Below are 458589 nucleotides of genomic sequence, written 5' to 3'. Positions count from 1 at the left end.
CGAGCGACGTCCGCGAGCCGAGCGCTTACCGGACGGACGCAGCTCCTTCGCGGCTTCGGTCGACGTGCCGTCGTCCGTACCCGCGTCGGTGGCCTCGTCGCGACCGTCGAGCTCAGCCGCAGCCGAATCGGCCGCAGAACCCTCTGCGGCGTCTTTGGCGCGGGCGGCCCGGTCTCGCTTGCTCAACTTCGCGGTCCTCTCGTCAGCGTGTGCCCTTCACCAGGGCAGGGGCGACAGGACTTGAACCTGCAACCTGCGGTTTTGGAGACCGCTGCTCTGCCAATTGAGCTACGCCCCTTTGCGACGCCCGCCACCGGAGTGGTCGGCGTTGCCGTCCTTCTCGATCCGGCCTCGCGGCCCGTCGACGTTTCGTCGCCGACAAAACCAACGCGCCACCCTATGGGTAGCGCGCAAGTCTGAATCAATCAGACACTTCAGTGTAGATCACCGGGGCGGTGGACCCAAAACAGGCTCGCCTCCGCTCCCCCGACGACCGTACACGCCACCCGTCCGTGAGCCGCCGGACCGGCTCGCGACCGGTCGATCAGTTGAACTGGATGACGGCCTGCGCGCGTCCGAAGATCCGGCGGTCACCCTGCTTGGCGGTGATCGCGATGGTCCCGCGACGAGTTGCGGGATCGAGCGACTTCACCTTGCCGGTGAAGTCGACGGCCGCGCTGTCGTCGGCCGGCACGTACACCGGGCTGGTGAAGCGCACGTTGTACTCGCAGAAGGCCGCCGGGTCGCCGATGAACTCGGAGACGAAGCTCGCGCCGAGCCCCATCGTCTGCATGCCGTGCGCGACGACGTCGTCCATCCCGGCCGCGTTCACGACGTGGTCGGAGAAGTGGATCGGGTTGGGGTCGCCGGCCACGCCCGCATAGTTCGCGAGATTGCCGCGCGTCAGCAGGTAGCGCTTGGGCGTGAGTTCCTGACCCACCGTGAGCGTGTCGAAGTCGACGGCACCGAAGGCGCCCGGCGACTGCGTCGGGTCGGGGAGGTCGTAGCGACCCGCCTTCGACTCGACGGTGTGCCCGGACTCGCCGATGGCGTCGACCTTGATCATCACGTGGTCGAGGGACGCCTCGAGTTCGGGGTCGACGTCCATGCCTGGACGCGCGGCCAGGGAGGTCCACGTGGTCATGACCGGCTCGTCGTGCTGGTTCCAGATGACGTTCTTGGTGACCATCAGGTCGATCATCTCGGGACTGCTCACATGCCGGAACGACTCGAGCGAGACGTCGCAGATCAGGCGGTCCCCGACCTTCATCGGCTGGTGGTAGACCAGCCGCTGATCGGTCTGCATGATCTGCCACATGTCGTAGCCGGTGACGACGTCTTCGAAAAGCTTGCGCTGGGCGATGATCCCGAGCACCGACACATAGGTCGGCGCGGCGATCAGGCGGTCGTGACCGAAGGCCCGGGCGCCCTCCTCGCTCCAGTGGGTCGGGTGCGCATCTTGCACCGCCATCGCGTGCTTACGGATCTCCTCGCGGCCGATCTCGTAATAGTCGTCGACCGTGTAATGGAAGCCGACAAGGCTCTGGGTGTGGGCGGCGATCTCGTCGGGGGTCGGCTTCCCGCCACCGTTCGACGCCTCGTCCGGACGATCCTGGATCTCGGCTCCGCTTACCTGTGACATTGAGCTCTACTCCTTCGGCCGACACAACAAGACGGGCTGCCTCATCGAGAGGCAGCCCGCTGCTGGTGGTACTTCGAAACGGCCGACGACAGCGTCAGCGCGATTCCTTGTGCCCCTGATGCTTGCCGCAGTTCGGGCAGAACTTCTTGATCTCGAGGCGATCGGGATCGTTGCGGCGGTTCTTCTTCGTGATGTAGTTACGGTGCTTGCACACCTCGCAGGCCAAGGTGATCTTGGGGCGAACATCTGTTGAGGAGGCCACTTGATTGCCTTCTTTCGGGTGGTACGTGGTCGGGTTCGGAAGTTCCCTCAGGGCTTGCGACCCTTGCGCTCGGTTCCGGTCGGACCCGATGTGTAGCGGTGGAGGGACTCGATCCCTCGACCTCACGATTATGAGTCGTGCGCTCTAACCAGCTGAGCTACACCGCCCCGCGGACTTCTCGTCCAGCGAGCCCCCTGACGGAATCGAACCGTCGACCTTTTCCTTACCATGGAAACGCTCTGCCGACTGAGCTAAGGGGGCGTGCCCCGGGCGGTTGTGCCCGAGAGCCTTAACGAGGTTACACACTCGCGTCTGCGCTAGACAAATCGCTGGTCGGAGACCGTCTGTAGAGCAGTTTCGCGAGAATGGACCACGCTGTGGCAGGTATAGGATTCGAACCTATGTAGCTTGCGCGACGGATTTACAATCCGCTCCCTTTGGCCGCTCGGGCAACCTGCCGTGCCGCTCTTCCGGCCACCGTGACGGCCGTACGAACAACGCCGTGAAGAATACAACGAACACCGCATCAACGCGCAAACCGGCTGGTCAACAGGCCGGGACCCGGTCGTGGCACAGGCGTCCCACTGCGACCCCCACTCCTGCTACTGTGGCTGCGTTCTGACACGGGGTGCTCCGCGACGCGGGGCTGAGATGAGACCCGAGAACCTGTCCAGGTAATGCTGACGAAGGGATGTCATGTCTGTGCATGCGCGCATGCCGGTCTCCGGCCGTTTCTCCGACCACCTCTGGGAGGAGACGAAGGGGTTGCGGACGGCGATCGACGACCTCGAGTTCCTGCGGCGGCTCGGCGACGGGACGCTGCCACTGGAGGTGTTCCGCACCTACATGGAGCAGGACTCGCTGTACCTCGCCGGTTACGCGAAGGCCCTCGCCATCCTGGCGTCGAAGTCCCCCGACCCGCAGACCGCGGGGTTCTGGGCGAACTCGTCGGCCACCGCGGCCACCGTCGAGTCGGCGCTGCACGGCGACCTGCTCAACGGCGGCCAGCTGCCTCCGCGTGAGGGCGAACCCGAGCCGTCGCCGGCGTGCCTGGGGTACGTGTCCTACCTGACCGCCGTCGCCGCGACCGAGTCGTATGCGGTCGGCGCGGCCGCGGCCTTGCCCTGCTTCTGGATCTACGCGGAAGTCGGCCGGGCCCTGGCCGCGAGTGCCGCCCAGGTGCTCGCCGCCGACCCGAACCACCCCTACGCGCAGTGGGTGACCACCTACGACGCCCCGGAGTTCCAGGAATCCGCCTCGCGGGCAAGGGAACTCGTGGACGAGGCCGCGGCGCACGCCGGCGAGCGGGAGCGGGCCGCGATGGCCACGGCGTTCACCGTCGCCACCCGGTTCGAGCTTCTGTTCTGGGACACCGCGCTGAACCCGCAACCGTGGCCCGCCGCATGAGCGCCCGCATGAGCGCCCGCGCGCGCCGCCTCCTCACCGCGCTCGCCGCCGCGGTCGTCGCGTCGTCGGCGATCACCGCGTGCGGTTCGGGCGCCGGTTCGGACGGCACCATCCGATTCGCGCTCGACTGGTCCCCGAACACCAACCACACGGGATTGTTCGTGGCGCAGCAGCGCGGCTGGTTCGAGGAGGCCGGACTCGACGTCGAGATCCTGCCGTACAACAACACCGCCGTGGACACCATCGTGGACGCGGGCAACGCCGAGTTCGGGATCAGCACCCACAACTCGTCGACCTTCTCGCGGGCATCGGGCGCGCACACCATCTCCGTGTTCGCGCCGCTGCAGAAGTGGGCCACCGGCATCGGTGTCCGCGCCGACCGCCGCGACATCACGAGCCCGAAGGACCTCGACGGGAAGACATACGCCGGTTTCGGCGACCCGGGCGAGGAGAAGACCCTCGAGCAGGTGATCCGAAACGACGGCGGCACCGGCGAGTTCACCTCGGTGACCCTCGGTACCTCGGCATACGAGGCCGTCTACTCCGGTCAGGCCGACTTCACCGTCTCCTATCTCGCGTGGGAGGGCATCGAGGCCGAACATCGCGGAACCCCGATGAGGTACTTCCACTACACCGACTTCGGATTCCCGGAGGCATACGCGATCGTCGTCGACGCCAACGAGGACTGGCTGGCCGACAACCCGGACCGGGCGGCGGCCTTCGTGACGGCGCTGCAGCGCGGTTACCAGGCGGCGGCCGACGACCCGGACGCGGCGGCCCGCGACCTCCTCGCCGCCAACCCCGGTGCGTTCAACGACGAGCAGCTGGTGTTCGAGAGCCAGCGCATGCTCGCCGGTCAGTACATGAAGGACGCCGACGGCCAGGTCGGGCGACAGACGCTCGACCAGTGGGCCGGGAACTCCGGGTTCCTGTACCGCAGCGGTCTGCTGACCGGCCCGGACGGGGCGCCGCTCACGACCGAGCCGGACTGGTCGACGTACTTCACCAATGACTACCTCGACACCCCTCGGTAGCACCGGCCTGCGTCGCATCGCGCCCGCGCTCGTCGCGGTGGTCGTCCTGGTGGCGGTCTGGCAGGTCTACGTCGACGTCAGCGGAATCCGGCCGCAGGTGCTGCCGTCGCCGTCGCGCGTCGTCGCGCAGGGTTGGTCGCACCGCGCGGAGATCGGGGTGCACGCCGCGGCGACGCTGCAGGTGACCCTGATCGGGTTCACGGTCTCGTTGGTCCTGGCCTGGCTGCTGGCCATCGTCGTCGACTTCTCGCCGGCGCTGCGACGGGCGTTCGTGCCGTTGTTCGTCGCCTCCCAGACCCTGCCGATCATCGCGATCGCACCGCTGATGATCATCTGGTTCGGCTTCGGCCTACTCCCGAAGGTGCTGGTCATCGCCCTGGTCACGTTCTTTCCGGTGGCGATCGGCCTGATCGAGGGATTCGCCGCCACCGACCGCGAGGCCGGCGCACTGATGCGCAGCATGGGAGCCACCCGCCGCCAGGTCTTCCGGTACGTGCGGCTCCCGTCCGCGCTACCGCGGTTCTTCACCGCGCTGCGGATCGGCATCACCTATGCGGTGGTGGGCGCCGTCTTCGCCGAGTACGTGGGCGCCAGACAGGGTCTCGGCATCTACATGAGCCTGCAGAAGAACTCGTTCCGCACCGACCTGGTGCTCGCGGCGGTGCTGGTGACCGCGCTCCTGAGCGTCACGCTGTACCTGCTCACCTTCGCCGTCGAGCGGGTCGTCGCGCCCTGGGCCCGCGCCGAGGACCGGAACCACCATGACTGACCACCGGCTCGTCCCGGACCATCGACTTGTCGTCGACCGGCTCACCAAGTCCTATCCCCGACCCGGACGCGGACAACCTCGCCGGGAGGTCCTCGACGGGGTGTCGTTCACCGCCGAGCCCGGCGAGTTCGTCTCCGTCATCGGGCCCAGCGGATGTGGCAAGAGCACCGTCTTCGGCCTGCTGGCCGGACTCGACGTCCCCGATTCCGGCAGCGCGTCCGTCGGCTCCGAACCCGCCGTCGCCGGACACTGCGCGTACATGCCGCAGAAGGACCTGCTGTTCCCGTGGCGCACCGTGCTGGACAACACCATCCTCGGCCTCCAGGTGCAGGGCGTGCCGACGAACGAGGCCCGACGCCGGGCCGCGGACCTGTTCCCCGCCTTCGGACTCGCCGGATTCGAGGACGCGCGCCCGTTCCAGCTGTCCGGCGGGATGCGACAGCGCGCCGCACTGCTGCGCACCGTCGTCCAGAATCGCGACCTCGTGCTGCTCGACGAGCCGTTCGGCGCCCTCGACTCACTCACCCGGACCGAGATGCAGACGTGGTTGCAGTCGGTGTGGCAGCGCTACCGGTGGACCGTGCTGATGATCACCCACGACGTCCGCGAGGCCGTCCACCTCTCGGACCGCGTGATCGTGCTGTCCGCCCGCCCGGCCACCGTTGTCCACGAGGTGCGTGTCGACCTCCCGCGCCCGCGCGATCCGGCGGGGCTCACCGCGCCCGAGTTCGTCGCCCTCGAGCGAGAGCTGCTCGAGGTGCTCCACGACGAGTCGCGTCGTGCCCTCGCCGAGCAGGCACAGCGTCGGACGCCCCGGTAGACTCCCGCGGCCGCCCACTGTCGCTGATCGCCATGACATACCCTGTCGGACATGGCTGATTCATCCTTCGACGTGGTGAGCAAGGTCGACCGGCAAGAGGTCGACAACGCCCTGAACCAGGCTGCCAAGGAGTTGTCGCAACGGTACGACTTCCGCGGCACCAACACCGGCATCGAGTGGTCCGGCGAGGAGAACATCGTGATCACCTCGGACGCCGAGGAGCGCGCGCAGGCGGGCCTCGAGGTGTTCAAGGAGAAGCTGATCCGACGCGACATCTCCCTCAAGGCCTTCGACGCCGGCGAGGTCGTCGGCTCGGGCAAGACCTTCAAGATCACCGGCTCACTGGTGCAGGGCATCGACTCCGAGCACGCCAAGAAGATCTCCAAGAAGATCCGCGACGAGGGGCCGAAGGGCGTCAAGGCGCAGATCCAGGGCGACGAGCTGCGCGTGTCGAGCAAGAAGCGCGACGATCTGCAGGCCGTCATCTCGCTGCTCAAGGGCGAGGACTTCGGCATCGCCCTGCAGTTCGTCAACTACCGCTGACCCGCCCGGTCGGTGGGTCGGCGGCACCGAACCCCGGCCGTCGGAAACCCAGACGGGCGCTGCGTCGTTTGACCGGATGAGGCGCCTGCACTCCGCCGCCGGCACCGGGTTCGCCCGGGCCGCCCGCGGAGCCCGAGACCCACGGCGCCGGACAGACGAGGACCCGATGCATTTCAACGGATTGAAGACGGCGGCTCTGCTGGGTCTGATGTCGGCGATCATCGTCGGCATCGGCGCTCTGTTCCAGAGCCCGCTGATCCTGTGGGGATCGGTGATCGTCGCCGTCGGCATGAACGCCTACGTCTACTTCAACAGCGCCAAGATGTCGCTGAAGGCGATGCACGCGCAACCGGTCACCGAACTGCAGGCACCGGTCATGTACCGGATCGTGCGTGAGCTGGCGACCACGGCACACCAGCCGATGCCCGCCCTCTACATCTCCCCCACCGAGTCGCCCAACGCGTTTGCGACCGGCCGCAACCCGAAGAACGCCGCGGTGTGTTGCACCACCGGCATCCTGCACCTGCTCGACGAGCGCGAGCTGCGCGCCGTGCTGGGCCACGAGCTGTCCCACGTGTACAACCGCGACATCCTCATCAGCTCGATCGCCGGCGCGATGGCGGCGGTGATCAGCGGCCTGGCCAACTTCGCGATGTTCATGGGCGCGTTCGGCGGGCGGGACAACGCGCCGAACCCGCTGGCGATGCTGCTCATCGCGTTGCTGGGACCGATCGCGGCCACCCTGGTGAAGCTGGCCGTCTCCCGCTCACGCGAGTTCCAGGCCGATCAGTCCGGGGCCGAACTCACCGGGGATCCGCTCGCACTCGCATCAGCGCTGGCGAAGATCTCCGGCGGGGTGCAGGCCGCGCCGCTGCCGCCGCAGCCCGACATCGCGGCCCAGTCGCACATGATGATCGAGAGCCCGTTCCGCGCGACCGACCGGATGGCCAAGATGTTCGCCACCCACCCGCCGACCGCGGAACGTATCCGCCGCCTGCAGGAGATGGCCCGCGACGGTCGCTGAGCCGGCTGAGCAGAGATCCTGCCGGTCGACCCCTCAGCCCACGCGTTCGATCGTGTAATCCACCAGCGACGCCAGTGCCCGGTGGGCGGGCGACTCGGGCAGCTCGGCCAGCATCGCGTGCGCCTCGTCGGCGAACTCCTGCAATTTCGCCCGGGCGGCGGTCATACCCGCCGACGAACCGAGCAGTTCGATCGCCTCGGCGACCTCGGCGTCGTCGGTGAGCGGCCGGGCGGCGCCGTCGGCGGCCACCAGGAGTTCGCGCAACCGGGCCGACGTCGCGTCGTCGCCCGTGAGCGCGTAGAGGACCGGCAGCGTGTGGACGCCTTCGCGAAGGTCGGTGCCCGGGGTCTTGCCCGACTCCACCGACACCGAGCTGATGTCGATGATGTCGTCGGACACCTGGAAGGCGACTCCCACGATGTCGCCGATGCGGGAGAGCCGCTCGATGTCGTCGGGCTCGGCCCCGGAGGCCATCGCGCCGAAGCGGGCGGCGGCGGCGATCAGCGAGCCGGTCTTCTCCCAGACGACCTGCAGGTAGTGCTCGATGGGGTCGGCGCCGGGTTTGACCCCGACCGTCTCCCGCATCTGGCCGGTGACGAGTTCGGCGAACGTCTCGGCGATGATGCGCACCGCCTCGGGGCCCAGCGTCGAGACGAGTCGCGAGGCGCGCGCGAACAGGAAGTCTCCGGACAGGATGGCCACGCTGTTCGTCCAGCGCGCGTTGGCACTCGCCGCACCGCGGCGCATCGCGGCCTCGTCCATCACGTCGTCGTGATAGAGCGTGGCGAGGTGGATCATCTCCACCACCGTCGCCGAGGTGATGACATCGTCGGAATCCGGGCGCGGACCGAACTGGGCGGCCAGGATCGCGAACATGGGCCGGAACCGTTTGCCCCCGGCCTTCGCGAGGTGGGTCGCCGCCTCGGTCATGACCTCGTCACCCGACGAGAGTTCGGCGAGCAACAGATTCTCGACCCGCTGCAGCGACGAGCGCACCGTATCGGCGAACTCATCCGACACCAGGTCAACCCCGGCGAATGTGGACTTCACGGAAACGCGGCCCCATCTCGTCTGATCCGGCAACTACTCGACGGCGGACACGCGGCTGCCGCGTAGACCCCACCTGCTGCGAGCCTAGCCCGTCGGGGGTCCGGACATACTGGTCGGGTGAGCACGGACACGACGCCTCCTTTCCCCGATTCCGCCGATGTCCTCGTCGTCGGCGCCGGACCGGGTGGATCGGCGGCGGCCGCCCATGCCGTCGCCGCCGGCCGGGATGTGGTCCTCGCCGACGCCGCGGTGTTCCCGCGCGACAAGACGTGTGGCGACGGCCTCACGCCGCGGGCCGTCGCCGAACTCGACGCGCTGGGGCTCGGCGCACTCCTCGACGACCGTCCGCGCATCGACGGACTCCTGCTCAACGGCTGGGGCGCACGCCAGCAGGTCCGGTGGCCCTCGGGCCGGTTCCCCGCCTACGGCAGCGCGGTGGCGCGCACCGAGTTCGACGACGCCATCCGTACGCATGCGGTGTCGGTGGGAGCGCGAATGATCGAGGGCGCCAAGGCCATCGGCGTCGAGATGGACGGTGACCGGGTGGGCGCGGTGACCTTCGCGACCCCGGCGGGCACACACACGATGCGGGTCACCGACCTCGTCGTCGCCGACGGCGTCCGTTCGGGAATCGGCAAATCGCTGGGGCGGCAATGGCATCGGGACACCGCCTACGGAGTCGCCGCCCGGGCGTACGCACCGTCGGCGCGCGCCGACTCGCACTGGATGGGGTCGCACCTCGAACTCCGGGGACCCGACGACGCACTGCTGCCCGGGTACGGCTGGGTCTTCCCCCTCGGGTCGGCCGGGGGCGGCCAGGTCAACGTCGGCGTCGGGGCGCTCGCGACGTCGAAACGTCCGGCGCACATGGCACTTCGACCGATCCTCGAGCACTACGCCGCGATGGTGCGCGACGAGTGGGCTCTCGACGGCCCACCCGTCCGGATCACGTCCGCCCTGCTGCCCATGGGTGGTGCGGTGTCCGGTGTCGCGGGTCGCAACTGGATGCTGATCGGCGACGCCGCCGCGTGCGTCAATCCGCTCAATGGCGAGGGCATCGACTACGCCCTGGAGACCGCCCGGCTCGCCGTCGAACTCCTCGGCACGGACGACTACACCGACCGGTGGCGCGATGTGCTGGTGGAGCACTACGGGCTCGCCTTCTCCGCCGCCCGCCGTCTCGCCGGCCTGCTCACCATGCCCAAGACCGTCCCCACCCTGGGCCGGCCCGGCATCCGGTCGCCGCAACTGATGTCCATGGTGGTGCGGGTCATGGGCAACCTGATCACCGCCGAGGATGCCGACCTCGTGGCCCGGGCCTGGCGCACCGCCGGGCGGGTCTCCCGGCAGGTCGACCCGCGCCCGCCCTTCTCGTGAGAGGGGCCGCCGGGCCGCCAACCCGGTGGCGCTTTGAGACGATCGGGCTGTAGTGTTCCAACACGTGTGGCCGCGGCCACAGCTGTGACAGAATCAGGCCACCCGCCGACCCAGGAGATGGAAGATGTCCGCCGCATCCACTCTCGCCACCCGAGCCAAGCACGCCGCCCAGAACCGCCTGGCACAGCGCTACCACCTGCGCGGCGAGATCGACCGCATGGATGCCGTCGGTGACCCGACCGCGATCGCCCGCGCCCTGGGCACGCAGGAATTCCCGTGGGGCATCACGCAGGCGTTGAGCTTCGCCCTGTTCCGGACCTACGCGGTGCCGTCGATCGGCGACCTCCTGTACAAGACCAGCCAATTCACCGAGTCGACGCAGAAGCGCTACGACGACACGGTCCTGCTGCTCGACGCCCCGATCGAGCACGGGGTCGACAGCCCGGCCGGACGGGCCGGCATCCGGCGCATCAACCAGATGCACGGCATGTACGACATCCCCAACTGCGACTTCCTCTACGTGCTGGCCACTTTCGTCGTCTGCCCGGTCGAGTGGGTCAACTCCTATGAGTGGCGCTCACTGACCAACCACGAGATCCTCGGCCTCACCAACTACTACCGCCGGCTCGGCCAGTTGATGGGCATCAAGGACATCCCCGAGACCTACGACGACTTCAAGACGTTCTACGACGAGTACGAGACCGCCCACTTCGCCTTCAGTCCCGACTCCCTGGCCGTCGCCGACGCCACCCTCGACCTGCTCGGCACGTTCATGCCGTACAAGCTGCTGCCGCGGGCGGTGGTGCGTCGGATGTCGTTCGCGCTCATGGACGATCGGCTGCTCGCGGCGTTCAAGTATCCGAAACCGACCGCGGTCGAACGGGTCCTGGTGCGCGGCGGGCTCAAGGCTCGCGGGCTCGCGATCCGCCTCTTCGCGTCACCCCGCACCGAACCGCTCTTCGGTCGCCAGACGAAGCAGGTTCGCAGCTACCCCGGCGGTTTCCGCATCGACGACCTCGGCACCTTCGCGCCCGGGTGCCCGGTGTCGCACGACGAGACCCCGCGGGCCGCGAACCACTAGGCCCGCGCCGAGTGGATCGCGGCGATCCCACCGGTCATGTTCTCCCACCGCACCCCGGTGAACCCGGCGTCGCGGATGAGGTCGCCCAGCGCGAACTGGTCCGGCCACGCCCGGATCGACTCGGCGAGATACACATACGCGGCCGGGCTGCTCGAGACCTTCGTCGCGACCGCGGGCAGCGCCTTCATCAGGTACTCCATGTACACCGTGCGGAACGGCTTCAGCGTCGGCGTCGAGAACTCGCAGATCACCAGTCGTCCGCCGGGCTTGAGTACCCGGCGGAGCTCGGCGAGCGCCGTCGAGACGTCGTTGACGTTGCGCAGACCGAAGGAGATGGTGGCGGCGTCGAACGAATCGTCGGCGAACGGGAGCGACAGAGCGTCGGCGGCGACCTTCGGCACGTCCCGATGCGCACCGGCCTTGAGCATGCCGAGCGAGAAGTCCGCGGCGATGCAGTGCGCCCCCGAGGAGGCGAGTTCGACGGTCGACACCGCGGTGCCCGCCGCGAGGTCGAGGACGACGTCGCCCGGACGCAGGTCGAGTGCCCTACGGGTCTTCTTGCGCCAGCCGCGATCCCGGCCGAACGACAGGACCGTGTTGGTGAGGTCGTAGCGGCGTGCGACGCCGTCGAACATGGCCGCGACCTCGGCCGGGTCCTTCTCCAGGCTCGCCCGGCCCACACTCCGGCCCAGACCCGCTCGTTCCGGTGGTGTCGCGCCCGTCGATGACATGCTGATCACGCTACCGGTCGTTCGGGCCAGGACCGCCGTGAGGTGCGTCGCCTCGCCGGGCGGTCGGCCGCCACCTCAGGCGGGCCGCCCCACCTCGGTGACGACTCCGCGGCCCGTCACGCGCGCGTAGTGGCCGACGAGCTCCGCGCACACCGACGGCCAGGTGCGCGCACGCACGGCCTGTACCGCGGCTCGGCCGAACGCCGCCCGGACCGACTCGTCGTGCAGGGATTCGACGATCGCGGGCAGCTCCGCGGCGAAGCGTCCGACCTCCAGCAGATATCCGGTCCGGAACGCCGACACCAGGTCGCGGGGGCCGCCCGCGTCGGGACCGATCACGGGCAGACCGCTGGCCATCGCCTCCTGGATGGCCTGACAGAACGTCTCGTGTTCGCCGGCGTGCACGAAGACGTCGAAGCTCGCGTACGCGCGGGCCAGCGCCTCCCCGCGCAGTTCACCGGTGAACACCGCATCCGGCATCGCGCGCTGGAGCCGGTCCCGCTCGGGGCCGTCCCCGACGATCACCAGCTGCACGCGCGGGTTCCCCGACAGTCCGGCCAGGCGCTCGACGTGCTTCTCCGGCGCGAGCCGACCCACGAACCCGACCACCAGTGCGTCGCGGGCGGCACCCAGCCAGTCCGCGCGCAGCCCCGCGTCGCGCTTGTCCGGCGAGAACAGTCCGACGTCGACGCCGCGACCCCAGCGGGCGAGTCGCGGTACGCCGTGGGCGGCGAGGACCTCCAGCGTCGCGGTCGACGGCGCGAGGGTGAGGTCGCACATCTCGTGCAACCGGCGTGTGTAGCGCCAGGCCAGCTTCTCCACCGCGCCCAGCCGATAGGCCGCCGCAAACCCGGCGACGTCGGTCTGGAACACGGCGACCACGGGCACGCCGAGCGCCCGGGCGGCGACTGCGCCCGCGGCACCCACCACGAACGGTGACGCCAGGTGGACGACATCCGGTTCGAAGTCGCGCAGGGTGCGGTACAGCAGCGGCGACGGCACGCCCACCGGGAGCGAGGTCACCCGCGGCACCTGCACCGCGGGCAGCAGGTGCACCGGGGTCCGGCGGCCGACCATCCGCGGCCCGCCCGGCACGCCGCGCGGGGTGTCGGGTGCGATGACGACGGCGGTGTGGCCGGTGGACTCGAGATGGTCGACAACCCGGAGGACGGAATTGACCACCCCGTTCATCTGGGGCAGGAAGCTCTCGGCGACGATCGCGACGCGCATGATCGCGATCGTCCCCCGCAGAATTGACCGGACCGCACGGCGCACGTGTCGGCCCACCCAATTCAGGATGAACGGTGCGTTGCCCCGGCCACCGGGCACAGTGGAGGGGTGGCCGACACCCACCTCCTGCTGCTGAGCCGCTGGCTCACCCCAGTCCCGCAGTTCCTCGCCCCGTTGACCGGGCCGGGCTGCCGCATCGGTTACGTCCCCACCGCGTCGTCGATCTATCCCGATCACGCCTGGCTCGACCTCGAGCGGGACACCCTTCGGCAGCAGGGTTTCGAGGTGACCGACCTCGATCCGGAGCTGACCGGGTCAGCCGTCTTCACCCGGGAGCTCGCCGGGGTCGACGCGGTGTTCGTCGCCGGCGGCAACACCTTCCATCTGCTCGGGGCGCTGCGGCTGGCGGGTGCCGACCGCACCCTCGTCGACGCGGTCCGCGCCGGCCTCCCCTACATCGGGGTCAGCGCGGGCGCCGCGGTCGTCGGCCCCGACATCGCTCCCCTGTCGTTGCTCGACGATCCCGCCGAGGCCGCACCCCTGACCTCGACCGCGGGCCTCGGACTGATCGACACCACGGTGATCCCGCACGCGGAGGGCACCGTCGGGGGTCGCGGACCGATCGAGGCGACGAGGCAACGGTTCGGCGCCGAGCACCGGCTGCACTTCCTGACCGACGCCGAGGCGATCGTCGTCGCCGGCGGAGACCTCAGGGTGATCCCGGGCTGACCGTCTCGTCCCGGTCGGCCGCGGCCGGGTCCCGGTCTGCCGCGTCGCTGCCGGAGTCCTCGGCGTCGGAGTCCTCGGCGACAGCATCGTCGGCGGTGCCGCGGCGGGCCCAGCGGCGACTGGACTCCGCGACCCCGACCATCAGCAGGCCGATCACGAGCCACGCTCCGACCATCACCGACAGGGCGGGGATGATCGACAGCACCGCGGTGCGGCCGGTCGGGCGGGCGAGATCCGGGTTGTAGACCGCGTAGTCGACGCTGATGCGCTGTCCCTCGCTCAGCTCGGTCGGATACAGCAGCCCGAAGCGGGGACTGTGGAACGAGCCGTCGGGTGTCTGGAAATTCACCGCGGCGTGCAGGCTGTCCACGGACACGACCTCGGCCATCACGGTCGCCTTGCTGGCCTCGATCGTCGCATCGTTCTTGAAACAACTGGCGATGAGTGTCATCGCCATGAAGGTGATCGTCACGCCGACGACGAGCAGGCCGAGCTGCACGCGTCGCTGGATCACCGGATTCATGCCGTTCAGACTAGCGGGCACCGATCCGCCGGTGGCCGGACCGACCGGTCGCGCACCGCCGGGACGCACCGACAGCCCTACCTCAGTCGCGCTGCGATCGCCGCGTGCACGGATCGCAGCCGTTCGCGGTCGGTGGCGACCTCGACGACCTCGATCCCGCCGGGAGCAGGATCCTCGGCGAGCACCGCGCCGAGCTCACCGACCCCGACCCGACGATGCGGGATGTGGAAACCCGCGCACATCGACGCGATGTCGGTCCGATGCGGGGTCCCGAAGACCCGCTCGTAGGCCCCGGCGTACAGCCCGGTGTTGTAGCGCGGGTCGCCCTGTTCGAGCAGACCGAAGATCCCGCCGCCGTCGTCGTTGGCGACCACGATCCGCAGCGACGACGGGCGCGGCTCGCCCGGGCCGATGACCAGACCGGTCGCGTCGTGCACGAAGGTCAGGTCGCCCATCAGGGCGATGGTCCGCGCGCCGGCCTGATCCCGGTCACGTGCCATGGCGGCACCGATCGCCGTCGAATTGGTCCCGTCGATACCCGCGACCCCGCGGTTCGAGAGGACCCGCACCCCGTCGGTGATCCGGCCGGCCAGGGCGATGTCCCGGATGGGGTTGCTGGCGCCGACGACGAGTTGGTCGCCGGCGGCCATGGCGTCGCTGACCGCCCGTGCGACGTGGAGCCCGGTGGCCGGGCCCGGCTCGTCGAGTTCGGCGGTGACGGCGAAGGCCGCCCGCTCCTGTACCGCCGCGCATTCCTTGAGCCAGTCTTCGCGCGGCTCGCCGACGACCTCGATACGGGTGCCGGTCGCGTAGACGTTGCCGGAGACGTCGGGCCAGCGCGGACCGGTGGTCAGCGCGTAGACGCGGACCTCGGGGTCGGCGAGCAGGCGGGACACCCCGCGGTGCAGCGTCGGCCGACCGCAGATGATCGCCTGCTGGGGCCGGACGGAGTTCAGGCCCAGCGGATGCAGCGGCGTCACCGGCCGCGGTGCCGTCGGTTCGGCGACCGTGGGGATCCCGGCAAGGCCCGGATGGACACCCGACCCGTGCCCCGACACGACCACGGTGTCCAGGGACAGGTCGATCGGCAGCGGGACGTCGAGCTTGCCGACGGGCGCCTGCGTCCAGGGCAGTCCGCCGGGCCGGCCGGAGAACGAGCCAAGGTCGTTCGACGGGTCGGGGCCGGCGAGTTCGTCCGGGTCCGGGACCAGCGGTTCGCGCAGCGGGATGTCGAACTGAACGGGTCCGGCGTTGCCGGTACGCGCGCCCCGGGCGGCGGCGAGCACGCGACCGACCGCCGAGCGCCACTGGCTGTTGGTGTCGAGATCCTGTTCGGCGAGGCCGAGACTGATCGCCGCGCGCACCTGGGTCCCGAAGATGCCGAACTGTTCGACGGTCTGGTTGGCGCCGGAACCGAGCAGCTCGTACGGCCGGTTGGCGCTGACGACGACCAGGGGCACCCGCGCATAGTTGGCCTCGAAGACCGCCGGTCCCATGTTCGCCACGGCGGTGCCGCTGGTCATCACGATGGGCACGGGCTGCCCCGACGACACCGCGAGCCCGAGTGCCAGATAGCCCGCCGAGCGCTCGTCGATCCGCACATGCAGACGCAATCGCCCGGCGGCGTCGGCGGCGTGGAGGGCGAAGGCGAGCGGCGCGTTGCGCGACCCCGGACACAGCACGGCCTCGCGGACACCGCCGCGGATCATCTCGTCGACGATGACCCGGGCCTGCAGTGTGGACGGGTTGGGCCCGGGGGCGTTCTGGGCCGGTCGGTTCATCCCACAAGCCTAGTGCTCTCCCGAGTCCCCACATCGCGGCGGGGAGCGGCGTTACCCTCGTCACGTGGGATTTTACGACGATCGAGTCCTGCCGCACCTCATCGAGCGCACCTGCGGCATGGCGGCGTTGACCCCGCTGCGGGCGCGGGCCTGCGCGTCGTTGTCCGGCCGGATGATCGAGATCGGCTTCGGCTCGGGCCTCAACGTCGGCGTCTACCCGGCCGGGCTCACCGAGGTCGCGGCCGTCGAGCCGTCAACCGTCGGATGGTCGATGGCCGCCGATCGCGTCGCCACCTCCCCCGTGCCCATCGAACGTGCCGGACTCGACGGCCAACGACTGCCGTTCGACGACGACTCCTTCGACGCCGCGCTCACCACCTTCACCCTGTGCACCATCCCCGACCACCAGGCGGCGCTCGCCGAACTCCGCCGCGTGCTGCGTCCGGACGGACAACTCGGATTCCTCGAACACGGGTCCGCCCCCGACGCCCGCGTCCGACGGTGGCAGCGCCGACTCGAACCGATCCAGAAACGCGTCGCAGGCGGCTGCCATCTCACCCGCGACGTGCGCGCCGAGCTCACTGCCGCCGGCTTCGCACTCGGGCCGTTCGATGCGTTCTATCAGCCCGGCGTACCGAAACCGTTCGGCGCGCTGACCGTCGGGACCGCCCGGCCGGTCTGAGGCCCGTGGGCCTACTGTGGAGCCAGTGCGTCGCTGGACAGTGCTGGTACTCCTCACCGCGGTCGCGACGCTCGTTCTGGAGCTCCTCGAGGTCGACGCCGCCGCCCTGTTCGCGGGGCTCGTGGTCGCGGGTGCTCTCGCGATCGCCGGCCGCGCGCCCGGCCGGACGAACACCGACGCCGACGAATCCGACGACCCGATCGTCCCGCGATGGGCGTTCGTGGCGTCGCAGGGTGTCCTCGGCGTCTTCATCGGCACGATGGCCGAGCCCGAGACCGTCGGCGGACTCGGGTCGTCGTGGTTCCCGGTGCTCGTCATCGGCCTGGGGACACTGGTCATCTCGATCGCCTGCGGCGCCCTGCTCGGGCTGCACCGAGACGTCGACTCCCTGACCGGCTCGCCTCGCGCTCGTCGCGGGCGGCGCGTCCGGGCTGGTGGCGCTGACCCGCGAGTTCGGCGGCGACGAACGGATGGTCGCGGTCATCCAGTACCTGCGCGTCGCGCTGGTCACCGTCACCATCCCGGTGGTCGCCTCGCTCGTGTTCGGTGCCGAAAACGGAGCCGCCGCACCGGGACCCGACACGTGGTCGGCGGAGACGCTGCAGAATCAGGCCTGGGGACTGCTGCTGCTGGCGGTGTGCCTGGGCGTCGGGATCCCGCTCGGCCGGTTGCTGCGCATGCCCGCAGCCGGTCTGCTGGGTCCGCTGGCGCTGGCCACCGCGGCCGAACTGACCGGGATCGCCGGTTCCGCCGAGGTGTCCCCCGCACTGCTCGCGGTCGCCTACGCGGTGATCGGCTGGCAGGCGGGCCTCGGATTCACGATGCCGCGGTTGCGTGCGATCGGCCGTGTCCTGCCGCTGGCGCTGGTGTTGATCCTCGTCATCGGCGCCGGCTGCGCCCTGCTGGGGGTCGTGCTGTCCGCGTGGACCGGCGAGTCGATGTTCGACTGCTATCTCGCGACCACTCCGGGCGGGATCTACGCCGTCCTCGCCGCCGCCACCGGGGCGGGCGGGAACGTCGCGTTCGTCGTGGCCGCCCAGATCCTGCGCGTCCTGCTCATGCTGTTCGTGGCGCCCTTCGCCGCGCCCCTCGCCGCTCGGCGGGCGTCGTGACCGTCTCGCCCGACTCGACGGTTACGTGTGACCCCGGTCCCACGTAAGGTCGGGAAGATGAGCGGGGAATCGAACACCGACACGACATCATCCACCTCCCACGGCCGCGAATTCGACGTCGTGGTCTACGGCGCCAGCGGCTTCGTCGGCGAACTCACGGCACGGTATCTGGCCGACCACGCGCCGATCGGTACGAAGATCGCGCTGGCGGGCCGCAACGAGTCGAAGCTGACCGACGCCCGCAAGCGGCTGCCGTTGCGCGCACACGACTGGCCGCTGATCATCGCCGACGCGGAATCACCCGCGGCGCTCGACGCGATGGTCGCGCGCACCCAGGTCGTCTGCACCACCGTCGGCCCCTACCTCAAGTACGGCGAGGCCCTCATCGTGGCGGCGGCCACCGCCGGAACCGACTACGTCGACCTCACCGGCGAGGTGCCGTTCGTGCGGTACGCGATCGACAAGGTCCACGACGTCGCCGCCGCCTCGGGGGCACGCATCGTGCCCTCCTGCGGCTTCGACTCCGTGCCCTCCGACATCACCACCTACGCGCTGCACCGCAAGGTCTCCGACGACGCCGCCGGCGAGATGACCGACACGACCCTCGTCGTCGCGTCGTTCCGCGGCGGGATCTCCGGCGGAACGATCGACTCGATGCGGGTCATCGCCGAGGAGGCCCGCAACGCCCAGTCCCGGCGGCTCATGCTCAACCCGCAGGCCCTCTCGGGCGGCCCCGGCGAGGTCCCGCGGGTCAGCCTGTCCGACGAACCGAGCGACCTGTCCATCATCAACGCCAAGAAGGTCGATCCGTCGCTGCGCGGCACCCTCGCGCCCTTCTTCATGGCCGCCCACAACACCCGGATCGTGCGGCGCTCGAATGCGTTGCTGGACAACGCTTACGGCAAGGACTTCCACTACGCTGAGACGATGAGCGTCGGCGGCGTCCCCGCGGTGTCGACCCTGATCGCCGGCGCCGTCGCGGTCGGTACCGGCGCGTTCATGGGAGCGATGAGTTTCGGCCCCACGCGACGTGTCCTCGACCGCGTGTTGCCGAAGCCCGGTGACGGACCCAGCGAAAAGGCCCGCGAGAACGGTTATTTCGTGGTCGACACGTTCACGCGGACCACCACCGGACGACGCTACAAGGCCCGGATGCGCGCCCAGGGCGATCCCGGTTACAAGGCCACCGCAGTGATGCTCGCCGAGAGCGCGCTGGCACTGGCCCTCGACCGCGACCACCTGCCCAAGCGGGCCGGAGTGCTGACGACTGCCGTGGCGATGGGCGACGCTCTCATCGACCGTCTCCGCAACGCCGGGTTCAGCATCGACGCCACCGAGCTCACCGACTGACCTGACCCGACCCCGCCCGATCGCGTCGTTCGACCCTCCGGCAGCCACGCCGGCGCAGACCGGACCCACTCCGGCACAGTCGAACTCGCGGTCGGGCGGCGTCGTCTTCGGGCCCCGGAAAAATCTGGCACTCTCACCTCCAGAGTGCTAGACGAGTGCCGGATCCGGTGCTATCTTCGTTGGCAGTACAGCGATGAACTGCTCGTCTAACGGGTGGCGAGCAGCCTTGAGAATCAGGAGGTGAACTGCTGTGCTTCGTTTCGATCCCTTTTCCGACATGGATGCCTGGACCCGAGGCATGATGACCGGTTCAGCGGCCGGAACTGCCCGCACTCCCCGCTTCATGCCCCTGGACCTGTACAAGGTCGAGGACCACTACCTGCTCATCGCCGATCTGCCCGGCGCCGATCCCGGTTCCATCGACGTCAGCGTCGACAACGGGGTCCTCACCCTCTCCGCCCAGCGGAGCACGCCGTCCGACGAGGGCGTGCAGTGGCTGACGAGCGAACGATTCTCCGGAACCTACCGCCGCCAACTGACTCTCGGCGACGCCATCGACAGCGCGGCCATCTCGGCGCGCTACGACAACGGCGTTCTCACCGTGACCATCCCGGTCGCCGAGAAGGCCAAGCCGCGGCGGATCGAGGTGGAGTCGGCCGGCCGACCACAGGCGATCGAGACCAGTACGGTCACATGAATTGATCGTTTGGAGCCGCAACACATTTGAGGAAACAGCCGCATGTCGAAGGGGGGTGCCATCGACGACGAATCATCCCGCTCCCTAGTCCGAACAAACCGCAGAACCGTTGGTCTGTCGGGTAAAGCGGTGCCGTCTCTCTCTGCTCCCTGAGGTGCGAGGAGCGATAGCGACAGCCTTTCGCTCCCTGAGGTGCGAGGAGCGATAGCGACGAGCCTCGAAGGGCCTGGCAAGAAATGTTCACCACGCCCTTCGAGGCTCGCTTCGCTCGCACCTCAGGGAGCAGGATCGGCCACGCTTCGCACCCCAGGGAGCAATACGCTGCGCCACAACGAAATCGGGCACCTAGCCTTCGCTACCGGTCAGACCCGAACAGTTCGACGAGCGGCGCCGGGCGGCCGAACAGGAAGCCCTGGGCGTAGTCGAACCCGAACTCCTCGAGCATCGGGAGCAACGCCTCGGATTCGATCCCCTCGGCGACCATCTTCACCCCGGTGGCGGCGGCCATCTCACCGATCGCGCGGACGACGGCGCGGTCGGGCGAGCTGTCGGCCAGTTGCGCGATGAGCGTCCGATCGACCTTCAGGACGTCGACCGGGAGATCGCGGACGTAGCGCAGGGCCGAGAACCCGGCCCCCAGGTCGTCGATGCAGATGGTGCAGCCGAGCTCGTGGAGCGCGTCGATCGCCCGCGACGCGGAGGTGTCGACCCGGATCGCCTGGTCCTCCCGCACCTCGACCCAGACCCTCGACGGCTCGACACCGTGACCGTCGATCAGGCCGTGGACGTACGAGACGAGCCCGTCGTCCCACAACTGCTGCCCGGACAGGTTGAGGGAGACGAACGTGCTCGGCCCGACGTTCCGGGTGATCTCCCCCGACAGGTCCCGGATGGCCTCGCCGATGGCATGCCGTCCGATGGGGGCGAGCAGCGAGATTCCCTCGGCCACAGACAGGAACGCGTCCGGAGCCAGCACGCCGGACTCGGTGTGCCACCGGAGCAGCGACTCGTACCCGACGACCCGCCGGTCGGGTACCGCGACGATCGGCTGATAGAAGACCGAGAAGTCGCGCTCGACCGATCTGGTGAGCCAACCCGCGAGGTCGACCTCGGCCCGGATGTGGCGCAGCATCGTCCGCGATGCGAATGCGACGGCGGTGCGGCTGCTCAGCGCGATGCACAGGGCGGCATCGGCGTGGCGGACCAGATCGTCCTCGGACTCGGCGGCGAGGTGCACATCGCCGACGGCGACGCCCATGCAGACGTCGAGGAACCAGCTGCGTTCCCCGTCGCTCACGGTGTGCGCACCGAGTTTGGTACGGGCCGCCTCGATCAGTGCGTTGCGTCCGCTCTCGTCGTCACCGGCGCCGGTCCACGGAAGGTGGATGAGCCAGTAGAAGTCCGATCGCCGCTGGAAACGCGCCCGCGGACTGATGGGCATCAGCACCTGTTCGATGAAGCGCTCGGCGGCCGCGGCCGACGTCTCGTAGCCATAGGCGACCACGGCTCGGTGGTACGGGTCGACCGACACCGCGATCACCGAGGTGCCGAACGTCAACACGACGTCATCCGCTGGTCCGATCCCCCCAGGGCGACGCCGGGGGCGCCGCAGTTCTCCATCGCGGAGATACTACTCAGCCGGTCCGCTTCCGGGAAGGAGGACGAGGCGCCACCGCTGGCGGACCAGGACCGGCCGTCATGACCGTTCTCACAAATGCCCGCCGCGACGGTTCGACGAAACCGTGTGCAATTTTCGTGGGCCCGGGTCGAGACATCGATTTCTTTTGACAGATGTTCACAAAATCTGAGACCGACGCGGCCGGCGATTCGCCACTATTCTCGGCAGCGCTGCTAACGATTCCGCGAGGTGCGGCAAAACTGCTGGTAAGGTGCTTTCATTGCCTATGCGTAGGACACGAAAGATTACGCGGTTTCCGCCAATGCAGTCGCAGTGGCATTAATGCGAATCTCGGCGAACAAGCGGCTGTCCCCACAGCCGCCGACGGAAAGCGGTCGTGGTAGATGTCGTTGATCAGGAGGGTGCTCCGGCGCTACGACGCCCGGTCGATGGCGACACTGATCAGCACCGGCGGTGTCATCCCGCTGCCGGTCATCAGCGTGCTCGCGCCCGAGACGCTGTACCCGGGCGGCATGCCCATCCTGCTCACCATCTGGTCGTTCATCGCGGTCGTCTTCGCGGTGACGGCCATCCGCGCCCGGCTGACCGACCTCGAGTTCGCGTTCCTGGGCGGGTTGGGGATCGTGGGCATCTGCGGCACCTCGATGATCCTGGCCTCGCCACGATCGTCGACGCTCGTCCTCGCCATCGTCGCGGTCATCCCGGCGATCGGCGCGATCTCGGCGACCACCCGACTCATCCTGTCCCATCTGGCGCTGGCGGTCGTCTGTGCGGCAACCGTCCTCGCGGTGACGACGCCCTCGCTGCCGGAGTACCTGATCAGCTTCGGCGCGATGCTCGGCCTGATCGTGGTGCCGGTCTTCCTGGTCGTCGCGTTGCGCAAGTCGATGGAGGCCGTGCTCGATCAGCAGACCCGCCTGGTCGGGATCGACCCGCTGACCGGCCTGCTGAACCGGCGCGGCTTCCTGATCCGCGCATCGCAGCTCCTCTCGGCCGCACGGTCGTCCACCGGTTGGATCGGCATCCTGCTGCTCGACGTCGACCATTTCAAGAAGATCAACGACCAGTACGGCCACCTCGCCGGTGACGGCGTGCTGCTGGCGGCATCGGCCGCGATCCGCGAGCACGCCCCCGTGGGTTCGGAGGTGTGCCGCTACGGCGGCGAGGAGTTCCTCATGTTCCACGTCGTCCACGACGCGGACGAACTGTGGCTCAGCGCCGAACGCCTACGGGCCGCCGTCGCCGCGGCAGCGCCGGTCACCATCAGCGTCGGCGGCGTCTGCGCGCCGCTGCGCGTCGCCGGCGACCCGCTGGTCTCCGGCCGTTTCGACACCGCCTATTCGACCGACGACGTGATCGGCAACCTCCTGGGCCAGGCCGACGCCTGCGTGTATCAGGCCAAGGAGAACGGCCGGGACACCACGGTCATCAAATCCATCGACGCAGTGACCTGGAACGACGGCGCGCCGAGCGCACATGCCGCCGACGCCGAGCGGACGGTGTCTCCGCCGTCGGCGAGCCTGTACGAGGTCTTCTACCGACGCCCGGCCGACTTCGTCGACATCGACAGCCGGACCAGCGGGCGCTGAGCCGTCGCGGCCTGGAGTGCGTCGGCCTCCCGGCGCATCCGACGCCAGGTCTCCGGGCTCGTGAGGGTGTCGAGCCGGGCGCGGTCCCACCACATGAGCCGGGTGCGGTACCGGTCGTCCGGGAAGGGGGTTGCGGACACCGACTCGTCGAGGCGTCCACCACCGGATTGCCAACGGCGCAGAACGTGGTCGGCCGCGGTCGCCATCATGGCCTCGACCCCGGACATCTCCATGATGACCAGCCCCAACCGCGACAACTGACCGGCCACCGACCCCGCGATCGCCGATCGCTCGTCCACCCAGGCCGTCTTGACCTCGACGATGCCGTCGTGCAGACGTTCTTCGATGGCGTTGACGAGCTGCACCTGACCGGGCTGACCCGCCCATTCGACGAGCGCGTGCGACTGCGCAGCCGCCTCCAACCGGGGTTGGACCCGTAGTCCGCCGACAACCTTGCCCTCGCTGTCGAGCACCGCGAAGAACATCGCGGTGCCCTCGCCGCCGGCGACCTCGTCGTACTCGAGTGCGGCCGCGCACCCGTGGCGGTGGTACGACGCGTCCGCGCCGGCGAGGTACTCACGCCACAGTTCGGGCTCCGACCGCGGGCTCGCCACGACCACCGAGTACTCCGCCCCGGTTTCGGGTGCGATCGATCGCAACATCCCGGTGCGAACCTGATCATTGGTGACTGACATCTTATTCATCGCAGTATTGCCTTCCAGGAATTAGTAAATTTAGAGAACGAGATCTCCCCCGACCCCGCGTGTAATGCTGCCACAAGGCCACATTTATGCACTCCCACAAGCGCAGTTCTTTGTGCCCGACCGTCGCTTTGACGGTTGGCGTCGTGCAATCCCGTGCGACACCATGGGCTTATGCACACGCCGCCGGATGCCGCCGCCACCCTCTACTTCCCGGACGAACTACCCGCCGCGTTGACCGCGGAGCCGTCCCTCACTGTGTCCGACATCACGGCCGGCGCCGCCCGCGCGCTCGATGAACTCCTCCCGCCCGCCGAGCCCGCTCTCCGGGACGAGACACCTCGTTACGCGCACTTTCCCTGGCGTAACGCCCTCGTCAAGATCCCCGGTCCGCGCACGTTCCGACGCCTCCGGCTCGACCGCAACCGGCACAAACTGACCGCGTCGCAGCAAGACGCTGCGGGCGAGCTCCGGATCGGTGTCGTCGGTTTGAGTGTGGGACACGCGATATCACTCACGCTCGCACTCGAAGGCCTTACCGGCGAATTACGCCTTGCCGATTTCGACGATCTCGAACTCACGAATATGAATCGAATTCCGGCGACCCTCATGGATATTCACGACAACAAGGCCGTGATCGCCGCTCGACGCATTTCCGAGATCGACCCCTATCTCACCACCGTCGTACATGTGGACGGCATAACAATCGAGAACATCGATGAATTCCTCGACGGCCTGGATCTCGTCGTCGAAGAATGTGATTCCTTCGATGTAAAGGTCCTCGTTCGCCAGAAATGTCGCGAGCGAGGAATTCCGGTTCTCATGGAGACGAGTGACGGTGGAACCCTCGATGTCGAGAGATTCGACCTCGAACCGGATCGGCCCCTTTTCCACGGCCTGGCCGGCGACCTGCGCATCGAAGATCTCGTCGGACTCGACCGCGCGTCGCTCACCCCGCTCGCCGTCCGGGTACTCGAGCCGACGAAGGTGACCGCGCCGATGGCGGCGTCAGCCATCGAGCTCGGGCACACGGTCACCGCCTGGCCGCAGCTCGGCGGCGACGTCCTCCTGGGCGGCGCCACCGTGGCCGCGGCCGTCCGCCGCCTCGTGCAAGGCGAGTCCCTGCCGTCCGGTCGCGTCCGATTCGACCGGGACGCCTGGTTGGACGGCCTCGAGGACCCGATCGACACCCATGCCTCCGCACCCCCAGCACAACCACCGGCCGACGCCGAACCGCTCCGTCCGCAGGTGCAGCCCGCCGTCGCGGCGATGACCGATCGCGAACTCGTCGTGTACGCCGCGAGCCGCGCGCCGTCCGCCGGGAACCAGCAGCCCTGGCAGATCATCGCCGATGACGACGCCGTCACCATTGTCCTGGACCGCAGCCGCACCTCGACCCTCGACGTCGAGCACCGGGCATCCGCGGTGGCGGTCGGCGCCGCCCTGTACAACGCGCAGGTCGCGGCCGTCGCGCGCGGGGTGCTCGACGACATCGAGATCGTCGACACGGCCGACACGCTGGCCGGCCGGGCACGCCTCAAGGGCATCGACACCGGGTCGCGCTCCGCGGACGCGGAGACCGAACTCGACGCATTGCTCGCCCGCGGCACCCGACGTGGAGTCGGGGACGGATCACCGCTGTCGGCCTCCGATCTCGTCCGACTGCACGATGCCGCCACGAGTGATCGGACCCGGTTGGTGGCGCTCGACGACCGCGCGGACATCGACCGATATGCCTCGATCATCGCCCGATCGGATCGCGCCCGGTTCCTGACGCCCGAACTGCATCGGGAGATGTTCGCCGAGCTCACCACCGATCCGGCCGCCGCCGAGGGCATCGACGTCGCCTCGCTCGACCTACCGCCGGCGATGGCGGGGATGCTCGACGTGTTGCGGCGTGCCGATGTCATGGCGTTGCTCGACGAATGGGGTGGCGGTGCCGCGCTCGGTGCCGATGCCGGCGCCCGGGCCGCGTCGTCGTCGGCGATCCTGGTCCTGGTGCAGCAGGGCACGACCCCCGCCGATTACCTCCGCGGTGGGATCGTCGCGCAGCAGCTGTGGGTGGCCGCCGAGCGTCTCGGCTTTGCGGTTCACCCGATGACACCGACGTTCCTCTACGCCGGGGACGACGCGACCGCGCGAACGCTGTCGAGCAATCACGGCGACGAACTGGCCGCCCTGCGCGACGAGATGCTCGAGACGTGGCCCCTCGATGCCGGCGAGGCGCCGACCATCGTGCTGCGCCTGTCGCGCACGGATGCGCCGGTGGAGGTGAGCCGTCGGCTGCCCGTGCGCCCGCCGACGAGTGCTGGTCAGGCCTGACCGGGGTTGAGCTTGATGAACAGGGCATCCATCTCCGCACAGAGGCGGTCGCCGTCGTACAGGGTGCCCTTGATGAAGACCTTGCGCCCCTCGATCCGATCCGCCCAGGCGTGGATTCGCAGCGGCGTGTTCAGCGGTGTGATCGACCGGTATTGCACGGTCAGGTACGCGGTCCGGCTGACATGCTGGATCGCGACCGCCGACGCGAAGCCGCCCACGTCGTCGAAGGCGACCGCGACATGACCGCCGTGCGCGGCGTTGTTCCCGCCGAGGTGGAAATCGCGGAACGTCAGTTCGGCGACGACCCCGTTGTCGTTCACCTCGGTGACCACATACGGCGGCAGGGTGATGTTGCCGCGCGACGGGAGGTCGATGCGGGTCCCCGCCGGTGAGTGCCACTCGTCGATCCGGGAATCGGCGAGCCGGTCGTTGAGCGCCCTCAGTGACTCGATGAGTTCGTCGACGAGCTCGTCGTCGGGACAGGCGTAGCGGGCGTTGTCCATCAGCAGGCGGACCTGCTCACTGAACTCGCCGTAGCGGGGTCCGCCGCGGTCGGTGGTGATGGCCGCATGGGCCCGGAAGCCACCCTCGTGCGGGTCCTCGTCGACGGTCTCGACGGCGCGATCGTTCGCTTCGCTCACCGGCCAACCGTATAAGAGCCGGCGGTGCCGCGCCCTAGCCGGTGTCGGTGTCGGTGTGCCGATCGGTACGACGGCGGTCGGCGAGATCCACACACACCCCGCCCCGGGCCAGCCGGCGCGTGGACTCGGGTATGTAGTCCGGCACGCCACGCGGACCGCGTTCCTTCTCGTCTCGGATCCGGACCGCCCTCCCGACGATCATCGCGACCGCCGCGGACACGACACACCACGCGCCCCCGAGGATCAGAATCCACCCCCATACAGCCATACGGACAGCTAAGCATCCGAAACTGAGATTTCGGTGATGTTCGAGCCGAAGACCGGCCGGCATCCAATGGTTGAATGCAATCCGCGTCGAACCCGTCACGACTTCGTGACCTCTTCCGACCAATCCGCCGCTTGCAGGCGTGCGAAGCGCCCGGTCGCCGCGTCGATAGGCTGACCCCATGAGTGCGACGCCCGACACCCAGGGACCCTCCGGCCAACCCTTCGACCCGGCATCGTGGGCGGTGGTGCCCGGCTTCGACGACCTGACCGACATCACCTATCACCGCCACGTCGGCGAGGGCCGCGAGTTTGGGATCGTGCGCGTCGCATTCGACCGTCCCGAGGTCCGCAACGCCTTCCGCCCGCACACGGTCGACGAGCTGTACCGCGTCCTCGACCATGCGCGGCGGTCACCCGACGTCGGCACGATCCTGCTGACCGGCAACGGCCCGAGCCCCAAGGACGGCGGGTGGGCGTTCTGCAGCGGCGGCGATCAGCGCATCCGCGGGCGTAGCGGTTATCAGTACGCCACGACACACGACGACGACGTCGCTGCGGCCGGCGCCGAGACGGTCGACGCGGCTCGGGTGAAGGCCGAGGGCGGGCGGTTGCACATCCTGGAGGTCCAGCGCCTGATCCGGACGATGCCCAAGGTCGTGATCGCGGTCGTCAACGGCTGGGCGGCCGGCGGCGGGCATTCCCTGCACGTCGTGTGCGACCTGACCCTCGCCTCGGCCGAGCACGCCCGGTTCAAGCAGACCGACGCCGATGTGGGTTCCTTCGACGCCGGTTACGGCAGCGCCTACCTCGCCAAGCAGGTCGGGCAGAAGTTCGCGCGCGAGATCTTCTTCCTCGGGGACGCCTACGACGCCGAGACCATGCACCGGATGGGTGCGGTCAACCGCGTCGCCCCGCACGCCGAGCTGGAGGCCACCGCCATCGACTGGGCGCGCCGGATCAACAGCAAGTCGCCGACGGCCCAGCGCATGCTGAAGTTCGCGTTCAACCTCACCGACGACGGCCTCATGGGCCAGCAGGTGTTCGCCGGTGAGGCGACTCGCCTGGCCTACATGACCGACGAAGCCGTCGAAGGACGTGACGCGTTCCTCGAGAAGCGCGACCCGCGCTGGGACGATTACCCGTACTACTACTGAGCCGGGTGCCCGACAGTGTCGAACGCACAGAGCATTCATTGAGGGCGGGTGACGACCAGCGTCGCTCGTCTGACGTAGATCGACGTTGGATGTGGGCGATCATTCTTCAGCGGGTTCGACCCCGTCGACAACGCAGCTCACGCTCCTCCGGGTTCTCGACCGGAGTCGTGAGTTGGCCACTCGCAGGCGATTCCGGTCGATATTGACACCGCCCTGATCGAACCGGCGGCCAAACCAGGTCCGGTGCGAACGACGCCGCCGAATCGAGCTGAGAGACCACACCCGCCTCGGCGTGCGGCAGTAGTACGCGGTGAACCGTAGGTGCGTCGCGTGGCCTGCCAGTGCGCCAGACACCTCCAGATCGCGGCGCCGCCGCTGTCGTGGCGTCAACTCGACGCGGCGTTGCCGACCTGCACGCGCAGAAATCCAGTCCGCGAAATGATGAGAGGCGCACCGCCTTTCATGACATGATGGCAGGCGCACTCCGCGGCGATGAATTCGAAACGACTCACCGATGATGCTGCACCGCATAGTACGCCGAAACTTTCTTCCGTAGCGCGACGTCACGGTCCCTCTCGGCGAGCTCGGCACGCAGTCTAGTCCGTTCCGCGCGCTCACCCGCCGCCTCGGTCGGGCGGCACCTTGCGATCTCGTGGACGTTGAGTTCCCGTGCCACCTCGGTGGCCGGCCGTCCACCATCAATCACCCGACGAGCAGCGCCTGTGCTCAGGAGTAATCGACCGCTTCCTGACCAAGCAGATACCTCTGCAGCAGGACGACGCGCGACATTCGGTCACACGACCGTCGTCGGTCAGCAGCACATCTACCGTTCTGGGACAGAATACGGTACGTATGTGACAGGATTAGACTACTGACGACGATCGAGGCACAATCAACGAAACATGCTGCACAGTAGCCAGTTTCGCGATTTCCGAGCCTGTGGAAACTCCTCGAAATAGAACCCATGTTCCTGTACCTTGGAGTCATGCCAGAGCTCACCACGCTCCTCGATCAGCTCGTCGAGACCGCCCCACCCGCCGACGATCCCACGGGCAGAGCAACATTCGACGCCCTTGACACGTGGCGTCTGATCCGCAACCTTGCAGATCATCAGATCGCCACGCACGCAGCGCAACTCGACGAACTAGGCGTCGCCCAGAAGGCCGGTAGCACCACCAAGAGACTGCTGATCGAGTCAGGACATGCACCGGCCGCCGCTCTTCGCACCATGCGCAGTGTCGACGTCCTGCCCACTCTGCCCGCTGTGGCGCGTCACGCTGCCGACGGGCGACTGTCGAGCGAGATCGTCGATGCCATCGTCCGCGGCATGAATGAGATCGACAAGCGTTGTGGTGAGGCGCTTTCCGAGGATGAGCGCTCCCGCTATGAGATCGAACTGATTGCCCAAGCACTCTCGGGCGCAACACCGACAGACGTGTTCAAGCATGCGCGGACTATCGGCAACACACTCGCCGACACCGCCGACACCGGTGTACCGGCCGCCGACGACCCATCGCTGAACGCGGTCAACGCCCACACCACCGACGACGGCCGCGTCGAAGTACATGCCGACCTCACCCAAATCGTGGGAGAGAAGTTCCAGGCCATGATCGACGAACGCTCCTGCCCCAGGCCCGAACCCGACGGCGCACAGGATCGACGCACCGCCGAGCAACGCCGCGCCGACGCCTTCGAACTGATCCTCGACCAAGCCGCGATCGGCGCGAGCATCAACACCGTCGGAAGCCCACGCACGCAACTGATGCTGACCATCCCCGCCACGGGAGACCTCGCAACACTGCCGTGGACCGGATCGGTCAGCCATGCCACCGCGAAGCAGGTCTCCTGCGACGGATCCTTGACCGAGATCGTCCTCGACAGTGAGGGCGTACCGCTGCAGATGGGTCACACCCGTCGGTTGTATCCGGCACACCTCCGCAAAGCGATCATCGTCCGCGACGCGTGCTGCATCAAATGTGGTGCACCGCCGTCCCATACGCAGGTGCATCACATCAGGCCGTGGGCCGACGGCGGACCCACCGACCTCGACAACGGCTGCCTGCTCTGCCAGCGCTGCCACACACAGGTCCACCACCACGGGTGGGACATCGTGATGGGTTTCGACCGCCACCCCTGGCTCGTACCGCCCGTGTCGATCGATCCGCAACGCCGACCGCTACCCGCATACAACCGACGCACCATGCGCCTCGACGACGCCGCCTGACCGGCCCTCCGACACACACTTTCGCGCAGCACCTTTTCGCACCCGGCCATCGCCCGGGATCGCATCTGTCCCTTGACAACTCCACAGTGACGCCCCAGTCGGCTCCGTTCCCGGTCAGATCGTCGGCCGGGGACGGGCCGTCGGGACCACGAGAGAACTCCGCTCTCTAGGACTGAGCTTGCGATCGTCCCCCTCCGCTCCCTGAGGAGCGAGCTTGCGAGCGTCCCCCTCCGCTCCCTGAGGAGCGAGCTTGCGAGCGTCACGAAGGGTCTTGGCGAGAGGAGTTGCGAAGACCCTTTGTGACGCGCCCTCCGCAAGCTCCGGACGCTCCTCAGGGAGCAGGGGCGGACGCGCCCTCCGCAAGCTCCGGGTGCTCAGTTCTCCGGCCCGCACGCCGGGACGTCGACGGTGACGGTCGGGTCGTCGACGAGCGGCTGGATCGGGACCTCGGCGTCCCCGTGTGCCGAGGTCGGCTCGTCGATCTTCAGCACGATGGTGGCGGTCTCGCCCGGTGCGATGCCCACGCGGGTCGAGTAGTACGGCCGACCGTGCAGGGCCTGCTCGACGTAGAAGGCCCCGCCCTCGCCGAGGGTCATCTCCTTGAGGACCGCGCCCTTCGTCGCCAGGAACTCGACGTTGGCGAGGTTGGTTCCCTTCTTCACCGACAGTTCGGTCCCGAGGTTGCCGGCGACGTAGTCGGTGGTGTCCGTGGTGTCGAGGGTGTTGGTGAGCTTCACCGTGATCGTCGACTCTCTGGTGTCACCCTCGCACCCGCCCGAGGTGTAGCTGATCTCGCGCCGCAGGAAATAGTCCAGCTTCGTTCCGGACGCATTGCCGATGGCCACCTGCAGATAGGGCGACGACGTGTCGGAGATCTGGTGACCCAGCTTCGTCGACTCGAGGATCTTCTGATCCTCGGCATCGGTGCTGTACACCATGATCCGCCGCTCGTGCACGCCACGGCCGAGCGCCTCGAGCAGATCCCGCGTGCTGCCGCCGGAGGTGACGAGTTTGTTCACCACGGCCTGGGAGATGGCCTGCAGGTAGTCCTTTCGCGCGGCGTTGTCGTCGGCGAAGCGCTGATACGCCGTCGACAGCGTGATCGGGACGACGTTGTCGGCGGTGATCTTCTCCCGTCCCACCGACACCGGGCCGACGACCTCGAGGACATACTTCAGCGCGATCGGATCCAGCGCGATCGCCCCGTCGAGCTGGCGGCCGGTCTGGGCGCGCCAGTTCGCCAGCCAGATCTGCGCGGCGTCGGGGAAGTGGGCGCTGAGGTTGCCGTTCCGGAAGTCGGTGTAGGGGCGGTAGTAGGAGTAGATCGCGTCGTACTCGGGGCCGAGGTTGATCTGCGGGGTGGCCGGGTCGCGGAACTCCGAATTCGCACCGAGCTCGGGGATGGTCACCCGGCCCCCGGTCGCGTTCAGTACCGCGAAACCACCGACGAGGCCGCCGGTTCCACGAGCCTCGGACGGTGTCTGGAACGCCATGAAGTAGTTGCGCGGACCGTCGGCGCCGAGCATCGACGGGACGAGTTCGGCCGCGATGCTCGTCGCCTGCACCGTCGAGTCGGCAGCCTCGACCTGCTCGGCGAGCTGAGCCCGGGCATCGGCCACGACGCCCAGCCAACTCGGTTCGATCGCCGAGACCTGGGCGGCCACCGCCGCCGACTCCTCCGCGACCGACTTCAGCGCCGGCTGCGCATCCCGCAGCAGTGCCAGGTTCACGGTGTTGCCGGTGCGCAGGCGATTCGGGTCGAGCACGGTGGCGAGGTCGGCAGCCGGCACCAGCACGTCGGCCGACAGCGCCGCAACGGCATCGCTCATCTGCTGCACCGATTTCAGCGGCGATCCGACGACCGGCACCGCCGCAGCCGCCGACCACAGGAAACCGTTCGCACGGTCCTGGGCGTCCTCGGCCCGCACCGACGCCGCCTCGGCCGCCTGACGGGCGCCGGCCTGATCGCCGTCGAGCATCAACGCCCGGGCCCTGCTCGCATCCGCGCGCACCGATTCCAGGTCGTCGCGGACCTGGAATGCCGAGTACGCCAGCCAGATCAGCGCGGCGGCGACGAGCAGCAGCACCACCGCGACGACCTGGACGACGCGGTTACCCGCCAGTCGCCGGATCATCGGCTCTCCCCCGTCGCGTGCCGGCCCGGTCGAGTGGCGGAGGCCTGCTCGGCGGACGATTGGCCCGCTCGCTTCGCTCCCGGCGCCGCCAGCCACGTGACCAACGCCTCGACCTTCGGTTCGACCTCGGCGAAAACCCGGTCGAAGTCCTCGCGCGGGCGGCCCATCGGGTCGACGATGTCGAGCAGGTCCGAGTTCGGATCGAGGCGTCCACGCCCGGCGATGATCTCCGGCAGCGCGCCGAGGTCGCAGAGCGCCGCGAACTCGGTCAGCGTGAACACCCGCTTCCAGCGTGCCGGGGCCATCTGCTGCGCGGCGGCACGGTGTTCGCGGCTCATGCACAGCACGAGGTCGGCCTCGGTGAGCATCGGCGGACGCAGATACCGGGACTCGAACCCCGATGCGTCGTAACCGTTCTCGACCAGGACGGCGGAGGCGTGCGGATGGATGGGCTGCCCGTTGAGCGCTCCGACACCGGCGCTCGACGACGTCACGGGGACACCCGCCAGGCCGGCGAGGCCGGTCAGCACGCGTTCGCCGATCGGTGAACGACAGATGTTGCCCGTGCACACGAACAGGATCGACATCTGCGGCGTCGCCGCTTCGGATCCGGTCACCATTCCTCCTCGATTCTGCGGGCAACCCGCGCCAATACGTCCGGCTGCCCCAGCTCTGCGTGCGCCGTGCCGGCGTGCAGCACGTCGACGACGACCCGTCCGTCCGGATCGACCGCACGCGTCCAGGCGTCCGGGTCCGGGTTGTCCTGCGCCGCAACGTAGAGCACCTTACCGGCGGCCACCGGACGCAGGTCGTAGGAGCGCGCCGCCGCGGCCAGGCCCCTCGTCCGGTCCTCGAACCGCCGCAGTGCGTCGGGGTCGTGCTGCTCGGCCAGGGCACGCAGGGGGTGATCGGCGGCTCGCAGCTCCGCGTCGTCCACCGTGGTCAGTTCGGCCGGCGTCCGCGCGTCGAGCAGCACCAGCAGCGCGACCTCTTCGCCGAGTTCGACGAGCCGGCGCGCGATCTCATGGGCGACGATGCCGCCGACGGACCAGCCGACGACCCGGTACGGTCCCTGCGGCTGGGTCGCCCGGATGGCCTCGACGTGCAGTGCCGCGATGCCCTCGATCGTCGTCGGAAGATCCCGCTCGGCGAGTACGAGTTCGGGCAGTTGCAGGCCGAACACCGACGCCGACGGCAGGGACTCGCCCAGCGCCCGGAACGGTTCGACGATCCCGGTCGCGGTGTGCACACACCAGACCTCGGGTCGTCGGCCGGTGCCGGGCGACAGCGGCACGACGCGTCGGCCGCTAACGCCGCCTTCCGGGTCGTCGAGCAGCCGGGCGATCTCGGCCGGGGTGCGATGACCGAAGAGTTCCGCCGCGTCGACGACCCGGCCCGTCCGGCGGGCCAGTTCGTCCCGCAACTGCAGCAGGGCGAGCGAATGCCCACCGGCGGCGAAGAAGTCGTCGTCCATGCCGATGGGTGTCCCGGCACCGTCTGCGCCCGCGTGCGGACCGGCCGCCGCGTCGCCCAGCACGGCCCGGAAGGCGTCGAGAACCGCTGCCTCGGTGGCGGTTCCCGGTTCGCGCACGGACTCCGACCAGACCGGTTCGGGCAGTCGGCGTACGTCGATCTTGCCCGCGCCGCTGAGCGGCAGGTCGTCGAGTACGACGATCCGGCTCGGCACCATGTGCCGCGGCAGCGACGATCGGCACGCGGCCCGGAGCTCGGTGGCCGGCACCGACGGTGCCACCACATAGGACACGAGCGCTGGTCCGACCGGGCCCGGCCGCAGGACGGTCACCGAGCGCTCGGCGCCCGCCCGCACGATCACCGCGTCGATCTCGGCGGGTTCCACTCGCTGACCCCGGATCTTGACCTGACGGTCCGCCCGGCCGACGTAGACCAGCTCGCCGGTGTCGCGATCCCACCGCACCAGGTCCCCGGTGCGGTAGCGGCGCACGCCGTCGGCGCCGGCGACGAACGTCGCAGCGGTGAGCGCCGGATCACCGAGATAGCCACGGGCGACCCCGGTTCCGCCGATGTACAACTCGCCGACGACACCCGGCGGGACGTGGCGCAGCTGGGCGTCGAGCACCTCGGCGCCGATGCCCGGGCGCGGATGCCCCAGTCGGATCGGGTCGCCGCGCCGGAATGCACTGGTGGACACGGTCACCGTCGTCTCGGTGGGGCCGTAGATGTTGAGAACCTGGGCATGTTCCGACCACACCGCGGCCAGATCGGCCGAGAGTGCCTCGCCGCCGATGTACACCAGGCGCAGCGCACCGATCGCCGCCGGTCGCAGTGTGCGGACGACCGAAGGCGTCGCCGTGAAGACGCTGACCCCGGTGCGGTCGAGGAACCGGGCGAGGTCGTCCCCGCCGGTGATCCCGGCCGGGACCACCACGAGGGTCGCGCCGGCGGCGAGTGGCAACAGCATGTCGTGGAACGTGGCGTCGAATCCCGGACTGATGGCCATCCCGACGCGGTCGTCTGGTTCGACGTCGCCGAGCGAGGCCACGCGGTGTACACCGCGATGGGTGACCCCGACGATGTTCGGGGTCCCGGTGGTACCCGACGTGGTGATGACGTAGGCCAGCGCGTCGCGCGACACCGATGTGACCGGTTCGGACACAACCGGTTCCGTCGGTTGGGCGGGGATGTCGGCGGGCGTGATCACACTCGCGGACGCGCCGGCGACCACGTGGTCGATCCGGGCCGTCGGGTAGGTGACGTCGACCGGTACGCACACCGCGCCGATCCGGCTGACCGCCCAGATCGCGACGACCGACTCGATCGACCGCGGCACCACGACGGCCACCGCGTCGCCGGCACCGAGCCCTCGACGTCGCATCGCGCGGGCGGTCACCGAGACCCACCCGTCGAATTCGCGGTAGGTCAGGGACCGGTGCTCGTCGGCGATGCCGGGACGGTCGCCGTACGCCTCGACAGCCGACGTGAAGAGCTCGGCCAGCAGCGGTTCGGCCCCCGTGGTCGATGACGCCCGCGCTCGGTCGGCGACGAAGCGTCGTTCGGCGCCGGTCAGCGGCTCGATGGCCGCGAGACGACGTGACGGCTCCCCCACGACGGCGGCGACCGCGGCGACCACTCGCTCGCCGAGAGCGCGGATCGTGCCCTCGTCGAACAGTTCCCGGCCGTGGTGGACGCGCAACCGCCAGCCGCCGGCGTCGGGCACCGCCTCGACGTGGATGTCGAACTCGCTGCGCGGCGACATCCACGTCGACGCGCCGGTGTCTGCCGGGTCGGGCCCGGGCATCTCCGGATCGGCCATCGAGAACGCCACCTGTACCAGCGGATGCCGCCCGGGGACGCGCGGCGGATCGATCAGGGCGACCACATCGTCGAAGGCGATCGCAGCATGATCGAGCGCCGCCAGGTCGTCGTCGCGGACCGCCGTGATCAGCTCGCCGACGGTCATGCCGGGGCGAATCCGGGTGCGTAACACGACGGTGGAGATGAGCATGCCGACCGTGCCGGCGGTGTCGGAGTCGCGGCGCATCGAGGCGGGCGTGGCCAGCGCGATGTCATCGGACCCCGACTGCACCGCGAGGGCCAGCACCAGCGCCGCGTGCAGGATGTGGAACTCGCTCGCCGACGCCCGGCGCGCGGCCGCCGGAATCGCCTGTCCGACCGCATCTTCCAGCAGATACTCGGTCGTCGAGGTCCGCAGGTCCCGAACGACGGGGCGGCGCTGGGCGAGGTCGAGCTCGCCGCTGTGCCCCTCGAGCGCGCGCCGCCAGAAGTCCACCAGGGCAACCCGGGATCGCTCGTCGTCGGCCGCCATCTGCCGGGCGACCGCCGCGAAACCCGTCGGCGCCGGGCCGAGGTCGTGACCCGCCAGCAGCGACGCGAGCTCACGCTGCACGATGCCGGCGGATTCACCGTCCATGGTGATGTGGTGCGCGATCACCACGACCGCCACCGGGGTCACCTGATCGTCGCCGGTGACCAGCCACACCCGGACCGGTGGCTCACCGGTGAGATCGAAGGCCTCCCCGAGCATCCCGATCCCCGCGGGCGTCGTGAGCTCGGCCGCACCCACCCGCCGCAGGGACGGGCGCCAGGCGTCGAGAACACGCTGCCGGGGACCGTCAGGCGTCGCGAGGTAGCGGGTACGGAGCGCGGGATGGCGGTCGACGAGGGCCTCGACCGCGCCGATGACCGCAGACTCGTCGGTTCCGGGCGGCACGGGCACCACCGCGGGCACGGCGTAGATCGGCACCGCTCCGAGCATCTGCGCGGCCACCCACATCCGGCGCTGCGTCGGGGCGAGTGGGAGGTCGCCGAGGTCGGCCTCCGACGCGCCGGTCGGCGAACCGCCTCCCGCATCCGTCCCCTCCGCGGGGAGTTCGGTCACCGCCCGTGCGAGCGCGACCGGGGTGGGGTTCTCGAAGAGCAACCGGGTGGGCACGCGGACGCCGAGCCGGCGCCCCAGCGCGGAGGTCACCCGTGTGGCCGAGAGCGAGGTACCGCCCATCGTGAAGAAGTCGTCGGCGTCCCCCACCGAACCCGGTGAGGCCTCCAGCACCTCGGCCATCGCGTCGGCGATCGCCGCGACGAGTGGGGCCGAGGACACCGCATGCGACGACGCCCCGGCACCAGCCGGCGCCACCGCGGTGCCCGATACTCGTTCGGCCGCAATGACGTCGACGTCCGGTCCGTCGACCTCCGGGAACGGCTGATCGGCATCGGTTGCCGCCGCGACGACCGATCTGCGGAAGTCGTCGAGAAGCGCCTGCGCGACCACGGTCGGGACGGCGGCGGAGTGCACCACCGTGATGTGCAACTCGTCATCGCGTTCGGCGAGAACGACCTCGACGTCGAACTTGGCGTCCACGGTCTCGGTGTACTCCGGGACCAGCCTGGCGATCACGGCATCCGCCTCGGGACCCGGGCCACCCGCCGACGCTCCGCCCAGCACCACCTCGCCGGAGGACTGGGGCACGACGTCCTGGTTGACCAGCAGTACCGAGATCAGCGGGTCCCCGGCCTCCCGGCCGTCGGGACGGACCATACGGGCGACGTCCTCATAGGGGACCTCACTGTGCGGTTGGGCGGCCAGGGCGGCATCGCGAGCCCGCACGACGGCCTCGCGGATCGGGAGCCCCGGATGCAGCCGTGTCCGCAGGGCCACGGTGTTGACGAACATGCCGACCACCGACTCCCACTCCGGCGCATGCCGGCCGTGCACCGGTACGCCGATCAGCAGGTCCCACTCACCGGTCCACCGGCCCAACACCGTCGCGAGCGCGGCGTGCGCCACCTGGAACACACTCGCCGACATCGCTTTCGCGGTCTGGTGCAGTGAATCCGTGCCGACGATCGACGCCGACAACCGCCCGGTCGCAGCGTCGCGCGGCCGACCGCCGGTGTCCGCGATTCCCGGCAACCGGAGCGGGCCGGGGGCATCGGCGAGCGTCGACGTCCAGAAACGCAGTTGCCGTGCGTATCTGCTGCGCGGATCGGACGGGTCGCCAAGGCGCGCGATCTGCCACTGCGTGAAGTCGGCATAGGTGAACGCCTCGTCGGCGGGGACCGAGAGCCGCTGGCCGTCGTAGGCACGGAGCAGGTCCGTGAGCAGCACCCGGATCGACCACCCGTCGATCGCGACGTGATGCAGGACCACCGCCAGATGGGTGTGCGGATCCTCCGCCGAGTCGAGCTCGAAGACCGCGGCCCGGAACCCGGTCTCGGACTCCAGATCGAACGGCCGTCGCAGGAAGTCCTCGACGTCACGACGGAGACCCTCGGGACCCGCCGCGGCGTCGACGAGGTGATGCCGTAGCACCGGACTCCGGTGCTCGATCCGGCGCTGCCGTGGACCCGACGGCGAATCCGGGTGGACCGTCCGGAGGACGGCATGAGCCGCGACCACCTCGTCGACCGCCTTCCGCAGGCGGGCGAGGTCGACACGGCCACTCATCCGCAACACGAGCGGAACATGGTAGGCCGTCGAACGCGGATCGAACTGATGGTGAATCCACATGCGGCGCTGCGGATATGCGAGCGGCAGGAACTCCGGCACCGGGAGTCGGGTGGGTGCCGCGCCGGACTCCACTCCGCTTCCGGCGCCGGTATCACCCGGCCCGGCCAGCAGTTCGTCGACACGTCGCGCGACTCCCGCGACCGTGCGTGCTTCGAAGATCTCGCGGACCCCGATGTCCGCACCGGTCGCCGCCGTCAGCCTCGACGTCACCTGCGTGGCCGACAGCGAGGTACCACCCTCGGTGAAGAAATCGGAATCGGCGTCCAGCGACTGAACGGGACGGTCGAGGACCTCCGCCCACACCGCGGTCACCAGTTCCTCGGTGGCCCCCGACGGCGGCCGCCCGGGGCGGACATCCGAACCCGCTGCCGCACCGGCGAAATCGGGATCGGGCAGCGCCGCCACGTCGATCTTCCCGTTGCGTCCGAACGGCAACGCCGGGACACCGACGATCGCACTCGGGATCATGCTGCGCGGCAACAGGTGCGCGAGCTGACGAGGCAGGTCGGCCACTTCCGCATCGTCTCCGTCGACCACGACCCACGACACGAGGATCTTCTCGCCCGCCGGGGTGGTCCTCGTCGCGGTCACCGAGGTCGCCACGCCGGGCAGCCCCGACAGCGCCGCATCGACCTCACCCGGCTCCAGCCGCACGCCGCGGATCTTCACCTGATCGTCGGTGCGACCGTGGATCACGAACGTGCCGTCGGGACGACGGTGGACGAGGTCACCGGTCCGGTACATCCGCCCGCCGGCGCTGAACGGGTCGGCGACGAACGCCCCGGCCGTCGTCGCCGGGTCGTCGAGATACCCTCGGGCAAGGCAGTTCCCGGAGAGGTACAGTTCGCCGACGGTGTGGTCGGGCACCCGTCGCAGCGCACGGTCGAGCACATACATCCCCACACCCACCAGCGGCGCGCCCATGTGAATCGGTCCGCCCGGAGTCGCCGTGTACCGCGCGCTGCTCACCGCCACGGTCGCCTCGGTCGGGCCGTACTCGTTGCTCAGCGTGTGGCCGGCCGTCCACTCCCGGACCAGCCCGGCGCCGAGGGGTTCACCGCCGACCGCCACGTGACGAACACCGGGGAGTTCGTCGGGCCGCAGGGTCGCGGGCACCGACGGGGTGGTCAGCAGGACGCTGACCCGTTCGGCGTCGACGAACTCGGCGAGCTCGTCCGCGGCGATGACATCGGGCGGGCACACGACGATCGTGGCGCCGGCGACCCGCGGGGGCACGAGCCCCATCAGGTGGGCGTCGAATCCGGTTGCATACGTGTGCAACACCGCGTCCGACGAGTCGAGCCGCAATCGGGCCACGGTGTCGCGCGCCCAGTCCGTGAGGCCCCGATGGGTCACCTGCACACCCTTGGGCAGTCCGGTCGTCCCCGAGGTGAAGGTGATGTAGGCGACGTCGTCCACCGACAGCGGGCGCACCCGCTCGGCGGCGGCGAACGGCAGCGAATCCGGCGCATTCGCAACGGAATCGGTATGTCGGGCGAGCAACTCGTCAAGGGCGAGCACCGGGATGCCGCCGGTCACGGATTCCGCGGTCGCCGCGAGGGTGACAACGGCACGCGGTCGGCACCGCTCGATGATCATCTGCCGGCGCCCCGCTGGGTCGGCCGGATCGACGTTCACGAACGCTGCGCCCGCGCGGGCGACCGCGACCGTGGCGAGCACGCCGAAGACCGAGCGCGGCAGCAGGGCGACCACCACGTCCCCCGGACCGATTCCCGCCTCGATGAGCGAGCGAGCCGTGAACGTCGCGAGCCGGTCGAGGTCGGAATTGGTGAGCGAGACACCCGGCCCGGGCACCGGATGGCGCCGGTCGACGACCGCGATCGCATCCGGATCGTCAGCGAGCCCACCGGTCAGCAGCTCGTCGAGCGTCTCGAACTCGCGAATCCGATTCTCCGGCGCGATGTCCGGCACCGACGTCGGGTCCGACGGGGCGAGCAGCGCCGCGACCGTCCGGTTCGGTTCGCGCACCCCGCGCCGGATCGTCTCGACGACGAGGTCGCACAGAGCGTCCAGTCTCGCGGCACTCGCCACCGCATCCGTGCACGTCATCATCAGATGCAGCGCACCGTCCCGGCGGTACATCGACACGTCCACACCGAACAGCGGCACTCCCCCGAAGGCACTCGCGTCCGACGGGACGCTCGCTGCCGCAGCCGGACTCGCCGCCACCAGCTCGTCCGGGACGGCGCCGAGGGAGACCTCGAACAGCGGGGTGCCCGCCTTGACCCGACCGGGATCGGCGATCTCGGTGATCTCGGTGAGCGGGAGGTCGGCGTGCGCGAACGCGCCGAGGTCGACCTCGGTGACCGAGGCCAGGAGGTCGACGAACGGTAGGTCGACGTCGATCGGGGTGTGCAGGGGTACGGCACGGGCGAACAGTCCCGGCACGGAGACCAGGCGCGGGTCGATCCGCCCGGACAGGGCGGTGCCGATCGTGACCACCTCGGCGTCGGATTGCCTTGTCAACACCGCCGCGAGCGTGGTGTGCACGAGGATGAACGGAGTGCTGTGTCTGGCCACCGCCAGTTCGTCGAGTGCTCCGGTCTCAGTGCGGTCGAGCGTCCGGAGCGCACGGTGCACCACCGCTCGTTCCCGCGCGGACGGACGCGGGGCCGCCGGGTTCAGTTCGGGGAGGCGCAGCGGTTCGACGGCACGATCGAACGCCGAGACCCAGTGCGCGACGAGCTCGGTCCGCCGGGCGGCCAACGACCCGGCTCGCCACGCCGAGTACTCCTGGTAGTCGACATCGGCGGGCGCCGAGAGGGTTCCGGACAGGGCGGATCGCAGCTCTGCGAACAGGATGCCGAACGACTCGCCGTCGACCGCGATGTGGTGCGCGACGACGAGAAGCCAGGTCTGCCCGTCCGCCACGCAGATCCGTACCCGCCAGGGCAGTTCGGCGGCCAGGTCGATCGGCGTGTGCAGCAAACCCAGCGCGGTGTCGACCGAGTCGACGTCTGCGACCGAGACCGACTCCGCCAGTTGCGCTCTCAGTACACCTGCGACCTGGGAGTCGGGACGGCGACGCTGCACCGGGCCGTCGGGACCCGAGGGGAACACGGTGCACAACGCGTCGTGCCGCGTCACGATCGCGAGCAGGGCTCGGCGCAGCTCGTCGGGGCCAGCGTCGACGGGGAGGGCGAGCGGCATCAGATACCCGGTGAAGTCCGGCTCGGTGCGCCACCGGAGCCACAGATCCATCTGCTCGGGGGTGAGCGGCAGATCCACCCCGTCAGCGGCCGCGAAGTCGGTGAGACCGGCCCGGGCGGCGTCGGCCGTCATGCGTCCGGCACTCGCCGCGGACTCGATGTGCGCGGCGAGCGCGGCCACCGTCGGGTGGGCGAACACATCGGCGACGGAGACATGGTCGCCGGTGCCCGTCAGCGTGGCCGCGAGTCGCGCTGCCGACAGCGACGTCCCTCCGGTCGCGAAGAAGTTGGTGTCCGCGGCGAGCACGGCATCCGTGCCGATCACGGCACGCATGGCGTCGGCAACGGTCTGCTCGGCCGGTGTCAGTGCTCGGGTCGATCCCGCCGGCACCTCGGGCAGCAGGCCCGTGAGCCGGTGGCGGTCGAGTTTGCCGGTCGGGGTCATCGGCCAGCCGTCGACGATCGCGAGTCGCGCCGGGATCATGTGCGCCGGGAGCCTGTTCGCACAGGACACGAGGATCTGCTCCGCGGAGAGGGCGTCCAGCACATCGAAGTCGGCGAGGCCGTCCTCGGTGACGAATGCGAGCAGCCGTTCCTCGCCGCGGCGGCTGCCCGGGTCGAGGAGCACGCGCGCGTCACCGACGCCGGGGTGCTCGCGCAGCACCGACATGATCTCGCCGAGTTCGATGCGGTGCCCGCGGATCTGGACCTGGTCGTCGCTGCGGCCGAGATAGACCATGCGGCCGCCGGCGATCTCGCGTACGCGGTCGCCGGTGCGGTACATCCGGCGGCCGGTGCCGCTCGGGTCTGCGACGAACCGCGCGGCGGTCGTGGCCGGAGCGTTGTGGTAGCCGAGCGTGACCTGATCGCCGCTCACGTATAGTTCGCCGATGGCGCCCACCGGAACCGGGCGGAGGTCGCGGCCCAGGATCGCCGTAGAGACGCCGTCCAGCGGGACACCGATGTCGCTGCGGGCGTCGTCGACATCGACGTCGACCGCCGTGAGGTGCACGGTCGTCTCGGTGATGCCGTACATGTTGACCAACCGGACGTCCGGATGCGCGGCCGACCACTCCCGTAACAGCCCCGGCGCCAACGGTTCGCCACCGAAGACGACGGCGCGCAACGCGGTTGATCCGGCGTCCGGGGCGACGGCGGCCACCGTCGGGTCGATGAGGTTGCCGAACGCCGTCGGGGTCTGCGAGCAGACGGTGACCCCGTACCGGTCGATCGCCGCCGCCAGCAAGCGCGGGTCGAGCACGGTGGCGCGCTCCAGTACGACCACGGCACCACCGGAGGCCAACGGTCCCAGGATCTCCCAGACGGAGAAGTCGAACGCGTAGGAGTGCACCCAGCTCCACACGTCGTCGTCGGACGCGTAGATCGTGTCCAGCGCGGCGCCGAGCATGGCCGCCAGATTCGCGCGGGTCACCAGTACGGCTTTCGGGACACCGGTGGAGCCGGAGGTGTGGATCACGTAGGCGCCACCCGGAACCGGTTGTGCACGTTCGCTTGTCGCGACGGCGCGCACCGCCGGCCCGGCTTCGATGACCGCGACGGGAGCGGTGGCGTCGACGATCAGCTCCGTCCTCGACGGCGGATCGTCGGGTTCGATGGGCACGTACACCGCGTCGGCCAAGAGCACCGCGACGATCGCGATCACGGCCTCGGCGCTCGGGGCAGCGACAGCGCGACTCGGTCGCCCGGTTGTACCCCGTTCTCCCGCAACGTGTTCGCGAGGGCCTCGGCGCGACCGAGCAGTTCCCGATAGGTCAGGGCCGTGTCGTCGGCGATGACGGCGGCGGCGTCCGGCTTCGCCTGCGCACGGCGTCGCAGGGCATCGATCGGGTCGACGGGAGTGGTCCGACGGCTGCGGTCGGAGAGCGCCCGGGCGGCGGGAACCGGGATGCACCCCGCGACGACCGAGTCGGGCGTCGCGACACCGAGCGCGGCGACCGTCTCGACGAAACGGTCGAGCAGGTGGCCGGCAGCCATCGGGTCGACCCGGCGTTCGGCGACGGTCAGCGCGACCGACAACCCGTCCGGTTCGTCGAAGACGGTTACTTCCAACGCGGTTCGCGCCTGGCCGGCGGACAAGGTCTGGACCTCGGCGAACACCGCCGGGTCGGCGACGTCGGGCCGGGAGGCGTGATAGGCGAAGATGACATCGGCGAGCCCCGTCGGTGCCGCGTCGGCGTGGGTGATCGCCGCCGTCAGGTCCGCGCCCACGCGGGCGAGGGTCTCCGCAACGCTGCGGCGCCGCACCCCGGAGATCCGCACCGGTACCGTCTCGACGAACATGCCGACCGGGCGTAGTTCCTCGGTGGTGAATCGTCCTGAGACCGGCACCGACAACACGAAGTCGTCGGAATCCGAGTACTCGGCCAGTACGGCCGAGAGCGCCACGCACAGCATCGTGTTGAGCGTCGTCCCGTAGTCGCGTGCACGAGCAGCGGCACGGTCCCGAGCCCCACGGTCGATGTCACGTCGCAGGACGGTCGCCGGACCGGAGGTGAGTCCCGCCGGCACCGGTTGCGCCGGCTCCGGCAGCACGATGCGAGAAGGGGCCTCCCGCAATGTCTTCGCCCAATGGACCTCGGCCGCCGCATCCACCGCGGCCGACCGCGCGGACAGCGCGGCACTGAAGGCCACCGCGTCCTCGGTCCACACCGGAGTCGCACCGTCGAGACGAGCACGCAGTGCATGCGCGAAGTCGTCGACGACGGTGTGCAGCGACCACTCGTCGATCGCGATGTGGTGGGCGACGAGTACGAGCTCGGTCCGTTCGCCGGTCTCGTCGACGACCGCACGCCACGGCAGGTCCACCGTCAGGTCGAAGGGGGCCGCGACGGCGAGGTCGATGCCGGTCGCGTCGAGGGTGGCCGCGGTCATCGGCGCGGCCACACTCGCCTCGTCGACTCCGCGGACGACCGCGACCGGCTCCCCGCCGGTGTCGGGGTACACGGTCCGCAGCGCCTCGTGCCGCGCCGCGACGTCGATGAGTGCGGCGCGGACGACTTCGGCCGAGATACCCTCGGCGAGAACGACATGCACCGGCAGGTGATAAACGGTCGCCTGCCGGTCGGCGCGATTGAGCAGCCAGATCTCCTGCTGCGCGCGGGTCGGCCGGTAGCGGACGGTGCCCGCGGGATCACCCGGCGCGGCGCGGCGCGGCGCGGAGGCCTCGAGGACGGCGGCGAGTTCGGCGAGGGTCGTGACATCACCGAGATCGCGCACGCTGACGACGACCTGCAAGGTGTCACCGAGGTGCGTGGCCAGTTGCATGAATCCCAGTGACGTGGCGCCGAGCTGGACCAGTTCGTCGTCCAGGGACGGCTCGGGCACGCCGAGGACGGACGTCACCGCGTCGGCAACGGCGCGTTCGACCGGCGTCGACGGACGGCGGCGCGCGGCCCGCGTTTCGGGCGCCGCGGCGATCAACCCGGCGGCGGCAGACCGGTCGACGCCGCCGAACCCGTCGAGCGGCACCGCATCCAGGATCGCGACCCGGCGCAGCCACAGCACCGCCGGGAGTTCCGCATTGACCCGGCGTCGAACCGCCGCCCGAATCCGTTGCGGATCCGATGGTTCGGTCGCCTCCGACGAGGAACGGGCCGGCACGAGTCCGAGCGCGAGCCCGTCACCGTCGCCGAGTACGGTCGCAGTCGCTGCCACGACCCCGGGGACCTCCGTGGCGGCACGTTCGAGCAGTGCGAGATCGACTCGGATGCCGTCGATCTCGACGATCTCACCGGCGCGGTGATCGATGACGAGAAGTCCCGTCCCCGGTTCGAGATGCCCGCGGTCGCCGGTGACCAGCATGCGCCGGCCGGGATGCCACGGACAGGCGACGAGTGTCGGCGACGTACGCGAGCCTTCCCCAGCGAAGTGCTGTGGCACAACGTTTCCCACGACGTACACGTCGCCCGTGATGCCGGGCGGCAGGGGTCGTAGACGGCGGTCGAGGATCGCGATGCCGACGCCGTCGCGCGGGTGTCCGCTCGGGAGTGGCCGGCCGATCGGCTGGTCGGGACGGACACGGTTCGCAGCGGTGTAGGGGCCCAGCACGCCCCGAGGGCTGTAGGCGGTCCGCACATCCCGGCCGGCGGCGTATCGGACGGCCGGCGCCGGCGCTGCGCCGGCGTCGACGATCAGCACCGTCGTCGCGGCGCCGCGCCCCGTGTCGTCGGCAAGTAACCCGGAGGGCACGATCCGGTGCGTCACTCCGGCGGCGTCGGGCTCGACGAGCCGCAACCCGTGGGCGGCACCGGCGACGATCTCGAGGTGGGCCGCCCAGGAGGCCATCGGCGCCGTGACCGCGAGCTGTCCGTGTCCCGCATCGGATGTGTTGTGGCCGAATGATTCCGGCGCGAACAGGCCGTCAACGATGAGCGCGGCCACGGCCCGCTGCGGGAGTGCGACCACACCCTCGGCGCCGACGGCGAAGCAGGCGGTGTCCTCCGGACGGGGCGACGCGGGCTCCGCCGACGGCGCGACCCCGGTCAGTCCGGCCAGCGTGTGCACGTCCTCCGCGCGGACACCGGCCGGCACGTCCGCATCGTCGTCGGCGATCACCAGCACGCCGGACACCCCCGGGACATCCGGCGACACCGAGTGCGGTGCTGCGGGATCGAGCAGGATCACGGCGGCCCCCGTCGCCGCGACGGCCCACCACGACAGCACCCGGTCCGCGTTTGACCCGACCAGGACGCCGACCGCCGAGCCGGGTCGCGCTCCGAGCGTGCGCAACCGAGCGCCGAGGTCGCGAGCCCGCGCGTGCAGCTGTTCGAAGGTCAGCAGCGTTGCGTCAGAGGATGTTCCACCCGACTCGACGGCGGGTTCATGCCGGTGACGCAGCGCGACGTCGGTGAGGGCCGTCCAGACGGTGCCCGCGTCCGGCGCCTCGTTCGTCGGCAGCTCACGCGCCTCTTCGGCCGAGGTGTCGGCGAAACGCAGCGGCAGGTCGTCGACGCGGGTGTCCGGCGCCCGGAGGAGCGCATCGGCGAACGTGTCGAGCATCGACAGGAACTGCCCGTGGTGTTCGGCGACCTCCGCGTCGTCGTATCGGTTGGGGTTCGCCTCGACGCCGATCATCAGCGAGGAATCCTGATCCTCACCGGGTACCGGGTAGATGTTGATCGTCAGGTCGTCGGCTGGGCCGACGGTCAGGATGTGAAACGTGGCTCGTGCTTCGCCGCAGGGGAATTCGCGGTCGAACAGCATCAGGTTGAGCATCGGGCCGGAGCGTTCCTGAGCCGCCGTGCGCGGTGTCGCCCCGGAGGATTCGTCGGCGGCGAGGTCGGCCCAGATGTCCTCGCCGCGGTAGCGCTGGTGCCGCAGCGCGCCCATGAGCGCGGCCTGGGTGGACGCGAGCGCGTCGGCGACGCTGCCCGATCCGGTGACCCCGGTGCGCAGCGGCACGATGTTGGCGACCGGGAGCGGGGTGGCACGCAGCGCGGCGGTCGTCCGCGCGGCGACCGGGAACTGGAAGATCACCTCGTCGCCCTGCGCGGCCGCGCGGCCCAGATAGGCCGCGAAGGCGGCGACGAGAACGTTGGGCAGGATCGTCGAACCGCGTTGTGCGGCAGCACGTAACCGCGCCATCGTGTCGGCGGGCACCGCGGCGGCGACGCGTCTGGCAACGGCTGCGGGACGTCCCGGGCGGTGCGCCAGGGTCGCGGCGATCCCCACGCCCGCCATGTTCTCCCGCCAGTACGCGCGGTCGGTGGCGAAGCGCTTCGACTGGCGGTACTCGGCGTCGGCGCGGGCCGGAAGGTCCAGGTCGACCGGCTTCTGGGGCGGCGCGGGCTCGCCGGTGACCGCCGCGTGATAGGCCGCGAGGGCCTCGACCATCCGGTCCTTGCCGCCCATCCCGTCCGAGAGCAGGTGATGACCGCGGTTGTAGACCAGCGCCTTGTCGTCGGACAGCCGGAACAGGCACCCGCGTGCGGTCCGGTCCACCCGGGGGTCGAGGGGTCGCGAATAGTCCTGCGCCATCATCTCCTCGGCGACGGCGCGCGGGTCCGGCCGGTCACGGAGATCGATGATGTCGGCCCAGTAGTGCAGGGCGGGGTCGTACACGCCGACCAGCCCGTCCTCGGTGTCGACGAACCGGAGCTGGGTAAACTGCGCGCGCTGCACCACCGTGCTGGTCGCCCGCACGAAGAGTTCGGCGTCGATGGGACCGTCGATCTCGACGTACTGGGCGACGTTGATCGGCACATCGAGCGCCGCCTGCTGGGTGAACCACAGCGATCGCTGGGCCGCGCTGAGGGTGAAACGACGCGGGGCGTCGGGGTCGGAGGGACCCGACGGGGCCACGAACTCGCGCTTGGACGAATCGCTCATACGACGACCCGGCCTCTACGCGTGCGGCCGGGGAGAACGGGGCTCACGGGGCGGGCCGACCGTCTGATCCCCCCGGTCCCAGAAATGCCATGCCACACCCAGCCGTGCATGAAAAAGGCATGCGTCGGCCGCGAGATCGAAACACGGGCGTCGTCGAATTCAACGCCTTGCCTCACCACTCACCATGTGCCGTCCTCTTATCACGCCGATCCGTTGCCGCCGGTCGCGTGGCGATTCTCATCATCGACGCGTCACCGGGGCGAACGGCCATTTCCCGACACTGTCATCGCGACGGCCGCTCGGCGTGAAACCGATGCGGGCCGAGCGGATGACAAGAGCCTATGGGACGGGTTGTCGCCTCACAACTCGGGGGGAACATCGTTACTGACGCTCATCGATGTGAACGGAATGGTATTTCGCGCGACCTGCGACGGGATTCGGAAACACCGTGAATGCACACCCGAATTCACGGTCGGCAGAACATCGTCGAAGTGTAGTGAAATGTCTCGGAATTGCACCCGAGGAGCAAATGACCGAGAAAGGAAAACGACGGCCGTGCGTACACGGGCCGTCGTTTTCCGGACAACAATCGCCGATCGCGCGATCAGCCCCCGAAGATGTCGCGCAGGTGCTCGACCTCGGTGACGCGCTCGGCGTGGGTCGGCGCGGTGGGCGCGGCCAGGATGCACGTGACACCGGCCTCCCGGAACGCTGCGACCCGCTCGGCCACCTGGGCCTTGGAACCGATCAGCGACATCGACGTGACGAGGTCCTCGGGGACCGCGGCCGCGGCCTCCATCTTCTTGCCGTCGAGGTAGAGGTCCTGGATCAGCTTCGCCTCGTCGGTGTAGCCGTAGCGGATGGCGAGCTGGTTGTAGAAGTTCTTCCCACGGGCGCCCATCCCGCCGATGTACAGGGCGGCATGATGGCGCACGAGCTGCTTGGCGTTGTCGATCTGCTCGGCGTCGTCGGAGATGCGGGCGGTGGCCTGGACGACGATGCCCAGATCCCCCAGCGACGGATCGCGCTTGGCCTTGCCCGCCGCCAGCGACTCACCGAAGGCCGCGTCGATCTGCTCGGGGTGGAACAGGATCGGCTGCAGCTCGTCGAACATCTCCGCGGCCAACTCGATGTTCTTCGGGCCGATGGCGGCGAGGAGCAACGGGATGTTGTCGCGTACGGGGTGATTGATGATCTTCAGGGACTTGCCCAGTCCCGAACCGCCGTGCTCCTCGTCGAGCGGCAGCGTGTAGTGCTTGCCCTGGTAATTTAGCTTCTCGCGGCGCCAGACCATCCGGCAGATCTCGGCGTGCTCGCGGGCGCGTCCCAGCGGGTAGTCGTACTTGACGCCGTGGAATCCCTCGATCACCTGCGGACCGGATGCACCGATGCCGAGCACCGCGCGACCGCCGCTGATGTAGTCGAGGCCGGCCGCGGTCATCGCCAGGTTGGTGGGCGTCCGCGAGTACATGGGCAGGATCGCGGTCTGCAGTTCCATCGTCTCGGTCTTGGCCGCGATGTACCCCAGCTGCGAGACGGCGTCGAAGCTGTAGGCCTCCGGAACCGCGATGCGCTGCACGCCCGCGGCTTCGAAGTCCGCGAGGTTGTTGATGGTCTCGCGGAAGTCGCCCGCGTAATTGATCGGCATGCCCAGCTTCATCGATGTCATGCCGACGGATTCTTCCACAGCGGCGACCGGTTTCCGAGGGTCTGTTGAACGTTCGATAGGTCCGCCCCGGCTGGGGACCCCGCTCACCGGAACTGTGCCCGATGTTTAGGTAAATGAGGGCGGTAGGTCCCACAATCGTCACCATGAGCGGCGAGATGCTGATCCTGGTGCTGTTGGTGGTCACAGCCCTCGGCTTCGACTTCACCAACGGCTTCCACGACACCGGCAACGCGATGGCGACGTCGATCGCCACCGGCGCCCTGAAGCCGAAGGTCGCGGTCGGGCTGTCGGCGGTGCTCAACCTGGTCGGCGCCTTCCTGTCCGTGGAGGTCGCGGCGACCATCACCAAGGATGTGCTGAACAACCAGCAGACCTCGGGCCCCGACGCCGGGGAGCTGGTGGCCGGATTGTCGGCGACGACGGCGCTGCTCATCATCTTCGCGGGCCTGATCGGCGGCATCCTGTGGAATCTCTTCACCTGGTTGTTCGGGCTGCCCTCGAGTTCGTCCCACGCCCTGTTCGGCGGGCTGATCGGTTCGGGCCTGGCCGCGATCGGTGTCAGCGGGATCAACTGGTCCGGGATCACCTCCAAGATCCTCATCCCCGCGCTGGCCGCACCGGTCATCGCCTGTCTGGTCGCGGCGTGCGGAACCTGGCTGGTCTTCGCGATCACCCGCCGGATCGCCGACCGGCAGAAGGAGGACGGCTTCCGCTACGGGCAGGTCGCCACCGCATCGTTGGTCTCGCTGGCCCACGGCACCGGAGACGCCCAGAAGACGATGGGTGTCATCGCGATGGCCCTCATCGCCACCGGACACCTCGAGGCGTCGAGCGTCAGCCACGGACTCCCCTTCTGGGTGGTCTTCAGCTGCGCCGCGGCCATCGCGATCGGCACCTACCTGGGCGGCTGGCGGATCATCCGCACCCTCGGCAAGGGACTCGTCGAGATCACCTCGCCGCAGGGCATGGCCGCGGAAGCGTCGTCGGCCGCCATCATCCTCACCTCGAGTGCCGCGGGCATGGCGCTCTCGACCACCCAGGTCGCGACCGGCTCCATCCTGGGTTCGGGGGTCGGCCGCAAGGGCGCCCAGGTCCGCTGGTCGGTCGCCGGCCGGATGGCCGTCGCCTGGGTGACGACCCTGCCCGCCGCCGGCGCGGTCGGTGCCGCCTGCTACTTCCTCGCGCACCTGTTCGGCGACGTCACCGGGGCCCTCATCATCTTCGCGATCCTGGTCGTCGCGTCGGGCTACATGTACTGGCGCGCGCAGGAGAACAAGGTCGACCACGAGAACGTCAACGACGCCTGGGAGGGCGAGGCCCTCGCGGGCGAGGAGTGGGAGGAAGCGGTCGCCACCGAGACGGACGACACGACCCTCCCGCTGCCACCGGTCATCCCGGCCGAGATCATCGTGCAGCACGACCCGGAGAGGAGGGCCTGAGAATGGAGACGTTCGAGGCCATCGGCAAAGTCCTCATCGTCGGACTGGTACTGGGAGCGGGACTGCCCGCGCTGTTCGCAGTCGGGTTGCGTCTGCGGTCCCTCGCCGAGGGTTCCGTCGCCGCCGACGGAACGACCTCCGATCCGCATCCCGCGCTGAAGCCCGTGGCGTACCTCATCTTCGGCGTCGTCATCCTGGTGATCGTCGTCGGGATCCTCTGGATCACCCGGCAGACGATCTTCTACTACACCGGCGTCAAGATCTTCCCGTTCGGCTACAAGTGATCGTCCCCGCTTCTGATCGGAGACACCCCGTGGACCGCCCGACACTTCTGCAGAAGGTCGTGGAGTGGTTGCGCGCCGGCTACCCCGACGGCGTCCCGCACAACGACTACATACCGCTCGTGGCGCTGCTGCGCCGGCAGCTGACCGACGACGAGGTGAGCCAGGTGTCGGCGGAGCTGGCCCGCGAGTCCCCGCCGCCACCCGAACCGATATCGCGGATCGACGCGGCGGTGAAGATCACCCACTACACCCATGAACTGCCGCACGAGGACGACATCGCGCGGGTACGCGCACACCTCGTCGCCCGCGGATGGCCGTTCAGCGACGAGCCCGATCCTGATGGGGACGGTCCGACCGATGGGGACCTGCCCTGAGGACCCTGCGAACCCTGCCGCTGCCGTCGACCGACGCCGTGCTCGACCACGCCGATGACCTCCGGGCGATCCTCGACGGTTCCTCGGCCTCCCTGCCCGTGCCCGACGACGCCCGCGCCGCAGCCGAACTCGCCTCGGCGCTGCAGGTGGGCGCACCCATCGACGACCCCGTGTCCCTCGTCGTCTCGACGTCGGGGTCGACGGGCACCCCCAAGGGTGCGCAGCACTCTCCCGCGACCCTCGCCGCGTCGTCGCGGGCCACCGCCGATCATCTGGGCGGGCCGGGCAACTGGCTGCTGGCGCTGGCCCCGCACCACATCGCCGGCCTGCAGGTCCTGCTCCGCGCGCTGACCGCCGGGCAGACGCCGGTGGTCCTGGACATGCGGGCCGGTTTCGATCCCGAGGTCTACGCCCGCGCCGTACGCGACTTCGAGGGTCCGCGGCGATACACCTCGCTGGTGCCCACCCAACTCGTCAAGGTTCTCGACCAGCCCGCCGCGACCGCCGCCTCGCGGGAGCTCGACGCCATCCTCGTCGGCGGTGCGGCGACCCCGAAACCGTTGTGGTACAGAGCGATCGACGAAGGTCTGCCGGTCGTCGCGACATACGGGATGAGCGAGACCGCCGGAGGGTGCGTCTATGACGGGCGACCCCTCGACGGCGTCGCGGTCCGCATCGCCGATCCGGCACCCGAGGGCGTCGGGCGCGTGCTGCTCGGCGGTCCCGTCGTCGCCTCCGGCTATCGCAATCTGCCCGACCATCCGGCCTTCGCCGAGCCGGGCTGGTTCCGCACCGACGACCTCGGCCGCGTCGACGACGCCGGGCTGCTCTCGATCGTCGGCCGCGCCGACGAGGCCATCTCGACCGGCGGGCTGACCGTCGTACCGCAGGTCGTCGAGGCCGTGATCGCCGACGACCCGGCGGTTGCCGAATGCGTCGTCGTCGGACTCCCCGACGACCGGCTCGGCGAGGCGGTCACCGCATTCGTCGTCGTCCGTCCCGGAGAACGCGTCGACGTCAACCGCATTCGCGATTCGGTCACCGAGCGGCTCGACAAGTACGCGGCCCCCCGGCGGGTCGTCGAACTCGACGCCCTCCCCCTCCGCGGACCCGGCAAGTACGACCGTCGCGCGTTACGGGCCCGCTTCGGTGCGCAGATGTAGTGTGTCGTCGCGCCTGGCGCAACGACGTGCGACAACTGCAGTTCAGGCGGCGGTCGCAATGGCCTGGGAGATCGACGTCGCGACGTAGTCCGCTCGGTCGCGGAGGTCACCCCAGGTGTAGTTCAGCACCGTCCAACCCGCCGCGAGGAGCGCATTGCGTCGGGTGCGGTCACGCTGGAACGTCTTCGAGTCGCGGTGGAAGGCGAACCCGTCGATCTCCACCGCCACCATCCGGTCGAGGAAGGCGAAGTCGATCTCGTACCCACAGGTCGGATGGTTCGCCACCCACCCTTCGATACCCGCGGTCCGGAGGATCGTGACAGCGAGCCGCTCCGCGGCCGACCCCGCACCCGATTCCAGCAGCTCGACCATCGGACCCATTGTCCGCCGCGCCGACGCACCGGCGCCGCCGCTCGTAGGCCTCGACGAGACGCTCGACCGTGGTGCGCCGCTGCTGCAACGCGGAACCGATGACGTCGATGCCGCCCTCTACCGCACCCTCCAAAGCCGACAACGCGACCCCGGTGACCGGTAGCCCGTCCCGGGTCAGCACGTCGGCGTCGGCGAGAGCGCGGTTGAGAATCCGGACTCCCGTCACCGGATGACCGTGGCGGCCGCGGAGAGCTGTGACCGTGGGCAAGGCGGGTGGGGCTTCGACGATCCCATGCCACCATGAGGCAGCGAGTCCCGAGAGGACCCCGTGAGTGCCGACGGCCGGCGTCGCGGTCCGGATTCGCGTGCGGTCGGTCTCGGGGTGGTCGGCGAGCGATAGACACGAGGATGCACCGATACCCACTCGCCGGCCCGCACCCGACGGTGCGCCGCCGACCGGTTGATGCCGTGTTCGCGGGCATCGGCCGCGGTGAACACGCCATCCTGTTCGAGGGCGAGCGCCCGAAAGTCCGGCGGAAGATGCATGACCTTCAGACGCACCTGCGCCGCAACCGGTTCCATCGCTCGACGGCCCCCGCAGATGTAGTGTGTCGTCGCTCCAGGCGCTACGAAGTTCTACACCTACCGGGCAGCCGCCGGCTCGCGCGCGCGGCCGTGACACGATGAACCCCGTGGCTACCCCCTCGCAGTGGATCCAGGGCGCTCGTCCGCGCACGCTCCCCAACGCGATCGCGCCGGTCGTGGTCGGTGTCGGCGCGGCGCTGCACTCCGGCGACGTCACGTGGTGGAAGTCCGTACTCGCGCTGGCGGTGGCCGTCGCGTTCATCATCGGCGTGAACTTCGCCAACGACTACTCCGACGGCGTGCGGGGAACCGACGACGATCGGGTCGGTCCGATGCGCCTGGTCGGGTCGGGCGCCGCGTCGCCGAAGGCCGTGAAGACCGCCGCGTTCCTGTGCTTCGGGATCGGCGCGGTCTGCGGCCTCGTCCTCGCGATCGCGACGGCGTGGTGGCTCGTGCTGGTCGGCGCGATCTGTATCGCCGGCGCCTGGTTCTACACCGGCGGCAAGCGCCCCTACGGTTACGCCGGCTGGGGCGAGGTCGCGGTGTTCACCTTCTTCGGGCTCGTGGCCGTCCTCGGCACCCAGTTCGTCTCCGCCGGCCGAATCGACTGGGTCGGACTGGCCGGCGCGATCGGGATCGGCGCGATCTCGAGCAGCGTGCTGGTCGTCAACAACCTCCGAGACATCCCCAGCGACACCGAATCCGGCAAGATCACCCTCGCCGTGCGCCTCGGTGACGCCCGGACCCGGATCCTGTTCGCCGTGCTTCTGCTGACCCCGCTCGCGATGAGCGTGGTCCTGGCGTTCGCGACCCCCTGGGCGCTGCTCGGCCTGGTGACGTTCCCGCTGCTGTGGCAGGCCTACGCCCCGGTCCGAACCGGGGCGGCCGGACCGGGACTGATCCCGTCGATCGGGACGACCGGGAAGGCGATGCTCGCCTGGGCGGTCGTCACGGCGGTCGCGCTCGCGCTCACCTGACGGACCTCGACGCCAGACCTGCGCCGACGATCAGACCTGCGCCTCGACGTCGGGCAGGCTCGCCACGACCGCGGCGCGGAGTTCGTCGGCCGTGGTGGCGGATTCGATCAGCGCCCGCGACGCGTCGTCGGCGGTGTCGATGATGCCCAGCAACAGGTACTCCGCGCGGAGGCGCCGGTCACCCCGTTCCCGCGCGATCTCCATGGCCCGGCCGAACACCGTCCGGGTGTCGTTCGCGAAACGCGGACGGGCGCCCCGGCCCCGCGGTCCGCGCCGGCCGCGACCCGGCTCCCAGGGCCCCTCGCCGCCGAACGGTCCGCCCGGCCCGAAACTTCCCGGCCCGAAACCCTCCGGCCCCAAACCACCCGGCCCGAAACCCTCTGGCCCGAGACCCTGTGGGCCGCAATCCGGCCGGGGTCCGCGACCGCGACCATGGTGCCGGTGCCCCCGACGCCCGTGACCACGTCCTCGGGGGCCGCGCTCGGCACGCTCGCCCCAGCCATCGGACAGGTCCTCACCGAAGCGACCGCGCACCGCTTCCCGGACCCTGTCGAGGTCGATTCCGATGCCGCGCAGGGCTTTTCGATCCTCCTCGTAGCGTTCGCGGACCGACTCGTCGTCGGCGGTCTCCGCGGTGTCGGACCGTTCCGCGTGCTCGTCGTGGTACTTCCGGACCACCTCCCGGGCCGACGTCAGCGTCAGCCCCTGGTCGGCCAGCAGCGCGAACAACGGGCTGCGGGCGTTGCAGAGCATGCCCAGGATCAGGTGGTCGTTGCCGAGTTGCCGGTGACCCAGGTCGCCGGCCTCCTGCGTGGCGAAAGCCAGCAGCATCTTGTCATCGCGACTGATTCGCTCGAACATCTGTGTCTCCTTCTGGCCCACTCGCGCGGGCCTCACGTTGTGAGTGCTTCTGATGCACGGCCTGTCGGCTGATCTGCAGCACTTCTGCGATCGCCTGCCAGCTCCACCCGTGGGCACGGGCGTTGGCCACCTGCACGTCCTCGAGTCGGTCGGCCAGGGTGCGCAGGGCGCGTACCGCGGCCAAGCCCCTCGCCGGATCGCCGCTCGCGGCGTCTCCGGCCAGCTCGGCGCTCGGCGCGTCGGGTGCGGTGTCGGTGCTGTGGTCGTCGTGCATGATGTCAGGTTATGTTGACATCGACAATGTGTCAAGAATTGTTGACGAGCTGGGCATGTCACATCTGCCCGACCGCGCAGCCACGACGGGACTACTCGTTCTGGATCGACTCGCTGATGTTCATCCGCCCGGCGCGGACCGCGGGGACGAAGGCACCGATCAGGCAGAGGGCAACGGCGATGGTCACGAAGAGCAGGGCCGACGGCCGTGGCGAGTACTGCACCGTCAGGGACGTCGTGATGGTCAGGATCTGGTTGCTGAGCAGATGCATGGCGGCACCGAGGACGACGCCGAGGACCGACCCGACCAGGGCGACCGCTCCCGCCTCGGCGAGCACTGTCCGCGAGACGAACCGGCGGGAGGCCCCCATCGCCCGCAGGACGCCCAGCTCGCGGCGTCGTTCGAGGACCGACAGCAGCAGCGTGTTGAGCAGCGCGATCGCGGCCGCACCGGCGACGATCCACTGGATGGCGACCGCGAACGCGCCCGCCTGCTCGACAGTGGCCTGGGTGGCCGCGAGGGCCTCGGCACCGCTGTAGACACTGATGGGCTTGTTGCCCGTCGTCGGGACACCGTCGACGAGCGCCTCGAGGTCCCGGCGGACCTGTTCCGGGTCGGCATCGGGCGCGGTGATCACCTGCAGGTAGGTGTCGCCGTCGCGATCGAACCACTCCCCCAGCAACTCCTGCGACATGGCCGCCACACCGGAGTCGAGGGAGACATAGTCGACGGTGTCGCGTACGACCGTCTGCCGCGGACCGTTGGGGGTCGCGAGTTCCACCGTGTCGCCCGTGCCCACGCCCAATGCGCGGGCCAGGACGTTCGACATCAGGATGCCGTCGCCGGCGAGGACGCTCGCCACCGCCTCCGGCGACGCCTTGCGCATGAACGGTGCGCGCGAACCGGGCTCTAGCCCTTGCACATTCGCCTTGCTCTCGCCGATGTTGACCGCGGCCCACTGACCGCCGACGACCTCGGTGACCCCGGGAACCGCCGCGACGCGGTCGACCACCGAGGGCGGCAGGATCGGACCCAGGGGCAGGCTCGCGGCCGACGTCGACGACACGTAGAAGTCCGGATCCCCCAGTCCGTCGAGCGATTTCGACATCGACGAGACGAGGTTGTCCAGTGCTCCCGACGTCCCCATGCCGACCGCGATCGCCACCGCGACCGTCATCAGTGTCGCCCACGCGCGCCGCGGGGCGCGCTCGCTGTTCACCGAGGCGAGCTGTCCGGGGCCACCGAACCAGCGGGCCACCCGAACCACCGCCCAGGCCAATGGTTTCGACAGCGCGAAGCACAGCAGCAGTGCGCCGACCAGATAGAAGACGCCGGCGACGATGGCCGGGCGGCCCGGCACGGTTGCCACGACCACCCACGACGCGATCAGGCCGGCGACCCCGAGCACCGCGGCGATCACCACCGCGGGACCACGCCGCGTGGCGGAGTCCGACACCTCGACCGGAGCCATCGCCTCCACCGGCGAGACCGCGAACACCGCCCGCGCGGCCAGCGTCGTCGCCGCGACACACGCGACCACGCAGGCGATCACCGCCGCCGCGGGCGCGTATCCGGGCAGGTGGTAGTTGATGACGGTGCCGACGGAATCGGCCGGGGGTTCGGGCAGGCTGCTGATCACCGCCCGCCCGGCCAGGATTCCGAGGGGGATGCCGAGTACGCCGCCGACGGGCCCATCAGCGCGGCCTCGCCGAGCATGTCCCCGACGAGGTGAGACCGCTTGGCACCCAACGCCCGGATCATCGCCAGCGACCTCCGCCGCGACGCCACCGCCATGTTCATCGTGTTGAACACCAGGAAGGCGGCGATCACCAGCGACACGAGCGAGACCAGCAGGGTCGCATCGCGGGTCACCGAACTCGCGACCTCGGCCTGCTTGGCGCGGAAGTCCGGATCGACCACCACCGCGCGGCCGTCCACGATGCCCTGCACCTGCGAGCGCACGGCGGACAGATCGGCGCCGGGCTCGGTCACGATGAGGATCGAGTCGAGCCGGCCCTCGAGTCCGACGAGCCGCTGCGCGAGGTCGACGTAGGCGAAGAGAAAGCGGCCGTTGTTGAGACCGGCGGCCTGTTCGTTGTCGACGACCTCGAGGACCTCGACCTCGATCGCGTTGACGGTCAATCGGTCTCCGCGGTCGAGCCCGAGTCCCGGGCCGACGAACACGCCGGTGCGCAGTCGGTCCAGGTCGACGGTCCCCGGACCGGTCCCGGCCTGCCCCTGTCGCAGGGCGCCGCGCAGACTGCCCGAGAGCTGGGTGACGCGCTGATCGGAGCCGAGCAGCGGCACGGCCGATCCATCGACGACGACCGACCCGCGGATCATCGGCACGACGGCCGCCGCCGCGTCGACGTCGCGACGGATCTCGCCGGCCAGCGACTCGTCGACGCCGGTGTCGGTGATGCCGGCGACCTCGATGTCGGCGACCCCCGACACCGCATTGTTGAAGTCCCGCACCGATTCCGACGCCGACCCGTAGGTGCCGAGCACCGCGATCAGCAACGCCGACGACACGACCACCACCGCCAGCGAGGTGAGCAGGCGCAGCCGGTGGGTACGGATCTCGCGCAGGTTCAGCAGGCGGATGCGGGTGAGACCGGCGGCTAGGGCGGCGGCCCGAGAACCCCGTCCCGCCACTAGGCGATCTTCCCGTCGCGGACCGTGATGGTGGTGTCGGCGACCGCAGCGGCCTTCGGGTCATGGGTCACCATCACCACCAGCCGGTCGGGGGTGTCGTGGGCGACCTCGGAGAGCAGTTCGAGTACCGCCTCACCCGTCTTGGAGTCCAGGTTGCCGGTCGGTTCGTCGGCGAGCAGGATCGTCGGATCCATGATGAGCGAGCGGGCGATCGCGACCCGCTGCATCTGGCCGCCGGACAGCTCCGAGGGCCGATGGTCGATTCGATCGCCGAGTCCGACCCGCGCAAGCAGTTCCACGGCACGGGGTTTCGCCTTGCGGAGCGACTGGTTGTCGAGCAGTCGCGGCAGCGCGACGTTCTCCCACGCCGACATCGTCGGCACGAGGTTGAAGAACTGGAAGATGAACCCGACGCGGTTGCGCCGGAACTCGGAGGCGGCGGTGTCGTCGAGCGCCCCGAGGTCGACGCCGTCGATGCTGATCCGGCCCGACGTCGGGGTGTCGAGAGCTCCGAGTACGTGCAGCAGGGTGCTCTTGCCCGCTCCCGACGGGCCGACCACCGAGACGAACTGACCGCCGTCGATGGACAGGTTCAGACCGTCAAGGGCGCGAACCCGTTCCTCGCCCATCTGGTACTCGCGCACCAGATCGACCGCTTCCACCAGGGCACTTCCGGTGCCGGGCGTCCGCCCGGGTTCCATCGACACTCCCGGATCGTAACCCACCCGCGAGGACCGGCCCGGGTCTCAGGCGGTCCAGCGGCCGGTGGCGAGGAACTGGTCGAGCACCGTCTCGGCGGGGCCGAGGTCGAACGAACCGGCGGCGAGCCAGTCGTCGTCGAAATAGGTCGTCGCGTACCGATCCCCGGAGTCACACAGCAGGGTGACGATACTGCCGGGCGTGCGCGCGGCGACCATCTCGGCGACGAGCGAGAAGGCCCCCCACATGTTGGTGCCGGTGGAACCACCGACCCGACGACCCAGGAGGTCGCTCACGCGCCGCGCGGTCGCGATCGACGCCGCATCGGGCACCCCGATCATGCGGTCGATGACCTGCGAGATGAACGACGGCTCGACCCGCGGCCGGCCGATGCCCTCGATGCGCGAACCGGTCTGGGCGGTCAGCGTGCCGTCCGCCGACGCGTAGGCCGGCAGGAACACCGAGTTCTCCGGGTCGACGACGGCCAGCCAGGTGTCGTGGCGCCGGTAGCGCACATACCGTCCGAGGGTCGCCGACGTACCACCGGTACCCGCCCCCACGACGATCCAGGTGGGGATCGGATGCTCTTCCTCGGCCAGTTGGGCGAAGATCGACTCGGCGATGTTGTTGTTGCCGCGCCAGTCGGTGGCCCGTTCGGCCATCGTGAACTGGTCGATGAAGTGGCCGCCGAGTTCGGACTCGAGACGCAACGCCTCGGCGTAGACCTCTCCGGGGTGCTCGACGAAATGACAACGCCCGCCGTGGCGTTCGATGAGTGCCGTCTTCGCCGGCGACGTGCTCCGTGCCATCACCGCGATGAACGGGACGCCGATCAGCTCGGCGAAGTAGGCCTCGCTCACCGCCGTCGACCCCGACGACGCTTCGATCACCGGCGTGCCCTCGACGACCCACCCGTTGCACAGCGCATAGAGGAACAGCGAACGCGCGAGCCGGTGCTTCAGCGAGCCCGTCGGATGGGTCGACTCGTCCTTGACATAGAGGTCCACGCCGACCTCGCGGCTCGTGTCGCCGTCGGCGACGGTCCAGCGCGACCATGCGGGCAGCGCGACGCGGAGGAGATGGGTGTCGGCACTGCGCCGGCCGTCGGCCTCGATGAGGCGGACGGCGTTCTGGGTCCAGGCCCGATCAGGGCGACGGTCGACGACTCGCGTGGGTTCCACGGGTCGCCGAACTCACTTCTCGCCGCGGAGCCGAGCCTGCAGGTCGTCGTGCTTGGAACGGCGACCGGCCTCCAGTGCCGCGATCTCGCTGTTGACCTTCAGACGCAGGGTCTTGAAGAGGACCATGCCGAGCGGGAGCGCGATCAGCACCCCGAACACCGCCGCCACGAGGAACGGCACCTCGACGCCCACCAGGTTGCCGCCGACCATGATGATCACCACGACCGCGGTGACGAGCAGCAGACGCGCGAACGTGTACGCGAACAGGGCGAACGCCAGGGTCATCGGGCGACCACCCGCCTGCGGCGTGGCGTCGCCGGCCGTGGTCTCGCGGGTGGCCGCGTCGGGCGTGGCCTTCTTGCCGGGGGTGGGGTCGGGCGTTTCACTCACCCCCTCAGCTTACTGGGCGGGCTCGGCGCTCCCGCAGGTCGCGGGCCTTTGCATGCTCTTTACCTCCCACTGACGGTTCGAGTACCTGGGCGATTTGCGTGTATTCATAAGGAACTCGTCCACCACCGTGCAGAGCCGCTTCGCCATCTCGGCGCACCGACCGAGCACTCCAACACGCACAGGGGGAATCATGACCAGCATCGAGACCGCACCGCCCACGACCTACATCACTCCGGGACTGGCCAGCCAGCACACGTTGACCCCCGGCCAGGTCGCCGCGATGTTCAACGTGAATCCCAAGACGGTCGCCCGCTGGGCGAGCTCCGGCATCCTCGGCTCGATCCGCACCCCGGGCGGCCACCGACGCTTCCGCGAGGAGGACGTCGTAGCCTTGCTCAACCGCCGCGCCCACTGACCCGGCGGCCCTGTAGTTCTCCCGACGACCCGACGCCCGGCCGGACCTCATCCGATCAGTGGAGAAGTGCGGGTCAGGTCGGCTTTCGCCCTGACCTCTCAGGCGTCTCACGTACGCTGGTCGTCGGGAGGTTGTCATGATCTATCTGTTCGCCGTTATGGGTCTGCTGGCCATCGGTTTCCTCATGTGGCGCGCCTTCGGGCCCCACTCCGACGAGTCCGGCGACACCCCTTCGCCCGGCCCGCGTCGATCCCGTCCCCGCGGCCCGCTCGGCCCCGACGACGACCCCGATTTCCTGCGCGACCTGGACAATCGCACCCGCGGCACCAACGGCACCGACGGTGATGAGATCTGAGGCGTGACGCGCGGCCGAAAAGCTGAGACCAGGTTCAGAACGTCTCTGCGGAACATACCCGTGGGTAGGGTATTGTCCACTTCACCATCGACTCCCCGATGGCCGGACCGAGAGAAGGCGCCGTTGAACCCGGGACGATCTCCGCGAGGGGCGTCGACCGATGACGACCTGAGCTTCGCCGAGAAGATCGGATACCTCTTCGAACACAGCCGTGACGAGAACGGCATCCGATATACCGGCAAGAAGATCGCCGAGAAGGCCAACCGTCTCGGCTACTCGCTGTCTGACGCGTACATCTCCCAGCTACGCACCGGCAAGGCCCGCACGCCGTCGTTCCGCACCGTCGAGGCCATCGCCCGCGCCTTCGACGTCAGCGTCACCTACTTCCTGTCCAACCCCGACGAAGACCTCGAACGCGTTCGGCAGCAACAGAATTACGTCGAGATGCTCCAGGTCACCGGGAGTCACCTGTCCGGGATCGACATGGGTTCGCTGTGCCCGGACACCATCGACGCACTCATCGACCTGCTCAAACTGGTCAAGGCCCAGGCGATCGCCAAGCGGGCGGAGGAGAACTCCCCGAGCGAGGCGTCCGGCTGACGGTTCCGCCGGCCCGCCCTCACAACCGGGCGGTACTCACAGGCCGGCGTAGGAGTGCAGTCCCGAGACGACCAGGTTGATGATGAACAGGTTGAACAGCATCGCCACGAAACCGGCGACGTTGATCCAGGCCGCGGCATTGCTGCGCCAGCCCGCCGTCGCGCGTGCGTGCAGGTAGGCCGCGTAGATCACCCAGGCGATGAAGGACACCGTCTCCTTGGGGTCCCAGCCCCAGAACCGGCCCCAGGCCGCCTCGGCCCAGATGGCACCGCAGATCACCCCGAGGCCGAACAGCGGGAAGCCGATCACGACGCACTTGTAGGCCAGGCGGTCGAGCTGCTCGACGGACGGCAGATGGTCGACGACCCGACGGACCGCGCCGCCCAGACCCGGACGGGTCGCGGCCGTGGCGGAGTCGTCGGACGAGGTCGGAGCCCAGCGCATCTTGACCAGATAGAGGATGCTCGCCACACCGGACACCAGCAGGATGCCCGAGGACACCGAGATGATCGAGACGTGCACGGCCAGCCAGTAGGACTTCAGGGCCGGGACGACGGGTGCGGCCTGGGTGTAGAGCCAGCGGCCGGCGATGAACATCAGCAGGATGACGGGCAACAGCACGAACGAGAGCAGCGGCCGGTGCTCGCGCTTGCGCAGGATGATCAAGGCGGCGAGCACACCCGCGGCACACGTCATCGAGATGAACTCGTACATGTTGCCCCAGGGCGCACGGTCGGTCGCGATGCCGCGGAGCACGATCGAACCGATGTGCGCGGCGAGGCCGACGACGACGACCGGGAGCGCCATGTTGCCGAGCTTGTCGCCCAGGGTCCGGCGCGACGACTCGTCGACCCGCCCGGGCACCCGCGTGTCGGTTCCGTCCACCCCGGCGTTGACCAGCTGCTTCTGCTCGAGGCGTCGGCCGCGGACCGCGGCGAGGGCGCCCAGGAACAAGATGACCGCGACGACGTAGACCGTCATGGCCGTGCCGTAGAGCAGGTCCGAGTACCGCGCGAGAGTCTCGTCGATCGGCATCGCCGGAGCGTCGGTGTTCATGTGCTTCCTTTCGCCGGCCGCTAGAGCCGCCGGGTCGTCCGCCGCGAGGCAGGTCCGTCGGCGTCGTCGGCCACCAACTCGGCCGCCTGCTCGTCGAAGCCCTCACCCCAACCGGCCTGATCGGTACGCGCCAGCCCGGCGATTTCTACTACAGTACGTCGTTGCCCAGTGTCCGGGCCATCGGTGTCCGGGCCATCGGTGTCCTGGCCATCGCCGTCGGCACGTGCGGCCGCGGCCGGCACCGGGACCAGGCGGGCCCAGATACGGCGGCGGCGGATCAGCAGCGACACCAGCAGACCGCCGAGCATGACGATCGAGCTCACCAGCACCCATATCTGGGCGGGGTCGTGCGAGACCTGCACCGACACCCACCGTTCGTAGCCGTCGAAGGTCACCGTCGTGCCGTCGGCGAGGGTGTGGCTCTGGCCGACCGCGAGGTTGACCTGCGCCTTACGTTGGAGGCGGCCCTGTTCGATGAGGTCCTGATCGAGCGAGTAGACGTTCTGCGGTCTGCCGGTGTCCAGACCGGTGTCGCCCTTGAAGATCCGGATCGCGACGAAGGGGTCGTCGGGGGTCGGCGACGACGACGTCAGCAGCGAGCCGTGGAACGACGCGGTGGGCGCGAACAGGCCCTCCAGCGCGATCTGATTCTTCCGGCGGTCGTCGGCGTCGGGGTACAGGCCCGCCGGGGTGTCGAAGCGTGCCGCGCCCGACGAGAGCATCGTCTGGAGCTCGTCCGGCACGAACGGGGTGGTCTGCGTGCGCTTCTCCCCGTTGGGGAAGGTCACCGTGAACGTCGGCGCGAAACCGTTGCCGAGGACGTAGACCCGGTCGCCCGCGACGCGAAGCGGTTCGTTGACGCGCACCGACGCGGTGTCCCAGCCGGCGGGATCGCCGAGGTTGCCCACGCTGCCGTCACTGCCCGCGGCGTACCGGATGGTGGCGTCGTACATGTCGGGCTGACCGCTGGGCAGGAAGGTCGCCGAGAAGTCGTCGACGCGGAAGCAGAACGGCGACAGGTCGGTGCCGTCGACCAGGTTGCCGGCGCGGAACGAGTCGTAGACGGCGGTCGAGGTGTTGCACAGTCCCTGTTCGCCGTCGGCGACGAGGCTGCGGGTGCCCTCGTAGCCGTACATCTTGCCCAGCGCGATCGACACCAGCAGTGCCAGCAGCGCGAAGTGGAACACCAGGTTGCCGAACTCGCGCAGATAGCCCTTCTCCGCCGAGACCTCGACGCACCCGTCCGGATACGCCTTGCTCGGCTCGCGGACCACGACCTCGCGACGCCACCCGCGCAACCGGCCGTCGATCCGTCGGGCGACCGTCTCCGGATCCCCGTCGACGGTGTGGGTCACGTGCCGCGGCAAGCGCGACAGGTTGCGCGGTGCGGCAACAGGTTTCGCGCGGAGGCTGTGGAAGTGCTCGACCATGCGCGGCGTCAGGCAGCCGACGAGGGAGATGAACAGCAGGACGTAGATCGCGGTGAACCAGGCGCTGGAGAAGACGTCGAAGAGCTGCAGGCGGTCCATCCACACGCCGAGCTGACCGCGGGCGGCGATGTACTCCAGGGTCTTCTGCTCGTTGAGCTCGCGCTGCGGGAGCAGGGCACCCGGGATCGCGGCGAGGGCGAGCAGGAACAGCAGGATCAGCGCGGTCCGCATCGAGGTCAGCGAACGCCACAGGTTGCGTAGTGGCCACAGCACCCGGCGGCGGGCCCAGTGGGGCTTCGGGGCCGGCTCGGGGGTGTCCACCTGCGGGCGGTCGGTCACATCGGTCATCAGGACAGCACTCAGATCGGTAGTTGGGTGTCGGTGACGAAGCGGACCTGGACCCACACGATGAACTGGTCCCACCAGCCGGTCAGGAGGGCGACGCCGACCCCGATCAGCAGGACGCCCCCGATGACCTGGATCGTGCGGGCGTTCCGGCGGAGCCAGCCGAGACTACGCAGGGCCCAGGCCGAGGAGAAGGCCAGGATCACGAAGGGCAGGCCCAGGCCGAGGCAGTACGCGACGATGAGGGTCACGCCCTTGGCCGCCGTCGACCCCTCCGTCCCGCTGACGGTCGCGATCACCGCGGCCAGGGTCGGCCCGAGGCACGGCGTCCAGCCGAGTGCGAAGACCGCTCCGAGCAGCGGCGCCCCGACGATGTTGGAGACCCGCCGCGGTTCGAAGCGGACCTCGCGCTGCAACGCCGGGATGAGGCCGATGAACACCAGGCCCATGGCGATGGTCACGACCCCGCCGATGCGTTGCAGCAGTTCGCGATTCAAGACGAAGGTACTGGTCACGCCGAGGACGGTGGCGGTGGCGGCGACGAAGACGACGGTGAAGCCGAGGACGAACAGGCCGGCGGCCAGCGCGACCCGCGACCGGCCGCTCTTGGCGCTCTCCCCCACCTTCACCGCGGGCGCCTCGGCCCCGACGAGACCCGCGAGGTAGGACAGGTAGCCCGGGACGAGGGGCACGACGCACGGCGAGGCGAAGGACACGAGCCCGGCGAGCAGGCAGGCGGCGAAGGCGAGCAGCAGCGGTCCGCTGGAGACGGTGTCGGCGAACGTGTCGCCGATCGAGGAGGCGAGCACCAGGGTGGTGGGGTCCAAGGTGGTCGGGTCCATCACACCGACCCCGCCGGCTCGGCCGCGACGCGCTTGACGACCTCGTCGAGCTCGTTGTCGGAGACCGCCTTGAGGAACACCGCCGCCGGCCGGTGCTCACGATCGAGGACGATCGTCGTCGGCACCACCGAGGTGGGCGTGGTCAGAGCGGCCAGTGACATCCCCGGGAAGTCGTAGATCGACGGGAATCCGACCTTGCGGTCGATGACGAAGTCCCTGGCCGACTCGCGGTCGTCGCGCAGGTTGATGCCGAGGAATTCCACCCCGTCGGCGCGATTGCGTTCGTAGACGCGCTCGAGGTCGTCGGCCTCACCGCGGCAGGGTCCGCACCACGAACCCCACACGTTGACGACGACGACCTTGTCCGCGAATCGCGGGTCGGACAGCGACAGCGGCTGTTCGGTGACGAGGTCCTCGCCGGCGAGTTCGGCGATCGGCTTGCGCTCGTCGGGTGCGTAGGTGATGACGGTCTGCCCGCCCGGTGACACGAACTGGAAGGTGTTCCCCTGCGCGACCGCGTCGTCGCCGGTGCTGCATCCGGCGACCATCAGGATCAGGGCCGACAACATCGTCGGCAGGAGGAACTTGCGCACTACGTCAGGCTTTCTTCACGCACCGGTGGCCAGTGGGTCCGAGGACCCGGCCGGCTCGGAGTAGATGATGTCGACGAGGGCGTCGTCGTCGTAGATGAGGCTGGTCAGCGAGGCCAGCGAGCACTGGCGGCGACGCGGGTCGTGCCAGAGGCGCTGACCTTCGAGGAACCGGCGCAGGGTGTACACGGGCAGTTGGTGGCTGACGCAGACGGCTTCGTGGCCGCGGGCGGCGTCGCGGGCCTTGTTCGCCGCGGCCAGCATGCGGTGGGCGAGCTGGATGTATGGCTCGCCCCAGGAGGGGGTGAACGGGTCGCGGAGTTTGGGCCAGTGCCGGGGCTTGCTCAGCGCGCCGTCGCCGACGGAGACCTTGAGACCCTCGAAGACGTTGTCCGCCTCGATCAGGTCGTCGTTGGTGAGGATCGGGACGCCGTGCGCGGCGGCGATCGGGGTGGCGGTCTCCTGCGCGCGCTGCAGCGGCGAGGCGAACACGGCCTTGACGTCGTGGTCGGCGAGGGTGTCGGCGACCTTACGGGCCTGCGCCTGGCCGTCGCCGGAGAGGCGGAAGCCGGGGAGACGGCCGTACAGGATGCCGTCGGGGTTGTCGACCTCTCCGTGGCGCATCATGTGGACGATCGTGTGCATCAGGCGTTGTCCCCCGGGGTGGCTGCGGTCGCGGCCGCCTGCGCTGCCGCGGGCAGCGCATCGGCGATCTGCGAGAAAGCATCCTCGTCGAGCGCCGCGGACACAAACCAGGCTTCGTAGGCGCTCGGCGGCGCGTACACGCCGCGTTCGAGCAGGGCGTGGAAGAACGGCGCAAACCGCCAGGTCTCGGTGGCGGCGACGCCGTCGTAGTCGAAGATCGGGATCTCCGGGTCGGTAGTGAAGAACACACTCAACAGGCTGCCCGCCTTCTGCACGCGGTGGGCCACGCCCGCCGCGTCGAGTGAGTCGTGCAGCAGGGTCGCGAGCCGGTCGGCGTTCGCGTCGAGCGTGCGGTAGACCTCGACATCGGCGTTGCGCAGGGTCGCGAGGCCGGCGGCGACGGCGACGGGATTCCCCGACAGCGTGCCCGCCTGGTACACCGGCCCGGTCGGCGCGAGACGTTCCATGACATCCGCGCGGCCACCGAACGCCGCCGCGGGCAGTCCCCCGCTCATGACCTTGCCGAAGGTGTAGAGGTCACCGGCCACGCCCTCGAGTCCGTACCAGCCACTCGGGCTCACCCGGAACCCGGTCATGACCTCGTCCATGATCAGCAGCGCGCCGTGGCGGCGTGTCAGGTCGCGGAGCCCGGCGTTGAAGCCCTCCACCGGCGCGACCGCACCCATGTTCCCGGCCGCCGCCTCGGTGATGACGGCGGCGATGTCGTCGCCGAACTCGGCGAAGGCGTCGGCGACGGCGGTAAGGTCGTTGTAGGGCAGCACGAGGGTGTCGTGCGCCGCCGCACCGGTGACGCCGGGGCTCGTCGGCAGGCCGAGCGTGGCGACGCCGGAGCCGGCCGCGGCCAGCAGTGCGTCGACGTGACCGTGGTAGCAGCCGGCGAACTTGATGATCTTGGACCGGCCCGTGTAGCCGCGGGCCAGCCGGATCGCCGACATCGTCGCCTCGGTGCCGGAGTTCACCAGCCGGACGCGCTCGACGGGGTCGACGCGGCCGATGATCTCCTCGGCGAGTTCGATCTCGGCCTCGGTCGGCGCGCCGAAGGACAGGCCGCCGGTGGCCGCCTCACGCACCGCCTCGACGACGGCCGGGTGCGCGTGCCCCAGGATCATCGGACCCCAAGAGCTCACGAGGTCGACGTAGTCGTTGCCATCGGCGTCGGTCAGCCGGCATCCGGACGCCGAGGCGATGAAGCGAGGGGTCCCGCCGACCGCGGAGAACGCGCGCACCGGGGAGTTGACGCCGCCCGGGATGGCCTGCGTCGCGCGGGTGAACAGCGCGGCGGAGGCGGCCGTGCCGGGAGCGGGCGTGGCAGCAGCGGAAGGGGTCACGGCCTACAGTGTTCCAAACGGCACCGGGTGACCCAAATCCTCGCTGGTCGGAGGGGGTGCGACCCGGCTCGAACCGGACCCGGTCAGCTCGCGAGCGCGGTGCGCACCTGCTCGGCGATCGCCGCCTGACCCGCCTCGTTGGGATGCACCGCGCCGGGTCCCGAGGTGGTCATCGGCTCGATCCAGCGCTGCGCGCCGGCACACGCGTCGTGACCCTCGGACACCTGTGACATGTCGACGAACTCGACGCCCTCGTCCTCGGCCGCGCGCCGCCCGTACGTGTTGAGCGCGGTCTGGAGCTCGCGGATCATCGATACGTCCCCGGCGGCGAGTCGCATCTCGGGATAGCAGCCGGCGGTCGGCGGGACCAGCCAGGGATAGCCGACGAGCAGGACGCGCGCGTTCGGCGCGCGGTCCCGGACGTCGCGCAGGGCCTGGCGCACGGCGGGATAGATGTCGGTGGCGACCGGCTCGATCAGCGCCCGTCCGTAACGGTCCGTGCACGGCGAGCCGGTGCGGTCGGCGTCGGCCAGTTCGCCGCAGAGCCGGATCGCGCGACCGTACGTCTCCTCGTCGTTGCCGCCGATCATCATCGTGACCACGTCGGTGTCGCCGTCGAGGGCGTCGAGTTGGGGCGGCACGCCCTGGTGCTGCGACTCGCGGAAGTCGTCGGTGTCGGCGCCCGCGCAGCTGACGTCGGTGAGGTCGAAGTCCTCGTCCGCCGCGACGACGTGCGCGTAGTTCCTCGACGACCGCAGGCAGTAGATCGGCGAGTCCTCCTCCAGTGGCCGCACGCCGGTCCCGGCGCTGAAGCTGTCGCCGAGGTTCACGTACTCCGTCGACTGTGCACTGTTCTCCGTCGACTGTGCAGTCGTTCGCGTCGACTGTGCAGGTGTTTCCGTCGACTGGGCGTCGTTCTGCGTCGACTGTGCACAGCCGGCGAGGATCGCTCCCACCGCGAGCAGCACGAGCCCGGACCGGATGAGCCGCCGTGGACGTCGATCGTCGAACCTGCGTGCCGTCATGCCGCCATCCTGCGTCCGGTGAAGCCCGTCGGCAACCACCGACCGGCCGCCCGCCCACGCGAGTAGCGTGGTTCGCCGAGGGGATCGCCGCATCGTGCGGGGTCCCGCAGCCGAGTCACGAGGATGTGAATGCGTATGAGCGACAAGGAGATTCTCGACCCGCAGGCCGTGCTCGACGGTGTGCCGACCGGGCTCTGGATCGACGGCCGGTCCACACCCGCAGCCGACGGCGGGACCTTCGAGGTCTACGACGCCGCGACCGAGGAGTCGCTCGTCTCGGTCGCCGACGCGGGGGTTGCCGATGCCCGCCGCGCTCTCGATTCCGCCGTCGCCGCGTCGGCGGACTGGGCGGCCACCGCGCCCCGGGAGCGCGGCGAAATCCTCCGTCGGACCTTCCAGTTGCTCACCGATCGCGCCGACGACATCGCCATGGTGATGACCCTCGAGCTGGGCCGCGCCCTCCCCGACAGCCGGGCGGAGACGACGTACGGACTCGAGTTCTTGCGGTGGTTCGCCGAGGAGGCCGTCCGGATCGGCGGTCGGTTCAGTCCGTCGCCGGCCGGCAACGGGCGCATCCTGGTGGCCCACCAGCCCGTCGGGCCGTGCCTGGCGATCACCCCGTGGAACTTCCCGCTCGCGATGGGGACGCGCAAGATCGGGCCCGCGCTCGCCGCGGGCAACGTGATGCTCGTGAAGCCGGCCCGCGAGACGCCGCTGACGATGCTGGCACTGGCCGAGGCCTTCGCCGAAGCCGGTTTGCCGCCCGGCGTGCTGTCGGTGTTGCCCACCACGTCGAGCGGCGACGTGTCGTCGACGTTGATCACCGACGATCGCATCCGCAAGATCAGCTTCACCGGGTCGACGCCGGTGGGTCGCAGTTTGCTCGGTCAGGCCGCCGACCGCGTCCTGCGCACGTCGATGGAGCTCGGCGGCAACGCCCCGTTCCTGGTCTTCGACGACGCCGACGTCGACGCCGCGGTCGAGGGCGGGTTCGCCGCCAAGATGCGCAACGGGGGCGAGGCCTGCACCGCCGCGAATCGGTTCCTGGTGCAGTCCGGTGTCGCCGAGGAATTCACCGAGAAACTCGTGGCGAAGATGTCGGAGGTCCGGATGGGACCGGGGTACGACGACGGGGTGACCCTGGGGCCGCTGGTGAACGCCGACCAGCGGGACAAGGTCGCCGACGCGGTCGAGCAGGCGGTGGCCGACGGTGCCCGCGTGCGACTGGGCGGTGAACGTCCGGAAGGTCGGGGTTTCTTCTATCCCGCAACGGTTCTCGACAACGTCGATCCGTACGCAACGGTGACGCGCGAGGAGATCTTCGGTCCGGTCGCGGTGATCAGCACCTTCGACGACGAGTCCGCGGGCATCGAGGCCGCCAACTCGACCGAGTACGGCCTGGCGTCGTACTTCTACAGCCGCGACCTCGAGCGCTGCATGCGCGTCGCGAGCGCCCTGGACTCCGGAATGGTCGGGGTCAACCGCGGCGTGATCTCCGACGCCGCAGCACCGTTCGGTGGCATCAAGCAGTCCGGGATCGGACGCGAGGGCGGCAGCGAGGGCATCGACGAGTACCTCTCGGTGAAGTACATCGCGCTCACCTAGCGTGTTACGTATGTGACTAGTGATACAGGTGTTATCGATCCGATACCTGTACGACCGTACTGATCCCTACACTCGGTCACCATGCGTCGTAGAACCCTCACGACCGCGGCAGCCGCGGCCGCAATCGCAACTGCCGCCTCGGTGGCGGTCGCCGTCGCACCGTCCGAACCGGTGGCTTAGGTCGAGAACGCCGCGATCAGTACCGATTTCGGCAGCGTCGACCTCGGTAGCTCCGAACTCGGCACCCCGAACAGCAACTTCCTCTGGCAGAGTCCGGGGACCCGGTACATCGTCGTACTCGGCGCCAAGTTCGGCGTTCTCGGGCAAACTCCGGATGTCCTCAAGCGTCGTCTCGACGTCGCGGCGAACCTCGGCAAGAAGCACCCGTTCAACCGCATGATCGTCTCCGGGGGCGACACCCACTGGCTGCCCGTCACCGAGGCCCAGTTCATGAACCTCGGGCTCATCCGACGTGGAATTCCCATGTGGCAGATGGTCAACGAGGGCGCCTCCACCTCCACGGTGCAGAACGCCCAGAACACGGTGCGGATGCTGAAGCACATGGGCGCCAACGGCGCGATCATCGTGACCAACGGCTTCCACATGGAACGCGCGATGAAGAACTTCCGCGACGCCGCCAAAGCCCAGAACGCCCGGCTGACGTTCCGGCCGGCGTACGCGTAAACACTTCCCCGCGGGGCGGCTCCCCTCCCGCCCGACTGTTTCCCTCCCGCTTGCCGGACCTGGCAAGCGGGAGGGAAACGGACACCGCGGAAACGGGGCCTGGCCTACGCTGGGCAGCATGCACGATCCTGGCCACGAATCGTCCGATGCCGAGGGACTGCGTCGCCAGTTCGAGGCGATGCTTGCCGGCCTGCAACCGAACGAACTCCCCACGCTGTTGAATCAGCTCAGCGCTGCCGCCGCGGACAGGTTCGAGCGGCCACCGTCGATTCGTCAGCGCAAGGAACCGCTCGCCGAGACCGTGGTGTTCCGCATCCGCGTGGATCTCGACGACGCGCGACCCCCCATCTGGCGCCGCCTCGACGTCCGCTCGGATATCTCCCTGGAGGACCTGCACCGGATCATTCAAGCGGCGTTCGGGTGGCTGGACTACCACCTCTATCGATTTGCCCTGGGCGGCAGCCCATTCGACCGCAGGAGCGAACTGTTCCTGTGCCCGTTCGACGCTCGGGAAGGCGAGGAGGTGGGCACACCCGTCGCCGAGGTTCGCCTCGACGAGACGCTCCACGAACAAAGCGACGCCCTGCGCTACGTCTACGACTACGGCGACAGCTGGGAACTGACAGCCCAGGTCGAAAGCGTTCACGAGGCGTCGGAGGACACACCGTGGGCCCGGTGCGTCGACGGTCGGCGTGCTGCGCCTCCGGAGGATTGTGGCGGCATCACCGACGCGGAGTCACTCGCCGAGGTCGTCGACGACCCCGCGCATTTCGACATCGGCGAGGTGAACGCCGCACTCAGTGACCCCATCCTCTCGCTCGTCGATGCCGGAATCGATGCACGGCTCGGCGACCTGCTGTACCGGGTTCAACCTCTCGACGATTCCGGAGCCGTTACGGCGAGCGCAACGCGGTTGGCAGCCTCATCGACGATTGCGACGGGCGACCAGCTCGAAGCCGACCTGCTCCCCTACCTGTGGTTCCTGCGCCGCGCGCGCGATGAAGGCTTCACACTCACCTCCGCTGGCTACCTGAAACCAGCCGACGTGGTCGCGGCGTCGAAGGTGTTGCCGACGATGAAGTACTTCATCGGCGCCAAGAACCGAGAAGTCCAGAGCACACCGGTGCTGTACTTCCGTGAGTCCCTGCTTCGGATGGGGCTGTTACGCAAGCACAAAGGCCGCCTACTGCCGACCCGAGTCGGAACGAAACTCGCCGACGATCCGCAGGCACTGGCCGACCATCTCGCCGACCGGCTGCTGAACCAGAAGATGGATGGGTTCACCGAGGACGCGAGCCTGCTGATGCTCTTCTTCGCCGCCGCCTCCGAACCCGGCGACGAGATGCCCCTCGAGACGATCGGCGCGCTGCTCACCGCGTATCGCTGGCAGGGCACGGACGGGCGCCCGATCCAGAAGTACGACCTCTACGACCTCGACAACGGAATCCACGAGTTCCTCGAAGCCGTCTCGTCCCCGGAACGGGGACTCCGAGGGGTGACGCTGAGCCCGACGGCCATCGAGGTCGCGCGACGCGCAATCCACCATCGCTGACCCAGCGTCTACTACCGAAAGTAGTTCTCGTGCCTGATGATCCGCCGAAATCGTGCCGACGGGTTTTGTCAGACCCCTTTCGTATGGTGGTGTCATGGCATTCGAGTTCGGCACCATCGACCCCGGCGGGGATCTCCCAGACGAGGGTGTCGACGTGTTCGGATCACTCGCCGGCCTCTCGCCCGAAGCCCTGATCAGCACCGCCGTCTATTCGGCATCGATGAACGCCGCCAACACCTGCCGCACACTGATCACCGCCAGCCTGCTCCACGAACAACGCGAAGAAGAATACCTACTGCACCGCAGTGCGATTCACTCCGGCGAGGCAGGTTCCATCGACGAACTGCTCGAGAGGACAGCACAAGCAGTTACCGGTGCGGACCCGTATGAACAGTTCGGGCCCAACGGATTCGAACAAGCCACCGCCGAACTCGGCGCCGCCCTGAACCTCACCCCCGCCGAAGCCCGCGACCTCATCCGCACCGGCGACGCCATGCGGTACCGACTTCCGCTGACCGGCACCACCCTGGCCTGCGGACGAATCGACCGCGACCGATTCCTGATCGCACTCAAACGCACCGACTTCGTCGACAACGCCACCATGCCTACGGTGGACGCCGCGTTGGCCGAGGCAATCCTGGCGCGCGACCCCATGTCCACCACCCGGTTCACCGCACTGGTCGACCAGATCGTGCACAGGCATGCACCTGATGCAGTCAAGCGCCGCAACAACCAGGCCGAACGGGATCGCGGAATCAACATCCGGCCCGACCGACACCAACCCGGCCAGTCGCGCATCACCGGACACTTCCCCCACACCGACGCCGCCGCCCTCAACGCCCAACTGACCGCCATGGCCACCGGCGTGCACACCGGCGACCCGCGCACCATGCCCCAGCGCCGCGCCGACGCCCTCATCGCCCTCGCCCACGGCAGACAAACCCTGGACTGCCGGTGCGCCGACTGCACACCCCCACCAGCCGAGCAGAACCTCGACACCCCCGAACCCGCCCAAGCGGCAACACCCGACCCCGAGCCCATCCCCGCCGCCGCACCGGACGTGACCGACGCCGGCGCAACCGAACCCGACGACAACGCGCCGGTCTCGGAGCCGACCGGCGACTGCACGTGCACCTGCACCAGTTGCCGCGCACCCCGACCGACCTACCACATCGTGGGCAACCTGACGACGCTGGTCGGGCTCGACAACGAACCCGGCATGCTCGACGGCCACGGGCTGATCGACGCCCCCACCATGCGCCGACTCTTCGCCGACGCGATTCACACCTTCATCACCACCGGGGTACGCACCGACCCGGCCGACGCCGACGCCCGGGCCGCGGCCGCCGCCAGCACCTACGTGCCGAGCAAGAAACTGCAAGCACTCGTGCGGGCCGGCGAGTTGTGCTGCACCTTCCCCGGCTGCAACCAACCGGTGTGGACCGTCGACCTCGACCACACCCACCCACGACCACCGCCACCCCGACCGCGGCGGAAAGACCCTCCAACACAACCTCAAACCGTTGTGCCGGTTCCATCACCGCATCAAAACCTTTGGCAGGTGGCGCGACTCCCAGGACGAGTACCTCGCCGTGTGGTTCGAAGCCCCCACCGGCCACACCTACCTGGGCAACCCATACACCGGACGAGACCTGTTCGCGTCGTTGAAAACCCAGCCACCCGACCACCCGGCGCGGCAACGACTCACCGACGAGCGCGCACACCGCACCGACACCCATCGTCGACAACAAGTCGAGTGGGACCGAAACAACCCGCCACCGTTCTGACACAGAACAAGTGCGCGGGCGGCTGAAGGCCGGCTTCGATATGCCGACGGGGGCGATTTCGCTGCGCGAATCGCCCCCGAGGTGTGCCGAACTGCGGAATGGGTACAAGCACACGCGTGGTGGTCAAGCGCGCGGTCGGCAAGGACACTGAGACCTTCCCAGACTTCACCCGCCGTCTCGGCTTCCGGGTCACCACAGAACCGAGGTTTCGGAACTGACCGACTAGAGAGCGGAGGAGCTCGAAGTGGACGAAGCAGCCACACTGGACGAATACATCAAGACTGCGCTCGGCGACGACTTTCATACCTGGCCAGGGGGATGGCCGGGTGAGATCGAGGCGGCCCTGATTGACGCGGTGTTCTCCATTCAAGCCAGGTATGGCGGTCCCAGAACAGGCGTCCGCGCGGTCGTCAACCGGTGGCGGTCGCGCGACGACCGCACCGCGAAGATCGACGATCTGGAAGCTCTCGCCGCTGCAGATCCAGTGGAGTTCGTGAGGACGGTCAACAATTCTGCGCAAGCGAGCGGGCGCCTCAAGGGCGAGATCGTCATCGACGCCGCGAAAGCACTCACTGCCGTTGGACTTCGTCACGCGAGTGACTTCACCAATTCGAAAGAGCAGAAGAACGCTTACCTATCAGTCAAGGGCTGCGGATCGGTGACGTGGTCGTACTTCGGCATGCTGCTGGGCCTGCCTGACGTCAAGGCGGACACGTGGATTGTCCGCTTCGTGGAGAAGGCGCTGGCGCGCCCCGTGCGGCCTGAGGAAGCCCGCGAAATTCTAGCCACCGTAGCGACGGCGCGCGCCGTTAGCGCCACAGCTCTGGACCACGCCGTGTGGGAGTACGCGCGCAGGAATCTCGGCTAGTGCCTGTGCGAGGAGAATCAGAAGACCGCCGCGTCCACCTCGTCGGGGTGGCGCCGTGGCGGCAGGCCGTCGATTTCTACTACAACCCCGACGACGATCTGGACCTCGACGACCTCGGGTTCACGTTTCCCGCGCGCTGGGCCGCGGGAGATCTATTTGTCATCGTGACGACGGACAGCCCGGCGCCGGCCGTCGTCGTGGTTGAGGAAACCCTCTGCGATTCCACGGGTCCGGACTCGTACGACCAGTATCTGGGACCGTTCGAACTCTCGCTGACTGCTGTCGAACGCCGGCTCGGCACTCCCCTACCGAGCGCCCCGGCCTCGCTCGACACGGCGACGGGCGAACGATTGATCGCGGCGATCTCGGCCGAGGAGAAGTCTCCGACGCCATGGCGTGAGTTGGACGAGCGGGGATGCGTTGCTCACGTCGAGCTTCTCGAACCGTACGCCACGTGTGCGTGCTGCGGGAGGTGGGCTGACGAGGCACCACTCCTCGAACATCACCTACTCGACGACATCCAGGAGTTGAGGTTCTTCGGCTCCAGCTCGATCGTCGTCTGCCTCATCTGCCACGACCAGCTCCACCGTCCGCTCGCACCGAGTTCCGACGACTTCATGTTCGGTTTCCGTCCGTTGTGCCCATGCTGTTCGGCGATGCGCACCTGCCAGGTGGTCCGGGGATTCCCTGCGGGACCACCGGGACCGGGAACCCTCCTTGTCGGGTGCGATAGATCCGACCCGGTGACGTTCGAATATCGCTGCGGTGCATGCGAGTACGAGTGGACCGAGGACGACGATGGTTACCAGCCGTTGCCTGCAGATTTCGACGACGATGTGGTGGTTCGGGCCCGGATCGCGCCGATCCCCGACGGGGTCTACCGACCGTACTCACGCACGGGCGAGCCCGGTCGGGTCGTCATCGGGCGGTATGCGCCGCGAGGGCCGGGACCCCACTCTGCAGCCTGGGGCGACGCGATCCACCACGAGCTCGTCGGGCAGGACGGGCGTATCTACCTGGTCGACCCGACGACGGTGAGGTCTGCGGAGCCCCATACGTGGGAGACCCGGCAGCCGTGGACTGGCGACATGTAGGTTCTCATCGTTCTGCCGGGCGCAGACTACGTTCGACCACGGCCGCTTGCCCGGTCCGGCAGAACACCAGCTCCAGCCGAGACACTTTCTCCCCATTCGCATTTCGCAGCAGATCGGCGTAGATCGCGAGTTGCGTCCAGTACGCCTCGAGGGTGTCGGTGGAAACCCCGACGTCGGTCTTGTAGTCGACGATGACCAACGAACCGTCGTCGTCGCGATACACAAGGTCCGCGATGCCCTCGACCACGGTGACACCGTCGGGTCCGGGACCCGCGAGTTGCATTTCCTTCCAGTGCTCGCGGACGGCAGCCCGCTGAACGGGTGCCGACTGCAACGCCGACCGAGCCAGCGCCACGAAATGATCCACGTCGACGACGCCGGCGAGTGCGGCCGCGCGCCGAGCGGTCTCGTCGAATCCGTCGTCGACGGCGGTACCCAGGGCCACCTGTTCGAGGAGCGCGTGCAGGGCGGTACCCAGCGTCGCGCCGCTGTCGGGGCTCGCGGCGCCGACCGGAATCTGTTCGGCTACCGGCGCTGTCAGCCGTCCGGAATCCCGGTAACTCTGCAGTACAACGGCTTCGGCGTCGTCGACGCCGTGCACGATCCGCGTCGCCGAGTAGGAGGCGCGGAGGGTCGAGACAGTCTCGATCGCAGCGGTTTCTGCCGCCCAGTCAGCCCAAACCTGCCGTTCGTGCTGGGCGATCGATTCGTCGTCGCGCCGGACCGGTTCGACGAGCTCGGGAACGTCGTTGGGCAAGCCCTCCAGCGCGGGCGCGAGCGCGGCTCCCCAGGATGCGTTCTTCCCGACGAATCCGGAGACCGCGAGGTGACTCTCGGCGCGCGTGCAGGCGACGTACAACAGGCGCTTCTTCTCTGCTTCGGCGTGCGCCTTCTCGGTCTTTGCTGCTGCTGCATAACCTTTCGAGGTCACGTTCTTCGACGCACATGCCTGTAGCTTCGCGTCTTCGTCCCACAGCAGCGGCTCGGGCTGTGTGCGGAATCCGCCGCTCATGCCGGCGACGACGACCATCGGGAACTGCAATCCCTTGGCGGCGTGGATGGTCATGATGCGCACGGCGTCGACACCGATCTCGGGGAGCACGGTCTCGGCGACGCGCGCGTTCTCGTCGGCCTGGGTGGCGGCCCAGTCGATGTAGTCGCGTAGCGAGCCACGGTCTTCGGCGTACCAGGCGCGGGCCTGGTCGATGACGAAACGGAGCCGCCGCCAGACGTCGCGGTGACGGGGCGAGTCCATGGACACCTCGAACACCCGACGATCCGTCGCCAGGCGGCTCAGCAGTGCCCCCGGGTTCAGATCCCCCAGTTCCAAAGACAGGGCCTTCAGGTATGCACATGCGGCCGCCACCGGCGATTCGGTGAGCGCGTCGGTGGGCGCATCGGCGTAGATGCTCCAGCGGCCGTCGGCGGCTTTCCAGCGAAGCAGGTCGTCGTCACCGCAGCCGAACAGCGGGGTACGCAGGGCTGCGACGAGTGCGGCCTCGTCTGCGGTGTTCGCGAGTGCGCGACAGGTGACGAGGAGGTCGTGCACCTCTTGCGTCGAGTACACCAGACTCGATGCCTCCGAACGGAATTCGATGCCTGCGGCGTCGAGGCTCTTCTCCAGGAACGGCAGTACCGCCCGTGAGGGGATGAGGATGCAGATGTCCTTCCAGCGCAATGGGATATGTTGGTACGCATCGCCGTCGAATGTCTCCTTGCGCCAGCCGTTCTCGATGGCGGTGGCGATGATCCTTGCGACGTTGCGCGACTCGCGTGCGCGGAGGGCTTCGGCGGGCGAGAGTGCGTCCTCGTCGTCGAGGGGTTCCTCGGTGTCGGGGAAGACGAACGGCTTCGGTCCCCAGGAGAGGTCCCAGCGGGGTCGGCCCGGGGCCGGGTCGAGCGGCGTGTATTCGGGCTGCACGTGATGCTCGGCGACGATGAGCCGGCCGAAAACGGCGTTGACCCAGTCGAGGACAGGACGCGTGGACCGAAAGTTGGTGGTCAGCTGCACGACGTCGGTCGACGGGGTGCGGTCCCGCGCGGACATGTACGCCGCGATGTCGGCGCGCCGGAAGCGGTAGATGGATTGTTTCGGGTCGCCGACGGTGAAGAGCCGACCCGCTTCGTCTCGGCCGGCGACGATGCGTTGTGCCAGTGTGAGTTGCAGCGGATCGGTGTCCTGGAACTCGTCGAGGAGGACGCGCTGGTAGCGCTGATGGGCGGCCGCGGCGACCTCCGGCTTTCCGAGTACGTCGCGGGCCAGGACGAGTAGATCGTGGAATTCGAGTTGGCCGCTGCGCTGCCGCTCGCGCGCCTCGTCGAGGACGATCTCGGACAGGTGGCGGACCACCACGCGCACCGCGCCGTCGACGTAGGTGCCGACCACGTCGGAGCAGATCTCCTCGCGCAGTGCCTTGGCGGCGGCTTTGATCTCTTTGCACTGCGCCACACCACCGCGCCACGCGGACCCCCGGCCCACGTTGCCGAGCTTCGGGCACAGGTCCACCATCGGGACCCACCCGAAGGAATCACGTTCGGCGGCAACCAGTATTCGCCATTCGCGGAGTTCCTCGAGTTTGACTGCGAGTTTGTCCTCCGGATCGAGACAATCGTCGAGCTTGTCGATGATGGCGTCGGTCTCCCACAGGATGCGGTCGATGTCGGCGGGTGCGATGCCCTGTGGGTTGTCGTCGAGGGTGAGGCGATCCCAGTTGCGGTCCAATGCGTCGGCGAGTGTGCGCATCTGGTCGAGCGATGCGCCGGCGGCCATCACGATGCCCATGGCGTCGACCAGCATGGGTGGGGCGTCGTCGGTGAACAGTCGGGTGCGCATTCGACGCCAGCGGCGTTCGAAGGACAGCTGGGAGCCCATGGCGTCGACGACCGCGATGCGCGGTGGCACACCGGCTTCGAGGGGATGCTCGCCGATGATGCGGGCCGCGAACGCGTGCAGCGTGCCGATGGCTGCGGTGTCGATCTGTTCGAGAGCGGCTCGCGCACAGTCAGTGTCGTGTGTGGCGAGTTCGACACGCACGCGTTCACGGAGTTCGGCCGCGGCTTTCTCGGTGAAGGTGATGGCGGCGACGGCGTCGAGTTCGATGCCGTCGTGCAGCACGAGATGGCAGATGCGGCCGACCAGCGAATGGGTCTTGCCGCTGCCGGCGCCGGCTTCGACGAACAGGGTGGCGTCGGTGTCGGTGGTGATGCGATCGCGCGCGGCCTGGTCGGCGAGTTGTGCTGCGGTCATCTCAGCCTCCGTACTTCTGCACGTAGTCGGACAGTTCGTCGACGTGTTCCAGTGCGGCCCAGGCGCGTCGCAGCCCGGCACGTCCGAGGAGGTCGATGACGGGCAGGTCCCAGTGGGTGTCTTCGATCTTGGGCGGGAAGTACCCGGCCCGAATCGACTTGTGCACGAGCGTCATGTCGTCGATGAGGGTGGCGACGACGTCGTCGGTGACGGGGTAGCCGACCGAGGCGAACTTGCCTTTGCTGGTGATGAACCAGTACCGGGCTTCGACGTCGGCGCCGAAGGTGCGGGCGAACAGTCCGTAGACGGGGAGCTGGAATTGCAGACCCGAGTTGGTGGGTGTGCTCTCGGCGAGGTCCTTATACTTGTCGGCCTTGCCGGTCTTGTAGTCGGTGACGCGGATGCGTCCACCGTGGTGGCGATCGATGCGGTCGATCTGCCCGCGGAACCGAATCTTGTGCTCTCCCAGCGCCAGTGACACCTCGTGACTGCCGTGCGCGTCGAGACCGAAGTCCGCCTCTGCGTGCGTCGGCTTCCAGCCGTCGGCGGCGTCGGCGTGGTCTTGGGTGAACCATTCGTCCAGGTCACGCATGATGGTCCCGCGGTCCTTGGCCCACAACTGTTCGAGCCAGCCCGGACTGTTGGCCTGCGCCTCGTCGAGAACTTCTGCGGCAACAATCCGCAGGCGGGCGAGATCGAGCTCAGCGCCGTCCATCGTCGCGCGGACATACCGCTCGAGGATGGTGTGGATCAGAGTCCCCCGCGTCAATGCGTCGATCTGGGCGATCTCATCGGGGTCGTCGAGGGCACGCAGCCGCAGGATGTGTTCGAGGAAGTACTGATAGGGGCTCTGCACCCACAGTTCGAGGCCGGTCGGCGACACCGGCTGATCGAAGGTGGTAATGAGTTCGCTGACCGACGACAGGTTGCCGTTGAACCGGGTGAAGCGGCCGTTGAGGCGGTCGCTGCGCATGTGCATGCCGCGGTTGATGATCGGATCGTCGAGCGCGCCGCGACGACTGTCGGCGGGGACGGCGGCGAGTTCGCGGAGACGCCATTCGGTGGCGGAGGCGGCGGAGGCGCCGATGCGCTCGTCGGCGCGTTGGGCGGCGACGTCGAAGGATTCGACTGCGACGATCTGCGGCGAATTCTCCGTCGCGCGTTGCCAGTTGACGACGTCGACGTCGCGGCTGGCGAGATCGGCCAGCGCCGGCAGCAGCCAGCGGGACGGTACCTTCTCGGCGCCTCCGCGCAGGTTGCCACGCGGGAAGGTGACGACCCGTTCGGTGCGGCCGGAACTCACGGCACCGGCGAAGGCGAGGCGTTGGCGTGCCATGTGATCGCGGGCGGTGATGCCGATCAGTTCCGGCGGGAGAAGCGGGTCGTCGCGGCGAGGTGCGGGCACGATGCCTTCGGCGGCACCGACGACGACGCAGACGTCGAGGTCGCGACCGACTCCCGACGCGATCGGTGCGACGGTCACACCTGCACCCGACGTCCCGTGTATGCCTCGGTGCGCGTTCAGGCGGATCGAGACCGCGTCGAGCACCCGAGCCGCGGTGGGTTGCGGTGCGATGCCGTCCATCAGGGCGATTCCCGCGCAGTCGGCACGGATAGCGACGAGGTCGGCGGCCGCGGTCTCGCGTTTCGGCGTGCGAAAGTAGCTGTCGAGCAGGGTGTTCAGATGTTCGGCGACGGTCGCCCAGTCCGGCGCGTCGACGAGAGCGCGAAGGTCGGCCTGCAGCCGACGCACGTACGAGTGGACGGCCGCGGCCCTGGCGTGGTGCTCCTCATGCGCACCGACGCGGGTGAGGCGCTCCCAGTCGGCGCCGCCGACGATAGGTTCGTCGCTGCGCGTGAGGCGTTCGAGTTGGGGCTGTGAGATCGGCGTGTCGTCGAGTTCGGGGCGTCGGAGGGCGCCTTCGGCGAGGAGGGTGAACAGATCCCGCCGGGGCATCGTGTCGTGGTCGAGTGCCAGCAGACCGAGTAGTGCGCGACCGGTGGGACGGTCGACGAGGGTGTGGCATTCGGGTCCGGTGAACGCGATGTGGCCGGCGGTGAGGTGCTCGTGTAGCAGCGGCAGGTAGGGGTCGTCGGTGCCGTAGAAGATGCCGATGCGGTGACCGGGAACCCCGCTGGCGAGGTGTTTGCGGACCAGCCGGACGACAGCGCGGATCTCGTCGTCGGCGTCGGAGGTGTGGATGACCTGGGTGGGTGAGACGTGGGTGTTCGCGTCGATGGTCTCGCCGCGGCGCTGGAGCTCACGGAGAAGGGCTTGCTCGGCGGGCGTGTGAGCGGCCGGGTGATAGATGATCAACGCCCCGAGCTTGTCGAGTCGTTCGGCGGCGGCCGAATACGCCTCGTGCTGAAGGTAATACGAGCTGGTCAAACGCTCTGTGGTGGCTCGATGGATACGCAGCAGGTCGGCGACGAGGGGCGTCGGCAACTGCATCGCCGGCTCGGCGATACCGGTGAGTTCCCAGGCTGCGCTTGCGAGCGCCTGGGACGTGATGGGCTCGTCGGCGACGTCGGCGAAGACGCCCGGCGCGTCGGCGAGAACCCGCTGGACCGCCGCCTCCAGGAGCGGATACGGGAGGGGTTGGCGAGGCGCGAGCGCGGGTGCGGCGAGCTTGTGCACCACCTGCGCCAGCGTAAGGACGCTGGTGTTGGCCACCCCCTGCGTCCGCGCCAGGTGGTGCAGGACGTCCCGACCGGAGCCGTGGCTCGGCACGACGACGGTGACCTGGGTCAGCGGTGAGCCGGACTTGGCGCGGGACACCGCCTCCGCCAACTGGTCCATCACGGTGTGCATGGGGTCATCATGCCTGGTGGGTGTGACATGGTCCTCGAGACGGTGAGTGAGTTCAGTGGGCGGAGTCGACTCCGGCGGAGATTCGACGATATGGCGCCGCCGCAACCACCGACTTCGCCAGAGAGTTGACCTGCTCCAGCAGTTCACTGGGCGCAAGTCCGAGGTCCAGGGTGTGGCAGTGCAGAGTCACGCCAGACGCTTCGACCACATGCGTACGGATAGCCTCGTTGCCCTTGGCGTAGACGAGATGCCCGTCGCTCAAGCCGAGAACGGTGCAGTACGCGAGCATTTGGTAGAGGTCCGCGTCTGGGAATCCCTCCGGTCGTTCGGCCTTGTACTTGGCGTCGACCACGGCTCGAACGACTCCGGTTGTGCCCGTCCACACCAGGTCTGGCCTCATCCGAACAGCTCGCGCGACGTCGAGGTGAAGCGAGTACTGGGTCGCGTACCTCCCACCGTCGCCTCTCTCCAAAGCTTCTCCGAGCGAGGTGCACACGAAGTCCTCGAAGATCCGCCACATATCGAACATGAATCCGGTCACCCGCAGCTCACCGGCATGGTGCTCGAAGGATTGGGCGGCCAGGACGACCTCGGCCAAGCGGATCGCGTCGTGATAGCGGGTGTTCAGCCGCGTAGGTCGCCACGCCGGAAGAGGAGTTCCGGCTCTGGCAGGTGTCACGTCCACCATGACTCGACGCAGCCTCCGGAGCCGGCGCCGAACCTCCTGCGGGAGCCGCGGGACGGTCAGGAGGCGCAGGACGGCAGCCAGCAGAATCTGATTCTCGGCGATGTCGACAGTGAACTCGTCGTACTCGACGGCCAGCGGCACCGGCAACCCGTAGTTACGGGTCATCTGCTCACCGGCGAGGAGACGTCCGCGAAGAACCGGGAGGTCGTCGGAGATCGTTCGGTATCCCTGGATCAGACCCTGTTCGGTGGCGCGTGACGCGAGCCTTCCGAAGGCTTCGGCCAGTGCGGGCAGGAGTTCGTCGGCCTCAGCGAGGTGTACTCGGTCGTCTCGCCAGAAGTCCCGATGGAGGCTGTAGCCGAGAAGGAACACCAGGCGGTTCAAGTCGCTGATCTTGGGCCTCACGATAACCTGACGCTCGCCGACGGCTACTGCACCGATCTTGCGTCCAGCAGACACCTCGAACACTCCCGTTTCGAGGGTTGGTGTCACGTCGACGATGGCCAGCCGGCGGAGCACCTCGTACTCGCGTACGTCCAACGACATCAGCCGCGCTGCGGCACCTTCAGTCAGCAGGATCGGCGGTGGAGGCGTCATCGTCGGTCTCCGTATCAGGGTCCTTGCCTTGCAGCCGCTTTCGAACCGTGTCCAACCCATACCGGGTCGGGACGTCCACGCTCTTGTCGCCGTAGTGGAATTCCTCGAGGAGAGGAAGAATCGCGGTGCGCCAGACTCTTTCGAGACCTTGCTCCTCGTACACGGCAGGCCTCATCAGGTACGACGGCCCGATCTTGAAATCCTCATCGTCGATGAGTCCGTTGAGCTCGTCGAGGAGGTCGGCAGTCTCAACCGGCCGGTGCGTTTTGTGCAGCCAGCTGCGCAGTATGCCGTTGGTCGGCGGCTCGGACGGGTGAAGTGACTCGAAGGCGAAACGACGACGCATCGCCGAATCGACCAGCGCGATCGAGCGGTCCGCTGTGTTCATGGTGCCGAGGATGATCACATTCGGTGGCAGCATGAATGGCTCAGTGCTGTCAGAGCCGTACAACAGGTCGATGCTCTCGTTGCGGTACTCCAGCAGGAAGTACAGCTCGCCGAAGATCTTGGCGAGGTTTCCTCGGTTGATCTCATCGATGATGAGGACGAAGACCGCATCCGGATTGTCGATCGCCCGGTCGACGATCGTGCGCAGCGGTCCGGGCTTCAGCTCGAACCCGACCTGTCCATTGCTCTGTTGCGACGGACGGTAGCCTTCGAAGAAGTCCTCGTAGGAATACGCGGGATGAAACTGCACGATCTTGACATTCGACTCACCGGCGAGGTGGCGGGCGAGTTCCTTTGCGATATAGGTCTTCCCGGTGCCGGGCGGACCGTAGAAGATGAGTTGGGGTCGGTCACGCAGCAGATCGACGCATTCCTGCAGCCACGCGTGGGGTACGTGCAGCCGGGCAGCAAGATCTTCGTCGACATCCGGGAGGTTGACGCCGGTCGCCGGCTTCCTCACTGGACGCTGACCCATCAGTTCCCGGATCGCATCGATTTGCGGCGTCATGTCGACGACGTCGCCGTGCGCGTTGAGACGCGACGCGATCTCGAGGGGCAGATCGTTACTCGGATGTGTCGCGGACTCCCATTTCACGGTTCGACGCAGGTTCGATCGGCCGTCGCTGCTGCGGACGAACTGCGCCTCTCCGGTGATGGTGCCGAAGAACACTTCGCCCTGGCTGACGGTGACAACCAGATCGCCGGGATGCATCCGGGCCAAGAAGGTATGGAACTCATCGAGCTTGTCCCGTCGGGCGGCGTAGCCCGACGCCCGGTAGTCCTCTTCGACGAATCCTTCGAGCTCATCACGGGTTACGGTGGAATCCACAGGGCGGAGGAACTTCGCGGCCAACGACACGGTGCCCTTGGCCCGCCAGATCGGGACCATGTCGGTTCCAGCGACGTTGGAGCCGTATACCTTCCAGGCGTGGGTCACCTGGTCCGTTGGTGGGGTGGTCGGTGTGGAGTCCTTCTCCTTCCAGCGATCCCGCCATGGCGGTAGATAGAAGTCGACGGCCCCACCCTGCTCGGTGAAGATCGCCTCGTTGATCTCATGCAGGTCGACATCGACGTCGTCGGGTTCGTGGTCGAGGTAGTCGTCGGCGAACGCGTCACGGATGGATCGACGGTCGTTGACCGAAACGATCGGCAGAAAATAGCGAGGGAACGCCAGGTAGAGAAGGGCCTGACGCTGGGCGGGTTCTCGTGGTCCCGGTGAATTGCGTACGAGTTCACGGAACTTGAGCGGGTCGTGGAGAGCCTCGACTCGGTCCGACTCCGGCCGACCGCGGAAGTACCGCGCGAACTCGATGAGGAAGCCGACCTGCGCCCATCGACGTGACATGAAGGCGCGGCCGCCGCGAAAGATCCTGCCCTGCATGGCTGCGGCGACGTCGCCGGGGATGGTCACGGTCGGTGAACACTTCGCCAGTACCTTCTCGACGTTCTGGATCTTGGTGGCGCCGAGGTAGTCGTACAGCGGAAGGATGTTGAGGGTGAAGATCTCCGCGAACAACTGGATCGCCGGCGACGATGCCGTGGCGAGCTGCTGATCCAACTTGGTGAAGAAGTCGTCAGTGCTCTGATCGGGCGAGTCGACGTACACCCTCTTCAGCTCGTCCAGGTTGGCGTCCGCCCACACCGGCACGTCCGGTGTGAACAGCGAACCGCCCGCTGCCAGGCCCTCATCAATCAACCTTCGCGCGACATGTTCGACCTTCGATGTGTCGGATCGATTGAGAGAGACGTACTCGGTTGGGTCGCCTGTTGTCTCGGTCAACGTGCCCTCCTCGTCCGCGGCTGGTGGTCCCCCACGTCCAGCGGCGACTCGTAGACCCCGCCAGAATCAATGGCGTCCTGCATGGCGTCGTAGATTTCCAAGATCATCCGCTTCGTGCGGTACTCCCCGAGCTCAGCCTCGTCCTTGCGTTTGACGATTGGGAAGGTGTCCATGATGTAGTCGACGTCGTCGCGCAAAAGCCCGTAGAGATGGAAATAGATAGCGTCCAGCTCCGAACGAAGGAGCGAGCGACGGGAGGAATCCCAGGCATACGGCGAACCTCGATAGCTTAGCGACCGTGCGAAAGCTTCCATGTCCTCCGCTGTGTAGCTAAGCTCGAGGACCCTCGTGTTGACCCAGTCAACCACGTCACCGCGAAATACCCTATTCCAAGCCGAATCGCATTTCCCGGCATCTAGAACCGGAAGTTGCTTAACGATGTAGAAGAGCATATTCAGACCAGCCAGCTTCTGACGTGCGACGTAATCAAATACGAATGAGTTAAAACAACCAAGCATTTGGCTCGCATTAGGAGCTTCGATAAGAAAAACGGAGTCACCCGCAGCCGTCCGGGGTATTGCACTCGAGACAAAAGTGCGATGATTTGTCGGACTAGTTATCCTGAGAAAGGATAGTAGCCAAGGTTGCACTGTATCAGGCACCTCATCCTGTGAGACCCAGTAAATTGGTATCGCCAGGCGTTTGGGATCCCCGTGCTCTTCCTCGGTCAGGTACCGAGGCTGATTCTGACGCTTCGCGGCAGTTGCACTTTTCACGACATCAGCGGCTCGATGGTCGTACGCGGCTATCATCTTCGCCTCATACAACGGAAGCATCCGCTCCTTCCTTCGCTCGAAGACGTTCCCTTCCAGCACCCAGCCGTCGTCTTCGAGCTCCTCCCGGGTGTGGAAGAGATGCGAGTCATTCGACATGTCGAACATTCGCATGAATTTGATTCCCCACGGGTTGCCGTCGGGGTCTCCCTCGCGGATCAGGACGGGGACACGGTTGTAGATGCCGAGAGTGATTTCGGCATCGCGGCGCGAACCGAACACTGGGCAGGTGCCGGTATTGGGGTTGAGTAGCTTGATCTCTTCGGGACTCAACGTGAACCGGGTGTCCGGCCGCTGGAGGTCGGTCGGGTCGTGGGCGAAGAACGCGAAGTCGGCTCGAGGCTCACGGGTGTCGCGACCAGCGAGCGTCAGAAGGCAGAACTTGAAGCGACTATCGACTGCCCCAAACAGTGGTTTGCGATTCTCGAAATCGTAAAGGCTCGCGATCGACCCGTTCTCGACAAGATCCTTGAAGAAATACTGGGTGGTGGCGTCGGTCGCGATCCCGGTCGGAAGAATGACACCGAGGCGGCCACTTCCGGCCAGGAGACTTCGGTCCGTCTCGGCGAAGACCGCGTACGTATTCACGTCGCCGCGCCCGGTCAGCGGGTACCTGCCCGAGGTACGTAACAAATGGGAGATTCCCTCCGAACGCCGCTTCTCCGCGAGGAACTCGCGGTAAAGGCCGGGATTGTCGTCCTTCAGATCGGCGATGAGTCGCTTGCGGGCAGCAGCGTTCGCTGCCGTGGCGATCCGGGGGTCACGAGCGGCAAAGAACTCCTGTTCTTGAAGCTTGACTCGTTCCCACGGCGGGTTGCCGATGACGACGGAGAATCCGCCTGCCCAACCGGTTTCGATGTTGATGGAGTCGCCTGCCGCGGGCGTGGTCGGGAAGATGTGCGGGAACTCCAAATGCCAGTGGAAGAACCGATACTGACCGACGAGGCGGTCGATCTCGGCGGCCTGCCGATCGCTCAGCACCTCAGACCCGGCGATCAGGGCATTGATCGTCGAGTGCGTGATCGGCTCGGGTGCGTCGTCGTGGAGGGGCCACACGAACGCCGCACACCAGGCATCGGCCGCCAGGCGCGACGTGCGGTACTCGTCGGAGTCAGAGAACGCCTTCAGTCGCTGGCGCTGAACATGGATGTCCGACAGCGAGAGTGCCTCTACCCCGATGACCTCTGTCACCTTCTCCGCGAGCGCGGTGTTACCAGCTATGACGTCGCCGAGATCGAAGAGACTGCCCTGGTTCGCCCGTTCCGCCTTGTTCGCACGCGTCGTCGCGGTGGCGATCGTCTTCTCGTCGCCCTCGATCGGTTTGAAGGCCACGTCCGGCAACCCCTCGGCCAGCAATGCGGGGGTCGCACCCACGAGTGCGTTGCCGACCTTGATCTGGGCATCGAGATACGCGAGCGGACGACCGGGCTCGATGGCCTCCAACCACAATGACACCTTCGCCAGCTCCGCAGCGAGCGGGTTGACGTCGACACCATAGATGCAGTTGCCGACGACGTCCCGCATGGCGGACCGGACCTGCTCCGGCGCCGGTTCGGGGTCGCCGGTGCGCAGGGCAGCTACCCGTTTGGCGATGCGTCGTGCCGCGCCGACGAGGAAATGTCCACTGCCGCAAGCAGGGTCGCACACGGTCACCCGCAGCAAGGCCGCCAGCTGCCCGTCGGAGTCGTCGGCAGACTTGACCGCATCGTCGAGCACCGGGTCGAGAGCGGTATCCAGCAGCGATTCCACTAGGGACGTCGGCGTGTAGTACGAACCGGTGTCTTTCCGCTGGTTACCCGATGCGACGTCCAGGCTGTACCTCTTGGTGACCGAATCCCAGTGCGGGACGAACTCGAGAAGCGCCTCGTAGATACTTCCGAGTTCCTCCGCGCCGAGGTTTCGGTAGTCGACATGGCGGAGCACTCCGGACTTGCGTTCTCTGACCAGCGACAGAGAGCGCACCGCGGAGAGCAGCGCCTCGTTGGACAGCTCGCACTCGGTGAGAAAATCCAGCTCTCCCGGTTCGAAGAGTCCGCCGATTCCCGGCAACCCGAGCTCAGGCAGTCCTCCTTCCGTACCCAATCCTTGCCAGAGGAGAACCAGTGCCTGCCAACGGTCGCCATAACGTCCGCCGCGTCGTCGACGCGAAGTCGCGCGCAAACGTGAGGTGGCGAAGTAGTCGAGATACCTTTTACGAGATCGTGTCTCGGCGGCGGGGTCGAGAAGTGCGCCGCGGTCCTCGGCAACGAAAGTGAACATCAGCCGATAGACGACCCGCAGCAGGGCGTGGTTGACGTCATAGACCGTTACGCGGCCCGATTCGAGGTCGTCGCGCAACTGGGAGTTGTCCGGGTGCGTGAGGAACCCGGTTCCTAGTGTGCGCAAGGCTTCGGCGACGCCGTCTCGGAGAAGGTTGAGCGCACGCGAGCCGGTCTCGATCGCCATCGTTCGCCACGACTCGAGCCGACACGATGACGGCCCCAGGTCGGGATCTCGAGTCTCCAGTCGCGATGCCTGACACAACGTGTAGAGGAGGAGGAAATCGGAAAACAGCTCCCCGTCGAAGATCGCTTCGAGGTCGAATTCGACGTAGGCCGAGCCGACCAGAGATGTCGAGTCGCGCAGGAGTCTCAAGACCTCACCATTGGCGAGGATGCCCCACAGGTGATCGTCGCTCCGGTTGAGCAGCTCCTGCACCAGCGATTGCGGTGACGAGCCGGCCGCTCCGGCAAGGCCTTTCGTTCGCGTATCGAGGGGGGTACCCGCCCCGAGGAGGTGAATGGGGGTGGCTCCCCACTGATGGGAGACCGGGAATGATCGACCGTCGACCCGCAGCCCGCCCTTCCCCGTGGGGGGAACACGGCCATAACCGAGCTGATCGAGCAGGATCAACAGGAACCGTTCGCGGGTGAGGGCTGTCGTCGGCGCATCCGCGGGTAGCTGCGCAAGCGCATCCCGGTACCCGGTCCACGCTCCGAGCAGGTAGGCCCAGACCCGGTTGGCTGCATCGCGAACCGTCTCGCCGGCGGCGAGATGGTAGTCCTTCGGAGACAGCGTGTTTCCCTGCGGATCTCGTCCGCTCGCGAGTTGAGATGGCAGGTCGGCGGGTATCAGGCCACCCTGGATGCTCACTCCGACAAATACTTCGCCGCTCATCACGAATCCTGTCCGGCCGGCGGGACAAATACGAAAACACCAAGCACGTCCGCATTCGGTTCGGGTCTGACCTTCAGTCCTCGAACAATCTCCGACGAGGCCTGCCTCACTCGCCGGTGGGCCGCGAGCAATGACTCGGCGAGCTGGGCACCGTGACCGTCGAGATGCGGTCGCAGGTCGTCGAAGCCGTCGAGCACGCGGGTGACGAACCGCTGGGCCTGTAGCGGCGGGACGTTGCCGATAGGCTGAGCCGTGAGTAGTCGGTCCGCTGCTTCTGACTCGAGCCAGTGTGCACGACCGGGAGAACCCTCGAAGGCGAGGGTCGCGACGTCCTCGGCAACTAACTGCCTTGTCCCCGTTCGTGAGGGGAGTTCCAGATGAAATCGGTATCGCATCACCAGAAGCGTCGTCCTCTTGGTGACTGCGTCCGTACGCACCACCCCGCACCGTCGCGCCGGACGCAGCTTCGGATCGAGTCCGCTGTCGAGCGCGGATTCGAGGATGTACTGCGCGATTGCTTCCACTGTCGCGTCGGTGCGTGTGAGCACCGCCTCGCCTCGACCGACCGGCAGATCGTTGCGGAAGAGCAGGGGATCGTTGCGGTCGAGAGGCAACGCGTCGCGCAGCCCCAGAGGAAGGGGCGTCAATGTAGCGGTGAATCCGTCGGCGGTGCGGGTGATCGTCGACTGCAGGGCGTGCAAGCCGTGTTCGACGCAGGCCGCCACGTCGTCGCGGGTTCCGAGAGAGGCACGGGCCGAATGCATCTCGGCGGCCACCTCTTCTGGTTTGATTCCGTGCTGCGCGTATTTCGTCTGCGCGAGTCGCTCGCGCTCGGCAGTGGATTCCCATGACCGGTAGAGACTTTCCTGCTTCTCCTGGATCCCGAGGTCCAGGGAAAGCTGTTCGGCGTCCTCGCCGCGCAGGAGAAGGCCCTCCATGAGGGCCTCGACGACGGCGTTATTGCTGTCGGGTACAGGAACCGACACACCCGTCGCCTTACGAATCGCCTCGTGCTTCTTAAGGAGAACGTCGAGAACGATTCCGTCTATCTGATTGTCGCGACCGTAGAGCGTGACAGCGCGGACTCTCTCCGCACGCTGACCGAACCGATCCACCCGGCCTTCGCGCTGCTCATGCCGGGTGGGATTCCACGCGAGGTCGTAGTGGACCACGGCCTGGAAGTTCGCCTGCAAGTTCACTCCCTCGGAGAGGCAGTCGGTTGCGACCAGGACATGCCGACCGGGCGTCGCGGTGAGCTCGTTGATGCGGGCGATGCGTTCGTCCGGCGGCAGGGTTCCGGTGACAGCGCGAACGACGACGTCCTTTCCCAGCGCCTTATCCAGTTGCTCCGCAACATACTCGGCCGTGTCGATGAATCGGCAGAAGACGATGGGGGCGCACTCCTCTGCGAGCAGACCCTTGACCTCTTTCACCAGAACCGCAACCTTACGATCCGGCTTTCCTTCGAGCTTGCGTGCATCGGCCATGAAGCTCCGCAGCTTTCGCGCCGCGGCGTCCTCCCTGCCTTCCCCGGTATCGGCACCTGGAGTCGTGTCCAGTGCTTCGATGGCCTCGTCGTCGGCCTGGTCGAGCACGATGGCGCGCCCGAGCGCATCAGCTTCTTCAGCGGAGTTCGCAGCCGCCGACGCCGCTCTTGTTCTCAGCGTCTGGGCGGCAGCTCGCGGTGATGATGCGAGAGCCCGTAGCAGCGCCAGCGCCGACCACCAGTTGACCCGTTTGGTCAGCTCACCGTCCGCGGTCTGCACGGTCTCGCGGGCGTAGGCGAGAACCTTGGTGAACAACGCCCGGTACTCGGGAGACAACGAATAGGGGGCTTCGTGGGTGAGCCGATCCTTGGGGAAGTGGGTGTCCTCATCGAGGTATCGACGGATGTCTCCACGGCGACGCTGAACGAGGTGCCGGGCCAGCAACTCACGGCCCTTGCGGTGATCGAGATCGAGGGTCTCCAGAGCTGGGTCGAGCAGACCCAGCAGGTTGCGGAATGCTTCTTCTTTTCCTGAGTGCGGCGTGGCGCTGGCGTACACCATGTGCCGGTTGGGATCTGACGACAATTCGCGAACGAGCTCGTATCGTTGCGTCCGACCGGCTCCGCCCTGCCCGGACGCCGCGACGCAGGTGTGGACCTCGTCGACGATGACCAGGTCGGGACATGTGCGCAGAAACTCGTGGCGGCGACGCGAGTTCTTGATGAAGTCGGTCGACACCACCGTGATCGGGTAGCGCTCAAAGATCGACTCCGTGCCGACTCGTCCTCGTTCGAGACGGCGCACCGTGGACGGCAGGACGAGTTCGGCTTCGAGCCCGAACTTCTCACGGAGCTCCGACTGCCATTGCTCAGCCAGCGCAGGACTGCAGAGGACGGACAACCCCCAAGCCTCACCCACCGCGAGCAACTCGGCCGCCACCAGACCGGCTTCGATCGTCTTACCGATTCCGACGTCGTCGGCGATGAGCAGGCGCACGACCTGCTGGCGCAGCGCCATCATCAGTGGAACCAGCTGATATGCCCTGGGCTGCACCGCGATCGACGCCAGAGACCGGAATGGACCGGCGGTCGAGCGGAAGCCGATACGAAGCGCGTTGGTGAGAAGCTGCGCGCTGAAGTGATCACCGAGATCATCGGCCACCGGGGGCGGGAAGGTAGCCGGCTGCACACCCTCGCTGACCAGGACACCGGCAATGTCGTCGTCCATACCTCCCAGCGGACGGAGTACCAAGAAGTCGGAGGTGCTGTCTGGGAGCACCACCCACTCTCGACCGCGAGCGGCAACGAGACTACCTGGGGCGAAACGCATTTCCTTCACTTTCTTCCTGTACCGAACACGTAGCTGTTCGCGCGCAAGGCTTCGAGCCAATCATCACCATCGACGAGGCGGAGCACCGACCACCCGCGGTCCATCAACTCGTCTTCGGCTTCCGCGTCACGTCCGGGTTCCGGAGCTTGATCGGCGTCGTCGACGAACACCACTGTCGTGTTGCCTTCACCATGGAAAATGAAGTCCGCAGACACCTCACCCACCCGCTCATGCACTGCCGTGGGCAGCGTGAACTCGTGGGTGACCAGCAGATCGATCAGCGCGCGCTCCGCTTCGGAACGGCAACGATCACGAAGTTCCTGGTGGTCGACCGAACTCGCGGCGGTGTCGCGATGGGTGACAGCGTGCGCACGAGCGAGCGTGAGGAGGAGGTCGCGGACACGATGACGGTCGATGCGTTCGTGATCCGACTGATTTCCATACGCGAGCAGGCAGTCGTAGCAGGCTTTTTCGCAGCGTTCCTCAGCGCCATCCGCCTTGCCCAAGTCCTCCCCATTCGGATCGAAGTGAGCGATGGCCAGCGCGCGGCGAGCAGCGGATGCCAGAGCATCAGGTTCACCATGCAGCCGGCGCAGCACACCCGCACCCCCTTCGGCCGACTCGGTGAACAGCATGCGCGCTCTTTCGGCCGAATCTGGCAGCGCCTCGCTGGACAGCTCCGAGTCCTCGAGCTGGAACTCGGCCTCGATGCCGCGCTCCAACGCGTAACGCAGTGTGGTGGCAACTGTCTGGTCGACCGGTGCCGACAGACGTAGCACCGCGATGTTGCGCGTGTCCTCGACGTACGGAATCACCTTGTGTTTCGTCGGCGCGTCGGCGGCATCATCGAGGCCATCATCTTGTGGTGTGGCATCCGATGCTCCCTTCTCGGAAAGCCAGTTGCCTTTCACCGTGTCCAGCCAATAGCCCAGCTCATTGGGGTTCTTACGCCGACGGCGACCGAGGTTGGTCACCCGTACGGTTGCGGTGTCGCCATAGCTGAGTTCAGCGACGGTGCTGCCCGAACTCTCGATCGTCGCGTCCAGCCGGCCGGCTCTCTGCCCGTGCTGGCTGAAGCGGAACGACGTTTCGAGTTCGAACCCCGCCCGGCGACGCTCCTCCTCGTCGGAAGAGATCCGCTCACGCCGCCGTGTGAAGACGGTCTGCATACGCATGAGGTTGTACCGCGGTGCCGCCAGCACGACCCCGCAGTTCTCACAGACGTCGAGGCCCGCCTGCCGCACATGGTGATATCCGCACTCGGCGCACCGCCGGGCGTCCTGCAGGTCAACAGTTCCGACGCCGCCGGCCGCCATCGGCACCTGAACACGTCGGACCTCGTAGCGCGCGCCCTCGTGATAGATGAGGGCGCCTGGACCGAACTCGCTGATCGCGAGGAACCGGGGGCGCTGGAGGTAGTCGCCACCATCCCCGCCCCCCGCAGCAGCGCGCACACCCGGGATGTAGGCCGCCAGCGGAAGCCGAGGAAAGCTGTATCCCGGGAGGAAACCCTCGGAAGCGAAATACCGATAGGTGTAGAAGTCCGAATGTCCCCGATCGGAATCCTCGTTGCGCAACAAGCGAAGTTGACTCTCGGCCTCACGACGGCGCGACTCGGCGGCTCTCCGCGCACCCGCCGATGCTGAGCTGTCCAGAACGACGCGATTCTGCTCTTCCTGATCCGAGAGTGCCGCCTGGTAGAGGTCCCGCCAGCGGGCGCAGGCGTCATCGAAAGCCGCTGCTGCCGAACGGATCACCGACGCTGCCCAATCCTCGTGCCACCACGCGGTTTCCTGCAGTTCGGCGCGCAAAGGGGCGATGACCTCCTCCGCACGCGCGGTCGCGCGCTTGATGGCGTCTTCGTCGCGAAGCGTCCTGGCCACGTCGTCGGACAGCGGCATACCGGGTTCATCGACCTTGATGAGCTGAGGCATCCGGGACCGCAGATCCGTCCCGGTCTCCGCGAGCCACAACCCATGCAGGTGTGAAGCGAGCAGCGCCTCGTTCGTCAGATCCAGACGCGGTGCGGCCACCGCCCCTGCCACCATGTCCCGTGATCGGCGGAAGTAGTACTGGTCGTGTGAGTTTCCGGTGGCACAGTAGGTCACCACGAGCGCGGGTTGTCCGGACCGGCCCGCCCGACCAGATCGTTGGGCATAGTTTGCCGGGGTGGGCGGCACGTTGCGCAGCCCGACCGCGTTCAGGCTGGCGATGTCGACGCCCAGTTCCATCGTCGGCGAGCAGAACATGAGCGGCAACAGGCCTTTTCGGAAGGCATCCTCGCGCGACTGTCGATCGACTGCGGCAACCTGAGCGGTGTGCTCGCGTGCGTGCAGTCCGGCCAAGGTCGGGGCGGTTCCTCGGTAGAGATCCCGGAAGAACGGGTTGATCCGCAAACCCGTGTCCGCAGTCGCTGTTCGTCGCAGCGGGTCAGGGGCGCCGGTCTGGCCGTCACCCGCGCTCCACACCACAGCTGAGGCTTTGAGCCGGTAGTTGCGCCCAGGGTCGTTCGGCAACGTGACCGTGGTGAGCAGGCCGGCCCGTTCGAGGACAGCGAGGATGTGCTCGATGACCTCCTGTGCGTCTGCCGTGTCAAGGGCAAGACCATCAGCGGTCCGGAGACCGCTGCGGTCTTTGATGAAACGGCCGACGGCTGATCGTCCCGTCATGCGCACTTCTGCCCGAGGACGTCCTGGTGCGCCGGTGCGGGTGCACACGGTCGCCAAGATCGGGGGCGCATCGCGGCGGGAGATCGACCACAATCCGGTCAGATGCTGTTCCGACTGCCGCCGCACGCGGTCGTACCCGTCCTCGGACAGGCACTCGACGTCGATCGCCAGATCGCGTCTGAACTCGTCGAGGACGATCTTGCACAGTTCCTCCCGCTCACCGCTCCGAGCGTGCTGCAGAGGTACCGGGCACTTCTGCCACAACTCGGCGTCCCCGGCGATCTCTGTCAGTGAGTCGTACTCGATTCGCAGCAGCCCGGTCTGCTCCAGGTTCGGCATCGTCACACGCCAACCCCGCTGCAGGTCTGCGTACAGCCGGAACTCGATGAACTCCGTGAAAGCCCGCTGCGCCGCAGACCGGGCACCATAGACGGCCGCCGGGTTCGCTGCGTATGACTCGAACGGGAGGCCGAGAGCATCGACAACCCGTTGCGCAACTTCATCGTGCCGTAGTGAGCGGCCCTGAAGAGCACGGTGCAACGCACCACGAAGTTGCGTGACCTGCACGAAATCGTTGAAGTGTCCGGCCTGCAGGCTCGCATCCTGGCGGTTGTCGACAAAAGTCAGGAGCTTTCGCGCTTCCTTGGGCAGTTCGTCAGTCGGAAGTTGCATGAGCGACCTGACCACCGACGCACTGACGACCGATACGGCCGAGCTGCGGCCCTCGGCGTCGAGCGTCGCGAGCTTCGCAAAGTCGGTGCCTCGGGTCTGCTCGTAGGAGATCTTGCAGCGCAAGCAGAATCGGAACGGCGACGGCACGTATGCCATCCGGAGTCCGTCCGACGACTCCGTGCCGTCGACCCCCACTGTCACGATCCTCGGTTGATGACGACGAAGCCGGTCTATCACCGCGCCGTCGGACACCCACGAGTCGGGAAACCGGCCTTCGGCGACGGGATCAGTCGGCCACGGTTGATCTTCGGAGATGTACAGGTAGCCATTGGCGTCGTCGCCACCGCTCGCGTCGCGATCACGTCGGGGGCGGTAACGAATCGTTCCACGATCGTCGGTTCGGGCGACTACCAGGTATTCCTGACCACATTCGCGACAAAACGCCAACGGGATCAGCGACTTGTGCGGTTCTCCCGGCACGGCCACCTGATACGTCGACGTGACGTGACGGTCGGATTCCGGCTCGATCGACACATAAACCGTGTCGCCCTTCGACAAGAACTGATGGAGCCGAAACGCGAACAACGGCCGGCCGGTGACCGCATGTGACGTGCTCGAGCCCGCGAGCAGCGTTGCACGGATTGCCTGTTCGCACTCGTCACGCGTGCGGCCGGTGAGCTTCGCCAGATGCGCTGCCGACTCCCGGACCCGAGCTGGGCGTTGCCGAATGATTCGTCCCGACCCATTCTCCGTGTCCAGACCGAACGTCGATTCGATCCACGTGGTGAGAGGGGAAGCGGCCATCTGCTCGTAGGTGCCGAAAGCACCGCCCCGGCGCACCTCTGCAGTCAAGGCGTCGACATCCTCCGGGTCACCGGCGGTTGCCCGCGCGAGCGTCTCACCGATCACACGGTCTGGCGTCACCTCCGCGCCGAACAGCTGTGTGGCAACCTGCGCGACAAGTTTCCGCTGATCCGCAACCGACCCGCTGGTCGCCATCGTCGCCGACGTACCCACACACTGGAGGTCCGGCGACTGGCACGCATCCCTGACACGCCGCACCAACATCGCGACGTCGGCCCCTTGGCGACCACGGTACGTATGGAGTTCGTCGAGCACCAAGAACTGCAACCCGTGCGCCGCCTGGACCAAGCGACGACGTTCCTCGGGTCTGGTCAGGACCAACTCGAGCATCACGTAGTTGGTCAAGAGAATGTCTGGGGGGTTGCGCAGGATCCTCTCGCGCTCCTCCCCCTGTTCCTGGCCGGTGTAGCGCGCGAACGTCACTGGTTCACTACCGGCGGGATAGCCGTACTGCAGAAACTTCTCAAGCTCACCGACCTGGCTGTTAGCCAGGGCGTTCATCGGGTAAACGATGATCGCCTTGACTCCAGAAGAGTTGTCCTTCAACCGCAGGACACGATCGACGATTGGGATGATGTAGGCCAGGGACTTTCCCGAGCCGGTACCGGTGGTCAGTACGTATGACTTCCCGGTCCTGGCAGCTTCGATCGCCTCGCGCTGATGCCGGTGCAGAGTGATGGCGCGGGTCCCGGTATCCGCGGGATCGGACTTGGGACGGAAGATGCGTTCGCACTCCTCGTGCAGGAGCCCCTCGGTCACGAGCTCTCCGACCGCCCCGCCCGACTCGAACAGCGGATTGAGCGACAACCAGGGTTCCGGCCACTGGTCACCGCGGGCGGTCAGTTCGTCAACGTGCTGCTTGAGACGGGGATCGCGAACATCCACGGCGGCCGTGGTGAACGACTTGTAGTCATCCACGAGTTGGCCGTGAATCTTGAAGACGTCCATCGTTTCCCTTCATGTGCCTGAAGCCGTCTTGCCCTCTGGAAGTGCACCTTACGGCGAGAGTCGGACGTTTTGGTGGGGATGTGCAGGGCGTCGGCGCCGGTTTGGGGTCCCTTGGCGCCATGCAGTCAGAGCTGCCCCGTCCGCGAGTCCAACTCTCGCTCTTGGGCTCAGCCGATCGAATGGCCGCATCGCAGGCCACTGGGCGGTCTCCAAAGACGTGAACCCAGGGATTCTCCTACGTACAGCCGTCGCAAACGCCGGTTACCGGAAGCACTGTGAAGCACGTCGGGCACAACTTTGGCGGCTCATGCTTCCTCGCCTCCCGCACCTTCCGTTCGCGAGCAGCCCTCGCGCGCGGGGTCAGCACCGGCTCTCCGCCCCCCGGCGGGAGATTCGCGCCGAAATATCGATAGCACTCGAGTCGAGTCATCGCCGCATGGTCATCAAGTTCATCTAGATCCATGCCGCTCGATCCACCGCTCGCAATGGCGGCGTGCCGATAACCGTCACCGACTGTTCCGTCTTCCTTCACGCAGAGCGCGCCGAGCTGGGGGATCTGCTCTTCTGTGCACAGCTCGATGACTCGGCCAAGCAGGCTGCCGATCCAGTTCGTCAGCAGGCCGTTGTGGCTGACGCCCGACTGGCTCTGGACAACCTCGCCAAGCTGCTTGTATGTGACAACCGCGTTGTACCGCTTTGCGGTGTCCTTGAGCAAGACCATGGCAATGGGCGCCCACGCATCAATGGCATCTCCCATGGACACGAACCGGCCCTGCTTGTCATAAGGCACCCGCTACCTCCGAAGACTCTCGCGCACGACCCGATGTGCGGTCAGTTCACACGTCGGCTCTCCCAACCGACCATATGTGCTTGTGTGTGGCGGAGCGCCGAGATACACCGACACAGACCGCTTGAGCTGTCACGCCCGTCTATCGTGCAGAAGTCACCGCACGAGGGAGCGGAGCTCCCACGATTCCCTGCAGGAACCAACGAGGACAACGTGGACAAGCCTGAAGATGTGATCGGCTACTGGCGTGCGGTCGAGCTCTTCACCCCGAATGACATTCCGAAAGTTGATCGCCTCAATCCCGTCAGACAGACGTCTCTCCTCGACGAAGGGCTACTGAGGTTCTCCCAAGTGGTGGACACCGCCATACCCGGGGACGACTCGCCGATCACCCACATATCAAGCCGTACTTCGCGGAGGTAAGCGAGGAGCTGCCGGGCGGTCTGTTACAGCTCAGGATGAACGCGAGGCATCCGGCGGTGGCAGGGGAGAGTGCAGGTTGTCGGGCTCGAGTGAAAGACTGGCCGTGTTGAACGGTGGCGGGGCGTCACCAACGACCGGCGGGAGACAATCGTGAAGGCCGACACTCGCGAACTCAAACAAGTTCTGATGCCACCGACCCAATTCGTCATCCCGACGTTCCAGCGGGATTACGAATGGACAGAAGACGGTCAGTGGACGCTGTTGTTCGAGGACCTTGTCTCGGCCGCCGAGCGGTTGACAGAAGCACGGCAGACAGCTCAGTCAATGAAGAAGCCGGCGGCCATGTTCGAGAAGGCTGTGGCGCCACACTTCCTGGGCGCCATTGTGTGTGATCAGCTGCCATCGTTGACGGGCGGCATCGATGAGCGTGCGGTCATCGATGGACAGCAGCGCCTCACCACATTGATGCTCCTGACTCGAGGGGTACTGGACGCCTTGGTCGAACGTGGCTCGGATCTGGTGGACCAGGTGCGTCGTTTGCTCTGGAACCCTGCAGATCTGGCGAAGCAGACTCACCAGCAGTACAAGCTCTGGCCTCGCCGCAGGGACCGCGATATGTGGAAGATCGTCATGGGCGATGGAGCTGCCCCGACCGGAGACCACCTGTACGAGCAAGCTCGGCGATTCTTTGCCCAGCAAGCACGCGAAGCAATGACCGGTGAGGACGGATCTGATCGGTCGGAGGCGCTGGTGCACGCACTGCTCGGGCTTTTCAAGTTGGTGGTCATCGATCTGGAGGACAACGACGATGCCCAGGTGATTTTTGAAGTTCTCAATGGACGACAGACCCCGTTGTCGGCCTCCGATCTGGTCAAGAACCTGCTATTTCTGCGTGGCGAGTTCACCGAAGACTCTGACGTTGAAGAGCTGTACGACACCTATTGGGCTGAGTTTGACGATCCGTGGTGGAAAGTGGAGATCGGCCGCGGCCACGCCGCTCGAGGCCGACGTGATGTGGTGCTTTCTGCATGGTTGACAGCAGCAACTGGGCACGAGGTCAACCTTGGTCATCTGTACGGCGAAGTCCGCAACTATCTCGCCACCAACGAGCTGTCCACCGAGGAGGTACTGGCTGACATCTACGCCTATGCGCGCGCGTACGGCCGATTGCATGACCGCTACCCCGTCGAGGACGCCCGTATCCAGACGGTGTATCAGCGGATCAATGCTCTCGAAGTAGTGACTGCAACGCCCCTTCTGTTGTGGTTAAGCACACGAGCGCCTGCCACGTTGTCGCCATCTGATCACGCAGCGGCAGTCGAGTCGGTCGAGTCCTGGCTCATGCGACGAGCGTTGGTGAACGCCAACACTCGCGGATACGGCCGTGTATTCGTCGAGGTTCTCCAAGCGGCGCAAGCCGCTGCGGGTGACCAAGCCATCACTGCAGCGATTGTGACAGCGCTGGACGGAGTCGGGCGCGCACGCCGATGGCCGACTGACGAGGACATCGTCGACAGCTTCACCACGCGACGGTTCTATGACGGTGTTCTCAGCCGCGGACGGCTGCGGTTGCTGTTGTCGGAGATCGATCGCTTCCTGCGCGCTGGCAACACCAAAACCGAGCAGGGCCAGTTCGACTACGACGTACTGCAGATCGAACACGTCATGCCGCGGAACTGGCGTGCAAACTGGCCCGTCGATGTAGGTGACGAGTCCGAGCGTGCCACCGCCGAGGAGCGTCGCCAGCAGCACGTTGACCGTATCGGCAACCTCACGCTCATCACCGGATCGTTCAACGGTTCGCTGAGTGATAGTGCCTGGAGCGTGAAACGACCAGCCTTGGCGCAGCAGTCGAAGCTTCAGATCAACGCCCACGTGGGATCAGTCGAGGACTGGGATGAGGATGCAATCACTGCCCGCGCGAAAGAGCTTGCCGACATCGTGATCGGCATCTGGCGAAGCCCCTCGACGTTTTCGATCACCTGATGTGCTTGTGCCGTCCGGCATTATCGGGAACCCTTGAACTAGCACCCACCGGCCACACGTACCTGGGCAACCCCTATACCGGGCGGGACCTGTTCGCGTCGTTGAGAACCCAGCCACCCGACCACCCGGCACGGCAGCGACTCACCGACGAACGAGCTGCCCGCACCGACACCCGCCGTCGGCAACAAGCCGAGTGGGACCAAGCCAAACCGCCACCCTTCTGAGCTGGCAGGCGGTGCTGCACGCCGCTTTCCTTCCTGCCGCCACGGCCGGCCAGGAGAAGGGCGACCGCTCGCGGGAGTGAAACACGTTGAGCAAAGCTCATCTTCGCTTGGGCCACGCCCAGGGACGACGCGTCAAACTCGACCAACCTATTCGCGTCCTAGGCATCGCTCTCGGGTTGCGCCAATAGCCTTTCCCGTCCTTTCGCGATCACCTTACGCGCCAGCTCGGATTCAGAGATGTCGACGGTTTCGGCACGCCCAGGCGACTGCCCGCCACTCGGTGGTCGGTTTGAGTGGGAGTCGACGCCGAACCTCTCCTGGAATATCATGCGAGTGCGAGTGTCCTTGGCTGAGCGGATGGTCTCGATACCAACTTTCTCCCGCGCGGCGGCCATCGCGGTACTCGGCATCATTCTCCCGGCGATCTCGTGTCCGAGTACCGAACCCCAGGCTAGTCGGCACCCCATCGGTAGATGCCGACGGACCAGCGCCCTCCGTGGTACACCGGCGACGATGTGCGGAAACTGTAGGCATCACAGATCAAATAGGCCACAACTTTCGCCGCCGCCTGTTCGTGTTTCCAGCCTTGTTCTCCCGTGACCCGAAGTGCTTTCGCTTTCAGAGCGCGCGCTCGTTGTTTTGTGCCTGTCAGGACGTCCTGCCACGGCTCCTGCGAGACGTCGGCTCGGACGATATAGATCGCGTCCTGCCCCGCCATCGGGCTCACAGCCACCGCGTGCTCGGAACCGCCAAACGTGATGACTAGCACGTGGTAGTCGGATAGCGCCCCGCTCAGGGTATCGCGCGGCTTGAGCGAAGGGTCGGGGCGAACAATCCGAAACCGAAGTCCTGCAATCTCATTCATCTTTGACTGCACCAATTCAAGCACACTCAATCTGTCCTCGTCATAGGCGACCGGCCGAGGCCGCCGTAGCCGGCGCGCATCCTCGTCAGGCTTGATCTCCGGAAACTCCGGCCGGGTGCCCGGCAGGAGAATCTGCCGATCCAGATACTCGGCGGGAGGTTTGGGCGGACCGAGTTGTGAGGCCAGACTCGCGAGCTTGTCGTACTCTCCGGACAACATCTGGTCGGTATCGATGATCGTGTGCCATCTGCGGTCTTCGAAGTGGCCAAGTTCCCGAACGACGTATCGGTAGGCCTGGCGAGCACTGACGGAAAGGTGCACGCTGGAGCTTCCACTCTCCAATCGCGACAACTGGTCGGCAGCGGACTCCACAGCTTCGATTGCGTGGTCTATCCACGTGTCGTCACAAGTCATGGCAACGACGACCAACGAGTCCAACAGTTCGCGAGCTGAATCAACGTGTTGCGAATCGGCCGAATCGATCAGGTTTGCCAGCCGCACAAGAGTGAATTCAGGATTTGAAAGCGGGCCAGGCCAACCGAATTCATCACGCAACACGGAGACCCTCGCGCATTCGCGATTGACGGTGCTGGCAACGAGCCGGAGCTGCTCTACTGGATCATCCGGATACCGCACTCTCTCTTCGCCGTGGTCCCGAGCGAATCGCCATCCAAGATAAGTACTGGACTGCTCTGGGCTGAACCGCGACAGTTGTACTGACATCGATCCGCGCGCTTCACAACTCGAGGGAAGTGCTGCGAGCAAGCGACTAATGTTGTACATCGCGCGCGATAACCTCTGTCCTGTTTACAATCCCATTCGCAATGGCTACCTCGACGATCCGCTGACGCACGACGATGACCACCACGCGTCGACTCTACGGACGTGGATGTCCGAATCAAGCCAACCTGGGGCGTCGGATCACGCAGGCTGGGGTGACCCTATGCGACGAGCCCGACATTCGCCGGAGCGCGACCCGTTCACCTGTCCGGGCGACGCCTCACCCGATGTCGTACCCGCCGTCGGCGGCGTATGCCACACTCTCGCTCGACACCGTGTCGCAGAGCACGGCCGCGCTGGTGAGGAGAAGTGATGGGGCTACGGGCACGCGTGCAGAGCCGCGCCGCCGAGGTGATCCGGACCGTACGGGACAAACGCGATGAGCGCCGCGAACGCAGGTACCTCGAATCACATCCGTCGCGTGCAGCCAGCACCGTCGTCGCCGATCTGGAAAACCGCTTCTACGACGGGCTCGTCGAATGCAACGAGAACCTCCGCGAGATTGCACGGAAGAATTCGTTCGACATCGAATTCGTGCCCCAGGACCCACAGTATGTGCGTAGCGCTGCGGTCACCGCGGTGAATCGCGAGGTGTCGGCCCTGGTCAACCGATTCCCCTCGGACATCAAAGAGTCGTCGACACCGGACGTGTCCGCGTCCTGCTGGGAGATGCTGTGCGGCTTGACAGATCACCTCAACAATCTCGGGTTCACGGCCACCCGCTATCCCGACGACATCCTCGATGAGGTCGAGGGGGCGATGCGCAGACAGAATGCGTCGCGCACGTTCCGCAGCGACGAGCGGGTTCAGTGGCTGGTCACCAACAACCTGCGTCCAACGTTGGAGCCCCGCAGGAGCAAGGACAGGAAGTACGCCGCGAGACTCCTGGCAGGCACATCCGATGCGCATGTCGCTCCGATCAACCATTACGTCGACGAATTGCGTCGCGAACAGGGCGAGTGCGTACCTTACGTGGCCCCGACATACGGCGGGGTTCATGCACGCGTCCTTTGCCTGTTCCAACACACCGGCCGGTGGGCCCAGCTGTCCGGCGACGACGCCGAAAGCATGCTGAGCCTTGAACATCAGGGGGACTTCGCGACGCGACATCTCGCGTTCCTGACCGGAGCCGGGATCCCCCCGGACGCCGTCCAGTCGTGGAACGTCTACCCGTGGGAATGCAATCGACGACCTTCCGCCGGGGAGTTGATGCGTGGCGCACCGACCATCGCCCGCATCGTATCGATGATGCCGCAACTGGAAATCGTTGTGCTGCACGGCCGCGTCACGTACGAAGCGTGGCAGTACGCCAGTAACCAGAACCCCGACCTTCGCCGCTTTCCGGCCGTGAGGACCTACGACACCAGTACGTTGGTCGTTTCAGGCAGTTCCGATGAAAACGAACGCCGTACGCGCAAGATCGCCGATGATCTCGCCACGGTGTCGGATGCACTTCGAGCGGCAGATCGCGCAAGAGCCAACGATCCGAGTGGGTCGTCGGCCCAGTGTCGGGACGCAGACGGTGTACCTTACCTGAACGAGCCTCCGCCCGAAGAATCCGAACCGCCATATCCTGACGACGATTGGCGGGACTGAAGCCACACCGCGGGAACAAAATTCGCCCCGCCGGTCAATGCCGACGGGGCGATTCCTGTGAGAGGAGAGGCGATCAGCGCAGCAGCGCGCGGCTCATGACGACGCGCTGGATCTGGTTGGTGCCCTCGTAGATCTGGGTGATCTTGGCGTCGCGCATCATGCGCTCCACCGGGAAGTCGCGGGTGTAGCCCGCGCCACCGAAGAGCTGCACGGCGTCGGTGGTGACCTCCATGGCGACGTCGGAGGCGAAGCACTTCGACGCCGAGCTGATGAAGCCGAGGTTCTTCTCGCCACGCTCGGCGCGGGCGGCCGAGGTGTAGACCATGAGGCGAGCGGCCTCGACCTTCATCGCCATGTCGGCGATCATGAACTCGACGCCCTGGAACGAGCTGATCGGCTTGCCGAACTGCTTGCGGTCCTTGACGTATTCGATCGCCTTGTCGAGCGCACCCTGCGCGATGCCGACGGCCTGTGCACCGATGGTCGGGCGGGTGTGGTCGAGGGTCTGCAGGGCGGTCTTGAAGCCGGTGCCCTCGTCGCCGATGATGCGGTCGAGCGGGATGGTGCAGTCCTCGAAGTACAGCTCGGCGGTGGGCGAACCCTTGATGCCGAGCTTCTTCTCCAGCGGGCCGACGGTGAAGCCGGGGTCGTCCTTGTGGACCATGAACGCGGAGATGCCGTTGGCCTTCTTCTCCGGGTCGGTCACGGCCATGACGGTGTACCAGGTCGACTTGCCGCCGTTGGTGATCCAGCACTTGGAGCCGTTGAGGACCCAGTTGTTGCCGTCCTTGCGGGCGCGGGTCTTCATGCCTGCGGCGTCGGAACCGGCCTCGCGCTCGGACAGCGCGTAGGAGGCCATGGCCTCACCGGAGGCGATGCCCGGGAGCACCTGCTGCTTGAGCTCGTCCGAGCCGTTGAGGATCAGGCCCATGGTGCCGAGCTTGTTGACGGCCGGGATCAGCGACGCCGAGGCGTCCACGCGGGCCACTTCCTCGATGACGATGCAGGCTGCGATCGAGTCGCCGCCCTGGCCACCGAACTGCTCGGGGACGTGGATGGCGTTGAAACCCGATGCGTTGAGGGCGTTCAGCGCCTCCTCCGGGAAACGCGAGTTCTCGTCGACGTCAGCCGCGTGCGGCTCGATCTCCTTCTCGGAGAGCGCACGGATCGCCTCGCGCAGCGCGATGTGCTCTTCCGGGAGCTCGAAGACGTTGAAGTCGGGATTTCCGTAGCCCATGACAACTCCTCACGGCACAGCGAGTGCCTGTTCGTTCCCGGCACACGGGGTGCCGGCAGATGTTGACAACCAGTTCAGCACGGCACTGAGTGCCATGTCAATCGATGCAATCCCCGTCCCCGCCGATTGTCCCCGAAACCGGCGCCGATGTCCCGCAGCCCTCCGCCGGGTCAGTCCTCCCCCAGCTCTTCGGCCACCCGACGTGCGACTTCCGAGCGAGACATCCCGGCCGGATAGGCAACCACGGTGACCTGTCCGCGCGACCCGCCGCCCGGGACCGATGCGCCGCCGGCGCCCCCGGCACCGAGTGCCATCGCCACTCGGTGCAGCTCGTCCCGCAGTCGTTCGGGGGTGGCTTCGGCGTCGCCGCGGATCATCTGCCGCAGCAGGAAGTTGTGGGTGCCCGTGACCGCCGCGACGTAGGCAACCACCCGCACCGGCGACTCGCCGGGCAACCGTGCGCGCAGGAACTCCTCGAACGCACCCTGGTAGCGGTACGTCGTCACCAGCTCCCGATCCCGCAGCGCGGGCACCTCCTGCACCACCTGTGCGCGCCGCACCGCGAGTTCGCGATCCCGGACGAAGTGGGCGAAGACCAGCTCGGCCGCCGCACATACCGCCAGCCACGGATCCTCGTCGGAGGCCGCGAGCCGGTCGCCGACCTGCGCGAGCAGCGACTCGTGGTCGGCGAAGATCACGTCCTCCTTCGACCCGAACTGCCGGAAGAACGTGCGACGGGACATCCCGGCGGCGGCCGCGAGCTGCTCGACGGTCGTCGACTCGTAGCCGTGCTCGCTGAACAGACGGATGGACTCGGCGACGACGCGCGTGCGAAAGGCGGTCGGATCGGTGTCCGCGACTGACATGGGTCAAGTATCACCACATGGAGGCGACGAGACCCTCGGGCCGTCCCGAAGGAGGAGTTCGGCGCCGACCTGCGTAACGGATCGGTGCGCATTACTCGTCAGTAGCGACCGCCACAAAAGCTGGGTCCGACGCGTGGTCACTACGTACGGTGGAGCCATGGCAACCCCCACCGCTCCCACCGAGAAGACCCCGGCTGAGAAGAGCTCGACGGAGAAGACCCCGTCGACGACGAGTCCGACACCCATCGCGACCGAACCGACCGTCGACGACCCGGTCGCCCCGACCGACGTCTCCGCCGACGACGAACTGTCCGCGGACGAGCGGGCACTGCTCGTCGACAATCTGCGGTTCGTTCTCGACGGTCGCTGGCGGGCGACGAGGGAGACGGTGCGGGAGAACTCGAACCGCGCCGACCTCCTGCCCGACCCGTCCCGGACGCTCGACGAGGCGCGCGCCCACACCCTCGAGGTGATGCGCGAGCTCGCCTCGCAGGGTTTCGCGGCCGCCGGTTTCGCCGAGGACCACGGCGGCAGCGGTGACATCGGCGCGTCGATCACCGCCATCGAGATGCTCGGCTACGCGGACCTGTCCCTCATGGTCAAGGCCGGCGTGCAATGGGGCCTCTTCGGCGGCGCCGTCGAAAACCTCGGCACCGCACGGCATCACGAGAAGTACGTGCCCGGCATCATCGACCTGAGCGTCCTCGGGTGCTTCGCGATGACCGAGACCGGGCACGGTTCGAACGTGCAGGCCATCGAGACCACGGCGACCTACGACCGCGAGGCCCGCGAGTTCGTGATCAACTCCCCCACCCCGTCGTCCCGCAAGGACTACATCGGCGGCGCCGCCGCGCACGCCCGGTACGCCGCGGTGTTCGCCCAGCTCGTCACCGGCGGGCCCGACGAGGAGCCCGAAGGCCGTGGCGTGCACTGTTTCGTGGTGCCGATCCGGGACGAGGACGGCTCCGACCTGCCCGGCGTCACCACCAGCGACTGCGGGTACAAGGGCGGACTCGCCGGCGTCGACAACGGCCGGATCATGTTCGACAACGTCCGCATCCCCGCGGAGAACCTGCTCAACCGCTACGCCGACGTCGCCGAAGACGGCAGCTACAGCTCGCCGATCGAGAACACCAACCGCCGCTTCTTCACCATGCTGGGCACCCTCATCCGCGGCCGCGTCAGCGTGGCGGCGACCGCGGGTGCCGCCGGCCGCAAGGCGCTGGCACTCTCGACCCGCTACGGATTGATCCGCAAGCAGTTCGAGGCACCCGAGGGCACCGACGAGATCACCGTGATGGACTACCTCGGTCACCAGCGAAAGCTGTTGCCGCTCATCGCGAAGTCGTACGCGATCGGATTCGCGCAGAACGAGATCGTCGACGAACTGCACGAGGTCCAGTCGGTCGCGCCCGACGACTCCGACGCCGGACGGCAGCGCCAGCTCGAGGGGCAGGCCGCCGGCCTCAAGGCCTACGCCACGTGGCACGCCTCTCACGCGATCAACGTCAGCCGTGAAGCCTGCGGCGGCGCAGGCTATCTCGACGAGAACCAGCTGTCGATCATGCGGGGCGACATCGACGTCTTCACCACCTTCGAGGGCGACAACACGATCATGACGCAGCTCATCGCCAAGGAGCTGCTGTCGGCGTACTCCGAAGACGTCCAAGGACTCTCGGCGGGCGGCTGGGTGCGCTTCATCGCGGGCATGGCCCGCGACGTGGTGGCCGAGAAGACCGCGGTCCGACAGGTCGTGCAGACCCTGCTCGACGGTTCCGACGAGGACACCGAGAAGTCGGCGCTCACCGACCGCAGCACCCAGATCCGGTTGTTCCGTAACCGTGAGGACCACCTCGTCCGGACGTGCGCGCAACGACTACGCCGCGCGCTCGACGACGACAACGACGCTTTCGAGGTGTTCAACAACGCGCAGGACCACCTGCTGAAGGTCGGGCACGCGCACATCGAACGCGTGGTGCTCGAGGCCTTCGTCGAGGCGATCGAGAATTGCGATTCCCGTTCGGCGGCCGAGCTTCTGGGCAAGGTGTGCGACCTGTACGTCTACTCGGCACTGGAGGACGACTTGTCCTGGTTCATGATGCACCGGCACATCTCGGTGGAGCGCGCCAAGGCGATCCGCCGCGGCGTGAACGAGCTCTGCCAGGAACTGCGGCCGCATGCCCGGTCGCTCGTCGACGCCTTCGGCGTCCCGGAAGAGTTGCTGCGCGCACCCATGCTCCAGAACGGCTGACCCCCGCTCTCGAGACCATCGCGGCCACCGTCGAACAGACGGTGGCCGCGTTGTCGTTTCGGCACCGGTGTTTGGGCCTGGGCACCACGGGCATACTGCCGCCGACGCCGCTGTGGAGACCACGCTGCGACGCACCGACGAGATCGCGCGGGCCCGCGTCCGGAAATCGCCCGCGCCCGACTTGTCCATCTGCGCTGCGACAGCGTGCCACATGCCTATTCGGAAGGGGAACCATGTTCCGCCACACCGACTACATGCAGTTCGACGTCAAACCCGAGAAGCCCGACCCCGTCTACGCCCGCAAGCTCCAGGAGTTGCTCGGCGGCGCCTATGGCGAGATGACGGTGACGATGCAGTACCTCATGCAGGGCTGGAACTGCCGCATGAAGGGCAAGTACAAGGACATGATCATGGACATCGCGACCGAGGAGATCGGTCACGTGGAGATGATCGCCACCATGGTCGCACGTCTGCTCGAAGGGGCGCCGGTCACCAACTCGACCGAGAACGCCCTCGGTGACCCGGTGGTCGCCGCCGTCCTCGGCGGCACCGACCCCACCCAGGCCATCTTCTCCGGCGGCGGCCCCCGTCTCGCCGACAGCAACGGTGTGCCCTGGAACAGCGGATACATCACGCACAGCGGCAATCTGCTCGCCGATTTCCACGCCAACGTGACCGCCGAGGCGCAGGGGCGCGTCCAGACGGCCCGCCTGTGGCACATGACCGACGATCCGGGCGTGAAGGCCATGCTGCGGTTCAACCTCGCCCGCGACACCTTCCACCAGAACCTCTGGCTGAAGGGGATCGAGGAGCTCAAGGAGGACGGCCTGGAGGGCACGATCGCCCCCGACGACCTCTTCGACGAGGAGTTCAGCGAGCACGCGAGCACCCTGTGGCACCTGTCCGACGGGGAGGACTCCAACAAGGGCGGCTGGGCCAGCGGCCCCACCCCCGACGGCGCGCACGAGTTCAAGTTCCTGGCCGATCCGCAGCCCCTGGGCGACCGGCAGTCGGGTCCGCCGCCGGACCCGAAGCTCTACGCGACCTACGACGGCGCGATGGGCACCCCGCAGAAGCCGCAGTTCGGCACTGAGAAGGGTGTCATGGGCAAAATCAAGGACGTCGTCGACCCGGACCCGTCCGGCTAGACCGACAGCATGTGCAGTGCACGCTGCCCGGCGGGGGACCCGATGTCGGGGACGCCTCCGGGCACGCGTGCGCCCACCCGACAACCGGAGTTCTCATGAGCGCACTACCCGACCTCATCACGACCCCGTTCCGCTGGCTGGCCGCCCTCAGACACGCCCGGGTGTTCCACCCCGACGGTCTGCTGTGTGGTGGCACGGCCGCGCTGTCGGCCGACCACCCACTGCCCTTTCACAGCGGTCCGGTGTCGGTGCGGGTCTCCAAGGGCATCGGCACACCCGGCGGCCTACCGGACATCGTCGGCCTGGCCATCCGCTTCCCGTCGACCGACCCCGGCACCGTCGGCGGCGGCGGGGTGTCGCCGTCGACCAACGCCACCGGCGCGTGGGATCTCCTGCTCGCCGGCCCGGCCCCGCTCGACGGCCGACTACCCGTCCCGCTGCCGACGACGCACTGGGCCACCGCGGTGTCGAGCCTGACGCCGTACCGGTACGACGGTGACCTGTACTGGATTCGGGCGCGCATCCTCGAACCGGCGGACTCGTCGGGCCTGTCGATCGAGGACCTGGCCGCCCGTCTCCGCCGCAACCAACCGATCGTCATCGTCCTGGAGGCCGGCGCCGGACGGTTCGTGCCGGTCGTCCGGATCGAACTCGACCACGTCCTCACCGGACTCGACGTGGATTTCGACCCCATCCTGCACCGGCCCGAGGGCGTCGAGTTCGCCCCGTCGTGGCTCGGGGATCTACGACGCCGCGCCTACCGCGACAGCCGGGCGGGGCGTCACTCCGTCGTGTCCTGATCCTCCGGGGACGGTTCGGTCGTCGACGTCCCCCGAGGCGGCAGCCCCAGCCGGACGGCCTCGTGCGCCTGCGTGAGCTCGCTGCGCAACCGCTCGACATCGCGGGCCCATGCCTGCGCGATCCGTCCGGAGGTCAGCTGCACGCCGATCCCCTTGCGGCGGCGCGGCACACCGTGCAGCTCGCCCAACGCGGACGCACTCTCCCAGTCCTCGGGGGTGTGGCTGTGATTGGGCGGGAAGATCTTCGCGATGTCGGCCAGCGGCGTCGTGACGGCACCCTGGCGGAGCGTGGTCTCGGTGAGCTCGACGCTGACATGCCGACGGGCTGCCGACACCTGCACGAGCGAGAACCCCAGCAGCAGCACGAAGAAGATCGCCAGCACCGGCCAGTGCACCTGACCGGGCCCGGCGATCTCCATCGCGAGGACCGCACCCACCAGGACCGGACCGATCAGCACCACCCACCAGCTGCCGCCGGACTCGGCGAACAGCACCTCACCCGCCGGCTCGACGGGGTCGGAGTCGTGACCTTCGGGATCGTCGTCGGTCATGTGCCCTACTTGCGCGACCGCGGCGTCTTGGGTTCCGGCTCCTTGCCGGTGTACCAGGTCTCGGCGGGCGGACGGTAGGCCAGCAGGGACCCGAACAGACCGACGAGGCCAGCGAGCAACGGGAACGCGAAGAAGTTCATCCCCAGGCTCAGGAACAGCAGCATGGCCACGACGACCAGGGTCAGCGCCGCCAGCGACGACCGCCACCGCGCATCGCCGGTGTAGGCCTTGCTGCCCAGCAGGATGTACCCGACACCCACGACGGCGACCATGGCGCCGAGCACCCCGGACGTGACGGTCCCGGTGTCGCTGGCCGCCGACACGACGATGACCAGTGCACCGAGCGCGATCAGCAGTGCGCCGGAGGTCAGCCAGCACCGGTAGGCCCAGACGACGAGTTTCGGACGCAGCGCCGGATCAGGACTTGTCACTGGTTCTTCGGTCCTTCGTTCTGGGTGTCGGTGCCCCGGTTCTCCGGATGCGGCTTGTCGAGGTGAACGGGCTCGGATCGGGCGTCGTCGGAGTACGGGCCGGGCGCGCCGCGATGATCGCTGTCACCATACGGCCTGTTCTGGCCGTACGGGTTCTGGCCGTACGGGTTCTGGTCATACGGGTTCTGGCCGTACGGGTACGGGGGTGACGGCGGGTGGACCGGCTGCGGCTTCCGCGCCGCGGCCATCTCCCGGCAGTACTTTTCCGAGTCCCCGCGCATGAGGAGCACGGTCGCACCGAGCGCCGCGACGCCGCTGATCACCTGCGGGACCATCGCCCACGCCGGCGACGTGTCGCCACCGAACAGCGAGAAGAGCAGGCTGACCACGACGTAGACACCCATCGCCGACAGCACGATCCGCGCCCAGTTGTAGCCCTTACGGGTGAACCAGACGACCAAGGCCGTGATCGCGGTGAGGAACAGCGACGTCACGACCAGCACACCGACCACGAACCCCGACGAGGTCATGAAGTCGATCTGCTCGGGCGGGACCCCTTCCTGCGGAGCAGAACTCACCTGATCGCGGATCATTTCGACGAAGGTGCCGGTCTGCGCGAACATCGCCACGATCTGCCCGACGATCACCACCACCCACAGCTCGACGGCGATGGAGACGGAGTCGGGGATCTTCGGTCGCGACGGCGCGCCGGGGTCGGACGCGGGGTCGTACGGTGCGGACATGGGACCAGCCTAGTGAACGGGCAGCACGACGAGCCCTACACGCTCAGGTCAGGACAGGCGCTGCGCCACCTCGGCCGCCCAGTAGGTCAGGACGATCGACGCACCGGCCCGTCGGATGGCGGTCAGCGATTCCAGGATCGCCGCGTCGCGATCGATCCACCCGCGTTCGGCGGCGGCGGAGATCATCGAGTACTCGCCGCTGATCTGATAGGCCGCGACCGGCACGTCACTCATGTCGGCGACGTCGCGCACGATGTCGAGGTAACTCATGGCCGGCTTCACCATCACGATGTCGGCGCCCTCCTCGAGGTCGAGCCGGACCTCGCGCAGCGCCTCGACCCGGTTGGCCGCGTCCTGCTGGTACGTGCGCCGGTCGCCCTGCAACGACGAGCCGACCGCCTCGCGGAACGGGCCATAGAACGCCGAGGCGTACTTCGCGGCGTAGGCCAGGATCCCGGTGTCGGTGAAGCCCGCCGCGTCGAGGGCGGCCCGGATCGTGGCGACCTGGCCGTCCATCATCCCGCTCGGCCCGAGGAGATGCGCACCCGCCCGCGCCTGGGCCAGGGACATCGACACGTAGCGTGCGAGGGTCTCGTCGTTGTCGACGCGACCCCGACCGTCGACGACGCCACAGTGCCCGTGATCGGTGAACTCGTCGAGGCAGGTATCGGCCATCAGGACCGTGGCGTCCCCGAGATCGTCGCCGAGGGTACGCAGAGCCCGGTTGAGGATTCCGTCGTCGGCATCCGCACCCGACCCGGTGGCGTCCTTGTCCTCGGCGCGCGGCACCCCGAACAGCATGAGCCCGCCGACACCGGCGTCGACGGCCTCGGCCGCGGCGGTCCGCAGCGAATCCATCGTGTGCTGCACGACGCCCGGCATCGACGAGATCGGTACCGGGTCGTCGATGCCGTCGGCGACGAACATCGGCAGCACCAGATGTCGCGGCTCCAACGAGGTCTCGGCGACCAGCCGGCGCATGGCCGGGGTGGTGCGCAGGCGCCGGGGCCGGATCACGGGTGGCATGGGTCTCCTTCGTCTCACGGGCCCTTCGAGGCTCGTCGACCTCGACGCGCTCCTTCGTCGCTTGCTCGGCCCGGCGGCTATCGCTCCTCGCACCCTTCGAGGCTCGTCGCTGCGCTCCTCGCACCTCAGGGCGGCGCCTCAGGGAGCAGGAGCAGCTCAGGAACGCGAGCGGCGAGACTTCTTGCGCGGGGGCGGAAGTGCGCCCTCGGCCCGAAGTCGGGCGGCGTGCTCGGCGAGCGCGTCGACGAGTTCGAGCACCGATGCGTTCTCCGGCTGCACATCCACCCGGAGGCCGAATTCCGTTGCGGTCTCGGCGGTCTTGGGCCCGATGCACGCGACGATGGTGCGCGCGTGCGGCTTTCCGGCGATGCCCACGAGATTGCGCACGGTCGAGCTGGAGGTGAAGCAGACCGCGTCGAAACCACCGGTCTTGATCATCTCGCGGGTCTCGGCGGGCGGCGGTGCGGCGCGCACGGTGCGGTACGCGGTGACGTCGTCGATCTCCCAGCCGCGGTCGCGCAGTCCCTCGGACAGTGTCTCGGTCGCGATGTCGGCGCGCGGCAACAGGACTCGGTTCACCGGGTCGAAGACATCGTCGTAGGGCGGGAAGTCCTCGAGGAGACCGAGCGAGCTCTGCTCACCCGACGGCACGAGTTCGGGGTTGATGCCGAAGGAGCGCACCTTCTCGGCGGTGGCCTCACCGACGCAGGCGATCTTGACGCCGGAGAACGCCCGGGCGTCCAGCCCGAACTCGGCGAACTTCTCCCACACCGCGCGCACCGCGTTGGTGGAGGTGAACACCACCCACTGGTACCGCCCGTCGACGAGACCCTTGACGGCGCGCTCCATCTGCGCGGGACTCCGCGGCGGCTCGACCGCGATGGTCGGCACCTCCTTGGGCATCGCACCGTGGCTGACGAGGCGTTCGCTCATGTCGCCGGCCTGGTCCTTCGTCCGCGGCACCAGGACGGTCCAGCCGTACAGGGCGCGCGACTCCCACCACGACAGCTTGCCGCGCGCACCCACGACCTTGCCGACCGTGACGATCAGCGGACCGGTGAGCGCGTTGCCCTGCTCGTTGAGCGTCGCGAGCGTGGCCTCGATGGTGCGCTGCGCACAGGTGGTGCCGTTGATGGTGATGGCGGCCGGGGTCTGGGGGGCCATGCCGTGCTCGGTGAGCGCGCTGGCGGTCTCGGCCAGGTGGCCCGATGTCGCGTGCAGCACCAGCGGGCCGGGGGCCGCGGCCAGCGCGGCCCAGTCGACCTCGCCGCGCACGTCGGCCTCGGTGTGGGTGGAACCGAGCGGCATGCCGGCGTAGCTCGGGACCACGGATGCGGCGGGCAGGCCCGGCAGCACCTCGAAGGTGACCGTCGTACGGGCGACGGCGTTGACCTCGGCGAGGACCGAATCGGTGGTCAGCGGATCGCCGGCGACCACGCGCACGACGTCGTCGCCGTTGCGGGCCGCGGCCACGAGGGTCTTGGCGACCTCGGCCGGATCGCCGAGCGCCGGCCGGACCACCGACTCCTCGTCGGTCTGCCCGTCATCGGTCGCGCCGGCCTCGTCACCGGCGGCCTGCGAATCGTCGGCCGGTGCGGCGGGCATCGACGCGGCGTCGTCAGCGGGCTTCTCGGCCTTCTTGGTGGATCGGCGAGTATCGGCGGCGGGTTCGTCGCGATGCGCACTGCCGATCAGCGACACCACCGGCGCGGGTACATCGGGATCGATGTAGGCGGTGGTCGCGTTGGTGATCACGGTGCGTGCCCGCACGGTGAGCAGGTCTGGGTCCCCTGGACCCGACCCCACGAACAGGATCCGTCCGGGATTTGCCTTCTTCGTACGGCTCATGGGTTCGCACTCTCCTGCCCTCTCGGCGAGGGCTGCAGTTCGTTCTCTGCTAGGGAGAGTTGACGAGGTCGCCCGCTCCCAGCTCCAGCAGTTCGGCGGCGAGGTCCTTGCCCAGCTGAACGGCACGATCGACCGGACCCACCACCGAAGCGCGGATCACGTCCGACCCGTCCTCGGCCGCCACCGCCGCACGCAACGACAGTTCGGCGAAGATGCGCCCGTCCTCGTCGATCGACTCGACCACCTCAGCGATCGCACCGACCGGTGCGGTACATCCGGCTTCGAGAGCCGCGAGTACCGCCCGTTCGGCCTCGATGGCCGCGCGGGTGGACTGGTCGTCCAACTCGGCGAGAATTCTCACCAGTTCGGCATCGTCTGAGCGGCACTCCACAGCGAGTGCACCCTGCGCCGGCGCCGGCAGCATGACCACCGGTTCGAGCGCCTCGGAGACCACGTCGGTCCGTCCGATCCGCACGAGTCCGGCGCGGGCGACCACGACTGCGTCGAGTTCGCCGCTGGCGACTTTGCCCAACCGAGAGTCTAGGTTGCCTCGTAGGGGGCGGATTTCCAAACCGAGACCCAGTGCTCTAAGCTGCGCGGCCCGCCGCGGGGCCGAGGTACCGATCACCGAGCCGGGCGGCAGTTCGCCGAGCACCATTCCGTCGCGTGCGACCAGCGCATCCCGGGGATCGACGCGCGGCGGGATGGCCGCGATCGTGAGGTCGTTCTCGGGGGCGGTCGGGAGGTCCTTGTACGAGTGCACCGCGACGTCGACCTCGTTGTTCCGCAGCGCGACGCGGATCGCCGTGGTGAACACCCCGACGCCGATCTCGGTGACGGGGGCCGCCGAGGCGTCACCGGCGGTCTTGATGATGACCAGTTCGGCGGGATGTCCGGCGGCGGTCAGGGCGTCGGCGATGGTCTGCGACTGGGTCCGGGCCAGCAGCGAGCCCCGCGTACCGATCCGGATCGGCGCGGTGGAGGGTTCGCTCATCGGTCACCCAGATCGCCGGCCGCGTCGCCCGAAGGCAGGCCACCGAGATGGTCGGGAGCCGAAACCGCTTCGGCTGCACCGGGTTTGAGTTCGAACAGCTCACGCAGCGCCTCGGCGTAGTGATCCCCGTTGGGGGTCGAGGCGAGCTGCTTGACGCGCACGGTCGGTGCGTGCAGCAGCTTGTCGACGACGCGGCGGACGGTCTTGGCGACCTCGTCGCGCTGTGCGCCCTCGAGGTCGGGCAGGCGGGTCTCGAGGCGCAGGATCTCGGCCTCGACGACGTCGGCCGCGCGCTGGCGCAGGGCCGCGACGGTCGGGGTGACCTCCGCCTGACGCTGGTGCGTGAGGTAGTCGGCGAGCTCGGCGGCGACAATCGACCGGGCGGCGAGGGTGTCATTCTCGGCGGCTTGGGTCTCGGAGTCGCCGCGCAGTCCCTCGATGTCGACGATGTGCACGCCGGGCAGGCGGGCCGCGGCGGGGTCGACGTTGCGCGGGAGCCCGAGGTCGCAGATGACGAGCGGTGCTGCGTCCCCGGTACGGGCCGCGAGCGCCGAGTGCACCGACCCGACGCCGACGACCGCGCCGATCGCGCCCGTACACGTGACGACGACGTCGGCCGTGGCCATCGCCTCCGGCAGGTCGTCGAGCCCGACGCCGCGGACGCTGATGCCGTGGTTGGCGGCGATGTTGCCCGCGAGGTGGTCGGCCTTGTCGACGGTCCGGTTGACGACGACCATCTCGGTCACGCCCTCACGGGCCAGCTGCGCGGTCGCCAGACCGCCCATGGCGCCGGCACCGACGACCACCGCGCGGCGCAGGCGATGCGCGCCCGTCGCGGGATCGGCGAGCAGCGACTTCGCACGGTGCAGCGCGACGGAGACCACGGAGGCACCCGCGCGGTCGATGCCGGTCTCGGTGTGCACGCGCTTGCCGACCCGCAGCGCCTGCTGCGCCAGCTCGTGCAGCACTCGTCCGGCGGAGTCGTTGGCGTCGGCGCTGAGGTAGGCGTTGCGGATCTGACCGAGGATCTGCTGCTCGCCGACGACGAGCGAGTCGAGGCCCGCCGCGACGGTGAAGAGATGCTCGACGGCGGCCTCGGAGTAACGGACGTAGGCGTGGCGGGTCATCTCGTTGACGGTCATGCCGGAGTGGTCGCCGAGGACCGAGCCGACCGCCTCGAGCGCCGGGTGGAAGGCGTCGACGACGGCATAGATCTCCACGCGGTTGCACGTGGACACGAGCATGGCTTCGGAGATCGCCCGCGAGGAGAGCAGTTCGTCGATCAGTTTGGGGCGGTCGTGGTCGGAGACCGCCAACCGCTCGAGCACCTCGACGGGAGCACTGCGGTGCGATACCCCGAACAACAGAACACTCACGCTGTCACCGTTTCTTCACCCATCACATTTCCCTGGTGTCCGGCACTTCCCCGGTGCCCCCGCGTCGGCTTCGCCTCGCGCGCCTCCTTGACGTCGTCGCGCGGCCCGCGAGAGGCCTGGAAAGCCAACACCTGTAGTTCCAAGGCTAGATCAACTTGTCTGACGACAACATCCGACTCCGCCGGAAGCGACACGGGCGTGACGTTGAGCACCTGCCGGACACCCGCGGCCACGAATGCATCGAAGACGCGTCGGGCGTCGTCGTCGGCGGTGGCGATCACCGCGATCTCGACGGCCGGGACCACCTGTGCGCAGACGGCGGCGATGTCGGTCAGCGGGGCGACCCGCGGGCCGCCCGGCTCGAGAACCGCGCCGGTCAGGGCCGGATCGGCGTCGAACATCGCGGCGACCCGGAAGCCGCGTCCGAAGCCGGCGTGCGACAGCAGCGCACGGCCGAGCGAGCCGGCGCCCGCGAGCGCGACGGTGTGGATGCTGTCGGTGTGCAGCGTCATCGAGATCCGGGCGGTCAGCTTGCCCACGTCGTATCCGACGCCGCGCACGCCGTTGGCGCCGACGTAGGAGAGGTCCTTGCGCAGGATGGCCGGGTTGACCCCGGCTGCCGTCGCGAGCTCGCCGCTCGACGCCAGCAGGATGCCCCGACGACTGAACGAGCGCAGTACGTGCAGGTAGGTGGCCAACCGGGCAACCGTGGGACCGGGGATGTCGGTGGCGGGGTCGTCGACCGGAGGGACGGCGGACGCAGGAGGGTCGGCGTCGGCCGACTTCGCACTCTCCGCGCCCACTCGCACTCCCACACATCTGCCGGCGTCACCAGACACCGGGACCCGACTCTTCCCGACCAACGGAGGATATAACTTCCCTGTGAATCTGTTCACACGGCCCCTCGGGATCGGCGGTGCTGTGTTAGGCGTCTCGTCGAACGTGGTCGCCGATCACCGCCGCGCCGCGAGATCCGCCCGCAGACGCGGTTCGTCGACCTCCCAGTAGCTGTGCTCGTCACCGTCGAGGAGGACCACCGGGAGCCGGTCGCCGAACTCGGCGCGCACGTCCGGCCGGCCTCCTTCGGCCGCCTCGTCGACGTCGACCTCGGTGAACTCCACGCCCATCTCGGCGCAGATCCGGGTCAGTTCGGAGCGGGCCGCCGCGCACGCCGCGCACCCCGCACGGGTCAACAGTTCCACCGTCATGCCGACCATCCTCCCAGCGCAGCACCCGCGGGATCAGCCGGGTGACCCTCCCCCGCCGACGGTGTGCGGTCCGTCACCGGGCGTGGGGATCGAACGCCGGAGACCAGTCGCCCGGTTCCCAGGCGCACCACTAGGCTGTACCCGGCAAGCAGTGCTGGCGCTACGCGTGGGAGGTGGGCAGTGGGCGAGACCCCGGGCCCGGAAGACCGGCAGGACGACGAGACGCCCGACGACGCCGCACTTCTCCCGCCGAATCCGATGCAGGGCGACGGCCCGACGGGCGACGACTGGGAGGCCCACGCCGCGAGCGTGGAGTTCACCGACGACTTCGACGAGGACGCCGAACTCCACGAACTCGTCGACGACGAGACCAACCGGGTCACCACCTGGATCTCTCAGCGGGCGACCGCCGCGACCGGCCGCTTCCGGCAGACCGCGCACGAACTCCGCCAGACCCTGGCCGGTGAGGCGAGCGCGAAGGCCGCCGTCGACTCGCTGCGTTCGCGCCCGACGGCCGAGATCCCGGGCGAACCCCGCCGCGACCTCACCGCCGCCGCCTTCTTCGACGTCGACAACACCCTGGTCCAGGGCGCGTCGATCGTGCACTTCGCTCGCGGTCTCGCCGCGCGGAAGTACTTCACCTACGGCGACATCATGGATTTCGCGTGGACGCAGGCGAAGTTCCGGATCACCGGCAAGGAGAATGCGCGCGACGTCGCGGAGGGCCGGGAGAAGGCGTTGTCGTTCATCGCGGGCAAGCCGACCTCCGAACTCGTCGAGCTCGGCGAGGAGATCTTCGACGACTACATCGCGGACAAGATCTGGCCGGGTACGCGGGCGTTGGCACAGCGTCACCTCGATGCCGGACAGCAGGTCTGGCTGGTGACCGCGACACCCGTCGAACTCGCGCAGACCATCGCCGACCGGCTGGGGTTGACCGGTGCGCTGGGCACCGTCGCCGAGAGCGTCGACGGGGTCTTCACCGGGCGGCTCGTCGGCGACATCCTGCACGGCCCCGGTAAGGCCCATGCGGTGCGCGCGCTCGCGATCCGCGAGGGGCTCAACCTGAAACGCTGTACGGCGTACTCGGATTCACACAACGACGTACCGATGCTGTCGCTCGTCGGCCGCGCGGTGGCGATCAACCCCGACACCGACCTGCGCGACGTCGCCAAGGTCCGCGGCTGGGAGATGTACGACTTCCGCACCGCGCGTAAGGCCGCGAAGTACGGCGCCGGTACCGCCATCGTGCTGGGCGCCGCGGGCGGTGGCGCCGCAGCCGCGGCGCGGTTCCTGCGGCAGCGCTGATCGTTCCTGCGACGCTGCCGGCCCTAACTCCCCGGATCAGAAGGGCGGTGGGCCGAGGCGGTCGAGTTCTTCGCGGGCTCGTTTGTTGCGGGCGCGTTCTTGTCGCCGGCGGGCCAGTTTGGCGTCCAGTCGGCTGGTTGTGCGCTCCGGGTTGTCGGAGGCGATGACCCGTGGTGTGGGTGGGGCTTGGGCGGCTTGTTCGAACCGGATCCGCCGAAGGTTGGGGAAGGTGTCTTCCAGCGTTTCGGCGTCGCCGGGCAGGGTGACCCCTTCGGGGGTTTCGTATTCGGTGACCAGGCGGCCGTCGTCGTCGCGGTATTGCACATCGACCCAGTCCCCGTGGGTTTTGAACAGGTGACTAGGTCGGCATTTTGCGTTGAGGTTCTCACTCGACGTTGCCCCACCGCGGGCGGGGTCGGTGTGGTCGTATTCGGTGACGTGGTCGAGATCGCACGCGAATGCCGAACGGGTGCAGCCGGGTTCGGTGCAGTAGCCGTCCCGGACTCGCACGAAGTCAGCGCACGACGTGGTGGGCCGGTACCCGTTGCCGGGATGGGTTGCCGGGTAGACCACTGCGACCGATAGCGCGGTGGCATCGGCCGAGTCGCCGAAGTGGGTTGCGGTGGAATGATTCTCGCTGTCGGCGCGGGTGTCCTCGGCTGGTGCCGGGCGTTGCGCGGTCCGCCGCTGGTCATCATTGTTGCTGCCGGCGACGTAGGTGGGTTGGGTGCGGGCGGGGGTGACCGGGGACAGCGTGGCGTCCGGGCGGGCGGCGAGGTCACGGACGTGTTCGTCGCTGATGATGCCGTGTTCGTCGAGGAACCCGACCCCGGGTGCTCCGGCCAGGGTGGAGGCATCGGTGACGACATGGATCACGACCTCGGCGCGGACCGCGTCGAGGACGCTTTGCGGGTCCGGGATGTCGGCGGTGCACGGCTGTTCATCGTCGCACTGGCAGTCGAAGCTGGTGCGGGTCAGCAGGGCGAACATCGCATCGGATCGTCGTATCCCCTGGGTGCGGCCATCCCGCTTGCAGACCGAGTCGGCGAGGATGGCGACGGCTTTGGCCGAGATCCGCACATTCTCCGCCGACATCACCGCGGTGAGTTCGGCAGTGCCGTCGGGCAGTTCGTGGGTCCACACCCCACGTTGATCCATCGCGTCTTTGCGGCGTTGCCGTACCGCGTCGGGGTCGTGGCGGAAGACCAGGCGGTCGACCATGTCGCGCAGGCGCGCCCGATCCCACACACCTTTACGGCGACGCACCGTGTCGGCGATCTCGGCATCCAACGCGGGGGTGATCGGGTCATCGGCGGGGATCAGTTCGGTGCGGGAGATGACCAACCGGATCTGCCACTGCGCCAAGACCCCGTCACGCAACGTGTCCGCTACCTCGGGGAGCCGATCCCGTAGTGCGAGGGCCTCGTCGATCAGGGTCTCGGCATGCCGGCGGGACACCCCGGCTTGGCGGGCGATGCGGGCCGCGCAATCAGCATGACCGTCCATCACGAACCCGGACGCGCTGGTGGTGATCAGGCGGTCGGTCATCGCCGCGATCGTCTGATAGCGGTGCCAGGCAAGGTAGGACTCGCCGCGCCGCGACGCGTCGAGGCCGGCCATCAACATGACCATGTCGGTCTCGGCGGCGTGGGCAGGATCGACCCCGGCGACGAACTCGCCCGGTAGATCGGTCCACACCCGCACAACGCCCCTCGACGCCGGTTTCGTCACCCGCCCCGAGCTGGGTGAGCTGTTACCAACCAATCTAAACCCGACCACCGACAAAACCTGGATGAGTCTCCACAGCAGATGACATCGTCGTAGACGAAATGTGCGCTGGGCGTTGCGGTATGGTGCCGTCCGGGTCGGTGGTGGCTGAGATCGTCGGGTCGCCAGGTGGTTTCGACACGGCGACTCGCCTAGCGGCTCGTTGCCGGCTCAACCAGCGGAGGGGTATCGGCTCGACCAGCGGAGGGAAGGGGTGGTCGCCAGGTGGTTTCGACACGGCGACTCGCCTAGCGGCTCGTTGCCGGCTCATAGCTCCTATGTCAAGCGGCGGCGGGTGTTGGGTTGTCGGCTTTGCGGGTGCGGGCGTGGTGGTCGGTGGTGAGGTGGTTGTAGACGACGCGGGCGAGGCGGCGTTTGAGGCAGCGCATCGCCTCGCGAGGGGTCTTGTTTTCGGCCTTCTTCTTCTCGTAATAGGCGTGGCCGAGGGTGTCGGGCATGCGTGCCTGGGTCAGCGCGATGCGGTGGATCGCGGCATTGATCTGGCGGTTGCCCGACCGGGTGAGTCGATGGCGTCCGGGGTTGGCCGACCACACCGGCACTGGGGCGATTCCCGCGTGGCGGGCGAACTGGGCCTCCCCGGGGAAGCGGGTGATGTCGGCGGATTCGCCGAGGAGTTTCGCGGCGCTGAGCGCGCCACAGCCGGGCATCGCCAACAGGGTGGGCACCGCGTCGGAAACCTTCTTGGTGATCTCCTTTTCGACCTCATTGATCTCCACGGTCAGGTCGTAGATGGCGGCGACTTCCTTGCCTGCCAGGCGGGCATCGACACTGCTGTGAGGCTCCAGCCAGGTTTGCAGCGCTTTCTGATGCTTCTTCGCCGTCAACCCACCCTTTTTTATGTGGTACTCGGGATCGAGTTGATGCACCCGCCACAACACCCGGTTGATCTTCGAGGTTCGTTCGCGCACAAGGCAATCCCGATAGTCCACGAGAGCTTTCATCTCGTAGGACACGGCATCGTGAGACGCCACCGGAAGGTCGGGTTCGCGTGCAGCGGCCCGAGCCACAGCCAACGCGTCGATCGGATCGGACTTGCCGCGTTCACGTCCGGTACGCCGATGTTCGGCCATCAAGTGCGGCGCTACCCGCACCACCTTCTGATCGGCGCCCAGCAGGTCGCGTTCGAGCCGGGCCGACATGTTGCGGCAGTCCTCGATGGCCCACAACACCTCGGTACCGAAACGAGCGTGAGCCCACTGCATGGCTGTGCGGTGACCGGCCGTCGTGGCCGGCACCACCGTGGATCCGAGTTGTTTGCCGACAGCGTCGACCGCGACGAAGGTGTGCGTGCGCTTGTGCACATCGGCACCGATAACGATCATGGAAGATGCCTTCCTGTCAGAGTGGAGTGGCGACAGTCGGGCCGGTCGGCGGACACATCTCAGTCGGGGCGATGCCACGCTCCTATCAAGTCACGCCGGCCGGTCCTGACACACCAGGCATCGGCACAATGAGCCAACACCAGCCCAATACAGCCAGGGGCGGTAACCAGCGGTAGAGCCAGATGCCTGATGGTCAGAACCCAACCACCACCGAAGTGGCTAGACAACCCTGACACTGAGATGCCTGATGGTCAGAACCCAACCACCACCGAAGTGGCTAGACAACCCTGACACTGAAACCAGCGGAGGGGAGCCGGCTCAACCAGCGGGCAGGGCCGCACCGTCGACGGACTTCGACGCACGGTAAACAACCCACTGTGACAACTAGATTCGGCCACCGCACCGTGTCGCCCCGGTCCTACAGCGAGTCCACCTCACTCATCGGGTCGATGAGGACCTTGGCGTGGTGTTCGGCGCCGCCGAGGGCATCGAATGCCGCTCCCACGCCGTCGAGGCCGACCGTCGCGGTGATCAGCGGTGCGACGTCGACCTTGCCGTCGGCCATCATGTGCAGCGTGTCGTGGAACTCGGCGGGGTCGTAGGCGAACACGAACCGCAACTCGTGTTCCTTGTTGAGCGCCATCGCCGGGCGGAAGGTGTCGGGCTCCATGCACACCCCGACCACGACGATCCGCGACCGGAACGGCGCCTCGGTCACGACGTGCTCGATCATCCCGGGCGTCCCCACACATTCGAAGACGACAGGGCCCTTCGGCGTGGCACCCAGCCGGTCGGCCATGCGGAAGACCGAGGACCATGGCGCCAGCGGAATCCGCCGCAGGGTCCGCATGGCATCGAACGCCGCGCCCAGCAGATCCTGGGCGCGAGTGATGTACTTGCCGACCTCGGCACATCGCTCGAACGGCGACGACACCGTCGGGTCGACGACGATGTCGGCCCCCACGCGATGAGCCAGCACCCGGCGGCCGGGTGACGGGTCGCTCGCGATGACCGTGCGAACTCCGTCGGCCTTCAGCATCGTGATGACGGCCAGCCCGATCGGGCCGCAACCCACGACGACCGCGACATCCCGGCGTCCCACCTCCCCGCGTCGGACCGCGTGATGGGCGACGGCCATCGGCTCGGTCAGCGCAGCATGCTCGGCGGGCAGGTTCTCCGGGATCTCGAAGGTCATGTCCTCCGACACCAGGACGAACTGGGCGTACCCGCCGGGCGCGGACTCCGACAGTCCGGTCAGGTGGGCGTCGGCGCCGTGCCGGATCATCGGGACCGACACCACCGGGGTCCCGGGAGCCCAGCGTTTACGGCAACCGGGCCCGTAGGAGACCACCTCGCCGGCGAACTCGTGTCCCATGACCACCGACTGCCCGGACCGCATGAATGCGTCGTAGCCGACCTCGGCGGACACCTGCGCCGTGGCATCGGCATGGACCCGGGCGTGCAGGTCCGAACCGCAGATGCCCGCGCGGAGAACGCGGAGCAGTACCTGACCCTTGCCGGGCTCCGGGGTGGGGATCTCCTCGACCGTCAACTCACCCTGCCGGCACACGACTGCACGCATGCTCCATGAGTATCAGCTGACGGACCGGAACGGGCGTCGAACGCGCGCCACGCCCCCGCGCGACACCGCGCTCAGCCGAAGTAGACGCTTCCGCGCCGGCTCAGCATACGGAAGAGGGTCTGCTGGATCTCTTCGCGCACGTGGTCGGTGAGATCGAAGACCACCATCGGGTCGTCGGCGGACGCCTCGTCGTAGGAGCCGGTCTCGATGGGCCGGCCGAAATGAATGTGCCACTTCGACGGCAACGGCACCATGCCCAGCGGCCCGAGCCACGGGAACAGCGGGGTCACCGGGAAATACGGCAGACCGAGGATCTTGGCGAGCGGCTTGAGGTCGGCGAGCATCGGGTAGATCTCCTCGGAGCCGACGATCGACACCGGGATGATCGGCGCGGCGTTGCGCAGCGCGGTCGTCACGAACCCGCCGCGGCCGAACCGCTGGAGCTTGTAGCGGTCCTTGTACAGCTTGCCGATGCCCTTGTACCCCTCGGGCCAGACCGCGGTCAGCTCACCCGCGCGCAGCAGACGGTCGGCGTCGGAGTTGCACGCCAGCGTCGCACCGATCCGCCGCGCGACCTCACTGACGCCTGGCGTGTCGAAGGCCATGTCGGCGGCCAGGACCCGCAGGTACCGGCCCTCAGGGTGGTTGTCGCGCACGGCCAGCGAGGTGATCACGGCGTCGACCGGGATCGTGCCCGCGTGGTTGGCGACCAGGAGCGCCCCACCCTCGCGCGGCAGGTTCTCTACACCGGTGACCTCGACGCGGAACCACTTCTCGTAGACCTGCCGGATCGCCGGGAACCACACCGATTCGGTGAAGTGGGGATCGAATCCGAACTCGTCGACCTCGTACTCCCCCGCCATCCGTTCCCGGATGAACCCGGCGGTCGAGGTGAGGGTGTCTGCGACCGCGCCGCGCAGACCGCCCAGGCTGAACAGCGGACTCGATTTCGACGGACCGCGATGTTCGACGCCCAGCACCTCGTCGGGAAGGGTGATCTCGTCGCTGATCGGGGTCACCTGCGCGGGCGCGCGTCCGAACCCATCGGTGTTGGGGTGTCCGAGCGTCGATCCCCGTTGCGCCGCGGCGCTTTTCGATCGTTCACGACCGACCTGCTGACTCGGATGGCGTCGGCGACCCGACTCCCGGACACCCCGGGCATCGGGACCCGTCGGCGATGTGTAGAGCTGAATGACTTTCGCGGTACGTGCATCTGTCGCTCCGCCACCTGCCAAAGTGCTCACCCCTAGCTGAGTCCTGGGTTCGAAATCCGGGCCGGGTCTGGGCTCGGGTTGCTGCCGGCACTCGGACCGCCGGGGCGAACGAGTCGCGGCGTAGGAGCGCTGGGCGCGATGTGGGTCTGGCGTCCAAGTCTAGAGGTTGCACCCACGTTGCGCATGCTCACGGCGACTTCGCCGCCATCATGACCCTGAATTTCACTGCAACTGGTGGGCGGCCGACACGACCCGTCGCTCGAACGATCTCCACGAATCGGACCCGATCACCGGCGTCACCCCGCTGCGTTCGATGAAGTCGTCCAACGTCTCCAGCGTCGTGTACCGCGGGACGAAGCCGAGTTCGGTCCGCATGCGGGTCGTGTCGAGCACCCGGCCGTAGGTGAGGAACTCCGTCTGCGACGACCGCAGCTTCGCCGACCGCAGGTCCTGGAACACCCCCGCGATCGGCGCCAGCAGACTGCTCGGAACAGGCAGTTCGATGTGCCCGACGCGTCGGATCGCCTGCGTGAGCGTCACCACGCCCTCGCCCGAGATGTTGTAGGTGCCGACCTTCCCGGCGAGGGTGACGTGCTCCATCGCCGCAAGCGCATCCTCCTCGTGCAGGAACTGCAGGCGCGGCTGGAATCCGATCACCGTCGGCACGACCGGCAGGGAGAGGTACGAACTCATCCGGGTGGTGATGCGCGGACCCAACATGGCCTGCGGGCGGACGATGGTGATGTCGATGTCCTGACGCCGCCGACCGAGGCCGCGGACGTAACCCTCGACGTCGAGTAGATCTCGACCGTATCCCCGCTTCGGCTCCCGGGGAGCGCGCGTCTCCTCGGCGAAGTGCGACGGGTCGCGGCTGCCCGCGCCGTACACCATGGCGGTGGAACGCAGCACGAGACGCTTCACCGATGGTGTGCGCTGGCAGGCCGCGCACACCTGCATCGCCCCGACGAGGTTGAACTCCTTGATCGCAGCGGAGTGCGGGGCGGTGTCGGCGATCGACGTCGCGGCGTGGACGACCGTGTCCACGTCATAGGCGGCGAGCGCCTTCGCGATCGTGGGACGCCGGATGTCCACCCGGAGGAACTCCGCTCGCCCCATCCGGCGGAGGAGATCCTTGCGCGGCACCCGCGAGTCCACGGCGAGCACCTTCTCGATGTCCGGATTGGCCGCGAGACGGGCCACCAGGTAGCCGCCGAGGAAGGTCGACGCCCCGGTGACCAGGACCACCCTGGGCGGTGCGGAGGTGGATTCGGCCATGCCCCGAGGCTATCGCCAGTCGGGCGTTCCGGCGCACCGAGGAGGCCCGGGACGACAAAAGGACCCGCCGTAGCGGGTCCTGATGCCGAAGAAAAGCCTATTTACCGAGTTTGCGACGCTGCACCCGGGTCCGACGCAGCAACTTGCGGTGCTTCTTCTTCGACATGCGCTTGCGGCGCTTCTTGATCACTGAACCCATCGGGGCGCTTCCTCACGATTGACACTGATGTACTTGTTCGGCCCTGGTCAGCACTTCAGCCGGGTACGGCGCCGGGAGCGAAGCGACGAGCGGCGGTGCGTCACGTAGGGCTCACCGGCGCATCCAGGTACGCGACCACCGAGCCTACCGGGCGGCACGCCGGATCGGGAAATCGCGATGGCCGACGAGCGGCGGCCGGAGACGCCCACACGCAAAAGGCCCCGTGACCGGCGTGGGCCGGTCACGGAGACCTTTCGAAGAAACCGCTGTTCAGGCGTGGTGCGAAAGCCGGATCAGCCGGCGTCGAAGTACGACGTCTCCAGGTAGTCGTGGACCGCTTTCGCGTGCACACGGAACGAGCGTCCGACCCGAACCGCGGGCAGTTCGCCGTTGTGGACGAGACGGTAGACGGTCATCTTCGAAACGCGCATCAACGATGCAACCTCGGCGACGGTGAGGAACTGCGACGCCGAAGCCGCGTTGCTCACTGCGCCTGTCCTGTCACCAGGAGTGTCTGCAGGTGCCATGAATCACTCATACCTCCGGTGCACGCGTCGCGGCCGCAGGCTTCCCCTCCTGCGGACATCAGACACGCACGTGCTTAAAGAAGCTTAGCGTGGCAGATGTGAAAAAAGCGACGTGAGAGACCGGTATTTCTGAGATTCCTGTGACTCGACCCCAACATGCTGGGGTTTGTCGGCCGTTCGACCACAATTCATGGGGTGTCCGTGACGGCGTGTCCCTGCGCCAAACCCTCGACTTCCACTCGACGTCCGCCGCGGGCGCTGGCGGCCGCGCAGGCACGAGTCGCCTGGTAGACCGCGTGCCGCAGACCGTTGGCCTCGAACTCCCGGATCGCCTCGGCGGTGGTGCCGCCGGGCGAGGTGACGGCCGCACGCAGGTCGACCGCGGACAGCCCCGAGTCGCTCAGCAGGATGCCCGCGCCGCGAATGGTCTGCACCGCCATCTCCGAGGCCTGGGCACGGGTGAGCCCCAGGCCGACGCCGGCGTCGATCATCGCCTCGGCGAGCAGGAAGACGTAGGCCGGACCAGAACCGGACACCGCGGTGACCGCGTCCATCTGCTTCTCCGGCACAACCGTCACCCGGCCGACCGTCTGCAGGATCTTGACCACCGCCTGCAGCTGTTCGTCGCCGACGTACCGGCCGGCCGAGACCGCCGACATCGCCTCGTTGACGAGCATCGGGGTGTTGGGCATGACCCGGATGACGGGCGACCCGGCCTGCAGCGCGCTCTCGTAGCGCGACAGGGGCAGGCCGGCCACCAGGGTCACGGTCACTCGCTCGGATTCCGCGTTGTCCTCCGCCGAGGCGAGGATGCGCAGGATCGAGTCGACGTCGTCGGGCTTGATCGCCAGGAACACATACTGCGCCGACTCGGCCGCGCTCTTGACGTCGGTGACCAGCACGCCGTACTCCTCGGCGATCTCGGCGGCGCGGCTCTCCACCCGCTCGGCGACGACGAGGTCCTTGGTGGGGGTGCCTGCACCGATCAGACCGGCGAGCAGTGCCTCACCGATCTTGCCTCCGCCGATGATGGCGATGCGTTCGGACACGGATGTCTACCTTCCTGCGGGGATGAGGGCGAGCTGACGGGACTGTGCGACGACGGTCCCGGTCGAGTCCACCACGAGGTGGTCCTCCTCGAACATTCCGGGGCCGACCTCGGAACTCGTCGCGGCGAAACGCAGCCAGCCGGGCGCGGGATGGCGCCGGACGTAGGTGGTCAGCTGCACCGTGGGCGCCCATCCGAACAGCGCCAGGTTCATGACGACCGGGGGCGAGATGTCACCGACCAGGACCGTGAAGTACTCGTCGGGTTCGACGCCCTTCGGCCGGATCCACCCGCGGACGAGCGGCTCGCCGGTCTCGCCGCGGACGACGGGGAACGTCTCCGAGTCGAGGACCAGGTCGATGGCGGCGCCGAGGTGGTTGACCTCGGCGATGGGCGAACCGTCGAGCGGGATGCCGGTCGACGACGGTTCCACGGGCACGGAGTCGAGGACCGTGGGGCCGGAGTGGTGCGGCCGGCCGCTGTCGGGACGGGCCATCGTCACCGACGAGGACACCACGGTCCGACCGAGTTGCACGGCGTCGACCGACAGGACCGTGACGGTGCGCCCGCGCTTGCGCACACTGATCACCAGGTCGACGTCCGCGGCATCGGGAGCGGTGAGGTAGTCGCTGGAGATCGCCACCGGGATCATCGCGGCCGCCGACTCGGCGAGCCGGTCGCCGTCCGGCGTGAGCGCGGTCAGCGCGGTCCGGGCCGCCTTCGCGACCACCATCTGCAGCGTGCCGCCGTGCACCTTGGGGCCGATCGTGAACGTCTCGTCGATGTGCGCCCGCAGGGTGATCGAGTCCGGACCGCCACGGTCGACCTCGGTCAGCTCCTGCACCTGGGTGATCTTGCTGGTCATCGTCCCGCCTTCGTCGAGGAGACCCGTCCCCCGACGAATCAGCTGCTCAACTGGCCGGTGGGCTCGGGGTGCAGCTCCCGTTTGAGATGCCGCCGCGCAAAATCTAGCGAACGGGCCAGCAGCGCGCTGCGCTCGGGTTTGGTGCGCGCGCTCCCCGTGGTGACCTCGAGCACAACCGCCCCGGCGAAGTCGCTCGCCGCGATGCGCCGGCACACCTCGGCGCAAGGCTGCGCCCCGTCACCGGGGATCAGGTGCTCGTCGGTGGCGGCACCGTTGCCGTCGGCGAGATGCAGGTGGTTGAGGCGCGAGCCCATCCGGTCGAGAAGAGCGAGGGCGTCGACGCCGGCGGTCGCGGTGTGCGAGAGATCGAGCGTGTAGTGCGCGTAGCCGTCATCGGTCGGATCGATCGACTTGCCGAACGCCGATGCCGCCAGACCGGGACCACCGCCGCGCTTGCTGAGTCGCCGGACCGAGGGCTCCCCTGCGCCGAACAGCCGGTCGGCGCGCATGGGGAACATGTTCTCCACGGCGACCGCGACCCCGCTGTCCGCCTCGAGTTCGTCGACGAGATCGTCGAAGGCGGCGACGTAGCCACGCTGCCACCGGAACGGCGGATGCACGACGACGGTCGACGCACCGAGATCCTCGGCCGCCTCCACCGCACGGGCCAGCTTCACGACCGGGTCGCGTCCCCACACCCGCTGGGTGATGAGCAGACACGGGGCGTGGATCGACAGCACCGGAACCTGGTAGTGGTCCGACAGGTACTCGACCCGCCGGATGTCCTGGCTCAGAGCGTCACCCCACACCATCAACTCGACGCCGTCGAAGCCCAGTTCGGCGGCGTAGGCGAAGGCCGCCTCGGTGTTCTGGGGATAGACCGACGCCGTCGACAGACCGATCGGGATCTCGGCGGACGGACGCGGGAGGTCGGGTCTCATCCGGTCCGCCCGCTTCGCTCCGCTCCCGACGGGTTCATCGGTTCACACCGGCTCACGCGGCCAACAACACCAGCGGCCCGATGGTGACCAGCAGACCCACGCCGAGCGCGAGCAGCGTCGTCGGCAGGTCCTTGGTGCGCCGGACCACATGCGACAGCGTCACGATGCCGAAGATCACCAGGACCGCGAGCACCAGCGCGAAGTACGGATTCCATCGCCACAGTTCGGTGAAACCCCAGAACAGGCCGACGCCGACCGCGAGGCCGACGATCGCCTGTCCGAACAACACCAGCCAGGCCTTCACCGGCGACTCCTCGGCGTCGTCGGTCGCCCGACCGTCCGGTGCCGGTGTGTCGACGGTGCCGGTCCGCTCGGCGGACTCCGCGTCCGCGGCCGAATGCACGACGTCCTGGCCGGCGTGCTCCGCCGTGGCGGCTGCCGAGTCGGGATCGGCGTCGTCATCGGAGGTCTCGTCGATGTCCGTGGTGTCGTTCAGGGCATCGAACTCTGCCGGGCCCTCGGGCTCGGCGGGCCCCTCCGGCTCGCGCTCCTTCACCAGGTCGACCCGGTCCTCGTCGCCCTCGGAAGTGGACTCGATCGGTTCGATGGCCTCGGTCGGGTGGTCGTCGGTGGGGCGGTCGGCGGTCTGGAGACTCTCGGTCTCGTCCGAGCCGGTCCACCGACCGTCGGCGTCATGGGTCTCGGGGTGCGCCGCGGCGATCGCCGCCGTCCTCCCACCCGCGGTCGCGGCGGCGGCCGCGGTGGCTGCCCAGTCGTGCGTCGACTCGTCGCCGTCGGTGTGTGCGTCCGGGTGGTCGTCGGTGTGGCGATCGGGGTCGTTCCGGTCCCGGTTCTTGCCGCCGAAGAGCTTTCGCGCGAACCCGACGACACCCGACGGCCCCGTCTTCTTCGACGCCCCGATCTTGCGGGCCGGGCCCCCGGACCGGCCCTTGCCCCCCGGCCCGTCGTTCCCACTCTCCACGTCGGCGAAGTTGCGATAGGCGTCGAAGTCCATGACCTCGGAGAACCCGCCGTCGCCGCGCTCGCGGGGGCCGTCGGTTCCCGCATCGACCTCGGTCAGGTCGTAGGTGACCACGTCGTCGGAGTCGACGACCGAAAGATCCGACCCGTTCTCACCCACCACCGGGATGATGCCGGTGACGGCGTTCGCCGACTCCTGGTCGACGGGAGCGGAATCTCGCGGCGGCGTCTGCCCGAGGCGACGTGCCACCGCCTCGGAACTGAAGTCGCGCGTCGACATCGGCGGGACGGCTCCCTGGCCGTAACCGGGCATCCCGCTGGCGGTGCGGTTACCCGGCCGTGCCTGGTCTTGCTGGTCGGCGCGCGGCCGGTCGACGACGGGCTGATCGTCGGCCGGGCGGCGCGGGACCGGGTTCGTCGAACGCGGGAACGGCGCGGCGGCCGCGGCCGGACGGTTCCGCGGGGTCGTGTCCCGCTCCGGGGCACCGTTCTCCGCAGCAGTCTTCTCCGGAGCTGTCTTCTCTGGAGCTGCCTTCTCTGGAGCTGCCTTCTCCGGGGCCGCCGTCTCCGCAGGCGCGGTGCTCGCTGGCGGGGCAGCCGGCTCGGGCCGGGCAGCCGGCTCGGGCCGGGCCGCGGGCGCCGCGGAACCCTCTCCCGCGTCGGCGACCTTCGGGATCTCGCCGGTCAGCTCGGACACCGAGAACGATCCGTCCCGGCCGGCGCGTCGGCGGCCGCGGCCGTCACGGGTACGTGCCGGCGAGTCCCCCTGGGACCCCTGCGAGCGGGCGAGAAGTTCCGACACCGAGATGGGTCGGGATTCGGGCTCCGAATCCTTCGGCATGTAGTGGCTCTCCGTCCTCGTTCTCGAACGTTTGGGTCCGGCTCTACCAGGGTGTCAGCCGACGCCCTCGCGAACGCCCTGCACCGGTGTCGGCTCCAGCGCGTCGGCCTGCTCCGCGTCGAGTCGGCGCAGGATCACACCTTCCCGGAGTGCCCACGGACAGATTTCCAGTGTATCGACTTGCAGCGCGCGCATCGCCGCCTCGGCGACCAGCGCCCCGGCGACCAGCTGGCCCGCCCGGTCCGAGCTGACGCCCTCGAGTTCGGCGCGATCGGCCTTGGTCATGCGGGAGATGAAGGAGATGAGCTGACGAAGCCCGCTCGTCGTCAGTTCACGGCGCACCCGCGGTCCGGCGCTCGACGGCGCCGCGCCCGTCAGCCGGGCCAGGCTCCGGAAGGTCTTCGACGTCCCGACGCACAGATCCGGCGCACCGGGTGCGAGCAGCTGGGCCGCCGGAGCGCGGAGCTCGGCGTCGAGCCAGTCGCGCAGCACGCCGACCCGCCGCCGGTCCGGCGGATCGTCGGGCAGCCACTCGCGGGTGAGTCGTCCGGCCCCCAGCGGCAGTGACAGCGCGACGTCGGGTTCCTCGTCGACGCCGTTGGACATCTCCAGGGAGCCGCCGCCGATGTCGAGAGCGAGGATGCGGCCGGCGCTCCAGCCACGCCAGCGGCGCACCGCCAGCGACGTCAACCTGGCCTCGTCGCGTCCCGACAGGACGAGCACGCGCACCCCGGTCCGCTGCTCGATCTCGTCGAGCAGGTCGTCGGAGTTCGTCGCATCGCGCACGGCCGACGTCGCGAACGCCATCATCTGTTCACAACCGGACGTCCGGGCGATATGGGTGAACTCGTCGATCGACTCGATGAGCTTGGCGACGGCGCGATCACTCATCCGGCCGTCGGCGTCAATCTGTTCGGCCAGGCGCAGGACCGCTTTGGTCGAACTCATCGGGGTGGGGTGACCGCCACGATGGGCGTCGACCACCAGGAGGTGGACTGTGTTGCTGCCCACGTCGAGGACTCCTAAGCGCACGGGTCAACGGTAGTGCAGCCGCCCGCACCGCCCGATCCCGGCTACCGTGTAAAGGTGACCGCCATTTCGCCGTCCGCGCCTCGCATCGATCCCGCGCCGGAGGTCGAACTCGACTTTCCGCGCGAATGGTACGAATTCGCCGATCCCGCCGACCCCGAGCACGTCATCCGGGCCGATCTCACCTGGCTGCTCTCGCACTGGACATGTGTGTTCGGCACACCCGCATGTCAGGGCATCCTCCCCGGCCGGGAGACCGACGGGTGCTGCAGTCACGGCGCGTATCTGTCCGACAAGGACGATCGCAAGACCCTCGCCCGCGGCGTCGCGATGCTGACGCCCGAGGACTGGCAGTTCTACAAGAAGGGCTCCGGCAAGGACCCGGTCGGCCCGAAGGGGTACCTCGAGGAGAGCGACCTCGACGACGAGCCCGCCTTGAAGACGCGACTCCACAAGGGCGCGTGCATCTTTCTGAACCGACCCGGTTTCTCCGGCGGCGTCGGATGCGCGCTGCACTCGATGGCGCTGCGCAAGGGACTCGAACCGCTCACGGTCAAACCCGACGTGTGCTGGCAGCTGCCCATCCGTCGTGAGCAGGACTGGATCGAACGCCCCGACGGCACCCAGGTGCTCCAGACGACGATCACCGAATTCGACCGGCGTGGCTGGGGCGAGGGTGGCCACGATCTGAAGTGGTACTGCTCGGGTTCCCCCGACGTCCACATCGGGGCCAAGCAGGTGTGGGAGTCGTACGCACCCGAGCTCACCGCGCTGCTCGGCGAGGCCGCCTATGCAGCGCTGGCAGCGGCCTGCCGGCGCCGGAACGGGCTGGGGCTCATCGCGATCCACCCGGCGACGCAGGCCGCGACCGAGCGCCGCGAGACCGACGTCAAATACGAGCTGCAGCCCCCGGAGTAGCCCCCCGGGGCGCCGCGGCCCGGCCGGCTCACGCCTCGAGCTTGTACCCGAGGCCGCGGACGGTGATGAGGTGCTTCGGATTCGCCGGGTCGGGCTCGATCTTCGAGCGCAGGCGCTTGACGTGTACGTCGAGTGTCTTGGTGTCGCCGACGTAGTCGACGCCCCACACCCGGTCGATGAGCTGACCCCGGGTCAGGACGCGGCCGGAGTTGCGCAACAGATACTCGAGGAGGTCGAACTCCTTGAGCGGCAGGGTGATCGACGTTCCGTTGACCGACACGGTGTGTCGCTCGACGTCCATCCGGACCGGCCCGGCCTCCAGGATCCCGATCTCCAGACCGTCGTCGGGCACCTCCCCGCCGCGTCGCAGCACCGCGCGGATGCGGGCGATCAGCTCGCGCGCCGAATACGGCTTCGTCACATAGTCATCCGCGCCGAGTTCGAGGCCGACGACCTTGTCGATCTCACTGTCGCGCGCGGTCACCATGATCACCGGGACGTTCGACCGGGTGCGCAGGGCCTTGCAGATCTCGGTTCCGGACATCCCGGGCAGCATGAGGTCGAGGAGGACGATGTCGGGGCTGACGCGATCGAAGGTCGGCAACGCCTGGGCGCCATCGGTGATGACGCTGGCCTCGAAGCCCTCTTTGCGCAGCAGGAAGGCCAGCGGATCCGCCAGCGATTCCTCGTCCTCGACGATCAGAACGTGGGTCAACTCTTGTTTCCTTCGGTGGGTCGGGCAGATGGGTCGTCACCCTCCGCGGAGGGAAGTGCGCGGGGCGGCGCATCGGGATCCGACAGCGCCTGCTGGGCGGCCGGCGGCCAGCCGGCGTCGGACAGGTCCTCCGGGATGCACAGCGTGAAGGTCGAGCCGGTGCCGGGTTTGCTCCACAGGTTGATGGTCCCGCCGTGATTGGCGGCCACGTGCTTGACGATGGCCAGTCCGAGTCCGGTGCCGCCGGTCATCCGGGACCGGGCCTTGTCGACCCGGAAGAACCGCTCGAAGACCCGCTGCTGATCCTCCGGCTCGATCCCGATCCCCCGGTCGGTCACCGCGATGGCGACCATCGGCCGCCCGTCGATCTTGATCACGCGGCGGCTGATCGAGACCACGGTGTCCGACGCCGAGTACGAGATGGCGTTCGAGATGAGGTTGTTCAGTGCGGTGAGCAGCAGCGGACGGTCGCCGCGGATGATGACGCCGATCGGACCGTCGGCGCGCAGTTCGATGGCCGCCGCCTCGGCGGCGAGCGTCGCCGCGGCCAGCGCGTCGTCGATGAGCGAGTCGACGTCGATGCAGGTGAACTCCGGTGTGACGCCGTCCTGGAGTCGGGACAACGCCAGCAACTCGCTCACCATGTTGCCCATGCGCTTGGTCTCGCCGACGACGCGGCGACCGAAGTGCTGCACCGAATCGGTGTCGTCGGCCGACTCGAGCAACGCCTCGGCGAGCAGCCCGATCGCGCCGACGGGGGTCTTGAGTTCGTGCGAGACGTTGGCGACGAAGTCGCGCCGGGTGGCCTCCACGCGTTTGTGTTCGGTGTCGTCGAGTCCGTACGCGACGACATAGCGTTCCTCGCCCTGCGCGACGATCCGCGCGTGACAGCGCACGTGCTCGACACTGGGCCGGGGCGTCCGGCCGGTAGAGACGAAACCGAGACTCGACATCGGCGGGCTGAACTCGAAGCGCCGTTCGACGCCGGTGTCGAGCACTTCCTTCACGGCCTCCCACACCGGGTCGGCCAGCAGCATCTCGCGTACGAGCCCGAGTTCGACGGCCCGCTGGTTGTACAGCACGACGTCGCGGAACTCGTCGACCACGGCGATGGCGGTCTCGGTGTTACGCACGACCATGCTCAACAGACCGGCCTTGGTCATGCGGCCGTCGTCGGTGGTCGCCTGCACGTCGGAGTCACGGACCTCGGCCGAGGCCGGCACCTCACGGGGACCGAGGGTCGCCTCGGGAACGAATTCGGCGGCGGTGGATGCGGAACGACGCGGGATGCGATCGAGGAACGCGAACCCTCGGGACCGGTCCCGGTCCCGGGTGCGTCGACCGATCACGACACCGAGGCAGAGCGCGAGTACGAACGCGATCGTCGCGGCGAAGATTGCGGCGGTCACAGGGGCAGCTTACGGCTCGACCAACACCGAACGCACATCTGACGAAGGTGTTCGACAGTTGTTCACGCGGAGTTGGCCGGAGTCCCTGCCGACGCGGCGGCGCGCTTCCCCGGTACCGGGGCGGCCGTGTCCGGACCGGTCATTGCGGAACCGGAACCGCCATGTCCGCGAACTCGGGGTGACGTTCGATGAAGCGCTGCACGTAGGAGCAGACCGGCACGACCTGCTTGCCGCCGCGCCGGATGTCCTCGAGGACCGCCTGGACCAATTGGCCCGCGTACCCGTGACCACTGAACTGCTCGCGGATCACGGTGTGCGTGATGACCACCTGGTAGGGCTCGGAGACGTAGTCGAGATAACCGACGATCTCGTCGTCGCCCTGGGAATCGGCGACGAGGATCGCCTCGTACCGCTCCTGGGCAGGTGAGTGCTCGATTCGCAGGGTGCCCATGTCCGCCATGCCGTCTAATGTAGCGCGCGCCACACCGTCGACGCCATGGCGAAACGTGTCACGTCTGGATGTCCGAACGGACCCCGTCGGCTACTTCTGCCCCTGCGCGGCCACCGCGGCGGCACCCGCGGCGGCCGCCTCGGGGTCCAGGTAGGTACCACCCGGGTTGAGCGGTTTCAGGTCGTCGTCGAGGTCGTAACGAAGCGGGTTGCCGGTGGGGATGTTGAGTCCGGCGATGTCGTCGTCGGAGATGCCGTCGAGGTGCTTGACGAGCGCGCGCAGCGAGTTGCCGTGCGCCGCGAGCAGCACGTTCTTCCCCGCCCGGACGTCGGCGACGATCGTCTCGAGGTAGTACGGGATGAACCGCTCGACGACGTCCTTGAGGCACTCGGTCAGCGGCACCTCGGGGAGATCGGCGTACCGCGCGTCGCCCACCTGGCTGTATTCGGCATCGGGTTCGATCGCCGGCGGCGGGGTGTCGTAACTGCGACGCCACAGCATGAACTGCTCGTCGCCGAACTTCTCCTTGGTCTCGGCCTTGTTCAGGCCCTGCAGCGCGCCGTAGTGGCGCTCGTTGAGGCGCCAGTCGCGGATCACCGGGATCCAGAGCCGGTCGGCCCGGTCGAGGGCGATGTGCGCGGTCGTGATCGCGCGGCGCAGCAGCGACGTGTAGACGACGTCGGGCAGCAGGTCGTGCTCGACGAGGAGCTCGCCCCCGCGTTCGGCCTCGGCCCTGCCCTTGTCGGTGAGCGCCACATCGACCCAGCCGGTGAACTGGTTGGACGCATTCCATTCGCTCTCGCCGTGCCGCATCAGGATCAGGGTGCCGTTGCTCATGGCCGATAGTTTTCCACAGTCGGTGCGCACCCTCTCCTCACCGGCGCCGGAACCCCCGGCCGGACCCCGGCGCGCACCTGGCGACGACGAAATGGTAATGAACCGGTCGATTCGCCGCGCGAACGGCCATGGGCGGGTCTAGCGTTAGCGCATGACAGCCAGTACAGACGCCGGCGCGACCGGCCAGAATGCGGAGAAGCAGCCCGAGCTCAAACGCGTGTTGGGCTGGAAGCTGTTGTTGCTGTTCATCATCGGCGACATCCTGGGCACCGGCGTCTACGCACTCACCGGCCAGGTCGCCGGCGAGGTCGGGGGCGCGGCGTGGCTGCCGTTCCTGATCGCGTTCGCGGTGGCGACGCTGACGGCGTTCTCCTACCTGGAGCTGGTGACCAAATATCCCCAGGCCGCCGGCGCTGCCCTGTACGTGCACAAGGCTTTCGGCGTCCACTTCATCACCTTCATCGTGCTGTTCACCGTGATGTGTTCGGGTATCACCTCGGCGACCACCGCGTCCCGCGCGTTCGCGGTGAACATGCTGACCGGGATCAACGGCGGCGAGTCGCCGGACGCGACGCACCCAGCGCTGGTGTTCATCTCGATCGGCTTCCTGCTGCTGGTGATGTTCATCAATTTCCGCGGCGTCGCCGAGGGCGTCGGCACCAACGTGGTGTTGACCCTGGTGGAGCTGACGGGCCTCCTGCTGGTCATCTTCATCGCCTTGTTCTTCGTCTTCGGTGGCAACGCCGATCACTGGGATGCGGTGGTGGTTTTCGAATCGCCGGAGGAGAGGAACATCCTCATCGCGGTGTCGGCGGCGACGGCGCTGGCGTTCTTCGCACTGGTCGGATTCGAGGATTCGGTCAACATGGCCGAGGAGTGCAAAGAACCGACCAGGATCTTCCCCAAGGTCATGCTCAGTGGTCTGGGGATCACCGCGGTGGTGTACGTGCTCATCGCGATCCTCGCGGTCGCGATCGTGCCCGTGGGGGTGCTCGCCGAAAGCGAGACCCCGCTCGTGGACGTCGTGCAGACCGCCGCCCCGGATTTCCCGATGACCGAGCTGTTGCCGTGGATCTCGATGTTCGCGGTGGCGAACACGGCCCTGATCAACATGATGATGGCCAGCCGTCTGCTGTATGGCATGTCCAAGCAGGGGGTACTGCCCAAGTTCCTGTCCTACGTCCATCCCGGACGCCGCACCCCGTTCGCCGCGATCGTGTTCACCACAGCCATCGCACTGTGCCTGCTGGTCTACGTCAGCGCCGACCCGAAGGGTTCCATCGTCGGACTGCTCGGCGGCACCACCGCGCTGCTGCTGCTCGCGGTGTTCACCGTCGTCAATGTCTCGGTCTTGGTGTTGCGCAAGGATCACGTGGGGCACAACCACTTCCGCACCTATACGCCGGTTGCGGTGCTCGGCGCCGTGACCTCCGGGGCACTCACCCTCCCGTTCGCCCGCGCCGACAACCAGCAGTACGTGATCGCGGCCTGGCTACTCCTGCTCGGCGTCGTGCTGTGGGCGGTCACCTACTGGCATCACAAGCGGACCGGCGCCGAAGCGGCCTCCTACGACGACATCCCGCCCCACGAGATCCCGTGACGCACAAAAATCCGTATGACGTTGTGCCCGGTTTCCGGGCACAACGTCATACGGATGCCGCAGAGACTACTTGCGGAGGTCCTTGCGCAGGATCTTGCCCGAGGCCGACTTGGGGATCGTCTCGATGAACTCGACGGCCCGGACCTTCTTGTGCGGGGCCACCTTCGACGCCACGAACTCGATGACCTCGTCGGCGGTGATCTCCGCATCGGGCTGGCGCACGACGAAGGCCTTGGGGATCTCCTCGCCCGACTCCGCCTCGATCACGCCGATGACCGCGGCGTCGGCGATCTTGTCGTTGGTGAGCAGCAGTGCCTCGAGCTCGGCGGGCGGCACCTGGTAACCCTTGTACTTGATGAGCTCCTTGAGCCGGTCGACGATGTAGACGCATCCGGTCGGGTCGACCTGCGCCATGTCGCCGGTGTGCAGGTAGCCGTCGGCGTCGATGGTGTCGGCGGTCGCCTGATCGTTGTTGAGGTAGCCCAGCATCACGTTCGGCCCCTTGACCCACAGCTCGCCCGGCTCCGACAGTCCCTCGCTCGGCAGCTCGATCTCCGCACCCGATGCGGGGTCGACGATCTTGTTCTCGGAGTTCGGCACCGCCCACCCGGTCGAGGACAGCGGGGGGTCCTGCTGACCCAGCAGACCGGGGGTGTCGGCCGGGATGATGTGACTCACCGGCGACAACTCACTCATGCCGTAGCCCTGCAGCATGTGCAGGTCGAGGCGCTTGGCGACCGCCTGACCCAGCTCGTCGTCGAGCGGCGCCGCGCCCGACATCATCGTGTGCAGCGAGGACAGGTCGTAGTTGTCGATGATCGGGTGCTTGGCCAGCGCCACGGCCACCGGCGGCGCGATGTAGGCCATGGTGACCTTGTGGTTCTGGATGTTCTCGAGGAACTCGACGAGGTCGAACCGCGGCATCACGACCAGCGACGCCCGGTTGTACAGCGCCGCGTTCAGCAGCACCGTCATGCCGTAGATGTGGAAGAACGGCAGCACCGCGATCACCACGTCGTCGGCGCCCATGCCCTGCAGGGGACGGATCTGGGCGACGTTGGCCACCAGGTTGCGGTGCGAGAGCGCCACACCCTTCGGGTTGCCCGTCGTCCCCGACGAGTACGGCAGCACCGCGACATGGGTGGACGGATCGAAGGACACCTCCGGCGCGGCCAGTCCGGCGCCCAGGAGGTCCGCCGCGTTCGGGTGCCCCGAGGCGTCCTGCCCGTCGCCGTCGAGCACGATCAGATCCGCATCCGCGAGCCCCACCTCGGCGGCCGCGGCCTTGGCCTGCTCGAGCATCGGCGAGACCGTCACCAGCATCTTGGCGCCGGAATCCCGCAACTGCTTGGCGATCTCGGGACCGGTGAACAGCGCGTTGATCGTCGTGGCGGTGCCACCGGCGCGCAGGATGCCGTGGAACACCGTGGCGAACGCCGGGATGTTGGGCGAGAGGATGCCCACCACGTCGCCCACACCGATCCCCCGCGACGCCAACGCACCCGCAGCCGCGTCGATCTGCGAGATCAACTGCGCATACGTCGTCGTCGCCCCCGACTTCGGGTCCACCAGCGCGATACGGGACAGGTCCTCCTCGGCCACCGCGCCGAACAGGAACTCGAACACACTCACGTCCGGGATCTCGACGTCGGGGAACGGACTCGTGAAGCTCATGACACCTCCATTGGGGAATTTCTCGACCGCATCGTATCAACGCACGTTGACACGATGTGACGTGGACCTCTCTCGAGAGAGTCTACGATTCGTCCGATTCGGCGGTCGACGGATCCTCGGTGACGCTCTGCGCACCGTCGACGACCGACTCACCCGGTATGTAGCGACCTTCGAGCGGCTTCCCCGCCTCCGGCAGGGACTCCTTGTCGATGAGGTGCTCGAAGGCGAGCAGGTTGCGCAGCGATTCGCCGCGCGACACCCGCCACGCCCACTCCCGCTGGATCGAGGTCAGGAACCCGAGTTCGAGCAGGGTGTTGAAATCCCCGTCCGCGGCCTCGAGGACCTGCCCCAGGATCCGGTCGACCTCGCCGGAACTCAACCCGTCGGCGGAGATCCGGCCCACGAGGTAGATGTCACCGGTGTTGTCGATGGTGTAGGCGACGCCATACAGCCGGCGGTTGCGCTTCAACAGGTACTTGTACACGCCGGCGTGGTTCTCATCGGGCCGGCGGCACACGAAGGCCTCCACCCGGACGCCGTGCTCGCTCGCCGTCAGCAGCACGGTGGTCTTGAGTTTGCGTTCGCCGGGCAGCTCGACGACCACGTGATCGACGTCGGCCCCGCCGCCGCTCTTGCGTGCGAAGGCGATCTCGTTCTCGCCCAGCGTCTTCTCCAGCAGGTCGACGACCTCGTTGCGACTCACGACATCCTCTCGTCGGTGGTATCGGGAACCCCTTGCGCAGCGGGCGATTTCGGCGCAGCGTCAGACGGTGACCCGGTTGCGCCGACGACGCCAGCGGCGTCGAAGGCGCGCCGAGGCCGCGGCCGTAGCGGACACCTCGGGCGACGCCGGACGCTGGTGCGCGGCGAACGACCGCATCGCCCGGCCGTAACTCTCGAGGAGCTGATCGACCGTGTGTTCCCAGGAGAACTGCTCGGCGTGGGCGCGGGCGTGCTGTCCGAGCTCGACGAGTCGATCGGGTTGCGCGAGAAGCTTTTCCAGCGCATTCGTCCAGTCCCCGACCCGATGCCCGTTGACCAGCACCCCGGTCCGGCCGTCGTCGACTGCCACCCCGAGGCCACCCACATTCGCGGCGATGACGGGCGTCCCGCAGGCCTGCGCCTCGATCGCGACCAGTCCGAAACTCTCCGAATGACTGGGCACGGCAACCACATCCGACGCCCGGTAGACCTGCACCAGACGGTTCGCCGGCTGGGGCGGCAGGAAGCTGACCGAATCGGCGATCCCGAGTTCGGCGACCTGATCCATCAGCGCGGTGGGCCGTTGCAGCCCCGACCCCGACGGCCCGCCCACGATGAGCACCCGCAGCCTCCGCCCGGTCGCGGCGGACTCCCCGATGAGCGGCGCGACCGCGGCGACCAGGAGGTCCGGGGCCTTCAGCGGCTGGATGCGCCCGACGAACGTCACGATCATCTCGTCGGGGTCGAGGCCGAGCTCCGCGCGGGCGGCCGCGGCGGAACCCGGCGTGTAACAGTCGAGATCGGCACCCGGGGTCACCACGTCGATACGGTCGGCGGCGGCACCGTACATCGAGAGCAATTCGGTCGCCTCGGTCTGGGTGTTGGCGACCAGACGATCGGCCTCCCCGACCACCTGCTGCTCCCCGATGACCCGCAGCTGCGGCTCGGCGGTGTCGCCCTCGGCCAGCGATGCGTTCTTGACCGCGGCCAGGGTGTGCGCGGTGTGCACCAGCGGTACACCCCACCGGTCGCGGGCGAGCCACCCCACCTGGCCGGAGAGCCAGTAGTGCGAGTGGATGACGTCGTAGTGACCGGGCGCCTGCGCGGCCTCGGCACGCAGGACCCCGGCCGTGAACGCACACAGCTGGGCGGGCAGGTCGCGCTTGTCGAGGCCCTCGAACGGGCCGGCGACGACGTTGCGCACCGTCACCCCCGGCGCTGCGGCGACATACGCCGGGTCGGCCGACGACGTCGCGCGGGTGAAGATCTCGACCTCGACTCCCCGACGGGCCAGCCGCGTCGCGGTCTGCCAGACGTAGACGTTCATCCCGCCGGCGTCGCCGGTGCCCGGTTGCGCCAGCGGCGAGGTGTGCACGGAGATCAGCGCGACACGCCGCGGGGACGGGCTCGAGGTCATGGTCTCCACCATAGAGAAACGCCGTGTCGGGCGAGGAGTCCCCCGGCCTGCGGACACCCTGCACGCCCGTCGCCGCGATCACCTAGACTGCTTTCGGTAACGATTGTCATTTGCGTGAAGGTTGTCGATGAAGAAATCCCTGCTGGCCACGGCCGGTGTGCTGTCCGCCGCCGCCCTGGTGTTGTCCGCCTGCTCCAGCGACTCCGGCGGGACCGACGGCCCCCCGACCGTGGTCGCGTCCACGAACGTCTGGGGTTCGGTGGCGGCCGCGGTCGCCGGCGACAACGCCGAGGTGACCGCGCTGTACACCAACGCCGACGGTGATCCGCACGAGTTCGAGCCCTCGGCAGCGGACACCGCGACGATCGCCGATGCCGACATCCTCGTCTTCAACGGCGGCCACTACGACTCCTACATGGAGGAGGCGGCGGCCAACTCGGACGCGACGGCGGTCGACGCCTACGCCCTGCTCGGGAGCGACGAGCATGCCGACGAGGCCGGTGGCGATCACGGCGACGAGCACGCGTCCGGCGATCACTCCGACGGTGCTCACGACCACGCGCACGGCGACCAGAACGAGCACGTCTTCTACGACCTCCCCGTCGTCGCCCAGGTGGCCGACAAGGTCGCCGACGCGCTTGCCGAGAAGGACCCGGGCAACGCGGAGTCCTACCGCGCCAACGCCGAGACCTTCACCACCGGCATCGACGGTCTGCGCGCGAAGCTCACCACCATCCGGGAACAGCACGCCGACACCGAGGTCGCCCAGACCGAGCCGCTCGCGGGCTACATGCTGACCGAGGCCGGGCTCGTCGACATCGCACCGGCCGGTTTCACCCAGGCCGTCGAGGAGGGCCAGTCACCCGCGGCCGCCGACCGTGCGGCACTGCAGGACGTCCTGGCCGACCGTCGGGCGAAGGTGCTGATCTACAACACCCAGGCCGTGGACCCGGTGACACAGGCCATGCTCGACGTCGCGCGCTCCGCGGGCGTCCCGGTCGTGGAGTTCACCGAGACCCTGCCCGACGGCGTCACCGACTACGTCGTGTGGCAGGGCGCCCAGATCGACGCCCTGACCGCGGCGCTGGGTTCCGGCTCCAATTGACCGGGGCAGGCGACTCGTCCGGAGCAGGCAAGGGCAGGCCGGTCGTGGAGTTCACCGGCGCCCGGCTCGCGTTCGGCGACCGGGTTCTCTGGGACGACCTCGACCTGACGATCGAACCCGGTGAGTTCGTCGCGGTCCTCGGGCCCAACGGCTCCGGCAAGACGTCGTTCCTGCGGGTTCTGTTGCACCAGTACGCGCTCGACCGCGGCACCGTGACCACCACCGACGCGGTGGGCTACATCCCCCAGCAGCACGCCGAGGACGACGCCGACCCGATGGCCATCCGCGGCCGGGACCTCGTCGGGTTCGGTGTCGACGGCGGCCGCTGGGGTGTGGGACTCCGGGGCCGGGCACGACGCCGCGCACTCGTCGACACCGCGCTCGGTTCGGTGGACGCCCTGCCGTACGCCGACGCCCCGCTGGGCGTCCTGTCCGGCGGCGAGCAGCAACGGCTACGCGTCGCCCAGGCGGTGGTGAGCGATCCCGCGCTGCTGCTCTGCGACGAGCCGCTCGCCAGTCTCGATCCGACCAACCAGCAGGTGGTCGTGGACCTCATCGATCGCCGGCGCCGGGACGCCGGGACGGCCGTCGTGTTCGTGACCCACGAGATCAACCCGATCCTGCCCTTTGTCGACCGTGTCCTGTACCTCGTCGACGGCCGGTTCCGCATCGGCGAGCCGCATGAGGTGATGACGACGGAGACGCTGAGCGAGCTGTACGGCAGCGACGTCGAGGTGTTGCGCGTCAACGGCCGTCTGGTCGTGATCGGCGGCGAGGACGCCCACCACTGCGCCGCCGACAGCGAACCGGGTGTCGCGAGGCGAGGCGGTCCGGCGTGAGCGTCACCCACCTCTCCGTCGACCGTTCGTTGAGCGACCTCTGGGATTTCTCCACCACCATCGACCTGCTGGGTTACGACTTCATGCAGCAGGCACTGCTCGCGATGGTGCTGCTCGGCCTCCTGGGCGGCCTGCTGGGCCCGCTCATCGTCGCCCGGCAGATGTCCTTCGCGGTGCACGGCGCCAGCGAACTGTCGGTGACCGGTGCCGCGGCGGCCCTGCTGATCGGGTTCAGCGTGAACCTCGGCGGCGTCATCGGCGCGGTCATCGCCGCGGCGGTGTTCGGCTTCCTCGGCAACAAGGCGCGGGAGCGCGACTCGGTGATCGGCGTCGTGATGGCGTTCGGCCTCGGCATCGGCGTCCTGTTCCTGGCCTTGTACGGCCGGATCGGGACCGGCTTCGCGTTGCTGACCGGTCAGGTCGTGAGCGTCGGCATCAACGGCCTGGTCGCGATCGCCATCACCACGGGCATCGTCGTCGTCGTGCTGGCCGTCATCTACCGGCCACTGCTGTTCGCCTCCACCGATCCCCGGGTCGCGCAGGCGCGGGGGGTACCCATCCGGACCCTCTCGGTGGTGTTCGCGATCATCATGGGCCTGGCGGCCGCGCAGGGCGTGCAGATCATCGGCGCGCTGCTGGTGATGTCGCTGATGATCACCCCGGGCGCCGCCGCCGCCCGCGTCACGTCGAATCCGACGCGCACGCTGGTGTTGTCGGTCGTGTTCGCCGAGGTCGCGGCGGTCGGCGGGCTGCTGATGTCGCTCGCTCCCAAGCTGCCCGTGTCGGTCTTCGTCACGATCATCTCGTTCGCGATCTACGTCGTGTGCCGGATCATCGGCAACCGCCGCGTGCATTCCACGCGCTGATCCGACAGAACACAACCACTGCCGGGCCGCCTCGCTCACACCGCAGTACGTTTCATTCCTCGGCGAAGCCGGGGTTGCATCCGGCGCCGACCATGTCCTCCTCGGCGACGACCGGCCGGCCGGGTTCGAGGTTCCAGCTGGGCTTCTCGGGTTCGACGATGCGGGCGAACCGCCAGTGGCAATCGAACTGGGCCTGCATCCCGGGGGTGTCGGCGGTGGGGTCGAGAGCGACGACCTCCGCCCACGCGGCGGCCATCGCGCCGGGGTCGGTGGTGTAGCGCCCGGAATTCGTGGGGAACACCGAGAGGCTCGGACCGACCGCGGTGTCGGTCCACTCGGTCCGCTCGATGTACGGCGGGCGGTAGACGATCGTCGGCGCGCTCTCGGTGGGCGAGTACGGGCCCGATGAATACGGGGTGGGCGACGGGCTCGTCGTGCTCGAGCCGGTCGTGCTCGGACCCGGTGCTCCGGGGTCGACCGCGTCTGTCCCGCACGCGGACAGGACCGCGGCGACGGCCAGCGCGCCGGCCGCGGCGCACCACCGCCGCCGCCCTCCGTCTGTCACTCCCGCACCCGCCCTGCGCAACCCCGTCGACATACCGACACCCTAGGTGACGGGTAGCCTGCACCTTGTGGTCCGCCGGCGCACGCACAAGCGGGCGGTCGGGTTGTTCGTCACCGCGATCGCCGTCGTCGTGCTGTGCCTCGCGGGGTGTGCGCGCACCCCCGATCCGGGACCTCCCCAGATCACCCAGTCGCATCGGGCCTCGACCACGCCCACCGGCCTGGTGCTCGACGGAAAACCCTGGTGGCCCGCGGGTTTCAATGCGTATCAGCTCAGCACCGACTGGTCGGTCAACCGCGGCTGCGGCGCCCAGGTCGACGCCGACGGGTACTTCGACAGACTCCCGCCCCGCGCGCTGACCCGATTCAACCTGTACTCGGTCTTCGCCGTCGACAAGCGCAGCGGGCTCATCGATTTCGGGCCGATCGACCGGGTCTTCCAGGCCGCGGCCCGGCATCACCAGATGGTCCTGCCGGTCCTCACCGGAGGCTCGGGCGACTGTGAGGACGAGCGGTTCAAAGAGCGCGACTTCTACGTCGACGGTTGGCAGACCGAGGAGATCGTCGGCGGGCTGACATACGCGGAGTGGGTCGAGATCGCGGTGACCCGCTGGCACGACGAGCCGTCGATCGCCGGCTGGGAACTCGTCGGGGAGCCCGAGGCGAGCGAATGCGGTCCGGCCTCGTGCGACTGGGAGGCGCGAACGTGTCCCGACGATGCCACGACCGTGTTGCGCGCGTTCTTCGACCGCGCCGGCGCCCATCTCCGGGCCTACGACGCCGACCGTCCGATCTTCTCGGGAGTGGTGGGCGGCGACCAGTGCGGCCTCGCGGGCGCGGGTTATGCCGAGGTCCTGGGCTCGGCCGGCGTGGACGTGCTCGACTTTCACGACTACCGCTCCGATGTCGATCCCGAATCGGGGCCCGCGGGCAGCAATCTGCGCGCACGACTGGCGCAGGCTCGCGAGCTCGGAAAACCGCTCGTGGTCAACGAGATCGGGATACACGCCGGCTCATGTGTCTCGATCGCGAACCGGGCCGAACAGTTCGAGACCATCATCGCGCGCCACCGCGACGCCGGGGTCGCCGGCGCGCTGCTGTGGTCCTTCGTGCCGGACCCGCGCGGCGCGCAGTGCTCGTACGACATCGGGTTGCATGACCCGGCCTGGAATGTGGTGCGCGAGAACGCCTCCTGATCGCGTGCGACGGCCCGCTCGGGCTCACACCAGCTGATACAGCCGCCAGTCCGGCAGATCCGCGCCCTGGTTGCGCGCCTCGAGGACGAGAACCCCGATCTGGGCGCCGTTCTCGTAGATGGTCGGATACCGCTGGTTGACCGCGTCGGAGAGTCCCCGACCTTCCGGTGGGACGGTGAGGAAGTAGCGCACACCGCCGCCGACCGGGTCGTTGAGCAGCTGCGCGAAGTCGCGATCCGACGGGATGACGAACTGGCGCGGCCGCTCGGACTGGACCACCACCGCGAAGCCGTACACGGTGTCGCACAACACCGCGCCGTCGGGCAGGTCCAGACCGTCGAGATACTGCGCCAGCGCCCGCTCGGTGGAGAACGACCGCACGATGCGCTGCTCGCCGCGGTACTTCTGGTCCACCGAGTCCGGGCGCGGATCGACCACCGATCCGAGCGCGAACTCCTGGGGCGCGTACTTGGGTGACGTCATCCCGGCGGCGGTGACCGGGATCGCGGTGGCGACCACGACGATCACGATCGTCGCGGCGATCTTGTTACTCCAACGCGAGGCATAGGGGCGGGGCGGCAGAATGTCCGAATGCCTGCCCTCGCGACGCATCGGAACCTGCTGCCGTAGGGGCACAGACAACAGGGCGATGACCGCGGCGAGCAGGACCACGGTCATGTAGAACCGAAGAAAGCCGAACGTCGAACCGCGTGAGTAACCGAAGACCTGAAACGCCAGCACGGCCACGATCAGCAGTGCGGGCAACATCGCCGCAAGCCGATGACGTCGGGCACGGACCCCGATGACTCCGAGAATGAGTATCGGAAGCAGTGGCGCGAGGATGAAGATCTCGGTGAGGGAGAACCCGATCGCATCCCCGGTCGTCGACGACCCGCTACCGCCGGACTGCGCGATGATCGCGGCGTTGCCGTACTCAGAGGTGAACTGCGCGAACGCGTCACCCGTGATGAGCCAGCCCGCCGCCGCCCAGGCGAGGAAGGCCAGTGCGCTGGGCGCCACCACCAGGGTGACGTCGAGGAGCGTGCGCGACACCCGTTTTCGGCGGTCGCGACGTGTGTAGGTCACCCAGCCGACCACGAAGGCCGCGGCCAATGCGGCGGCACCGCCGTCGTAGCGGGTGAGATAGGACAGGCCGAGCGCGATCCCGGCCACCACGAGCTCGTGGACGTCGTCTGAGGAGACCCACCGGATCAGACGACGGGTGGCCCAGGCCAAGAAGAAGAGGTACGGCGCCTCGCTCATCCCGTTCGCGGCATAGAGGACGATCATCGGATTGATCGCATAGAAGATCGTGAAAGTGCCCGCCACGAGCGGACGCAGGCCCTGGTCGCGCGCGATCCCCGACGCCTGCACCACCGATCCGGCCATGAACGCCGACGACATGATCACCGCCGAGAGCGCCTGCGTCGTCATCTCCGGGAACCACGGGGTGAGCGCGGTCAGCGGCAGCTGGACGATGGCGGTCAGCGGGGTGAAGATGAATCCGATCGCCGCGAGATGCGGTGTCCGACTGAACAGTACGCTCTGTGCCGACTGCACCCTCGAGAGCGCGTCGCCGAAGAACAGGTGCACCTCGCTGACGAGGTAGACCCCGATGACGAGGTACGGGATCCACGTCGCGAGGAAGATGAGCACCGAGGCCGGGACACGGCGGGTCACGTCGGCTCCTGCCCGTCGGGATCGGTGTCCGGCGAACTGCTCGTCGACAGACCGTGAAAGGTCTTCTCCCAGTACGACGGATTGACCAGGGTCTGCCACATGCCCTTGATGGCGGCGACACTCATCATCAGCCAGTACAGCGGGATGAGAAGGGCCGAACCGAGCAGTTCGCTGCGATCGTCCTCGCGGATCGCGACGAGGTTCATGTACAGCGCCGCCCCGTTGCCCAGCAGCAGCGAGATCAGCGACAGGTAGTAGATGGGTCCGGGGAACAGCTCGGCGACGACCGGTGGCTGTCCGCCGATCCACAGCGCCAGGATCAGCCAGAACACCATGTTCAGGCAGGCGATCACCGGGGTTCCGGCGATCAGCAGCGTGAAGCGCCCGAACGCGACGGGCCCGAGGATGTGCCAGAGCTTGACCGGGTGCCGCATGTGGACGAGCCACGTCTGCATGTAGCCCTTGTACCAACGGGAGCGCTGGCGGACCCAGTTGATGGCATCGACATTGGCCTCTTCCATCGTGACCGAGTCGAGCACCAGGGTGCGGTATCCGTGGTCGGCGATGCGGACCCCGAGGTCGGCGTCCTCGGTCACGTTGTAGGGGTCCCAGGCGCCGATCGTGTCGAGAACATCGCGGCGGAAGTGATTCGACGTGCCGCCCAACGGGATCGGCGCGCGGCTGACCATCATGCCCGGCAGCAGGAAGCCGAACCAGATGCCGTAGTCGGCCGTGAACCACTCGGTCAGCATGTTGTCGCGCACGTTGTGGAAGCTGAGCTTGCCCTGCACGCAGACCACCGAGTCGTCGCCGGAGTTGTTCAGCACGTACACCGCCCGACGCAACTGCAACGGGTCGGGTTTGTCCTCGGCGTCGAAGATGGTGACGATGTCGCCGGTGGCGAAGTGCATGCCGTAGTTGCAGGCCTTCGGTTTGGTCCGCGGCTGTGCCGGGGGTGTCAGGACGACCGTGACGATCCCGTTCTCCTCCACCCCGCGCGCCGCCTCGATCGTCGGCTCGTCGTCCTCTTCCAGCAGCAGCAGGACCTGGAGCTTGTCCCGTGGGTACTCGATCGTCTCCATCGCGGCCACCAGTTGACCCACCACCTCCGGCTCGCCGTAGGCCGGGACGAACACGGTGTAGGCGGGCAACTCGTCGTCGGGGATGGACCGGGCGTCCTCGTCGGAGACGCGTATGGCACCGTTGACCAGCCCCCGCCGGAAGATCACCAGGCGGTCGGCGAGGGTCACCACGTATCCGATCGTGGCGATCGAGACCAGGGTGGCGCAGGTCCCGACCGGTTCGATCACCATCGCGACGGCGATGATGCCGAGCAGCGCGAACCCGATGATCTTCTGAATCCGGCTGAAGGCCACCGAGGCCGACATGTCCTCGTCGGCGTTGCGAAGGCGGTTCACGGCGTCTTCGAGGGCCTGCGCCCGGTAGTCCGGGTCGGCGAGCAGTTCGGCCACCGGACGCGTCGGTCTCGTGCTGCGCGCGACCCCCGGCTTGTCGGCGGCTGCGGCGTGCCCGGGGCCGGCCTCGTCGATGCTCATGCACCGGCCCCCCGAGCGGCCCCGAGTTGGGCCCGGATGAGCTCCCCGGCCAGGCCGATGAGCAGGGCCTCGTCCTTGAGTTGCGGGTCGGTGTCCAGCAGGACCGAGTTGCCCCGCAGCAGGATCGTCATCAGTGAGTTCATGTTCGCCAGGATCGTGATGCGCGGCTCCGGGAAGTAGGCCTCGGGCTCGTGGTTGTCGACCGCCCACAGCATGACCTGCTGGGTGCGGTTGCCGTTGTTCCATCGCCAGGACAGCACCGTGTAGGTCAGGTAGCGCTCGTCGTCGACGACACTCCACACCCGACCCCGGACCCCGTTCGACAGGTCCACCTCGATCGGAAGGCTCGTGCGTTCGTTGGACAGGTCGTATCGGAAGATGTCCGGGTAGACGTCGAGGACGAGTGGCCGCCTGCTGTCGACGCTGTCGACGACCACCCGCCGGGGACGCGCGAACTTGTCGTAGGCCCGGTTGCCGCGGGTCTGCACCAGGACCTGGCGGATCAGCACGGACCCCGGCCCGTAGAGGCGTGACACCCACCCGTAGACACCCAGGGACTCCTGCCGCCAGCCGACCGGGACCACGAGCGGCTCACCGATACCGAGCTGCGGATAGCGATTGCTCTGGTAGTTGCTACCCACCGGCGGGGTGGGGCACAGCGCCAGCAGGACCGCCACGAGCAGCACCACCAGACCCGGCCGGCCCACGAACGGGACTTTCGGCGGACTGATCCGGCCGGCCTCGGGCGGCGACCACTGCCGGCCGCCGCGCCGCCGATAGTCGACCAGCATGTAGGCCGACGTCGCGAGGGCCGCGATCAGGCCCGGGTAGGGCACGACGATGTTCCGGGGCGCGCCGAGCGCGTCGAACACGAACAGCGCGACCAGGCCAACCGCACCGGCCAGCAGCGCCGCGAGCAGCTTCCGCCGCCACGTCCGACCCACCGCGATCGCGGTCGCGGCGACGGCCATCAGCACCACCACGAAACCGGCGGCGAGCGACGTCCCACCCATGATCAGCACGACGGCGCGGACCGGCGGCGGGAAGATGAGCACCAACAGCAGCCACACCCACCGGTAGCGGGAGACCGGACGCAGCCCGAAGAGCAGAACCGCGGCGCCGAAGACGAACAACCACAGGGCGAGCAGATCCATGTGGGTGGTGAGGTACGCGCGCGCATAGCGCGGGTTGACCAGATACTTCATCGCCAGCGCGAGGATCAGCACCACGATGCCGACGATGACGTCGGTCTGCCGGTCGTAGATCGGCAGTTCGTCGACGGTGCGCCACGACACCCCGATGACGGCGATCAGCGCGAGGACGACCAGCACCGGGACGTAGAGGATGAGCGTCTGCGCCATCAACTCGTCGACGATCGCGACGATGGTGTTCCAGAACCCCAGGGCCGTGCACCCGATCAGGAACAGCCACCGGGCCGCCACCAGCCACTCCGGGTGATCGACGAATGCGGGGTGCGGCGTCTCGGGCTTGCGGCGCGTGACGACGCCGACGAGCGTGGCGACCGCACTCGTCGTGCCGGCCGACCCCGAATCCGGGGTCGACGGTTCCGGGTTCTGCGCCGTGGTCGTCGCGGGAGCCTCGGGCACGCCGGTCAGCTCTCGGCGGTCCGTTGGCGTCGACGGCGCAGGATGAGGGTCGCGGCGACGGCCGCCACCACGACGATGCCGACCCCGACGACCGCGAACGCCACCCATGAGGTGTCGCCGGTCGACGATTCCGGCTGTTGCGCGTCGTCATCGACCACGAGCACCGGCTCCTGGCCGGACACCTGCAACAAGGCGTCGCCGTTCAGCGACGGCCAGCGATCGGGATCGGCGGCCAGCCAGTCGAGCAGGGCGTCGAGATCGGCGGCGTCGTTCGTCGAGGTCGCGACCAGCACCGACCGGCCGGCATCACGGGCCACCTGCAGCGAACCGAAGCGCACGGTCGGCGACAGCAGCACCTCGGCGCGCCGGCCGTCGGGATTGAGCACCGAGACCGTGCCGCCGTCGGCGGTCACCGGCAGCGACAGCTCGGGCAATCCCTGGCCGTCCGCGGCGATGACGACCGCGGGGGCCGAGGCCGACATGGCGTCGTCGAGCGGTACGACGTCGACTCCGAGACGCACCGCCGACAGTCGCTGCAGGCCCGACATCAGCGCCACCGCGCGGGCGACGTCGGCGACGTCACCGCGGGTCCAGGCCAACGAGTTCCGCGGCATCAACGCCTGCGGCAACGATGCGAACCCGGATGGTGTCGGCGGGTCGGCGACCTCGGATCGCACCTCCCCGGACGAGTCCAGGCTCAGCGAACTGCGCACTCCCGCGCCACACTGCTCGCCGACGTCGCCGTGGTTGTAGGTGACGGTGACCTCGGTGAAACGCGTCAGCAGATCGGCGGGGATGTCGACCCAGGAGTTGTAGCTGCCGGAGGAGTCGGCGGGCCAGGAGGCGATGACCCGGTCCCCGACGGACACCGCGATCTGGCCGCCCATCGGGGTGTAGGTGCCCTTCAGCTGCATTCGCACGTTCTGAGACGGCCGTCCCAGGCGCGTCTGGTCGACCCCGAACGAGATGGTCGGCCAGCCGGTCGCCGAGACGCGCTGATCCCCCACGCCCAGTTCGGCGAGCGTGGTGACCTCCGGCGCGAGTTGCGGTGCGGCGAAGGGCGGTCCGGCCACGGCCGCGGAGCTGACGGCGATCGACGAGAGATCAGAGGTGAGGAACTCGACCTGGGTCTCCAGGTCGTCCTCGCTGCCGCCTATCCGCAACACCGGCCAGCCTGCACCCGGCCCCAGGCTGAGTCCGTCGGGCAGAGCCGAGTTGATGACGATCTGCCGTTCGAGCGGTTCGATCTCCTCGTCGGGTGCGGCATCGCCGCGCGGCAGCGAGTCCGTCTCGATCTCCACTGTCGCCGCACCGTAATTCGCGATCACGGCGGTCGCGAGCGACACGGCCGCAGCGCCCTCGGCGGGCCGCACGTCGTCGGGGACGAAGATGGTCAGCTTGCGCAGGACCGGCGGCAGGAACTCGGCGACGCTGTTCGGCGCGGCTTCCCGGCCACCGTATGTGACGGTCGCATTCTGGATGCGCAACCCCGAATCGGGGTCGAACAGACACGATCCGGCCGTGCGCAGATAGGTCCGCAGGACGATGTCGGCGGCGTTGCGTTCGACCCGCACGCCGCGTAGCGACAGCGAGATCGGCGAATTCACAGCCGGATTGATCGGCGTCCGCGAGATCAGCCGGCCTTCCTGCAGGACGTCGATGTTGCCGCCGGTGACGAAAGCGGGATACTGCGTGACGCCGCGCAATTCGGTGGGGGCGAGATCCGGCGGTACCGCGAGGGACAGACTCACCTCGCCCTGCTGTCCCGGGAACGCGATGGTCGGCGACGAACCGAGATCGCGAAGGTTCAGCGGCGCAGGCGGATCCCCCGGCGCCGCCTGCGCGGCCGGTGTCGACGGCGCCCCGATCGAGGCGATGCCGGCCAACAGCAGGCCCACCAGCAACAACGCCGGCCCACGGCTACGTCGACAACGCGACTCGCCGCGGGTTTTCCAGGACACGTGCATTCGTCACCCTTCGAGTGACCCCCGTCCCGACCCTCAAACGCCCCGAAGGAAACCTATCCCACGACACGGCTCGGCACATATTTTCACGCGATCGGACCGGTGGGCCGCCCGGTGCGAGTCATCCGTGCCATCTCGATTCGCCAACGATGCCCCGAACCGGCACCCGACTCTGCGACCATGTCCTGCAGGTCGACACGTCCGGCGAGATTCGAGGGAGCGCGATGCGACAGGTTCACGCCGGCGAACGCGTCGACGGCGGCGTCTACGTGGACATCGCCGACGCGACGATCTGGCACTTCACCGCCGGCGAGTCATACGGCCCGCCGATGGTCCTGCTCCACGGGCTGTTCGCGTCGGCGTCGACGTGGGGAACGCAGATCCCCGCCTTCCTCGACGCCGGTCAGCAGGTGTTCGTACCCGAACGGCCCGGTCACGGTCACAGTCCCGACCTCCCCGGCGAGTTCCACCTCGACCGGATCGTGGCACGCACGATCGTCTATCTCGAGACCGTCGTGCGCCGGCCTGCCAATCTGGTGGGATGGGCCGACGGCGGCACCGTCGCCCTGCTCGTCGCCCGGGACCGCCCGGACCTCGTCCATCGGCTGGTGTTCGTCGGCGGATACCTGAACCGTGCCGGCCGGATGGCCGACGAGTTCATCTCCCGGGTGTCTCGCCGCGACCCGGTGACGATGGACTACCTGCGCATCTACTACGACACCACGTCACCGGACGGGCCCGAGCATTTCGAGACGGTCTTCGACAAGGCGGTCCGGATGCTCGCCGCCGAACCGGAGTGCGAGGTCAGCGAATTCACCGGCGTCGAGTTACCGACGCTGGTGGTGGTCGGCGATCGCGGGCTCGTCCGCCTCGAGCACGCGCTCGAGCTGTCGCGGACGCTGCCGGCGGCCCGGCTGGCCGTGATCCCGGGCACCCACATCCTGCCCGTCGAATCGCCCGAGCTGTTCAACCCGCTCGTCCTGTCGTTCCTGGCCGCCGACCCCCCGTCGGTCTGGGAGTTCGGCTGACCCGCTCCGAAAGAACAACAAACCGCGGCGGGTCTGTGGGGTGCTCCCTCTGCTCCCTGAGGTGCGAGGAGCGTTAGCGACTGCCCCTTTGCTCCCTGAGGTGTGAGGAGCGTCAGCGATTGCCCCTTTGCTCCCTGAGGTGTGAGGAGCGTCAGCGATTGCCCCTTTGATCCCTGAGGTGTGAGGAGCGTTAGCGACGAGCCACGAAGGGCCTGGTGAGACACGTTGCGAAGCCCTTCGTGGCTCGCTTCGCTCGCACCTCAGGGAGCAGAGATGTGGATGCTGAGGGGTGTTCTCTCGTTGTGCACGACGGCCGCCTAGGAGCCTGCTGAATTAGGGTCCAGCCTGGGTTGAGGTTCCTGCTGCGGGGATGTGTCGGTTCCGGGGTGTGGTCGTGGTGATCGATCTAGGTGGGGCGGCGGTGCCGCGGTTCAGGCGGTGGCCAGTGTCCAGGTGCCGTTGGTGATAGTCAGTCCGAGGGTGATCAGGCGGCGTAGGTTGATCGCGGCGGCGCGGTGGTGCAGCCAGTTGTTGTTGCGTTCGATTCCACGGTAGGGCACCCGCCGGTTACCGCGGGTGAGCCAGGCAATCGTCCGTTCGACCATGGGTCGATGCTGGCGGTAGGTGTCGGCAATAGTCTTGTCAGAGAAGTGTTGTCGGTGTTCGCGCTGGAGTTGGTGGTGTTCGCCGAAACTAATTTTGCGTCCACGAACCGCGGTGGTGCACCGTGCCCGAAGTGGGCAGTCTTGGCAGGCCGCACCGTAGGTGACGTGGCCTTTCGCGCTGACCGGCCGGGTCAGGTTGTTGGGGCAGGTCAATGTGTTCGCGTCGGCGTCGAAGGTGAAATCGTCGACGACGAAACCACCAGCAACCGCCGGCATGTGTGGCTTGGGTTTGATCACCGCGTTCCATCGTGTCCGCGCCAGCGTGGCCAGCATGTCACCGGAGGCATACGCTGAATCACCCAGCACCTCACGATCGTCGGCGTCGTCGGCGACGGTCGGATCGCTCAGCAACAACCGTGCCCCGACTGCTCCGTCGGAAGTGTCCGGACCAGCGGCTTTGGTCATCTCGATCGCGGTGACCAACCCGGTCTCCGGTTCATTGACGATGTGGCCCTTGAACCCGTCCTGCTGGCGTGCCCGGGTTTTGTGGGCGTGGCGGGTGTCGGTATCGACGGTGGAGATCACCCGGTCCGGGGCGGTCCGGGGCGCGATGCGCCAGCGTCCGTCGGTGCCATCAGAACCTGGTGCCGGTTCCACATCCTGGCCGGTCACCAATGCCAGCAATGCCACCGCCTGCGCCTGGGCCTGGTTACTCGGTTCCTTGTCGATGGCCTCGAGGTCCAGACCGTCGAGCACGGCCAACCCATCTTCGACAAGGGCGCTGATCAGGTCCTGTTGAGCACACTCATCATCCCAGGCGATCCGCGGCTTGCCGGGCCGGTCATAGCCGCCGCCGGTCAACGCGGCCAGACGAGTCGCGCGCTGCTCGACCACCACCGCACCACCGTCGACCTCTCGGGCGACCCGCCGGATCGCCGCGATCACCTGGGTGACGGCGTCCTGGCGGGCCACCGCGTCATCGAAGATCGTCGAATCCAGCGCTCGACGGCTCTTACCCGCGAGCACCCCGGTGGTGGTGATGACCTCGCGTACCACCTCGAAAATGCGGTACGGCCGATCGCTGGCTGCCAGTCGCCGACGCCAGTACGTCAGAGTCGACGGATGAAAACCTTTGTTACCCAACACGAATCCACACGCCGCTTTCCACCGCAGATCAAAAGTGACCGCATCAGCGGCTTCGCGATCGGACAAACCCTGCAGCGTTTGCAGCACGATCACCGACGCCATCGTGGCCGGCGGGATCGACGGACGGCCCCGGCCGCTGGGAAACAGGTCCGCGAACATCTCCGCAGGGAACAACTGCTCGCGATGAGCAGCCAAAAACGCGAACACACTGCCCTCGGCCAGCAAATGCCCGACGACCGAGTTCACATCCAGAAACTCACCCTGACGATCCGGCTCACCCTGCATACCCACCAGGATCCCAGCCCACCAGGCAAACCCGCTCACCCCACACCGAAACGACACCGACTATTTCAGCAGTCTCCTAGGCCGGCGAATGCACCCGGTACCACGCCTGGCGCCGCAGGGTGTCCGGGTCGGCCTCGACGTGGTCGGGGTCGTCGAGGACGAGGACCTTGCGGTCGGCGGTGGTGTAGGCGGGCCAGCCGAAACCCGGGTCGCCGGTGCGGGCGAACCCGCCCCAGCGGGTCTGGACGTTCTTGGTGACCCGGCCGGTGGCGGGCCAGTCGGCGAGGGCGAGACCGGCACCCATCGGGGCCCGGTAGGCACCGAACACGCTGAACAGCTCGGTGGCGTGCGTGGCCCCGAAGCCCGTGGCCTCGAGCACCTTCGTCTGGTAGTCGTAGCGGTACACGTAGGTCGGGGCGACGGCGCTGTGCCCGTCGGCGAAGGCGCTCATCGGTGCCCAGAAGATCGAGTCGCCGGCCAGCCGGATGCGGTCGCGGTCCCCGTCCTCGTAGTGCGAGGCGATCTCGCGCCGGACCTCCTCGTCCTCGACGCGCATCAGGGTGCGTTCGGCGTCGGGCAGGACGTTCCAGAGTTTGGCGAACAGCTTGCCCTCGTCGCGGTTGCTGCCGATCACGAGCGGCACCGGCTGCGTGAGCCCACCCGCGGCGGCGGCGAGCGGCGACCGCGGCAGCAGGTCGCCGTCGACGACGGGCGCGAACGGGATCGCACCACCGGCGGTCTTGGTGGCGAATCGCATCAGCCGGTTCCCCGCCGCCAGCAGCAACGCCGGGTTGGGCGAGGTGAGCAGACGCTGGGCGTGGACCGTGTCGACCGGCGGCTCGTCCCGTTCGAGAGAGGTCGCCCGACGTTGCGGGTCGCGCAACAGCCGGACGAACTCGTCCGCGTAGATCTTCGCCGCGTCCTGCTCGACGATCAGTTCCGGGGCGGGACTCTGCGCGATGGCCTGGTGATAGAGACCGGTCGTCGACGGGGCGGACAGCAGCGAGAGCACCGACGACCCGCCGGCGCTCTCGCCGAAGATCGTGACGTTCTCCGCGTCGCCGCCGAACGCCTCGATGTTGTCCTGGACCCACTGCAGGGCCGCGATCTGGTCACGCAGTCCGACGTTGGAGTCGAACGGACGATCCTCGGTGGCGAACTGACCGAGGTCGAGGAAGCCGAACGGACCGAACCGGTACTGGATGGTGACGACGACGACGTCCTGGGCACGCGCGAGGAAGGCGCCGTCGTAGAGCGGGGTGGCGGCCGTACCGAGGATGAACGCACCGCCGTGGATGAACACCATCACCGGTCGCGGTGCCGACGACGCGACGTCGGGCGAGTAGACGTTCAGCGTGAGGCAGTCCTCGGCCATCGGCGCGAACTTGCCCGGTGCGATGGCCGTGAACCGCTTCTCCTGGATGGCCGCCTTGGCCACCTTGGTGCAGTCGCGGACGCCGGGCCAGTCGTGGGCGGGCTCCGGTGCACGGAACCGGCGATGGGCCACCGGCGGTGCCGCGAACGGGATGCCTCGCCAGCTGATGGTCCCCTTGCGCAGCCGCTTCCCCCGGGCGCCCTCGACCACGCCGTTACGGATGGTCACCTTACTGTCGAGTAATGCCATACCCACCACCGTAGACGAAACGACGACTTCGTCTACCCGCCGCCGCACACACACCGATCGGGCGGTCCCCGCTGGTCGGCCACCACTACGATGCGCTCATGGGTTCCGGCGCGGCACGCATCGACCTCAACGCCGACCTCGGTGAAGGCATCGGCGACGACGCGGCGATGCTGGGGATCGTCACCAGCGCCAACGTGGCGTGCGGCTTTCACGCCGGCACCCCCGCGCAGTTGCTCGCCACCTGCCGGGCCGCGGTCGACGCCGGGGTCCGGATCGGCGCCCAGGTGTCCTACCCCGATCGCAGCGGCTTCGGGCGCCGGTTCATGGAGATGACGACTCCGGACCTCGTCGCCGACCTGGTGTACCAGATCGGCGCGCTCGACGCCCTCGCCCGATCGGTCGGCGGGGCCGTCACCTACGTCAAACCGCATGGCGCGCTGTACAACACCATCGTCCATCACGAGCAGCAGGCCGAGGCCGTGGTCACCGCGGTCCGCGATGTCGACGCCGGATTGGCGGTCATGGGGCTACCGGGATCGGAGGTGCTGTCACGCGCCCGACGGGCGGGACTCGACACCATCTCCGAGGCGTTCGCCGACCGCGCCTACACCCCGGAGGGCACCCTCGTGCCGCGCGGAACCGACGGCGCGGTGTTGTCGGACAGCGCCGAGATCGCGCGACGGGTGGTCGAACTCGTCACGACGGGCCGGATCGGCGCGATCGACGGAACCCTGATCGACGTCGACGCCGGATCGGTCTGCCTCCACGGCGACACCCCGGGCGCGGTCGGACACGCGCAGGCCGTGCGCGACGCACTCACCGCCGCCGGGATCGTCATCGGCGCGCCACCGGCCTGACCGGGAGGGATGCTGCCTAGCCGCGTCGCTGGCGGGCGAACTCGGCGAGGACCACACCCGCGGCGACCGAGGCGTTGAGGCTCTCGACGTCGCCGGCCATCGGAATGGACAGGATCGAGTCGCAGCTCTCGCGGACGAGGCGGGAGAGCCCCTTGCCCTCCGAACCGACCACGATCACGGTGGGGCCGCTGCCGTCGTAGTCGTCGAGGGTGACGTCACCGTCCGCGTCGAGACCGACCAGTTGCGCCCCGGCGTCGGCCCAATCCTTCAATGTGCGAGTCAGATTGGTCGCGCGGGCGACCGGCAGGCGCGCCGCGGCACCGGCGCTGGTCCGCCAGGCGACGGCCGTCACGCTCGCGCTGCGTCGTGCGGGGATGACCACGCCGTGCCCGCCGAAGGCCGCGACCGAGCGGATCACCGCGCCCAGGTTGCGCGGATCGGTGATGTTGTCGAGGGCGACGAGCAGCGGCGGGGTGCCGCTGGCCTTGGCCTCCGCCATCAGGTCGTCCGGGTGGGTGTACTCGAACTCCGGCACCTGCAGCGCGATGCCCTGGTGCATTCCGTTGGTGGACAGGCGATCGAGTTCGGGTTTGCCGACCTCGAGGATGGAGATCGCCGAGTCGCCGGCGATCTTCACCGCCTCGGCGACCCGCTCGTCGGGCTCGGAGTTGGTGGCGATGTACAGCGCGGTGGCCGGCACGCCGGCGCGCAGGCATTCCACGACCGGATTGCGGCCGAGGACGTACTCGGGACCTTCGTCCCGGGCCCGCGCCCCGCTGCGACCGGCCGCCGACTTCGACGCCGCCTTGGCTCGCTTGTGAGCCGGATGATACGGCCGGTCAACTGCTTTCGGTGTCGCGCCACGGGCCTCGAGGCCGCGGCGACGCTGACCACCCGAGCCGACGGTCTGCCCCTTCTTGGTGCCGTCCTTGCGAATCGCGCCTCTGCGCTTGGAGTTCCCTGCCATCACGCCTCACCCTTCAATGCCCATTGCGCACCGTCGGGGGTGTCGGTGACCTCGATACCGGCCTGCGCCAGCCGATCCCGCACCGCGTCCGCGGTCGCCCAGTCCTTGGCGACGCGCGCGTCGGCGCGTCGCTGCAATTCCGCCTGTACCAGCACGTCGAGTGCGGAGGTGGTGGCCGACTCGTCGGCGGCACCCGCCCACCGGTCGTCCAGCGGGTCGACGCCCAGAATCCCCATCATCGCGCGGACCATGGATGCCGCCGCCAGCGCGGCGGCTCCGTCACCGGACTCCAACGCGGTGTTGCCCTGCCGAACCACGTTGTGCACGACCGCGAGTGCGGCCGGGACGCCGAGGTCGTCGTCGAGCGCGGCGGCGAACTCGGGGTCGACGTCCCCGACGACCACCTCGCCCACGCGCGCGCCGACCCGGGCCACGAACGACTCGACGCGCCGATAGCCGGCGGCGGCCTCGGTGAGCGCGCCAGACGAGTACTCCAGCATCGACCGGTAGTGCGCGCTGCCGAGGTAGTAGCGGAGCTCGACCGCCCGGACCCGTTGCAGCATCGCGGGGATCGACACCACGTTGCCCAGCGACTTGCTCATCTTCTCGCCACCCATGGTGACCCAGCCGTTGTGTAACCAGTAGCGCGCGAACGCATCTCCCGCACCGTGTGCCTGCGCGATCTCGTTCTCGTGGTGCGGGAAGATGAGATCCATTCCGCCGCAGTGGATGTCGAACTCAGCGCCGAGCAGCGAGGTGGCCATCGCCGAGCACTCGAGGTGCCAGCCGGGACGGCCGGGGCCCCAGGGCGTCGGCCAGGACGGCTCGTCGGGCTTGGCCGCCTTCCACAGGGTGAAGTCGCGGGGATCGCGTTTGCCGGTCCCCGCGCTCTCGCCCTGATGCACGTCGTCGAGCCGGTGTCCGGACAGCGACCCGTACTCCGGCAGGCTCAGGACGTCGAAGTACACGTTGCCGTCGGCGACGTAGGCGTGCCCGCGGTCGATCAGTCGCTCCATGTATTCGATCATCTGGGTGACGAACCCCGTGGCCCGCGGCTCGGCCGACGGCGGCAGGACCCCCAGCGCGCGGTAGGCGTCGTCGAACGCACGCTCGTGGGTGGCCGCCCATTCCCACCACGGCCGTCCCGCGTCCGCGGCCTTCCGCAGGATCTTGTCGTCGATGTCGGTCACGTTGCGCACGAACAGCACGTCGAGGCCCTGGTGGGTCAGCCAGCGCCGCAGGATGTCGAAGGCGATGCCGCTGCGGACGTGCCCGATGTGCGGAACTCCCTGGACCGTCGCCCCGCACAGGTACACCGACGCCTGGCCTGGGTGCAGCGGCACGAAGTCGCGCACCTCTCGGGAGTCGGTGTCATACAGGCGCAGGGTCACGACCGGCAATCCTACCGGACCCCGACCTGGCCACCGACGGCCCGAGCCGCAGGCGCGCGCACCTCACGCAAGGCCACCGGACACGGGCGCATGGCGTTCGGCGCTACGGTGTGCGTCCGCGCGTGCTCGAGGGCCCACGGGCGGGGCCACCTGGAGCAGCGCAGCCCCTACGGGCTCGTGCTGAACGTCGCGGACTAAGCGGAATCGTACGGCGGCATGGCCTGCGACAGCGCGGCGTCCAGCAGCGCGGTGGCCATCGCGGCGATCCCCTCGCCGCGGCCGGTCATGCCCAGGCCGTCGGTCGTTGTCGCCGACACCGACACCGGGCCGCCCAGCACGTCGGACAGCACCTGCTGCGCCTCCGCACGGCGCGGTCCGATCTTGGGCCGATTGCCCACCACCTGTACGGCCGCGTTCACCACGCGGAGCCCGTCGGCCTCGATGAGAGTCCGTACGTGCGAGAGCATCTGGACTCCCGAGACACCCTCCCACTCCGGGCGACCGGTGCCGAACACGGAACCCACGTCACCCAGACCCGCCGCCGACAGCACCGCATCGCACAGCGCGTGGGCGCCGACGTCGCCGTCGGAGTGGCCTTCACACCCCGGTTCGTCGGGAAAATACAGACCGACCATCCAGCACTCGGCGGACGCGTCGACGCGATGGGCGTCGGTACCGATGCCGACCCTCATCGCCCACCGACCATGTCGCGCACGATACGCAGGTCCCAGGGCGTGGTGATCTTCATGGCAAGCGGGTCTCCGGGGACGAGGTGGACATCGATTCCGCATCTCTCGACGAGGCCGGCGTCGTCGGTCGCGATACCGGCGTCATCGGCGTGCGCACGGAGGAGGGCGTCACGGGCGAAACCCTGAGGGGTCTGCACGGCGCGCAACTCCTCGCGGTCGACGGTCCGCGTCACGCGCTCGAGACCGGCCGGGCCGGGCTCGACCTGTTTGAGGGTGTCGACGACGGGAACGGCGGGGACGACCGCCTGATGCCCGGCGCGGATCGCGGCGACGACGTCGGTGAACACCCGCGCGGGGGTGAGTGGTCGCGCGGCGTCGTGCACGAGCAGGATGCCGGCGCCACCGGCGGCGGCGATGCCGGCGCGCACCGAATCCGACCGGTGAGCGCCACCGGCGACGACGCGCACGCCGGTCAGCAACGCCGATGCCCGCTCGACGAGGTCGGCGGGCACCACGACGACCACGGTCGCCCCCAGCGAGGCGGGGATGTTGTCAACGCATCGCTCGATGATCGTCCGTCCACCCACATCCACGAAGGCCTTGGGCACCGGCTCACCGAGTCGGGTTCCCGACCCGGCGGCCGGGATGATGACACAGACTTCTGCGCCGAAAAGCTCCGGCGTAGGTGTCACGAAGAGTCCTGAACCAGGTGCGACCGGCGGTCAGGAAGCGGCGGCGAGGACCTCGTCCAGCATGCTGGTGGCCTTCTCGTCGTCGGTGTTCTGGGCGAGTGACAACTCGTCGACCAGAACGCGACGGGCTCGGGTCAGCATCCGCTTCTCACCGGCCGACAACCCACGATCCTGTTCGCGACGCCAGAGGTCGCGGACGATCTCGGCGACCTTGATGATGTCGCCCGAGATCAGCTTCTCCTGGTTCGCCTTGAACCGGCGCGCCCAGTTGGTCGGCTCCTCGGTGTGCGGGGCCCGCAGAACCTGGAAGACCTGATCGAGACCTTCCTGCCCGACGACGTCGCGAACGCCCACGTACTCGAGCTTCGTCGAGGGAATCTGAACGGTCATGTCACCGTCGGCAACCTTGAGAACAAGGTATTCGATCTGCTCACCCTTGATGGTCCGGGTCACGATGTCTTCGACCCGGGCAGCACCGTGATGGGGGTAAACGACGGTGTCGCCAACTTTGAAATTCAATGTTCCTTGCCCCTTTCGAGTGAAGCCAGTCTAGCACGGGCGTTCCGAGGCACCCACCCAACGGTGCAGGTCAACGCGGTGAACAGGTTTCATGACAGGCTCTTGCGAGGTCGCGAGGGGTGCCCGGTGAGGGTGGGCTACCCCACCGGAGCTCCCCGTCGGCCTGGCGCGGGGTACGCCCCACCACGGTGTCGACCGGGCTCCCCGGCACCGCCCGCCGACCCCTGGGACGACGTGGGCTCGACCACCCGGCGACCGCTGCGGGGCCGTGGCGCCGGCGACGGCGACAGACCAATCGGGTACCCGGCCGGACTTTTCCGCACCGCGCCCACTACGCTGCGTAGTGCAGGGTTTCGCGCGCTGCATGTCGGCTTCGTTTGACCTGGGAGGATCGGGTGTCAGTGCTATCACTTTCCGCGCGGCGGTCGGCGGTTCGGCCATCTCGCATGGTGACCGCGGTTGCCGCGATCGGCATCGCCGTCGCCCTCGGCACCACCGGCTGCGGTGCGGGTCAGATCTCGCAGACCGCCAATCAGCTGCCCGCGATCAACGGCGCGAACGTCAACTACGACGAACTCGAGCTCCGCGACGTGCAGATCCTCTACCCCGAGAACGACGCATCGACGGTCTTCGGCGACGGCGGACCGTTCGAGCTGGCGTTCGTCATCGCCAACTCCGATCCGCTGGTCTACTACCGCCTCAAGGGGATCAACCCCGAGGAGGGGCAGGTCACCTTCATCGAGGGCGCTGAGGCCGATGACCGCGTCATCCCGCCCAACGGGGCGCTGCGCGGCGGCACCCCGGTCGGCGCCAACCCCGAGTTCGAGAAGCGCCTCAGCGTCGAGCTCGACAACACCGGTGACACGGTCGCGGCGGGTCTGACGACCGAGCTGACGTTCGTGTTCGAGAAGCGCGAGGCCGACGGCCGCTGGGTCGATGCCGGCCAGACCACCGTCGACGCCCCGGTCGACGGCGGCGCCGAGCTCGAGCGCCAGGACGTGGCACGTAACGCCGAGCCGACCTTCTACAAATAGCATCACGGCGACGAGGGCCACGGCGAAGAGGGCTCCGGGGCCGGCACCGGCGAACACGGCGCCGACGGCGAGGGTCACGGCGAAGGCGGCCACTGACCACCGGTCGAACCACTTCCACGAGCGAGGCCCGGCACACGCCGGGCCTCGCTCGTTCTGTCGGCCCCGCCACCTAGGCTGACCGGGTGGCCAGAACCAAGACGTCCTTCCGCTGCACCGCGTGTGGCCATCAGGTGCCCAAGTGGGTGGGCCGCTGCCCCGAGTGCGGCGAATGGGGCACGATCGGCGAGGTGGCCGGGCCGGCACCGTCGGCGCGCTCGACCGCGGCGGTCGCACCGTCGAGCCCCGCTCTGCGCATCACCGAGGTCGACGCCGAATCGTCCGCCGCGATCCCCACGGGCATCGGCGAGCTCGACCGGGTGCTGGGCCGCGGCGTCGTCCCGGGCTCGGTCATCCTGCTGGCCGGTGAGCCCGGCGTCGGCAAGTCGACGCTGCTGCTCGAAGCCGTCAAACACTGGGCGGCACAGGACCGCACCGCGCTCTACATCACCGGTGAGGAATCTGCCGGGCAGGTCCGCATGCGGGCCGAGCGCACCGGCGCGGTGCACCCGAACGTCTACCTGGCCGCCGAGACCGACCTCGCGACGATCCTCGGCCACGTCGACTCCGTCGCGCCGTCACTCATGATCGTCGACTCGGTCCAGACCCTCGTCGCCTCCGGGGCCGACGGCGTCACCGGGGGCGTGACCCAGATCCGGGCGGTGACGACCGCACTGGTCTCGCTCGCCAAGAACCGCGGGGTCGCGGTCATCCTCGTCGGCCACGTCACCAAGGAGGGCGCGGTCGCCGGGCCGCGGTCGCTGGAGCACCTCGTCGACGTCGTACTCGCGTTCGAGGGTGACCGGCACTCGACGCTACGCATGGTCCGCGGTGTCAAGAACCGGTTCGGGGCGGCCGACGAGGTGGGGTGTTTCGAACAGCGCGACGACGGCATCCATCAGGTCCCGGATCCCTCCGGAATCTTTCTGCATCAACGTGATTCGGATGTGAGCGGCAGCGCGACCCTGGTGACCATGGACGGCAAACGCGCACTGGTGGGCGAGGTCCAGGCGCTGGCGAACGGCACCGAGATGAACATTCCGCGCCGGGCGGTCTCCGGCCTGGACATGAACCGCGTCTCGATGGTGCTCGCGGTACTGCAGGCACGCGGGGGTCTGAAACAGATCGCGAAGAGCGAGGTGTATCTCTCCACGGTGGGCGGCATGCGCGTGACCGAGCCGGCCGCCGATCTCGCGATCGCGCTCGCCGTGTACTCCACGGTGAAGAACCAGCCGATCCCGCAGTCGACGGTGGTCATCGGCGAGGTCGGGCTCGGCGGTGAGGTCCGTCGTGTCTCGGCCGTCGCGCGCCGACTCGCCGAGGCGAAGCGACTCGGCTTCCGGGAGGCGATCATCCCCGCGGCCACCGACGAGGAACTGCCGACGGGCATCCGGATCCTGCGTGTGGCGAACCTCGGCGACGCCGTCGGTCTCCGCGACGCCGATCCGGTGGACGCGCCCTTCTGACCCGTCCCCCTGGCCGCTACGCCTAGGGGTACATCCGGCGTTTGTACTCCTCCGCCCGGGCGCTCTTCTCGACATGGGCGGCGAAGTGCTTCCGCACATCGATCGTCACGAAGATCGCGTGTGCGCTGGCCACCGGCTCGTCCGGATCGCCGATGTGGGCGACCGCCTCGGTGAAGATCTTGCGGCGCTGTCGGCCCAGCAAGGTGCCGGTGAACTGCAGCGTCGAGCCCACCGGGATGGGCCGGATGTAATCCACCTCGAGATGCACCGTCACCCCGGAGGGCCCGATCAGGAGCGGGATCGTGCCCATCACCTCGTCGAACGCGGTGCTCAGGATGCCGCCGTGGATGACGCCGGGGCCGCCCTCCATCCGGGTCTCGACCTCCATCGACGCGTCGACGGTGAACCCCTCACCCGCATGCACCACCAGATGCAGGCCCTGCGGGGAGTCCGGTCCGCAGCCGTAGCAGGTCGGGTTGTGCATGCGGACGGGTTCGCCCGGCTTGGCCGCCTTCGGGTGGCGTTCCACCTCGTCCAGGTCGTCGGGCACCACGAAACTGCTGCTCTTCACACCCCGGTACCCTAGTCACCATCAGAACGGCCGATGTCGCTGGCATCCGGCCTGGCGCGGGTGGGCGCCGTCCCCGCGGGGACGGACGGGTCACTGGAGGGAAGTCATGGTTGCCGAGGTGGTCAGATCCGAGCTGACGCGCGACACGGTGGCGCGCGTCGCGCCCGGCACGCCGCTTCGTGACGGGCTCGAACGCATCCTGCGCGGCGGCACCGGCGCCCTCATCGTGCTGGGGCACGACTCCGACGTCGAGAAGATCTGCGACGGCGGGTTCCACCTCGACGTGGAGTTCGCGCCGACGCGACTGCGCGAGCTCGCCAAGATGGACGGCGCCGTCGTGCTCTCCACCGACGGCAAGCGCATCGTGCGGGCCAACGTCCAGCTGGTCCCCGATCCCTCCATCCCGACCGAGGAGTCGGGCACCCGCCACCGCGCGGCGGAGCGGACCGCCATCCAGACCGGGCATCCGGTGATCTCGGTGAGCGCGTCGATGTCGATCGTGAGCGTCTACGTCGACGGCGCCCGCCGGGTCGTCGAGAGCCCGGACCCGATCCTGTCCCGCGCCAACGTCGCGCTGGCCACCCTCGAGCGGTACAAGGCCCGGCTCGACGAGGTGATCTCGGCGCTGTCGCGCGCGGAGATCGAGGACTACGTGCTGCTGCGCGACGCGATGTCGACCGCCCAGCGCATGGAGATGGTCCGTCGTGTGTCGGCCGAGATCGAGGAGTACGTCCTCGAACTCGGTGTGAACGGCCGGCAGGTCAGCCTGCAGCTCGAGGAGCTGATCAGCGACAACGACACCATGCGCGAACTGCTCGTCCGCGACTACTACGCCAGCCCCGAGCCGGCGACCGCCGAGGATGTCCGCCAGGCGCTCGAGGTCGTCGAGAACCTCAGCGACGCAGACCTTCTCGACCTCACCCTGCTCGCCGGGGCCTTCGGGTACCCGACGACGATCGAGGCCCAGGACACGGCGATGAGTCCCCGCGGTTACCGTCTGCTCGCCCGGATCTCGCGGCTGCAGTTCGCCCACGTGGACCGGCTCGTGCGCAGCTTCGGGACCCTACAGGCGCTGCTCGCGAGCTCGTCGGCCGATCTGCAGGCGGTCGAGGGTATCGGCAGCATCTGGGCCCGCCACATCCGTGAGGGACTGTCCCGCCTGGCCGAGACCAGCATCGAGCGCTACGACTGATCGCCTGGCCCGGCGAACGTGACCGTCGCTCAGGGCTGTTGGGCCGGGGCGACCATGTTGAACGTGATCGGGAACGATTCGCGTTCGCCGATCTTGCCGATGGCGGAGTAGGAGCCGGCGGGCACCTGGGTCCGCGGGCGCTCGCAACCGGGGCTGCTGGTGGTACCCGACCAGGTGATCGTGTCCTTGACCTGCTGCGCAGGCTTGAGCACCACGTTGTTGACCGTGTTCAGCGGCGAGCAGTCGCGCGCTGACCACAGCGTCCGGGTGCCGTCCAGGGTGCGGACGATGACGTTCTGCACGGCCTTGCCGACGTCGCGGGTGCACTCGGACAGTCCGGCGTTGGTGGTCACGATGGTGAACACCGGGTTCTGTCCGATCGTGTAGGTGGGCTTGTCGGTGTAGAGGACCACCGAGATCGCCTGATCCGGGCACAGGGCAGGCCCGCCGGCTGCTCCGGGAACGCCTGCTGGACTTGCTGATTCGACCGGGGTCGCGGACCCCGCGGGCGGCCCCGCCGGAGCACCCGCCCCGCCGCCGGCACCGCCCCCCGCATCCGGTTCACCGGAGGCGCCACCCGCCTGCGGTTCCGACGCGGGCGGCGCGGATGTCGTCGACGACGCCGACGAACTCGACGACACGCTCGCGGTGGCTGCGGTGTTCTGCGGATCCCCGCTTCCCGACGTCATCCACACGATCAGTGCGACGACCAGACCGACCACGACCAGCGCACCACCCGCGGCGACGACGCGGCGTCGCCAGTAGATCTCGGGTGGCAGCGGGCCCTGGGGTTCGATCACGACCACAACGCTAACGGCCGGGTCTTGACTTCTGGTTCATCACGTGCGGCGTGTCGCAGCGGGAAAGCGGTCCCGAGCAGGCAAAGTCTAGAGTTCGCCTTCAGGTCCACCGCATGCGGAGACGAATACGACGTCAGGCAGACTCGGCCGCCACCGCGGTGGGCGCCGGGCGTTCACCGATGTCCCCGTACACGCCCTGGACGTTCACCTGACCCTCGCTGAGCTGGTAGGTCAGGCCGACGATCGCCAGGCGGCCGGTACTGATCCGGTCGGCGATGATCCGGCTGCGCTGCATGAGCAGCTGCCCGGTCTCCACCACATGGCGGGCCTCGAACTCGTCGACTCGTGTCAGGCCCTCGCTACGGCCGGCGAGGATGCTGGGGGTGACCCGTTCCACGACGTCGCGGATGTAACCGCCGGGGATCTGGTTGTCGTCGAGCGCGTCGAGGGTGGCCTTCACCGCGCCGCAGCTGTCGTGTCCGAGGATCACGATGAGCGGCACCTGCAACACCTCGACGGCGTACTCGAGCGAACCGAGGACCGCCGAGTCGATGACCTGACCGGCCGTGCGGACGACGAACATGTCGCCGAGACCCTGGTCGAAGATGATCTCGGCCGCCAGCCGCGAGTCGGCGCAACCGAAGAGCGCGACGTGCGGATGCTGGCCCCCGGCGAGTCGCGCCCGGTCCTCGATACCCTGGCTGGGATGCCGAGATTCACCTGTCACAAATCGGTTGTTGCCGTCGCGCAGGATGCGCCAGGCCTGCCGTGGTGTCGTTGCGGTCATGCCCAATAGTGTGCCATCGGGCCATCTGCTCGGTTGGTTCGATATGCATGAACGGGATCTTCCGTGGCGTGACCCGTCGTGTAGCGGCTGGCAGATCCTCATCAGCGAGATCATGTTGCAGCAGACGCCGGTGTCCCGGGTGGTCGAACCCTGGCGGGAGTGGGTCCGGCGGTGGCCGGTCCCCTCGGCGATGGCGGTCGAACCGGCCGGGGAGGTCCTGCGGGCGTGGGGCAAGCTCGGCTACCCCCGACGCGCGCTCCGCCTTCACGAGTGCGCCAAGGTGCTGGCCGCCGACCACGGCGATCGGGTTCCCGAGGATGTCGAGACCATGCTGGGACTGCCCGGTATCGGGGACTACACCGCACGGGCGGTCGCCTGCTTCGCCTATGGACAGGCCGTGCCGGTGGTCGACACCAACGTCCGGCGGGTCATCGTCCGCGCGGTTCACGGGCGCGAACAACCGGCGAATCCGTCGCGGCGGGATCTCGCCGACGCGCAGGCGCTGCTCCCCCGGTCCGTCGACGGCACCTACGCCGCGTCGGCACCACGCTTCTCGGCGGCGCTGATGGAACTCGGCGCGCTCGTCTGCACGGCTCGAAACCCCAAGTGCGACAAGTGCCCTCTCGTCGACGGTTGCACCTGGGTCGGCCGCGGCCGGCCGGCGCACGCCGGACCGCCGCGCCGGGTGCAGAAGTTCGCCGGCACCGATCGTCAGGTGCGCGGGCTGCTCCTCGATGTCCTGCGCAACACGAGCGGCGCCGTCGACCGCGCCGCACTCGACGTCGTGTGGACCTCCGACACCGCCCAGCGTGACCGGGCCCTGGATTCGCTGCTCGTCGACGGACTCGTGGAGATCACCGCGAGCGGACGCTACTGCCTCGCCGGCGAGGCATAGTCCGCCGGGACTCCGCCGAACGGCACCGAGACGGCTGTACCGGAACTCCGCTCGAGCCGGCGATGACAGACCTCATAATCCGTGCCGGGTTCATTGACCAGTCGTTTGATCGTTCGGAGATAGTCTCCCACCACGCCCGGATCGTTGCTAATGTCCCGATCCATGAGTCAGCCGCCGTATCCCCCTGTCCCGCCGCCGGACCCGCAGCAACCGGGCGGCTTCCCCGGGCAGCAGCCGCCCCAATACGGGCAGCAGCCGCCGCAGTACGGGCAGCAGCCTCCTCAGCAACCGCCGTACGGCCAGCAGCCGCCGCCGCAGCCGCAGTACGGCCAGGCCCCGCCTCCGCCGCCTCCGGGCGGGCCGCAGTACGGTGACGCCGGGGCCTATCCCGGAGCCCCGGATCCCTACGGCGCGCCGGGAGATTCGGGCAAGATCGACGTGGGCACCGCGTTCTCGTGGGCCTTCGGCAAGTTCAAGAACAACGTCGGCGCGATGATCCTGCCGGGCCTCGCGGTGTTCCTGTTGGGCGCAGCACTCATCGCGGTGGGGTTCTCCGCGGTGTCGATCTTCGGCACCACCGAGACCGTCGACTACGGCAATGGCTTCTACTACGAGGAGACGTCGCTCGGCCTCGGCGGCGGCATCCTCCTCGGCCTGGTGTACCTCGTTTTCATCCTGGGCCTCCTCTACATCCAGGCGAGCATCATCTCGGGCGCGGTCCGGGTGGCCAACGGCGAACCGGTGACGGCGAAGTCGTTCCTGACCCCGATCCGCTTCGGGCCGGTCATCGGAACCGCGATCCTCGTCGGCCTCATCACGGGTATCGGCTACGCGCTGTGCATCATCCCGGGCATCATCGCGATGTTCTTCCTGATGTTCTCGGTGGTCGCGACCATCGACAAGAGTCTGTCGCCGATCAACGCGATGAAGGCGTCCTTCGAGTTGACCAAGTCGAAGGTCGGCGACTCGATCCTGACCCTGCTGGTCACCTACGCCATCAACCTCGTCGGTGTGCTCCTCTGCTACGTGGGACTCATCGTCGCGGCTCCGGTGGCCCAGTTGTTCCTGGTGCACTGCTGGCGCCGGCTCAACGGCGCGCCCATCGCGCCGGCCGACCCGGCCTGACGCCACCCGTTCCTTCTCGGGGCGTACACGATTCGTCGTGTACGCCCCGAATTACGTTGCGCAGCAGCCTCAGCGGTCGAGGCCGGACAGAAATGCCTCCACCGCACCGCGATAGACATGCGGCGCGTCGTCGTGGATCAGATGTCCGGCACCCGGCACGCGGAGGTATCGGGCGTGGTCGTTGACCGCGCACATCGTCCGCATCTGCCCCGGCGGGGTGACCCCGTGCTCGGCCTCGATCAGCAGCGCCGGCACGTCGACCGAACGCCATTGCGTCCAGAAGTCGCGTCGGCCCCATTCCTCGGCGATCGCGGTCCACAACGGAATCCGGCCGTGTAACCGGCCGTCGTCGAAGGCCTCGAAGAAGTAGCGGCCGGCCACCGGCCCGAACATCTCGACGGCTTCGGCCTCGGAGGCGAATCGGTCCGGCCAGGACTCGAACCACGGGGTCCAGCTCGTGGTGGTCCGGCCGCGGAAGTCGGGGGCCATGTCCTCGACGACCAGTGCCGCGACGAGTTCGGGGTACTCCGCCGCCGCGCACCAGGCGTGCAGGGCTCCCATCGAATGCCCGATGAGGACCGCAGGCCCGCGGTCGATCCAGGTGAGGACCTCGGCGAGGTCGGCGACGAACCGCTCCGTCGCGAGTTCGCCGCCGTCGCAGGGTTCTTCGGCGTCGGCGCCGGTGTGGAACGCGGCGTCGTAGGTGAACACCCGGCCGTACCGGCGCAGCCACGGGACCTGGCGGCGCCATGTCCGTCCGCGGCCCATCAGGCCGTGCAGCAACACGATGGGCGGCGCCGCGCGCTCGACTGTGGCCGACGATCCGTTCGCGTCGTCCGCGACTTCGGGACCACTGTGGTCGCGAAGTCCGGTCTCCTGCGGAACCTCACCGTCGAACATGCCAGAACTGTAGTCGCAGAACCGCAGTGCCACCGACGACCGGCACGGGGCCCGACCGCCGTGTCGTCGTTCCCCAGACGACCGGCCCCGCGCAGCGCCTATGGTGGACGCATGTCTGTTGTGAAGATCAATGCCATCTCCGTCCCCGAGGGCGCGGGCCCCGAACTGGAGAAGCGGTTCGCCAATCGCGCCCACTCGGTCGACGGGTCCAAGGGGTTCCTCGGATTCCAGTTGCTGCGTCCGGTCAAGGGTGACGACCGCTACTTCGTCGTCACCGAGTGGGAGTCCGAAGAGGACTTCCAGGCCTGGTCGGCGGGTCCGGCCCGCGAGGCGCACTCCGGTGAGCGCGCGAAGCCGGTCGCCTCGGGTGCGGATCTGCTCGAGTTCGAGGTCGTGCTCGACGCGCGACCCAAGTCCTGAGACGAGCACGCCCTGACCTCTGAACCGGCGGCGGGCGAAACGCTCGTCGCGCCCATGTTCCCGCTCGGCACCGCCCTGGTGCCGAGCGCGGAACTGCCGTTGCGCATCTTCGAGCCACGCTATCGGCAGATGCTGGACGACCATGCCGACACCTCGACCGACCCGCCCACGGTCAGATTCGGCGTGGTACTCATCGAGCGCGGTTCCGAGGTCGGCGGCGGCGAATCACGCTGCCGGGTCGGCACCTTGGCACACGCCGAGATCACCGGCCGGCTGCCGGACGGCCGCGCGGCGCTGACCGCAATCGGCCGTCGCCGGTTCCGGGTCGAGGAGTGGCTGCCCGACGATCCATATCCCCGCGCCCGCATCACGGTGTTGCCCGAACGGACCCCGAGCCGCTCCGATCTGGCCCGTCTGCGCGACCTCGCCGAACGACACCGCGAGCTGATCCGGCGAAAGTTCCGCGCCGCCGGCGAGGACCCCGAGCCGATCATCGCCGCCTTCGCGCTCATCGACTCCGATCCCCGGGCCGCAGACCTCTCGCCCATCCACCGGTGGGCGGCGCAGACGGCGGGACAACCGCATGACCAGCAACGACTCCTCGAGGCCGAGGACCCGTCCGACCAGATCGAGATCCTCCACGACGTGCTGCAGGGGATGGAGGCCCGGGTGGCCTTCGGCAGTTCCTGACGACCACCCCTGGCATCAGAGTTAGAACGTGTTCTAGTATTGCGTGTGCCGTAGTTCACACCTGTCCATCGGCGGCTGTCGGCCGCCCTCGCCCGGGCAGGGCCCCGTCCTCTGAGGAGCACACGCGTAATGACCGAGACCGTGGAGTCCCAACCCGCCACCCTCATCGGCGGGGGCGATCAACCCCAGTTGCTCATCGGCGGCCGATGGGCCGATCCCCATTCCACCGAGACCCTCGAGGTCCACTCCCCCGCCACCGGTGAGCGCGTCGGTTCGGTACCGCTCGCCGATGCCACCGACGTCGACGCCGCGGTCCGCGCGGCGCGCGCGGCCTTCGACTCCGGGGTCTGGAGTTCGACGCCGCCCGCACAGCGCGCCGACATCATCGCGAAGGTCGCTGATCTGATCGACGAGCGGGGCGACGAGATCACCGCGCTCGTGTCGGCCGAGATGGGCGCGCCGCCGAGCGCGATCAGCACCCTCCAACAGCTCCCCGGCACCGGTGTCCTGCGCGCCTACGCCAACGCGGCCCGTGACTATCAGTGGGAGGAATACCGCACCGGCCTGTTCGGCACCACCCGCATCACCCGCGAACCGGTGGGCGTCGTCGGCGCGATCTGTGCCTGGAACGTCCCGCTGTTCATCACCTGCAACAAGATGGGTGCCGCACTGGCCGCGGGCTGCTCGGTGGTGCTCAAACCCGCACCCGAGACCCCCATGACCGGCAACTACGTCGCGCAGCTGTTCATCGAGGCAGGCGTGCCCGCCGAGGCGATCTCGGTGGTCACCGGCGGCGCCGAGACCGGGCAGGCGCTCGTCGCGCATCCCGACGTCGACAAGATCACCTTCACCGGTTCGACCGCGGCCGGCAAGGCGATCGGCGCCGCCTGCGCCCAGACCCTCAAGCGGTGTTCGCTCGAGCTGGGCGGCAAGTCGGCCGCCATCGTCCTCGACGACGTCGACCTCGCCGCGAACGCTTTCATGCTGACGTTCCTCGGCCTGTTCAACACGGGCCAGGCATGCGTCGCGCAGACGCGAATTCTGGTGCCGCGCAGCCGACAGGACGAGATCGTGGCCGCGATGGTCGAGGCCGCGAAGGCGATGAAGGTCGGGCTGCCCTCCGATCCGGAGGCCCAGCTCGGACCGCTGATCACCGAGAACCAGCGGAACAAGGTCGAGGAGTACGTCGAACTCGGCAAGAAGGCCGGTGCCACCGCGGTTCTCGAAAGCGAGCGTCCCGAGGGACTCGACTCCGGCTACTTCCTCACCCCCACGATCTTCACCGGCGTCACCAACGACATGGCCATCGCGCAGGAGGAGATCTTCGGTCCCGTGCTGTCGGTCATCGCCTACGACGACGTCGACGAGGCCATCGCCATCGCCAACGACTCGAGCTACGGACTCGCCGGCACGGTGTGGACGAACGACGTCGAGCGCGGCATCGAGATCTCCACCAAGATCCGCACCGGCACCTTCGGGATCAATTGGTACGCCATCGATCCCGAGTCACCGTTCGGCGGTTACAAGAACTCGGGCATCGGCCGTGAGAACGGCCGAGAAGGTCTCGAGTCCTTCCTCGAGCACAAGTCGACGATGCTGCCGATGGGATACGAGGTGTCCACGGGTTAGCCCTCCCGCCTCTCACAGGGGGGAACCGGGGCCGGACGACGTGTACGTCCGGCCCCGGTTCTTGTTTCGTGCCCGCCCACAGGCAGAGAGCCGCTGACTATTGCTCCCTGAGGTGCGAGGAGCGATAGCGACGAGCCACGAAGGGCCTGGTGAGGCACGCTGCGGAGCCCTTCGTGGCTCGCTTCGCTCGCACCTCAGGGAGCAGAAAGGGGCCGGCCCGCCAATTCGAGGACCTCCACCGCACCGGTATCGGCCGGTGGCTGGTGCGTCACCACGACGACGATGCGGTCGGGCCCGAACAGGTCCCGCTCGATCCCCAGGAGGCGCCGCAACAGCTCGTCGGAGTCCGCCTCGTCGAGATGCTCGGTCGGTTCGTCGAGCAGGACGACCGGCGCGGGATGCAGCAGTGCGCGGGCGAGCAGCAGTCGCCGCCGCTGCCCGCCGCTCATCGCATCGGCCCCACCGGTGAGGACGGTGTCCAGACCGTCGGGAAGTGCTGCGGCCCAGCGCTGCAGCCCGGCGGCCGCCAGCGCGGTGTCGATCTCCTCGTCGGTGATGTCACCGCGGGCGACGCGCAGGTTCTCGCGGACCGACGTCGAGAAGATGTGCGCCTCCTCGGCGAAATAGCATCCCGCCGAACGTAACCCGACGATCGAACCGTCGCCGACGTCGACCGCCTCGACGTCCCCGGCCATCGGCGGCAACAACCCGGCGAGGGTGAGGAGCAGCGTCGACTTCCCCGCCCCGCTCGGGCCGGTGACCACCAGACGCGAACCAGGTCGCAGGTCGAGATCCACGCCCGCCGCGGGACCGAGGACCTCCCGATCCCGGTGTCCCCAGCGCAAGCCCGTGGTCCTCAGGCGCACCGGAGACCGATACACCTCGGCGTCGGTTACATCGACTGTTCCGTCGGCGTGCGCCCCGTCCACCAGCGCCATGAGCCGGGCCGCACTCTGTCGGCTCCGCTCGATCTGCAGCCCGGCCTCGGTGAGCGGCGCGGTGGATTCGAAGGCCGACAGCGGCAGCAGGACGAGCACACCGAGGATCATCGGCGTCAGTCCAGCCCCCGAACTCACCCCGGCGAGCGAACCCGAGGTCGCCGAGGCCAATTCGACGGCGATGACGCATGCCGCGATCAGCGACGCACCCAATGCCAGCGGAGTCGCCGCCGCGGCGGATGCCTGCCACCGGATACCCCGGTCCGTGGCGTCGAGATGGCGGCGATCCGCCGCTGCGGCCGCTGCCAGCGCGTGATGGCGTCTGCGTGCGACGACGAGTTCAGGCGCGTGCCACAGCGCCGTCGTGGCGGCCTCCGTGGCCTCGGACGCGGCCTGCGCGCCGTCGCGGATCGACCGGGCACCACCGCGTGCGGCCAGCCACGGCGCCACACCGCCGCTGACGGCCAGCGCGAGTGCGAGCACCACGGCCGCGGGCACCGAGACCAGCGCCATCACCACCACTGCCGCAAGCGATGTCGTGGCACCGATGCCGATCGGGATGAGGCCGCGGATGAGGGCGTTCCCGATCTCGTCGACGTCGTCACTGGTCCGGTTCAGCAGTTCACTCCGCCGCAGCGTGACCGAATAACCCGGTGCGCCCGACGCCAACGCCGTGTACACCCGTTGCCGCGCGGTGGCCATGGCCTGCAGAGCGAGATCGTGGGTCGCCAGCCGTTCCAGATAGCGGAACACACCGCGCGAGATACCCAGCGCCCGGACCGCGGTGATCGCGACCGACAGGTACAGCACCGGCGGCATCTGCCACGCACGGGTGATGAGCCAGGCCGACAGCGCCGCCAGGAAGAGGGCCGAGAGCGAGCCGCCGACACCGAGCGCGAGCGCGGTGAGCGCGGGACGCCGGCGCAGGCCGAGGAAGCCCAGGGCCCGGATCAACGGATCACCGCGCATGGTCCACCTCCTCGGCCGTGCCCGCGGCTGCTGTGCCGGTGGCCGCCGGGAAGTCCACCACCCGGTCCGCGTACTCGCGGGCGACTCCCCGGTGCGCCACCACGACGACGGTGTCCCCGGCCCGAGCGCGATCGCGGAGTGCGGCGAACACGTCGCGCTCGGACGCCTCGTCGAGGTGGGCGGTCGGTTCGTCGAGCAGCAGCAGCGGCGCCGGCGAGGCGAGGACTCGGGTCAGGGCGAGGCGTTGCCGTTGTCCCGCGGAGAGCCCGACCCCGCCGGTTCCCAGCACCGTGCCGAACCGGACCGGCAACTCGCCCAGGACCGCGGCGAAGCCTGTTGCCGTGGACACCGATTCGAAGGCGTCGCGGTCCAGCGCGCCGAGCAGCTCCAGGTTCTCGGCGACCGTGCCCGGCACGATCACCGGTTGCTGGGGCAGCCAGGCGATCTGTTCGTGCAGCGCCGCCGGATCGGCCTGGGCGACGGGGATGGACCCGATCAGCACCGATCCCGCGTCCGGAGCGAGCAGGCCCATCATCGCCGCCAGCATCGTCGACTTGCCCGACCCGTTCGGTCCGGCGAACACGGTCAGCGCCCCGGGTTCGATCGTCGTGCGGAGGCACTCCGGCGCCCATCCGTCGCGCCCGTGGATGCCGACGTCGAGCACGGTGATCGGTTCGCCGGCGACGCTGACCCCGCGATTCCCGGTGGCGGACGGCGCGGCCGCGTCAGACGGCCGTGTGATGAGCTCGAAGACCTGCTCGGCTGCGGTGAGGCCGTCGGTGGAATTGTGGAACTGCATGCCGACCCTACGCAGCGGCAGGTATGCCTCCGGCGCCAGGATCAACGCGAAAACGCCCGCGTACAACGACATCTCGCCATAGACCAGACGGAGACCGATCCCCACGGCGACCAGTGCGACGCAGAGCGTGGCCAGTAACTCGAGGACGGCGCCCGACAGGAACGCGACCCGCAGCGAACTCATCGTGCTGCGGCGGTGGGCTTCACCGAGTTCACCGACCCGAACCGCCGGGGCGCCGGCCCGGTTCAGTGCGCGCAACGTCGGCAAGCCGGCGATGAGGTCGAGGAGCTGGGCACTCAGCCGGCTCATCGTCGCCAGCTTGCGTGTGGTGCGATCGCGCGTCATCAGTCCGACGAGCACCATGAACAGCGGGATGAGGGGCAGGGTGACGAGGATGATGAGCGCCGACGGCCAGTCGGCGAACGCGATGACCACCGTGACCGTCGGCGTCAGAACCGCCGCGGCCACCAGGGCCGGTAGGTAGCCCGACAGATACGGCCCGAGGGCGTCCAGCCCGCGCAGGAGGACAGTGCTCGCGTGTTCGCGGATCGCCGTCAGCGATCGCGGCGACGTGCGGGCCGGATCGGTGAGGACATCGAGGGCCTCGGCACGCATCTCCGCGATCGCACGCTCGGCGGCGCGGTGCGCGTATCGGTCGTGTCCGTATGCCATCGCGGCCCGGGCCGCCATTGCTGCGGCCAACACGGTCAGGTGAACGCCCTGCGCGGCGAACGACCGCGCCCCGGGCGACACGATCAGTTCGGAGACGATCGACGCCACCATCGCGGCCACCACGATGATCGCGACCACCTCGGCCACCGCGAACGCCGCGGTGACCCCGACATACCGCCGCGTCGTCGGCGAATACCGCAGCAGCCGGGGGTCGAGCGGGGGCCGCGCGGTGCGTCTCACTTGCTCGGGATTCGCAACGACGGAAGTCCGGCCGGGTCCGGGATGTGCGCGACCGACAGTCGCTTTCGGAACACCCAGTAGGTCCAGGCCTGATAGCCCATCACCACCGGGGTGATGAGCACGGCCGCCCACGTCATGATCGTGAGGGTGTAATCGCTCGACGACGTGTTCTCGATGGTGAGGTTCCACTGCGGATTCAGGGTCGACGGAATCGTGTTCGGGAACAGCACGGCGAACAGCGTGGCGACCGTGCCGGCGATCGCGATGCAGGTGAACATGAATGCGTAACCCTCGCGGCGGATCTGGGTGGCGGCCACCATGCCCACCGCGGCGACGGCGGCGATGAGCACCGGGATCCAGGTCCACGAGCTGCCGTAGGCGAACTGGGTCCACAGCAGGAACACGGCGGCCACGATCAGTGTCGGCCAGGCCAGCCGGGCAGCGTAGCGAGCCGAATCCTCCTGCAGCACACCGGAGGTCTTCAGCGAGATGAACACCGCCCCGTGGGTGAGGAACGCGAGCAGGGTCGTGGCGCCGCCGAGCAGGGCATACGGGTTGAGGAGGTTGAAGAACCCACCCGTGTACTGGGCGTCGGCGTCGATCGGGAGCCCGCGCACGATGTTGGCGAACGCCACACCCCACAGGATCGCCGGAATCCACGAACCCAGCCCGATTCCGACGTCGCACCACACGCGCCAGCGGGGGTTGTTGATCTTGCCCCGCCACTCGATCGCGCAGACCCGGACGATGAGCCCGATGAGGATGAGGAACAGCGGTAGGTAGAACGCACTGAACATGGTTGCGTACCAACCGCCGAAGGCCGCGAACAACGCCGCACCCGCGGTGATGAGCCAGACCTCGTTGCCGTCCCAGACCGGGCCGATGGTGTTGAGGAGCGCGCGGCGCCGTTTGTCGGGGTCGGCTTCGGGATCGTCGGCGGCGACCTTGTCGTCGCCGCCGGTGTGACTCGAACCGAGGATCGGCATCAGCATGCCGACACCGAAATCGAAGCCCTCCAGTACGAAATACCCGACGAACAGGAACGCGATGACCAGGAACCAGATTTCTTCGAGACTCATGAGCACGCTCCTCTAGTACGCGAACGAGAGCTGTTTGGGTTCATCGGAATCGGACTCGTCGTCGTCGGTGTGGCCCGGCGGTCGCGCATCGTGTGCGGCCGGACCCTCGATGACATAGCGCCGCTGCAGCATGAACCACACGATGCCGAGGGCACCGTAGAGCAGCGTGAAACCGATCAGCGTGACGAGCACGGTGCTTGCCGAATGGTTGGACACACCGTTCTGCACCAGCATGCTGATCCGCAGCGGGTCGAGGTCGTCCTCCCAGTTGGGCGCCACGACCCACGGCTGGCGTCCCATCTCGGTGAAGATCCAGCCGGAACTGTTGGCCAGGAACGGCGTCGGGATCATCAACAGGGCGATGAAGCCGAAGCGTCTGGATTCGACCACCCGCTTACGGCGGGTGAACCACAGCCCGCCCAGGGCCACGACCACCGAGCCGAGCGCCCAGGTGATCATCGCCCGGAAGCCCCAGTAGGTCACGAACAGGTTGGGTGCGAAGTTCTGGTTCGCCGGCACGTTCGGCTGTCCGGCGAAGGCCCGGGTGTACTGCTCCTGTAGTTCCTCGACGCCCTGCAGCGTCGAATCGAAGTCGTGATTCGCGAGGAACGACAGCATCTTCGGGATCTCGATGACGTGTTCGATGTTCTCGCAGTTGTTCTGGCGGCCGATCGACAGAACCGAGAAACCCGGACCGGTCTCGGTCTCGCACAGCGACTCCGCGGACGCCATCTTCATCGGCTGCTGTTTGAACATGATCTGCGCCTGGATGTCCCCGGTGATGAACAGCGCGACACCGGAGACGATGGTGATCCACAACGCGAGTCTGGTGACCGGCCGCCAGAGGTCGCGGGCGTCCTTCTCGAGGTCCTCGGGTGTGGCGTCGACGTGGCTCGGCGAGGTGCTGTCCGGGATCTCGGCCGGGTCACCGGTGTCGGCGGCCTCGCGGATCTTCTTGGCCCGCCATGAGTTCCGCGCCATCCACCAGATGCCGATGGCCGCGACGAAGGTGCCGGCGGTGAGGAAGGCGCCGGCGATGACGTGCGGGAAGGCCGCCAGGGTGGTGTTGTTGGTGAGCACCGCGACGAAGTCGTTCATGGCAGGCCGGCCGCGTTCGTCATCCCATGCGACGCCGACGGGGTGCTGCATCCACGAGTTCGCGGCGATGATGAAGTACGCCGACGCGTTCACGCCGATGGCGGCCAACCAGATGCAGGCCAGGTGCACGCGGCGCGGCAGGCGGTCCCAGCCGAAGATCCAGAGCCCGATGAACGTCGATTCGAGGAAGAAGGCGACGAGACCCTCCAGGGCCAGTGGCGCGCCGAAGACATCGGCGACGAACCGGCTGTACTCGCTCCAGTTCATGCCGAACTGGAACTCCTGGACGATGCCGGTCGCGACACCGAGCGCGAAGTTGATCAGGAAGAGCTTGCCGAAGAACTTCGTGGCGCGCAGCCACTGCTCGTTGCCGGTGACATGCCACACCGTCTGCATCACCGCGATCATCGGCGCGAGGCCGATGGTCAGCGGCACCAGGATGAAGTGGTAGACGGTCGTGATCCCGAATTGCCATCTGGAGACGTCCAGAGCGTCCATATCGCCTCGAATCGAGTTGCCGGCCCCCGGGCTGCGGGGGCAAGGTCGAAACCTGCCGGGTACCTACTACTAGCGGTAGTAGTAGGTCGTAGGCGCGACGTTACGCCTGGTCACCGGGCCCTTACAAGCGCCAAAGGTCCCGCCGACCAGTTCGAAGCGGTGTCTTCCCTCTCACCCACGCGGGTGTGTGCCCCAGGCGGACGAGATCAGGTGGGGGTGACCGGGATCAATTGTCGTCCACCGAGATGGCCCGGTCGACCAGATCGGTGAACTTCGCGGCGTCCGCGGCGAGCGGCATCACGTGCCGGTTGAGATGGGTGACCCGCGCCGCGAGGGTCACGCTGCTCACCAGCCAGACCGAGTCGGCCGCCACCAGATCCTCGGGCCGTAGGACGTCGGTCTTGGTCGTCCAACCCTCCTGTTCCGCGACATCGAAAACCGCACGCACGGTGGTCGACTCGAGAATCCCGATCTCGGTCGGCGGTGTGACCAGGGTGTCGGAGTACACGGCGACGACCGTGGCTCGGGGCCCTTCGAGGACGGCGCCCTCGCTGCTGACGAAGATCACGTCGTCGAAGCCCTCGGCCGACGCGTGACGCAGGGCCGCCATGTTCGTGGCGTAGCTGAGGGTCTTCGCGCCGAGGAGCTGCCAGGGCGCCGTGGCGGCGAGGTCGATCGAGAAGCCGCGAGCGAGGGTGACCACCCGGACACCGTCCGCACGCGCCGCCGACACCCGGTCGGGCACCGCGTCGACGGTGACGTACGCGGTCGGCGCCGAACCGTGCTCGCGTCCGCGGGAGTAGACGAGCCGCAGCAGTGCCTCACCCGACGACCCGTGCTTCTCCGTCCACGCCTGCGTCGCGGTCTCGATCACCGCCCGCCACTCGTCGAGATCGGGCTTGTCGAGTTCCATCGCGGCCGCACTCCGGGCCAGTCGCTCGAGATGCAGTCGGACGCATCGCGCCCGGCCGCCGCGCACGAGAAGCGTCTCGAAGATGCCGTCACCGCGCACCGCGGCCAGGTCGTCGGCGTGGAGGAAGGGAGCGTCGGCATCGTGTCGGGTGCCGTCGAGGGAGACAAGGATCGAATCCGCCATGGATAGAAGGTTGTCATGCGTCGCAGCCCCGCGCCGAATCGACCCGTAGAATCGACGCGTGAGCCGCTCACCCATCCTGACCAGGCATTCCGAGGGCGGGGCGGTGCCCGGCCCCGGCGACCTCCTCTCCGCCGACACCGCGTGGCACTACGGCGACCCCCTCGGCGAACAACGAGCCGCACAACGTGGCGTGATCATCGTCGACAGGTCCGACCGCGCCGTTCTCGAGATCGCCGGCGCCGAACGCCTGACCTGGCTGCACACCATCAGCAGCCAGCACATCGCCACCCTCGCCGACCGGTCGAGCGCCGAAGACCTCTCTCTCGACCTCAACGGTCGTGTCGAAGAGCATTTCGTCCTCACCGACATCGACGGCGTGGCGTGGATCGACACCGAGGGTTCCCGCGGCGGACCGCTGCTCGACTTCCTGACCAAGATGGTGTTCTGGGCCAAGGCCGAACCCGCCGCGCGTGCGGACATGAAGGTCCTGACGCTGATCGGGCCCGGGGCCCTCGACGGTCCGGTCGCTGATCTCCTGGAGATCGGCGCGGACGCCGTCGTGTACCAGGCGGGCGGGTTGCCCGAGTCGCACCACGAGGACGAACCGCTCGGCTTCTGGCGGCGCATGCCCCCGCTCGGCGAGGACCGGGACCTGCCGGTCGTCGACCTCGTGGTGCCCGAGTACGTGCTGACCCGCTGGTGGGACACGCTGTCCGAGGCCGGCGCGCGAATGGCCGGCAGCTGGGCTTTCGAAGCCCTGCGCGTGGCCGCCCGCCGACCCCGGCTCGGCGCCGACACCGACGAACGCACGATCCCGCACGAGGTCGACTGGATCGGCGGTCCGGACGAGTTCGGCGCGGTCCACCTGGACAAGGGTTGCTACCGCGGCCAGGAGACCGTCGCCCGCGTACACAACCTCGGCAAGTCGCCTCGACGGCTGGTCCTGCTGCATCTGGACGGGAGCGTCGACGAGCGACCCGTCCCCGGCGACCCGGTCACCGTCGGCGGACGAACCGTCGGCCGGGTGGGCACGGTCGTCGACCACCATGAGTGGGGTCCCATCGCGCTGGCACTCGTCAAGCGCAACGTCGGCGCCGACGTGGAGTTGTCGGTCGGGGCCGAGTCCGCCGTCAGCGCGCGGATCGATCCGGATTCGATTCGCGACGACGATCGGGTCCAGGCGGGACGCGCGGCCGTGGAACGACTCCGCAGCGGTTCGGCGGCGCCGGGACGCAACGGTTGAGCACGGGTGTGGTGCTGGCCGTGTGCGCGGCCGGCGACGACGTGATCCTAGAGGGCATCGGCCCCTCCGCCATCGACAAGCGGCCCCGCAGAGGGCGCCTCGACGTCGACGAACTCGGTCTCGTCGACGACCACGTGGGTAACAAGCGACACCACGGCGGCGTCGATCAGGCGGTGTACGCCTACGCCGATCCCGAGGCGCGCCGATGGGCCGACGAGCTCGGACGTGAGCTTCCTTACGGATGGTTCGGGGAGAACCTGCGCATCGACGGGATGGCCGTCACCGATGCGGTCGTCGGGGAGCGATGGGAAGTCGGCACCGACGGGCTGGTTCTCGAGGTGACCATCCCTCGCGTCCCCTGCAAGACCTTCGCGGTGTGGGCGGGCGAGCCACGGTGGATGAAGCGGTTCCTGGCGCAGGCAGATTTCGGCACCTACCTGCGCGTTGTCCGCAACGGCACGGTGGCGCAGGGCGATCGGATCACCGTCGTTTACCGCCCCGGTCACGGTGTGCGATCACGTGATCTACTCGCCGGCGGTGACGTCGAGGCGATCCGGTCGTTGCTCGCGCAGGACGATCTACCCGCGAAGGTCCGCCGCGAGGCGACCAAGATGGTGAACAAGTCGCAAAGACGCGTCGGCGCGGCAACACAGGGTGGACAACACAAATCCTAGAGGCGCGCTAGACTGGTCCCCACGACAGAATTACTTCAAGAGAACGGGGCCGCCAATTGTTTGGCCGCCCCGTCATTGTGCGAGGGGGTCCCATATGGGCCGCGGCCGGGCAAAGGCAAAGCAGACGAAGGTTGCACGTCAGCTGAAGTACTCCACTCCGAACACCGACCTGGAAAGCTTGCAGCGTGAGCTCTCCGGACAGGGCGATCCGGTTGTAGAACGACCGGATCCGGTGGACGACTGGGTGGACGAAGAGGAGTGGCGACGCGCTTGACGCGCACACTCTTCGGGCGCTGATCTCTCGACGCCCGGGATCACCCCACATTTTCCCCGCATGAGCGGACCCGCGGCGACGCGGGACCATGACTTCGTACGCACCACCCGTTTCTGATGGGTGGTGCGTGCTCATGCGACCGTTCCGGGGTGATCCCGTCATGAACAGACACCGACGCCCGCCGAGGGAATCCCCTCCGGCGGGCGTCGGTGTTGTGTGTGCGGCTGCTCCCCCGCTCCAATGTCTCTGCGAGAGTTGCGGATTCACCGATCGCGCTAGAAGCGCGGGTGCTCCCCGAGCAGGGTGACGCGAGAGTCGTTGTCCGAGCGGTCACTCGCGCGCTTGACGGTGCCGAGGACCCAGTTGTCGACGTGCCGTGCCGTCAGCACGGCCTGCGCGCGGTCGGTGTCCTCCGGCGCGACGACCGCCACCATGCCGACGCCCATGTTGAAGGTGCGTTCCATCTCGAGCTGTTCGACCCGGCCGCGCTGACCGATGAGCGCGAAGATCGGGGCCGGCGTCCACGTGTTGCGCTCGAGCTCGGCCACGAGCCCGTTCGGGATCACGCGCGCGAGGTTCTCGGCGAGGCCGCCGCCGGTGATGTGCGCGAATGTACGCACGTCAGCCTCGGCGATCAGGGCCAGGCAGTCGCGGGCATAGATCCGGGTCGGCTCGAGCAGCTCCTCCCCGAGGGTGCGACCGAACTCCTCGACATGACCGAACAGGTCCATGTGACCCCACTCGAGCAGCACCTTGCGGGCGAGCGAATACCCGTTGGAGTGCAATCCCGACGACCCCATGCCGATGACGACGTCGCCGGCGCGGACGCGGTCCGGGGTGAGCACGTTGTCGGCTTCGACGACACCGACCGCGGTGGCGGACATGTCGTAGTGGTTGTCCTGCATCAGGCCGGGGTGTTCGGCGGTCTCGCCGCCGAGCAGGGCGCAACCGGCTTCGACGCAGCCGTCGGCGATGCCGGCGACGATCTGGGCCACCGTTTCGGGGACCACCTTGCCGACCGCGATGTAGTCCTGCAGGAACAGCGGCTCGGCGCCGCAGACGACCAGGTCGTCGACACACATCGCGACGAGATCGCGGCCGACGGTGTCGTGCTTGTCGATGGCCTGTGCAACGGCGAGCTTGGTGCCGACGCCGTCGCTGGCAGCGGCCAGGACCGGCTCCCGATAGTTGCCCTTGAGTGCGAACAGACCGGAGAAACCGCCGATCCCGCCGAGAACCTCCGGGCGAGACGCACGCTTGGCATGGGGCGCGATGAGTTCCACAGCCCGCTCACCGGCGTCGATGTCGACCCCGGCCGCCGCATACGACGCCGGTGTCGAGCTCCCGGCCGTCTCGTCGGCAGCAGCATCCCGCTCCGTCATCACCGCAGCACTCCCGTTCCAGAAAATCTCGGTCGAACGTTGTTTCCGGCGTGTTCGCCGACGGGTCATACGGTACCGGAGGGCCTACAGCACGAAATCAGGGCCGCATGACCGCGCTGACGTTGTCGTTCGGCTGGGTCAGCGGGTCCACCGAGCGGTCGCCGGCCGCGCTCGCCAGCATCTGTTCGAGGACCGCCTTGCCCATCGAGGTCTCCTTGGGCAGCTCGATCGGGTACTTGCCGTCGAAGCACGCAGCGCACAGGCTCGACGCGGCCTGCCCGGTGGAGTTGATCATCTCGTCGATGCTGATGTACCCCAGCGAATCGGCACCGATGGCCTGCCGGACCCCCTCGACCATTCCGGCCTCGGACTCCATGCCGTTGGCGATCAGTTCCGCCGGGGACGCGAAGTCGATCCCGTAGAAGCACGGCCACCGGACCGGGCTCGACGCGATGCGGACGTGCACCTCGGCGGCACCGGCCTCGCGCAGCATCCGGATGAGCGCGCGCTGGGTGTTGCCGCGCACGATCGAGTCGTCGACGACGACGAGCCGTTTGCCGCGGATCACCTCGCGTAACGGATTGAGCTTCAGGCGGATACCGAGCTGGCGGATCGTCTGCGACGGCTGGATGAAGGTACGGCCGACGTAGGCGTTCTTCATCAGTCCCTGGCCGTACGGAATCCCGGATTCCTGGGCGAACCCGACGGCCGCGGGCACGCCCGACTCCGGTACCGGGATGACCAGGTCACCGTCGGCGGGGTGTTCTTTGGCGAGTCGGCGACCGATCTCGACGCGGGTCGAATGCACCGAACGACCGTGGATGACCGAGTCGGGACGGGCGAGATAGACGTATTCGAAGACGCAGCCGCTGGGGGTCGGCTCGGCGAAGCGCGTGCTGCGCACGCCGTCGGCGTCGATGGCCAGGAGCTCGCCCGGCTCGATGTCGCGGACGAACGACGCACCCACGATGTCGAGGGCGGCGGTCTCCGAGGCGACGACCCAGCCGCGGTCGAGGCGGCCGAGTGACAGCGGGCGCACACCGTGCGGATCGCGCGCGGCGTAGAGCGTGTGCTCATCCATGAAGGTCAGGCAGAACGCGCCCTTGAGGGTGGGCAGCAGTTCCATCGCGGCCTGCTCGATCGAGCTGTCCGCGGCGCCGTGCGCGAGGAGCGCACCGACGACATCGGAGTCCGACGTCGCCGCCGAACTCTTGATCCCCTGCTCGCGTGCACGCGCCGCGAGGTCCGCGGTGTTGACCAGGTTGCCGTTGTGGCCCAGGGCGACGCCGGTCCCGGCGTCGGTGGTGCGGAAGATCGGCTGCGAGTTCTCCCAGGTCGTCGAGCCGGTGGTGGAGTACCGGCAGTGGCCGATCGCCACATGCCCGCTCATCGCACCCAGGGTCTGCTCGTCGAAGACCTGGCTGACGAGTCCGAGGTCCTTGAACACGACCACCTGGCTGCCGTCGCCGACGGCGATGCCCGCGGCTTCCTGGCCGCGGTGCTGCAGGGCGTAGAGGCCGTAGTAACTCAGCTTGGCGACGTCCTCGCCGGGCGCCCAGACACCGAAGACACCGCATTCCTCACGCGGTTCGTTCTCGAGATCGTCCAGCGGGGCCGGATTGATCGCACCCGAGCCGCGTGCGGAGCATCCGCCCGCCGGCGTCGTGGCAGCGAGCAGGTTCATGTGGGCGATCGAATGATCAGGCATCGACTAGCTCCCTGGGGCTGCGAATCGGTCCGTCGAGTGGGCTGGGAGACATGCGTGAGTTTACGGGTCGGTCGGCTCCCGATGCGAATCTTCCAGCGGTGTCGACCGGCGGGTCATTCCCGACGCCCCGGTCGAGTGATGCATCACACTCCTACTCCCGGTCGCCCGGCGGGCCGATCGGGATGAGCGGCAGCAGGTCGGCGATGAGTGCCGCGCGATGCCCGGACGCATCCACCAGGCCCGCGGCGAGGGCGTCGTCGTAGGTGAGGACACCGGTGACGAGGAGCAGCCAGGTCCGCGGCGCCATCTCGACGACGTTCGGCGGCGTTCCGCGGGTGTGACGGGGACCTTCGATGCACTGGACCGCGACGAACGGGGGCACCCGGACCTCGACCGAGTTCCCGGGGGCGAGCTGCTCGAGTGTCCGGGCCGATCGACGGACGGCGTCGGCGAGGGCGGCGCGTCCCGGGGTCGGCGCGGTCGGGTCGACGAGCCAGTCCGAGACGGCCAGCACCGCGGCCCGGACCTCGGCGGGGTCCACTCTCCTGCGTGGTGGCACCCCGCCATCTTCGCAAGAGGGTTCGCACCGATGCGGATCGGGCAGTATTGACCGCATGGGAGCCGAGGTGTCCAAACAGCAGTTCACCGGCGAGGACCGGGTTCGTTTCCGACGTCAGGTGGGTCGCGGCACGGAAGCGATCGCGCGGATGCTCGCCGACGGGCTGTTCACCGATCAGGGCCGTCCGCCGAAGCCGTTGCTCGGCATGGAGGTCGAACTGAACCTTGTCGACGAGGCCATGCAGCCGGCGATGGCGAACGCCGCCGTCCTCGAGGCGATCGCCGATCCGGACTATCAGACCGAACTCGGCCAGTTCAACATCGAGATCAACGTCTCGCCGCGACCGTTCACGACCGACGACACGATCTCGCTCGAGCAGGCGCTGCGGACGTCCCTCAACCGGGCCGAGCAGCGGGCCGCACAGACGTCGAGCCACCTGGTCATGATCGGCATGTTGCCGACGCTGAAGTCCGAACACTTCGCGCACCACTGGATCTCGGCGAACCCACGCTACGACCTGCTGAACGAGCAGATCTTCGCCGCCCGCGGCGAGGACCTCGAGATCGACATCACCGGTGTCCCGCTGACCGATGGGCACCACACCGAGCACCTGCGCACCTCGACCGATTCGATCCTGCCCGAGGCGGCCTGCACCTCACTACAGCTGCACCTGCGGGTCGCGCCGGAAGACTTCGCTTCGCACTGGAATGCGGCACAGGCCATCGCCGGGGTGCAGGTCGCCCTGGCCGGGAACTCGCCGTTCCTCGCCGAGACCGCGTTGTGGCACGAGAGCCGCATCCCGGTCTTCGAGCAGGCCACCGACACCCGGCCGCTGGAGCTGAAGAACCAGGGTGTCCGGCCGCGAGTGTGGTTCGGGGAGCGATGGATCAACACGATCTTCGACCTCTTCGAGGAGAACACGCGCTACTTCCCCGCACTCCTTCCCGTCTGCACCGACACCGACCCGCTCGCCGAACTCGACGACGGACGCATCCCGACCCTCGACGAACTGCGTCTGCACAACGGGACCGTGTACCGCTGGAACCGTCCGGTCTACGACATCCACGAGGGACAGGCCCACCTGCGCGTCGAGAACCGCGTGCTGCCCGCCGGTCCCACGGTCGTCGACACGATGGCCAACGCCGCGTTCTACTACGGCGTCGTCCGGGGCCTCGTCGAATCCGATCGGCCGCTGTGGTCGCGGATGTCGTTCAACGCCGCCGCCGAGAACCTGCAGTCCGGCGCCCGAACCGGCATGGAATCGCAGCTCTACTGGCCCGACGTCGGCTGGGTGCGGCCCGACGAACTCGTCCTGCGCCGGCTGCTCGTGCTCGCCGAGGACGGACTGCAGAGGTTCGGCGTCTCCGACAAGGCCCGCAAGCGCTACCTGTCGGTCATCGAGGGCCGGTGCATCTCCCGCCAGACGGGATCGGTCTGGCAACGCCAGGCGGTCGCGGCCCGCGAACGCGCGGGCGAGAGCCGGACACAGGCGCTGCACGGGATGCTCCGCGACTACGTCACCCAGATGCACGAGGGCGAGCCGGTGCACACCTGGGAGGTCTGACACCCGCCTCGGCGCTCGTCGACGGACCTGCTTTAATGGAAACAATTTCCATTAAGGAGGCTCCGTTGAAGGTCCGTGCATCCATCCGGTCGTTGAAGAACCAACCCGGTTCACAAGTGGTCAAGCGCAAGGGGCGCATCTACGTGATCAACAAGGGCAACCCCAGATTCAAGGCGCGCCAGGGCTGATCGCCGTCGGCGGCGTCTCTCGACGCCGCCGACTACCTCGAATCCACGATCGTCGGTTTCGTCGACACCGCGCTCGCCGCCCAGAACGCAGTCGTCGCCGCCGAATCCCTGGAATTCGGAACGGTGTTCGTCGGGTCGATCCGCAACCACCCACTGGCGGTGGCCGACGAACTCGGCCTACCCGACCATGCGGTCGCGACCTTCGGCCCGGCGATCGGACGACCCGATCCGACCGAGCCCGCGGGCATCAAACCCCTCCTGCCCCAAGCGGCGGTTCTCCAGCACGAGACCTACGACGCCGAGTCTGCGGACTCCCACGTCGAGGCCTACGACGAGGTCCTGTCCGGTTACAACCGTCGGTATGGTCTCGAGGGAGACTGGAGCACAAGGGTTCTCGCTCGTCTCGCCCATGCCGAGTCGTTACACGGCCGGGAGCGACTGCGTGCGCAGCTCGACGCACGCGGGCTGCCGTCGTGGTGATCGTGTTCGCTTGACCCAACCGACAACCCTCATCGCCCCGCCGAATCCTACCGGTCGCCACCGACAAGCTCCCGCAACACTATGAATCTGATTCACATTGTCGGGCAATTGTTTTCGTGGCCAGACCTGCCGAACTCGTGTACACTCGAACGTACGTACATTCGCAGCACCGGCTCTCGGGGGGAGGTGACCGTCATGCCCAGCACCACACCACTCGCCGACCACGGCGCGCCCGCGTCCCGCGCGGCCGAACTCGTCGCCGAACTACACGCGAACCTCGACGAACTACAGACCGTCGACTTGTCCTCCTGCACCGACGAAGAACTGATTGACGTCGCCTCTGCCACCGAACGCGCCATCGCGCGTCTGACCGTCGCCGGTGACCGGCAGATCGATCAGGCCGTGGCCCGCGACCTGCCCCGCAAGGCCGGCTGCCGCACCCTCATGCAGTTCATGACGCACCGGCTACGAGTGTCGAACCCGATGCGCCGCCGTAAGCAGATGGACGCCACCACCCACCGGACCAGCCTCGGCGGCGAGGTACTCCCACCCGAATACCCCTGCCTCGCCGAAGCTTTCGCACAAGGCGCGGTCGGCACCGCGCACGTGCAGGCCACCCTCGACGTCCTCGACCGCATCCCCGGCACCATCGACCACGATGTACAGGTCGCCGCCGAACGACAGATGGCCGAAATCGCCGAAGCCCACACCCCCGCCGACATCACCCAACTCGGCGCCCGCCTGCTCGCCCACCTCGACCCCGACGGCACACTGTCCGACGACACCGACCAGAAACGACGCCGCGGCCTGTGGATCGGCCGGCAACGCGCCGACGGCACCGCCAAAATCTCCGGCACCCTCACCCCCGCACTCGCCGCCCGGCTCACCATGATGTTCGCCGTCTGGGGCAAACCCGGACTCAACAACCCCGACGACCCGGCCTCGCCCAGCGGGCCGGCCGGCACCGCCGACCCCGACGCCCTGACCGCCGCAGCCGACCGCGACGGACGCACCCTCGCACAGACCAATCACGACGCCCTCGACGCCGCACTCGCCGCCGGCTTCGCCGACGGAACACTCGGCACCTCGCACCGAGGCCTGCCCGTCCAACTGATCATCAAAGCCGACCTCTCCGACCTGATCCGCGAAGCCGGACTCGCGACCACCGCCACCGGCACCCTGCTGCCCATCCGGGACCTGATCGCGATGGCCGGCGAGGTCCAGCCATGGTTGGCGATCTTCAAAGACGCCACCACCGTCCCCCTGCACTTCGGGCGCGCCAAACGTCTGGCCACCCGCGAACAACGCCTCGTCTCCTTCGCCCGCCCCGCCGGGGAAGTGTGCTCGGCACCCGGCTGCGACCAGCCCGCCACCCACATCGAGCTTCATCACGCCGAACGAGACTGGGCCAAAGGCGGTCTCACCGACATCGACGACCTCGCCCCAGCCTGCCCGCGACACAACCGCATGGTCGGCGACCAGCCCGGCCAATACACAACCCGCATCGCCCGATCCGGACCCGACGAAGGCCGCTGCGCCTGGCGACTCAACGCCGAACCCGGCGCGCCACCCAACCCCGAACACATCAACCGCCGACCCGACATACCCAAGCGGTTGCAGGCCCACCTGGAACAGGTTCGGCGAGAGATCCACGGACGCACCACGTCCGGCGATGAGCCACGCCCACATCACGCGCGCCGATCATGGTTGAAAACCAGCCACGTCATCGACGTCCGACCACCCCGACCCGGACCACGCACACCCCGGCCGTCCCTCGTCGAAGCACACCTCATGGAGTTACTCGCCAGTCGATGACTCTCGCCTGTCGGATCACATCGCCCGCCGTCGTCGAGTGCGGCTACTTCTGCACGAAGAGCCCCCGCCCGGAGATGAGCGGCAGGTCGAGCGCGGTGACCAGTCCGGGTTTCGCATCGACCACCGCCGCAACGGAATTGACCAGACGCATGGCGGTGACGATCATCCCGGACACGTTGTGGTCGCCGTTCTCACCGTGGTGCCCGAACTCGACCGTCATCTCCGGTTCGCCGGAGATGGCGATGCGGTAGCAGCCGTCGCCCTCGTTCGGGGTCGGCCAGTCCGGGCACTGGTCGGGGTGGGTGCGCGTGTAGTGCTCCAGCACAATGCGATCCACGCCGTCGACCTGACCGGCGACCTCGAACCGGACCGCGGCCATCGTGCCCTTCGGGATCTCGACGGACACCGTCGAGTAGTCGCGGTCCGCCTCGACCCGCTCGACGCGTTCCACGAGCGGCTCGTCGAGCACGAGGTCGAGTCCGGCGGCGATCTGTCGCACGACACTCCCCCACCCCATCGACAGGATGCCCGGTGCGAACAGCAGCGGCGTGGCGTCCAGGGGCTGCCCGAAGCCGAACAGGTCACGCATGACGACGGGCTGATAGTAGGTCGAGTAGTCGGCGATCTCCTGGCAGCGGATCTCGTCGATGCGCTGGGAGAGACTCGTCATCGCCAGCGGCAGTGCGTCATTCGCGAAACCCGGGTCGATGCCGTTGACGTGGAGGCTCGCGCCACCCGCCGCACCCGCGGCGGCGATCCGATCCAGCAGCGAGTCGGGCAGGATGCCATGGGGGAACTGCAGGACCACCGGCCCGCTCGACACCACGTTGATCCCGTTCTCCACGAAGAAGATCAGATCCTCGATCGACTCCATGACGCGGTCGTCGGTCATCGCGGTGTGCACGATGCAGTCGGGTTTCAGGGCGATCAGCGCGTCGCGGTCGCCGGTCGCCGCGACACCCAGCTCACGGTCGAGACCCGCGAGTTCGCCGGCGTCCTTGCCGACCTTGGCGGGGTCGGACACCCACACACCCACGAGTTCGAGGTCGGGCCGGGCGTCGATCCCGGCGATGGCATGTCGTCCGACGGTTCCGGTCGACCACTCGACCACGCGCAATGTCATGCGATCCAAACTAGAACACGTTCCACTTCGCCGTGCCGATTCGGCGAGATGCGCCTCGCTAGAGTCGGGAGCTGTGACCGCGACGTCGCCCCCGGACCCCGCCGCCCCGATCCACATCGACCACGACGGCCATCGGACGATGCTCAAGTGGCACCGCGGCCGGCGGCGCGCCGACGACACGGCGTTCACCGCGACCCGGATCGTCGAGGGCATGCGGCTCGGCGCGAGTATCGAGATCGATCTGGTGATCCACGCCGAGCGCGGTTTCGCCGTCCTGCACGACCGCACGGTCGACCACGCCACCACCGGCACCGGCGTGGTGTCGGCGCTCCCGGCGTCGTATCTGCGGGAACTGTCCCTGCGGGACAACCGCGGCCGGCCCGTCGACGAGCACGTCCTCCTGCTCGAGGACCTGACCGAACTCTTCGACGGCGTCGACATCGCGCCCACCGCGTCCCTCCAGCTCGACTTCAAGGAGGACGACGCCGCGCTCGATCCCGAGGCCGTGGCGGTGTTCGCCCGCAGTGTCGCACCCCACGCCCGCCACTACATCTTGTCGTGCGGCGACGCCGCGGCGGTCGACACGTTGACCTCGGCCGCACCGGGCATCCGGATCGGTTACGACCCTTGCCATCACGGTGCCGCCGACGCGGCGATCCGCTCCGGGGACTTCGACGGCTTCGTCGACCGCGCGGTGGCGGCATCGCCGGAGGCCGAGATGGTGTACCTGGAGAACCGGCTGATACTGGCGGCCGACCACCGCGGCCACGACCTGATCGGCGCGTTCCACGAGCGCGGTCGGCTCGTCGACGGGTACACGGTGACGCGGGTCGGACCGCGCGTCATCCCGGACATCAGGCGACTGCTGGAGTTACGGGTCGACCAGATCACGACCGATGATCCCGAGGCCCTGGCGACGCTCGACCTCGATGCCCCCGCACGTGATTCCGGTTCGCGGCTGGTGCGCTGGATCCGCGGCAGCAGCCGACGCTCAGACGTGCAGTGACCAGAACGGTTCGACAGGGATGTTGCGGACGACGAACCAGGCCAGCACGACCACCAACACGACGACCCCGGAGTAGCGGAGGTGCTGCCAGCTGCGAACCCGGCGGCCGGTCCACAGTCGCAGGCAATAGGCGCCGAAGGCGAAGAGCAGCAATCCCATTGCGAGCACCCCGACGGCGTTGTAGTGCATCGCCGCCGGGACATCGCCGTGCAGCAGCGAGTAGATCGCCCGTAGCGACCCACAGCCCGGACACGTCACCCCGAAGATCAGCTTGGTCGGACAGACCGGCAGGGTGCCACCAGGCGTCGTCGGATCGCCGAACCACACTGCCGCACAGACCATCCCGGTTCCGGCGACGACCGTCGCCGGACCGAGGTACCGATGCTTCGAAAGGGCCGACACCCGTCCGAGGACGGCCCTCTCGAAACGCTCAGTACGTGGACGTGGACGCGGAGGCGCCGAGGAGGATGACGAAAAGGACGACATAGACGATGATGATCAGGACCCAGATGATGACCGACGAGATCGCACTCCACATCGCCCACTTCTTGGCCTCGTCGGCCGCCTTCTGCGCACCGGCGTAGTCGCCGGCGGCCCACAGCTTGCTGACGGAGGTCGACTTCACGATCGACACGATCCCGAGCGGCAGACAGCAGAGCACCGTGGACAGGATCGCCCACACGAGGTTGTTGTCCGGTTCCGGGCCGGCCGGATTCCCGCCCGGGAACCCGCCGTACGGCTGCTGTCCGTAGCCACCCGCGCCGTAGTTCGGCGGCTGGTTCGGATCATTGGGGTAGCTCATCTGCGCCCTTTCGACTCGGTCAGAGAACTCCAGGAGCGTAACCGTTCGTCACCGGGCGCGACATGCCTGGAAACGATATTGATTCCATTGACATACAACGGAATCCTCGCAGGCCGGACCGTTGCGTGATGCAACTACGGCGTGTCCTAGACCGTGTCGCCGAACAACCTCGGGAGGGTGCCCTCGTGCGCCTCACGGAGTTCGGCGAGGGGCACCGAGAAGTAGTCCTGGACCTCGACGGCGTCGCTGCCCTGGTCGACCACACCGATGCGTGTCCACGGCATCGAACGCGCGTCGAGCATGGCGGTGAACCGCGATTCCTCGGTGCGCGGGACCGCCACGAGCACGCGCCCGGCAGACTCGGAGAACAGCCAGACGAACGGGTCGGCGTCCTCGGGCAGCAGGACGCGGCACCCGGTCTCGCCGGCCAGGGCCGCCTCGACGACGGTCTGGATGAGGCCACCCTCGCTGAGATCGTGTGCCGCGGAGATCAATCCGTCGCGGGACGATGCGGACAGGATCTCGGCGAGCAGACGTTCGCGTTCGAGGTCGACCTGCGGCGGGACGCCACCGAGGTGGTCGTGACTGACCTGGGCCCAGATCGAGCCGTCGAATTCGTCGCGGGTCTCACCGAGCAGGATGAGTGTCTCACCGGGTTCGGTGCCGATGCCGGTCGGGATGCGGCGGTGCACATCGTCGATGACGCCGAGGACGCCCACGACCGGGGTCGGCAGGATGGCCGTCGCACCCGTCTGGTTGTAGAAGCTCACGTTGCCGCCGGTGACCGGGATGCCGAGCTGGGCGCAGCCGTCGGCGAGCCCCCGAACCGCCTGCTGGAACTGCCACATCACCGCCGGGTCCTCCGGGGAACCGAAGTTGAGGCAGTTGGTCACGGCCTTCGGCGTCGCCCCGGACACCGCGACGTTGCGGTAGGCCTCGGCAAGCGCGAGCTGCGCGCCGCGGTAGGGATCGAGGAAGGTGTAGCGGCCCGACGCATCGGTCGCCAGTGCGATGCCGCGCCCGGACTCCTCGTCGATGCGGATCATCCCCGAGTCGGCGTGCTCGGCCAGGACGGTGTTGCCGCGCACGTAGCGGTCGTACTGGTCGGTGATGAACTTGCGGCTGCACAGCGCGGGCGAGGCCAGCATGGCCAGCAGCGTCTCGCGCAGCTGGTCGGATGTGCTCGGGCGCTGCAGCGGTTCGGTCGTCGACGCGATGACGGTGTCCTGCCAGTCGGGCCGGGCGACGGGACGCTCGTAGACCGGACCGTCGTGGGCGACGGTGCGCGGCGGCACGTCGACGACGGTCTCGCCGTGCCAGGTGATGACCAGCTGATCGCCGTCGGTGACCTCGCCGATGACGGTCGCGAGCACATCCCACTTGCGGCAGACCTCGAGGAACTTTTCGACGTTGTCCGGGGTCACGACGGCACACATGCGTTCCTGCGACTCGCTGGAGAGCACCTCCGCCGGGGTCATGCCCTCGGCGCGCATCGGCACCTTCTCCAGGTCGATGTGCATGCCGCCGTCACCGGCTGCGGCGAGTTCGCTCGTGGCGCAGGACAACCCGGCACCGCCGAGATCCTGGATGCCCACGACGAGTCCGGCGTGGTAGAGCTCGAGGCAGCACTCGATGAGCACCTTCTCGGTGAACGGGTCGCCGACCTGGACGCTGGGCAGCTTCTTGCGGTTCGGACCCGAGCCCTCGGAATCGTCGAAGGTCTCCGACGCCAGGACCGAGACACCGCCGATGCCGTCGAGCCCGGTGCGTGCACCGAACAGGATGATCTTGTTGCCCGCGCCCGAGGCGAAGGCCAGGTGCAGGTCCTCGGTGCGCAGCACGCCCGCGCACAGCGCGTTGACGAGCGGGTTGCCCGCGTAGCTGGCGTCGAAGACGGTCTCACCGCCGACATTGGGCAGGCCGAGGGAGTTGCCGTAGCCACCCACGCCGCGCACCACACCGTCGACGACGCGCCGGGTGTCCGGGGCGTCGGCCGGGCCGAAGCGCAGCTGATCCATGACCGCGATCGGGCGTGCGCCCATGGCCATGATGTCGCGCACGATGCCACCGACTCCGGTGGCGGCGCCCTGGTACGGCTCGACGTAGCTCGGGTGGTTGTGCGATTCGACCTTGAAGGTCACCGCCCATCCGTCGCCGATGTCGACGACGCCGGCGTTCTCGCCGATGCCGGCCAGCATGCTCGCGCGCATCTCGTCGGTGGTGGTCTCACCGAAGTAGCGCAGGTGCACCTTCGACGACTTGTAGCTGCAGTGCTCGGACCACATGACCGAGTACATGGCGAGCTCCGCGTCGGTGGGCCGGCGACCCAGGATCTCGCGGATGCGCGCGTACTCGTCGTCCTTGAGACCGAGTTCGCGGAAGGGTTGCGGATGGTCCGGGGTCTGGGCAGCGGCTGAGACGGTATCCACCTGGGCACTCACCCGGACAAGTCTAGGCGTGCGCGGGCGGTTGCGGCCGCCGGGGCGCCTCGGGTGCGCACCCTGGGAGATCTGCGACGGATGTCACGCCGGTCTAGCGATACTCTGTCTCCGGCGACCGCCCCCGGGGTGTGTCGTCGTGGTACCCGGGGAGAACGGTTCGGGGTCGGTGTGCGCCGATGGGACGACACAGGGGGAAACGATGGCCGATGTCCGCAAGGCGAGGGCACTCTTCGAACTCGGCGTCCTGTCCCTGAACATCCCGGTCGAAGGTCAGGAACCGGTCGACAATCCCGCGCAGGCCGCCAAGGCCTTCACTCGAGCGACCGAATGGGACCCGGCCCTGGGCGACGCCTGGATCGGCCGGCTGGCCTGCGGCGACAGCAGCAATGAGGTCCTCCTGGGCCTCTATCGTGCCCGCGGGTCGATCGGCGCGGAGCAGCGCCGGCTCGGGCTCCCGCCCGGCACGATCGCGGGGCGCTGGTACACCGGGATGCTGATCGACTTCCCGGCGTCGAATGCCGTCGAGGCGACCGCGGCCTACGCGGCCAGTCTGGTCCGCGGCGCGGACTTCGCCGGTGCGGAAGAGGTCCTCGACGAGGTACCCGCGGCGCACCGCGTGCCGATCGTGGATTTCGTCCGCGCGTTCCTGCACTTCGCCACCCAGCGCTGGCCCGACGTCCTGACCTCGCTGACCAGGTCCGACCGGTGGAACGACCCGTACATGCAGGCCGTCGCCGACTTCATGGCCGGGACGTCGTGCGTGCATCTCGGCATGTACGGCGAGGGCATGCGGCGCCTGCAGAACGCGGTCGACGGCCCGATCCCGTCCTGTTCGACGCAGGCGATCTTCGTCTACGGCCTCGCGCTGCGCGAGCAGGGCCACGAGGAGAAGGCGAAGTCGATGTTCGAGCAGGCCTACGCCCGTGACCCGTCGCTGACCGGCGCGGCCGACGCCATCCGGTCGCCCTCCTACCGGATGCCCCCCACGACGCCCGAGCAGATCGCCGAGCGCACCGACCGGTGGGACCCGAAGTCGGTGCCCGATCGCGCCGAGTCCCTGGTGTCGACCTCCGGGGACCCCGCCGAACAGAATTCGCTGGTGACCGAGGCGCAACGGGAGCTGGCCGAACAGATCGGGCTCGAGTCGGTCAAGCAGCAGGTGGCCAAACTGCAGTCCACCGCGACCCTGGCGAAGGTCCGCGCCGACCGCGGGCTGTCGACGTCGGCCCGCAGCCTGCACCTGGCTTTCACCGGACCGCCCGGCACCGGCAAGACGACCGTGGCCCGCATCGTCGCCAAGATCTACTGCGGCCTCGGCTTCATCAAGTCCGACAAGGTCGTCGAGGCCACCCGCCGCGACATGGTCGGTGAACACCTCGGCAGCACCGCCATCAAGACCGCGGCGCTCATCGACTCCGCGATGGACGGCGTCCTGTTCATCGACGAGGCGTACACGCTCATCCAGCAGGGGCTGTCCGGCGGCGACGCGTTCGGCCGCGAGGCGGTCGACACCCTGCTGGCCCGGATGGAGGACGACCGTGACCGGCTGGTCGTGATCATCGCCGGCTACGACGCCGAGATCGATCGGTTCCTCGCCTCCAACGACGGACTGGCGTCGCGCTTCGCGCGCCGGGTGCGGTTCGACTCCTACACTCCCGACGAGCTCGCCCGCATCGCCGATTTCATTGCGCGCAAACGTGATTCGTCGTTGACGCGGGAGGCGATGCTCGAGATCGAGCAGGCGTGCGCTCCCCTCTACCACGACGTCCGCGAGCATCAGGGCACCGCGCGGCGCGCCACCGATCTCGCCGGCAACGGCCGCTTCATCCGCAACATCATCGAGGCGGCCGAGGAGGAGCGCGAGTTCCGGCTCAGCACCGCCGGCGACTTCGACTCACTCAGCCAGGACGACCTGATGCGCATCGAGACCACGGATGTCCGGGCCGCCATCTCGGGCGTGCTCTCCGGCCTCATGCGCTGACCGCGCCCCATCCCATCCCGCACCACCGGGTCACCACCCGGACCGCTTCCCGAGGAGTTCCGTGATGTCTGTTCCCGCCCGCCGATCCCGCCCCGCCGAGCTGGCCGCGGGCCTGTCGATGGCCGCGATGATGATGCTGGCGATCGGTGCGTGTTCGTCCGACGACGCCGCGCCCGCGCCTTCATCCGACAGCGCGGTCCCGACCACGAGCGCCACCGAGACGAGCAGCTCCGCCGCATCTGCGGACAGCAGCCGGGCCAGTGCGTCACCGTCGCGCGTCTCCGAGTCCGGTTCCGACGCCGGGTCCGGCTCCGCGTCGACCATGACGTGCACGGAGTTCCGCGAACTCGACGACGCCCGGCGGGCGGCGGTCCTGACCGATCTGGACGTGACCGACAATGTCCAGCAGGTGGCCACGGTGGCGGCGACGGTCTGCCTGACGCGGCCCGACGACACCATCGCCGCTGTCGTCGCCGAACTCCTCCCGCGCTGATAGTTTCACCAGCTATGAGCAACAGTCCGTGGGCCCTGCTGCACGGGCCGCTGTTCACTCGGGACAGCCCGCTCGACCGCAAGCACGCCGCGCCGCGCATCAGTGCCTACATCTACGGCAACATCCTGATCTTGGCCGTGCTCATCCCGTTGCACGTCGAGGACGACTTCGTCGGTATCGCGATCCTCGCGGGCACCGCCGCCTCGACGTTCATCGCGCACGTCTTCGCCGAGGGCGTCGCCCGGCGCGTGTCCGACGGCAAGGTCGAGCCGACGCGATCAGAGGTCCTCGGTCATCTCCGCGACTCGGTGCCGATCCTGACCTCGGCGCTCCTGCCCTGCGCGATCCTGCTGCTCGGTCTGATCGGCTGGATCGAGCCCCGCACCGCCCAGTTGATCGCGGAGATCGTGATCCTTTTGCGCATCGGCGGCACGGTCTTCGTCATCGACCGGCTCAACAACGAACGGCCCAGCCGGGCAACGCTGTTCAGCTCCGGAGCGGTCACGCTGGTGGCGACCGTGATCGTCGCGATCAAGGTCGTGGTCACACACTGAGGCGCTCGGACGTCAGCCGCCGGCACCCTCGGTGGTGACCGTGAGGATCACCTCGGTGAACTCCGGCCGGCAGATGACGAGGTCGGGCAGGTAGGTGTCCTCGTTGTTGTAGACGAGCGGCGAACCGTCGATCCGCCCGCACCACAGACCCTTCGCCTTCGCGACGGCGACCGGCGCGGCCGAATCCCACTCGTATTGGCCGCCCGCATGGACGTAGGCGTCGGCCTCGCCGCGCACCACCGCCATCGCCTTGGCCCCGGCGGAACCCATGGGCAGCACCTCGCCGGCCATCGCCGCGGCCACCTCGTCGGCGAACGCCGGTGGGCGCGAACTGCTCACGACGACGCGCGGGACCCCGGTCCGGGGCCGGGACGCCAGGCCTTCCACGGGCTCGACGGTGGAACCGTCGTCGAGGTAGGTCACCCCGAGGGCCGGCAAGGCGACCGCACCGGCGATCAGCCCGTCATCGGCCGACCACAGCGCGACGTGCACGGCCCAGTCGCTGCGGCCGCCGCCGGGTTCGTAGGTGCCGTACTCACGCGTGCCGTCGACCGGGTCGATGATCCACACGCGCGACGCCGACAGCCGCGACTTGTCGTCGGCCGACTCCTCGGACAGCACCGCATCGTCCGGCCGCTCCTGTGCGAGACGCCCGAGGATGAACTCGTCGGACCGGCGGTCGCCCTCCTGACCGAGCTCTTTGCCCGTCAATCCGCTGGAGCGCCGGATGTCGAGCAGGAGTTCACCTGCGGCGGTGGCCAGTTCACCGGCCAGGGCACGATCGTCGGTCACGAGGTTTCCTCTCGGTCGGAATACCGGACGGCTGCAGTCACAGACCCAGGTTACGCAGAACCAGGTCGGCGACCTCGGACGGCGGGCCGTCGTCGGGGGTGATGTGCAGATCCGGGTCGGACGGACGCTCGTAGGGCGAGTCGATGCCGGTGAACTGACTGATCTCCCCCCGCCGCGCGCGGTCGTACAGGCCCTTCGGGTCGCGTCGTTCGCATTCGGCGAGCGGGGTGTCGACGAAGATCTCGTAGAACGGCAGCCCGCGCTCGGCGTGGATCTCCCGGGCCCGCTGCCGTTCCTCGGCGAACGGACTGATGAGCGAGACGATCGCCACCGATCCCGAGTCGGCGAACAGCGCGGCCACCTCGCTGGTGCGGCGGATGTTCTCCCGGCGGTCGTCGTCGGAGAAGCCCAGATCCGAGTTCAGGCCGTGCCGCAGGTTGTCCCCGTCCATCAGGTACGCCGGACGCCCCTCGGCGACGAAGCGCCGCTCGAGCTCGACCGCCAGCGACGACTTCCCGGAGCCGGACAGACCGGTCAGCCAGATCGTCGCGCCGCGGTGCGCGCGGTGCTCACGGCCGACCTTCGTCGCCTGCCAGACGACATGACTGTCGTGACTCACCGGCGCCGTGATCATCCCCGCGCCGACGGTCCGGTTGGTGGCCTCGTCGATCAGGATGAAGCTGCCCGTGTCGCGGTTGCGCCGGTACGAGTCGAAGGTCACCGGCTCCTGGGTGTGCAGGGTGACGCGTCCGATCTCGTTGAGCGACAATCCCTCCGCGTCCTCGTCGCGGTGCAGCGAGTTGACGTCGAGGCGGTAGTTGAGCCCGTTGACCTGCGCGCGGGTCAACCGGGTTCCGCAGAGCAGCTGATACCGGTTGCCCGGTCGCAGTTCGGCGTCGTCGGCGAACCAGCACACCATCGCGTCCAGGTCGCGTCCCACGTACGGCCGGTTGTTGGGGCGGGCCAGCATGTCGCCGCGCACGATGTCAATCTCGTCGGCGAGTTCGACGGACACGGCCATCGACGCGAAGGCCTCGTCGACCGGTTGGCCACCGGGTGCCCAGATCTCGGTGATGGTCGTGCTGAAACCGCTGGGCAGGACGACGATCTCGTCACCCTTGGCCAACACACCGCCGGCGACGGTGCCCGCATAGGCGCGGTGGTCGGCGCCGTCGCTGCGCTGCGGCCGGATCACGTACTGGACGGGCAGACGGGTGTCGATCAGGTTGCGGTCGGAGGCGATGTAGACGTGCTCGAGATGATTCAGCAGCGGACGCCCCTCGTACCACGGCATCGCCGCGGACTGTTCGACGACATTGTCGCCCCGCAGCGCCGACATCGGGATGAACGTCAGGTCGACGACGTTGAGCTTGGTCGCGAAATCGACGAAGTCGGCGCAGATCTCGTCGAACCGCTCCTGCGACCAGTCGACGAGGTCCATCTTGTTCACACAGACCGTCAGGTGCGGGATGCCGAGCAACGACGACAGGAACGCGTGCCGCCGCGTCTGCTCGAGCACGCCCTTGCGCGCGTCGATCAGGATCATCGCGAGATCGGCGGTCGAGGCACCGGTCACCATGTTGCGCGTGTACTGCACATGGCCGGGGGTGTCGGCGATGATGAACTTTCGCCTGGGCGTGGCGAAGTACCGATAGGCGACGTCGATGGTGATGCCCTGCTCGCGTTCGGCACGCAGCCCGTCGGTCAGCAGGGCGAGGTTCGCGTACTCGTCACCGCGCTCGGCGCTGGTGCGCTCGATCGATTCGAGCTGGTCGGTGAAGATCGCCTTCGAGTCGTAGAGCAGCCGGCCGATGAGTGTCGACTTGCCGTCGTCCACCGAGCCCGCGGTCGCCAGACGCAGCATCTCCGTCGCGCCGCCGACGGCGTTGAGGTCGCCCATCAGAAGTAGCCTTCCTTCTTGCGGTCTTCCATCCCCGACTCGGAGATCCGGTCGTCGGCGCGCGTGGCTCCCCGCTCGGTCAACCGGGTGACCTCGATCTCCTCGATCACCTTCATCACGTCGTCCGCGCCGGACAGCACACAACCGGTGCACGTGGCGTCGCCGACGGTCCGGAACCGCACGGTCTCGGTCCGCACCTCCTCACCCGGGAGCTCCTGCAGGAAGCGGGTTTTCGCGAGCAGCATGCCGTCGCGCGGGATCACCTCGCGCTGGTGCGCGTAGTAGATCTCCGGCAGATCGATGTCCTCGGCGGCGATGTACTGCCAGATGTCGAGCTCGGTCCAGTTCGACAGCGGGAACACCCGGATGTGCTCCCCCTTGGCGTGACGCCCGTTGTAGAGGCGCCACAGCTCGGGTCGCTGCTCGCGCGGATTCCACGCGCCGAACTCGTCACGGAAGCTGAACACGCGCTCCTTCGCCCGCGCCTTCTCCTCGTCGCGCCGGGCCCCGCCGAACACCGCGTCGAAACGGTTCTCGGTGATCCCGCGCAACAGCGCCGCGGTCTGCAGCCGGTTGCGGCTGGCACCCGGGCCGGTCTGCTCGACGACCCGCCCGGCATCGATGTCGTCCTGCACCGAGCTGACGAGAAGGCGAACCCCGGTCTCGGCGACCACGCGATCGCGGTACTCGATCACCTCGTCGAAGTTGTGCCCGGTGTCGACGTGCATGAGCGGGAACGGGATCGGCGCCGGCCAGAACGCCTTCCGCGCCAGATGGAACATCACCACGGAGTCCTTGCCGCCGGAGAACAGCAGAACCGGACGTTCGAAGGTCGCGGCGACCTCGCGGAAGATGTGCACCGATTCGGCCTCGAGCGCCGCGAGATGCGAGAGCTCATAACCGTGGTGACGACGACGCCGGTCCTCGGTGTCGTCGGGACGACGTCCGTCGTCGGCGTCGATGGTGATGGCCACCGGAGCAACCCCCTTGACATGTCGAATAATCGACACTATGTGTTGACAATGTGACACAAACCGTAGGTGACTTCTCCGACGCGCGTCAACCGGCGCGTGCGGCGTCGCCACCGACCGCCCGGGTCGTCCGCATCGTCGAACTCCTCGCCGACGCCGAACAACCGGCGCTGACGCTGGCCGAGATCGTGCGTCAGACCTCGATGTCGCGCGCCACCGCGCACGCCGTAGTCTCCGAACTCGTCGACTGCGGATGGCTGATCCGGGACCCGTCGGCCGGCACCTTCGGCGTCGGACCAGCCTTCGTCGGCCTCGTCCGGAACGCCGACGGCGCGGACCACCTCGTACGGTGGGCGGCGTCGGCGGCGCGCGACCTGTGCGAACGGTTCGACGTCCCCTGTTTCGTCGCCCGACGGACCTCGGCCGACGCGGTGACCCTGGCGTCGCACGCCTTTCCGCCCCACCTGGCACCGGAGACCGCGCAGCATCCCTGGTTGCGCAACGGCAGCCGCATCCGGCTCCGCCCGCCGATCTGTCGGGAGTTCATCGCCTTCGACCCGGACGACGCCCGGTCGAACTGGATCGGCCAGGCCGCCGAGTCCACCCGCACCCGGCTGGGCATGGTGCTCGACGTCGTCGCCGAACGCGGCTACTCGATCGAGCGCATGACCGACGACCACGTGGCGATGATCGAAGCCCTGAGCTCCCTCGACACCATGTCGGACACCCTGCGCGCGCGGGTCGGCGACCTGCTCACCGAGCTGTCGGTCATCGATTACCTGCCCGAGGAGATCGACGCCTGCGCGGCCGACGGCACGGGGGTACCCGTGGTCACCATCGGCGCCCCCGTCTTCGACTCCGCCGGCCGGGTGGTCGCGGCCATCGTCGTCTGCCCGAACACCACCCTCGACGTGGACGAAGTGCGCCGACTCGGCGAGGCCACGCGTGCTGCCGCCGACGGGATCTCGAGTCATCTCAGCTGAGGGGCGGGTCGGCCGAACGAATGAACACTGCGCCCGGAAATACCCACGAAACGGACTTCCTGCGGAAAACTGGCCGGTGATCACGACACGTCACCGTCGCCACCAGCAAGGGAGTCGAGATATGCCCAGCACCAAGACGATCACCCGGTTGGCCGCCGCCGCCATCGCTCTGACCTCGGCTGCCGGGCTCGGCGTCGCGGCCACCGGCGACGCGAACGCGGTGTCCCGCGAGTATCCGCTGTCGACCTGCGTGGGCCTGAGCCCGAACGTCGTCGACGTCCCGTTCCTGGCGCGACGCACGATCGTGAGCACGTATGCCGGCAACGCCTACATCGCCGCCGACTTCACCAGCTACTTTCCCGGCGGCTACCAGTCCTCGGCCCGCCTGGACTGGCACAACCTGGCCACCGGCAAGCGCAGCTCGAAGGTCAGCAACGTCCGCGTGAACCCGCCGTACCAGGGCGTCCACTACTTCGTGATCCCCGTCAACCAGATCGGCAAGGGCCGGGTGAACGTGACCTTCAGCGCGGTCAACCGGAACGCGCTCTGGAGCGTGCCGTCCACGAGCTGCAGCGGGAGCATCGTCATCCCCTGAGCCGGACCGCCACCGATGACTTCCGGGGGCACCCAACCGCCCCCTAATCCGAAAGAAGCGACCCCATTGCTCCCTGAGGTGTGAGGAGCGATAGCGACGAGCCACGAAGGGCCTGGTGAGACAGGTTGCGGAGCCCTTCGTGGCTCGCTTCGCTCGCACCTCAGGGAGCAGAGATGTGGACGCTTAAGAGTGTTCTTTCGTAGTCCACGCAAGACCTGCAACGCTGCAGCCCGACACAACGGCGCCACTTCGACGGAACTTGCGCTGCCCCGACATGTGACCGGCAGACAACGCTCGAGAGCGTTCTGTTCATGCTCCCTGAGGTGCGAGTGAAGCGAGCCACGAAGGGCCATGTTCGATGCTCGCCCGCCCTTCGTGGCTCGTCGCTTGCGCTCCTCACACCTCAGGGAGCAGGGGTTATGGAGTTCTTTAGGGCTGAACAGCAGAGGAAACATCGAATGGTGATCGTCGCCAACATGTTTCGCGAGTTCGCCGAGATGATGCCGACGACAGCCGCCTCCTCGACGGCCGGATCCAGGAGCTCACCTATCGCCCCACACCGCACTTCTGACCCCGGCGATCACCCACACCGACTACCAACCAAGCACTTGCTAGGTTAGTCTCGGGGGCATGAGTGACGCCGTCATCCCACCTCCGCTCGGACCCGACGATCTGGGCCCGGATACCTCACCGGTCGCCTACGAGACCGGCGGCCCCGACGGCGCGGTGGCCTATGTGACGCTGAACCGCCCGGAGTACCGCAACGCGCAGAACTCGGTGATGACCTATTCGCTCGACGCCGCGTTCCGCAAGGCCGTCGACGACGCCTCGGTGAAGGTGATCGTGCTGCGGGCGAACGGCAAGCACTTCTCGGCCGGACACGACATCGGCACCCCCGAACGCGACTTCGACACCTACTACGAGAACGCGGCCGTCCTGCACTGGGACCACACCGACAAGACCGGTGCCGACCAGCGTCTCGCCCGCGAGATGGAGGTGTACATGGGGATGTGCCGCCGCTGGCGCGACATCCCCAAACCCCTCATCGCCCAGGTCCATGGCGCGTGCATCGCCGGCGGTCTCATGCTCGCCTGGATCTGCGACTTCATCGTCGCCTCCGACGACGCGTTCTTCTCGGACCCGGTCGCCCGCATGGGCATCCCCGGCGTCGAGTACTTCGCCCACGCCTTCGTGCTCGGCCCGCGCCGGGCGAAGGAGATCCTCTTCACCGGTGAACGTTTCACCGCTACGCAGGCGGCCGACTGGGGCATGGTCAACCACGTCGTTCCCCGGGAAGCCCTCGAGACCAAGGTGAACGAGATCGCCGAGAAGGCCGTCGCCATGCCGATGCAGGGGCTCTTCCTGAGCAAGAAGGCCGTCAACATCTGCGAAGACCAGATGGGCCTGCGCAACTCGATGGACTCGGTGTTCGGCTGGCACCACTTCGCGCACGCGGCCAACTCCGAGGCGGGTGGCGACTCGCTCGGCGGGATGGACGCGAAGTCGATGAAGGCGTCGGCGTCGACCGGCACTCGGGATCGGTGAGCTGACATGGACCTGCTGTTCGACGACGCCGCCGACGACTTCCGCGCCGAGGTCCGCACCTGGCTGGCCGATCATGTTCCGCGCGAACCGCTTCCGTCGATGGACACCGCCGAGGGATTCGAGGCGCACCGCGAGTGGGAGCGAACGATGGCCGCCGACCGGATGTCGGTCGTCAGCTGGCCGGAGGAATACGGCGGCCGCGATGCCCCGCTGCTGCACTGGGTCATCTTCGAGGAGGAGTACTACCGTTCGGGTGCTCCCGGACGCGTGAGCCAGAACGGCATCTTCCTGCTCGCACCCACCCTGTTCGAGCACGCGAGTCCTGCTCAGCTGGAACGCATCCTGCCGCGGATGGCCAACGCCGACGACATCTGGGGTCAGGCGTGGAGCGAACCCGAGGCCGGCAGCGACCTCGCCTCGCTGCGGTCGACCGCCGTTCGCACCGACGGCGGCTGGCTGCTCAACGGTCAGAAGACCTGGAGTTCGCGGTCGAGTTTCGCCGACCGCGCCTTCGGCCTGTTCCGCACCGACAAACAGGCACAGCGCCACAAGGGTCTCACCTACTTCATGTTCGACCTGCGCAGCGAGGGCGTGACCGTCCGGCCGATCGCACAGCTCGACGGCGAGGCCGGGTTCGCAGAGCTGTTCTTGGAGAACGTCTTCGTCCCCGACGATCCGTCGAATCCGGGCGAGTCGGGTGTCATCGGCGAGGTGGACAACGGGTGGCGGGTCGCGATGAGCACCGCCGCCAACGAACGCGGGCTGTCGCTGCGCGCACCCGGCCGGTTCCTGGCCACCACCGACCGCCTCGTCGAACTGTGGCGGTCGAACCGGGACGACGTCCCGTCGACGGCGAACACCGATGCGCGCGTGGCAGATGCGTGGATCGGGTCGCGAGCCTACGAGCTGTCCACGTATCAGACGGTGAGTCGTCTTGCGGCCGGTGGTTCGCTCGGCATGGAGTCGTCGATCAACAAGGTGTTCTGGTCGCAGTGGGACATCGCCGCTCACGAGACCGCCCTCGACCTGCAGGGCCCGGCCGCCGAGCTCGACGACCGGTGGACCGACGGCTACCTCTTCTCGTTGTCCGGGCCGATCTACGCGGGTACCAACGAGATCCAACGCAATGTCATCGCCGAGCGCCTGCTCGGCCTTCCCCGTGGAGATCGGTGATCATCATGGACTTCCGACTCTCCGACATCCACACCGACCTCGCCTCGACGGTGGACGCCATGCTGGGCAAGGCCGACATGCCGACCGCCACGCGCGCCTGGGCGGCCGGTGACCGCGCGGCCGTCGCCAAGGTCTACTCACAGCTGGCCGACGCGGGCATCAGCGGACTCCTGATCGACGAGTCACACGGCGGCAGCAGCGCCGGGGCCGTCGAGATGGTCGTCGCCGTCGAGCAACTCGGACGCCACTGTGCCCCGGGCCCGATCGTCGAGAGCGTCGCCGTGCTGCCGATCCTGCTGCACGACGCCGACGTGTCGGGCCCGCTCAGCGACCTCGCCGAGGGGCGGCTGGCGACCTGCGCGATCGGACCGCTCCAGCCGTTGGCCGCCGACACCGCCGCCGCCGATGTCTACCTCGTCGAGGACGGAGTGCTCTCGCGGGCCACCGTGCAGAGCACCGAGCCCTCGGTCGACAGCACCCGGACGTTGTCGCGGGTCACCGCCGGCGACGTCCTGGCCACCGGGGTCGATGCGTCCGACGCCGCGGACGCAGGTGCACTGGCCACGGCCGCGCAGCTGCTCGGCCTGGGTCAGGCGATGCTGTCCATCGCCTCGGAATACGCGCAGTCGCGCAAGCAGTTCGGCCGACCGATCGGGTCGTTCCAGGCCGTCAAACATCATCTCGCCGACGTGGCGATCGCCATCGAGATGGCCCGCCCCCTCGTTCACGCAGCCGCCCTCGGCGTCGACGGCCAGGTGCCGGAGGGCACCGACGTCTCGCGCGACATCTCGGCGGCGAAGGTCGCGGCCGCCGAGGCCGCCGACCTGTCGGCCCGCCGCTCGCTGCAGGTGATGGGGGCGATCGGGTATACCGCCGAGCACGACATCTCGCTGTACATCACCAAGACCCGGGCGCTGCTCAACGCCTGGGGCTCCCCTGCCGTACACCGCCAACGCATCCTGGAGACGCTGTGACCGTCAGTACCGGCATCGAAAGCCCGGCCATCGGCGCCGAGGAACGGGAGGCACTCGTCGAGGCGGTGCGGGATCTCCTGCGTCGCCGGGGCGATTCGACGACGGTCCGCACGGCCATGTCCGCCACGGGGCGCATCGACTCGAACCTGTGGCAGACGCTGTGCACCGAGATCGGCGTCGCCGCGCTGGCTGTCCCCGAGCGATTCGGCGGTGCCGGGGCGTCATGGATGGAGTCGGCCGCGGTGCTCGAAGAACTGGGCGCCGCACTGAGTCCCGTCCCCGCGCTCGGCTCCGCACTCGCCACCGGCACGATCCTGCTCGCGGGTGACGACGACGCGTCGTCGCGACTTCTGCCCGCCCTGGCCGCCGGCGAGCGGACCGCGGCGGTGTGCTGGGCCGGTGAACGCGGCTGGCAGACCCCCGGTGTGCGTGCCGACGCCGGACTCCTCACCGGGACAGCCCACTTCGTCGTCGACGGCGAGTCGGCCGACGTGCTCCTCGTGCTCGCGGCCGGCCCCGGGACACACCTGACCCTGCACGAGGTGGCCGCCGATGCGGACGGCGTCTCGGTGTCGCCGATGCCCGTCCTCGACCCGACCCGGGCGCTGTCCTCGGTGCGCTTCGACGAGGTGGCGTCCGCGGCGATCCCCGCGCCGGACGATCTCGCGTCCCGGCTCCGTGCGCTCGCCTGGGCCCTGCTGTCCGCCGAGCAGGTCGGGGGCGCGCAGCGAACGCTCGACCTCACCGTCGAGTACACCAAGTCCCGCAAGCAGTTCGGGCGCACCATCGGCTCGTTCCAGGCCCTCAAGCATCGGATGGCCGACATGTACGTGCTGGTCGAGACGGCGCGGTCGATCTCCCGCGCCGCCGTGGCCGCCCTCGCCGCCGACGACCCGGACGCCGACGACCTGGCGCTGGCCGCCAACGTGTACTGCTCCGATGCCTATCGTCGTGTCGCGGGCGAGGCCATCCAGCTGCACGGCGGCATCGGCATCACCTGGGAGCACGACATCCAGCTCTATTTCAAACGCGCACAGGCCACGTCGCAGATGTTCGGTGCCCCGCACACCGCGGTGACCGAAGCGGCCCGCGCACTGCGCTGACCCGACCTCAGTGCCGCCGCGGCCGCCACCGGGCGAGCAGCCGCTCGACCGGATCGGTCAGCAGCAGTAGGAACAGCGGCAGATTTCCGCTGCGCGGGAACACGATCGCGACGCCCAGTGCGACCGCGAGGATGATGAACGTGGCGACTCCGCTCGACGAGGCAACCCATCGGTCGGTGGCGTCGTCGTCGGCGAGCAGTTCCCGGTGCCGACGGCCCCATTCGGCGATCCCGATGAGCGAGCCGACCGAGACGGCCAGCACACCGATGTAGAGGATGTTGGCCTGTTCGATGTGGGCGCCGTCGATGAGGGCCGTCGCGAAGGGCAGCGCCACGATCGTGAGCAACCAGATGAAGTGGAGGTTGATCAGCGTGCGGTCGTAGGCGCGGAAGTACTCCATCGTCTGATGGTGCTGGCGCCACAGGATCCAGATGACGCCGAAACTGATGATGAAGCTGACCAGTTCGATCGAGTTGTCGGACACCACGTCCGCGACCGACGAATCCTCGCGCAGGTCGTTCGCGATATCGACGAGCGGGAGCACCAGCAGGGTCAGCGCGATCGCGACCACCGCGTCGGCGAATGCGATGAGCCGGCTCAGTCCCTCTCCCGACTGTCGGTTCTCCGGTTCTGCCATGCGATGCACTGTAGAACGACCGACGGGCGACCGGTGGGTCAGACGGCGAAGGCCGCCTCGACCGTTGCCTCGTCGAGTCCGTAATCGGCGAGCTGGTACCGGTGCTGCGGTTTGCGCGCACCCGACCGGCTCTCCTCGTCGAGCGCGGTCACCGCCGCACGCGCGTCCTCCGACATCGGGGTGTCCAGCGCCGCGTACACCCGCTCGACGGTGCCCATCGGGTCGTTGCGCAGATCGGTGAAGTCGATGTCGAGGAACTGGGCCGGGTCGTACCGCTTCCGTGCGGTGGAGAACTCACGGAGTCCGCGTGACCACAGCTCGAGTTGGTCCTGGCCCACTTGCTCGCCGGTGAACGTCGTCGACCATCCCGGGGTGGCGTGTTCGGCCAAGCTGCACATCGACGCGATGAGAGTGCTGGGCGGCCGGTGCGTCTGGATCACCAGGGCATCCGGGTACGCCGCCATGAGCGCGTCGAGCGCGAACAGATGGCTGGGGTTCTTGAGCACCCACCGCTTGCCGGGGTCGTTGAGCCCGATCAGCTGCAGGTTCTTGCGGTGTCGGAGATACGCCGGCGTCCAGTCCTGTTGGGCGAGCCACCTCGAGTAGGTCGGGATGTGCGCGAGGGATTCGTACGAGATCGACATGACGCTCTGGCGGAGCAGCTGCCAGCACTCCTCGACCTCGCCGGCGTCCATGTAGTGCAACCCCATGAACTCGGGATTCTCGACGTGATGTTGCTCGAATCCGGCCTGGATCTGCTGGTAGACGGGATTGTCCGACCAGGTGTCGCGCGGCGGCCGGGGCTGCGGGAACTCGGCGAGCCACATCTCGACGCCCTGGTGCGCCGGATCGGCGGCCAGGAGTCGGTGCAGCGCAGTCGTTCCCGTCCGCGGCAGGCCGGTCACGAAGATCGGCCGCGTCACCTCGACGTCGGCATACCCCGGGTTCGCCTTCCACGACGCCTCGCTGAGCAACCGGGCGACCAACGCACCCTTGAGGAAGAAGCGGAACATCTTGCTGCCGATCTCGGTCAGCCCCGCCTCGAAGCGGTAGGAGTCGAGCAGGATGCCCAACGGCTCCAGGTACTCGGTGTCCCCGAAGTCGTCGAGGCCGGTGGCGCGACTGGCCGAGGAATGCAGGTCCTCGATCGTGCCGACGTCGGTGCGTGCCGCACTAGTCATGGTATTCACCGCAATTCACGTCCAGGGTGTGCCCGGTGATGGCGCGCGCCATCGGCGAGGCGAGGAACACGACGGCGTCGGCGATCTCGTCCGGCTCCGGCAATCGCTTGAGGTCGGACTTCGACGCCGTCTGCTCGTAGACGTCGTCGGGTGAGATCCCGTATTTCTTGGCGACCTCGCCGAAGTACCACTTCAGCTGGTCGTCCCAGATGTAACCCGGTGCGACCGAGTTGATGCGAATCCCCTTGTCGCCGAGTTCGGAGGCCAGCGACTGCGACATCGCCAGCAGCGCCGACTTCGCGATCTTGTAACTGCCGTAACGGGGTTCGGAGTGCCGGATGACCATCGAGTTGATGTTCACGATCGAGCCGTCGGCCTCGGCCAGCGCGTCGGTGAACGCGCGGATGACCCGCAGTGTGCCCAGCACGGTGACGTCTATGCTGCTCGCGATCTGATCGAAGTCGGTGCGGGACAACGGCTTCATCGACGGGAGCGCGAAGGCGTTGTTGACCAGCACATCGGCCCGGCCGAACTCGTCAACGGTGGTGGCGACCAGATTGTCGACGGCGGCGTCGTCGGTGATGTCGGCCGGGACGACGAGACTGGTCCCGCCGGCGGCGTCGATCTCGGCGGCGACCTCCTTCAGCCTTGATTCCGTACGGGCGGCGAGGACGACCCGTGCGCCCTCCGCGGCGGCGCGCAGGCAGATCGACCGCCCGAGTCCCGGACCGACACCCGAGACCACGACGACCTTGTCGGCGAGCAGACCCCCCTGTGCGCTCATCCCAGCATCCTTTCGGCGAACCCGCGCTGACGTGCCGTGATCCGCTCCGCCCAGCCGTCGGCGTCGATCCTGTTGTGCTCGAGGTGCGGCAGATGGTCGGCGACTTCGTCGAACGCGACGACCTGTGCGGTCGGGCCCAGGTCCGGGCCGATCGGCGAATCACTGCGCTGCCACCGGAACTGCAGGATGCCCGTCGACCGGCCGGTCGTCTCGATCCAGTTCGCGACGCCCGGGTCGCGGTGGGACACCACCATCCGGATCATGCCGTCCGGATCCACCTGCGCCTGAGCGGAGTTCAGGCTGGTCTGGTGGTTGACGTAGTCCAGCGAGATGTACCACATGCTGCCAAGCTGGAATCCCTGGTACGGGGCGTCGGACCGCGGAATGGTGATCATCATCGCCTCGTCGGGCCCCAACCGGAAGTGTCCGACGGAGGAGAACTGCGTGCTGAGGCCGCCGGGGGTCTGCCGCGGTTCGGTGAACGTGTTGACCGGCTCGTCGAGGTAGAACCACTTCGGGAAATTGAACCAGGTGTTGATGCGAGCCGTCAGCATCTTGCCGGCCGTCGCGTACCGGCGGGACACCCGGGCCAGGTCCGGCTCCGGCGGCGCGGTCCCGATGGTGTCGACCCGTTCGATGGTGATCGACCCCTTGCGTTCGGACCAGTCGGAGTAGACCTCGCGCACCGCGAGCATCGACGCGCCCTCCCCGAGCGGGAAGTAGTCGTCCGGCGCATCCGGGATGGGTGGGCCGAAGGTCAGTTCGAACGACCCGTCGTCGGCGATCGTCAGCCGCCGGTCGTCGAACGCATCCTCGCCGCCCGGTACCGACGAGGCCGTGTAGTCACCACGCAGGACCTGGAAGCTGAGATCGGTTGTCGTACCGCGCCGCCCGCGTACCCGGTAGGTCCCGGTGGGCTCGACGTCGGCGTGATAGTAGAGCGTGTCCGGATTGTCCAGGCCCATCTTGGTCGACGGCCCGGTGGACGTCACGAAGTTCGGGTGGGAGATGGACCGGGCGCGCACCAGCTGGACGATGGCGGCGATACTCCCCGCGAGGTAGTCGTAGCCTTCGGCGAGATCTTGGTCGGTCTCGGCGAAATCGGCCGATGCGACCAGCTTCTCGGCCTCCGCGATCGCGTCGAGGAGGGGCTGCGTGACCAGCGGTGCGCCACTCGTTGTTTCGGTTGACGATGTCTCGGTCGTCGCTGTCTCGGTGCTCGTCGCGTCATCGACGGTCATAGCCAGGTGTCCCCGCCCGTCCATGTGAGGAAGTTTTCCAACTCTGCCTGTGCGGGTGTGACCCGCGGGTGTTCGGTCGACAGGTAGCCGCCACGGTAGAACAGCAACGGCTTGTCCTGCAGCACTTCTCCGAGAGTCAGTGCGCGGCCGATGACGATGTGATGGTCGCCGCCGTCGGTGACGGTCTCCACGTCGCATTCGACCCAGGTCAGGCTGTGCCGGATGACGGGGAGGCCGGCCGGTGACGGGTCCCAGGTGACGTTCGCGAACTTGTCGTCGCCGGGGGCGCCGAAGGCGGCGCTGACGTCCTGCTGGCGGTTCGACAGGACGTTCACACAGAACTTGCCCGTCTTCTCTATGACCTTCCAGCTCCGGGAGGTCTTCATCGGGCAGAAGAGGACCAGCGGCGGATCGAGCGACAACGCGGCGAACGACTGGCACGCGAACCCGACCGGCTTGCCCGCGTCGTCGAGGGTCGTGATGACGGTGACGCCGGTACAGAACTGGCCCATCGCCGTTCGGAACTGACGGGAGTCGAAGTCGGCGGACCCGTACGGCGAACGCGTGGACTGCTGGGCCGTGGCGCCGGAGGGCATCTCGGACAAGGGCATCTCAGCCCTTGAACCCGACGCTGAAGTCATGCCCCCACAGACTCACTGCCGTGCTCTCCCGGGCGATCCACTCGTCGTCCTTCACCGTGCGCCCCTCACAACCGAATTCGATGTCGAAGCCGCCGGGTGTCTTCATGTAGAAGGACAGCATGAGGTCGTTGACGTGTCGGCCGAGGGTCGCCGACATCGGCACCTTCTTGCGCAGCGCGCGGTCGAGGCACAGGCCGACGTCGTCGGCGTTCTCCACCTCCACCATCAGGTGGACGATGCCGGTGCTGTTCGGGATCGGCAGGAAGGCCAGCGAATGGTGCCGGGGGTTGCAACCGAGGAAGCGCAGCCACGGCACCTCGTCGCCCTCTTCGCGGCCGACGACCTGCGGCGGGAGGCGCATCGAGTCACGGAGCTTGAATCCCAGGACGTCCCGGTAGAATTCGAGCGCTGCCTTGTCGTCGGAGCAGGTGAGCACCACGTGGCCCAGACCCTGCTCCTCGGTGACGAAGCGATGCCCGTACGGGCTGACGACGCGCCGGTGCTCCAGCGCGGCGCCGTGGAAGACCTCCAGGGTGTTGTCCGCCGGGTCGTCGAAGACGATCATCTCGGCGACCCGACGGTCGGCGACCTCCTCGTCCTTGCCCTCGCGGAAGACCACACCCGCACGCGACAGCCGATCCCGGACATCCTGCAACTCAGCGGCATTCGCGACCTCCCAGCCCGCGCAGGCGAGCCGGTCGTGCTCGGACGGCACGATGACCAGACGGGCCGGGAAATCGTCCATCCGGAGATACAGGGCACCGTCGGTGAGACCAGAGCCCTCGATCATGCCGAGGACCTTGAGGCCGTAGGTGCGCCACGCCTCGATGTCGGTGGCCTCGATCCTCATGTACCCCAACGAGCGAATCGGACTGTCACTCATCTCGATCAATCCTGTCTTGTCCCTGCTCCCTGAGGAGCGAGCTTGCGAGCCACTTCCCTGCTCCCTGAGGAGCGAGCTTGCGAGCGTCACGAAGGGTCACACCATCGTGTCGCCGATGGGAATCCCGAACTCGCCGTTGCCGAATGCGACGTAGGCGCGCTCCGGGTCGTTCGCGGCGTGCACGCGGCCGGCGTGGGCGTCGCGCCAGAAGCGCTGGATCGGCGTCCCGTTCTCCAGGGCGTGGGCGCCCGAGTTCTCGAAGAGTCGGTCGATCGCGGCGATCGCACGTCCGGTCGCACGCACCTGGTCGCGTCGAGCGGACAGCCGCAGTTCCATCGGGACCTCCTCGCCGGCGAGGATGAGGTCGTACTCGGCCTGCAGGTTGCCCGACAGCTGGCGCCACGCGGCGTCGATGTCGCTGGCGGCCTCGGCGATCCGGACCTTGGCGAACGGATCCTCCTTGGCCTTCTCGCCCGCGTAGGCGGCCCGGACCCGCTTGCCCTGGTGCTCGACGTGGGCGCGGTAGGCGCCGTAGGCCATGCCGACGATCGGCGTCGCGATGGTGCTGGGATGGATGGTGCCCCAGGGCATCTTGTAGACCGGCGCGGTGTTGCGCTCGAGGCCCGGGCTCTGCCCCATCGACATCGTGCGCATGCTGAGCATGCGGTGCCGGGGCACGAACACGTCCTTGACCTCGATGGTGTTGGACCCTGTGCCGCGCAGACCGACGACGTTCCACACGTCCTTGATCGTGTAGTCCTCACGCGGGATCAGGAAGCTGACGAAGTCGACGGGCTTGCCGTTCTTGATGACCGGACCCCCGACAAAGACCCAGTCAGCAGTCTCGCAACCCGACGACCACGCCCACGAACCGTTGACCTTGTAGCCGCCGTCGACGACCTCACCCATGCCCATCGGCGCGTACGACGACGAGATCCGGACATTGGTGTCCGAACCCCACACGTCTTCCTGCGCCTGCTGGTCGAAGAGGGCGAGGTGCCAGTTGTGGACGCCGATGATGCCCGACACCCAGCCGGTGGACCCGCAGGCCGACGCGATCCGGCGGACCGCTTCGTAGAAGGTGACCGGGTCGACCTGGTAGCCACCCCACTGCTCGGGCTGCAACAGCCGGAAGAAGCCGGCGGTCTCGAGGCTCGAGACGGTCTCGTCGGGGATTCGACGCAGATCCTCGGTCGACTGCGCACGCTGCTCGAGTTCCGGGAGCAGGACGTTGATCTTCTCCAGGACCTGCTCGGCGGCTTCGCTCCGTTGTGCTGGCATCTCGCCTGCTCCTACTCGTCTCTCCTCGGCCGGACGAGCCGGCCGCTGTACCCATCGAGTTCGAGATTAGAACACGTTCTCATTTCTGTCGAGGACTGGGACTTTATGCCCATGTACAGGCCCGATCGGCGTTCGGGACGACGATCGGGCTGACAAATCTGAAACGTGTTCTAGTATTGGGTACAGTTCTTCGACGCGACACCAGCCACAGACAGGAGAGGGCACATGTCTTCAGGACCCGAGACGATGACCCCGAGCAGCCCCGGCGCGCCGAGCGCAGCCGTCGCCTCCGACGGGGCCGATGTGGGTATCCGGGAGATCGACACGGGTGCGCCGCCCACCCGGTTCGCGCGCGGCTGGCACTGCCTCGGCCTGCACGAGGAGTTCGACGACGGCAAGCCCCACTCCGTCACGATCTTCGGCACCAAGCTGGTGGTCTGGGTCGACACCAAGGGCGAGGTGAACGTGCTCGACGCGTTCTGCCGGCACATGGGCGGTGACCTCTCCCAGGGCAAGCTCTCGGGCGACAACGTGGCGTGCCCGTTCCACGGCTGGCTGTGGAAGGGCAACGGACGCTGCGCCGGCGTGCCCTACGCCAAGCGCAACCCGAAGCTCGCCAAGACCCGTTCGTGGCCGTCGATGGTCCGCAACGGCCAGATCTTCGTCTACAACGATCCCGAGGGCAATCCGCCCCCGGAGGAGTGCATCATCCCCGAACTCGAGGAATTCGGGTCCGACGAGTGGACGCCCTGGACCTGGAACCGCATCGTGATCGAGGGGTCCAACTGTCGCGAGATCATCGACAACGTCGTCGACATGGCGCACTTCTACTACGTGCATTTCGCTCTTCCGGATTACTTCAAGAACGTCTTCGAGGGTGAGATCGCCGCGCAGTACATGAATTCGCACGGCCGGCCCGACGTCACCCTCGGCACCAATTACGGCGACAGCCGCCTCGAATCGATCGCAGCGTATTACGGCCCGTCGTACATGTTGAACCCGATGATCCAGTACTACGGCGGCTACGCGGTCGAGACCATCCTCACCAACTGCCACTACCCGATCGACGAGAACTCCTTCGTCCTGATGTACGGCGTGATGGCCAAGGTCCCGGACGGCCTGACCGCCGAACAGGCGTCGAAGATGGCCACCAAGATCAGCGCCGGGGTCGAGGTGGGCTTCCTGCAGGACGTCGAGATCTGGAAGAACAAGACCCGGATCGACAACCCGCTCCTCGTCGAGGAGGACGGCCCGGTGTACCAGCTCCGCCGCTGGTACGACCAGTTCTACGTCGACAAGGCCGACGTCACCGACGAGATGACCGGCCGGTTCGAGTACGAGATCGACACCTCCAAGGCCCTTGAGAGCTGGAACGAGGAGATCCAGGAGAACCTGCGCCGCCAGGAGGCCGAGAAGGCTGCGGAATCCACGGCGTCGGAATCCACGGAGAAGGCCGAGGTCTGACGTGACCCGGGCGGCAGGGGTTCGGATGGCAGGGGCTCCCGGGGGTTCCGACCGTTGGGCGAAGGCGCCCGACTTCCAGAACGATCCGGACCGGCTCGCCCGGGTTCACGAGGCCACCCGCCGCGACCGCGAGCACTACCTGCAGGGTGGGATGCGCGAGATCGAGTGCCGGGCATGCCACGCCTGTGTGCTGGTGAAGAAGACCAGTTCGTTCCACACCAGCGTGCAGTGGAACGCCGACGCCCGGGACCGCTGCCTCGGCCTCGAGCAGATGCGCGCCGGCGGCGACGACGGGAACGGCCCGCTGCTGCCCGGAGCGATGATGCCGACGTGCGCCCGGCTGTCGGCGAGCATCGACCACGGGGTCACCGAGGGCATCATCCCGGCCGAGTCGCCCGCCACCGATCCCGACGGCTACTGGTGATCGGTTAACCGGAACTGCAGCACCATTAGATAACACAAGGCTCAGGCATCACACCGGTCACACGTTCGTCACTCCTGGGGAACGATCGACGACACGCCGTCCCGCCTCGGCCAAGCTGTCGTCATGTCCGTTTCGATGACGCGCGCCAGGCGCGTGACCTGCACCATCGCACTCACTGCCGCGTTGTCGGTCGGTGTTCCCCTTGCCGGCTCCCCACTCCTCGACACCGGTCACGCCGCGGCCGCGGGGTCGTCGGATTCCTCCGGTTCGGTCCCGATCTATCTGCCGATCCCGACCACCGTCGGCCTCAACGCGCTCGGGGCGGCGATCACCCAGATCGGCAAGCCGTACAAGTGGGCCGGCGTCGGCCCGCATTCGTGGGACTGCTCCGGGCTGGTGCGGTGGGCGTTCTACACGACCGGCGTCCAGCTCCCCCGGACCAGCCAGCAACAGGCGAAGGTCGGACACGCGATCCCGTTCCGTGCACTCGCACCGGGGGACATCATCATCTTCGGCCGCGACGCCGGGCACGTCGGCATCTACGCGGGCGCCGGTCGGGTGTTCAACGCCTACGGCCCCAACGGCGTCCCCATCGGATTCACGAAGCTGAAGGACATGGGCTACATCAAGACGATTCGTCGGTTCGGTTGATCTCGACTCGGTCGGCGGCACCCGCACGCGGCCATACGGTGCTCAGCACCCAGAATCCGACGACGACGAGGAGCAGGATCGCGACCACGACGGTCCCGATCAGTCCGTAACCCGCCTGCATGTCGGGGAGGTCGGCGTCGAGCGCCTCGGACACGCGGTCGGAGAACAGATGCGCGGCGGGGTCGCTCAGCGTGCGGATGCCGACGACGAGCACGATGACCGACGCCAGCCCGATGAGGCCGATGGCGGACGGGCGCAGACGTGGGCGCCACCAGCCGAGGGCGGCGACCACCGCGATCACGGCACCGAGCACCACCACGCTCAGGCCCGGGCGGCCGGTGTTGTCCTCGAAGAAGAACGCGACATCGTCGTCGCTGGCGCCCAGGATCGTGACGCGTCCCAACCCGGTGATCGACGGCTCCACGCCCTCATCGGTACTGCCCCACTGCACCTGTGCCAGGAGCACCAGCAGCAGACCACCCGCCAGCATCGTCGGCCACGCGAGGCCGCGGAGTCGTTCGCCCGTCCCTTCATGCTTGGTCATCCGATCAGGGTGCCATGAGCCGACGTCGGTGGATATCGGTCGGACTATCCGCAACGCCGTCCGCGACCGATGAGTTTGCGCGACCCTGTCAGTCAGAAGTTTCGACGGGCAGTCGTCCACCAGTTCACGCGGAGCAAGAAAGAGGACCCAGCAATGGCCGAGTATGCAGCCCCCTCCGGGGCACCGATCTGGTTCGACCTGATGAGCAGTGACACCGCGAAGGCCGAGGAGTTCTACGGCGCGATCTTCGGCTGGGAGGCCGAGGCCCCCGACGAGGAGATGGGCGGTTATCGCAACTTCCACAAGAACGGCAAGCGGGTGGCTGGGCTGAGCCCGGTGATGGAAGGCGCCGGGCCGCCCGACATCTGGACGGTGTACCTCCACACTGAGGATGCCGACGCCACGGTGAAGGCCGTCGAGTCGGCCGGGGGCTCGATCATGGTGCCGCCGATGGCCATCGGCGAGGAGGGCACGATGTTGATGGCCTTCGACACCGCGGGGGCGGCGATCGGGTTCTGGCAACCGAAGAATCACAAGGGGTACACCGAGTTCGGCGAGCACGGCACGCCCTACTGGTTCGAGTGTCAGAGCATGGACTACGCCAAGTCCGTCGAGTTCTACCGGACCGTGCTCGGCGCGCGCATCGAGGAGGTCGGCACCGGTGGCGACCCGGACGCCGTCGGGCCCGACAGCTACGGCCAGATCTTCTACGGTGAGGCGTCGTACGCGGGGATCATGGACTCGGTCAAGCTCTTCCCGGCCGGGGTGCCGTCGTTCTGGCAGGTCTACATCACCGTCGACGATGTCGCTGCCACGGTGAAGCAGGCCGAGTCGCTGGGCGCGGAGATCCTCATGGCCGGCGAGGACACCCCGTACGGGACGCTGGCCGCGATCAAGGATCCGATGGGCGCCCTGATCTGTCTGGGACATCCGCCCGCCGGCATGTGACGCGCAGCCGCGGTAGGGCTCGGTGCGCACCGAGTCCTACCGCGCAGGTCATCGGCGGCGTCAAACGTTCATCCCGCCGCAACGCGATGGCCGACGGCACCCTGTAGCGTCCGACTTCCACAGACACGATTCACCGTCATATCGCGTGGAACTCGTCGGCGTAGAACAGGATTCGCATGTCGGCACACGATTCGGCCGTCCCTCCCGCCTCCGTGCAGAGCTACCTCGACGAGGTCCCCACCTGGCGAGACGGCACACCCGCCCGCGCACACTCCGCAACCCGCTACTGCCGGGATCTCGTAGCCCCGCCCTTCCGACAAACCCACCCGTTTTCCGTAAACCCACCCGGTCCGAGCGTGGTGGGTTTACGGAAAAGGGGTGGGTTTGCGGATGCGGCTCCTCACCGCACCCCGGGTGCCCGGAGGAGTTCGCCGGTGACGACCCCGCGAATCGTGCGGACCGCCACGCCGCTCCATGCCAGGACGAGGACCGTGAACCCGGCGACGGCCACGACCTCGAAGACCGTCCCACCGACGGTGAGGGCCAGCGCACTCGAACCCGTGACGTAGGTGCCGAGGGGGAAGGTGAACGCCCACCAGGTCATCGCGAACGGCATTCCCGACCTCAGGGTCCGCGCGGTGAGCCGTGTTGCGACGGCGATCCACAGGGTTGCCGCCACCCAGACGGTGAGGCCATAACCGACCGTAAACGAATGCAAGGTCTCAGCCATGGGCGCGTCGACGACATGGGGTGCGACGTGGGCCAGCAGGCACGCCGCGGTGACCGATTGGCCGAGCGGTCCGAGGACGATCCACCAGGTGGGGACCATGTGCGCGGCGCCGACGTCGCCGGTGCGCAGCCGCGACGCCAGCACCCACAGAATGGGGAGCGAGGCGAGTGCGGCCAGCACGAACATCGCGCAACCGATCCCCATCACCACATGCGACGCCCAACCAGCGGACAACTGCGGGGTGAGCACCGCGGCCGCCGACGCCGAGACCATCGGGGGGACGACGGGCATCAGCCAGCCGCCGAACGCGTCGCCGACCGACGAGCGGCCGACGATGAGATGCCGATACGGGATGACCACCGCGGTGACGACCCCGCCGATCGTGCCGACGACCCAGCACACGAGGTCGATCCCCAGCGCCAGATCCCGGCCGATCACCGTCGCTCCGACGACCATCGTGCTGGTCCCGACCGTCATGATCGCCATCGGCACCGCACCGTAGAAGTGGGCGACGACGGGGTGGGCGTGATGACCGCGGGCGACCTCCGGGTCGCGGACCCAGTGCCGGACCGTGGCGACCAGCACGACGCCAAACACCGCGCAGGCCAACAGCCAGAAAACGGTTGCCACCTCCGCTAGACCCGTGGGCTGCCAGGGCAGGCTGTGCGCGGCGATCGCGATGATCCCCGTGCCCATCACCGCGGCGAACCAGTTGGGCGGCACGTAGGAGGCGCGACGCCGCCCCACCGCGCGGGCTGTTGCGGTCCCGAGGTCCGGTGCTGCGAGTCCGGCGGAGGCAGTGGTCGTGGTCATGTCCATCACGTTCCCGCGAATCCAACGACGCCGGTAGGACCCGAATCGTTGGCAGGGCACAACCGCCGTTTGTATCCGGGGTACCACCGCCGCTTGTACCCTCGAGCGATGGTGCTGAGTCCGCGGATGCCCGACCTCGCGTCCCTCGAGACCCTGCAGGCGGTGGTCGGGACGGGCAGCCTCAACGCCGCCGCGACCCAACTCGGCGTCACCCAGCAGGCGGTGTCGGCGCGCATCCGCGCCATGGAGACGCAGCTCGGCGTCGCCCTGCTGACGCGCACGCCGCGCGGTTCGGTGCCGACCCAGTCCGGACGACTCGTCGCCGAATGGGCCGACCGCCTGCTGACCCTGGCCGGCGAATTCGACGCCGGTCTGGCCGCCCTACGCCTCGAACGACGTGATCAGCTGCGCCTGGCCGCCAGCCTGACCGTCGCCGAGCACCTCCTGCCCCGCTGGCTCGTCACGTTCGCCGCCCAGCATCAGCCCGCCCCCAAGGTGTCGTTCACCGCGACCAACTCCGATCACGTGTACGACCTAATCCGTGCCGGCGACATCGAACTCGGCTTCGTGGAAGGGTCCCGCGTCCAGACCGGTCTGCGCAGCCGGGCCGTCGCGCGCGACAAGCTGATCCTCGTCGTACCACCGGGTCATCCGTGGACGCGGCTGCGGCGGCCGGTCACGGCCGCCGATCTCGCCCGCACTCCATTGGTGACGCGTGAGGAGGGCTCGGGCACCCGGGAGTTTCTCGAGCGCGCCCTGACCAGGACCCTCGGCCCCGGACGCGAGGCCGCGCCACCCGTCCTGGAACTGTCCACGACGGCGTCGGTGCGGGCGGCGGTCATCGCAGGAGCCGGTCCGGCGGTCCTCAGTGACCTCTCGGTGGCCGACGACCTCGGTCACCGGCTCACCCACGTCCCGATAGCCGACCTCGACCTCGCCCGGCCGCTACGCGCGGTCTGGTTGTCGGGCCCGCAACCGAGTGCCGGCGCCGCGCGCGACTTCCTCGCGCATATCAGCCGAAGCTGAGCGGCAACCGGCAAGCGGCCCAGCGGATCGCTGCTCAGACCCCGGCGTTCGCGTCCTGCTTCTTCTTGAGCTCGAGGGCGATGTCGATGAGCTGGTCCTCCTGGCCGCCGACCAGCTTGCGGCTACCCGCCTCGAGGAGGATCTCCGCGGCCGAGACGCCGTAGCGTTCGGCGTGGCCCTCGGCGTGCTTGAGGAACGAGCTGTAACAGCCGGCGTAGCCCATCATCATGGCCGAGCGGTCGACGAGGCACTCCGACGGCATCGCCGGTCGGACGACATCCTGTGCGGCGTCGGCGATCTTCATGAAATCGACGCCCGTGGTGATGCCGAGCTTGTCGCACACACCCACGAAGGCCTCGGTGGGCGTGTTGCCGGCCCCCGCGCCGAAACGCCGGATCGAGCCGTCGATCTGCTGGGCACCCGCTCGAATCGCGTTGACCGAGTTGGCAACCGCGATGTCGAGGTTCTCGTGCCCGTGGAACCCGACCTGCGCGTCGTTGCCGAGTTCGGCCACCAGGGCCTGGACCCGAACGGTCACGTCCTCGAGGACGAGCGCACCGGCGGAGTCGACGACGTACACACACTGACACCCGGCATCGGCCATGATGCGGGCCTGCTTGGCGATGACCTCCGGCGGCTGGCTGTGGCTCATCATCAGGAACCCGACGGTCTCCAGACCGAGATCGCGCGCGAGCCCGAAGTGCTGGATCGAGACATCGGCCTCGGTGCAATGCGTCGCGATGCGGCAGATCTGACCGCCGTTGTCCTGCGCCGCGCGGATGTCGTCCTTGGTGCCCAGCCCCGGCAGCATCAGGAAGGCGATCTTGGCTCGCTTCGCCGTCTCCGCGGCGGCCTTGATCAGCTGCTGCTCAGGGGTTTTGGAGAAACCGTAGTTGAACGACGACCCGCCCAGACCGTCACCGTGGGTCACCTCGATGACCGGCACACCGGCCTCGTCGAGCGCGCCGACGATCGCACGCACCTCGTCCTCGGTGAACTGGTGACGTTTGTGGTGGCTGCCGTCACGCAGCGACGAGTCCGTGATGCGGATGTCGAGGGTGTCAGAGTACTTGCGCGCGTTCGCCATCAGCTTCGGTTCGCGCGGTGTCAGAACCACATTGGTGCTCATGCGGGGACTCCCAACTTGGTTTTCGCGATCTCTTCGCCGACCTTCGTGGCGGCAGCGGTCATGATGTCCAGGTTCCCGGCGTACGGCGGGAGGAAGTCCCCCGCACCCTCGACCTCGACGAAGATCGACACCCGGGCGTGCCCGCCGTTCAGGACGCTCGGCGGGTCGAACTGGGGATCCTGCAGCAACCGGTATCCCGGCACATAGGCCTGGATCTCCTTCTCCCGGCGGTGGATCGACTCGGCGATCGCATCGGTGTCCGCATCCTCGGGGATGGCACAGAAGATGGTGTCGCGCATGATCATCGGCGGGTCGGCCGGATTCAGGATGATGATCGCCTTGCCGCGCTGCGCGCCGCCGATCGTCTCCACACCTGCCGACGTCGTCGCGGTGAACTCGTCGATGTTCGCGCGGGTGCCCGGCCCGGCCGACACCGAGGCGACCGACGCGACGATCTCGGCATACGGCACCGGCACAACCGAACTCACCGCATGCACCATCGGGATGGTCGCCTGACCGCCGCACGTGATCATGTTGGTGTTCGGCGCATCGAGATGCTCGCGGAGATTGGCCGGCGGCACCACCGCGGGGCCGACGGCGGCCGGGGTGAGATCGACGGCGATGATGCCCGCCTCTTCGTACTTCGGCGCGTACTCGCGGTGCACATAGGCCGAGGTCGCCTCGAAGATCAGATCCGGGCGTTCCGAGGACGCCAGCAGTTCGTCGGCACCACCACTCATCGTGATGAGGCCATGATCGGCCGCGCGCTTCATACCCTCGGAGGCGGCATCGATGCCAACCATCCAGCGCGGCTCGATCACCTCGGAGCGCTCCAGCTTGTACATCAGATCGGTGCCGATGTTGCCCGACCCGATGATCGCTGCGGTCAGCTTGGCTGCCACGGGTTCCTCCTCTTGCTTGGTGAAAGCTGTTGTTGTCTCGGTGAATCGAGGGACTCTTCGTGTCAGGTGAAGTCGAGGGTGACGCTGCCCAGTCCGGCGAAGTCGGCCACGAAGTGATCGCCCGACGAGATGTCGATGGCCCGCGTCGCGGTGCCCGGCAGGATCACGTCGCCCTTGCGCAGGCGCACGCCGAAGCCCTCGACCTTGCGCGCGAGCCAACTCACGGCATTCAGCGGATGCCCCAGTACCGCAGACGAGTTGCCCTTCGCGACGATCTCGCCGTTGCGCGTCAGCGTCGCCTCGATGTCACCGGTGTCGATCTCAGAGATCGGGACGCGCTGCTGTCCGAGAATCCAGCCACACGACGACGCGTTGTCGGCGATCGTGTCGCAGAGCGTGATCTTCCAGTCCTTGATCCGGGAGTCGATCAACTCGATCGAGGGCACCACCCAGGCCACCGCGTCGATGACATCCTCGTTGGTGCAGCCCTCGCCCGGCAGGTCCTCGCCCAGGATGAAGCCGATCTCGACCTCGACGCGCGGGAAGCAGAGCTTCTCGGCATCGATCGGGGTGTGCTCGAAGTACTGCATCTCGTCGAGCAGATGGCCGTAATCCGGTTCGTCGACGCCCATCATCTTCTGCATGGCCTCGGAGGCCAGGCCGACCTTGTGGCCGGCGACCTTCGCCCCGGCATCGAGCCGCTTGCGGATGTTGATCAGCTGGATCTCGTACGCGTCCACCACATCGAGGTCGGGGTGGGCGTCGGTGGGCCGGTCGATCGCGACCGCCGACGCCTCCGCCCGCGCCAGATCGGCTGCGATCTGCTCGCGAATCCCCTGCTCAACCGTCATCGTGCCCTCACCTTCCGCATGTGAACGTGTTCTAGTTTAGAACACGTTGCAGTCTCCGGGCAGTCCTCGGTCCGATCGTCGTGCATTTCGAGGCGTGGCCGAGATCGGTGATGACGCGAGCACCGGGCGACTACGGTTCTCGTCATGAGTTCCGAGTCCCCGAATCCCGTCTCGCCGGACATCGACGACACCGGCGAGGCCGTTCTGACCTCCTTCGACGATGGCGTAGGACGGCTGACGCTCAACAACCCACGCCGGAAGAACGCCATCACCCTCGAGATGGCCGCGGCGATCGAGGAGTTCTGCGACCGGGTGACCGCGGACGGCAACATCGGCGCGGTCGTCGTCGACGCAGCCGGTTCGTACTTCTGCAGCGGGGCCGACACGCGGATCCTGGCCGGCGCGTCGGCCGATCCAGCGGCACCGGAATCCGTGGCGCAACTGTCCGCGGTCTACCGCGCGTTCGTCCGGGTCGGGTCCCTGCCGGTCCCCACGGTCGGGGTGGTCGTCGGCGGGGCCGTAGGGGCGGGCCTCAACCTCGCGCTCGCCGTCGACCTGCTCGTCACCACACCCGACGCCGTCCTCGACAGCGGATTCCTCGCCCGCGGCATCCATCCCGGGGGCGGGCACCTCACCCTGCTGAACCGTGCGGTAGGCCGGGCCGACACGATCGCGCTCGCCGTCTGCGGTCAGTCGCTGTCCGGTGCGCAGGCGGTCGAACGTGGCCTCGCGTACGCGGCCGCACCGGTTCCAGACATCCCGGCGATCGTCGCCGATCTGACCGGACCCGCCGCGCGCGACCCCGAACTGACGCGCCGGGTGATGGCCAGTGTCCGACTCGAACTGGGCCCGCCGGCGGTGACCTGGGATTCGGCGATCGAGATCGAGCGTGGCGTGCAGATGTGGTCGATGGCCCGCAAGGGGCAGAACTGGTCGTCGCGCGGTCCCGGCCGGTGATGAGCCGGGACGACGTCCTGCGCGCCCTGCGGTCCGAGGTGCGCGACTTCCTGCGAACCGAACTCGCCGAGGGCGCTTTCCGTCCCGACGTCGACAGCTGGATGACGGGTTTCGATCCCGACTTCAGTCGACGACTCGGCGATCGGGGCTGGCTGGGTATGACCATGCCCGCCGAGTACGGCGGACAGGCGCGCTCGGCGGTCGAGCGTTTCGTGGTCACCGAGGAACTCCTCGCGCACGGCGCACCGGTTGCGGCGCACTGGATCGCAGATCGGCAGATGGCTCCGGGAATCCTCGCCAACGGGACGCAGGCGCAGAAGCAGCACTACATCCCGCAGATCTCCGCGGGCACGATGTTCTTCGCGATCGGGATGAGCGAACCCGACGCCGGCTCCGATCTGGCCGCGGTCCGCACCCGGGCCACCGACAACGGGGACTCGTGGTCGATCAGCGGCACCAAGGTCTGGACCACGGGTGCTCACATCGCACACGCGATGGTGCTGCTCGCCCGCACCGAGGGCACACCCGACGATCGGCAGCAGGGCTTGTCGCAGTTCGTCGTCGACCTCCCCCACCCGGACATCGAGATACGTCCGCTGGCGAGCATCGACGGTCAAGCGCACTTCAACGAGGTGATCTTCCACGATGCCGTCGTCGACTCCTCGGCACTGCTCGGCGTGCGCGGAGAGGGATGGCGACAGGTGATGAGCGAGTTGGCCTTCGAACGGTCGGGGCCGGAACGCTACCTCTCAACGCTGCCGTTGCTCCGCACCTGGACCGACCTGCTTCGACAGCACGGCGCGACGCCGCAGCAGCGAAAAACACTGGGCGAGCTGACCGCACAGGCCTGGGCGCTGCGCCAGATGTCGATGCAGGTGGCGCGTGAACTTCAATCCGGCGGCAAACCCGACGTACTGGCGGCGATGGTCAAGGACCTCGGTTCGACCTTCGAAGGAGACCTCGTCACCGCGATCCGGGACGCGTCCGGCGCGACCCCGCGGCGCACCGGCGGGTCGGACTTCGACCGCCTGCTGGCTCAATCAGTCCTGCACACACCGGCTTTCACCCTGCGTGGGGGAACCAACGAGATCTTGCGCGGCATCGTCGCGCGCGGACTGGGGATGCGATGACCGAACTGGCAGCAGAACTCGCTGCGGCGACGGCCGCGATGGTGACACGGTTTCCCGTCGACCTGCGGACCCCGGCCACCGAAGCCGACCCCACGTTGTGGATGGCCCTCGTCGACGCCGGGTTCACCGCTCTCGACGTCCCGGAGCCGGCAGGAGGTCAGGGCGCCGAGCTCGGCGACGCTCTTGCCGTCCTCGACACTCTCACCGAGGCCGGCGCGATCACCCCGTATGTCGAACACGCATTGCTGGCTGCGTGGCTCGCGGGACGCGTCGATCACGTACTCGACGGGCTGAGCGCGACCGTCGCGGTCGTCGACGAGGCAACCGTCCGAGGAGATGACGAGCGAATCCGACTCAGCGGCACCGCGATCGGAGTCCCGTACGCCGCGTCGGCCGACGTCATCGTGATCCTGGCCTCGACCACCGACGGCGCGGTGATCGCGGTCGTCGATCGTCGCGAAGCTGGGCTTCGGGTCGAGCCTGGCACTGACTTGATGGGGTTGGACTACAGCGACATCGTCTTCGACGACGCCGAGGTCACGTTCTCCGCCTCGTCGCCGGTCACGGTCGACGATCTACGCACGCGTGGGGCGCTCGTCTACGCCGTCACCCTGGCCGCAGCCGCGCGAGCGGTACGCGAACGCACGATCCGGTATGCCGCCGAGCGGGTCCAGTTCGGCCGGCCGTTGACGAAGTTCCAGGCCATCCAACAGAGGCTCGCGCACATGGCCGCGCAGAGCACGATGATGGAGACCGCCGCACGAGCAGCGACCGACGCGGCGTCGGAAGACATCGCTACGGCCCGCGACGCGATCGCCGCCGCGAAGATCGTCACGTCGCGGTCCGCGCACGACGTCGCGGCCGCGGCACATCAGATCCACGGGGCTATCGGGTTCACCGCCGAACATTCCCTCGGCCGGTTCACCACGGCGTTGTGGACCTGGCGCGACCGGTACGGGACCGAGCACGAATGGTCGGAGCAGTTGGCGGCGCGCATCCTCGACGACGGCCTCGACCCCTGGCACGTCATCACCGGCGCGTCCGATCCCGTCGCACAGACGACGAGAACAGCCGCACAGTGAACGAGTTCAGACGCACAGTCGACAGATTCGGGCGCACAGCCGACGGGAACGGGAGCACCCCTGGCGTGGCATTTCTGAAACGTGTTCTAATTCAGGTAGAACACGTTCCAGCTGCGCGCACGAAGGGGACCCCATGGCCGGCTCGACCGAACCAGAACAGACCAGTACCCAACCCGAGACCCCTGGACCCGAGACCTTCGACGTCGTCGTCGTCGGGGCCGGCGCTGCGGGCCTGAGCGCGGCGATCACCGCAGCTCAGAAGGGCTTGTCGACGGTCCTGATCGAGAAATCGCCGTACTGGGGAGGCTCGACGTCGCGCTCGGGGGGCGGGGTCTGGATCCCGAACAACTCGGTGCTCCGCCGCGACGGCGTGACCGACACCCCGGACAAGGCCCGCGAGTACGTCCACGCGATCATCGGCGAACACGCGCCCGCCGACCGCATCGACGCCTATATCGACCGCGGACCCGAGGCGCTGGACTTCCTGATGGCGCACGCCCCCCTCGACCTCGAGTGGGTCAAGAACTACTCGGACTACTACCCGGAGGCACCCGGTGGACGGCTCGCCGGACGGTCGATCGAGCCGCGCCCGTTCGACGCGCGGCAGCTCGGGGACGACCTGAAGACCCTGCACCCGCAGTACACCAAGGCGCCGCTGAACATGGTCGTCCTGCAGTCGGACTACCGCTGGCTCAACACCGGCCTGCGTCACTGGCGCGGTCCGCTGCGCATGGCGAAGGTCGGCAGCCGGTTCTTCTGGGCGCGCAGCCGCGGCAAGAAGCTGATCGCCATGGGCGCAGCCCTCGCGGCCGAGCTCCTCCTCGGCGTCCGCGAGGCGGGCGTCCCGGTGCGGTTGAACACCGGCCTGGCCGACCTCATCACCGAAGACGGTCGCGTCGTCGGGGTGATCGCCGAATCCGACGGCAAGCGCGTCGAGATCCGGGCCCGACACGGCGTGATCCTCGCCTGCGGCGGATTCGAGCACAACGACGAGATGCGCAAGAAGTACCAGCGCGACCCGATCGGCTCCGAGTGGACCACCGGCGCCCCCAGCAACACCGGCGACGGCATCAACGCCGGCCTCAAGATCGGCGCCGCGGTATCGCTCATGGACGACGCCTGGTGGGGTCCGACCATCCCGCTGCCACGCGGTCCGTGGTTCGCACTGTCGGAGCGGGCGGTACCGGGCACCTTCATGGTGAACACGCGCGGGCAGCGCTACATGAACGAGTCCCTGCCGTATGTCGAAGCGGTACACCAGATGTACGGCGGCGAGTTCGGCCAGGGCGAGGGGCCCGGCGAGAACGTGCCGTCGTGGCTGATCTTCGACCAGCGCTGTCGCAACCGCTACCTCTTCGCCGGGATCAACGCGCGACAGCCGTTGCCCAAGAAGTGGTTTGAGTCGGGCGTCGTCGTGAAGGCCGACAGCATCAGCGAACTCGCCGAGAAGATCGGCGTCCCGGCCGACGCGCTCACCGCGACCACCGAGCGGTTCAACGGCTTCGCCCGTACGGGTGTCGACGAGGACTTCGGCCGTGGCACAAGTGGTTACGACCACTACTACGGCGACATCACCAACAAGCCGAACCCGAGCCTCGGCGAGGTCAGCAAGGGCCCGTTCTACGCGGTCAAGATGGTCCCGGGCGATCTCGGCACCAAGGGCGGGATCAACGCGGACGCCTCGGGCCGCGCACTGCGGGCCGACGGCTCGGTCATCGAAGGTCTGTACGCGGCGGGCAACACCAGCGCCCCGGTGATGGGACACACGTACGCTGGCCCGGGCGCGACGATCGGTCCGGCCATGGTCTTCGGATACCTGGCCGCCACCGACATCGCCGCCAAGGCCGCCACCCCGACATCGACAGGAGCCTGACCCGATGCCCATCGACCTCTCCGTCGCCCTCGGTGCCGAACTGCCCGAGGTGAGTTTCGAATGGTCGGCCTCCGACGCCGCCCTCTACAACCTCGCGGTGGGTGCCGCAGCGGACCCGATGGACACCACCGGGCTCGAGTACATCCACGACGCGACGCCGAAGGTGCTGCCCACCTTCGCCACCGTGGCCGCCGGGTTCCACACCACCGAGCCCCCGAAGGTCTCGTTCCCCGGCATCGACATCGACCTCGCGAAGGTCGTGCACGGCAGCCAGCAGGTGACCGCGTACCGGCCGCTGCCGGCCGCCGGCAAGGCGACCACCCGCACCCGGATCGCCGAGATCCAGGACAAGGGGTCGGCCGCGGTGATCGTGCAGGAGTCGGTGACCACCGGCGACGACGGCCAGACCCTCTGGACGTCCCGCTCGTCGATCTTCGCCAAGGGCGAGGGCGGATTCGGCGGCGAACGCGGGTCGTCGGCCAAGGTCGACTACCCCGACCGCGCGCCGGATCATCGCCTCACCGTTGCGACGCTCCCCCAACAGGCACTGCTCTACCGCTTGTGCGGAGACCGCAACCCGCTGCACTCCGACCCCGGATTCGCTTCCCGCGCGGGCTTTCCCCGGCCGATCCTGCACGGCCTGTGCACGTACGGCACGGTCTGCCGCGTGATCGTCGACGAGGTCCTCGGCGGCGACGTGACCGCGGTCGCCGACTACTCGGCGTCGTTCGCGGGCGTGGTGTTCCCGGGCGAGACCCTCGCGGTCGAGGTCTGGGAGGACGGCTCCCGGTTGCTGGCCACCGCGACCGTCGTCGAACGCGACGGCGCGAAGGCCCTCGGCAATGTGGTCTGCGAACGTCGCCAGTAGTCCCGTCGCCGCGACGGCCCGGGCGCAGCCCGGAGACGTTGTCCCGTGGGGCCAGTACGCTACACAGTCGGGCCGCGAGGCGGCCCGCAGGTTCCCCGTCGCATATCCCCGAGGAGACGCCCATGAGCGATTCGCTGACGCCCCTACTCGCCGACAACCGCAGCGCACTGGTGACCGACCTCGTCGGTGTCATCGACGCCGAGGTGGCCGACCAGTCGGGTCTGAGCGGCGCTGCTGTGAAGACCGCCTACTCCGCGGTGCAGAAGGTGAAGCCCGGTGTCGTGCGCAGCGCCACCGATCAGATGGCCGAGGACTTCCTGAAGGCGCTGGCGCCGTTCTGGGACTCCAAGCCCGCCGGTGTCGCCTTCGGCGATCACCTCTCGGCCAACGGAGATGCCGCGGCCGAGGCCCTGCTGTCGGTGACCGACCAGCAGGCCGAGACCGCCAAGCCCGCACTCGCGAAGGCGTACAACTCGCTGCGCGGCAAGGGGAAGAAGTACGTGATCGCGGCCCTGCCGCGTCTGGGTGCCGCCATCGAGCGGCACGCCGCCTAGCAGTCGGCGCGCGCGTCGTCGGCGGTCGCACCGACCTCCCCAGAGGGTCGGGTCAGACCGCTGACGACGCGATGGCCACGAGTGCCACGACGACGCCGATGAGTGCGGCGAGCATCGACAGCACACGCCACACATGGACGCGGGCGGGTGAGATCTCGGTCCCGTTCGGGGCGACGTCAGGCGATGCGGCCGCGGTCGCGGCAGCGGGAGTAGCAGCGGCGGGGGTTCGTGCGATTCGGGGTGAGGCCATGACCTGTCACCACTTTCGGTTGTCCGGGGCCAACGGGGACCGGCGCGGTCTCGCGTTCGCCCGGTATCGATACTGCAGTGATAAATGTGTCACAAGTTACTCGAGTAGCGTCGGCGCCCACATAGCGTGTCGCGATAACGAAACCGCAACACCGCGGTGGCGGCGAACGTGCCGACCGAACCGGTTCCGCATGCCGACCCCGAAAGCGCAGGACGCCGAATGAGATTACCGTCCGCCATCCGCCTCGACGCCCGGTCCGCCTGGCTCGTCCTCGTCGCATGTCTGTCCGTCAGCATGGTCGTGGCCGCCATGGCCGCCCTCAACACGGCCCTGCCCGACATCGCGATCGACACCGGCGCCGACGCCGGTCAGATGACCTGGATCGTCGACGGTTACACCCTGGCGCTCGCGGCGCTCCTGCTCCCGGCGGGCGCGATCGGCGATCGGCTGGGGCGCCGTGAGGTACTGATCGCCGGCCTTCTCCTCTTCGGCATCGCCTCACTGGTGGCGATCTGGGTGGACGGCCCGACCCAGCTGATCCTGGCCCGGTGCTTCGCCGGTGCCGCTGCGGCGCTGATCATGCCCACCACGTTGTCCCTCATCACGTCCGGGATGCCGGAAGGTCAACGCGCGGTCGGGATCAGCATCTGGTCGGCGATCGCCGGCGGCGGCGCCATCGCCGGCTTCCTGGTCACCGGGCTCCTCCTGGAGTTCTTCTCCTGGCACTCGATCTTCATCACCTTCGCCGCCGCGTCAGCCGTCGCGGCCGCACTGTGCCTGACGATCGGCACCTCCAAGGACAGCGACCCCGGTCGCTTCGACATCCCGGGGACCGTCTGTTCGGTCCTGGCCATCACCGGCGTCGTCCTCGGTCTGCTCGAGGCACCTCATCGCGGCTGGGCGGATCCCGTTGTCCTGATCTGCATCGTGGGCGGCGTCCTGCTCGCCGGCGGGTTCGTCGCCGTGGAACTGCGCTCGACGTCACCGCTGTTCGACGTCCGGTTGCTCGGCAACCGCGCCTTCGGGTCCGGGGCGCTGTCGGTCGCGGTCCAGTTCCTCGCCTCGTTCGGCATGTTCTACCTGCTGCTGCAACTGCTGCAGCTGGTCTTCGATTACACCCCGCTGCAGTCGGCGGTCGCGCTGATGCCGTTCGTGGCCGGCGTCGGCCTCACCACGCTCATCGCGAACTGGCTTGCCGTACGACTGGATTCGCTCAAGTTCGTCATCGCCGCCGGCGCCCTGCTGTCCGGCGTCGGGCTGATCCTCCTCGGATCGTTCCGGTACGAGACGTATTGGACGCTCGCCGGCGTGGTCGCGTTGATAGCGGTCGGGATCGGTCTGGCGTCGGCACCCGCCACGACGGCCATCATGTCCAACACCCCGCTCGACAACCAGGGCGTCGGCTCGGCCGTGAACGACACCGCCCGGGAGATCGGCGCCGCGATCGGTATCGCGATCGCGGGCAGCATCGTCGCCGCGGGATACCAGTCGCGCATCGGCGAGACCGCACAACTGGCCCGCGATCAACTGACCGCCGCCGGTGAGCAGCGCATCGCCGCCGGAGACACCGCCGGCGGCCAGGCCATGGTCGCCCAGGCCGACCAGGCCGGGACGCTGATCGAGCGATCCCTCGCCGAGGCGACGGTCGTCGTGGACCGGTTGTCCGGTCAGGCCGCATCGCTCGCGGAGAAGATCGCCGACGGCAGCCAAGAGGCGTTCTACGTGCCGTTCGAGTACGCCTGCCTCGTCCTGGGCGGGATCATGCTCGTCAGTTCGGTCGCGCTGCTGTGGCTCACGCCGCGACGCGTCGTCGAGGTGCCGCCGACCATCGAGTCCGACCCCGACCAGGACCGCGACGACACCTACGCCCGCGACTGAGTAGCCTGTCCCGGTGGTACTCACCGCGGACAGCGTCGCCGGCACCCTGGTCGGAGTCGCCGCCCTGCTCGTGGTGATCGTCGCGACCGTTGTCGCCCAGCGTGTTCCGGCCGTTGTGGTGGCCGCACCGGTCGCCGCGCTGCTCCTCGCGCTCGGCCTGGCCGACGTCGAGCAGGCCGCCGACGAGATCGCCACGATGGCGCCGACCATCGGCTTCCTGGCCGCGATGCTGGTGATCGCCGACGCCTGTGCCCGCGCCGGGGTCTTCACCTGGATCGGCGCCCTCCTGGCCCGGTGGAGTCGGGCCTCGCCACATCGGTTGTTGCGCATCGTCTTCCTGGCCGCGGCGACGACGACCGCGGTCCTCAGTCTCGACACCACGATCGTCCTGCTGACGCCGGTCGCCGTCGCCACCGCGCGGCGGATCGGGGCGCCGGTGACCCCGGTCGCGTTCGCGAACGCCCACCTGGCCAACACCGCGTCGACCCTCATGCCGGTGTCGAACCTGACCAACCTCCTGGCGTTCACCGCGACCGGGCTGACCTTCCTCGGGTTCACCGGCGTCATGCTGGCGCCCTGGATCGCCGCGATCGTCGTCGAATACCTCATCTTCCGGATGTACTTCGCCGACTCGCTCGCGCGCGCTGCCCCAGCAGCCGATTCGATCGCCGGCGATCCGGCTCCGGTGGATGCGCCGCCCCGCCCCACCCTCATGCTGGTGATGCTCGGCCTGCTGCTGCTCGCCTTCGTCGTGACCGAACCGCTGGGCGTCCCATTGGGCGCGGTGGCCGGCGTGGGCGCGGTCGCCGTCACGGTGCCGCGGTTGCTCGACGCACCGCTGCCCACTGTGCAGGAGACGCTGCAGGCCCTGAACATCCCGTTCCTCGGATTCGTCGCCGTGCTCGGTGTCGTCATCCTCCCGGTGCGAACCGGCCCGATCGGCGACTGGATCGGCAACCTCCTCCCGGATGAGTCATCACTCCTCGCGCTGCTCGCGGTCGCCGCGCTGGCCGCGGTCCTCGCCAACCTGGTGAACAACCTGCCCGCCACCCTGCTGCTCATCCCGCTCGTCGCCCACGAACCCGGCCTGGTCCTGGCGATGCTCCTCGGCGTCAACCTCGGACCCAACCTCGCCTACTTCGGGTCGCTGGCCAACCTGCTGTGGCGCGACATCATGCACCGCGACGGCTCCGGCGGGGGCAGGGGCGCCCCGACCTCCCGCGAGTACCTACGCCTCGGCGCACTCACCGTTCCCGCCACGCTCGTCGTCGCGGTGGTCGCACTGTGGGGCGTGCTGCGGCTGACGTCTGTGGCTTGACGCAGGTGACCTCGACGGACGCGGCGTCCTCGCTGCGCTCGGTCGACGCTGCTCGGCCAGCAGTGGGGGCCACCGGCCCCGGCGCGCTCGCCCGCGCCCCGGTTCCTACCATGACCTTCATGCTCGCCGCCCTCTTGTCCTTCATCGTCACCGCGACGCTGATCGTGCTGCTGCCGGGTCCGGACACCCTGGTGGTCCTGCGCGGAGTGGTCCGCGGTGGACGCGGCGAAGCCTTCCGGACCGCCGCGGGCATCGTGTGCGGACTGATGGTCTGGGTCACCGCCGCCGTCCTGGGCCTGTCGGCATTGCTGCAGGCCAGCGAGACCGGTTACGAGATGCTCAAAATCGTCGGGGCCTGCTACCTCGTGTGGATGGGTATCAGCTCGGTCCGCGCGCTGCTGCGCGCCGCACCCGATCTCGCGGCATCGCAGGACGCGGTCGCGCCGCCCGCGGGCCGGAAGGCGGGTCTGCTGTTCTCCGGTTTCACCGCCGGCCTGCTCACCAACATCCTCAACCCGAAGATCGGCATCCTGTTCATCAGTCTCCTGCCCGGCTTCGTGCCGGACGGTTACTCGACCGGATGGACGACCCTCGGGTTGGGGGCGATCTACATCGCGCTGACCGCCGCGTACTTCACCGTGCTGGTGGGCGCCGCCGGCCGAATCGCCGAATGGCTGCAGAGCGCACGAATCCGCCGTCGCGTCGAAGCGATCGGCGGAGTCGCGTTGATCGGGCTCGGAGTGCGCCTGGCACTCGAGGGCTGATCAGACCGGGGCGGCCTCGTTCGCCGCGGCCGCGGCCTTGGCCCAGCGGTAGTCGGCCTTGCCGGCCGGGGTCCGCTTGACCTCGTCGACGAAGACGACCGTGCGGGGCACCTTGTAGCGGGCGAGGGTCTCCCGGCAGTGGTCCTGGATCTCCTCCAACGACGGCTCGTCGGCCCCGTCGGCGACGTTGACCACCGCCGCGACCCGCTGGCCGTACTTCTCGTCGGGAACCGGGACGACGAGTGCGTCGGCGATCGCCGGATGCGCGTGCAGCACCGCCTCGACCTCCTCGGCGTAGACCTTCTCGCCGCCGGTGTTGATGCACTGCGAACCACGTCCGAGGAACACGATCGAACCGTCGGCCTCCACGGTGCCCATGTCGCCCAGGATGGAGATCCGGGTGCCGTCGGCCAGCGTCGGAAAGGTCTTCGCCGTCTTCTCCTCGTCCTTGTAGTAGCCGAGCGGGACGTTGCCGATGCGCGCGATGTAACCGACCTCGCCCGAGCCGGGCTCGATCTTGTTGTGCCGTTCGTCGACGACCATCATCCGGTCCGTCGGCGGGACCTTCAGGTTCCCGTTCTCGTCCATCATGATCTCGCCGTCGTTGCCCGACTCCGACGCGCCGAAGTTGTCGCGCAGCACCAGATCCGGTTTCACCGCGAGCATCCGGTCCCGCACGTGCTGGGACCAGATCGCGCCGCCGGAGGTGATCGAGAACATCGACGACAGATCGACGGAGTCCTTGCGCTTCTCGAGCTCCTCGACGAGCGGCATGCCCATGGCGTCGCCGACGATGAGGACGATGTTGACCTTCTCCTTCTCGATCTCGGTCACGATCGCCTCGGGGTCGAAGTCGCGCTGGATGACCAGCCGGCCACCGAGGGTGAAGAACGTGAACAACGAGTACGACGCCGCGCCGTGCATGAGCGGAGCCGCGAGCAGGAACGCGATCGGCGGGAAATCCTTGACCGCCGTGCCGATCTCCTCGAGATCCTTGCGGGCCTCGCCGTAGGGGTTGCCGCCGGAGAGCGGCTTGCGGAAGAAGTCGTCGTGCTGCCACATGACGCCCTTCGGGTACCCGGTGGTGCCGCCGGTGTAGAGCAGGTAGAGCTCTTCGCCGGTGCGCGGCTCGAAGTCCCGGCCGTCGGGCTTGGACTCCGCGTCGGCGAACGACACGATCTCGACGACGCGCCCGTCGGGCAGGTCGGCGACCGCCGCGCGGAGTTCCTCGACGATGTCGCCGATGACGAACACCGTTCGCACGGTGGGGGTCTCGGCGAGCAACGCGGCGACGCTGCGCTGGTGCTCCGGCAGTTCGACGATGATCGCGCGGGAGTCGGAGTTGTCGAAGATGTACTGCAGTTCGGCGTTGGTGTAGCGGTAGTTCACGTTGACCGGGACCGCGCGCACCTTCAGCAGTCCCAGCAGGCTCGTCACGTGTTCGATGCTGTTCTTCAGGAACAGCGCGACATTGTCGAACGCACCGATCCCCGCGCCGGCGAACAGATGTGCCACCTGATTGGCGAGGTTGTCGAGTTCGGCGTAGCTGATCTGGCGACCCTGGTAGCTGAGCGCGATCCGCTCGGGCACCGAGTCGGCGACGGTCTCGAAGACATCGGCGAGGTTGAACTTCATCGTGCGCGCTCCTTGGTTCTACGGAGTGAATTGGTGGAGAAAAAGTGCATCGGATAGTCAGCTGTCATGCGGTAAGCACCAATCCGCTTGTGGGAACGCCGGTTCCGGCGGTCACGACGACCTTCTCGGCCGCTTCGACCTGGTTGACCGAGGTCCCGCGGATCTGCCGGACCCCCTCGGCGATACCGTTCATGCCATGGATGTAGGCCTCGCCCAGCTGGCCTCCGTGCGTGTTCAGCGGCAACCGGCCACCCACCTCGAGGGCACCCGGTTCCCGGACGAAGTCCTTGGCCTCGCCTCGACCGCAGAACCCCAGCTCCTCGAGTTGCAGGAGCGTGTACGGGGTGAAGTGGTCGTAGAGGATCGCCATGTCCATGTCGTCGGGGTTCAGACCCGACTGCGCCCACAACTGCCGACCGACGAGCCCCATCTCGGGCAGGCCGGCCAGCTCGTCCCGGTAGTAGCTGGTCATGATGTACTGGTCGGCAGCACTGCCGGCCGCGGCGGCCGCGATCACCGCGGGCTTGTGCGGCAAGTCTTTCGCGCGCTCCGGCGAGACGATCACCAGCGCGACGCCGCCGTCGGATTCCTGGCAGCAGTCGAGCAGGTGCAACGGTTCGGCGATGTACCGCGAGTTCTGGTGATCCTCGAGGGTGATCGGCTTGTCGTAGAAGAACGCGTCCGGGTTCACCGCCGCGTGCTTGCGATCGACGACCGCGATCCGGCCGAAATCCTCACTGGTGGCGCCGAAGTCGTGCATGTAGCGCTGCGCGATCATCGCGACGAACGCGGCGGGAGTGGACAGACCGTGCGGGTAGGTGAAAGCGTTCTCGGTACCGGACGAGTTCTCCTGGTTCGCCACCGCCGAATTGACCTGCCCGAACCGCAGTCCCGACCGTTCGTTGAATGCGCGGTAGGCCACCACGACGTCGGCGACACCCGTCGCCACCGCCATCGCGGCCTGCTGCACCGTGGCGCACGCCGCACCGCCACCGTAGTGGATCCGCGAGAAGTACGTCAGGTCCCCGATCCCCACGGCCCGTGCGACGGAGATCTCGCTGTTCGTGTCCATCGTGAACGTGACGAGGCCGTCGACGTCGGCGGGTGTGAGACCGGCGTCGGCGATCGCCGCCGACACCGCCTCCACGGCGAGCCGCAGTTCGCTGCGCCCGGAATCCTTGGAGAACTCGGTGGCACCGATGCCGGCGATGACCGCCTGACCGGACAGTGATCCCATCAGAGTCCCTCCCCTCGACCCGCAGGCGAACCGACCGTGTCGGGTTCGGTCGCACCGATCGTCAGCGTGACGGTCGAGATGACGTGCTTGCCCAGAGAATTCGTCCCGGTCACGGCGACGGTGATGACCCCGGCGTCGACCGCGGTGACCTCGCCGGTGAAGGTGACCGTGTCGTAGGCATACCAGGGGACGCCGAGTTTCAGTGCGATCGAACGGATTCGGGCATTCGGTCCGGCCCAGTCGGTGACGAACCGCTCCACCAGCCCGGTGTCGGTGAGGATGTTGACGAAGATGTCCTTGGACCCCTTCGCCTGCGCGAGGTCGCGATCATGATGCACGTCCTGGAAGTCGCGTGTGGCGAGCGCGGTCGCCACGACGAACGTGGGGGTCGCCTCGATCGTCAACGCCGGCAGCATCGTTCCGACGGCAGCGGGGTCGGTGGCAACGCTTGTCATGCGGGCTCCCCTTCGGTAGGCACGGCCGGTTCCCACGCGTGCAGGGTCCAGGCCGGAGTCCCGGCCTCGTCATCGGCAGGGAAGTCGAGATAGGTCGCGCGCACCGGCATGCCGATGGCCACCTGCTCGGGTTCGACGCCCCGGAGCTCACCGAGCATGCGGATTCCCTCGTCGAGTTCGACGAGGGCCACGACGAACGGCAACCGCCGCCCGGGCACCTTCGGCGCTCGATGCACGACATAGCTGTAGACGGTGCCGGTACCGGCCGCGACCACGTAATCCGTTGGCGGGACGTTTCCGTCGGCCTCGCGCGGCTTCCAGGTCGCCGGCACCGGCGGGTGCCGCAGCGCCCCGTCGCCGTCGCGCTGGATGCGCAGCTCGTGGGCGGCCACGCCCTCCCAGAAGAAGGCGGTGTCCCGGGATGCGCTCGGCTTGAGCAGCCGCGCCGGGTCGAGATCGTCGGGCACCCCGGCGTCGGAAACCGGCTCGGCAGCAGCGCGTGCGGCGGGGCGGAACTTCAGGATGCGGAACCGCATCTCGGCGACGACCTCACGCGCCCCGTCGTCTCCGCCGACCGACCAGACGTTGCGGGTGGTGAAGAACCAGCCCTCACCGAGTGCGGTGTTCTTCGGTCCCACCACCTCCACGAGTTCGGCCGACAGCGCGACCTCCTCGCCCGGACGGGTGTAGCGGTGATAGACGGTGTCGCAGTTGGTCGCCACCACAGAGGTGAAGCCGGCCTCGTCGAAGAGTTCGCTCGCGCGACCCAGCGGATCGTCCGCGGTCCGCACCCCGTGGAGGCCGCGCATCGTCCACACCTGCGCCATCGCGGGCGGCGCGACGATGCCGGGATGGCCGGCATCCCGGGCCGCCGCGTCGTCGGTGTAGACAGGGTTCGTGTCGCCCATCGCCTCGACCCAGTTGTTGATCATGGGCTGATTGATCGGGTCCCGCCCGGCGACCGGTGCGCTCGGTCCGGCGTCGATGATCTCCTGCGCGGCGGCTCGGATCGCCTCGTCTCCGGCGACGCCGTCGCGGGCGAGCTCGGGCGCGCTCACCGCTTGGCCCGCGGGAGTCCGAGGCCGGCGGTCGCGATCATGTCGCGCATGACCTCGTTGACGCCACCGCCGAACGTGATGACGACGTGGCGCTTCTCCTGGACGTCGAGCCAGTTCACCAGCGCCGCGGTCTCCGGATCGGCGAAATCGCCGTAGCGCCCGATGATCTCGTCGACCATCCGGCAGACGGTCTGGATGCGTTCGGTCGAGAACACCTTGGTGGCCGCCGCGTCGGCCATCGAGATGGCCTCACCCGTCGCGGCCACCTGCCAGTTGAGCAACTCGTTGATACGGCCGTAGGCGTCGATGGTCGCGAGCGCGCGACGGACGTCGGGATGCTTGGCGATGACCGTCCCGTCGGGGCCCGGCCGCTGCGCCCAGGCACGCACCCGTGCTGCGAGTCCGTCGATGCGGCCGGCGGGGCCGAGCATCACGCGCTCGTGATTGAGCTGGGTGGTGATCAGCTTCCAGCCGCCCCCCTCCTCGCCGACCCGCATCGACACCGGAACCCGAACATCCTGGTAGTAGGTGGCATTCACGTGGTGTGCGCCGTCGGCGGTGATGATCGGCGTCCACGTGAAACCGGGGTCGGAGGTGTCGACGATCAGGATCGAGATGCCCTTGTGCTTGGGTGCGTCGCGATCGGTGCGGACGGCGAGCCAGATGTAGTCGGCGTCGTGTCCGCCCGTGGTGAAGATCTTCTGCCCGTTGACCACGTAGTGGTCGCCGTCGCGGACCGCGGTGGTGGTCAGCGACGCCAGGTCGGTGCCGGCCTCGGGTTCGGTGTACCCGATGGCGAAGTGCACATCGCCGGCCAGGATCGCGGGCAGGAACTTCTGCTTCTGCTCCTCGGTGCCGTGGACCTGCAGCGTCGGCCCGACGGTCTGCAGCGTCACCGCCGGCAGCGGGACGTCGGCGCGCACGGCCTCGTTGGTGAAGATCTGCTGTTCGATCTCACCGAAACCCTTGCCGCCGAACTCCGTCGGCCAGCCGACGCCCAGCCAGCCGTCGTCGCCCATCCGCTTGATGACCTTGCGGTAGGTCGGGCCGTGGCGTTCGGTCAGCATCACCGCTGCCTCGTCGGGGGTGACGAGGTCGGCGAAGTACTCGCGCAGTTCCGCGCGCAGCGCGCGCTGTTCGGGGGTGAGATCAATGAACATCGGGCACCTCTGCGATACGGGTGTCGTCGGCGGGGACGTCGGTGATGTCGGCGAGCTCGTCGAGCCGCACGTGCGCTCCGCCCACCAGACGCGCGAGGTCTTTGGTGAGCGAGAAGTAGCGGTGAAGCGGATAGGTGATGTCGACTCCGATGCCGCCGTGCAGGTGGGTCATCGTCCGCGTGGTCGGCGGGACCTCCTCGGCCAGCCAGTAGGCGGCGATCGCGAGATCGGTTGCGGCGTCCAGACCTTCGGACAACCGCCAGGCCGCCGAGGTGGTCGCGAGCTCCATCGACCGGCCGACGACGTAGATGTCGGCGAGTTGCTGGCCCACCGCCTGGAACAAGGCGATCGGCTTGCCGAACTGCTCGCGCGTGGAGACGTGGTCGGCGGTCAGTCGGGTGGCGCCGGCGACCAGGCCGTCGGCGTAGGCGCACAACGCCAGGCGGTAGCGATCGCGGAGGATCGCAAGGTCGCGGACCAGGATGTCGGCGTCGTCGACGGGTACGTCGTCGAAGGCCACCGTGTACTCGCCCCAGCCGCTCGAGGCCGGTGTGCGCGTGACGGTGACCCCGTCGGCATCAGGCGAGACGGCGACGACACCGGCATCGGCGGCCACCAGGAACAGTGAGGCACCGTCGGCGTGCAGGACGCCGACCTTCGTGCCGGTGAGCCGCCCGTCACGGACCGAGGTCCGCGGATGCGCCGTCAGGGCGTCGCCGTGTTCGCCGATCGCCACCGACACCCAACTGCCGCCGGTGAGCGAACTGCCGAACCGCGACCACACCGATCCCTCGCCGTCCTGGGCGTCGGCCCTGGCGAACACGAGCGCCGCGGTCAGCGATCCGAGCGCCGGCGTCACCGCCGCGGCCCGGCCCATCCGGCGGAACAACGGGAGCAGACCCGACTCGTCGACCTCGTCACCGTCGAGCGAGGCCGGCAGGGGCAGGGCGAGCAGTCCGGCGTCGACGAGCGCCTGCCAGCCATCGGCCTCGAACCCGCCGCGGGTCGCCTCCTGCTCGGCCGCTGCCGTCCCACCGGAATGACGCCCACCGAACGTCGACTCCCAGTCGGGCTGCCGTCGCGCGAACACGTCCTCGGCGACGTCGCGAACCGCGATCGCCGTGCCGTCCAGGGCAAAGTCCACCCTGTGCCTCCCTCACCATGAACCCGTCAAGAACTAGAACCTGTTCTAGTTGTATCAGAGTCCGCGCGCAAGGGTGTCGGAATCGGCGTTTATCTGCGGTTTCGGCACTTTCGCCGCAGCCGGTTACCGCGGCAAACCGAGAATGCGTTCCGCCGCGGCCGTGCGCAGGATCTGAGTCGTGCCGCCCGCGATCGAGAGGCAGCGGTTCTGCAGGACCGCGTCGGACGCCTCGGTCGCCGCCAGACCCGCGACCCCCAGGAGCCGCAGCGCGAGATCGGGTACCGATTGGCGATGTTCGACGCCGATCAGCTTGCGCACGCTCGACAACGCACCGGGGTCGAGCCCGGCCAGTTGCCTGGTCGCCGCCCGCGCGTCGAGGACCCGGCCGACGTGGGCGTCGGCGAGCTGGGTGCCGAGCGACGCGAGCTCCTCGGCGGTCAGCTCCCGATCCATCGACCGCACCTGCGAGAGCAGCGACTCCATCTCCTTGCCGAGGCCGGTACCGCCCATCGCCACCCGCTCGTTCGCGAGGGTGGTGCGGGCCAGCCGCCAGCCGCCGTTGATCTCGCCGACGACACAGTCATCCGGCACGACCACACCGTCGAGGAAGACCTCGTTGAAGTTGGCCCGCCCGGAGAGCTCGCGCAGCGGCCGGATGTCGATGCCGGGCGAACCCATGTCGACGAGGAAGTAGGTGATGCCCTTGTTCTTCGGCGCCTCGAAATCGGTGCGCGCGAGGCAGATCGCCCACTGGGCGTTGTGTGCCTGCGAGGTCCAGATCTTCTGGCCGTCCAGGCGCCAGCCGCCGTCGACCCGTTCCGCCCGTGTGCGCAACGCGGCCAGGTCCGAGCCGGCCTCGGGTTCGGAGAACAGCTGGCACCACACGATGTCGCCGGCCAGCGTCGGGGCGACGAACCGCTCGCGCTGCGCGTCGGTGCCGTGTTCCAGGATGGTCGGGATCGCCCATGCGCCGATCACCAGGTCGGGCCGCTCGATCCCGGCCGACTCGAGCTCGGTGTCGATCAGCAGTTGCATCGCGGCATCCGCTCCCAGGCCGTGCGGCGCCGGCCAGTGTGGGGTCAGGTAGCCGGTCTCGGCGAGGAGACGGCGACGATCGTCGGGTTCGGCGTCGGCGATCCGCGCGACGGTGGTGCGGACCTCGTCGCGCCGGTCCTCGACCTGCGAGAGGTCCAGACGGAAGCGCCGTCGCGTCCCCGCGAGCCCGAGCCGGGCGAGAGCGGCGGCGTGCGACGACGCGTTCGCGAGCGACGCCTGCGCGGCGAGTGCGGCGCGCAGATAGAGGTGGGCGTCGTGCTCGAAGGTGAACCCGATGCCGCCGAGGACCTGGACGCAGTCCTTGGTGTTGGCGACCGGGTCGCGACCGACCACGACGTCGGCCGCGAGCCTGCTGATCTCGAGTTGTTCGCGGGCGGAAACGAGCTCGTCCCCCGCCCCGGCCGCGAGCACGTCGTCGACCGCGCCGGCGACGTCCCACGCGACCGCGGTGACGCGCTCGCTGCGGCACAGCATCTCGGCGCAGATGTGCTTGATCGCCTGGAACGATCCGATCGGCACGCCGAATTGGGTGCGGACCTTCGCGTACTCGACGGCGGTGTCGAGGGCCCACCGGGTGACGCCGCTCTGATAGGCGGCGAGCGTCGCCGACAGGAGGCCCGCGACGAACGTCCCGTCACCCAGTTCGATCAGGTCCTCGACCGTGACCTCGGACAGTGTCACGTGGCTGACCGAGGCCGTGCCGTCGAGCGGGGTCTGTGGCGTGACGTCGGCGACTCCGACGCCCGGCGGCACGATCCACCACGACCGTTCCCGATCGTCGGTCCCGAATTCGACCATCACGGCGCAACCCTCGACGTAGCCGGCGACGAGCCCGAGGTCGAGTTCGCCGTCGGCCAGGGTGAGACCCTTACCGGCATAGCTCGTCGCGGGCGTCACCACCGGAACCGACCCGGCCAGCACCTCGCCCAGCAGTCCGGCAGACCGGTCGGTGTCGCCCTGCGCCGAATCCGCACGGCGAACCGCCAGCGCGATCGCCGCGGTCACCGTCGCACCGAGCGGGCCGGGGACGAGATCGGCCCCACACTGCTCGAGCATGGCGGCCACGTCGAGGAAGCTCGCGCCGAGACCGTCGGACGCCTCGGGGACCGCGGCGGCGAACACGCCCAGATCGGCGATCTGCGAAAATAGACCAGTCCACTGGTCGCTCGGCTTGTCGAGGTCGGCCCGCACGATGTCGGTCACACTGGTGGAGCGCGCCCAGGACGCGATGCTGTCACGGACCGCGATCTGCTCGGAAGACGTGGCGATTGTCACTGGCAATCCCTGTATGTCGAGTTGTGACGAATAATTAGAACCTGTTCTAATATGCCATGGGTGTACTCGGATCGGGTAGCCACCCACGATCCACCCATTGAGACGTTTGATCACGTGAGGATGTTCGAGAGCACATGGCCCGTTCTGCACCCGGCAACGCCGCGGTCGACGCCCCCAACGGGGCTGCGGCGCCGGCCGCCTCGCCCGAAGCCGGCTCCACCGCGCAGCGCGAACGCCGCCGCCGCATCCTCGACGCCACCCTCGCGCTGGCGTCCAAGGGCGGATACGACGCCGTGCAGATGCGCACCGTCGCCGACAAGGCCGACGTCGCCGTCGGGACGCTGTACCGCTACTTCCCGTCGAAGGTCCACCTTCTCGTCACCGCGCTCGCCCGCGAGTTCGAGCGAGTCGAGTCGAAGGTCGATCGTTCGCAGTTGCGCGGCGACACCGCGATCGACCGCCTCCGTCATGTCCTGGACATGATCACCTTCGCCATGCAGCGCGATCCGCTTCTCACCGAGGCGATGACGCGTGCGTTCATGTTCGCCGACGCGTCGGCGACCGCCGAGGTCGACCAGGTCGCCGGGATCATCGACCGGCTCCTCGCCGGAGCGATCGTCGACGACGGCGAACCCACCGAAAAAGATCTCGCGATCGCGCGCGTCCTCTCCGATGTGTGGATGTCGAACCTGGTGCAGTGGCTGACCCGTCGCGCGTCGGCGACCGACGTCACGAACCGGCTCGAACTCACCGTCCGGCTCCTGCTCAAGGATCGCGTCAAGTAATCGGGTTCTCCCCTCGAACGTGACGTCACAACTGGGTGACGAGCACCTTCTCGACTTGGGAGCGCCCGTCGAACTCGGCTACCTTTGTTACGTCTGAGAATTCTGTTAACAGAAGGGGCTAGTGGTGCGATCCTCCTGGTTGCGACGACTGTGCGTCGTCGGATGTGCCGTTGCGGTCGCGACCGCCGGATGGGCTCCGGCCGCGCTGGCCGAGCCCACCCCCGATCCCGATCGCGCTCGCATCGACACCGTGGTCCACGACTCCGCCCAGCAGTCGACACTCATCGTCTACTCGGCGGCGATGCGCAAACTCATCCCCGTCAACGTGTTGCGCCCCAAGGACACCACCAAGTCGCGCCCCACGCTCTACCTGCTCAACGGCGCGGGCGGCGGCGAGGACTCCGCGACCTGGGCGGCCAAGACCCAGTACGCGAAGTTCTTCTCCGACAAAGAGGTCAACGTCGTCACACCGATCGGCGGCGCGTTCTCCTATTACACCGACTGGCAGCACGACGATCCGGTACTCGGCCGCAACAAGTGGACGACGTTCCTCACCAAGGAGCTCCCGCCGCTGGTGGACAAGGAATTCGACACCACCAAGGTCAACGCGATCGCCGGGATCTCGATGGCCGGGACATCGGTGCTCAACCTCGCGATCGCCGCACCGAAGCTCTACCGGTCGGCCGCCGCCTACAGCGGATGCGCGCGTACCAGCGACCCGGTGGGACAGGCCTACATCCGGATGGTCGTCGCCGACCGCGGGCAGGGCAACCTGAACAACATGTGGGGACCGGTCAATTCGGCCGGGTGGCGGGACAACGACCCGTACATCCACGCGGACAAGCTGCGCGGCACCAAGGTCTACATGACCAGCGGCACCGGCATGCCCGGACAGTTCGACCGGCTCGAGGCACCGCTGGTCGCCGGCGATCCGCTGACATTGGCCAACCAGATGGTCATCGGCGGCATCATCGAGGCCGCGGTCAACGAGTGCACCAAGCAGATGGTGTCGCGCATGCGGGCGCTCAAGGTGCCGCACGAGGTCACCTTCCGGCCGAGCGGCACCCACTCCTGGGGTTACTGGGAACGCGACCTCGAGACCACCTGGCCGAAGATCGCGGCAGACCTGAGGTGAGCGACGCATCGGACCGCTTGTGGGCCGATGACCTGTCCGTGGGCCAGATCTTCGAGTTCGGCACGCATCACGTCAGCGAAGACGAACTGCTCGACTTCGCCCGCGCATGGGATCCGCAGGACTTCCACGTGGACAAGGCCGTTGCCGAACGCGGCCCCTACGGCGGGCTGATCGCCAGTGGGCTGCACACGATGTCGATCTACCAGAGGCTCAATGTCACCGGCGTGCTGAACAATTGGCGGGTGATCGCGGGCAAGCGACTGGGCGACGTGGAGTTCCTGCGTCCCGTCCGCCCCGGCGACACCCTCACCGGATCGACCGTCATCGACGCGATCGAGTTCGACGACCGCGACCGCGCGCTGGTCACCTCGTCGGCGGAACTGCGCAACGGTGACGGAAAACCAGTGATGCGCACCGTCGTCGAAGCCTATGTGCACGCGCGACCCAATCGCGATTGACATCTTCGGTTGCGCTGCCGCGGTTCTCACCGTACGTCTCCGGCTTCCATCACGTTCGAGTCCTCGCGTCACTCGAGAGAGTTGCGCCTGACCAGCCATTGCCACCGGCTCAGCCGCCACACAGCTGCTCCGACGACCGGGACAAGCCACACGACCCCCACCCACGACAGACTGCCTCGTAGGCCGAGATGATGACCGACGACGTCGACGGTCGCGAACATCGACAGGGTGAACCACACCGAGAACAAGACCAGCAATGCGAACGCGATGTAGAACGGCCGGTTGAAGTCAGCGCTGCACGCAGCGTCTCTGGCGCATTCCGACAGTCCGGCCTCGGCGAGCAGCACATGCTCAATGTACGTGTTGACGGCAGCAGTACGGCTGTTTTCGTTGCTGTGGACCGGCCACATCCGCGTGGGCCGACGGTCGGAACGAACCCCTGGCCGTGGGGGGACGAGACACGACGGACGGAGAACCGAATGGAATCCGTACCGCAGATACCGTGACTGGATGAAGACACTGCGATTCGCCTCGATCATCTCGGTGCTGTGCACGGTGGTCATCTTGTCGTTCGTCGTGCCATCACTCGTTCTGTCAGGTGTTGTCGAGGTCTCAGGCGGCTTCGAGTACATGGTGGTGTTCCCGACGCTGATCGGCTTGCTGTGCGCCTTCGTTGCACTGATCGTCGGCGGCGCGTGTGTCTTTCGGGGACGCTCGCGCACGGTGGCGTCGATCCTCACGACCCTCGGCCAGTTGACCACCCTAGCGCTCGGCGCAGCGATCGTCGTGTGGGCGACGAACTTCGGCACGACCGGTTGGGAACTGCTTGCCCTCCCCGCCGCGCTGATCTGCGGGCAGATCCTCGTCGCGGTGGGTCTCTTCGTCTGGCGCCGCGCACCATCGGATGTCGTCTGAGAGTGCTGTGGCGGAACGTGATGAAGGTGTTCCGCCCGCTACGCTCTGCGACGATGGTCCGATGATGCGTTGGGCCCTCGACCACGGAAACCCGCTACCGCCGGGATGGAGCTACCTGCCCCGAGACGAAGAGGACGTGGCGTGGGAGTTGTTCCGTGATCGGTTTCGATCGTTCCGGCCCAGCATCTACCCGACAGACTGGCCCGCAGTTGTCGATCCTGCTCCGTCGGTAACCTTCGACCTGTCTGTCCCGGAGAACTCTCCCGGCGTGTGGAGCGCCCAATTCGATGCGATCAACGCCGAGGCGCAGCGTTGCTTCGTCCACGTGCAGGACGATCCTTACTGGATTGTGCTCGACTGGCAGCATCCCGGCTATCGGCTCAATGCAGCGGCACATGCCGAGACGTTCGACGCAGAGTGGCCGGTGCCGGTGTTCCCGAACGGCGACTACTACATCTTCGCTCGGCCCGACTTCAGCACTGGCACATTCGGACATCCGTGGGAGAAGACGCTGTGCGTGTTCGGTTCCGAGCTGGTTCAGACGTTGGGCCGGACCCTCGCAACATGGCTCCCGCGCAAGCGCGAGAACGGTGACCCGCTGCCGGGGTAGTCGACAGATGCGATCCCGCATGCGACTTCCACGCAGGCATCGTTGAATCGTCTGCGGTGCGATCGATTACACCATCGCTCAACGCAGATTCTTGCGCACCAGCGGTTCTCCGGCTCAGCCGACGCCCGGCACGGGGACCTGCGCGCCGGTGATCGCACTCGAGGCGTCGGAGACCAGGAACGAGATCGTCTGAGCGATCGACTCGGGCGACACCCAGCCCGCCCGCGACGAATCCGGCTGACTAGCGCGGTTGCCCGGGGTGTCGATCACCGACGGCAGGATCGCGTTCGCCCGGATGCCGTCGGACTTGTACTCGGCGGCGAGCGCACTGATGAACGCCCACACCGCCGCCTTCGACGTGATGTACCCCGCGGCACCGGAGAAGGGTGCGAACGCCGCCTTCGCCGACACCCCGACGATCGACCCGCCGCCGGCCTCGATCATCTTCGGAATGGCCGCCGCGGACAGCAGATACAGCGGCCGCAGGTTGAGCCGGAGCAGTCGCTCGAACTCGTCGACCGGTGTCGCGTCGACCCGCTCCCCCATCGCGAACCCGCCCACCAGGTTCACCACCGCTGTCACCGGCGCTGACGCGTCGCTCGCGGCGATCGCCACGACCTCGGCGACCGACGCCTCGTCGAAGAGGTCGGCGTGCACACCGACCAACCGGTCCGATTCCGGGAGGCGTGACAACCCGGCTTCGGTGCGCCCGGGCACCACCACGCGCCATCCGTCGTCGAGCAACGTGCGGGTGACCGCCGCCCCCAGGCCGCCCGTACCGCCCGACACGATCACCGTCTGCGTCATCCCGCCGACCCTACTGGAGGCGGGCCCCTGGGTGGAGGCGCACGCGCCTACGATGGTCGTCGATGACCGACGACCGTGTTCCCGAGATCGGAGACGAACCCCGGGAGCGTGAACCGGACGGTCGGCGCCCTGGAGACGCCGGGCGGAGCAGCATGTTCGCGTCGTTGCGCATCCCCAACTACCGCCTCTTCTACGCCGGCATGGCCGTCTCGATGACGGGTTCGTGGATGCAGGCGACGGCGCAGGCGTGGCTCGTGCTGACGCTCAGCGGATCGGCGTCCGTCCTGGGACTCATCGTCGCCCTGCAGGCGCTACCGGTCCTGCTCATCGGACCGTACGCGGGCGTTATCGCCGATCGCGTCGACCGCCGACGCCTGCTCATCGTCCTGCAGTCGATGATGGGGCTGCTGGCCGCGGTGCTCGCCGCCATCACCCTCACCGGGGTGGTGCAGGTCTGGCACGTCGGCGTGCTGGCGGTCATGCTCGGGCTCGGGCATGCCTTCGAACAGCCGGCGCGGCAGGCGTTCATCCATCAGATCGTCGGCAAAGACCTCATCCGCAACGCGGTCACACTCAACTCGGTGATGGTGAACGCCGCTCGCGCGGTGGGTCCGGCGGTAGCCGGGGTGATCCTGGCCCTCGTCGGTTCCGGTCTGTGCTTCGCGATCAACGCGGTCAGCTTCATCGCCGTGGTCGCGTCGCTGCTTGCGCTCGACTCGTCGAAGATCACCGCGGAATCACCGGTTCCGCGCGCGAAAGGTCAGCTGCGCGAGGGTCTTCGATACGTCCGGAGTCGTCCTGTGCTGTGGATCCCGCTCGCCACGATGGCGCTCGTCGGCACCCTGACGTACAACTTCCCGGTCACGCTGCCCGCCGCCGCGGACTTCGTGTTCGACGGCGGGCCGCAAGCCCTCGGTTTCATGACGTCGGCGATGGGAGTGGGTGCGGTAGTCGGCGGACTCGTGGTCGCGGCTCGCGGGAACACCGGACTGCGCCCACTCACGCTGGCGGCCTTCGGTTTCGGGATCACCGTCGGGGCGACCGCCCTCGCACCGAATCTCCCGACGGCGATCTGCGCCCTGTTCCTCGTCGGCTGGTTGAGCGTCACCTTCATGTCGACGGGAAACGCGACCCTGCAGCTCAATTCCGAACCGCGGATGCGGGGCCGGGTGATGGCGTTGTGGTCGGTGGCGTTCATGGGCTCGACGCCGATCGGGGGTCCGATCGTCGGCGCGATCATCGAGACATTCGGTGCGCGCGTCGGTCTCGCGGTCGGCGCCGTTGCGTGCCTGGGCGCCGGAACACTCGCCTTCCTGGCCGCGCGCCGGAGCGGAGCCGGCGCCTCCTAGACGAGCGGCCGCCCCATTTTGACCCGGAGCCGGACATCGGCCAGCAGGAGCCGGAAACCAAACTGCGACACCCACAGCGGAGTGCGACGCTCTTTCTCCACCAGCCGGCCGACGTAGCCGTCGAACCACGCCTGATCCTCGTCGGTCCACTCGACCCGGAGTGCGTCACGGAACGGCTGCGGCAGATAGCCGATGGTCCGGCGCAATTTCACCGGACCGTACTTCTCCTGGATGCGTTCCGGCGCGTAACCGAAATTGGCGATGTCGAGGAGGAAGTCCCGGATCTCGTCGCTGATCTCGATGCGCGAGACCTGGTCGTCCCAGTAGGTGGTGAACTCGTCGCGCGTGGCGGGCCACGCCTCGGCCGGCATCTGCAGCGTCGTCCCGCAGACCTTGCCCTGCTGGTAGAACTTCTCGCGATCCGCGCCCTGCAGCGGTCCGTGGACACGCTCGTAGATGTCCTCCCACCCGAAGTAGAGGCACGCCGCGACCCAGAGCTGCAGGTCGGTGTTCATCGCGTTGTACTCCACGGGACTGTTCTCGCCGGAGCGCACCTGCGCGTGCTGGCGGTTGACGGCGTGCCGGTACCGGCGCCGGTCGTCGGCGTTGCCGAGAATCGCGACCGCCAGATACGACGCGGTGGTCCGTGCGCGTTTGACCGGATGTTTGTCGAGCCGCCCGTTCTCGACCTTGCTGTGCGCGACACCGTAGCCGACCGCCGGATTGGCGAGCTGCATGATGACGTTCGTCGTGCTCATCGTCTGTCCCATCGAGAGCAGCGAGCGCGCGAAGAAGCTGCTGTCGATGTTGTCCATCTCCACCCGCGACATCCGCTCGTCGGATTGCGTCATGACCCCCACCCATTCTGATAACGCTTGTTGTCTGATTGCTGCCAGCTTAGCGGGGAGCGCGCGGGCCGACAATCCCGCACCCGGAGGACCCCCTCATACGACAAACCCCGGCTCACCCGAAGGTGAGCCGGGGTTCGGCGTCGGTGATCCAGCTGTCAGTAGGTGTAGAAACCGCGACCGGTCTTCCGTCCGAGGCGGCCGGCGTCGACCATGCGACGCAGCAGCGCCGGCGGCGCGTAGTGGGGTTCGGCGAATTCCGCGTACAGCGACTCCGCTGCGGAGAGCGTCACGTCGAGGCCGATGGTGTCGAGCAGGGTCAGCGGCCCCATCGGGTAGCCGCAGCCACCCTTCATCGCGAGGTCGATGTCCTCGGCCGAGGCGTAGCCCGAGTCGAACATCCGGATGGCCTGGCACAGGTACGGGATGAGCAGGGCGTTCACGATGAAACCGGAACGGTCACCCGCGCGGACCGCGGTCTTGCCGAGGGTGTCGGTGACGTATGCGCTCACGGCGTCGGCCGTCTCCGGCGCGGTGGTCAGCGTGGAGATGATCTCGACCAACGGCATCACCGGTACCGGGTTGAAGAAGTGCACGCCGACAACGCGTTCGGGGGTCTTGGTCGCGGTCGCGACCTTGATGATCGGGATCGACGACGTGTTGGTCGCGAGGATGGTGTCGGCACCGGTCGCCTCGTCGAGGTTCGCGAAGATCTGCCGCTTGAGCTCCTCGACCTCCGGGGCTGCCTCGATCACCAGCTCGCGATCGGCGAGGTCGGCGTAGTCGGTCGTCACCCGCAGACGTCCGAGGGCGGCGTCGGCGTCGTCCTGCGCCAGCTTGTTCTTGCTGACCGCCTTGGCCAGCGACTTCTCCACCCGCGCCCGCGCGGCGTCGGCGAACTCCTGCTTGACCTCCACGATCACGACATCGCTGCCGGCCTTCGCACACACCTCCGCGATGCCCGCTCCCATGGTGCCTCCGCCGATGACGCCGATCTGTTGCACAGTGAACCTCCGAAGTCGAGTGATACGAGATCAAACGGTAGTCGGTCGCCGGATCGGTCATCCGAACGACTCCCGGCACCCCGGGAACATTCGTCCTCGACGTCGCCTCCAAGTACATGAACCGCCCAGAAGCACTCACCCCACTTGGAAGGACATACCAATGAGCACCGAGATCCCCGCCGACGCCGTTCTCATCGACACCGACGGCGACGGAGCCGTCGACGCCGCACTCACCGACGTCGACGGTGACGGCACCACCGACGCCATCCTCGACACCGACGGCGACGGCCAGGCCGACTCGATCGCCTACGACACCGATGCCGACGGCGAGATCGACGTGATCGAGGCCGACACCGACGCCGACGGCCTCACCGACATCGCCGTCGCCGACACCGACGGTGACGGCACCTTCGACACCGCGGTCGACGGCGAGGGCAATGTCGAGGTCGGTGACTTCGGCAGCATCGACGGCGGCGACGCCGTCTGACGTCTGACGCACCCTGCACCCGACACGAGCCGGCCCGGAGACCCCGGGCCGGCTCTGTTCGTCCGTTCGAATTCGACGATTCGCCGATGTCGTCTCGGCTCGCCCACTAGCGTGTCTCAGATCACGATCGGGGGATGCGATGATGCCTACTCGTTTCGACGCGCGACACAGGGTCCGTTCGGGGGTCCGCCGGCGCCGTCGTCGCCATGCCGCCACCTGCCTCCTGGCCGGTGCGACGCTTCTCTCCACGATGCTGGTCGCGGCCCCCGCCGGCGCGGCCAACCACTACTTCCCCGACATCTCCGAGGTCGCGGTTCCCCAAGCGGACTGCGGGCCGGGCTCACTCCCCGAACCCGGCCTGCAGGGTGATGTCAGCGCCGAAGATCGTCTGTCCGGGCGGAGCATGCGCGGCTACCGCTGCAACATCACGCGGATCGGCGGTGTCCGCGGCGCCGGCGGCGGGATCGTGTCGGCGAACTTCGAGCACTGCAGCTACACCGGCAGCCTGTTCCCCGGAAACAACTGGGTGAACCCGCCGGGCGTACAGGTCATCGACGCATCCGACCCGAGCGCGCCGCGAGTCGTCGGGTCCCTGACGGATCCGGCGATGCGCGGCGGCACGTGGGAGACGTTGAAGATCAACAAGGCGCGCAAGCTCCTGGCCGCTACGTCGGTGCCGTTGCTCTGGGGCGGCGGCTTCTTCGCCGTATACGACATCTCCGACTGCACCCGACCCAAGCTCCTGAACACCGGTCCGGGCACGTCGACGCCCCTGCCGTTCACCTCGCACGAGGGCGGCTTCTCCCCCGACGGCCGCACCTATTGGGCGTCCGGGGTGTTCCCCGGGCACCTCAGCGCCATCGACATCGCCGATCCCCGGTCGCCCCGCGTGATCTGGCAGGGTCTGCACTCGTTCCTCGGGCACGGGTTCGGCATGTCCCCGGACGGCAACCGGATGTACCTGTCCAACATGGCCGGCGTCACCGTGCTCGACGTCAGCGACGTCCAGGAGCGCCGGCCGCACCCGCAGGTCCCGCACACCGCGGCCTATCTCTGGCCCGACGGCCAGCTGAACCAGCACTCGATCCCGATCACCTACCGGGGCCGGCCCCACATCGTCACCGCCGACGAAGCAGGTTCGGGCGGCGTCAAGATCTTCGACGTGACGCGGGTGAACAAGCCCCGGTACACCGCGCAGATCAAACTCGAGATCAATCTCCCCGAGCACCTCGACACCAATCTGCGGTCGTCGACCGGCGGGTCGCTGTTCAGCAGCAATCCGCACTACTGCACGGTGGACCGAGCGACCGATCCCACCGCGCTCGCGTGCGGCTGGGAATCGTCGGGTATCCGGGTCTTCGACATCCGCGACTTCGACCGGATTCGCGAGATCGCCTACTACAACCCGCCGGCCCGCAAGGGCACCACGATCGCGGAGTCGCCCAACTCGCCGCACGTCGTCGGCTCGCTGATGGGCTTGCCCGCCGTCGAATTCCTCAGCCTCGGTATGTCGATCGCGAACGGCAAGGTCCGGTTGAACGAGATGGTCGGTCCACGTAGCGGGATGATCGTCGGCGGTGACATGTCGACGGACTGGTGCATGTCCCCACCCGAGTTCCGCGGAAACGAGCTGCGGGTCACCTGTTCCGACGGCGGCTTCCAGGTGTTGCGGTTGAGTCCCGCGGTGTACACGCCACCGCCGGACCAGAACTCCTCGATCGGATGAGCGCTTCTCGCCTCGGCGTCCCGCTGGTGCGCGCGATGGTCCTCGGCGTGACCGCGGCCCTGCTCGTCACCATGGGTGTCGTCGTCGGGGCGGTGTGGCAGGGACGCGATCACGACTCATCCGCGATGAGCGTGTCCGACATCGGCTTCGCGCAGGACATGTCGGCGCACCACGACCAGGCGATCCTCATGTCGCGGACGATCGGTGCGGTGCCCGGAGTCGCGCCGCAGATCCGCGGCGTCGCCGACCGGATCGTCCACACGCAGACCGCCGAAACCGCCACGATGCGTGGCTGGTTGCTGTGGTTCGACGAACCGGTGACCGCGCCGGAGCCGATGTCCTGGATGTCCGGCGGAGACCCTCACCACGAGGGCACCCATCACGACGAATCCCCTCGGCCGATGCCCGGCATGGCGAGTATCGACGAGATCGGCAGTCTCTCCACCCTGCCACCCGGCGAGGCGGAGATCTTGTTCCTGCAGTTGATGATTCGGCACCACCGTGGCGGGATGTCGATGGCCCAGGCGGCATACAACGACGAGCGGACCGGTTCCGCGACGAAGGACCTCGCGCTCATGATGATCGGCGACCAGGGCGACGAGATCGGTCTGATGACGATGCTGCTCGCGGAACGTGGCGCCGACCCGTTGCCGACCTGATGGCAGGGGCGGCAACGGATCGAACGTCTAGTCCGTCTTCGGATGCAGGATGAACATCTCCCACACCTCTTTCTGGTCCGCGGCCCAGGGGTCGTAGACGAACGGGGCGTGCCGTAGGGCCATCCCCGCCTTGCGCGGCGTCCGGTTGGCCTTGAAACCGTTGCAGGACTTGCACGCCGCGACCTGGTTTCCGAATGTGCTCGGCCCACCCTGCGAGACCGGGACGATGTGGTCGACGGTGTCGGCGGGACCGTCGCAGTAGGCGCAGATCCATTGATCGCGCCGCAGGATGGTCGCGTTCGACGCGTAGGAGTCCATCGTCTTACCGGCGAACGGGCGGTAGGCATCTCGCTTGATCGCCACCACCCTGTGGATCGGCAGGGACAGCGTCGGCGAATGGACGACGCGGACCAGCGGCGTGCCCTCGACGTTCCGCGCGACCTCGGTGGTCAACAGAACCGCGGCGCGACGCCAGGTGACGCGCGCCAGGATCTGCAGTCCGGCGTTGGTGACGAAGATGGTCATGACAGCTCCTCGATGCGTGGGCGAGTGAGTGCGCCGACCACCGAGGTTCATGACCTCAGGAACTGGTGACGCGTGATGTGATCGGTCCCGGCCTTCCGTCGGACTTCAGTCCGCACGGACGGTCGGAGGGGGCCGTCCGCCACTCGCCGGCGAAAGCCTTGTCACCCATCGACATCTGCGTCACCTCCTCTCGTTGGTCTGGCCCGCTCTGTCGCCACGATAACCGCGGTCGATGGACGCTGCCACCGTTTATGTCCGGCGTGTTCGGATGTTCACCCAGTTCACACGGGCTGTTTGCAGGAGTTTTTCACCGCGTGCCGGTCCCGCGGGACAATGTCCGGCGCTATCGTCGGCGGATGCCCACCGAGGAGACCGCCGAGAATCCCCCTCCGCAGCCACCCGTGTCGACCCTCGACGCGTTCGCGTCGGTGGTGCTGGGACTGGTGCACGCGGTGCTGGCGCTGATCACGATCGCCGTCGCGGGTCTGACGGTCTTCGTCACCGACGCGTGCGCCTACGAGGAGTGCGGGAGTCCGGTCTGGACCGAGGTGGCCATCGGGGTGGGCATCGGGTCGGCCGTGGTGCTGGTGGCGGTGTCGGTGACCCTCGTCGTCCGCCGCGTGCGCCGAGGACTCCCGGCCTGGCCGGCCGCTGCGTGGTGCTGCGCCATCCAGCTGGCGATGATCTTCGTGGTACTCGAGATCGGCATCCAGGCCGGGACCCTCGACTGAGTGATCAGAAGATCTCGGGTAGATCTTCCGACACGGTGTTGGGGTAGGTCGCCGGACGCTTCTCCAGGAACGACATGACGCCTTCGTACACGTCACCGGACTGCCCGCGGTAGAAGATCGCCTTCGAGTCGGCGTGGTGGGCATCGAGCGGACTGGGCGCACCGGCCATCCGCCACAACAGCTGTCGGGTCAGCGCCGCCGAGACGGGGGCGCTGTTCGCGGTCATCTCGCGGGCGACGGCGATCGCGGTCTCGAGCACCTGGTCTTTGGGGACCACCTGCTGGATCAGCCCGCGTTCATGGGCTTCGGCGACGGGCACCATCTTCGCGCCGATCGTCCACTGCAGTGCGGTCGGCAACCCGACGAGCCGCGGCAGGAACCAGCTCGACGCGGCTTCGGGCACCAGGCCGCGGGCGGCGAAGACGAACCCGAACTTCGCGTCCTCCGAGGCGATCCGGACGTCGGCGGGCAGCGTCATCGTGACGCCGACGCCGGCCGACGGACCGTTCACCGCCACCACGATCGGCTTCAGCGAGGCGAACATCCGCAGCGTCAACTTGCCACCCTCGTCCGCCGGAACCTCGTCTGAGTCCACCACTGACGAGGCGTCGAACGTGGACCCACCCGCCTCGAGATCGGCGCCGGCACAGAACGCGCGGCCGTTGCCGGTCAGCACGACGGCACGAACGGAGTCGTCAGCGTCGGTCTCGTCGAACGCGGCCCGCAACTCCTCGCCCATCTGCATGGTGAAGGCGTTGAGCCGGTCGGGTCGATTGAGCCGGAAGATCGCGATCTCCCCGTCTCGCTCGACGGTGATGGTGGGCTGGTCCTGTCGGGACTTGCGCCCGACCTCAGATGTATCGCTCGTCACAGATCGATGTTATCGGGCGCTGGGACACTCCGCGTCGGCTGTGTCAATCCGCGGAACCGCGCGCCAGCCGGGCACAACACAACGGCGGCGCCACCCTGCCGGGTGGCGCCGCCGATCGTGTCAGATCAGATCACGCGGATCGGCTATCAGCTCGCGTCGGCCTCGCCGGCCTTGGTGAGCTCGACCGGTGCGTCGGGAACCATGCGCGGCTTCTCCGAGCCGGTGAAGACGAACCGGGCGTCGTCGCCGTCGCCCTCGCCGTCCCAGTTCTCGACGTCGACCAGGACGATCTGTCCGGGAGCGATGTCGCCGAACAGGATCTTCTCCGAGAGCTGGTCCTCGATCTCGCGCTGGATGGTGCGACGCAGCGGACGCGCACCCAGCACCGGATCGAAGCCGCGCTTGGCCAGCAGGGCCTTCGCGCGGTCGGTGACCTCGAGAGCCATGTCCTTGTTCTTCAGCGCACCCTCCACGCGGGTCAGCATCAGATCGACCATCTGGATGATCTCTTCCCGCGTGAGCTGGTGGAACACGACGATGTCGTCGATGCGGTTGAGGAACTCGGGACGGAAGTGCTTCTTGAGCTCGTCGTTGACCTTCTGCTTCATCCGTTCGTAGTTCGACTGGGTCCCGTCGCTCGACGAGAAGCCCATGCCCACGGCCTTGGAGATGTCCGAGGTACCGAGGTTCGAGGTGAAGATCAGCACGGTGTTCTTGAAGTCGACCGTGCGACCCTGACCGTCGGTCAGGCGACCGTCTTCGAGGACCTGCAACAGGGTGTTGTAGATCTCCGAGTGGGCCTTCTCGATCTCGTCGAACAGCACCACCGAGAACGGCTTCCGGCGCACCTTCTCGGTGAGCTGCCCGCCCTCTTCGTAGCCGACGTACCCGGGAGGGGCACCGAACAGACGCGACGCGGTGAAGCGGTCGTGGAACTCGCCCATGTCGATCTGGATGAGGGCGTCGTCCTCGCCGAACAGGAAGTTCGCCAGCGCCTTCGAGAGCTCGGTCTTACCGACACCGGACGGACCGGCGAAGATGAACGAGCCCGACGGCCGCTTCGGATCCTTCAGGCCGGCACGGGTACGACGGATCGCCTTCGAGACCGCCTTGACGGCGTCCTCCTGCCCGATGATCCGCTTGTGCAGCTCCTCCTCCATGCGGAGCAGACGCGTGGTCTCCTCCTCGGTGAGCTTGAACACCGGGATGCCGGTCCAGTTGCCGAGGACCTCGGCGATCTGCTCGTCGTCGACCTCGGCCACGACGTCCATGTCACCGCTGCGCCACTGCTTCTCGCGCTCGGCGCGCTCGGCGACCAGCTGCTTCTCCTTGTCGCGGAGGCTGGCGGCCTTCTCGAAGTCCTGCGCGTCGATCGCGCTTTCCTTCTCCTTGCGCGCATCGGCGATGCGGTCGTCGAACTCACGCAGGTCTGGCGGCGCGGTCATCCGGCGGATGCGCATGCGCGCGCCGGCCTCGTCGATGAGGTCGATCGCCTTGTCCGGCAGGAACCGGTCGTTGATGTAGCGGTCGGCCAGCGTGGCGGCGGCGACCAGCGCGCCGTCGGTGATCGAGACGCGGTGGTGCGACTCGTACCGGTCGCGCAGGCCCTTGAGGATCTCAATGGTGTGCTCGACAGACGGCTCGCCCACCTGCACGGGCTGGAAGCGGCGCTCGAGTGCGGCGTCCTTCTCGATGTACTTGCGGTATTCGTCGAGGGTCGTCGCGCCGATGGTCTGCAGCTCGCCGCGGGCCAGCTTCGGCTTGAGGATGCTGGCGGCGTCGATGGCACCCTCGGCGGCACCTGCGCCGACGAGCGTGTGCAGCTCGTCGATGAACAGGATGATGTCGCCGCGGGTGTTGATCTCCTTGAGCACCTTCTTGAGGCGTTCCTCGAAGTCACCGCGGTAGCGGCTGCCCGCAACCAGCGAACCGAGGTCGAGGGTGTAGAGCTGCTTGTCCTTGAGGGTCTCGGGGACCTTGCCGTTCACGATGGCCTGCGCCAGGCCTTCGACGACGGCGGTCTTGCCGACGCCGGGCTCACCGATCAGCACCGGGTTGTTCTTGGTGCGGCGGCTGAGCACCTGCATGACGCGCTCGATTTCCTTCTCCCGGCCGATGACCGGGTCGAGCTTGCCCTCGGAGGCCGCGGCGGTCAGGTTACGACCGAACTGGTCGAGGACCAGCGAGGTCGACGGGGTGCCGGACTCGCTGCTGCGACCGCCGGTGCCCGCCTCCTGCGGCTCCTTGCCCTGGTATCCGCTGAGGAGCTGGATGACCTGCTGGCGGACCCGGTTGAGGTCGGCGCCGAGCTTCACCAGCACCTGGGCAGCGACGCCCTCGCCCTCGCGGATCAGGCCGAGCAGGATGTGCTCGGTACCGATGTAGTTGTGGCCGAGTTGCAGGGCCTCGCGCAGCGAGAGCTCCAGCACCTTCTTGGCACGCGGGGTGAACGGGATGTGTCCCGACGGCGCCTGCTGGCCCTGGCCGATGATCTCCTCGACCTGGCTGCGAACCCCTTCGAGCGAGATCCCGAGCGACTCGAGCGCCTTGGCCGCCACGCCCTCGCCCTCGTGGATGAGGCCGAGGAGGATGTGCTCGGTACCGATGTAGTTGTGGTTGAGCATGCGCGCTTCTTCTTGGGCCAGAACCACAACCCGACGCGCGCGGTCGGTGAACCGTTCGAACATTGTTCTCCCTCACATTGCTAGCGCCCCGGCCGCCGCGGAGACCACCTCGGAGGTCCCAGAGGACAACCGGTGCGGATAGACGACGACCAGCCTGCTTCCACTCTAGAGGTCGTCTGGGGTGCACCTGCAGTTAACGCCTGCGCAGAGTGCATGGATCCCCCGTTGCGGCGGGGATGTGCCCAGTACAACTGCGCAGGCCGGGGCTGTGTTCCCCGCCGTCTACGCCGAGAGCGAACGGGCCGCCGACGGCCCGGGATGCGCCCCCACCGGGCACTGGGACCCGCGACGCGGCGCCCGCGTTGTGCCCGACAGCAGCCGGGTATCGCGGAAACCGCCGGCCGACGAGACCACAGGAGGCGAATGGGGACCACCCCGGGCCCTGTCGGACCTCAGTGGATCTGATCCACCCCTGACTGTGACCCCGCGCGTCGAACGAGCAGCAGGGTGCATCTGGGTACGACCCGGTACACGGCGAGCACGGTCACCGACGCGCGACGGACGCCTATCACATGATACCGACAGAATGCAGGGACCCAGTTCTGTTGGACAACAAAATTTTTCGGATTGACAGCCACGACTCGCCGTGTAAACTCGAACACACATTCGCATCAGCGGTTCTCGGGGGGTCACCGCAATGTCCGACACCACACGCGTCGGTGGCGATTCGACAGCGCCGCAACCGCGTGCCGTCGAGCTGGTGGCCGACCTCCACCGCATCCTCGACGAACTACAGACCGTGGACCTGGCGCCGTGCACCGATACCGAGTTGGCCGATCTGGCGGCCGACACCGAGAAAGCGATCGCCCGGCTGACCGTGGCCGGTGACCGGCAGATCGATCAGGCCGAGGCCCGCGACCTGCCCCGAAAAGCCGGGTGCCGAACACTCATGCAATTCATGACCCACCGGCTACGAGTCTCGAACCCGATGCGGCGTCGCAAGCAAATGGACGCCACCGCCCACCGCACCAGCCTCGGCGGCGAACTCCTCCCACCCGAATACCCCTGCCTCGCCGAAGCGTTCGCACAAGGCGCGGTCGGCACCGCGCACGTACAGGCCACCCTCGACGTCCTCGACCGCATCCCGGGCACCATCGACCACGACATCAAGGTCGCCGCCGAGCGACAGATGGCCGAGATCGCCGAAGCCCACACCCCCGCCGACATCACCCAACTCGGTGCCCGCCTGCTCGCCCACCTCGACCCCGACGGCACCCTGGCCGACGACACCGACCAGAAACGACGCCGCGGCCTGTGGATCGGCCGACAACGCGCCGACGGCACCGCCAAAATCTCCGGCACCCTGACCCCCGCACTCGCCGCCCGGCTCACGATGATGTTCGCCGTGTGGGGCAAACCCGGACTCAACAACCCCGACGACCCCGCCTCACCCAGCGGACCGGCCGGCACCGCCGACCCCGAAGCCCTCACCGCCGCAGCCGACCGCGACGGCCGCACCCTCGCCCAAACGAATCACGACGCCCTCGACGCCGCCCTGGCCGCAGGCTTCGCCGACGGAACACTCGGCACCTCGCACCGCGGGCTACCCGTGCAACTGATCATCAAGGCCGACCTCTCCGACCTGATCCGCGAAGCCGGACTCGCGACCACCGCCACCGGAACCCTGCTGCCCGTCCGGGACCTGATCGCGATGGCCGGTGACGTCCAGCCGTGGTTGGCGATCTTCAAAGACGCCACCACCGTCCCGCTGCACTTCGGGCGGGGTAAACGCTTGGCCACCCGCGAACAACGCCTGGTGTCCTTCGCCCGTCCCGACGGGGAAGTGTGCTCGGCACCCGGCTGCGATCAACCCGCCACCCACGTCGACATGCATCACGCACAGAAAGACTGGGCCAAGGGCGGTCTCACCGACATCGACGACCTCGCCCCCGCCTGCCCACGCCACAACCGGATGGTCGGCGACCAACCCGGCCAATACACCACCCGGATCGTCCGGTCCGGCCCCGACGAAGGCGGCTGCCTCTGGCGGTTGAACGCCGAACCCGGCGCACCGCCCAACCCCGAACGCCTCAACCGCCGACCCGACATACCCAGGCGGTTCGCACACCACCTCAACACCGTGCGCGACGACATCCACGGACCACCAACCCGGCCCGGCGATCAACCACGCCCAGACGGCCACACCCACGACGACGCACGCCGCTCATGGGCGACAGTCAGCCACGTCATCGACGTCCGACCACCCCGACCCGGCCGACGACAGGTCCGCCCCTCCCTCGTCGAAGCACACCTCATGGAGCTACTCGCCACCCACTGAACCGGGTAGAACAACTCACACGGATCCGTCCAAACGGTCCGCCCCATCGGCGATCGGACTAGCGTCGTGGTCCATGAGTGATGACGCCGCTCGACCGTCCACGTCGGTCCATGCCGAGACCAAGACCGGCGAGCGGCGATTGCCCACGCGCCGGGTCAATCTGACCGTCTTCATAGCCTCGGCTGTCATCGTGGTCGCCTTCGCCGTCTGGGCGCTGGCGGCACCGGCAGCGGCCGAGTCGACGATCAACGACGTACGCGACTTCATCACCCGCTGGTTCGGCTGGTGGTACTTCATCCTCGCCACCGCCATCGTCGGTCTCGTGGTGTTCCTCGGCCTCAGCAAGTACGGGCGCTACCGGCTCGGACCGGAGGAATCGCGCCCCGAGTACAGCCTGTTCACCTGGACGGCGATGCTGTTCGCCGCGGGGATCGGCATAGATCTGATGTTCTTCTCGGTCGCCGAACCGGTGACCCATTTCCTCAACCCGCCGACCGGGCCCGCGGAGACCAACGAGGCTGCGCGCGAGGCGGTCACGTGGACGGTCTTCCACTACGGCGTGACCGGCTGGGCGATGTACGCGCTCATGGGTGGCGCGCTCGCGTATTTCGCCTTCCGCCACAATCTCCCGCTGACGATCCGGGCAGCGCTGTACCCGATCTTCGGCAAACGTGTCGAAGGCCGCTGGGGCGACGCGATCGACGTCGCGGCCGTCCTCGGCACCATCTTCGGCATCGCCACCTCACTGGGGATCGGGGTCGTCCAGCTCAACTTCGGGCTGAACGAGATCTTCGGGATCGAACAGGGCAAGGCGGCTCAGATCGGCCTGATCGTCCTGGCTGTGGTGATCGCGACCGCGTCTGCGACCTCTGGTGTCGACAGGGGCATTCGACGCCTCTCCGAGATCAACGTCATCCTGGCCATCTGCCTGCTCATATACATCACGGTCGCCAAAGACGCGGACTTCCTGCTCAACGGGCTCGTCCAGAACGCGGGCGACTATGTGTCCACATTTGCCGACCGAACACTCGACACCTTCGCCTGGGACCAGGTGAACCCGCCGCCCGGCAACGACGCCCGCGCCTTCGTCGACGGCTGGACCCTGTTCTTCTGGGCGTGGTGGGTGGCCTGGGCGCCGTTCGTCGGACTCTTCCTCGCCCGCATCTCGCGCGGACGCACGTTGCGGCAGTTCATCTTCGGCGTGCTGGTGGTCCCGTTCAGCTTCATCCTGGTGTGGATCTCGATCTTCGGGAACAGTGCCCTGCAGGTGGCCCGCGGCGATGCGGATTTCGCCGAGACGACGGCCTCTACACCCGAAGCCGGGTTCTATTCGCTGCTCGATCAGTACCCGGGTTCGACGCTGCTCATCGGGATCGCAACCATCACCGGCCTGCTGTTCTACGTGACCAGCGCCGACTCCGGCTCGCTCGTGATGGGCAACTTCACCAGTCGCCTCGGCGACCCGATGGCCGATTGTGCCCGTTCGCTGCGCATCTTCTGGTCGGTGGCCATCGGCCTGCTGACGCTGTCGATGCTGTTCGCGGGCGGCGGCGACGGGTCGATCCTGACCCTGCAGGCCGCGACGGTGATCATGGGGCTGCCGTTCTCCTTCGTCCTCGGGCTGATCGGTATCTCCCTGCTGCGCGCCGTCCGCAACGAGTCGGTCAAACTCGACAGCTTCCGGACGACCCTGCCGAAGGTGATCGCCGTCGGGCGCGGTCCCACCGAACACGGCAGTTGGCGGCAGCGACTCGTCGGGACCCTCCGCTTCCCCGGTCCGGTCGCCACTCGGAAGTTCATCGGGGCCAGCGTCGTTCCGGCGATGACCGAGGTCGCCGAACAGTTCGGTCGCGAGGGGATCACCGCGACGGTCGACGAGTCGGCCGAGAACGAAGGGCTGCCGTCGCCGCGCCTGGTCGTCGAACTCGCCGAGGTCCCCCGGTTCGAGTACTGCGTGTGGCCGGTCTCGGCGCCGACCCCGACGTACGCGGTCCGGACCCAGCGGTCCGACGATCGCTACTTCCGGTGCGAGGTGTATCTCACCGAGGGGTCCCAGGGCTACTCGCTCACCGGATACACCCGCGACCAGATCATCGGTGACATCCTCGACCAGTACGAACGCCATCTCGGTTATCTGCATCTGCGGGATGCGGCCGGTGATCACCACGACCCCGAACCCGATCCGGCCGCCGGCGACGGTACCGTGCCCGACAGCGACACGGACATCCCCGACAGCAGTTCCGAAGGAGCACCGGCTCGATGAGCGAGACCCTCTACATCGGCGGCCGCTGGCGGCCCGCCGCCTCCGGCGAGACCCGTGAGATCCGTTGTCCCGCAGACAACTCGTTCGTCGGTGTGGTGGCCGAGGGCGGTGTGGCCGACACCGAGCAGGCCATCGCGGCGGCCCGCCGGGCGTTCGACGGCGACGAGTGGAGCGCCACACCCGCCGCCGACCGTGGGGACCTCCTTCTCCGCGTCGCCGCCCAGATCGCCGAGCGCCGAGACGAGTTCGTCCGCGCCGAGACCCTCGACACCGGCAAGCGGCCCTACGAGTCGGACATCGACATGACCGACATCGCGAACTGCTTCCGGTACTTCGGCAAGCTCGCGGCGGCCGACGCCGGGCGCGTGGTCGACACCGGGTCAACCAACGCCGATTCGCGCATCGTGTACGAACCGGTCGGCGTCTGCGGATTGATCACACCGTGGAACTACCCGCTGCTGCAGGCGGCGTGGAAGGTCGCGCCGGCACTGGCGGCAGGCAACACCTTCGTGCTCAAGCCCGCCGAACTCACCCCGCACACGTCGATCCTGCTCATGCAGGTCCTCGAGCAGGTCGGTCTCCCGGCAGGCGTGGGCAACCTCGTCCTGGGCGCGGGCGCCGAGGCCGGCGCTCCGCTGTCGTCTCATCCTGACGTCGACCTGGTCTCGTTCACCGGTGGGCTCGTGACCGGCCGGGTCATCGCCCGCGAGGCGGCGGCGACGGTGAAGAAGGTCGCGCTCGAACTCGGGGGCAAGAACCCGAACGTGGTCTTCGCCGACGCCTGCGCCACCGACGAACTCCTCGCGGCAGCGGTCGACAACGCGCTCAACGCGGCGTTCCTGCATTCGGGGCAGGTCTGTTCGGCCGGAGCCCGGCTCATCATCGAGGAGTCCGCACACGATCGCTTCGTCGATGATCTGGTCCGCCGCGCGGAGCAGATCCGGCTGGGCCTGCCCTACTCCGAGGGCACCGAGACCGGACCGCTCATCTCGGCGGCACACCGAGACAAGGTGCACGCCTACGTCGAACAGGCTCGTGCGGATGGCGCGATCATCCGCACCGGTGGCGCGTTCGCCACGGGCGATGCGGGTTCGGGGCGCCTGGACGACGGATGGTTCTATCTGCCCACCGTGATCGATCGCGCCGACCGTTCGATGGCCTGCGTGCACGACGAGGCGTTCGGACCGACCGTCACCGTGGAGACCTTTGCCACCGAGGACGAGGCCGTGACCCTGGCCAACGACACCGTCTACGGTCTCGCGGGGGCCGTCTGGTCGGCCGACGCGGCACGCGCCCGCCGCATCGCCGGACGAATCCGGGCCGGAACGGTGTGGGTCAACGACTTCGGGCCGTACCTGCCGGAAGCCGAGTGGGGCGGTTACGGCCAGTCGGGCTTCGGGCGGGAGCTCGGACCGTCCGGTCTGGCGGAGTACCGCGAGGCCAAACATGTCTACGAGAATCTCCGACCGGGCGTGACCGGCTGGTTCGCGGACCGGTCCGGAGACGGCGAGGAGCGACGATGAGCGAGACCTACGACTACGTGGTCGTCGGCGGCGGCTCCGGGGGTGCCGTGGTGGCGTCGCGGCTGTCCGAGGACCCCTCGGTCTCGGTGTGCCTGCTGGAGGCGGGTCCGTCCGATGTCGGCGACGACGCGATCCTGCGGCTCGACCGGTGGATGGAACTCCTCGAATCCGGTTACGACTGGGACTATCCCATCGAACCGCAGGAGAACGGCAACGACTTCATGCGCCACGCCCGGGCGAAGGTCCTCGGCGGGTGCAGTTCGCACAACAGCTGCATCGCCTTCTGGGCGCCGCGCGAGGACCTCGACTCGTGGGAGCGTGACTTCGGGTGCGCCGGATGGGGTTCGGCGGAGTTGTACCGCCTCTACCCGCAGATCGAGACCAACGACGCGCCGGGCGCGCACCACGGTCGCAGCGGTCCGGTCCACCTCATGACGGTGCCGCCGAACGACCCGTGCGGGGTCGCCCTGCTCGAGGCCTGCGAGTCGGTCGGCATCCCCCGCGTCGAGTTCAACAGCGGCAGCACGGTTGTCAACGGCGCCAACTTCTTCCAGATCAACCGACGACCCGACGGTGTGCGCGCCTCGTCGTCGGTCAGTTATCTGCACCCGCACCTCGACCGGCCGAACCTCACCATCCGCACCGGATCGTGGGCAAAACGGGTGGTCATCGAGCGGGTCGACGGCGAGTTGCGTGCCGTGGGCGTCGACATCACCGACAACGCGTTCGGTCGCACGACACGGATCGAGGCCCGGGGCGAGGTGATCGTGTCGGCAGGGGCGATCGACTCCCCGAAGTTGCTGATGCTCTCGGGAATCGGGCCGGCCGACTATCTGCGCGAGCACGAGATCGAGGCCCTCGTCGACGCGCCGGGGGTCGGTGAACACCTGCAGGACCACCCCGAAGGGGTGATCGGGTTCGAGACCGCGAAGCCGATGGTCCGCGAGTCGACCCAGTGGTGGGAGGCGGGCATCTTCACCACCGTCGATGCGGGTCTGACCCGGCCGGACCTGATGATGCACTACGGCAGCGTGCCGTTCGACATGCACACCCTTCGCCAGGGTTATCCGACCAGTGACAACACCTTCTGCCTGACACCGAACGTGACGCACGCGCGGTCACGGGGCACGGTGCGGTTGCGCTCCCGTGACTTCCGCGACAAGCCCCGCGTGGACCCGCGGTACTTCACCGACCTCGAGGGCTACGACATGCGGATCATGATCGCGGGCCTGCGCAAGGCGCGGGAGATCGCCGCCGCGGAGCCGCTGGCGACGTGGGTTGCGCGCGAACTCTATCCGGGCCCCGCCGCCACGAGCGATGCCGAACTGGCCGACTACATCACCCGCACCCACAACACCGTCTACCACCCGGTCGGCACCGTGCGGATGGGTGCGCCCGACGACGAGCTGTCGCCGCTCGATCCCGAACTCCGCGTGAAAGGTGTTGCAGGACTCCGGGTGGCCGACGCGTCGGTGTTCCCGGAACACACGACGGTGAACCCCAACCTCACCGTGATGCTCGTCGGCGAACGCTGCGCCGAGCTGGTGCGCGCCGGCGGCAACTGACCGCCAGGAGCGACTAGGTCGCGAAGGAGTCGACGATCCGTTCCAGGACGGCGGCGACCTGTTCGGTGGCGGCCTCGCGATCGTCGGCGGCGGCGACGTAGAGCGCCGCCTCGTCGAGCGCGCCGATCGCGACGTGGGCCAGCGGGCGCGTGGGCTGCTCGACCGCCTGGCCCGTGGCGATCGCGGCCGCGATCAGGCCTTCGACGAGTGCGAACCCGAATTCTTCTCCGCGAGCACGCCATTCACTCCATCCGAGCACCGACGGCGCCTCGACGAGCGTGATCCGATGCACCTCCGGCTCGGTGCACAGCCGCAGGAACAGACGCATACCCGTCTTCAGCGCGGCGAGCGGGTCCTCGCCGGCGCGCTCCCCCACGGCCGCCGCGATCTGCGCGACGATCGACTGTTCCACGTCGTCGTAGACGGCGACGAACAGCCCTTTCTTGTCGTCGAACTGGTGGTAGAGCGCACCGCGCGTCACGCCGGCCTCGGCGACGATCTCCTGGGTGCCGACGTCGGCGAAGCCGCGTTCGCCGAACAGCTTCCGGCCGGCGTCGATCAACGACGCGCGGGTCGCCGCGGTCCGCTCGGCCTGGGTACGACGGTTGACTTTCATACAGGTTGCACGTAACTTTCGTACTGAGTGTTCGTAAGTTACCGAGTCTACGAGAAGCGGGTCTCGCCATGACGACTGCAGTGCCGACCGTCGAACTTCCGTCCGGCGTCATCGAGTACGCGACCTACGGTCCGGACGACTCGGCGCATCCGCCGATCGTCTTCGTCCACGGCGCCGTCGTCGACCACCGGCTGTGGGAACCGACGGCGCAGTTGCTCGCCGAGCGCGGATTCCGGTGCCATGTGCCCCTCATGCCGCTGGGCTCGCACCGCATCCCGCTCGGACCCGGAGCCGACCGCTCGCCGCGCGGGATGAGCAAGCTCCTACGTGAGTTCGTCGACCGGTTCGGCCTGTCGGACGCGACCCTCGTGGCCAACGACTCCGGTGGCGCCATCACCCAATTCGCTCTCGACGACGATCCCGCGTTCGTCAGCCGGCTGGTGTTCACCAACTGCGACGCCTTCGATCTCTTTCCGCCGCAGCCGTTCCGGTTGTACTTCGCACTGATGAAGCACCGACTCCTGCTCAAACCCCTGGCCGAGGCGATGCGCCTGCGTGCACTGCGCCATTCCGCGCTGGGCGTCGGTCTGCTGTTGAACGATCCCGATCCCGACTTCACCGGCTCGGTCTTCGAACCGCTGCAGCGCGACGTACGCATCCGCAACGACTTCATCGCGTTCCTCCGCGGCATCCGCCCCGCCGAACTGGCGCAGATCACCCTGCGGATGTCGCGCGTCGACCTCCCGGTCCGAATAGTGTGGGGTAGCGACGACCGGTGTTTCACCCCGGCCCACGGACGCCGCCTGGCCGCCGTCTTCCCGGGCGGGGCGCCCTTCGTCGAGGTTCGCGACGCCCGGACCTTCGTCTCACTCGACCAGCCACAGATTCTGGCCGACGAGATCATCGAGCTCACCGTCGGAGAACGCACCGCTCCGTGACCGCCCGGAGAACGGCGCAAGTTTTTTTCGCCACGGGCGTCGGATCATCGGGTCCGGCCGCGACGATAGAGATGTGAGCAGCGACCAACCGGTTTCTTCGGCCCGGGGACCAGAGGGATTGCTGGCGGTCTACGACCAGGCACTGCCGGAGGTGTACGGCTTCGTCGTGCGGCGCTGCACGGATCGTCGTACCGCCGAGGACGTCACCTCGGAGACCTTCCTGGCCGCCATGGACTCCGTCCGACGACGCCGCGACACCGAACCGACCACTCCGTGGCTCATCGGGATCGCCCGGCACAAGCTCGCCGACCACTGGCGACGTGCACAGCGCACGCCGGAACCGGTCGACGACCTGCCCGACCACGGGGACGACCCGTGGGACACCGAACTCGACCGGATGGTCGCCCATCACACGCTCGGCCAGTTGTCGCCGATCCACCGTTCGGTACTGACGCTGCGCTATGTCGACGATCTCCCCGTCGGCGAGTGCGCGGAGATTTTGGGCCGCACGGTCGGCGCCACCGAGGCGCTTCTCACCAGGGCCAAGCGGGCGTTCCGCGCCGCCTACCCCGAAACACAACCCCAGCCCAGCGAGAGAGGAGGTCACGCATGAGCACCCGGAACAGCTCGCGCTTCGACGCAGCACGAGATCCGCTGCACGTCCTGAACGCAGCGCGCACGCCGGGCTTCGACGATCCGGTCCGTCCCGACCTGGATTTCGCCGCCGCGCTGCGGGACCGCCTCGAGCGCGGGGCGACCCTACCCGAAGGAGTCGTCATGGCCACCGCAACACAACTCGACGCAACCGAGACCGTCCGGACCGAGGCGCCCGCCCGACCGGAACCGACGGTCGAACGCCCCGGCGCCCTCCCGTATCTCGTCGTCGCCGAACCGCAGGCCGCGATCGACTGGTACGTCGACACGCTCGGCGCCCGGCTGCGCGGCGAGCCGATCGTGATGTCCGACGGCGTGATCGGTCACGCCGAACTCGAACTGGGCGGCGGCGCCGTTTATCTCGCCGCCGAGTTCCCGGACCTCGGACTCCGGGCGCCCGCACCCGGACAGGTCTCGGTCAGCCTGATGGTCGCCGTCGACGACACCGACGACGCGGTCGCGACGGCCGCCCGCGCGGGAGCCGCGGTGACCCGAGAGCCGTACGAAGCCCACGGCACCCGCACCGCGGTGATCGTCGACCCGTTCGGCCACCGCTGGATGCTGAGTGGACCGTCGAAGACCGTGGGTACCGAGATGGTCCATCAGGGCGACATCGGTTACATGTCCCTGAACACGCCCGACGCCGCCCGCGCCCGGCGCTTCTACGGCGACGTCCTCGGCTGGGAATTCGACGCCGAGGGCCGACGCGTCACCAACGTCGGCCATCGCCTCGGCATCTTCGAGACCGACGGCGCACCGACGATCTTCTGCGCGTACGCCGTCGACGATCTCGAGGCCGCACATGAGCGCATCGTCGCAGCGGGCGGGCGGGGCGAGTTCGGCGCAAGCCCCGACGGTCATCGCCTGGTCGACGCCGTCGACGATCAGGGCGTCCGGTTCGCGGTCTACGCGGCGAACCCCGACGACGAACGGCCGCAGGCACACCCGCGCGACCCCGGGGCCATGACCTACCTGACGGTGCTGACGCCCGACAGCGGACGATTCCGCGCGTTCTACGGATCGGTCCTCGGCTGGACGTTCCACGGTGGACGCATCGACGACGGCTGGGAGGTCGACGACTCGCGACCGCAGGTCGGGCTCGCGGGCGGCGCCGAGAGCTCGGTGGCGGTGCCGATGTGGACGACCGACGACGTCGTGGCCACGGTCGAACGTGTCCGGGCCGCGGGCGGCACGGTGCTCGAGGAACCGAACGCGGCCCCTTACGGCATCTCGGCGCGGTGCACCGACGACCAGGGCGCTCAGTTCTACCTCGGTCAGTTGTTCTGAGTCACCCCACGGTCAACCCGACGACGAGCACCGCCGCCGCAGCGGTGGTCAGCACGGACCGCACGATGTTCCACGGCACCCAGACGGCGGTGAACCGCGTCCAGACCCGCACCGCCTCGTCGCCGCCGACAACACCCGCGGCGTCGAGGCGGTCATTGGCCGGGACGTTGACGACCATCGTGATGACGACACCGAGCGCGGTCAGGACCGTCGCGGTCAGGACCCACCATCGGAGCCCGGAACCCCACGAGGTCCAGACGGTCAGCGCGCCGAACACCACGCCGCCGCCGAAGACCACCGCGAAGAGCGGGTTGAGGATGGCGCTGTTCATCCGCTGCATCGCCGCGACCGCGACGTCGGCGCCGGCCCGGGTCAGGCCGGGGATCACGGCATAGCCGAACCCCGCCAGTACGCCGGCACTGAGGCCGGTGGTCACGACCGTCAGGGTCACCAACACATCACGCAACAGGTCCATGGGAACAGTCCAGTGCCCTGCGGGCGCGAAAACCATGACCGGACCGGCGAATTTCCTGCTCCACCGTCCGGCTCCCGGCTCCGGAGCGGCCACCACCGTCATGGTTGACTCTTACCCATGTCCTCTCGCTCCCGCGTCCGGGCCCTGTCCGCGCGTCTGCCCTTCGGCATCGGGACCGTCGTCTTCGCCCTGTGCGCCGCGCTGGTCGTGACCGGCGGCGTGGTGCTGGCGAGCGGCACCGCCCAGACCGACGACGGCGACTACGCCTACGGCGAGCTGCGCGGCTACGAACGCGAACCGGGGACCGCCTGGACGATCGTCGGGCAGGAGGATCTACCGGACTACTCCGGCGAGGTCACCATCGAGATCGCCGACACCTCCGACGAGGGATGGCTCATCACCTACCCCTCCGGGCTGGGGCGCTCGTTCGTGATGGTGGACCGGCGATCGGGAAACCTGCTGTGGGACAGCCCCATCAACGCGGGGCAGGGCGACTGCGCGGTCAACGAAGCCGGCCAGGTCGGGTGCGCGGTACAGCTCGGCACCCCACTCGAGGACGGCTTCTACCTCGTCGACGACGCCGGCATCCCTACCCGCACCGCCGAATACCTGGACACCAAATCGGTGGAGGGCCTCGGCAACAACTTCCTGCGCGTCAACCGGGTCGGGCACCAGGTCACCCTGAACACGCCGGCCGGCAACGGCATCTGGGCTCGGACCTTCGCGGCGCCGGTCGTCGGTATCGAGGTCACCGGCGACACCGTGGTCATCAGGACCGCCGACGCCAGCGAGCACCTGGTCAACCCCGCCACCGGTGAGGACCGCATCGGTTGCGATCAGTGCAGCATCAAGCTCTACCCGACCGGGGTGACCGTCGACCACCAGACGCACGGCGAGGAGAAGGTGGTCACCTACGCCACCGTCAACGGCCGGGTGGACGCCGATCCGGTCGCCGAGGCCGACGGTCTGAGCGTGCTGCCCGGGCCGTCGACCCTCCCGGTCCTGAACGCGGCGAACCTGGTCTTCGCCGCCGAGGGACAGTACGAGGTCCGCGACCCGGCACGTCCCGGGGCGCTGTGGCAGATCCGGGACGGCGAACTGTCCAAGGCCAATGCCATCGCGTGCGGGTCCCTCGTGAACTTCGGCCGCCTGGACGGTTCGCGGACGACCTACGCGCTCGCCGAGGGCACGCACATCGGCAGCGGACCGCCGCCGGGACCGCAGCAGCCGATCCTCGCCAACCCGCGGTGCGTCGGGTCCAGCGGCACCACCATGGTCGTCGTCAACCAGGGCCTGCTGACCGGGCTCACCCCGGCGAACACCGCGGCCTGGGAGCGCGGCCTGTCCTCCCCCGGACTCGTGCGGGTCGTCGACGGATACATCGTCGTCAGCGAGGGCAGCACCCTGTCGATGCTCCGCCCGAATTGACCCCGCCGTTCCCCTGAACCCGAGGGTCTCAATCCCTCTTGTGGGCCGTTTCACATGCCGCGCCGAGCTCCCGGCCTCACCTGCAGAGACACGAATCGGTGGCGGTGTCCAGACCTGAATTGATCACGACAAGGTAACGCTTTGCTCACGGCCGCGTGTACGGTCGGCTCGGTTCCGCAAGCACGAACCACGAGATGTACACGCGAGGTCGATCAGTTTTGGGTAAGCACTCCAAGCCACGGAAGAAGTCACGCACACCGCTGTGGGCCACCGCCCTGCTGCCGGTGGGCGTTCTGGCCGGCGCGGCGACCGCCGGGGCCGAACTCTCCGGCAACACGCTGGCCCCCACTCCGGTGTCCGCGCCGCAGGTGACGTCCGAGGTCCCGACCACGCCACCGTCCGTGACGCCGGCTGTGAAGGCCCACCCGCTGGCACCCACTCCGCCGCCGCCGCCGGTTCGGCCGGCCAGCGTCACCACCGGTGCGGTCCCGGTGACCAACTACGACGCGTATGAGGCGGCCGCGAAGTCCGTCACGAGCACCCACCCGCGCTGCGGCATCGACTGGAAGGTCATCGCCGGGATCGGCCGGGTCGAGTCCCACCACGCCGACCAGGGCAACGTGAACCCCGACGGCGTGCTGCGCAGCGCGATCTTCGGTCCGCGCCTCGACGGCTCCCTCGCGGGCAACCAGGTCGTCGGTGACACCGACGGTGGCGAACTCGACGGCGACCCGGTCTACGACCGCGCGGTCGGCCCGATGCAGTTCCTGCCGTCGACGTGGAAGATGTACGCCGCCGACGGCAACGGTGACGGCAAGTCCGACCCGCAGAACATCTTCGACGCCGCGCTGACCACCGCGAACTACCTGTGCGACGACGATCTCGACCTGCGCGACTCGTCCTCGCTGGTGACCGCCGTCCTGCGGTACAACAACTCGATGGAGTACGTGAACAAGGTCCTCGGTTTCGCCCGCGAATACTGATCCCGCTGCCTCACCAGGACACTTCGTGACGCGCCCTCCGCAAGCTCCGGGCGCTCCTCAGGGAGCAGTAGGCGACGCTCGCAAGCTCGCTCCTCAGGGAGCGAGGTGAGGCGCTCGACGGCTCGCGCGTCGTTCCTAGCCCTGCGTCAGAAACGCTTGCAGCGCAGCCGAATACATCGGCACGTCGTCGGCACCCATGAGCTCGCGCGCGGAGTGCATCGCGAGCTGCGGCGCGCCGACGTCGATCGTCGTGAGCCCGGTGCGTGATGCCGTGATGGGCCCGATCGTCGACCCGCACGGCAGATCCGCGCGATGGACATATCGCTGCATGGGGACGCCCGCGGCGTCGCACGCGAGCGCGAAGACGGCCTCTCCCACCGCATCCGACGCATAGCGCAGGTTCTGGTTGACCTTCAGCACCGGTCCGCCGCCGATCGAGATGCGGTGACCGGGTTCGTGCCGCTCGGGATAGTTCGGGTGGGTCGCGTGGGCCATGTCGCCGGACAGGCAGATGCTCGCGGCCATCGTCTGGAGGAAGTCCGCGCGTGATCCGCCGCGCGCGAGCACGATTCGTTCGCAGATCGACCCCAGGAAGTCCGAGGCGGCACCACGCTCGGAACCGCTGCCGACCTCCTCGTGATCGAACAGCACCAGCATCTTCGTGTGCGCCGACGAGCCGGCGTCGAGCAGCGCGCGCAGACCCGTGTAGCAGGTGCCCTGGTTGTCCAATCGCGGTGCGCTGAGCAGGTTTCCGTCGGCTCCGATGATCGCCGACGGCGCGACGTCGTGGGTCATGAGTTCCCAACCGAGGAGCGCGTCCGGGTCGATGCCCGCGTACTCCGACACCCAGCCGAGGACGTCGGGGACGTCGTCGCCGATCCCCCACACCGCGTTGACGTGCCGTTGTGGATCGAGCGACACGCCCTTCCGGTCCTCGGACAGGTGGATGGCGAGTTGGGGTACCCGCACCACCGGTTCGGTCACATGAACCAGCGTGTGCGCCACCGAGTTCCCCGATCGGTACGCGAGGCGGCCGGAGAGGCCGAGATCGCGGTCGAGCCAGGAATTGAGCCAGGCGCCGCCGTAGGGTTCGAGGGCGACCATCGCGACTCCGGCCGACGAGCGGTCGGGATGCTGCTTGAGCCGCAGGTTGGGGCTGTCGGTATGTCCGCCGACGATGCGGAAGGTGCCGGTCTGCCCGGTCTCCCAGGCGATGATCGAGCCGCCACGGATGACGTAGTGCCGCGCCGACGGGGCGTCGAGGCCGGCATCCGCCCACGGCTGATCCTCGAACAGCCTTGTGTACCCGGCACTTTCGAGTTCGCGGGCCACCGTCGCGCAGACGTGGAACGGCGACGGCGAGGCGTCGACGAACTCGCCGAGGCCGCGTGCGGTCGCGCTGGTCGGAATCCTGGCGGACGCACTCATCGACGAACGCGCATTCACGCCGAGGCGAGGACCGAGTCGATCGCCGAGTAGAACAGGCCGAGGCCGTCGTCGCTGGGTCCGGTGAGCGGCTCCGTGGCGTGCTCGGGATGCGGCATCAGGCCGACGATCCGCCCGTTAGGGCTCGAGATACCGGCGATGTCGAGGGACGAACCGTTCGGGTTCCGCTCGGGGAACCGGAACACGACGAGCCCCTCACCCTCCAGCTCCTCGAGCTTGCGCTGCGAGGCCACGTAACGTCCTTCGCCGGACTTGAGCGGGATGAGGATCTCCGCACCCTGCTCGAAGCGGGTCGTCCAGGCCGTGGTGTTCGACTCGACGCGCAGCCACTCGTCGCGACAGATGAAGTGCAGGCCCTCGTTACGGGTCAGGGCACCCGGCAGCAGCCCGGCCTCACAGAGCACCTGGAAACCGTTGCAGATACCCAGGATCGGCATCCCCTTGCCGGCTGCCTCGACGACGGATCCCATCACCGGAGCGAAGCGGGCGATGGCCCCCGCGCGCAGGTAATCGCCGTAGGAGAATCCGCCGGGGACGATGATCGCGTCGACGCCCTTCAGGTCGGCGTCGCCGTGCCACAGCGCGACCGGCTCGGCGCCGGCCAGCCGGACCGCGCGGGCGGCGTCGACGTCGTCGAGGGTGCCGGGGAAGGTGATGACCCCGATGCGTGCTGTCATGTGCTGCTCTCTACTCCGCGACGCGCGAGACGTTGAAGTTCTCGATGACGGTGTTGGTCAGCAACTCCTCGGCGATGCGCTCCAGCGTCGTGTCGTCGACCGTGTCGTCGACCTCGAGCTCGAAGCGCTTGCCCTGACGGACGTCGCCGATCCCGCTGAACCCGAGCCGGCCCAGGGCGCCGACGATGGCCTGCCCCTGCGGGTCGAGAATCTCGGCTTTGGGCATCACGTCGACCACCACTCGCGCCATGGACCGCTCCTCAATGTCTGCTGGTCGGTTGTCGCCTGACCGGTGTTCTCCCGATCAGTTCACGCCGGTCAGCTTACCGGGTGCACCAAATCGGGTCAGAGCACGGATTCGATGGCGGCGACGACCGTCGGATCGGTCGGCTCGGTGCGCGGACGGAAGCGGTTGACCACCTCACCGTCGGCGTTCACGAGAAACTTCTCGAAGTTCCACTGGATGTCGCCGGCCTCCCCGTCGGCGTCGGCGTGCTGGGTGAGTTCGGCGTAGAGCGGGTGACGCGCCTCGCCGTTGACGTCGGTCTTCTCCAGCAGCGGGAAGGTCACCCCGTAGGTCGCCGAGCAGAAGGTCGCGATCTCCTCGGCGGTACCCGGCTCCTGCCCCATGAACTGGTTGCAGGGCACTCCGACGACGGTGAGTCCCTTGTCTCCGTACGTCTTGGCGAGTTCCTCCAGGCCGGCGTACTGCGGCGTGAGGCCGCACTTGCTGGCGACGTTCACCACGAGCAGCGGTCCGCCGAAGTCCTTCAGCGAGACGTCGGAGCCGTCCAGAGCGGTAACGGGGATGTCCTTGATGTTGGCCATGGCTGCCAGATTAGACGGCGCCCGCGCCGCCTTCGGGAGACCCGGGTCACAGGTGCCGCCACGGTATGCGCAAGGTCACCGTTAATTGCGTTTCGGCAATAGTTGCATTCGGGTTAGCATCTTTCGGTGTCCGGAGAATGCAGGTCGAACAGCGGCGCCGACGAGTCGGTGAACGCTGCGTCGTCGGCGCTCAACGCCTTCCTCGAGCGGCTCATCGATCTGAGCCGGCCCGAGGCGCTGGAGAGTCTGGCGGCAAGCGAGGTCACGTTCTCGCAGCTCCGGATCCTCTCCACGCTTGCATGCCAACCCGGGCCGATGCCGGTCAACGCGATCGCCGATCACGTTCAGCTGTCCCTCGCGGCCGCCGGCCGGACGGTGGACAAGCTGGTGACCGGAGGTCTCGTCGACCGTCGAGAGGACCCGTCCGACCGTCGGGTCAAGCGCATCTCCCTCACCGACGCGGGCCGGCGCTACCTCGAGACCCATCTGGCCGTGAAGCGCGGGACCATCCGACACTTCGTCGCCAACCTGCCCGCAGACATGCGCGACAACCTCTGCGCGGCACTGCGTCCCATCGTCGACGACGGCGTCGACCATTTCTGTCTGCCCACCGACGGGCGGCAGGCCTCATGACTCCTCTCTCCTGCCTCGTCACTCCCTGATCTCTGACCACCGACCCTCACGGGTCGAACGAGCCCCACAGACTCCTCTGCCGCGGATGGCCGCGCGCACGCCCATTTCTCGCCCGACCGATAGGAACACGCGAATGACCTCATCCACAGGTGGCCATCTGCACGACGGCCCACCCGACACCAAGCTGGACCGCCACGTCCTGCTGGTCGCCGGCGTGGTCGTGCTCGGCGCGATCATGTCGATCCTCGACGTCACCGTGGTGGCGGTCGCCCAGAACACCTTCCAGCAGGAGTTCGGCACCGACGCCGCGGGCGCCGCCTGGACCGCGACCGGCTACACCCTCGCACTGGCGGCGGTGATCCCGTTGTCGAGTTGGGCGGCATCGCGTTTCGGCACCAAGCGCGTCTACCTCGTCTCGCTGGTCCTGTTCACGGTGGGTTCGGTGTTGTGCGCGCTGGCGCCGAACATCGGCATGCTCGTGGCCTTCCGCGTCATCCAGGGACTCGGCGGCGGCATGCTGATGCCGATCGGCATGATGATGCTGACCAAGGCGGCCGGTCCCGAGCGGGTCGGTTCGGTCATGGCCGTTCTCGGTATCCCCATGCTTCTGGGTCCGATCTCGGGCCCGATCCTCGGCGGCGTCCTCATCGAGCAGCTGAGCTGGCACTGGATCTTCCTGATCAACGTCCCGATCGGCATCATCGCGCTGGTCTTCTCGTGGATCGTCCTGCGCGATGACGCGGAGACCAGCCGCCCCTCGATCGACGTCGTCGGTCTGTTGCTCCTGTCGCCGGGGCTCGCGTTGTTCCTGTTCGGTATCTCCTCGAGCGCCGAGCACCGCACGTTCGTCACGGCATCGGTTCTGGTGCCGACCATCATCGGTGCCATCCTGATCGTCGCTTTCATCGTGCACGCCCTGCGCAAGAAGAACCCGCTGCTCGACCTGCGGCTCTTCGCGAACCGCACACTGAGCATCTCCGTCACCACGATGGTGCTGTTCATGGTCGCGTTCTTCGGTGCGGCGCTGCTGTTCCCGCAGTACTTCATCGGCGTGCGCGGCGAGTCCACGTTGACCGCCGGTCTGCTGCTGGCCCCGCAGGGCATCGGCGCCATGCTCACCATGCCGATCGCCGGCCGTCTCACCGACAAGATGGGTCCGGGCAAGTTCGTGCTCGGCGGCATCGTCCTGATCGTGCTGGGTCTGAGTACGTTCATGTTCCTCGGCGCCGAGACCTCGTACTGGCTGATCTGCGGTTCGCTGTTCGTGCAGGGCCTCGGCATGGGCATGACGATGATGCCGATCATGTCCGCGGCTCTCGCAACACTCAGCAACCCGCAGGTCCCGGACGGTTCGACGCTGCTGAACGTCATCCAGCAGTCGGCCACGTCGATCGGTACGGCCGTCATCTCGGTGATCCTGGCCAGCAGCCTGGCGAGCCGACCCGAGGCGGGACTGGCGATCATGGCGAACACCTCCGACGATCCGCTGCCGCCGGGCGTGCCGAACCCGTTGCCGGAGTCGTTCTTCGAGACCGCGGCGGACGTGTTCTCGAGCACGTTCACCATCTCGGTGGTCCTGATCGTCCTCACCCTGATCCCCGCGTTCTTCTTGCCCCGCAAGAAGATCGCGTCGCCTCTCACCGAAGAGGACATGGACCGCGGTCCGATCATGATGCACTGATCATCTCCTGCTGATCGCAAACCAAAGCCCCACCGACTCCCGGGTCGGTGGGGCTTTGTGGTTTCGACAAGCTCAACCAGCGGAAGGGTGAGCTCAACCAGCGGAAGGTGAGCTCAACCAGCGGAAGGGTGAGCTCAACCGGCGGGAGTATCGAGCGCGCCCGACTGCTGCAGGATCCACGCGATCTCGAACGCGACCTCTTCCCACTGCTTGTAGCGTCCGCTGACGCCGCCGTGGCCGGCGGACATCTCGGTCTTGAGCAGTACCGGGTTGTCCGACGTGGTCTTCTCCTGCAGTCGCGCAACCCATTTCGCCGCCTCGGTGAACAGCACCCGGGTGTCGTTGAGCGAGGTCAAGGCGAGGATCGGCGGATACGGCTTCGCGTCGACGTTCTCGTACGGCGTGTAGGTCTTCATGTACTCGTAGACCTGCGGGTCGTGCAGCGGGTCACCCCACTCGTCCCACTCGATCACCGTGAGGGGCAACGACGGATCGAGGATCGAGTTCAGCGCGTCGACGAACGGCACCGACGCCAGGATCCCGTTGAACAACTCGGGCGCGAGGTTCGCGACCGCACCCATCAGCAATCCGCCGGCGGACCCGCCCTCGGCGACCATCTGCTGGGGTGTCGTCCACCCGGTGTCGACGAGATGCCGTCCCGCGGCCACGAAGTCGGTGAAGGTGTTCCGCTTGCTGAGTTCCTTGCCGTTCTCGTACCAGTAGCGCCCCATCTCCCCACCGCCGCGGATGTGGGCGAGGACGAAGACCATGCCGCGATCGAGCATCGACAGTCGCGCCACCGAGAAGTACGGGTCGATACTCGCCTCGTAGGAGCCGTAGCCGTAGAGGAGCAGGGGCGCCGGCTTGGCGGCGTCGGTTTCCTTGCGCCGCACCACCGACAGCGGAATCCGGGTGCCGTCCTCGGCAACGGCCCACTCCCGCGACTGCACGTAGTCGGCCGGGTCGTAACCGCCGAGCACCGGCTGCCGCTTGAGCAGGGTCCGCTCGCCGGAGGCGACGTCGAGCTCGAACAGTTCCGCCGGTTCGATGAAACTGCCGTATCCGATGCGGAGCCTCGGGGCACGCCATTCCGGGTTGGCGCCGAGGCCCGCGGAGCTGAGCTCCTGGTCGAAGGTCACCTCGCGGAAATCCGATTCGACCGGGATGCCGTCGATCTGCCGCAGATCGGCGATGGCGAGACGCGGCAACGCATCTCGGCGGTAGGACAGGACCAGGTAGTCGGCGAAGGCGTCGAGGTCCTCGATCCGGCGCTGCGGGTCGTGCGCGATCAGCGGACGACGGTCCGAAGGGTCGGCGACCGGCGCGAGGTCGATGGCGAAGTTCTCCGCCTTCTGCCCGTCGCGGACTTCGTTGTGCACGATGACCAGATAGTCCTCGCCGCCGATGACGGCGTGCTCGACGCTGTACTCGACCCCGTCGACCCGCGGTGCGACGCTGCGGAATTCGCCGGTCGGGTCGTCGGCGGCGAGCAGGTAGCTCTCCGAGGTGATCTTGGACCCGACGCCGATGACGAGGTATTTGTCGCTCCGGGTGGTGCCCATCCCGACCCAGAACCGCTCGTCGGGCTCGTGGAAGACCTTGACGTCGGCCGTCCCGGCACCGATGTCGTGGCGCCACACCGTGTCCGGGCGCCAGGCGGCGTCGACCGTCGAGTAAAACACGTGCCGGGCGTCCGCCGACCACACCGCACCCCCCGAGGTGTCGCGAACCTCGTCGGGGAGGAGTTGCCCGGTGCGAAGGTCCTTGACGCGCAGGGTGTATCGCTCGTCCCCGACGATGTCGATGCTGTAGGCGAGCCAGTTGCCGTCGTCGCTGACGGTCAGCGCCCCGAGACTGAAGAAATCGTGACCCTCCGCCTCGACGTTGGCGTCGAGCAGGATCTCCTCGCCGGGCAGCGGGTCGTCGCCCACCTCTGGCGGGGTCCAGTCGTCCTCGGACCGGATCGGGCAGCGGCACGATGTCGAGTACTGCTTGCCCTCATGGGTTCGCCCGTAATACCAGTGCCGCCCGCGCCGGTTGGGCACCGACATGTCGGTTTCCTTGGTGCGGCTCTTGATCTCGCCGAAGATCTGCGTGCGCAGGTCCGCCAGCTGCGCGGTGTGCGATTCGGTGAAGGCGTTCTGCGCCTCCAGGTAGGCGATGACCTCCGGATCGTCCTTGTCGCGCAACCATTCGTAGTCGTCGACGAAGGTGTCGCCGTGGTGGGTGCGTTCGGTGGGCACCTTCTTGGCCACCGGCGCGGTGACCGGCGCTGCGTTCATGATGGTCTTCTCGTCGGTCATCAGATCACCTCTGCGTCGGGCCAGTCCGCGAAGGACTTTCGCGAGATCCATTCGTAGGCATCGATATAGCGCTGCCTCGTGCGGTCGACGACGTCGTCGGGCAACGGCGGCGGCGCTTCATCGGAGGCCCGGTCCCACCCGGATTCGGCACCGGTGAGCCAGTTTCGCACGATCTGCTTGTCGAAGCTGGGCTGCACCTTGCCGGCCTCGTAGGTGGCGGCCTCCCAGTACCGCGACGAGTCGGGGGTGAGCACCTCATCGGCCAGGACGAGTTCACCGTCGGCCCCGCGGCCGAACTCGAATTTGGTGTCGGCCAAAATAATTCCGCGCTCGGCGGCGACGGCGGCGCCGCGGGCGTAGATGTCGAGGGTGGCCGATCGTAGCGCCTGCGCCAACTCCTCCCCCTCCTGCTCGACGACCCGCTCGAAACTGATGTTCTCGTCGTGCTCACCCTGCTCGGCCTTGGTGGCCGGCGTGAAGATCGGTTCGGGGAGCTTGCTCGCCTCCGCCAGTCCCGCCGGCAGTTCGACGCCGCACACCGACCCGGTCGCCTGGTAGTCGAGCAGGCCCGAGCCGGTCAGGTAGCCGCGGGCGACGCATTCGACCTGCACCATCGGCAGTCGACGGACCACCATCGACCGGCCCACGACCGACGCCGGGATCCGTTCGTCGGTGGGGCCGCCGGCCAAATGGTTGGGCACGCCGAGCTCGTCGAACCAGTAGAAGCTCATCGCGGTGAGGATGCGCCCCTTGTCGGGGATCGCGGGACTGAGGATGTGGTCGTAGGCCGAGATCCGGTCGGACGCCACCAGCAGCAGGGTGTCGGCGTCGATCTCGTAGATCTCGCGGACCTTCCCCGACGCCAGATGACGGTAGGACTGCAGTTCAGGACGCATGGACTCGACCCTAGAGGGTGAGGTGACCCCGCGGGGCGGCAGGGACCACCCGCCCGGCCGTGGGCCCCGGGTTCTGCGATCCTGGACCGATGAGCGAGCCGCACATCACCATCACCTACTGCACGCAGTGCAACTGGCTGCTGCGGGCGTCCTGGATGGCCTCGGAACTGCTGAACACCTTCGGCACCGAGATCGGCTCGGTGACCCTCGTCCCCGGCACCGGCGGCGTGTTCGTCATCGACGTCGACGGCACCCAGATCTGGGAACGCAAGCGCGACGGCGGCTTCCCCGGTGCTCCCGAACTCAAGCGTCGCGTGCGCGACACCGCGCTCCCGGATTGGAACCTCGGGCACTCCGACGTCTCGACCCCCGAGTGACAGAGCCGACCTTCTGCTCCCTAATCCGAAAGGAGCGACCCCATTGCTCCCTGAGGTGTGAGGAGCGATAGCGACGAGCCACGAAGGGCCTGGTGAGACACGTTGCGGAGCCCTTCGTGGCTCGCTTCGCTCGCACCTCAGGGAGCAGGGGGTAGCAGGCACTCCGACGTCAGCGCGCCGGAGTGAGATGGCGGAGAGCTACAGAATCGGCGCCGGCGAGTAGCCCGCGGCGTCGGGGTACTGCCCGATGATCTTCTCCGCGGCCGCGATGACGTCGGCGACCTGCTGTTCGGCGGCACCGACGAAGGCCGTCTTGTCGGCCAGCAACGCGTCGAGCTGCGCGCGGTCGAGCGGGATGCGGTCGTCGGCGGCGAGCCGGTCGAGGAGGTCGGGTTCGCGTCCCTCCTCCCGCATGGCGAGCGCGACCGCGACCGCGTTCTCCTTGATCGCCTCGTGCGCGGTCTCCCGCCCGACGCCGGCGCGCACCGCGGCCATCAGGACCTTGGTGGTCGCGAGGAACGGCAGATAACGGTCGAGCTCGTTGGCGATCACGGCCGGGTAGGCACCGAACTCGTCGAGAACGGTCAAGAAGGTCTCCATCAGTCCGTCGATCGCGAAGAACGCGTCGGGCAGGGCCACACGACGGACGACCGAGCAGAAGACGTCGCCTTCGTTCCACTGCGCGCCCGCCAGTTCGGCGGCCATCGAGCCGTATCCGCGGAGTACGACCGCGAGCCCGTTGACGCGTTCGCAGCTGCGGGTGTTCATCTTGTGCGGCATCGCCGAGCTGCCGACCTGACCGGGCTGGAAGCCCTCGGTGACCAGCTCGTGGCCCGCCATCAGCCGGATGGTGTGGGCCAGCGACGACGGCGCGGCCGCCAGCTGCACGAGTGCCGACACCACGTCGTGGTCGAGCGACCGCGGATAGATCTGGCCGACCGAGGTGAACGAGCGGGCGAACCCGAGGTGGTCGGCGACCCGGCCCTCGAGGTCGGCGAGCTTCACCGCGTCGCCACCGAGGAGGTCGAGCATGTCCTGCGAGGTGCCCATCGGCCCCTTGATCCCGCGCAGCGGGTAGCGGTCGATGAGTTCGCGCAACCGGGTGAGCGCGATCATCAGCTCGTCGGCGGCCGAGGCGAACCTCTTGCCGAGCGTGGTGGCCTGGGCGGCGACGTTGTGACTGCGTCCGGCCATCACCGTCGACGAGTAGTCGGCGGCACGCGCGACGATGCGCGCCAGCACCGCCACGCCGTGGGCATGGACGTGTTCGAGCGAACGCAGGATCTGCAGCTGCTCGACGTTCTCGGTGAGGTCGCGGCTGGTCATGCCCTTGTGGATCTGCTCGTGGCCGGCCAGGGCGTTGAACTCCTCGATCCGGGCCTTCACATCGTGGCGGGTGACCCGTTCACGTTCGGCGATGGAGGCGAGATCGACCTGGTCGACGACGCGTTCGTAGTCGGCGATGGCGTCGGCCGGTACATCGATGCCGAGGTCGCGCTGCGCCTTGAGGACCGCGATCCACAGTCGCCGTTCGAGCTCGATCTTGGTGCTCGCCGACCACAGTTCGGCGAGATCGGCGGAGGCATAGCGGCTGGCCAGGACGTTGGCGATGACGGGCTTCGACACCCGGTCAGTGTAGGTCGCGGCCGTCGCGATCCTCAAAACCCGGCGAGGGCCGAGCACACACCGTCAGAACGCGATGCACGCCCCGTTGGACCCGTAACCCTGTCGCACGCGGACGAACGTCGGCGCCGACACCTTCCCGTTCTGCACGGCATACAGGTACTTGTCACCGGTCCGGTGTGGGACCCACGTGGTCGAGGCGAGCGCACCCTGAGGCAGGTCGCGGCCCACGAAACGCGGCGGCAGACCCGCCTTGACCTCGAAGAACTCGACCCAGCCGGACGAGTTGACCGCCACGGTCAGCGGATAGGTGCAGCCGGTGCCGTAGACCGCCGAGGAGAACGGGATCGACGCATCGACCCGCCCGGCCGGCGCCGCCTGCGCCGTCGGGGCGACGAACGCCGTGGCCCCCATGACCGCCGCGCCGAGCGCGGCCCCTACTCCCACCATCCATCGTCTCGCTGACACGCGATCCCCTTCCCCGTCGGTGGCCTGACGCCCCATCGTGTCATCGCCGCGTCCACCGCACGGTGAGTTCGCGAGGTTCGGCCCGGACACCCCGTCCGGTCACTCCCGCGGGGCGAGGACGTCGACGACGTCGAGCAGCGCGTCGCGCACCGCGTCGACCGGCCGCACCGCGGTCTGGGACAACGCTCCCACGATGGCTCCGTCCTCGATGCCGATCAGTTGCGCGATGTGCGCCGGATCGGCGACCCGGTGCGACTTCACCAGGACCTCGCAGTGGTGGAACGCCAGCGATTGTCCCCGACTCGCGACGACCTCGCGCAGAAGCGGATACCGCGCCGCGAGCGCGATCATCTCGTACCGCGCGGACAGCTGCTGGAGGGTGGTGTCGGAACCGACGAAGACGTCGGCGAGGGCACCCGCCGTCGCCGTGCTGCCCCGGTGCCGGCGCGGAAGAGCGTTGCAGCGGGCGGCGACTGCGGTCTCGTCGTGCGCGCACAGATTGGCGGCGGCCTCGGCCATCAGGTCGTCGAGGGAACCGAAGTAATAGGTGGTCGACGCCAGCGGTAGTTGCGCGCGCTCGGCCACCGCGCGATGACGCACTGCATCGAAGCCTCCTTCGAGCAGCAACTCGCCGGCAGCCTCGATCAGTCGAGACCGCCGCCGCGCACCCTTCGGTGTCGCCGCCGAGGTCATCATGGGAGTCAATGCTGCCAAAGGGCCGGTACCGTCGTATCGCTTTCACCAAAGCGATACACGCCCAGGCGGATTCCCGTATAAGCCCGCTGACCTCGGCGGAATGCCCGACGGCGGTCGCCCGTCAGTCGGACGTCGGACAGAGGGGTACGACGACCACACCCGCGGTTACCGTGACCTCATGCAGTTCGACGGCCTCCATGCTGTCGCCGATTACGCGGCGCTCTACACCTGTCTGCGGCAGGTCGCGTTCGCCGACTTCCTGCGCGAACGGCTCGGTAGCTTCGAGTCGCGCTGCGACCCGGCGGAGCGGTCCGTCGTCTTCACCTCGACGGCCTCGTCCGACCCGGGCGGGCAGCGCGACTGTGTCCGTTCACGTGCCACGCTGATCGCGGTCATCGAATCGGACGCGATCGTGTGGGGGTGGGCCCATCCCCGCGGCGAACCGGCGGGTCCAGCCGCCGCGCTGCGCGACGTCGGCGCCCGATTCGGCGTCGATGATTTCGCCGTTCCCCGGGTGTCGTTGCCGCCCAGCCTGTCTCGCGACCAGATCGCCGACTACCGGACACAGGCGATCGACATCGTGGCCGCGGCCGCGGTCGAGAGCACCGGGATCAGTCCGTACTGGACGGCACAGCACGACGACGGGGATCTCGCGGTGTACCTCCTCGACGACGTCGCGCTGCCCGAACCGACCTTCGCCGACTTCGCCACCACGATGCCGACGGTGATGAGATCACTTGCGGTCAACGATCATCGGGTGGCGATCCACGGGATGGCCGCCCGCCGCGGCTGGCACATCAGCTGGCGCACCGGCTCCGACGGCGGCCGGTCGCCGATCTGCGACGTCACCGACGGCGAGTCGGTGGCGCACGTCGAGTTCGACCGGCGCGCGCGGCCCGTCGACTTCAGCTGTGAACTCGTCGGGCAGGCCTGAGACACTCGCCGTTCGCCCCACGCCGGCGTGCGGAACCGTGCGACGATCGGGACATGTCCCCCGACAGTCACGAGGACCCAGACATCACCCATCTCCGGCAGGCGATCGACCTCGCCGCCCGGGCCCGGACGCGCGGCGACCACCCGTTCGGCTCACTGCTGCTGGCGCCGGACGGCAGCGTGGTCGCCGAAGCGATGAATTCCGTGGACACCGCGGGTGACCCGACCGGGCATGCCGAGACGAACGTCGTCCGCGCGGTCGGGCACCTCGATCTCGACACGCGCGCCGAGCTGACGCTGTACACCAGCACCGAGCCGTGCGCCATGTGCGCCGGCGCGATCTACTGGGCCGGGGTCGGGACGGTCGTCTACGCGCTCGGCGAGGACGACCTGCGGGAGATGACCGGCGACGATCCCGCCAATCCCACGCTGGCGATGCCGTGCCGACGGATCTTCGAGGCGGGCAGTCGGCCGATCGTGGTACGCGGTCCGTTCGCGATCGACGCCGCACACGAGGTCCACGCCGGTTTCTGGCAGCACAGCTGAGAGGAATTCCTCACAACGGTGCGCGTCGGGAGCCATTCCGTTGCGGCGGGACGGGGGTCGGCCATTACCCTGTTGACTCGATGACCCGAGTGCCACCCCTCCCCAGCAATCCCGACGGACACGCCCGTGCGTTCGTCGGGCGTCGTGCTGTCCTGGCCGCCGGCCTCGGCGCCGCCGCCCTGGGGGTCGCCGCGTGCTCGGGGTCGACCCCGCCGACGTCGGTGGAGCCCCGCAAGCTCGAGGGTCGGGCCGACGATGAACTACCGGTCGAGGCGTCGCCGCCACCGGTCACCGGCGGCCCACCGCTGATCACCGGCAGCTTCCGCTCGGCGCGCATGGCCGGGCGTGACACGCGCTGGGCCGTCGCCCGGCCCAACGGGGTGACGGGCACCCTGCCCGTCGTCGTCGTGCTGCACGCGCTCAACACCAACGAGAAGTCGATCTTCGGGCCGAAGCTCGAGATGCAGTCGGTGATGCAGCAGTACGTCGACGCCGGGAACGCGCCGTTCGCGCTGGCCGCCGCCGACATCGGGCGCAACTACTACCACCGACGCACCGACGGCGCCGACGGGGGCGCGATGATCCTCGACGAGTTCCTGCCGATGCTCGCGAGCAATCCGGACCTGGACCTGTCCACCGAACGCATCGGCCTGTTCGGATGGTCGATGGGCGGGTACGGCGCGTTGCGCCTGGCGGCCATGCTGGGTTCGCCGCGTGTCGCCGCGGTCGCGGTCAGCTCCCCCGCGATGTGGGCCGACCCGCGCAACTTCCCGCCGCGCGCCTTCGACGGCCTCGCCGACTACCAGGCGAACTCGCTGTTCGGAGCCCAGCCGAAGTTCGCGAAGATCCCGCTGCTGATCAACATCGGCTCGAGCGACCAGTTCTACACCTACACGCGGCAGTGGGCCGCCGGACTCCGGCCACCGGCGGCGTTCGGGACCGCGGCGGGTGGTCACACCAATCGCTACTGGCGCAGCGTCCTGCCCGAGCAGGTCGAGTTCCTCGGGCGGAACCTGGCGGTCTGAGTCGACCGTAGTTCCCTATTTCGTTCTTGCACAACCGATTTCGGTGATCGGGAACGGGACGAGGGAGCGAGACTCAGATGCTGATCCGGCCCTCGAGGGCGTTGCGGCCGATGTCGCGGCGGAAGTGCGAACCGGGGAGCTTGATGTTGGCGATCCGCGCGTAGGCCTGCTCGCGAGCTTCGGCGAGATCGGCGCCGGTGCCCACCACCGCGAGCACCCGCCCACCCGAGGAGACGACGGCGCCGTCGGCGTTGCGCGCGGTGCCGGCGTGCAGCACCCCGTCGGTGTCGGCACCGGTGATGAGGTCGCCGGTGCGCGGCTTGCCGGGGTAGTTCTCCGCGGCGACCACGACGGTGACCGCGGCCCCGTCGCGCCACTGCAGCGGCGGGAGGTCGGCGAGGGTGCCGGTGGCGGTCGCGTGCAGCGCCTGCCCGAGCGGCGATTCGAGCAGGGCCAGCACCGCCTGGGTCTCCGGATCGCCGAAGCGACAGTTGAATTCGACGACGGCGGGCCCGTCCGACCCGATCGCCAGGCCGGCGTACAGCAGGCCGGAGAACGGGATGCCTCGTCGAACCATCTCGGCGGCAACGGGTTTGACGACCTCGTCGACGATGCGCGTGGTCATCTCGGCGGGCAGCCAGGGCAACGGCGCGTAGGCACCCATCCCGCCGGTGTTCGGTCCGGCGTCGTCGTCCCCGACGCGCTTGTGGTCCTGCGCGGGCAGCAGGGGCACCACGGTCTCGCCGTCGACGAGGCAGAACAACGACACCTCCGGCCCGTCGAGGAAGCTCTCCAGCAGGACGGGGTGGCCGCTCTCGAGACACTCGGCCGCGTGATCGCGGGCGACGTCACGGTCCGCGGTGACGACGACGCCCTTGCCCGCGGCCAGACCGTCGTCCTTGACGACCCAGGTCGGGCCGAACCGGTCGAGTGCGGCGTCGAGCCGGGCGGGATTGTCGACGATCTCGGCATGGGCGGTCGTGACCCCCGCGGCCTTCATGACGTCCTTCGCGAACGCCTTCGACCCCTCGATCTGCGCGGCCTCGGCACTCGGACCGAAAGTCGCGACGCCGGCCGCGCGCAGGGCGTCGGCGACCCCGAGGACCAGGGGCACCTCGGGACCGATGACCACGAGGTCGGCGCCGATCTCGCGTGCCAGCGCCACGACCGCGTCGCCGGAGACGGCGTCGACGGGATGGTTCGTCGCGATCGACGAGGTGCCGGCGTTGCCCGGGGCGACGTGCAGGTCGGTGACCGCCGGATCGTTCGCCAGACCGATGAGGAGGGCATGTTCGCGGCCGCCCGAGCCGATCACGAGTACGCGCACGTTCATGACTCTAAACGCCGGTACCCGTGACCGCCCAAACGGTGTCGGCGCCGGTCAGCTCGTGGGCTGGGTGAGGTCGTACAGGGTCACGCCGTCGACGGTTACGGCGGTGAAGTTCTCCTGCACCCAGGTGCTGATCTGCGACGACGGTTGCGACGAGTTGCCGCCCATGCCGCCCCCCATACCGGGACCGGAACCGCCACCGATGAAGTAGTGGATCTTCTTCGCGGCCACGAGCTGCTGGAATTCGGCCAGGGTCGGCGACGGATCGCTGCCGTTGAATCCGCCGATCGGCATCACCGAGTGTCCGGTCTCGAGCTGGTAGCCCGACGCCGACATCGAGCCCACGGCAGCTGCGACCCACGTGTACTCGTCGGCGTCGGCGGTGAGCCTGTCCACGAGCGCCGCCGACGGCGTCGAACCACGGAGCAGTCCTCCGGCGGCTCCGTCGCCACCGCGACCGCCCCCATCCTGTTGACCCATACCGGGCATCCCCTGTCCGGGTGCTCCCAAACCCTGCGGTGGCATGCCGGGCATGCCCCGTCCGCCGGGGCCACCCGGGCCACCGCCACCGGGACCGAATTCGCCCTCGACGCGCGGTCCGGCGGTGATGATGGATCCGCTCTTCTCGGTCGCGATGGTGTCGACGGTGTAGGCGACCGGCCCGGCCAGGCCCGCCATGATGGCCCCGATGAGCGCTGCGGCCGCGACGGTCCGACGCTGGGTGAAGACCATGGCCACCGCGGCGAGGAGTCCCACGACGAGGACCGCGTATCGCAGCCACGGCACGAAGTCGGGTGCGCGATCGAGCAGGACGAAGCCCCAGATCGCGGCGGCCGCGACGGAGATCCCGAGCGCGATCCGCACCCACAGCCGGTCCCGGTGCGACCAGCACACCGCCGCGCCGCCGGCGACGACCGCGGCGACCGCGGGAGCCAGTGCCGCCGTGTAGTACTGATGGAAGATCCCGGCCATGAAGCTGAAGACACCCATCGTGACCAGCAGCCACAGCGCCCAGACGACCAGATACGCACGGCGCGGGTCGGTTCGTCGGGCCCTGCCGATCAGTACGAGTGCCACGGCGGCGAGGATCAGGCCAGTCGGGATGAGCCAGGCGATCTGACCGCCCTGCGCGGGTTCGAACATCCGCAGCAATCCGGTCTCGCCCCACGCGCCGCCCCCGCCGCCGGGGCCACCCGGTCCACCGCCCATGCCCTCCATCGCGTTTCCCCCACCACCGGGGACGACGGCGCCGGTCTCGTTGCCGTTGAGCCGGCCCAGGCCGTTGTAGCCGAGGGTCAACTCGAGGATCGAGTTGTTCTGTGAGCCACCGATGTACGGGCGCGACGACGCGGGCCACAGCTCGACGGCGAGAATCCACCAGCCGGCGCTGACGATCATCGCGCCGAGCGCGGCGAACAGTTGTCCGATCCGGCGCAACCAACCACGCGGTCCGAACGCGAGGTAGGTGACCGCCAGCGGCGGCACGATCAGCATGACCTGGAGTTGCTTGGTGAGGAAACCGAAGCCGACGAACACGCCGGTCAGGATCAACCACCGCCATCGACCGTCCTCGAGTCCCTTCATCATCGACCAGACCGCGGCGATCATCAGCAGGATGAGCAGCGCCTCGGGGTTGTCGAAGCGGAACATCATCGCCGCGACCGGTGTCACCGCGAGGGTCACCCCCGCGACGATGCCGGCCCAGTGGCCGAAGTACTTCCGGGTGATCAGGTAGAGCAGCGCCACCGAGGCGACGCCCATCAGCGCCTCGGGCACCAGGATCGACCACGGGTTGACCCCGAAGATCCGGGCGCTGAGCCCCGGAATCCACAGCGAGGCAGGCGGTTTGTCGACCGTGATCGAGTTCGCCATGTCCGACGACCCGAAGAACCACGCCTTCCACGACTGGGAACCGGCCTGGATCGCAGCCGAGTAGAAGGAGTTGGCCCACCCGTTGATCGACAGGTTCCACAGGTAGGCCACCGTGGTGCCGACCAGTAGCGCCGCCAGCGAGAGACGTTCCCAGATGGCACTTTTCGCCGGTGAACGCGTCACTCCTGAGGAGTCTGCGGGCGCAACGGAGCCCGCCGGGGAGACGAGGGTGGTACTCATGCGGCAACCTCCGTGTGGTGAGCGGGCGCCTTGCGGAACACCCAGCGGAGACCGACGAACCGGGTGAGCGTCGCCACCAGGTTCGCGATCACCAGGATCATCAGTTCGATGTGTTTCGTCGCGTCGGGGGCGACGGTGTGGAGAACGAACAGCGCACCCGAGGTGACGACCCAGCCGAAGAGGAAGACGCCGAGGCCGAAGAGCTGGTGGCGCAGGGCGTTGTCGCGTCCGCGGATACCGAAGCTGAAGCGCCGGTTGGCGGCGGTGTTGAGGACCGCGGTGATCGCGAGCGCGACCACGTTGGAGACCTGGGCGCCCAAGAACGAGTGCAGCGCCAGGAACAGGACCGCGTAGGCCAGCGTCGACGCCACGCCCACCACGCAGAAGCGGGCGAGCTGCCCGACCATGCCCGTCGGCACCCCGTCGAGCTGCGGTCCCGCAGCCCGGTCCCGGCCGATCGAGGCTCGTAGCTGGGCGATCGGGAGTCGACCCATCGCGAGCGCGAGGCCCACGCGCGCACAGCCTTTCAGATCCGCGATCGCGGTCGGCACGATGTCGACGGTGCTGTCGGGGTCGTCGACCCAGTCCACCGGCACCTCGGCGATGCGCAGACCGATCTGTTCGGCGAGGACCAGGAGCTCGGTGTCGAAGAACCAGCCGGTGTCGGCGACGAACGGCAGCAGTTCGCGGGCGATGTCGGTGCGCATGGCCTTGAATCCGCACTGCGCATCGGAGAACCGGGCGCCCATCGCAGTACGCAGCATCAGGTTGTACGAGCGGGAGATGAACTCGCGCTTGGGTCCTCGGACCACGCGTGCGGAGCGGTTGAGGCGCGTCCCGATCGCGATGTCGGAGTGCCGCGACACCAGCGGGGCGATGAGCGGCATCAGGGCGTTGAGGTCGGTCGAGAGGTCGACGTCGCAGTACGCGACGATCTCGGCGTCACTGTGCTGCCACACCGCGCTCAGCGCGCGTCCGCGGCCCTTCTGCTCGAGATGGACGACCCGAACGCCCTCGAGTTCACCGGCCAGTGCGACGGCGATCTCGAGGGTCTCGTCGGTGCTGGCATTGTCGGCGACGGTGATCCGCGACGCGTACGGCACATGCGCGCGCAGGTGGTCGGCCAGGCGTCGCACCGACGAGGCGATGTCGTCCTGTTCGTTGTAGACGGGGACCACGATGTCGAGTACTGGATTCGGCGTAGAGGTGTCGGCGACGGTGTACATCTGCGCCGGGGCGCCCGGCGGTGCTTCTGGGATCATGCGGACAACTCTCGATTCCCAGCCTCGCGTCACCCTGCATGTGAACTGCCAGGTTCCTGTGAACGCTTCGCCGGGTACACGCCGCGGTGTGGACGGACCGCGTCGGCGTGTCCGAGGGCGCCACTACATTGGGGCGCATGGCCGCAACCCTCGCCCCGGACCAGCTGACCGCCGCCAACCGTGTCATCACCAGCCTGGCCGGTGAGGGCGCCGCGCTGCGCGACGACCAGCTCCGGGCCGTGACCGCACTGGCCGGCCGGCCCGCCGATCCCACCGAGCGCGGCGCCCGCGTGCTGGTCGTCCAGGCGACCGGGTGGGGCAAGTCGGCGGTCTACTGGTCGGCGACCGCGATCATCCGGGCGGGTGGCGGGGGGCCGACGCTCATCGTGTCACCGCTGCTGTCGCTCATGCGCGACCAGGTCGCCGCCGCCGCTCGCGGTGGGTTGTCGGCGGCGACGCTCAACTCGTCCAATGTCGACGAGTGGTCGATGATCGAGGCACAGCTGCGCGCCGGCGACCTTGACGTGCTGCTCGTGTCACCGGAACGGCTCGCCAATCCGGGCTTCGGTCGCCGGGTTCTCGACGCCTTGGCCGGCAACCTCGGCCTGCTCGTCATCGACGAAGCACATGCGGTGTCCGACTGGGGTCACGACTTCCGCCCGGACTACCGCCGCGTCGCCGACGTGCTGCGTACCGTCAACCCGACGACGCCGGTCCTGGCCACCACCGCCACCGCCAATGCCCGCGTCACCGAGGACGTGGCGGCTCAGCTTGACGCCGGGGCCGGTGGTGAGCCCACGCTCGTCCTCCGCGGGCCGCTGGCACGAAAGTCGCTGCACCTCAACGTCCTCGACGGCCTGTCCCCGGTCCAGCGGTACGGGTGGGTCGCGCAGTCGCTGCCTTCGCTGCCGGGGTCGGGCATCGTCTACGTGCTGACCGTCGCCGACGCCGACCGCCTGGTCGAGGCGATCCGGGCCGTCCATGGCGACGCCGTCGCGGTGGCGGCCTACACCGGCCAGCTCGACGCCGACCGCCGCCATGAGCTCGAGGACGCGTTGCTGCGCAACGAGGTCAAGGCGCTGGTCGCGACGTCGGCGCTCGGAATGGGTTACGACAAGCCAGATCTCGGCTTCGTGGTGCATGTCGGGTCACCGCCGTCGCCGGTCTCCTACTATCAGCAGGTCGGCCGTGCCGGACGCGCCCTCGACGACGCCGTCGTGATGCTGCTGGCGTCGCAGACCGACGACCGGATCTGGGACCACTTCGCCACCGCGACGATCCCCGACCCGGACAAGATGCGCGATCTGCTCGCCGCCCTGGAATCCGCGGCGGAGCCGCAGTCGGTGGTGCAGCTCGAGGCCGCCACCCGCTTCCGGCGCACGCGTATCGAGTTGATGCTCAAGCAACTGGCGGTCGACGGCGTCACCGACCGGACCGCCGACGGGTGGGTCGTCACCGGCAAGCCCTGGACCTACGACGCCGAGCACTACGACGGCATCCTCGCCGTGCGCCGTCGGGAGGCCGACATCATGCGCGCCTACATCGCGGGCCGCACGTGCCTCATGCGGTTGCTGACCGAATCCCTCGACGACCCGCAGGCCGCGGACTGCGGACGCTGCTCGGTCTGCCGGGGCGCCCTCAGCGAAGGACTCCCCGATTCGGTCGACGCCGAGATCGTCCGCACCGTGACCTCGACGCTGCGTCGCAAGGCCCAGACCCTGGACCCCCGCAAGATGTGGCCCGGTGGCGAATTCGGGCGTCGCGGAAGAATTTCCGCCGATCTCCTGGCCGAGCCGGGTCGTGTCCTGGCCCATGCCGACGCCCCGGAGTGGGTCGAGGTGCTGGCCGCGGCCCGCAACGGCGACGAGCGCGCGCTCGCCGAGTTGGGCGACGCCGCGGTTGCGACGCTGGCCGCGTGGGTGCGCGACACCGGTATCCGGGCTGACGTCATCGTGTCGCTCCGTCTGACCGGCACCGTCCTGGCCGAGACCCTGGCCGACCACCTGCGGAAGGTCGGGAAACGCGAGGGCGGCAGTTTTCCCGTGCGCATGGGCGATCCGCCCACCGACGCGACCGGCGCGGTCGAAGCCGCGTACTGGCGCGACCACCTCGGCGACCCGCCCGACGTCGCGGGCCGCGCCGTGCTGCTCGTGGTCGACGCCAACGGCTCGGGCTGGCCGATCACCCTGGCCGCCGCCGCCCTTCGCGAGGCCGGCGCCACCGCGGTGCTACCGCTGCTGATCCACCGGACGGTGTGAGCCCTACGCAAACCCACCCCTTTTCGGCATACCCAGCACCCTGACGAGGGGTGGGTTCGCCGAAAAGTGGTGGGTTTGCCGGACGGTCGGGTCAGTCGGCGACGTACTCGCCGTACCCGAGCGACCGGAGGCTGGCGCGGATCTTCTCGGCCGCGGCGTCGAGGTCCTCGGGGCGGGCGTTCTTGTTCGCGTTCGCGAGGTCGAAGGTCTGCATCGAGAGCGCCGGGAACACGTGGACGTGCACGTGCGGGACTTCGAGGCCGGCGATGAGCAGGCCCATCCGCGGCGCGTCGAAGGCGTCCTTCACCGCGCGACCCACGTTCTGCGCGACGGCGCTGAGGTGCGCGAACGCGGCGGTGTCCATCTGCTCCCAGTGGTCGACCTCGGCGCGGGGAACCACCAGGACGTGACCGGGCGTGACCGGTTCGATCGTGAGGAACGCGACCGCCTCGCCGTCCTTCCAGACGAATCGACCCGGGAGATCGCCATTGATGATCATGCTGAAGACCGATGCCATGGGCCGAGTCTAGCCTGGCGCTTCAACGCCCATCTCATGTCGTGAATGGTGAATGGTGTAGTGATTGGGCAGATTCCGCTACCAGTGTCTGTGGCGTGGACCCAGTGTGGGCACTCCTCCCAGCGCGGGCAGTCCGGCCTACGAATGGTCTGCGACCTCCAAGTTCGGCAGCACCACCTTTGTGACCATCGCACCCGCCCGCGTCCATCATGGGTCACGCTCGACGAACTCTACGAACGCGCAACAGACGCACGAGCGTGCCCGACCGAGTTGATCCGCTTCGGCGACTTTCCGCCTCCGGTGGTAGCGCACTGCCAAACCCGCAGATATCCCGAATGCACGTGGAAGACCCGCTCGTCGTCGGATGCATACTTTCGTCTGATCAGAGGACACGATGACGCCGAAGAGTGTCACAGCGGCATGTGAAGATCATCCGGTTCGTACAGATCGACCTCTCAGGAGCCGGAACATGATGATGAAACGACGATGGATCGCGGGACTGGCGGTATTCGCTGCGCTGTCCGTCGGAGCCGGCACTGCGGGCGCGGTGCCGCCTCTCGAGCTGAACGGGTCGGTGACCGACGCGAGTAGCGATATCGAGGTCGCGGACTACGCCTATCGCGATCTGACGATGAACCGTATGTCGCATGACCGCGCAATCGAGTACGCCGCCGGATACAAGACGGCGGTCCAGGTGACCAGAGCGCTCAACGTTCATCTCGGCCGGTACTGCGCCGCCTCGCGACTTATCGGCCGCGCGCTCTCAGATCAGGGCTACAACAGCGCAACAATCCAGAACTTCGACTATCAGTCCGGCTGCCTCGGTGCGCCGCCGATCACGCACGACCGTCCCACCTCTTGAGACCACATAGCCCTTCGGATATCCGCGACCACCCGGCGGGCACTAGATTACGGCGAGGCATGACAGGGAGGGATACACAGTGAAGATCGTCTATCTCCACGGGGTTGGCAACGGAGATCCCGAGCGCTCATGGCTGGCAGGGCTCAACAGGGGACTTGCCGGCATAGGCGCTGCTCCGATCGAAGACTCCGATGTGATCGCACCTCGATACTCGGGCATCCTGAATGCACGCGGGGTGAAGTGCAAGCATCCGGGTAAGACATACAAGGTCAAAGACGACCATGACGAACGGCGTGCATTCGAACGGCGGCAGGCCAAAGTCCAGCGAATGCTCGGTAAGACCGGCGCTGTCCAGACCTTCGGTTTTGGCCGCTTCCCGGGACCGGTGATCAACCGACTCCAGCAGATCGGCATCTCATCGGCAATGGTTGATGTGCTCAAACAGGTCAAGGGCTACATGACCGACGAGGACGTCCGCGCCGCGGTGCTGTCCAACATCTTGGACGACATTCCTGCCACCGGCGAGGTAATCCTCATCGGCCACAGCCTGGGTAGCGTGATCGCGATCGACCTTCTCGATCATCTCCATCCCAAACTTCAGGTGCGACGTTTCATCACGATCGGTAGCCCGGCCGGCTCACCGTCTTTGCACGCCGGCAGTGATCGCATTCTGCAGCGCTTTCCGTACGCTCGGGTTGACGACTGGTCCAACTTTCTCGACTGTTACGACCCGGTGACCGCCGGTCGCGGACTCACCGGCATCTTCAATGGCGCTCAAGACTTCGGAATCAATGGTGCGAGGGAGCATTCCGCGCACGTATACCTCAAGCATCCTGCCGTCGCGAGCGTGATAGCGGACATCAAGTACCCCTCCGCGAGGATTGTTCCAAGCGGAGGTGGCATTGCCCTCAGACTTGACGACGCCGACGCATCGTCACTACTCGCGCTCAAGTACGCCCATATCGTCGCTGGACTCCTCGAGGATGAAAAGACCCGCGACCGCTACGAGGACGCGCTGGCTGTGCTCCAGGACAACTTCGCAGACACGATAGAGGCCAAGGCTGAAGGCAGCCCTCTCCCTACCGAATTGGCTGAACTAGTTCAAGGCCGTCTCCCCACGCTACCGAGGCGCTGGGACCTACCAGATGCAGTGAGCCAGGCAGTGGTCGTCTCGTTCACCAATGTGCTCGACCCTTATGAGATCGACGCAGGGGATGCACGAATCGACGCATTGACCCGTCTTCTCATGGATCTTGGATATCCAAGCAAGACAGGCAAGAAAGTGGCCAGCGCTGTTCGTGACGTCACTGACGTCGTCGCAGGCAGACGGAGTGTCTTCGGAACAAAGACCCGCGTGTTCGCAGCAGCGGCGGGCATCGCGCTCTTGGCGGCGGGCCCCATCGGTATCGCCATGGCGGGTGCGGCCGGGGCGGCAGGTGCGGCGGCGATTGTCGGTGGACTAGCTGCGTTCGGACCGGGCGGAATGGTCGGTGGTCTGGCCATGCTGGGGGGTCTTGCATCGACCGGGGCGATGGTGACCACTCTGGCGGCCACCGCGCGCGGTGGAGCTCAACCACTGATGACCGACCCGACGAGTGTCGCCATTCACGTGGCAGTAGCTCACGCGCTCAACTCGATCGGGGAGCCGTTCGACGAGACTCTCTGGTACCGACTCACCGCCGCAGAGGCTGAGATCGGCGCTGAACTCAACCGGCTCACGGCGTTCAGTGACTTCAAGTCAGCTTCCGTCCAGCGACTCGAAGCATCGCTGGCAATAATCGAGAAGCTCATGGGCTTCATGCTCGCCAACGAGCTCAGCCCGCGCGACCTTGCCGCGGCAGCCATGGAGGTCGAGCAGTCTTCGCATAGAGCCGCGACTGACCCCGGAGAGAACTTCGAATAAGAGCCCGGGCAGTGGACCAAATGCGTGCGGGCGAACTGGCTTGACTCACCTGCCGATGGCGACCGTGCTGATATGGCCTACGGCTACGTGCGTCGGTCCGCGCTAGGTCTTCAGGTAGGTGACTGTGAACGAGCGCGTACGTCGCTGATCCTGACGCTTCATCCGCAAATCGAAGTTGTTTCTTTTTACAAATGGCTGGAATATATCGAGCCCACGGCCAAGTTGAATGCGCCATCCGTTATCTGTCGTTATCTGCCGATCGTGCAGTCCCTTCTCGAAATCGCAGGTGAACTCGATTCCGCCTTCCTCGACGGCGTCCATGATGTCGGACAGGCCGATGAGCTGCGCCTTCTTCCAGTCGTCCCGTTCGGTCTCCTGAGCAGTACGGACGTGCACGGCAACGGTCTCTTCTGCCGGCTTGGCCGCGATGATCTCGACGAGGAGCTCGTAGAGGTTTCGGAGCTGATGCGGCGCACGAATGTACGGGTCGACGATTTCGATCTTCTTCGCACCCCGTAGGTGCGGAATCAGCAGTCCTTCGAAGGAGTGCCCCATTGCATTCTCGGGGATGTCGAGTGCGCCGGTCCGGAGCGGCGCAACCGGCTCCGGCGGCGCGGGAGAAGACGTCGTCGTGCTGGGCGTGGGCGCCCCGTCACTCTCCGCTTCGCCGCTTTCCTCGGTGGTGCGGTGGTACAGGTGCGGGAAGTCCAGTTCCTCCTGGGTGGTCACCGAGTGCCAGTTCCCGGAGGAGTCCTTGTACCCGAAGCGGACTGGGTCCATGGTTCGGTCGATCCGCAGGATCTGGTCCTTGACGCGTTTACGGCCTTCCATCGCGAACCGCAGCAGTTCCTCCACTTCGTCCCCGGTAGCGCCGCGGTGCGGGTGGATCAGTTTCATGAGGCCGGAGAACGTCTTTCGCACACCGTCACGGTCGCGGGTCGAGATCTCCTCGGACAGCACGAAGTCGGGTGCGTAGGCATCGGAGAAGTCCTGGGTGCGCAGGTGCCGCAGTGCCTCGGCGAGGTAGTCGACGACGAATCCGTAGCCGTCGGTGAACAGTTCACGCCGGATGATCTCGACTTCCCAGCCGGGGAGGTAGCAGTGCAGCCGGTCGAGGTAGGCGGCGTCGTAGTACGACGCGGGCAGCACCTCGAACAGATCGGAGTGGGCGAGCATGGTGGGAACGGGCCGAGAGGTGTTGCCAATGAACACCATCGACGCTTCGGCCGGGATGGTGTCGACGCCGCGGGAGAACGTCTTGTTCGCCATGTAGTTCTTCATGATGTCGACGAGTGCCTTGTCGACCTTCTTCTGTCCGGCGAACTCGTCGAACGCGACGACGTCCCAGAACCCGACCAGGCCGATGCGGCCGTTGGAGTTGTTGACGAACAGTTTCGGGACGGTGATCTCGCCGCCCGATATCAACATTCCGTGCGGGGAGAACTCAGAGTAGACGTGTGACTTGCCAGTTCCCTTGGGTCCGAGTTCGACGAGGTTGTAGTTGCGTTCGACGAACGGGATCAGGCGAACGAGCTGGAGGAGCTTGCCGCGCGGAGACAGCCGGTCCGGGTCGAATCCGACCGTCTGAACGAGCAGGTCGATCCATTCCTCGGTGCTGAATTCGGCGCGGGCGGCGAGGTACCGCGGGGCGTCGAACTGTCCGAGCTGAATCGGTTTGAGCCCGGCGATGATCCACCGGTCCTCGTGCGATTCGCCGGCCGAGTACTCGACGTCGACCATGCACCACACACCGCCGGTGAGAAGTTTGGGGTGCTGTTTGACGGTGCGGTCGTCGATGGGCACCGCTTTGAGGCCTAGATTGGAGAACGCCGCGGTGTGAATGTCCTTCTTGTCGTCGAGGACAACGGCGACCTTGTCGATGACGCGGTGCCGTCCGCGATCACGGATCGTCGACTTCACCAGCTCGGCCTCGCCGCGGTGCACGTAGTGCTGAGCGAGGATGTTGCGCACGCTGTCGATGCCGGCGTCGATTGTCGCTTCGTCGTCGGTGGCGCAGTACTGGGCGAGGAGGAATTCGAGGACGTACCCGGGAACGACGGCATTGCCGCGGACGCGACCGACGAGGTCCTTGCGAACGACGAGTCCGGGGAACTGCGTGTTGGCCTTGGTGTCGAGCGCGGTGAGGCGGGGCTGCTCGTCTGCGGTGTCGTCAACGGTGTCGGTCACAGTTCTCCATCTTCCTGCATCGTGTCGAGCTCGGTCACGCGCGCCCAGGCCTCGCGAACTATCGCCGCGGCCGCCTCGGCTGCCACGTTCAGGATGGTCTGACCCGCCAGTTGTGCCGTCCAGTCGGCCTCATCGGGGACCGTGTCGAACAGAAATCGGGCAGGAGGGCGGTTCGTCGGTCCGTATAGCGCATACAACGCGGCAGCCTGTCGTCGATGGCACCGAGCGCCGCCATCGCCCAGAGGTCCCACAGGTCGCGGGGCGCATGCCGGTCTTGCCACGTCACCGTCTTGGATGCCGCGAAGGCCGGGAGGGTGGGTACCGCCAGTTCCGCGGGTGGCGCGTCGCTGTAACGCTGTTCAATCATGCGCAGCTCAGACGGCCACACCGTCCGATTCTTCGACGACAGCAGCTGGACTTTCACGGACAATCCTCCTGCAGTTCGGAGGTGGGCGGCACCGGTATCGGGCACGGCGCTGAGCGCGGGCTCCCAGCTCAGCCGACCGTGGGTTCGGGCCACAGCGCGGGGAAGCTCGGCGTTGATCTCGGTCGCCAGCTCTGTGCGGTTGCCGAGGGCGACCAGGTCGATGTCCTCGCTGAGGCGCCCGTCGGTGAGGTGGGTGCGGCCGAGCGCGGTGCCGCCGATGAAGTGGAGTCGATCCGTGAATCGCGCGGAGAGGGCCGCGAGGAGATGTGAGATCAGGTGGTCGCGTTCCACCTGCTCCGGCGCGACGCCGAATTGGGTTGCGACAGCGTCGCGTTCGTCGCGGTTCACGGCCTCACCGCCGCCCACATCTCGGCTCGCCTGAGACTCGCCACCATCCGCTGCTCCCGCGCCAGTTCGTCGAGTCGGTCCGGGTCACTACGACGGTAGAGCGTCTTTATGGCGGCAGGGATCTCGGTTTCCGCATTGCCGAGCAGGGGCCGTCTCGAAAGGTCGAGCACGGTCTGTTCAGGCGTGGTGACGAGGACAGGCCCGAGTGCGGTATCGATGCTTTCCGCGTCGAGTCCGTCCGTGTCGCGTTGAACGAAGCGAAGTGTGGCGGGGCGGTCGGCAAAATCGATCGGCCGGTGCCGGTACGGGACGGCGACGATCGCGGTGGCCAGTGCTCGCGGGGCGGCACCGTGTAGCCGGGCAGCGCTGACCCCCATCACCACCACGTTGTCGGCCCCGTAGATCGTCGATGCGATCCCCGCAGCGGCTGCTTCGAGACCCGGAAGCCATTCTCGCCCGACGTGATCCTGCGGGACGACGATGTAGTAGCCGTGGGCGACGCGATGCAGGACGCCTCGATCGGCGAGCCGGGCCAGTTCGGGACGGGGGTGGGCGTATACCTCGGTAGCGTCCTGTGGGCGGAGGGTGCGCAGGGCAGTCCGCGCCAGCACGGCTGGCAGCGGAGTTCCGCGCGTCTGCTCCATTTCACACCTTCAGTACGCATTCCGTAGGCTCCCAACCTACGAAATGCGTACTGAATTGGCAATCACAACGGGTCGAAGAAACCGCCGAATCCACGCTGCAACGGCGCGGTGGTGTGACGGTACTCGGTGCGGGTGCAGGTGCGTTGGTGAGCCGACGTCGCGGATGTGAACGGACTGGCCGGCTAAGCAATCGGCGGTGCGGTGCGACCTCCACGGTCGAGGTCAAGATCCGGTCGCTAGCCGAACAATTCCGTCCCGGATGACGGGGTATACCGCTAGCTGCTCCCGTTTACTCGGACCACCCTAGCGATGGCTTCCGATGATCGGATACATGCTGTAGTAGCTGGTCCGATCCGTCATTCGCGACTGGTACCCGGTCGGCCTCGCAGATCTCCGAATGTGCCGTTTTCTTTAGTTGGGTGGTGGGTACATCTGACCTCGAAATCCGCACCCAACACCGCTCGGAGCGACTCAACAATCGGTGATGAGTGACGCGAGCTGTCGAGGCGCCTGGCCAAGGCCTCGTGGTCAAGCGCAAGCACTATGCGGTTACCGTCGACACTCTGAACCCTCGCACGGCTCAACATGACGTGGGTAGTGCGACTACGTTCGAGGACCTGCGCAGAAACTTCCGGCCATAAGTCGAGAACCGCGTCCAGGTCAGGAGCCACGGGGGGCTCCAGAGCGATCGCATCCCTAGTCACTTCTTCGAATCCTTCCAACGAGAGGTCGAGGGAACCGCTGTTGCAGGTACGTCTGGATTCGAACGGACTGTCTAGACGTTCGGTAGCGCGACACAACTCGCCTAACGGAACGTTCGGCTGTTCCTCCACGAGAACAGCGAGTTTTTCGTAACGGTATGCGTCATTGCCGAGTGTTCGGATGATGTACTCGCCTTCCTCGGCAGGAATGGAGAAGGTGAGAGGAACAGTTCCAGCTTGACCGAAGTCGCGGACGCGCCGGGGCCCCCACCTTTGCGCGGAACGATCCGCGGGGTCCCTGTGCATGCGGACGATCGGTCGCACAGCAGACAGAATCCGACCCATCAGGAAAGAGTCGAGAGAGTCAATCAGCTCTCTACTCGCAGCCTTCTCGAGCCATTCAGCACTCGCTGCGTCGGCGGACTCCGGTGGTGGTGACACTGATCCGTGACCGAACAGGCATTTTTCAAGAATCTCCGCACCGAACGCGTCCTGGGATCGAGCACAGTCCACACGCGCGCGAAGATCGTCTTTTTCCAGAATCGCCGCAACCTGCACAGCAATCCTCTCGGCCTTCTCACGTTCGTCAATGCGCGCATTGTTTCGGTATCGCTCAATCAGGGCCAGCTCACGTGCGCCCAGCTGGTAGCCACGCGAAGAGCCGACCGGCGGTTCTGCCGCCACTTCATGGCACACGATGTCGCTGGCGCCGAGGCGTGTGACTTCACGCAAGAGATCCAATCGGGTGAGCACGGTCTCGTCGAAGCGTTCGCGGACTCGTCGTACCGCCCCAGACGGGACGTCCGGTCGTGACAGGTAGTACGCGACCTCACCGGCCAACCGTTCCGAAGGTCGATTGCTCGTCCAGTACCCTTCCGATCCCTTGGGTACCTTCTCTGCCGACCTCTCCAGCCTCCCGTCCCGCCACAGCAGCGCCCAAGCCTGTGCATCGGTCACATCCGTCCGGCCCAGAAGCGCTATCCACGAATGGAACCCCGGAGCGGCCGTATCGAGAACCCAACGCAAGACGTCGGACGGAATGTCCACACGCGCACGGGCGATGGTCAACAGGAGGTATTCCATTGGCCAAGAATGCCAGGATGCAGCGCTTCTGCCCGATTCAACCCGGCTGGAACCTAGTCGTCATCGTTCGGCCCAGGACTGCCAATACCGGGAGGAGCGTCAGGTAGGGACGATCCACCTAGACAGCCAACCGGCTCTGGAAGTCCCGCCCTCAACGGAGTTTCAATACGCATTCCGTAGGTTCCCACCCTACGAAATGCGTACTGAATCGGCAATCACAACGGGTCGAAGAAACCGCCGAATCCACGCTGCAGCGACGCGGTGGTGTGACGGTACTCGGTGCGGGTGCCGTTGGTGAGTTCGTCGGCACGGATGTGGACGGACTTGCCGTTGAAGCGTTCGGCGGCCTCGTTCAGCACCAGTTCGATGGTGAAGTTCCGGTCCCGCACGTCCTCGGCGACACTGTCGACGACGATGGTCCGCTCCCCCGACAGCGGAGTCCCGTCCTCGGCGTACACACCGATGATCAGCGTCCGGGCCCGACGTTTTCCGGTGACCACCTCACGCTGCAGCAGGGTGACGAGCACGGTGCTGGAGGTGATGGTGGGGCTGCTGACGTTGACGTCGACGGTGACCTTGCTGATGTCCTTGCTGCGCGACTGCGTCAGCGTCACCAGCGGCACCACGACTTCCTGCAGGCTGGCACCGCCGTGGACGTACTGGTAGCCGGCGCCCTGCATCCGCAGTCGGTGCAGTGCCCGCGGCACCTGCACCTGCAGGTCGCCGTCGAGGCCGAGCTGCGCGGCCGTCCACGTCGTGAACGCGGGGTGTTCCCGTAGGCCGCGGCCGAGGACGTAACGCCGGGTGCGGGAGACGATCTCGTCGCCGTGAGCAGCTTCGCTCAGGTAGTCGCCCGGTTCGAGGTCCGAATCCTGGTAGAGAAAGCCGTGGTCGGCGGTGACGAGGACGCGGCTGGCGCGGGTCTTGCCGCTGCCGAAACGCTTGATCACCCGGATGATCTCGTCGAGTGCGCGATCGCACGCCTCCGGGGTCTGGTACGGCGACTTGTGCCCGACGGCGTCGATGGCGTCGTGGTAGACGACGACGGCGTCGTGATCGGACCACAGCGCCGCCCGGTCGGTGGCGCTCATCTTCATGACCTTGTCGTATTCGACGGCGGCAACACTGTCCTTCCCCCACAGCGCATCCCGTGCGGGGAGTCCGGAGGTCGAGACTCCGTCGGCGCGTACCGTTCCGTCGTCGCGCAGTTCGAGGCGGGTGTGGGGCAGCATCGACGCCATCCCGAGTTGGGTGAACGATGGCAGCGGTGCGAGCCGCGGTTCGATGGTGGCGCTGAACCAGTCGTCGCCGTTCATGCGGGCGGCGAGTTCGGCTCCCACCTCGTAGCGGAGGGCGTCAGAGACGACGACGAGTGTTTTCGCCTTGGCGGGCAGGTCGTAGCGAGCGAAGCCAGCGAGCCGTTCGACGCCGGGGATGTCCCAGGTCTCGAGGGCGTCGACGTGCTGCTGCCACGCCTGCGCGAGGGGGCGCTGGAAGTCGTGGACATACTTGTGCTCGACGCGGGCGGCGAGTTCGGCGGGCAGGTCGGTTTCGGTGCGACCGAGGTGGTGCCGGAAGCGGCGGTAGGCGCCGTCGATCGCGGACCAGGTGTCGGCGTAGCTGCGGACACCGTCTGCGGCGTCGGCGATGACGGGCGCGAATTTCTCGATGCGGCTGAGGCAGTCCGATGCCGCAGAGATGGCCTGGTAGCCGTGTTCGTGTTCGGCATACCAGGCAGTGGTGGAGCGGGTGCGGACAACGTCGGCGATCCGGTCGGGCGACAGCGTGCGGCCCAGGACCGCGGCGGCGAGGGCGTGGAGGACGGCGTCGTCGACGAGCGGGAACACGTCGCGGGCGGCGAGCTGGTCGACGGGCGGTGGGTCGCCCCGGAGTCGTTCGCCGATGTTGAGGTCGGTTTGCGCGCGTTCGGCGAGGTCGGTGAACAGGCGACGCAGTTGCCGGTCGTCGCGGAGCCGTTCGAAGTCGATGCGTGCCGGGTTGCGTGCATCGGGCCATCCACGCCAGGCCTGGTCGAAGAACCAGGTGGCGAGGCCGGCGACGGACGGTTCGATAGCGGTGTAACCGTAGATTTCGGCGCAGCCGGTCCACAGGTAGTCGGTGAGGCCGTGTGCCTGCAGGGTGTCGTAGCTGTCAGAGCGATCGGTGACATGGTCGCCGAGGAGTTCTTCGACGATGCGGTGCAGCCGGTGCCCGCCGGGTCCGTCGATGCCGAGGACGGCGGCGCTCATGAGGGCACGCAGCACATCGGTCAGCTTGTCCACCGGCAGGTCCGCAGGCAGTTCGCCGAGTTGCTCGCGGATCCGGTCGGTGCGGTCTGCGCTGTCGAAGACACCGAGGTGCGCGGCGACGACGTCGGTGACGCCGCGGTCGGCGAGCCCGAGGTCGTGGACGAGGATGGCGGTGGTGTCGGCGGTGAAGACGCCGTACCCGACTTCGAGGTCGAGGAGCCAGTTGTCGCGCAACTCCGGTGGCTGACCGGTGCGGTACACGAGGTGACGCGCCGTGTCCGACGGTTGGGTGTCGAGGGCTGTGTAGATGCCGTGTTTGACGCCGAGTTCGTTGACGTTGACGCGGTGCACGGTGAGGTCGAGGCCGTGTTCGGCGACGGCTTCGGCGATCGTGTCGAGGTGGGGTGCGTAGTCGCCGTCCGTGTCCCGCCAGGTGAGCACGGGGGTGCTGGCGAACCGCGCGGTGAGGAGTTCGGCGATGCGGGTTGCGGATGCGGCGCTCACAGCCCGGTGACCTTTCGCAGCACGTCCTTGAGCTTTGGGTAGTTCTGCTTGACCCCGTCGTCGAGGTCGAGCTTCACCTCGGCGGTCGACAGCGGGAACAGCTTGTTGGTGATCCACTCCCGGATCTCGCGGCGCTGGGTGGTGAGCTGGTCGCGCTCTTTGCTGAGCTTCGTCGCCTCCGCCTTCCCGGCCGTCGGCAGGGCGTGTTCGATGGTTTCGAGGCGAGCCTGCTGCTTGTCCGTCATCTGGTTCGCGTAGTTCTCGCGGATGATGCCGAGCGTCGCGGGAGTATAGCGGTGCAGGTAGAAGAGTGCGTTGAAACCCTTGTCGGTCTTGGGGTTCGACGACACCTGCCAGTAGATGGGCCGCCTGGAGTACGTTTTGACGTGGTCGTTGTAGAAGTCTTTGAGGAAGTAGTCGCGCAGCGATTTCCGCTTCCCCGATCCGAGCGCGAACTCCAGCCACGCCACGTTCGCCTCGACGTTCTCCTTACCGAAGGCGACAGACAGGAACTCCCGCATGCGCGAAACGATGTCGTCCTCGAAGTAGTGCTCGGCGGTGATGGGGATGATCCCGTCCGCATCGGGCCGGAACCGTGCGTTCGGCACCTTCTCCTCGAAGTCGGCGATGGTCGCGCCGGCGTCGGCGAGGATCAGGCCGGGCTGGTCGAGGCTGTACCGGCCCATCATGCAGCCGACGGCATATGAGACGAGCTCGCGGGCGAGGTCGAGGTCGAACAGGGTGCGGTACTCGTCATCCGTGCGTCTCACTCCGTCCTTCGGCAGGTATCGGAAGTACGGATTCTGAGTCAACGAGATACGTCTGACCGGTACCCCACAATCCACTTCATCCTTGAGCTCGTAGATTTGCGCAAAGTACCGATTATTTCCCTCTTCCAGCGCTTGGGCGAGATTCACAGTTCTAATCGCTTCATCCCAGCAGTGTTTTGCATTCCCATCGAGCAACCCTAAACCGGTTGACGATAAAGGATTCGACCTAAAATCCCAGGACGTCTCGTAGCGATCCCAATCCGCACGGAACAAATTTACGAGTTCGCCGACCACGCTCGTACATGCCACGTCATTACGATCAATAAATGGAAGTCGAGCAACCTGACCAGGCATGACATCGAGGGTTGCGGAAATCACACTAAGCAAGTGGCGAGCGGTCGATGAATTAAGATATCCCAGGATGAAGTCCGCCACCCCCGGCTGAGGGAATGCACACGGGCCTGTGTTGTCGAATATAAATCCGGCGGGGTACGCCCGAAACGATGATCCACCCATCTTGGACCAAGAGATTGACGACCGAAAGTACAATTCCCGAGAAGGCAAGTTATTTCCTTGATGCGCCAGAATATACGTAGATTTCTCATCGAACTTAACAACCGTCGACTGATTCCCGTACCAGTGGCGCACCGCGCCGCCCTTGTTGTAAGGGCACCACACCCCAGCGTTGGTGCGGAATTCTTCCTCACTCGCCTGCCCCGGCGAGAACCGACTGCGGTCAACTTCTGACCAGATCCTCGTCATCCCAGAATTGTCTCCAGTGTTGACGCCGGACCTAGTGTCTGAGACCGAGGAGAGTGCGGGGTTCTCGCGAAAAGCTCGCTTCATCCTGACAGACATCCAGTATGCGAGAGGAGAGTTCGGCACCAGCATAAAGTCTTGTGCAGACGCCTCGAACCTCATCTCAGACTCCTGAGAGCGTACCGAATTCAAGAACTCGGTACGCTTTGCGTCCGCACCTCGAACCTCGCACAGCCGTATATACGTCGCATTGCTGCCAATACCTCGGCCGACGTCCATGATAAACGCCGCAGCTTGCACGATCTCACCGCTAATTGAATCAAAAGCTCCCGTTCCCAGATGTACCAACGAACTCAAATTGGACACGCTCGGAAAATTGGCGCGGAACCTCTTGTAGGAGTCGATAAACATCCATTGATGCTTCGTTACCATTGCCACACTTGCGCCAGAGCATGCAATTTCAAGACCACGTTCCAAGAACATGACACACAAGTCCGCCCTTGAGTCGGATAAATTACTTTTCCGAATTCATGAAGCTTCGCGCCCATATTTCCGCTACCAAGGTAGGGCGGATTTGTAACTACAATATGGTACTGGCCGTCCATCAACGCCCGCGCCTGCCGTCCAAGCGCGCGAACCTTGCCAATCAGAATGAACTCGATCTCGCTGGCGATACCCTGCTCGGCGTCGGGTTCCTCGTAGCTCTGAATCGCGAAGGTCAGCGATTCGAGGGCGTCTGGATCGACCCGAATGAGCGATCCGAAGGTGTCTGCGTCCTTGAACGAGTGCACAAGTCGCGCCAGTCCGGTGCGCTTCCCGGGCGCGACCGCTCCCGTGATCATGGTCGCCTCGGTCTCGTCGAAGTCGAGCGGGGTGACCCGCACGATGTCCGGCTGCACCGGCTGATCGTCCGCACCACGACGAGTGAAGAACCGACGGTCCTTGTCGCGCGCCTTCATCGCAAGAGCAAAGGAGGCCAACTGCGCGGCGCGTTCGTCGATCTCCAGGCCACGCAGGTTGTGGGTGAGAATCAGCTGCGGAATCGAACTCGGGGTGTGACCCTCCTCCTCGTAGATCCGGAACAGCAGATCGAACGCGTAGGTGAGCATGTGCCCCGACCCGCACGCCGGGTCGAGCACCTTGATCTCCTCCGGCGACGACACCGTGACCCCGGTGTCCTTCTGTCCGGCAACGGGTTCGATGTAATACTCCATGTGCTCACGCAGCCCGCTGGTTGGCCGCGACCGCAGCCACAGCCGTCCGAGGGAGTTCTGCACCAGGTACCGCACGATGTACTCGGGTGTGAACAGCTGCGTCACAGCCGGCAACTCCGCGGCGTCGATCGAGACGTTGGAGTCGTTGATCTCATCCTTGAGGTCGGAGTTGTAGAACTGGTACAGCCAGCCCACCACCTCCACGTTCTTGCACGCGGCAGCGTCCATCACCTCGACGGCACGCGCACGAATCGACGTCGGCGCCAACATGTCCAGCGGTGTCAGCAGCCGAATCCAGTCCACCGCCGCCGGGAACACCTCCGGCATCGGCCGGTGCCACGACGCGAACATCGCGCTCAGCAGCAGTGAATACGCCTCGGCGTCCGGGTCGGTGGACGTCCGCTTCCCCGTCAGCAGATCTACGACCGAAGCCTGCACCTGCGCCGGCACCTCGTCGGCGAACTCCCCCGCTTGCGCACGCGTGAGAATCTCCGGCAACGCCGACGCCGAACCCGCTGCCGGCGACACCACCCCATACGGTCCCGAGAATCCGTTGACGTCCATGTACCGAGCCGCGGTCAGCCGGTTGAACCAGGTGTAGGCGGCGGTGTCCGCCACCCATGCCAACCCGTGCTCGTCGACCGCGTCCCGCAGCGCCCGCACATCACGCGGATACTCCGCAGCAGCCTTTGGATCGTCGAGAAGCTGCTTGACCCGACCCGTCATCTGCTCGATCAGCGTGGTCCGCGACGACGTGGCGAAAGTCTTCAATGCTCCGGTGTTCTTCATCGTTCGCTTTCTCGCTCGGTGTCAGGGCGTCCGGTGGAGCGGGCGTCCCTGGGCATGGTGTCGAGGTGCAGGGCGTGCGCACGCCACCACCCGTCCTGCCCTCGATGCAGTTCGAGGACATGGACATCGGTCAGAAGTGTTGGGGCGAAAACGCGACCCGTGACGCCGGGGTCGGGAATGAACTTGATGTAAGCGACGTCCTGCCGACCGCGGGAGTCGTGCACCCAGCTTGCCATCCCGTAGCCGGTCAGGTGCTCGGACGCCTCAGACGCACGGTCCGCCAGCCCCAGGTCCGGCGTACACAGGCGTGCCACCGCGACGGGGAACTCCCCATGGTTGTCGATGGCGTTCTTCCACAGCACGGCCGCACCGAACGGCGTGTACGGAGTAGGCCCGCCGCCTGGAAACTCTGCTGCTGTCATCTCATCGTCAGTGGTCTCCTCGACAGCGAGGATCGGTGACGCGATCAACGACATCACCGACGACGCAAACCGGGGAACGAGTGGCACCAGAGCATCCATCAACTCCGGCAGCGACTTCGGCGTCCGCCGATTTCGAGCGACCAGCAGTTCGAGCGCGTCGAGGACGCGCCCACGATCGAGGTCGAGTTGATCGAATAGAAACTCGTCGGGGTGAATTGCCTCGACTCCGAACGGGTCCAGCGCCTCCTGCGGAAAGTCCTTCAGGTTCGCCGTCACAATCAGTGCGGCCCCCGACCGGACGGCGGCTGCCGCGACATGCCGGTCCTTCGGGTCGTTCGTCATCGCATCGACGAGGCGCTCATACCCGGCCGCCTCGTCCTCGGCGAACGGGAAAGCGATACGCATCTGTTCGATACGGTGCCGTGCCTGCTCCGGACTCACACCGAGTTTGGCGACGAGGTTCCTTTCGACCTCCCCGAGCAGTGCGTCGGTCCAGATCGGAGTGAACATCTCGCGCTCGGCCAGCGTCAACAACACATTGTTGAGGTTCTGCGGCAGCATCACGCAGGCGTCCAGCACCACTTTCATGTGGCTCATGCAGCGCTACTCGTCACCGCGTCTCCACGAAGCCGCGCGCCCCGTCCGGGTCGGGATCGGGGGTATTCGCGAGCTCGTCGAGCGCGCTCGCCCGCTCTTTCGCTTGCGACGCCTGGAAGGCCAGCACGTCAGAGAGGGCGACGCGCCGGTGCCGGCCAGGCTGGGTGAACGGAATCCGACCCGACTCGAGAAGCTTCACCAGCGTCGGCCGGGACACGCCAAGCACCTCAGCGGCGTCCTGCGTGGTCAACATGGTCGAGCGTGCCGAAACGGTCACCGCGTCGCCGCGCGCGAACGTCCGGATCGCCGCCACCAAAACGTCAGCCAGTTCGGGCGGCAGGGTCGCCGCCGACTCACCTGCCTCGACCGCTCCACTGGCACCCGTCTCCAACGCCTCGGCGATCCGCAACAGCTCATCGGAACGGTCGTCGGGTCGCGGCAACACCGTTCGACTATCAGGTGACGTGGCCATGCCCCATGATGAATCGAAAAAATCGAAACCGCAAGAATGGGTGGCCTCCGGCACGGGCATCACAGAACGACCGTTTTTCCGTCCTCGATCGCGGCCAGCAGGCTACTCCGAAGCTGCTGGAGGTACAGGTCCACCTGCTCGCTGTTGGTCAGCATCGCCGGCACACCCTCCACGGACACGGCACTCAACCGCACCGTCGCCTTCGCCGGGGTCTTCCGCCTGGCGTCTTCCTTCGACTCTGTTCCCCCAGTACCCCCCTCACGGTCGGAGGTGTCGCCCCCGCCCTGACCGCCTTCGGAATCGTCGCCCTCGTCCGCAGCAGGTGAATTGATGAGCACTTCGATCGCCGACTGGTAGGCGGTGTTGAACGACGCCTTCGCCAAGGCAACCTGCCCACGGGTGGTGTGCGCCCCGAGGCCGTCCAGAACCACCCGCAACTGGCTCCGCGCCTGCTCCTGCGCCGTGTCGGTGGCATCGCGGAACGCCTGCTCGCGCAGCAGCGACTCCAGCCGGTCCTCGATCAGACTCCGGAGCGCAGCGCGATCCGAGTCGACGGCGGCGTCGAGTCGCTCGACCAGCTTCAGGTGCAGCTGCTTGATCTGCGGAACCCCGCGGTAGAAGGCCGGGCTGTCCAGGGCGGTACGAAGCGCATCAAGGTCAACCCTGTCGACGTCGTCGACCTCCGACCCGCGCCGCTCCACGAACTTCCGTGCGTCGTCGACGATGCCGCGCTGCTGGCCGCGCAGGAAACCCCGGATCGGGTCCAGCACGTCCTCTTTCAGGTCGAGCAGTTCGTCGGAGACGGCTAGGAAGCCGTCGAGGTACCAGTCCTCGTCGTGTCCGGCGGCCGACCGGATGGTGCCGGCCGCAGCCGACACCGCCTCACCGAACGGGTACGGCAGCGTCGCCCAGTCGTCGAGCTCGGCCGCGTCCTCGCCGAGCGCCGCTCGCACCCGACTCACCAGCTCCTCCGGAGTGGAGGGCGTTTCTGAGGTGTCGCGGTAGTCCCCCAGGAACGACTGGAGTTTGCGCACCTTCGCCGGGTCCTGCGCGCGCACCTCCTCCACCCCGATCAGGCGGTGCTTCTTGGTGGTACGCAGTTCCTCGGCGATCTCGGTGCGGACGAGGAGGCGACTGTCCAGCTTGAGCCGGACCTGGCCGGTCTTCGTGCCGTGCGCAATCGCGGCGAGCACCGTCGTCATCGACCATCCGAACGGCGGGCCCGCGAAATCCTCCACCAGCGAGCCGACCGTCGACGAGGTCTGCCGCACCTTCGCGTTCCGGACCGACACCACAACGGATTTCGCGAGGGTGTCGAGGGTGGAGGACACGTCGAGGTCCAGGGTGGCCTCGTCCCGCAGGATGCGCGCGAGGTCTGTCTCTTTGAGTGTCGAGATCCCGCGGGCTTCGTTGATGCGGGTGTACCGGGCCTCGATGGCCACCTGCAGCGCCGCCTGCACCCGATCCTTCGCGGGCCCGCCGCCGATGTCGAGGACGCTGCCGTTGTGCACCAGATCCGCCGCCGCGACGGCCTTCCGGATTTCCCCCAGCACCTCGCGCTGCCGTTCCACGTTGGCGCGTTGGTGCGAGTCGAGAATCCGCCTGCGGGACTCCGGCAGCGCCGACTTCATCTGCAGCTGCACGTAGTCACGGGTGCGGACGTACAGGTCGATGTCGTCGCGGGTGCGCTGATTCAGGTCCAGCACCACGAACACGGCACCGGCGTGGCCCATCGAATGATGCTTGACGTCATCGAGAGGGTGCCCACTGTACGGGGTCACGAAGCGCACGCTCATCTCCTCGGAACGGCCCTGCCGCTCCCCGTCGAGCATCCGCTCCAGACCCAGATCCACGCCCGTCGCGTCGTGGCGCACCTTCGCGCCGACACCGGACGCGTTCACGATCTCCTCGTTGAGCAGCTTCCTGATCGCGGAGTCGTTGCGCTCGTGATTCTTGATCGCCCGCTCGACATCCTGTTCCTCGTTGGTGAGGTAGGCGTACGTCGATCCGGTGCGCTGCACGTAGGTGTTGTTCTCGAGCAGGCGCAGCGCACGTTCGATGTCCGCGTGCAGCGCCGCGACATTCGTCTCGATCGCCGGGGTGAGCAACACCGACAGCGACTGCGGTGTCGCCTCGAACTGCTCGATGTACTTCGTCATCAGCAGCGCCTTGAGCACCCGCAGCGCCAGCTCACGGTCGGGGCCCTCGAGATTACGGGCCGCGGTCGAGACGTTCTGCTTCACCGACGCGTTCACCGACTTCTCGATGCCGTCGAAGAACATGTCGAACGTGGCGAGCGCGCCGACGTCGCCGGCCTTCATCGCTGACCCGATGTCCTTGGTGACACCGAGCAGCGACCGCTCACCCACCGACGCATGCCGGCCGGTGAAGGCGTTGAAGTCGGACAGCCCGCGCATCGCATCGTGGAAGAGCTCACCTGGTAGTCGACGAACGGATACGTGTCGACGAACTCCTCGCCGGTCGCGTAGTTGCGGTAGGTCCGCTGATCCTGGAAGGAGAACAACGAGCGGAACCGGTCCTCATTCGCCGCGTACACGGAATCGAGCCGCTTCGCCCCCTCATCAGTCTTCTCCAGCAGACGCTTGGACACCACCTCACGCACGTTCTTCGAATCGAGCTTCAGCTGAATCGCGAAGCGCGCCTGAATCTTCGAGAAGTCCTGCTGCTGTTCCTTGGTGCGGTCACCGATGATCGAATCCATGACCTCCTGCGAGGTCACCATCACCCACGCACGACCACCGCACTTGGAGAACAGCGACTCGGCGATCGTCTGCAGGCTCAGCATCAGCTTCGTGTCCTGACCGATGAACTGACCGATCTCGTCCACGAAGAACCCGATGCGGGACTTCGGCTCGGGCTGCGCATCGAGCCACTGCGCAACCTCCCCCGCAAAGTCCTCGATCGAGACGGTGTAGTTCTCCCGGTACGCGGTCAGCGGCTTGACCAGGGCGGTGCCGGTCGCCTCGGCATACGCCTTCTCCACGGCGGGCTCCGCGAACACGGCGAGTTCTCGGCCTTGCTCCCACGGCTTCCCGTAGGCCCGCTCGAACGCCTCCTTGAACTGCTCGAACACCCCCTGACCCGCGAGGTCTCGCTCGAACCGAGCGATGTACGGAGTCTTTCCGAAATAGCCGACGGCCTCGTAGAAAACCTGCACGAACACTTTCAGAAGCGCGTCGGGCTGGTTCTTCTCGTTCTTGTCGACCTTCTCGTCGATGTTGAACAGGAGGGAACGAGACGGGATCGCCGCGGAGCGTTCCAGCGCGCCCCTGAGGATCGCCTCGTGAGCCGGGATCTTGTCGAGGAACGCCTGCACCACGTCGGCACGCGCTACACCTGCGCCGGTCACGTCACCGAGCAGGTACGCCAGCATCTTCAGCAGGTGCGACTTACCGGAGCCGAAGAAACCGGCGATCCACACACCGTTCGACTCCGGGTCGCCGATCTGGGTATACGCCTCGAGCAGATCGGTCAGGTGCTTGGCAACCTCATCGGTGACAACGTACTCGCGCACCTCCGTCTCGAGCTGAGCGGAACTCGACGCCTTGACGACACCGTCGAGCGGGCGATCGATGTCCTTGGCGAGAATCTGCTCGATGTGCATCAGGAGTTCTCCAGTTCCAATAGATCGAAAGCGCGGTAGTAGTCATCGTCGGTGAGCCGGTCGAACAGGACCAGCGACGAGCCCTGAGTCGGTGACTGCCGATACGTGCCAGGGAAGACCATCACCACCGGCAGATCCGCCAACAGGGGCTGCAAGGTGTTGAGGATCGTGTGCGCGCGAACAAGCGGGTACAGCCGCCCCACGTTGGACAGCAGGACGATCTGCGGGCGCGGCTGTTGCTCCTCCACGATCCGGGCGATGCGGGGGGACAGGTACTCCTTCGGCGAGATCACGTTCCCGACGCCCTCGGAGAACACGTCCTTCGGCATGGCGGACTCCTGGTCGAGGATCTGCTGCCACTGGCCGGTCGCCGACCACAGGTCGTTGGCCAATTCCCACAGGTCGATGTCGCAGACCTCGATGCCGTCCGTACGCAGGCGGGTGGCGAGCCGCCTGTGTTCCGCTCCGACGTGGGGCTCGTCCGAAGGCCGATACGCCAGCACAAAGTACGGAACTTCCCCGATCTGCCCCTTCATCTCCAGGAAGCCGGGCGACCGCATCACTCTGTACGCACGTTCGAAACGCGCCGTCAGGGGCAGGTCCTCCAAGTCTCGGCTGGTCATGACGCTCCGTCCCGCTTGGCGAATGTGGTCACCTGTGCATCGTGAATCGGGAAGCTCAGCAGCAAGTCTGCCCCATTCGCCACGATCACCGCTGCAGCCCCAGGTGAAAGATTGGCAGGAAGAACATTGTGTTCGCCATCCAAGTAGCCCGCTTCTCGCAGCATCCGAAAAACATTCTGCCGCAACTTCTTCTTTGTGGAATCGGCAGCGTCACGTAGCCCATCCACCCAGGACGATTGCACATTCCAGAACGTATCGAAGTCTTGATAGTGGACCGTGTCGCGGCCAGACACCAAGCGATCCCGAACCACTTCCCGACCGAAGTCGCGGATAAAGCGATAACGTAGGCATGCAGCGAGCCATAACAACTGCCGCGCATCGTCATACGATCCAAGGGCTATTTGTTCGATGCCCGCCGAAGGTAGCTCTTCAAGTCGCTGCATGATCTCGCGGGTAACACGGGTCGCTGACGCCCCGGTCCGCTGTTGCACAACATTCTCCTGGACTGCGGTTGCGCGCGCGGCCTCGGAGTCTGACGAAGCCAGCAGCAGCCCCGCCAGCTTTATGGATTCCGGCACCCACAGCCCGCCCGTTGTGAAAGACAGCCGGTAGCTACCCGCCCCCATGAGACTGCCTCCAACCTCATCTACAAGGCGCAACCTGGCGCCACCTGCTCACCCGTCGAAGGGTAGTCGGGCCTACCGACAGCGACGCAATCAGGCCTCGCCATCACGCCGAGCACATGGTTCTCAGTTCCAGCGCTGCGGCGATCTGGTCAAGAAAGTCTCGGTTCGTCCGGTACCACTCTTCCCCGACTTCGTTCCGAACTCCTCGCTTGGTCGGCTCGCGTCGAGGATTCGAGTGATCGGCGGTTTGCAGCAAACCCTGAAACGTGCGTTCCACGGCGCTGACGTCGCGGCCGTCCGTTGCATAGACGCGAATCGTGATCAGTGGCTCGGGAATATGTGCACGCGCTCCGCTGCGATGCTGCTCGATTCGTCCGACCACGTCTTGAGCTCGCCCGACTTTGATCAATGTGTTCTCACCCTCGGGGTCGACCGGAGTCTCCAAATACCATCCATAGGAGAAGGCATAGATACCCGTAACTCCGCGCAAGGCGCCAGGCGCCGTCTGCACTTCGACTACGACCTCAGCGTCGGCCTGGGCCTCGAGCCCTGGATCAAGTCGATCACGCGCATGCAGAACCTCGCGCGATTCGTGTTCAAGAGTTGGAGGGCAGAAGGAGAAAGATCGCCCCTACTCCGCTTGCGCAGTCCATTCAACGCCGAGGCGGATGCTTTCAAAGTTGCCGATGCGCGCTGGGAACCTTTTCATCCAGTGCCGCCTCGATATGAGCCTGGTACTGGTAAACGAAGCCCTGACTGTCGACATTTAGCCGATCTGCTATTTCCCTGGCGTCCAGCCCTTCCCGCGTGAGGTTGTAGACGTCCCCGACTCTGCCCTCTTGCGTCGCGATGAACTCGGCGAGTTCATCCCTCGGACCCGTAAAACCGGCATCGGGTGCAACTCTTCAGCCTGCATGTCCACTTCTATCCGCTCCCATTTGATCTGCCAGGCCGCAAATCGATCCGCCAGCCTGCTGCGTCATCCGGCGAAACCCCAGCCCCCGCGACGACCGAGATCAGGTCTTCCTGCCGTGCTTGTCCGAACGCCAGCCGGTAGTAAGCAACGCGTTTCTTGACACGCTCGATCCGGGCTTCGTCGGTGCTCAGCTGGTACGGAAGGACGTCGCGGTACACCTTGTGCGGTCCGGGGTAGACCCAGTCTGGGGCAAGTCCGGGGACGTCCGGATGCGGCGCGTCGGCGCTGGCCAAGCGGTAGGCCTCGCGCCACGGGTTTGGTGATCGGAGCATCTCCGCACCGTGCTTGTGGGCGATGTTCCGTCGAACTGCATGTCCGCGAAAGCGATTGACGCGTCCGTCGCGTTGCTCGAAGTCGACCGGACTGCTCGGAACATTCCAGTGCACAAGGTTGTGGCACCACGGGTGAAAGTCGATACCTTCCTGGCCCACGCTCGTCGACACGAGCACGAACGGCCAGAACGGTGAATTGAAAGCTTCTCGGATGTCCGTCGAACGAACGGACTGGTCATCCTGCTTGCTGTCACCGAAGCGCATGGCGAATCGGCAACGGAAGTCGATGTCTTCGCCACCGAGCGGGTCTCGCCCCTTGTAGATCGCGGTGCTGAGTTTCAACGGCTGGGTCGCGTGCAGGGCGAAGGTCACCAACGACTCGTCGGTCATTCCACCCTCCCCCTCTACTGCGGCAAGGTGAAACAGGTACTCGTCGAGCACGGCTTGCAAGTTGCCGTCGGCGCAGTAGCGCAACACCTTCTGCCAGTACGGCGACTCATCCTGATACAGCTCGTCGAGGATCAGCGACGACTCCCAGCGGTTGAACAGCGTCCGCAGCCCCGACGCGAGGACGGCGGCAGCACGCCAGCGACCGGCGAGCGTCACCTTCGAGGTGTCGCCTGAGAGTCGTCCCAGTGCTCGCCACGCACAATTGGCCGGCGAGTGCAGCGCGAGTTGGGCCGTCCGTTCCAGCAGATTCTCCGGCATCACCGAGAACGCAACGTCTCCGCCGCCGCGACGCACTGCTGCGGCTTCGGCGACGTACTCGGCCAGCGCCGTCGTCTGCTCGGCGTGGTCGGGGGCGTCCGGGTCATCGAGGTCGCGTACCTGGCCGGCCATAGCTGCAGCCGGCGTCAGTTCTGTATCCGCGGAGAGAACGTCGTCGAGGATCTCGTCCGCCATCGCCAGCGGCCACCTCCATAGTGCGGCAGCAGCTTCGGCATTGCCTGACACTTGCGCGCGCAGAGGGAGTCGCTCACGCAGCCTCGCAGCCAGTTGTGACTCCGACTGCTCACGCCCCACCGAACCAGCAGCAGCAGCGTATGCCAGCGGATCGGCATCGTCGGCTAAAGCAGGGAGCGGGAAGAAGATCAGGAAGGACGTCATCGCAGAGAGGTCGCCTCCGCGACGTCGAAACTGCAAACGCTGCGAGACATTCTCTTTACTGGCCCGAACTTTGCGTGGCGCAGCAGTGTCTGTTGTCGCTATCCGGCGGCTCGCATCGTGGCTCAGCAAAGACGCAACAGAGGTCGGTGTTGCCGACCACTGCGAGAACACCAACTTCTTCGTCATCGTTTGAGCCTGAAAGCTCGCGTAGGGGCCTTGCGGGGTGATGTAGGGCTGCGACGGCGGCATCCACAGCATCTGCTGCCAGTTCACTCCCGTGGTCTGTTCAATCAGTGTCTGCAGTCGTGAGTTCTGCTGTGGCAATTCGTCGTATCGATCCACAGCTCGCGGATCGAGGCGCTGCAGCTCGGAAAGCAGACTTCGGACGTCGGCGTCTTCGGAATCGCGGTGAACGAACCGGCCGAGTTGATAGGCATCCATGAAATGCACGAGCGCGGGTACGGACTTCCACACATCCATCGGCAGATGAGTGCCGACAAGATGGGCGAGTTCGCTCAGTCCTATGAACTGCTTGACGTCGTCACCGGTCACAGCCGAGGCGTGCATCCGCCGCTCTTTCACCATGTTCGTCTTCACGGCGGATGGGCGTTCTGTTCGGCACATCACCGTCAGAAGCTCGGAACGTAGTCGATCGCGTAGTTCGGTGGGATCGTGGCCGCGGGTGATCGTCTCGCGAAACTCGCTAAGGAGCTTGGCGATACCGCGCGTGCCTTCACCGGGCTCTGTACGGCCCTTCGTCAGGAAGTCCAGCGTCCCCATGAATTGGTCGCGGTGCGACCCCGATGCACTGGTCGTCGTCGACTCCGGATCGGCTGTGTCCTCGATGTCGAACGGCTTGTACGGCGTCGCCGAAAGGAGCAGCACCCGAGCGGCCGGATGATTGAACATCTCCTGCGCAAGCTCACTCACTGGGAGGTCGTCGGCCAGAAGGTCTGTGAACCGCTGAAACTCGTCAAGGATCACCAGATCGGGCTCGAGTGCGTCGACGCCCGCACGCGCAAGTGCGCGTCGCAGCGCCATGACCACATCCGCGGCCTCCGAATATCCGCCCGGAGAGTCGTCACGCCCCACTGTCCGGTCAACAAGGTCCGTGAACGCGTCGAGTAGTGACTCGCTGTTCTCGGAAGGTTGCTCGATGAGCGACAGAAACTGAGCCACGACGTCGGCGTCGAGCTCGGGCTTCCCATCGGCGTTCAGCGGAAGCTTCCGCTCGTACCACGCCGCGTGCTCGGCGAAGCGTCGCCAACTCATCGAACCACGCAGAATCCGAAATCCTGCGGTAGCTCTGGACCGTTCCAGCTGCAGGTGGTCACGCAGGATCAGGTAGAGGAGAGCGCGTTCATCGGCGGTCCCGGTGCGCCAACCCTTGGCCGGGAAGGCCTTCTGCGGGGTGAGCGACACCAGATTCACCGGCTTCCCGACCGGTGAGACGGGGGTCTTGAGCTGCTGCGTAGCAGCGGCCAACAGGGTTAGCCGGTTGGACAAGTCGATCTTGGTGCCGAGGATGTCGAGTCGCTTCACGTTCTGACGGGCGACGTCGGCGTTGGAGCATATGTAGACGATGTCGATCCGATCGACTGTCGGATCGTCTTGCAGGTCTTCGATGGCGGCCGCAATGACGCCTCGAGCCACGATGCTCTTGCCGAGTCCTGTTTCATCAGCGACGAGGTAGCGGGTGCCAGTCTTCTTGCGATACAGCACATCGACAACTTGATCGACCGTGGACCGTTGAAAATCGCGTAGTTCCGCGAGGTACGGCTCAGCGCTGAATCTGCTCTCACTCACCGGAAACCACACCCTCGAGGTCGGTAGCTTCGACTATGGCTTTCCACAGATGCTCGAATCCTTCTGGAAGAACTTGATGTGGGTCGCCTCTGTCGATGATCGACGCAACGACGCCGGACAGATGCCCGAGGACTTCTGGCTCGGCGACCGATGCCTTGAGCATCTGCTCGAACATTCCCTGGTCGACGTGATTCCACCCGCCTGCCGAACCAGAGCCGTTCTTGGGGCTGGGCTTTTCGCCAACGGGAGTTCCGAACGCCAGCAGCAGCGCTAGGAGTCGACGGAACTGGTCGGAATTCGTGATCTCATTGGTGACGATATCGTTGAGCCGACGCGGTACGTCTCCTAGAAGATCCGCCTTGACCACGGTCGCACTGATCCTGCCCAAGGAGTCTTCGGCGCTGAGCACCATGAACGCGGTGACGTCGTTCAGACACAGATCGACAAACTCGACGTCGACCTTCGACTCCGGTGAGAGCTCGCTCGCGGTTGACGGGTCGGTCAGGAGTGAAACTCTCACCACCACTTCAGAACCCGGGTAGCTCATAGCATCATTGCTGGTCACACAAAGCGACGCCGTGTCTTCGTCGGTGAGCGTCATCTGAGCGGTGAGCGGCACCGCCGCCAGACTCCGCACAACCGAGTCGAGAGCCAACTGCGGATCGTCCTCGGTGCTCGTGTCCGGCACGATCTCAGCTGCCTCGAGAATTGATCCGAATCCGCCGTTGCTGTCGAGCAATGCTCCTGCGCCGTATGTCTTTACCTGTCCGGTGAGTTCGACAAGTATCTCCACATTTACGTTGAAGGCTGCGCTCGTTGCATTCGCCGAACCGATGAAGAGATGAGCCATACGAGCTCGCTCGATCACATACAGCTTTGCGTGCAGGCCGATGAACAGTGTGGAGCTGGCCGGATTCTCCTCCGTGTCAGCGGGTATGCCGGCTGTGGGGCTAAGAACGTAGGCGTCCGACACCCACTCGGCCCACTCCTCGGTAAGGGAGTTCAGCGACTCTTGACGCGACACCACGGTCAGCGGGCCGCGCGCTTCGCTGGAAAGGTGTTCGAGCCCTCCGTCTTGCAGAAACGGCGAGACGAGCAGATGGCGGTAGCCCGAGAAGTCAGGTATGGGCTGAGGTTTCCCGACAAGCCCGTAGATATGGAAGTTGAGATCGCTCACCCCTGGTGGAAGCTCCCATTCGGCATAACGGATGGCCTCGGCGAGGGTATTGATCCGCTCTACCCGGGGTTGGTCGGGGCTGCTCACCGCCGCCGCTGGCAGGTAACGGAGAAGATCGACGAGTGGACGGTTTGATGCGCGAGGGGCCGTCGTGATCCACCCGTCCAGCGTCAGCGCGACATCCCACGATCGATCTTTCGTCAGGTTGCGACTCATCACGATCAGCCGAACGAACTGTTCGCCGGACTCCGTGTTGTAGAGTCCAAGCCACAGTTTCGGATGAAACAGACCGCGCGGATGCGCGATGCCGTGAACCGACTTCTCCAGCAGCGAGAAGAGTGGTGAGCGGTCCCGCGGTACCGCGACTTGTCCGGCCTGGTGGAAGATGTCGATTCGATTGGCACTCGCCCGGATCGCCGCGACCGTCTCGACACGATCCGCTGCTTCGACGTTCGCGCTGCCGGCGAGCGCGAGACTCGGCAGCAGTGCGCTCTCCAGGTCGAGGGTGAACGTTGTGGCTACGAGGTGTTCCAGCGTGCTGCCCGGCGGCGGCACGAGCTGAGCGAGGAGTGTGGTGCGACTGTCAGGAGGGAGCACTGGCAAGCCCCTCCCGAATGTCGTCGAGCAGCGTCTGCACCACCGGCCACCGGAAGTTCAGGCGCGCCGAGCCCGACGATCCACCCCAGTTCTTGATCTGGCGGTCGCTGCCGAGCCGCGAGTTCTCGCCCTTGTTCTTGCGTTCACGCTCACTGATCATCCGTCGAACACCTGGATCGTTCGACATTGTGTGCGGATCTGCGTTACGTACCCGCGCAATCCAGTCGTCGACGAAGATGCGGGTCGCTGGCGCGACAGGACCGGTTCGGCCTCGCCCGACCGTGGACCAGAACGCGTCTGTGTCCCAGTTGGCCACTTCAGTTCGGTTACCGACGATGTCGTCGGCCCATTCCGAGAGAAGCTCCTCATAATGGTCGGCGAGACCGTCGTCGGCGCTACTGAGCGTGTCGTGTTTTTCCGCGAGCAGCAGGTTGTAGGTGAGAGCGGCGCCGTTGATCGCTAGCGAGAACAACCGTGCATGTTCGACGACTGCCCTGAGATCAGTGGAGGCGGTAGCGAGCGCCGGATGGGCCCACGGGATCTGTGCATCTGCCGGATCTGTGTCGAGCCCGTCGGAGAGAAGGTGTGCGAGGTAGGTCCCGGGCGCGGCGACAATGATTCGCTCGCGCAGCCATTCGGCTTCGTCGTATTTGAGGTCGAGGCCGTCGTCGAGTTCTGCCGGGAAACTGTCAGGCGGCGGCACTCCGACGTTCCAGGTGAGAGCCTTCGGATCGACCAGAATCCGGTAGCGATGGAGCGCGGACCAGTAGATGCTCGATGGCAGGTTCCGCACGGCCTTGCCGGCTCGCGCGCCGATCATTCCGCGCACCGGAGTTGGTGATCGCAAGACCTCGATCAGGCGGCGTTCCTCGTCGTTTGCCTTCGAGGTGACCAATGTGCCGCTGTGTTTAGCGGCTGCGCGCTGAAAGATCCACGGGATGATCAGGAAGTAGCGGGGTCGTGCGTGGATTGTCGAGGTGCCGGGGAACATGAGGTCGGCGAGTCCGTCGCGCACCTGTCCGATGCCCAGGTCATCCAGCGTGCTGGTGTCGCTGAACATCTTCACGAGCTCGCGCATGCGACGCTCGTCCTCTTGCGAGGTGTCCAACCAGGCGAGACTCGACACAGAACATCTCCCGTCGACAATCGGCATGGTGCCCGGGACCGCGAGCGGCACAGGCGTACAACTCGCAGGTCGGGCGTTGGTCACGCTATCGGCCAATCCCACGGTACGTAAAAGATTCGGATCAGCCCATCGAAGTAGTTTTACGATGGAGCTAGCTATTTGCTATTTGGTGCCTCACTCGGCTTTGAGATCGGTACGTTGACGACATGGGCGCCGCATCTACATACGTTTGCGACCTGTGCGAATACCGCGCCGACTTCGTGACCGGAGACTTTGACTTCGGCTTCCTCGGGGTTGTCGTCACACCCGTCATCTGCAACGAACACGGCGTTGTCAGCGCGGAGACGGGCCTGAAGCCAGGCCAAACTCCGAGATCGTCCGACGTCACGTACCCGTGCCCCGAGTGTCAACAGCTCTGCGGCCAGTGGGACCGAACAACTTGTCCCTGGTGCCGGCAAACCACGATGCACGAAGCGTTGGACGGACCGATCATCATGTGGGACTGAGGACGGTCCGAAGCACAGCCGGCGATCAGCCAGGCGGGACCTTGGTCCCGACTTTGTCAACCTGGTAACGCGCAGCAACGTCCGCTCGATACGTGGTCGGGTGGATGTCAGTCCCCCGTGACACGCCTGCGGTTTCACCCAGCGGCGTCGGCTCAACTTGCTTGCCCTAGTGGAGTGTCGGAGAGCCATGTCAGACTCTTGCCTACTCAGAAAGGGCGCCCATGGTTCTCCCCCTCATTCCGGTTGTCGCAATCGCAATCGGCGCTGCCGCCGGTGGCGGCGGTCTCGCGCTTGGCGGCAAAGGTGCGTACGACATCAAGAAGGCAAGCTCTGAGCTCTCTGCGGCGCGCGAGAAATACGAAGCACGTCGTGCGGAGAGTGAGGCCCTCGTCGAAGAGATCAATGACCGAATCGTTCGCTACGGACGACAGCAAGAGGCGGCGATGCAAACCGTCGTTCTTCGGATGCACGACTTCCTCGTGCGCAATGAGCAGAAGGTGCGCGACAGCGAGAAGCTGCTGGTCGACGGCATCGACGCCACCGTGAATCTGCTCACCGCATCGGGATCAGTCGACCTCTCGGCGGCGCAGTGGGTTTCCGGGATTGTGGGTTCGATCGGTGCCGGCGCGGGGGCCAGCGCCGCGACCACGAGTGCGGTATCCACCTTCGGTGCGGCGAGCACCGGCGCCGCGATCTCCGGGCTCTCGGGCGCCGCCGCGGAAAGCGCCACTTTGGCCTGGCTGGGAGGCGGAGCTGTCGCTGCGGGTGGTGGCGGGATGGCCATGGGCGCACTTGCGCTGAACTTCGTCACCATCGGCCCCGGGCTGTTGGTAGCTGGGTTCGTCGTCAAGGGTCAAGGTAAGAAGGCCGCGACGCAGGCGATGGAGTTCAAGGCGAAGATCGAGATCGAGATCGCCGAACTGGACACGGCCGACGCCCAGACGCGGGTAGTCAGTACACGCACCGACGAACTGGATCGTGCTTTGTTCACGATGTCGGCGCGAGCCACCGCTGCGCTCGACGTCCTCGAAGCAGAACCCTTCGATCCAGCACGCCACACACCCCAATTCCAGCGCGCGATGGTGCTGGTCAAGGGCGTTCTCGATATCGCAACCACTCCGGTGATTGACGAGAATGGCGACCCCACGCAGGCGGGGCATGCTCTCGCTCTGAAGTACCGCAACATGACTACAGCCGGTGCAACGGGCCGGGTCAACAACGAGGACACCGCTGGCGGTGAGGAAGTCGAACCAGCGGCGGCCGAGACTTCCGAGGGTCTCGTTGCGAAAGGATCGAATCAATGAGCGACAAGAGCACTCCTCTGACCGGTGAAGTCCTTGGTTCGGGAAAGCGAAGTATCGTTGCCGGCATAGACGGTTTCGCCGCCCTGAACCAGTTAGTCGACGCCGCCCAAGAGTGCATCACCGTCTTCGCGACCGAGAACACGAAGCAAGCGAGAATTGCCGCCTACGAGACGACGGAGATTACGCGCATCAAAGCTGCGGAGGGGATACTGCGGCAGTACTTCGAAGCGACCTTCGACGAGCGTCGCGCGAACTTCGAGGCACTTTTCGAGCGCCTCGACACGGCATTGGAGAAGTGCGACTCACAGACCATCACTGACGTCGTCCGTGGCGTGGTTGACATCGCGAAGACCTCTCCCCTCGCCGACCTCGGCGACTTGAGCCAGATTCGAGCCGCGCTCGACGATCCCGACCAGGTGTGGGACCTATAGCCGCGCCTCACTGAGTTCCTCAGGAACCCACTGACTCAGTCGGCCGCCGAAGGTCCGGCATCCTGTCTCGAAATGGGAGACAGGGGCGGAACAAGATAAAACCCAGGTTGGATCTCCGGGCAGGACTGTGACCGCCTAGTGGCGTGCCGCGTGCTCCAATCTCATGGCGGGGGGACGATTTCGCGTACAGCCTGCCTCGCGACGTCGGTTCTAGCGGCTTCTTTCTACCGGTTTGCCGAGAGACGATAGCGCCGCGACAAGCGGCTCTACCAGCGGCGACCCTTGATTTCGCGCTAACTCGAGAAGCTTCCCGGCCTGATGGGCGATGGCTTGATCGTCGGCCGACAGCAGTCCTGCAAATCGTTCGTCGAGCAACCATGAGGCGTCGTCTGCAGCGAAAGCGGCCACCGCGTCGAGGAGTATCTCCATCTGGCGGATTCGGGCGGCGGTCGTGGATCCTTCGCAGAGCAGCCAGTCGAACTGGTTGGTCCAGAGCTCCTTCCGTGCGGCCACTCCTGAGACGTCGAGGAAGGTCCCGCGAACTGGGTGGTCGCCACTTTTGCGGAGATACTCGTCGACCTCCATGGCAAGCCTGATCACGTTGTCATCGGCGAGCGACGTCCCGACGATGAGGACGTGCTTCGTGAGGAGAAGCGCCTGCAGGAGCGACCCCGCCGGCCGTGACTTGGCATCGAACAGAACGAAATCGCGCCGCGTCAGCACGATGCTTCCCGGCCGAGCCGCGTCTCCGTGGAGTTTCAGGAGCCACGCGCGCTCCTCTGACACCGAGTCCCACGGCAGGATCGACGGGCGGCGGCTTCCAGCGGCCTCGATCGCACGCTCGAACAGATCGTCGTAGTTTGTCGTCACCGTTTCCCGCAACTTCAGCCCCGCCATCAGTGCATGTGCGAGAGCGACCTTCTTCGGAGTGCCGATCACTGCTTTCACCCGCTTGTTGAGTTCATCCACACCCAACTTCGCGGCCAGATACTGGGCCTGATCGAGACTTCCGAGTCGGCCGAAGTCTTCGGGTCGCTCGCCCGCCTCGGCGCCCAAGCGCTCCAACAGACCGTTCCAACTCGGCAGACCGGCGGCAATGCTGACTCCGGCACCGAGGAACAAAGCCAAGTGACCGTCGGCGGCCATCTTCCCGAGTCGTCGAGCCTTCTCCATCTCGCCGGGACTCAAACGCCAGGGCAGAGAGTTACCAGCGAGGCCCGCGCGTCGGACGTGCTGCGCGGCGGCAAAGACCGCCGCATTCGGTGTGACGAGCAAGATATCGGCGTGCCCCTCCGAGGCGAACTCGTGGAGCGCCCGAAGCAACTCGCCGAGGAGGGCTCCTCGTTGACTACCCAATCCGCCGCGACCGATCCCAATCACCGGAATCGCAATGCGGGGCAACGGCTCCGAGCCTGACCTGACGGTTGCGGTTGCGATGTCCCGTAGGATTTCACGAACCCGCGCCACCAAAACCGACGGCTCTATCGGCCGGTCGCCTGCGACACTGAGGAACCACACGGCATCACCGTTGCGGCTGCGGGCAAAGTGCCGCCGGGGCCAGTCGCCGGGCTTGGCCGTCGACAGATCACCCGTCACTGATCGTTTCCACACGTTCTCGAAAACGAAATCATCATCGGTCGGCACGATCGCCGCGTCGTAGCTGAAGTTCTCGATCAGTCCGTGAAGGACGAAGACGTGGCCCAGTGTCCGGGTGACTGCTGGCACCTGGTCACTCTAGTGACTCGTGTCGTTACTTGGTTCACTGTCCTAGCGCTGCGGCCGGGGAACTCGCCGTACGTCTGCTCCACGTCGAGAAGACGCGCACTGATGGGCGACACGTCAGACTGGCCTCGCCACGTTGAGCGTTGGTAGTGGTCCGAGTGGCGTCGCCACGGTGACGCTGCGGGCGACGGCGAGTGTTGTCCCGGGATGTCGGGGGTCCATGACATTCTTTTCGGTGTGAGTGGGCCAGAATCATCCCGGGCAGGACGCACGTCCCGAGCCGTCGTCGGATCCAGCGACGTCCTGGCCCGCGCCCAACGGTTCCCCCGCCTCCGGTACATGGGGTCGAAGTACCGGCTGCTGCCCCACCTCGAACGCACCTTCGCCGAGGTCGGCGGGTCCACCGCGGTCGACGCGTTCTCCGGTTCGGGAGTCGTGTCCTACCTGCTGAAGGCGCAGGGCTTCGAGGTCGTCAGCAACGACTTCCTCAACTTCCCGCACATCATCACCCGCGCGTCGGTGGCCAATTCGAGTGTCCGGCTCGAGCCGGAACTGATCGAGGCCATCTGCGGTCCGCCCGCCGATGATCGCGACTACATCTCGCGGACCTTCGACGGGCTGTACTTCACCACCGAGGACCGTGCGTTCCTGGACTCCGCGTGGTCGCACATCGACGTACTGCGCGGTTATCGACGCGATCTCGCGATCGCCGCCCTCGTCCTCTCGGCCGCCCGCAAACAGCCCCGTGGCGTGTTCACCTTCACCGACTCGACGCGTTACGCCGACGGTCGTCGCGACCTGACGATGTCGCTGCGCGACCACTTCCGTCTGCGGGCGGCCGCGGATTACAACGCCACCGTGTTCAGCAACGGACGCAACAGCCGGAGCGTGCAGGGCGACATCTTCGACCTCGAATTACCCTGGGCAGCACCGGACCTCGTGTACCTCGATCCTCCGTACGCCCCGCCGACCGACGACAACGACTACATCAAGCGCTACCACTTCCTCGAAGGCCTGTCGGCCTACTGGCGCGGGATGAGCATCATGGAGAACACCAAGACCAAGAAGCTGCCGAAACGCTTCACGCCGTTCGCCTACAAGCGGACCATCGAGGACGCGCTGCTGCGTACTTTCGAGCATTTCGAGGACGCCGGCGCCATCGTGCTGTCGTACTCGTCGAATGCGTTGCCGGGCAAAGATCGCATCGTCGACCTGCTCGGGAAGGTCAAGCCGTCGGTGGAGGTCATCGCGATCGACCACAAGTACAGCTTCGGCACCCACGCGGCGGCGACCCGCCGCGACGTGAGCGAGTACCTGTTCATCGGCCGGGACTGAGTGGACGACTCTCCACGATGAGCACCGCGGGCGACTTCGACGACTATCTGCAATCGTTGGGCCGGTTGACCTCTCACGTCGACCCGACCGCGTCGACGCCGGAGGCCGAGCGGATCACCCAGGCCACGGCGCGTCTCGGTGAACTGCTCGACACCGACATCGCGGGACTGGCGGCGTGGGTGCGCGACAACCCCACCGATGTCCCCGTACTGGGGCTCGCGGTCGGGCTGTCCCAGGAGAAGCTGAAGAACGCGCTGCGCGACCGGTTCGACACCAGCGGCTGGCACGCGCTGGCCCGGACACAACCGGTCGAGCTGGTGACCTGGCTCGACACCGAATTCGACCTGGTCCGCATGCTGCGCACCCAGCTGTCCCGCACGTTCACCTTCGCCGACATTCTCGTGGCCCGCGCCGGCACCCGCGCCACCGCCACCCGCGCGGGCGCGTCGGGCCGGCGTATCGAGGACGAGATCGAGGACATCGCCCGCGACATCGGCCTCGACTACGTCACCCGCTCGCGGTTCGCGGGACGCAACGGCCGGACCGCGCCCGCCGACCTCATCGTCGGCGACCCGGCGTCGGCCGACATCGTGGTCGCGGCCAAGGGCTTCGACTCGACGGGCTCCAAACTCACCGACGCGGTCCGTGAGATCGAGGAGATGGCCGAGGTGCGGCTGCCGACCCAGCTCGTCCTCGCGGTGATCGACGGGATCGGTTGGAAGTCACGGCAATCCGACCTACGCCGCATCCACCAGCTGTGGGTCAACCGGCAGATCGACGGGATGTACACGCTCGTCGGACTCGACCGGTTCCGCGACGACGTCACCGAGTTCGCCACGTTGCGCCGGTTGATCTAATCGGCCTCCGCGAGCGGTAGGCGCACCCAGAACGTGGCTCCCACACCGGGGCTCGTGTCCACGCCGACGCGGCCGCCGTGCGCGGCGACCAGTGCCGCGACGATCGAGAGGCCGAGGCCGCTACCGCCGCCGGAGCCGCGATGTCGGGACGAGTCCCCGCGGTAGAAGCGCTCGAAGACGCGCTCGGCGTCCTCCGGCGAGAGCCCCGGCCCGGTGTCGGCGACGGTCAGCACCGCCTCCCCGGGGCTCGCGGCGTCGTCGACGCTCACCCCGACCGTGATCGAGGCGTCCGCCGGGGTGTGGTTCACGGCGTTGCCGATGAGGTTGCGCAGCACCTGGACCAGGCGGTGCCCGTCGCCGAGCACGACCGGCGGCCGATCGCCCGGGACGACGTCGAGCCGGATCTCGCGCTCGGGGGCGGCGACACGGGCGCTCTGCACGGCATCGGCGGCCAGGCCGAGGAGGTCGACGGGTGCCGAGTCCAGCGGCCGCTGCGCGTCGAGTCGCGCGAGCATCAGCAGATCCTCCACCAGCAGGTTCATCCGGCCGGCCTCGTCGTCGATGCGCCGCATCGCGTCGGTCACGTCGGGGACGCCGCCCTGTGAATAGAGTTCGGCGAATCCCTTGATGGACGTGAGCGGGGTCCGTAGTTCGTGGCTGGCGTCGGCGACGAAACGGCGCATCCGCTCCTCGGAGGCGCGGGCCTGCTGTTCGGACGCGGCCGTCGAGGCGAACGCATGCTGGATCTGGCCGAGCATCCGGTTCAGCGAGTCCGACAGACTGCCGACCTCGGTGTTCGGCGGCGCCGGCGGCACCCGCCGCGTCAGATTGCCCTCCGCGATCTCGTGCGCGGTCTCCTCGACCCGGCGGAGCGGGCGCAGACTCGTGCGCACCAGGACGTAGCTCAGCACCCCGATGAGCAGGACGACCAGCGCGCCGATCGCGAGCTGCAGCCAGACTAGCCTGCTGACCGTGTCGTCGCTGTCGGACATCGGGGTGGCCACGATGGATCTGCCGAAGCTGTTGCTGTGTTTGATGACCCGCCACTGCGGCCCGTCCCCGTCGACCGACGGGACGGTGACGGGTCCGGCGTTGTCACCGGTCAGTCCACTGAGGTCGGGTGCGTCGTCGAACTGGTTGTAGACGTTGTCGGCCGACATCCCGCCGGGCCCGTAGACGACGGACTCGACGTAGTAGGGCGACGGCGGCCGACGCGGCCCGGGTGGGCCGGGGCCGTCGCCGAGGAGACCACGGGGTTCGGCCCACGTGCGTACCGCGTTCTCCAGCCCCTCGTCGGCGCGGGAGATGAGGTCCTGCCGCATCGACGAGGTCACCGCGACACCGGAGGCGAGGAGTCCGACGGCGACGAGCAACACCGTCAGCGCCACCATCGAGATCCGCAGTGGGACACCGCGCTTCCGCGTGCCGCGGCCGGCACTCGTCACCGTCGCATCAGTCACGGGGCTCACGCATCACGTAGCCGACGCCGCGGAGGGTGTGGATGAGTCGCTTGTCCCCGGTGTCGAGCTTGCGCCGCAGGTACGACACATAGGATTCGACGACGTTCACCTCGCCGCCGAAGTCGTAGTTCCAGACGTGGTCGAGGATGCGCGGCTTCGACAACACCGTGCCCGCGTTCACCATGAAGTAGCGCAACAGCGTGAACTCTGTCGGCGAGAGGGCCACCAGCTCGCCCGCCTTGAACACCTCGTGGGTCTCGTCGTCGAGTTCGATGTCGGCGAAGGTGATCTTCGACGACGCGCGCTTCTGGTCGTCGAAACCGCTGCGGCGCAGCAACACCTGTAACCGGGCGACGACCTCTTCGAGACTGAAGGGTTTGGTGACGTAGTCGTCCCCGCCGATGGTGAGGCCGTTGATCTTGTCCTCCACCGTGTCGCGCGCCGACAGGAACAGGGCCGGCGCCTCGACCCCGTCGGCACGCAGCCGGCGCAGCAGCCCGAACCCGTCCATCCCCGGCATCATCACGTCGAGGACGAGGACGTCGGGTTTGGCGATGCGGCATCGGTCGAGGGCCGCCGGACCGTCGGCGGCGGTCTCGACCTCGTAACCCTGGAACTTCAGCGACACCGACAGCAATTGACGGATGTTCTCCTCGTCGTCGACCACGAGGACCTTCGCGCCGCGCGTGCTGTTCTGTTTCGCCACTTCACTCACACGACCAGAGTCCCAGTCGGCCCTGGAACCTCACTGTAGGCACGCTGGGAGATTCCTGTGAACGCTGACCAGCGGGTTCTGCGCGGCCGGGGGTCACGCGTCGGGGTCACCGTACGCGGCGGCCATCTCCTCCGAACCGCGCCAGCGCGAGTAGGTCGGGCTCTGCGGCCAGCCGTCCGGCGAATCCTGCCACTCCTCCTGCCGTCCGTAGGGCAGGACGTCGAGGAGTCCGAAGGTGAATCCGAGTTGTTCCGTACCACGACCGGTCGAGTGCCAGGTGCGATACACGGTGTCACCGTCGCGGAGGAAGACGTTGAGGGCGAAGCCTTCGCCCGGGGCGGCGTCGACGTCGGCGGAGAAGGTCGTTCCCGTCGACGAGTACCAGTCCATGCGGTTTCCGACGCGCCGCTTGTAAGCGAGGATCTCGTCCATCGGCCCGTGCGTGATGATGACGAACCGCGCGTCGTAGTCGGCGAGGTAGTCGAGCCGAGAGAACTGGGTGGTGAACCCGGTACAACCCGGGCACTGGAACCGGGCGCCGTCGGTCCACATGTGGTTGTAGACGATCAGCTGTGAGCGTCCGTCGAAGACGTCGACGAGTCGGATCGGCCCGTCGGGCCCGGTGAGGACGTAATCGTCCATCTCGACCATCGGGAGTCGACGCCGCTGTGCCGCCACCGCGTCGAGCTCGCGGGTGGCCGCCTTCTCGCGGCGGCGTAGGTCGGCCAGCGCCGCCGCCCAGGTCTCGCGGTCGGCTACGGGTGGGAATGCCGCGCTCATGACGATTCCTCTCGCATGACGGTGCCTTTCGCTCGGTGAATGTCGGTGGTGAGTACAGTCCACCGGGTCAGACCCGGTCCGACCCTCGAATTCATCGAAACGCGGGGCGCGCGGTCAGGCGGAGAGTTCGTATCTGTCCTGGAGGCGTCGTACGTGCTCGCGGACTTCGTAGAGTTCCCGACGCGCCGTGCGGAGGGCCTTCTCGCCCCCGGTTCCGTTCTGCAGCCTGTCCACGAGGGAATCCGCGACACGTTCGAGCTCCTCCATCAGCACGCGTGCCTGCGCCTGTGCGACGGGATCGACGGGACGGCCGGAACGAACCATGGCTGACATCGTAGGTTCTCGGATCGTTCACCGCCGACCCTCCCCGTCTCGCCCTGCGGGCAGTCGACTCACTCCCCGATCGAGGTGGAGCGCCGATAGCGGCGAGATGAACGGTGCGTGAACCCATTCGTCAGGAGAGACCGCTTCGTCGTGTTCGAACTAAATTGTGTCCATGGATGCGAATGACGAACTTCGTCAGATCAGCGAAGTGCAGCACCGGCTGATCGGCCTCTACTCGCACCGGTCACCGGACGACGTCGCCGCGGCTGTGGAAAAGGCGTACAAGCACTTCGACGGGACCGAGGTCCGCGACTTCGTACCTCTCCTGGTGGAACGCCGCGCGAACAAGGCACTCGGCGGCACCGACGTGATGGCCGACCCCGCCGCCGTCCCGCCGCATGTCGGTGAGTGACCCCTGACCAGTCGTAGGGCCCCCGCGTTCAGCAGCAGCCGGCGGTCGCGCTGAGAACGTTGCGCACGGCCTCCAGCGATTCTGGCCGGGCACGGTAGTAGACGTTCATGCCGCGACGTTCGGGGGAGACCATGCCGGCCTTACGTAGTTGACCCAGGTGATGGCTCGTCGTTGCTTCGGTGAGCCCGACCGCGGTCGCGAGATCGCAGGTGCAGATCCCGTCCTCCTTGTCGGCGAGGAGGATCGACACGAGCTTGATGCGCACCGGGTCGGCAAGTGCCTTGAGTCGCAACGCGATCTCGAGAGCGGCCTCGTCGTCCAGCGGCGCCGACGACACCGGCGGACAGCAGATGGGAGCGCTGATGTCGACCACCGGCAAGGTCTTGGGCATGAGCCGACCATACCTTCGTCATTGACATATGTCGAAAAGGTGGCATCCTGCAAGAACCAATGTTTTCGACATATGTCTCACAGGTGAAGGCTGGTTCGTCATGTCCCGTATGCAACTCGCACTCAATGTCGATGACCTCGATACCGCGATCGAGTTCTACTCCAAGCTGTTCGACACCCCGCCGGCCAAGCGAAAGCCCGGATACGCGAACTTCGCGATCGTCGAACCCCCGCTGAAATTGGTGCTCCTCGAGAATCCGGGTCAGGGCGGCACGATCAACCATCTCGGGGTGGAGGTCGAATCGAGCGAGACGGTGCATGCCGAGATCGCCCGACTGTCCGGCGAGGGCCTGTTCACGCAGGAGGAGATCAACTCCACCTGTTGTTTCGCAACGCAAGACAAGGTGTGGGTCACCGGTCCGAGCGACGAAAAATGGGAGATCTACACCGTGCTCGCGGACTCCGACACCTTCGGAACCAGCCCGAAGCTGTTGGCCGAGAGCGGTGTCGACGAATCCGCCGAGGGGTCGGTGTGCTGCGGCGGTAGCGCCACCGACCCCGCCGACGCTCGCACAGCCTGCTGCTGACCGAGCGTCGTCGTTCCTGTCAGTGCGTGGAACGCCGCCAACCCACCACCGTTCTGAACGCTCACCGCTCCAAGCGGTCGGCGAGGGCGCGGATGCGGGTGGTGATGTCGTCGCGGATCAACCGCATCCGTTCGAGGCCGTCGATGCCTCGATCGGAGGGTTCGTCGGTGTTCCACACCTCGACACTCACCCCGTCGGGCGGGGTGACCTCGGCGGTGCCGACCACCACGACCAGATCCGCGGCTCGCATCATCTCGTCCGTGAGCTGTCGTGGCCGGTGTCCGCCGACGTCGGCTCCGACCTCGGCGAGCACCTGCGCGGACAGTTCATTGACCACGCCACCGATCTTCGCACTGGTTCCGGCGGACGACGCCGCGATCCGGTCGGTGACCGTCACCGAGAGACGTTCGGCCATCACGGATTTGCCACGGTTGCTCACGCACACGAACAGCACATTGATGAGGTCAGACATGGCGCGCGGGCTCCCCGGTCGAGTCGGGTGTTGTAGAGAACCGTTTCCGCAACGCGAGGGACACGTACACGAGGGCGACGAGGACCGGCACTTCGATGAGCGGTCCGATGACCCCGGCCAGGGCCTGGCCGGAGGTCGCACCGTAGGTGGCGATCGCGACGGCGATGGCGAGTTCGAAGTTGTTGCCGGCGGCGGTGAACGCCAGGGTAGTGGTGCGCGCATACCCCAGACCCATCGCGGCGCCGAGCACGAACCCACCGCCCCACATCACCGCGAAGTAGATCAGCAGCGGCAGAGCGATACGCGCGACGTCCGAGGGCTGCGACATGATCTGCTCACCCTGCAATGCGAACAGGATGACGATGGTGAACAACAAACCGTAGAGGGCCCACGGCCCGAGGCGCGGCAGGAACGCGGACTCGTACCACTCACGCCCCCTTGTCCGTTCACCGATCCGGCGGGTCAGGTACCCGGCGACCAGCGGGATGCCGAGGAAGATCAGCACCGACTTCGCGATCTGCCACGGCGAGGCGTCGATGGTCGTCTGTTCGAGGCCGAGCCAGCCGGGCAACACGGAAAGGTAGAACCAGCCCAGCACGGCGAACATGATCACCTGGAATACCGAGTTCAGCGCGACCAGGACGGCAGCGGCTTCGCGGTCGCCGCATGCCAGGTCGTTCCAGATGATGACCATCGCGATGCAGCGGGCCAGCCCGACGATGATCAGTCCGGTCCGGTACTCCGGCAGGTCCGGCAGCAGGAGCCAGGCCAGCGCGAACATCAACGCCGGGCCGATGATCCAGTTCAATGCCAGCGACCCGAGCAGCAGGCGACGGTCGGCGGTGACCGAGTCGAGTCGGTCGTAGCGCACCTTGGCCAGCACCGGATACATCATGATCAGCAACCCGAGTGCGATCGGCAACGAGATGCCGTCGAGCTCGACGGCCGCCAGCGCGTCGCCCACGCCGGGAACACTGCGGCCCAGCAGCAGACCCACCACCATCGCGGCGCCGATCCACACCGGCAGGAACCGGTCGAGCATCGACAGCCTGCCCGCGACGGCGGCTTCCGTGACGTTCATCGTCCGGCCTCACACGAACGTGCTTCCCCCAGGACCGTGGCGAGACAGCCGAGCAGCCCCGACAATTCTTGTAGTGCAACAGAGTTCACGCGGTAGTACACCCAGGTCGCGCGTCGCTCGCTCGTCACCAGACCGGCTTCGCGCAGCACTCTCAGATGGTGCGAGATCGTCGGCTGCGAGAGGTCGAACGGTCCGGAGATGTCGCACACGCACGCCTCACCTCCCGGATGCGCGGCGATCTCGGACAACAACCGCAACCGGACCGGGTCCGCGAGTGCCTTCAACGCCGGAGCGACGGTCTCCGCCTCGTCGGTCGTCATGCCGCGGGAGACCGTCGCCAGCAGGTTCTGGTTCGACATTCATCAATATTGACAGATGTCGAACCAAGCGAAAGCATCGACCTACAACCCTCGCGCATACGGCGCGGCGTAGCCGGTCTTCAGCGGCTCGTCCCCCAGCCACGCCGCGAGCTCCTCGGCCCGGGCATCGAGAGCCCGACGCGCTTCGGAGGACAACGGTTCGAGCGGAACGACGTCGATCGTCGAGTCGGCGCGGCGATACCAGCCACCGACGATGCGACCATCCCACCAGGCGGTCTGGCCACCGTTGCCCGCGGAGTCGAAGACCTGCGGCGCGTGACCGCCGAGATAGAAGCCACGTTCCTTGTAGCCCATGGTGGTCGGGTCGAGTTCCGGCAGGAGCGCGGCCTGTGGTTCGACCGGCTCGTCCCCCATGCCGTCGACCCCGGGGCCGTCGGGCAGATCGTCTGGCAGGACGTGGCCGACTCCGCCACCCTCCAGGTCGACCTGGACGGTCTCGAGTTCGGCCAGGGCCGCGCGGACCGCGGTCTTGGTCGACCCCAGCCACCACACCAGGTCCGTCTCGGTGCCTGGTCCGTAGGTCCGCAGCCAGCGTCCGATCAGCGCGCGGTGCCCGTCGTGGACGCTCATCGACGGCAGATCCTCGCCGAGCCAGAGCGGCATGGACGTCCACGCCGGTCGCGACAGATGCCAGCGCAGCCGGTTGGGTCCGCGGACGATCGCCCCCTCGGCGTCGAGCATGTTGAGCACGCGCGGCCCCATCGGGGCGCGGCCCGCCCACGTGGTGCCCGCGCCGTGACTGATGTAGCCGTCGAGCGCGGGCAGACGCTCGCGGAGTTCGGTGGAGGTCAGCGACTCGCCACCGGCGAGTTCGGCCAGGACCGCCTGCCGCGCGGTCTCGATCCAGCCCTCCGGGTCGTCGAAGTCGGGACTGCGCCGGAGGTCGCGCAACATGTTGGTGCGTTCCGACGCCGAGATCCGCGGCCCGAGGGCTCCGACGGACTCGGCCAGGATGTCCCGCGGGAAGACGAACAACGTGCGACGCATCGCGAGGTGCTTGACGAGCGTCCGGTCGTCGTAGAGGGCGGCGTCGACCGACTCGCGCGAGAGCTCCGGATCGACCCGGGCCCATGCGGCGAGGTGGACGCTCGACGGTGTGGTCGCGTGCAGACCGACCATCGTGGCAGCGGCTTCTACGGAGTCGGCAGCTCGAGACGAGACATCGAGGTGTTGCCGGCGCATGAGGCGAGTGCGGCGTTGCGAGTCGGAGATCAACAGGCGGCTCATCGCACGGGCACCCGGGGTCGTCGCATGGACAGATCGTAGTGATCGAAGCCGACAGCCCGGGTTACCCGGCAGGCGAGGAGGGGACGCGGGTGCCGGAGACCGCCGACCCCCGTCGACCCGGTGTCCGGCACCCGCGCGGTCGTGTGGGCCGAACGACACACAGCCCCCGACGGGCAGTGCTTCGCGACACTTTCGGTGTGTCCTTCGACCGACGCAACCTGTGCGTTTCCCGACCCCCGTCGAGTTGCGCCCCACCAGCAGACCCCACGAACGCGACCCACTCCACCCCCGTTCCGGAAACCGGTACATAAGCGCAGATCAAGCCGCTAACGGACTATCCGGACCGGACAGAACCGGTTCCGGATCCGCTTGCCACGTCCGGTGATCCGCGGTCCGCGGTGTGGCCGTCACCACATCGGATCGCCGATGGTGGCGCGGCGGGATCGGCTATCGCATGATGGTGCGGTCGATCTGTCGGGGCGAGCACAAGGACAGCTGAGTGGATTTCGGTCAGGCACTCACGCGTCTGTTCGTGCAAGCGGGACGTCCCACGCTGCGCGCCGCGGCGACGCGGGCCCGGGTCTCGGCGCAACGGATCAGTGACTGGCGCAACGGCCGTCATCTCCCCCGCGACTTCGCGACGGTCGAACCGCTGCTCGTCTGGCTGACCGCCCGCGCCGTCGCCGCCGGGGCCGACGACGTCCTGACCATCCCGCAGTGGCGGGAGATGTGGGACCGCCGGACGCCCGACGAGACCCCCACCGCCGAGCCGCCCGCACCGCAGCATGCCCGGCCGTTCCCCGGCCTCGCCACCCTGACCGCGGCCGACAGTCAGATGTACTTCGGCCGGGACGACGTCGTCGGCACCCTTGTGGATGCGATCCTGTCGGCCCGCTCCGGACCGCCACCGCTGTCCCCCGCGTCGCGACTGGTGGTGGTCACCGGGGTCTCGGGATCGGGCAAGTCGTCGCTGCTCCGTGCCGGCCTCGCCCGGGACACGCGATTGTCGTCGCCCCGACTCGGCGAGATCACCCCGAGCGGGCTCGTCATCGCCGACCCGGACGAGCCGGGCGCCACCGATGCGCCGGCCTCGACGACCGGGGACCCGGTCATCGTCATCGACCAGTTCGAGAACGTCTTCTCGCTCGAGGACCCGCTTCGGACCGAGACGCTGCGCGAGGTCGAAGAACTGGCGTCCGACGTCGTGGTCGTGGTCGGCGTGCGAGCCGACTTCTTCAGTCAGTGCGTCGAGCATCCGTTCCTCGCCGATGCGTGGCAGCACCGCTGCGTGATCGTCTCGGAGATGACCCGCACGCAGTTGCGCGAGGTGATCACCGCGCCCGTCCGACTCGCCGGCGGCCGCATCGAGACCGGACTCGCCGACGTGATGATCACCGAGCTGTACGAGGCGTCGACCGGCGGTGACCGCGCCGGCCGCCTGCCGCTGCTGGCGCACGTTCTCCAGGCGACCTGGGCACGCCGCACCGGCAACCGCATGACGCTGTCCGGGTACCGGGCCACCGGCGGTATCGCCCGCGCGGTCGCCGACACCGCCGAGACGGCCTGGGCGGCGATCGATCCGCGTCATCGGGATCTCGCACGCGCGGTCCTCCTCGCCCTGGTGCACGTCGGCCCGGCCGGCATCGCGCTGCGCGTGCCGCTGTCCACGGCGACCATCGCGAACCGGTTCCCGCCCGAGGTCGCGACCGTCATCGACGAATTCGCCCAGGCCAGGCTGCTCACCGTGTCCACCGACTCGGTGATGCTCGTGCACGACGTGGTGCTCACCGCCTGGCCACGTCTGGCCGAGTGGATCGCCGACGACACCGACAACCACCTCTGGCGCCAGCAGGTCGACGCCGACACCGCGGCGTGGCTGGCCAACGGGCGCGGCCGGTCGTTCCTCTACACCGGGTCGCGCCTCGAGGACGCCAAGCGCCGGCGACGAACCCTGCGCAGCGACTACCTGCATCTGCTGAGCAACGAGAACGACGCCTTCCTCGACGCGGCGGTCGCCATGCAGCAGCGGCGCCGCATCACGCGCGTCGGCGCGGTGTCGGTGATCGTCGTGCTGGCCATCGCGGCGTCCATCACCGCCGCCATCGGCTTCCGACAGGCCCACGACCTGCGCGAACAGCGCAACGCCGCCGAACGCTCGGCTCTGTTGTCGCACATCGACAGCATGCAGTACTCCAACCCGTCGCTGGCCGCGCGACTGTTGCTCGTCGCCCACGAGGTCTATCCCGACGACCCGACCGTCCAGAGCCGTCTGCGCGGCGCCGCGACGACGCCCCTGGTGGCCCCGCTGACCGGCCACACCGGCCCGGTCTACGACCTGTCCTTCAACCGGACGGGCACGCAGCTCGCCTCGGCGAGCGGCGACCGGACCGTGCGCGTCTGGGCCCGGTCCGGCTCGTCGGACTATCGCGAGGTGGCGGTCCTGCGCGGCTTCGACAACTACGTCACCAGCACCGACTTCCACCCGACCCGGCAACTGCTGGCGAGCAGCAGCGGGGACGGTTCCGTCCGGATGTGGGACCTGGGCGACGCACCGAACCCGCGGCTGGCGACGACGGTGTCCCCGGGCCACGGCACCGTCTACATGGTGCGGTTCTCCGCCGACGGCCGGACCCTGGCCGCATCGTCCGACGACGGCACGATCACGATGTACGCCGTCTCACCGACCGGAGCGATCCGGGAGACGGCCGTCCTGCGCGGCCACACCGCCGCGGCGCGCACCCTCTCCTTCAGCCCCGACGGACGCGTCCTGGCCAGCGGCGGCGACGACGACCGGACCGTCCGGCTGTGGACGACCGGCGAATCGCCGCAGCCGCTGGGTGGGCCGCTGACCGGCTTCCCCAGCATCACCCATGCCGTCGCGTTCAGCCCCGACAGCCGCTCGCTGGCAGTCACCGGCGACAGCCCGAACACCCAGCTGTGGGACGTGGCCGACCCGCTCGCACCCCGCCCGCTGAGCACGTCGCTGCCCAACAGCACGGCCGGGTCCTGGTCGATCGCTTTCGACGGTTCGGGTGCGCAGTTGGCCTCCGCCCGGGCCGACGGCCTGGTCCGGGTGTGGAACACCGCCAACACGGCCTCGCCGATCCTGCAGTGGGCGCTGCAGACGACCTCCGAACAGGGCTCGGTGCGGACCTTCGCGGCCCGGTTCGACCCCAGCGGCCGCCAACTCGTCTCCGGCCGCTCCGACGGGACGATCGACGTCTGGAGCCTGCCCGGCCGAACCGAACCCGACCGGGGCGGGACCATCACCGGCGTGGACACCGACGACGCCCAGCTAGTCCTGGCGACGGTCGGCGCCGACACCACCCTGAACCTGTGGACGATGTCCGACGGCCCCACCCTGCGATCGCGCACGCCCATCCAGCGTCGGGTCAACGACCATCCGCGGGTCAGCCTCAACGGCCCCGGCACCCTCGCCGCGACCGCGAACAACAACGGCGGGCTCGTCGAGTTGTGGGACATCACCGACACCGCGGCCCCGCGACGCGCCGCGGCCCTCGACGTCGCCACCCGCTATTCGTTCCCGGTCGCCTTCGCGCCGTCGGGCCATCTGCTCGCGACCGGAGACACCGACACGACCGTGGCGCTGTGGGACACCTCGGTACCCGACTCCCCGCGGCGGGTGGGCGCACCGCTGCGCGGACCGACCGACCTCATCCGCAACGTCGCCTTCAGCTCCGACGGCGCGCGGCTCGCGGTCACCTCCGACGACAAACGCGTTTACCTGTACGACCTGACGTCGCCGGGCGCGGACCCGGTCGACGTCATCACCGCCGAGGCACCGGCCGCCCAGGCCGTATTCGACGGCGATGTGCTGGTGGTCGCCTCCCGCGACCTCTCCACGTGGCGGCTCCCGCCGGCCGGCGCGGACGCCGAACCCGAACTGCTCGACCGGGCGGAGGACATGTTCGCCTCGACGGTGTCCGTCGCGCCGAACCGCCTCACGGTGGGTACCGCGACGCACGAGCTGATCAGTTTCGCGCTCGACGACGACGGCCGGCTCAGCGACCCGCAACCGGTCGGGACGCTGCTCGCGACCACCGACACGACCACCACCTGGCAACTACCCGCCCAACTCCCCACCGACGAGGACATCATCTCCGGCGGTGACACCACCGGGAACGTCTACCTGCACACGCTCGATCTCGACGAGGCCCGCGACTGGATCTGCGCCAGCACCGCACCCGTCACCGACGCCCAGCGCGACGCCTATCTCCCGCACATCGACGTTCGCGCGGACTGCCGTCGGGACTGAAGCTTGTTGCGGCTCAGCGGAAGCCGAGCACCTCGTCGCCCCACGCCTCCCAGATGTCGCCGTCGAGGTTCTGCACGACCCGGTCCTCGGCGTCGATGCGCAACACCGGGCGATGGCCGGTGTCGTAGGTCGGCCAGGGATCCCCGAGCGATCCGGCGTCCGGCTCCTGACCGTGTGCGAATGCGGTCCACCGTCGGATCATTCTCTCCGACACCGCTTCTCCCTGCTTACGTCCGCCGAGCAAGAACGTGATGTCCTTCGGCCCGTTGCCCAGATTCCCCCACACGTACGGGACCTCGGTCGCATGGGCGGCCCCCAGACCGAGCAGCCGGAACATCCGCGTCGTCCAGTCGTAGCGGTACACATAGACCGGCGCCGAACGCGCATGCGCCTCCGCGAGCCACAGCGTGGGCATGCGGAACGCCACGTCACGCGCGACGCCGAGCCCGGTGACCTTCGGGCGCAGACCGGAATACGCGGAGAGCACCTGCGCACGTTCGGGCAGGACGACGTCCGGATACTCCTTCGCCATCCCGGCGAACATGCGCTCGATGTCGGCGGTGGTGATCGGCATCAGCGGCGACTTCATGTATTTGAAGAGATTCGCCTCGTCGCGGTTGGTCCCGATGATCAGTGGCACCGGATGCGCCCGACCCGCGCGATAGACGTCGAGGGGATGTTCGGGCAGCAGATCGCCGTCGATGACCGGCGCGAACGCGATGGTCCCCGGCACCTCGGTGGGGACCTTCTCGAACAGCGTGGTGGTGATCGCCGAACACGTCATGCCGTCGAGTTGTTCGAGACGCCCGACGATCTCGCCGGTGTCGAGTTCACCGGCGTCGATCCCGGCGACCTCGAGCAGTTGGTCGGCGACCCGCGCGGCCCGGTCGGCGCCGTACATCGACGTCACGGGCGAACTCTGCGCGATGGCCCGGCCGAAGAGCCCGGCCGCGGCCGGCATGGTGAGCAGCGCGGTCACCAGTCCCGCGCCGGCCGACTCGCCGAACACCGTCACCTTGTCGGGATCACCGCCGAAGGCGGCGATGTGGTCGCGGACCCAGCGCAACGCGGTGAGCACGTCACTGAGGCCGGCATTCGACTCGAACCGCGGGTCGATCGACGACAGGTCGGCGAACCCGAGCACGCCGAGCCGATAGTTCAACGTCACGACGACCACGTCGCCGGTGGCGGCGAGGTTCGAACCCTCGTAGAACGGCTGGGCTCCCGACCCCAGCACGTAGGCGCCGCCGTGCAGCCACACCATGACCGGGAGTCCGACGGCGTCGTCGGCGTGCTCCGCGGCCCCCGGCGGGGTCCAGACGTTGAGGAACAGGCAGTCCTCGTCCATGACCACATCGGGACCGAGACGCACGGCGGGGTTGAGTTGTTGCGGGCAGACCGCGCCGAAGGTCGAGGCGTCCACCACGTCCTCGGGCGCATCGGCCTCCTCGAGGGGAACCGCACGGCGCCAGCGCAACTCCCCCACGGGCGGGCGGGCGTACCGGATTCCCCGCCACACGTCGGCCCGTTCCCCGGCGACCCCGCGGAAGGTGCCGACCCGGGTCTGGGCCGTTGGGCGGGTCCCGTCCGGAGCCACGCCGTCGGTCGGGGACGTCGAGTTGGCGGAGGTGCCCGGTTCGTCGTGCTTCATCCGTCCATCGTGCACCGTGAACCTGTTCTCGTAATCCAGAACTCGGCCGTGTCTGCTGGGTATGGTGACCGCATGGAGCTACTACGCAACGTCGTAATCTTCCTGCACATCATCGGCTTCGCCGTGACCTTCGGTGGCTGGGTCACCCAACTCGTGGCTCGCGAATTCCGGTTCACCCGCGTGATGGACTACGGACTGCTGCTCTCCCTGCTGACCGGGCTCGCGCTCGCAGCGCCGTGGCCGGCCGGTATCGAGCTGAACTACCCGAAGATCGGCATCAAGCTGGTGATCCTGCTCGTCCTCGGCGGAATCCTCGGCATGGGCAGCGCTCGGCAGAAGCGCACCGGCGAACCCGTACCGCGCGCCCTCTTCTGGTCCGCCGGCGCCCTGTCCTTGCTCGCCGCGGGCCTTGCCGTCATCTGGTAGCCCCGGCCGGCGAGCCGAACCCGCGAAACGACAGACGCCGCGCACCGGAAGAGGTGCGCGGCGTTCGTGTGTGGAGCCCCCTGTCGGGATTGAACCGACGACCGCTCGCTTACAAGGTCCGGTCACTACCAGGGGCCGTCGTCCACTCCTTCCCGGCGCCCGAGGCGTCACCCCGTATCGCCGCTTAGGGCCCGATGTCCCCAGGGTTGGGGACATCAAATCGAACATTTGGCGTATTGCACATTGCGGATCGTGAATCAACTTCGCGTGTGTGACGCGGATTCGTAATCGACAAACAGGTGTATTCAGATCGTTATGTGACTCGTGAGGCGAAAGAGGTTGCTGTGGCGAACGATATTGAGATGACATCACACGTAATCGACGACTGGATCACTCACCTCTATGCCGAAGGGAAGTCGAATCGCACCGTAAAAGACCGACGAATTGTTCTCCGACGATTCGAGAGAGACGCTGGCGTGCCGGTGCTCGCGGCGACCACCGGGCACATCGCGGCATGGCTCGGGCGAGACGACCTCGCGCCCGTCACTCGCTCGGTCTACCACTCGATCCTCAGCGCATTCTTTCGCTGGACCATCGCGACGGGGCTACGTGGCGACAACCCGGTCGCCCCGATCAAGGCCGCGAAACGTCCACGCCGACAGCCGCGCCCGATCACCGTCGAGCAGTACCACCGGCTCCTCGACGGCGCTGGTGACGACCACGCGATCCGGGCGATGGTGCTCCTGGCTGCGCTCCAGGGCCTCCGCGTCCACGAGATCGCGCGGTTCCACTCCCGCCACCTCGACGTCGAAGCGCGCACAATCGAGGTCACCGGAAAGGGCGGATCGTCGTATGTGCTGCCCGCCGCGCAACCCGTTCTCGATCACGCGCGGAATATGCCGATGAGTGGATTCTGGTTCCCGTCACAGCGGGCTCGGCACCTCGGCGGTCGCACCATTTCCGAGCGCATTCACCTGCATATGATTCGGCAACGAGTGCCCGGGACGCCGCATTGTTTGCGGCACTATTTCGGCACTCAGCTCGTCTCGAATGGCGCCGATCTCCGCGTCGCCCAGGAACTCCTCCGGCACTCATCCCTCCAGACAACAGCCATCTACGTCGCGACCTCCGACGACCGCAAACGTGAGGCGATCGACCGACTCGCCGCGTAGGCCGCTCAGACGATGCCCGCCGGTCAGCCCCCGGGGGTATGCTCCCCGCCATGTCCACACCGCCTCCGGGCTGGCCCTATCCCGATCCCGACGCCGTCCGCGCAGCCCGCGCGAAGGCGACCCGTCAACGCCTCTTCATCTTCGGGACGATCGGCGTATTTTTCCTCGCGGTGATCATCTCCCTCGCGGTCGCCGGCAACCTGTCCAGCCCAGACTCGACGGCCGCGCCGTCGACCACCGAGACGACAGAGCCGCATCCGACGTCGGCGCGAGGGCTTCCGATCGCGGCGCGCCGGTGGTGTGGTGCGGCGGTCCGGGTGGACTGGATACGGGAGCCGAACAGCACGGGCGACCCGCAGCTCGTGACGCCGTGGAAGGTGACCGCGGTCGACCCTGCCGGCGGCACCCCGGGGGCGTCGTGGCGGTTGCAAGGCGAGTATGCGGTGCAGAAGGTTGTCAGCGGTGGCCGGCGGACGATGAGCTGGAATCAGACGTACTTCTGCGATCTGGAGTTCGTCGGCGGCGAGTTCCGCGCGCGGCTGGTGTAGAGACGACGAAATCGGCCCGCTCTCCGTGTGGAGGGCGGGCCGTCGTGGTTGTCCAGGTTCAGAGCGGGTGCCCCGTCATGGGCCTCCGGGGGTGGCGTCTCATTGTTTCCGCAGTGGCCGGGTCGCTGTGCGTCGGCGATCTGGTGATGTTCCTGACTCTCACCCGCTCTGAACTTGTGAGATCACTGTAGCATCCGATTCTGTTGTCGCGCAACACTTCTCACGATTCCGGGGATGTGAGCACCAGTAGCCATCCGGCGGCGACGCACGTGATGACGGCGAGGATCGTGTCGAGGACCATGCAGCTTGGACGCAGCCGACCGGTTCCAATTTCAAGGTTCCGGCCCCAACCTTGAAATCGACATCGGCGTTTTCAAGGTTGGATGAACCCGCCCATATCCGCCCAGTTGGGTGCCAGAGGTTGAATTTTAACCGTCGATGTAACTCGGATCAGCAGCCCCGCCAGACGCCGTCGATCAGGAACCCGTGGAGGCCGCAGTCGTCGCAGCCGCACGAGGGCGTGACGGTCACCGGGTCGGTCGTGACGATCGTGTGGCCGTTGTCGAGCTGGAGCAGCGGCGCGGTGTGCAGGACGATTGACGGGCGCCTGCACTTGTGGCGCAGCCGCACCCGCCCGTCCGGGTACCAGACCGTCTGCACCCGCCCGTGATCCACGATCCGGTCGTAGCCATCCTCGGTGAGGTCGGGCATGTGTCGGTGACGCTCATCAGTCTCCTTCGTTGGTGAAGTGCTGGCGGTCGCAGCCGGGGTCGTCGCAGTCGTGGCGGAAGTCCTGCCGATGGTTCATGGCCGGATCATCTGGGCGTCGATCCCGATACCAGGACTGCCGCCCACTGCGGTGATGTGGATGGTGATCTTGTGCCCGGTGATGAACGTGAACGGGCCAGTCGCGACACCCTGAGTTTGTCCCGCCGCGATCGTGACCGAGGTACCGGCGATGGTGACGCCGTTGTCCCGCAGCTCCACTGTCATCGACCCCGATCCGTCGGCGGTGCCGAGGAAATAGGCCACCGCACCCACCACTCGGTTGGTGGTGATGTACATCGGGATCGAGGCCTGGCCCACCGCCCGCGCTGACGGGAACATGCCCTTGATGACCGGCTCCCACGCGGCAAGCTGGTCAAACGTTTTGCGGGTAAGGAACTGCTGTGAGGGAGCTTTCACCCCGCCAGTGATGACCCACGCGTCAGCGATATTGGCGATTGCATCGGTGTTTCCCGCGTTGGCGTAGCACTCGATGTAGAAGCTGGACCCGATGTTGTCGGCCAGTGCGGCGTGGGTGTAGCTCATGACCTGTCCGTCAGGCATATGGATGCGGATACCGTTGCCGCTGCGGAAGAACTGGACCTCGTGCTCGGTGAAGTTGTCCTGCGCTAACGCGGATGCGAAGACCACATCAGGACCGATATTCCCGAACGTCGGCGTACTGCCGCCGGTGATGTACTGAATTTGCGCCGCGGACGGAGTGATCACCAAGTGCAGTGCTGCGTCGGGGAACGGCGCGGCCAGCGCGGTCATCTTCGTCTTCGTCAACGTGATGCAGATCGACCCGCCATCGGTGGTGCGGCCTGTCTTGTTCCACTTCCACCGCAGCCCGCCGCCAGTGATCAGTGCACCCGCATCACCCGACAGATACCCCGCCGCCCCGCCTGCTGCTGTGGGCGCGAAGGTGAGGAACCCGTTGAGCACCCGTAGCGCCGCGCCGGCAGCCGCGTTGTCGAACAGCGACGGCACAATTCCGCCAACATCGAAGTTCGGTGCCACTGCCGCCGCTGTGTTGGCCTTGTCCCAGTACGCCACCTGGTGCTGTGGGGTGTTGCGTTGCAGCCGGGAGGAGAACCGCCGCCGCAGATCAGTGTCCGGGACCAGCGCAAGCAAGGTCTGCACCGCCGACGCCAGATCAGCGCTGGGGATACCGCCGCCGGGTTTGGTGTACTTCGCTGCGATCGAGCCCGTGACGGTGGCCGCGAAGTTCGGATCATCACCCAACGCTTGCGCCAGCTCGTCGAGAGTGTCGAGCGCGCCGGGTGCCGCGTTGATCAGGTTGTTGATCGCCGTGGTGATCTGACCGGGCGTTGCGGCGTCGATCGCCGAACGAGCGGCAGCCGCGTTCGATGCCTTCACTACCGCTTTGCCCACCGTAGTGGCGTCGGTCAGGCCGTCCACCGTCGTAGTGCCCCCACCGGAGGCGACCGTCCACGCCGCCAGCTCCGTGGCATCGAACGTCGCACGGCTCGTCCCCGCCGCGGTCCGCTTGCCCGTCGTACCGTTCGGCAAGAACACCGGATCATTGATCGCATACGCCGTATTGGGCTGCCAGCGCGGGGCATAAGAGTTGTCTGCGTCCGTTTTCGTGACGATGTCGAGTCCGTCGATCGCGGCTTGGGCGGCGGCGGCCGCAGCGGTCGCGACGGTGGTGACGGGTGCGTTCGGTGGGATGCCGATCGCCGCCTTGATGAGGTTGGTGACGTCACCGCCACCCTCGGGTACGTCGATCGAGACCGGTTGGTGGTTCGCGATGGCGCCGAGGTTGCTGATCTTCCACGTCGTTGCCGCGATGTTGTTGACCGTGGTCTGGACACCGACCGTCGACACGATTTGTCGCGGTGGCCCGGCGACGATCAGCCGCCCGGACACGCCTTGTGGTGACATTGGCTGCCACCGCAGTTTGATCTTCGCGTCGGCGGTGCCGAATCCGTCGTCGAGCGTGTAGGTGATGTCTGGCATCAGGGCTCCTCGGTGGTCGTGATGTCGCGGGCGACGAAGTTGTCGAGCTCGCCGGACGGGAAGAATGCGGCCCCGTTGACGACGACCGCGACGCGGCGCCGGCCGACGCCGTCGGGGACGATCCCGGTGGTGTCGGCCCAGTCGTCGATCGGGTCGTTCTCGGGGTCGTTGGGGTCGCCGTAATACACCTGGTAGACGTAGTGGGTGTCGTCCTCAGATCGGATGGGGCGCAGCGTGTATCGACCCGATCCCGGCGCGGGCACGGTGGATCGCGTGGTGCGCGAGTTGTAGGCGCCGGTCTGGATGTAGACGCCGTTCTCGTTGCCGGTCAGCCAGATTCCGGCCCCGAGGTTGGAGGTGCAGCGTCCGCCGACACCGGCGACCTGGTACTCCTCAACGTCTCCATCGAGCCAGAGGTCGAAACTGATCTCGAAGTAGTCGGAGTTGAGCGACCGAATGCGCATAGCCGCACCGCTGTTCGTGGACAGCCCCGAGGCGGTGTGCTTGACCCGGCCACCCTCGATCCGGATGTTGCCGAACGTTTTGTACTCGGGGCCGAATGCCGAGCGATTGTTGAAGTCGTCGAAGATGACGACGGGGATGCTGGTCTGCCCGACATCAATGCCCAGTGAGACGAACACCGTCGGGCCGCCGTACATGGCGTCGCGCGCGGTAGTCGAGAGGCTGGCCGGGACCGGGGTGGTTGACGGGTTGCGGCCAGCACCGGGAGAGTACGGGCGCATACCGGTGAGTGGTGTGGCGTAGGGGAAGTTGACGCCCGCGATGTGAACGATGCCGCTGCCGGTCATGCGGAACTGGATTTCAATGACGTCGTCGATGTCGGCGATGACCGACGCCCCATCCATCAGGTGTTGCATCCAGGCGATCGACGTGACCAGTTCGCCCGCGAGGTTCGGTGACGAGTAGATGACAGGGCCGACCGACCCGTCTGGTTCCTGACGGAACACGTCGATGTGGAAGGTGGAGACGGTTCCGGACTTGTAGGCCATCCAGCCCAACACTTTTCGTTCCGCAGCACTGTCGATGATGATCGACGCCCACGGTGCGAAGGCTGCGGTCGCGTTGACGACGGGTGGGTTGGTGGACAGAGAGACGGTATGGGAGTGGTCCGATCCGCTCGATGTCGCTTTCGCCAGGGAGCCGTTCAGCGAGTGTCGGTGGTTGTCGCCGCCTGCGGTCTCGTAGCCTGAGTTTCCCGACAGGCTGTGCTCGTGTGCGCCGCCACCGATCGAGATGTTGGAGACCGGCAGGTTCATCTCCGAGAACGGGAACGACACGCACGCAGTACGATCCGGACCGGTCTCGTGCAACGGCCGACCGCTACGGACGGCGATGACCTGCTGGACGTAGGCGACCTGCGTGCCCACCGACACCACTGTCTCGGCGGCGTCGACTGCCTTCTCGTTCGTGTCCAACAGCCACTCGCCCAACGCATTCGCGATGGGCTGACCGAACACCGGCACGATGCCGATGATGCCGATCAGGATGCGGATTGGGACGTCCATGATCGCGTCGACCATGTTGTCCCAAAAGTCCTCGAGCGGATCATTGTCGATCTGCGGTTTCCGACCACCCGGGATACGAACACCCATCAGCCGGCCAACCCTTCGACCATCGCCTTCACCGACTGGAGGTAGCTGGACCCGTTGATGCGCTCAGTCCCGTACGCGGTGTGCCGGCCGCCGGTTGTGTACTTGAGCAACCAGTGGATCGTGTACCCCGCATCCCACCACCGCGCCGGCAACGGCTGATGAAGGCCAGTCACCTGCTGCCCGATCTGACGCATCCCGTTGTCCCCCGGCAATGCTGAGATCGGGTCATCCGGGATCGTGTACGAGTAGCAGGGAACCCGGTCGATGAACCGCTGACCAGCGATCCCCCAGCGCCCCGCCGGCACGCCCTTGTGTGACACCTGATTCGCGTGGCGCTTCGGATCGGACAGCAGCACGATGCCCTTGCAGTTCCGGGGCCGGTCGTACTGCACGAAATCGCCCGCGGCCGCTGCACCCAGCGAGTAACCGACGAGGACGTACGGGTCGCCGGCGGCGTCGACCGCGGCCAACTGGTTGCGCGCGTCCCGCACCGACTCCGCGTACGTGTGAATGCCGATCGGCCGGATCTCCGCCAGATACGGCAGATCCTCACCACGGATCGACGACAGCATGTTCCGGCCACCCAACGCTTCCCCCGCGCCACGCAACTTGACCACCCTCATGCCGGCACCTGGTCTTCCTGATCCGCGCGCTGCAAACGCAACAGCGACACCAACATCGGCACATACACGATCGCGCCCACCGTGTAGATCGCGAACCGAATCTGCTGCCTGTACGGGTAATCCGCGTCCCACCACAGGGTGAGAGCGATCTGGTCGAGAACCAGCGACAACACCAGGCACTTCGCCAGATAGATCCGCCCGATCCGGTTCGTCCACCACTTCGACCGAGTCAGATAGAACCCCGTGAACGTGTTGACCAGGACCGCGATGCACAACAGGGAGATGTTCGCGGCCAACCTGTAGTCGATGCCGATCCACAAATCAGCAATCAACGTGAGCCCGACCACCAGCATTGCTGCCACCAACGCGGACCTTTCAACCGCCGAGAACTCGCCGCGCACAGTCCTTCTGCGGGCTTCACGCAGCACGTGCCTCATCCTCTACTCCACGCTTCCTGCAGCAACTCCGTCCACCCATTCCGCTCCAGGTGAGAACGCAACCGCTGCACCGTCTCCAAAGACTCGTTGATGGTTGACTCCACATCCCGCAACTGCACCGCAGCGGCTTCTTTCGCCTGCCGCGCCTGCTCCGCTTCCTTGCGCGCACGATCGATCTCGCGCTGCCACGGCCACCTCACGACTGGCCCCTGCCGGCAGACTCGCGGATCGAGTCGAGGATGTGGGTTTGCAGCTTGCCGGTGATGTCCCACTCGGAGACCGTCGTCGACAACTGCTGGATGACTTCGCGGTCATCGCGGCGCCCCTCCCTGAGCTCCGCGATAGTTTCGTCCTTCGCCGACACAATCTCCCGGTGATGGATACCGAGGATCAGCCAGCCCTGTTTCAGCCCCCAAAACACGACGCCGGCTACCACGATGAGGAACCCAACAACCCCGACGCTGTTCCACACCTCGGGGTTGAAGGGAAGGGTCATCGGACCGTCGACTCGGACGGCAGGACCGGCGCCTTGGGAGTGACCTGCGGCCGGGTGAACACGAACCCGAGGGTGATCGTGGAGACCGCGAGGATGGCGCCCTGCTGCTGCTCGGTGAGGTGCAGCCCGAACGCCACCATGAGCGGCAGCGCGGTCTGTACGACCGCGACGAGCGCTGGATACACGCTCTCCTTGACCGTGATGACCACGATGAGGCCGAGTACCGCGTTGACCGCGGCCATAATGACGCCCTGCGTGTCGGTGGAGATGTTGAACCCGAAGGTGGTGAGCAACACCAGGACCGCGGAGATGAGGGCCGTCCACGCGGCAGGCTCACGCCCGAACACAAGGCGGGGTGTGGTGATGGATGCAGACATGGTCACTTCTCCTTCGATTCGAGGGTGTCCCGCGTGCCGGCAACACCGGTCTCCGCGGCGACAGCTGCGGTCAGGTCGTACAGGGTGCGGTTGCCGCCCTGCTCAAACCCGCCGTACTGGCCGGCGTCACGCCCACCAGTGAGTTGCTGACGAATGTCCTTCACGTCCGACCCGATCGGGCCGACGTACACCTTGAGGCACTTGTAGATCAGGGCCTCGACTTCAGCCATGGTTGCCATAGCGAGCCAGTCCTTTCCTCCGTTGTAGATCGAGATGGCCCGCGAGATCAGCTCGCCCCACGGGAAGTTCGGACCCGGGTCGGTATGTCCGCCGCCCCACTGCCCGAAGTCGACATGCCCGCACACACCGGGCGATTTCGGCATCCCACGACCGCCGACGTAGCGAATCGGGATGTCTCGGACAGCGCACCGCCACGCCACCAGCGCGGCCGTACGGGTGAGCTGCAGGTCTTCGTTCTTGCCGTCCCGCGCGTCCGGAGACAGCCACTTGTCGCGCGACCACGACGCGAACGAACCCGCCATGAGGATGTGGTCGCCGCGGTTGTTGGCGTTCATCGCCGACCACGGGTTCTGATCCCACGGAACGACCAGCACGGTTTCCCGGTCGTCACACACCGCGTTGTACGACACCTGAGCGGCCGGGCGACACAGGTAGTCGGTGATCGACCGCGCAGTCCCAGAACCCTCCTGGGTGTGAATGACGATCCAGTCGACATCACGGCCACCGGAATGCCGGTTCGGTGAGATCTGCTGTCGGGTGACGGGGTTGGGGACGTTCACGGTTCCTCCCGAGACTGGTGCGGGTGCCGGGGCGGGCACCGTGTTGGGGTGAGGGCAGCCGCGTAGCCACTCCTCCGGGTTGACCCGCACGCCGCCGTAGGCGCGTTGCCACACCGTGAGATGCAGGTGCGGGGCGACACCACCGTTCGTGCGGCTATCGGGGTTGATGCGGCCGATGCGCTGCCCTGCACGGACCTTCGCGCCGAGAGCTACCTCGCGGATGATGTGGCCGTACTCGGCGCACCCCGAACCTTCGGAGTCGTCGGAGTCGATGACCAACCATCCGGCCGGGTCGGGCCCTCCGTAACCGGATGCGGCGCCGGCGAAGATGACGGTGCCAGCCTGGCAGGCATAGACCGGCAGGCCGGCCGATCCGCCGTCCTTGCCGTAGTCGGTGCCGCCATGAAACCCGCCATCCCGCGGGCCGTACGGCGAGGTGACCTTCGTGCCCGACGGAAGCGGCCGGAAACGCTGCGCCATGGAACCTCCTGGCATGAGAAGGTCCCCACGCCCAGAACGGGCGCAGGGTGGATATGTGGTTGGAGTTACGTGCTGTTGGCGAGGCCGTTGATCGCGGCCGACGCCCGCCCGATACCGCCCAACAGGCGATCCCACGGACCCTTCAGGCGTTTGTCGTCGCCCAGGGTGACCTGCTGGATCATCCGCTCCCCCGGTTTGTCAGCGATCGTCACCTTCGACGCGTACTGCTCGACGATGTTCCCGCGGTCCCAGAACGACATCATGTCGCCGGTCCGGAACCGTCGCGCGGTGCCGTTGTCGGCGCCGAAGCTGATGCCCTTACCCGTGGGCCCGTACGCGATCGTGTTGATGGTCAACTGATTCGAGCCGCCGTGGTCCTTCAGCGCCTTCTTCCCCACCGAGTACGAATCCACCGACCACGCCGCGGTGTTGTCGGCGAAGATCTCAGCGAACGCATCGTCCTCGCCGATGTCGTCCTCGAGTTCGGCGTCCCAGAACCGTTGGTAGGCGAAGAAGATGTCATCGAAGAGGTCGCCGACGCCGACCGCGAGCCCACCGATGCCGGCGAGCCCGGGGATGGTGGCGACGACCGCGATGATGGCCGCGATCGCGAGGTTGGCGCCGATCTCGATGAGCTCGTTGACCATCGATGGAGACTTGCCACCCACGACGGCGTCGGTGGCATCGCCGTGTTCCTCAGCGTTCTCCCAGCTGTCGATCTGCGTGCCGTCAGTGCGCCACATGACATTCCGCTTGTCACGCTTCAACTGGGTGTCGAACACGTATCCGGCGCGGTTCATGCTGTACGACCACAGCCCGTTGACGATCGGTTTCAACAGCTGCGACAGGTCGAGGAAGTGGTCGTCGGAGACGTCGATGATCGACTGCAGATCCGAGAGGGTGTCGGTGTTGAACACCTGCGGGCTTGTGCCGTGCCCGTCCCAGAAGTCCACCGTGACGCCCATTTCGAGGAGGTCGACGGTCTGCGCGAACGCCTCGTCGCCCGGGGAGAACCGGCACTGCATCGCGACGATCTCGTCGAACAGTCCGGCGACGCGGTCGGAGATCGGGCCCAGCAGGTCGACGTCGCCGAGGTGTTCGCCCATCGCGCCGCCCGAGCTGCCGACGTCGCCGCCGTTCGCCGATCCGCCGAGGAGGATGTCGAACAGCGCGTCGAGGTCGAAGATGTTCGCGATGTTGTCCTGCGACCACGCCGCCGGCCACCGGATCGGGAGCTTGCAATAGACCGGGCGGCCGAGGCGGGTGAAGTTCTTCGCGAGGAAGTACTTCATCACCGCGTCCGACGGCCCGAAAGCGATGTCCTGCTTGCCCGTGAGGCCGACCTGGATCTCGGGCGGGAACAGCGGGTTCACCCAGAACAGCACCCGGGTGAGCCAGTACTTGTAGTCGACGCACTCGTACTGGAACGACAGGACGCCGCGTTCGCTGCGCACCGTCCGGTTCTTGATGCGGCCGGTGAACTCGAGTCCGTTGTAGCGGGCCCGCACGTGGTACGCCTTGCGCTGGATGCCGGTGTCGGTGATCAGGTCGTTGAGCGGGTTGGTCTCCTTGAGCGTGAACACCATGCCGCCGGCCTCGAGACCCCATGTCGAGTCGATCGCGGCCTCTTGGTAGGTGCCGACCGGCCGCCACGACACCTTCGACCCGGCGCCGGTGCCGAACCGTTTCCCGATCTCGATGTCGAACTGCTCGACGCGGCCGGTGAACGGCATCGCATACCCGGGCGCATAGCCGGGATCGAACAGCGGGGGCATCAGATGGCCGTCCAGAACAGTTGCGGCACAACGACTCGGATCTTCGTCGCCGACGACGTGCCGGAGCCGGTGAAGGTGACCGGGATGCCGGTCGTGTCCTCCGGTGCGCGGGTGTGCCAGCGCTGGCCGAGCCACGAATGGTCGACGCCGTCACTGTCGACGACCTCCCACCAGTCCGGGTCGGTCTGCACGGTAAGCGTCTTGCCCGCGGGGATCGTCAGAGTCGTCCCGTTGGCGCGCTTGATCAGGACCGACTCACCCGCGAGCCCGATCGTCGGCGCCGTGATCGGACCAGTGATCTGGTACCACGGCCACGACGGATCATCCCCAAGGTTGTCCACAAGGATGGTCGACCCATAATTGAATGTCTGGTCGAACGGCTCAGTCCGCCAATACGATTCATCTGACCGCAACTGGATTCGCTCATCAGCCACGTAGCCGACGTTGTGGACGTCCCGCAGGTTGTACGGCGGCATCGACGACAACACCGGCCGCACCAGCTGAAACCGCTCGGTGTCGAGGCATTCGAACTTCCCGACCTTCCGGCCCCGACCGAGCGACCGGCGCCACCCGCTGTACGCCTCGACCGCCGCCGTCCCCTTGATCGTCTCGTCGTTCATCAGCGGCCCGAACCGCAGATCCAGCGTGATCACGTTCGGCTTCTCGACCATGTCGATGAACGTCACACCGGCCTGGCCGGCGCCCTCGACGTCCACGAAGTCCGCCGGCGCGCCACCGAGACCGTCGATCCGATCCAGACGCAGCGGGCACGACGGGTCCCCGAACGAGAACTCTTGGCCGTCCCACCCTGTGAACCGGAAACGCGGCTCGGTCGTCAACAGCGTCACTTGCCCCTCCTCGTGAGTGAGAGGCCCGACGGCCCTGTGGCGTTCTCGACGGTGACGCGAATGTTCTTCCCGTCCTTGATCGCCCACACGATCTCGGTGAGCTGTTGGGAGATCTGGTTGGCGACCTGCCCGACGTACTCCGCGACGAGAGGCGGCGAGTTGGCACCGAGGTCGACGTTCGGCGTCATGTTCCCGAGGTCGACCTGACCCGTCATCGCCATCTTCACGTACGGGGCGATCGTGTTGAGTGCGGTCATCGTCCCGCCCACACCGAGGGCCATCAGGTCGTATAGGTTCTTCGGCGCCATCGCGTCCCGTGTGTCGGCGGCGTAGCCGCCGAACCCGCCTTGATCGAAGCCCTGCACCCCGAGGATGCGACCGGTCTCAGCCCAGATGCCGAGCGCCCGCGCGCGGCGATCCTTGGCGTGCGGAATGTACGACTCACCACCCGACTCCGGCTCACCCCACAGCCGGTAGTCGCCCGGCCGCACGATCTCGGGCTGGTGGCCGTTGCGGACGTCGCCCATCGCGTACTGCTTCACCGGGTTCGGCATCCGCTTGGCCTCATCGAGCGCGGCCTGCGCGTCCTCGACATCCCGGCGAGCCTTCTCGACCGCCTGACGCGCCGACTCCTTCGCCGACTCCTTCGACTTCGGGTCCAGCTCCTTCTGCCGCAACTCCGCCAATCGCAGATCATCCTGAGCGTCAGCGAGATCCCGCGTCGCCTCCGCGAGCGTCTTGCGGCTGGTGGCCTGCTTCTGCTCCTTCGGCGCCCAGTCACCGCGCTGGTTGAGGTAGTCCTGCCACGCCTGCTCGGCTTCGTAGTTGTCGATGATCCGCTGCTGATACTCCTTCTCACCCTTCCACCAGAACGGCTGGAACGGATTGTCGAAGGTCAGCTCAACGGTGTTCGGGTCCTTCGGCGGCTCCTTGGGCTTCGGCGGCGTCGACCCCGGGCTACCGTCATAACCGCCACCCGGCTCCACGCCGTAGCCGTACCCGCCGCCAGTCGTGCTGAGGCCGGCGCGCAGAGCATCCTCGTTCTCACGCCCAGGCAGGCCGGCACCCCACGGCTGCCCGCCCGACTTCTCGAAGATCCGCGCAGCCACGATCGCCTGCTGCTCCGGCGTCGCCTGCCCGGCCGTCGGCGCGAACTCGGTACCGCCGTTGCCAGCCCACGTGCCCCTGGCGATCTGGAACAGGCCCGAGGCTTCGTTGCCGCCCGAGTTTGCGTCCTGGACCTCCTGGACACGGTCCGGAATGCCACCCGACTCGCGCGCAATCAGCGCCGCCCACGCCGGATCGGGAGACGTCCACGTCCCGTCAGGCTTCTGGATGAGCGGAACCGTCGTCACACCACCCGGCACCACCGCGTAGCTCTGACCCGGCAACGGCAGCGCGAACGACTGCCGCGTGTGCACGTGATCCTGATGCCCAGACCAGTCCGCCGAGTAGTAACCCGGCTGATCCGTACCCGGACCGACGAACCGTCCGTCCGCCACTCCGATCTGCTGCCCCGTCTGCGGGTTCTGCCAGATCACCTGCTCCAACTGCGAGGCGATCGACGCGAAGTACTCGGCGAGACGCTGCATGTTCTCGACCGGACCCGACCAGTCGATGCCCTTGTTGAAGCCGTCGCGCTCCTGATGGCCGGCGTAGGTGGTGGCCTCGACACCGAATGCCCGCTCGAGCTCGTCGACCCACGGCTCGTTGACCGGACCGCTCGACCCGACCGGCAGCCCGTACGGCACACGCCCGCCCGAAATCCCGCCGTCGGCATACGACCGGTACAGCGAGTAGCCGAACCGGTCGGCCACCTCGGACAGAATGCTCATCGCCCGGCCACGCTTGTTCGGTGCGCCCGGAATGAACGCCTCCCACGGGCCCGCATCCGACTCGGCCCACTGCACGAGGCCGCGCTTGCCGCGCGCCGGCTGGATGACCGCCTGGTCTGGGAGGTGGCCGTCGACACCACCGTCGGCGTACTCGCGGATCGAGCCGTCAGCGTTGGGCTGCTTCGGATTGCTCCACGACTTCGGGAACCCCGCGGGGAACTGCGCGTTCGGCGCCGGCTTATAGTTCGGGTCCAGCATCGGCTTGACGATCGCCTCGACGATCGTCTTGCGGTTCGCGTTGTTCCGCAGGAACTCGTCCAGCGTCGTCTGCGCGGGCCCGGTATTTGCCTCAACCCGCACGCTCCCATCGGGGAGGGTGGTGACTGTGTAACCCAGCTCCTCGAGACGCGCACGCGTCTCCGGCGAGTTGTCCTGGATGATGATCGACTTGCCGTCCGGCAGCCGCGTCACTGCGCCCGAGAGGAAGTCGATCTCGGTGGCACCCTCGCGAGCGTTGTCCGCGAGTTCGTTGAAGCGATCCCTCGATGCGGTCATACCGGGGACGAGCTGATTCGAGATCATGTCGGCGAGTTCGAGAGACCTCTCACTCGTCTTGGCGATCGAATCGGTGAAGTCCTCGGCCGACTTCGCCGAGTCCTGCATCTGCTGCCCGATCCCCTGCATCCCGGGGATGTGCTCGATCAGTCCACCGATGGCGCCGTAAGCCTTCGTGAACATGGACATCAGCCCGCCGAGTAGCGACTGGATGGCGCCGGTGGTGTAGCCGAATACCTTCAAGGCGCCGGCCATGGTGTTGCCGAGTCCGATGCTGAATGTGAGTGCAGCTGAGACGACGTCGGCGAAGAACGCCACGATCTCGTCCTTGTTCGCTGCGATCCCCTCGGCGATCTTCGCGACCTCGGGACCGAACGCCTCGGCGAGCGCGGCCTTGATCCCCTCGACCGACTCCTCGGCGGTGCGCCGCATCCCCTCCCAGGACGTCGCCGTGTTCGCGCCGAGGTCCGAGGTAGCACGCTCGGCGGCGCCGGCCGATGCCCCGAACTCGTCGAGCGCCTTCGACGGGTCCCACTGGGTGTACGCGCCGATGAAGTCGCCGGCGGTATCACCGAGGAGCTTCATCGCAACGTCGTTACGCTTCAGCGGGTCCTCGATGGATCTGATCTTGTCGAAGATCAGGTCGAACGCCCGATTCGCCTCCGGCCCACCGCTCTTGAGCGTGTTGAACAGCTGCTCCCCGTTGAGGTCGATCCCGTTCAGGGTCTCCTTGATCGTGTCGCCCTCTTCGGTCATCCGCCGACCGAACTCGCGGATCGCATCCGAGGCGCGGTCGGTGTTGTCGACACCGAGGGACATCGACTGCTTGATCAGCCCCATCGTCATCTCGGCGGTCAGGCCGGTGTTCTTCCAGCCCGTCGAGTACTCCGAGATCGAGTCGATGAGGTCGCCCTGGGCATCGAGGCCCTGCTGCCGTGCCGCGACGATCAGGTCATACGCCGCGTCGATGTCAGACACCATGCCCGACCGGACGAGGCCCGAGACCGCACGCAGCGAGTCCGGCGTCTCCGTGCCGAGCATCTGGTTCAGCGTCGCGGTCTTCGCGATCAGACCCTCCATATCGGCCTGCGACGCGGAGGTGTCGAGGAGCTGGAAGTCACCGAGCGAGGTCAGAGTCGCCATGTTCTCGGCCACCGAGTTGCCGAACACGTCCATGTATGCCTCGGACGCCGCGGTCGCCATCCTGCGGGCGGTCGCCTCGTCGATGCCGAGGTTGGCCTGCATCTGGTCCCGGAGCGCCTCACGCTCAGCGCCTTCGACGATCGCGTTCGCCAGCATCGCGCCGGCGCCGAGACCGATCGCGGCCACACCGGCGATCGCGGCACCGATCGGGCCCGCCTTGGAGCCGAGGCCCGCGATGCGGGCGGCGAATCCGGCCATGAAGCCGCCGCCCATGCCGTCACCGGCGTCCTCGCCCGCGCCCTCGGCGCCGTTGATCTCCGGCGGGCTGATCGGCTGCGAGATCTCTTCGCCCGCCGACCGGACGTCCCGGGCGGCGCGCTGTGCAGCCTGGGCGGCGCGCTGCTGCGCAATCCGCAGCTGGTCCATCTGGCGTTCGGCGCGCTGCGACGCGCGCTGCGACTCCCGTTGCGCGCGCTGCCACGCCTCCTCGGCGCGGATCGCCTGATCGGAGGTGTCGCCGTAGCGGCGGCGCGCATCCTCCATGCGCTGCATCGCCATCTCTTCGCGCTGCGCGGAGTCCCGGACCTCCTGCGCGTGACGCTGATACGCGCGGTTGGTGTTCTGGAGCTCGCGCGCCACACGCTCGTACGCCGAGGTCGACCGTAGCGCGGCCTGACGGGTCGCCTCCGCGGTCTCGTCGGCCTGCTCGCCCATCTGCTCCAGCGACTCACGTCCGCGACGGAGCGTCTGGTCGAGATTGTCCGCGCCGCGGACCGACAGATCGAGGTAGAGGTCCGCGATCCGTTCAGCCATCGGCCTTCATCGCTTCGCGCGCGGCCTGCTCATTGCGGGCGCGTTCGGCCTTATCCGCGAGGTGCTCGAGCATCTTCACCATGTCGAGGCGCTCACCGATGCCGGTGAAGATCCAGTGCGCCCGACCAAGTTCGGGGCCCTGCGGGCCGGAACAGAAGTGGATGAGCGCGGTGCGGCCAGCGTGACCGACGTACGGGGCCGGCACCTCGTTGGCGAGCATCTCGAAGAACGCCGCGCCGAGGATGGACACGCACTCGCGCCACTCCTCATCCGGACCGAACTCGGCCGCCTCCCGACCCCACAGCTTCGGACGGATGCGCTCCACCTCCATGATCGACGGCGCCTTGATCTGATAGATCGCGCCGTTGATCGGGAGATACAGGTCCGGGTCGTAGTGCCGAGACAGGTCATCGAGCCGAGTCGCCACCGTCCACCGCCTTCCGCAGAGAGATCATTCGAGACGCGAGAGAGTCTGGGTCACCGAGGATTCGAGAGAGCCGCACCGCGAACCACCGCCACGACTTCTCCTCGAGGAGCGCGGGCGTGAGGTCGCAGACGAAGATGGTGGCGAAGTCGATCTCGATCGCTTCCCACGTGGCGAAGATGTCCGACCAGCTCGCGCGTTCGTCGTCGCGTCGCTGCTCGGTCTGTTTCTGGTTGGCGGGGGCGAACTCCATCGGATACGCCCACACGCGAATCCCCTTGTCGGGCATGTACGGTCCGCCGCCGGGGTCGTAGTCGTTGATGGTGCCGGGCGGGTCGATCGCGTCGTCGGGAGCCTCGCCGTAGATCGAGACCTTGGGGCGCTCCGGCTCAGCCCGCGGTTTCGGCGGGGTGAACGTCCACACGTCGATCGCGGCGTCGGCGGACTGTAGGTAGCGCGACAGCACCGCGCGACCAGAGTGCAGGACGTACGCCTCAGCGATTCCCGCCTCGCCCATCTGCCGCCAGGCGTCACCGAGGACTGTGATGATCGCCTGCCGCTCTTCGTGTTCGGCAAACTCGCCGCCCTCACTCAGGCGGCGATGAATGCCGAGCATCGCCAGAGCCGACGGTGGCTCGACCCGAAACTCCGGCCCACCCTCGGTGAAGGTGAGGACCGTGCTCGAATCGAGCCACTCGTCGTACTCGTGCATTCGGCTACGGGGTGCCGTCGCCGACGGTCACCGAGCAGGTGTCGGTGAGTGCGCCGAGGGTCGCGGTGATCGTCTCGATGTCCTCCGAGACGCCGGTCACCAGACCCGACGAGCTGACGGTGACGGCCGCACCGGACGACTCGAACTCGGCCTCGCGGGTGCGGATGTCGCCGTTGTTGTCCTTCACGATGAGCTGCACCATGCCGCCGACGTCGATGGTTGCCGCGCTCGGCGACAGCGAGATCGACGTGGCCGCGGGCGTGGTGCCCGGCTTCGGAGGCTTGGTGTAGCCCTGGTAGCCGGTCAGTGTGACGGTGGCGCCGGTCAGCGACGACTTGTCGCCGGCGGCGTTGGCGAAGGTGACGCCCGCGCGACCCTGGTACGAGTCGGGAAGCTCGTCGGTCCGCCAGAACCGCACCCACACCAGCTCGTCGCCGCCGAGTTCGCCCTGCAAGCTGCGCAGGAGTTCGACGCCGGGGTCGGGGGCGCCATTGTCGAGCTTGCGCTGGAGGGTGAGTTCCAGCGACCAGTTCGCCTCGGTCGCGATCTGCGCGCCGTAGTTGCCGCCGTGCATGTCGCCGGCGTCCTGGCGCGACTTCTCGCCCATGTTCGGGCTGACGCCGGTGAGGCCCTGGACGAACAGCCAGGGGTCCGACGTCGACTTGCACACCTGGACAGCCCAATGCCGCGCGAGAGTGGCGTCGAGGGCCGAGGTGTCCGGATGGTTGAGAATTGCCATCATTCGCTCCTTGGGTTGAGGGTTATCCGGTAGTCGTCGGCACGCACAGAACGGCCGTTCGAGTCCTCGAAGGACAGCGCCCGCACGACCCGGCGGACATCTAGGACCCGGACGCCTCCGGGCCACATCTCTTTGCGGGCAACATGATCGGGCACATGCAACGCCGTGAAGGTGTCGTCAGCCCAGTCGTCCGCGGTCTTGGTCGCACCGGCGGCGGCGCGGAAACGCAGCCGCACGTCGATGTCGGGGTTGTAGGGGTCGCGCTCGCGGTCGTCGCGGGTGACGATCGCGGCTACACAGGAGTCCGGTTCGGGCGGGAGCAGGCCGTCGACATACGCCAGGCGCGTCGAGTCCTCTGCGAACACGGCGTCCGGGTCGTCGAGGTACTCGACCAGGTTCAGGGCAGCCAGTCTCCGCCCCAAGGCTTCGATCACCTCGGAGCTGCTCGTGAACGTCATCGGCGGCCGAACCTTGTGCGCATCTCCGATGCGACCAACTGCTCGACCTGTGAGCGGGTGGCCTCCTCGGCGTTTTTCAGGAACTCTTTCTCGCCGCCGCGGGGGTGCTCGTAGTCCTTGTCGTGCTGAAGGTGGGCGTGGGGCGCACGGAATCTGACGCGGACCGATGACCCGCCCATCTCCGTGACCTCGCCCGAGTCTCGCAGCATCCCAGTGTCGACCGGGGTTCGCGACTTCGCCTCATCAAGGATGAGTTCAGCGCCGCGGCGTACACCTTCCGACGCCGCCAGTGCCACATCGACATTCAGATCCCATCGGGCGACCACTACGCACCTCCTGTGATCTGGAACTGGTAGAACGCCGCCTCGGGTATCCCGATGTCGTGTAGGCCCGCAACGGCCACCGAACCTTTGCGGCCAGACAGTGCGTCGGGCAGTGTCGCGCGGGACCCGACCGGGATCGGCGGGGTGTCGGGGTGGCACGAGGCGGTAGCGACCGTCACCACCTCGTCGCCGGATTCGGTGGTCGCGACCTGCGAGACCATGCGCACCCGGCACATCACCGTCGTCGGCTCGGCGAACACCGCGCCGCGGGTATTGGTGCCGACCTTGCGCTCGACAACCACCGGCCAGGTGAACAGCGGCGCATACGGGCTCTTCATCGGATCGCAAACCGCCCGAGGATGTGTCCGTAGGTGGACATGAGGTCTCGTTGGGCGCCCCGGGGTCCACTGCCGTAGGCGTTCTCTCGGGTGAGCGAGGCGCCGTCGAGTGAAATCTGGCTGTACTCGGCGGATTTGACGCCAGCCCGGTCGGCCAGAATGTCGTCGATGACCGCGATCAGCGCGGGCGGACACTTCTCGAAGCCGCTGTCAGCGATGACCGTCACCGACCGCAACCCAGACGGCCAGCAGTGCGTCTCGAGGATCCCGTTCGACGACCACGACCACCCGGTGATCTCGCCGCCGTTGGCGTCAAGCACCGACGACGGTTCGGCCATCTTCAGCGACGGGACCGTGAGGATCGTGCCACCCTCGGCGTTGATCACCATCTCGTAGTCGGCGACCACCGGCGCGATGTGCCACCCGCAGGCATAGCGGATGTCGTTGCACACCGCGTCGAGGTCGGCCTGCTCCACGTCGCCGCTCGGCGTCGACAGATCGGTGACGTCGACCAGCGGAGGCAGGCCCTCGAAGTCGAGCACGCTCAGCCCGCAGCCTTGTTCGACGGCGTGCGGCCCTTGTTGGCCGGGGTCGCCTTCTTCGCGGCGGCCTTCTTCGGCTCATCCTTCAGCAGGCCACGAGTTTTCGCATCGGCGTCGGACAGCTTCAGGGTCGTCTCGACGCCGTTGATCACCACGTCGTAGCTCTTCGTGCCCACGGTGTTACCTCTCGGCGTCTCGGGGTTGTCGATGTCGATCGCCATGTCGTCCTCCTTCGGGCCAGAACCGGCACGGTGGGTAGACGAGCCGCCCACCGTGCCGGAACTGATCAGTGCCATCGATCAGGCGGTGAGATCGACCGAGACGAACGCGGTCGGGCGGGTGACGCCGAACGCCAGCCGCTCCTCGGCGAGGATCGCGATCATGTTGCGGATGAAGAAGTCCGCGTGCGAATCCGTCATCGTGATCGTGGTCTGCTCCCGATCCCAGATGACCGCCTTGCTGAAGTCGCCGAGCAGGCCGGTTCCGGCTGCCTGGCTCTCCGACTCGACCACGGGGATGCCCCACAGGGTCTTGTTGGCGATGGCGAACGGCCCGCCGAAGTAGTAGCGGTTCTCGCCGTCCTTCTGGAGGTCGAGCACCTCAGCGTCGGCCGGGTTCAGCACCCACGCGGTCGGGTTCACGCGGCCCACGGTGCGGGCCTTGGTGATCGCCTTGCGGGTGGTGGTGAACAGGTCGGTCGCCCACGCCTGGGTCTGGATGCCCGACGTGGCGTTGATGCCGGTGAAGTTCTCACCCGAGCCGTTTCCGTTGAGGACCTGATCCTCCTCGGCCTCCTTGACGTCGAGCGCCAGTTCGTCGTTGATCAGCCCTTCGAGCTGCGCGACGTCGGCCAGCGCGCGGCGGGTGGCCGGCACCCACTCGGCGATGGTCTTGACGACCGCCGTCGCGACCTCGAAGGCCCACGAGCCCTCGGGCTTGTAGCCGCCACCGGCGTTGTTCACCAGCGCGCCGGCCGTACCGGGCGCCGTGGGGGCGGCCGAGCTGGTGGCTTCCGGCACCACCGCGGCGGCGTTGGTGTGGCTGGTCTGCTTGACGAACTCGACGGTGTCGGAGCCGGTCTGGCGCACCGAGACGAGGTCGCGGATGGTCAGCTCCTTGCGGCCGAGCATCTCCACGATGTCGGTGCGCTCGTTGGTGACGAACGCGCCGCCGCTGGTGGAGCTGGCGCCGGTGAACAGACCCTTGACCGCGATCGGGTTCGACTGGACTCGCGACTTCGCCGGGATGCGACCCTCGGGGAAGCTCTTCATCAGGGCCTTGTACTCGTCCGACCCGGTGATCTGGAGGCCGAGCGACTTGACGCGCTCGCGGACGGGGATCTGCCCGTTCTGCTCCTTCAGGTCGCCCTTCGCCTCGGGCCCGATCTGATCGGCCAGGCCCATCGCGGAGTCGATGACCTCCTGGTCGGCCTTCGCCGTCTTGAACTTCTCGACGAGATCGCGGCCCTTCGCCAGCTCGGTGTCGAAGCCCTTCCGCTCGGCCTCGGTCATGTCGCGGCCCTCGGCGTCTGCCTTCTCCGCGATCGCCCGGGCGGCCTTCGCCGCGGCTTCGGCGGCATCCTTCAGTGCGAGCAGCTTGCTCATGTGTGTCTCCTTGGTGAGGTGTTATGCGCTGACAGCGATTTCGAGGTCGAGCGCGTCCAACGTCGCCAGGGAGACGGACGGGCGATCGGGCGTGGCCTGGCCGGCCGACTTGGCGTCGCCGGGGGCGGTTCCCTTCCCGCTGGTCTGGTCCTGGTCTTCTTCTCCGTCGCCGTCCGAACCCTCGTCGTCGGGATCGTCGGCCGGAAGTATCGATTTCAGCTCGTCGAGCGTCGTCTCCAGGCGCTCGATGCTGTCGCGGATGACGCCCTCGTTCTTCGCCGAGAGCACCTTGCCCGCCTTCGCCCGCAGCGAGTCTGCCGCCGACTTCACCGCCAGCACTTCGGTCTCCTGGTTCGCGCCGAGTGGCACCACCGAAACCTCGTGGATCTTCAGCTGCTCCAGCGACCAGTAGCCCGGGGTGACCGTCTTCGTGCCGTCGCCGTTATCGACCGCCTCGGCCTCGACGTAGGTTTCCCTCTCGACGTCGAAGGCGAACGACATCTGCGCCACGCGACCGGACTTCAGTAGCCGGTACACCTGCGCCGACTTCGGAGACTCCATGTCGAGCACCGCGTGGACCTTCAACCCGCGGTCATCCTCGACGGCCTCCTTGACGTAGCCGAGGTTATAGTCCGGATCGGCGAAATTGTGGCCCCACAAGAGCGGAATCGGGTTGTCGCCCTTGGCCCAGTCGGCCAGCGAGTCGGCGAACGCCCCCTTCTGCACGACCTCGCCGTAGGAGTCGACGTTGCCGAAAACGCTTGCGTAGGCGAAGAACTCACCCTCAGCGAGACCGGCATCCGGTCCCGCCTTGAATCGGGTCTTGACGTTGATCTGACCGGGGCCAGCGGTGCGTTTCTTCATGCGGCGTCGTCCTCCTGGTCGTCTTCGTCGCCTTCGTTCTCGTCATCGACCGGCGTGAGAGACGGGGCCTGGCCGTCCTCGGCAGGGATGGGGTTCTGATCGCCGTTCTGCGTCACGTTCAGGGGTCGGATCAGCTCGTCGCCGCCCTCGATCGGTGGCCGGTTGTCCAGTGCGCGGGCCTCGTTAATGGTCATGTACGGCCCGCCGACGGCCGAGAGGACCGACGCGGCGCGCTGCTCGAAGTTGCCGGACATCTTCTCGCGCAGGTTGAACTCGACGTACAGCTCGTCAGCCTCGGTCGGTGCGATGTCCGGGATCAGCTGCAATGCGATCTCGTCGGCGATCATCGTCAGCCACGGCCCGAGAGTGTCCTGGTACAGCATCTTGTGCTGCTGGGTGATGTTGGAGAACGTCGCCTTGTCGAGGATGCCCACCATCGGCGGCGGCACGAAGTAGACCGCGGCGACCTCTTCGCGGGTCAGCTTCCGAGCCTCGATGTACTGAAGGTCCCGCGACGACTGGGTGGCATCCTTGAACGTCATGCCGTCCTCGAGAATCGGCGTACCGCCAGCCTGTGGCCCACTGCCGACGTACTGTGCGCGCCACGACTTCGCGAACCGCTCGCGGTCGTCGGCGTCCCAGCGGCCGGCGTCCTTCGGGCGCTCGAGGTACCCCGAGACTCGGGCGCCGTTGCGCAGGATCTCTGAGCGCGCCTGAGAGGCCGCGTGCTCCTCGAAGAGCATCTGTCGCAACGACTCCAGCGGCGACGTGCCGAAGTCCTCGCCGCCGCCGTAGCCGCGGAAGTACACCAGCTGCTCGCGCTTGAACTCCGTCTTGCTCTTCGTGCCCTTCACCTCGAACACCTCGGGGGTGAGCCAGTTGTCGCCCTTGGGTGTGACCAGGGTCGGCGGGATACGGATGACCGCGGGCATCTGCGGGGTGCCGGCCTTCAGCCAGTACGCCCGATCGAAGATCGCGAGATCATGCACCGTCGCGTCCATCAGCCGGTAGCGCGTGGTGATCGGGTTCGGCCGGCGCATCAGTGCGGCGAGCGGGTGGTCGTCGAGCCGCTCCCGGTCGGCGTCACCCTTCCGGCGGAAGGCGTGCAGTCCGAGGTGGGCGACGTTACGCGCCAGGAACGACACCGTCGTCCGCACAGCGCGCTGCTTGCGCCACAGCTCGAGGTAGTCGACGTTGGAGGCATTCGTGAACACCACCGGCGTCGACACGTCGAGCTTCGGGGCGGATACAGGAACGCCAGGCTTCGAGAGGCCCTGCAATGCGCCCTCAGAGACGAGAACCACCGGCTGTCACCGCCTCTCGGGTATCTGGATGTAGTCGATCTCAGCGCGGTCCACGAGCACCTCGCCGTCGGCGCGTACGGGATTCGATCCGGGCTCGACCACCTGGGCGTCACGCACCACACAGAACGTGCGCTTGCGCGCCGTCACCACGCCGATCACCGCGGTCCCGGACTTCAGGTTGATCACCACGCGCTGATGCACGACGTAGCCGAGAATGTCCACCTGCCCACCTCTCAGACGATCATCAGGTCGTGGTCTTTGTAGGCGCTCTCGCCTTCGGGTCGAGCCTCGATCGCACGCGAGAGGCCCATGATCAGCGCCACGACGCCGTCGATCTTGTCCGCCGCGTTCGCCTTGTCCGGCTTCACATTTCCTGCCGGGTCCATCACCACAGCGAAGTTGTCAACCATCCACCGCATCGCCGGGTTGCCGCCGTGCCGCAGTATCGGCGCCTCGGGCGTACCCAGCAGCACGAGGCGCTGAAGCTCCTTCGTCGGCGAACTCATCGACGCGAAACCCTGGCCCATCGTCACCATCGGCGCCCCATCGGACAGCAGGTTGTTCACCAACTGCGTGGAGTTCCAGCGGTCGTAGGCGACCTCGCGGACATCGAAGACCTCGGAGTCGCGCTTCACCTGGGCCTGAATGAAGTCGTAGTCGGCCACATTGCCCGGGGTGACCGTCAGTACGCCGTTCTTCGCCCAGATCGACGCCATGCCGGCTGTGCGCGCGTCCAGGCTCTCCACGTTCGCCTCGGGCGTCCACAGCCGCCACAGCAGATCGAAGGTCTTGAACTCGTCGTCGGGGAACACCCAGCACAGCGCCGAGAGGTCCGAGGTCGCCGCGAGATCCAGCCCGCCGAAACAGGCCCGGCCCTTCAGCCGCGACTCCAGCACCATCGAGGCGTTGTCGTCCCAGCGGTCGACGTTGAGGAACTTCGACTGCTGCTTGGTCCGGATGCCCAGGTGTAGACGCAGATACGACGCCTTCTCCACCTCGGACTGCTGAGCCTTCGCTGCGGCCTGCCGCAGGAACGCCCGCGTCGGCGAGATCCCGAAACCCGGGTTCGCCTTGCGTTGCGTCTCCTCGGAGAACGGATCGTCGTCGACCTCAGCGCCCCACACCACGCCGTACACCGTCGGGTCCTTCAGCACCCGGCGTGCCAACTGCTCCACGAGCTTTCGCTTGCGGTCGTACGGTGTGTCCTTCTTCGATGCATCCGCGGTGGTGATGAAGGTGATGAGCGGTTGGGCCCGTGAGCCCGTGCCCGTCTCCAACGCCTCCACCAGATCGTTCGTCTTGTGCAGGTGCAGCTCGTCGATGATCCCGCCGTGTAGGTCCGCGCCGTGCTGAGCGTCACCAGCGTTGGCGACTGCCTGGAGGTACGAGCCAGTCCGCTTATGGACGATCTTATTCTTGAACGCCTTCGTGTGCTTGCGCAGACGTGGCGACTTCTCGGCGAGCTGCTTGATCGGGGCGAACACGAACTGCGCTTGCTCGAGCCGAGTAGCCGCGGCTACCACCTGCGCGCCCTCTTCGTTGTCGGCACACGTCAGGTAGATCCCGATCCCGCCCGACAATGTCGAGTTGTGCGTCGGCACAAGACCATCTCCGGCGAGGTACAGACCGTCCGGCCGCGCGACCTGGATGCAGCGCGTCGCCCGTGAAGCAACCTTGCGCACCGAGACCACCTGCATCGTGCGGGCCCGCGATCGTGTCGCGCTCTCCGGACGCAGCCGCTCGGTCTTGCGGGCCAGCCGGAACGGCGACTGCTCGCTGTGCGCCGTCCACATCACCCGATACTTCGCGCCACAGTCCTTGCCGTACAGTGTGGCCCGACCCGAGATCATCGCCGACTTCCAGCCCAGCGACCGCGTCAGATACAACACCGCGTCGGCAAGCGCCTTGTTCGTCGAGGTGAACTCGCAGCGCGGAATACGTCCAGGCCCCGACGCTGTCACGCATCCGTCGGTGTCCATCAGCCCGCGCAGTAGCTCGAGGCGCTGAGCAGCCGATGACACCAGGTACGACTCAGGTACGTGCTTGTCGCCCAGCACACCGAGCCTCCGCAGCGCCGTCGTGAACCCGCCGTTGATCGACCACGTGCACGCCGACGATCCGGTACGCCGAACCGTGTATTGCTCTGCGAACGCCTCGATCACCTCAGGGTCGACACCAGTGATGCGTCCGATCGCAGTGTGCCCATCACCGAGCCACGCCCCGAGAAGATACGGGTCGATGGGCAGATCCAAATCCGGGCGCTGCAGTTGGTCAGGCGCGGCCACCGAATAGCGCCGCTCACGTTGCGTCTCGCGGTTGCCGATCAGGTAGTTGCCGGCGACCGTCTCGGTATCGACAGTCACCTCGCGCTTGCGCCAGCGATCATGCAGTGTCCACAGATGGTCAGCATCAGCGACGATCCTCTGCCCCGAGGAGAACTCCACCTCGTAGCATCGGCGGTCCTGCATCACCGCAGACGTCGCGACAACCTCAGTGAACAGGCCATCCGGCCCATGCACCCGATCGCCCACCTTGACGTCTGCCATCGTCAACCAACCACGATCAGTCAGGATCGGAGTGTCGACGTCGAGCGCCTTCCCGTTCTTGCGAGGGAGATCCACATACAGCGTGCGGATGATGCGCACCCACATGCCGAGGTCGTCGTCGTGATGCACCCACCCGAACACCGGGGCCAGGATGTACACCACCTGCCACGGGTCAGGCTTCAGTGGCTTACCCGCCAGCCTGCCCTTCGTGTGCTGCAACGAGGCGAACACAGCCAGCACCTTGTCGACCCGCTCAGGGTCGAACGCGGCACCAGGCTCATCGCGAGGCTCAGGCGTCTTGATCAAGGGCGGACAGTCAGGCACCCCGATGCCCCGGTCCTCGCAGTACCACGCAACCTCAGGGCTGATCTTCAGCCGGTCGAGGTCAGCGTTGTCGAGGTCTGACCACTCGGCCATCGGTCACTCGAACGGATCGTCGCCATCGTCGGAGCTGCCACGATCCGCGAGGCCGACCAGCTTCGACTCAGCCGACGGCGTCAGTCCGAACTCCTGCGCATACTGGCGCAGGTGAGTCGCCGCAGTCTCCATGACCGCGACCGCCGGGTTCTTCGTCACCCACGTCGACTCGCTGCCATCCTTGCGTATCGACGAGTTCTCGACCGTGAAACCGTTGGCACGCACATCACGCATCGCATCGACCCACGTCGCCCACGTCTCGCAGTACGCCGTCAACGCAGCGCGATCGGACTCCTTCAGCAGGTCCAGGCGCGTCAACTCCGGCACCACACGAGCCCACTCCTGCGCGGCCTCACTCGACAACCACGGCGGCGGCTGCGGAGTACGGCGCGCGAACGGTGGCGGCTCCTCGACCTTGCGGCCACCCGAGTCACGACCAGGCGCACGACCGCCCACGAGACGGAGGCTGGCTGGTGCTGCTGCGGGACCAGGCATTGGCTCGCCTCCTTCGACGTGAGAGGGGGGTAGGGGGGTCTGGATCGCTACCGTGGCCGGGGGCGGACACCGCCGGGGGAAAGCGCGTTATGCCCGCTCAGGTGCGCGGCAAGGGGGGTTGCTCGCCGCGGGCCTCACGCTGCGTCTTGGCGCGATGATGGGGCTCACAGAGCGATTGGAGCGGTCCGTCGTACATGTCCCCACCGGAGGCGAGGTTGTGGACGTGATCGACCTGCTTGGCGAGCCTGGTGCATCCGGGCCACTGGCAGATCGGGTGGTCGTGGAGTTGCTGTGCGCGTAGTCGCCGCCACCGCCGGGTACTGCCGCCGGTCCACGAGCTGCCCTCGAAGGCTGGCCGGCACTCGCACCGCTTCTGCCCCGCCGGGATCGCCTTGCGGCATCGGTTGCAGACGCGACCGGGCGCGGTGGGCATCAGAACGAGGTTTGTAGGTCGGCCATGCACTCGCGCTGGACGGGGTTGTCCGGCCGCGGGTGCCAGTCGTCGCCCATGATGTCGTAGAAGATCGATGTTGCTCGCTGCACCTGGAGCGCGAGGAGGCCGCGCTGGTTGGCTCGGGTCTGGTTGGCCTTGATGCGTTCGACGGCGGGCTGTAGTTCGGACTGGATGCGCCGCTGTTGTTCGGCGGTCATCGGCTCGCGGGCGGCGGCCTGAAGTCGCAGGCCGAGTAGGAACATCTGCTTCTGGTAGCCGTTGCCCATCTTCGCGAGGGCTTCACGACGCTGAGCGGGACGGAGCTTCACTGCTCGGGCCCGGCTGTCATGTCGAGGATTTCACGCTTCGTCAGTCGCGGCGGCACCTCGAGGTTGAGCCGGGTCGACGGACGTCCCCAGTTGGTGAGTTCGCCTTCGCTGAGCGACTTCCCGTAGGTGGCGGCGTTGGTGTCGAAGACCTCGGTGGCGCTGCGTCCGGCGTCGACACCCATCTGGATCAGCTCGTCGATGTTGGTCGAGTCGAAGATCGTGTCGGCGACCTGGCCGATCGCGACGAAGCCGACGGCATCGGTGTCGTTGGTCCACAGCACGCCGGGTACGGGCGTCATGACGATCGCCCATCGTCCGGGTCCGGTGCGGCCGCTGGTGGAGTCGGGGTCGGTGCGGGCGATGAACTCAGGCATCCCGACCTCCTCGAAAGTGGGTGCCCGTCACAGCGCCCGGAGCAGCTGACCAACCGAAGGGAATCCGGCCCAGAGGGGGTCCAACGCGGGGGGGGGGGATGCGCCTGTTTTCCGAGCGCTGTGACGGGGGTCTGTGAGAGACGAAACCGCTGTCCCGACGGCTTTTGGGCAGCGTCGGTCAGCGGTCACCGAGGAGTCTACACAACGAATTGCCTGGTCGAGAGCAAGTGCGACACGGGGTCAACGCTCACGCCGTCACCCCTTCCGTCGCCGCCAATTCTCGTACCTCGGCCAGCGCAAACACCGGCTTCGCACCAGGCGTCACCCGCTGCGTGATCTGCCCGTCCGAGGACTTCCAGCCCCGCGGCTGAATGGCGCGGGACTTGCGCCACTCGTAGAACCGCGACTTCGGGATGCGCTCGCCGAGTTCGTTCATCACCCGCAGGATCTCGGCACCGGTCAGCAGGAAGTTCTCGGCCTGCGCCCAGATCCGGTCGCGCAGCTTGTCGACGTCGTGGCGTTGGCGGCACTTCCAGCACGTGACGTGTGGCTTCGGGTCGCCGTCCTCCTCGCGGCGGGCGTACAGCGCCTCCCGGCACCGTGTCGGCGTCTTCCCGTCCGGCTCAACGCCGACGATCGTGGGACACGGGCCGACGTAGATGCCCTGGTCGCGGCGGTTGATCGCCTCGATGCCCTGCTCGAACGCGGTGTGGATCTCGTGGGCCGCCCGTGCGCCATCCTCGCGGTGCATGAACGTCACGAAATGGTGTGCGAGCCACCGGGAGAGGTCAGTCGTCGTCGCGACGTAGCCCTCGGGGATGCGCCGGACGCCCTCGGGGAGTGGCCCGTAGACCCGCGACGCCCCGACGACCTCGAAGCGGATGTCGGCGGTGTCGCAGATGTCGCGGACCCACCAGGTGAGCACGGTCCGCAAGTCCCGCAACCGGTTCGACGCCGACGCCCGCCACGGCACGGGCGACTCCATCTCGTCTTCAGGGATCGGGCCGCGCGCCTCGAAGAATCTGCGCTCGTCGAGCTTGTTCAGCGAGGGTCCGCCATTGGCGGTGAGGATGAGCTTGTTCGACAGCCACGGCACCTGTTCGAGGGTGCGGCACAGCGCGGTTGCGCACGGCCAGCACAGGTACAGCTCGGCGGGGCGGGTGCAGCGGGTGCAGGTGTTGGTCATGCGTCAGCCTCGGGTCCGGACCACGTGCCGGGCATGGACCATGCGGCGTACTTGCGATCGGCGGGCACCATGCCGATGTCGGCGGGGACCTCGCAGCGGCCGCCCCGGCGGTGGGTCACGAAGCCTGAGACCGAGGTGAACGTCAGGTGGCACCCTGCGCAGTGCGCGGCGGCAAGGCCAGTCCACCACTCGCCACAGCCACACCGGATTGCGTTCTCGGGTACTTGGACACCAACTAGGCGCGAAATCGTCTCCACGGCTACTCCTTCAACCGATTCAGGCATGTCCTGTCTCCTCCTCGATGCATTCCGGCCCGCACCCGGCGGGTCGGAGCGGTGGGTTGTCGGTGCGGCAGGCGATGCAGTGGGTGGGCGCCTCGGCGGTGATGCGCACCCCCGCGGCCTCCCCGATCTCGGCGATGCGCTTGGTGGCGTGCAGCGAGACCACCTGCGAGTCGTCGGCGAGCCACACGTCGGTGAGTGCGTCGAGGACGGCTCGGGCGAGCTTGTCGATGTCGGGTCGCTTCACCGCGGGAGGCGTCGAACGCTTGGGAGCCGATTTGGGGCGCGGCATCACGAAGTCGAGGGTCAGTGCTACCGGACCGGATAAAAGTCCGCGAGCGTGCGAATGAGCGGCCACTGCGATGCGCTCACGCCACGGCCCGACGGCCTTGGATGACTCGATGAGCACTCCACGGCCCACATGACGCTTCGAGCCCTGTGGTGCGGGCGCTCCGGCGACGAATACCGTCCGGGCACTCATCGCCGACTCGCCTTCACGCCGTCGGCCAGCCGTGAGATGCACGGAATCTTCCGCGTCAGGCCCGTCGAGGTGTTCACGCAGGCGTCCTTCGGCTCGGCGTCGCACGTCCGGCACGGCAGGTCGATCGCGCCGTGCTGCTCGTAGGCCGGCCACACGGGCGTTCCGTTGGCGCCTGCGATCGGGAGGCCGCCGAGTTGGCGGTCGGGTCCGGCGATGGCGGCCTGCTCGCCCTTCTCGCGCTCGGCACGTTCGGCGCGGATCTTGCGGGCTGCGGCGATGACGTCACCGACACGGACCGTCGTGGCACCAGGCGCGCTGTAGTGGGCGGTGGCCGCGGCGATGGCGTCGGCCTGGTCCAGGCCGTGCGGGTCCATCGCTTCGGCCCACGCGGCGATGCGTGCCTTGTCGGCAGTCACGCGGTCGTCGAAGATCTCGGCCCGGGCAAGCGCGGTGCCGGCGGCGCGGATCGCGTCTGCGGATGGCGTGGTCATGCGGTCTCCTGGAACTCGGCGATGAGCGCCTCGGTGGCGGCCAGGGTGTCGACGGCGCGCAGCGTCGCCTTGGTGGGCTTCGACTGCGGCTCGGCGATCCGGGCGGCCTTGGCGACGAACGCGGGGATCTGTGACGGGTAGACGCGATCCGAGCTGTGCCACGCCTTGACGCCTTCGGCGATCTGGTGAGGCGAGATGCCGTCGGCGATGAGCTGGTCGACCTCTTGGGCGATTTCGATGCGCATCTGTGAGGGGATGCCACCACCAGCCCACCGGTTGAACTCTGCTGCGAACCGGTCGGCCTCGGCGCTGCGCGACGTCGCGTTGAGATCCGCGATGCGCCTCGATGCCCGCGTCCCGCGCTGCGCGACTTCGCGGCCGCCGTGGTGAGTTACCTCTGAAACTGCGGGAGGGTTCCCAGTTCCTATGTTCCTAGGTTCCCCTGTTCCTACTTCCGGCGCGGGCGGTGCGCCGTCATGTGGGCGCAGTGTCGGCGCAGTGCGCGGGCATTGCGCCGACTCGTCCTGTTCGCCCTGGTAGAGCCAAGATTCGGCCTGCTCTGGACCCGGGTGACGGCCGTCCCTTCGCTTATCGAACTTCTGGTGCTCACGCCACGCCGGGATCGAGAAGTACGGCCTGCCGCCAACCATGTAGAACTGCGCGCCATAGTGCGCCGCAATGTCGGCGCACATACGGCGCATTGCGCCGACATCAATCTGGTCGTCGTTCGGGAAGGCGAAACCAGCCAACTCTTTCAGGTTCGCGGTCCCCACACCGGCGTCGTCTGCCCAGTTCCACATCGCGATGTACAGCAGGCGTGTCCACGGGTCGACGGGGTGGTTTGGGGATGACCAGAACTCGGGTTTGATCGCTCGGATGCGGGCCATCACTGCCCCTTCCTGCACGCCCTGCACCGACGTCGACCGGACGGGTCTCGGTAGGTGTTTGCGGCGTCGTATGGGTGGTTGCGTTTGCACGTCGTCTTCTCGGCGTTGGCGTTTCGGTAGGTGCCGTGCCGTACGGCGTCGAGCACGTTCCGCGACCGGGTGCCGTAGGCGAGGTTCTCTACGCGGTTGTCTGCCGGATTGCCGTTCAGGTGGCGGACTTCGAGGCCGTCTGGGCATGGACCGATGAACGCTGCGGCGACGAGGCGGTGCACGTACTCGCGCCGGCCCGGTAGGTCTACATGAAGGTGGCCGCCGGCGTCGCCGACCCACGGCGTCAGCGGACCACGTGGTCCTTCAATCTCACCCTTGGGCGAGACCTGATAGCGGCCTTCTGTCCCGTCAATTGCGTGCCACACCATCACTTCTCCTTCCGTGGTCTGCCGGGTCGCCTGGGTGGGAGCATGTCCATGGCTTCGAGGTCGTCGCGGACGGTGCGTATAGGGCAGCCGACTTCCTTGGCGATCTGTTTGACGGGTATGCCGGCGTGTGCGAGGAGGCCGACGCGGATTTGTCGTTGGGCGATGCGGTCGGCGATGATGCCGCGGGACCGGCTCATGAGGCGTGCTTTCGGATGTACATGCCCCAACTCGCGCTCTGTGACAGCGTCCAGCCTTGGCCGGGGAAGTGCCGGCGTAGGGCTTCGTGGGCGCAGCCGATGGTTCGGGAGGCTTCGCGGTAGGAGCAGCCGTCGGCGAGGAGTCGGCGGGCGGTGTCGAGTTGCTGTTCAGTGAGGTCGGGTGCGCGGCCTTGGCTGATGCCGAGGGCTCTGCGGTCTCGGCGGATGGTGTCGGGCGTGACGCTGAAGATGCCGGCGATATGCGTGGTGGAGCATCCCTGTTTGGTGAGCTCGGCGACTTTCTGCCGGCGGGCCGCGACCTGTTCGCTGGTGCTCATGCTTGCCTCCCCCGCCCGGTGACCTGGTTGTGTTCCTCTGGCCGCTGATTACGGGCGTTGTTCCATCGCCAGACGCAGACGCCGGCGAGGGTGAGGAGGGTGCAGAGGATGACGGCGGCAATCACGACACACCACCGCATCGGCAATGTGTGGAGTGCTGATCACACTCCAGGCAGATGCCTCTGATCTCCCGCATCAGCGCATACGTTCGCGGTGCCTTACCGTCAGTGCTGGTCGCCATCTCCTCGCGCAGAAGGTCTTCCATCTCTTCCCAGCGGTTGGCCATGCGCGCCCACGTGTACGACAGTTTGCGGACTGCGGGCTTGAAGACTCGGCGGGCGTGCGGGTAGGCGTCGAGTAGTTGCATGCAGCGGCGAAGGTCGGCGGGGTCGTGGGGGTAGTCGATGTTTCGGTACCGGCCGACGGGCTTTCCAGTCACTGCGGAGACGATCGTTTCGGATGATGTGCCACGTTCGCCGCTGGCAAGCCATTCGGCGAAGTAGGCCAGTTCAATAGGTCTGTCGCTCATGCTTCACCGCCGATGATGTTGAGGATGTGGCGGGCGAGTGAGGGTCCGCTGTGTCCGCCGTCCTGGTCGACGTCGGTGGCTTGTTCCCGGATGTTGGCGATGACAGCGAGGGCGTCCTCGAATGCAGCCAGCAACACGGGGACGTCCGAACTGGCGAGATCGTGGACCGCGTTCTCGTGATCGCCGTCGTCGCAACGGCATCCGTGCGTGCACCTCGCCAACCGCTCACGGATGTCATCGAGGCTTGTCGGGGCATCGAGACTCAGGTCGGACTTGTCTGTGTGCTTCAGCAGAAGTCGGCGGGCGTCGGCCCGCACATCGTCAGTCATCGGATACCTCGGAGATGAGTTCAAGGTCGGCTGTGTACCAGAAGTTTTCGGAGCCGTCGTCTCGGCGCACCCGTGTGCGGTGGTCCATCACTTCGATGACCACGCCCTGCATGTCGGGTGAGTCCCAGATGAATACGCGGTCGCCGGGCTTGAAGTCGTCGGTCATTGTGTGTTCCTTTCGGCGAGCATCCGGTCAGCGTCGTAGTCGTCGTACGGGCGGCAGTTGCCCGTCGGGTACAAGCTGAGGCAGGTCGTGGATTTGTCATCGACATGTCGCCATGCGTGACCCGCGACCAGTCCCCGATGGACAAGTTGCCCATACGCTTCAATCTCGCGGAGGCAACGAGTGCAGGAGATGTCAGCCCTTCGCGGTTCGCTGTACGCGAATGCGATTCGCGTTCCGTCGCCGTAGGTCGCTTCGGGTAGTGCGATGACGGTGTAGCCGCTGTCACGGATAGCGGCAACCACATGAGTGGCCCAGTCGGCGGTGAAATTGACACCGTCGGTCGCGTAGCCGCATTCACAGTCTCGGCCGATGTCTTCGCGATACCGGTGCTCGGCGATGATCTGTTTGAGGTTGGGGGCGGTCATGTCAGCTCCTCGGCGGGGTAGACGAGTTTGGCTGTGGCACAGGGCCAACGAACGTCGACCGGACATCCTGAGCAAGCTGCGTACGTCGTAGGAGAACCGGGGTCTCGGTGCCACCACACATCTTTGGTGACTTTCCGGTGCAGCTGCTTCAGAGGTTCGAGGGCTTCACGGGCACCACGCATCGCGTATCGCCCTGGGCCGACGTAGGGGGATACTCCGTGAGGTTCACATGCTCGTTTGGCGGCTTCCTCGGCGGGATCGCTACTCACCCCGACCACCACCCCGAAGCAGACCAGCAGCATCAAGAGCACGGGCGTAGTCAATCGGTGCGATGTCGGGGATCACGCCTGCTTGATGATCGAACTGGCTGTTCTCGAAGTCGAGGATCGCCCGTGCCGCCTGCTCGATGCGTTGTTCCCGTTCCCGCTCGGCAGCCTGTTCGGAATCCAGTCGTCGTGCGATGTCATTCAATTCGGCCCGGTAGCCCGCTTTCGGGTGGGTCTTCCCGACGATCTCGGCGGCGAATGAGACATGGTCGGGGTTGGTGGCATCCGGTTCAGGCAGAGGGGTTTTCGCCGCCTGACCTTCGCTCTCGGCGGCGTCGATCCCGCAGTCGATGGCGCGGGCGAGTCCAGGCACAAGGTCGATTGGCCCAGTCAAGTTCAGCCAGTCGTTGGCGGAGTGACTGCGGATAGCTTGCTCGATGATCTCAACACGCGGTCGTTCGGTCATCCTGGTGTTCCTTCGATGATTTGGGTTTCGTGGCCCGCTGCCTGCAACATGCGGTCCAGCAGGTTGGTCGGGTTGTGGCATACGGTGTGCCGCCACAGACCGTCGAACCACCACACGTAGAGGCGGATCACGACGAACCGCCGAACAGGGACATCTTCTGTCTGCTCATCCGGTCCGCGATGACTTCGCAGTACCTCTCGTCCGCCTCGATGCCGATCGACTTCATGCCGAGGGACTGTGCCGCGGCAAGTGTTGCGCCACTGCCAGCGAAGGGATCGAGGACTACCGACCCTGATGCTGCGACTACCGAAAGGAGCGTTCTCAATAGGGGTTCCGGCTTCTCAGTCGGATGGTCACCGCCGCGCACAGGAGGTACGCCGATCACGTTTGGCACGTCGCGTCGCAAAGGTGGAGTCGGATTCCCCGCGCTCATGTGCACAATGAACTCGTGCTGATTACGGAACACCGCACCCATGCCGAGCCTCTGCTTGTCCCACACCAGGATCGGGTGTTGCCGCAGGTCGGCAGTTTCCAGCGACGCGGCTAGGGCTGCGGCCATGCGCCAATCGATGAATGCGAGAGCGTGTCCACCTGGCTTGAGGATTCGCCGCCACTCGATACCGCAGAGCCGTATTAGATGCATGAATCCGTTGGTGCTCATCGCGTCTCCGCGAATCCATTCGTCGTCGGAGGTGCCACGCGTCATCGATTTCCGCAGCGATCGAGAGTTCTCGCGTCGCCCGCCTGACGAGTACGGCGGGTCGGTGAGCACGGTGTCGACGCTCTGGTCGCCGATCGATTCCATGACGCTGACGCAGTCTCCGTAGTAGAGCGTCACGAGGTCATCGGAGTAGTAGGGCTCGCTCAAGGTCAGTACACCGCCCCGGTGGTGGTGTCATGGTGGCGGTCGACGATAACCAACCTCCACGGAACGACGAGCGGCAACAGCCGATGACCGGTGTACATCCCAGCCTCACTCAAGACGACCGAGTACTGGGCGTCGATGGCGTTGAGAGCCCCAGCCTTCCGCCGATAGCCTTCACCATGACCGAGGACCTGACCGTTGCGGGACTTGCACCGCCAACGCCACTCGGTCTCGCCACGATGCGGCCACTCCACATCAGGCTTCGACGCGACGTACACCTCGATGGTGCCGCGGTAGCGTTCCGGGGCTTCATGCACGATCATTGCGTCGGGTCCTTCCGGAAGAGGTCGGGGTGGTTGGGGTCGGACAGATCGGCGGTGCTCGTGTTGTTGGCGATGACGCGCTCGACATGCTGCGCGCACACCATCTGAGCGAGCTGGCCGATCGTCGTCTCACGGGTCGCCCCAATCGACTCCGGGTAGTACGGCGAGATCAGCGCAGCCTTGGCGTCAATTTCAAACAGCCGCAACGTCGGCCAGCCCACATACCAGATCCAGGGCTCGCGTCCCGACGCCCGGATCTGCGCGCGGCCCGTGTTCGCCGCCATGTGAACGACCTCGTACTCGCGGGTCGTCGAGGGCGGAATCTCGGTGACGATGCGGAGATTCACGACCGGCCACCATTGTCGAGGTCGTCGAACACCCGCGACGCCTCGTCGACCGACAACTCCTTCGACGACGTGATCTCGCGGCCGACCACCTCGGAGAGGTAGGCGAGCGCCTGGTCGCGGTCGTTGCCGAGGCCGGCCTCGCCGAGCATGGCGTGGAGTTTCTTCAGCTGCGGTTCGGTGATGGGCCGCGCCTCGGGTTCGTCGGTGGCACCGACACTCTCGTCGGCCTGCACCTGCGTGGCCGGGGCGCCGAGACGCTTCCGCAGATCGTCGGGCGTGGTGGCCTGCGCCTCGTTGCGGACGAACCGCGGTTGCTCTAGTTCCAGTTCCTCTCGGCTGTAAGCGATTCCAAGGAGGATGTGGGGTGCGACCTTGCGGCACACCTCGGTCGCCGCCTTGGCGTAGAGCATCGCCTGGGGGTCGGTCTCGTACTTCTTGTTGGAGGTGTAGCCGGCGCGGCGGGCCCGCTCGTAGGTCCACGTCGACTCTTCGGTCTCGCCGGTCCGCGGGTCGCCGCCGCGGACCGTGACGGACACGTCCGTCGACTCGACGGTCTGGATGGCGTAGCCGTGCGACTTCACCAGGGCGACCATCGTCCGCGCGTAGATGGAGGGCTGGCCGTGGACGACGAAGATCTGTTGGAGTGACTGAATCGGGTTGAGCCCGATCTCAGCTCCGTAAAGGATCGCTGCGGCGCCGTTGGCGGGCTTGCCGCGGTAGATGGCGGGGACCAACTCGGATGAACACATGGCGTCGGCCAACTGCTTCGCCGCGCCCATCGCGTCGGCGTGCTGCATGAGCTGGCCGATGGCGGCGGGGACAGAGGGTCGTTGGGCGGGAAGAACCGACAGGTTGGCTGCATCGTTCTGGTGGGCGATTTCGTTACTGGTCATGCGGGTACTCCGATCGTGTTGTGGGCGCGGTCAACCGCGGCGTCAGCGTTGGCGCGAGCCCAGTCGGGAAGGGTGACGGTCCGGACCTGCTCGGGCAGTCCGGGCCAGGTGTCGGTTCGGTGGCAGTGCGCGTAGAGGTCGATCGCGGCCCGGTTCAATCGGCGGCCGAGGTCGACGTCAGCGGGCGTCAGCTCGACGATGGTCGTCAGATACGGGGCCTCGGCCTCGACGGCGACGAAGAAGAAGGCCCCGATCTCGATGCCGGCCCGCTCGGCGACGTCGCGGTAGAACGCCTCCTGCTGGTGGTATCCGTACTCGGCGATCGACTTCTCGAACCGGGCGGCGTCCCTCGTCGTCTTGAGGTCGACAAACGTTGTGCCGGTGTGCCAGTCGGGTCGGCACCGCAGGCGGACGCCGGTCTCCTCGTCGTGGGCGTAGATCGACTGCTCGGGCGTGCCGGACTCGAACAGCACCGCGGCTAGCGGGTGTGCCAACACGGCGTCTCGCAGCTTCTCGGCGCGGTCGAAGTCCTTGCGCAGGATCGGCACCTGGCCGGCGGATCGCGCGGTGTCGGCCTGCTCCTTCGCGGCCTTGGTGCGCCAGTCGGGCGCGTCGACGACGGCGATGCCCTGCCCCTTGCCGAGGATCAGTTCGTGGGCGACGTGGCCGTAGTCCCACTCCTTCTTCTCTTTTCGGGGCGCGTACTTCAGCAGCGCGGGCCCGCCCGGTTTCAGAATGGTGCGCGCCTGCGACGACGACAGCGAGCCGGGATCGCCGTGGTAGACAGCTTCGGGGACGTCGGCGTACATGCCGTCGGCGTCGGGTGGGGTCTGGGTCATGGTGTCCTACCAGGGAATCGGGTCGAAGTCATCGACCGGGACGAAGTCGTTGGCGCGGCGTTCGGCGAGGTCTTCGCAGTAGTCCTCGTACGCCTCGCGGTCGGCTTGGGTGCGGAGGTCGTGTGATCGCGGGGTCATCGCCATCGCCACTCCTCCGATCTGTATTCGGCGGCGATGGCTTCACTTACGCTCCGCACTGGCCGGAACGCGATGATGTAACCGGCCATGAACGCGAGATTGACGAATCCGATCATCGAAATCGGGTCGCGGTAGAGCACGAACAGCACCAGGTTCCACACGACGATGCCGAAGTTCAAGGCGTTGACGGGCCAGTAAATCCAGGCCGACATGGGCATCTTCTTCATCGCCGCCCCTCCTCAACTGCGGCCAGCATCCGGCCGAGGTGCCGGGCCAGCTCGTCGGGATGGACGATCTCGCCGAGATGCCAACGGGCGTAGACCTGGCGAGCCTCGAGGATCTGACGATCGGTGACGCGGGCCTCGTGCTGGCGGACCTGCCCCGCGAGTGGATGCCCGCCGTCGTTGGCGATCGGAATGCCGCCGAGTGTGTCGCTCATGATCGACCTTCCGAATGTCGACGCAGCGTGACGGTCCGGCCTCGACGGCACCGCTTGCAGCGCGGACGCTGGCAGGCGTCGCCACGGCAGAGGCGCTTCTGGGCGATCAGGGATTCGATGGTGCGGTTCATGGGTTCGTCCTGACTGTGATTCGGTCGCCGCGCATCCGGTCGCGGGCTCGGTCCATCGCACGCCGCGAGCTGATGGAGTCCAGCTCGTTCACGTCGACCTCGCTCGACCAGACGGCGAGGCACATCATGATCTGTGCCATGACCTCGGGCTGAGTTCCGAAGCGATGCATGATGATCCGGTGCATGTACGTCGCATCGACGACGTCGCGCACCTCGTCGATGAAGTCGAGCGCGGTGTTGTAGATGTCGATCTCGGTCTGGAGCAGGTGGGCGGTCATGCGATCACCACCAGCAGGGCCGCGAGGATGAACAGCGCTGCGACGATGGCGATCTCGGCCAGGAGGGAGATGACGACCCCGCGGACCGGACCCTCGCCCGGCTCGTAGTCCGGGGTCACTGGTCCCACTCCTCACGATTGAGGCGGTCACGCGCCCGGTCGATGACCTCGAGCGGATCGGTGCCGCGCTCCCTGATCTGACCGGGCTGACCGGGGATGCACTGGATGACGACGCCGTGGTACTCGGCGTCCACCTGCTGCCAGGTGTGGTGCGTGACCATGCCGTTGATCTCGTAGACGGCGTGGACCAGGTCACGCCAGGCGCGGCCGAAAGCCTCGTCGGAGTCACGGACGGACTGGGCGGTGGTGATGGGGCGGACAGTGGACGCCGCGTCGAAGTCGACGCCGCTCATCGCGACACCTCGACAACCTCGATCTCGCCGCGGTCGACCGCGAGGTACTCGATCCGGTCACGCGAGAAGGCGTCCGCGATCAGGCCGCCGAGGATGATGACGCCGGTGACGACGCCGGCACCCGTGAGGTACAAGACCCCCGGAATGCTGAACAGATAGTCGAGCATGGTGTGGATTCCCTTCACTGGATGTGCTGGATGAATCCCTCGCGTCCGGCTTCCCCCACCAGGACGCGAGGGAAGTCAGACGGCCGAAGCGACCGAGATGGAGGAGGTGCCGCCGAGGCGTTTGTGCAGCTCGGCGAGGCCCTTCGGGGTGATGCGGATCGACGGTGCCGGGACTTCGTACTCGCCGGTGTGCTCGTTGAGGTAGGGCCGGTTCAGCTTCTCCGCGAGCCGCCCGGTCTGGACCTGGGTCTGATATGGCTTCCACGAGCCGTTCTCCCGGAAGATCCAGCCCTCGCCCTGCATGAACTTGAAGAGGCGCTGCTGGCCGATCTCGATCGACGGGTCGCGGCTGAGCACCTTGGCGGCGTCGCGGACCATGTAGTCGCCCTGGCTGCTTGCCATGTTCTTCCACGCTGACGCGGGGGCGGCGAGCGCGATCGCCTGGGACTCCGCTTCGACGCGAGCGGCGTGCTCACGGTCGGCGCGGTCCTCGGCCTCGATGACCATCTGTGCCAGTGCGCGGCGGTCCGGGAGTGCGGGCTGGGTGTTGAACGATCCGGTCTTGCGGATCTCGGGGAGCACAGTGTGGGTGACCCACCGCTTGAAGTCGCGAGCCTCGTTGGACTTCGCGCCGAGGACTGCCTGGTATAGACCCGGCTCGTTGATGATCGTCATGTCTTGGTCACCCGACGGGGTACGCACTGAGCGCGTACCCCGGTCGTCGTCGTCGAGGCGTCGGGTCATGTCCGAGGCCATGCGGTAGCGGAGGATCTGCGCGACGTCCGCTGCGACGAACCACGGATCGCCGTCGATGACGACCGTCCGCACGGCGCGGCCCTCGTACTCGAAGGGCATCAGGTCGGCGCTCATGCGGACACCTGGCCTTGATCCGCGACGAGGTCGGCCACGGTGACGTCGAGCAGCGTCGCGAGCGTCTGTAGCTCCGATGCCCGGAACTCGACGCGACCGAGGTAGCGGCGAGAGAACGCGGACTGCGACATGAACAGGGCGTCGGCCGCCTGCTGCTGTGTGATGCCCGAGTCCTTCATCAGGTCTCGGACGCGACTGGCGATTAGTCGCTGAGCGATTAACTGGGGCATGAGTGCATGTCTAGTCGCTGAGCGACTACGTGACAAGCGCGACATTCCGGATTCGATAGAGAAAAATGTCTGCTGACGTTGCGTTTACCCGATTAGCGACTTATTGTGATCGGCATGACCACCGCATCGATCCACGAACTGCGCGCCACCGAACCGCGCTCACAGCAGATCGCTCGTCGTCTCCGCGGCTTCCTCGCCGAGGAGCAGGTGCCGGCCGTCCGGCTCGCCGAGGCTCTCGGCGTCACCCAGTCGAAGCTCGCCCGCCGCATGACCGGCACCGTCGCCTTCGAGGTCGACGAGCTGGACACCATCAGCCGCGTGCTCGGCATCCGGTTCGAGTGGCTCACGACAGGCGAAGGCCCCGCCTTCGGTCCTGAAGGCGGGGCCTCGTCGAGCCCCCTGACGGGATCGATCCGTCGACCGCTCGCTTACAAGGCGAGTGCTCTACCACTGAGCTAAGGAGGCGCGCGGGGCGAGTATATCCGCCGGACCGCTCCCGCTTCATCGGCACCCGGCGGACCGGCCGGGCCACCGATCAGCCCCGGATGGCCGCGACCGCTTCGATCTCCACCAGCTGATCGTCGTAGGCGAGGACCGAGACGCCCAGCAGGCTGCCGGCCGGCTTGTGGTCGCCGAAGGCCTCGGTCACCGCGTCCCACGCGACCACCAGATCGGCCTGCAGGTGTTCGGCGACGAAGACGGTGACCTTCGCGACGTCACGCAGCGTCGCGCCGGACTCGATCAGCGCGGCCTCGAGGTTCTTCATGCACTGCACGGCCTGTTCGCGGACGTTCCCGGGTGCGACGGTGGCGCCGTCGTCGTCGATGGGGGCCGCACCGGCGGTGAAGACGAGACTCCCGGGACTCACCGTGGCACTGCGGGTGTGGCCGTCTCGCGGACCGTTGATCTGCACCGTGGACATGCCGCGATCGTAGACGAGTGGTCGCCGTCGTCACCCCGGTCACCGCCGCTCACCGCCGCTCCCGGCTCCTCCGCCGACCCTGCCGGAGTCGTCCGGACGGACGAGGTGTATCCAGTCTCCTGTCAGGGTTGAACCGGCCGGGTGTCGGTTACCCCGCGAGCACTCCACCATCGACCCGAGGAGGCCTGCGTGCGCGAACAGATCGGCCGTGTCCTGCGTCGGCTCAGCGGCAGCCGGCAGGCGACGATCGACACCATCGAACCGGGCAGCATCATGGTGTCGCCGCGTAAGCCGATCGAACCGTTCGACGTCGCGGCGATCACCGAGGTCCTCGATCTCGCCACGAAGATCGGGGCGGTGCTGCTCGACTCGGGCACCGGGGCCATCGACACCCAGACGCAGATCAAGTTCGTCGCCGGCGTGTACGGCCTCGAGGACGTCGACGTGGATGTCACCTACAACACGATCGTCGTCAGCGCGCGGCGCGGCGCGACGCTCCCGCCGATCACGACCATGGAGCAGGTCTACTACCGGTCGATGGACTTCACCCGGCTCGCGCAGGTCGACCGGCTCGTCCGCCGCATCCGCGATTCGTTCATCAGCCCGTCCACCGCGCACCAGATGGTCGACGAGATCATCACCGCGCCGCACCCCTATCCGCACTGGCTGGCCACGACCGCCTGGGGGATCATGGCGTCGGGCATCGCGGTGCTCCTCGGCGGCGAATACCTCGTCGCCGCGCTCGCCTTCCTGACGACCGCGGTGACGGTGACCGTCAACCGCTGGCTCAACCGCATCGGAACACCGGTCTTCTTCCAGCAGCTGACCGGCGGTTTCATCGCGGTGGTCCCGGCCGCCCTGGTCTTCGCCGCGGCCGAACGACTCGGTGTGCAGATCGCGCCGTCGCAGGTCATCGCGGCCGGCATCGTCGTGTTGCTCTCGGGGTTGTCCCTCGTCGGCTCGGTCCAGGACGCGATCACCGGCGCACCGATCACCGGTGTCGCCCGGTTCTTCGAGTTGCTGCTGATGACCGGCGGCATCATCGCCGGTGTCGGCGTCGCGATCCGAATCCTGGAGGCGGGCGGCATCTTCCTGCCCACGATCACCACGACCACCAGCTTCGAGGTCGTCGAACTGCCGATCCGGGTGATCGCCGGCGCGGTCGCCGCCTGCGCCTACGCGCTGGCCAGCTACGCCGAGACGCGCGCCCTCGGCGTGGCGTTCCTCGGCGGTTTCATCGGCACCGCGGTCGCGGCGGCCTCGACGTTCACCGACATCGGCGACGTCATCGCCAACGGTCTCGCGGCGGCGTTCGTCGGACTGATCGGCGGCCTGCTGGCACGCCGCGCGTTGACCCCGCCGCTGGTCGTCGCGGTGGCCGGCATCACCCCGCTGCTGCCCGGTCTCGCGGTGTATCGCGGCCTCTACGGCATCCTCGGCGACCAGACGCTCGACGGATTCACCTGGATCGCGAACGCGCTGGCCATCGGCTGCGCCCTCGCTGCGGGGGTCACGCTGGGCGAGTTCGTCGCCCGGTCGCTGCGTCGCCCTCAGCTGCCACCCCGTCCGGACTGGCGTCTCCGCCGCCGGATCGCCCTGCGCGAAGCCCGTGAGGCGCGGCAGGCCGACGCGGCCGCACGCCGGGTCCGGGCGAACCGGTGGCGGCCGCCACCGCCACGACGCTGACGCCGGACGGGTGGCCGTGAGCACCACCGATGTCCGGGTAGAATGCGGAGTCGGGCGTGTCATCGGACGGCCGCTCCAGTCAGCAACGGACCGAGACACCGCACGGCTGCGCCTCGTCATCGCGCACCGAACCGCACACCATGCCGCACAACGAGGGGACTCACATGCCCGCGAAGACCACCGACGCGACCGACATCACCGACGACGAACTGGAACCGGTGGCCGACGAGACCGCCAACTCGGCGCGCCGAGTCGTCGCCGCGTACGCCACCGACGCCGACGAGTGCCGGATGCTGTTCGCCATGCTGGGGATCGCGCCGGGCGAGAACGCCTGAGCAGGTGGCTCCGCGAGCAGGAGAAACCAACCCCGACACCGGCGGAGTCACCGGCACCGACCGGTCCACCCATGACGGGGCCGAGTTCGTGGTCGTCGCGAACCGCCTGCCCGTCGACAAAGAGGTCCTTCCCGACGGCACCGTCAACTGGAAGCAGAGTCCCGGCGGACTCGTGACCGCGCTCGAGCCGATCCTGCGCGCCAACACCGGGGCCTGGGTCGGCTGGTCGGGCATTCCCGACTCCGATGACAACCCCGACATCGAGGGCATCGACATCCACGCGGTCCCGCTGTCGGCGCAAGAGATCGCCGAGTACTACGAGGGCTTCTCCAACGCCACCCTGTGGCCGCTCTACCACGACGTCATCGTCAAGCCCGAGTACCACCGCGAGTGGTGGAACACCTACGTCGAGGTGAACCGGCGCTTCGCCGAGGCGGCCTCGCGAGCCGCGGGCGAGGGGGCCGTCGTCTGGGTGCAGGACTACCAGCTCCAACTGGTGCCGAAGATGCTGCGCATGCTGCGGCCCGACGTCAAGATCGGCTTCTTCCTGCACATCCCGTTCCCGCCGGTCGAGCTGTTCATGCAGATGCCGTGGCGGACCGAGATCGTCGAAGGACTGCTCGGCGCCGACCTCATCGGATTCCACCTGCCGGGTGGGGCACAGAACTTCCTCTTCCTCGCCCGACGCCTCGCCGGGCAGGCCACCAGCAAGGGCACCGTCGGGGTGCGGTCGCGCTTCGGCGTGGTGCAGGTCGGATTCCGCACCGTGCGCGTCGGCGCGTTCCCCATCTCGATCGACTCCGGGGAGCTCGACGCACTGTCCAAGACCCGCAAGATCCGGGAGCGCGCCGCCGAGATCCGCCGTGAGCTGGGCAATCCGAAGACGATCATGCTCGGCGTCGACCGGCTCGACTACACCAAGGGCATCGACGTCCGGCTCAAGGCCATCTCCGAGTTGCTGGCCGAGGAGCGACTCGATCCCGCCGACACGGTGATGCTGCAGCTCGCGACGCCCAGCCGTGAGCGCGTCGAGAGCTACAAGCAGATGCGCGCCGGTATCGAGCAACTCGTCGGGAACATCAACGGCACCTACGCGAGCGTGGGCCAGCCGGTGGTGCAGTACCTGCACCGTCCGGTGCCGCGTGAGGAACTCGTCGCCTTCTTCGTCGCGGCCGACGTCATGCTGGTCACGCCCCTGCGCGACGGCATGAACCTGGTCGCCAAGGAGTACGTGGCCTGCCGGGGTGACCTGGGCGGCGCGCTCGTCCTCAGCGAGTTCACCGGCGCGGCAGCCGAACTGCGCTCGGCGTACCAGGCCAACCCGTACGACCTCGACGGCGTCAAGGACGCGATCGAGGCCGCGGTCGAACAGAGCGAACACGAGGGCAGGCGGCGCATGCGCGCGCTGCGCAGGCAGGTCCTTGCCCACGACGTCGCGAAGTGGGCGGAGAGCTTCCTCGGCACCCTCGGCGCCGACTCCGACACCGAACTGTCGCCCAACCGGGGTGTTCATCTGGTGGACGAGCCCGAGTGAGCCACACCGGGATTCCCGCCGAACTCACCGACGCGCTGGTCCGGGCCGCCGGCGTGGGGGTGCTGCTCGTGGCCAGCGACTACGACGGATGTGTCTCGCCGATCGTCGCGCGTCCCGAGGACGCCGTCCCCGAGCCCGCGTCGATCGACGCTCTCGTGGCCGCCGCGGCACTTCCCGACACCGTCGTCGCCGTGGTGTCCGGCCGCGAACGGGCCGTGCTCGCGGAACTGTCCGGCCTCACTGCCCCGGTCGTGCTGGTCGGTAGTCACGGCAGTGAGTTCGAGTCCGGGTTCGCGGTCGAGGTCACCGACGAAGCGCGCGCGCTGTTGACCCGTCTGATCGACGAGTTGCGTGCCATTGCAGCGCAATTCCCGGGCAGCTCGGTCGAGGTCAAACCGGCGAGCACGGTGCTGCACGTGCGCAACGCGTCGGCGTCCGACGCCGTCGCCGCGCTCGATCGCGCCCGCACCGGCCCGGCCTCCTGGCCGGGGGTGCACACCACCGAGGGCAAGGCCGTTCTCGAACTCGCGGTGATCGAGACCAGCAAGGGCCACGCGCTCGACACCCTGCGCGCGGCCGTCGGCGCCGACGCGGTCATCTATCTCGGCGACGACGTGACCGACGAGAAGGCCTTCGCCCACCTGCGTCCGCAGACCGGTGACATCGGCATCAAGGTCGGTGAAGGTGACACCGCCGCCGACTATCGCATCGCCGACACCGACGATGTGGCAACGGTTCTCGCGTTCGTGGCCGAGCAGCGGGCGCGGACGGCCTCGGCTCGCTAGTGGTGTGTCTTGGAAATAGGTGGCCGGTATCCGGTGGAGCGATCGGTGGTCTGGCAAGGCGGAGGAGGGAGGGATAGCGGAGCTATCTCGACCGACGACAACGCAGCCAGGCGCCGATCGAGCGCCGGAGACCAGTCGCCTATTTCCGAGACGCACCACTAGGCAGGCTGGGCGGGTGCGACGACGAGCGGGTCCGTCGTCACCGCCCGCCGGGCGCACTCCCGGATCACCTCGTGCACGAAGCCGAGCTTGCGCACGACGGGCTCGGGAATCGTGAACGGATAGAGCGGGCGGCGCCCCATGGCCACGTTCACCCGATTCAACATGAGCGACAACCATTTCCAGTCGTATAGGAGCCGTTCGATCGGCTCGTCGGCGTATGACCGGAGCGGCACGATGTCACGGTCCATGGTGAACCGGACCTGCTGCGCGTCGAGATTCAGCCCGGATTCCCGGGCGGTGTCGATGGTCCCGGTGATGTGGAGGTAGTGCGCGAAGCACTCGGCGAAGTCCTCCCACGGATGCATCGTGGCGTACTCGGAGATGTACGACTCCCGCCAGTTCTCCGGTGCCCCGAACCGATAGTGGCGGTTGATCGCGTCGGCGTAGCTCGCGCGTTCGTCGCCGAACAGGTCCCGGCACCGGTCGAGGTAGCGTTCCGCGCCCGGGCCGGTCTCGACGAGGACGTGTTCGTAGTAGTGCCCGGTCTCGTGGCGGAAGTGACCCAGCATGGTGCGGTACTGCTCGCCGAGGTCGACCCGGAGGCGCTCCCGATAGGCGTCCTGGGTCTCGGCGAGGTCGATGGTCACCACCCCGCCCGCGTGCCCGATCATCACCGGCCGGCCGAGGGTCTGACTCGACAACAGGTCGAAGGCCAGGCCGCCCTCGGTGCGCCAGAACGGCTCCACCGGCAGACCCAGATCGACGAGTTGGTACACCAGCAGCCGCAGGTCGAACGATGCCGGCGCGAGCTTCTCGAGCGCGATGGTGTCCTCGGCGTCGGGCTGACGCCGGATCAGCGACTCGGGGAAACACCGACCCCGCAGGCCGATGCTGTCCTCGGTGACCTCGGCGAGGGTCAACCAGTTGCACTGCGTCCGATCCCGATTCGCACACCACACCCACCGGGCACCGCCGATCTCGACCCCCTCCTCGCCGACCGCGTACAGCGACCGCGACGGCAGGTGCACGCCCATGGTCGTCGCACAGTTCGGGCAGGTCTGACGATCGAAGCCCGACAACGCATTGCAGACCGGACAGGTGAGCGCATGCACGCGCTCACCCTATCCGGACGCGCGCATTCCCGTCGTCGATCGGAAGCTCGCCGCGCACCGTCGCCGTCACTTCGTAGGAGTTGAGGTTGATCGACCCGCGATGGTTGTCGAGGAACGCGGTGTCGGCGGCATCGCGGCCGGTCGAGATCCGCACGAGGCTCTGACGTGGGGCGAGCCCGGTCGCGTCGACCACCACCCACTCACCGTCGACGATCGCCTCGGCGACGGCGTGGAAATCCATCGGCGAACACCCTGGGGCGTACACCGCGACGAGGCGGGCCGGGATGTTCAGGGCCCGCAGCAGCGCGACGACGAGATGCGCGTAGTCGCGGCAGACCCCGGCACCGGCGAGCAGGGTGTCGGCGGCGCCGTCGATGGGGTCGGAAGTCCCGGGGATGTAGCTGAGGCGGTCCGAGACGTATGCGGCGACCTGGTTCAGGATCTCCCCGTCGGGCAGCGATGCGTCGAACTGACCCGCGGCGAAGCCGAAGAACTTGTCGCACTCGGCATATCTGCTGGGCCGCAGGTACGTCGAGCGGTCGGTGATGTCGACGGGCAGCGGATCGGCGGGCGTGAGGACCGACGCCCGGTAGTCGATGGTCAGCAGACCCCGCTCGAGCTGCAGCCGATGGATCCGGGAACCGTGCGGCCCGATGATCTCCTCGGGCGTCACCGACTGTCCGTCGAATTCGACCTCGAGTTCTTCTTCCAACTGGAGGCCGGGCAGTCGGGCTACGGTGATCTGCATCTCCAGTTCGGTGGGGTCGTCGACCCGCACCTCGAGCCGTGCGGATACATCGCGGGGCAGCGTCATGGACACACCGTAGGGGATGCGTGCGACGACGGCAGAGGCAGGCGGGCCGACGGCCTGTCTACAGCGTCGCCATCGCCGCGATCGGATCCGCGTAGATGACGCTGAGCGCCACCACGACCGCCGCGCTCTCCTGCACGCGCACACCGAATCTCGACGGCGCGATCTCCAGCGGCCAGGTCAGCGTGGTCGCCTCGTCGAAGGCCGCCTGCACCGGCGCGAGCCCGTGCGGGTGTGCGGCGAACGCGTCGCCGGCCACGACGATGGCATCGGGGTTGATCACATCCCGGATGAGCGCGACCGACTCTCCCAGCACCCGGGCCCGCTCGTCGGCGATCCGAGCGGCCGTGGGGCTGATCCTCAGCCGACGCGCCGCGACCTCCGCGGCGTCGTTGCCGATGACGTTCTGCAACCGGACCCGGGTGAGCCCGGGGGCGAGCACCGGAGCCGTGACCGGCAGATGCGCGATGGTGCCCGCGCCACGCTCCGGTACGTGCACGCGGCCGTCGAGAGTCATTGCCATCCCGGCCGTTTCGCGGGCGTAGAAGAACAGCCCGGAACCCCCGTCGTCGCGCGGATGCGACAGGAGCAACTCGGCGGCCGCCATCGCCTCGACGTGCTCACAGACCGACACCGGCGTGTCGAGGCTCCCGGCAAGTGTTGCGCCCACGGCGAGTTGATGCCAGCCCAGGACCCGGTGGTTCACCACCCCGGTCTCGGCATCGACCGCGCCACCGACCGCGACACCTCCCCACAGCACCCGCCGCCCGCTGAACCGGGCGGCGAGTTCGGCGAGCAGTCCGCTGAGGTGCGCGAGCGCGTCCTCCTGATCGCCGGTCGGCGTCAGCACGGCGTGACTGTGCAGTGTGCGGCCGCCGAGGTCGGCGATGACGAGCACGGTCCGGCGGGCGCCGATGTGCATACCCGCGACGCACAGCGAGTCGCGGTCGATGGTCAGCGGATTCTTGGGCCGGCCAATCGCTTTCGGCCCGGCGAGATCGGGGCGTTCGACGACCAGACCGTGAGCGGCCAGCGCGTGCACCTGACGGTTGATGGTGGCCGGCGACAGACCCGTCGTCGCGGCGAGCTGATCCCGCGTCACCGGTCCGCCGACCCGGATCGCATGCAGTACCGCCGCCGCCGGGGTGGAGGTCAGTTGCAGCGCCGCCGGGATCACTCCCCCACTCATGCGACGAATGTAGCAGCGCGGTCCGTAAGGTTGAGCCCATGAGCACCGACACCGCCTCCCAGTCGACGGACAACCGACCGATCGCCGTGGTCACCGGCGCCAGTTCGGGGATCGGCGCGGCCACCGCGCGTCAGCTCGCCTGGCAGGGCTTCCACGTGGTGCTGGGGGCGCGCCGGATCGATCGGGTGACCGCGCTCGCCGACGAGATCGGCGGCACCGGAAGGCAACTCGACGTCACCGACGAGCAGTCCGTGGCCGCCTTCGTCGACGGCCTCGACACGGTGCACGTGCTGGTGAACAACGCCGGTGGCGCCAAGGGTCTCGACCCGGTGTCAACCGCCGACCTCGACGACTGGCGCTGGATGTGGGAGACCAACGTGCTGGGGAGCCTGCGGGTCACCAAGGCGTTGCTTCCCGCGCTCATCGCGTCGGGTGACGGCCTGATCGTCTCCGTCACCTCGATCGCGGCGTTCGAGGCCTACGACAACGGCGCCGGGTACACCTCGGCGAAGCATGCGCAGGGTGTCACCCACCGGACCCTGCGCTATGAACTCCTCGGGAAGCCCGTCCGGCTCACCGAGATCGCGCCGGGCATGGTCGAGACCGACTTCTCCCTCGTCCGCTTCGAGGGCGACCAGGAACGCGCCGACAAGGTCTACGAGGGCCTGACCCCGCTCGTCGCCGAGGACGTGGCCGAGGTCATCGGGTTCGTCGCGTCCCGGCCGCCGCACGTCAACCTGGACCAGATCATCCTCAAGCCGCGCGATCAGGCCTCGGCCCGGCGGAACATCAAGACCGGCTAGCGGCTAGCGCGGGGCCGGGGCGTTCGAGGTGGGCGCCCCGCTGGGCGTCGCCGGGATCGAGGTCTCGCGGACCTCGCCCTTGATGGCCGACATGCCCTGCCAGGTCTCCCAGTCGTAGATCCAGTCGTAGATGTCGCCGTCGGCCTCCGACAACGCGATCCGCGTCCCGGTCACCTCCACCGGGTCGCCGTAGACCGCGACACGGAAGTAGCGTTCGGCGTCGGCCTCCGACAGGTTGATGCATCCGTTGGTGACGTTGGCCGATCCCTGCACGTTCACGGTCGCCGGGTTCGCGTGGATGAACTCGCCGTTGTTGGAGATCCGCACGGCCCAGCGTTCGCGGATGTTGAAGTAACCCGCGGCCGGGTTGCTCATGAAGAACTCTTCGTACTTCTCGGTGACCACGTGGATGCCCGAGCGCGTGACGTTCCGGTCGAGGTCGCCGCCGCCGTAGCTGCACGGCAGCGCCATGAGTTCGACACCGTCGCGGAGCACCACGATCCGGTGCGAGGACTCCTCGGCCTTCACCACCTGGGCCCGCCCGATGGTGAAGTCGCTGGTCACGTCGGCCGCTCCATAGGCACCGCCACCGTGGTCGAGGCCGTACAGCTTGGCTGCCATGCTGACCTTCGTCCCGGGTGCGTAGTACTCGCGGGGTCGCCAGTGCACGCGGGAGCCGTTGTCCTCGCCCAGCCACGCCCACGACCCCTCGGTGGGTGGTGTGGTGGTGACGGTCAGCGCCCGCTCCACGGCCTCCTTGTCCTCGACCGTCCCGTTGAACTTCAGGATGATCGGCGCCGCGATGCCGACCTCCTGACCGTCGCCGATGTTGACGACGACGTTCACCTGACTCGACGGCTGCAGCGTGGTGAACGTCCCGGCGACCGGCACGACCTTGCGATCGAGACCCACCGCCGTTCCGCTCCAGGTGTATTCGGTGCCGTAACCGAGGGGCTCGCTGATCGTGTAGGTCGTCCGGTCCTCCGACAACTGACCCTTCACCACGACGCCGCGCGGGTTGGTCAGCTTCACGTCGGGGTTCAGGGAACCGTCGGTCGCCTTGACCGAGAACTCGGCGGTCGGGGTGGCCGGCTCGGCATCGAGGGCTGGGGTGAACGTCAGGGTGACCGGCGGGTCGGCCGGTGTGTCGTTTCCGGGGCCGAGGCCGGAGCCGGAGCAGGCCGCCACCGCGACCCCGAGCGCTCCGACCCCGGCCGCGGCGAGCACGGAGCGTCGGTTCACCGAGGTCTGGGGAGTCATCACCGCAACAACAGTACCGATGCGCCGCCTCGCATCGGTGGTGTGCGGCCGCGGGGCAGGTGGTCAGGCGTCCGGGGCGTCGTCGTCGCGCGCCGCGGGTCCGGTTCGCACGGACGGCAGGTGCGCGCGCTCGCCGGCGTGGTCCATCATCGACAGCACCTCCGCCGGGCCCTGATAAGCGCAGATGGCGTGCGGGATCATCGTCGAGAACTCCGCGGCGTCACCCTCGGGCACGAGGATCGTGCGGTCGCCCAGCCACAGCCTCACGGTTCCCGACAGCACCGTGAACCATTCGTAGCCCGGATGGACGCGCAGGTCACCGACGGGTTGCTCGCGGTCGAACCGCATCTTCGCCACGGTGACACCCTGTGGGGCGTTCTCCCGCGAGAGCAGCCACATCGTCATGCCCTCCACCTCGTGTGGCTGGGGCCGGATCACGACATCGGTGTCGTCCGCCGGTTCGACCAGCTGATCCAGGGTCGTGCCCAGCGCGCGGGCGATCGGCACGAGCTGGTCGAGCGCCACCCGCCGATGCCCGGTCTCGATCCGACTCAGTGTGGACGGCGACAGATAGCACCGGGCGGCGAGCGCGTCGAGCGTCCAGCCCCTGGCGATGCGGAGGCCGCGGATGCGCTGGCGGACCACCGCGTCGAGTTCTTGCGTCATTGGCAAGATGCTATGCCATCCAGGCATGGCGGCGCTACCGTGAGGTCATGACCAGCACGCACCATCCCCATCCGACCGGCGGACATCACGAGCACGCGAACCACACCGACCACCACAACCACGCCCGGCTCGCCGCGGTCCTCGACCTCGACGCCGAGCTCATGGCCGACTACCTCGAGGACGCCTCCCGTCTCGTCGCGGAGACCCTGGGGCGCGTACCCGCGCGCATCGCCGATCTCGGGGCGGGGACCGGCACCGGCACCGAGGCGCTCGCCCGCCGCTTCCCACAGGCCTCGATCCTGGCGGTCGACGGGTCGTCCGACATGGTCGCGCTCGTCGAACGACGGGCACGGGAGGGCGGTTTCGACGATCGGGTGACCGCCGTCGTCGCCGATCTCGACGACGGACTGCCGCCGCTCGGAACGCCCGACGTCGTGTGGGCGGCGATGTCGCTGCATCACATTGCCGATCCGCAGCGCCTGTTGCGGGAGGCCGCGACCTCGCTCGGACCGGACGGCATCGTCGTGATCACCGAAATGGCGGGCGTCCCGCGTTTCGTCCCTGCTCACGAGGACGCCGAACTGCTCGGGCTGCAGGACCGCTGTCAGACCGCGGCCGCCGGGGCCGGATGGGAGGCGCTCGTGGACTGGACCGACGCGTTTGACGACGTCGACTACGAGGTAATCCGCGCCGAGACCGTTCACGTCCGGCGCAGCGACCCGAGCCAGTCGGTCGCGCGGTACGCCCGGCACTGGTTCGCCCAGTTCCGGCATCGCTTGGCCGACGCCCTCGATCCCGCCGACCTCGCCCTGCTCGACGACCTGACCGAGGCAGACGCGCGGAATCGTCTCGATGACCTGACCCTCGCCGCCGGACGATTCCTCTGGGTCGCCCGGCCGCGCACCTCCTCCATTCCCACCTCCGAGAGCGAGCAACGATGACCAACTCCTCATCCGCCCAGAAAGACTCCCTTACAACCGAATACGACGTCGCCATCGTCGGCGGCGGAGCTGCCGGACTCAGCGCCGCGACCGTCCTCGCGCGATCCCTGCGCAAGGTCGTGGTCATCGACGCGGGGCAACCGCGCAACGCACCGGCGGCCGGCGCCCACAATGTGCTGGGGCAGGACGGGATCGCACCCCTGGAGCTACTCGCCCGCGGTCGGGCGGAGGCGACGGGATACGGCGCCGAGATCCGTTCCGGCACAGTCGTCGACGCGGCCGGCACCGTCGACGACTTCACCCTGCGGCTGTCCTCCGGCGAGGTCGTCGCGGCCCGTCGCCTCATCCTGGCTACCGGCCTGGTCGACGAACTCCCCGACCTCCCCGGCGTCGCGGAGTTGTGGGGACACGATGTGCTGCACTGCCCGTACTGCCACGGCTACGAGGTCCGCGGAACACGCATCGTGCAGATCGCGACGAGCCCGATGTCGGCGCACCAGGCACTGATGTTCCGCCAGCTCAGCGACCGGGTGACCGTGGTCGCGCACGATCCCGATGCCCTGTCGGACGACGATCGGTCACACTTCGCCGCGGTCGGCATCGACATCGTCGACGCCCGCGTCGAGCGCGTCCGGACGCGCGCGGAGAACGGTTCTGCCCACCTCGACGGCGTGCTCCTGACCGACGGCACCGTGGTCGAGGCCGACGCGGTGGTCGTCTCGCCGCGATTCGTCGTCCGCGGCGACCTCTACGAGCGACTCGGCGGCACCCTCGACGACGGCCCGATGGGCGGGTTGGTCGGGACCGGCCCGATGGGCGAGACCGCGTTGCCGGGCGTATGGGCGGTGGGCAACACCACCACCGTGCACGCGATGGTGACCGTCGCCATGGGCGAGGGCGTGTCCGCCGGTGCCGCGGTCAACGCCAGCCTGGTCATGGCCGACCTCGACGCCAAGGTCTCCGCCCTGGCGTGACCGACGCCGGGCCGCAGGTCCGCGGCCGGCCGCCTAGTCGGGGAATCCGTCGAGCACGGCGGCCGACGCGGACAGCCCGAGCCGGGTCGCCCCCGCGGCGATGAGCTCGGCGGCCGCCTCGGCGGTCCGGATGCCACCGCTCGCCTTGACTCCCACCCGGTCGCTCACCGCGGCACGCATCAGTCGCACCGCCTCGACGCTCGCGCCGCCCGCGGGGTGGAACCCGGTCGACGTCTTCACCATCGACGCACCGGCCCGCTCGACGCGGCGGCACACCTCGGTGACGGTGTCAGGCCGGGCGAACTGCAGCAGCGCGGCCGATTCGATGATCACCTTCAGGAGGGTGTCGTCGCCGACGGCCTCCCGGACGGTCAGGACGTCGGCGAACACCTCGTCGAACCGGCCGTCGACGGCCGCACCCACATCGATCACCATGTCGATCTCGTCCGCCCCGGAGTCGACGGCCAGACGCGCCTCGGCCGCCTTGACCAGCGAGTGGTGTTTCCCCGACGGGAACCCGGCCACGACACAGGTCCGCAGTTCCCCGGTGTCGGTCGGCAACATCGACGGCGAGAGGCAGACGGCGAGCACCCCGAGCCGCGCGGCCTCGGCGACCGTGGCCTCCGCGTCGGCCCGGGTCGCCTCGGGTTTGAGCAAGGTGTGGTCGATGATGGCGGCGACGTCGCCGCGTCGCAGGTCCTTGTTCGTCACACCGACGAGCTTGGCACACTGACTGTCGTGGCCCCCGCACAGACGATCCCGACAGACCAGACCGAGCGCCGCTACGTGCTGACGCTCGGCTGCCCCGACCGCACCGGCATCGTGGCGCGGATCTCGACCTTCCTCACCGATGTCGGGGGCTGGATCACCGAGGCGGCCTATCACTCCGACGAGGAGACCGGGTGGTTCTTCACCCGCCAGGCCATCCACGCGGATTCGGTGTCGTCGACCGCGGACGAACTGCGCGCACGCTTCGCGTCGGAGGTGGCCGCCGAACTCGGACCCGAAACGGATTGGCGCCTCACCGATTCGCGGGAGACGAAGTCCGTGGTCCTCCTGGTGAGCAAGGAGACCCACTGCCTCATCGACCTGCTCGGACGTGCACATCGTGGAGAACTGCCGGCGGCCATCCGGGCGGTCGTCGGCAACCACCGCGAACTGGAAGACCTGGCCACTCGGTTCGGCATCCCGTTCCACCATGTGCCGTTCGCGAGCGAGCGCAAGGCCGAGGCCTTCGGCGAGCTGGGGCGGATCGTCGAGGGTTATGACCCCGACGCCGTGGTGCTCGCGCGCTTCATGCAGATCCTGCCGCCTCAGCTGTGCGATGCGTGGGCCGGGCGGGCCATCAACATCCACCACAGCTTCCTGCCCAGCTTCGTCGGTGCGCGGCCCTACCACCAGGCCTTCGCGCGCGGGGTCAAGCTGATCGGAGCCACCTGCCACTACGTCACCGCCGACCTGGACGCCGGACCCATCATCGAACAAGACGTGGTCCGCGTGGACCACAGCGACTCGGTCGCCGACATGGTCCGCCAGGGTCGCGACATCGAGACGCTGGTGCTCAGCCGAGGCCTGCGGTGGCATCTCGAGGACCGGGTGCTCGTCCACGGACGTAAGACCGTCGTCTTCAATTGAGGGCCCCACACAGCGAACCGCCCCGCGACTTCCGTCGCGGGGCGGTTGCAAAGTCTGGGCACTCAGCCGGCGGGGGTCTCTTCCTCGCCACCGAGCGAACCGGTGACCAGGTTGCCGATGATCTCCTCGATAGCGCCGGAGATGCCACCCTCGATTGCGTCAGACATATCTGCTCCCTTCGTCATCGGTGAGATTGTTCGTCGATCACCGTCCGCTCTCACCCGTGCGTCGGCTCGACGCCGACGTTACATATTCATTTCGGGAATGTCTCCCCTATCAGCGAAACCCGCCTTCGCATATCGCAACAATCGGACCCACGAAAACAGCGTCATCCCAGCTGAAAGCGCAACATTGCCCGAATTGAAATCATGGGAAATCGAATGTGAACACCCTTGAAATGCATCGAAAATGCAAGGTGCGGGTGCCTGCGTCGAATCTTGACTCGGCCCAGAAACAGTTCAGCAGTTGATGCCGTCGGGGCCATCAACTGCTGAACCGGTGGTGAGTCGGGTCGATTCAGGTCTCCGAATCGCTGCCACCGAGCGAACCGCCGCCGATCGAACCCGCGTCACCGAGCCCGCCGATGATCGCCTCGACGGCACCTCCGATCGCACCCGCGAGACCGCCCTCGACTATGCCTGCCATATCCGCCTCCTCTGATGATGGTGAGATGCCTGAGTGCCGGTCGCGCGTCTCACCTGGTCACACGACTCGGGGGCGACGTTACAGACCGATCACGGAATCGTCCTGCGATATGAATAATTCTTGGTTTGGGTTCTCAAATGCCGTTCTAAACACCACATGAATCTCGCGCGGAATTCACCCGACCGGGAACATTCGCGGGGATTTCATGGTGGCATGGATCAATGGTCAGCATTCACGCGACCGGGACCGGATCACGGTCGTTGACGGCCGCCGACCGCCCGCTCGCACTCGACCTTCTCGCGGCGGGAATGCAGGAGGTCCCGGTCTATCGATGGCTCCTGGGCGAGAACTCCCCGCCCGAAGTGTTCCGGTGGTATGGCGACGTCCTCTTCACCGATCTGCTGCCGGGCCTGCGGGGTCTGTTCGCCACCACCGGGGAATTGACCGGACTGATCGCGGTGGCGGGCCCCGATCATCGGACCCAACCGGTCGACGACGAACTAGCGAACCGTACACGCCATTTCGTGACCGCCCTGGATGGTTTGATTCCACGATTCCGCGAACTCCAGGAGAAATCGCGTGCGCTCACGATTGATACTGCGCACAGCATCGTGTTCGCGCTCGTCCACCCGGCCCATCGAAGGAACGGCACTCTCGCGGCAATGCTCGAACCCGTCCTGCAAGAGGCCCTCGGCGCGGGGTCGCCGGTCACCGCCAGCACGGCCGACGCCCACATGGTCGACGTGTACGCACGGAAGTGGGGCGGCCGGGTCTACGGAGAGTTCACGCTGACCGACGGTCCGACGGTCTGTTTCCTGACCGTCGATCCGCCGCCGGCGGTCTGAGTCCCGGTCAGACCGAGCAACCGCCCGACTGGCTCTGCGACGAGGTGCCGGTCATCTCACTGGTCAGCTGCACGTCCGAACCGCTGATGGCGAACTCGAGTCCGCTGTCGGTCACCTCGAGCGAGTCGACCTGCACCTCGTCGAAGAACGGGCCGAGCGACGACGTCGTGATCTGGTCGACGATCTGCTGCGCGAAGTCCGGCGGGATGCCGAAGACCAGGGCGCTGGCCTTCACGACCTCGAAGTCGACCCGGCCGTCGTTCAGCACCGGTTTGATGGTCGCCGACACCGGCACCTGGAGGACCATGACCGGGAAGGCGGCCTGCACCTCGAAGGTGCCGTCGGCCGCATTGCCGGTGATCTGCTCGACCGCGCCGACGCCACCGGTCGGGGTGCCGGTGCTCTGACCGGATGCCCCGGCCTGCTCCTTGCTGAGTTCGACGATCCGCTCGTAGGGGATGAAACCCGTGCCGTCGAGACTCTGGATGTCGGTGGAGTTCTCGGTGCCCGAGATGCCGTCGGCACGCATGTGCAGACGGACGCCCCCGGCGCTGTCATCGGTGTCGACCTGTACGAACGGGATGTCGCCGCTGCCCTGCAGGAGGATCGGCTTACGGCTGAGCGACACCTCGGTCGGCACGCCGGTCAGTCCGCTGAAGGATTCCTCGAGGCAGTTGGTGACCTTGTTGCGCAGGTACAGCTCGCTGCCGACCGCGGCGATGACCGCGAGGAGCAGCACACCGACGACGCTGAAGGCGACGATCTTGCGGGTGCTCCGCTTCTTGCGCGGGGAGGTGAGGACCGGTCCGCTGCCGGTGCCGTCGGGAGATCCCGGCGGAATCGGTCCCGAGGCGGTCGTCCCGGGCCCGTACGGGTCCTCGCCGGGCGCGAACTGCGAGGTGGGGGGCTTGGCACCGCCGATGGCACCGGTGTCGGCATCGGACGGCGGGATGGCCGAGTAGGCCTGCGCTCCCGGGACGATCGGTTCGGTCGCGAACTGCTCGGTGGCGGGCGGCTCGCCCTGTTCGGTGCCGGACACGGGACGCCATTCGCCGCCCTGGCCTGTCGACGTCGGCTCGCCGGTCGTACCGGGCTGGGAGGGGTCCCCGGCGTGCGGATCGATCTTCGCGGTCTCGTCGGCGTTGTCCCCGGAATCGGGGCGGGGCGTGGTGCTGTCGCTCATGGGTTCCGTCCTGGGTCGTCTGACTCGCGGAGCCGCGTGTGGGCCGGCGTCACGTCGTTGTCCGTCTCGCCGCCGACCGGCAGTGGGCGCTCGTTGGCGAGGACTGCCAGTTGCGTACGGGCTTGGTCGACCAGTGCTAGGTCGAGGTCGTGCACGTCCACCCGGATGCTATCCGGATACGCGGCGACCAACGTACCGAACGGGTCTGTGATTTGGCTGTGTCCGATTCCGGTCGGCGCGCTCGACGACGCGGCCGCGTCGTCGGTGGGAAACGCCTGGTCGACGGCCACGACGAAGGTCGTCGAGTCCAGCGCTCGGGCCGAGGCGAGCACCTCCCACTGACGGAGTTTGCCCGGTCCGGAGCCCCACGACGTGGGTACCACGATCACCTGGGCGCCCCTCCGTGCGAGGTGGGTGAACAAGGCGGGGAATCGGATGTCGTAGCAGGTGGCCACGCCGACGGTGACGTCGCCGACCGCGAAGGTCAGCGGCTCCGCTCCGGCGGCCACATTCTTCGACTCGGTGAATCCGAAGGCGTCGTAGAGATGGATCTTGTGGTACCCGCGGCGTGTCCCGTCCGGGTGTGCGACGACGACGGTGTTGCGGACCCGGCCGTCGCCGGCGGGCGTGAACATACCGGCCACCACCGTGACCTCCGACGCCACGGCGACTTCGGACACCCCGCGCGCCCACGGACCGTCGAGATCCTCGGCGACCGGCTTCAGCGGCACCCCGAACCGGCACATCGTGGCCTCCGGGAAGACGACGAGCTCGGCGCCGCGCGACGCCGCGTCCGCGGTGGCCGCACGCACCGTCTCGAGGTTGGCGGTGGGGTCGTCGGTCGAACTGATCTGGGCCATCGCGACACGCATGACGGCCACATTATCCAGCCGGTGCGACGGTCTCCCAGGGAACCGTGAGCACGTTGTCGGACAGGCGGCGCCGCGGCACCTCGCAGTCGACCCCACGGTCGCGCAGCAGACCGACCGCATGCACCCACCGGGCGCGCGGGCCGTACGGCGCCAGCGGCGCGGCGATGTCCCAGCACTGATCGGCCAGGGCCAGCAGCGTATGGATCCGCTCGCCCGGCACGTTGCGATGGATCAGCGCCTTGGGCAGTCGCTCGGCCAGGTCCGACGGACGGTCCGAATGCTCCGGCGCCCAGCTGAGGGTCAAGCTCACCGGCCCGTCGGCGTCGAGCAGGACCCAGCTGCACCGTCGGCCGATCTCATCGCACGTGCCCTCGACGATGACCCCGCCCGGCGCAAGCGCGGAGCGCATTCGTGCCCATGCGTCGTCGACCTCGTTCTCGTCATACTGGCGCAGGACGTTGAACGCACGCACCACGCGCGGCCGCAGGCCGCCCAGCTCGAAGCCGCCGAGCCCGAACCGCACGCCGGCGCGGGGCTCGACCACGCGGGCGGGGTCGATCTCGAGACCGACCATCTCCAGATCCGGGGCGACCGCGCGGAGCCGTTCGGCCATCTCGACGGTCGTGTCCGGACGCGCACCGTAGCCGAGGTCGACGACCAGCGGCCGGGGCACGTCCAGGGCGGCACGCACCCGCGGGGAGTGGACCATCCACCGGTCCACCCGCCGGAGCCGGTTGATGTTCGTCGTGCCCCGGGTGACCCGGCCCTGCGGTCTGTGCTCGATGCGCTCGGACCTGACGGACGGGCGGCCGGCTCGGATCACAAGTTCTTGTCGACCCAGTCCTTGGCGTACTCGGCCTCGGCGCGGAACAGGTCGACGAGGTTGATCAGGATCATCTGCTCGAGCTTGCCGTTGACGAACGGGACGAAGACCTTCGCCTCACTGGTCCGGCGGATCGTGCAGCCACCGTTCTCGGTGGGGAACAGCTCCTGCCAGCCGTTGAGGCTGCCCGGTCCCGCCGGGATCGAGGCGTTGTAGGTGCCCTTGGTGTTGTCCGGGTCGAACGGGCCCAGGGTCTCCTCGCGGGTGATGACCATGTCCTTTTTCATCACCGTCTGCGCGAGCGCGGGCAGCTGGTCGCGCCCGATCGTCTGCTTGAGGACCACCCGGATACCCGTCTCGTCGGAGACGAAGGAATCGACCTCGCAATGCGGGGAGATCATCTGGAAGCCCGCCATCATGTCGTCCCAGTACTGCTTGATGCTCTGGGCCTGGTAGAGCTTCTCCGCGGACTGCGTGTACCGAGCGGAGTAGCTGAGCCGTCGTGCCATGCAGACCAGGCTACGTCAGCGGATTCTCGGTCTCCCACTCGACGGTGTGTCCGCGCTCGGCGTCGAGCAGCGCCGACAGCTCGCTGACCACCGACTTCTCGATCTTCCCGCCGAACAGCGGGAGATTCACCGACACCTCGGCGCGGTTGTCGGTGGTCGCCGGGTCACCCGACGTCACGGTGGTGCCGGTGACGTCGACCGGCACCGGCGCCCCCTCGACCGTGGCATGTGTCTCCCCCTCGATCCGGTCGCCGACCAGGCGGTACGTGTTCTTGCGCGGGATTCGGAGGTCGCCGGGCATGACCTTGGTGACCGCGGAGGGCAGCTTGTCGGCGGGAATGCCCTGCTGGATCTCGACGGTGACCGTGTCCTCGCTGATGGTCACCTTCTCGACATGCCCGTGCCCGGAGTTCATGCGCTCGACGAGGTCGTGCCAGTACTTCTCGGTGGTGTAGATCGCCCACAGACGCGCGGTGGAGAAGGGATAGGACACCGTGTGCTGCAGCTTGCTCGCCATGGAGAGAACGCTACCGCCCGCCGGTTAACGTTGAGGACGTGACCGACACGCAGGCGCCGCTGAGCGCGCCCCTCGCCGAGCTGACCACCCTTCGCCTGGGTGGGCCCGCGCGCGAGATCATCCGCTGCGAAGACACCCGCACCATCGTGGAGACCATCCTCGACCTCGATGCACGGTCCGAGCCGGTCCTCGTCGTCGGCGGCGGTTCCAACCTCGTCATCGGCGACGCCGGGTTCGACGGGACGGCGGTCGTACTCGCCAGCGGCCGCGTCGAGTTCGGTTCTGGCCGTGAGTCGGGACGGCCGCACGTGGTCGCCGACGCCGGCGTGGGCTGGGACGAGCTGGTCGCCGCGACGGTCGACGCCGGTTTCGGCGGGCTCGAGTGCCTCTCCGGGATCCCCGGCGCGGCCGGGGCGACCCCGGTGCAGAACGTCGGGGCCTACGGCGTCGAGGTGGCCGACATCCTCCGATCGGTTCAGGTCCTCGATCGACGCTCCGGCAACCTGCGGTGGGTCTCCCCCACCGAGCTCGGTCTCGGCTACCGGACCAGCAATCTCAAGCACCGGCACGACTTCGTGGTCGTTGCGGTCTCGTTCTGGCTCAACGACGATCGCGTGAGCCAGCCGATCCGCTACCGCGAACTCGCGACCCGCGTGGGGGTCGAACCGGACGATCGGGTCGACGCCGCCACGGCGCGTGCAGCCGTGCTCGACCTGCGCGCGGGCAAGGGCATGGTGCTCGACACGACGGACTTCGACACCTGGAGCGCCGGCTCGTTCTTCACCAACCCGATCGTGCCGGGCGATGACGCCCCGGCGGTGCTCGACCGGATCGCGGCGCGCGTCGGCGACGATGTCGCGATCCCCACCTATCGCGCAGGCACCGATGACACCGACGCGGCGATCAAACTGTCGGCCGGGTGGCTGATCGAACGGGCAGGCTTCCACCGTGGGCACCCGGGCCCGGACGCGGCGGTCCGACTCTCGACGAAGCACACTCTGGCGCTGACCAATCGGGGCGCCGCGACCACCGCCCAGCTCCTCGATCTGGCTCGCGAGGTCCGCGACGGCGTCGTCGAGGCGTTCGGGGTGACATTGCGGCCCGAGCCGGTTCTGGTCAACTGCAGTCTGTGACGGGAAGGACCGGTCAGACCGACTGGGTGTCCTTCAGATCCGCTGTCTCCCGGGAACTCTCGGCGACGACCTCGTCGAGCAGGGCGTTGAAGCGCTCGGCGGCCTCGATGCTCGACATGTGTCCGACACCCTCGTAGACCACCAGGTCGCGCAGGGAGCCGTTGCGCCGCAACACCTCCGCTATCTGCTCGGCGTGTACCTGCGGGGTGAGCCGGTCCTCGGTGCCGACGACCACGGTGGTCGGCACCGTCAACGCCTCGAGTCCGGCGGTCACGTCGAGCTTCCCCATTGCCGAACCCCATCCGGCCCGAGCGCGCGGCGGGCACGAGCCGATCATCTCGTCGACGAGCTCGACGTGCGCCCGGCGGGCGTGCGGCCCCAGCGCGATGTAGTGCGAGAAGCGGACGCCGTAGGACGTCTTCGGGATCGGAACCGGGACCGAGGTGATCATCTTCGCGGCGGCCGGCGCGAACGGTTTGGCGTACACCGGCAGATCGACCGGGATCAGCAGGTGGTTGTCCATGACCGCCTTGGCGGCGGTCGAGACCAGCACCACCGACGACACCAGCGATCCGACCTTCTCGGGATACTGGGCCGCCCACGACATGATGGTCATGCCACCCATGCTGTGTCCCACCAGGATCGCGCGGCGCCCGGGCGGCACTGCCGCCTCGAGCACCGCGTCGAGGTCCTCACCGAGCATGGCGACGGTCGGTCGGCGGTGGCCGCGCTCACTGCCACCGTGGCCGCGCTGGTCGTAGGTGACGACCCGGCGGGAGCCACCCTCGGAGGCGGCCAGGTGGTTGATCTGCGGGTACCAGTAGGCGGTGTTGCAGGTCCAGCCGTGGACCATCACGATGACGTCGCCGGTGTCGTCGGCGCCGGGGCCGTCGGGGTCACCGTAGACCTCGACATTGAGACGGGCCCCGTCCGCGGTCGGGACCTCGAGACGTTGCGGGGCGTTGTCCGGGCGGGTGAGGAGATCGTCCGGGCCGTCGTCGACGGCGAATTCGGCCTGCAGTGCCTCGCGCGCGAGTCGCGCGAAGACGGTTCCGATCCCCAGCGCGACCACGCCCGCCCCGATCGCGGTGGCAACGCTGCCCGCACTGGCCACTGACTTCGTGTTCATCCGGCACTCCTCACCTGTCGAGGACCTCACTGGTCCTCTGCAAGGCACCGAATCCGGCTCAGCGCCCCGTCTCGGGGTTCAATGTACCAACGTCCGTTGTCTCACAGTCCGCCTGTGCCGGCTCTGACTCCTCGTCGGCGGGCAGGACCGGCGGGGGCACCTCGGCGTCGAAGTAGGTCGCCGCCTCCCCGATCGCCTTGGAGATCTGCTCGTCGAGCGCCTTGCGGAACGTCGTCTCGACGATCTCGTGGGCGATGGGCCGAACCGTCTGGATGAGGTCGGCCATCTCGCTGACGCCGGCCTCGCCCAGGTCGGGGAGGTTCTCGTCGAAGTACTTGTCGGTGATGATCGAGACGAAGCTGGTGGCGACATCTTCGAGGTCTTCCTGAACGCGGACCCACCGGTCGAGCAGGACATCGATGTCGACCCCACTCTTGACCAGGATTTCGGCCCCCTCGAGCAATTCCGGGTTGCGAATCGCGTAGTGCGCGCCGTCCTTCGCCAGCAGTCCGAGCTTCTGGCTGAGCGCGATCGACCGGTCGCTGGCGTTCAGCGTCTTGCGCAACTCGGTGATGGTGATCGTCGCCGCGCGCTTGAAGTTGCGGAACCGGCCGCCCTTCGGTGTGCCGCGCAGGATCTGCTCCACCCGCATGCCGTGATGCGCCGCGTGCAGCAGCTCACTGATGGTGGCGAAGGTGTAACCGCGCTCGAGCATGCGCGAGATCAGGTTCAGCCGGACGAGGTGCTGGTCGGAATACCAACCGGCGCGTCCGCGAATGGTGGGCGGCGGCAACAGTCCGCGGTCCTGATAGACCCGGATGTTGCGAACGCTGACCCCGGACGCCTCCGCCAGGTCGTTGATCCGATACTCCGCCACGATGCGTCAGGCCCTTTTGCTGAACCAGGACTTGCCCTGGATGTCGTCGACCCGTTTGCGTACGTCGACGAGGTAGACGAGCATCGCGACCACTCCGATGATGCCCAGGAAGTTCACCGCACCGAAGAACCAGATGAACAGGGTCGCGGCGGCGAGGATCGAGACCCAGATGACCTTGCTCTGCCGATCCACCGCCGGGAAGGCGTCGGGCCGCTGGATGGCGGCGTGGATGAGCGCGACGGTCGAGGCGATGCCCGCGACCACCGTGAGGGTCAGCATGATCAGACTCTGGCCGTAGGCCATTACGCTGAAGAAGTCCACGTCGAACACTGTAGTCGCGCGAGTGCCGTTTGCTGCGACACCCTACGACGCGGTGCGGTCACCCGGCCCGTCGACGATCATTCGGCGCCGGGAGACGCCTTTTTCGCCGGGGCCTTTTTGGCAGCAGCCTTCTTGGCCGGGGTCTGCTTCGCGGCGGCCTTTTTCGCCGGGGTCTTCTTGGCCGCGGTCTGTGTGGTCGCAGCCTTCTTCGCCGGAGTCTTCTTTGCCGGGGTCTTCTTCGCCGGGGCCTTCTTGGCGGCGGCCTTCGCGGCAGCCCGCTCGGCCGGACCCTTGACGGCGGCGGCCTTCTTGGCGGGCGCCTTGGCCGGCGCCGCCGTCTTCGTCGCCGCCTCCTTTGCCGCCGCCTTCTTCGCCGGAGCGCTCTTGGCCGGGGTTTTCTTGGCCGGCGAACTCTTGGCCGGGACCTTGGTCGCCGGAGTCTTCGTCGCCGGGGCCTTCTTCGCCACTTCTTTCGCCGGCGATGCCTTCTTCGCCGCTTCCTTGGCCGGCGCCGTCGTGACCGCGGCTTTCTCGGCGGGTGCCGGCTTCTTCGCCGGTGCCGCCTTCGTCGCGGCCTTCGCCGGCGGAACGATGTCGCCTTCCGACTTCACCGGCGGCTCGGTGCGTGGCTTCTCGTCGCGGGGCGCATCGTCGGCCCGGTTCGCCAGCTTCAGCGCACGTTCGCCGACCGCCCGCGTCTGCTCGGAGATCGTCCCCAGCGCGTCTTCGGTGAGACCGACGGCGTCGTTGTACACCTTCTCGAGCTTCGGCAGGTTCTCGCCGACGAGCGGTTGTGACTTGAGCTTCTCCACCGCCTCGTCGCGTCGTTCCGCCAGCGCGGTCAGCAGTCCCGCGGCCACCGCGAGGTACGCCTCGGCCACCTTGCGCAGTTCCTCCGGGGAGAACCGCGCCTTCAGATCCTCGATCTCGGCGGGCAATTCGACCGGCAGCGCCGACAGTTTGGTCCTCGCGTCCTCGAAGATGGCCAGTGCCGTGGCGAGCGCCTCGTCGATCCGGGCCTGGGCGTCGTCCCGCGAACCGGTGATCCGCGCCTCGAGCTTGGACTGTGTCGAACCGACCGTCTCGACCAGCTTCGACTGGGTGTTCTCGACGGTCTCGGCGATCTTGGATTGCGCGTCGGCGACCTTCGCCTGGGTCGACCCGACGGTCTCGACGAGCTTTGTCTGGGCTTGCTCGCTCGCGGCCTCGCCGCGCTCACGCACGTCTGCGAGCAAGGCAGCCACCTGCCCCACGGCTGTGGTCAACGGGTTCTCGCTCATCAACTACTCCTTGCCGGTCGACTCGATCGTGTTCTCTTTCCGGAACGACTCGTAGATCTCCAGCAACATCTGCTTCTGGCGTTCGTTGATGGAGTCATCTGCGATGAGAGCATCACGGACCGGGCTCGCGGGCCGTTCTTCGAGTATCCCCGCCCGCACGTACAGGACCTCGGCCGACACGCGGAGACCCTTGGCGATCTGGGCGAGCACTTCCGCCGACGGTTTCCGCAGGCCGCGTTCGATCTGGCTCAGGTAGGGGTTGCTCACGCCCGCCCGCTCGGCGAGCTGGCGCAGCGAGACCTTGCCCGCGACCCGCTGGGACCGGATGAACGCACCGATGTCCTGGGCCGCGTTGGCGACGGCCTCGACCGCCTCCACCGCGATGGGGGTCGTCGAATCAGGGTCGTCGCCGGCCACCTCGACGCCGGAAACGCGGTCAGCAGTGGAGCTTTCACCCGCTGCGGCGGAGTCGGCGACCGAGGTTTCGTCCGCGTCGGGAGACGCTTCACCGTTCTCGGACTGCATCAACGCTCCGTTCTCATGGTGGGGCCCGACGTTCGGCGATGTGTCCGACTCTCGGCCCGTTCTCCCAGTATCAACACCAGCGCTAGCCCGTGCAAGCACACAGCAAACTCCCGATTCGACGCCGCAAACGATGCGTCAGGAGAAGATCAGCACCGAGGTGGAGTAGATGACGAGCCCAGCGAGTGCGCCGACGACGGTGCCGTTGATCCGGATGAACTGCAGGTCGCGGCCGACCTGTAGTTCGATCTTGCGACTCGTGTCATCGGCATCCCAACCACGCACGGTCTCGGTGATGACCGAGATGATCTCCTGTGAGTAGTTCGCGGCGACGTGGTGCGCGACCCGCGCCACCCAACCGTTCATCTTCTCCTGCAGCGGCCGGTCGTCGCGGACACGTTCCGCCAGTTGGATGATGGCGTCCGACAACGTGTTCCGCAGCGTGCTGTTCGGGTCGGACAGCATCTCTTCGATGACGGCCTTACCGGTCTGCCACGCCGTCGAGGCCGCGCCGGTCACCTCGTCGCGTCCCACCAGTTCGAGCTTGAGAGCTTCGAACTTGGCGATCATCTCGGGGTCGTGTTGCAGATCGTCGGCGAACTTCTCCACGAATTCGTGCATGGCACGCCGTAATTCGTGATCGGGATCCACTCGCACCTTGTAGGTGAAGTCGACGAGCTCGCGGTAGATCCGGTCCCCCACCAGACTGTTGACGAACTTCGGCGTCCACTGGGGTCCGTCCCGGTCCACGACCCGATCGATCAGATCCTGGCTGCCGACCGCCCATTCATGAGCCCGGTCACACAGCAGCTGGAACACCGGCTCCAGACGATCCTCGGCGATCAGCTGTTCGAGGATGCGGCCGGTGGGCGGCGCCCACTGGGGTTCGGCCGCCCACTTCAACGCGGCCTGGATGAGTTGTTCGACATCCTCGTCGCGCAGCATCTCCGCGGCGAGCTTGATCGCTCGGGCGGCTTCGCCACTCACCCGCGGCGCGTTGCGCGGGTCGGCCACCCACGTCGACAACCGTCGGGGCAGATCCAGCTGCTCGGCTCGGTACACCACCACATCGGGCGTCATGAAGTTCTCTTCGATGAAGCCGCCGAGTTGCTCGCCGATGTCGTCCTTCTTCTTGCGGATCAGGGCCGTGTGCGGGATCGGGATGCCCAGCGGGTGGCGGAACAGGGCGGTCACCGCGAACCAGTCGGCCAGCGCGCCGACCATCCCGGCTTCGGAGGCCGCGCGGACGTAGCCGACCCAGGCCGCGACGTCGGCGCCGTCGCGATGCTCGAGGTAGCGGGTGAACAGATACACGATCGCGGCGAAGACCAGGAAGCCGGTGGCCACCGCTTTCATCTTGCGAAGGTCCCTGCGTCTGCCCTCGTCGCCGGCGCTGTTCCCGCCGAATCCGGGCGCGGACGCCGTGGCCGGCGGACCGTCGTGCTGACCGGCGACTCCTGGGATGACTGTCGATGCCATGGAACCAGTGTCACCCATCGAGCGACTACGCTGGCTGCGTGATGGCCAACCGCCCGAATCCCGCCGCGGCCGCGCGCGCCGCAGTGGCGGCCGCGGCCAACGTGACGCGCGGGCTGGAACAGGTCCTGACGACGGTCACCGAGTCGGTCGCCGAGACCGGCGCCAAACCCGACGGTCGCAAACAGCGGTGGGAGAAGCACAAGCTCGCCCGACGCACCGAACTCACCGACGGTGTCATCGCCGCGGTCCGTGAACTGGGCGCCGACGTCGGAATGGACGAGATCGCCGCCCACATCGGCGTCTCCAAGACCGTCCTGTACCGCTACTTCGCCGACAAGAGTGACCTCGGCGTCGCGACGACGGTCCGGTTCTTCGAGACGACGATCTACCCGCGACTGACCGAGGCGATCGCCGACGATCTCGACGAGTACACGCTCACCCACACCATCATCGGGGTGTACGTGCACGCCGTCGACGACGAACCGCAGCTGTACCGGTTCGCCCTGGCCAGTTCGCCCACCTCCTCTCCGGCGCCCGCCGATTCGGTGCGACTGGTCACCCAGTTGGTGATGGGCAACATCCAGCTGCGGATGGCCGAACGCGGCGCGGACACCACCGGCGCCGAGCTCTGGTCGCACGCGCTCGTGGGCGGTATCCAGCACGTCGTGGACTGGTGGATGACCAAACGCACCCTCAGCGCCGACGAAGTCGTGGATTATCTGACCATGATGGTCTGGAGCGCGGTCGTGGGTGTCTGGCAGGTCAACGGGTCCCGGGAGAAGTTCCTGGCAGCGCCGCCTGCGCTCTTCGATCCCCCACCCGCCGACCCCCTGCCCGCCGATCCCGCCTCCGGGACCCCCGGCGCCTGATGACGCGCGTCGCTCTCGTCACCGGCGGCAGTCGCGGCGTCGGGTACGGCATCGCTCGTGCGCTCATCGACGACGGGTGGACGACGTATGTCACGTCGCGACAGGGGACCGGCCCCGACGGCGCCCGCGCGCTGCCCTGCGATCACACCGACGACGCCGCGGTGGCCGCGGTGTTCGACGAGATCGCCACCGGCGCAGGCGGTCTGGATCTTCTCGTCAACAACGCGTGGGCCGCGCCGAAGGGTTTCGGCAGGTTCTCCGACCCGTTCTGGAAGCGACCGGTCGACGACTGGGACACCCTGATCGGCGTCGGACTGCGAGCGCATTACGTGGCCTCGGTGCACGCGGCCCGGCTCATGACCGACGCCGGCCGCGGGCTCATCGCCAACATCTCGTCGTTCGGCTCGCGCGGCCATCTGCACTCGGTCCTGTACGGGATGAGCAAGACCGCCCTGGACAAGATGGCCGCGGACATTGCGGTGGAACTGCGGGGCACCGGCGTCAGCTCGATCTCGTTGTGGCTCGGCCTGATCCGCACCGAGCTGTTGCTGTCGCTGGGCGTCGACGAATTCGCCGGTTTCTCGCTCGCCCGCGCGGAGGACCCCGAGTTCGTCGGCCGGGTCATCTCCCGGCTGGCGGCCGATCCCGGGCTGTCCGACCTCAGCGGCCGCACGCTCGTCACCGCCGAACTCGGTTCCGCCTATGGGATCGTGAACAACGATGGCACGCCGCCGGATTCACATCGCACGGCGTTCGGTGGCGGGCCGCTGTTCCCACCCCCGGCCGAGCCGGCGCCCGCATCCGACCCCGAGAGGACCCCATGACCGCTGGTTGGACCACTCCCGCCGCCGATGCCCTGCGCGTCGGGGCCATCGGGCCGATCGCGTCGTTCGACCCGGAGACGACGCCGGGCTTCGACGGCGACAAGGCCTCCGGCACGGAGTTGCTCGCGCAGCGCGGCGAGGTTCTCGCCGATCTCCAGGAGTTGTTGTACGCCAACGGCCGGGCCGGTGACCACCGCTCGGTTCTGCTCGTGCTGCAGGGCATGGACACCGCCGGCAAGGGCGGCATCGTGCGCCACGTGGGCGGGATGATGGACCCTCAGGGTCTGTCGATCAAAGGGTTCGGCAAACCCACGAAAGAAGAGTTGCAGCACGACTTCCTGTGGCGCATCCACCGCGCCCTGCCGCCGGCGGGCCGGATCGGGATCTTCGACCGGTCGCACTACGAGGACGTCCTGCCCGTCCGGGTGCACGACCTCGTCCCGCAGTCGGTGTGGGAGAAACGCTACGACCTGATCAACCAGTTCGAGTCCGAACTCGTCGCCGGCGGGACCACCGTAGTGAAGTGCTGCCTCGTGGTGTCGAAGGACGAACAGAAGAGCCGCCTCGCCGCGCGCCTCGAAAGACCGGACAAGTACTGGAAGTACAACCCGGGCGATGTCGACGAACGCGGTCACTGGGATGACTACCTCGAGGCATATCAGGCCATCTTCGACCTGACCGACCGCGACTCCGCGCCGTGGTTCGTCATCCCGTCGAATCGCAAGTGGTTCGCGCGCCTCGCGGTGTGCGAACTGCTCATCGACGCGCTCACTCGCCTCGACCTCGACTGGCCCGCCGCCGATTTCGACGTCGAGGCCGAGAAGAGACGACTCGCCGCCGCGGACTGAATTCCGCTCCCCAATCCGAAAGAGCCGCACACCAAATGGTCCCTGATCCGAAAGAGCCACACACTTATTGGTCCCTGAGGTGCGAGCGAAGCGAGCCACGAAGACATCCCAGGGGTGCAAGGTGTCAAGCGGCGAGGTTGGCGCGGTGGTTCCAGGCGGTGTGTTCGTTGTAGAGGGTGCGGTGTTTGAGGCAGCCGTGGAGGATGCCGATGAGCCGGTTGGCGAGCGCACGCAAGGCTTGGGGGTGGGACTTCTTCTGATCTCGCAGGCTGTCGTAGTAGACGCGGGCGCCGGGACTGCCGGTCAGCGCGCTTTGCGCCATCGCCATGGCGGCGGCGTTGAGGCGGGTGTTGCGGATATGGCGGGCCAGCACGACGTGCCCTTTGCCTGAGGCGATGGTCCGTGGTGAGGTGCCGGCATAGTTTCTGCGAGACTTGGCGGTGGCATAGCGTTCGGGGTCGTCCCCGAACTCGCCAAGCATCCGGGCGCCGGTGATGTCACCGACTCCGGGCATGGACAGGTAGATCTCGGCGTCGGCGATGCGCTCTAAAAGACTGGGCCATACTGGTTTCCAGTTGATCAATTTGGGTGTTGAGCGTCGTCAGCATGTTCACCGTCACGGTCACGGTCGCCGCATACGCTGCGGTAAGTGCCTCCGGTGCGCTCAGATGACCGCCCCCACGCAGGGCCTGCTGGATCTCGCGGGCACGGGTATCGGTATTGCGTTGGCGGCCACCCTTTTTCAGAGCTGATCGGATCGCCGCGACCGTCAGTGCCGCTCCCTGTCGTGGGGTGGGAGCGCGACGCAACACCGCCAGGCAGTCTTTGTGGGCGAGGTCGCCGCCGAAGGCATCGACCGCGGCCGGATAGTAGGCGCCCAGTTGAGCGCGCAACACGTTCTGTTGTGCTGAGCGCGCCCACACCAGATTCTGATGCGTACGGGCCATCACCGTGATCGCCTTGACCTCGACGGTGTCGGCGGCGACCAATCGATGATTGTGCCGGTCGGTCCGCACCAGATCAGCCAGCGTTTTCGCGTCAGCCTTATCGGATTTGGTGCCCCCGACATGGTGGCGGTCGCGGTACCGCGACACCGACAACGGGTTGATCGCATACACCTGATAGCCCGCGGCGACCAGGGCGGCGACCCACATGCCGTGATCGGTTTCGATCCCCACCACCACCTCAGAGGGGTCGTGGGCGAACCGGGCGAGCAGGTCATGCATCGCCGTCACGCCGGCCGCGTTCTCGGGTAGTCGGCGGGTGGCCAGGGTGGTGCCGTGTTCATCCATCACGCACACGTCGTGATGATCCGACGCCCAGTCGTTGCCCACACAGATCATGTCGGTCGTTCACCTCGTCTTCGGTCGTCTCGATCGATCGTCGGTGTGAACCTTGGGGTGATCACCCTTGACGCGGCCTAATGGATCAGTGCTCACCCCACATGGTTCAGGGGGCACGACATCCCAGAAGCGTTCTAGCGGGTGATCCTTACCCGGCCAGGCCACGGTCTTCGTGTAGAAATCCGACACCGTTTCAGGGTCTCGGAGTGGTCACCGGCCGGGAAGGCTCACACAAACCAGCATCCCCTGCAGGACGCCGATCCACCCCCATTAGGGTCTTCGCAACTCGCCTCGCCAGGCCCTTCGTGGCTCGTCGCTTGCGCTCCTCGCACCTCAGGGACCAGGGGTTATGCGGTTATTTCGGATCAGGGAGCTAGAATCGGGCGCCGACTGAGCACCCCGTGCGCCGCCAGCCCGACGACAAGCGCCCAGAACGCGCCACCGATCCCCCCGAAGGTGACGCCCGCGGCCGCGGTCACGAACGCCAGTGCCGCGGGAATGCGGAACTCCGGCTTCTCGAACGCCCCCATGATCGCGGCCACGAACGTGGCCAGGAGCGCAAGTCCCGCAACGGCTTCGAGCAGTCCGTCCGGCGCGATCGCCGTGACGACGACCAGCGCACCCGACAGCACCGCTAGTACGAGGCTCGTCGACCCCGTCGCCACACCGGCGATCCATCGCCGTGATCGGTCGGCGCCCGCCTCCGGACCCGCGGCCAGTGCCGCGGACAGCGCCGCGAGGTTGATGGCGTGCCCGCCGAACGGCGCTCCGAGTACGGTTCCCACGCCGGTCACGAACATCGCCGGACGCCAGGGCGTCTCATAGCCGAAGGACTTGAGCACGGCCACCCCGGGAACGTTCTGCGAGGCCATGGTGACGATGTAGAGCGGGACCGCCAGTCCAACGATCGCCGTCGCGTCGAAAGTCGGTGTCGTCCAGACCAACTGCGGCCACCACGTCTCACCCGCCCAGCCGTCGTATCCCTCGACGGCGAGGTTGACCCCGATCACGACCAGCGCGGTGACCAGCGCCAGTGGCAGCGCCCACCGAGGCAGCCACCGCATCGCGAGGAGCCACACGACGAGGATCGGAAGTGTCGACCACGGTTGTGCGGCCAGCGACGTCATCGGCGCGAGGCAGAGGGTGAGCAGCACGCCGGCCAGCATGGCCTGGGCGATCGGCGTCGGAATCCGGCCGATGAGTTCGCCGAGTGCGGGGACCAGTCCGGTCGCGAGGATCAGCAACCCCACCACCAGGAACGCCCCGACCGCCGCCGTCCACCCGGCGTCGTAGGACGCACCCGCCGACACGAGGAGTGCCGCGCCCGGGGTCGACCACGCCAGCGTCACCGGTCGGCGGGTGCGCAGCGACAGCACAATCGATCCGAGTCCGAACAGAATCGTCAGCACGAGCAGACCCGACGCCGCTTGTGCCGGACTGGCGCCCACGGCCCGCAAGCCGGTGACCACCACGACGAACGACGAGGTGAAACCAACAAGCGAGGTGACGACTCCGGCGATGATCGGCTCACTGCGAGCCGGCGGCGCGGGACTGGTCAGGTCGCGAGCATAGCGGTATCGTTCCGTAAACAGAACAGTGGTTGTCGGCAGCGACGGGAACGAGACGAGGACGATGACACCCGGCGAGGATCGACGACGCGCGGTCGGGGCCCGGATCTCCGCCATCCGAAAGCAGCGGGGCCTGAGCTTGTCAGGCCTCGCCCGGGAAGCGCGGATCGGCAAGGGTTCGCTGTCCGAACTAGAAAGTGGACAACGAAATCCGACCCTCGACACGCTGTACGCCATTGCCGGTCCGCTCGGCGTGCCGCTGTCCGCCCTCCTGGGCGAGGAATCCGGAGTCGAAGGCGCCGGCCCCCACCTCGCCGCCCGGGTGCTCCACGTCGAGCATCACGACGACGGCTCGGTCACCGAGGTTTTCTGGTTGCGCGTCAGCCCGGGCGGGACCAGGGAGTCGCCCGCGCACGGGCCCGGCGTCATCGAGCACGTACATGTCGTCAGCGGCCATCTCCGGGCCGGTCGCGCCGGCGAGGAACGCGCGGCGGGACCGGGCGAATCCCTGCACTGGCTGTCCGACGTTCCGCACACCTACCGCAGCGACGACGGCGCGCTCGCGGTCCTCACCATCCGGACGCCCTGACCGCACCCGCCGCGGAGTCTCGCTCCCGCGGTGCTGTTTCCGTCCCGCTGATGAGATCCGATCAGCGGGACGGAAGCGGGACCGCGGGACTCAGCTCATCAACTCGAACTTTTCCAGCCATGGCCGGAGCAGGCCGATGAAGGATCCGTCCTCGAGCATCGACCAGGTCCAGCGCACGACGACGGGGCCCAGCGCGCGGATCTCGTCCTCGCGCAGCTTCTCCTGCAGTACGACATCGGCCACGGTCTTCCCTGATGGCCGGAGGCGGCCGTATTTGACCATGCCGTCGAACTCCCCGACGAGCTTCGCCTCCCAGTCGAAGTCGACATGGTAGACGCCGCTCCGCCCACAGTACTCGTGTTGCAGTCGTGGAGCCGGCAGGCCGGCCTCGATCATCTGCGCCCGACTCCACGATTCGCCGACACTTTCGGCCGCCCCATCGGCCAGTGCCAGCGCACGCCGAGCCACTCTGCCCCCCTGCCGACGACGAGAGGTGAGGATCCGCCCCATGAGCTCACGATCGGCGCCTGCTCGAAGTGCCTGGTCGAAGGCGGTGAGGGCCTGTGCGAAGTCGCCCCCGGCTGCTACATCGACAGCGGTTCGCTCGATTCTGGTGACGGGTATTCCGTCGACGACGGCGAGCTCGTCTGCCGTCAGGGTGGCGGCGTGGACGTGACGATGCGTCGCGATAAATCCGCCGGCCTTCTTGCCGTTGGTGACGTGGACGCGTTCGGTGGCGGGCTTCAGCAGCGGAATGCCGAGCACCGCGGCGGCCGAGACGTGACTCAGCGGCAACTGTGGTGCGCTCGCCGGCTGTGACGTGGCGATCGCGACAGACTTGAGGCGGTGCAACTCCTGGTCGCCTTCGTGCCCGGCGAAGTCGTCGGATGCCGGCACGTAGACGCCGGGGATGAGCCGGATCAGGTCCCCGGCGGATACCGCTGCAGCAAGCAGGTTGTCGGAGAAGGCCGCATCGAGTGCGGCGCCGCGACGGATCAGACCGTAGCGGTCCAGTGGGTAGCTGGTCATCTCTGTTCGACGCAGCGGAGGGCGTTTCGGCTCCATCGGGTTTTCCCCAACCTTCCCGCGGTCCCGCTTCCCTCCCGCTGATCAGATCTCATCAGCGGGACGGAAACACCACCGCGAGACAGGGACCTCGTCCCGAGACAAAGGCGCCCCCCCCCCCACACACGACAACGCCCCCGCCGGAAGCGGGGGCGTTGCCGGATGCGACTGTGTGCGACTTACTTCGCGGTGGTCGGCTTCTTGACCGGGGCCTTCTTGGCCGGCGCCTTCTTGGCGGCGGTCTTCTTCACGGCCGGCACCGGGGTGTCCTTGGCCTCGGCGACCTTCTTGGCCGGCGAAGCCTTGGCGGCACGGCCCTTGGCCTCGACAGTGCCTGCGGCGCCGTCGATCTCCTTGGCCGCGTCGTCGGCCTGCTCCTTGACGCTGCTGCCGGCCTCTTCGATCGCGACGGCGACGTCCTCGACCTGCTCGCTCGCACGGCCGGCGAGCTTCGCCGCACGATCACCGACGAGGCGGGTCTGGGTCGACACGACGCCGAGGGCGTCCTCGGTCAGGTCGACGGCGTCGTTGTAGACCTTCTCGGCGCGCGACAGGTTCTCCTGGACGAGCGGCTTGGTGCGCAGGCGCTCGAGGGTGGCCTCGCCGCGCTCGGCGAGCGAAGTGTAGAAGCCGTAGGCCTTCTCGACGTAGGGGTCGGCGAGGCGCTTGAACTCCTCGGCGGTCAGCTTGCCACGCAGTTCGTCGAGGTCGCTCGGGACCTCCTCGGACAGCGAGCCGATGCGGGTCTTGGCCTCGTCGAAACGCGTCTGGGCGGCCTCGGGCAGATCCGTGATCAGGGTCTTGGTCTCGGCGTAGCGGGCCTCGAGACGCGACTGGGCGGTCTCGGCAGCAGCCTCGGTGCGCTCACGCAGTTCGGTCAGCTTCTCGGTCACCTGGGCGAAGGCGTAGTCGCCGGCGCCGACGGCGGCATAGAGGGGGGCGTAGTTACGTTCGGTGGTGGTCACAGTGGACTCCTTCGGTCGGGTCACCAATCGCGCTGCAGCACATGCGGTCTCGTTGATCTCGGCGACTTCGCCGGGCGCATGTCGGAACAATCCGTCGCCTGCCGCCTCGAAACGGTCGGTGTTGCAAGCCAATTCGATTCGGCTCACACCGCGCGAGATAAGGGAACCGCGGCGCCATCGGTATTGGTGTTTCCGATAACCAGTATCCACGCTGTGCTAGCAAATGCAAGCATCTTGCTAACACTCGTGACACACGTCACCCCAGAGGGCCCGCCGGACCGGCGTCGATCAGGCGTACCGGTAGAAGCCGTCGTCGGCCTTCTTGCCCAGTCGCCCCGCCTCGACCATGCGCAAGAGCAGCGGAGGCGGTGCGTAGAGCGGCTCCTTGAACTCCTCGTACATCCGGTCGGCGATGGCCTTGATCGTGTCGAGTCCGACTAGATCGGCCAGCTTGAGGGGACCCATCGGGTGCGCACACCCGATGACCATGGCCTTGTCGATGTCGTCGACGGTCGCGACACCGCTCTCCACCATCCGGATGGATGAGAGCAGATACGGGATCAGCAAAGCGTTCACGACGAATCCGGATCGATCGGCCGACCGGACCACCTGCTTGCCCAACACGTCGTGGGCGAAGGTCTCGGCGCGCTCGACGATCTCCGGAGCGGTCGTCAGGGTGGTGACGAGTTCGACCAGCGGGAGAACCGGTACGGGGTTGAAGAAGTGCATGCCGATGACGCGGGCGGTGTTCTGGGTTGCCATGCCCAGCTTCATGATCGGGATGGACGATGTGTTCGACGCCAGGACTGCCCCGGGGTCGGTCACGACCTTGTCGAGTTGGGCGAAGATCTCGGTCTTGACCACCTCGTCCTCGACGACGGCCTCGCACACGAGGTGGCGATCGGCGAAGTCGCCCAGGTCAGTGGTGAAGCGGAGTCGCATCGACGCCTGGTCGCGTTCGCGTTCGGTCAGTTTGCCGCTCGACACACCGCGATCGAGTGATCGGAGAATCCGGGCGCGACCGGCGACGACGAGTTCTCGGCTGTGCTCGTAGACGAGCACGTCGGCGTGGGCCCGCGCGCACACCTCGGCGATCCCCGCGCCCATCTGCCCCGCCCCCACCACGCCGACGCGGGAGATCTTCTGGTTTGTCATGTCGGCTCCTCGGGTGAAAACGTCCTCGGCAAGAACCGATTTCGCAAGAACATGGGTGACCCTCCGGGCACGCGTCGAGCCCGGGATACGCCAACAGGCGGCCCGCAGCGAAAGCCGCGGACCGCCTGCCTGGTTCGCCTAGATCACAAAGGTGGCGAGTTCCTAGTGGAACTGGCCTTCCTCGGTCGAGCCCTTGAGAGCAGCGGTCGAGGTGTTGGGGTCGACGGTGGTGGCGATGTTGTCGAAGTAGCCGGCGCCGACCTCACGCTGGTGCTTGACGGCGGTGAAGCCGCGCTCCTCGGCAGCCTTGAACTCGCGGTTCTGCAGGTCGACGAACGCCGACATCTGCTCGCGGGCGTAGCCGTAGGCCAGGTCGAACATGCCGTAGTTCAGCGAGTGGAAGCCGGCCAGCGTGATGAACTGGAAGGTGAAGCCCATGGCGCCCAGCTCGTTCTGGAACTTCGCGATGGTGCTGTCGTCGAGGTGCTTGCTCCAGTTGAACGACGGGCTGCAGTTGTAGGACAGCAGCTGGTCGGGGTACTCGGCCTTGACGGCCTCGGCGAACTTGCGGGCCAGCTCGAGATCCGGGGTACCGGTCTCCATCCAGATCATGTCGGCGTAGGGCGCGTAGGACTTCGCACGCTCGATGCACGGCTCGATGCCGTTCTTCACGTGGTAGTAGCCCTCGGCGGTGCGCTCACCGGTGACGAACTGCTTGTCGCGGTCGTCGACGTCGGAGGTGATCAGCGTCGCGGCCTCGGCATCGGTGCGGGCGATCACGACGGTGGGGACACCGGCGACGTCGGCGGCGAGACGAGCCGAGTTCAGGGTGCGGACGTGCTGCTGGGTGGGGATGAGCACCTTGCCACCGAGGTGGCCGCACTTCTTCTCCGACGCGAGCTGATCTTCCCAGTGGGTACCGGCGGCACCCGCGGCGATCATGGCCTTCTGCAGTTCGTAGACGTTGAGGGCGCCGCCGAAGCCGGCCTCACCGTCGGCCACGATCGGCACGACCCAGTTGTCGACCGAGTTGTCACCCTCGACGCGGGCGATCTCGTCGGCACGCAGCAGCGCGTTGTTGATGCGACGCACGACGCTCGGGACCGAGTTGGCCGGGTAGAGCGACTGGTCGGGGTAGGTGTGGCCGGACAGGTTCGCGTCACCGGCGACCTGCCAACCCGAGAGGTACACGGCCTTCAGGCCGGCGCGGACCTGCTGCACGGCCTGGTTACCGGTGAGAGCGCCCAGGGCGTTGATGTAGCTGCCGTCACCCTTGGTCACGCCGTCCCACAGGATCTCGGCGCCGCGGCGGGCGAGGGTGTGCTCCTCGACGACCGAGCCCTGGAGCTCGGCGACCTGCTCGGCGGTGTAATCGCGCTTGATGCCCTTCCAGCGCGGGTTGGTGTCCCAGTCCTGCTGGATCTCCGCGGCGGTACGGGGCTTTCCGACGTTGCTCATTGGCTGCTTCGCTTTCGTTGTCCTGCTCGTCCCGACCGGGGACCGGATCGGGGCGACGGCCCGGCGCGCCGCCGGAACCTCTCTGCTGACAGACAGCCGATGTCCTCGTCTGGGGTGTGTGATCGCGATCGGCGTCAGTCTCGGCCGAAGTTTGCGAACCCGTCGACGTGGTATCGGTGGTGCCTGCAGCAAGGGTGCCACAACACAAACCCGCAGGTCCAACCCTCGAAGCGTGTAAATATGGGTTATTTTTCGCCACCTGTTTGCAAAGTTTGCAAATATAGTTCTGTGAACGCAGGGTCTACTTCCGCCAAAAAGTACGTCCGTACTGGGATTTTCTACTCACGAGTAGTCGAGCCGATCCGTGGTCTCGGAGGCCCTCGGACCCCGACCTCGACGGCCGGATACCCGAAAGTGATGTCCATCACACCAGTGCGGCACGGTCCGCGGACAGCGGACGGCGGCCGTCAGGGTGTGGTGACGCGCTCGACGGCGGTCTCGAAGAGATCCGCGAACACCGACGGTTCGATCGGCTCCACCGGGATGGCCGGCGGATCGCTCGCACGGGTGGTCGCACCCGACACCGTCAGCTGCATCGTCACCGGCCCGGATGCCGGCCGGTCGAGCACGGCGTACCCGGCGAACCCGATCTGCCGCCGGACACCGCCATCGGGCAGGGTCGTCGTGACGTCGGATCGCGTGAGCAGCATCTGCTCCCCTGGCAGCAACCCGCCGTCGATCTCCGGCTGGGGCAGTTCGGTGTACACCGTGAGCACCCGACTGCCCGCGAGGTTGCCGGTGGTGATCTCCGTCGTGGTCCGAGAGCAGCGGCCGGTCGTGGTGAGCCGGTCGGCGTCGATGTCGCGCGATGCGGTGGTGACCAGTTCGACGAGGGTGCCCGTCGCTCCGTCACGGGCGGCCAGCACCGCCGAGTTGTCGGCGGTCAGCTGGTCGTTGAGCGCGGCGTCGGAGGTGGGCCGGCAGTACTCGGGCGTGACGCGCACCGATCGGGAGGCGTCGATGGCGGCCCGGTTCCCGGCGACGAGATCCACCACCGACAGCGGGGCGGAGGTGTACCCCGGCGGCAGCTGGGCTTCGGACAGCACGAGATCGGCGGGACCGCGGGGAGCCGTCGTTTCCCCCGGGTCGCCCGCGCACCCCGCGAGGCCGAGCGCCACTGCCACGATCGACGCGGCCAGCGCTACCGGCGGGCGGCGTCGGCCGAGGAGGGGTAGCACGCGGTCACCGTACCCTGGGAACGACGCGCGACGCGGCAGCACCTGTCCGGGAGGTGGACGATGAGCAGGACCTACGTGGGCTCGCGGTTGCGCCAGTTGCGTTCCGAGCGCGGCCTGTCGCAGGTTGCCCTCGCGCAGACCCTGTCGATCTCGGCGTCGTACCTGAACCAGATCGAACACGATGCCCGTCCGCTGACCGCGTCGGTGCTGTCCAAGATCACCGAGGCCTTCGGCGTCGACGCCGGGTTCTTCGACAGCCAGGACGATGTCCGGCTGGTCGCCGAGCTGCGTGAGGCGCTGCTCGACGACGACCTCGAGGCCTCCCCCGGCGCACTCGACGCCCAAGGGCTCAGCGCGATGGTCGCGTCGCATCCCGAGATGGCCCAGGCGATGGTGAACCTGCACCGCCGCTACCGGGTCGCCACCGATCAGCTCGCGGCGGCGACCGACGAGCGGGGCGACCGCAGCATGCGGGGCACCATCAGCGCGCCGCACGAGGAGGTGCGGGACTATTTCTACCAGCGCCGCAACTACATTCACGAACTCGATGTCGTCGCCGAGGAGATGACGACCCGGATGCGGATGCACTCCGCCGACATCCGGCGCGAGATCATGAACCGCATCGAGAGCGTCCACGGCATCAGCATCGTGCGCCGCGTCGACCTCGGGGACTACACCCTGCACCGGTTCGACCGCGAGGCCCGGCGTCTGGAGTTCTCCGCGTCGCTCTCGGCAGGTCAGCGGACGTTCAAACTCGCCAGCGAGCTCTGCTATCTCGAGTACCAGGACCTCCTGGACAAACTGGTCGACGAGGCGAACTTCAGCGGTGAGGACGCCCGGGCGCTGGGACTTCTCGGTCTGGCGAACTACTTCGCCGCCGCAGTCGTCCTTCCCTACAGCCAATTCCACGGCGCCGCAGAGGATTTCCGGTACGACATCGAACGCCTCTCGGCCTTCTACGCCGTCTCCTACGAGACGATCTGCCACCGCCTCTCGACGCTGCAGCGGCCCAACCTGCGGGGCATCCCCTGGTCGTTCGTGCGCGTGGACCGAGCCGGGAACATGTCGAAACGTCAGTCCGCCACCGGTTTCCACTTCTCGTCCAGTGGCGGCACCTGTCCGCTGTGGAACGTCTACGAGACATTCGCCTACCCCGGCAAGATCATCACCCAGATCGCCGAGATGCCCGACGGCCGGAACTACTTCTGGGTTGCGCGCACCGTCGAACGCCGCGCCACCCGCTACGGACAGCCCGGCAAGACCTTCGCGATCGGCATGGGATGCGAACTGCGCCACGCCGCGCGGGTGATCTACTCCGACGGTCTGGAGATCGGACCGCAGGCGCATGTCACACCGATCGGCGCCGGTTGCCGGGTGTGCGAGCGGACCAACTGCGCCCAGCGCGCGTTCCCCGCAGTCGGAGCGTCACTTCGCATCGACGAACACACCAGCAGCGTCTCGCCGTACATGAGCCTCACCGAAACGCGCCCCGCCGCGCCCTGATCCACCCCCCTCTGCTCCCTGAGGTGCGAGGAGCGATAGCCCCCGGGCCGAGCAAGCGACGAAGGAGCGCGTCGAGGTCGACGAGCCACGAAGGGCCGCAGCACAACTCATCGACACTCGTCCCGAGCGGGCACTCCGCGCAGACGTTCGTCGAGCCAGGTCGCGGTGTCCGGGAACCCGACCGCAGCCGCCGTCACGTGTTCGGCCTCGTACTCCCGGTACGTCACCGTCGCACCGAGATCGCACTGCTGGGCGGCGAGCGCCCGTGCCTGGGTTGCGGGAACCCACCACTCGTAGCGCCCGTGGTAGATCAGCAATGGCATCGACGCCTTCAGATCCGACATGGACGTGACCTCGAAGAGCTCTTCGGCGATCGCGGAGTGGAACGGATCGGGGTCGGTCGACAGGAGCTGCGTCGGCAGGTGAGCGATCCCGAGGTTGCCCATGTCATCGGTGCAGATGTTGCGGATCTCCGACGTCGCAAGCCATCTCGCCAGATGGTTCGACATCTGGAGGACCTCGGGCCGTTCTCGGGCGACGCCGAGCATCGCGGCGTGGAAGACCCCGGACGCGAGGTTCGCGTTCATGGCGCCGGCGAGTGTCCGGTAGTCGGCGGGCACCCCGCCGATGGCCGCCCCCACGAACCGCCCGGCGATGTCGGGCGCATACTTCGCGGCCAGCTTGGCCGCGCCGTGGGTGGCGATCGCCCCGCCGGAGTAGCCGACCATGGCGACCGGTCCGCGGGCGAAGTTCGCCGGGTCGAGAGCGCCGGCCGCGCGCAACGAGTCGAGGATCACGTGGCCCGCGACATACGGCTCGGCGTAGGCCATCCGGGGCCCGGTGTGGTCGGGCACGAGCACCGCATAACCCCGGTCCAACGCGAGCTGGGTGAACGGCGGGATGAGATCGGTCTCGTTCGTGTTGTTGGTGAAACCGTGCGCGTAGGTGAAGCCCGTCGTGCACTTGGTGCCCAGCGCGACGATCGGCGAGTTGTTGACCAGGACGGGGCGGTCTCCCCGCCCGGTCCAGGCCTTGGCCGGCACCAGCAGGGTGGCCGTGCCGAACATCGGGGCACCGTTAGCGTCGGTCGTCCGGAACTTGACCTGCCGCGCCGATCGCAGCGGGACGAAGACCAGGGGCTGTGCCACCCGGGTCACCGACCGCGTGGTCAGGACCTCACCGGGTGTCCGCGCGGCCAGACCGGCCGGCCAGTGGTCGAAGAACCGGTCGCCACTGGGCGACGGCATGATCGCCTCGCGCAGTTCTTGCAGTTCACGGGAGGCGCCGGGAATCCGGGACCGTTCCGGGATGCGCGACAGCTTCGCGACCGGCGGCGCCGGGATCAGGCCGTCGAGGTCCGCCGGCAACTGTGGCGGGACCGCGGTGAGATTGGGCGGCTCGGCGTCGGCGGGACCACTCGTCCCGGTCGGGCCCGCGAGGAGCGCCACGGCGGCACACGTCGCCGTCACCGCGACCGCTGCGCGTCGGACCGATCGTCGAAGAACACCCCTGGCCGGCATCGCCAACCTCCCGTCTCACCTCGGCCATCGTCGAGTCGCCCGCCCCCCGGCAGCACCTCTGACGACTCGAACCGCGATGACCTCCGCCAATGCTAGTCGGTGACGACGGCCCACGCGGGAGCGACCATCCATGGCGGCACCCATGTAGTCCGGTCGGGTGACACGCGAAACCGCCTATCGCGCCGCACATCACGGTTACATCTCGGCGCGGCGACCATCGATGCGCAACGGACGTCCGCGCCGGGTCGACTGTTCTAAGGTCACCGACGAAGCGCTCTTCGACGCGGAGGCACCGCCATGACGAGAACCCGGCACGCGCTTCGACGCCGGGCGGTGCGGACGGCCACCGTGGTGGTGGTCGCCGTGCTGCTGGTGGCCGCGCTGCTGGTGGCCGCCGTCGGCTCGCTGTCCGCCGGGCCATCGGCCGCGGACCCGCCGAACATGATGCCGCTGCCGCCGCCCGTCGCAGGCGCCATCGACCGTGCGGTGCCACCGCCGCCCATTCCTCGGCTTCGCACGATCCCGCCTCGTGCGCGGGCCGACGGATTCGACCACCGCGCACTCGAATTGCGCGAATCCATCCTGCCGTCCCCGACAGGTGACCCGATGTTCGACCGGTGGCCGGCCGACCTGGATTCACGCGCCCCGGGAGACGCGATCGCCACCCGCGACGTCACCGCCGACGCCGGGCCGGTGGTGACGGTACCGCTCCGATCGGCGACGCTGATCAAGTTCCGCAGCACCGATGCCGTCGGGGCGCCGATCTTCGGCACCGCGACCCTGCTGGTCCCGCGTCGAACGGCCAGGGCACCGACGCCGATGCTCGTGAACAACCTGCCGATCGACTCACTCGGTGCCGCCTGCACACCCGGATACACACTCGCGCACGGGTTTTCCATCGCGACGGGCGTCACCGACCTGATCCCGCCGACGACCCAGCTGGCGCTGCACGAGGGCTATGCGGTGCTCGTGCCCGACCACCAGGGACCCCGGATGGCCTACGCGGAGCCGGTACTCGCCGGGCACGTGATTCTCGACGCCGTCCGCGCGGCCCTCCACGTGCGCCCGGAATTGTTGCGCCGCAGTCGGATCGCCATGACCGGGTACTCGGGCGGTGCCATCGCCACCCACGGTGCGGCGAAACTACTGGGCGAGTACGCAAGCGAGCTCACCGACCGCATCGTCGGCGCGGCTCTCGGCGGTGTCCCGGCCGACTTCCGCATGCTGGTCGGGAGCATGAACGCGAACCTCGCGACCGGCCTGTTCCACGCGGCCACCGTCGGCATCGCGCGCGAGCGCCCGGAGATCCTGGCCCTCGCGAACCGGCCCGCGCGTTGGCTCGCGTCGTCGCCGTTGAAGAACGTGTGCGTGATCCCCGAGGCGGTGGCCGGTGGCACCTTCCTGCCGATGCAGTTGCTCTCGAGTGATCCCGACCCGTTCCGGTCGCCGACCGCCGAGCGGATCTATCGGCTGACCGCGATGGCCTACCGCGCCTCGGTGATCCCGCTGCTGATCTACCACGGGACCCACGAGTGGTGGATACCCGCGGCCGGCGCCCGCGCCCTCTACCGCGAACAGTGCGCCCTCGGTGCGGTCATGGCCTACCGCGAGGTCTTCGGTGAACACGTCAGCGCGGCGCTGCTCGGCTTCCCCGTCGCCCTCGACTGGCTCGACCGCCGGCTACGCGGCGAACCGGCCGTCGACGAGTGCCGCCGCTGAGCGTCGAGGAGCCGCCCTGGTCAGAAGACGAGGACGCGAAGGTTCTCGGCGACGCACGCGGGCTTCGCCTCGCCCTCGATCTCGACGGTGTTGGTGACGACCATGTTCACGCCCTTGGGGGTCTCCTCGATCGAGGTGATCACCGCGTTCGAGCGGATGCGGGCGCCGACCTTCACCGGGTTCGGGAAGCGCAGCTTGTTCATGCCGTAGTTCAGGACCAGCTTGGGGCCCTCGACGGTGAAGATCTTCCCCGCGATCATCGGCAGGAGCGACACCGTCAGGTACCCGTGGGCGATGGTCGTCCCGAACGGACCGGACTTCGCACGCTCGGGGTCGACGTGAATCCACTGGTGATCGCCGGTCGCATCGGCGAAGGCGTCGACTCGTTCCTGGGTGATCTCGAGCCACTCGCCCGAGCCGAGGTCCTCGCCGATCGCGGCCTTCAGTTCGTCGACACTGGTGAACGTCCGTGTGGTGTGCGTCATAGTCCGCGTAGTCTACCGTGGGCCCATGGGCACACCTCGCGTTGCACCGGGTGGTTTCCGGGAGCTCGGGCCGGTCAATTTCGTCTTCGCGCGAGGGGCTGCACGCGTCATGGGTGTCGACGACGCGCACATCTTCTCCACCCTCGGGCGCGCGAAGGGGTTGTTCCGCGGCTGGCTCCACTTCAGCAGTCGCCTCATGCCATTCGGCGTGTTGTCGCGCAAGGACTCCGAGATGGTGATCATCCGGGTGGCCCACCTGCGACATTGCGACTACGAACTCGACCATCACCGGCGCCTCGGACGACGCGCCGGGATCACCGCCGACGAGTTCGACCGGATCCTGGCGGGTCCCGACGCCGGGTGGGGTGATCGTGAACGGGCGATCCTGCGGGCCGTCGACGAACTCGTCGAGACCAAGGACGTCTCCGACATCGCATGGCAGGCGCTGTCCCGGCACCTCGACGAGCGCAAACTCATCGGGTTCACCCTGCTCGTCGGTCAATACGACAGCCTCGCGACCACCATCCACACGCTGCGCGTCCAGCGCGACACCCGGTCCTGAGATGGAGTCGATCGCGCAGCGACTGATGCGCAACGAGTACTTCGCCGAGATCTACGAACACATGTGGCGGCCGACCTTCACCCGGCTCTTCAGCCTCGGTGGCCGTTCCACCGCCGACTTCGACCGCGCACTACGCGCCTACCTCGCCCGCCCCGGTGACCGGTTGGTCCTCGATGTCGCCTGCGGCCCCGGCAATTACACACGCGAGATCGCCGACGGACTCACCGGCGACGGTCGCTGCATCGGGATCGACTTCTCCGAACCGATGCTCGCGCGGGCTGCGCAGACCAATGCGGTGGCGCGGGCTGCGTTCCTGCGCGGCGATGCGCACGCACTACCGTTCGCCGACAACACATTCGACGTCGTGACCTGCCTGGCGGCGCTGTACCTGATCCCCGATCCGCTGCCCGTCGTCGACGAACTGGCCAGGGTGACCAGACCCGGGGGCGAGATCGTCGTGTTCACGTCGGTGACGACACGGCTCACCTCTCTGCCGGGTGTACGACCGCTGGCCGGGCTGGGTGGATACCGGATCTTCGACGACCACGAGATCGTCGACCGCCTACACGCGGCCGGGCTGGTCGACATCGAGCAGACGATCACCGGTCAGGGTCAGTATGTCCTCGCCACCAAACCCCGGTGACACCGGCGGCCGGTTAGGGCACCCTTCATCCCATCGACGGATTAAGAGTACAGTCACTCCTTGAAATAGGAGGCTGATGATGAGCAATGACACCGGCGAGGCCATGCCCTTCGCCCAGCGCAAGACCGAGGACATGCCGGGCCACTGGCTACTGGCGCGGTTGGGCAAGCGGGTGCTGCGGCCCGGCGGACGCGAGCTGACCGAGAGCCTCCTCGACGACGCGGCCATCTCCGGAGCCGACGTCCTCGAGATCGCACCGGGACTGGGCAAGACCGCGACGTCGATACTCGAGCGATCTCCGCGCAGCTATGTCGGCGTCGACGACGACCCCGACGCGGTGGCCTTGACCGAGAAGGTGGTCGGCAGCCGCGGTCGAGTGGTCCCGGGCGACGCGTCGGCCACCGGCCTCGCCGATGCGAGCACCGATGTCGCCGTGGGCGAGGCCATGCTGACGATGCAGTCCGACCGGGCCAAGGCGAAGATCGTCGCCGAAGCGTTCCGTGTGCTGCGCCCGGGCGGTCGCTACGCGATCCACGAACTCGCGCTCAACCCGGACACCCTCCCCGACGAGGACAAGACCGAGATCCGCAAATCTCTGGCCCGGTCCATCAAGGTCAACGCGCGGCCGCTGACCGAAGCCGAGTGGCGTGATCTGCTCACCTCTGCCGGCTTCGAGGTCACGACGGTGCGATTCGCCAAGATGGCACTGCTCGAGCCCCGTCGCGTCATCGCCGACGAGGGTCTCGGCCGTGCACTGCGCTTCGTCGGCAACGTCATTCGCGACCGCGACGCCCGCAAGCGAGTCCTGGCCATGCGCTCGACGTTCACCCGGTACAAGTCGAACCTGGCGGCCATCGAGGTCATCGCGACCAAGCCCGCCGACGTCGCATGAGCGACTGGACACTCGTCGACGACCTCGCGGTGAACACCGGCTCCACCGGAGATCGGCCCGACGTCGCGGTGCTGGCCCGAACCACCGGGGCCAACGTCGTGCGTCTCTCCTTCCACGCCGGCCAATCGATGCCCGACCATCGCACCGGCCGCCCGATCCTGGTGATCGGCCAGGACGGCGAGGTCGACGTGTCCATCGGCGACGAGACGACGCTCATCACACCGGGCAGGGCCGTCCACATCGAACCCGATGTCGGGCACGCGCTCGTCGCCCGCACCGACGCAGTGGTCACACTGGTGGTGCTGGAGAAGCCCGCGGACTGACGCGCGCTCTCCACCTCGACACCGAGAGGAGCCGTCGCCCATGACAACCAAGCAGCGGGACAAGGTGACCGACCTGCTGGCGGAGTCGGGGACGCCGCTGACCGCGGGAGAGGTCGCCTCGACCCTCGGACTCCACGTCACCACCGCGCGGTTCCATCTCACCAAGCTCGTCGACGAGGGCAGGGCGGAGACAACAGCCCTGCCCTCGTCCGGGGTGGGGCGCCCCCGGGTCGGCTACCAGGCGATCCCGCAGGCGCCCACCGGATCACTCCTGACCCACCTGCTGGGACGGCTCGGGAGTACCACCGCGGCCCGGGAACACGCAGGTGCCGAAGCCGGTCGGCTATGGGCGGACGAGCACGCGCCGACCGAACCCCGGACCGACCTCCCCGATCCCGTGACCGTGGCGTCGGACACGCTCGAACAGCTCGGGTTCCGGGTGTCCGGTGTGATGAGTGCGTTCGGGACCCATGAACTGCGACTCTGCTCCTGCCCGCTCAAGGACATCGCGGCGAGCCATCCCGAGGTGGCGCGCGGGGTCGCCCGTGGGGTCATCGAACAGGCTCTCGCGTCGAGTTCCCCCGCGCTCAGCTCGCAGTACGCGGTCGTGGTCTCCCCCGACCCGACGGGCGGAGACTGCGAGATCATGCTGCGGCTCGCACCCCTGCATCGCGGACCGACTCTGCCGTCCGCCACCGCCCGATCCTCCCAAAGGTGAGGCTTGCCTAAACACATTTAGAGGATTAGGTTACTCCAAAGGCGTTGGAGATCTTCGCCGTACGAACTCGCCGAAACAGGAGACCACCTCATGACCCACATCCGGAGGATGACCATCGCTGCGCTCGCGGCATTCGTCGCCGTCGTCGGACTCGTCGCGGCCGCGGGTGGCGCATCCGCCAAGACGTTCCCGCCGGACTTCAGGGTGACCGCCGAGCATCCGACCCTCGCAGACCTCAACGACATCGTCGAGTTCCTGGTCGAGACGCCGGCATCGGATCAGGCCAAGGCCGCCAACGTCGAAGGCGGCATGAACGCGGTGATCGTGCCCAAGACGGTCTACTCCCTGGGACTGTTCCGCGCACCGCGCGGCTGGAACGACGTCACCGGGCCGCTGGTACAGAAGGGCAACAGCGTCACCGCCACCCTCAACAGCGGTTCTGCCGGCCGACCGACCATCCGCATGACCATCGAGTTCAAGAAGCTCGACGGCAATTGGAAGCTCGCCGCGAGTTCGTTGTGCCAGGGCGTGAAGACCGTCGGACTGAACATCTACTGCAACCAGTAGCCGACGTGCTCGAGATCCACGGCCTGTCCGTCCGATTGGGCGGACAGGCCGTCTTGACCGACGTGTCCACCCGTATCGAAGACGGAGAACTCGTCTACCTCCTCGGCCGCAACGGCACCGGAAAGACGACCCTGCTGCGCGCGGCGTGCGGAACAATTCCGACGACGTCCGGACGAATCCTCGTCGACGGCAGACGGTTCGGCGAGCTGACGACTCCCGCGACGTCCATCGGGATGCACCTGGGCACCGACGGTGCCCACCCCGGGCACACCGCCCGGCGCCACCTCACCTGGCTGGCCCGGGCCGGCGGGATACCGACGGGCCGTGTCGCAGACGTGCTCGACATGGTCGGGTTGTCCGGCGTCGAGCACCGACGAGTCGTCGACTACTCGCTCGGCATGCGACAGCGGCTCGGCATCGCCGCGGCACTTCTGGGTGACGCGGGCACGCTGGTGCTCGACGAACCGGGAAACGGTCTGGACATCGACGGAATCCGCTGGCTGAGAACATTTCTCCGCAACCTTGCGGACGACGGGAGGAGTCTGCTGATCGCTTCGCATCATCTCGACGAGGTGGCCCGCACCGCCGACCGCATCCTGGTACTCGATGCCGGACACGTCGTGGCCGATGCCTCGCTCACCGACTTCGTCGACGGCCATGCCGACCTCGAGGAGGCCTACCTGGCGACGGTGACACGTCCGGCCGCGACGGAGGTGATCCCGTGAATCGAATGTCGGCGGCCGCGGGCCAGGTCCGCCGCGCGGCCATCGCCGAACTCACCCGGGTCGGGGGCGCCCGCAGCGTGCTGTGGTTCGGGCTCATCCCGGGCGCGGTGCTGCTGCCGCTCGCGATCACCTTCGGTGTCGCCACCGTCGCCGAACGCTTCGCGTCGATCTCCGGCAGCATCCAGGTCACGTCGGTCGGTACCACGAACTCGGTCTACTGGGTGATCACCTTCACGGTGATGATCTGGGCGGTCGTCGCCGCTTTCGCGCACGCCACCGCGGAACGTGGTCCGCTCGGCGAACTCTCGCGGCACCTGTTCCCGCGGCGATGGACCGTTGCCGTCGGCCGCTGGCTCACCTACGGCCTCGGTGCCGCGCTGTGTTGCGGCATCCTCGTCGCGATCGTGATGGCTGCGTTGCCCGCGCTCTTCCCGACGGTGTACGGCGGCGTCGAGCTGACGTCTGCCGAGGGTGTGCGGTTTCTCCTGACCGTGCCGACCTTCGCCGTGTTCGCCGTCGGGATCGGACTCGGACTCGCCGGCCTCATCGGTCACCCGGCCGGCACCGTCGTCGTGCTGCTCGGTTGGGCCTATGTCGTCGAGAACGCGATCAGTCTCATCCCGAACGGGTACACCCTGCAGAGCTACATGCCGTTCCTCAACGGAACATACGGCACCGGACAAGAACTGGCTTTCGTACCACCATGGGGGCCGACCGGCGGCCTCGTGTTCTGCGGTGCCGTCTCGGTGGTGATGTTCACGCTGGGTTGCGCCGCAACAGCCATGCGCGTCACAAGGACCGGTAGTCGCGGATGGTCATCCGCGGTCCGCGCCGCTCGGGCCGAACGCCGCCCCGCGAGACCATTCGGATGATTCGCTGACGCTGTCCCGCATAGGGTTCGAGCAGCTCGAGCATCCCCGCATCGTCGACCGCCTCACCGATGAGGGTCAGGCCGACCAGTTTCGGGATGTGATAGTCGCCGACGTTGACCACATCCGGGTCGCCGAGTGCGCGTGACAGTGTCTCGGCCTCGGTCCAGGTCCCGACGCCGCGCAGCACGGTGAGCTTGGCGGTATGACGCTCGACGTCGAGCGCCGTCGCACCCCGGATGGTTCGCATCCGGACGGGTTCGATCCCGCTGCGGTGCCATTCCCAGCTCGGTATTCGGGCCCAGTCCTGCTTCGGGGGCGGCACCCGCATCGTCTCCGGTACGGGCCCAGGGGCGGGAGAACCGTAGCGGCGCACCAGATATCGCCACGCCCGGAAGGCCTCGGCCCCGACGACCTTCTGCTCCAGGATGGCCGGGACCAGCGCCTCCCACACGCGATCGGTACGTCCCAGACGCAGGCCTTCGGTGCGGCGGACGAGCTCGCGGACGACCGGGTCACGTGGGATGAGAGCGTCCGGATCATCCCGGGCACCCAGGAAGTCGGGCATCTGCTCGAGAAGCCACTCGGCACCGGTCCCCCACGCGCGCCCGGTGATCGTCGTGCCGTCGGACCGTACGGTCAGCGTGCCCGGCCCGTCGGGTGTGTGGGCCGCCCGCCACACCGACCCGTCGCGGCCGTAGACGAAGGCGGGGTCGCCCGCACCGCGCCGGTGCAGGCCGACTGTCGCCCGGATGTCCAGCGGCCACGGGGGTGTCCACTTGCGGACACGTTCGGCGGCACTCACCGTTCCGAGGGTAGTGCGTGGACCCTTCGTGGCTCGTCGCTTGCGCTCCTCGCACCTCAGGGAGCAAAGATGTCCCGCCCCCTGAGGTGCGAGCGAAGCGATTCGGCATCCCGCCCCCTGAGGTGCGAGCGAAGCGATTCGGCATCCCGCCCCCTGAGGTGCGAGCGAAGCGAGCCACGAAGGGTCACGACTACAGGTTGATCATGTGCCCGAGAGCGCCGTGGAACGTCTCCTGCAGTGCTTCCGACATGGTCGGGTGCGTGTGCACGTTCCGCGCCAGCTCCTTGGCCGTGAGATCCCACTTGTGGGCCAGCGTCATCTCCGGGAGCATCTCGGAGACGTTGTCGCCCACCAGGTGTCCGCCGAGCAGCTCGTCGGTGTCGGCATTGGTGACGAGCTTGGCGAAGCCCGCGGTCTCGCCGAGCCCCTGGGCCTTGCCGTTGGCCGAGAACGGGAACGTGGTCGCTTTGACGTTGTAGCCCTCGTCCTTGGCCTGCGCCTCGGTGAGGCCGAACGATGCGACCTGCGGCTGACAGAAGGTGGCACGCGGCATGAACCGGTAATCACCGAGGGTCATGGTCTCGACGCCGGCGATGGTCTCGGCGGCCACCACGCCCTGGGCCTCGGCGACGTGCGCGAGCTGCAGTTTGGCGGTGACGTCGCCGATGGCGTAGATGCCGTCGACGTTGGTGCGCATGTAGTCGTCGATGGCGATGGCGCCGCGATCGGTGAGTTCGACACCGGTCTTGTCGAGGCCGAAGCCCTCGACACGCGGGGCGAATCCGACGGACATGAGAACCTTGTCGACGGTGAGCTCACCCTCTTTGTCCTTGGCGTCGGTGTAGGCGACGGTGACGCTGTCGCCGTTGTCGGTGACCTTCTGGACCCGGGTGGAGGTCAGCAACTTGATGCCGAGCTTCTTGTACTCCTTGGCGAGGGCCTTCGAGGAGTCGGCGTCCTCGTTGGGGAGCACGCGATCGAGGAACTCGACGATCGTGACGTCGACGCCGTAGTTGGCCATGACGTAACCGAACTCCATGCCGATGGCGCCCGCACCGACGATGACGATGGACTCGGGCAGCTCACGGGTCAGGATCTGCTCTTCGTAGGTGACCACGTTCTCCGACAGTTCGACGCCGGGGAGCAGCTTGACGGTCGACCCGGTGTCGATGATGACGTTGTCGAACGTGATCTCCCGGTCGCCCACCTTGATGGTCTTGGCGTCGGTGAACACGCCGTAACCGTCGATCTCGGTGATCTTGTTCTTCTTCATCAGGTAGTGGACGCCCTTGACGATGCCGTCCGAGACCTTGCGGCTGCGGTCGAATGCCGCGCCGAAGTCGAAGGACACCTCACCACTCATGCCGAAGGTCTTGGCCTGATGGTTGAAGATGTGTGCGAGCTCCGCATTGCGCAACAGGGCCTTGGACGGGATACATCCGACGTTCAGACACACACCGCCCCAGTACTTCTCCTCGATGACGGCGGTTTTCATGCCCAGTTGAGCCGACCGGATCGCGGCTACGTACCCACCTGGACCTGCACCCAATACAACTGTTTGAAAGTGTTCAGCCACGACTGCCAGCCTACGTCGCGCCCGACCGTCGCCGCAGAGTGTCCCACTACTCGCCGGTAGCAACCTGCGCATTCAATCATTGATTGAAACATCGACTGAACTGTGCTTTCCTCGACGTGTGACTCAGACCACGCGCGCCGGACGCGGTGAGCGCCGCGATTCGACGTCGCTGCCCACCCGCGACGCCCTGCTGGCCGTCGCCGAACGTCTCTTCCTCGCCGAGGGATACGACAAGGTGTCCGTCCGGGCGATCTGCGCGGCCGCCGAGGCGAACCCGGCGGCGGTGCACTATCACTTCGGCACCAAGGACGACCTCACCATCGCGCTGCTGGAGTCTCGCCTGGGTCCGCTGTGGGCCGACCCGCTGGCCTCCCTCGACCCGGCCGGTACGCCGATCGCGCATGTCGTCGACGTTGTGGTGGCCCCCTTCGTCGACCTGCAGTCCGACCCAACCGGACATCTGCACCTACAGCTGCTCGCACGGTTTGTGTTCGCCCATCCCACCGCGAGCTGGACGTCGCGCTGGTTCGATCTCGATCCGTTCGCCGACATGCTCGCCGAGGCCGTCCCCGGCCTGACGGCGAGCGAGGCGCGCCGACGCTGGGCACTCGCCTTCCAGTTGATCCTCCTGCGGTTCGGGGGCACCGAGACCTCGAGCCCCGCCGCCGTGACGGCCCTGGCCGGCTTCGTCACCGCCGGACTGACCGCACCCGCCACGTGAGACACGAGTGAGAGGACCCGTTGTGGACAGCCCCACCACCGGACCGTTCAGCCCCGCCCGGCTGGGACCGCTGCACCTGCGGAACCGCCTGATCAAATGCGCCACCTTCGAGGGGATGACGCCCGACGCCCTGGTGACCGACGAACTCATCGAGTTCCATCGCGAGGTCGCCGCCGGCGGGGTGGCCATGAGCACGGTCGCCTACTGCGCGATCTCACCTGAGGGCCGCACCGACCGCCACCAGATCTGGATGCGCCCCGAGGCGGTTCCCGGATTGCGCAGACTCACCGACGCAGTCCACGCCGAGGGCGCACTTGCGGCGGCCCAACTGGGGCACGCGGGCGCGGTCGCGAACTCGGCGTCGAACCGGGCCGCCTCCCTGGGACCGTCACGGATACCCGCGCCGATGGGAATGTCGGTGACCCGTGCGATCAGCGTCGACGACATCGCCGACCTGCGGACCACGTTCCGCCGGGCCGCACGGCTTGCGGTGGACTCCGGCTTCGACGGACTCGAGATCCACTGCGGCCACAACTATCTCATCTCCAGCTTCCTGTCCCCGCTGCTGAACCGGCGTCGTGACGCCTACGGCGGGAGCCTCGTCAACCGCGCCCGCCTCGCCCGTGAGGTGGTCGAGAGCGTGCGCGACGAGGTCGGGGACGAGGCTGCGATCTGGGTGAAGCTCAACCTCTTCGACGGCGTCGGCCGGGTCGACCTCGAGCGCTCGCCCGCGGCGCGGGCCCGGGGCCGGGCGAGGCTGAGTGGCTTCAACGTCGACGAGGCATGCGAGGTGGCACAGCTACTGGAATCCGACGGCCACCTCGACGCCATCGAACCCACCGCGGGGAGTTCACTGCTCAACCCGATGTACCTCTTTCACGGCGAGGCACCCCGTAAGGAGTTCGCCGATGCGTTCTCCGGTGCCATGAAGTACGGACTGAAGGCCTTCGCACCGGTCTTCCTGAAGCACTACCGCTATCACGACGCCTATCTGCTGCCTCTCGCGCGCGAACTCCGTAAGGCCGTCGATCTGCCGCTCATCCTCCTGGGCGGCGTCACCGATCGCGCCTCGATGGATCTCGCGCTCGCCGAGGGCTTCGATTTCATGGCGATGGGGCGCGCGCTCCTGCGTGAACCCGACCTACCTCTGCGCCTCGCCGCCGACCCGTCGACGACGTCGAAATGCGTCCACTGCAATCTCTGCATGCCGACGATCTACTCCCACACCCGATGCCCGGTCCGGACCGGCGAGGTCCCCGACCCGGTGGCCGCACAGCAGTAGGGTGGGGGCCATGCCTCCCCGCCGTCGCAAGGACACCCCGCCACCGGCGACCGGCGGTTCGGAGAAGGAGGTGCTGGTCGGTTTCCTCGACTATCTGCGCGCCTCCGCGGTGGCCAAACTCGACGGCGTCTCCGAGGTCGACGCCCGTGCGGCCGCGGTGCCGTCGGGCACCAGCCTGCTGGGGGTGGTCCGCCACCTGACGTTCGTCGAACGGTTCTTCTTCCTGGGCGAGGACGCGGACGACTGGCAGGCGACGTTCACCTGCCCCGACGACGAGACCGTGGCATCGGTGCAGGCGGCGTACCGCCGCGCGGTGTCCGAGGCCGGCGAGGTCATCGACGCCTACACCGATCTCGCCGAGGCGGCGCCCAGGGCGAGCGGACGTCGCTCCTCCCCGTCGATGCGGTGGGCGTTGACCCACATGATCGAGGAGACCGCCCGTCACGCCGGCCATCTCGACATCATCCGCGAGGGCGTCGACGGCCGGACGGGCCGCTGACCGTCAGCGCCGGATGAACTCGCCGTTGCTCTCCTCGTCGTCGTAGTACTCGATCGTCATACGCGGGCCGTCGAACGTGACCTGCGAGATCGAGCCCGGTTCGGCGTTCTCGTTGAGCAGATCGAACGTGAACGTGTTGCCGTCCCAGTGAGTGAGTTCGTGCTTGCGGACGCCGCCCGGCCCCATCTCCAGGACGAGCTTCCCGTCGCGTTCGACGAGCTCCGCCGGTCCGTACACCGCGTTGGCGTAGGTACCCACATACGACGGCAGTGGTTGCGACGGTGCGGGATTCGACGGCGGTTCCTTTCCGACGAGTTCGCCGCTCGGCACGCTCAGAGGCGCATACGCCTTGGCGTAGAGGTCGCGCCAGTCGTTGCGGATCTCGCCGAACTGCACGAGGTCCATGAACTCGGCGGCGATCGAGTCCACCGCACCGAGGGGCGCGGCGTTGGACAGGACGACGATGGCGGTGTCGGCCGACGGCAGGATCGAGAACACCGTGCCGGCGCCCGACGCGAACGCGCCGGCATGGTTGAACTGCGTCCGGGCGTCCTCGGTCACCCCGACGTTGAAGCCGTAGCCGTACGATCCGGCGCGGTTGTCCGGCGTCTGGGGCGGGCTCGACACGATCTGCGGTGAGAGGGCCGGGAGCAGCGCGTCGGGGGCCACGACCTCCTGGCCGTTGTGCTTGCCCTGCGCCAGCACCATCTTCAGCCACGTCGCCATGTCGTTGACGTTCGAGCTCACACCGCCGGCGGGTGACTGCGCATCGGGATCGCGCGGGATCGGGGTCTTGACCCACTTGTCGTCTTCCTTGATGTGCCCCACCGCGCGGTCGGCCCGGCGCTCGAAGTCGACGTAGCGGGAGCTGGTGCTGGTCATGCCCAGCGGACCGTAGATGAGGTCCTGCGAGAGCGTCGCCCAGTCCGTCCCGGCCTTCACCGCCACCGCCTCGCCACCGGTCGTCACCCCGAAGTTGGTGTAGGCGTAGCTGATCCGGAACGGGTCGAGCGGCATGAAGCGCATGCGCTGCATGATCTCCTGCTGCGAGTACCCCATGTCCTCCAGTTTGTCGCCCGCGTGGTCCGGCAGACCGGATCGGTGCGAGTACATGTCGCCGACGGTCACGGTGCGCGTGACGTACGGTTCGGCGAGCGCGAACCACGGCAGCGATTCCACGATCGGCATCTCCCACGTCACCGTCTTGTCGGTGACGGCGGCCGCGACCACCGTCGATCCCACCGACTTCGACACCGACGCCAGCTGGAAGACGGTGTTCGGGTCGACGGCCTCACCGGTCGTGATGTCCTTGACGCCGAACCCCTTGGCGTACTTGGTCTCCCCACCGGACACGACCGCCACGGCCACACCCGGGATCTTGGTCGACTCCATCATCGAGTTGACCAGGTCGTCGAGTTGCCCGACCGCCTTGTCGACCGCATCGGCCGGCAGCGGTTCGGCGGCGACGGCATTCGGGTTCTCCAGAGACTCCGATGCGGACGGTGGCGCCCCGGTGCCCGACGACCCGCTGTCGCAAGCCGCGACGAGCGCAACAACGGCGACGACGGAACAGGTGGCCATCGAGAGGCGGGCCCATCGCGTCGTCCGTGGGGGTTCATGGCCGGGACAGCGGGCGGGAACGGAATGGGCAGTGGCCATGGGGGTCTCCTCGACGTCGCTGCGTCACGATACCCCGCGCGGACAACCTGTAGTGGGCGTTTTGCCGGCGCCGACACCGTGAGCGCTCCTGCGCGGAGCACGGTCGCGACGGCCGCCCGCGTAGTTTGGACGCCATGACCGAGCACGGCTACGACGCCCCCACGTCCGACACCGACCCGTACCTGTGGCTGGAGGACGTCACCGGCGACGACGCGCTGTCCTGGGTGCGCGCGCACAACGAGCCCACGGTGGCGGCGTTGACGTCGTCGGAACGCTTCCGCGAGTTGGAGGCCGCAACGCTTGCCGCCCTGGACACCGACGACCGCATCCCCTACGCGCGTCGCCGCGGGGAGTACCTGTACAACTTCTGGCGCGACGCGACCAACCCGCGTGGCCTCTGGCGTCGTACGACGTACGACTCCTATGTGACCGACACCCCCGACTGGGATGTCCTCATCGACGTCGACGAACTCGCACGCGCCGAGGACGAGAACTGGGTGTGGGCCGGCGCCTCCGTACTGCGCCCCGAGTACGAGCGCGCGCTGATCTCCCTCTCGCGCGGCGGCGCCGACGCCTCCGTGGTCCGTGAGTTCGACATCCCGTCGCGCACCTGGGTCGCCGACGGCTTCGAGCTGGCGGAGAACAAATCCGACGTCGGGTGGATCGATCGTGACACCGTATATGTCGGAACGGATTTCGGCGTGCAACCGGACGGGCTGAGCTCGCTGACCGATTCCGGTTACCCACGCATCGTCAAGCGCTGGACGCGTGGCACCCCGCTGTCGGAGGCCGTGACGGTCTTCGCGGGCGAGACCGGGGACGTGTCGGCGCGGGCGAGCTACGACAGCACACCGGGATTCGAACGCCACTTCGTCGGTCGCGCCACCGACTTCTTCAACTCACTCGACTACGAACTGCGCGACGGCCGCCCCGAGTTGCTCGACGTGCCCACCGACGCGCACGCCGGGGTCCGGATGAACTGGCTGCTGGTGCTCACGCGATCGGAGTGGGAGATCGACGGCACCGCGCACGCACCGGGCACCCTGCTGGCCTTCGACTACGAGGCCTACCGGGCGGGCGACCGCGACGCGACCGTGCTCTTCGCGCCCGATGCGCACACGAGCCTCGTCGACTACGCCTACACGCGTTCGCATCTCATCATCGTGAAGCTGCACGACGTGCACACCCGGGTCGAGGTACTCGAACTCGGCACCTGGCAGGCCGTGGACATGCCGGGTCTGCCCGACCTCGCCACGGTGTCGGTCCTCGACACCGATCCCGACGAGAGCGACGAGGTGTTCTGGTCGGCGACGTCGTTCACCGATCCGCCGAGTCTGCTCCACGGCCAGAGCGGCCGGGATCCGGAGGTCATCAAACACAGCCCCGCGTTCTTCGACTCCGACGCGGTGACCGCCGAGCAGCACTTCGCGACGTCCGACGACGGCACGCAGGTGCCGTACTTCGTGGTGCGTCGGCGCGACGTGTCCCAGGGACCGACGCTGCTCTACGGCTACGGCGGATTCGAGAATGCCCTCACCCCGAGCTATCTCGCGATCGCCGGGCAGAGCTGGATCGAGCGCGGCGGGATCTACGTCATCGCCAACATCCGGGGCGGCGGCGAATACGGCCCGTCGTGGCACACCCAGGCGCAGAAAGCGGGACGGCACAAGGTGTACGAGGATTTCGCCGCCGTCGCGCGTGCCCTCGTCGACACCGGACTCACCACTGCGTCACAGCTGGGCGCCCAGGGCGGTTCCAACGGCGGGTTGCTCATGGGAGTGATGCTGACGCGCTATCCCGAGCTGTTCGGCGCTCTGGTCTGCCAGGTCCCGCTCATCGACATGAAGCGCTACCACCTCCTGCTGGCCGGGGCGTCGTGGATGGCCGAGTACGGCGACCCCGACGACCCCGAACAGTGGGAGTTCATGAAGCCGTTCTCGCCCTATCAGAACGTCGATGCGGACGCGACCTACCCGCCCATCCTGGTCACGACGTCGACCCGAGACGATCGCGTCCACCCCGGTCACGCGCGCAAACTCGTTGCCCGCCTGGAGGAAACCGGTCACGACGTGCAGTACTACGAGAACATCGAGGGCGGCCACGGCGGCGCGGCGGACAACAAGCAGGCCGCGTTCAAATCGGCCCTGGCCTACGAGTTCCTCTGGCGGACGCTGTCTCCCGAGGACTGACCGCTCCGGAAGACCACCACTGCCGCCGGCCGGACCGAGCGCTCGCCGACGACCAGCCCGGGACGGAGCAGCTCGGCGACGGTGCGGTCCGCGGAGGTGTCGTCGGTCGGATGCACATCGACCGCTTCCATGGTGCGGGCATCGAAGTCGGCTCCGGGCGCGGGTGCGACGACCGCTCCCCCGCGGCCGACGATGAGGCGTTCCAGTCCGGCGCGCAGCAGCTCGAACGCCGGCCGGTCGGCTTCCGACGCCGAGACCGCGCACGTCGCCGCGTCGGTGTGAAGCGCGAAGAGGTCGACCAGCAGGGCGGTGTCCACGCCGGCCGCGGCGGCCGGGGATCTGGCGGCGTCGACCAGCCGCTCGATCGTCCTGGTCTGCCGCGCAACCATGAGGGCGAGGTCGGACACCTGCTCGCCCAGCTCCGCGAGCCCGTCGGTTCGCCCGGGCGCAGAGCCCTCCGGAGACGTCATTCCGCCAGCGTAATCAACTCCACAGGCCGATCGTCCGGGACCGGCGAGACCGTCTGCGCTGCTAGCATCCCCGATCGTGGGCGTAATCGGGATCGACCTCGGAACCACCAACTCGGCGATGGCGAAGATCGACGCCGACGGCCGCCCGGAGGTGATCGTCGGACTGACCGGCGCACCGACCACCCCGTCGACGGTGTTGCTGACGTCGCCGACGGATCACGTCGTCGGCGAAGGGGCCCGCCGGCAGGCCAGGCTCGACCCGGAGAACGTCTGCAGCCTGGTGAAGCGGCGGATGGGCGATGCCCAGTGGCGTTTCGTCGCGCACGGCCAGACGTGGTCGGCGCCGGCGATCTCGGCACTCATCCTCAAGTCGCTGATCTCCGACGCCGCGTTCGCCGGCGAGCAGGTCGAGCGGGCCGTGATCACGGTGCCCGCCTACTTCGGCGACGAGGAGCGGCGCGCGACGATCCAGGCCGGCACCTATGCCGGCCTCGAGGTCGCGGGGGTCCTGTCCGAGCCGATCGCCGCCGCTCTGTCCTACGGCTTCAGCCGCCTGACCGACCCCCTGGCCAAGGGCACACCCGACGAGACGGTCCTGGTCTACGACCTCGGCGGCGGGACCTTCGATGCGACGGTCATCGAACTCGCCGACCGCCGGATCACCGTGCTCGCCGTCGACGGCGATCACCAGCTCGGCGGTGCCGACTGGGATGAGCGGTTGGCGCTGCATCTCTCGCGCGCGTTCTGCGCCGAGCACCCCGACGCAGAGGACCCGCTCGACGACTCGGCCGGCTCGCAGTCGCTCATCCTCGCCGCGGAGCGCGCCAAACACGAACTGACCGAGTCGGATTCGACCTCGGTCATCGTCGGCCACGACGGCGCCCGGTCGGTCATCACGCTCACCCGGGCCGAACTCGAGGAACTCACCCGTCCGCTGCTGGCCCGGACCGTCGAACTCACCCGGTCATGCCTGGCCGCCGCCGAACGCCGAGGCGTGTCAGCCGTCGACCGTGTCCTGCTGGTCGGCGGTTCGTCGCGGATGCCGATGGTCGCGCGGGAACTCGCCGCCGCACTGGGCACGACACCGGAACTGAACGACCCCGACCTCGCTGTCGCCCGCGGGGCAGCGATCTACGGCGAGAAGCTGGAGATCGAACGACTCGTCCGCGCCGACCTCACCACCCGCGGGCGCCTGCGCGAGGACCGCGGTCTCGACGGCGTCGCACCGGCCGACCTCGACGAGTCCTGCACCCGGGTCGCCCACGCGTTCGCGCTGCCCGTCAGCAGTGTCCGCCGCATGCTCGAGGTCGTCGTGGACACGGTGGTCTCCCGCGGTTTCGGGGTGCTGGCGGTCAACGGCCACAACGGTGAGCTCGAGGCCAGCTGGCTGGTCCAGCGGAATTCGACGCTCCCCATTCGGGTGCGCCGGTCGTTCGGGACCATGCGACGCGACCAGTCCCGCATCGAATTGGTCGTACTGGAACAGCAGGGACAGTCGGCTTCCCCGCGACCGGAGGACGCCAAGGTCCTCATCGAGGGTGCGATCACCGACATCCCGCCCGGATACGACGAGGGCAGCGAGGTGTCGGTGACCTTCGAGATGGCCTTCGACGGCGTCCTGCATGTCACGGCATTCCACGTCGATGCCCAGATCCCGCTCACGCTGTCGGCCAAAACCGGTGCATCGTTGTCGAAATCGCAGGTCGAGCGAGAACTCGACCAGGTCCACCGCTCCCGGCGCCGCGACCACTGACCGCCTCCGCCGGAGGGGAGAGACCTGATGGAACCGTTCGTCGGCAACGACTATCGCAAACGTGTGCTCGCCGCGGTCGAGAAACGCGGAGGACCGAGCGAATCGGATTCGTTCGAACTGTATGACCTCCCGATCGAGGAGGCCGAGCGGCTCGACGACGCCGCGGTGGCCGCCCGCCTCGACGAGGTGTGGGCCTTCTGGCAGAAGCAACGCGACCACCCGAAGTACCGCATCCTGGTGGCCCGGTTGGTTGCCGAGCACGACGAGCGGTCGGCGCCGTTGCGGCACAAGACCGGACGGATCGCCGAGGCCCGTGCGGTGAGCACCCGACGCGAACTGCGCGATCAGCAGCGATTCGAACTCCTCGACAACGCGATCGCGCGGCTCAACGAACGCTACGGCGGGATCCCGAGATCCAAGCGCGCCGGGCTCGACGAGATCGGCGCCATGGGCGGCCTCGACCCCGCCGAGATCGCCACCCGACTGCGGCGTCACCGCATCGTCGACGATGCCCCGCCCGCGTCCTCCGAACCCGCGCCGCCGCGGGTGTCGTTGTCGGCGCAGCAACGCGGCCAGATCGTCGACCTGCTCGCCGAGTTCGACCGACTCCACGATGGCGACCCCACCCCGACGCTCCTGACCCTGCTGCACCTCGACACCGACGCCGCCGCCGATCGCGGTCTCATCGAGACGCGGGCCGCCGCGCTCAACGAACGAGCCCGTGAACTCGCCGCCGGCCGCTTCCGCGCGGTCCTGGACGAACTGCTGGTCCACGTACACGACGTCCTGCTCTCCGATCCCGTTCTGGCACGGGAGTATCGGCAATCGGTCGTCGATGCCGTGACCGACCATCTCCGGCCACGGGTCCGGGCCGCGGTCCTGGTCGAGGACGAACTGGGCGCGCAGGACCACGAGTTCCTGCTCGACGAGGCCCGCACCCGCGGACTCGGCACACGCGATGCGCGCACCGTGATCGCCGGACTCGCCGCCGAATTCGGAGCAGCCGTGAGCCCACCGGCCGGCCCCCCGCCGTCGGCCGAGTCACCCCCGCCGTCGGCCGAGCCACCCCCGCCGCCGGCCGAGCCACCCCCGCCGCCGGCCGAGCCTGTCGAGGTCCCCCCGCCAAAGCGGCTGTGGGAGAACGATCTCCGCGCCGCCCGCGCTGCCCTGCGCGACGGCCTGCCCGTCCGGGCGCGTGCGGCCATCGCCGATGCGCGTGCCGGAGCCGGCGACGATGCCGCGGCGCTCCGGCAGATCGCGGCGGTCGCCGACGAGGTCGAACGGGTCATCGCGCAGGCGGTGGCGGACTCCCGCCGGGCCCGGGACCTCGCGGACGAGATGCGCCACGTCGCGGCGCTCGAACTGCTGGAGGACGTGTTCCGGCGGGCCCGGGACATCGACCGTCTTCCCGACTCGGGCGGGTCGCTCCAGGCCCGCCTCGAGGCGTCGCGGGACATCGTCGCCCAGGCGGGCGAGATCGCGCGGTCGGCATCCGCGAGCAACCCGGCGAGCCTCACCGCCGCTGCCGAGATGCGACGTCGGATCTCCGATCACGAAGGCCTCAACTCGGCGGCGACGGTGCTGACCGTGGAGCCGGCGCGCAACGTCCGGTTCGTCGCCGAAGGTGGTGCGATCACCGTCTCCTGGGATCCGTCCGCGACGGGATCGGTGACCTACCGCGTCGTGCGCATCGGGTTCGACGGGTCGACCCGGACGCTCGGCCGCACCGCGGGGACCGAACTCTCCGACGGCAGTCGGCCCGACCCGGTGCCGCCGGTGTACGAGGTCACCGCCGTGCTGGCCGGAAACCAGTCCGCCCCCGCCCGCTCCGACGCCGCCCCCGCGCCGGCCGCCCCCGCCTCGGCGACCACAGCGCCGCAGCCGCCGGCGATCCCCCATCCCGACGATCAGCCGCCGATCACCGCGGTCCGCGTCGACGCCGACACCGTGCGCTTCGAGTGGCCGGCCGGTGTCACCGAAGCGATGGTGGTCATTCGGGCGGATGCCGCTCCGGAACACCCCGCCGACCCGGCGGCGGTCGCGTCGAAGATCACCAACACCCGGTACCAGATCGACGACGGCTTTCCGATCCCCGCGAACGTCCCACGTCCGTGCCATGTCGCCGTTGCCAGCTGCCGCCGGAATCCGCAGGGGCGGCTCGACGTCGCATCGAGTTTCGGCCCGTCCGCGCGGGCTCACGCCCCGGCAACGGACACCGGCCGTTGACGTTGGTCCACTACGCTGGGCGCCAACACCTGCGGCGAGTGTGTTTTCGCCGTCCGATCACCGCACCCGACGACGATGTCACCACGACGAGATGAGGAACCGAGATGGGGATCGACTACACGAAGCGTCCGAAGGCCCAGCCGCCGCAGCCGCCCGCCCAGCCCCCGGCCGCTCCCGCGGGTTACGGCCAGCAGCCGCCCACCCCCGCGGGCTACGGTCAGCAGCCGCCCGCGCCGCCGGTCTCGCTGTCGAAGATCACCCTCACGAAGTCGGCGCCGAGCATCTCGCTGAGCAAGCAGGGTGCGACCTCCGGTCAGGTGCGCGTCAATCTGAGCTGGACGTCGAACTCCAAGGGCGGCGGGCTCTTCCGCAAGGCGCAGGGTATCGACCTCGACCTCGCCTGCCTGTGGGAGTTCACCGACGGGAGCAAGGGCATCGTGCAGGCACTGGGCAACTCGTTCCGGGCGCCCCGTGACGGACAGCCGATCATCTATCTCGACGGCGACGACCGGTCGGGTTCCGGCGGCGAGAACATGTACATCGACCTCTCCGCGACCGACCGGATCCGCCGGATCCTGATCTTCGCCTACATCTACGAGGGCACCCCGAACTGGGCCGGCGCCAACGGCGTCGTCACCCTGTTCCCGGCCAACGGCCCGGAGATCGAGGTCCGGCTCGACGAGGCGGATCAGTCGGCGCTCTCGTGCGCGATCGCCTTGTTCGAGAACCGTGGTGGCGAGCTGGTTCTCAACCGCGAGGTGCGCTACATCCGCGGGGCACAGGACAAGGTCGACGAGGCGTACGGCTGGGGCATGAACTGGCGCGGAGCGCGCAAGTAGTGGCCGGCTCCTTCGTGCCCGACACCGCCCTGTCCGGCTTCGTCGCCGGCCTCGCCGACGGGTCGCTCCGCGTCGTCGATCTGACGACTCCGTTGAGTGCGGCGACGCCCGCGCTGCGACTGCCTGCCCCGTTCGCGAACCTGATCGACTTCAGTCTCGAAGAGGTCAGCGCCTACAACGAGCCGGGGCCGTACTGGCGGCACAACAACATCCACACCGGCGAGCACATCGGCACCCATCTCGACGCACCGATCCACTGGATCAGCGGACGCGACGGGGATGACGTCTCGCAGATCCCGGTGCAGCGGCTGATCGGCCCGGCGGCCGTCCTCGACCTGACCGACGAGGTCGCCGACGACCCGGATCATCTCCTGAGCGTCGCCGAGGTCGAGGCCTGGGAAGCCGAACACGGACGCCTCACCGCCGGCACCTGGTTACTGTTGCGGACCGGCTGGGAGTCGCGCGGGGGCTCCGAAGCCGAGTTCCTCAACGCCGACGACACCGGGTCGCACACCCCCGGGGTGTCGGTGGAGTGCGCGCAGTGGCTGGCCACCGAGCGCGAGATCACCGGCCTCGGAGTCGAGACCGTCGGTGTCGACGCAGGGCTGGCGGGCGGCTTCGATCCCGCCTTCCCCGTGCACTACCACTTCCTCGGCAACGACAAGTACGGGCTCACCTCCCTGCGCAACCTGGGCTCGCTCCCGCCGACCGGCGCGGTGATCGTCGTGAGCCCGTTGCCGATCGTCGGCGGCACCGGCAGTCCGTCGCGCGTGCTGGCGATCGTCGAGAGTTGATGGCGGCACCCGGCCGCTACGGCCCGACGGTCGCCGACGTCGCGGGCCGCGTTCTCGCCGATCTCGGCGTCGGCCATGCCTTCGGTGTGGTCGGCAGCGGGAACTTCGTGCTGACCAACGCCCTTCGAGCCGGCGGTGTCCCGTTCACCGCCGCCCGCCATGAGGGCGGCGCGGCCAGCATGGCCGACGCCTATGCCCGGATGTCGGGACGGGTGGGCGTGCTGTCGGTCCATCAGGGCTGTGGCCTCACCAACGCGATGACCGGTATCTCCGAGGCCGCCAAGAGCCGTACGCCGATGATCGTGCTCACCGCCGATGCACCCGCGTCGGCGTTACGGTCGAACTTCCGGATCGACCAGGAGGCCCTCGCCGCGAGCGTCGGCGCCGTGAACGACCGTGTCTACGGGCCGACCACGGTGGTGGCGGATGTGATCCGCGCCTTCCGCACCGCGGTGACGCAGCGCCGGACCGTCGTGCTCCATGTCGCCGTCGACATCACCGCCGCCGCAGCGGATTTCGAAGGACCTGTCGAGCTCTCCGCCGAACCGCCACGGCCGCGTCCCGAAGCCCGGTCGGCCACTCGCCTGGCCGAGTTGCTCCGTGCCGCCCGGCGTCCCGTGTTCGTCGCGGGCCGAGGGGCGCGCTCCGCCGGTCCCGAAATCGCGGCCCTGGCCGAGGCCGCCGGTGCGCTGGTGGCGACGTCGGCGGTCGCGAACGGCCTGTTCGCGGGAAACCCGTTCTCGTTGGGCATCTCCGGCGGCTTCTCCTCCCCCACCACCGCCGAGCTGATCGCCGACGCCGACCTCATCGTCGGATGGGGTTGCGCCCTGAACATGTGGACGATGCGGCACGGCCGACTCATCGGCACGGACACGACCGTGGTGCAGGTCGACGTCGACATCGACGCCATCGGCGCGCATCGCCCGATCGACCTCGGAGTCGTCGGCGACTGCGGCGCGACGGCGACGGATGTGCACACGATCCTCGCGGCCGATGGCGGCACCACCGGTTATCGCACCGAGGAAGTCAGGGAACGGATCTCGGTGTCATCGAGGTGGCAGGACGTCCCCGTCACCGGCGAGGTGACCGCCGGCCGGGTCGATCCGAGGGCACTGACGATCGCGCTCGACGAGATCTTGCCCGCCGACCGCGTCGTCTCCATCGACTCCGGCAACTTCATGGGTTATCCGTCGACGCATCTGTCCGTGCCAGACGAGTTCGGCTTCTGTTTCACTCAGGCCTTCCAGTCGATCGGGCTGGGCCTCGGGACGGCCATCGGCGCGGCGTTCGCGCGACCGGACAGGGTCCCGGTCCTCGGCACCGGCGACGGCGGATTCCTCATGGCCATAGCCGAATTGGAGACCGCCGTACGTCTGGCACTGCCGCTGGTCGTGATCGTCTACAACGACTCCGCCTATGGTGCCGAAGTGCATCACTTCGGCGACGCCGACATGACGACGGTGACGTTCCCTGAGGTCGACATCGCCGCGATCGCCCGTGGACACGGCGCGACGGGCGTGACGGTCACCGGCCTCGACGACCTCGACGAGGTACGGGACTGGGTCGCCTCGCTGCCCTCACCCGAACCTTCCGGGCCTCTCGTCATCGACGCCAAGATCACTGACGACGGCGGCGCCTGGTGGCTCGCGGAGGCCTTTGCCGGGCACTGACCCCGCCGGGATCGCCTCACACTGTGGAGTTGTCAAAGGTCGTGTGGCGCCGGGGTCGACGCCGGAGGGTCTGGTCTGCGCGGGGCAGTTATACGAGGGCGTCGTCGAGTCGCATGGTGCGCCGGTTGTAGGCGGGTCGGGGCAGGCGTCGGGGGTCGATGTCGGCGGGTGGGATGAGCCATGGGTGCCGGTCGGGCCCCATCACGACCTGCCAGCCGTGGTGATGGACCTGGGTGTGACAGCGTTGGCACAACAGGCACCCGTTGTCCAGATCGGTCGGACCACCATCGACCCAATGAACCAGATGGTGAACCTGCGTATGCGCGGCTGGCGCCCCGCATTTCACACAACACCGATCGCGCACGATGATCGCCTGCCGCAGATGGTGCGGGAACAGTCGTTTCGTGGTGCCCATCCGCAACGGCACCCCTTCGTTGTCAAGGACGATCTCGGCGACCCCGCCGTCACACGACAAACGCCGTGTCGTCGATTCTGACACCGCACCCATCCACGGAAGCCGAGCCGGACCAACCCCATCGGCAGGAATGGTCACCAGCAGTTGGGTGCGTGGTGCTCCGGCGGTGGTCATCGCCGCGCCGATCGCGGCTTGATCCAACAGCAACTCCAGTGCATCTGCACGGCGCTCGGCCGCACCTCGACGATCGGCAGCGCCGTCGGGTTCGGGACGCGGACAGGACCGTTCGTCGATCATGGACACGAACTTCTCCCCGATCACCGCGGTCACATCTCCGGCGATCGCGACCCGCCCGTCTTCGGTGATCCTGGTGTGCACGGTGTTCAGCGATGCGTCATCGGCCGCCGCCACAATGCTGGGGTCGGTGGCGGCGACCCGGATGGCGATCCCGCGGGCGTGGTCGTCGATCTGGGCGGGGGTGGCTCCGGAGAACGCCTGCGCAAGCAACTCACTCTCATATCCGCTGCGCTCGTCGTCGGACGGCGCTGTGGCAGAACGTTTGTCGATGAGCGCTAGCCCGCGGATCACCGCGTCGACACACTCGGCAGACAGATAGCCCTCGGCAGCACAGTCGGCGACCTTCGGCACCGACTCCAGCCCGTCGGCGATCCGCACATAGCGGTGCGCGGCCGCGGGTGGCATGCCCATCTCGATCAGTGCGTTCCGTGTGGTCGACCCCGCCCGCGCTGCCGTACCCGTGGCGTCGAAAAGTGCTGTATGTACGGCGATCTGGTGATCGAGCACGTTGCGCAGCATCCGCAGCTCGTCGAGCCGCTCGTGTAGCGCGCGGCCACTGCCGTCGTCGGGCGGCGGTTGCAGGACGGTGAGGGTGTCGCGGAGTGCGGTGATCGAGGGCATGACACCAAGCTACTCGCAATCACGTTCGACGACGAAGTTTCTCCACAACCACCGATTGCATCGAATTCTGTTGCACCGCAGTCGCTGTCACTCACGCCTCAGCGGTGAACGGTGGTGGACTGTGGTGAACAAAAACCCCACTAGTCACATAGGGTCGGCGTCTGCGACCCAACAACCACCGTGGTAGAGCTCAGACGAACTGCTTCAGCGAGCCGGCCCGACCTCGCACTGCACCGGCTCCGACCGATGAACTCGAACTCGACGGATGCACTTCGATCGAAGTCCATCGGTCGAGTTGCGGTCCATCAGTCGGGGGTGCTCGGCGGACCCTGCGTGACACGCCCTCCGCAAGCTCCGGGCACTCCTCAGGGAACGGGCGTGACGCACACTCCGGGCAATCCTCAGTATCCGAGGCCTGGCGACCCGTCGTGGAGACGAAAGAACTCTGCTCCCTGAGGAGGCCGGAGCCTGCGGAGGCCGTCTCGAAGGGTCCTGGCGAGATGCGTCGCCAACCCTTCGAGGCTCGTCGCTATCGCTCCTCGCACCTCAGGGAGCAGAGGGAAGGCATCGCCTGCGCTCCTCGCACCGCAGGGAGCAGAGGGAAGGCATCGCCTGCGCTCTCGCACCTCAGGGACCAATGGTCATGTCGTTCTTTCGGATCAGGGGGCAGGGTTGACGCACCCTCCCTCAGCGCCGCCCGATGATCAGCCGTCCCAGGATCCCGACGGCGAACATCGCGACGCCCACGCCGCCGACGATCAGTGCGACCCGGGTGACGTCGTCGTAGGCGCCGTCGATGATGAGCTCGGCGACCTGGCGGCCCGAGCGCTCTGCGCCGGCCACCTCCTGCTTGGCGCGGTCCGCGAAGAACAGGCCCATGGCCCAGGTCGAGACGCCGGCTGCAAGCACGCCGAGCCCGAGCCACGCGAAGACGGTTCCGCGTCGTCGGGCGATCAGCAGCGCGAGCACGGCTGCGATCACGGCCACCGCCGCCGAGCCCCAGGCGAGCAGCGTGATCTGGCTACCCACCTCCGCGTACCGGCCCGCCTCGAGGCCCGAGGAGCCGTTGGTCAACTCGACGACCACCGGCCCCTGGATCGCGTTGCCACCGGTCAGGTTCAGGGAGCGGTTGATCATGTTCGTGATGTCGAGTTGCATCACCGAGGTGTCCGAACCGGGCGCCGGCTCCTCGAATAGGAACGCGTGCTGCTGGCCGACGACATCGGCGAAGTCCTGCTGGAACTGTTCACTTTCGGTGTAGCGGCCCGCCAGCGGCCGCACCAGGACGCCGGCGATCGGCAGGTCTGTCCGCGCGGTCGCCTGCGCGGCGATCTCATCTGCGAGGTAGTCCTTGACCTGCTGGTTCTCGGCCATCGGCGCGACCGTGGCGACGAACCCCGCCTGGTCGACGATGCGTTGATCCAGCCAGAAAGACGGTACGGCGAGAACGGTCGCCGCGATCGCGACAAGTGTCAACAGGGCACTCAGGAAGCTACGCACAGCCACGAGGCTACCGAGCCGGGGAACTACTCCCCGATCACATCCGCGGCGCGGCCGACGATCAGCGGGTCGGGTGTGCCCACGAAGGACTCGTTCTTGCCGTCGTAGTCGAAGAGACTCAGCACGTGACGCATGGCGTTGATCCGCGCCCGCTTCTTGTCGTTGGACTTCACCACCGTCCAGGGTGCGTGGTCGGTGTCGGTGGTGGCGAACATCGCCTCTTTCGCCTCGGTGTAGGCATCCCACTTGTCCAGCGACGCCAGGTCCATGGGCGACAGCTTCCACTGGCGCACCGGGTCGATCTGACGGATCGCGAACCGGGTCCGCTGCTCGAGCGGGGTGACCGAGAACCAGAACTTGACCAGGTTGATCCCGTCGTCGACGAGCATCTTCTCGAACGCCGGGACCTGGGCGACGAACTGCGTGTACTGCTGCGGACTGCAGAACCCCATGACCCGTTCGACGCCGGCGCGGTTGTACCAGGAGCGATCGAAGAACACCATCTCCCCGCCGGCGGGCAGGTGCTGCACATACCGCTGGAAGTACCACTCGGTGGCCTCGCGTTCGCTGGGCTTCTCCAGGGCGATCGTGCGTGCGCCGCGCGGGTTGAGGTGCTCGTTGAATCGTTTGATGGTGCCGCCCTTGCCCGCCGCGTCTCGGCCCTCGAAGACCAGCAGATGCCGCTGCCCGGTCTGCTTGGACCACTTCTGCAGCTTCAGCAGTTCGATCTGCAGCCGCCGCTTGGTGACCTCGTACTCGCGGCGGCTCATGCGCTCCTCGTACGGGTAGTCCTCGCGCCAGGTGTCGACGACATTCCGCTCGGGCAGGGTCAGCAGGACCGGGTCGTCGTCATCGTCGTCGTTGACCGTGAAGTGCGTGGTGTCGTGGAGGTCGACGAGTTGCTGAAGTGCTTCGCGGCCGTTGAGCACGCTGAAGTCGGGGCCGATCTGGGTCTCGGGATCGTGGAGGTCGGTCACTCCACAACGATAGGTCGAAGCGGCGAACGACGCCCGACGCTCCGGTGAACTACCGTCGCGCCGGGCGTGTTCTGTCTCTCAGGT

Annotated in this window: 415 protein-coding genes, 5 tRNA genes, 7 pseudogenes and 1 riboswitch (1 of these 428 cut by a window edge); of the genes and pseudogenes, 160 read left to right on the top strand and 267 right to left on the bottom strand. The window is 67.7% G+C overall.

The genetic code is table 11. The features are described from left to right. The 7 genes from secE to LEL84_RS20250 all read right to left on the bottom strand — a co-directional run. Positions 1-186, bottom strand: partial view of a preprotein translocase subunit SecE gene (gene secE, locus LEL84_RS20280; RefSeq protein ID WP_137809758.1) — the 5' portion only. Its footprint begins 288 nt before the window's first position; 186 of the gene's 474 nt are visible here — the first part of the coding sequence; it begins with the start codon at positions 184-186; its stop codon lies off the left edge, out of view. Positions 187-225: 39 nt separating this feature from the next. Further along, positions 226-298 (bottom strand) — tRNA-Trp (locus LEL84_RS20275). A gap of 246 nt (positions 299-544) precedes the next feature. Further along, positions 545-1642 carry a fused (3R)-hydroxyacyl-ACP dehydratase subunits HadA/HadB gene (locus LEL84_RS20270; RefSeq protein ID WP_226512613.1) on the bottom strand — a complete coding sequence of 366 codons (1098 nt, stop codon included), beginning with the start codon at positions 1640-1642 and terminating at the stop codon, positions 545-547. 94 nt (positions 1643-1736) lie between these two features. Further along, complete coding sequence (gene rpmG, locus LEL84_RS20265; protein WP_045823858.1) at positions 1737-1904, bottom strand: 50S ribosomal protein L33; 168 nt, start codon at positions 1902-1904, stop codon at positions 1737-1739. Positions 1905-1997: 93 nt separating this feature from the next. Further along, positions 1998-2071, bottom strand: a tRNA-Met gene (locus LEL84_RS20260). Between the two features lie 21 nt (positions 2072-2092). Next, positions 2093-2165, bottom strand: a tRNA-Thr gene (locus tag LEL84_RS20255). A 117-nt stretch (positions 2166-2282) separates the two neighbouring features. Continuing rightward, positions 2283-2363: transfer RNA gene (locus LEL84_RS20250), tRNA-Tyr, on the bottom strand. A 155-nt stretch (positions 2364-2518) separates the two neighbouring features. After that, positions 2519-2613, top strand: a riboswitch (TPP riboswitch). Between LEL84_RS20250 and LEL84_RS20245 the strand changes: the two genes are divergently transcribed. From LEL84_RS20245 to htpX, 6 genes are all read left to right on the top strand, one after another. Then, positions 2601-3311 (top strand): TenA family protein, encoded by a 711-nt coding sequence (locus LEL84_RS20245; protein ID WP_137809756.1) that lies wholly within the window; start codon positions 2601-2603, stop codon positions 3309-3311. Its footprint overlaps the riboswitch before it by 13 nt. An 8-nt stretch (positions 3312-3319) precedes the next feature. Then, positions 3320-4345: an ABC transporter substrate-binding protein gene (locus tag LEL84_RS20240; protein ID WP_226512612.1), complete on the top strand. Its 1026-nt coding sequence runs from the start codon at positions 3320-3322 to the stop codon at positions 4343-4345. Further along, positions 4320-5114: an ABC transporter permease gene (locus LEL84_RS20235; protein ID WP_226512611.1), complete on the top strand. Its 795-nt coding sequence runs from the start codon at positions 4320-4322 to the stop codon at positions 5112-5114. The genes LEL84_RS20240 and LEL84_RS20235 overlap by 26 nt, the downstream gene beginning before the upstream one ends. Beyond that, the gene (locus LEL84_RS20230) at positions 5107-5934 is read left to right on the top strand and encodes an ABC transporter ATP-binding protein (protein WP_226512610.1); all 828 of its coding nucleotides are present in this window, start codon (positions 5107-5109) and stop codon (positions 5932-5934) included. Before LEL84_RS20235 ends, LEL84_RS20230 begins: the two co-directional genes overlap by 8 nt. Positions 5935-5985: 51 nt before the next feature. Beyond that, complete coding sequence (locus LEL84_RS20225; protein WP_058253332.1) at positions 5986-6477, top strand: YajQ family cyclic di-GMP-binding protein; 492 nt, start codon at positions 5986-5988, stop codon at positions 6475-6477. Positions 6478-6643: 166 nt separating this feature from the next. Then, a complete protein-coding gene (htpX, locus tag LEL84_RS20220; protein WP_058253356.1) occupies positions 6644-7501 on the top strand; it encodes a zinc metalloprotease HtpX in 858 nt (285 codons plus the stop codon). Positions 7502-7534: 33 nt separating this feature from the next. On the opposite strand, the gene LEL84_RS20215 is transcribed toward htpX, so the two are convergent. Continuing rightward, positions 7535-8551: a polyprenyl synthetase family protein gene (locus LEL84_RS20215; protein WP_226512609.1), complete on the bottom strand. Its 1017-nt coding sequence runs from the start codon at positions 8549-8551 to the stop codon at positions 7535-7537. Between the two features lie 117 nt (positions 8552-8668). On the opposite strand from LEL84_RS20215, the gene LEL84_RS20210 reads away from it, so the two are divergent. Together LEL84_RS20210 and LEL84_RS20205 are read left to right on the top strand one after the other, a co-directional pair. Beyond that, the gene (locus LEL84_RS20210; RefSeq protein WP_058253334.1) at positions 8669-9928 is read left to right on the top strand and encodes a geranylgeranyl reductase family protein; all 1260 of its coding nucleotides are present in this window, start codon (positions 8669-8671) and stop codon (positions 9926-9928) included. A 124-nt stretch (positions 9929-10052) separates the two neighbouring features. Then, positions 10053-11009: an oxygenase MpaB family protein gene (locus tag LEL84_RS20205; RefSeq protein ID WP_226512608.1), complete on the top strand. Its 957-nt coding sequence runs from the start codon at positions 10053-10055 to the stop codon at positions 11007-11009. On the opposite strand, the gene LEL84_RS20200 is transcribed toward LEL84_RS20205, so the two are convergent. Together LEL84_RS20200 and LEL84_RS20195 are read right to left on the bottom strand one after the other, a co-directional pair. Further along, positions 11006-11740 (bottom strand): demethylmenaquinone methyltransferase, encoded by a 735-nt coding sequence (locus tag LEL84_RS20200; protein ID WP_226512607.1) that lies wholly within the window; start codon positions 11738-11740, stop codon positions 11006-11008. The two genes, LEL84_RS20205 and LEL84_RS20200, sit on opposite strands and share 4 nt — an antisense overlap. 75 nt (positions 11741-11815) lie before the next feature. Continuing rightward, positions 11816-12970, bottom strand: coding sequence for a glycosyltransferase family 4 protein (locus LEL84_RS20195; protein ID WP_226512606.1), 1155 nt, complete (start codon positions 12968-12970; stop codon positions 11816-11818). A gap of 108 nt (positions 12971-13078) precedes the next feature. Here LEL84_RS20195 and LEL84_RS20190 point away from each other — a divergent pair, with 108 nt between their 5' ends. Next, a complete protein-coding gene (locus LEL84_RS20190) occupies positions 13079-13699 on the top strand; it encodes a Type 1 glutamine amidotransferase-like domain-containing protein (RefSeq protein ID WP_137809750.1) in 621 nt (206 codons plus the stop codon). Here the strand turns inward: LEL84_RS20190 and LEL84_RS20185 are convergent. Beyond that, positions 13680-14222 (bottom strand): hypothetical protein, encoded by a 543-nt coding sequence (locus LEL84_RS20185; RefSeq protein ID WP_065629240.1) that lies wholly within the window; start codon positions 14220-14222, stop codon positions 13680-13682. The two genes, LEL84_RS20190 and LEL84_RS20185, sit on opposite strands and share 20 nt — an antisense overlap. Before the next feature lie 77 nt (positions 14223-14299). Beyond that, entirely contained in the window at positions 14300-16003 is a 1704-nt protein-coding gene (gene menD / locus LEL84_RS20180) for a 2-succinyl-5-enolpyruvyl-6-hydroxy-3-cyclohexene-1-carboxylic-acid synthase (protein ID WP_226512605.1), read from the bottom strand. 64 nt (positions 16004-16067) lie between these two features. Here menD and LEL84_RS20175 point away from each other — a divergent pair, with 64 nt between their 5' ends. From LEL84_RS20175 to LEL84_RS20160, 4 genes and pseudogenes are all read left to right on the top strand, one after another. Further along, positions 16068-16685 (top strand): class I SAM-dependent methyltransferase, encoded by a 618-nt coding sequence (locus LEL84_RS20175; protein WP_065629238.1) that lies wholly within the window; start codon positions 16068-16070, stop codon positions 16683-16685. Between the two features lie 25 nt (positions 16686-16710). Further along, positions 16711-17797: pseudogene (locus LEL84_RS20170) on the top strand (AbrB family transcriptional regulator). A gap of 57 nt (positions 17798-17854) precedes the next feature. Continuing rightward, entirely contained in the window at positions 17855-19147 is a 1293-nt protein-coding gene (locus LEL84_RS20165; RefSeq protein ID WP_058253359.1) for a saccharopine dehydrogenase family protein, read from the top strand. A gap of 250 nt (positions 19148-19397) precedes the next feature. Then, positions 19398-19844 (top strand): Hsp20/alpha crystallin family protein, encoded by a 447-nt coding sequence (locus LEL84_RS20160; protein ID WP_058253341.1) that lies wholly within the window; start codon positions 19398-19400, stop codon positions 19842-19844. A 355-nt stretch (positions 19845-20199) separates the two neighbouring features. Here LEL84_RS20160 and LEL84_RS20155 read toward each other — a convergent pair whose 3' ends face one another. Next, complete coding sequence (locus LEL84_RS20155; protein ID WP_226512604.1) at positions 20200-21405, bottom strand: EAL domain-containing protein; 1206 nt, start codon at positions 21403-21405, stop codon at positions 20200-20202. Between the two features lie 461 nt (positions 21406-21866). Between LEL84_RS20155 and LEL84_RS20150 the strand changes: the two genes are divergently transcribed. Further along, positions 21867-23072 carry a sensor domain-containing diguanylate cyclase gene (locus tag LEL84_RS20150; protein WP_223258822.1) on the top strand — a complete coding sequence of 402 codons (1206 nt, stop codon included), beginning with the start codon at positions 21867-21869 and terminating at the stop codon, positions 23070-23072. Here the strand turns inward: LEL84_RS20150 and LEL84_RS20145 are convergent. After that, entirely contained in the window at positions 23018-23776 is a 759-nt protein-coding gene (locus LEL84_RS20145) for a hypothetical protein (protein WP_068970031.1), read from the bottom strand. The two genes, LEL84_RS20150 and LEL84_RS20145, sit on opposite strands and share 55 nt — an antisense overlap. Before the next feature lie 171 nt (positions 23777-23947). Between LEL84_RS20145 and LEL84_RS20140 the strand changes: the two genes are divergently transcribed. Next, on the top strand, positions 23948-26095 hold the full coding sequence (locus tag LEL84_RS20140) for an Rv1355c family protein (protein ID WP_226512603.1): 2148 nt from the start codon (positions 23948-23950) through the stop codon (positions 26093-26095). Here the strand turns inward: LEL84_RS20140 and LEL84_RS20135 are convergent. After that, positions 26086-26736, bottom strand: coding sequence for a PaaI family thioesterase (locus tag LEL84_RS20135; protein ID WP_065629233.1), 651 nt, complete (start codon positions 26734-26736; stop codon positions 26086-26088). The genes LEL84_RS20140 and LEL84_RS20135 overlap by 10 nt on opposite strands. Positions 26737-26770: 34 nt before the next feature. Further along, entirely contained in the window at positions 26771-27004 is a 234-nt protein-coding gene (locus LEL84_RS20130) for a hypothetical protein (protein WP_175401057.1), read from the bottom strand. A gap of 178 nt (positions 27005-27182) precedes the next feature. Between LEL84_RS20130 and LEL84_RS20125 the strand changes: the two genes are divergently transcribed. Together LEL84_RS20125 and LEL84_RS20120 are read left to right on the top strand one after the other, a co-directional pair. After that, entirely contained in the window at positions 27183-28157 is a 975-nt protein-coding gene (locus LEL84_RS20125; RefSeq protein WP_226512602.1) for a 1,4-dihydroxy-2-naphthoyl-CoA synthase, read from the top strand. Positions 28158-29121: 964 nt separating this feature from the next. Continuing rightward, the gene (locus tag LEL84_RS20120; protein WP_226512601.1) at positions 29122-30381 is read left to right on the top strand and encodes an HNH endonuclease signature motif containing protein; all 1260 of its coding nucleotides are present in this window, start codon (positions 29122-29124) and stop codon (positions 30379-30381) included. A 374-nt stretch (positions 30382-30755) separates the two neighbouring features. Here LEL84_RS20120 and LEL84_RS20115 read toward each other — a convergent pair whose 3' ends face one another. The 4 genes and pseudogenes from LEL84_RS20115 to LEL84_RS20095 all read right to left on the bottom strand — a co-directional run bounded on the left by LEL84_RS20115 (position 30756) and on the right by LEL84_RS20095 (position 49710). Further along, positions 30756-32516 (bottom strand): DUF4012 domain-containing protein, encoded by a 1761-nt coding sequence (locus LEL84_RS20115; protein WP_058252676.1) that lies wholly within the window; start codon positions 32514-32516, stop codon positions 30756-30758. Beyond that, positions 32513-33136 carry a low molecular weight phosphotyrosine protein phosphatase gene (locus LEL84_RS20110; RefSeq protein WP_226512600.1) on the bottom strand — a complete coding sequence of 208 codons (624 nt, stop codon included), beginning with the start codon at positions 33134-33136 and terminating at the stop codon, positions 32513-32515. The genes LEL84_RS20115 and LEL84_RS20110 overlap by 4 nt, the downstream gene beginning before the upstream one ends. Next, positions 33130-48041 (bottom strand): annotated as a pseudogene (locus LEL84_RS24945) (amino acid adenylation domain-containing protein). The gene LEL84_RS20110 and the pseudogene LEL84_RS24945 overlap by 7 nt, the downstream one beginning before the upstream one ends. Positions 48042-48645: 604 nt before the next feature. Next, the gene (locus tag LEL84_RS20095) at positions 48646-49710 is read right to left on the bottom strand and encodes an LLM class F420-dependent oxidoreductase (protein WP_226512599.1); all 1065 of its coding nucleotides are present in this window, start codon (positions 49708-49710) and stop codon (positions 48646-48648) included. Positions 49711-49853: 143 nt separating this feature from the next. Between LEL84_RS20095 and LEL84_RS20090 the strand changes: the two genes are divergently transcribed. The 4 genes from LEL84_RS20090 to menE are packed head-to-tail and all read left to right on the top strand — an operon-like array spanning position 49854 to position 52970. Beyond that, the gene (locus LEL84_RS20090) at positions 49854-51149 is read left to right on the top strand and encodes an inorganic phosphate transporter (RefSeq protein ID WP_226512598.1); all 1296 of its coding nucleotides are present in this window, start codon (positions 49854-49856) and stop codon (positions 51147-51149) included. A 2-nt stretch (positions 51150-51151) separates the two neighbouring features. After that, positions 51152-51433, top strand: a complete 282-nt coding sequence (locus tag LEL84_RS20085) for a hypothetical protein (RefSeq protein ID WP_065629227.1) — start codon at positions 51152-51154, stop codon at positions 51431-51433. A 29-nt stretch (positions 51434-51462) separates the two neighbouring features. Beyond that, the gene (locus LEL84_RS20080) at positions 51463-51807 is read left to right on the top strand and encodes a DUF3349 domain-containing protein (protein WP_058252672.1); all 345 of its coding nucleotides are present in this window, start codon (positions 51463-51465) and stop codon (positions 51805-51807) included. A 38-nt stretch (positions 51808-51845) separates the two neighbouring features. Then, positions 51846-52970 (top strand): o-succinylbenzoate--CoA ligase, encoded by a 1125-nt coding sequence (gene menE, locus LEL84_RS20075; protein ID WP_226512597.1) that lies wholly within the window; start codon positions 51846-51848, stop codon positions 52968-52970. 42 nt (positions 52971-53012) lie between these two features. Here the strand turns inward: menE and LEL84_RS24865 are convergent, their stop codons facing one another. After that, positions 53013-53255: an endonuclease domain-containing protein gene (locus tag LEL84_RS24865; protein ID WP_319005249.1), complete on the bottom strand. Its 243-nt coding sequence runs from the start codon at positions 53253-53255 to the stop codon at positions 53013-53015. Between the two features lie 31 nt (positions 53256-53286). On the opposite strand from LEL84_RS24865, the gene LEL84_RS24860 reads away from it, so the two are divergent. Beyond that, positions 53287-53505: a hypothetical protein gene (locus LEL84_RS24860; RefSeq protein WP_319005248.1), complete on the top strand. Its 219-nt coding sequence runs from the start codon at positions 53287-53289 to the stop codon at positions 53503-53505. Positions 53506-53564: 59 nt separating this feature from the next. Here LEL84_RS24860 and LEL84_RS24855 read toward each other — a convergent pair whose 3' ends face one another. Further along, positions 53565-53888 (bottom strand): type IV toxin-antitoxin system AbiEi family antitoxin domain-containing protein, encoded by a 324-nt coding sequence (locus tag LEL84_RS24855; protein WP_319005281.1) that lies wholly within the window; start codon positions 53886-53888, stop codon positions 53565-53567. 146 nt (positions 53889-54034) lie between these two features. Here LEL84_RS24855 and LEL84_RS20065 point away from each other — a divergent pair, with 146 nt between their 5' ends. Beyond that, positions 54035-54904, top strand: coding sequence for a 1,4-dihydroxy-2-naphthoate polyprenyltransferase (locus tag LEL84_RS20065; RefSeq protein ID WP_065629307.1), 870 nt, complete (start codon positions 54035-54037; stop codon positions 54902-54904). 30 nt (positions 54905-54934) lie between these two features. Here the strand turns inward: LEL84_RS20065 and LEL84_RS20060 are convergent, their stop codons facing one another. The 6 genes and pseudogenes from LEL84_RS20060 to LEL84_RS20035 form a co-directional block, all read right to left on the bottom strand. Next, the gene (locus LEL84_RS20060) at positions 54935-55765 is read right to left on the bottom strand and encodes a Clp protease N-terminal domain-containing protein (protein WP_226512596.1); all 831 of its coding nucleotides are present in this window, start codon (positions 55763-55765) and stop codon (positions 54935-54937) included. Further along, complete coding sequence (locus tag LEL84_RS20055; RefSeq protein ID WP_226512595.1) at positions 55740-56039, bottom strand: helix-turn-helix domain-containing protein; 300 nt, start codon at positions 56037-56039, stop codon at positions 55740-55742. The genes LEL84_RS20060 and LEL84_RS20055 overlap by 26 nt, the downstream gene beginning before the upstream one ends. A gap of 91 nt (positions 56040-56130) precedes the next feature. After that, positions 56131-58694 (bottom strand): annotated as a pseudogene (locus LEL84_RS20050) (FtsX-like permease family protein). After that, positions 58694-59395, bottom strand: a complete 702-nt coding sequence (locus LEL84_RS20045; protein ID WP_159371825.1) for an ABC transporter ATP-binding protein — start codon at positions 59393-59395, stop codon at positions 58694-58696. The pseudogene LEL84_RS20050 and the gene LEL84_RS20045 overlap by 1 nt, the downstream one beginning before the upstream one ends. Before the next feature lie 45 nt (positions 59396-59440). Next, complete coding sequence (locus LEL84_RS20040; protein WP_226512594.1) at positions 59441-60574, bottom strand: PLP-dependent cysteine synthase family protein; 1134 nt, start codon at positions 60572-60574, stop codon at positions 59441-59443. A gap of 12 nt (positions 60575-60586) precedes the next feature. Then, on the bottom strand, positions 60587-60964 hold the full coding sequence (locus LEL84_RS20035) for a DUF4229 domain-containing protein (protein WP_058252667.1): 378 nt from the start codon (positions 60962-60964) through the stop codon (positions 60587-60589). A gap of 190 nt (positions 60965-61154) precedes the next feature. Here LEL84_RS20035 and LEL84_RS20030 point away from each other — a divergent pair, with 190 nt between their 5' ends. The 3 genes from LEL84_RS20030 (at position 61155) to LEL84_RS20020 (ending at position 62334) form a co-directional block, all read left to right on the top strand. After that, positions 61155-61379 carry a BldC family transcriptional regulator gene (locus LEL84_RS20030; protein ID WP_058252666.1) on the top strand — a complete coding sequence of 75 codons (225 nt, stop codon included), beginning with the start codon at positions 61155-61157 and terminating at the stop codon, positions 61377-61379. Positions 61380-61515: 136 nt separating this feature from the next. Next, entirely contained in the window at positions 61516-61734 is a 219-nt protein-coding gene (locus tag LEL84_RS20025; protein ID WP_068971436.1) for a hypothetical protein, read from the top strand. A gap of 123 nt (positions 61735-61857) precedes the next feature. Continuing rightward, on the top strand, positions 61858-62334 hold the full coding sequence (locus LEL84_RS20020) for a helix-turn-helix domain-containing protein (RefSeq protein WP_058252664.1): 477 nt from the start codon (positions 61858-61860) through the stop codon (positions 62332-62334). A 36-nt stretch (positions 62335-62370) separates the two neighbouring features. Here LEL84_RS20020 and ccsB read toward each other — a convergent pair whose 3' ends face one another. The 7 genes from ccsB to LEL84_RS19985 all read right to left on the bottom strand — a co-directional run bounded on the left by ccsB (position 62371) and on the right by LEL84_RS19985 (position 69616). After that, the gene (gene ccsB / locus LEL84_RS20015; protein WP_226512593.1) at positions 62371-63390 is read right to left on the bottom strand and encodes a c-type cytochrome biogenesis protein CcsB; all 1020 of its coding nucleotides are present in this window, start codon (positions 63388-63390) and stop codon (positions 62371-62373) included. 20 nt (positions 63391-63410) lie between these two features. Further along, the gene (locus LEL84_RS20010) at positions 63411-65168 is read right to left on the bottom strand and encodes a cytochrome c biogenesis protein ResB (protein ID WP_226512592.1); all 1758 of its coding nucleotides are present in this window, start codon (positions 65166-65168) and stop codon (positions 63411-63413) included. A gap of 11 nt (positions 65169-65179) precedes the next feature. Then, complete coding sequence (locus tag LEL84_RS20005; protein ID WP_226512591.1) at positions 65180-66007, bottom strand: cytochrome c biogenesis CcdA family protein; 828 nt, start codon at positions 66005-66007, stop codon at positions 65180-65182. After that, entirely contained in the window at positions 66007-66600 is a 594-nt protein-coding gene (locus tag LEL84_RS20000) for a TlpA family protein disulfide reductase (RefSeq protein ID WP_226512590.1), read from the bottom strand. The genes LEL84_RS20005 and LEL84_RS20000 overlap by 1 nt, the downstream gene beginning before the upstream one ends. A 15-nt stretch (positions 66601-66615) precedes the next feature. After that, on the bottom strand, positions 66616-67242 hold the full coding sequence (locus LEL84_RS19995; RefSeq protein ID WP_058252659.1) for a histidine phosphatase family protein: 627 nt from the start codon (positions 67240-67242) through the stop codon (positions 66616-66618). Next, on the bottom strand, positions 67242-68591 hold the full coding sequence (gene hemL, locus LEL84_RS19990; RefSeq protein ID WP_226512589.1) for a glutamate-1-semialdehyde 2,1-aminomutase: 1350 nt from the start codon (positions 68589-68591) through the stop codon (positions 67242-67244). Before hemL ends, LEL84_RS19995 begins: the two co-directional genes overlap by 1 nt. An 83-nt stretch (positions 68592-68674) precedes the next feature. Next, positions 68675-69616 carry an SGNH/GDSL hydrolase family protein gene (locus tag LEL84_RS19985; RefSeq protein WP_226512588.1) on the bottom strand — a complete coding sequence of 314 codons (942 nt, stop codon included), beginning with the start codon at positions 69614-69616 and terminating at the stop codon, positions 68675-68677. Positions 69617-69751: 135 nt separating this feature from the next. On the opposite strand from LEL84_RS19985, the gene LEL84_RS19980 reads away from it, so the two are divergent. The 6 genes and pseudogenes from LEL84_RS19980 (at position 69752) to LEL84_RS19955 (ending at position 77206) form a co-directional block, all read left to right on the top strand. Beyond that, the gene (locus LEL84_RS19980) at positions 69752-71221 is read left to right on the top strand and encodes an NAD-dependent succinate-semialdehyde dehydrogenase (protein WP_226512587.1); all 1470 of its coding nucleotides are present in this window, start codon (positions 69752-69754) and stop codon (positions 71219-71221) included. Between the two features lie 195 nt (positions 71222-71416). After that, positions 71417-71905, top strand: a complete 489-nt coding sequence (locus LEL84_RS19975; protein ID WP_226514369.1) for a YdcF family protein — start codon at positions 71417-71419, stop codon at positions 71903-71905. A gap of 118 nt (positions 71906-72023) precedes the next feature. Next, the gene (locus LEL84_RS19970; RefSeq protein ID WP_226512586.1) at positions 72024-73457 is read left to right on the top strand and encodes a plasmid pRiA4b ORF-3 family protein; all 1434 of its coding nucleotides are present in this window, start codon (positions 72024-72026) and stop codon (positions 73455-73457) included. Positions 73458-73551: 94 nt separating this feature from the next. Beyond that, positions 73552-75244, top strand: a pseudogene (locus tag LEL84_RS19965) (DUF222 domain-containing protein). 244 nt (positions 75245-75488) lie between these two features. Next, positions 75489-76112, top strand: a complete 624-nt coding sequence (locus LEL84_RS19960) for a hypothetical protein (RefSeq protein ID WP_226512584.1) — start codon at positions 75489-75491, stop codon at positions 76110-76112. Continuing rightward, the gene (locus tag LEL84_RS19955) at positions 76112-77206 is read left to right on the top strand and encodes a hypothetical protein (protein WP_226512583.1); all 1095 of its coding nucleotides are present in this window, start codon (positions 76112-76114) and stop codon (positions 77204-77206) included. The genes LEL84_RS19960 and LEL84_RS19955 overlap by 1 nt, the downstream gene beginning before the upstream one ends. Positions 77207-77210: 4 nt before the next feature. On the opposite strand, the gene LEL84_RS19950 is transcribed toward LEL84_RS19955, so the two are convergent. The 7 genes from LEL84_RS19950 to LEL84_RS19920 form a co-directional block, all read right to left on the bottom strand. Continuing rightward, entirely contained in the window at positions 77211-80453 is a 3243-nt protein-coding gene (locus LEL84_RS19950) for a UvrD-helicase domain-containing protein (RefSeq protein ID WP_226512582.1), read from the bottom strand. A 1-nt stretch (position 80454) separates the two neighbouring features. Next, a complete protein-coding gene (locus LEL84_RS19945) occupies positions 80455-83265 on the bottom strand; it encodes a PD-(D/E)XK nuclease family protein (protein ID WP_226512581.1) in 2811 nt (936 codons plus the stop codon). A 52-nt stretch (positions 83266-83317) separates the two neighbouring features. Next, positions 83318-84550 (bottom strand): McrC family protein, encoded by a 1233-nt coding sequence (locus tag LEL84_RS19940; protein ID WP_226512580.1) that lies wholly within the window; start codon positions 84548-84550, stop codon positions 83318-83320. Next, the gene (locus tag LEL84_RS19935) at positions 84519-86777 is read right to left on the bottom strand and encodes an McrB family protein (RefSeq protein ID WP_226512579.1); all 2259 of its coding nucleotides are present in this window, start codon (positions 86775-86777) and stop codon (positions 84519-84521) included. The genes LEL84_RS19940 and LEL84_RS19935 overlap by 32 nt, the downstream gene beginning before the upstream one ends. After that, positions 86774-90766, bottom strand: a complete 3993-nt coding sequence (locus tag LEL84_RS19930; RefSeq protein WP_226512578.1) for an Eco57I restriction-modification methylase domain-containing protein — start codon at positions 90764-90766, stop codon at positions 86774-86776. The genes LEL84_RS19935 and LEL84_RS19930 overlap by 4 nt, the downstream gene beginning before the upstream one ends. Further along, positions 90766-93480: a helicase-related protein gene (locus LEL84_RS19925; RefSeq protein ID WP_226512577.1), complete on the bottom strand. Its 2715-nt coding sequence runs from the start codon at positions 93478-93480 to the stop codon at positions 90766-90768. The genes LEL84_RS19930 and LEL84_RS19925 overlap by 1 nt, the downstream gene beginning before the upstream one ends. Positions 93481-93587: 107 nt before the next feature. Continuing rightward, positions 93588-95927, bottom strand: a complete 2340-nt coding sequence (locus tag LEL84_RS19920; protein WP_226514368.1) for a DUF1998 domain-containing protein — start codon at positions 95925-95927, stop codon at positions 93588-93590. Positions 95928-96353: 426 nt separating this feature from the next. Between LEL84_RS19920 and LEL84_RS19915 the strand changes: the two genes are divergently transcribed. Both LEL84_RS19915 and LEL84_RS19910 read left to right on the top strand, forming a co-directional pair. Continuing rightward, positions 96354-96545, top strand: a complete 192-nt coding sequence (locus LEL84_RS19915; RefSeq protein ID WP_226514406.1) for a hypothetical protein — start codon at positions 96354-96356, stop codon at positions 96543-96545. A 591-nt stretch (positions 96546-97136) separates the two neighbouring features. Beyond that, positions 97137-97532 (top strand): hypothetical protein, encoded by a 396-nt coding sequence (locus LEL84_RS19910; RefSeq protein WP_226514405.1) that lies wholly within the window; start codon positions 97137-97139, stop codon positions 97530-97532. A gap of 444 nt (positions 97533-97976) precedes the next feature. Here LEL84_RS19910 and LEL84_RS19905 read toward each other — a convergent pair. Beyond that, a pseudogene (locus LEL84_RS19905) lies at positions 97977-98546 on the bottom strand (DEAD/DEAH box helicase); the annotation flags it as partial. On the opposite strand from LEL84_RS19905, the gene LEL84_RS19900 reads away from it, so the two are divergent. Next, positions 98448-98756, top strand: a complete 309-nt coding sequence (locus LEL84_RS19900; protein ID WP_226514404.1) for a hypothetical protein — start codon at positions 98448-98450, stop codon at positions 98754-98756. The pseudogene LEL84_RS19905 and the gene LEL84_RS19900 sit on opposite strands and share 99 nt — an antisense overlap. Positions 98757-98970: 214 nt before the next feature. Here the strand turns inward: LEL84_RS19900 and LEL84_RS19895 are convergent, their stop codons facing one another. Continuing rightward, positions 98971-99525: a hypothetical protein gene (locus LEL84_RS19895; RefSeq protein ID WP_226512576.1), complete on the bottom strand. Its 555-nt coding sequence runs from the start codon at positions 99523-99525 to the stop codon at positions 98971-98973. 570 nt (positions 99526-100095) lie between these two features. Here LEL84_RS19895 and LEL84_RS19890 point away from each other — a divergent pair. Beyond that, complete coding sequence (locus tag LEL84_RS19890) at positions 100096-101931, top strand: DUF262 domain-containing protein (RefSeq protein WP_226512575.1); 1836 nt, start codon at positions 100096-100098, stop codon at positions 101929-101931. Positions 101932-102606: 675 nt separating this feature from the next. Here the strand turns inward: LEL84_RS19890 and LEL84_RS19885 are convergent. Beyond that, on the bottom strand, positions 102607-103656 hold the full coding sequence (locus tag LEL84_RS19885) for a hypothetical protein (protein ID WP_226512574.1): 1050 nt from the start codon (positions 103654-103656) through the stop codon (positions 102607-102609). A 456-nt stretch (positions 103657-104112) separates the two neighbouring features. On the opposite strand from LEL84_RS19885, the gene LEL84_RS19880 reads away from it, so the two are divergent. Continuing rightward, a complete protein-coding gene (locus LEL84_RS19880; protein ID WP_226512573.1) occupies positions 104113-105396 on the top strand; it encodes a hypothetical protein in 1284 nt (427 codons plus the stop codon). 73 nt (positions 105397-105469) lie between these two features. Here LEL84_RS19880 and LEL84_RS19875 read toward each other — a convergent pair whose 3' ends face one another. Both LEL84_RS19875 and LEL84_RS19870 read right to left on the bottom strand, forming a co-directional pair. Then, positions 105470-106633, bottom strand: coding sequence for an acyl-CoA dehydrogenase (locus tag LEL84_RS19875; RefSeq protein ID WP_165630525.1), 1164 nt, complete (start codon positions 106631-106633; stop codon positions 105470-105472). A 170-nt stretch (positions 106634-106803) separates the two neighbouring features. Further along, positions 106804-107499 (bottom strand): TetR family transcriptional regulator, encoded by a 696-nt coding sequence (locus LEL84_RS19870; protein WP_165630526.1) that lies wholly within the window; start codon positions 107497-107499, stop codon positions 106804-106806. 157 nt (positions 107500-107656) lie between these two features. Between LEL84_RS19870 and LEL84_RS19865 the strand changes: the two genes are divergently transcribed. From LEL84_RS19865 to LEL84_RS19855, 3 genes are all read left to right on the top strand, one after another. Then, on the top strand, positions 107657-109750 hold the full coding sequence (locus LEL84_RS19865; RefSeq protein WP_226512572.1) for an acyl-CoA dehydrogenase: 2094 nt from the start codon (positions 107657-107659) through the stop codon (positions 109748-109750). Between the two features lie 233 nt (positions 109751-109983). After that, positions 109984-110898 carry a manganese catalase family protein gene (locus LEL84_RS19860; RefSeq protein WP_226512571.1) on the top strand — a complete coding sequence of 305 codons (915 nt, stop codon included), beginning with the start codon at positions 109984-109986 and terminating at the stop codon, positions 110896-110898. Between the two features lie 95 nt (positions 110899-110993). Then, positions 110994-111698: a hypothetical protein gene (locus LEL84_RS19855; protein WP_137809725.1), complete on the top strand. Its 705-nt coding sequence runs from the start codon at positions 110994-110996 to the stop codon at positions 111696-111698. Here LEL84_RS19855 and LEL84_RS19850 read toward each other — a convergent pair. From LEL84_RS19850 to LEL84_RS19810, 9 genes are all read right to left on the bottom strand, one after another. Next, the gene (locus LEL84_RS19850) at positions 111680-112249 is read right to left on the bottom strand and encodes a DUF3093 domain-containing protein (RefSeq protein WP_078113011.1); all 570 of its coding nucleotides are present in this window, start codon (positions 112247-112249) and stop codon (positions 111680-111682) included. The genes LEL84_RS19855 and LEL84_RS19850 overlap by 19 nt on opposite strands. Before the next feature lie 5 nt (positions 112250-112254). Then, entirely contained in the window at positions 112255-112680 is a 426-nt protein-coding gene (locus tag LEL84_RS19845; RefSeq protein ID WP_078113010.1) for a hypothetical protein, read from the bottom strand. After that, positions 112677-113423 carry a hypothetical protein gene (locus tag LEL84_RS19840; RefSeq protein ID WP_226512570.1) on the bottom strand — a complete coding sequence of 249 codons (747 nt, stop codon included), beginning with the start codon at positions 113421-113423 and terminating at the stop codon, positions 112677-112679. Before LEL84_RS19840 ends, LEL84_RS19845 begins: the two co-directional genes overlap by 4 nt. 48 nt (positions 113424-113471) lie before the next feature. Further along, positions 113472-114449, bottom strand: a complete 978-nt coding sequence (gene hemB, locus LEL84_RS19835; RefSeq protein ID WP_159370155.1) for a porphobilinogen synthase — start codon at positions 114447-114449, stop codon at positions 113472-113474. 156 nt (positions 114450-114605) lie between these two features. Then, positions 114606-116297: a uroporphyrinogen-III synthase gene (locus LEL84_RS19830; protein WP_226512569.1), complete on the bottom strand. Its 1692-nt coding sequence runs from the start codon at positions 116295-116297 to the stop codon at positions 114606-114608. 49 nt (positions 116298-116346) lie between these two features. After that, positions 116347-117291, bottom strand: coding sequence for a hydroxymethylbilane synthase (hemC, locus tag LEL84_RS19825; protein ID WP_065629205.1), 945 nt, complete (start codon positions 117289-117291; stop codon positions 116347-116349). Continuing rightward, positions 117288-118667, bottom strand: a complete 1380-nt coding sequence (locus LEL84_RS19820; RefSeq protein WP_226512568.1) for a glutamyl-tRNA reductase — start codon at positions 118665-118667, stop codon at positions 117288-117290. Before LEL84_RS19820 ends, hemC begins: the two co-directional genes overlap by 4 nt. Beyond that, a complete protein-coding gene (locus LEL84_RS19815) occupies positions 118664-119470 on the bottom strand; it encodes a redox-sensing transcriptional repressor Rex (protein ID WP_226512567.1) in 807 nt (268 codons plus the stop codon). The genes LEL84_RS19820 and LEL84_RS19815 overlap by 4 nt, the downstream gene beginning before the upstream one ends. A gap of 150 nt (positions 119471-119620) precedes the next feature. Then, positions 119621-119875 carry a glutaredoxin family protein gene (locus LEL84_RS19810; protein WP_226512566.1) on the bottom strand — a complete coding sequence of 85 codons (255 nt, stop codon included), beginning with the start codon at positions 119873-119875 and terminating at the stop codon, positions 119621-119623. 180 nt (positions 119876-120055) lie between these two features. Between LEL84_RS19810 and LEL84_RS19805 the strand changes: the two genes are divergently transcribed. Next, the gene (locus LEL84_RS19805) at positions 120056-121183 is read left to right on the top strand and encodes an HAD family hydrolase (protein ID WP_068972464.1); all 1128 of its coding nucleotides are present in this window, start codon (positions 120056-120058) and stop codon (positions 121181-121183) included. A gap of 36 nt (positions 121184-121219) precedes the next feature. On the opposite strand, the gene LEL84_RS19800 is transcribed toward LEL84_RS19805, so the two are convergent. The 11 genes from LEL84_RS19800 to LEL84_RS19750 form a co-directional block, all read right to left on the bottom strand. Further along, complete coding sequence (locus LEL84_RS19800) at positions 121220-122881, bottom strand: HNH endonuclease signature motif containing protein (protein WP_226514367.1); 1662 nt, start codon at positions 122879-122881, stop codon at positions 121220-121222. Positions 122882-123231: 350 nt separating this feature from the next. Beyond that, positions 123232-124293, bottom strand: a complete 1062-nt coding sequence (locus LEL84_RS19795; RefSeq protein ID WP_165630636.1) for an IS110 family transposase — start codon at positions 124291-124293, stop codon at positions 123232-123234. Positions 124294-124711: 418 nt separating this feature from the next. Then, complete coding sequence (locus LEL84_RS19790; protein ID WP_226512565.1) at positions 124712-125875, bottom strand: zinc-binding dehydrogenase; 1164 nt, start codon at positions 125873-125875, stop codon at positions 124712-124714. A gap of 71 nt (positions 125876-125946) precedes the next feature. After that, complete coding sequence (locus tag LEL84_RS19785) at positions 125947-127119, bottom strand: lysophospholipid acyltransferase family protein (RefSeq protein ID WP_189340042.1); 1173 nt, start codon at positions 127117-127119, stop codon at positions 125947-125949. Positions 127120-127311: 192 nt separating this feature from the next. After that, positions 127312-128364: an NAD-dependent epimerase/dehydratase family protein gene (locus LEL84_RS19780; RefSeq protein ID WP_065629199.1), complete on the bottom strand. Its 1053-nt coding sequence runs from the start codon at positions 128362-128364 to the stop codon at positions 127312-127314. 97 nt (positions 128365-128461) lie between these two features. Continuing rightward, the gene (locus LEL84_RS19775; protein ID WP_003402602.1) at positions 128462-128563 is read right to left on the bottom strand and encodes a 30S ribosomal protein bS22; all 102 of its coding nucleotides are present in this window, start codon (positions 128561-128563) and stop codon (positions 128462-128464) included. 293 nt (positions 128564-128856) lie between these two features. Then, positions 128857-129090, bottom strand: coding sequence for a helix-turn-helix domain-containing protein (locus LEL84_RS19770; protein WP_004019963.1), 234 nt, complete (start codon positions 129088-129090; stop codon positions 128857-128859). A 188-nt stretch (positions 129091-129278) separates the two neighbouring features. Further along, complete coding sequence (gene proC / locus LEL84_RS19765) at positions 129279-130139, bottom strand: pyrroline-5-carboxylate reductase (protein ID WP_065629198.1); 861 nt, start codon at positions 130137-130139, stop codon at positions 129279-129281. 6 nt (positions 130140-130145) lie between these two features. After that, positions 130146-131003: a thioesterase family protein gene (locus LEL84_RS19760; RefSeq protein WP_058252638.1), complete on the bottom strand. Its 858-nt coding sequence runs from the start codon at positions 131001-131003 to the stop codon at positions 130146-130148. Between the two features lie 38 nt (positions 131004-131041). After that, complete coding sequence (locus tag LEL84_RS19755; RefSeq protein ID WP_058252637.1) at positions 131042-131944, bottom strand: sugar phosphate isomerase/epimerase family protein; 903 nt, start codon at positions 131942-131944, stop codon at positions 131042-131044. 52 nt (positions 131945-131996) lie between these two features. Then, a complete protein-coding gene (locus LEL84_RS19750; protein ID WP_226512564.1) occupies positions 131997-133205 on the bottom strand; it encodes a hypothetical protein in 1209 nt (402 codons plus the stop codon). 187 nt (positions 133206-133392) lie between these two features. Here LEL84_RS19750 and LEL84_RS24940 point away from each other — a divergent pair, with 187 nt between their 5' ends. Beyond that, a complete protein-coding gene (locus LEL84_RS24940; RefSeq protein ID WP_226512563.1) occupies positions 133393-133770 on the top strand; it encodes a pentapeptide repeat-containing protein in 378 nt (125 codons plus the stop codon). A 50-nt stretch (positions 133771-133820) separates the two neighbouring features. Here the strand turns inward: LEL84_RS24940 and LEL84_RS19740 are convergent, their stop codons facing one another. Next, positions 133821-134798: a Ppx/GppA phosphatase family protein gene (locus LEL84_RS19740; protein WP_171011611.1), complete on the bottom strand. Its 978-nt coding sequence runs from the start codon at positions 134796-134798 to the stop codon at positions 133821-133823. Between the two features lie 54 nt (positions 134799-134852). Here LEL84_RS19740 and LEL84_RS19735 point away from each other — a divergent pair, with 54 nt between their 5' ends. Then, the gene (locus LEL84_RS19735; RefSeq protein ID WP_058252634.1) at positions 134853-135713 is read left to right on the top strand and encodes a hypothetical protein; all 861 of its coding nucleotides are present in this window, start codon (positions 134853-134855) and stop codon (positions 135711-135713) included. A gap of 28 nt (positions 135714-135741) precedes the next feature. Here the strand turns inward: LEL84_RS19735 and LEL84_RS19730 are convergent, their stop codons facing one another. The 4 genes from LEL84_RS19730 to LEL84_RS19715 form a co-directional block, all read right to left on the bottom strand. Next, positions 135742-136428 (bottom strand): response regulator transcription factor, encoded by a 687-nt coding sequence (locus LEL84_RS19730; RefSeq protein ID WP_058252633.1) that lies wholly within the window; start codon positions 136426-136428, stop codon positions 135742-135744. Then, positions 136425-137837: a sensor histidine kinase gene (locus LEL84_RS19725; protein ID WP_058252632.1), complete on the bottom strand. Its 1413-nt coding sequence runs from the start codon at positions 137835-137837 to the stop codon at positions 136425-136427. Before LEL84_RS19725 ends, LEL84_RS19730 begins: the two co-directional genes overlap by 4 nt. 139 nt (positions 137838-137976) lie before the next feature. After that, a complete protein-coding gene (locus LEL84_RS19720; protein ID WP_058252631.1) occupies positions 137977-138297 on the bottom strand; it encodes a GNAT family N-acetyltransferase in 321 nt (106 codons plus the stop codon). Between the two features lie 81 nt (positions 138298-138378). Next, entirely contained in the window at positions 138379-139125 is a 747-nt protein-coding gene (locus LEL84_RS19715; protein WP_058252630.1) for a phosphoglyceromutase, read from the bottom strand. A gap of 151 nt (positions 139126-139276) precedes the next feature. Here LEL84_RS19715 and LEL84_RS19710 point away from each other — a divergent pair, with 151 nt between their 5' ends. Next, positions 139277-140725 (top strand): APC family permease, encoded by a 1449-nt coding sequence (locus tag LEL84_RS19710; RefSeq protein WP_226512562.1) that lies wholly within the window; start codon positions 139277-139279, stop codon positions 140723-140725. Between the two features lie 66 nt (positions 140726-140791). Here LEL84_RS19710 and LEL84_RS19705 read toward each other — a convergent pair whose 3' ends face one another. From LEL84_RS19705 to mshA, 3 genes are all read right to left on the bottom strand, one after another. Then, positions 140792-142399 (bottom strand): 4-coumarate--CoA ligase family protein, encoded by a 1608-nt coding sequence (locus LEL84_RS19705; RefSeq protein WP_226512561.1) that lies wholly within the window; start codon positions 142397-142399, stop codon positions 140792-140794. A gap of 82 nt (positions 142400-142481) precedes the next feature. Then, positions 142482-143102 carry a YbjN domain-containing protein gene (locus LEL84_RS19700; protein WP_159370148.1) on the bottom strand — a complete coding sequence of 207 codons (621 nt, stop codon included), beginning with the start codon at positions 143100-143102 and terminating at the stop codon, positions 142482-142484. 60 nt (positions 143103-143162) lie between these two features. Further along, a complete protein-coding gene (mshA, locus tag LEL84_RS19695) occupies positions 143163-144518 on the bottom strand; it encodes a D-inositol-3-phosphate glycosyltransferase (RefSeq protein WP_226512560.1) in 1356 nt (451 codons plus the stop codon). 127 nt (positions 144519-144645) lie between these two features. Between mshA and LEL84_RS19690 the strand changes: the two genes are divergently transcribed. Genes LEL84_RS19690 through LEL84_RS19680 form a run of 3 tightly spaced genes read left to right on the top strand, consistent with a single transcriptional unit; the run spans position 144646 to position 147328 of the window. Further along, positions 144646-145623 carry a metal ABC transporter solute-binding protein, Zn/Mn family gene (locus LEL84_RS19690; protein ID WP_226512559.1) on the top strand — a complete coding sequence of 326 codons (978 nt, stop codon included), beginning with the start codon at positions 144646-144648 and terminating at the stop codon, positions 145621-145623. Then, on the top strand, positions 145620-146462 hold the full coding sequence (locus LEL84_RS19685) for a metal ABC transporter ATP-binding protein (protein ID WP_159370145.1): 843 nt from the start codon (positions 145620-145622) through the stop codon (positions 146460-146462). The genes LEL84_RS19690 and LEL84_RS19685 overlap by 4 nt, the downstream gene beginning before the upstream one ends. Continuing rightward, a complete protein-coding gene (locus LEL84_RS19680) occupies positions 146459-147328 on the top strand; it encodes a metal ABC transporter permease (RefSeq protein ID WP_065629189.1) in 870 nt (289 codons plus the stop codon). The genes LEL84_RS19685 and LEL84_RS19680 overlap by 4 nt, the downstream gene beginning before the upstream one ends. Before the next feature lie 52 nt (positions 147329-147380). On the opposite strand, the gene LEL84_RS19675 is transcribed toward LEL84_RS19680, so the two are convergent. After that, positions 147381-147926 (bottom strand): DUF2599 domain-containing protein, encoded by a 546-nt coding sequence (locus LEL84_RS19675; RefSeq protein ID WP_226512558.1) that lies wholly within the window; start codon positions 147924-147926, stop codon positions 147381-147383. A gap of 13 nt (positions 147927-147939) precedes the next feature. On the opposite strand from LEL84_RS19675, the gene LEL84_RS19670 reads away from it, so the two are divergent. Next, positions 147940-149088, top strand: a complete 1149-nt coding sequence (locus LEL84_RS19670) for a beta-mannosidase (protein ID WP_159370143.1) — start codon at positions 147940-147942, stop codon at positions 149086-149088. A gap of 24 nt (positions 149089-149112) precedes the next feature. On the opposite strand, the gene LEL84_RS19665 is transcribed toward LEL84_RS19670, so the two are convergent. Genes LEL84_RS19665 through LEL84_RS19650 form a run of 4 tightly spaced genes read right to left on the bottom strand, consistent with a single transcriptional unit; the run spans position 149113 to position 155898 of the window. Further along, positions 149113-150768, bottom strand: a complete 1656-nt coding sequence (locus LEL84_RS19665) for a glycosyltransferase family 39 protein (RefSeq protein ID WP_226512557.1) — start codon at positions 150766-150768, stop codon at positions 149113-149115. Continuing rightward, positions 150765-152324: a glycosyltransferase gene (locus LEL84_RS19660; RefSeq protein WP_226512556.1), complete on the bottom strand. Its 1560-nt coding sequence runs from the start codon at positions 152322-152324 to the stop codon at positions 150765-150767. The genes LEL84_RS19665 and LEL84_RS19660 overlap by 4 nt, the downstream gene beginning before the upstream one ends. Then, entirely contained in the window at positions 152321-153931 is a 1611-nt protein-coding gene (locus LEL84_RS19655; RefSeq protein ID WP_159370140.1) for a hypothetical protein, read from the bottom strand. The genes LEL84_RS19660 and LEL84_RS19655 overlap by 4 nt, the downstream gene beginning before the upstream one ends. Before the next feature lie 5 nt (positions 153932-153936). Next, a complete protein-coding gene (locus LEL84_RS19650; protein ID WP_083229481.1) occupies positions 153937-155898 on the bottom strand; it encodes an LPXTG cell wall anchor domain-containing protein in 1962 nt (653 codons plus the stop codon). A gap of 221 nt (positions 155899-156119) precedes the next feature. Between LEL84_RS19650 and LEL84_RS19645 the strand changes: the two genes are divergently transcribed. Further along, a complete protein-coding gene (locus LEL84_RS19645; RefSeq protein WP_226512555.1) occupies positions 156120-156923 on the top strand; it encodes an alpha/beta fold hydrolase in 804 nt (267 codons plus the stop codon). Between the two features lie 431 nt (positions 156924-157354). On the opposite strand, the gene LEL84_RS19640 is transcribed toward LEL84_RS19645, so the two are convergent. Together LEL84_RS19640 and LEL84_RS19635 are read right to left on the bottom strand one after the other, a co-directional pair. Continuing rightward, positions 157355-158959 carry an IS1182 family transposase gene (locus LEL84_RS19640; RefSeq protein ID WP_226514366.1) on the bottom strand — a complete coding sequence of 535 codons (1605 nt, stop codon included), beginning with the start codon at positions 158957-158959 and terminating at the stop codon, positions 157355-157357. A gap of 76 nt (positions 158960-159035) precedes the next feature. After that, a complete protein-coding gene (locus LEL84_RS19635) occupies positions 159036-160583 on the bottom strand; it encodes a carboxylesterase/lipase family protein (RefSeq protein WP_211538461.1) in 1548 nt (515 codons plus the stop codon). A 98-nt stretch (positions 160584-160681) separates the two neighbouring features. Between LEL84_RS19635 and LEL84_RS19630 the strand changes: the two genes are divergently transcribed. Continuing rightward, the gene (locus LEL84_RS19630) at positions 160682-161440 is read left to right on the top strand and encodes a LamB/YcsF family protein (RefSeq protein ID WP_055475217.1); all 759 of its coding nucleotides are present in this window, start codon (positions 160682-160684) and stop codon (positions 161438-161440) included. A gap of 16 nt (positions 161441-161456) precedes the next feature. On the opposite strand, the gene rlmB is transcribed toward LEL84_RS19630, so the two are convergent. The 5 genes from rlmB to LEL84_RS19605 all read right to left on the bottom strand — a co-directional run bounded on the left by rlmB (position 161457) and on the right by LEL84_RS19605 (position 165698). Continuing rightward, a complete protein-coding gene (gene rlmB, locus LEL84_RS19625; protein WP_055475218.1) occupies positions 161457-162407 on the bottom strand; it encodes a 23S rRNA (guanosine(2251)-2'-O)-methyltransferase RlmB in 951 nt (316 codons plus the stop codon). Further along, the gene (gene cysS, locus LEL84_RS19620; RefSeq protein ID WP_226512554.1) at positions 162407-163798 is read right to left on the bottom strand and encodes a cysteine--tRNA ligase; all 1392 of its coding nucleotides are present in this window, start codon (positions 163796-163798) and stop codon (positions 162407-162409) included. Before cysS ends, rlmB begins: the two co-directional genes overlap by 1 nt. Positions 163799-163992: 194 nt before the next feature. After that, on the bottom strand, positions 163993-164490 hold the full coding sequence (gene ispF / locus LEL84_RS19615; RefSeq protein WP_226512553.1) for a 2-C-methyl-D-erythritol 2,4-cyclodiphosphate synthase: 498 nt from the start codon (positions 164488-164490) through the stop codon (positions 163993-163995). Beyond that, the gene (gene ispD, locus LEL84_RS19610) at positions 164487-165179 is read right to left on the bottom strand and encodes a 2-C-methyl-D-erythritol 4-phosphate cytidylyltransferase (RefSeq protein ID WP_226512552.1); all 693 of its coding nucleotides are present in this window, start codon (positions 165177-165179) and stop codon (positions 164487-164489) included. The genes ispF and ispD overlap by 4 nt, the downstream gene beginning before the upstream one ends. A 30-nt stretch (positions 165180-165209) precedes the next feature. Next, on the bottom strand, positions 165210-165698 hold the full coding sequence (locus LEL84_RS19605; RefSeq protein WP_004020903.1) for a CarD family transcriptional regulator: 489 nt from the start codon (positions 165696-165698) through the stop codon (positions 165210-165212). A 446-nt stretch (positions 165699-166144) separates the two neighbouring features. On the opposite strand from LEL84_RS19605, the pseudogene LEL84_RS19600 reads away from it, so the two are divergent. Together LEL84_RS19600 and radA are read left to right on the top strand one after the other, a co-directional pair. Beyond that, positions 166145-166828, top strand: a pseudogene (locus LEL84_RS19600) (hypothetical protein). An 86-nt stretch (positions 166829-166914) separates the two neighbouring features. Next, on the top strand, positions 166915-168294 hold the full coding sequence (gene radA, locus LEL84_RS19595; RefSeq protein WP_058252606.1) for a DNA repair protein RadA: 1380 nt from the start codon (positions 166915-166917) through the stop codon (positions 168292-168294). 22 nt (positions 168295-168316) lie between these two features. Here the strand turns inward: radA and LEL84_RS19590 are convergent, their stop codons facing one another. Continuing rightward, positions 168317-168865, bottom strand: coding sequence for a PaaI family thioesterase (locus LEL84_RS19590; RefSeq protein WP_413466881.1), 549 nt, complete (start codon positions 168863-168865; stop codon positions 168317-168319). A 106-nt stretch (positions 168866-168971) separates the two neighbouring features. Here LEL84_RS19590 and disA point away from each other — a divergent pair, with 106 nt between their 5' ends. After that, complete coding sequence (gene disA / locus LEL84_RS19585; protein ID WP_055475230.1) at positions 168972-170057, top strand: DNA integrity scanning diadenylate cyclase DisA; 1086 nt, start codon at positions 168972-168974, stop codon at positions 170055-170057. 29 nt (positions 170058-170086) lie between these two features. Here the strand turns inward: disA and LEL84_RS19580 are convergent, their stop codons facing one another. Further along, positions 170087-170857: a hypothetical protein gene (locus LEL84_RS19580; RefSeq protein ID WP_058252679.1), complete on the bottom strand. Its 771-nt coding sequence runs from the start codon at positions 170855-170857 to the stop codon at positions 170087-170089. Between the two features lie 133 nt (positions 170858-170990). Then, positions 170991-171644: a carbonic anhydrase gene (locus LEL84_RS19575; protein ID WP_065629170.1), complete on the bottom strand. Its 654-nt coding sequence runs from the start codon at positions 171642-171644 to the stop codon at positions 170991-170993. Between LEL84_RS19575 and LEL84_RS19570 the strand changes: the two genes are divergently transcribed. Together LEL84_RS19570 and LEL84_RS19565 are read left to right on the top strand one after the other, a co-directional pair. After that, on the top strand, positions 171643-172539 hold the full coding sequence (locus tag LEL84_RS19570; RefSeq protein ID WP_065629169.1) for an A/G-specific adenine glycosylase: 897 nt from the start codon (positions 171643-171645) through the stop codon (positions 172537-172539). The two genes, LEL84_RS19575 and LEL84_RS19570, sit on opposite strands and share 2 nt — an antisense overlap. Before the next feature lie 162 nt (positions 172540-172701). Next, positions 172702-173664: a hypothetical protein gene (locus LEL84_RS19565; protein WP_065629168.1), complete on the top strand. Its 963-nt coding sequence runs from the start codon at positions 172702-172704 to the stop codon at positions 173662-173664. A 69-nt stretch (positions 173665-173733) separates the two neighbouring features. On the opposite strand, the gene LEL84_RS19560 is transcribed toward LEL84_RS19565, so the two are convergent. Next, the gene (locus LEL84_RS19560) at positions 173734-174564 is read right to left on the bottom strand and encodes an alpha/beta fold hydrolase (RefSeq protein ID WP_078113067.1); all 831 of its coding nucleotides are present in this window, start codon (positions 174562-174564) and stop codon (positions 173734-173736) included. Positions 174565-174675: 111 nt separating this feature from the next. On the opposite strand from LEL84_RS19560, the gene LEL84_RS19555 reads away from it, so the two are divergent. The 3 genes from LEL84_RS19555 to LEL84_RS19545 all read left to right on the top strand — a co-directional run bounded on the left by LEL84_RS19555 (position 174676) and on the right by LEL84_RS19545 (position 177303). Next, positions 174676-174984, top strand: coding sequence for an antibiotic biosynthesis monooxygenase family protein (locus LEL84_RS19555; RefSeq protein ID WP_035717146.1), 309 nt, complete (start codon positions 174676-174678; stop codon positions 174982-174984). Between the two features lie 54 nt (positions 174985-175038). Further along, entirely contained in the window at positions 175039-175674 is a 636-nt protein-coding gene (locus LEL84_RS19550; protein WP_176455922.1) for an LON peptidase substrate-binding domain-containing protein, read from the top strand. A 129-nt stretch (positions 175675-175803) separates the two neighbouring features. After that, a complete protein-coding gene (locus LEL84_RS19545) occupies positions 175804-177303 on the top strand; it encodes an aldehyde dehydrogenase (RefSeq protein WP_226512551.1) in 1500 nt (499 codons plus the stop codon). Between the two features lie 194 nt (positions 177304-177497). Here the strand turns inward: LEL84_RS19545 and cydC are convergent, their stop codons facing one another. From cydC to LEL84_RS19520, 5 genes are all read right to left on the bottom strand, one after another. Further along, positions 177498-179210 (bottom strand): thiol reductant ABC exporter subunit CydC, encoded by a 1713-nt coding sequence (gene cydC, locus LEL84_RS19540; RefSeq protein WP_068972213.1) that lies wholly within the window; start codon positions 179208-179210, stop codon positions 177498-177500. Continuing rightward, positions 179200-180921: a thiol reductant ABC exporter subunit CydD gene (gene cydD / locus LEL84_RS19535; RefSeq protein WP_226512550.1), complete on the bottom strand. Its 1722-nt coding sequence runs from the start codon at positions 180919-180921 to the stop codon at positions 179200-179202. The genes cydC and cydD overlap by 11 nt, the downstream gene beginning before the upstream one ends. After that, positions 180918-182000: a cytochrome d ubiquinol oxidase subunit II gene (cydB, locus tag LEL84_RS19530; protein ID WP_065629163.1), complete on the bottom strand. Its 1083-nt coding sequence runs from the start codon at positions 181998-182000 to the stop codon at positions 180918-180920. Before cydB ends, cydD begins: the two co-directional genes overlap by 4 nt. 12 nt (positions 182001-182012) lie before the next feature. Continuing rightward, positions 182013-183596 carry a cytochrome ubiquinol oxidase subunit I gene (locus LEL84_RS19525; protein WP_226512549.1) on the bottom strand — a complete coding sequence of 528 codons (1584 nt, stop codon included), beginning with the start codon at positions 183594-183596 and terminating at the stop codon, positions 182013-182015. A gap of 226 nt (positions 183597-183822) precedes the next feature. Continuing rightward, positions 183823-184692 carry an aminodeoxychorismate lyase gene (locus LEL84_RS19520; RefSeq protein WP_226512548.1) on the bottom strand — a complete coding sequence of 290 codons (870 nt, stop codon included), beginning with the start codon at positions 184690-184692 and terminating at the stop codon, positions 183823-183825. Between the two features lie 58 nt (positions 184693-184750). On the opposite strand from LEL84_RS19520, the gene LEL84_RS19515 reads away from it, so the two are divergent. The 3 genes from LEL84_RS19515 (at position 184751) to LEL84_RS19505 (ending at position 186883) form a co-directional block, all read left to right on the top strand. Next, positions 184751-185935 (top strand): YgfZ/GcvT domain-containing protein, encoded by a 1185-nt coding sequence (locus tag LEL84_RS19515; RefSeq protein WP_165630551.1) that lies wholly within the window; start codon positions 184751-184753, stop codon positions 185933-185935. Beyond that, positions 185932-186609 (top strand): MOSC domain-containing protein, encoded by a 678-nt coding sequence (locus LEL84_RS19510; RefSeq protein ID WP_226512547.1) that lies wholly within the window; start codon positions 185932-185934, stop codon positions 186607-186609. The genes LEL84_RS19515 and LEL84_RS19510 overlap by 4 nt, the downstream gene beginning before the upstream one ends. A gap of 94 nt (positions 186610-186703) precedes the next feature. Next, positions 186704-186883 carry a DUF3073 domain-containing protein gene (locus tag LEL84_RS19505; protein WP_010842099.1) on the top strand — a complete coding sequence of 60 codons (180 nt, stop codon included), beginning with the start codon at positions 186704-186706 and terminating at the stop codon, positions 186881-186883. Between the two features lie 275 nt (positions 186884-187158). Here LEL84_RS19505 and purM read toward each other — a convergent pair whose 3' ends face one another. The 3 genes from purM to LEL84_RS19490 form a co-directional block, all read right to left on the bottom strand. Then, positions 187159-188265, bottom strand: coding sequence for a phosphoribosylformylglycinamidine cyclo-ligase (purM, locus tag LEL84_RS19500; protein WP_065629158.1), 1107 nt, complete (start codon positions 188263-188265; stop codon positions 187159-187161). 97 nt (positions 188266-188362) lie between these two features. After that, the gene (gene purF, locus LEL84_RS19495; protein ID WP_065629157.1) at positions 188363-189973 is read right to left on the bottom strand and encodes an amidophosphoribosyltransferase; all 1611 of its coding nucleotides are present in this window, start codon (positions 189971-189973) and stop codon (positions 188363-188365) included. A gap of 151 nt (positions 189974-190124) precedes the next feature. Next, positions 190125-190532: a sterol carrier family protein gene (locus LEL84_RS19490; RefSeq protein WP_226512546.1), complete on the bottom strand. Its 408-nt coding sequence runs from the start codon at positions 190530-190532 to the stop codon at positions 190125-190127. A gap of 55 nt (positions 190533-190587) precedes the next feature. Here LEL84_RS19490 and LEL84_RS19485 point away from each other — a divergent pair, with 55 nt between their 5' ends. The 4 genes from LEL84_RS19485 (at position 190588) to LEL84_RS19470 (ending at position 194579) form a co-directional block, all read left to right on the top strand. Beyond that, on the top strand, positions 190588-192096 hold the full coding sequence (locus LEL84_RS19485) for a hypothetical protein (protein ID WP_058252589.1): 1509 nt from the start codon (positions 190588-190590) through the stop codon (positions 192094-192096). Positions 192097-192161: 65 nt separating this feature from the next. Continuing rightward, entirely contained in the window at positions 192162-192284 is a 123-nt protein-coding gene (gene ykgO, locus LEL84_RS19480; protein WP_033205406.1) for a type B 50S ribosomal protein L36, read from the top strand. A 48-nt stretch (positions 192285-192332) separates the two neighbouring features. Next, positions 192333-192764, top strand: a complete 432-nt coding sequence (locus LEL84_RS19475) for a nitroreductase family protein (RefSeq protein WP_226514364.1) — start codon at positions 192333-192335, stop codon at positions 192762-192764. Positions 192765-192959: 195 nt separating this feature from the next. After that, the gene (locus LEL84_RS19470) at positions 192960-194579 is read left to right on the top strand and encodes an HNH endonuclease signature motif containing protein (protein ID WP_226512545.1); all 1620 of its coding nucleotides are present in this window, start codon (positions 192960-192962) and stop codon (positions 194577-194579) included. 43 nt (positions 194580-194622) lie between these two features. On the opposite strand, the gene LEL84_RS19465 is transcribed toward LEL84_RS19470, so the two are convergent. Continuing rightward, positions 194623-195702: a diacylglycerol kinase gene (locus tag LEL84_RS19465; RefSeq protein ID WP_159370130.1), complete on the bottom strand. Its 1080-nt coding sequence runs from the start codon at positions 195700-195702 to the stop codon at positions 194623-194625. 139 nt (positions 195703-195841) lie between these two features. Between LEL84_RS19465 and LEL84_RS19460 the strand changes: the two genes are divergently transcribed. Further along, on the top strand, positions 195842-196708 hold the full coding sequence (locus tag LEL84_RS19460; protein WP_205334159.1) for a glycerophosphodiester phosphodiesterase: 867 nt from the start codon (positions 195842-195844) through the stop codon (positions 196706-196708). Here LEL84_RS19460 and LEL84_RS19455 read toward each other — a convergent pair. The 3 genes from LEL84_RS19455 to purL form a co-directional block, all read right to left on the bottom strand. Then, positions 196694-197050: a DUF2752 domain-containing protein gene (locus LEL84_RS19455; protein WP_159371821.1), complete on the bottom strand. Its 357-nt coding sequence runs from the start codon at positions 197048-197050 to the stop codon at positions 196694-196696. The two genes, LEL84_RS19460 and LEL84_RS19455, sit on opposite strands and share 15 nt — an antisense overlap. 88 nt (positions 197051-197138) lie before the next feature. Next, entirely contained in the window at positions 197139-197510 is a 372-nt protein-coding gene (locus LEL84_RS19450) for a CD225/dispanin family protein (RefSeq protein WP_058252586.1), read from the bottom strand. Between the two features lie 146 nt (positions 197511-197656). Next, on the bottom strand, positions 197657-199951 hold the full coding sequence (gene purL, locus LEL84_RS19445; RefSeq protein WP_176455858.1) for a phosphoribosylformylglycinamidine synthase subunit PurL: 2295 nt from the start codon (positions 199949-199951) through the stop codon (positions 197657-197659). A gap of 199 nt (positions 199952-200150) precedes the next feature. Between purL and eccA the strand changes: the two genes are divergently transcribed. The 3 genes from eccA (at position 200151) to LEL84_RS19430 (ending at position 202979) form a co-directional block, all read left to right on the top strand. Next, a complete protein-coding gene (gene eccA / locus LEL84_RS19440) occupies positions 200151-201932 on the top strand; it encodes a type VII secretion AAA-ATPase EccA (RefSeq protein WP_226512544.1) in 1782 nt (593 codons plus the stop codon). 64 nt (positions 201933-201996) lie between these two features. Beyond that, positions 201997-202425 carry a hypothetical protein gene (locus LEL84_RS19435; protein ID WP_226512543.1) on the top strand — a complete coding sequence of 143 codons (429 nt, stop codon included), beginning with the start codon at positions 201997-201999 and terminating at the stop codon, positions 202423-202425. 14 nt (positions 202426-202439) lie between these two features. Further along, positions 202440-202979, top strand: a complete 540-nt coding sequence (locus LEL84_RS19430) for a hypothetical protein (protein WP_159370126.1) — start codon at positions 202440-202442, stop codon at positions 202977-202979. A gap of 12 nt (positions 202980-202991) precedes the next feature. Here LEL84_RS19430 and LEL84_RS19425 read toward each other — a convergent pair whose 3' ends face one another. Genes LEL84_RS19425 through cysD form a run of 3 tightly spaced genes read right to left on the bottom strand, consistent with a single transcriptional unit; the run spans position 202992 to position 206633 of the window. Further along, positions 202992-203771 (bottom strand): 3'(2'),5'-bisphosphate nucleotidase CysQ, encoded by a 780-nt coding sequence (locus LEL84_RS19425; protein ID WP_226512542.1) that lies wholly within the window; start codon positions 203769-203771, stop codon positions 202992-202994. Positions 203772-203808: 37 nt separating this feature from the next. Next, positions 203809-205671 (bottom strand): adenylyl-sulfate kinase, encoded by a 1863-nt coding sequence (cysC, locus tag LEL84_RS19420; protein WP_226512541.1) that lies wholly within the window; start codon positions 205669-205671, stop codon positions 203809-203811. Beyond that, a complete protein-coding gene (cysD, locus tag LEL84_RS19415; protein WP_171011707.1) occupies positions 205671-206633 on the bottom strand; it encodes a sulfate adenylyltransferase subunit CysD in 963 nt (320 codons plus the stop codon). The genes cysC and cysD overlap by 1 nt, the downstream gene beginning before the upstream one ends. A gap of 62 nt (positions 206634-206695) precedes the next feature. Between cysD and LEL84_RS19410 the strand changes: the two genes are divergently transcribed. The 6 genes from LEL84_RS19410 to LEL84_RS19385 all read left to right on the top strand — a co-directional run bounded on the left by LEL84_RS19410 (position 206696) and on the right by LEL84_RS19385 (position 213015). Then, positions 206696-207625, top strand: a complete 930-nt coding sequence (locus LEL84_RS19410; RefSeq protein ID WP_226512540.1) for an IclR family transcriptional regulator — start codon at positions 206696-206698, stop codon at positions 207623-207625. Between the two features lie 121 nt (positions 207626-207746). Continuing rightward, positions 207747-208220 (top strand): hypothetical protein, encoded by a 474-nt coding sequence (locus LEL84_RS19405; protein ID WP_226512539.1) that lies wholly within the window; start codon positions 207747-207749, stop codon positions 208218-208220. Positions 208221-208850: 630 nt separating this feature from the next. After that, a complete protein-coding gene (locus tag LEL84_RS19400; protein WP_226512538.1) occupies positions 208851-209765 on the top strand; it encodes an enoyl-CoA hydratase in 915 nt (304 codons plus the stop codon). A gap of 6 nt (positions 209766-209771) precedes the next feature. Next, a complete protein-coding gene (locus LEL84_RS19395; RefSeq protein WP_058251161.1) occupies positions 209772-210938 on the top strand; it encodes an acyl-CoA dehydrogenase family protein in 1167 nt (388 codons plus the stop codon). 5 nt (positions 210939-210943) lie between these two features. Next, positions 210944-211912 (top strand): acyl-CoA dehydrogenase family protein, encoded by a 969-nt coding sequence (locus LEL84_RS19390; RefSeq protein WP_226514363.1) that lies wholly within the window; start codon positions 210944-210946, stop codon positions 211910-211912. Then, entirely contained in the window at positions 211909-213015 is a 1107-nt protein-coding gene (locus LEL84_RS19385; RefSeq protein ID WP_226512537.1) for an acyl-CoA dehydrogenase family protein, read from the top strand. Before LEL84_RS19390 ends, LEL84_RS19385 begins: the two co-directional genes overlap by 4 nt. Before the next feature lie 7 nt (positions 213016-213022). Here the strand turns inward: LEL84_RS19385 and LEL84_RS19380 are convergent, their stop codons facing one another. The 7 genes from LEL84_RS19380 to hsaA form a co-directional block, all read right to left on the bottom strand. Further along, a complete protein-coding gene (locus LEL84_RS19380; protein WP_226512536.1) occupies positions 213023-213652 on the bottom strand; it encodes a TMEM175 family protein in 630 nt (209 codons plus the stop codon). Positions 213653-213690: 38 nt separating this feature from the next. Then, positions 213691-214833: a sulfotransferase family protein gene (locus LEL84_RS19375; protein WP_226512535.1), complete on the bottom strand. Its 1143-nt coding sequence runs from the start codon at positions 214831-214833 to the stop codon at positions 213691-213693. Beyond that, entirely contained in the window at positions 214826-215617 is a 792-nt protein-coding gene (locus LEL84_RS19370; RefSeq protein WP_065629142.1) for an SDR family oxidoreductase, read from the bottom strand. Before LEL84_RS19370 ends, LEL84_RS19375 begins: the two co-directional genes overlap by 8 nt. After that, entirely contained in the window at positions 215614-216858 is a 1245-nt protein-coding gene (locus tag LEL84_RS19365; RefSeq protein ID WP_226512534.1) for a hypothetical protein, read from the bottom strand. The genes LEL84_RS19370 and LEL84_RS19365 overlap by 4 nt, the downstream gene beginning before the upstream one ends. After that, positions 216855-217454, bottom strand: a complete 600-nt coding sequence (hsaB, locus tag LEL84_RS19360; protein WP_159371818.1) for a 3-hydroxy-9,10-secoandrosta-1,3,5(10)-triene-9,17-dione monooxygenase reductase subunit — start codon at positions 217452-217454, stop codon at positions 216855-216857. The genes LEL84_RS19365 and hsaB overlap by 4 nt, the downstream gene beginning before the upstream one ends. 16 nt (positions 217455-217470) lie before the next feature. Then, positions 217471-218382, bottom strand: coding sequence for an iron-dependent extradiol dioxygenase HsaC (gene hsaC, locus LEL84_RS19355; protein ID WP_058251167.1), 912 nt, complete (start codon positions 218380-218382; stop codon positions 217471-217473). A gap of 96 nt (positions 218383-218478) precedes the next feature. Beyond that, on the bottom strand, positions 218479-219663 hold the full coding sequence (gene hsaA, locus LEL84_RS19350) for a 3-hydroxy-9,10-secoandrosta-1,3,5(10)-triene-9,17-dione monooxygenase oxygenase subunit (protein WP_065629140.1): 1185 nt from the start codon (positions 219661-219663) through the stop codon (positions 218479-218481). A 225-nt stretch (positions 219664-219888) separates the two neighbouring features. Here hsaA and LEL84_RS19345 point away from each other — a divergent pair, with 225 nt between their 5' ends. From LEL84_RS19345 to LEL84_RS19335, 3 genes are all read left to right on the top strand, one after another. Next, positions 219889-221127, top strand: a complete 1239-nt coding sequence (locus tag LEL84_RS19345; RefSeq protein WP_226512533.1) for a Rieske 2Fe-2S domain-containing protein — start codon at positions 219889-219891, stop codon at positions 221125-221127. Between the two features lie 25 nt (positions 221128-221152). Then, the gene (locus tag LEL84_RS19340) at positions 221153-221551 is read left to right on the top strand and encodes a hypothetical protein (RefSeq protein ID WP_065629138.1); all 399 of its coding nucleotides are present in this window, start codon (positions 221153-221155) and stop codon (positions 221549-221551) included. Between the two features lie 123 nt (positions 221552-221674). Then, on the top strand, positions 221675-222202 hold the full coding sequence (locus LEL84_RS19335) for a C40 family peptidase (RefSeq protein WP_058251171.1): 528 nt from the start codon (positions 221675-221677) through the stop codon (positions 222200-222202). Here the strand turns inward: LEL84_RS19335 and LEL84_RS19330 are convergent. Next, positions 222177-222746, bottom strand: coding sequence for a hypothetical protein (locus tag LEL84_RS19330; RefSeq protein WP_226512532.1), 570 nt, complete (start codon positions 222744-222746; stop codon positions 222177-222179). The genes LEL84_RS19335 and LEL84_RS19330 overlap by 26 nt on opposite strands. Positions 222747-222899: 153 nt before the next feature. On the opposite strand from LEL84_RS19330, the gene LEL84_RS19325 reads away from it, so the two are divergent. Beyond that, the gene (locus LEL84_RS19325) at positions 222900-223694 is read left to right on the top strand and encodes a VOC family protein (RefSeq protein WP_004023121.1); all 795 of its coding nucleotides are present in this window, start codon (positions 222900-222902) and stop codon (positions 223692-223694) included. Between the two features lie 400 nt (positions 223695-224094). On the opposite strand, the gene LEL84_RS19320 is transcribed toward LEL84_RS19325, so the two are convergent. Beyond that, positions 224095-225243, bottom strand: a complete 1149-nt coding sequence (locus LEL84_RS19320; protein ID WP_226512531.1) for a TDT family transporter — start codon at positions 225241-225243, stop codon at positions 224095-224097. A gap of 102 nt (positions 225244-225345) precedes the next feature. Here LEL84_RS19320 and LEL84_RS19315 point away from each other — a divergent pair, with 102 nt between their 5' ends. Next, positions 225346-226263, top strand: coding sequence for a LysR family transcriptional regulator (locus LEL84_RS19315; protein ID WP_226512530.1), 918 nt, complete (start codon positions 225346-225348; stop codon positions 226261-226263). Between the two features lie 34 nt (positions 226264-226297). Here LEL84_RS19315 and dmpG read toward each other — a convergent pair whose 3' ends face one another. The 3 genes from dmpG to LEL84_RS19300 all read right to left on the bottom strand — a co-directional run bounded on the left by dmpG (position 226298) and on the right by LEL84_RS19300 (position 229145). Continuing rightward, positions 226298-227392 (bottom strand): 4-hydroxy-2-oxovalerate aldolase, encoded by a 1095-nt coding sequence (gene dmpG, locus LEL84_RS19310; RefSeq protein WP_226512529.1) that lies wholly within the window; start codon positions 227390-227392, stop codon positions 226298-226300. Next, complete coding sequence (locus tag LEL84_RS19305; protein ID WP_086533665.1) at positions 227389-228294, bottom strand: acetaldehyde dehydrogenase (acetylating); 906 nt, start codon at positions 228292-228294, stop codon at positions 227389-227391. The genes dmpG and LEL84_RS19305 overlap by 4 nt, the downstream gene beginning before the upstream one ends. A 62-nt stretch (positions 228295-228356) precedes the next feature. After that, positions 228357-229145: a 2-keto-4-pentenoate hydratase gene (locus LEL84_RS19300; protein ID WP_159370110.1), complete on the bottom strand. Its 789-nt coding sequence runs from the start codon at positions 229143-229145 to the stop codon at positions 228357-228359. A 144-nt stretch (positions 229146-229289) separates the two neighbouring features. Here LEL84_RS19300 and LEL84_RS19295 point away from each other — a divergent pair, with 144 nt between their 5' ends. The 6 genes from LEL84_RS19295 to LEL84_RS19270 all read left to right on the top strand — a co-directional run bounded on the left by LEL84_RS19295 (position 229290) and on the right by LEL84_RS19270 (position 235609). Beyond that, positions 229290-230102, top strand: coding sequence for an enoyl-CoA hydratase/isomerase family protein (locus tag LEL84_RS19295; protein WP_159370109.1), 813 nt, complete (start codon positions 229290-229292; stop codon positions 230100-230102). Then, positions 230102-231232, top strand: coding sequence for an acyl-CoA dehydrogenase family protein (locus LEL84_RS19290; protein WP_058251405.1), 1131 nt, complete (start codon positions 230102-230104; stop codon positions 231230-231232). Before LEL84_RS19295 ends, LEL84_RS19290 begins: the two co-directional genes overlap by 1 nt. Continuing rightward, positions 231229-232314, top strand: a complete 1086-nt coding sequence (locus LEL84_RS19285) for an acyl-CoA dehydrogenase family protein (protein ID WP_226512528.1) — start codon at positions 231229-231231, stop codon at positions 232312-232314. Before LEL84_RS19290 ends, LEL84_RS19285 begins: the two co-directional genes overlap by 4 nt. 133 nt (positions 232315-232447) lie before the next feature. Beyond that, entirely contained in the window at positions 232448-234187 is a 1740-nt protein-coding gene (kstD, locus tag LEL84_RS19280) for a 3-oxosteroid 1-dehydrogenase (RefSeq protein ID WP_226512527.1), read from the top strand. Positions 234188-234191: 4 nt separating this feature from the next. Continuing rightward, positions 234192-235055, top strand: coding sequence for a MaoC/PaaZ C-terminal domain-containing protein (locus LEL84_RS19275; RefSeq protein ID WP_226512526.1), 864 nt, complete (start codon positions 234192-234194; stop codon positions 235053-235055). 122 nt (positions 235056-235177) lie between these two features. Further along, entirely contained in the window at positions 235178-235609 is a 432-nt protein-coding gene (locus tag LEL84_RS19270; protein WP_058251180.1) for a DUF6918 family protein, read from the top strand. Between the two features lie 52 nt (positions 235610-235661). Here the strand turns inward: LEL84_RS19270 and LEL84_RS19265 are convergent, their stop codons facing one another. Next, positions 235662-235859: a hypothetical protein gene (locus LEL84_RS19265; RefSeq protein ID WP_065629132.1), complete on the bottom strand. Its 198-nt coding sequence runs from the start codon at positions 235857-235859 to the stop codon at positions 235662-235664. Between the two features lie 219 nt (positions 235860-236078). Between LEL84_RS19265 and LEL84_RS19260 the strand changes: the two genes are divergently transcribed. The 3 genes from LEL84_RS19260 (at position 236079) to LEL84_RS19250 (ending at position 239819) form a co-directional block, all read left to right on the top strand. After that, entirely contained in the window at positions 236079-237737 is a 1659-nt protein-coding gene (locus LEL84_RS19260) for an MFS transporter (RefSeq protein WP_065629290.1), read from the top strand. 13 nt (positions 237738-237750) lie between these two features. Beyond that, positions 237751-239055, top strand: a complete 1305-nt coding sequence (locus LEL84_RS19255) for an SLC13 family permease (RefSeq protein WP_226512525.1) — start codon at positions 237751-237753, stop codon at positions 239053-239055. Positions 239056-239174: 119 nt separating this feature from the next. Further along, entirely contained in the window at positions 239175-239819 is a 645-nt protein-coding gene (locus LEL84_RS19250; protein WP_226512524.1) for a LysE family translocator, read from the top strand. Here the strand turns inward: LEL84_RS19250 and LEL84_RS19245 are convergent, their stop codons facing one another. From LEL84_RS19245 to LEL84_RS19215, 7 genes are all read right to left on the bottom strand, one after another. Further along, a complete protein-coding gene (locus tag LEL84_RS19245) occupies positions 239820-241454 on the bottom strand; it encodes an acyl-CoA synthetase (RefSeq protein WP_226512523.1) in 1635 nt (544 codons plus the stop codon). It lies immediately after the preceding gene. Positions 241455-241518: 64 nt separating this feature from the next. Next, the gene (locus LEL84_RS19240) at positions 241519-242691 is read right to left on the bottom strand and encodes a lipid-transfer protein (protein ID WP_226512522.1); all 1173 of its coding nucleotides are present in this window, start codon (positions 242689-242691) and stop codon (positions 241519-241521) included. Next, positions 242691-243146, bottom strand: a complete 456-nt coding sequence (locus tag LEL84_RS19235; protein ID WP_319005247.1) for a MaoC family dehydratase — start codon at positions 243144-243146, stop codon at positions 242691-242693. Before LEL84_RS19235 ends, LEL84_RS19240 begins: the two co-directional genes overlap by 1 nt. Beyond that, entirely contained in the window at positions 243143-244204 is a 1062-nt protein-coding gene (locus LEL84_RS19230; protein WP_226512521.1) for a bifunctional MaoC family dehydratase N-terminal/OB-fold nucleic acid binding domain-containing protein, read from the bottom strand. The genes LEL84_RS19235 and LEL84_RS19230 overlap by 4 nt, the downstream gene beginning before the upstream one ends. After that, positions 244201-245364, bottom strand: a complete 1164-nt coding sequence (locus tag LEL84_RS19225) for an acyl-CoA dehydrogenase family protein (RefSeq protein ID WP_058251187.1) — start codon at positions 245362-245364, stop codon at positions 244201-244203. The genes LEL84_RS19230 and LEL84_RS19225 overlap by 4 nt, the downstream gene beginning before the upstream one ends. Next, a complete protein-coding gene (locus LEL84_RS19220) occupies positions 245354-246508 on the bottom strand; it encodes an acyl-CoA dehydrogenase family protein (protein ID WP_065629126.1) in 1155 nt (384 codons plus the stop codon). The genes LEL84_RS19225 and LEL84_RS19220 overlap by 11 nt, the downstream gene beginning before the upstream one ends. Positions 246509-246631: 123 nt before the next feature. Beyond that, positions 246632-248839, bottom strand: coding sequence for an acyl-CoA dehydrogenase (locus LEL84_RS19215; protein WP_226512520.1), 2208 nt, complete (start codon positions 248837-248839; stop codon positions 246632-246634). A 134-nt stretch (positions 248840-248973) separates the two neighbouring features. Between LEL84_RS19215 and kstR the strand changes: the two genes are divergently transcribed. From kstR to LEL84_RS19200, 3 genes are all read left to right on the top strand, one after another. Then, on the top strand, positions 248974-249624 hold the full coding sequence (gene kstR / locus LEL84_RS19210; RefSeq protein ID WP_226512519.1) for a cholesterol catabolism transcriptional regulator KstR: 651 nt from the start codon (positions 248974-248976) through the stop codon (positions 249622-249624). A gap of 124 nt (positions 249625-249748) precedes the next feature. Continuing rightward, positions 249749-250759, top strand: coding sequence for an alpha/beta hydrolase (locus LEL84_RS19205; protein WP_068970501.1), 1011 nt, complete (start codon positions 249749-249751; stop codon positions 250757-250759). Beyond that, a complete protein-coding gene (locus LEL84_RS19200) occupies positions 250756-251217 on the top strand; it encodes a MaoC/PaaZ C-terminal domain-containing protein (RefSeq protein WP_226512518.1) in 462 nt (153 codons plus the stop codon). The genes LEL84_RS19205 and LEL84_RS19200 overlap by 4 nt, the downstream gene beginning before the upstream one ends. A gap of 68 nt (positions 251218-251285) precedes the next feature. On the opposite strand, the gene LEL84_RS19195 is transcribed toward LEL84_RS19200, so the two are convergent. Then, positions 251286-251564 carry a hypothetical protein gene (locus LEL84_RS19195; protein WP_139114201.1) on the bottom strand — a complete coding sequence of 93 codons (279 nt, stop codon included), beginning with the start codon at positions 251562-251564 and terminating at the stop codon, positions 251286-251288. 163 nt (positions 251565-251727) lie between these two features. On the opposite strand from LEL84_RS19195, the gene LEL84_RS19190 reads away from it, so the two are divergent. Next, the gene (locus tag LEL84_RS19190; RefSeq protein WP_159370096.1) at positions 251728-252132 is read left to right on the top strand and encodes a hypothetical protein; all 405 of its coding nucleotides are present in this window, start codon (positions 251728-251730) and stop codon (positions 252130-252132) included. 61 nt (positions 252133-252193) lie between these two features. Then, on the top strand, positions 252194-252742 hold the full coding sequence (locus LEL84_RS19185; RefSeq protein WP_159370095.1) for a DUF2716 domain-containing protein: 549 nt from the start codon (positions 252194-252196) through the stop codon (positions 252740-252742). A 114-nt stretch (positions 252743-252856) separates the two neighbouring features. Here the strand turns inward: LEL84_RS19185 and LEL84_RS19180 are convergent, their stop codons facing one another. Further along, complete coding sequence (locus LEL84_RS19180) at positions 252857-253549, bottom strand: SDR family NAD(P)-dependent oxidoreductase (RefSeq protein WP_226512517.1); 693 nt, start codon at positions 253547-253549, stop codon at positions 252857-252859. 62 nt (positions 253550-253611) lie between these two features. Between LEL84_RS19180 and LEL84_RS19175 the strand changes: the two genes are divergently transcribed. After that, a complete protein-coding gene (locus LEL84_RS19175) occupies positions 253612-254898 on the top strand; it encodes an MFS transporter (protein ID WP_226512516.1) in 1287 nt (428 codons plus the stop codon). Here LEL84_RS19175 and LEL84_RS19170 read toward each other — a convergent pair. Then, the gene (locus tag LEL84_RS19170; RefSeq protein ID WP_226512515.1) at positions 254895-255749 is read right to left on the bottom strand and encodes an oxygenase MpaB family protein; all 855 of its coding nucleotides are present in this window, start codon (positions 255747-255749) and stop codon (positions 254895-254897) included. The two genes, LEL84_RS19175 and LEL84_RS19170, sit on opposite strands and share 4 nt — an antisense overlap. A 155-nt stretch (positions 255750-255904) precedes the next feature. Beyond that, positions 255905-256750, bottom strand: coding sequence for a 3-hydroxybutyryl-CoA dehydrogenase (locus tag LEL84_RS19165; RefSeq protein WP_226512514.1), 846 nt, complete (start codon positions 256748-256750; stop codon positions 255905-255907). Between the two features lie 160 nt (positions 256751-256910). Between LEL84_RS19165 and LEL84_RS19160 the strand changes: the two genes are divergently transcribed. The 3 genes from LEL84_RS19160 to LEL84_RS19150 all read left to right on the top strand — a co-directional run bounded on the left by LEL84_RS19160 (position 256911) and on the right by LEL84_RS19150 (position 259622). Further along, complete coding sequence (locus LEL84_RS19160; protein ID WP_226512513.1) at positions 256911-257237, top strand: hypothetical protein; 327 nt, start codon at positions 256911-256913, stop codon at positions 257235-257237. A gap of 139 nt (positions 257238-257376) precedes the next feature. Then, the gene (locus LEL84_RS19155; RefSeq protein ID WP_413466880.1) at positions 257377-258963 is read left to right on the top strand and encodes an LVIVD repeat-containing protein; all 1587 of its coding nucleotides are present in this window, start codon (positions 257377-257379) and stop codon (positions 258961-258963) included. Continuing rightward, positions 258960-259622: a DUF305 domain-containing protein gene (locus LEL84_RS19150; RefSeq protein WP_068970475.1), complete on the top strand. Its 663-nt coding sequence runs from the start codon at positions 258960-258962 to the stop codon at positions 259620-259622. Before LEL84_RS19155 ends, LEL84_RS19150 begins: the two co-directional genes overlap by 4 nt. Positions 259623-259649: 27 nt before the next feature. On the opposite strand, the gene LEL84_RS19145 is transcribed toward LEL84_RS19150, so the two are convergent. Further along, positions 259650-260147, bottom strand: coding sequence for an HNH endonuclease (locus LEL84_RS19145; RefSeq protein WP_226512512.1), 498 nt, complete (start codon positions 260145-260147; stop codon positions 259650-259652). 356 nt (positions 260148-260503) lie between these two features. Here LEL84_RS19145 and LEL84_RS19140 point away from each other — a divergent pair, with 356 nt between their 5' ends. Continuing rightward, entirely contained in the window at positions 260504-260878 is a 375-nt protein-coding gene (locus tag LEL84_RS19140; protein WP_058251203.1) for a hypothetical protein, read from the top strand. A gap of 4 nt (positions 260879-260882) precedes the next feature. Here LEL84_RS19140 and LEL84_RS19135 read toward each other — a convergent pair whose 3' ends face one another. Both LEL84_RS19135 and LEL84_RS19130 read right to left on the bottom strand, forming a co-directional pair. Next, positions 260883-261749, bottom strand: coding sequence for an enoyl-CoA hydratase-related protein (locus LEL84_RS19135; protein ID WP_068970474.1), 867 nt, complete (start codon positions 261747-261749; stop codon positions 260883-260885). A 146-nt stretch (positions 261750-261895) separates the two neighbouring features. Continuing rightward, positions 261896-264436 (bottom strand): ATP-dependent Clp protease ATP-binding subunit, encoded by a 2541-nt coding sequence (locus tag LEL84_RS19130; RefSeq protein WP_058251205.1) that lies wholly within the window; start codon positions 264434-264436, stop codon positions 261896-261898. Positions 264437-265070: 634 nt separating this feature from the next. Here LEL84_RS19130 and LEL84_RS19125 point away from each other — a divergent pair. The 4 genes from LEL84_RS19125 to LEL84_RS19110 all read left to right on the top strand — a co-directional run bounded on the left by LEL84_RS19125 (position 265071) and on the right by LEL84_RS19110 (position 272062). Then, positions 265071-266711: an HNH endonuclease signature motif containing protein gene (locus tag LEL84_RS19125; RefSeq protein ID WP_226512511.1), complete on the top strand. Its 1641-nt coding sequence runs from the start codon at positions 265071-265073 to the stop codon at positions 266709-266711. 73 nt (positions 266712-266784) lie between these two features. Further along, positions 266785-268974: a choline BCCT transporter BetT gene (betT, locus tag LEL84_RS19120; RefSeq protein WP_226512510.1), complete on the top strand. Its 2190-nt coding sequence runs from the start codon at positions 266785-266787 to the stop codon at positions 268972-268974. Continuing rightward, the gene (locus LEL84_RS19115) at positions 268971-270497 is read left to right on the top strand and encodes an aldehyde dehydrogenase family protein (RefSeq protein ID WP_226512509.1); all 1527 of its coding nucleotides are present in this window, start codon (positions 268971-268973) and stop codon (positions 270495-270497) included. The genes betT and LEL84_RS19115 overlap by 4 nt, the downstream gene beginning before the upstream one ends. Then, complete coding sequence (locus tag LEL84_RS19110) at positions 270494-272062, top strand: GMC family oxidoreductase (protein ID WP_226512508.1); 1569 nt, start codon at positions 270494-270496, stop codon at positions 272060-272062. The genes LEL84_RS19115 and LEL84_RS19110 overlap by 4 nt, the downstream gene beginning before the upstream one ends. Positions 272063-272075: 13 nt before the next feature. Here LEL84_RS19110 and LEL84_RS19105 read toward each other — a convergent pair whose 3' ends face one another. After that, entirely contained in the window at positions 272076-272678 is a 603-nt protein-coding gene (locus tag LEL84_RS19105) for a TetR/AcrR family transcriptional regulator (RefSeq protein WP_226512507.1), read from the bottom strand. 68 nt (positions 272679-272746) lie between these two features. Between LEL84_RS19105 and LEL84_RS19100 the strand changes: the two genes are divergently transcribed. The 3 genes from LEL84_RS19100 (at position 272747) to LEL84_RS19090 (ending at position 275557) form a co-directional block, all read left to right on the top strand. Next, positions 272747-273616: an alpha/beta fold hydrolase gene (locus tag LEL84_RS19100; protein ID WP_226512506.1), complete on the top strand. Its 870-nt coding sequence runs from the start codon at positions 272747-272749 to the stop codon at positions 273614-273616. A gap of 73 nt (positions 273617-273689) precedes the next feature. Then, a complete protein-coding gene (locus LEL84_RS19095) occupies positions 273690-274229 on the top strand; it encodes an RNA polymerase sigma factor (protein WP_226512505.1) in 540 nt (179 codons plus the stop codon). Then, the gene (locus tag LEL84_RS19090; RefSeq protein WP_226512504.1) at positions 274226-275557 is read left to right on the top strand and encodes a VOC family protein; all 1332 of its coding nucleotides are present in this window, start codon (positions 274226-274228) and stop codon (positions 275555-275557) included. Before LEL84_RS19095 ends, LEL84_RS19090 begins: the two co-directional genes overlap by 4 nt. A gap of 1 nt (position 275558) precedes the next feature. Here the strand turns inward: LEL84_RS19090 and LEL84_RS19085 are convergent, their stop codons facing one another. Further along, positions 275559-276032 carry a DUF1772 domain-containing protein gene (locus tag LEL84_RS19085; RefSeq protein ID WP_226512503.1) on the bottom strand — a complete coding sequence of 158 codons (474 nt, stop codon included), beginning with the start codon at positions 276030-276032 and terminating at the stop codon, positions 275559-275561. A gap of 117 nt (positions 276033-276149) precedes the next feature. Here LEL84_RS19085 and LEL84_RS19080 point away from each other — a divergent pair, with 117 nt between their 5' ends. After that, positions 276150-277460 carry a hypothetical protein gene (locus LEL84_RS19080; protein WP_226512502.1) on the top strand — a complete coding sequence of 437 codons (1311 nt, stop codon included), beginning with the start codon at positions 276150-276152 and terminating at the stop codon, positions 277458-277460. Between the two features lie 218 nt (positions 277461-277678). Beyond that, positions 277679-278443, top strand: a complete 765-nt coding sequence (locus tag LEL84_RS19075) for a lytic transglycosylase domain-containing protein (protein WP_226514360.1) — start codon at positions 277679-277681, stop codon at positions 278441-278443. Between the two features lie 135 nt (positions 278444-278578). Here LEL84_RS19075 and LEL84_RS19070 read toward each other — a convergent pair whose 3' ends face one another. The 4 genes from LEL84_RS19070 to LEL84_RS19055 all read right to left on the bottom strand — a co-directional run bounded on the left by LEL84_RS19070 (position 278579) and on the right by LEL84_RS19055 (position 281394). Continuing rightward, positions 278579-279871, bottom strand: coding sequence for a M18 family aminopeptidase (locus LEL84_RS19070; RefSeq protein ID WP_078111960.1), 1293 nt, complete (start codon positions 279869-279871; stop codon positions 278579-278581). Positions 279872-279885: 14 nt separating this feature from the next. Beyond that, positions 279886-280566, bottom strand: coding sequence for a phosphoribosylformylglycinamidine synthase subunit PurQ (gene purQ / locus LEL84_RS19065; protein ID WP_058251220.1), 681 nt, complete (start codon positions 280564-280566; stop codon positions 279886-279888). A gap of 10 nt (positions 280567-280576) precedes the next feature. Continuing rightward, a complete protein-coding gene (gene purS / locus LEL84_RS19060; protein WP_010844201.1) occupies positions 280577-280816 on the bottom strand; it encodes a phosphoribosylformylglycinamidine synthase subunit PurS in 240 nt (79 codons plus the stop codon). 95 nt (positions 280817-280911) lie between these two features. After that, positions 280912-281394: a glutathione peroxidase gene (locus LEL84_RS19055; protein ID WP_137810230.1), complete on the bottom strand. Its 483-nt coding sequence runs from the start codon at positions 281392-281394 to the stop codon at positions 280912-280914. 126 nt (positions 281395-281520) lie between these two features. Here LEL84_RS19055 and LEL84_RS19050 point away from each other — a divergent pair, with 126 nt between their 5' ends. Continuing rightward, positions 281521-282027 (top strand): MarR family winged helix-turn-helix transcriptional regulator, encoded by a 507-nt coding sequence (locus LEL84_RS19050; protein ID WP_058251222.1) that lies wholly within the window; start codon positions 281521-281523, stop codon positions 282025-282027. Positions 282028-282160: 133 nt separating this feature from the next. Beyond that, positions 282161-283708: a DHA2 family efflux MFS transporter permease subunit gene (locus tag LEL84_RS19045; protein ID WP_226512501.1), complete on the top strand. Its 1548-nt coding sequence runs from the start codon at positions 282161-282163 to the stop codon at positions 283706-283708. A 134-nt stretch (positions 283709-283842) separates the two neighbouring features. Here the strand turns inward: LEL84_RS19045 and LEL84_RS19040 are convergent, their stop codons facing one another. Further along, positions 283843-286011 carry a S9 family peptidase gene (locus tag LEL84_RS19040; RefSeq protein WP_226512500.1) on the bottom strand — a complete coding sequence of 723 codons (2169 nt, stop codon included), beginning with the start codon at positions 286009-286011 and terminating at the stop codon, positions 283843-283845. After that, complete coding sequence (locus LEL84_RS19035) at positions 286011-286907, bottom strand: phosphoribosylaminoimidazolesuccinocarboxamide synthase (protein WP_137810234.1); 897 nt, start codon at positions 286905-286907, stop codon at positions 286011-286013. The genes LEL84_RS19040 and LEL84_RS19035 overlap by 1 nt, the downstream gene beginning before the upstream one ends. A gap of 89 nt (positions 286908-286996) precedes the next feature. Between LEL84_RS19035 and LEL84_RS19030 the strand changes: the two genes are divergently transcribed. Beyond that, positions 286997-287284 (top strand): SelT/SelW/SelH family protein, encoded by a 288-nt coding sequence (locus LEL84_RS19030; RefSeq protein WP_058251226.1) that lies wholly within the window; start codon positions 286997-286999, stop codon positions 287282-287284. 198 nt (positions 287285-287482) lie between these two features. On the opposite strand, the gene purB is transcribed toward LEL84_RS19030, so the two are convergent. From purB to LEL84_RS19015, 3 genes are all read right to left on the bottom strand, one after another. Then, positions 287483-288910 (bottom strand): adenylosuccinate lyase, encoded by a 1428-nt coding sequence (gene purB, locus LEL84_RS19025; RefSeq protein ID WP_058251227.1) that lies wholly within the window; start codon positions 288908-288910, stop codon positions 287483-287485. 63 nt (positions 288911-288973) lie between these two features. Continuing rightward, a complete protein-coding gene (locus tag LEL84_RS19020; RefSeq protein WP_065631490.1) occupies positions 288974-289375 on the bottom strand; it encodes a hypothetical protein in 402 nt (133 codons plus the stop codon). A gap of 99 nt (positions 289376-289474) precedes the next feature. Then, a complete protein-coding gene (locus tag LEL84_RS19015) occupies positions 289475-290068 on the bottom strand; it encodes a TetR/AcrR family transcriptional regulator (RefSeq protein WP_171011670.1) in 594 nt (197 codons plus the stop codon). A 181-nt stretch (positions 290069-290249) separates the two neighbouring features. Here LEL84_RS19015 and LEL84_RS19010 point away from each other — a divergent pair, with 181 nt between their 5' ends. From LEL84_RS19010 to LEL84_RS19000, 3 genes are all read left to right on the top strand, one after another. Continuing rightward, the gene (locus LEL84_RS19010; RefSeq protein WP_226512499.1) at positions 290250-291005 is read left to right on the top strand and encodes a DUF6882 domain-containing protein; all 756 of its coding nucleotides are present in this window, start codon (positions 290250-290252) and stop codon (positions 291003-291005) included. A 53-nt stretch (positions 291006-291058) separates the two neighbouring features. After that, entirely contained in the window at positions 291059-291550 is a 492-nt protein-coding gene (locus LEL84_RS19005; RefSeq protein ID WP_165630588.1) for a nucleoside deaminase, read from the top strand. 80 nt (positions 291551-291630) lie between these two features. Continuing rightward, on the top strand, positions 291631-292575 hold the full coding sequence (locus tag LEL84_RS19000) for an alpha/beta hydrolase (RefSeq protein WP_137810466.1): 945 nt from the start codon (positions 291631-291633) through the stop codon (positions 292573-292575). A 73-nt stretch (positions 292576-292648) separates the two neighbouring features. Here LEL84_RS19000 and purD read toward each other — a convergent pair whose 3' ends face one another. The 3 genes from purD to LEL84_RS18985 are packed head-to-tail and all read right to left on the bottom strand — an operon-like array spanning position 292649 to position 297279. Continuing rightward, entirely contained in the window at positions 292649-293902 is a 1254-nt protein-coding gene (purD, locus tag LEL84_RS18995; RefSeq protein ID WP_226512498.1) for a phosphoribosylamine--glycine ligase, read from the bottom strand. 54 nt (positions 293903-293956) lie between these two features. Further along, positions 293957-296017, bottom strand: a complete 2061-nt coding sequence (locus LEL84_RS18990) for an ArnT family glycosyltransferase (RefSeq protein ID WP_226512497.1) — start codon at positions 296015-296017, stop codon at positions 293957-293959. After that, positions 296014-297279, bottom strand: coding sequence for a bifunctional glycosyltransferase family 2/GtrA family protein (locus tag LEL84_RS18985; protein ID WP_159370074.1), 1266 nt, complete (start codon positions 297277-297279; stop codon positions 296014-296016). The genes LEL84_RS18990 and LEL84_RS18985 overlap by 4 nt, the downstream gene beginning before the upstream one ends. A 137-nt stretch (positions 297280-297416) precedes the next feature. Between LEL84_RS18985 and LEL84_RS18980 the strand changes: the two genes are divergently transcribed. Then, entirely contained in the window at positions 297417-299537 is a 2121-nt protein-coding gene (locus LEL84_RS18980; protein ID WP_226512496.1) for a RecQ family ATP-dependent DNA helicase, read from the top strand. A 91-nt stretch (positions 299538-299628) separates the two neighbouring features. On the opposite strand, the gene LEL84_RS18975 is transcribed toward LEL84_RS18980, so the two are convergent. Beyond that, positions 299629-300054: an HIT family protein gene (locus tag LEL84_RS18975; protein ID WP_004020640.1), complete on the bottom strand. Its 426-nt coding sequence runs from the start codon at positions 300052-300054 to the stop codon at positions 299629-299631. A gap of 469 nt (positions 300055-300523) precedes the next feature. On the opposite strand from LEL84_RS18975, the gene LEL84_RS18970 reads away from it, so the two are divergent. Further along, complete coding sequence (locus LEL84_RS18970; RefSeq protein ID WP_226512495.1) at positions 300524-300916, top strand: hypothetical protein; 393 nt, start codon at positions 300524-300526, stop codon at positions 300914-300916. Between the two features lie 79 nt (positions 300917-300995). Next, positions 300996-302819: a hypothetical protein gene (locus tag LEL84_RS18965; protein ID WP_226512494.1), complete on the top strand. Its 1824-nt coding sequence runs from the start codon at positions 300996-300998 to the stop codon at positions 302817-302819. A 102-nt stretch (positions 302820-302921) separates the two neighbouring features. On the opposite strand, the gene brxL is transcribed toward LEL84_RS18965, so the two are convergent. From brxL to LEL84_RS18880, 17 genes are all read right to left on the bottom strand, one after another. Next, positions 302922-305006: a BREX system Lon protease-like protein BrxL gene (gene brxL / locus LEL84_RS18960; RefSeq protein ID WP_226512493.1), complete on the bottom strand. Its 2085-nt coding sequence runs from the start codon at positions 305004-305006 to the stop codon at positions 302922-302924. An 88-nt stretch (positions 305007-305094) separates the two neighbouring features. Continuing rightward, positions 305095-305781 (bottom strand): nucleotidyl transferase AbiEii/AbiGii toxin family protein, encoded by a 687-nt coding sequence (locus tag LEL84_RS18955; RefSeq protein ID WP_319005246.1) that lies wholly within the window; start codon positions 305779-305781, stop codon positions 305095-305097. Then, positions 305778-306425, bottom strand: a complete 648-nt coding sequence (locus LEL84_RS18950; RefSeq protein ID WP_226512492.1) for a type IV toxin-antitoxin system AbiEi family antitoxin domain-containing protein — start codon at positions 306423-306425, stop codon at positions 305778-305780. The genes LEL84_RS18955 and LEL84_RS18950 overlap by 4 nt, the downstream gene beginning before the upstream one ends. A 356-nt stretch (positions 306426-306781) precedes the next feature. After that, positions 306782-308209: a hypothetical protein gene (locus LEL84_RS18945; protein ID WP_226512491.1), complete on the bottom strand. Its 1428-nt coding sequence runs from the start codon at positions 308207-308209 to the stop codon at positions 306782-306784. Between the two features lie 215 nt (positions 308210-308424). After that, on the bottom strand, positions 308425-310962 hold the full coding sequence (pglZ, locus tag LEL84_RS18940) for a BREX-1 system phosphatase PglZ type A (RefSeq protein WP_226512490.1): 2538 nt from the start codon (positions 310960-310962) through the stop codon (positions 308425-308427). Further along, entirely contained in the window at positions 310959-312974 is a 2016-nt protein-coding gene (gene pglX / locus LEL84_RS18935; RefSeq protein ID WP_264186691.1) for a BREX-1 system adenine-specific DNA-methyltransferase PglX, read from the bottom strand. Before pglX ends, pglZ begins: the two co-directional genes overlap by 4 nt. Beyond that, a complete protein-coding gene (locus LEL84_RS18930; protein WP_226512489.1) occupies positions 312917-314494 on the bottom strand; it encodes a BREX-1 system adenine-specific DNA-methyltransferase PglX in 1578 nt (525 codons plus the stop codon). Before LEL84_RS18930 ends, pglX begins: the two co-directional genes overlap by 58 nt. Beyond that, positions 314491-315513, bottom strand: coding sequence for a PIN domain-containing protein (locus tag LEL84_RS18925; protein WP_226512488.1), 1023 nt, complete (start codon positions 315511-315513; stop codon positions 314491-314493). The genes LEL84_RS18930 and LEL84_RS18925 overlap by 4 nt, the downstream gene beginning before the upstream one ends. Before the next feature lie 13 nt (positions 315514-315526). After that, positions 315527-316039 (bottom strand): helix-turn-helix domain-containing protein, encoded by a 513-nt coding sequence (locus tag LEL84_RS18920; protein ID WP_226512487.1) that lies wholly within the window; start codon positions 316037-316039, stop codon positions 315527-315529. A 5-nt stretch (positions 316040-316044) separates the two neighbouring features. Next, positions 316045-318402: a hypothetical protein gene (locus LEL84_RS18915; protein ID WP_226512486.1), complete on the bottom strand. Its 2358-nt coding sequence runs from the start codon at positions 318400-318402 to the stop codon at positions 316045-316047. Continuing rightward, positions 318303-319610: a BREX system P-loop protein BrxC gene (gene brxC, locus LEL84_RS18910; RefSeq protein ID WP_226512485.1), complete on the bottom strand. Its 1308-nt coding sequence runs from the start codon at positions 319608-319610 to the stop codon at positions 318303-318305. The genes LEL84_RS18915 and brxC overlap by 100 nt, the downstream gene beginning before the upstream one ends. Next, positions 319610-320233: a DUF1788 domain-containing protein gene (locus LEL84_RS18905; RefSeq protein ID WP_226512484.1), complete on the bottom strand. Its 624-nt coding sequence runs from the start codon at positions 320231-320233 to the stop codon at positions 319610-319612. The genes brxC and LEL84_RS18905 overlap by 1 nt, the downstream gene beginning before the upstream one ends. Further along, on the bottom strand, positions 320230-320859 hold the full coding sequence (locus tag LEL84_RS18900) for a DUF1819 family protein (RefSeq protein WP_226512483.1): 630 nt from the start codon (positions 320857-320859) through the stop codon (positions 320230-320232). The genes LEL84_RS18905 and LEL84_RS18900 overlap by 4 nt, the downstream gene beginning before the upstream one ends. A gap of 103 nt (positions 320860-320962) precedes the next feature. Next, complete coding sequence (locus LEL84_RS18895) at positions 320963-321304, bottom strand: GIY-YIG nuclease family protein (protein ID WP_226512482.1); 342 nt, start codon at positions 321302-321304, stop codon at positions 320963-320965. Positions 321305-321783: 479 nt separating this feature from the next. Further along, a complete protein-coding gene (locus LEL84_RS18890; protein ID WP_226512481.1) occupies positions 321784-325020 on the bottom strand; it encodes a helicase C-terminal domain-containing protein in 3237 nt (1078 codons plus the stop codon). Then, complete coding sequence (locus LEL84_RS18885; RefSeq protein ID WP_226512480.1) at positions 325013-326752, bottom strand: phospholipase D family protein; 1740 nt, start codon at positions 326750-326752, stop codon at positions 325013-325015. Before LEL84_RS18885 ends, LEL84_RS18890 begins: the two co-directional genes overlap by 8 nt. A gap of 28 nt (positions 326753-326780) precedes the next feature. Beyond that, the gene (locus tag LEL84_RS18880; RefSeq protein ID WP_226512479.1) at positions 326781-327947 is read right to left on the bottom strand and encodes a DUF6361 family protein; all 1167 of its coding nucleotides are present in this window, start codon (positions 327945-327947) and stop codon (positions 326781-326783) included. 700 nt (positions 327948-328647) lie between these two features. On the opposite strand from LEL84_RS18880, the gene LEL84_RS18875 reads away from it, so the two are divergent. Next, positions 328648-329730 carry a hypothetical protein gene (locus LEL84_RS18875; RefSeq protein WP_226512478.1) on the top strand — a complete coding sequence of 361 codons (1083 nt, stop codon included), beginning with the start codon at positions 328648-328650 and terminating at the stop codon, positions 329728-329730. Further along, complete coding sequence (locus LEL84_RS18870; RefSeq protein WP_226512477.1) at positions 329727-330161, top strand: hypothetical protein; 435 nt, start codon at positions 329727-329729, stop codon at positions 330159-330161. Before LEL84_RS18875 ends, LEL84_RS18870 begins: the two co-directional genes overlap by 4 nt. A gap of 210 nt (positions 330162-330371) precedes the next feature. Here LEL84_RS18870 and LEL84_RS18865 read toward each other — a convergent pair whose 3' ends face one another. After that, a complete protein-coding gene (locus tag LEL84_RS18865) occupies positions 330372-331886 on the bottom strand; it encodes an SIR2 family protein (RefSeq protein WP_226512476.1) in 1515 nt (504 codons plus the stop codon). A gap of 204 nt (positions 331887-332090) precedes the next feature. Here LEL84_RS18865 and LEL84_RS18860 point away from each other — a divergent pair, with 204 nt between their 5' ends. Together LEL84_RS18860 and LEL84_RS18855 are read left to right on the top strand one after the other, a co-directional pair. Beyond that, positions 332091-333218 (top strand): DNA adenine methylase, encoded by a 1128-nt coding sequence (locus LEL84_RS18860; protein ID WP_413466878.1) that lies wholly within the window; start codon positions 332091-332093, stop codon positions 333216-333218. A gap of 17 nt (positions 333219-333235) precedes the next feature. Continuing rightward, entirely contained in the window at positions 333236-334075 is an 840-nt protein-coding gene (locus LEL84_RS18855; protein ID WP_226512475.1) for a hypothetical protein, read from the top strand. Here LEL84_RS18855 and LEL84_RS18850 read toward each other — a convergent pair. The 4 genes from LEL84_RS18850 to LEL84_RS18835 form a co-directional block, all read right to left on the bottom strand. Continuing rightward, positions 334072-335466: a sensor histidine kinase gene (locus tag LEL84_RS18850; protein ID WP_226514357.1), complete on the bottom strand. Its 1395-nt coding sequence runs from the start codon at positions 335464-335466 to the stop codon at positions 334072-334074. The two genes, LEL84_RS18855 and LEL84_RS18850, sit on opposite strands and share 4 nt — an antisense overlap. Positions 335467-335527: 61 nt before the next feature. Next, complete coding sequence (locus LEL84_RS18845; RefSeq protein WP_165630597.1) at positions 335528-336250, bottom strand: response regulator transcription factor; 723 nt, start codon at positions 336248-336250, stop codon at positions 335528-335530. A 93-nt stretch (positions 336251-336343) separates the two neighbouring features. Next, the gene (locus LEL84_RS18840; RefSeq protein ID WP_226512474.1) at positions 336344-337030 is read right to left on the bottom strand and encodes a DUF899 domain-containing protein; all 687 of its coding nucleotides are present in this window, start codon (positions 337028-337030) and stop codon (positions 336344-336346) included. 114 nt (positions 337031-337144) lie between these two features. Further along, positions 337145-337354, bottom strand: coding sequence for a hypothetical protein (locus LEL84_RS18835; RefSeq protein WP_058251239.1), 210 nt, complete (start codon positions 337352-337354; stop codon positions 337145-337147). Between the two features lie 172 nt (positions 337355-337526). Here LEL84_RS18835 and LEL84_RS18830 point away from each other — a divergent pair, with 172 nt between their 5' ends. Beyond that, on the top strand, positions 337527-337766 hold the full coding sequence (locus LEL84_RS18830) for a three-helix bundle dimerization domain-containing protein (RefSeq protein WP_058251240.1): 240 nt from the start codon (positions 337527-337529) through the stop codon (positions 337764-337766). A 28-nt stretch (positions 337767-337794) separates the two neighbouring features. On the opposite strand, the gene LEL84_RS18825 is transcribed toward LEL84_RS18830, so the two are convergent. After that, positions 337795-338157 carry an Rv2640c family ArsR-like transcriptional regulator gene (locus LEL84_RS18825; RefSeq protein WP_226512473.1) on the bottom strand — a complete coding sequence of 121 codons (363 nt, stop codon included), beginning with the start codon at positions 338155-338157 and terminating at the stop codon, positions 337795-337797. A 100-nt stretch (positions 338158-338257) separates the two neighbouring features. On the opposite strand from LEL84_RS18825, the gene LEL84_RS18820 reads away from it, so the two are divergent. After that, a complete protein-coding gene (locus LEL84_RS18820; RefSeq protein ID WP_137810476.1) occupies positions 338258-338743 on the top strand; it encodes an ArsI/CadI family heavy metal resistance metalloenzyme in 486 nt (161 codons plus the stop codon). Positions 338744-338804: 61 nt separating this feature from the next. On the opposite strand, the gene LEL84_RS18815 is transcribed toward LEL84_RS18820, so the two are convergent. From LEL84_RS18815 to LEL84_RS18800, 4 genes are read right to left on the bottom strand one after another with little or no spacing between them, the layout of a single operon-like run. Further along, positions 338805-339215 carry a low molecular weight phosphatase family protein gene (locus tag LEL84_RS18815; RefSeq protein ID WP_226512472.1) on the bottom strand — a complete coding sequence of 137 codons (411 nt, stop codon included), beginning with the start codon at positions 339213-339215 and terminating at the stop codon, positions 338805-338807. Next, positions 339208-340296 carry an ACR3 family arsenite efflux transporter gene (gene arsB / locus LEL84_RS18810; protein WP_226512471.1) on the bottom strand — a complete coding sequence of 363 codons (1089 nt, stop codon included), beginning with the start codon at positions 340294-340296 and terminating at the stop codon, positions 339208-339210. The genes LEL84_RS18815 and arsB overlap by 8 nt, the downstream gene beginning before the upstream one ends. After that, on the bottom strand, positions 340293-340655 hold the full coding sequence (locus LEL84_RS18805; RefSeq protein ID WP_226512470.1) for an ArsR/SmtB family transcription factor: 363 nt from the start codon (positions 340653-340655) through the stop codon (positions 340293-340295). The genes arsB and LEL84_RS18805 overlap by 4 nt, the downstream gene beginning before the upstream one ends. 42 nt (positions 340656-340697) lie before the next feature. Beyond that, the gene (locus LEL84_RS18800) at positions 340698-341903 is read right to left on the bottom strand and encodes a winged helix DNA-binding domain-containing protein (protein ID WP_226512469.1); all 1206 of its coding nucleotides are present in this window, start codon (positions 341901-341903) and stop codon (positions 340698-340700) included. Between the two features lie 499 nt (positions 341904-342402). On the opposite strand from LEL84_RS18800, the gene LEL84_RS18795 reads away from it, so the two are divergent. Further along, positions 342403-346179, top strand: coding sequence for a hypothetical protein (locus LEL84_RS18795; RefSeq protein WP_226512468.1), 3777 nt, complete (start codon positions 342403-342405; stop codon positions 346177-346179). 13 nt (positions 346180-346192) lie between these two features. On the opposite strand, the gene LEL84_RS18790 is transcribed toward LEL84_RS18795, so the two are convergent. Further along, positions 346193-347830 (bottom strand): carboxylesterase/lipase family protein, encoded by a 1638-nt coding sequence (locus LEL84_RS18790; protein WP_226512467.1) that lies wholly within the window; start codon positions 347828-347830, stop codon positions 346193-346195. A 72-nt stretch (positions 347831-347902) separates the two neighbouring features. On the opposite strand from LEL84_RS18790, the gene LEL84_RS18785 reads away from it, so the two are divergent. From LEL84_RS18785 to LEL84_RS18775, 3 genes are all read left to right on the top strand, one after another. Then, a complete protein-coding gene (locus LEL84_RS18785; protein ID WP_058251248.1) occupies positions 347903-348256 on the top strand; it encodes a hypothetical protein in 354 nt (117 codons plus the stop codon). A gap of 476 nt (positions 348257-348732) precedes the next feature. Continuing rightward, positions 348733-349428 carry a tyrosine-type recombinase/integrase gene (locus LEL84_RS18780; protein WP_226512466.1) on the top strand — a complete coding sequence of 232 codons (696 nt, stop codon included), beginning with the start codon at positions 348733-348735 and terminating at the stop codon, positions 349426-349428. Positions 349429-349478: 50 nt separating this feature from the next. Beyond that, on the top strand, positions 349479-349976 hold the full coding sequence (locus LEL84_RS18775) for a hypothetical protein (RefSeq protein ID WP_226512465.1): 498 nt from the start codon (positions 349479-349481) through the stop codon (positions 349974-349976). Between the two features lie 450 nt (positions 349977-350426). Here LEL84_RS18775 and LEL84_RS18770 read toward each other — a convergent pair whose 3' ends face one another. The 57 genes from LEL84_RS18770 to LEL84_RS18505 form a co-directional block, all read right to left on the bottom strand. Continuing rightward, positions 350427-350687 carry a hypothetical protein gene (locus tag LEL84_RS18770; protein WP_226512207.1) on the bottom strand — a complete coding sequence of 87 codons (261 nt, stop codon included), beginning with the start codon at positions 350685-350687 and terminating at the stop codon, positions 350427-350429. Between the two features lie 93 nt (positions 350688-350780). Then, a complete protein-coding gene (locus tag LEL84_RS18765; protein WP_226512464.1) occupies positions 350781-352724 on the bottom strand; it encodes a hypothetical protein in 1944 nt (647 codons plus the stop codon). Further along, positions 352724-354337 carry a hypothetical protein gene (locus LEL84_RS18760; protein WP_226512463.1) on the bottom strand — a complete coding sequence of 538 codons (1614 nt, stop codon included), beginning with the start codon at positions 354335-354337 and terminating at the stop codon, positions 352724-352726. The genes LEL84_RS18765 and LEL84_RS18760 overlap by 1 nt, the downstream gene beginning before the upstream one ends. Further along, positions 354337-354960: an alpha/beta hydrolase gene (locus tag LEL84_RS18755; protein ID WP_226512462.1), complete on the bottom strand. Its 624-nt coding sequence runs from the start codon at positions 354958-354960 to the stop codon at positions 354337-354339. Before LEL84_RS18755 ends, LEL84_RS18760 begins: the two co-directional genes overlap by 1 nt. After that, complete coding sequence (locus tag LEL84_RS18750) at positions 354957-355397, bottom strand: hypothetical protein (RefSeq protein ID WP_226512461.1); 441 nt, start codon at positions 355395-355397, stop codon at positions 354957-354959. Before LEL84_RS18750 ends, LEL84_RS18755 begins: the two co-directional genes overlap by 4 nt. 196 nt (positions 355398-355593) lie before the next feature. Next, positions 355594-355893, bottom strand: coding sequence for a hypothetical protein (locus LEL84_RS18745; protein WP_226512460.1), 300 nt, complete (start codon positions 355891-355893; stop codon positions 355594-355596). After that, positions 355890-356270 (bottom strand): hypothetical protein, encoded by a 381-nt coding sequence (locus LEL84_RS18740; RefSeq protein ID WP_226512459.1) that lies wholly within the window; start codon positions 356268-356270, stop codon positions 355890-355892. The genes LEL84_RS18745 and LEL84_RS18740 overlap by 4 nt, the downstream gene beginning before the upstream one ends. A gap of 2 nt (positions 356271-356272) precedes the next feature. Then, entirely contained in the window at positions 356273-357550 is a 1278-nt protein-coding gene (locus tag LEL84_RS18735; protein WP_226512458.1) for an N-acetylmuramoyl-L-alanine amidase, read from the bottom strand. 65 nt (positions 357551-357615) lie between these two features. Next, complete coding sequence (locus LEL84_RS18730) at positions 357616-359325, bottom strand: hypothetical protein (RefSeq protein ID WP_226512457.1); 1710 nt, start codon at positions 359323-359325, stop codon at positions 357616-357618. Next, positions 359325-360173, bottom strand: coding sequence for a hypothetical protein (locus tag LEL84_RS18725; RefSeq protein WP_226512456.1), 849 nt, complete (start codon positions 360171-360173; stop codon positions 359325-359327). The genes LEL84_RS18730 and LEL84_RS18725 overlap by 1 nt, the downstream gene beginning before the upstream one ends. Next, entirely contained in the window at positions 360170-364519 is a 4350-nt protein-coding gene (locus LEL84_RS18720; RefSeq protein ID WP_226512455.1) for a transglycosylase family protein, read from the bottom strand. Before LEL84_RS18720 ends, LEL84_RS18725 begins: the two co-directional genes overlap by 4 nt. Next, positions 364512-364946 carry a hypothetical protein gene (locus LEL84_RS18715; RefSeq protein WP_226512454.1) on the bottom strand — a complete coding sequence of 145 codons (435 nt, stop codon included), beginning with the start codon at positions 364944-364946 and terminating at the stop codon, positions 364512-364514. The genes LEL84_RS18720 and LEL84_RS18715 overlap by 8 nt, the downstream gene beginning before the upstream one ends. Beyond that, the gene (locus tag LEL84_RS18710) at positions 364927-365655 is read right to left on the bottom strand and encodes a hypothetical protein (protein WP_226512453.1); all 729 of its coding nucleotides are present in this window, start codon (positions 365653-365655) and stop codon (positions 364927-364929) included. The genes LEL84_RS18715 and LEL84_RS18710 overlap by 20 nt, the downstream gene beginning before the upstream one ends. Positions 365656-365659: 4 nt before the next feature. Next, the gene (locus LEL84_RS18705; RefSeq protein ID WP_226512452.1) at positions 365660-366394 is read right to left on the bottom strand and encodes a phage tail tube protein; all 735 of its coding nucleotides are present in this window, start codon (positions 366392-366394) and stop codon (positions 365660-365662) included. Then, positions 366394-366852: a minor capsid protein gene (locus LEL84_RS18700; protein WP_226512451.1), complete on the bottom strand. Its 459-nt coding sequence runs from the start codon at positions 366850-366852 to the stop codon at positions 366394-366396. The genes LEL84_RS18705 and LEL84_RS18700 overlap by 1 nt, the downstream gene beginning before the upstream one ends. Then, entirely contained in the window at positions 366849-367148 is a 300-nt protein-coding gene (locus LEL84_RS18695) for an HK97 gp10 family phage protein (RefSeq protein ID WP_226514356.1), read from the bottom strand. The genes LEL84_RS18700 and LEL84_RS18695 overlap by 4 nt, the downstream gene beginning before the upstream one ends. Before the next feature lie 29 nt (positions 367149-367177). Continuing rightward, a complete protein-coding gene (locus LEL84_RS18690; protein WP_226512450.1) occupies positions 367178-367513 on the bottom strand; it encodes a hypothetical protein in 336 nt (111 codons plus the stop codon). Further along, positions 367510-368055: a hypothetical protein gene (locus tag LEL84_RS18685; RefSeq protein WP_226512449.1), complete on the bottom strand. Its 546-nt coding sequence runs from the start codon at positions 368053-368055 to the stop codon at positions 367510-367512. The genes LEL84_RS18690 and LEL84_RS18685 overlap by 4 nt, the downstream gene beginning before the upstream one ends. A gap of 2 nt (positions 368056-368057) precedes the next feature. Beyond that, positions 368058-368276 (bottom strand): hypothetical protein, encoded by a 219-nt coding sequence (locus LEL84_RS18680; protein ID WP_226512448.1) that lies wholly within the window; start codon positions 368274-368276, stop codon positions 368058-368060. A gap of 78 nt (positions 368277-368354) precedes the next feature. Next, positions 368355-369659: a phage major capsid protein gene (locus LEL84_RS18675; protein WP_226512447.1), complete on the bottom strand. Its 1305-nt coding sequence runs from the start codon at positions 369657-369659 to the stop codon at positions 368355-368357. Positions 369660-369680: 21 nt separating this feature from the next. Further along, complete coding sequence (locus LEL84_RS18670; protein ID WP_226512446.1) at positions 369681-370523, bottom strand: HK97 family phage prohead protease; 843 nt, start codon at positions 370521-370523, stop codon at positions 369681-369683. Next, on the bottom strand, positions 370520-371827 hold the full coding sequence (locus LEL84_RS18665; protein ID WP_226512445.1) for a phage portal protein: 1308 nt from the start codon (positions 371825-371827) through the stop codon (positions 370520-370522). Before LEL84_RS18665 ends, LEL84_RS18670 begins: the two co-directional genes overlap by 4 nt. Positions 371828-371833: 6 nt before the next feature. Further along, positions 371834-372049: a hypothetical protein gene (locus LEL84_RS18660; RefSeq protein WP_226512444.1), complete on the bottom strand. Its 216-nt coding sequence runs from the start codon at positions 372047-372049 to the stop codon at positions 371834-371836. Positions 372050-372060: 11 nt separating this feature from the next. After that, positions 372061-374790, bottom strand: a complete 2730-nt coding sequence (locus tag LEL84_RS18655) for a terminase TerL endonuclease subunit (protein ID WP_226512443.1) — start codon at positions 374788-374790, stop codon at positions 372061-372063. Between the two features lie 3 nt (positions 374791-374793). Next, positions 374794-375285: a phage terminase small subunit P27 family gene (locus tag LEL84_RS18650; protein ID WP_226512442.1), complete on the bottom strand. Its 492-nt coding sequence runs from the start codon at positions 375283-375285 to the stop codon at positions 374794-374796. A gap of 97 nt (positions 375286-375382) precedes the next feature. Beyond that, positions 375383-375718 carry an HNH endonuclease signature motif containing protein gene (locus LEL84_RS18645; RefSeq protein ID WP_226512441.1) on the bottom strand — a complete coding sequence of 112 codons (336 nt, stop codon included), beginning with the start codon at positions 375716-375718 and terminating at the stop codon, positions 375383-375385. Continuing rightward, positions 375718-376047 carry a hypothetical protein gene (locus LEL84_RS18640; RefSeq protein ID WP_226512440.1) on the bottom strand — a complete coding sequence of 110 codons (330 nt, stop codon included), beginning with the start codon at positions 376045-376047 and terminating at the stop codon, positions 375718-375720. Before LEL84_RS18640 ends, LEL84_RS18645 begins: the two co-directional genes overlap by 1 nt. Beyond that, entirely contained in the window at positions 376044-376421 is a 378-nt protein-coding gene (locus LEL84_RS18635) for a hypothetical protein (protein ID WP_226512439.1), read from the bottom strand. Before LEL84_RS18635 ends, LEL84_RS18640 begins: the two co-directional genes overlap by 4 nt. Positions 376422-376668: 247 nt before the next feature. Beyond that, on the bottom strand, positions 376669-377607 hold the full coding sequence (locus LEL84_RS18630; protein WP_226512438.1) for a hypothetical protein: 939 nt from the start codon (positions 377605-377607) through the stop codon (positions 376669-376671). Between the two features lie 276 nt (positions 377608-377883). Further along, positions 377884-378369 carry a RusA family crossover junction endodeoxyribonuclease gene (locus tag LEL84_RS18625; RefSeq protein ID WP_226512437.1) on the bottom strand — a complete coding sequence of 162 codons (486 nt, stop codon included), beginning with the start codon at positions 378367-378369 and terminating at the stop codon, positions 377884-377886. Beyond that, positions 378366-378860, bottom strand: coding sequence for a hypothetical protein (locus tag LEL84_RS18620; RefSeq protein ID WP_226512436.1), 495 nt, complete (start codon positions 378858-378860; stop codon positions 378366-378368). The genes LEL84_RS18625 and LEL84_RS18620 overlap by 4 nt, the downstream gene beginning before the upstream one ends. Continuing rightward, positions 378857-379774: a hypothetical protein gene (locus LEL84_RS18615; RefSeq protein ID WP_226512435.1), complete on the bottom strand. Its 918-nt coding sequence runs from the start codon at positions 379772-379774 to the stop codon at positions 378857-378859. The genes LEL84_RS18620 and LEL84_RS18615 overlap by 4 nt, the downstream gene beginning before the upstream one ends. Then, entirely contained in the window at positions 379747-380166 is a 420-nt protein-coding gene (locus LEL84_RS24935; RefSeq protein WP_226512434.1) for an HNH endonuclease, read from the bottom strand. Before LEL84_RS24935 ends, LEL84_RS18615 begins: the two co-directional genes overlap by 28 nt. Further along, positions 380166-380363: a helix-turn-helix domain-containing protein gene (locus LEL84_RS18605; RefSeq protein ID WP_226512433.1), complete on the bottom strand. Its 198-nt coding sequence runs from the start codon at positions 380361-380363 to the stop codon at positions 380166-380168. The genes LEL84_RS24935 and LEL84_RS18605 overlap by 1 nt, the downstream gene beginning before the upstream one ends. Continuing rightward, entirely contained in the window at positions 380360-380701 is a 342-nt protein-coding gene (locus LEL84_RS18600) for a hypothetical protein (RefSeq protein ID WP_226512432.1), read from the bottom strand. The genes LEL84_RS18605 and LEL84_RS18600 overlap by 4 nt, the downstream gene beginning before the upstream one ends. Positions 380702-380822: 121 nt before the next feature. Then, positions 380823-381230, bottom strand: coding sequence for a hypothetical protein (locus LEL84_RS18595; protein ID WP_226512431.1), 408 nt, complete (start codon positions 381228-381230; stop codon positions 380823-380825). After that, on the bottom strand, positions 381227-381559 hold the full coding sequence (locus tag LEL84_RS18590; protein WP_226512430.1) for a hypothetical protein: 333 nt from the start codon (positions 381557-381559) through the stop codon (positions 381227-381229). The genes LEL84_RS18595 and LEL84_RS18590 overlap by 4 nt, the downstream gene beginning before the upstream one ends. Beyond that, positions 381552-381725: a hypothetical protein gene (locus tag LEL84_RS18585; RefSeq protein WP_226512429.1), complete on the bottom strand. Its 174-nt coding sequence runs from the start codon at positions 381723-381725 to the stop codon at positions 381552-381554. Before LEL84_RS18585 ends, LEL84_RS18590 begins: the two co-directional genes overlap by 8 nt. Continuing rightward, the gene (locus LEL84_RS18580; RefSeq protein ID WP_226512428.1) at positions 381722-382150 is read right to left on the bottom strand and encodes a hypothetical protein; all 429 of its coding nucleotides are present in this window, start codon (positions 382148-382150) and stop codon (positions 381722-381724) included. Before LEL84_RS18580 ends, LEL84_RS18585 begins: the two co-directional genes overlap by 4 nt. A gap of 261 nt (positions 382151-382411) precedes the next feature. Beyond that, positions 382412-382882 carry a hypothetical protein gene (locus tag LEL84_RS18575; RefSeq protein WP_226512427.1) on the bottom strand — a complete coding sequence of 157 codons (471 nt, stop codon included), beginning with the start codon at positions 382880-382882 and terminating at the stop codon, positions 382412-382414. Next, positions 382879-383013, bottom strand: coding sequence for a hypothetical protein (locus tag LEL84_RS24780; RefSeq protein WP_264186683.1), 135 nt, complete (start codon positions 383011-383013; stop codon positions 382879-382881). The genes LEL84_RS18575 and LEL84_RS24780 overlap by 4 nt, the downstream gene beginning before the upstream one ends. Next, the gene (locus tag LEL84_RS18570; RefSeq protein ID WP_226514355.1) at positions 383010-383687 is read right to left on the bottom strand and encodes a DNA-methyltransferase; all 678 of its coding nucleotides are present in this window, start codon (positions 383685-383687) and stop codon (positions 383010-383012) included. Before LEL84_RS18570 ends, LEL84_RS24780 begins: the two co-directional genes overlap by 4 nt. A 65-nt stretch (positions 383688-383752) precedes the next feature. Then, the gene (locus LEL84_RS18565; protein ID WP_226512426.1) at positions 383753-384070 is read right to left on the bottom strand and encodes a YegP family protein; all 318 of its coding nucleotides are present in this window, start codon (positions 384068-384070) and stop codon (positions 383753-383755) included. Beyond that, positions 384067-384417, bottom strand: coding sequence for a hypothetical protein (locus tag LEL84_RS18560; RefSeq protein WP_226512425.1), 351 nt, complete (start codon positions 384415-384417; stop codon positions 384067-384069). The genes LEL84_RS18565 and LEL84_RS18560 overlap by 4 nt, the downstream gene beginning before the upstream one ends. After that, positions 384414-385310 (bottom strand): hypothetical protein, encoded by an 897-nt coding sequence (locus LEL84_RS18555; protein ID WP_226512424.1) that lies wholly within the window; start codon positions 385308-385310, stop codon positions 384414-384416. The genes LEL84_RS18560 and LEL84_RS18555 overlap by 4 nt, the downstream gene beginning before the upstream one ends. Continuing rightward, positions 385307-386149: a PD-(D/E)XK nuclease-like domain-containing protein gene (locus LEL84_RS18550; protein ID WP_226512423.1), complete on the bottom strand. Its 843-nt coding sequence runs from the start codon at positions 386147-386149 to the stop codon at positions 385307-385309. Before LEL84_RS18550 ends, LEL84_RS18555 begins: the two co-directional genes overlap by 4 nt. A gap of 6 nt (positions 386150-386155) precedes the next feature. Next, positions 386156-386287 (bottom strand): hypothetical protein, encoded by a 132-nt coding sequence (locus tag LEL84_RS24775; protein WP_264186682.1) that lies wholly within the window; start codon positions 386285-386287, stop codon positions 386156-386158. Beyond that, a complete protein-coding gene (locus tag LEL84_RS18545) occupies positions 386284-386514 on the bottom strand; it encodes a hypothetical protein (protein WP_226512422.1) in 231 nt (76 codons plus the stop codon). Before LEL84_RS18545 ends, LEL84_RS24775 begins: the two co-directional genes overlap by 4 nt. Beyond that, entirely contained in the window at positions 386511-386726 is a 216-nt protein-coding gene (locus tag LEL84_RS18540) for a hypothetical protein (RefSeq protein ID WP_226512421.1), read from the bottom strand. The genes LEL84_RS18545 and LEL84_RS18540 overlap by 4 nt, the downstream gene beginning before the upstream one ends. Positions 386727-386853: 127 nt before the next feature. Further along, entirely contained in the window at positions 386854-387135 is a 282-nt protein-coding gene (locus tag LEL84_RS18535; RefSeq protein WP_226512420.1) for a hypothetical protein, read from the bottom strand. Then, positions 387132-387254, bottom strand: a complete 123-nt coding sequence (locus LEL84_RS24770; RefSeq protein ID WP_264186681.1) for a hypothetical protein — start codon at positions 387252-387254, stop codon at positions 387132-387134. Before LEL84_RS24770 ends, LEL84_RS18535 begins: the two co-directional genes overlap by 4 nt. After that, a complete protein-coding gene (locus LEL84_RS18530) occupies positions 387251-387547 on the bottom strand; it encodes a hypothetical protein (RefSeq protein ID WP_226512419.1) in 297 nt (98 codons plus the stop codon). The genes LEL84_RS24770 and LEL84_RS18530 overlap by 4 nt, the downstream gene beginning before the upstream one ends. Next, on the bottom strand, positions 387544-387714 hold the full coding sequence (locus LEL84_RS18525; RefSeq protein WP_226512418.1) for a hypothetical protein: 171 nt from the start codon (positions 387712-387714) through the stop codon (positions 387544-387546). The genes LEL84_RS18530 and LEL84_RS18525 overlap by 4 nt, the downstream gene beginning before the upstream one ends. A gap of 75 nt (positions 387715-387789) precedes the next feature. Next, the gene (locus LEL84_RS18520; RefSeq protein WP_226512417.1) at positions 387790-388584 is read right to left on the bottom strand and encodes a phage antirepressor; all 795 of its coding nucleotides are present in this window, start codon (positions 388582-388584) and stop codon (positions 387790-387792) included. Then, entirely contained in the window at positions 388581-388763 is a 183-nt protein-coding gene (locus LEL84_RS18515) for a helix-turn-helix domain-containing protein (protein WP_413466876.1), read from the bottom strand. The genes LEL84_RS18520 and LEL84_RS18515 overlap by 4 nt, the downstream gene beginning before the upstream one ends. Before the next feature lie 444 nt (positions 388764-389207). After that, a tRNA-Thr gene (locus LEL84_RS18510) sits at positions 389208-389279 on the bottom strand. Positions 389280-389349: 70 nt separating this feature from the next. Then, entirely contained in the window at positions 389350-389736 is a 387-nt protein-coding gene (locus LEL84_RS18505) for a RidA family protein (protein ID WP_226512415.1), read from the bottom strand. 189 nt (positions 389737-389925) lie between these two features. Here LEL84_RS18505 and LEL84_RS18500 point away from each other — a divergent pair, with 189 nt between their 5' ends. From LEL84_RS18500 to otsB, 4 genes are all read left to right on the top strand, one after another. Continuing rightward, positions 389926-391422, top strand: a complete 1497-nt coding sequence (locus tag LEL84_RS18500; protein ID WP_226512414.1) for a threonine/serine ThrE exporter family protein — start codon at positions 389926-389928, stop codon at positions 391420-391422. Between the two features lie 164 nt (positions 391423-391586). Then, the gene (locus LEL84_RS18495) at positions 391587-391757 is read left to right on the top strand and encodes a hypothetical protein (protein WP_165630609.1); all 171 of its coding nucleotides are present in this window, start codon (positions 391587-391589) and stop codon (positions 391755-391757) included. Positions 391758-391761: 4 nt separating this feature from the next. Next, positions 391762-393291 carry a trehalose-6-phosphate synthase gene (locus LEL84_RS18490; RefSeq protein WP_319005245.1) on the top strand — a complete coding sequence of 510 codons (1530 nt, stop codon included), beginning with the start codon at positions 391762-391764 and terminating at the stop codon, positions 393289-393291. Beyond that, a complete protein-coding gene (gene otsB / locus LEL84_RS18485) occupies positions 393288-394076 on the top strand; it encodes a trehalose-phosphatase (protein WP_226512413.1) in 789 nt (262 codons plus the stop codon). Before LEL84_RS18490 ends, otsB begins: the two co-directional genes overlap by 4 nt. Before the next feature lie 158 nt (positions 394077-394234). Here otsB and LEL84_RS18480 read toward each other — a convergent pair whose 3' ends face one another. From LEL84_RS18480 to LEL84_RS18470, 3 genes are read right to left on the bottom strand one after another with little or no spacing between them, the layout of a single operon-like run. Then, the gene (locus tag LEL84_RS18480) at positions 394235-395350 is read right to left on the bottom strand and encodes a putative zinc-binding metallopeptidase (protein WP_226512412.1); all 1116 of its coding nucleotides are present in this window, start codon (positions 395348-395350) and stop codon (positions 394235-394237) included. A 4-nt stretch (positions 395351-395354) separates the two neighbouring features. Continuing rightward, complete coding sequence (locus LEL84_RS18475) at positions 395355-396164, bottom strand: transglutaminase-like domain-containing protein (protein WP_065631517.1); 810 nt, start codon at positions 396162-396164, stop codon at positions 395355-395357. 58 nt (positions 396165-396222) lie between these two features. After that, positions 396223-397350 (bottom strand): ROK family transcriptional regulator, encoded by a 1128-nt coding sequence (locus LEL84_RS18470; RefSeq protein WP_065631518.1) that lies wholly within the window; start codon positions 397348-397350, stop codon positions 396223-396225. A gap of 38 nt (positions 397351-397388) precedes the next feature. Here LEL84_RS18470 and LEL84_RS18465 point away from each other — a divergent pair, with 38 nt between their 5' ends. Further along, positions 397389-398153 (top strand): SDR family NAD(P)-dependent oxidoreductase, encoded by a 765-nt coding sequence (locus tag LEL84_RS18465; protein WP_226512411.1) that lies wholly within the window; start codon positions 397389-397391, stop codon positions 398151-398153. A gap of 3 nt (positions 398154-398156) precedes the next feature. Here the strand turns inward: LEL84_RS18465 and LEL84_RS18460 are convergent, their stop codons facing one another. Together LEL84_RS18460 and LEL84_RS18455 are read right to left on the bottom strand one after the other, a co-directional pair. Beyond that, entirely contained in the window at positions 398157-399413 is a 1257-nt protein-coding gene (locus LEL84_RS18460) for a L,D-transpeptidase (RefSeq protein ID WP_226514353.1), read from the bottom strand. Positions 399414-399476: 63 nt separating this feature from the next. Then, entirely contained in the window at positions 399477-400079 is a 603-nt protein-coding gene (locus LEL84_RS18455) for a helix-turn-helix domain-containing protein (RefSeq protein ID WP_137810487.1), read from the bottom strand. Positions 400080-400126: 47 nt separating this feature from the next. Between LEL84_RS18455 and LEL84_RS18450 the strand changes: the two genes are divergently transcribed. Both LEL84_RS18450 and LEL84_RS18445 read left to right on the top strand, forming a co-directional pair. Then, positions 400127-401020, top strand: coding sequence for a class I SAM-dependent methyltransferase (locus LEL84_RS18450; protein ID WP_226512410.1), 894 nt, complete (start codon positions 400127-400129; stop codon positions 401018-401020). After that, on the top strand, positions 401017-401994 hold the full coding sequence (locus LEL84_RS18445; RefSeq protein ID WP_226512409.1) for an NAD(P)/FAD-dependent oxidoreductase: 978 nt from the start codon (positions 401017-401019) through the stop codon (positions 401992-401994). The genes LEL84_RS18450 and LEL84_RS18445 overlap by 4 nt, the downstream gene beginning before the upstream one ends. 33 nt (positions 401995-402027) lie before the next feature. On the opposite strand, the gene deoC is transcribed toward LEL84_RS18445, so the two are convergent. Continuing rightward, on the bottom strand, positions 402028-402705 hold the full coding sequence (deoC, locus tag LEL84_RS18440) for a deoxyribose-phosphate aldolase (RefSeq protein ID WP_226512408.1): 678 nt from the start codon (positions 402703-402705) through the stop codon (positions 402028-402030). Between the two features lie 27 nt (positions 402706-402732). Between deoC and purU the strand changes: the two genes are divergently transcribed. Further along, positions 402733-403629 (top strand): formyltetrahydrofolate deformylase, encoded by an 897-nt coding sequence (purU, locus tag LEL84_RS18435; protein WP_226512407.1) that lies wholly within the window; start codon positions 402733-402735, stop codon positions 403627-403629. 516 nt (positions 403630-404145) lie between these two features. On the opposite strand, the gene LEL84_RS24765 is transcribed toward purU, so the two are convergent. Beyond that, the gene (locus tag LEL84_RS24765) at positions 404146-404274 is read right to left on the bottom strand and encodes a hypothetical protein (RefSeq protein ID WP_264186680.1); all 129 of its coding nucleotides are present in this window, start codon (positions 404272-404274) and stop codon (positions 404146-404148) included. Between the two features lie 221 nt (positions 404275-404495). Here LEL84_RS24765 and LEL84_RS18430 point away from each other — a divergent pair, with 221 nt between their 5' ends. Next, positions 404496-405119 carry a hypothetical protein gene (locus tag LEL84_RS18430; RefSeq protein WP_226512406.1) on the top strand — a complete coding sequence of 208 codons (624 nt, stop codon included), beginning with the start codon at positions 404496-404498 and terminating at the stop codon, positions 405117-405119. A gap of 7 nt (positions 405120-405126) precedes the next feature. Here LEL84_RS18430 and LEL84_RS18425 read toward each other — a convergent pair whose 3' ends face one another. The 5 genes from LEL84_RS18425 to LEL84_RS18405 form a co-directional block, all read right to left on the bottom strand. Next, on the bottom strand, positions 405127-406302 hold the full coding sequence (locus LEL84_RS18425) for a hypothetical protein (protein ID WP_226512405.1): 1176 nt from the start codon (positions 406300-406302) through the stop codon (positions 405127-405129). Beyond that, entirely contained in the window at positions 406299-407174 is an 876-nt protein-coding gene (locus tag LEL84_RS18420) for a carbon-nitrogen hydrolase family protein (protein WP_226512404.1), read from the bottom strand. Before LEL84_RS18420 ends, LEL84_RS18425 begins: the two co-directional genes overlap by 4 nt. 10 nt (positions 407175-407184) lie before the next feature. Beyond that, the gene (locus LEL84_RS18415) at positions 407185-407883 is read right to left on the bottom strand and encodes a class I SAM-dependent methyltransferase (protein ID WP_226512403.1); all 699 of its coding nucleotides are present in this window, start codon (positions 407881-407883) and stop codon (positions 407185-407187) included. Positions 407884-407993: 110 nt separating this feature from the next. Then, positions 407994-408506, bottom strand: a complete 513-nt coding sequence (locus LEL84_RS18410; RefSeq protein WP_058251265.1) for a DUF2505 domain-containing protein — start codon at positions 408504-408506, stop codon at positions 407994-407996. 10 nt (positions 408507-408516) lie between these two features. Further along, positions 408517-409023 (bottom strand): DUF2505 domain-containing protein, encoded by a 507-nt coding sequence (locus LEL84_RS18405; protein WP_137810494.1) that lies wholly within the window; start codon positions 409021-409023, stop codon positions 408517-408519. A 38-nt stretch (positions 409024-409061) separates the two neighbouring features. Here LEL84_RS18405 and LEL84_RS18400 point away from each other — a divergent pair, with 38 nt between their 5' ends. Next, positions 409062-410156 carry a UDP-N-acetylmuramate dehydrogenase gene (locus LEL84_RS18400; protein ID WP_137810495.1) on the top strand — a complete coding sequence of 365 codons (1095 nt, stop codon included), beginning with the start codon at positions 409062-409064 and terminating at the stop codon, positions 410154-410156. 13 nt (positions 410157-410169) lie between these two features. Here the strand turns inward: LEL84_RS18400 and LEL84_RS18395 are convergent, their stop codons facing one another. From LEL84_RS18395 to LEL84_RS18370, 6 genes are all read right to left on the bottom strand, one after another. Beyond that, positions 410170-411285 carry an alpha/beta fold hydrolase gene (locus LEL84_RS18395; protein ID WP_137810496.1) on the bottom strand — a complete coding sequence of 372 codons (1116 nt, stop codon included), beginning with the start codon at positions 411283-411285 and terminating at the stop codon, positions 410170-410172. Positions 411286-411343: 58 nt separating this feature from the next. Then, entirely contained in the window at positions 411344-412162 is an 819-nt protein-coding gene (locus LEL84_RS18390; RefSeq protein ID WP_226512402.1) for a MerR family transcriptional regulator, read from the bottom strand. A gap of 6 nt (positions 412163-412168) precedes the next feature. Then, positions 412169-412492 carry a DUF2516 family protein gene (locus LEL84_RS18385; RefSeq protein ID WP_058251270.1) on the bottom strand — a complete coding sequence of 108 codons (324 nt, stop codon included), beginning with the start codon at positions 412490-412492 and terminating at the stop codon, positions 412169-412171. A gap of 68 nt (positions 412493-412560) precedes the next feature. Beyond that, positions 412561-413763 (bottom strand): heparin-binding hemagglutinin, encoded by a 1203-nt coding sequence (locus LEL84_RS18380; RefSeq protein WP_226512401.1) that lies wholly within the window; start codon positions 413761-413763, stop codon positions 412561-412563. A 3-nt stretch (positions 413764-413766) separates the two neighbouring features. Further along, the gene (locus tag LEL84_RS18375) at positions 413767-414288 is read right to left on the bottom strand and encodes a helix-turn-helix domain-containing protein (protein ID WP_226512400.1); all 522 of its coding nucleotides are present in this window, start codon (positions 414286-414288) and stop codon (positions 413767-413769) included. A gap of 135 nt (positions 414289-414423) precedes the next feature. After that, complete coding sequence (locus LEL84_RS18370; RefSeq protein WP_226512399.1) at positions 414424-415764, bottom strand: DUF445 domain-containing protein; 1341 nt, start codon at positions 415762-415764, stop codon at positions 414424-414426. A gap of 41 nt (positions 415765-415805) precedes the next feature. Here LEL84_RS18370 and LEL84_RS18365 point away from each other — a divergent pair, with 41 nt between their 5' ends. Genes LEL84_RS18365 through LEL84_RS18355 form a run of 3 tightly spaced genes read left to right on the top strand, consistent with a single transcriptional unit; the run spans position 415806 to position 418305 of the window. Next, positions 415806-416633, top strand: a complete 828-nt coding sequence (locus LEL84_RS18365; RefSeq protein ID WP_175401099.1) for a TetR/AcrR family transcriptional regulator — start codon at positions 415806-415808, stop codon at positions 416631-416633. Beyond that, positions 416633-417457, top strand: coding sequence for an SDR family NAD(P)-dependent oxidoreductase (locus tag LEL84_RS18360; protein ID WP_226512398.1), 825 nt, complete (start codon positions 416633-416635; stop codon positions 417455-417457). The genes LEL84_RS18365 and LEL84_RS18360 overlap by 1 nt, the downstream gene beginning before the upstream one ends. Beyond that, a complete protein-coding gene (locus tag LEL84_RS18355; RefSeq protein WP_165630621.1) occupies positions 417454-418305 on the top strand; it encodes a polyphosphate kinase 2 family protein in 852 nt (283 codons plus the stop codon). The genes LEL84_RS18360 and LEL84_RS18355 overlap by 4 nt, the downstream gene beginning before the upstream one ends. A gap of 124 nt (positions 418306-418429) precedes the next feature. Here the strand turns inward: LEL84_RS18355 and LEL84_RS18350 are convergent. Together LEL84_RS18350 and LEL84_RS18345 are read right to left on the bottom strand one after the other, a co-directional pair. Further along, positions 418430-419648, bottom strand: a pseudogene (locus LEL84_RS18350) (IS110 family transposase). Between the two features lie 365 nt (positions 419649-420013). Beyond that, complete coding sequence (locus tag LEL84_RS18345; RefSeq protein ID WP_226514352.1) at positions 420014-421207, bottom strand: benzoate/H(+) symporter BenE family transporter; 1194 nt, start codon at positions 421205-421207, stop codon at positions 420014-420016. A 73-nt stretch (positions 421208-421280) separates the two neighbouring features. On the opposite strand from LEL84_RS18345, the gene LEL84_RS18340 reads away from it, so the two are divergent. Beyond that, on the top strand, positions 421281-421805 hold the full coding sequence (locus tag LEL84_RS18340) for a helix-turn-helix domain-containing protein (protein WP_226512397.1): 525 nt from the start codon (positions 421281-421283) through the stop codon (positions 421803-421805). A gap of 90 nt (positions 421806-421895) precedes the next feature. Here LEL84_RS18340 and LEL84_RS18335 read toward each other — a convergent pair whose 3' ends face one another. The 5 genes from LEL84_RS18335 to LEL84_RS18315 all read right to left on the bottom strand — a co-directional run bounded on the left by LEL84_RS18335 (position 421896) and on the right by LEL84_RS18315 (position 427686). After that, positions 421896-422834 (bottom strand): hypothetical protein, encoded by a 939-nt coding sequence (locus LEL84_RS18335; RefSeq protein ID WP_226512396.1) that lies wholly within the window; start codon positions 422832-422834, stop codon positions 421896-421898. 215 nt (positions 422835-423049) lie between these two features. After that, a complete protein-coding gene (locus LEL84_RS18330) occupies positions 423050-423835 on the bottom strand; it encodes a heparin-binding hemagglutinin (RefSeq protein ID WP_159370044.1) in 786 nt (261 codons plus the stop codon). Between the two features lie 288 nt (positions 423836-424123). Continuing rightward, positions 424124-424990 (bottom strand): 3-hydroxybutyryl-CoA dehydrogenase, encoded by an 867-nt coding sequence (locus LEL84_RS18325; RefSeq protein WP_159370043.1) that lies wholly within the window; start codon positions 424988-424990, stop codon positions 424124-424126. Positions 424991-425152: 162 nt separating this feature from the next. Continuing rightward, positions 425153-426448, bottom strand: coding sequence for an isocitrate lyase (gene aceA, locus LEL84_RS18320; RefSeq protein ID WP_058251280.1), 1296 nt, complete (start codon positions 426446-426448; stop codon positions 425153-425155). Positions 426449-426915: 467 nt separating this feature from the next. Then, positions 426916-427686, bottom strand: coding sequence for a hypothetical protein (locus tag LEL84_RS18315; RefSeq protein ID WP_058251420.1), 771 nt, complete (start codon positions 427684-427686; stop codon positions 426916-426918). Positions 427687-427746: 60 nt separating this feature from the next. Here LEL84_RS18315 and ramB point away from each other — a divergent pair, with 60 nt between their 5' ends. Continuing rightward, on the top strand, positions 427747-429189 hold the full coding sequence (gene ramB / locus LEL84_RS18310) for an acetate metabolism transcriptional regulator RamB (protein WP_058251281.1): 1443 nt from the start codon (positions 427747-427749) through the stop codon (positions 429187-429189). A gap of 107 nt (positions 429190-429296) precedes the next feature. Here the strand turns inward: ramB and LEL84_RS18305 are convergent, their stop codons facing one another. Then, positions 429297-430709, bottom strand: a complete 1413-nt coding sequence (locus tag LEL84_RS18305; RefSeq protein WP_226512395.1) for a lipase family protein — start codon at positions 430707-430709, stop codon at positions 429297-429299. Between the two features lie 441 nt (positions 430710-431150). On the opposite strand from LEL84_RS18305, the gene LEL84_RS18300 reads away from it, so the two are divergent. Continuing rightward, positions 431151-432428: a lipase family protein gene (locus tag LEL84_RS18300; protein ID WP_413466989.1), complete on the top strand. Its 1278-nt coding sequence runs from the start codon at positions 431151-431153 to the stop codon at positions 432426-432428. A 20-nt stretch (positions 432429-432448) separates the two neighbouring features. On the opposite strand, the gene LEL84_RS18295 is transcribed toward LEL84_RS18300, so the two are convergent. Continuing rightward, on the bottom strand, positions 432449-432913 hold the full coding sequence (locus tag LEL84_RS18295; protein WP_058251282.1) for a MaoC family dehydratase: 465 nt from the start codon (positions 432911-432913) through the stop codon (positions 432449-432451). 25 nt (positions 432914-432938) lie between these two features. Here LEL84_RS18295 and LEL84_RS18290 point away from each other — a divergent pair, with 25 nt between their 5' ends. From LEL84_RS18290 to LEL84_RS18255, 8 genes are all read left to right on the top strand, one after another. Continuing rightward, positions 432939-433475 (top strand): carboxymuconolactone decarboxylase family protein, encoded by a 537-nt coding sequence (locus LEL84_RS18290; RefSeq protein WP_058251283.1) that lies wholly within the window; start codon positions 432939-432941, stop codon positions 433473-433475. Between the two features lies 1 nt (position 433476). Next, complete coding sequence (locus LEL84_RS18285) at positions 433477-434118, top strand: class I SAM-dependent methyltransferase (protein WP_226512393.1); 642 nt, start codon at positions 433477-433479, stop codon at positions 434116-434118. 79 nt (positions 434119-434197) lie between these two features. Then, on the top strand, positions 434198-435010 hold the full coding sequence (locus tag LEL84_RS18280; protein ID WP_226512392.1) for a class I SAM-dependent methyltransferase: 813 nt from the start codon (positions 434198-434200) through the stop codon (positions 435008-435010). Then, positions 435007-435333, top strand: coding sequence for a cupin domain-containing protein (locus LEL84_RS18275; protein ID WP_226512391.1), 327 nt, complete (start codon positions 435007-435009; stop codon positions 435331-435333). The genes LEL84_RS18280 and LEL84_RS18275 overlap by 4 nt, the downstream gene beginning before the upstream one ends. 40 nt (positions 435334-435373) lie before the next feature. Continuing rightward, the gene (locus LEL84_RS18270; RefSeq protein WP_226512390.1) at positions 435374-436051 is read left to right on the top strand and encodes a helix-turn-helix transcriptional regulator; all 678 of its coding nucleotides are present in this window, start codon (positions 435374-435376) and stop codon (positions 436049-436051) included. A 90-nt stretch (positions 436052-436141) separates the two neighbouring features. Continuing rightward, positions 436142-436618 carry a hypothetical protein gene (locus LEL84_RS18265; protein WP_226512389.1) on the top strand — a complete coding sequence of 159 codons (477 nt, stop codon included), beginning with the start codon at positions 436142-436144 and terminating at the stop codon, positions 436616-436618. 5 nt (positions 436619-436623) lie between these two features. Continuing rightward, a complete protein-coding gene (locus LEL84_RS18260) occupies positions 436624-437343 on the top strand; it encodes an ABC transporter ATP-binding protein (protein ID WP_226512388.1) in 720 nt (239 codons plus the stop codon). A gap of 5 nt (positions 437344-437348) precedes the next feature. Next, a complete protein-coding gene (locus LEL84_RS18255) occupies positions 437349-438215 on the top strand; it encodes an ABC transporter permease (RefSeq protein WP_226514351.1) in 867 nt (288 codons plus the stop codon). On the opposite strand, the gene LEL84_RS18250 is transcribed toward LEL84_RS18255, so the two are convergent. Beyond that, positions 438133-439017 (bottom strand): DNA-3-methyladenine glycosylase family protein, encoded by an 885-nt coding sequence (locus LEL84_RS18250; RefSeq protein ID WP_226512387.1) that lies wholly within the window; start codon positions 439015-439017, stop codon positions 438133-438135. The two genes, LEL84_RS18255 and LEL84_RS18250, sit on opposite strands and share 83 nt — an antisense overlap. A gap of 190 nt (positions 439018-439207) precedes the next feature. Further along, positions 439208-440593 carry a dihydrolipoyl dehydrogenase gene (gene lpdA / locus LEL84_RS18245; RefSeq protein ID WP_159370036.1) on the bottom strand — a complete coding sequence of 462 codons (1386 nt, stop codon included), beginning with the start codon at positions 440591-440593 and terminating at the stop codon, positions 439208-439210. Positions 440594-440711: 118 nt separating this feature from the next. Here lpdA and LEL84_RS18240 point away from each other — a divergent pair, with 118 nt between their 5' ends. Genes LEL84_RS18240 through LEL84_RS18230 form a run of 3 tightly spaced genes read left to right on the top strand, consistent with a single transcriptional unit; the run spans position 440712 to position 443095 of the window. Further along, positions 440712-441314 carry a TetR/AcrR family transcriptional regulator gene (locus tag LEL84_RS18240; protein WP_058251287.1) on the top strand — a complete coding sequence of 201 codons (603 nt, stop codon included), beginning with the start codon at positions 440712-440714 and terminating at the stop codon, positions 441312-441314. A gap of 22 nt (positions 441315-441336) precedes the next feature. Further along, a complete protein-coding gene (locus LEL84_RS18235) occupies positions 441337-442596 on the top strand; it encodes an NADH:flavin oxidoreductase (RefSeq protein ID WP_226512386.1) in 1260 nt (419 codons plus the stop codon). Positions 442597-442606: 10 nt separating this feature from the next. Further along, complete coding sequence (locus LEL84_RS18230) at positions 442607-443095, top strand: DinB family protein (protein WP_058251289.1); 489 nt, start codon at positions 442607-442609, stop codon at positions 443093-443095. Between the two features lie 3 nt (positions 443096-443098). Here the strand turns inward: LEL84_RS18230 and LEL84_RS18225 are convergent, their stop codons facing one another. Beyond that, entirely contained in the window at positions 443099-444676 is a 1578-nt protein-coding gene (locus tag LEL84_RS18225) for a serine hydrolase (protein ID WP_226514350.1), read from the bottom strand. Between the two features lie 212 nt (positions 444677-444888). On the opposite strand from LEL84_RS18225, the gene LEL84_RS18220 reads away from it, so the two are divergent. Further along, positions 444889-446943, top strand: a complete 2055-nt coding sequence (locus LEL84_RS18220; protein ID WP_226512385.1) for a prolyl oligopeptidase family serine peptidase — start codon at positions 444889-444891, stop codon at positions 446941-446943. Here the strand turns inward: LEL84_RS18220 and grpE are convergent. Beyond that, the gene (grpE, locus tag LEL84_RS18215; protein WP_226512384.1) at positions 446904-447413 is read right to left on the bottom strand and encodes a nucleotide exchange factor GrpE; all 510 of its coding nucleotides are present in this window, start codon (positions 447411-447413) and stop codon (positions 446904-446906) included. The two genes, LEL84_RS18220 and grpE, sit on opposite strands and share 40 nt — an antisense overlap. Before the next feature lie 76 nt (positions 447414-447489). On the opposite strand from grpE, the gene LEL84_RS18210 reads away from it, so the two are divergent. From LEL84_RS18210 to LEL84_RS18190, 5 genes are all read left to right on the top strand, one after another. After that, the gene (locus LEL84_RS18210) at positions 447490-449166 is read left to right on the top strand and encodes an Hsp70 family protein (RefSeq protein WP_226512383.1); all 1677 of its coding nucleotides are present in this window, start codon (positions 447490-447492) and stop codon (positions 449164-449166) included. A 27-nt stretch (positions 449167-449193) separates the two neighbouring features. Then, the gene (locus tag LEL84_RS18205; RefSeq protein WP_226512382.1) at positions 449194-451392 is read left to right on the top strand and encodes an Ig-like domain repeat protein; all 2199 of its coding nucleotides are present in this window, start codon (positions 449194-449196) and stop codon (positions 451390-451392) included. A 104-nt stretch (positions 451393-451496) separates the two neighbouring features. Then, positions 451497-452231: a TerD family protein gene (locus LEL84_RS18200; protein WP_078111705.1), complete on the top strand. Its 735-nt coding sequence runs from the start codon at positions 451497-451499 to the stop codon at positions 452229-452231. A gap of 14 nt (positions 452232-452245) precedes the next feature. Beyond that, positions 452246-453025 (top strand): cyclase family protein, encoded by a 780-nt coding sequence (locus LEL84_RS18195; RefSeq protein WP_165630922.1) that lies wholly within the window; start codon positions 452246-452248, stop codon positions 453023-453025. Continuing rightward, positions 453025-454695: a thiamine pyrophosphate-binding protein gene (locus LEL84_RS18190; protein ID WP_226512381.1), complete on the top strand. Its 1671-nt coding sequence runs from the start codon at positions 453025-453027 to the stop codon at positions 454693-454695. Before LEL84_RS18195 ends, LEL84_RS18190 begins: the two co-directional genes overlap by 1 nt. 88 nt (positions 454696-454783) lie before the next feature. On the opposite strand, the gene LEL84_RS18185 is transcribed toward LEL84_RS18190, so the two are convergent. The 3 genes from LEL84_RS18185 to ppk2 all read right to left on the bottom strand — a co-directional run bounded on the left by LEL84_RS18185 (position 454784) and on the right by ppk2 (position 458505). Continuing rightward, positions 454784-456028, bottom strand: a complete 1245-nt coding sequence (locus LEL84_RS18185) for an HNH endonuclease (protein ID WP_226512380.1) — start codon at positions 456026-456028, stop codon at positions 454784-454786. Positions 456029-456715: 687 nt separating this feature from the next. Next, a complete protein-coding gene (locus LEL84_RS18180; RefSeq protein WP_058251298.1) occupies positions 456716-457528 on the bottom strand; it encodes a hypothetical protein in 813 nt (270 codons plus the stop codon). A 26-nt stretch (positions 457529-457554) separates the two neighbouring features. Further along, complete coding sequence (gene ppk2 / locus LEL84_RS18175) at positions 457555-458505, bottom strand: polyphosphate kinase 2 (RefSeq protein WP_058251299.1); 951 nt, start codon at positions 458503-458505, stop codon at positions 457555-457557. Positions 458506-458589 lie beyond the last annotated feature (84 nt).

The sequence above is a fragment of the Gordonia sp. WA4-43 genome, from assembly GCF_020520305.1.
In the GTDB taxonomy this organism is placed as follows: domain Bacteria; phylum Actinomycetota; class Actinomycetes; order Mycobacteriales; family Mycobacteriaceae; genus Gordonia; species Gordonia hongkongensis.
The sequence above is the reverse complement of the archived record's forward strand: the minus strand, read 5'-3'. Positions and strand labels throughout refer to the sequence as shown.

What these genes read in the sequence shown, in the direction of transcription:
- LEL84_RS20270 (WP_226512613.1), bottom strand. Translation starts at nt 1,642, where the DNA reads ATGTCACAGGTAAGCGGAGCCGAGATCCAGGATCGTCCGGACGAGGCG.
- LEL84_RS20245 (WP_137809756.1), top strand. Translation starts at nt 2,601, where the DNA reads ATGTCTGTGCATGCGCGCATGCCGGTCTCCGGCCGTTTCTCCGACCAC.
- LEL84_RS20240 (WP_226512612.1), top strand. Translation starts at nt 3,320, where the DNA reads ATGAGCGCCCGCGCGCGCCGCCTCCTCACCGCGCTCGCCGCCGCGGTC.
- LEL84_RS20235 (WP_226512611.1), top strand. Translation starts at nt 4,320, where the DNA reads ATGACTACCTCGACACCCCTCGGTAGCACCGGCCTGCGTCGCATCGCG.
- LEL84_RS20230 (WP_226512610.1), top strand. Translation starts at nt 5,107, where the DNA reads ATGACTGACCACCGGCTCGTCCCGGACCATCGACTTGTCGTCGACCGG.
- LEL84_RS20225 (WP_058253332.1), top strand. Translation starts at nt 5,986, where the DNA reads ATGGCTGATTCATCCTTCGACGTGGTGAGCAAGGTCGACCGGCAAGAG.
- htpX (WP_058253356.1), top strand. Translation starts at nt 6,644, where the DNA reads ATGCATTTCAACGGATTGAAGACGGCGGCTCTGCTGGGTCTGATGTCG.
- LEL84_RS20205 (WP_226512608.1), top strand. Translation starts at nt 10,053, where the DNA reads ATGTCCGCCGCATCCACTCTCGCCACCCGAGCCAAGCACGCCGCCCAG.
- LEL84_RS20200 (WP_226512607.1), bottom strand. Translation starts at nt 11,740, where the DNA reads ATGTCATCGACGGGCGCGACACCACCGGAACGAGCGGGTCTGGGCCGG.
- LEL84_RS20195 (WP_226512606.1), bottom strand. Translation starts at nt 12,970, where the DNA reads ATGCGCGTCGCGATCGTCGCCGAGAGCTTCCTGCCCCAGATGAACGGG.
- LEL84_RS20185 (WP_065629240.1), bottom strand. Translation starts at nt 14,222, where the DNA reads ATGAATCCGGTGATCCAGCGACGCGTGCAGCTCGGCCTGCTCGTCGTC.
- menD (WP_226512605.1), bottom strand. Translation starts at nt 16,003, where the DNA reads ATGAACCGACCGGCCCAGAACGCCCCCGGGCCCAACCCGTCCACACTG.
- LEL84_RS20165 (WP_058253359.1), top strand. Translation starts at nt 17,855, where the DNA reads ATGAGCGGGGAATCGAACACCGACACGACATCATCCACCTCCCACGGC.
- LEL84_RS20150 (WP_223258822.1), top strand. Translation starts at nt 21,867, where the DNA reads ATGTCGTTGATCAGGAGGGTGCTCCGGCGCTACGACGCCCGGTCGATG.
- LEL84_RS20145 (WP_068970031.1), bottom strand. Translation starts at nt 23,776, where the DNA reads ATGAATAAGATGTCAGTCACCAATGATCAGGTTCGCACCGGGATGTTG.
- LEL84_RS20140 (WP_226512603.1), top strand. Translation starts at nt 23,948, where the DNA reads ATGCACACGCCGCCGGATGCCGCCGCCACCCTCTACTTCCCGGACGAA.
- LEL84_RS20130 (WP_175401057.1), bottom strand. Translation starts at nt 27,004, where the DNA reads ATGGCTGTATGGGGGTGGATTCTGATCCTCGGGGGCGCGTGGTGTGTC.
- LEL84_RS20125 (WP_226512602.1), top strand. Translation starts at nt 27,183, where the DNA reads ATGAGTGCGACGCCCGACACCCAGGGACCCTCCGGCCAACCCTTCGAC.
- LEL84_RS20120 (WP_226512601.1), top strand. Translation starts at nt 29,122, where the DNA reads ATGTTCCTGTACCTTGGAGTCATGCCAGAGCTCACCACGCTCCTCGAT.
- LEL84_RS20115 (WP_058252676.1), bottom strand. Translation starts at nt 32,516, where the DNA reads ATGATCCGGCGACTGGCGGGTAACCGCGTCGTCCAGGTCGTCGCGGTG.
- LEL84_RS20110 (WP_226512600.1), bottom strand. Translation starts at nt 33,136, where the DNA reads ATGGTGACCGGATCCGAAGCGGCGACGCCGCAGATGTCGATCCTGTTC.
- LEL84_RS20095 (WP_226512599.1), bottom strand. Translation starts at nt 49,710, where the DNA reads ATGACATCGATGAAGCTGGGCATGCCGATCAATTACGCGGGCGACTTC.
- LEL84_RS20090 (WP_226512598.1), top strand. Translation starts at nt 49,854, where the DNA reads ATGAGCGGCGAGATGCTGATCCTGGTGCTGTTGGTGGTCACAGCCCTC.
- LEL84_RS20085 (WP_065629227.1), top strand. Translation starts at nt 51,152, where the DNA reads ATGGAGACGTTCGAGGCCATCGGCAAAGTCCTCATCGTCGGACTGGTA.
- LEL84_RS24855 (WP_319005281.1), bottom strand. Translation starts at nt 53,888, where the DNA reads ATGCATCTTCCGCCGGACTTTCGGGCGCTCGCCCTCGAACAGGATGGC.
- LEL84_RS20060 (WP_226512596.1), bottom strand. Translation starts at nt 55,765, where the DNA reads ATGTTCGAGCGAATCAGTCGCGATGACAAGATGCTGCTGGCTTTCGCC.
- LEL84_RS20055 (WP_226512595.1), bottom strand. Translation starts at nt 56,039, where the DNA reads ATGCACGACGACCACAGCACCGACACCGCACCCGACGCGCCGAGCGCC.
- LEL84_RS20045 (WP_159371825.1), bottom strand. Translation starts at nt 59,395, where the DNA reads ATGGAACCCGGGCGGACGCCCGGCACCGGAAGTGCCCTGGTGGAAGCG.
- LEL84_RS20030 (WP_058252666.1), top strand. Translation starts at nt 61,155, where the DNA reads ATGACCAGCATCGAGACCGCACCGCCCACGACCTACATCACTCCGGGA.
- LEL84_RS20025 (WP_068971436.1), top strand. Translation starts at nt 61,516, where the DNA reads ATGATCTATCTGTTCGCCGTTATGGGTCTGCTGGCCATCGGTTTCCTC.
- ccsB (WP_226512593.1), bottom strand. Translation starts at nt 63,390, where the DNA reads ATGAACACCGACGCTCCGGCGATGCCGATCGACGAGACTCTCGCGCGG.
- LEL84_RS20010 (WP_226512592.1), bottom strand. Translation starts at nt 65,168, where the DNA reads ATGACCGATGTGACCGACCGCCCGCAGGTGGACACCCCCGAGCCGGCC.
- LEL84_RS20005 (WP_226512591.1), bottom strand. Translation starts at nt 66,007, where the DNA reads ATGGACCCGACCACCTTGGACCCCACCACCCTGGTGCTCGCCTCCTCG.
- LEL84_RS19995 (WP_058252659.1), bottom strand. Translation starts at nt 67,242, where the DNA reads ATGCACACGATCGTCCACATGATGCGCCACGGAGAGGTCGACAACCCC.
- LEL84_RS19985 (WP_226512588.1), bottom strand. Translation starts at nt 69,616, where the DNA reads ATGACGGCACGCAGGTTCGACGATCGACGTCCACGGCGGCTCATCCGG.
- LEL84_RS19980 (WP_226512587.1), top strand. Translation starts at nt 69,752, where the DNA reads ATGAGCGACAAGGAGATTCTCGACCCGCAGGCCGTGCTCGACGGTGTG.
- LEL84_RS19970 (WP_226512586.1), top strand. Translation starts at nt 72,024, where the DNA reads ATGCACGATCCTGGCCACGAATCGTCCGATGCCGAGGGACTGCGTCGC.
- LEL84_RS19950 (WP_226512582.1), bottom strand. Translation starts at nt 80,453, where the DNA reads ATGACCGCAGCACAACTCGCCGACCAGGCCGCGCGCGATCGCATCACC.
- LEL84_RS19945 (WP_226512581.1), bottom strand. Translation starts at nt 83,265, where the DNA reads ATGCACACCGTGATGGACCAGTTGGCGGAGGCGGTGTCCCGCGCCAAG.
- LEL84_RS19940 (WP_226512580.1), bottom strand. Translation starts at nt 84,550, where the DNA reads ATGACGCCTCCACCGCCGATCCTGCTGACTGAAGGTGCCGCAGCGCGG.
- LEL84_RS19930 (WP_226512578.1), bottom strand. Translation starts at nt 90,766, where the DNA reads ATGAGCGGCGAAGTATTTGTCGGAGTGAGCATCCAGGGTGGCCTGATA.
- LEL84_RS19925 (WP_226512577.1), bottom strand. Translation starts at nt 93,480, where the DNA reads ATGGACGACGACATTGCCGGTGTCCTGGTCAGCGAGGGTGTGCAGCCG.
- LEL84_RS19915 (WP_226514406.1), top strand. Translation starts at nt 96,354, where the DNA reads ATGCTGTTCCGACTGCCGCCGCACGCGGTCGTACCCGTCCTCGGACAG.
- LEL84_RS19910 (WP_226514405.1), top strand. Translation starts at nt 97,137, where the DNA reads ATGACGACGAAGCCGGTCTATCACCGCGCCGTCGGACACCCACGAGTC.
- LEL84_RS19900 (WP_226514404.1), top strand. Translation starts at nt 98,448, where the DNA reads ATGCCGGTGCAGAGTGATGGCGCGGGTCCCGGTATCCGCGGGATCGGA.
- LEL84_RS19880 (WP_226512573.1), top strand. Translation starts at nt 104,113, where the DNA reads ATGGGGCTACGGGCACGCGTGCAGAGCCGCGCCGCCGAGGTGATCCGG.
- LEL84_RS19875 (WP_165630525.1), bottom strand. Translation starts at nt 106,633, where the DNA reads ATGGGCTACGGAAATCCCGACTTCAACGTCTTCGAGCTCCCGGAAGAG.
- LEL84_RS19870 (WP_165630526.1), bottom strand. Translation starts at nt 107,499, where the DNA reads ATGTCAGTCGCGGACACCGATCCGACCGCCTTTCGCACGCGCGTCGTC.
- LEL84_RS19865 (WP_226512572.1), top strand. Translation starts at nt 107,657, where the DNA reads ATGGCAACCCCCACCGCTCCCACCGAGAAGACCCCGGCTGAGAAGAGC.
- LEL84_RS19860 (WP_226512571.1), top strand. Translation starts at nt 109,984, where the DNA reads ATGTTCCGCCACACCGACTACATGCAGTTCGACGTCAAACCCGAGAAG.
- LEL84_RS19855 (WP_137809725.1), top strand. Translation starts at nt 110,994, where the DNA reads ATGAGCGCACTACCCGACCTCATCACGACCCCGTTCCGCTGGCTGGCC.
- LEL84_RS19850 (WP_078113011.1), bottom strand. Translation starts at nt 112,249, where the DNA reads ATGACCGACGACGATCCCGAAGGTCACGACTCCGACCCCGTCGAGCCG.
- LEL84_RS19840 (WP_226512570.1), bottom strand. Translation starts at nt 113,423, where the DNA reads ATGTCCGCACCGTACGACCCCGCGTCCGACCCCGGCGCGCCGTCGCGA.
- hemB (WP_159370155.1), bottom strand. Translation starts at nt 114,449, where the DNA reads ATGCCACCCGTGATCCGGCCCCGGCGCCTGCGCACCACCCCGGCCATG.
- LEL84_RS19830 (WP_226512569.1), bottom strand. Translation starts at nt 116,297, where the DNA reads ATGAGCCGTACGAAGAAGGCAAATCCCGGACGGATCCTGTTCGTGGGG.
- hemC (WP_065629205.1), bottom strand. Translation starts at nt 117,291, where the DNA reads ATGAGCGAACCCTCCACCGCGCCGATCCGGATCGGTACGCGGGGCTCG.
- LEL84_RS19810 (WP_226512566.1), bottom strand. Translation starts at nt 119,875, where the DNA reads ATGACGGTGGAACTGTTGACCCGTGCGGGGTGCGCGGCGTGCGCGGCG.
- LEL84_RS19795 (WP_165630636.1), bottom strand. Translation starts at nt 124,293, where the DNA reads ATGATCGTTATCGGTGCCGATGTGCACAAGCGCACGCACACCTTCGTC.
- LEL84_RS19790 (WP_226512565.1), bottom strand. Translation starts at nt 125,875, where the DNA reads ATGCGTGCAGTCGTGTGCCGGCAGGGTGAGTTGACGGTCGAGGAGATC.
- LEL84_RS19780 (WP_065629199.1), bottom strand. Translation starts at nt 128,364, where the DNA reads ATGGCCGAATCCACCTCCGCACCGCCCAGGGTGGTCCTGGTCACCGGG.
- LEL84_RS19775 (WP_003402602.1), bottom strand. Translation starts at nt 128,563, where the DNA reads ATGGGTTCAGTGATCAAGAAGCGCCGCAAGCGCATGTCGAAGAAGAAG.
- LEL84_RS19770 (WP_004019963.1), bottom strand. Translation starts at nt 129,090, where the DNA reads ATGGCACCTGCAGACACTCCTGGTGACAGGACAGGCGCAGTGAGCAAC.
- LEL84_RS19760 (WP_058252638.1), bottom strand. Translation starts at nt 131,003, where the DNA reads ATGACCAGCAAGATCACCCAGGTGCAGGAGCTGACCGAGGTCGACCGT.
- LEL84_RS19755 (WP_058252637.1), bottom strand. Translation starts at nt 131,944, where the DNA reads ATGAGACCCGACCTCCCGCGTCCGTCCGCCGAGATCCCGATCGGTCTG.
- LEL84_RS19750 (WP_226512564.1), bottom strand. Translation starts at nt 133,205, where the DNA reads ATGTCGACGCGCGACTTCAGTTCCGAGGCGGTGGCACGTCGCCTCGGG.
- LEL84_RS19720 (WP_058252631.1), bottom strand. Translation starts at nt 138,297, where the DNA reads ATGGCGGACATGGGCACCCTGCGAATCGAGCACTCACCTGCCCAGGAG.
- LEL84_RS19715 (WP_058252630.1), bottom strand. Translation starts at nt 139,125, where the DNA reads ATGAGCAACGGCACCCTGATCCTGATGCGGCACGGCGAGAGCGAATGG.
- LEL84_RS19710 (WP_226512562.1), top strand. Translation starts at nt 139,277, where the DNA reads ATGACAGCCAGTACAGACGCCGGCGCGACCGGCCAGAATGCGGAGAAG.
- LEL84_RS19705 (WP_226512561.1), bottom strand. Translation starts at nt 142,399, where the DNA reads ATGAGCTTCACGAGTCCGTTCCCCGACGTCGAGATCCCGGACGTGAGT.
- mshA (WP_226512560.1), bottom strand. Translation starts at nt 144,518, where the DNA reads ATGACCTCGAGCCCGTCCCCGCGGCGTGTCGCGCTGATCTCCGTGCAC.
- LEL84_RS19690 (WP_226512559.1), top strand. Translation starts at nt 144,646, where the DNA reads ATGAAGAAATCCCTGCTGGCCACGGCCGGTGTGCTGTCCGCCGCCGCC.
- LEL84_RS19675 (WP_226512558.1), bottom strand. Translation starts at nt 147,926, where the DNA reads ATGTCGACGGGGTTGCGCAGGGCGGGTGCGGGAGTGACAGACGGAGGG.
- LEL84_RS19660 (WP_226512556.1), bottom strand. Translation starts at nt 152,324, where the DNA reads ATGAGCATCGACGAGGCCGGCCCCGGGCACGCCGCAGCCGCCGACAAG.
- LEL84_RS19650 (WP_083229481.1), bottom strand. Translation starts at nt 155,898, where the DNA reads ATGCACGTGTCCTGGAAAACCCGCGGCGAGTCGCGTTGTCGACGTAGC.
- LEL84_RS19645 (WP_226512555.1), top strand. Translation starts at nt 156,120, where the DNA reads ATGCGACAGGTTCACGCCGGCGAACGCGTCGACGGCGGCGTCTACGTG.
- LEL84_RS19640 (WP_226514366.1), bottom strand. Translation starts at nt 158,959, where the DNA reads ATGCAGGGTGAGCCGGATCGTCAGGGTGAGTTTCTGGATGTGAACTCG.
- LEL84_RS19635 (WP_211538461.1), bottom strand. Translation starts at nt 160,583, where the DNA reads ATGGCATTACTCGACAGTAAGGTGACCATCCGTAACGGCGTGGTCGAG.
- LEL84_RS19630 (WP_055475217.1), top strand. Translation starts at nt 160,682, where the DNA reads ATGGGTTCCGGCGCGGCACGCATCGACCTCAACGCCGACCTCGGTGAA.
- rlmB (WP_055475218.1), bottom strand. Translation starts at nt 162,407, where the DNA reads ATGGCAGGGAACTCCAAGCGCAGAGGCGCGATTCGCAAGGACGGCACC.
- ispF (WP_226512553.1), bottom strand. Translation starts at nt 164,490, where the DNA reads ATGAGGGTCGGCATCGGTACCGACGCCCATCGCGTCGACGCGTCCGCC.
- disA (WP_055475230.1), top strand. Translation starts at nt 168,972, where the DNA reads ATGGTTGCCGAGGTGGTCAGATCCGAGCTGACGCGCGACACGGTGGCG.
- LEL84_RS19570 (WP_065629169.1), top strand. Translation starts at nt 171,643, where the DNA reads ATGCCCAATAGTGTGCCATCGGGCCATCTGCTCGGTTGGTTCGATATG.
- LEL84_RS19575 (WP_065629170.1), bottom strand. Translation starts at nt 171,644, where the DNA reads ATGACCGCAACGACACCACGGCAGGCCTGGCGCATCCTGCGCGACGGC.
- LEL84_RS19565 (WP_065629168.1), top strand. Translation starts at nt 172,702, where the DNA reads ATGAGTCAGCCGCCGTATCCCCCTGTCCCGCCGCCGGACCCGCAGCAA.
- LEL84_RS19560 (WP_078113067.1), bottom strand. Translation starts at nt 174,564, where the DNA reads ATGTTCGACGGTGAGGTTCCGCAGGAGACCGGACTTCGCGACCACAGT.
- LEL84_RS19555 (WP_035717146.1), top strand. Translation starts at nt 174,676, where the DNA reads ATGTCTGTTGTGAAGATCAATGCCATCTCCGTCCCCGAGGGCGCGGGC.
- LEL84_RS19550 (WP_176455922.1), top strand. Translation starts at nt 175,039, where the DNA reads ATGTTCCCGCTCGGCACCGCCCTGGTGCCGAGCGCGGAACTGCCGTTG.
- LEL84_RS19545 (WP_226512551.1), top strand. Translation starts at nt 175,804, where the DNA reads ATGACCGAGACCGTGGAGTCCCAACCCGCCACCCTCATCGGCGGGGGC.
- cydC (WP_068972213.1), bottom strand. Translation starts at nt 179,210, where the DNA reads ATGCGCGGTGATCCGTTGATCCGGGCCCTGGGCTTCCTCGGCCTGCGC.
- cydB (WP_065629163.1), bottom strand. Translation starts at nt 182,000, where the DNA reads ATGAGTCTCGAAGAAATCTGGTTCCTGGTCATCGCGTTCCTGTTCGTC.
- LEL84_RS19525 (WP_226512549.1), bottom strand. Translation starts at nt 183,596, where the DNA reads ATGGACGCTCTGGACGTCTCCAGATGGCAATTCGGGATCACGACCGTC.
- LEL84_RS19520 (WP_226512548.1), bottom strand. Translation starts at nt 184,692, where the DNA reads ATGGCGGATTCGATCCTTGTCTCCCTCGACGGCACCCGACACGATGCC.
- LEL84_RS19505 (WP_010842099.1), top strand. Translation starts at nt 186,704, where the DNA reads ATGGGCCGCGGCCGGGCAAAGGCAAAGCAGACGAAGGTTGCACGTCAG.
- purM (WP_065629158.1), bottom strand. Translation starts at nt 188,265, where the DNA reads ATGACGGAGCGGGATGCTGCTGCCGACGAGACGGCCGGGAGCTCGACA.
- purF (WP_065629157.1), bottom strand. Translation starts at nt 189,973, where the DNA reads ATGCCTGATCATTCGATCGCCCACATGAACCTGCTCGCTGCCACGACG.
- LEL84_RS19485 (WP_058252589.1), top strand. Translation starts at nt 190,588, where the DNA reads ATGGGAGCCGAGGTGTCCAAACAGCAGTTCACCGGCGAGGACCGGGTT.
- LEL84_RS19470 (WP_226512545.1), top strand. Translation starts at nt 192,960, where the DNA reads ATGCCCAGCACCACACCACTCGCCGACCACGGCGCGCCCGCGTCCCGC.
- LEL84_RS19465 (WP_159370130.1), bottom strand. Translation starts at nt 195,702, where the DNA reads ATGACATTGCGCGTGGTCGAGTGGTCGACCGGAACCGTCGGACGACAT.
- LEL84_RS19460 (WP_205334159.1), top strand. Translation starts at nt 195,842, where the DNA reads ATGCTCAAGTGGCACCGCGGCCGGCGGCGCGCCGACGACACGGCGTTC.
- LEL84_RS19455 (WP_159371821.1), bottom strand. Translation starts at nt 197,050, where the DNA reads ATGGTCTGTGCGGCAGTGTGGTTCGGCGATCCGACGACGCCTGGTGGC.
- LEL84_RS19450 (WP_058252586.1), bottom strand. Translation starts at nt 197,510, where the DNA reads ATGAGCTACCCCAATGATCCGAACCAGCCGCCGAACTACGGCGCGGGT.
- eccA (WP_226512544.1), top strand. Translation starts at nt 200,151, where the DNA reads ATGGCCGATGTCCGCAAGGCGAGGGCACTCTTCGAACTCGGCGTCCTG.
- LEL84_RS19435 (WP_226512543.1), top strand. Translation starts at nt 201,997, where the DNA reads ATGTCTGTTCCCGCCCGCCGATCCCGCCCCGCCGAGCTGGCCGCGGGC.
- LEL84_RS19430 (WP_159370126.1), top strand. Translation starts at nt 202,440, where the DNA reads ATGAGCAACAGTCCGTGGGCCCTGCTGCACGGGCCGCTGTTCACTCGG.
- cysC (WP_226512541.1), bottom strand. Translation starts at nt 205,671, where the DNA reads ATGGGCGACCTCAACGCCGTCGGCGGCGCGACGGAGATGCTGCGTCTG.
- LEL84_RS19405 (WP_226512539.1), top strand. Translation starts at nt 207,747, where the DNA reads ATGCCCAGCACCAAGACGATCACCCGGTTGGCCGCCGCCGCCATCGCT.
- LEL84_RS19400 (WP_226512538.1), top strand. Translation starts at nt 208,851, where the DNA reads ATGAGTGACGCCGTCATCCCACCTCCGCTCGGACCCGACGATCTGGGC.
- LEL84_RS19395 (WP_058251161.1), top strand. Translation starts at nt 209,772, where the DNA reads ATGGACCTGCTGTTCGACGACGCCGCCGACGACTTCCGCGCCGAGGTC.
- LEL84_RS19390 (WP_226514363.1), top strand. Translation starts at nt 210,944, where the DNA reads ATGGACTTCCGACTCTCCGACATCCACACCGACCTCGCCTCGACGGTG.
- LEL84_RS19380 (WP_226512536.1), bottom strand. Translation starts at nt 213,652, where the DNA reads ATGGCAGAACCGGAGAACCGACAGTCGGGAGAGGGACTGAGCCGGCTC.
- LEL84_RS19375 (WP_226512535.1), bottom strand. Translation starts at nt 214,833, where the DNA reads ATGACTAGTGCGGCACGCACCGACGTCGGCACGATCGAGGACCTGCAT.
- LEL84_RS19370 (WP_065629142.1), bottom strand. Translation starts at nt 215,617, where the DNA reads ATGAGCGCACAGGGGGGTCTGCTCGCCGACAAGGTCGTCGTGGTCTCG.
- LEL84_RS19365 (WP_226512534.1), bottom strand. Translation starts at nt 216,858, where the DNA reads ATGACCGTCGATGACGCGACGAGCACCGAGACAGCGACGACCGAGACA.
- hsaB (WP_159371818.1), bottom strand. Translation starts at nt 217,454, where the DNA reads ATGCCCTCCGGCGCCACGGCCCAGCAGTCCACGCGTTCGCCGTACGGG.
- hsaC (WP_058251167.1), bottom strand. Translation starts at nt 218,382, where the DNA reads ATGAGTGACAGTCCGATTCGCTCGTTGGGGTACATGAGGATCGAGGCC.
- hsaA (WP_065629140.1), bottom strand. Translation starts at nt 219,663, where the DNA reads ATGCCAGCACAACGGAGCGAAGCCGCCGAGCAGGTCCTGGAGAAGATC.
- LEL84_RS19345 (WP_226512533.1), top strand. Translation starts at nt 219,889, where the DNA reads ATGTCTTCAGGACCCGAGACGATGACCCCGAGCAGCCCCGGCGCGCCG.
- LEL84_RS19340 (WP_065629138.1), top strand. Translation starts at nt 221,153, where the DNA reads ATGGCAGGGGCTCCCGGGGGTTCCGACCGTTGGGCGAAGGCGCCCGAC.
- LEL84_RS19335 (WP_058251171.1), top strand. Translation starts at nt 221,675, where the DNA reads ATGTCCGTTTCGATGACGCGCGCCAGGCGCGTGACCTGCACCATCGCA.
- LEL84_RS19330 (WP_226512532.1), bottom strand. Translation starts at nt 222,746, where the DNA reads ATGACCAAGCATGAAGGGACGGGCGAACGACTCCGCGGCCTCGCGTGG.
- LEL84_RS19325 (WP_004023121.1), top strand. Translation starts at nt 222,900, where the DNA reads ATGGCCGAGTATGCAGCCCCCTCCGGGGCACCGATCTGGTTCGACCTG.
- LEL84_RS19320 (WP_226512531.1), bottom strand. Translation starts at nt 225,243, where the DNA reads ATGGACATGACCACGACCACTGCCTCCGCCGGACTCGCAGCACCGGAC.
- LEL84_RS19315 (WP_226512530.1), top strand. Translation starts at nt 225,346, where the DNA reads ATGGTGCTGAGTCCGCGGATGCCCGACCTCGCGTCCCTCGAGACCCTG.
- dmpG (WP_226512529.1), bottom strand. Translation starts at nt 227,392, where the DNA reads ATGAGCACCAATGTGGTTCTGACACCGCGCGAACCGAAGCTGATGGCG.
- LEL84_RS19300 (WP_159370110.1), bottom strand. Translation starts at nt 229,145, where the DNA reads ATGACGGTTGAGCAGGGGATTCGCGAGCAGATCGCAGCCGATCTGGCG.
- LEL84_RS19295 (WP_159370109.1), top strand. Translation starts at nt 229,290, where the DNA reads ATGAGTTCCGAGTCCCCGAATCCCGTCTCGCCGGACATCGACGACACC.
- LEL84_RS19290 (WP_058251405.1), top strand. Translation starts at nt 230,102, where the DNA reads ATGAGCCGGGACGACGTCCTGCGCGCCCTGCGGTCCGAGGTGCGCGAC.
- LEL84_RS19285 (WP_226512528.1), top strand. Translation starts at nt 231,229, where the DNA reads ATGACCGAACTGGCAGCAGAACTCGCTGCGGCGACGGCCGCGATGGTG.
- kstD (WP_226512527.1), top strand. Translation starts at nt 232,448, where the DNA reads ATGGCCGGCTCGACCGAACCAGAACAGACCAGTACCCAACCCGAGACC.
- LEL84_RS19275 (WP_226512526.1), top strand. Translation starts at nt 234,192, where the DNA reads ATGCCCATCGACCTCTCCGTCGCCCTCGGTGCCGAACTGCCCGAGGTG.
- LEL84_RS19270 (WP_058251180.1), top strand. Translation starts at nt 235,178, where the DNA reads ATGAGCGATTCGCTGACGCCCCTACTCGCCGACAACCGCAGCGCACTG.
- LEL84_RS19265 (WP_065629132.1), bottom strand. Translation starts at nt 235,859, where the DNA reads ATGGCCTCACCCCGAATCGCACGAACCCCCGCCGCTGCTACTCCCGCT.
- LEL84_RS19260 (WP_065629290.1), top strand. Translation starts at nt 236,079, where the DNA reads ATGAGATTACCGTCCGCCATCCGCCTCGACGCCCGGTCCGCCTGGCTC.
- LEL84_RS19250 (WP_226512524.1), top strand. Translation starts at nt 239,175, where the DNA reads ATGCTCGCCGCCCTCTTGTCCTTCATCGTCACCGCGACGCTGATCGTG.
- LEL84_RS19245 (WP_226512523.1), bottom strand. Translation starts at nt 241,454, where the DNA reads ATGAAGTTCAACCTCGCCGATGTCTTCGAGACCGTCGCCGACTCGGTG.
- LEL84_RS19240 (WP_226512522.1), bottom strand. Translation starts at nt 242,691, where the DNA reads ATGGGATCACTGTCCGGTCAGGCGGTCATCGCCGGCATCGGTGCCACC.
- LEL84_RS19235 (WP_319005247.1), bottom strand. Translation starts at nt 243,146, where the DNA reads ATGACAAGCGTTGCCACCGACCCCGCTGCCGTCGGAACGATGCTGCCG.
- LEL84_RS19225 (WP_058251187.1), bottom strand. Translation starts at nt 245,364, where the DNA reads ATGTTCATTGATCTCACCCCCGAACAGCGCGCGCTGCGCGCGGAACTG.
- kstR (WP_226512519.1), top strand. Translation starts at nt 248,974, where the DNA reads ATGGCCCGTTCTGCACCCGGCAACGCCGCGGTCGACGCCCCCAACGGG.
- LEL84_RS19190 (WP_159370096.1), top strand. Translation starts at nt 251,728, where the DNA reads ATGAAGACACTGCGATTCGCCTCGATCATCTCGGTGCTGTGCACGGTG.
- LEL84_RS19185 (WP_159370095.1), top strand. Translation starts at nt 252,194, where the DNA reads ATGATGCGTTGGGCCCTCGACCACGGAAACCCGCTACCGCCGGGATGG.
- LEL84_RS19180 (WP_226512517.1), bottom strand. Translation starts at nt 253,549, where the DNA reads ATGACGCAGACGGTGATCGTGTCGGGCGGTACGGGCGGCCTGGGGGCG.
- LEL84_RS19175 (WP_226512516.1), top strand. Translation starts at nt 253,612, where the DNA reads ATGACCGACGACCGTGTTCCCGAGATCGGAGACGAACCCCGGGAGCGT.
- LEL84_RS19170 (WP_226512515.1), bottom strand. Translation starts at nt 255,749, where the DNA reads ATGACGCAATCCGACGAGCGGATGTCGCGGGTGGAGATGGACAACATC.
- LEL84_RS19160 (WP_226512513.1), top strand. Translation starts at nt 256,911, where the DNA reads ATGAGCACCGAGATCCCCGCCGACGCCGTTCTCATCGACACCGACGGC.
- LEL84_RS19155 (WP_413466880.1), top strand. Translation starts at nt 257,377, where the DNA reads ATGATGCCTACTCGTTTCGACGCGCGACACAGGGTCCGTTCGGGGGTC.
- LEL84_RS19150 (WP_068970475.1), top strand. Translation starts at nt 258,960, where the DNA reads ATGAGCGCTTCTCGCCTCGGCGTCCCGCTGGTGCGCGCGATGGTCCTC.
- LEL84_RS19145 (WP_226512512.1), bottom strand. Translation starts at nt 260,147, where the DNA reads ATGACCATCTTCGTCACCAACGCCGGACTGCAGATCCTGGCGCGCGTC.
- LEL84_RS19140 (WP_058251203.1), top strand. Translation starts at nt 260,504, where the DNA reads ATGCCCACCGAGGAGACCGCCGAGAATCCCCCTCCGCAGCCACCCGTG.
- LEL84_RS19130 (WP_058251205.1), bottom strand. Translation starts at nt 264,436, where the DNA reads ATGTTCGAACGGTTCACCGACCGCGCGCGTCGGGTTGTGGTTCTGGCC.
- LEL84_RS19125 (WP_226512511.1), top strand. Translation starts at nt 265,071, where the DNA reads ATGTCCGACACCACACGCGTCGGTGGCGATTCGACAGCGCCGCAACCG.
- betT (WP_226512510.1), top strand. Translation starts at nt 266,785, where the DNA reads ATGAGTGATGACGCCGCTCGACCGTCCACGTCGGTCCATGCCGAGACC.
- LEL84_RS19115 (WP_226512509.1), top strand. Translation starts at nt 268,971, where the DNA reads ATGAGCGAGACCCTCTACATCGGCGGCCGCTGGCGGCCCGCCGCCTCC.
- LEL84_RS19110 (WP_226512508.1), top strand. Translation starts at nt 270,494, where the DNA reads ATGAGCGAGACCTACGACTACGTGGTCGTCGGCGGCGGCTCCGGGGGT.
- LEL84_RS19105 (WP_226512507.1), bottom strand. Translation starts at nt 272,678, where the DNA reads ATGAAAGTCAACCGTCGTACCCAGGCCGAGCGGACCGCGGCGACCCGC.
- LEL84_RS19100 (WP_226512506.1), top strand. Translation starts at nt 272,747, where the DNA reads ATGACGACTGCAGTGCCGACCGTCGAACTTCCGTCCGGCGTCATCGAG.
- LEL84_RS19090 (WP_226512504.1), top strand. Translation starts at nt 274,226, where the DNA reads ATGAGCACCCGGAACAGCTCGCGCTTCGACGCAGCACGAGATCCGCTG.
- LEL84_RS19085 (WP_226512503.1), bottom strand. Translation starts at nt 276,032, where the DNA reads ATGGACCTGTTGCGTGATGTGTTGGTGACCCTGACGGTCGTGACCACC.
- LEL84_RS19080 (WP_226512502.1), top strand. Translation starts at nt 276,150, where the DNA reads ATGTCCTCTCGCTCCCGCGTCCGGGCCCTGTCCGCGCGTCTGCCCTTC.
- LEL84_RS19070 (WP_078111960.1), bottom strand. Translation starts at nt 279,871, where the DNA reads ATGAGTGCGTCCGCCAGGATTCCGACCAGCGCGACCGCACGCGGCCTC.
- purQ (WP_058251220.1), bottom strand. Translation starts at nt 280,566, where the DNA reads ATGACAGCACGCATCGGGGTCATCACCTTCCCCGGCACCCTCGACGAC.
- purS (WP_010844201.1), bottom strand. Translation starts at nt 280,816, where the DNA reads ATGGCGCGAGTGGTGGTCGACGTGATGCCCAAAGCCGAGATTCTCGAC.
- LEL84_RS19055 (WP_137810230.1), bottom strand. Translation starts at nt 281,394, where the DNA reads ATGGCCAACATCAAGGACATCCCCGTTACCGCTCTGGACGGCTCCGAC.
- LEL84_RS19045 (WP_226512501.1), top strand. Translation starts at nt 282,161, where the DNA reads ATGACCTCATCCACAGGTGGCCATCTGCACGACGGCCCACCCGACACC.
- LEL84_RS19040 (WP_226512500.1), bottom strand. Translation starts at nt 286,011, where the DNA reads ATGACCGACGAGAAGACCATCATGAACGCAGCGCCGGTCACCGCGCCG.
- LEL84_RS19035 (WP_137810234.1), bottom strand. Translation starts at nt 286,907, where the DNA reads ATGCGTCCTGAACTGCAGTCCTACCGTCATCTGGCGTCGGGGAAGGTC.
- LEL84_RS19030 (WP_058251226.1), top strand. Translation starts at nt 286,997, where the DNA reads ATGAGCGAGCCGCACATCACCATCACCTACTGCACGCAGTGCAACTGG.
- LEL84_RS19015 (WP_171011670.1), bottom strand. Translation starts at nt 290,068, where the DNA reads ATGACCTCGGCGGCGACACCGAAGGGTGCGCGGCGGCGGTCTCGACTG.
- LEL84_RS19010 (WP_226512499.1), top strand. Translation starts at nt 290,250, where the DNA reads ATGCAGTTCGACGGCCTCCATGCTGTCGCCGATTACGCGGCGCTCTAC.
- LEL84_RS19005 (WP_165630588.1), top strand. Translation starts at nt 291,059, where the DNA reads ATGTCCCCCGACAGTCACGAGGACCCAGACATCACCCATCTCCGGCAG.
- LEL84_RS19000 (WP_137810466.1), top strand. Translation starts at nt 291,631, where the DNA reads ATGACCCGAGTGCCACCCCTCCCCAGCAATCCCGACGGACACGCCCGT.
- LEL84_RS18990 (WP_226512497.1), bottom strand. Translation starts at nt 296,017, where the DNA reads ATGAGTACCACCCTCGTCTCCCCGGCGGGCTCCGTTGCGCCCGCAGAC.
- LEL84_RS18985 (WP_159370074.1), bottom strand. Translation starts at nt 297,279, where the DNA reads ATGATCCCAGAAGCACCGCCGGGCGCCCCGGCGCAGATGTACACCGTC.
- LEL84_RS18980 (WP_226512496.1), top strand. Translation starts at nt 297,417, where the DNA reads ATGGCCGCAACCCTCGCCCCGGACCAGCTGACCGCCGCCAACCGTGTC.
- LEL84_RS18975 (WP_004020640.1), bottom strand. Translation starts at nt 300,054, where the DNA reads ATGGCATCGGTCTTCAGCATGATCATCAATGGCGATCTCCCGGGTCGA.
- LEL84_RS18970 (WP_226512495.1), top strand. Translation starts at nt 300,524, where the DNA reads ATGATGATGAAACGACGATGGATCGCGGGACTGGCGGTATTCGCTGCG.
- LEL84_RS18950 (WP_226512492.1), bottom strand. Translation starts at nt 306,425, where the DNA reads ATGGAGCAGACGCGCGGAACTCCGCTGCCAGCCGTGCTGGCGCGGACT.
- LEL84_RS18945 (WP_226512491.1), bottom strand. Translation starts at nt 308,209, where the DNA reads ATGGAATACCTCCTGTTGACCATCGCCCGTGCGCGTGTGGACATTCCG.
- pglX (WP_264186691.1), bottom strand. Translation starts at nt 312,974, where the DNA reads ATGTTCTTGGAACGTGGTCTTGAAATTGCATGCTCTGGCGCAAGTGTG.
- LEL84_RS18930 (WP_226512489.1), bottom strand. Translation starts at nt 314,494, where the DNA reads ATGAAGAACACCGGAGCATTGAAGACTTTCGCCACGTCGTCGCGGACC.
- LEL84_RS18925 (WP_226512488.1), bottom strand. Translation starts at nt 315,513, where the DNA reads ATGAGCCACATGAAAGTGGTGCTGGACGCCTGCGTGATGCTGCCGCAG.
- LEL84_RS18915 (WP_226512486.1), bottom strand. Translation starts at nt 318,402, where the DNA reads ATGCGCGGGCTGTCCGACTTCAACGCCTTCACCGGCCGGCATGCGTCG.
- brxC (WP_226512485.1), bottom strand. Translation starts at nt 319,610, where the DNA reads ATGCACATCGAGCAGATTCTCGCCAAGGACATCGATCGCCCGCTCGAC.
- LEL84_RS18905 (WP_226512484.1), bottom strand. Translation starts at nt 320,233, where the DNA reads ATGACCAGCCGAGACTTGGAGGACCTGCCCCTGACGGCGCGTTTCGAA.
- LEL84_RS18900 (WP_226512483.1), bottom strand. Translation starts at nt 320,859, where the DNA reads ATGGGGGCGGGTAGCTACCGGCTGTCTTTCACAACGGGCGGGCTGTGG.
- LEL84_RS18880 (WP_226512479.1), bottom strand. Translation starts at nt 327,947, where the DNA reads ATGCCGATTGTCGACGGGAGATGTTCTGTGTCGAGTCTCGCCTGGTTG.
- LEL84_RS18875 (WP_226512478.1), top strand. Translation starts at nt 328,648, where the DNA reads ATGGTTCTCCCCCTCATTCCGGTTGTCGCAATCGCAATCGGCGCTGCC.
- LEL84_RS18870 (WP_226512477.1), top strand. Translation starts at nt 329,727, where the DNA reads ATGAGCGACAAGAGCACTCCTCTGACCGGTGAAGTCCTTGGTTCGGGA.
- LEL84_RS18860 (WP_413466878.1), top strand. Translation starts at nt 332,091, where the DNA reads ATGTCGGGGGTCCATGACATTCTTTTCGGTGTGAGTGGGCCAGAATCA.
- LEL84_RS18855 (WP_226512475.1), top strand. Translation starts at nt 333,236, where the DNA reads ATGAGCACCGCGGGCGACTTCGACGACTATCTGCAATCGTTGGGCCGG.
- LEL84_RS18850 (WP_226514357.1), bottom strand. Translation starts at nt 335,466, where the DNA reads ATGGTGGCGCTGACGGTGTTGCTCGTCGCCGTCGGACTCCTCGCCTCC.
- LEL84_RS18840 (WP_226512474.1), bottom strand. Translation starts at nt 337,030, where the DNA reads ATGAGCGCGGCATTCCCACCCGTAGCCGACCGCGAGACCTGGGCGGCG.
- LEL84_RS18835 (WP_058251239.1), bottom strand. Translation starts at nt 337,354, where the DNA reads ATGGTTCGTTCCGGCCGTCCCGTCGATCCCGTCGCACAGGCGCAGGCA.
- LEL84_RS18830 (WP_058251240.1), top strand. Translation starts at nt 337,527, where the DNA reads ATGGATGCGAATGACGAACTTCGTCAGATCAGCGAAGTGCAGCACCGG.
- LEL84_RS18825 (WP_226512473.1), bottom strand. Translation starts at nt 338,157, where the DNA reads ATGCCCAAGACCTTGCCGGTGGTCGACATCAGCGCTCCCATCTGCTGT.
- LEL84_RS18820 (WP_137810476.1), top strand. Translation starts at nt 338,258, where the DNA reads ATGTCCCGTATGCAACTCGCACTCAATGTCGATGACCTCGATACCGCG.
- LEL84_RS18815 (WP_226512472.1), bottom strand. Translation starts at nt 339,215, where the DNA reads ATGTCTGACCTCATCAATGTGCTGTTCGTGTGCGTGAGCAACCGTGGC.
- arsB (WP_226512471.1), bottom strand. Translation starts at nt 340,296, where the DNA reads ATGAACGTCACGGAAGCCGCCGTCGCGGGCAGGCTGTCGATGCTCGAC.
- LEL84_RS18805 (WP_226512470.1), bottom strand. Translation starts at nt 340,655, where the DNA reads ATGTCGAACCAGAACCTGCTGGCGACGGTCTCCCGCGGCATGACGACC.
- LEL84_RS18800 (WP_226512469.1), bottom strand. Translation starts at nt 341,903, where the DNA reads ATGAGCCGCCTGTTGATCTCCGACTCGCAACGCCGCACTCGCCTCATG.
- LEL84_RS18790 (WP_226512467.1), bottom strand. Translation starts at nt 347,830, where the DNA reads ATGAAGCACGACGAACCGGGCACCTCCGCCAACTCGACGTCCCCGACC.
- LEL84_RS18785 (WP_058251248.1), top strand. Translation starts at nt 347,903, where the DNA reads ATGGAGCTACTACGCAACGTCGTAATCTTCCTGCACATCATCGGCTTC.
- LEL84_RS18775 (WP_226512465.1), top strand. Translation starts at nt 349,479, where the DNA reads ATGTCCACACCGCCTCCGGGCTGGCCCTATCCCGATCCCGACGCCGTC.
- LEL84_RS18770 (WP_226512207.1), bottom strand. Translation starts at nt 350,687, where the DNA reads ATGCCCGACCTCACCGAGGATGGCTACGACCGGATCGTGGATCACGGG.
- LEL84_RS18765 (WP_226512464.1), bottom strand. Translation starts at nt 352,724, where the DNA reads ATGCCAGACATCACCTACACGCTCGACGACGGATTCGGCACCGCCGAC.
- LEL84_RS18760 (WP_226512463.1), bottom strand. Translation starts at nt 354,337, where the DNA reads ATGGGTGTTCGTATCCCGGGTGGTCGGAAACCGCAGATCGACAATGAT.
- LEL84_RS18755 (WP_226512462.1), bottom strand. Translation starts at nt 354,960, where the DNA reads ATGAGGGTGGTCAAGTTGCGTGGCGCGGGGGAAGCGTTGGGTGGCCGG.
- LEL84_RS18750 (WP_226512461.1), bottom strand. Translation starts at nt 355,397, where the DNA reads ATGAGGCACGTGCTGCGTGAAGCCCGCAGAAGGACTGTGCGCGGCGAG.
- LEL84_RS18745 (WP_226512460.1), bottom strand. Translation starts at nt 355,893, where the DNA reads ATGACCCTTCCCTTCAACCCCGAGGTGTGGAACAGCGTCGGGGTTGTT.
- LEL84_RS18740 (WP_226512459.1), bottom strand. Translation starts at nt 356,270, where the DNA reads ATGTCTGCATCCATCACCACACCCCGCCTTGTGTTCGGGCGTGAGCCT.
- LEL84_RS18735 (WP_226512458.1), bottom strand. Translation starts at nt 357,550, where the DNA reads ATGGCGCAGCGTTTCCGGCCGCTTCCGTCGGGCACGAAGGTCACCTCG.
- LEL84_RS18730 (WP_226512457.1), bottom strand. Translation starts at nt 359,325, where the DNA reads ATGCCCCCGCTGTTCGATCCCGGCTATGCGCCCGGGTATGCGATGCCG.
- LEL84_RS18720 (WP_226512455.1), bottom strand. Translation starts at nt 364,519, where the DNA reads ATGGCTGAACGGATCGCGGACCTCTACCTCGATCTGTCGGTCCGCGGC.
- LEL84_RS18710 (WP_226512453.1), bottom strand. Translation starts at nt 365,655, where the DNA reads ATGCACGAGTACGACGAGTGGCTCGATTCGAGCACGGTCCTCACCTTC.
- LEL84_RS18705 (WP_226512452.1), bottom strand. Translation starts at nt 366,394, where the DNA reads ATGGCAATTCTCAACCATCCGGACACCTCGGCCCTCGACGCCACTCTC.
- LEL84_RS18700 (WP_226512451.1), bottom strand. Translation starts at nt 366,852, where the DNA reads ATGACGTTCACGAGCAGCTCCGAGGTGATCGAAGCCTTGGGGCGGAGA.
- LEL84_RS18690 (WP_226512450.1), bottom strand. Translation starts at nt 367,513, where the DNA reads ATGAAGAGCCCGTATGCGCCGCTGTTCACCTGGCCGGTGGTTGTCGAG.
- LEL84_RS18680 (WP_226512448.1), bottom strand. Translation starts at nt 368,276, where the DNA reads ATGGCGATCGACATCGACAACCCCGAGACGCCGAGAGGTAACACCGTG.
- LEL84_RS18675 (WP_226512447.1), bottom strand. Translation starts at nt 369,659, where the DNA reads ATGAGCAAGCTGCTCGCACTGAAGGATGCCGCCGAAGCCGCGGCGAAG.
- LEL84_RS18670 (WP_226512446.1), bottom strand. Translation starts at nt 370,523, where the DNA reads ATGAAGAAACGCACCGCTGGCCCCGGTCAGATCAACGTCAAGACCCGA.
- LEL84_RS18655 (WP_226512443.1), bottom strand. Translation starts at nt 374,790, where the DNA reads ATGGCCGAGTGGTCAGACCTCGACAACGCTGACCTCGACCGGCTGAAG.
- LEL84_RS18650 (WP_226512442.1), bottom strand. Translation starts at nt 375,285, where the DNA reads ATGCCTGGTCCCGCAGCAGCACCAGCCAGCCTCCGTCTCGTGGGCGGT.
- LEL84_RS18645 (WP_226512441.1), bottom strand. Translation starts at nt 375,718, where the DNA reads ATGCCCACCGCGCCCGGTCGCGTCTGCAACCGATGCCGCAAGGCGATC.
- LEL84_RS18635 (WP_226512439.1), bottom strand. Translation starts at nt 376,421, where the DNA reads ATGCCTGAGTTCATCGCCCGCACCGACCCCGACTCCACCAGCGGCCGC.
- LEL84_RS18630 (WP_226512438.1), bottom strand. Translation starts at nt 377,607, where the DNA reads ATGACCAACACCTGCACCCGCTGCACCCGCCCCGCCGAGCTGTACCTG.
- LEL84_RS18625 (WP_226512437.1), bottom strand. Translation starts at nt 378,369, where the DNA reads ATGAGTGCCCGGACGGTATTCGTCGCCGGAGCGCCCGCACCACAGGGC.
- LEL84_RS18620 (WP_226512436.1), bottom strand. Translation starts at nt 378,860, where the DNA reads ATGACCACGCCATCCGCAGACGCGATCCGCGCCGCCGGCACCGCGCTT.
- LEL84_RS24935 (WP_226512434.1), bottom strand. Translation starts at nt 380,166, where the DNA reads ATGGTGTGGCACGCAATTGACGGGACAGAAGGCCGCTATCAGGTCTCG.
- LEL84_RS18605 (WP_226512433.1), bottom strand. Translation starts at nt 380,363, where the DNA reads ATGAGCCGGTCCCGCGGCATCATCGCCGACCGCATCGCCCAACGACAA.
- LEL84_RS18600 (WP_226512432.1), bottom strand. Translation starts at nt 380,701, where the DNA reads ATGAGCACCAGCGAACAGGTCGCGGCCCGCCGGCAGAAAGTCGCCGAG.
- LEL84_RS18595 (WP_226512431.1), bottom strand. Translation starts at nt 381,230, where the DNA reads ATGAGCGACAGACCTATTGAACTGGCCTACTTCGCCGAATGGCTTGCC.
- LEL84_RS18590 (WP_226512430.1), bottom strand. Translation starts at nt 381,559, where the DNA reads ATGACTGACGATGTGCGGGCCGACGCCCGCCGACTTCTGCTGAAGCAC.
- LEL84_RS18585 (WP_226512429.1), bottom strand. Translation starts at nt 381,725, where the DNA reads ATGACCGACGACTTCAAGCCCGGCGACCGCGTATTCATCTGGGACTCA.
- LEL84_RS18580 (WP_226512428.1), bottom strand. Translation starts at nt 382,150, where the DNA reads ATGACCGCCCCCAACCTCAAACAGATCATCGCCGAGCACCGGTATCGC.
- LEL84_RS18575 (WP_226512427.1), bottom strand. Translation starts at nt 382,882, where the DNA reads ATGACCGAACGACCGCGTGTTGAGATCATCGAGCAAGCTATCCGCAGT.
- LEL84_RS18570 (WP_226514355.1), bottom strand. Translation starts at nt 383,687, where the DNA reads ATGGAATCGATCGGCGACCAGAGCGTCGACACCGTGCTCACCGACCCG.
- LEL84_RS18565 (WP_226512426.1), bottom strand. Translation starts at nt 384,070, where the DNA reads ATGATCGTGCATGAAGCCCCGGAACGCTACCGCGGCACCATCGAGGTG.
- LEL84_RS18555 (WP_226512424.1), bottom strand. Translation starts at nt 385,310, where the DNA reads ATGACCAGTAACGAAATCGCCCACCAGAACGATGCAGCCAACCTGTCG.
- LEL84_RS18550 (WP_226512423.1), bottom strand. Translation starts at nt 386,149, where the DNA reads ATGACCCAGACCCCACCCGACGCCGACGGCATGTACGCCGACGTCCCC.
- LEL84_RS24775 (WP_264186682.1), bottom strand. Translation starts at nt 386,287, where the DNA reads ATGACCCCGCGATCACACGACCTCCGCACCCAAGCCGACCGCGAGGCG.
- LEL84_RS18545 (WP_226512422.1), bottom strand. Translation starts at nt 386,514, where the DNA reads ATGAAGAAGATGCCCATGTCGGCCTGGATTTACTGGCCCGTCAACGCC.
- LEL84_RS18540 (WP_226512421.1), bottom strand. Translation starts at nt 386,726, where the DNA reads ATGAGCGACACACTCGGCGGCATTCCGATCGCCAACGACGGCGGGCAT.
- LEL84_RS18535 (WP_226512420.1), bottom strand. Translation starts at nt 387,135, where the DNA reads ATGACCGCCCACCTGCTCCAGACCGAGATCGACATCTACAACACCGCG.
- LEL84_RS18530 (WP_226512419.1), bottom strand. Translation starts at nt 387,547, where the DNA reads ATGAGCGGCGTCGACTTCGACGCGGCGTCCACTGTCCGCCCCATCACC.
- LEL84_RS18525 (WP_226512418.1), bottom strand. Translation starts at nt 387,714, where the DNA reads ATGCTCGACTATCTGTTCAGCATTCCGGGGGTCTTGTACCTCACGGGT.
- LEL84_RS18520 (WP_226512417.1), bottom strand. Translation starts at nt 388,584, where the DNA reads ATGAGCGCCGACCTGATGCCCTTCGAGTACGAGGGCCGCGCCGTGCGG.
- LEL84_RS18515 (WP_413466876.1), bottom strand. Translation starts at nt 388,763, where the DNA reads ATGAAGGACTCGGGCATCACACAGCAGCAGGCGGCCGACGCCCTGTTC.
- LEL84_RS18505 (WP_226512415.1), bottom strand. Translation starts at nt 389,736, where the DNA reads ATGTCCACGGTGCAGATCAACGGTCCGCGAGACGGCCACACCCGCAGT.
- LEL84_RS18495 (WP_165630609.1), top strand. Translation starts at nt 391,587, where the DNA reads ATGCCCGCGAAGACCACCGACGCGACCGACATCACCGACGACGAACTG.
- LEL84_RS18475 (WP_065631517.1), bottom strand. Translation starts at nt 396,164, where the DNA reads ATGACGCTGCCCCGCGATGTATCCGCACGGCTCGAGGTGCGGGTCGAC.
- LEL84_RS18470 (WP_065631518.1), bottom strand. Translation starts at nt 397,350, where the DNA reads ATGAGTGGGGGAGTGATCCCGGCGGCGCTGCAACTGACCTCCACCCCG.
- LEL84_RS18465 (WP_226512411.1), top strand. Translation starts at nt 397,389, where the DNA reads ATGAGCACCGACACCGCCTCCCAGTCGACGGACAACCGACCGATCGCC.
- LEL84_RS18460 (WP_226514353.1), bottom strand. Translation starts at nt 399,413, where the DNA reads ATGACTCCCCAGACCTCGGTGAACCGACGCTCCGTGCTCGCCGCGGCC.
- LEL84_RS18455 (WP_137810487.1), bottom strand. Translation starts at nt 400,079, where the DNA reads ATGACGCAAGAACTCGACGCGGTGGTCCGCCAGCGCATCCGCGGCCTC.
- LEL84_RS18450 (WP_226512410.1), top strand. Translation starts at nt 400,127, where the DNA reads ATGACCAGCACGCACCATCCCCATCCGACCGGCGGACATCACGAGCAC.
- LEL84_RS18445 (WP_226512409.1), top strand. Translation starts at nt 401,017, where the DNA reads ATGACCAACTCCTCATCCGCCCAGAAAGACTCCCTTACAACCGAATAC.
- LEL84_RS24765 (WP_264186680.1), bottom strand. Translation starts at nt 404,274, where the DNA reads ATGGCAGGCATAGTCGAGGGCGGTCTCGCGGGTGCGATCGGAGGTGCC.
- LEL84_RS18430 (WP_226512406.1), top strand. Translation starts at nt 404,496, where the DNA reads ATGGTCAGCATTCACGCGACCGGGACCGGATCACGGTCGTTGACGGCC.
- LEL84_RS18425 (WP_226512405.1), bottom strand. Translation starts at nt 406,302, where the DNA reads ATGAGCGACAGCACCACGCCCCGCCCCGATTCCGGGGACAACGCCGAC.
- LEL84_RS18420 (WP_226512404.1), bottom strand. Translation starts at nt 407,174, where the DNA reads ATGCGTGTCGCGATGGCCCAGATCAGTTCGACCGACGACCCCACCGCC.
- LEL84_RS18415 (WP_226512403.1), bottom strand. Translation starts at nt 407,883, where the DNA reads ATGGTCCACTCCCCGCGGGTGCGTGCCGCCCTGGACGTGCCCCGGCCG.
- LEL84_RS18410 (WP_058251265.1), bottom strand. Translation starts at nt 408,506, where the DNA reads ATGGCACGACGGCTCAGCTACTCCGCTCGGTACACGCAGTCCGCGGAG.
- LEL84_RS18405 (WP_137810494.1), bottom strand. Translation starts at nt 409,023, where the DNA reads ATGGCGAGCAAGCTGCAGCACACGGTGTCCTATCCCTTCTCCACCGCG.
- LEL84_RS18395 (WP_137810496.1), bottom strand. Translation starts at nt 411,285, where the DNA reads ATGAACACGAAGTCAGTGGCCAGTGCGGGCAGCGTTGCCACCGCGATC.
- LEL84_RS18380 (WP_226512401.1), bottom strand. Translation starts at nt 413,763, where the DNA reads ATGAGCGAGAACCCGTTGACCACAGCCGTGGGGCAGGTGGCTGCCTTG.
- LEL84_RS18375 (WP_226512400.1), bottom strand. Translation starts at nt 414,288, where the DNA reads ATGCAGTCCGAGAACGGTGAAGCGTCTCCCGACGCGGACGAAACCTCG.
- LEL84_RS18370 (WP_226512399.1), bottom strand. Translation starts at nt 415,764, where the DNA reads ATGGCATCGACAGTCATCCCAGGAGTCGCCGGTCAGCACGACGGTCCG.
- LEL84_RS18365 (WP_175401099.1), top strand. Translation starts at nt 415,806, where the DNA reads ATGGCCAACCGCCCGAATCCCGCCGCGGCCGCGCGCGCCGCAGTGGCG.
- LEL84_RS18360 (WP_226512398.1), top strand. Translation starts at nt 416,633, where the DNA reads ATGACGCGCGTCGCTCTCGTCACCGGCGGCAGTCGCGGCGTCGGGTAC.
- LEL84_RS18355 (WP_165630621.1), top strand. Translation starts at nt 417,454, where the DNA reads ATGACCGCTGGTTGGACCACTCCCGCCGCCGATGCCCTGCGCGTCGGG.
- LEL84_RS18340 (WP_226512397.1), top strand. Translation starts at nt 421,281, where the DNA reads ATGACACCCGGCGAGGATCGACGACGCGCGGTCGGGGCCCGGATCTCC.
- LEL84_RS18335 (WP_226512396.1), bottom strand. Translation starts at nt 422,834, where the DNA reads ATGACCAGCTACCCACTGGACCGCTACGGTCTGATCCGTCGCGGCGCC.
- LEL84_RS18325 (WP_159370043.1), bottom strand. Translation starts at nt 424,990, where the DNA reads ATGACAAACCAGAAGATCTCCCGCGTCGGCGTGGTGGGGGCGGGGCAG.
- aceA (WP_058251280.1), bottom strand. Translation starts at nt 426,448, where the DNA reads ATGAGCAACGTCGGAAAGCCCCGTACCGCCGCGGAGATCCAGCAGGAC.
- ramB (WP_058251281.1), top strand. Translation starts at nt 427,747, where the DNA reads ATGAGCAGGACCTACGTGGGCTCGCGGTTGCGCCAGTTGCGTTCCGAG.
- LEL84_RS18305 (WP_226512395.1), bottom strand. Translation starts at nt 430,709, where the DNA reads ATGCCGGCCAGGGGTGTTCTTCGACGATCGGTCCGACGCGCAGCGGTC.
- LEL84_RS18300 (WP_413466989.1), top strand. Translation starts at nt 431,151, where the DNA reads ATGATGCCGCTGCCGCCGCCCGTCGCAGGCGCCATCGACCGTGCGGTG.
- LEL84_RS18295 (WP_058251282.1), bottom strand. Translation starts at nt 432,913, where the DNA reads ATGACGCACACCACACGGACGTTCACCAGTGTCGACGAACTGAAGGCC.
- LEL84_RS18290 (WP_058251283.1), top strand. Translation starts at nt 432,939, where the DNA reads ATGGGCACACCTCGCGTTGCACCGGGTGGTTTCCGGGAGCTCGGGCCG.
- LEL84_RS18285 (WP_226512393.1), top strand. Translation starts at nt 433,477, where the DNA reads ATGGAGTCGATCGCGCAGCGACTGATGCGCAACGAGTACTTCGCCGAG.
- LEL84_RS18280 (WP_226512392.1), top strand. Translation starts at nt 434,198, where the DNA reads ATGAGCAATGACACCGGCGAGGCCATGCCCTTCGCCCAGCGCAAGACC.
- LEL84_RS18275 (WP_226512391.1), top strand. Translation starts at nt 435,007, where the DNA reads ATGAGCGACTGGACACTCGTCGACGACCTCGCGGTGAACACCGGCTCC.
- LEL84_RS18270 (WP_226512390.1), top strand. Translation starts at nt 435,374, where the DNA reads ATGACAACCAAGCAGCGGGACAAGGTGACCGACCTGCTGGCGGAGTCG.
- LEL84_RS18265 (WP_226512389.1), top strand. Translation starts at nt 436,142, where the DNA reads ATGACCCACATCCGGAGGATGACCATCGCTGCGCTCGCGGCATTCGTC.
- LEL84_RS18255 (WP_226514351.1), top strand. Translation starts at nt 437,349, where the DNA reads ATGTCGGCGGCCGCGGGCCAGGTCCGCCGCGCGGCCATCGCCGAACTC.
- LEL84_RS18230 (WP_058251289.1), top strand. Translation starts at nt 442,607, where the DNA reads ATGCCTCCCCGCCGTCGCAAGGACACCCCGCCACCGGCGACCGGCGGT.
- LEL84_RS18225 (WP_226514350.1), bottom strand. Translation starts at nt 444,676, where the DNA reads ATGGCCACCTGTTCCGTCGTCGCCGTTGTTGCGCTCGTCGCGGCTTGC.
- LEL84_RS18220 (WP_226512385.1), top strand. Translation starts at nt 444,889, where the DNA reads ATGACCGAGCACGGCTACGACGCCCCCACGTCCGACACCGACCCGTAC.
- grpE (WP_226512384.1), bottom strand. Translation starts at nt 447,413, where the DNA reads ATGACGTCTCCGGAGGGCTCTGCGCCCGGGCGAACCGACGGGCTCGCG.
- LEL84_RS18205 (WP_226512382.1), top strand. Translation starts at nt 449,194, where the DNA reads ATGGAACCGTTCGTCGGCAACGACTATCGCAAACGTGTGCTCGCCGCG.
- LEL84_RS18200 (WP_078111705.1), top strand. Translation starts at nt 451,497, where the DNA reads ATGGGGATCGACTACACGAAGCGTCCGAAGGCCCAGCCGCCGCAGCCG.
- LEL84_RS18190 (WP_226512381.1), top strand. Translation starts at nt 453,025, where the DNA reads ATGGCGGCACCCGGCCGCTACGGCCCGACGGTCGCCGACGTCGCGGGC.
- LEL84_RS18185 (WP_226512380.1), bottom strand. Translation starts at nt 456,028, where the DNA reads ATGCCCTCGATCACCGCACTCCGCGACACCCTCACCGTCCTGCAACCG.